This window comes from Nitrospirota bacterium, assembly GCA_016214855.1.
Classification (GTDB): domain Bacteria; phylum Nitrospirota; class Thermodesulfovibrionia; order Thermodesulfovibrionales; family UBA6898; genus UBA6898.
Map to the genome: position 1 here is coordinate 459,927 of JACRMT010000004.1, position 447,648 is coordinate 907,574.

Sequence of the window (447,648 nt, forward strand, 5' to 3'; positions counted from 1 at the left end):
AGTCAGAAATCGATATCGACCTGAAGCGAATCCAAAAACCTGCAGGAGATCATTCTTCAGAATCGCCCCTACTTCAGCATATACAACAGCAGCAAATTGGCCACATAGACCATGAGAATTCCCATGGAATCCCATGCCACAAACAATCTCTTCTTCTCTGCACGGTAGGTCAGTCCGATAATCGCAATAGTGGTCATTGCAATAGCCGCCAATGCCGATATTATGTGATTAGGATTTGTATATGACAGCAGAGGGCCTTTGAGAAAGAGAATGTCGTCAAGTGCAAGGATAAAGATATTGAAGATATTGCTGCCGAAGAGATTGCCGATTGCAAGATCAACAGCCCCCATCCTGACAGCAGTGATCGAGACGACGACCTCCGGCAGAGAAGTTGAAACAGCAATAAAGATATTGCCGACAAAAGTCTGGCCCAATCCGGTTGACACTGCTATACCTTCTCCGATTTTCGGGAGAAAAATGGCTGCGATGATCACAATGAGTGCATTTATGGCGTAGTTCATTACAGCCGTCTTTATACTGATATCTTTGTACTGCAATTCCTCCGCCATTTCTTTCAGAAATTCCGCTATCTTTCGTCTTTCGTAAGTGAAAACCAGTCTCATGGCAATAAAATAGATCATCACAAAGAGGAAGCTGTATGAACCTAACCAGCCGATGGGCGATAACTGATCTCTCAGAAACATACTGACGCATACTATGCTCAAGAGAAGAAGTCCGAAAGCTGCTGAGAGCACATGCCCCTGATGCGCCTTGGTGGATATTGGTGAGGGACGATACATGGTATCCAGGATTGCGAGGATAAACATATTAAAGACACAACTGCCTAACACATCACCCACTGCGATATCAGGAACTCCGGCATACGTCACAGAGCCTATTCCTGTAACAAGTTCCGGGAGAGAGGTAATAGAGGCCATGAGCACAATGCCGATCCAGGCCCTGCCAAGCCCTGTCTTTTCAGCTATCATATCGCCGTACTTCGACAGTCTTGTGCCGGAATAGACGATAGCAGCAGTGCAGACAAAGAATTCGAGCCAGAGAAGCATTGTTTTATTCCTTCATTACCGTTTGTTAGCCAGAGATGCTCATGTCAGTGTATTGAGGATTTTTCTATGCAGCTGCTTCTGGTTATGATAACATCAATTCATGAAAGTCACTAATTGCCAGCATGGCATAGTAATTAGTTGGCCAATAAAATAAAAGGAGGAATCTATGAACAGTAACATCCAGGACAACAAAGCCACCGCAACGGCCTTCTACGATCTTGCATTCAATCAAAAGCGCCCGGACGAGGCAGTGGCTCGCTATGTTGGGAAAACGTACATACAACACAACCCTAACTTCGCCGATGGACCGCAAGCATTTATTGATGCTGTAAAGGCATGGGTCGGTGCTTGCCCTTCCCTACGCACTGAAGTCAAGCGCATCATTGCCGAGGACGATTTCGTTGTTACTCACGTGTTTATCAAACAACACGAAAAAGATATGGGAACTGCGGCAATTGACATCTTTCGGTTTGAGAATGGAAAGATTGTAGAACACTGGGACGTGACCTCGGCAATCCCAGAAAAATCAGCGAATAACAATACGATGTTTTAGCCAAAGAAATGGTAGAGCGCAACGAAAGGCAGAATATGATCCTGCTATATGTGATGGATCCTCACTGCGGGTGGTGTTTCGGATTTGGTGCGGTGATCGGGAAGCTATTTGAGCACTACCGCGCCGATGATCGGATCAAATTCGATGTGCTACCTGGTGGATTGTTTGTCCCAAAGATCGCTACCTCAAAGGCTTTTGCCGCAGAAAAACGATCAATCTGCGAGCGCATTTCGCAGCTCGCTGACGTTACCGTCAGCGAGTCGTACTTTGCCGATGTTATCGGAGAGGGCGGTTACCTCGATAGTGAAGTACCCTGTCGTGTTATAAACACAGCGAATCACCTGCGTTCAGACCGCCTTATCTTATTCATGGAAGACCTTTTGGCGCAGGAGTTCATTCATGGCCGAAACATCTCAGACTTTGCAACCGCCGAACCCGTGATCGAGAAATTCGGCTTCGACCTATGTGAGTTCAGGACCGTCTTCGACTCCGCTCTCATGGCAAAAACTACCCATGCGAATTTCGGTCGCGCAAGAGCCATCACAGATGGCTATCCGGTGCTGTTTGCAGTTACTGAGTCGGGCAACCTGAAGAGACTCGCGAAAGGCTTTGCGCCGTTTGACAGGCTGACGAAACGTATTGACGAGATTATTAGCGATGCACACGCGGCCTAACCCATTGCTCAACCGGCCGCCCAAAAAGCTCGACTGCCATAATGCTCGCAGAAATAGGGGTATTAGCGGCCCCGGCAAGAAGGCTTACCATACCTATTGCCGAAAATACCGACACATCGAACCCCGGCAGGCGACCAAGGAGATTTCCGGCTGTCGAGCCTACGAAAAAAATCGGGGTAATAATCCCACCGCTGCCGCCGAAACTAAGAGTCACAGAGGTAGACAACATTTTCAGGACAGAGGCATACCAAGGGACTGGACTGCCTTCCACTGAGGTCTTGATCATTTCAAGACCAAGACCAAGATAACTCGTTGACATGAAAAATGTCAGGACTACAAGAGATAAACCCCCTATTAAAGCCTTCCATTCTTCTCTGATAGACATTTTCTTGCTGATACTTTCGAATAGTTTCAACATTTCTATGAACAAAAGAGAGAACACGCCAAAGAATATACCTGCCGCACAGACCTTCAGGAAAAACAGACTGCTGAAGACGGGACTGAAATTAATTGGTTGATGGAAATATGCAACACCGAGAACTGACGATACCTGGTAGCCAACGATACCGGCGACAAAAGACGGCAGAAGGACATCGTAAAGTAACCCTCCAACAAACAGGACCTCGACCCCGAATATGGCTCCGGCGATTGGTGTGCCAAAGACTGTCGCAAAACCTGCACTAATTCCACAGATAACAAGCTTTCTTCGATCCCTCTTCCCAAATCTGAAGAGATCAGCAAAACCTGAACAAAGTGCAGCGCCGATCTGTGCAGCAGGCCCTTCTTTTCCGGCCGAGCCGCCGCAGGATATGGTGATTACTGTCGCAAGAAGTTTGACCGGTACTACGGAGAGCTTGATCGTTCCGGAATTCTGATGCACGGCTTCGATGATTTTCTCCGTTCCATGGCCACGCGCGTCAGGCGCTAAATATTTTACCAACAGTGTGCTCGCGAGAAGACCAGCTGGGATGAGCAGATAATAGTACGGGACACCTGATACAAGCGCTATACCTTTGTGAAGCAGCCCGAGAAAGACAGCAGTAGAAATGCCAACAATAATGCCAACGCAAGTAGCGAGAAAAAGCCACTTTAGAATACTGATAAAAAGAACTGACTCCTCAACGACATGCCTCTTCAATTTGTAATCCTCACGTTTTCTCACAGGAGTAATTCTTATAGACATCGGATGGCATGTTCCTCTTTCCGCCATTGGGTTTCAATGGAAGGACAGGACCTTTAATCCTTCGATTTCTGCAGCCCGGCAGAGTGCATCATCTGTTGAAGAAAAAGCAACTGTGACACCCGGGCCAGCTGATTGAATAATTTTTACCGCGGATAAATGCATCGCCGCCAATCTGTTTAGCCGATGTTTTTTTATCAGCTGTCCTGAGTCAAGATCATTGAAGTCTACTACGGCAATGTCGGCCCAGTCGGTTGTAAAGGCCTCGTATATTCGTTTATATGCAGCAGAAGCTAAATCGCCATTTTTGTGGCGTTTATCAAGTGCTGCGACCACTTCGGCATATGCAACCCTGCAAGTTGCAATTATCTCGGCGTTAGCCGCCCACTGTCGCACAATAGCAGTCTGTTCGTCTTCAACATACAACTTAATAAGGCTGGTTGTCCCCAAATAGAGAATCATTGCCTTTCCTCCAATATAGTCCCGGACAATGATTTACCCTTAACCTTGATACCTTCACATCCTTTGGGCCTTCCCCCGGACCACTGGGCTTGTCCATCTTTTACAAGGGATATCATGCAGCGTCTCTCCAGAGATACTGGGCTAATTACAGCAACCTCTATCCCGTGATCTGTTACGATCAAACTTTCTCCCTCTCGCACCTTGCTGATATAACTGCTAAGCTTATTTTTCAGTTCACGAATGCCAGCGTGTTCCATTGAATCCTCTCTATTACAGTATTGTAGCTACATTATAACTACTTTGTTGCTTTTTCTCAATTCTTTTGTAGTATCATAATAATTATGAATCAATTGATTTTTAGTTTAGATATTCTGGCTATCTATTAGGATGTCCTGACGGAAAAATGACGAGTCATTATGCTAATCCGCCGTAGGGCGATCATTCTATCAATTAAGAGCAGAATCTCAATCCCAATCAACCTGGAGGAAAGCATGAAAAAAATATTAGTCCTTATCGTCATCTCACTTCTCATAATTGCTGGATGTAGTCACAAAGCAACAACCAAACCTGACGGGCAGGAGAATTTAGCAGACAAGCAGTATCAGAAATCTGATGTTAGCGACCTAAAAAAGACTGAAAAGATACCTGCCATACCTGTTGAATCGATAGATTCCAAAAACAATGCGTCGACTAAGGCCACTGTCCAGGACAACATGTTCTCTGATCTTCTGTTTGACTACGATAAATATGATGTTAGGGATACATTCAAGCCGACACTCCGTAGCGTGACGGATTTTCTGTCAAAGTATCCTGAAGCCAGGATATCCATTGAAGGCCATTGTGATGAAAGAGGGACTAATGAATATAATCTTGCTCTTGGTGACCGAAGGGCAAAGGCAGTCAAAGACTATTTGGTATCCATGGGTGTACCCACAAAAAAGCTTGATACTATCAGTTACGGTGAGGAACGCCCCCTGTGCAAAGAGATTACCGAGGAGTGCTGGGCAAAGAACAGACGGGCCCATTTTGTTGTTTTGAGCTCGGGAGCTAAGTAAAGAGATTATTCTGTGTTTACCTGTCCCATGCATCCAGAAGTCAGACTGGCAAGTCCTGGTGCCTGTCCCAAATGCGGAATGGCTCTTGAGCCTTTGAATCCTTCTGCTGGCGTGACCAAGACCGAATGGACGTGTCCGATGCATCCGGAAATCATTCGCGAAGCGCCCGGAAGTTGTCCTATCTGCGGAATGGCGCTGGAGCCAAAAACGATAACCTCAGAAGAAGGGGATAGTCCGGAACTTATCGATATGACGCGGCGGTTTAAGGTCAGTGTTGTGCTTACTATTCCCTTGGTCATGATCGCCATGCGCCATCTCATCCCTGGTCTCTCAGCCATAGACAATCTCCTCTCGCCGGCACTTATGAAATGGCTGGAACTTGTTCTTGCGACGCCGGTGGTACTCTGGGGAGCATGGCCGTTCTTTGTCAGGGGCTGGCAGTCGGTCGTCACCTGGAACCCGAACATGTTCACCCTGATCGGGCTCGGCGTCGGCGTTGCTTACATATATAGCATTGTGGCTGCTTTGTTTCCCGGACTCTTCCCGAAGTCGGTTCGTGGTGAAAGCGGTGAAGTTGGTATGTATTTCGAGGCTGCCGCTGTCATCGTCACGCTTGTACTGCTCGGCCAAGTGATGGAACTCAGGGCGAGAACACGGACAGGCGCAGCGATTAAGGCCCTCCTCGGCCTTGCCCCGAAGACCGCCCGCAGGATTACTGACGGCAATGAAGAGGATGTTCCTCTTGATCAAATTAAGCCGGAGGATCTACTGCGTGTCAGGCCCGGTGAAAAGATTCCTGTTGATGGCACTGTCACTGAAGGAGCTAGCAGCGTGAATGAATCCATGATCTCCGGTGAGCCGATTCCGGTTATGAAGCAGTCCGGTGACCGGGTGATCGGCGCAACCGTAAACGGAACAGGAACGCTGATAATGAAGGCAGAAAAGGTCGGGGCCGAGACACTTCTGGCCCAGATTGTCAATATGGTGGCTGAGGCTCAGAGGAGCCGTGCGCCGATCCAGAAATTGGCGGACACCGTTGCTGGCTATTTTGTCCAGATCGTAGTGAGCATCGCGATTCTCACCTTTGTGGTCTGGGCATGGCTCGGGCCTGAGCCGCGTATGGCCTATGCCCTCGTCAACGCAGTTGCAGTGCTGATTATCGCCTGCCCCTGCGCCCTTGGTCTGGCAACGCCGATGTCGATCATGGTTGCTATGGGCAAGGGGGCAACGGGAGGAGTGCTATTTAAGAACGCAGAAGCGATAGAGGTAATGAAGACAGTTGATACCCTTGTCACGGACAAGACCGGCACGCTCACCGAAGGCAAGCCGAAGTTGGTCAGTGTCCTCCCTGCGTCTGGTTTTGACGAGGAGACGCTTCTTCACTTGACTGCAAGCATCGAGATGGGGAGCGAGCACCCGCTGGCTGCAGCGATCATTGCCGGCACAAAGATAAAGAATATTTCTCCCTCAAAGGTTGAGTATTTTGAATCGCTCACCGGCCGCGGGGTAACAGGTCTGATAGAAGGGAGAAAAGTCGCTCTCGGAAACCGCACGCTCTTTGATGAACTAGGCGTCTCACCAGGCGAACTCCGGGACAAGGCGGAGGCCATGCGCAAGGAGGGGCAAACCGTCATGTTCGTCGCAGTGGATGGAAAGGCCGCAGGGCTTCTTGGTGTGGCAGACCCGATCAAGGCAACAACTGCCGAAGCTATCGAGAAGCTTCATCAGGAAGGAATAAGGGTGGTTATGCTCACGGGTGACAGCAGGACAACTGCTGAAGCTGTTGGGAAAAAGCTCGGTATCGACGAAGTGATCGCCGAGATCCTGCCCGACCAGAAGGCAGAGATTGTGAAAAAGCTCCAGGCTGAGGGAAAGATTGTAGCCATGGCTGGAGACGGTATCAATGACGCTCCAGCCCTTGCCCAAGCTCATGTCGGGATCGCGATGGGGACCGGAACTGATGTGGCGATGCAGAGCGCTGGGGTGACCCTGGTGAAAGGCGATCTCAGAGGAATAGTACGGGCGCGAAGATTGAGCAGGGCCACTATGCGCAATATCAAGCAGAACCTCTTCTGGGCCTTTGCCTACAACGCCCTCGGTGTTCCTATCGCCGCAGGAGTTCTCTACCCTTTTGTCGGTATTCTCCTAAGTCCGATATTCGCAGCTGCAGCGATGAGCTTCAGTTCCGTGTCGGTCGTAATCAATGCCCTGCGGTTGAGGCGGGCGAAACTGTGAATCAGCTCTGATGTTCATTATTTATTCAATATTAAGTTTTATTATGAAGCTATAGATTAAGGAGGTGAGAACCTATGAAGATATCAGGACTGAGATTTCTTGTTTTACCGTTTATTCTTGTATGTTTTGCTGTCGGCGTTGAGGCGGCTCAGAAGCAAAGTGCGGTTGCAAAGGACGAATCTCTGCGCAAGGGTGAGACAAGGGTAACGCTGGCCCCGGAACTATTTAACGACGCCCGCGTGAAAGAGGCTTACAGAGTTGCAAAAGAAATACCGTGGGTGTTGGACAGTATCTACTGTTTCTGCATGTGCAAGGAATCTCCGACGTTCAGGCATAAGAGCCTGTTAAGTTGCTACGTTGACAACCATGCTTCTGTCTGAGATATCTGTCTCGGGGAGGCCCTGCGGGCCTTCGAGCTTTACAAAAAAGGATACTCAGTGAAACAGATCCGGGATACGGTAGAAAAGGAATTTAAAAGATAAGGAGACAAGAGTAGTATCATGAATAAGTTTGTCGCAATAGTGGTGCTAGTCCTCGGTTTTGTGGTTATCGGTTCTGCCGCGTTCGGACATGATCTTGTCTGGCCAGGTGAAAAGCTCAAGGCATTATTCCCACAGGCTGAATCATTTGAGCAGAAGAACCTATATGTCTCTGATGCGCAACGTGCGAATATCGAGAAGGCATTGGGAATAAAGCTTCCTGAAGAGGACCTGAAACCCTCGATATATTTCGCGATTGTGAAAAACACTCCTGATGCTCCCCCGCGTAAAGCGGGAGCTTTGTTGTTTATTGACGCCCATGGCGATGGCGGGAAAATTGAAGTCGGTTTGGTAGTAAGCGGCAAGGGTGACCTAATGAAGGTGCTGATCTTTGAAAACAAGGAGTCCTCGAAGATTACTCAGCAGGCTTTCCTTAAGCAGTTCGAGGGAAAGAAGGCAACTGACCATTTCAAGGTAGACTCTGACATTACCGCCCCAGCAGGGACAGATAAGTCTGCTCAGGCTATTGCCTCAGGAGTCCGGAGAGGTATGCTCATCATTAATGAGCTTTTCAAAAAGAAATGAAAAAAATCGTTGCAGTAATCATTTTCTGCTTATTTGCCGCTGGAAGTAACGCCATTGGCAGCGAAGGCCACGGGACCTCATCCGGTCAGCAGGAATTCCGTATTGACAAGGCCAAGGCAAGACTATCGATAGTGCCTGAATCGTTTGTGTCCGGCAAGACCCCGGAAGTAGTTATCGAATTGACGGATGTCATGAGCGGAAACCCAATGCTTGATGCCGGCATATACATATTTCTTGAAAAGGCATCCGGCCAACCGCCTCACTCCGGACACAACATGAGTGACATGTCAGTTGCCGGTCCCGCACCCAGCCAGCTGTCTCATGCCGGCCATGACATGAATGCGATGACGAAAGGCAGCACCTCGTCAGAAGCAGGTCTGGATTTTGGAGAATCTGCACAGTCAGACATGTCAGTGGATCTTTCCACGTTTGTGAAAGCCGAACCACAACAGAAGGCAGGCAGTTATGCTGCTGTATATCCCATACTGGAAAAGGGTGACTATACCTACACCATAGCAATAACATCTCTTGGCGGGAAGAAGTTTAAAGAACCTCTTGTCTATGGCGGTACACTGCCCTATCATGAGGCTTCAAAGGCAGCTTTTTACAGAATGGCAGCGGTCATGTCTCTGATCCTTTTTTGCGGTATCGCAGCGGTCTGGATCATCGCCCAGCGGAAGGCCGCAAAAATCAGCGCAGGCCAGAAGCTTAATATCCTCGATATTCCCTGGATCAAAAAGTTTTTCAAATCTGCCTGGTTTCAGCCAGTATTCCAGATTCCCGTATTACTGTTCTTTATTCTGATTATCATAGCCGGTCTTTTTGATATCCAGCAGGGCGACAGGAACATCGCCACGATTCTTATGTGGACGATCTGGTGGGCGGCCATCATCTTTACCTTTGTATTTGTCGGGAGAGTATGGTGCATGATGTGTCCCTTTGGTGCCATCCAGGACTGGCTGGGGCGCCTGTTCAGCCTTAATCGGGACTTTCCGAAACCGGTAAGAAACATATGGCTGTCGAGCTTCATTTTCTTTGGCCTCACCTGGTGGGATAGCTTTAGTGGTATTGTAAATAAGCCTTCTCTTACAGCCTTTCTTCTTCTTGGATTCTTTGGTGTCGCCATGTCCATGTCTGTTGTATTCAAGGGCCGTTCTTTCTGCCGATATGTCTGCCCTATTGGAGGTCTGATCGGACTTTATTCGATGTTCAGCCCAGTGGAGCTCAGAAACCGCTGCATGGATGTCTGCAGAGAGCACAAGGTTAAGGAATGCATCAAGGGGACAGACAAATCAAATCCCTGTCCCATGTTTGTGACACCCATGACGCTCGACAGGAACAACTATTGCAACTTCTGCAGCGAATGCGTCAAGTCATGTTCTCAGGATAATATCGTCATCAGGTTCAGAAGTTTTGCAAAGGACCTCTGGATTTCGTCTAAGGGATACATTGACGAGGCATTTCTTGCGCTGGTACTTGTGGGAATGACCATCATTGTGACCGGGGAAATGATAGAACCCTGGCACCACTGGATGGATGTTGTCAGCAAAATGCTGCCTTTTGACACTCTTGGGATAACCTCTCATATCATAAGGGAAAAGGCCACTTTTCTTGTGGTGATGACTACCGGTTCGCTTTTTATCCCACTATTGCTGCTCGGACTGACCTCACTGATTGTCAGGAAGACAACAGGGCCGGATTCTCCTCTTGGTCTGAAGGATGCGGTTATTCAATTCGCGTATATGTTTATCCCTGTCGGATTATCCATGCACCTCGCCCATAATATCTCCCATATGTTCAAGGAGGGGCCCGGTATCATTCCTGCCTTTCAAAGGCTCGCCAATGAATACACAGGACTGAATCTCGGAACACCCGATTGGAATGTAACGCCATTGATGGGTAATGAGGCCATATTCTGGCTGCAGATGCTTATTTTGGCGATTCTCAATATATTTTCGCTGTACGCCGGATATCGGATAGCAGTCAGATACTATGGAGATAAGGCTCTGCGTGCTTTTATCCCAATGGCAGCGCTGGCTGTTTTCTTCATGCTCATAAATACTTTTATCCTTGGCCAGCCTATGGCCATGCGACACACACATTGAGGATTCCATGAATGAATTGAATAAAATTACTGTTCTATCTGTGATCGCTCTGTTCTTTGTCATCTCCGCACCAGCATTTGCCGAGCTCGATCTTGAGCAGGAGGTCCTCATTATTCCTGACACTCATAATGAAAAACCTTATATATGGAAGGTCAACAGAAATCCGAAGGATTATGAGGTTGTTTTGGAGCATGACAATTTAGTAGCTGGTACAGATAATACCTTTGGGCTTGTTGTACGTCCACCATTAGGCGAGAAAATAAGCAATATACATGTCTTTATCGCCGACGAGGACCTGCATGACTATGCTCATATAAGGCCCGACAAGGATGTGACAGGGAAATATACTTTCAGATTTAATCCACATCTAACAGATAATTACAAGGTAGAGATAGTCTTCGAAGCCAGTAACGGCTGGGTAAGTATAGGCAAGAATATCAAGGTGAAAGGAGATAAATCAGGACCGATCTCTGATACAAAGCCCGGTGATGAAGAGTATCATGTTACCGTTAAGGTCATCCCCAGGAAGATTTATACAAAGCATGTTTTCACGCTGCTCTATGACATTCAATACAGGGGTGAGCCCTTAAAAGACATTGATAAGGTCGACGGGTTTGACATGCAGGTGGCCACATGGGACGAAGACCTGAAAGAATTTGTCTATGCAACTCCAAAGCAGAATCTTGGCGGGCCGGAAGTGGCTGTTAGCATGGTCTTCATGAGGCCGGGGAAGCATGCTGCATTTGCTGAATTCAGGCATAAGGGAATAACAAGAAGGATTGATCTGGTTGTAGAGGCTCTTGAAGAGCCGGCCGCAGGAGATGGATTCATTAATTCCATCAGACCCGCTGACTAAGAATAACCGCAGACATACTATAAGGAGAAATGAGATGAGCAGAATAATTATTATGGCAATTGCCCTTGCACTTGGAATAGCTTCTTTCAGTTCGGCTGAAGAAAGGCAGACGCCCAGAGAGCATTGCAAAAGCAGGACATCTGATAGCGCTGCCAACCAGCAGCAAATGACAGGCCATGATCATAATATGCAGGGGAGCAACACGGCTGAGTTCAAGGGCAAGGAAATGACCGGCCATCTCGTGCCTATGACGCAGACAGTTTCTGATACAATGCGGCTGATCAGCCTGAAAATGACCGGGGAGATGACCTCTCAACAGATGAAACAAATTGCTGATGCTCTTGATGCTGTTTCGACATACACTCTCCGATTGTCAGATATCATGAACAATGGTGTTGCAAGCGAGACAGAACTTCATATGCTTCATCAGAATATTGACGATTTACTTACGAAATTGAAGGAAAAATGATATCTAAAAACAGCTCCAGACTCCCAAGAGGGGCATGTCTGGAGCTGTCGGCGCAACTACTGACATTAAAGTATATTCGGGCTTACCTTTCCGTCTGAGTTCAGTCCTTCTGAATGTTTTTTATTGTCTAATACAATGGGTTACTAACGAGCTGACAATAAATCCAACCTAAAGAAGCACTCCATCACCTTGCCATGAAAAGATTAAATGCAAATATTTCCTGCAGTTCTTATAATACAAATAATGAGGCTTACCTTAATAATAACACTGGCTTGTCTTGTGAGCATCTTTCCATCAACAGGAATTTCTTCCGCCTCATCGTCAGACATAGGCTATCAGGGTACTCATATCCTCACCCACGGGGCACTTGAAGACCTGGCAAAGGCTTTTGAGAAAAAATATGGTGTTCATGTTTATGTCAAAGGCGGTGGGTGCGCTGACGGAATTGCGGTTGTGGTTAAGGGCGAGCACGAGATGGGGGGACTATGCTGCCCTTTACCGCCTGAGAAGGCGAGGAAACTTAACCTGATCCAGCATAAGGTTGCGGTTGATATCAAGGCGGTTATGCTGCATCCCAAGAACCCGCTGAACAACCTTACCCTAAAACAGGTAGCAGACATCCATAACGGCAGGATCACCAACTGGAAGCAGGTCGGCGGACAGGACAAACCGATTGCCCTGGTTTTCAGGGACCATTGCAGGGATATGGCGGAACCTGTAAGGGAAGTGTTAGGCATAAAAGGGCCAGTAGCAAAGAAAGCGATTATCGTAAAGACAGACAAAGAAGTTGTCGAATATGTTGAGAAGTTTCCAGGCGCGATAGGTATTGCTCCCAGGGTGTTCGCACAAGAGGCGAAGGTCAAGATTGTGAGCGTTGACAAGATCGCTGCCACTCCTGAAAATACTGAGAAAGGCTTGTATCCCCTGAAAGGTGACCTTTACATTATTACGAAGGGACAGCCGGATGGGCTCACAAAGAAATTCATGGACTTTGTCCTGAGCGCTGAAGGTCAAGCAATCATCGGCAAAAACTTTGCCAAAGCGAAATAAAGGATTTAATGAAGGATCTATGGAATAAACTTTCGATTAGATATAAGATCATCTCGATCATTGTTGTCACCATCCTGCTCGTCACAGTCACAATTCTTCCCGTCGTTTCTTACGTTGTCAGAGACGCCCTTCTCAACCAGCAACAAAACCATCTGGAGAGTGTGAAGAATCTTGTCACAAAGCTCTTTGATGACTATCAAAGCAAACTTACGAATTACACAAAGCTTTTCAGCAATGATAGGGAGATAAAAGACAGCCTCTTTTATCACACCGAGCTTTCCGGTGAACGTGAGCATCCCTTGAGAGCTATAACCCGTCTATTTAAGTCATTTGATGTCAGCACCATAGAGATCGGTGATATTCGGGGCCGGGTCGTTGCCATTGCCGAAGCGCCTGACAGGTATAACGATGACAGGTCACAGGATTCGCTCATAAAAAGCGCTCTTCAGGGAAAGGTAATGTCCGGCATTATGCTCACGAAGCAGGGATTCATCATTAAGGCATCTGCGCCTATCCTTTACAATGAGAATCAAACTATCGGCACAATCACAGCCGGCATACTCCTCGATGACAGTCTGCTTTCCAAGATAAAGCAGCTGAGCAACACCGATCTTGTTATTGTCGATTCTGCAGGCAGTGTCATATCTTCCACGCTAAAGACTCAAGGGCAAACGGATAGCAAGACTCTTTCAGAAAAAGACCTGTCCGGCAAGCTGCTTATTAAGTTCCCGCTCAGTGATATGGGCAATACCGCTATAGGAACCATTATGATAATTCAGGAAGACAGGCTGCCCGGTATTATTTCGAAAACGCATCTGACCCTTTTGATTCTCATTCTGACCATATCCGCAGGTGCAGTCTTTGTTCTGTTCCTTGTCCTGAACAAAGTGATGCGGCCTGTGCTAAAACTACGAGAAGGAGCCGAAAGAATTGGAAAGGGAGAGTTCGGGCACAGGATCGAGATTGCATCAAAGGACGAAATCGGCGAGCTTTCGGAAGGGTTTAACCGAATGGCTGCGAATCTCGAAAAAATGAGGAGTATGGAGGAGCGGCTTTATCAGTCTGAGCGCCTTGCAGCCATAGGCAAGTTTGCCGCTGGTATTGCGCACGAGATTAATAACCCCATTGGCAATGTGATCGGTATTGCCAAGCTCAGACTGAAAAATACTGAAGACACTGCCGCGCGCGAGGACCTTGAATCGATCATCAAGGATTCGGGCAGGTGCGCAAATATAATCAAGGACCTGCTTGTCTATTCCCGTCAGTCCCCCCCGAGGAAGGAATTAACAGCGATAGATAGTCTTGTTGACGGTGCTGTGAAGACTGTTAGGCATCAGGCCAACTCAAAACAAATTGAGATCAACAGGGAGCTTGACCCCCGCCTTCAGGATATCCTTGTCGATCCTCTCCAGATGAGCCAGGTTCTGGGCAATATCCTGCTTAACGCGGTCCAGTCAATCGACTCATCAGGGAAAATAATAATCAAGACTTTGATCACAGATGACCGCATAGCCGAGATATCCGTAACCGACGATGGTGCCGGCATCGCTCATGAGATCAAAGACAAGATATTCTATCCGTTCTTTACGACAAAGGCGGTTGGCGAGGGTACTGGCCTCGGACTTGCTATAAGTTACGGCATAGTCCAGAACCACGGAGGCGAGATCTTTGCTGAGAGAGGAAAAGAACATGGAAGCACCTTCAGGATCAGGCTTCCCCTGGGAGAAAGAAATGGATAAGCCGCTCAGGGTAGTAGCCATAGACGACGAAGAGACCATGCTGAAGATAATCAGGAGGTCTCTTGAACCGGAGAACTGTGTTGTTGAGACCTTCAGCAATGCCTCTGCTGCAATAGAAAGACTTCGCGGGGGTGACCCCGTCGATATCGTAATAACCGACCTTATGCTACCGGACATTGACGGCTTCAGTGTGATCGAAGAGGCGCACAAGGTTGACAGAAATATATTCGTGATCGTGATCACTGCCTATTCGTCTGTCGAGTCAGCGGTAAAGGCCATACGATCAGGCGCATATGATTTCATCCCGAAACCCTTTGACCCGGAACACATTGCGATCGTTGTCAGGCGGGCCGCAGAGACAAGGAGCCTCAAACTCGAAAACATAGGCCTGAAAAGACAGCTGGAAGGGTTGCCGGGCTCAGGCGAGATCATTGGCTCAAGCCAAGCTATGGGCCAGGTATTTAGCATGATAGAAAAAGTCAAAGACACGGACGGTACAGTCCTGATCATAGGGGAAAGCGGCGCAGGCAAGGAGCTTGTCGCACGAGCAATCCATTATGGAAGCAAAAGGGCACAGAGGCCATTCATAGCTATCAATTGTGGCGCACTGCCTGACGAACTCCTGGAGTCCGAGTTGTTCGGTTACGAAAAAGGCGCATTCACCGGGGCGGTTAACAGAAAAACCGGCCTGTTTGAGGCAGCTGACGGAGGCACTGTATTCCTCGATGAAGTCAGCAGCATAAGCCCGATGATGCAGGTAAAGCTGCTCAGGTTTTTGCAGGAGCGAACCTTTATGAGGCTCGGAGGTAAAGAGACTATAGGCGTTGAAGTCAGGGTTATTGCAGCTACGAATGAATATCTTAAAGATGTTGTGGATAGGGGAGCCTTCAGAAAAGACCTTTATTACCGGTTGAATGTCATCCCCATCGAGATCCCGCCATTACGGGAAAGAAAAGAAGACATCTCGCTTCTCATCAGACATTTTATCAAGAAATTCTCTTCCAAAATGGAGAGGAATATCTCAGGCATTAACAAGGATGCAGAAGAGCTGCTCAAAAGATATAAATGGGAAGGCAATGTGAGAGAGCTTGAGAATGTTATTGAAAGGGCGATTACGATGACGGATGATCATCTCATCACCACGGAGGACCTGCCCGATGAAATCAAAACTGAAAGTGCAGCACTGCCGGCAAGTGCTGCAGCGTATCCAAAAAACCTCACCCTTTTCGATCTTGAACAGCTTCATATTGCAGAGGTCTTAAAGTCCGTAGGCGGCAACAAGAGCAAGGCTGCCAGAATACTCGGAATCGATTACAGCACCCTCCGTAGGAAGCTCAATTCCATGGACATATCCGTAGAGTAAATTGCGCTGATTAGTGCATTTTGCCTTAGTATTTTGCCCATAGTCCAAAGGCGTTAGGTTCCCATCCCTCGGTAATAAGCCTGTTTCAAGCCTTTTCTATTCCATATATTTGAGAACTCCCCTCTGGCATGATAGGTGCTATCAGACTTGTGCGAGGAGGTGACAAAAAACTTACTTATTGTCTTTCATAATATTCAAAACCAACCTAAGGAGGTAAAGTATGAGGAGATTTCTGAAGTATTGTCTTGTTGCTTTGATTGTAGTTGGTTTGAGTAGCCTTGCGTATGCAGCAGTAGCAAAATGGATCTTCGTGCCGAATGCGGCGTCAAAGACCCTTTCCTTTGTTGATCCGCAGAAGGACATGGTTATCGGCCATTGCGAAACCGGGGCTACAGGCTGGCTTGCCTGCCTTACCCCGGATATGAAAAAGATCTATGTCGGTGAAAACGGAGGCGACTCTTTCACGGTAATAGATGCAATGACTCACAAAACCCTGAAACATATCAAAACAGGAAAGAACGTCAAGCATCCGCTGGTAACTCCTGACGGCAAGTATGTGCTTATCAATCATACCGGCGAGGTGAAGGCGGTCCTCTTTGATGTCAAGACTGACAGAGAGTTGAAGACCTTTGCTGTTGATCATGCTAATAAAGAGCAGAAGGGTCCATTAATGATGCACTCCGCATTTACCTGGGACAGCAAGTTCGCCTTTGTCCAGAACTATGCCGACAAGAAATCATACGTTCTGAAAATCCCGTCTCTTGAGGTCGCAGCAACAATCGATGGTGACAGCCCAGCTCATTATTTCATTCCTACACCCGACAACAAGCAGGTCTGGATAGTGTACGAAGGCAACGATGCTGCTAAAATCAAGCCGTCTGTCTCCATTGTCGACATGACCACCTTTAAGGAGGTAAAAAAGATCGAGATACCAACGTCTGAGGGCGAGGTTATCGAAGGGCATCACGGGATCTTCACGCTGGACGGGAAATTGTTCTATTACTGTAATCGCGGTCCTGGTCCTAAGTTCGGCGGATCAACTGTTGCTGTCATCGATGTTGCACAGCAAAAGGTCGTGAGGACCATCAAGGCTGCAAATGGCGTTGGGCATCCGTATCTGACCCCTGACGGTAACTATGTCGTGCTCACCCCCTATGGTTCCAATGTCATAACTATTGTTGATGCCAAGTCAGGCCTGAAGCTGAAAGACCTTCCTGTAGGCAACGGCAACCATGTAGGCCATATCGTTTTCAGCGCTGACAGCAAGAAGGCTTATGCAACGAATGCATCAGACGGCGCTTTGTATGTTATCGACATGCAGACACGTGAAGTCGTAAAAGGAATTCCAACTGGCGACAAGGCAGCGCAGGTAATCAATACATACACAAACCTCTTCGAGGTGCCTGGAGTATACAAGACACACAGTCATTAATTGAGGTGGCCCAAGCAGAAACTTGGGCCACTCCCTTTTCAAAATCTGTCCCAGCTCCCAAATCTATACAGCAAATCAAGTTCTATCATTAGCCGTCAGAAATCGATATCGACCTGAAGCGAATCCAGAAATTTATTAAATGAGGTGAATACCTCCATAACTCCCAGGGCTTCCACTATTTCAGCGTCCGAAGCTCCGACTTGCCGCAGCATATCGAACTCCGGGTCCGGAATCCTGAGAGGGTCACGATTTGCTTTCCGTGCAAAACTGATGAGTGCCCTCTCCTTTACGCTGAAGTCAGCTTTCGCGATGTCCGTCTCAATTCGGCTAATCTCTTCATCAGAAACGCCGATAGATTTTAATGCCCCTATATGAGCGGCAATGCAGTATTGACAGGCATTGTCTTTTGAGACCAACACGGCAATGGTCTGCTTTGTCTTTGGACTTAGAGAGCCATTCATCATGACCGCCTTCACCTTGTTCCAGTTTGCCTCAAGCAGAGGTGGGTAATGTGCGTACGTCTTAAACAGATTCGGCACCATACCGAAGGCCCCTTTAATCTCATCGAAAATCCTCTTTGCTTCTTCTGATACTATTTCGGGTGACTTAATTCTTGACATGATACATTTTCTCCTTTCAGTTATATTTATAGTAAATCTCCAATATCATAAACCGGTCCTTTCAATTATCAACTCGTCTTTTATTGCTATGCAACCTTTTACACTTTGAGCCGCCGGGCAAAGGTGCAGGTAGGATGAAAATGCTTCCCATGCCGCTTCGGCCTGATCGGCAGGAACCCTCAGTTGATATTTCACCTCTATCCGCGTGATTCTGAGTATTCCATCAACATCTTCTATGTACCCCTCAACCTCAGCCCTATAGCGATCCTTTGATATCAAAATCTTCGTGCCGGCCAACACCGTGGCCAGTGTGCCCATCATTCAGGCAGCTGTTGCGGCGACAATATGGTCCAGCGTGGCCGCGTGTTCCTTATCCGGCTCAACCTTATAGAACTTCTTTATCCCGCCATGGACACCATAGTAGACAGGCTCGTCCAACCCCTCGATAATAGCTCGCCTGGTTGGTCCATTCTCCCTGACTATAGTAATCCGTGATTTATGAACAATATCTCCCATTGCATTCTCCTGTGAAATATCAAAGAACTATTTTCTCTTTGTTTATCGTTTTGAGTGTACCTTTTTGAAGTCAATGTAACCCATATCTACATCCGTATGGACAAGCTGAACACGTATTTTATCGCCCACATCGACACCCTTGAATCCCTGTATCAGTTTTCCCTCAATCGGGGGATTGAATATGCGAACCCAGGTGCCCTTGGGAGCAGCACCTGTAACAATGGCTTCAAACTTTTCACCAACCCTTGATTCAAGGAGAAGCGCTGCAGCCGATTTTCCAATCTGTCGCTCCGCCTTTGTAGCAGCATCCTCCTGTTCTGTGCAGTGACTGGCAAGTTCTGTCAACTCGTCATTATGATATGGGACTGAAGACTTTTTCAAAGCAGCCTTCAGCAATCGATGAGTGATCATGTCAGGATATCTTCGATTGGGTGCTGTCGAATGTGAGTAATCCTTTACTGCAAGGCCGAAATGTCCGGGCGCACTCTCTCCAGGAAACTCCGCAACATATTCTCCCTTCCCCAAAAGTTTAATAATACAGAGCGACAAGTCAGGGAACCTAAGCGGATCGTCAGCCTTTGCCTTAAGAAGAAACTGCTCAAGAGCCTTTGAGTTTGCCTTGGCCGGAAGACTGAACCCATGCTCATCCGCGATTTCGACAATTCTCTCCCAGCGCCTCGGTGTACGAACTACACGTCGAAGGGAGGGAAACTGACGCGAAGCGAGATAACGCGCCGTCACCCCGTTTGCCGCCACCATAAAGTCTTCTATGAGATCTTTTGCCCTGTTTCTCTTGTGCTCCTCAAGGCCGCTGATTTCGTCACCGTCAAACAGCGCCCTGGTCTGAATAGTTTCAAAATTCAATGCGCCATGCTCATGCCTGTAGGCCTTCATCTTCTGCGCGACATGGTCCTGAAGCCGTATATTTTCATCAATACCCGTCACTACTGCTATGGCTTCAGGTATTTCGCCCGTGCCCTCCAGCCACGCGGCAACACTGTTGTAAGCAAGCTTAGCCTTATTCCTCACGATTGCCCGATAAATTTCGGACGACATGAGAGTACCCTCAGCAGAGATCACCATATCAATAATAATGGCGAGCCGGTCTTCATTGAGGTTCAATGAAGTGAGGTCTGTTGAAAGTCTTTCGGGGAGCATAGGGAATATCTGGGCCGCAGTATAGACAGATGTCGTATTATACCTGGCATGACCATCAATCGCCGATCCGCTCTTGACAAGGGCATCTACATCCGCAACAGCAACCAGAATTCTGGTCGTGCCGTCAGGCAATACTTCGCCTGCAGTCAGCTGATCAAGATCACGTGAATCGTCATTGTCTATAGAAACCCAGAGAACGTTTCTGAGGTCACGGACCTCCCCGTCAGTAACCATCGCCGGCGACTGAATGGTATTAAGTTGAGCAATCGCTTCCAGCGAGAATTCCGGGAGCAAACCTCGTTCAAGCATTACCCTGTGGGCTATCTGTTGCAAAATACGGCGATGCTGTTTCCTGTCAATATCATTCATTTTATCTTTTTCGACCCAATTACTGTCACCTCGTCTATGAGAGAGTGCAGGTCATCCTCCATCTTTTTTATTATTTCCCCGCATTCCCTGGTGACTGCATGCCGCTCAGCCAGGTAACGAGGACCATTGTATGTCAGCCAGACCTTATCTTCCTTATCCTGCCATACTAGTACCTTCAGTGGGAGATCTATTCCAAATCGCTGATTGCAGAGCATAAGGAGTGTTCCGCCTCTGGGGTTCCCGTAGATAAATAGCTCGGTAGGTCGAAGTTGCTTGCCAACTCTTGTTGCGTTATCAGCATGATCGATTCTTGAAAATAAAGTCATGCCTCTGTCTTTCAGGACTGATTCGAGACGTTCAGCTGTCTTTCTAAACCCAAGAGGGCTTTGTACATTCACCAGGCCATCTGCTGCGTTGGCCGGTGAGGCGGTTGCCAGAAGCAATATTGCCAATCCAATTAATGTCTTATGAGAGCGCATATATAATTCCTTTCTGTCGATTATTCTTTTGTATTTACTGAGCACCAGTAATATTTTCTCTAATTTTCTTCATCCTCCCGTAGAAAATCCGGGGTACAGCAGCATGCCCCCGTCCGCGAATATCGTAGTCCCGGTAATGTAATCGGCCTCGTCAGACGCCAGCCAAACGGCAACAGAAGCGATGTCCTTGGCATCCCCTACCCTCTTATAAGGGATCAGCTTCAGTAGTGATGCCTCTGCATCGGGTGTTTGCCATGCGTCTCTGTTGATATTTGTCTTTATTGCGCCGGGACCTATACTGTTTACGCGTATTTTCTGAGGTCCGAGCTCCTGTGCGATGCTCTTCATCAGCAACATGATGCCGCCCTTTGAAGCGGCATAATTGGCATGCCCTGCCCAGGGAATAACCTCATGGACCGAGCTGATAAAGATGATCTTTCCCGCCGATCGAGAACATTCGGGGACTACGCCACGTCGGATGAATTCCTTTACAGCCTCTCTGGCACAGAGAAAAGCTCCGGTAAGATTGATGCCGACTACTTTCTGCCACTGTTCAAGTGTCATCTCTATAAAAGCTGAATCTTTCTGAACTCCCGCATTGCTCACCAGGATATCTATCGTGCCGTATTCATCAAAGGCAGCTTTAAACATCGCTACCACCTGTTCCTCATCACTCACGTCTGCCTTTACAGCGATCGCCTTCCCGCCCGCCTCCATTATTTCTTTCACGACTCGGTTTGCTCCGTCGGTACTCGCTGAATAATTTACCACCACATTTGCACCCGCAGCACCCATTGCAACGGCTATCTCCGCTCCGATCCCCGAACTTGCACCGGTGACAAGTGCGGTCTGACCATTTAGGGACTTATTATCATTCATGGCTAATCCTTTCTACTGCTCAGGAATAAGGTCAAATATATGGGCCTTGTACCCATCGAGTATCACATGCAATCCGACAGTAGCCATATCCACACCGCTACGCATATATTTCTGATTGTTCAGTCCATCGATGAGGAGATAATTTCCCTCCTCGGCAAGTTCATCCTTTAGAGGTATTCTACCCTGTGAGAGGTTCCAGCCCAGATTAACAACCACAAGAATGGTCTGCAGGGATGATTTCCACGTAAAGGCTATGAGGTTCTGAAAGCTCTCATCTGCAAAAGGAAAGACTTCTTTCAGTTGCCACTCGCCATCATGAAAGACAGACTGTTTTGTGATGGCGAGCAATTTTTCGTAAAAGCACCTAACATCCTCATCAGGTTCCTCAGTTTTGACCCTACGGAGTTGCACCGGAAGTTTGATTTTCTTACCCTCAAGCTGTCCTTGTTGATAGAGCTTCATTCCCGGCAAGGTTGAAAAAAGAATCGTTGCGGTCATAAGACGATCCCCTCCAAAGATATCAGCGCTCCTTGGCTCGTCGTGATTTTCTATGAAGCGGGTCATTTTATTCTGGAACGAAATATCTGCCTTCAGGTGAAGATAAATATCCGGTGCAGAGAAAGAGACTATCCTGTCGTATAGTCTTTTATCATATGTATAATCGAACCCCAGTTGCTGCAACGTCCATTCTTTATCCCAGTATGCCTCAGCCATCAGAAGTGTTTCCGGGAGTTCGTCTCTGACTTCTGTCCAGAATTCCTTTCTATCTGGTTTATGAACCCAGTTATGGCCGATCTGCTCCCAGGTTTTGGAAAATATTTCATTAAGGATAAGCATAGCCATGTCACATCTTACGCCATCGCAATGTCCAGCTATATTTTTCAGCTCGCTGATCAGCGCAGCGCGCATTTCAGTATTGAAATAATTCAATTGGGCAGTGTCAGGCCAGGGAGCGAAATAGGGATCTCTCCCTCTCGCGATATAGAACACCTTGTTATCGTTCTGAATCGAAAAGAAAGCCGCAGGAGCACGCCGAAAGTCATCTTCAGTCCCTTGGATATAATAGTCAGGATGATCCATGACCCAGGGATGATCAGGACCTGTGTGGTTAGGGACAAAATCAAGGATAAGCCCAATACCGCGTTTGCGAAGCTCTGCGCGTACTCTGTCGATATCTTCCCAGGTCCCGATTAAGGGATCAGGTTCGTATGCAGCAATCGAGTACGGCGAGCCGATGATATCCTTCTCTGTCCATCCGGGCAGCACAGCATTATAGAGAGATCGGTATTCCTCTGCCTCCCGGAAATATGTCTTCCCGGCCTGACTCCTCTTCCAGATCCCCATGAACCAGACATAATGAAAGCCTCTGTATGCGATTTTGTCCCACTCATGGACAGGGACCTCTCCAGCACTTAACGAGGCTCCATATTGTACGGATAATTCATGAAGCCAGGCAGCAGCATTTATTTCATAGAGCAACGGACTGCCATTTTGTAGCATTCTTACCCGCTCGACCCCGCTTATCCGCAGGCCCTGCCCCTGAGACTGAAGAAAAACTTAAGCGTCTTCTTAACCTTGTCTGAGAAGATCTTCCCGGCAAAGTAATTTCCCACAACCCTCTTGTTGATCTCAGCAAGCGTCGGATAGGGATGTACTGCCCCGGCAAGTGCAGAGAGTTTCACTCCTCCGTTCAGCGCAGCAACCCATTCACCGATCAGCTCCCCCGCGTGCAGGCCGAGTATCTGGACACCAAGCGGTTTTTCCTTTCCATCGAGCACAAGTTTTATTCTACCGAGCCCTTCTCCCTCAGCCAGCCCCCTATCGTTCATTTTGAACTCTTCCGTCCAGACAGCATAGTTCAACCCAGCCTCCTTGGCCGCGGCCTCGTTCATCCCTATATTCGCAAGCTCAGGATCGGTATAGGTGCACCAGGGGAAAAAGGTGTAATCAGCCTTGCGTGGCAGATGCAGTATCGCGTTGGTCAGCACAACACTTCCCTCATAGCCGGCAGCGTGTGTGAACTGATAGGTTCCGGTAACGTCTCCGGCCCCGTAGATATGTTTCTGTGATGTTCTCAGTCTGCTGTCAAGCTTGAGCCCCTTGCCGTCATACTCAACTCCGGCATTTTCGAGTCCCAACCCCTTCAGATTGGGCTCCCGCCCAAGAGCGACAAGAATCGCTTCTGCTCTGATGACCTCTGTTGCTCCGCTTTTCAGCTTGACCGTAATCTCGCGCGCAGAGCCAAGGTCTTTGACAGAGAGAATGGCGGCATTGAGGTAATATTTCACCCCTTCAGAGGCAAGATTCTGCATCACAGCGTCAGCCATATCTCTGTCTTCTTTGCCGAGGATCTGGCCGCTTCGCTGAATAACCGTGACTTCAGAACCAAGCCTGCAGAATGCCTGCGCCATTTCGGTTGATATGGGACCTGCACCAAGCACGATCATGGACTTCGGCAATCTATCGAGATAGAAGACGTCTCTGTTTGTTATGAATGGCGTTTGGTCAAGCCCATCCACCTTCGGAATAGCAGGTGATGAACCAGTAGCAATGACCCAACTCTTGGCTGTTATATCCTTTCCGTTCAGACTGACCGTATATTCATTCTTGAATACGGCATTGCCGAATTCTACTTTTGCACCAAGTCCGCAGAATCTCTCAACGGAATCATGTTTCTGAATAGTGGCGATAACCGATCTTATACGGTTTGAGACATCCCTGAAATCCACTGGCATTATTTCATGCCGGGGGAGTCCGAACTGAGATGCGTTCTTCATAAGATGATATACATGTGCGGTCTTGATAAGAGTTTTGCTCGGAACGCAGCCATAATGAAGGCAATCGCCTCCAAGTTTATCTTCCTTGTCTATGAGCAGTGTTTTTGCGCCGAACTGTGCAGCTCCCGCGGCAATCGTAAGCCCTGCCGAACCACCGCCAAGAATACCTATGTCATAATCATATTGCGTCATGAGGACCTCCTGATTTCATTTAAATTCAAAAAAGTTGACATTATTTCACATTCGTGACTTCTGACTGCTTCTTCATGTAATAGCCTATGAGTCCAAGGCAGTCTGCTGGTATGAGGCGGCCGATTGCCGATGTGCTGTAAAGTCCGTTTACGATAATTCCTTCAGAGTTTACGACAAAACCTGTTCCGTGAATATAACCTTTTTCCTTTTGATAGAATGCTCCGGTTTTGGATGATATCTCTTTTGAATCAACCCCATAACCGACCTTGAACGAAAGTTTATACCGCGCAACAGTCTCATGTGCCTGCTCCAGTCCATCCACAGAAGCGGCAATGACCTGAATATTCTGTTTATTAAACTCAGTTATGTTTCTTTCGAAGTCAAGCAACTGCTGACGACAGAATGTTCACCAGTGTCCCCGATAAAACAGCATTACACTCCACCCTTTTCCAAAATCATCAGGAAGGATAATCTTCCCACCGCCGACTGCTTCAATTTCAAGCGCAGGGAATTTATCTCCTGTGTCCAGTATGTTACAGTTCTCTCTTGCCATGACACTTCGCCTCCCTTATCATTTCAATCACACGATTATTCATTGGAATGCTTCCTATCTTTTCTCGTTTTATAGAGAGACAGCCCTTTCCTGACAATGAGTGGAAAGAGTCCGAGTAAGACAAAGGAGATAATCAGTCCTGGAGAAAGAATTCCGGAGAGAGAATCTATCTTTGAGAGTTCCTTCCCGGCATTTACATACACAATGGTTCCCGGCAGCATGCCCAACTGTGATACCCAGAAGAATCTCCGCAGAGGCATCTTTGTAAGCCCCATAACCAGATTTATAAGCCAGAATGGGAATATGGGGATCAACCTGAGTGTAAAAAGATAAAAAGCCCCCTCCTTTTCGATTCCATCATTAACTGTTTTCAGCTTATCGCCGACCTTCGTTTGTACCCAGTCGCGCAGAATGAATCGGGAGACAATGCAGGCAAGAGTCGCGCCGATCGTACTTGCAAAAGAGACCGCAAGGGTTCCAGTCCAGAGACCAAGGAGAGCTCCTCCGGCAAGTGTCAAAACTGCAGCACCCGGCAGGGATAAAGCAGTTGCAAGCACATATATCGCTCCATACGCAAGAATGACCATCAGCCTATTTTCAGCATAGAGAAGGGCAAACCTCGCCTGCGACGCCTTTATATAGGAAAGTGTCAAATACTGCCCGAGGTCGAATATCTTAAAGGCAACGATGGCTGACAGCAGGACGATACCAATTACTAACTTTTGGAGAAGATTTCTCTTATTTTCTTTGTTGTCACTCATGCTGATATGCTTCCTTTCCCTGTAGGTCCATCACAGCCTTGACTGCAACGCCCCAGAGGCCGCTATTCTGATCCGTAATCAGCCTGACAGGTATGTCTCGGAGGAGATGCCCCATAGTATTGGACATATAAAACTCGTCCTTAAAGGCTTTATGGTTTACTATAATAGGGTTTCTTGCAGCAACGCCTCCGGCAATAAACAGCCCTCCAAGGGCCAGGGTTTCAAGGGCAAAATTGCGGCACGCCCTGCCGTAAAAGTGGCTTATCCATGAAAGCGTCTCGGGGTGATTATCAAAGCCTTTTGCAACCTCTTGTGGCGTCAGTTGTTCCCCGGTAAGGAAACGATGCACGGCACTCAGTCCGCTGCCTGATACAACGTGGTTGTAGGTGACATGTGAAATCCCGGCAGTCTGCATGAGAAATTTCATAAACTCGTTTTCCCTCTCTGTCACAAAAGGAAAATCTGCATGGGCGCCTTCGGATGGCAAAGCACGGTAATTCCCCCTCCCGTCAGGCGCCAAAAGCGCCTTGCCCAATCCTGTGCCTGCTCCTATCACCGCAATGGTTGCATCACGAACTGCCTTTCCGGGAAGAACTGTTTGTGCCACTTTGCCGACAGGGGACAGGCAGGCATATGCCTGGGCAACAAAGTCATTAATAAGAAAGGTTTTTTTGAATCCTAAGTCCTTCTGTATCTCAGAAATATCGATTCGCCAGGGGATTAGCGGCGGGGAGCTTATTGTGTCGTTTTCAATTGGACCGGCAATTGCGATTCCTACAACATCGGTATCCGCTGGTTTAAGAGGAAAATCAGTGCTAATCAGCTTGTTTATCAGAGATCCAAATGAATCAGCATTTGCGGTCTTCAGCCAGGATTGAGAAAGCATTATAAGCTTCCCTTCATCATCAGACGAAAAGGATGCAAAACGACTGTTCGTGCCGCCAATATCCGCGGCAAGGATGGTTGATCGTTTGATGACCTGCTGATCAGTCATAGCGGCACCTTGATTTCAGGCCTGCTTCCCAGCTTTCTTCTTTCCGGAAGCAGCAGACGCTATCTTTTTACCTGATGTTTGTGCAGACAGCCTGGCCATAACAATCTTCTCGGCCTCCAGCCAGTCATCAAAATCCTGCCCGTGAGACCCTCTCTTCACATATATCTCATAGGCGACCTCTGCTATCTCCTGGTAGAATTCATTGCTTTTGTCCATTGGCACCTCCCTGCATAAGGTATAGAACGTAAATTATTCTCGACGCTCCACCCAGTTTTTACACTTCGAACTCACGCAGCCTACCAAGACTCCAATATTGACTGGCTTATTCAAATCATAGCAGATTGGAGAAGCAGAAAAAAGTAAGCGGTCTTACACAAAAAGATTAACTAAAGTAGAGACACTACTCGGCGGACGGGATTAGCATACAGAGCTTATAAAAATCTTGTCACCCGACTTCATCGATCAAAAGAAGATCTACGTTTTCGACAAGGAGGAAGCTTTAAAGAACAGCGTTGATACTGATGAGTTCTGACTTACGTTGCATTGCGAAGTATTTTTTTGAAGGCTTGGTGCCAGGCCTCTTTCATGGTTATCGCAGCTTTCCACTCCATCCAGTCATCCTCTCTGGCAACTGACGCTCTGCGCTCGATATCCTTCGATAATGCCTTGAAATCCTTGCCATACTTTTGCTCCATCTTCAAAATAACAATACTATATGCATCGATTTTTCTCTGAACATAGTCAGCAACGATGTCTTTCAGCGCACGCCTTTCGTCTTTATAGACTCCCGTCGACATAAGCGGTTTGAGTATATCGGAAATGGCTTTCTGTGTGATCATGTGCACCTCATGTTATATAACCACATTTTCGATTATAGTTCAGGCCTCTCCCTATTTCTTAAGGATCTTGTTGAGATAGGCAATCTTCTTTTGATAGGACTGAATTTCCTTCTCGTATTTCTTTCGCAGTTCAAGTTTTTTTAGTACGTATTGCACGTCCTTATTCGGTATGTGCTTACTAACGATCTTCTCCCCATCGCGATATTTCAGATAATGGTAAGAATATTCTTTTTCCTTATAACGTTTTTTCCTCTCGTTTATTGAGCCTCTGGGAAGGCCAGACACAGTCTTCTCAAGATTATCAAACATCTCCCGGCAACGGTTAAGTTCGTCACGAAGCATGCCGCTTATGACTTTGTCTTTTTCCACCACTTGCATGCTCATAATATGCTTTTTGTGGTGGAAAAGAGCAAGCTTCACGTAAATAGCCTGACAATTCCACGCAATAAAGACAGTCTAAGATTGCTTGCTGGTCTCGCCTACTTCCTCAAACTGGTTAATCTGAATCTCGCCATCGGGGAACTGTGCAATAATTTTCAGGTCACCGCCCATAGCTTTGATGAAGCTGCGCAGCGTGCTCACGTACATATCTGTTCGGCGTTCGAGTTTGGAAATAGCGCCTTGCTGAACGTGCAACACATTTGCCAATTGCATCTGGCTTAGATGTCGAGCCTGCCGAAGCTCTTGGAGCGGTAGTTCTTTCAGCAGCTGCTGGGTTTTTTGATCAATAGCCTTTATTGCCTCCGGACTCATTTTATCTAACAGAGTCTTAAATGGTTTTGCCATCACTGTCCTCCCTCTTCGTTGTCTTGTTCATTAAGATGTTTACCATATAGCCTATCTGCAATCGGTATATATTTTTCATACCAACGGTCATCTCCCCCTTTACTGCCGCCTATCAAAAGAAGTGCTGTGCGCCTTGGATCGAAGCATAAAGGATTCTATAAGGATCACCCCTATGCTGAATCCTTAATTCTCTCATGTGGTCATATTGGGATCCCTCAATGCCAGAGCTATAAGGAAAACCCAATAACGGCCCCCTTTCTTCCAATAGATTAACCACAGGAGCTATATCTATTTGTTCTGCCTCTGTCAAACCGTCCCACCACTCTTCAAATTCATCTGTATATTCGACATTACATGCCATATATGGAATATTACCTCAAAGGAATAGTATTGTCAATTGTTCACCCCCGCATAGAATCAGCACCACCTCATGAGCAGCTCTGATTTTCTGCATGCGCCGGTATTCACTTTCACGTCGCTCACGCTTCTTATGAAAAAGATTATCCGTTCCTATCAGTTAGAAAACTCTCCGATATAAGGAATTGCTCCATAGCGGCCTTTGAGATACCCTCGTTCAAAGGCCTCATTCTTTCTTGGCTTGAAGTCAGACAGGGAATAAAGCGTTGTGGCGCCAAGTTTATCCTTCTCAGTAAACCAAATCTGATCGCGTCGGTAAATATCCGGATCGAGCAGTGTTGTGTCATGTGTACTGATCAGCAGTTGCGCATTCAGAGGATTGGTCTTGGGATTATGGAATAGCCCCACAAGATGACGCACCAGCAGGGGATGCAGGCTTGTGTCAAGTTCGTCAATGACAAGCACTCTGCCTCGTGCAAGAACATCCAGCCACGGCCCCGCAAAGGCGAAAAGCTTTTGTGTGCCCTGCGATTCCTCATTTATGTCAAGTACCCCTCCGCCAGCTCCTGAGTCGTGGACAAATTTAACCGCTGTAAGTTCCTTGCCATACATGTCGGCGATAACCTTGTCGCGAAATTCCGGGATCAAAATCGGGGAGACCATTGCAGGATCAAATGCTTTTTTCTCAAACAGGATATTGGCAATGCTCATATCCGCTGCATTAAGAAACGAAAGAATTCCCTGCTTGCCAGGTTCTGATGCACACTGATCAATTGTGAATTGAAGGCTGATATTTGTCCCCGGCAGAATCACATCGAGTTTGCCTGAGAACCAGTTGAACACCGGCTTTAAGTGGTCATTGTTAAGCTGGATTGCGGTTGAAAGAAACAGGGCATTGGCCCGCGTAGCTGTTTTAATGACTTCTTTTTGACCAATAAAACTCCTGCTGAACTGCCATTCATAAGAAAAGGTCTTCGGATCGAAGATGCGCTCAAACCAGCGCTGAGGTTTGCCCTCGGGATAAGCAACAAGCCATTCCTCATGGATTCGCTGTTGAGTTGCAGCAAAGCCATATTGATACCTGACGCTATCAACAATAAAGGTGATTTCGAATTCTGACGGGGCTTTTGAACTCTCAGAGTCGAAAATAAAAGGTACGACAGGAATCGGCTGTCCCTCTGACAGGGTGCTGAACGAATTCAGAACAAGAAAGTGCATTAACCCAAGAGCACGAAGGACATTGCTCTTGCCGGAAGCATTCGCTCCATACATGACCGCAGAACGGACCAAGTTAGGTAGCTTTGCAATTGGTGATTGGAATGTATTGGTTTCAGCAAGCTCAGAACCCTTAGCCGCAGCAAAACTAAAAGTCTGTTTCTTTTGAATCGACCGGAAATTGGTAACTGAGAAATCAATTAACATGACACTCTCCGTGCTGTTTTTATTCTATTATTGCTGCATTTATACACTTATTCAATGTAAATTGCATCAATATTGTCTTTTTAACAACTTTAATATCTATCTCATTCTTCAGTCGCTGCTCCAACTCCGATTCCTAACGAGTCATCTCATGCGTTTAGTGATACTACCCCGCATTTTCACGGAGGGCTTGTTCAATTACCGATGCTACTGGAGGCAAGGAAGGCCGGTCCTGCCATTATCTCGGTCGAATTTCAATCAAGCTTCTAAAAAACTTCTTGACAGGCAGTCGAGATCAAGTGGAAGACTAAGGCTGCCGGTGTAAAAGAAATTGATTCCTTTTTCCATAAGGCGTCTCCCTTTGCAGAGAAATGCTGGTATATTTCCAAGGCCGGGTTTACGGAAGAGGCAAAGGCCCTCGCCTCCCAAAAAGGTATTTTATTCTCAACCGAAAAAGAACTGCAGATTCTCGAAAATAAGTTCGATAATCAATTGCAATGGAAAACGAGCACTCGTCCTTAACCTGAATACTCTGCATCATATTCAAGTTCCCGTCATTTAGAATAAGTTCTTGTTATTCAATAATATATTTTCCCGACGAATTTACAACAAAGCATAATCTTCGACAAATGTCGCGATATTGTCGTAATGTCGGCGATATTTTCACGACATCCCCCAGGGATGTAGGCCATTGCATCCCCCCGATTGAGCTATTTTCAAAGTTATCGTTCTGAGGGCTGGCGCTCGAAGCCTTTTTTTGAGTTGCAGGGAGTTGTCCAAGGCCCGCATCAGGGGTCGCTGGCATGTGCGCTGGCATTCCCGTATCTCAGCTCCTGTGCATCTCACAAACCTGTAAGTGCGCACTCGCCCTGCACATGAATGCTCTGCTGACTTCATCTCCCTTTATATTCAGCGAATTCTGAGAAGGTAGTATTAGTGAAAAATACCCTTGGTATTTGAATATGTTCGAATTGGAGGTAATGGATCATGTCAGTTTATCTTCGGGCCGGCAAATGGAAGATCAATATTATTCTCGGAGGAGTCAGAATCAATCGAAACATTCCAGTCAAGACCAGACGAGAGGCACTTTCAATACAGAAAAAACTTAAGACCCTGTATCGCAAGACTCTTCTCGGCATTGAAGATGAAGCCACCCCGCCGGAGAAAACCTTTGGCGAGTATGCCGATGCCTACCTTGCTCTTGTTAAGCAGACTCTATCACCGCGCACCTATGATCTCTACCACGGTGACTACAACATCCATCTCGAAAAGTTCTGGAGGAACATCCCCATACCAGGCGGTATTAATAATACCCTGATACTGCAGTTCCAATGCAGGCAGAAATCATCGGGTCTTTCAAACTGCACCGTAAACAAACATTTAGCGCTCATTCGAAAAATCGTCTATTTCGCACGGGATACAGAAGAGGGGATGATTCTCCCTATGCTCAAATTCCCCATGCTTGATGAACCTAAACGTCAACATGCCTTCTTCTCTCCAGAAGAATTTGAATCTCTTGTCCGAGCCTTCTCACCGCATCCGAAAGCCCACAGAAGTTTTCTTCGTGTAATATTCGGGCGTCTTACCGGCATGCGTCCGGCAGAACTCACGTATCTTGCATGGCCCGACATATCCTTCGACAGTAAGACTGCGAAGATCCAAGGGAAAAAAGGAAAGTGGGAGCCGAAGAATCTCTTCGAACGTGTTATTCCCCTTAATGATCAGGCAATGCAGATCGTCACGGAACTTTATGCAATCCGCAAGGGACCATGGGTCTTCGCGCCCGGCGCAAAACCGGTTAAGTGCATACAAAAAGCTCTGAAGACTGCAGCCAGGAACGCAGGAATCGAGAAGAATGTGACACCAAATATGTTGCGGCATACGTTCATCACTCATCTGTTTATGGCAGGAGCTGATGCCGAGGCCGTGCGCCAACTTGCCGGACACAGAAGTCTGGAAACTACAACAAGATATACCCACAGTATCGACGATCATCTGAGGGCCACAGTGGAAAAACTTGAAATGAATTGCGCCAAAGTTGCGCCAAAATCGCGCCATTGAAAAAAGAGTGATGAAAAAAAGAAAGGCCCTTAAAATCTCTTAACTTATTGATTTTAAAGGCCTTTCTGGGTGGTCGGGGCGAAAGGATTTGAACCTTCGACTTCTCACACCCCAAGCGAGTGCGCTACCAGGCTGCGCTACGCCCCGATTTACCCCGTTAGAAAGCCCGCAACGTGCGGCGGAGTAGAAATAATGAGCCATCCCGTTAGGAGGTCGAAGGCCTCTAACGGGGTTTACTTGATACTGTCAGCGATCTGTTTCAGCCGCTTCTTGAAAAAGGCTATGGCTTCGGCAGGGTTTTTCATGATTGCCGGCTTTGCTTCCTGTGCAGGCTTTATCTCCGCAGGACTCTGGATACCGTCTTCAAACCGCTTCCGCACTCCTTCGATCGTGTACCGTTCCTGATAGAGCATCTTCTTGACCATCAGGACGACTTCGAGATCCTTTTTCACATATACCCGTTGACCCGACTTGTTCTTGCGGGGATTCAGAAAAGGAAACTCTGTCTGCCAATATCGTAACACATATGATTCAACACCGGTTATCTTGCTAACCTCCCCGATCTTATAAAAGAGTTTGTCAGGGACTGCCAGTTGTTGAGGTTTTACCCTCTCACTTGCGTGCTTATGCATCTATCTTCTCTATCTCTTCCTTCAACTGATTGCTGACTCTGAATGTGATAACTCTCCTCGGCGTGATCTCAAGTTCTTCTCCGGTCTTGGGGTTGCGGCCCCGTCTGGACATCTTCTTGCGCACATGAAATGTGCCGAATCCGGACATCTTTATAGACTCTCCCTCTGAGAAAGTCTGTTTCATGGTATCAAAAAGGATTTCGACAATGTCCTGCGCTTCTTTCTTGGACAAGCCTACCTTCTCGAAAATCGCATCCACAAGATCAGCCTTTGTCATTACACATCTCCCAGTAAGGAATTTTCTTAATTATATTAAGGAGATAGAGCATTGTCAAGAAGATTTTAGTTTAATTTCAGCGCCTTAACAATATAACTCAGGGAAATTGAACTTTTACAGGCAATTTGTCGAATCAATTCAAGCATTTTTTGGACTCTTCTGACACTGTCAGCAGTTAAATAGATATGCTATTATAATTTTCGAAACGAGGAGGCTGAAATGGCATATAAAGACTTGAGAGATTACATAAAACATATTGAAAGCAAAGGACTTCTGCAGAGGGTCACTGCTGAGGTTGACCCGTTGCTTGAAATATCCGAGATAACGGACCGCGCGTGCAAGTCACCCCTCGGCGGCAAGGCTCTCTTCTTTGAAAACGTGAAAGGATCTGCACACCCGGTCGTGACAAACATATTCGGTTCGTTCGAACGCATGAGCCTGGCACTTGAAGTGGATCACCTTGATGATGTCGGGAAAAGGATCGATGAACTTCTGAACCAGTCGCCGCCCAAGACACTTATGGAAAAACTTGCAATGCTTCCCAAGCTGTTTGAACTTTCAAAGTATCTTCCGAAAACCGTCAAGCATGGTCCCTGCCAGGAAGTGATCGAAAGGGATGATCCCGATCTTTCGAAATTCCCTGTGCTTAAGACCTGGCCGGGTGACGGACAGCCGACTGACGAAGGCAGATTCATCACCTTCCCTATGGTATTCACCAAAGACCCGGAAACAGGCAGACCGAACTGCGGCATGTACCGCATACATATTTATGACAAGACCACAACCGGCATGCACTGGCATATCCATAAGGATGGGGCAAGGCACTACGATAAATATAAGAAACTGCATCAGAGAATGCCGGTTGCGATCGCCGTGGGAAGCGACCCAGCGGTCATCTATTCTGCAAGCGCCCCTCTGCCTGAGTCGATCGACGAAATGCTCTTTGCGGGGTTCCTGAGACAAGAACCGGTGGAGATGGTCAAATGCATCACTTCAGACATCGAGGTGCCTGCAAACAGCGAACTGGTCATAGAAGGTTATGTCGACCCCGGAGAGCAGCGCATCGAAGGGCCGTTCGGCGATCACACCGGATTCTATTCATCTGCCGACAATTACCCGGTCTTCCATGCAACCTGCATCACACACAGAAAGGATATGATCTATCCGGCCACGGTCGTGGGCAAGCCTCCGATGGAGGATTGCTACATGGGCAAGGCAACAGAGAGAATATTCCTGCCGCTCATGAGACTCGACTCTCCTGAGATCAGGGATATCAATCTGCCGATGGAGGGCGTCTTTCATAATTTTGTTCTTGTCTCGATTAAAAAGAGTTATCCGGGGCATGCGAAAAAGATCATCAACGGCCTCTGGGGCAAAGGCCAGATGATGTTTGCAAAACTCATTATTGTTGTTGATGAGGACGTGGATGTGCAGAACTTATCGTACACTGCATGGCGCGTTCTGAACAATGTTGACTGGAGGCGGGATGTGGTTATCTCGGAAGGCCCGCTGGACGACCTTGACCATGCAGCCAATTTCCCACGCTATGGCGCGAAGATGGGCATTGACGCAACACGGAAAACACGCGAGGAAGGTATGACGCGTGACTGGCCTGACGAGATCTGGATGTCGGACGAGATCAAACAACTCGTGGACAGGCGATGGAAGGAATACGGCTTCTGATACGCAGCCATGGATAACAGGCCTTCAGACAGACCGGAAAAATCAAAGCCTGTTTACTCCTTCATGGATATGGTTGCCAGAGAGGCCGAAGAGTATGCGGCTGAACACACCACACCTCTGTCAGCCCTGCTTGAAGAGATCGAGACCTATACCCTGATCAATACATCCTTTCCGAGCATGCTCACCGGAAGGGTTGAAGGCCGCTTTCTGCAGACAATTGTCGAACTGTCCGGGGCCAGGCATATTGTGGACATAGGGACCTTCACCGGATATTCTGCCCTTGCCATGGCAGAGGTCATACCTGCAGACGGAGAGATCATAACGATCGAGCATAATCCGGACCATGCGAAAATTGCCCAGGGCTTTTTCAACCGGAGTCAGAGCGGAGCGAAGATCTCGCTGCGCAACGAGGATGCTCTGGCGACCCTGAAGACCCTGCCTGACGCAAAGACCGATCTGGTATTCATTGATGCGGATAAACAGGACTATAGTGCCTATTACCAGGAAACTGTGCGCATACTGCGTCCCGGAGGTCTGATACTTGCCGACAATGCGCTTTGGTACGGCAGGGTCTTCGATCCAAAAGATGACGACAGCATGGCCATGGCTGCATTCAATGAACTTGTGAAGACAGACACCAGGACTGAAAAGATATTTCTCACGATCCGCGACGGCATCTATTTGATAAGGAAGCATTGAACTGGCGGTTATCTGCTGACGCAGAGAAATATTGATAGCCCCTATGATAATCAGACGATCGAAACAGGTCAGACTTTATTATTTTCCTTTAAAGGCCGGGCTCTTCTTCTTTATAAAAGACGTTGTTCCTTCCCTAAAATCATCTGTCGCAGCCACAAGCCCAAAGTAGTCGGCACCGAGCTTTGCAGACTCGTCAAGAGACAGGTCCATTCCGCGATGCATTGCCTCCCAGGTCATCCTCACCGCAAGAGGTGCCTGCATAAGAATCTCCTGCAGGAGCGCTTCCGATTCTTCTATAAGGTCTTCAGGCTCAACAACCCTGTTAACCAGGCCCATACGCAATGCCTCTTCAGCGGAGATCATCCTGCCGGTGAGCAGAAGATCTGCTGCCCTGCCCTTGCCGATCAGCCGCGGAAGCCTTGTGGTCCCGCCCCACCCTGCAACAGCACCGATGCGGACCTCCGGATGGCCAAGCTTTGCTGTATTGACTGCAACCCTGAGGGTGCATGCCTCGGCAAGTTCTAGACCACCGCCGAGGGCATAACCGTTGATAGCCGCAATAACCGGCTTTCCAAGATGTTCAATGCGGGAATATGTCTCTATCGCAAGCTGAGCGCGAGTCCGCACTTCGAGGGGATCAGCAGAATTGAAGAATCCGATATCGGCTCCTGCAGAAAAGGCCTTTTCTCCCGCACCCGTGATAAGGAGTCCTCTGACCGAGTCGTCAGCCTTCAAAGAATCAAGGAGACGCCCGAGTCTTTCGAGCATCTCCTTGTTGATGGTATTGAGTACGTCCGGTCTGTTCAAGGTCAGACAAACAATACCCTTGTTCTTCCTGAGACTTACAGGGTTCTTATCTTTCCTGGATTTTGTCATGGAACCCTCAATTAAAACATATCCCATTAATGACCAAATACCGCATCAGCTCAGCACCGTCACACTGCTTGCCTGCGGGCCCTTGGCGCCCAGTTCCTCGGCAAAGCGCACCTTCATGCCGATCCTGAGCTTCTCAAACCCTTTATTGAGAACACTGTTTTCATGAAAATAGACCTCAGTGCCGTCTATTTTGGCAAGAAATCCGTATCCCTTATCAAGGAACAGAGAGGCTATCTTGCCCTGAGGTATCTCTTCATGACGCTTCACTTCCCTTCGCTGCTGGGTAACGAACTCCTCGATCTTACGCTTTGCCGCATTGAAAGAGTCTCTTATGGCCACATAAAGGTCTTCATTCGGTTCACGCTTGATAACGATCTCACTGCCCGGCACCTTCAGGTCTATATTGACATTATATAGTCTGCCGTCATGTGAATGACGATGGGGAGCTTCAACAACAACCCTGCACTTGATGATCTGGTCGCAGAAGTTCTCGAGCTTTTCTACCTTTTCCGTGATCTCCGCCTTGATTGCATCTGTGAGTTCAAAATCCCGCGCCGTGATCTGCAATGAAAGCTTCATAACCTGTCCTCCAAAATATATATATTTACTGTGCTCCTGTTTCCATACTATCAGCAGGTGCACGTCCTGTCAACGATTGACGCACCACGTTGAGCAGGCTACAATATAACCATGAAACAGGCATTTATAAAGTGGATAATGAATACGATCGCGATCATGCTTGCAGTCAAATTTGTGCCGGGAATCATATATTCCGGCGAGTGGTGGGGCATTCTGATCGTGGGAGTGCTTTTTGGCCTGGTAAACACCTTCCTGCGGCCATTTATCAAGCTTTTCACCTTCCCCCTGCTCATCCTCACACTGGGACTCTTCACCTTTGTGATCAATGCCATGATGCTCAGCATCACGTCATGGCTTTCCGACCAGTTTCAGCTCGGTTTTCATGTTGAAGGATTTAAGCCTGCATTTTGGGGAGCCCTCGTCATCAGCATTGCGAGCCTGCTCCTGGGCTGCCTCATGCCGCAGGAAGAGGAAAAAAAATAGATCACGAACGGCTCAAGGCAGATTGATCAACAGCCGGACGGCTAAACGTGAGAACGCTTCTGTCTGCTCCTGCTTTTCCTGACCTGGTGTTTCTTGGCCTTACCCGATGCACGTTTGACCTTTGCAGCATCATTGTCCACACTTGTTATATAGACAACAGGCTCTTCGAGGTGGTTGATCACGCGCGCACCGAAGGCCATCAGATTCGCGGTCTCGCTCCACAAAAGTCCACGAGCCGGCTCGCCCAGCAAGGCAACAACAAGTGTACCGCTGCCGCAGTCCCCTGCACTGACAAAGCAGTGGCGCGCATCTCTCGTGTACCCGGTCTTGCCCAATATCAGGTCCTGATCTGACCAGAGCAGATGGTTCGTATTACTGATGGTCTTTGTCCGGCCGTCGACCGTCGAAATTTCAGCGACACGTGTTCCGAGGATCTCCTGCAGCAGGGGATACGTGAGAGCCTCCCGCATGATCTGGGCCAATTCCAATGCTGTCGTATACTGGCCGGGACCCGGGAGACCGTTGGGGTTAATGAAGCGGGTATTGTACAGACCGAGCGAGGCAGCCTTCTGGTTCATGAGCACGACAAAAGCCTCTTCAGAGCCTGCCACCGCCTCTGCCAGCGCAACAGTGGCATCATTTGCAGATTTGATCAGTGCTGCATGGAGCAATGCTCTGATCGTCAAGGTAAAGCCAGGCCTGAGTCCTATCTTTGTCGGAGGTGTGGCCGCTGCCCGCTCGCTCACCGTAACAACGTCGAACGGCTGCATCCTGTCGAGCACCACCAGTGCAGTCATCAGCTTGGTCGTGCTTGCAGGGAAGAGCCTCAGCTCGGGATTTTTTGCAAAGAGCACCCTTCCGGTCGCGGCCTCCATTACAACCGCTGCCCTCGCCTTGACATCTTCTCCAGAGGCAAGGGAAACAGATAGCGCCAGGCAGACAGTCAGGATCAAAAGAACGGAAAGAATTGATGCAGTGATCCGTTTCATGTCAGTTTCCCGCATTGTTACGGAGGGCATTTGCCGCAGACCGAGGCAAAGAGTGTTGTGCTGAGATACCGGTCACCGCGATCAGGGAGAATGACAACGATCGTGCCTTTTTTAAGCTGCTCAGCCATGCGTAAGGCCCCGAACATTGCTGCGCCGCTGCTCATGCCGACAAAGAGCCCTTCCTTGATCGCGAGCTTACGGGTGGTCTCAAAGGCATCCTCGTCATTCACATTGATCTTTTCATCGATCGCAGCGCTGTTATAGATCTTCGGTACGATCGACTCCTGCATGTTCTTGAGCCCCTGGATGCGGTGGCCGAGAAGCGGTTCAACGCCCACGATTCTGATCTTATTATTGTATTCCTTCAGCCTCCGGCCTGCTCCCATGATCGTGCCGGTCGTGCCCATGCCCGAGACAAATATGTCGAGCCTTCCGTTGGTCTGTTCAATGATTTCTTTGCCCGTTGTCTCGTAATGCGCCCTGATGTTCGAGTTGTTATCGAACTGGTTCGGCATGAAATAGTCCTGAGGATGCTCGCTGACTATCTTTCGGGCAAGCCGTATGGCTCCGTCAGTTCCCTCGTTGCCCGGGCTGAGCAGAAGTTCAGCACCGAAGGCCTCAAGCACTTTTCTTCTTTCGAGGCTGACGCATTCAGGCATGACCAGTTTCACCCGGTATCCTTTTGCCGCTCCGACCATGGCAAGGCCTATTCCGGTATTGCCTGACGTTGCCTCAAGGATCGTATCGCCTTTTTTTATCAAGCCGGCATCCTCGGCATCCTTTATCATGTAATGAGCGATCCTGTCTTTGACCGAACCGCCGGGATTGTTGCCCTCAAGTTTCGCAAAGATCGTCACGTCCGGCATGGGATTGATCACCTCGATCTTTACCAACGGCGTGTTGCCGATGCAGTCGATGACGCTCATTTCCCCCCCCCTGATATCTCCTTAAGGTTGTCGCAGGCATTCCTGTTGCCCTGCTCGCAGGCATACTTGAAATCAGCCATGGCCTTGTTCAGGAAGGCAATGCCCCGCGACATATAGGCATTGGTATCGCTCGGCTTCAGAGAAAGGACCCTGTTGTAATCCTCGATCGCCAGGTCGTATTTACCTAACCCGCGGTACGCGATTCCGCGATTGTAGTACGCCTCAATAAGGCGGGGATTGAGTGAGACCACCCTGGTAAAGTCGCTGATGGCCCGCTCGTATTCGCCTTTTCTGAGATATGCCAGACCGCGGCTGTTCAGCACGTCTGGCTGCTCAGGGCGGCTCGATACAACCCGGCCGAAATCACTTATTGCCTCATCATACTTCCCTTTTTTATAGAACGCCATGGCGCGGCTGTAATATGCCTCGATCAGTTCAGGATACTGTGCAATCACCTTGTTGTAGTCCTGTATTGCCGCATCGTATTTGCCCTCATTGAAACTGTCAGTCGCCCTGTCATAGACCGTCTGAATGTCCTGATCAGCAGCAAAAACGATCGAGGCAACACACAAGGTCATGCTGACAGCAAGGCTCTGTAATAGTTTCATGATCGCTCCGTTCGTCTAAAGAAATGTTATTAAGTATAACAGAACAAACAGCATTTGAGGCCATTCTGGGTTGGCGAATACAGAACAGTCTTGTTTGGCAGTTTGGATAATTTTCTGATACCCCACCCAACCTCCCCTTGGAAATGGGAGGAGAGATAACACTCATAACTGAAGGGTTACGTATTTAGCAGCTTATGCTGTTGACCACGAGTATGATTAGTGATAGGCTGAAAGAAAAAGAACAGAGGAGGCTACCATGTTTTACGAAGATGACAATACAGGCCCGGCCATTCTGGTATCGTTTTTTGTCGGCAGCATTGTAGGAGCAGGTCTGGCGCTCCTGTTCGCACCGCAGGCAGGCAAAAAGACCAGAAGGCAGATCGCCGACCTTGCAGATGATGTCAAGGACTATGCAGCAGACTACACAAAGAAGCTGAAAGACAAGATAGCCTAACGCGACGGCTTGAAAAAAACCACGGCAAGGGGCGGGACAACGATCTCCATGGAGCAGGGCTGACCATGCCAGGGTATGGCGGCAGACTGCAGACCGCCCTGATTGCCGAGGTTGCTGCCCCAGTATTCGCGGGAATCGCTGTTCAGGATCTCACGGTAAAAGACCTGCTCAGGCACACCAACCCTATAAGCATCCTTCGGCACAGGAGTAAAGTTGCAGACAACCACAATATGGTCAGCAGGAGCCTTTGAGCGCCTGATAAAAGAGACAATGCAGTTGTCCGTATCGCGGAAATCGATCCACTCAAAGCCCTGCCAGTCATGATCCATATCGAACAATGCCGGCTCAGAGGCATAAAGACGGTTCAGGTCCTGCATATATTTCTGGAGCCTGTTATGCTGTCGGTATTGCGTGAGATGCCAGTCCAGGCTCTGATCAAAGTTCCACTCATCCCACTGGCCGAACTCTCCGCCCATGAAGAGCAGTTTCTTGCCCGGATGGCCGTACATATACCCGTAAAAAAGCCTGAGGTTGGCGAATTTCTGCCACATATCCCCGGGCATCTTGTTCAGCATCGAGCGTTTCCTGTGCACCACCTCATCATGAGAGAGGACAAGAACAAAGTTTTCCGAAAATGCATAGAGCAGTCCAAAGGTGAGATTATTCTGGTGATATTTCCTGTACAGCGGGTCCTTCGTCACATAATCGAGCATATCGTTCATCCAGCCCATGTTCCACTTCATATCAAAGCCGAGGCCGCCTAAATAGACAGGCTTGGTCACACTGGGCCAGGCTGTGGACTCCTCAGCAATGGTCAGGATGCCGGGGAAGTATCCATGCGTCACCTCATTGAACTGCTTGATGAAGTCGACCGCCTCCAGGTTCTCCCTGCCGCCGTATCTGTTTGGTATCCAGTCGCCCTCTTCCCGTGAATAGTCGAGATAGAGCATGGAGGCGACAGCATCGACGCGCAGTCCGTCGATATGGTATTTCTCGATCCAGAAGAGCGCGTTGGAGATCAGGAAGTTCCTTACTTCATTCCTGCCATAATTGAAAATAAGTGTACCCCAGTCCCTATGTTCGCCCTTCTTTGGATCCACATGCTCATACAGACAGGTGCCGTCAAAGAACCCGAGGCCGTGACCGTCTTTTGGAAAATGCGCAGGCGCCCAGTCCAGGATCACACCGATGTTATTCCGGTGGCATGTATCGACAAAATGCATGAATTCTTCAGGCGTGCCATGTCTGCTTGTCGGTGCAAAATACCCGATGGTCTGGTATCCCCAGGACGCATCGAGCGGGTGCTCACAGACCGGAAGCAGTTCTATATGGGTATAGCCCATCTCTTTTACGTAAGGAATGAGGGTATCGGCAAGCTCGCTGTATGTCAGAAATCTGTTGTTGTCTTCAGGGACCCTCATCCATGAACCGAGATGAACCTCGTAAATGGCAACCGGAGATTCGTGCCAGTTCCTTTTCTGCCGCTCCGCGATCCAGGCGTTGTCGTTCCAAATATAGGTATTGATGTCATGGACCACGGAAGCGCTTTTGGGGCGCTGTTCGAAGAAAAATGCGTAGGGATCTGATTTTTCGGCCTCGAAGTTGTTATAGCGTGATTTGATAAAGAACTTGTAGACCTGACCCTCTCCGATGCCGGGAACAAAGATCTCCCATATGCCTGAATGGACAAGAAGACGCATCGGATGCCTTCTTCTATCCCAATTATTGAAATCGCCGATAACACTCACATTCGAAGCATTCGGCGCCCAGACAGCGAAATGTACGCCGCGTGTGCCATTGATCTCTGTGACATGGGCACCGAGCTTCTCATACTTTTTGTAATGAGTCCCCTCGCCTATGAGATGCAGGTCAAAGTCAGTAAGCACCGGCAGAAAAGAATACGGATCCCGGAACTCTTCTTCAGTATCGTCGTATTTCTTTATCCTGATCCGATAAGGGAAAGTGCCCCTCTCAGGTCTTCTTGCGCTGAAAAAGTCGAAGCGGTAGCTGTTTTCCATCGGATGGAGCGACTGTGTCCTCTCATCTACCACCCAGGCAGCCTTTGCTTCAGGAAGAAACGCCCTGACCTCGATATGCTTCCTGCCGTCTTCGATTACGACATGCATGCCGAGCAGGGAAAAAGGATCAGCATGGTTCCCGTTTACGATCTTTCTTATATTTTCCTGAATTCCCATGTTTTCTTTCTTTTAAGATATGCTCCTCTAAACCGCCACATACTCCGCAAAGGAATGAGATTCCGGAATCTGCAATTTGTCTTCGATAAGTCCATCAATATGCATTTTCACAGCTTCATGCATGTTGCGTTCAACCTCATCTCGTGATAAGCCGGTAGCAACACAACCCGGCAAGTCAGGAGAATATGCAGAATAATTGTTTTCTGCCTTTTCAATCACGACAAGAAATCTGTGCATTTACTTTGCCTCCTTCAGCTTCGACTGTTTCATGATGCTGTTCAGGGTCCCCGGAGCCAAGTCATCGTTGGGATGCCCGGCGATGGTGACTCGTCCCTCTTTGACAGCATGTTTATACTGCCGATGGCTTCCCCTCGTAACCACGAGATACCACCCGTCTGCTTCGATCACTTTAATAATATCACGCACTTTCATAGATTTGCTCCATATTTATCATTTACCCATCACAATCGCTATCCATAAATTGCACTTTATTTCAATTGACTCTTAAGGATTTATAAATTCTTGTGGCAAGAAGTTGTCCCACAAAAACAAGTGCAAGATTGAAATAAACAAGGAAACGAAGAGACTCGGCATCACCAAAGGTAAACAGAGCATAGGTTGTAACAAGCGTTATTGGAATCAACATTAATGCCAGTTTCAGGTAGAGCTCTGTTCTTCTTGCGCCTTTCAGAATCAAGTTTGCAAGATATATGGCTATAACGATAAAAGGAACAACGTCAATTAACGCCGCAAAAAAAGCACAGACAATGGTCGTATAGCCGCCCCTTGGCAGGTACTTTTGTGACTGCCAGTAGAAAACTTCTGAGGATATAACGATAGTGAAGCCAATGATGACAGGTAGGAGTAAGACAATCACCCGTAAAAGATTACTGATTTGTTTGTCATTATTTGACTGTAATGCCATCATGGTCATCGGGATGCCTTCAAACTGGTAATGAGTTCCCCTATAGTCTCGCACTGTGAATTTATCCAATTGTATATCATATGGACTGTTTCGTCGATATCTGTTTCAGTCAACAAAAAAGCCCTGCGGAATTCTGCAGGGCTTTGAGCAGGGTATGTCGAAATATATTACGGTTTCTTGACGCCTTCGCGCGCAATCGCGATCTTGCCGGTGCGGACAAACTCCTTGATGCCCATCGGTCTCAGAAGCTCCACAAAGGCCTCGATCTTCTTTTCTTCACCGGTAACCTCGATCGTATAGGTCTTGGGGCTTGAATCAACGATCCTGCCCCGAAAGATATCGGCGATCCTGAGCACCTCTGCCTTGTCCTCCTGGCGCGGTGATACCTTGATCATGACCATCTCCCTCTCCACATGGTCGAGTTCGGTCATGTCCACGACCTTGATCACATCGATCAGCTTGTTCAACTGCTTGTTGATCTGCTCGACGATCCAGTCGTCGCCACTCGTAACGATCGTCATGGTCGATATATTAGGGTCGATCGTTTCGCCAACAGAGAGACTCTCGATGTTATAGCCCCTTCCGCTGAACAGTCCTGATATCCTCGAAAGGACACCGAATTTATTTTCGACAAGAACAGATATCGTATGTCTCAATTTAATCCTCCATAATAATGCAATGAATAATCAGTAAAAGTGACAAGCTGCAATACGGATAATTCCTCGATTGCCTTAACTCATCACTCATGACGCATTACTCATTACTGTCTTTATTTTACTGCCTTGAGTTTCTTCTCAGGCTTCTTCACTTCTTCTTCCCGGAACAGCATCTGGTCAATGGCAGCGCCAGCAGGCACCATCGGATAGACCTTCTCGGTCCAGTCGATCACGAAATCCATGATTACCGGCCTCTTGATGGCAAAGGCTTCCTTCAGCACCGGCTCAACCTCTGACTTCTTTGTTGCCCTGAGTCCGACGGCGCTGTAAGCTTCTGCGATCTTCACAAAATCCGGCACGGTTTCATCAAGCTTGGTATGCGAGTATCGCTCCTGGAAGAAGAGCTCCTGCCACTGACGCACCATGCCGAGGAAGCGGTTGTTCAGGATCGCGACCTTTACGGGCAGTTTGTTAATGACCGCTGTTGCAAGCTCCTGAATGTTCATCTGAATGCTTCCGTCGCCTGCGATATCGATGACCAGCTTGTTCGGAAATGCAAGCTGTGCACCGATTGCTGCCGGCAGACCATAACCCATGGTGCCGAGGCCGCCTGATGACAGCCATGTCCTTGGCTTGTCATACTTGTAGAACTGTGCTGCCCACATCTGGTTCTGGCCTACCTCTGTTGCGATGATCGCATCGCCTTTGGTCAGCTCGTTGATCTTCTCAATAACATACTGGGGTTTGATCACATCTGCATCCCGGTCATAGCTCATGGGCCGCTCTTTTTTCCAGGCATCGATCTGTTTTGTCCATGCCTTTCTCACCTCAGCCCACTGCTCCTTCACCTCGTCATGGATCACCTTGTTCATCACGGTAAGCACACGCTTCACATCACCGACGATCGGCAGGTCAACGCGTACATTCTTCCGGATTGATGTGGGATCAATATCAATATGAATGATCTTGGCATTCGGCGCAAAGGCATCTATCTTGCCCGTGACCCGGTCATCAAAACGCATGCCGATCGCAATCAGAAGGTCTGAATCCTGCACTGCCTTATTCGCATAATAAGTGCCATGCATGCCTAACATGCCTAATGAGAGCTTGTGCGATCCCGGGAACCCGCCAAGGCCCATCATGGTCATGGTTACCGGCACCCCGGTTATCTCCGCAAATTCTCTCAGTTCCTTTGAGGCATCTGATGAGATGACACCGCCGCCGGCTATGATCAAAGGCTTCTTTGCCTTTGCTATCATATGCGAAGCCTGGGTGATCATGTATTTATTGCCTTCATACGTAGGGTTATAGCTTCTGATCTTGACCTGATCAGGCCAGTGGAATTCAGCCTTGCTGGTCGTCACGTCTTTTGGCAGGTCTATGAGCACCGGACCGGGCCTGCCAGTACTGGCAATATGAAATGCCTCTTTTATCGTAAGGGCAAGATCACTGACGTTCTTTACAAGAAAATTATATTTCGTGCAGGGCCTTGTTATGCCGACAATGTCAGCTTCCTGAAAGGCGTCATTGCCGATCAACATGGTAGGTACCTGTCCGGTAATGACCACCATCGGGATCGAATCCATGGCAGCGGTCGCAATGCCGGTGACCGTGTTCGTTGCACCCGGACCTGAGGTGACCAGCGCCACTCCCACCTTGCCTGTTGCGCGTGCATATCCGTCAGCAGAGTGTACAGCTCCCTGCTCATGGCGCGTTAATATAAGCTGAAGATCCTTTTCATCATGGAGAAGGTCGAAGATATTCAGCACAACACCTCCCGGATACCCGAACAGGTGTTTAACTCCTTCCTTCTTCAGTGATTCTAAAAGGATCTCTGAACCAGTCATTTTCATCTTTCTACCGCTCCCCGGTCAGACTGCCTGCTCTGACCAATTATGAAATTTCGCATATTGTATCACATGCAACCCTGTTAACTTCAACAAAAACGGGCCTTCCTTCAGCTAAAGTCGGTTAGGTCAGAAAGCCCCTCCTTAGCAAGGAGGGGTAATGGGGAGGTTTTGAAAATTGTATCAATACCCCTCCCGCCCTCCCCTTGGAAAGGGGAGGAGGCACACCCCTCATAACTGAAAGATATTTTTTTAACGCACGATGGCGCCTTCATCTGCCGAGCTCACAAGCTTGGCATAGCGAGAGAGATACCCCTTGGTTATCTTGGGAGACGGCTGTTTCCATGCCTTCAGCCTCTTCTTTATATCCTGATCGCTCAGTTTCAGCTCTATCTTCCGCTTTGCTATATCAATACTGATCTTGTCGCCATTGCGGACAATGGCAATAGGGCCACCCTCCATCGCCTCAGGCGATACATGGCCTATACAGGGGCCGCGTGTGCCACCCGAGAATCGACCGTCGGTTATCAGCGCTACGGACTCGCTCAGCCCCATGCCTGAGATCGCAGCAGTGGGTGCGAGCATCTCCCTCATGCCGGGACCGCCCTTAGGCCCTTCATAGCGGACAATAACAACGTGGCCGGCCTTCACCTTGCCGCCGCGTATAGCGGTCATCGCCGACTCTTCAGAATCAAAGACAATTGCAGTGCCTTCGAACTGCATCATGTTTTGACTGACCGCCGACTGCTTTACCACAGCCCCCCCCGGAGCAAGATTGCCTTTCAGTATCGCAATGCCTCCTTCCTTGTGGTGGGCCTTCTCAATCGGGCGGATCACATCGTCGTCATAGATCTCAGCCTCATCAGCGATCTGGCAGATGGTCTTTTCGTTCACGGTTATCGTATTGTTCAGCGTCTTTCTGAGCCTTTTGAGCACAGCAGGTATGCCGCCCGCATAATCAAGATCTTCCATATAGTTTTTCCCGCCGGGAAGCATGTCCGTGATATGCGGCGTCTTCTTTGAAAGCCTGTCAAAGGACTCGAGCGGCAGCTTTAAGCCTGCGTCATGGGCTATGGCAGGTATATGCAGCACTGTGTTGGTCGAACCGCCTAATGCAAGATCGACCATGATTGCATTTTCAAAAGACTTCATGGTCATGATCTTCCTGGGCGTGATATTCTTCTGCACGAGCTCTACGATCCTTTTGCCGCTGTCAAAAGCGATCCTCCGTTTTTTTGAGGATACGGCAAGGGCCGTAGCACATCCCGTAAGGCTCATACCGATGGCCTCCGTGATGCATGCCATGGTGTTCGCCGTGTACATGCCCTGGCATGAACCTGCGCCCGGGCATGCGCACATCTCAAGGCTGTCCAGTTCGTCCTTTTTTATAAGCCCCTTCCGGAACTTGCCTACAGCCTCAAACGTGTCGCTCGTAAGATTCAGCCGCCTGCCCTTGTAGTGGCCGGAGAACATGGGGCCTGCGGTCACTACGATACAGGGGATATTCAGCCTGCCTGCTGCCATGAGCATGCCGGGCGTGATCTTGTCGCAGTTCGTCAGGAGCACAAGCCCGTCAAGCTGGTGAGCAGAGGCAACCGTCTCTACCATATCGGCGATCAGCTCGCGCGATGCAAGGGAGTAATGCATGCCGCTATGGCCCATGGCGATGCCGTCACAGATGCCGGGGATGCCGAAGAAAAAAGGATACCCTCCGCCGGTATGGACTCCCTTTTCAATGAACCGTTCAAGGTCCCTCATGCCGGTATGGCCGGCGATCAGATCGGTAAAACTTGTGGCAACGCCGATGAACGGCTTGCCCATCTCTGATTTGGATATGCCTGTGGCATACAGCAGCGCCCGGTGAGGAACACGGTCAATGCCTTTTTTGATAATATCGCTTTTCATGAAACCCACCTGCCTTTACACTCTTGAGTGTTTTATGCTGATTTTTGACTGGCTATGACAAGAAATACCTCAACGCCATAATTAGATATTATCAGGATAAGCGAAAAAGTCTGCAAGTTCTTCGTAAACTATCGAGCCTCTCGCGTGAGACTCTCAGGACAGATGGTCATTTTTTTGAAACTGCACTGAAGGCGAAGTATTAATGACACACACCGGCCGTCTGATTGCATAGGGGCCGAATGGCCGGGCAGGAATTCCCCAGTATGCGACAGTCCGGAACGCATACGTTGGGACTTACATCAGTGGCACAGACCTTGCCGCTATTACATATAACGCTCCCGCAGGCAGTACCGGAGGATGCATTTTCAAGTGCCAGTATCGCATCGCAATCGGCGGATATGCAGAGCACGATGGGTTCAGCGTCGAGACTGACAGATACGGCCGGCACATCGCTAACACTTCCGGTATTAAGTTTAATACTCTTAAGAGTCACGGGCCCGAACGTGGAAGACAAGTTTACTGACGTCGGTGAACTTGTGGCGATTGCCATTACAAAGGGATATGTTGTCGGGTTCGCACCAGAGTAGTTGCCTGCCTTCATAAGAAATATATCGGCTCCCCTAGCGGTAATGCGGGAATCAAATCGGGCAAAACGAAGATATCTGTTCGCCCATTCGAGATAGGGATATTGAGAATAGTCCGTGGCCTTTGCTGCATAATTAAAAGAGGAAACGCCAGGATGTTCCGCTTCCCATGCAAGATATTCGTCCCGGACATCGATATATGAAGAGAATCTGGCCGGAGGTTTCCCGGTTGAATCAGCCCTGCTGACAAACTCGTCCCGCAGCCACGGGATCAAATCCATGATTGCGGCCCGGGATTCGGAGCCATAGTCCAGGTCTTGCGTGTGGACTCCCCAGCCAAAGGCCCAGACCTTTGACTTTGCGCCGGCACGGGTACGCTCTTTCCAGTTGGCGTAAAGCTGAAGGAATTCCGCTTTTTTACGGGATGATTTCCCGTCCTGCCAGAGGCCTAAATGGTCACCGACCTGGCCGATGACCATGCCCTGTGGCACAGTCATGAATTTCGTAGTCAGGTCTTCAGTAATAGCGGTTTGGCCGGGTCGGAAAGGATTCCAGGGGACGTGGCTGAAATAACCGGCCATGATCTGGTCCCCACCGCCCTCGCGGATGGTATAACCGTATTCTTTCATTAGTTGGTTAGGGTCCGTCAGTTGCGCATGGGATTCTGCCGCAGTATTGACGGCTGCAATGGCTGCAGCATCGGTTAAGCCAAGCGCAAGGGTTACGGCCATGTCGGTGAAACGTTTGTTGGCGTCCCACACTTTTCTGACGTCATTGGGGTCTGGATTCGTGTATGCGTTGGCTATTGACGGCCAGTCATGGACGCCGCGATAGTACTCGGTGTGCGAGTGAGTGCCCAGTATGCCGCCACTGGCCTGGAGCCGGGCGAGGAGCGGCAGGCAGGTCGCCTGTTCAGAAGCTTCTACGCAGAACTCGTAGCATTCGCCTACAGCGAGGAATGAAACTTTGACCCCGTAGGGTTCCAAATAATCGATCAGCCACGCAGCATTGGCAAGTTGACGTCGAAAGAAGATGCGCCGATCATCAAGCGTCAGTTGTTGGTTCAGGGGGTCGCAATGGAGATCCATGGTGATATTGATCGGAGGCTGGGATACAGCAGTGGTCACCGTCAGGGTCGCGCTTACCGAGATGGTCCCTGATGTCGCCGTGATCGTGGTTGTGCCTGCTGAAAGCGCTGACACGAGACCGGCGGCGTCGATCGTTGCGATAGCTGTGTTTGATGAAATCCACGTTGCCGATTGAGTCAATGTCTTCGAACTGTTGTCCGAATACGTTCCGGTTGCCATGAACTGTTGTGTGCTTCCTGCTATGACGATTGAGGTGGTTGGCGATACCATAATCGAGACCAACGTTGCAGATGCATTGCCACCACTACTATCGCTGCTACTACTACCTCCCCCGCCCCCGCCGCATGCGCAGAGCATTATGGCCAAAAGCGCAATCATGCTCATTCTTACTCTCATTACCGCACCTCAACGAACACAGGATTTTCACCGACTGTCAGCGTTATCGTACCGTTTGACGCAGCTACGGTCTCAGTTCTGAACGCCGTCGCATAATCGGTCACGTCTTTGCCGGCTGAAAACTTAGGTACCGCCTCCGTCACCAGCACTGAGCCTGCCGGCAGTCCGCTGATGGATATTGTTTTCGTATTTCCAGGGGCGTAAGATGTTTCATTGAAATAATCCCACCAGGCTACATAGATCGGCGCGTTGTTCTTCATGAACTTGAAGGTATAGACATTGCCTGATGCCTGTATCGTCTGGATGTTCTTCCAGTCGGAGCCTTCGAGCATCTCGGTCATTTTTTTATACGTGTAGTAACTAAGTTTCTTGACGCCAAGACCCAGGTCATTGGTTCCCCAGCCGTCATAGATGAGCCCAGTGTAGTCGAAGTAGCCGCCGTCATATTTGAACCCTTCCATCAGGCCGAAGGCCGGGAATATCTTCTTTATGCCGAAGGAAAGCGGATACACGAACCGCTTGAAATAATCGAGTGCCTGCTGCTGTTCTGTCTGGAGAGGATAATCAAACGGTGCGGGCGTAACAGATGCCGGATCGCCGCTGTATGCGCCCATCTCCGTTATCCAAAACGGCATCGAGGGAAAACCGTCTGCCTCAAGCACACTGCGGATATGGTCATAGGCTTCCTTTGCGCCACGGTAATCGCCTGTTGCATTTCCATACCAGTGGAAATCCATTACATCAACATAGTTTCCCCCGAGGGCGTTAAGAATAGGTTTGTAATGCTGGTCGAAATTCGACAGGTAATCTGCCACCGGCGGCATGCCCGGCACGCCGCCGATCAGGACCATACAGTCGGGGCAGACCTCCTTGATCGCCGTATACGTTATCCGCTGCAGGTCAGCAAATCGGCTCTTCACATTGTTCGGCTCGTTCCCCACCTGCCAATATTTGATTGGTGCAGCCAACCCCGACGCGGCATAGGAATCACCGCCATAGCGCCGCACGACCGCCTTTACAAAGGCGACATATTTCTGCTCGTCCACCGGGAAATAGGACCCTGCCAGGCATCGCCCTTCGTCAATCGGCCCCTGAGGCGATATGTTCGCAAGAATATGCGTTCCGGAGGGGACTCTACTCCACTGTTTGTCATACTTCGTAAAATCATAAGCCTCGCTTGCAAGATCGGGCTGGACCAAAAACCAGAATGCATACACCCCATCTCGCGTCCATGTGACGCCAATGTTCTGAGCGTCCCCGTACCCGTTATTGGTATATCCCTGTTTTTCGACCGATGCCGGATGAAAACCAAACGGGCTTTCGATAACAGCGTCGTAAACAGTCAGGGTTGTGCTTCCTGCAAGGTTCCCCGATATTGCCGTAATCGTGGCTGAGCCCGTTCCGGCGGATGTAGCAAGGCCTGAACTGCTGACAAATGCACATGACGTATTCGAAGATGTCCAGGTTGACGAAGAAGTCAGATCCCTCGTGGTGCTGTCCGAATAGATCCCGGTTGCAGCGAACTGCTGCGTCTTGCCAAGCATGATACTCGGGTTAGACGGTGTTATGACGATAGAGACCAGCGTTAAAGATGTATTGCCACCACCACTATCGCTGCTACTACCTCCGCCGCCCCCCCCGCAGGCAAACAGTGTTACTACCAATAGCGCAGACAGAATTATTGTTCCCCTCATTGCACCCCTCCTCTGCACACTATTATTTGTTCTGCATCATCTGCCCGGCTGAGGCCTTATCGGACCGTTGCGCTCATCCGCAGTCCGGGGAGGGAATCTCTGATCCCTGCCGGGTCCCTCGCCCCTTCTCTCTCTTGCCTCGCCGATAAGTTTCCGGATTTCCCTGTTGAATTCCTGCTGAAAGAGAACAAATTTCGCCTGCTGCTCCACAGAGAGGATCTTCCTAAGATCAGCGCGCTCCTCATCATTGGTCCGCTGCAGCGCCGTATGGCTCTGTTCGAGACGACCGAGGGCAGCCTTCATCTTCGCCTCATTCTTTTCCTTCACCGCCTCTCTCAGTTCTCGCATGCCGTCACGAACAGCTGCCTCCGCCTCTGCCCTTTTCTTATCGTAGCTGTTAAGCACCGGAAATACCTGTGCCGAGATCTTCTCATTAAGGTCAAGGGCGCTGGTCAGCTTCCACATCCTCATGGTCTCGATCTTTTTCCTGACCTTCTCCATCTGCTCCTTCGAAGGCGGTCGGTCCCGATCGTCAAAAGGCTCGGCAATCGCTGCCGCGGACCATGCCATAAGGAACACAAACACCAATAAGCCGGCAATCTTTCTGTTCATTTTCATCCTCCTTTGTGATCTTTTGATTGCAATGTCCTGGATAGCGCTGAGAGTTCGTCTGAACTCAGAGCTACAAATTCGCTGTGATATGATGGCGCTGTGGCATCCAATAGAGCTGCTTCTTCGGCAGTCAGACCGCCTTCCCGGGTCTGTATCTGCTTTTCAGTAATATCGTCTAATTCAAGGAGAGAGTATTCAAGCGGATCGCGGAACAGGGGATCACGCTGAGGGGCCATGCGGACCTGAAGCGGAAAAACAAAAAAGGCAATAATGATCAGCAGCAGTGCCGACACAGGCGGTAGCAGCCGCGCAGGAGAAAATCTCCCGGCAGACCGTCGGGCATGTTCATCCCTGCTCAGGACCCGGATCTTCTGCGGGAGTGTTTTCCAGAATATATCTCCAGGGTCCGGCGCCGCGCAGTCCCTCAAATCCTTTAACAGAACGAGCATTTCCGCACATTCCGCGCATTGCCCTGCATGAGTCTCGATGCACTGTTTCTGGTCGTCCGTAAGCAGCGCCCCTGCATACTCCGGCAGCAGCCCTTTTATATCATCATGAGACAGTTTCATGTCCCTTCTCCTTCATTGCCTCACGAAGTTTTAGCACTCCATTATGGTACTGGGCCTTGACCGCGCCTTCTGAGCAGCCCATCACCCCTGCAGTCTCTTCGCAGCTAAGTCCCTCGTAGACCCTGAGTAGGACTGTGAGCCTCTGGCGCTCGGGCAGCAGGTCCAGGGCAGTTCGCACGTCCTGTATTCTCTGCTTCTCCATGAGCAGGGACAGTGCCCCTTTCTGGTTGCAGACGATCGTCTCTGCTATCTCGACCTCATTTTTCCCGCACTGCCGAATCTGGTTCAGGGTCGCATGCACCGCTATCTGATACAGCCAGGTCTTGAACGAAGATTGCCGTTTGAAATTTCGTATGCCGCCGATTACGTTCATAAAAGTCTTCTGGGTAAGATCCTTTGCCTCTTCCATGTCTCTCGTCATGCGATAGACAAATGCATAGATAACACGCTGATATTTCAGCACAATTTCTTCCATCGCCATATCGTCGCCGGCCATATATCGTTCGACAAGCCGAATATCATCATCCATCTGTATTCTTAGACCCCCCGCACAGGAAAAGGTTTAAACAAAAAAAAACGGCCTTACCAAGACCTGCTACAGCTGTTGTTATTTATGGGACGCCCGGGAAAAAACCGCTTTGAAAAAATAAAAGGCAGGGGAAAGACCGAATAAACAGCCTTTCCCCTGCCTCGATAAGATCAAGCTTTGACTATCTAAGCGTCCGGATGAGCCTTTTTGTATTCTCTGACCATTTCCGCCATTTTATCCTTAAGGTGAAGTTTCTGCTTTGCCAGCTTCTTGCGCTCGATATCTTCTTCAGGCGTCAGATAAACCTTTTTGTCTACTTCTATAAGCTGCATGTCAAGGTGGTGGTGCTCATCACTCACTTTTCTGAACTCTTCGTCTTCCTGCAACAGCTTAGCCATAATTTCCTGTTCTTTCACCTTTGCCTCCTCCTATTTCTCTATGATTTTGACTGTCATCTCCACTCGTTCATTGGGGTTGTCCCTCGCATCCCTCGGCTGGTTCACAATCTGATCAACAACATCCATGCCGGACACCACCTCGCCAAACACGGTGTACTGCCTGTCCAGGAAGGGAGAGTCCTTCACACAGATAAAGAATTGGGAACCCGCACTGTCAGGGTTAGCTGAGCGGGCCATCGAAAGGATGCCTCGTTTGTGAGGTTTCTCGCTGAACTCAGCCTTGACCGTATGCCCGGGGCCACCCATGCCATGGCTTGACTTATCAGGATTCTTCGAGTTCGGGTCACCGCCCTGGATCATGAACCCCGGAATAACGCGATGAAAGGTCGTATTGTCGTAAAAACCCTTTTTCGCAAGATCCACAAAATTATTCACATGCTTCGGCGCAACGTCCGGGAAGAACTTCAGTTCAACAGCACCGAATTTCGTTTCAATAACTGCATACGTCTCTGCCATTATGTTTCTCCTTCTCCCTCATATGGTTATCGTCTTCAGTATTACGGTTTTTCCTCAATGACCTTCACTTTGATCTCTACGCGCTCGTTCGGATTGTTGGTACGCGGATCCTGGGGCAGCGATACGATCTTGTCCGCCACTTCCATGCCGCTCACCACCTCGCCAAAGACGGTGTATTGGCGATCAAGAAACGGTGAATCCTTTACGCAGATGAAAAACTGAGAACCTGCGGTATCAGGAGCCTGCATGCGGGCCATCGAAAGGATACCGCGCTTATGCAGCTTCTCATTGAATTCAGCCTTGATCGTATATCCCGGCCCGCCAGTGCCGTAAGCAGCCCGGCGAGCAGGGTCCTTGCTGATCGGGTCTCCGCCCTGGATCATGAAGCCTGCAATAACCCGGTGAAAAACAGTCCCGTCATACGTACCATTCTTTGCAAGTTCAAGAAAATTCTTCACATGTCCTGGTGCGGCCTCAGGAAAGAACTTCAGCGTAATATTGCCGAATTTTGTCTCGATGACCGCTTTGGTTGCAGCCATTTTCTTAACTTCCTCTTTCGAAACCGTTATGGGTTTAACCTCTGCTGACACCACGGCTGCATACATGCAGACGCAGAAAACCGCCAAACCGTACAAAACTTTTTTCATGCTATTTGATCTCCTTGTCAAGATAGTCCTGAAGAGTGCGGAAAAATTCATATTGTGCTCCTATTGTATCTCATTCAGGCAGATTCCTCAATGATCTTTTCCGCAAGCTTTGCGGAGTTCTCGATGCAGTCATTCACGCTGATGCCGCGGTATGCATTGCCGGTCAGATAAAGGTTTTTGTGCTTTTCCAGGCTCCCCTCTATATTTCTCAGCCGCTCTGTATGACCTACGGTGTACTGGGGGATAGCCATCTCATGCCGGTATATGCGGACAAAATCAGGTTCAGCGGTAATATGGATGATGTCAGACAGTTCCTTTCTGATCATCTGCAGCAGCCGGGGTTCCGGTTCCATGGCAAGGTCCGAGGCCCTCGCGCCGCCCACCATGATCCTCAAAAGCGCATACCCTTCCGGCGCCCTGTTCGGGAAGATACTTGAGTCATAGAGCGTACCAAGAATCTTCCTCTTTTCGCGGGAAGGGATGAGATAGCCAAAGGCATCAAGGTCTGCCGTGAGCTTATCCTTCTTATACCCGAGACAGGCAACAGAGACCGAGGGATAGGGTATTTCAGACAAGGTGCTGGATAGTTTTCGGTCAATATTTTTCAGCATCTCTGACGCTGCGTACGCAGGTGAGGCAACAATGACCGTCCCGGCCTCAAAAGAAGAATTGTCTGCAAAATGGATCGTGTAACTGTTGCCTTTTCTCTCGATCGACACTGCCCGGTACCCAAGCCTCAGCCTGTCGCCCAGCAGGGTCTTGAGAGAACGTATCAGCTCTCCCATGCCGTCAAAATACGATGTAAGCACGCCTCCGGGCCCTGCGCCTACCTTTTCTGCTGATCCCTGCCTTTTCTTCTCCTGCTGAAGTTTCAGCATACCCCTGATGAGACCGCCGTATTTCTTTTCAAGGTCGTAGACCTTGGGAAAACATGCCCTGAGGCTCAGGGTCTCGGGATTTCCGGCATAAATGCCGGATGCCATAGGATCGATAAGTTTCTCATACGCTTCCCTGCCAAGCCGCCGCCGCGCAAACTCTGCAAGGGTCTCCTCCTCTTTTGCGTTGCCAGAAATAAAAGGCTCTGCCATGACCCTCAACCTGCCCCGCAGACTCAGAAGCTTCGATAAAAGAAAGGCAGGCGGAGACTCAGGCAGACGATGCAGAACTCCCTGGGAAAAGATGTACCGTTTCCTTGATGCATCATTGCTGCGCATCGGCTCTAGGGCCAGTTTCATTGAGAGCTCAAGCGTCTTCGGCCTGTTGTCAAGAAAACCGTTCACGCCCCATTCGCAGAGAAAACCTTCTGCCTTGTCTGTCCAGATCTTCCCGCCGGGCCGCTGCTCAGACTCAAAAATGGTTATTTCAGCAGCAGGGTCCTTCTCAAGAAGAAACCAGGCAAGTGAAAGCCCTGAAATGCCGCCGCCGATGATCGCTATTCTTTCCATCCTGCCTCCTTCATCCCTTGAACAGCAATGTCCCTCAGAGCCGAGATAAATACGGGGGACAGATTCAAAGACTCTGCCCGCTCCAGCCTAATACCAAGTCCGGCGGCCATATCCTTATAGAGCATATCGATTTCATACAGGGTCTCGATGTGGTCAGAGACAAAGCTGATCGGCACGGCAAGCAGGTTCTTGACCCCCTGGGATGCCATCTCCTCAAGCATCTGCTCAGTGGACGGTTCCAGCCATGCCACAGGCCCGCTCTTTGATTGATAGGAGAGTTTCCACGGATTACTGAACCGTGCGGTCACTGCCTTGATCGTCGCCATGGTATGGTCAACATAGGGATCTCCTTCCTCAACGAACTTTCTGGGAAGGCTGTGTGCACTGAACAAAAGATGAACGTCTGCCGGCGAGATATCAGCGGCGAGGGGTGAAGCGCAAAAAGTCGTCAGACCTTTCTCTATCTTTTCTGCAAGAGCGCCAATATACAGAGGATGATCATACCAGGACATGATCTCACAGGTCTTGATCGCCGGATAGGAGGTGAGGATCTTCCTCAGGTAAGAAAGTGAAGAACCCGTGGTTGCTACAGAGTAGTGAGGATAGAGACTCAGGATTACGAGCTTCTCGACTCCCTGCCTATGAATTTCCTGCACAACATCCTCAAGGAGCGGTTGCCAGTACCTCATACCGACGAAAACGGGAATTCGTAATGCATGACTCGTGATCCGTGATTCGAACAAAGCATCTTCCAGCGCCCTTGCCTGTCCAAGCGTGATCTCCCTGATCGGGGACCTTCCGCCAATACGTGCATAGGCAGCTCTTGTCTTAGCTGACCGAAGGGATGAGATCAGCCATGCAAGGGGTTTCTGAAGAAATGCAGGGCCGAGCCTGATGATATCCCGGTCGGAAAAGAGATTAAAAAGGAACGGCCGTACTGCAGAAAGCGAGTCAGGACCGCCGAGATTGAGAAGGAGAACTCCTATGGAAGGTTTCGTGGCCGATTCCAAGGTCAGTCTTGATATCCTTCGAATATCCGGTTGAACTCATCGGCCGCATCTCGGAAGGCGGCGTGTATCTTCGGATCAAAATGCTCGGGCCTGGTCCGGCCGTCGCCTTTTATGATAATGTCACAGGTCTGCTCATGGCTGAAGGGGACCTTGTACGGCCGCTTGGACCGCAGAGAGTCATACTGGTCAACAATATTCATGATCCTTCCAATAACAGGGATATCCTCACCCTTCAGCCCCCGGGGATAACCGGTCCCGTCCCATCGCTCATGATGCGTGAGGGCCACCACCTCTGCAGCAGCAAGGAATTCTGATGATGAATTGCTCAGTATTCGGGCGCCTATGGTCGTGTGCGATTTGATGATCTCGAACTCCTCGGACGTCAGTTTCCCGGGCTTCAGAAGAATATTGTCGGGAATCCCGATCTTGCCGATATCGTGCATGGGACCTGCATAAAAGATGGTCTCACAGAACACTTCCGACTGTCCTATATTCTCAGCCAGAACCTTGCAGTAGTAACTTATGCGCTTGATATGCGTGGCCGTATCCTCGTCCTTGAATTCGGCAGCAAGCGTAAGCCGGTAGATGGTCTCGATGTAGCTGCTCTTGATCTCCTGGTGGGCGGCCTCAATATCATCCATCGCGATCTGAAGCTCATAGGTCCTCTTCCTGACCTCCTGCTCAAGCACCTGGTTATGCCTTATTACAAAGTCCTCGTATTCCTTGATCCTGAGGAGATTCTTGACCCTCAGGATCAGTTCTATCCTGTCGATCGGCTTGGTCAGAAACTCGTTTGCAGAGACCTCAAGACCCCGGAGTTTCGACTCCCTGTCGCTCAGAGCCGAGACGATCACCACCGGGGTATTCGCCGATTCAGGGTCGCTCTTGATCAGACTGCAGGCCTCGTAACCATCCATATCGGGCATCATGATATCGAGCAGCACCAGGTCCGGGGAACCGGCCTTCACCTTCTCGACCGCCTCCCTGCCGTTTGAGGCTGTCTCGGTCTCATATCCCTCTGCCCGCAACAGGGAACTGAGCAGTTTGACATTCTGCTCTTCGTCATCGACCACCAGGATCTTCTTCTTATCCGCCATGGACCATACCTTCCTTTATACCGCAGTTCCGTGGTTTCTCTAAGCCTACCATGTCACGGCCGCTCTGGCAATACGAAAATAAACCGGTTGCCTTCAGACGATCCGCCAGTCTCCGATGCCGGCGGCAGACCCTCGGCCCATATCCTGCCCCCATGAATATCCACATACCGTTTGCTCAGCAGCAACGCCACATTCTCCTGCTTCCTGTCGAGCACAGCATCAAACTCTTTGTAAGGATCAAAAAACCGCGAACGTTCTTCGTTGGTCAGGCCCGGTCTTGAATCCGTGATCGTTACCTGTATGCAGTCCGGTTCAGAACAGACCTGGTCTTTGTCAGGAGCACCTTCGATGTCGTCGGAACCGGACAACCCTGCACTGTGACAGGGCACCTTTGCCGTCTCTATCAGGATCGTCCCGCTGTCAGGCGTTGCGTTTATGGCATCCGTAAGCAGGCTGACAATTACCTGTTTGATCTTGTTCTCGTCGATGGTCAATGATCGGGTATCTGCAGCAATCTGCACGGTTATGCCGATCCGGTGTTTCTTAGCCTTCTCCCGGAAGATATAGAGGGCATTGTTAAGTATATCGCTGATATTGCATTCAGAGTAATCAAGTTCCAGACTGCCCGTCTCGATCTTGCTGAGATCCAGCACCTCATTGATAAGCTTCAGGAGTTTTATGCCGCTCTGGTAAATATATCCAAGGTATTCCTTATGGTCCTCCCTAATCTCGCCGTATATCCCCTGTGACATGGCCTCAGAAAAACCGATGATGGCATTCAAAGGAGTTCTCAGATCATGGGACATATTGGCAAGAAAGGACGACTTTGCCATGTTTGCGCTTTCGGCCAGCAGCAGGGCATCCTGCAGCTTCTCGGTCCTCTCTTCCACCTTGGCTTCAAGGTCCTTCAGCAGGATGACATTTTCTATGACCGAGGCCGCATGGCTGGCAAATATTTGACAGAGATCTGACATATTGGCAGTAAAGTGGTCTTTCTGTTCGCTGTAAAAAACCATCTCGCCGATCACTGCGCAGTTCGCGCAGATCAGGGGTTGGACCATGCAGGACCGGTAACCCTGCTTGAGAGCCGCCTCGATCCCCGGCAGGGAAGTATCGGCAATCTCCATATCATTGATGATCTGAGGCAGATTCGTCTTGATCGCTGTTCCCTCAGGTCCCATGCCGTATGCTGAACCGTCCCAGGTAACTCTGATGCGCTCGAGATATCCATCGTCAAGTCCTGCGTGGGCAGCAATCCCGACATTACGGTTCCCTGCATTCAGCAGACCGATCCATGCCGCCCTGAGTCCGAAAAGCTCACGGGCATTCTCGCAGATGGCCTTATACAGGTCTTCCTCTCTTTGCAGGCCGACAAACGTGTTCATGGCCCTGTTCAGGGCCATGACGTCCTCCGTGTGCCAGGAGACCTCTCCAAACGCAGCTGCGATCTCTTCCGACATGCGGTTAAAGGCCTGGCCGAGCTCCCCGATCTCGTCAGCCGTCGCTACCTCCACATGCACGTCATATCGCCCGGCTTCTATCTGCTTCGCAGCGTTGCGCAGGGATCTGAGAGGCCCGGCAATGCTATGCCGGACAAATAAAATGACAAACCCGGACGCGGCAATAAAAAACATATAGACAAACAGCCTGACCACTTCGAATTTCTTTATCTCTTGATGATGGTCGTCGTTCAGGTGAGTAAGGAGCTTTTCCACCTTTCCCGCGAAAATAGCAAGCCCCTTATCAAAAGGGGCCAATACACGTCTTGCGTCGTCTTCCGCAGCATCAGGAGGAAGATCGGCAACTGCAGCGAGGGCTGGTCTCATGGTCCCTGACCATTGAGCAACAATGTCCGAAAACAGCACCACGGCCTCTTTATGTATGAGCCTCTCAAGACCTTCCTGGCGGTTGCCTTCCCTGATGTCGTTCAGTATCCGGTCAAACATCCCGATCTCACGGCGAAGGCGGGCAGACAGACCACTCCTCGCCGCTTCATCCATCTTCTCCACTCCCCTCTCGACCGCTCTTTGGGCGAGCCAGGCCATCTCATAGGAACGGAACCTGAGCTGCGAAGCGAAATTGATCCTGACAGCCTCACTGCCAAGGCGGCGCACCGTAGAAAGATCGGCATATAAATATAAGCCGAGGATGGATAAAAAAAGCATGCAGATAAAGATGATCTTATGTGTTATGGACGTGAAAAAAGTCATGGTGTATCTTATCACAAATAATCCGTGCAGCACAGGCAGGGAGCCGCTTCTATCTCAGCATGTCCTTGACGGGTGCCGCAGGTTTTCAGAGGCTGTATCGCTCGTAAATTTCCTGAAGCCTGGGGGCCGCTGTCCTGAATGCCGTAAGTACCCTGGGATCAAAGTGGCAAGGCAGGGTCCTGTTGTCCCCTTCGATGATGATTCTGCATGAAGTGTCGTGATCAAAGGCAGGTCGATATATCTTCTGCCTCCTCAGCGAGTCATACTGGTCTACAATGTTCAGGATCCTTCCCTCAATCGGGATGCGCTCTTCCTTCAGGCAGTAGGGATAGCCGGAGCCGTCCCATCGTTCATGATGGGTCAGGGCAATGTTCCTGCCGATCTGAAAACCCTTATACTGACCCAGGATCTGCGCACCGTAGAGCGTGTGGTTCTTTATTTCGCCAAACTCGGCGTCTGTCAGCACAGCAGGTTTCCGGAGGATGGCAGCAGGAATATAAACATTCCCGATGTCGTGGAGTTGGGACTGAAACCGGATGGCCTTGATGAACCCTTCATGCATTTTGAGGTCCTGTGCAAGCAGGGAGGCGTAATCTCCAATCCTCACGATATGCGCATCGCCATCCTCGTCACCGGCTTCTGAAACCTTGACCAGCGTACGCACGATATGCTCCAGCGCATCGTCACTGTCCGTGAGCCTCTGCAGAACGGCCTGAAGAAGAATTCCCTGTGAGGCCAGGCTCTGCATGACCCGGGCGTCATATTTCGTTGCCGTCCTCCTGTAGTTCACGGCTATGACTGAAAAGGCGCGGCTTATATAGCCTGCCACCGTCGTAACCGCTATATTCATACCGCCCAGCTCTTCGATGAGCGGGCTGAAAAGCGACTGCCTGATCTCTTCCTCTCCGGTGCAAAAGAGGCTTTTCCCTTCAACTTCAGGAAGGTCCAGACTCCAGCCCACATCAGTCGCAAGAAGCGTCCTCTTGAGTGCTCCGTCCGAAAAATAATAATATAACCATTTCCGCCTGCCCTTATCGAGAACTCCTGTCAAAACGATCTCAGGAGAAACACCTGATTCTTCCCCCTGTCCGAAGACCTTGCTGACAAGCCGGTCAAAACCGGAAAGAAGATCGGGATGGCAGGATTCAACCGCATGAATGACCTCATGCCCGAAGGACGCCATCGCGGCCATCGTTGCGTCCGCAACGCACAGTTCTTCCTGCAGATCCAGCAGCCTCAGCATGGTCTTTACCCTGGATGCGATTTCAGTCAAATGGAAGGGCTTCATGATAAAATCATCAGCTCCTGCCCCCAGTCCTCTTTGCCTGTCCTGATACGCCGCAAGGCCTGATACCATGATAATGGGAATACCTGCAATATCTTCGTCCCCCCTGATCTGCCTGCATACCTCAAGGCCGTTCATCTGCGGCATGAGCACATCCAGAATAACAAGATCGATCTTCTGTGCGTGCAGGAGGTTCAGAGCGGTCTTGCCGTCCTCTGCAATGACCACGTCATATCCCTCATAAATCAGGATTTCCCGAAACAGGGCGAGATTCACCGGTTGATCGTCAACACACAATATCCTCCTTTTTGCCGTCAGCATGCTGTTTTCCCGGGCCTCTTCTTCAAGCCTGCAGGTCCGACTGCAGATTCGTCATCTCATAGAGCATGGGCCGTTCTTTCCTGAGCGTTGCCGCCAGTGTTGCGAGATTCGTAATACCCGGGATGGTCTTTGAACCCATGTAGAATTTCGGCTCCCCTATCTGGTGGAAGCGGATCCCGAGGAGCCTGAGAAGACGGAAAAACCGGTGGTCAGCCGAAACATACGCATGGCTTGCTCCCATGCGCATGAGAGTGCCCAGGATGCTCATGCAGAGCATGAGTGTTATCTCATGGTTTTGCGAGCCGGCCGCCCCAGGCACAATAAACCGGGATATCTCAACAGCATAGTGGAGCTCACCGTGACTCGTGGTAATATGCTTCCTGGGATAGAGCTCGAAATGTCTTTCTATCGGCAGCAATATACTGCCCGGCAGGATGATGCGGGATGTACCGACCGCAATACCGGACTCGTCCAGAGCAAGGAACGGCATACTCTGTCCTTCATCGTAATCGTCCTTTTCTTCAGGCACAGCATAATCGCCCGTGGAAAGCCAGCCGAGCTCCTGGCACATGATATCAAACCTGAGCTGATAACTCTGCTGCTTCTCTTTCTCGTTCCCCGCCAAGATTACCTTCACCGCCATATCGCACCTTCCTTTCATAATCAAGAGGATAGGGAAACAGTTCAAAGGGGCAGAGCTCAGCCTGTATGGGAAGCCTCCGGAAGGCGTCGATGCAGGCCTGCTCTGCGGCATGACTTATGCCACAGTCCTCTTTCATCTGGATTTTCAGAGAAACGCCGCTCCCGGCGACTTCAATCACAAAGCTGCCCGTTGACATTGAAGCAAGCTCATGAGATGCATAGAGCAGTTCCTTTACCTCTTCAACATGAAGACCCAGCACCTGCACCCCCCTTCCAAAGTGTGCAAGGATTGCAGATCCTTTTTCCGGAGCAAGGCCGCGATACCCCGCAGCCTTCAGGCTGCGATTGACCTGTTCGATGGACAATATCCTACCCCTGTCCCCGCAGCGGCACCTGAGAAGCGGGAGGATTCTGTCAGGATCGACTGTGGTCAGGAGGATCGCTTCGAACGCATTGCCGGGTTCCCTGATCGTCTCGACGAAGATCTTGCTTTCATCGAACGCAAACAGCATCGGACAGAAACCCGTATCCCCGAAGATGGTCTGCAGCAGGTTCCGGTCCTGGAACAGGAGGTTGCGCAGCAGTACGGTTTCCTCGGTCTCATAGAAATAATGCAGACCGAGTTCAGCCATGCCCATGGACGAGAAGACGCGCCTGCAGCCGACAATGCCTTCGATATAGGTCCTGTAGCTTTCAGGCACCCATTCTCCGCCGACCATGATGAAGAGAGGCAGGTGTTCCCAGGAAACAGCGTGCTGCACCCCGTATTCAATGAGGTTTTTTATGAAGAGCGGCTCGCCGACAAGGATGATCTGCTCAAAGCTGCTTCCAAGGGACTGTATCATTGATACAGCGGTATCCATGCGCACACCTATGGAGGCAACCGTTGCCGTAGTCGACCAGAGCGACAGAGCACCAGGCAGCAGGTTGAGAATAAGAGTTTTCTTTTTCTTTGTGCTGAACCTGTCCTGGAGGAATGCCTCAATGGCAAGAGACGACTTTCTCATCTCCGCGTCGCTGAAGAGTCCGTATGAGAAGTCCGTGCCGGTTGAGCCTGAACTGGGCACGATGCTCCTGACCTTGAACAAGGGCACCGAATGGATAGCCTGTGCGATAAATGCCCTGCCGGTGACAGGGAGCTCGTCAAGGCTCCTGATCTTGAGGGGGTCTATCCCTTTGGCCTCAACATATTTGCGGTACGCCGGCCATTTCTTGATCGATCTTTTTACCTGGAGAATCGCTTCATGATCCATTTGCACCCTTCCCTGAACAGCGTGATTATCAATCTCAGGGTTAGGTTATAGAATGCAGTTGAGAATTATTACCCCCCGATGGGGGAGAGGGCTGATAAAAGCGGGGTAATGCATCCCCCACCCGGAGGAGACAGGAACTTTATTGCTTTCTCAACTCCTTTATGACGGCCGAGACAAGCGACGTTCTGTTGTTCACACCGAACTTTCCGAAGATGTTTTCAAGATGCTGCTTGGCTGTAGAGGCCTTGACCGAAAGCCGTTCTGCGAGTTCCCGTGTCTCGGCAATGCCGTCTTCAACCATGAGTCTGAGCAGTTCTTCCTCTTTCTTTGTCAGTCCGAGGGACATGAGTCTTGCCCAGTTCAAGGGAACACTCTTCCTGGCCTCAATGGCCTTTTTGACCGCACGCAGGATCTCCTCTGTTTTGAAGGGTTTGGTAAAGTAATCCACCACGCCCTTCTTCACTGCGTCAATCGCGCTGTCAGCGCTCGGATAGGCAGTGATGACAATGACGGATGTTTCAGGGCAGTGTTCTGAAACATAGCGTACCAATTCTCTGCCTCCCTGGACAGGCATGATGAGGTCAGTAATGACCACGTCAAACCTCTGCCTTTTAAGGAGTTCGACAGCCTCTGCGCTCGTCCGTGCAGACAGGGTCGCATACCCTGAACTGCTCAGGATAAAGGTGAGGTTCCTCCTCAGAATATCTTCGTCTTCTGCAATAAGAATGTCAGCCATGGAAATCCTTTGGAAAGGATACCATAACAGAGGTGCCTTTTCCGGCCTCACTCTGCAACCGCATGTCGCCTCCGTATTTTTTCGCGATCTCCCTGCAGATCGTCAGTCCCAGGCCCGCTCCTTCAGGCTTCGATGTCTGGAACGGTGCAAAGATCCTGTTCATTCGCCCCTCTGGTATTCCGCATCCTGTATCGCTCACCTTCAAACTGACAATATCATCCCTCTCCCCTGTGCTGATCACAACCTGTTTCCTGGCAGATGAAAGCATGGCATCCTCCGCGTTCTTGATGAGGTTCAGCAGGATCTGCTTGATATGGCCGGGGTAGCAGGCTATCGGGGAGAGGTTCGGATAAAGCTCGGGGGTAATTGATATACCCTTGCCCTTGAGCCTCCTCTGGGTCATATGGATAATCTTTATGATCTCCGTATTCATGTCAACGGCCTGGATAACGGAATCATCCGCCCGGTACACCTCGAGGATACCCTTTACGATCCCGGACATCCTTTCTATCTCCTCATGAACATCCTTGAGCACATCCTGCCTGTATTCGCGGTCCACGCGTATATTGTTCAGGATATAGAGGGCAGTCTCGATATTTGCGAGCGAATTATTGATCTCATGGGCTATCTCGGCAGCAACCATGCCCTTTGCTGCAAACCGCTCTGCCTCGATGAGCCTGCCGGCCATCTCGCGCTCCAGGGTGATGTCCCTTGCAATGAGCATGAGGCCGGTGACGCGGCCGTTATCTCTCACCGGCGTAGAGTTGATCGAAAGGATGAGGCGGCCGCCGTCCCTTTTCTTCATGACAACTTCAACGACCGTGGGATCGCCTGCAAGGCTTTCCCTGAGCCTGGCTGCAGCCGCATCACGTCCCGCATCATCAATCAGGGAAAAAATGTGCTGCCCTATGACCTCGTCATGGCCATATCCGGAAAGTTCGATCCCCTTCTTGTTCAGGGCGGTTATTCTGCCTCCTGCATCAACAAAACATATGATGTCGCTCGCATTCTCCATAAGGTCACGGTATTTTTCCCCGGACGCCCGCAGGTCCTCATAAGCGTTCTGGAGCTTCGCATGATTCTCCTCGAGGTGAACAAGGGCATCTTCGAGCGCCTCCCTGCGGCCTGCTGTTCCCCGCCTGATCCTGAATGGCCTGGTCTCCCAGGTCAGGCGGTATAAGCAGCTCTCTGCGCCAAACACCGTATCGTTCAGTCTGAACGTCCCGGTATCCGACACCGAGCCTATGACATGCTGTGCGCAGCCGCATTCTGATTCAAGGACATGCCCCTGTACGTCAAGCGCATAGACCCTGTCATGATATCTCCCGAGTTCCTGCACCGGCACTACGCACTGCACCTCTGCAACCGCTGTTTCGCCCTGGCCGAAGAGTTCTGAGGCAAGGCTGAACATGCCCTGGTTGAACAGGCACGCGCCCCGTGTCTGCCTGCCCTTCACCCTCAGTTCCACAAGAGCACTGTTCTTTGTCGTTTCCCTGACCGTTATCTGCACGATATCTTTCGTAAAATAGCGCGCGATCTTCGGGGCATACCGCACGAGCCGTTCAGGAGTAACAAAGAGATTAAAGAGGATGTTGACAATGCCAAGAGATTTGAGCGATACCACGCTCCTGCCGATATGAAAGAGGACCCGCTCATCGTCGAAGAGTTCCACAAGGCGGTTTTCAAGGACGCGCTCGATATCCCAGGGGATCCAGTTATCCGGGTTGGCAAGGTAAGGCCCGTCATATGGAAGTCCCTTCAGAAGGGGCTCCAATAATTCCTGCCTCGTATTCTTTATATAGGTCAGAAATGCAGCTGTGATCCTGCAGCTCACTTCATGCATAACTGTCTGAAACGCAATCCTTACTTATGCGCTTTGCAGCGGCCTGCGCTAATGAGACAGGCTAATCTTTTCCGCCGTATTTGTGAACAGCCTCTACCATGGCAATAGCATTCTCAACCGGCGTCTCCGGAAGGATACCGTGCCCGAGGTTGAAGATATGCCCCCTCGCCGGTTCTGCCTTGAAGAGAATATCCTTCACCCGGTCCTCGATATGTTCTTTAGGCGCAAACAGCACCAATGGATCGAGGTTTCCCTGGATCGAATATTTCTTGCCCAGTTTCTTTGCAGCCTTTGCCATATCAACGCGCCAGTCAATGCCGATGACATCTGCCCCGCATTTTTTTACGATCTTGAGAAGGCCGGCGCAGTCGTTAACAAAATAAATAACCGGCACGTCGAACTTCTTAAGCGCCTTGATGGCTGCCTTCACATGAGGGAAGATACTATTCTCATAGTCGTAGGGCGCGAGGATGCCTGCCCATGAATCGAAGAGCTGCACAGCCTGGGCGCCTGCCTTGATCTGGGCAGAAAGATATTCAATAACCGTTGCCGTGATCTTTTCCATGAGCGCCTTGAAGAGACCGGGGTTCTGATACATCATCTTCTTGGTATGCATGAAGTTCTTCGAGCTGCCGCCTTCGATAATATATGTTGCAAGCGTCCAGGGCGCACCCGAAAAACCGATAAGAGGCACCTTCAGTTCCTTTCTCAGGATCTTGATGGTATCGAGCACAAAGGGCATGCTGTCCTCAGTGTCAGGGATGATCAGTCTGTCAACGCCTGCCTTGGTCCTGACAGGATCAGCAAGGATAGGGCCCTTCCTGTCATGGAACTCAAGCGGCATGCCCATAGCCTCAACAGCGATCAAAATGTCGGAGAAGAGGATCGCAGCATCAACACCGAGGATATCGATCGGCTGGAGCGTAACCTTGGCAGCAAGCTCGGGAGTCTTGCAAAGCGTAAGAAAATCGACCTTTGAGCGCACCTCCTGATATTCCGGCATATACCTGCCTGCCTGTCTCATCAGCCAGACCGGCGTATAATCCACCTTTTCTCCGCGGCATGCCTTCAAAAATGTATCGTTCATTGTTCCACCTTTTCCCTTTCAAGTCTTTTCGGTTTATAGCTGCAGAATGGTTCTTCTTCGAGATAATCTCCATACACGGAATAGGCCCGCGCCCTGCAGCCCCCGCAGACGTTTACATATTCACAGGATCCGCACCTGCCCTTGTATTTCTTGAAATCGCGGAGGTCCTTGAAGAGTTCCGAACCCTCCCAGATCTCCTTGAATGATTTTTCTCTCACGTTGCCTGCAGGCAGGTTGAAGTAGCTGCAGGGCAGGACATTGCCGTCAACATCGATCAGGCAGATGAGCTGGCCGGCAAGACATCCCTTGGACCCGCCGGTCGAAAATTTAAGCGTCCTCTTCTTGAACTTCTCGCCATCCTCTTTTGCCCTCTGGAGCGTTACGCGGTAATAGTGCGGAGCGCAGGTAGGCCTGACCAGAAGGAGGTCCTCTTCCTTTTCCATGTCATAGTGCCAGTCGAGGATCTTGTCATAGTCCTCTTTGGATATGAGCTCGTTCATGATCTCCTCGCCCCTGCCTGTCGGCACGATCATGAACATGTACCATGCGGTGGCGCCGAGCTCCTTGGCAAGCTTGTACACCAGCGGGATCTGCTCCTGGTTCCTTTTGGTAAAAGACGAGTTGATAATGAACTCAATGCCGTGTTTCCTGAAGAGCTTTGCGGCGTTGATCGTCCCTGCAAAGGCGCCTTTCTCGCTCCTGAAATCGTCATGTACGGTCTCGTCAGCGCCGTCAAGACTGAGAGAGACGATCCTGATGCCTGACCCTTTGATCTTTTCGCAGATATCGTCAGTCACGAGCGTGCCGTTGGTTGCAAGGCACATCCTGAGACCTTTACTGGTTCCGTATTGTGCGATCTCAAAGACATCTTTTCTGGTAAGCGGCTCGCCCCCTGAAAGGACAACGACCGGCTGGGCATAACTGACAATATCATCCAGAACTCTGTATGCTTCTTCAGTTGAAAAATCAGGGTGGCCCTGCATTTCCATCTCTGATGAAGACCGGCAGTGCACACAGCGCAGGTTGCAACGGCGCGTGATCTCCCATGCTATCCATTTTGGGGTGAATTCCATCTATCCTCCGGGGAAATACCTGTTTTGATCAGTCTATTATACTCTTGATGCAGGCAATTTTTCATCAAAGATATGTTCTGCAACAACTCCCAGAAGCCGCGGGAATGTCTTCCGGTCAAGCGCAGAGATCGCAACAGCGTCATAGCGGAGCAGGAGATTTTCCTCCTCTTCCCTGCTGATGCGGTCTATCTTGTTGAAAACATAGACCCGCTGTTTGTTCAGGAGATCAAGGTCAGAGAGTATCTTTTCGACCGATGCGATCTGCTGTTCGTAGCGCGGGTTAGACGCATCCACAACATGCAGGAGCAGGTCGGCATCCTCGAGTTCCTCAAGCGTTGCCTTGAATGCTGACATGAGATCCTTCGGCAGGTCCCTGATAAAACCTACCGTATCCGTAATGATCACTTCGCGGTCCCGCGGAAATCTGAGCCTTCTGCTTGCCGTGTCCAGGGTCGCAAAGAGTTTATCCTCAACAAAGGTGTCACTGCTGGTAAGCGCATTGAGGAGCGTTGATTTGCCGGCATTCGTATAACCGATAATAGAAACGATCGGCAGTCTGTTCTCCAGCCTCCGCGCCTTCCTCTGCCGCCGCGCCTCGCTCAGCTGCTTCAGTTCTTTATCAAGAAGATTTATCCTTTCCCTGACACGCCTCCTGTCGATCTCGAGCTTCATCTCTCCAGGCCCCCTGCCGCCGACGCCTCCCATAAGGCGGGACATGGCCGTGCCTTTTCCTGCAAGCCGCGGCAGCCGGTATTTAAGCTGGGCCAGCTCCACCTGCACCTTGCCGTCCCTGCTGTGGGCGCGGCGGGCAAAGATATCGAGGATAAGTTGCGACCGGTCAATGACCTTCAGCTCGGTCATGGCACTGATCGTCTTGATCTGGGAAGGCGACAGGTCCTGGTCAAAGACCAGAAGCGTGGCGCCCCTGTTCATGGCATTGATCACCAGTTCCCTGATCTTGCCCTCACCCATGAGATGCCGGGAACTGATCTCCCGGGGACGCTGGATGACCGTATCGAGAACAATGACATCGCTCGACTGCGCAAGCTCGCGGAGTTCTGCCATGGAATCCTCCAACTCGTGCTTCGGCCTTGTCGAAACGCTGACCAAAATAGCCCGCTCTTTCTGTCCGCCGGCATCAGGCCTGCCGGATGAGGAGCCCACATCGAGTACGCGGACCTTTTCGGCCTCTTCCTCAAATGAACTGACAAAGGCCTCAAAATCAAAGCTCAGGGAATAGATATCTTCGGGCTGCAGCACGCTATAGGGCTTGGCGCCGCCGACAGGGTCGAGATGGGCGATATAGAGCTTATCAGGCTGTCCGGCCTTAATGCCAAGCGCGGCAATCAGATCGAACCTCAAAAGAGAAAGGTCAGTCAGGTCGTCATGGGTCAGAGGTTCATTATTGAGGTGTGTATGGATGAATCTGAGGCCTCGCAAATGCTTTCTGCCGAGCGGGAAGTCGTCAAGGTTCGGGAGAAAAAGGCCCTTTGCCTCACCGACGATAACATGGCTTATTTCTCCCTTCCGGGTCACGAGTATGCCTATCTGTTTCTTAAGCTCGGCGGATATGCCTGCTATGTATTTGGCAAGCTCGATGGTGATGATATCATTATGCATGCGCCGGCGATAGATCCTTTCGAGAGAATGGATCTGACCGCCCTTCAAACCTGAGAGATGACCGTAAAGTTGCGGGATACTCGCCTCCCTGAAAATAGATTTTATCTGCAAAAGAACATATAATGTTCAGTTTTACTGTATCATTGTAACATACAGCACCGCAGCGAATATAAGAAGGAGTAACCAAATTGAAGATGATCGCCCACCATACCATTGCCGGCAAGACCCTGCGACTGATCCAGGGTGACATTACGCATCGGGATGTCGATGCTATTGTCAACGCTGCCAACTCCTCTTTGCAGCATGGCGGAGGAGTAGCAGGTGCAATCGTGCGCAAAGGCGGTCAGGTCATTCAGGACGAAAGCAACAAGATCGCCCCGGTGGCTGTAGGACATGCTGCAATAACAGGCGCAGGCAGGCTGCCGGCAAAGTTCGTTATTCATGCGGTTGGGCCAATGATGGGAGAAGGGGATGAGGACAGCAAGCTGAAAAATGCCATCATGAACAGTCTCAAGCTTGCCTCGGAAAATAAACTTTCGAGCATATCCTTTCCTGCCATAAGCGCAGGCATCTTCGGTTTTCCCAAAGGCAAGTGTGCAAAGCTGCTCATAGGGGAGGCAGTGACCTTCCTGAAAAAACATAAAGAGAGCAGTCTGGCGGATGTAGAATTCTGCATCTACGACGATGAGACTCTCGATCATTTCAAAAAGGAATTTGATAAGCTGAAATAGGGACTTCCTCGGCGGGTTACGATGAATCAGACAAAAACCCCGGCATCATTGCGATGACGCCTGCCATGCTCCTGAGTATATCGTAATACGGCAGGGATGGGTCACAATTACCATCGTTCCACACGACTCACTGGTTTTTATGCAGTCTTCCAATGAAGGGCAAGCTTCTTGTGTGACGAGGCACAATCTCGCAGGTATAGATTGATGAGCGTCTGGTAGGGGACGCCACTTTCCTGCGCAAGAGTCTTAAAGTAGCTGATTGTGCCTTCATCCATCCTGAGAGTTACTTGACGTTTGAGTCTGCTGGCATAGGGATTTTTGGTTGCCTTGGAAAAATCGTATTCTTTTCTCATATTCATCACCTTTCCCAATAACGTTTTTGTTCTGTGCGAGTCGCTTTCCGCGCAGAGATGATTCGAATAACATCATCGCTTTCCCGATAACAATGGCAAACAACCATCAGACGAATAGAGGCGCTCAATCCGAGAAGAATAAATCGATCCTCGTCACCTGAATGGTCCGGATCATGAATCATCAAGGCATTTTCATCAACGAACACTGTCTGTGCCTCTTCAAAAGATATCCCATGCTTCCTATGGTTTGCGATGTTCTTTTCATTGTTCCAGTCAAATCTGATATCAGCCATATATTTACATTGTAAATATATGGTAATGACTTGTCAAATTGATTTATGGAGATGAATCGAAAAGTTGAATGAAGGAGTAAACATTAAATGCGGCCATCTTTTCTCAGTCTTTTAACCATTTCATCATAACTGATCAAAGGCTCCGCAACTCTTCCTTCAAATGCAGCAAAATCCTCGGAGTCTTCTGCCATTGCTTGCCTGACAGCGTTGTTAATAAGCTCTGATACCGATGTAGATGTCTCGACAGCCTTTAGCCGAAGCGCTTTATGCAAAAGGGGTTCCAAATATACCGTAGCTCTTTTGGCTTGCGTTCCCATATGACACCTCCTGATGTGGCTATATATATTTTAGCACCATAACGTCAATGACGTTTTATCGGCGATCTCGCTGAATAGTGCCGGATTGAATCCTTAGGAGCCGACCGCCGGGCGATGCACCTGATCATGGGAGACACCGCCCATTTCGGCAGACTCATCATAAAGCCGGCTGTAACCCTCGGCGTAGTCATGATCCCTGCATAGTTTCTGGAAGCATTGCAATGCGTCGCTGTGGACCGGCAGGTTGTCGTCCGTCATCTCAACTTTTATTATCCCGCGCAGTACAAAGCTCGAACAGTTTTTCCACTTCGTGGCTCAACAAAGGATATCTTACGTTATCCAAGCTGCCCATTTGAAGAAGCTGCTGAGGAGAAAAATCAGATACTTTTTTCAAGAGCAAATAAAAACTCAATGGAAATTCATGTTCTATCCAATTCTTTCTAAATCCCGTAATGCCATATTGTTTCAATATCTGCTCTAACTGGATAGTATGCATTCTTACGAATTCCCACAGACTCAGGGTCGCGACAAAGGCCTCATTGACCTCATCAATATATTTGCCTGGTTCATAGTCCTTATATTCCTGGATGGTTATAATTAAATTGTCATTTTCTCGGATAGCATAGCTCCACTTGTAGCTGCCAGGTTCATTTAATATTGGGAAGTCTGTGCTGGGCAAATAATAGTCCGGCGGCCGAAGAGGATTTGGATGGGAATTAGGAGGGGTTATGTACATGCGGATCATACTCAACAGATTTGACGTTATATCACCCAGAACATCGGTTGCATAAGCTGCAGTTATAAAAAATTCTCGGCCATTTTCCTCAAGATATATATCGAGCCAGCCACTGCCAGTCAGAGCTATTTCATATTTCATCCAATAACTCCTTAACCATTAAAGACTTCTTATTCATTTTACAGATAATGCGGCAGTTGAGCGGCCCCGAAGGGGGTCTGACTCGAACTCCTGGTTCTCCCTCTCGACCCGCTCGTTGGGAAACAGCATTCTTGCCGAATGTCCCTGGCTGACTTCACGCAATCTATAAATTTAGTCAGCGTAGTCAAGAACGTACTCGCTCGTCCCCGACAACAAACGCGCCGTGTCCCAGCCGTCCGGTGCACGCATTATTGGGCGCCTTTCATTTTTTAGACCTATTTTTAGAAGTCGAACTATCTTCTTGCAGCCACGCTTCATATAACTTTGCATTCTTCCTTTGAATTGCTCGCCTGCTGCGCTCAAAAGCCTTGTGTTGCTCTGGCGTGAGTCCAACTTTCGCGGGATAAGCACCACCAAAAATAACAGGCGGTAATTTTGCTTCAATGAGTTGGTCATTTAACATATCACCGACTTCTTTTGTAAATCTTGAGCCTTTGTCCATCAGTTTCTGAATTTGAATTAATCGTTGATGACCAGCAGCTTCTTGAGCTGAAAGAGCGTATCCCTCAGCAGCCGACAATGAGTTTGTTATCATATCTATACTGAAATAGACATCATGGAACGCCAAAGTTGCAGCCTTCAAGTAAGCTATATTTGCATTGTGGTAATCCCCATACTCGCGATAGACATCAGCCATTAGCTGATGAACGAGCGCCGCATTCCTAGTTGAAATGACAGATTTCCAAGTTCCTTTCTCAATACGCCGTTGCAGGCGAGCCAGACGATTTAGCGCAGCCTGAGTGTAACCCCTTTTATTGACTCCTGCATAAATAATGTCCTATACTTTGGGCAGGAGGTGAGAGATGAGACCTCAGGGAAGCCCAAAGGAATTGGAACAAAGACGGCAACGTGCCATTGCTCTGCTTCAGGAAGGATACCAGCCTGTTGATGTAGCCGGCATGCTTGGAGTAGAACGCCGAAGCGTGCGGCGCTGGAAGGCAACACATCGCAAAAAAGGTGAAAAAGGCATTCAAGCCAAGCAAGCATCGGGGAGACCATCCAAACTTAACAGCAAAGATTTTCGAAAACTTGAGAAGTCGTTGCTTAAGGGATCGAAGAAGGCCGGATTTCCGACAGACCTCTGGACCTGTCCTCGGATTGCACAGCTTATCCAGTCTCTTTTTGGCGTTAACTACCATGTGGATCATATTGGCCGTATACTCCATGATCTTGGGTGGTCGCCCCAGAAACCGGAACGCCGGGCCATAGAGCGCAACGAAGCAAGAATCAAAGAATGGATAAAGGTTGACTGGCCACACATTAAAAAAAAGCTGCCAGACTGAAAGCGCATATCGTCTTTATCGACGAAAGCGGCATGATGATGGCACCTCTGGTCAGGAGAACCTGGAGTCCTCGTGGTCAAACTCCCATCCTGTACCAAAAAACCTGTTCTCATAAGAAAGTCTCTGTTATCGGCGCCCTCTGCATTGCACCTCGTAAAAATCAGCTCAGCATGTATTTTCGACTTCATCCAGATGTCAACATCGCATCTGACGCCGTCAAGGCCTTTCTTCGCTGTCTTCTGAAGGAACTGCCAGGACAGATCATTATCGTATGGGATCGTTTTCAGCCTCATCGTTCAAAAAAGGTGCAGAGCCTGCTGGCTATCAGGCCACAGCGTCTGCATTTCGATTACTTTCCTCCCTATGCGCCAGAGCTTAACCCTGTAGAATATGTCTGGGCTCATACAAAAATGAATCCCATGGCGAATGCCACAGCAATGGAGTTGGATACCCTTGCAACTGGCACTCGCAGCAGTATGCGCTCATTACAGAAAAAACAGCACCTGCTCCGTGCATTCATCAAAAAAAGTGGACTTTCTTTACGTCTCAAATAGGACATTACTTATGCAGCTATCAATAGCTGACTTTTTTGCTGTTGCAATTTCTCTCAGCCAATAGTCGCGATCTATCAGTTTCAATTTATACATCCTTTTCCCTTAGAATGCGGCACCCAATGCGGCAGTGAGCGGCCCCCGAAGGGGAGTCCGTTCGAGTGGCAGGTTCTCCCCGCAGCGTAGCGTAGGGGAGAAACAGACACGAGCCGCTCACTGCCGCATTCTTTCCCGGAGCGAAGCGGAGGGAGAGAACCAGTGATTAGCGAGTTAACTCGATAACGACGGCAATTTCCATCTCCGTTGCCTCGACAAAAAAACGATGCAGTCGTAACTAACTGATTTATTATATTAATCTGACTGACTAATATTCCGTTTGAGGTATTATCGGGTTTTCTGCTCATTATGCGGCACCCAAGATCGCAGAGCGCATTGAGGCTGTTATCAAAAATAATAGACTGTGGATGTGTGGTGACAGAGGCAGAGGGAAAAGGCCATTAACGATTTTGACTTCAAAAGTCCTATTGATGTCCCCTTGCACTCATCCCCTCCAATACTGAGGTTAATATATCAAGCAGGTTCTTCCGGCGTCAATACAAATATGCAGGCTGCTGAAAGGCTTCAGTTATAAGGGAAACTCACCATTAAATCTCCCCTCTCCCCTCTTTGCTAAAGAGGGGAATTATGCCTCCCCCCTTTCTGCCAACATAAGTGAAACAGTGACCCCCGAATAATTTAATGTATAAGGGCGAGGAAGGAACAGGGGTTATGGACTCCATGACAGACGAACAGATAGTGCCGGAGGTGGAAGTGACAGCAAAGGCAGAGCGGCGGCGGTTCAGCGCGGAGTATAAGAGGAAGATACTGAAGGCTGCAGATGCATGTCGGCTTCCGGGGGAACTGGGAGAGCTGCTGAGAAAGGAGGGGTTGTATTCCTCCAACCTTACGGCATGGCGGGCGACCCTGAAGCGAAGTGAACTTGCCGGGCTTGCCCCTAAGAAGCGCGGTCCGAAGGTAGTGGTCAAGGACGCCCGTGATCGGCGAATAGCGGACCTTGAGCGGGAGACCAGGAAATGGAAAGCACGCGCCGAGCGAGCTGAGGCGCTGGTGGACCTCCAAAAAAAAGTCTCGGAAATTCTGGAGATAGCTCTGCCGGAGTCGGAAGAGAAAAAGTGATACGCGCTATCGCAGAGATGGGTCCTCAGTTGGGTGTGGCTCCTGCATGTGCTGCTATGGGGTTGCCTCGTTCTACCTACTATCGGCACCGGAGCCCCCGGCCCCATAAGGCCAGTCATAGCACTCCAGCCAGGACCCTTACCCTGGATGAGCGGCAGGAGGTTCTGGCGGTGCTTCACGATCCGCGTTTCGTCGACGATGCTCCCGGGCAGGTCTACGCTGCCCTGCTTGATGAGGGCCGGTACCTGTGTTCGGAGCGAACCATGTACCGCATACTTGCCAACAATGCCGAGATACGCGAAAGGCGCAATCAGTTGCGGCATCCGGTCTACCGCAAACCCGAGCTGTTGGCCACGGCGCCAAACCAGGTATGGTCTTGGGACATCACCAAACTGCTTGGCCCGGTGAAATGGACCTATTACTATCTCTACGTTATCCTCGATATCTTCAGCCGGTACGTTCCGGGCTGGCTGCTGGCAAGGGTGGAAAGTGCCGCTTTGGCTAAACAGCTCATCGGGGAAACCTGCCTGAGGCAGGGAATCTCGCAGGATCAGCTTACTATACACTCTGATCGGGGTCCGTCCATGACCAGCAAGACCGTGGCCCTGCTGTTGGCTGATCTCGGAGTTACTAAATCCCTCAGTCGGCCTCACGTCTCCAACGACAACCCTTATTCGGAGGCCCAGTTCAAGACGCTTAAGTATCGCCCCGGCTTTCCCGGCCGCTTTGGATCTGAGCAGGACGGCAGAGCTCATTGCCAGGCCTTCTTTGCCTGGTATAACACCGGGCACCGGCATTCGGGTATCGGTATGATGACGCCTGAGTCGGTACATTACGGCCGCGCTTCTCATATTAATTCGGCAAGACAGAGGACTTTGGACATGGCTTATGCACTCCATCCAGAGAGGTTCGTCAAACGCCCGCCGTCACCGCCGGAATTGCCGGCAGCAGTCTGGATCAACCCTCCAGCAGAGAAAACGGCTCTCCAGAATGCCCCAGGATCGCAGTTCGTGACAGCAGCCGATTCGCAGTATGCCCCATCGGAAGGTGATTGGGACCTCATCACCGAGGCTTCTTCAGAAAAGGTCCTACAGTAAATGGCCATGGTCACTGTCTCAAAATCGTTGACAGGTTCCGCCCTTGCTTAAAGAACCTACTGTTGGTTGGCAAAGGCCTGTCCCCGAATGGGGAGAGGTTAGGAGGGATTTTGCTAATAAAATCTGTCCTCTGAAACCTGACCTGAAATACCCGCCTAAAAAAGAAAGCCCCGGAAAACATCCTGGCGTTTTCCGGGGCATAATCAGGCTTACGTTATAAAAATTATTATTCGTCCATATCCTGCATGGGCTTGATGAACTTGAAATAAACCATGGTCCAGTTGCCTAAAATAATGGCAATCGTTGCAGCGATGCTGCCGATCGAAAGTGTCGTTGCACCGGTCAGGGCCTGTCCGACGTTGCAACCTCCTGCTGCTGCAGCGCCAAAGCCCATCATCACGCTGCCGCCAAGCACGGTAAGCAGTTCCTTGGCATCACGCGGCGTCTTCCAGGTAAACTCTTTCAGGATCTTGGCGCTGATGGCAGCCCCGATGGGCACACCAATTATATAGAACGATGCCCAGGTCACCTTAAAGTCACCCAGTGCGAACATGGGGAAGAACTTTGACCGTGCGTCCCCTGTCAGAAGCGTAAAGAATACCTCACCGGTAGGCGTTGTGAAATTCAGTCCGCGTGCAAATCCCGGGGAACCCCAGTATTCCGAAGCCCAGAACGTAAGGATGCCAGAAAGACCCACCAGCACGGCGGTCACAGACCAGTAGAAGCCTTTTGATTTCTTGATCGCAAAGGGCTTGCTCTTCAGGGCAAAGGCGCAGAGCACAACACTGATCACGGCGATAACAATCCACTTTATCATCAAACTGTCACCAATAAGTCCGGGCAGCGTCATGCTGGGCGGACCGACCTGTACGCTTCTGAGCATGTCATAGACCGGCTTGAGAACGCCGTTTGTGGTCATTCCTATGCCGAGGAAAAACCCCAGCACCGCAACCCAGGAGGCCATCTGTCCTTCGCCCATACGGTAGACGATACCGCTGCCGCAGCCACCGGCAAGCACGATACCGAGGCCAAAAACATACCCGCCAATAATGTTGGCCAGAGGATAAAACGACTGGGCCTTGAGATGAATGATCTCCATGTCATGCAACACGTTGGATCCGATCACCATAATTACAAGCGCAAGCAAATAGGCGTGAAAAACCGTGAAGTCCTTGATGAAAATGGTGTCTCTGAAAGCACTGTTCATGCAGAATCTGCCCTTCTGCAGGATAAAACCGAACAGCGCACCGATTAAGAGTCCGGAAATGATAAAACCAAATGTTACCTGCGGTAAAGCGTCCGCTACACCTTCCATATTTACCCCCCGATAAAAAATTTAGTGTGTTAAATTATCACAGCAGGGGGGTTTTGTCAACGAAGGGAATATATAAAAAAAGCTTATAAATCTATGAGTTAAACCTGTTCATGGCCTTCTCAACACCCTGCTCCAAAATACAGGAAATCGCGTCGCCAGCCCTCGCCACAACCTCTTTTATCAGTGCCTGTTCCTCTTTCCTGAACTTCGCAAGCACATAATCCTCTGTGGGAACGAGAGGATCGCGGCCAATACCTATCCTGACCCTGATAAACTCCTGAGTGCCGAGATTCTGCATCACTGATTCGACACCTCTGTGGCCTCCTGCTGATCCTCTCTTGCTGATCTTCAACCTTCCTGATGCAAGATCAAGATCGTCCTGAATGACGACAATATGTTCCGGCAGAATCGTATACCGGGAGAAGACCTTTCTGACCGCGCTGCCGCTCCTGTTCATAAACGTCAACGGCTCCATCAGGACGACCTTCTGGCCGCTGATGGAGCCGCTGCATGCCCTGTATTCTGTCTTTTCCCTGAAGCTCAGGCCCAGGCTCTCGGCAAGCCGGTCCAGGACCATGAACCCGATATTATGCCGCGTCTTTGCGTATCGGCTACCAGGATTGCCAAGGCCGACAAGAAGCCACAAAAACTATTTCCCCTTCTTCTCCGGTGCAGCTGCGCCTTCTTCCTCTTTCTTGCCCTTCTTGGCAACTTCAGGCTCAGCAACAACCGGTGCAGCCTCTACTGCAGGCGCAACTTCCTCAATAGCCTCAACAATGTTAACAATGACATCATGCCCATCAGTGAGGATCTTGATCCCTTCCTCAAGCCTCAGGTCGCTCACATGGATTGCCTGGCCGATCTCGAGCTTCGATATATCGATGTCGATCTTGCCGGGTATCTTGTCAGGAAGGCACTCGATCATGATCTCCCTGAGCGGATGCTGGAGAATGCCGCCGTCCCGCTTGACGCCGACAGGCTCACCGTGGGTCGCAACATGGACCGTGATCTTGATTGACTCTGTCAGTGAAACCTCAAAGAAATCGGTATGCAGAAGCTCGCTTCTGACCGGGTCAACCTGGAAATCCTTGAGCAGCGCAAGCTTATTGACGCCGTCAGCGAACTGAAGATCGACCATGACCTGCTCTCCTCCCACCGAGTTGATAAGCTTTGCAAGCTCTTTTCTTACGAGCTGGATCGACTGCGCATTGCCCGCCCGGTACAACGTTGCCGGCACCTTGCCGTCCCTTCTGAGTGTGCGGGCAGCTCCCTTGCCCCTCCCTTCCCTCACTTCCGCCTGTATACTCATCTTTTCCATCTTATCCTCCTATACAAATAGTGTACTTAACGTTGTTTCTTCGTGTATTCTCTTGATCGCTTCGCCCACAATGGGCGCAATGCTCAGAACTTTCAGTTTGCTGCACTGCTCCTTCTTGCTGTCAAGGGCAATCGTGTTCGTGACGATCAGCGCCTCAATAGGGGAATTGTTGATCCTCTCGATCGCAGGACCCGACAGCACCGCATGAGTGCAGGCAGCAGATACCTTTCTTGCGCCCTTTGCCATAAGCGCTGACGCTGCCTGAGCCATGGTGCCTGCCGTGTCAACCATGTCGTCAAGCAGCAGGGTGTCCTTGCCCTGCACGTCACCTATCACATTCATGATCTCACACTCATTCGCTTTCTCGCGCCGTTTGTCAACGATCGCGATCGTGCAGTTTAGCCTCTTGGCAAATGCCCTGGCCCTTTCAACACCGCCTGCGTCAGGTGAGACAATGACCAGATTGTTCGTGTCGAACTGTTCATTCATATAGTCAAGCAATACCGGCGCAGCATAAAGGTTATCAACCGGGATGTTGAAAAAGCCCTGGATCTGCCCGGCATGCAGATCAACAGTAAGAACCCTGTTCGTGCCGACAGCATTAATAAGGTCTGCAACCATCTTTGCCGAAATCGGCACCCTCGGCTGGACCTTTCTGTCCTGACGCGCGTAACCATAATACGGGATAACAGCAGTTATTCTCCCGGCTGATGCGCGCTTAAGGGCATCGACTATGAGCAGGAGCTCGACAAGATGATCGTTGACCGGCACGGATGTAGACTGTATTACAAAGACATCCGAGCCGCGCACATTTTCGTTAATGCGGACCATGATCTCGCCGTCACTGAACGTCGAAAGGGTCAGATCTGCAAGCTGAGAGTTCAGCTTACCGGCAACCTCTGTTGCCAGTTCCCTGTTTGATGAGCCTGAAAAAATCTTTAATCCCTGCGGCATTCTTTCTCCTTGTATGCATTACCGGTGATCAATGCTCCTGTTCCTTCAACACTTCAGCCTTAACTGATCAGCATATGTGCAACTGAATGGCTGGGGCGGGAGGATTCGAACCTCCAAATGGGAGCTCCAAAAACTCCTGACTTGCCGTTTGTCGACGCCCCAACAAGTCCAAGTTCAACTCGTATTTCATCGCAGAGTCTTCACGGCCCGGCACCAGTAGATGCCCATGTTCTTCGATGCATTCTCTGCTTCTTCTGTCGTCCTGAACACGCCGTAGACCGTAGAACCGCTTCCGCTCATCACAGACACGACCGCTCCCTGTTCAAGAAGCAGCTCTTTGATCCTACCGATCATCGAATATGCCTTCAGAACGGGCTGTTCAAGGTCATTCATCTGCAGGGACCGCAATGCACCAAAATCTTTTGCGACAAGACTTTGACAGAACAGTTTAATATCAACAGATTTTTTTGTCAACTCAACCGGCAGGGATTCATATGCCCACGCCGTTGATATCAGAATACCGGGATTGACCAGGAGAAGAGGAATCTCGCTCGCATTGCCAAGAGAAGTGACAACCTCACCTCGTCCCTGCACGACCGCAAAGGTATCGTCAATAAAAAAGGGGACATCGGAGCCAAGCTGAGCTCCCATATGCCGGAGATCTGCCGTATGCAGGTTCAAGCCCCAGAGCCTGTTAAGACCGACAAGCGTGCACGCAGCGTCACTGCTGCCGCCTCCCAGCCCTGCCGCAAGCGGAATCTCTTTTTTCAGAGTGATTCGTGCTCCGGCTCTGATACCGGCACGAGCCCGCATAAGCACCGCAGCCTTAAAGACCAGATTCTTTTCCGGGGGAAGATCAGACATGTCAGAAATGAGTTCCAGCCCTTCGCTCTCCTCAAACAAAAGCGTATCATAGAGGCTGACACTCTGCATCAGGCTGACAATATTGTGATATCCGTCCTCTCTTTTATTCAGGACGGAAAGAAACCAGTTGATCTTGGCAGGCGCTTCAAGGACAAATGACATGGCTTAAAGAGATGAACGGAAAGCAGCGACGGACATCACTTTCCCTTTTCTTTTTCGAGGCCGCCCAACTTCCTTTCGACCCTCTCCTTCAGTCCCTCCTCTTTTTCCTGGAACTGGAGAGACCGCTTCCAGGACTCAGCTGCCTGCTCTTTCCGGCCCAGCGCATGATACACATCGCCGAGGTGCTCGTACAGCACAGGGTCATCCACAGCAATGCTCACGGACTGCCTGATCGCCTCAAGAGCCTGTTCAAGCCTTCCCTGCTTGAAATAGACCCAACCCAGACTGTCTATGTAATATCCGTTGCCCGGCTTGAGTTCCAAGGCGCGCCGTATCAGAGACTGCGCCTCGTCGAGATTCGAGCCCTTATCAGCAAAAGAATATCCGAGATAGTTCAATGCCTCGGCGTTCTTCGGATTCAGCTCTATTGCCTTGCGGAGACTGATGACCATATCATCAAAACGGCCGGTCTTTTCATAGAGAACCGCAAGCGCAAACAGCAGTTCGTCATTATCCCTGAATCTAGCAAGAGCTTCATGAAGAACCGCCTCCACCTTCTGATAGTCCTTCTTCTGCATAAGCTCATGGGAATAGTAAAGATAGATCTCAGGTTTCTCCTTCTCAAAGCTCAGGATCTCCTGATAGACTCGGATCGCCTCCTCGTTCTTCTTCTGTTTGCCGTAGATATAGGCACGGTGGAGAAATGCATTGATGTTTGAAGGCTCACGTTTGATCACCAGCTTCAGGGTCGAGAGCGCTTCATCATATTTGCCTGTCTCCTCGAGTACCAGAGCCAGATAATACAGGATCATCGTGCTTTCCGGCCTGATCGTCAAGGCAATATTCAGCTCCTCAAGCGCCTTGTCATATTGCTTCTCCTCAAAGAAAAACATACCCATGCGCATATGAACGTCAGCATCAGCAGGCGATTGCCTGCTGATGCTCTTCAGTTCATCAAGGGTCTTTCCTGACGTCTTCAGCTTCAGATAAGCCTGGGCCAGGCGCTGCCGCATCTGACTGTTGTAAGGATCGAGCCTGACAGCCGTCTCATAGTTTCTAATGGCATTGCCGAGATCATTCCTGATCTCGGCAATAACGCCAAGCTTAAAATACGCCGTGTCCAGATCAGGATTGAGCTCAATGGCACTTCTCAAATATTCTTCTGCCTTTTCATAGTCCTTTTTGTCGATGTACACAGAACCAAGAAGATCGAACGCCTTGTACGCATCATCATCTTTCTTTATCAGCTCCCCGAGCACCGCTATAGCCTGGTCATACTGGTCAAGACTGTAGTGAAAAAAACCCAGGATCAACAGGTTGTCCGTGTTGTCGGGCTGCAGCTTCGAAAGCCTCTCGATCACCCGGACAGCATCCTGGTATTTCTTCTGCTGCCTGAGGATTTCGGCCTTCAATTTTAACGCATGCACATCATCCGGCTGTTCCCCGAGCAAGGCATCCATGAGAGCAAGCACTTCATCCGTCTTCTCCCTGCGGGTAAGCACATACCCAAGCTGCACCCTGATGTACCGTGACTGAGGATCTATCACAAGGGCCTTTCGGTAGAATGCTTCCGCCTCCTGCCAGTTATGGGCGAGTTCAGCCTCATACCCCTTAATAAAGAAAAAAGCAGCGTCCGGGTCGGGCATTTTTGCATCTGCAGCGACCCTGGGCGGCTGGGTAGCACAGGCGAAAAGCAGCGGAAAAAAGAGAGCAAAAACCAGCAATTTATTCATTTTTTATTATTGCACAAACAGGAATGAATGTTCAAAAGATGCCTTTCAGAACGTCTTTATCGACCGGGCCGTACACGACCGCGGAAAACAGGGACCTTCTGATCAGTCTTTCCGCAAGGTCCGTGACCTGATTCAGGCTCACCCGGTCCACTGCCGTGATGATCTCATCAGGCGAGATGTATTTTCCAAAATACATCTCCTGACGGGCTATGTTGTTCATGCGGCTGTTCGTTGATTCAAGTGCCAGCAGCATGTTGCCTTTGATATGGCGCTTTGACTTGTCAAGCTCGTCAGCGGTTATGGTCTCCTTCAGCCGCATCATCTCACTGACAATAAGTTCTGTCACCTCACTGACCCTTTTCTTGCTTACGCCGGCATAGACCGCCCAGAGCCCGGTGTCAAGATAGGATGATGTAAATGAAAATACCGAGTACGCAAGGCCGCGGTTCTCCCGGATCTCCTGAAAGAGCCGTGAACTCACGCTTCCGCCCAGGATCGAGTTCAGAATAAAGAGGGAATACCGCTCCTCGCTCACCTGCGATATTGCCGGCACGCCAATACAGATGTGCGCCTCTGAGAGATCTTTCGGAACGACTTTTGCCTCAGACATGAAAAGCGGGACAGGACCTATCTTAGGTTCCGAACCCTGCCGCAGTCCGCCAAAACGGCGGTTGAGTATCCTCATCATCTCCGCGTGGTCGAAGTTGCCGGCACAGGCAATAACCAGATCCTTTGTACCATAGTAACGCCTGATGTGCGAAACAATATCTTCCCGCGTAAAAGAGGCTATGGTCTCCCGGGTGCCGAGGATCGATTGACCGAGCCCCTCACTGCCCCATACGGTCTCGTTGAAGAGGTCATGGATATAGTCATCAGGCGTGTCCTCAACCATTTTGACCTCTTCCCTGATGATCTTCTTCTCTTTGTCGATCTCGTCCTCCGGAAACGTCGAATGAACAAAGATCTCCGAGAGCAGGTTAACCCCTTTTTCGAGATACTCGTCAAGCACTTTCACGTAAAAAGCGGTGTTTTCGCGCGACGTGTACGCATTCAGGTCCCCTCCCATGGTGTCTATCTCGACGGCAATATCCTTGGCCGTATATTTCTTCGTGCCCTTGAAGAACATATGTTCAAGGAAATGTGAGATGCCGTTCTCCTCACGGGATTCGTAGCGCGAACCGACCTTCACCCATACACCCACAGCAACGGCACGGACGGTTTTAAATGATTCCATGACGACCGGAATGCCGTTTTCGAGATGCTCTTTTATAAACATGGTCACCTCAATGTGTCAGAATTTGCACTAACGATAATGCTCTTACGTTTCAGAAAATAAAAAAGGGGATTGCCATCCCCTTTTCCTTCATTCCTGATAAGCGGGTGCTTATTTATCTTTACTTTCCTGCTCCCGCATGGCCTCTTTCCTGCTCAGCCTGATCTTGCCCATCTTGTCTATCTCAATGACCTTCACCAGTATCTCTTCGCCTTCGCTCACTTCGTCGGTCACGTTGGCAACTCTCTTGTCCGACAGCTGAGAAATATGGCAGAGGCCCTCAGTGCCGGGCAGTATCTCGACAAATGCACCGAAATCCATGATCTTCTTGATCTTGCCCAGATAGATCTTTCCGATCTCTGCCTCGGCGATGATCCCGTTGATGATATCGATCGCCTTCTGCGCAGCTACACCGTCAACAGCAGCGATACTGATCAAGCCGGTGTCATCGATATTGATCTTTACGCCGGTCTGCTCAATAATGCCGCGGATGACCTTGCCGCCTGTGCCGATGACCTCTCGTATCTTATCCTGCTTGATCTGCATGGTATACATTCTTGGGGCATGACTTGCAAGTTCTTTCCTTGGTTCGGTCATGGTCTCTTTAATCTTGTTCAGAATAAAGAGCCTGCCCTGCCTGGCCTGCTCAAGCGCTTTTTCCATAATTGCACGTGATATACCACCGATCTTGGTATCCATCTGGAATGCGGCAATACCGTTCTCCGTACCGGTAACCTTAAAATCCATGTCGCCCAGGTGATCTTCCAGGCCAAGGATGTCAGTCAGCACCACAACGCGGTCACCCTCTTTTATGAGACCCATCGCAATGCCGGCAACAGGAGCCTTAATCGGCACGCCGGCATCCATCAATGCAAGGGTGCCTCCGCATACTGAGGCCATGGAAGATGAACCATTCGACTCAAGGGTATCGGATACTATCCTTACGGTATAAGGGAAATCTGCCTTCGAAGGCATGATCGCCCTGATCGACCTCTCAGCAAGTATCCCGTGACCGATCTCGCGCCTGCCGGGAGACCGTAACGGCTTTACCTCACCAACGCTGAACGGCGGGAAATTGTAATGCAGCATAAAGGTCTTCTTTGTCTCACCATCAAGGGAATCGATCCTCTGCTCATCATCCGTTGTTCCCAGGGTGACCACAGCAAGACACTGAGTTTCGCCTCTCACAAACAGGGCAGAACCATGAGTCCTTGGAAGAAGGCCAACTTCAGCGCTGATAGGCCTGATCTGGTCCGGAGTCCTTCCGTCAGCACGCACATTCCGGGAAAGTATCATGTCACGCACAAGGTTCTTCTCTATGTCATTGAACGCAGCAGCGATGTCCTTGGCAATGTCTTTTTCTCCCGTGTTCAACGTTTTTACGATCTCCTTAAGGATCTCATCAAGCGCTGTCTGTCTTCTTAACTTGTCCGGGATGACGATCGCTTCCGTGATCTTCGCCAGCGCAAGCTCTTTCACTTTATTCTTAAGGTCCTCGTCTTTTTCCGGGACCGTGAAGTTTCTCTTGGGCTTGCCGACCTTTGCCCTGAACTCGTTCTGGACCCCGCAGAGTTTCTTTATCTCTGCATGCGCCAGATCAATTGCTTCAAGAAGGTCAGACTCACTCATCTCCTGCGCACTGCCTTCAACCATGGCGACCGCGTCCTCTGTTCCTGCGACAACCAGGTTGAGGTCACACGCGTCAACTTCCTTAAGATCAGGATTGATAACGAACGCTCCATCAATCCTCCCAATCCTGACGGCGGCTACGGGGCCGTCAAAGGGGATATCAGATATATGCAGCGCCGCAGACATGCTGGTTATGCCGAGAACATCGGCAATATTCTCGTCACCATAGGACAGCACATTGACGATCCCCTGGGTCTCACAACTGTAACCCTTGGGGAAGAGCGGCCGGTGAGGCCGGTCAATAAGACGGGAGGTCAGGACCTCTTTTTCTGTAGGCCTGCCCTCTCTTTTGAAAAAACCGCCCGGTATCTTGCCGGCTGCGTAAGTCTTTTCGAGGTAATCGATCGTTAAAGGGAAGAAGTCTATCCCCTCTCTCGGCGTCTTGCTGCTCACCGCAGTTGCCAGCACTACCGTGTCGCCGTAACGGGCAACAACAGAGCCGTCAGCCTGCCTCGCCATCTTTCCTGTTTCTAAAATTAATTCCTTGCCGCGAAGTTCAGTTGCAACAGTCTTAGTCATTATTCTCCTATTTTCTGATCCCAAGTCGAGCTATTATCTTCTCGTACCGATCCTTGTTTGTAGTTTTGAGGTAGTCAAGCAGTTTTCTTCTCTGACTGACGAGCATGAGCAGTCCTCTCCGTGAATGATGATCCTTCGTATGGGTCTTGAAATGCTCGGTCAGATACGTTATTCTCTCGCTCAGGATCGCTATCTGAACCTCGGGGGAACCAGTATCCTTCTCATGCACCTTGTAATCTCCAATAATGCCTTCTTTTCTAACCTTGTCAAGTGCCACGCAATCACCGCCTTTCCTGATATCGTATTTTAAGATATCAAGTGTAACACAGGACCTAATCCTCTGTAAAGACAAGGGGTTTGAGTTTCCGGCCAGGAGATACCGGAGATTCACTCAGGGTCAGGGACCAGATCAATGATCGTAACCTCAGGCGGAGAAAGGAACCGTATCGGAGGCCCCCAGGTTCCTGTCCCCCGGCTGACATAGAGGCGCGAACCGCTGTCAAGACCGGCAAATCCGGCATGCACAGGATAATAAAGCCTTGTAAGGATGCTGAAAGGAAAGATCTGGCCCCGGTGAACATGCCCTGAGAGCTGAAGGTCGAAAAGTCCTGCTGAGTCCTTGTTCACAGTGGGGCGATGCTTGAGGAACAGCGTAAATCGTTCGCATGGGAGTTGCTCCAGCATCTCTTTTTCTGCGCCATCGCTGATGACTGCCCGAGGCCTGACTGTCCGGTCGTCAACACCGGCAATACTGAGGACTCCCCTGATATCAACAGCCTCATTGCGCAGGACCCTGAAGCCGGCCTTCCGGGTAAAGGCAAGCGCCTGCTCAAGCCCAGCGTAGAATTCATGATTGCCGGTGATGGCATATTTGCCGTATGGCGGGTTGATACTGTTGAGCATCTCAGCCAGACCTGACATGCCATTGATCTGACCGTCAACAAGGTCTCCGGTAGATACCAGAATATCCGGTGCCGCAACCTGGATCAGTTTAAGGATCCCTGAGAGTCGCGTTTCTCCGATGATCAGGCCGAGATGGACATCTGATATCTGAACGATCCGTATCCTTCCGATTGTCTCCGGGATCTTCGGCGTTCTGATGACGATCCTTTCAGTCCTGATGTTTCTGGCCTCAACATAGCCATAGGCTGAAACAAGCAGTGATACGATCAGAGGCAGATAAAATATAATGCCTGCCGTCGGCTTGAGATTCGCATGATCAGTCCGCAAGACGAGTTCAGCCGACCTGACCAGCAGCCGGTACAAATCAAGCGTCAGCGATGACGAAAAATAAAGAAAGAGTATGCCGAGCCAGGTATAACCAAAAATGGAGAGCATACGGGCGACCTGTTCCAGCCCCTGCTTTTCCGCCTGCCGTATCAGGATCGGTGCAACGAGCATTACAAACATGAAAAAAGCGATCGCCGATCCGGCGGTGATTCCGAAATGAAGTGCGGCACGGGCCCTGAGAAACGCGTACAGGTGCATGCCGCCATAGGCAAGAAAGAACGTGATAAAGAACAGGGACATGATCGGGCGGCTATTTCCTGGAGATCATTCTGTCGATCGAAAATGCACCGCCGCCCGTGACTGCAAGGGCAAGGGCAATGCCGACAACAAGGATATGAAACTCAAAACCTTCACCTTTCTGGCTGCCCATCCAGTTCATAAAAAAACCGTTTTGAAGGTGATTGGCATACGCACAGACCGCCATGGCAAAACCTATGGCAAGAGCAAAGACGCGGGTAAAGAACCCTGAGATCAGACAGAGCGAGCCAAGAAATTCAGTGATCATAAGAAGGATGACCGCAAACAGGGGCAGATGCATTTTTGTAGTGAAGATCTCGATGGTTTTTTCATATCCAGGACCGCCGAACCATCCAAGCACCTTCTGCGCACCATGGGGGAACATAACGACACCGAGCGCAAGCCTCAGAAATATGCCCGCTTTGTTGTTGTCCGTCTTCATCAGGGCCTTGAACATGATTGCCTCCTTATTTTTGCCTGATTTCAGGCGCAGTGTATTCCGTATCTTTATTATATCTCAGTTGACAGGACTTCAGCATTCAGCGACCTTTTCTTCTCCGAGCTTTTTTCTGAGCCGTGTCTTAATCTCCTCACCAGATCCCTTTTCGAGCCACTGCATCATGCCCAGCTTTTTGAAAATATGCGCTGTTTTGGATACATAGTTCATCCTGCTGATGAGAATGGAATCCGTATACCTTCCGATCTTTTCAGCCAGCACCTCAGGGTTCATCGGCAGCATAGGACCGACAAATGCATAGGTCTTAACGCCCCGCTCTTTTAACGTTCTGAGTGTGCTGATGCGGGCCTCGATCGGAGGGGCTCCTGGTTCAAAGATCTTTCGCATCTTCTCATCGTCAGTTGAGATCGTAAGACCAACCTCTATCTCATCGAACCTTTTTATGATATCCAGGTCCCTGAGCACCAACGGAGATTTAGTCAGAATACCGACCGGGAACTGATGAGCCTGCAGAATTTCGAGACACTGCCGGGTCAATCGGTATTTCAGTTCTACCGGCTGATACGCGTCGGTCACAGAACTGACCATCACATGGCCCCTCTTCGCTTTTGAGAGCTGTTTTCTGAGGAGTTCGGCAGCATTTACCTTAACATCCACAAAGCTTCCCCAGGCCTCAGCATGGCCTGTATATTTCTTCATGAAGGTCGCGTAGCAATAGATACAGGCATGGGCACAGCCGACATACGCATTGATGCAATAGTCAGCGCCCGGAATACCCGACTTTGAGAGAATGGACTTGGCCTGTATCTCTCTGATGATAGGGCCCTTACTCATGCAGAAGAAATGTCCTCAGTTCAAGAATGATCGTTAATATCTCTTTTTGTCCCTCTTGACGCTTTTCATGTCGTAGTCTTTTTTTGAAAATTCTTTCTTGGGATACTCTTTTTTGGTGAAATCTCTTTTGAAGGGCTCTTTAGCGGAAAATTCTTTCCGAGCATTCGCCGGTTTGATCTGCACCCGTCTGCCCATGACCATCATGTCGTCAAGGGCATGGATCACCATGTCAGCAAGGTCTGCCGGTACTTCCACAAAGGTAAATGAATCGTGCAGTTCGATCTTGCCGATCCTGCTTCCCGGTATGCGTGCACCGGAGGCAATGGCCTTCACGATCTCGGAGACCGTTATCTTGTCCTTGCGGCCGATCGTCATAAAGAGGCGTGCGACATTGCCGCGCTGCTCAGGAGCTGCTGATTCATTCACGTGCGCAACCTTTGGCTCGCCGTACGCAATACAGAGAGCTGCTGCCGCTATCTCGGCCACACTGCATTCAACAGCCAGCACTTCGATCATTTTAAGGTAGCCTTCATGCTTCTTCTCGCTGATCATTGAGGTAATATCTTTGGCAATGCTCTTTTCTTTTGCCTTAAGCACTTCCTTTGATGTTGGCAGACTCTTTTTGTCGATCGTGGTCTTGGCTGTCCTCTCGATCAGCTTCAGATGCCGGTATTCCCTCGGCGAGACCAGGGTTATGGCAATGCCTGACTTGCCTGCCCTGCCGGTCCGTCCTATTCTATGGATGTAACTTTCTGGATTCTGGGGAATGCTGTAGTTGATAACATGACTGACATTCTTGATATCAAGACCGCGCGCAGCAACATCGGTAGCGACCAGGATATCAAGCTTGCCCTTCTTGAACTTCTCCATCACCTCGTCCCTGTGCGTCTGCGTGAAATCACCATGCAGCGGGCTGGCGCTGTATCCCATCTGCTGCAGCTTCATGGCCACATCATCAACATCTCTTTTCGTATGACAGAAGACGATCGCAAGCTGGGGGTCCTCGACATCGATGAGCCGGGTCAGGGCATTCAGCTTGTCAGCATCCCTCACCTCATAAAAGACCTGTTTGATCTCAGGGACAACAACATCTTTCGGGTTAATCCTGATCTTCTCGGGTGAACGCATGAATTTCTTGGTGATGTTCAGTATCGGCAGCGGCATGGTAGCCGAGAAGAGAAGCGTCTGGCGTTCTGCAGGCGTTGTCTTGAGTATGGTCTCGATATCTTCAATAAAGCCCATGTCGAGCATCTCGTCAGCCTCATCAAGAACTACTATCCTGATGTCAGACAGCGAGAGCGTCTTTCTCTGAATATGATCAATGATCCGGCCCGGCGTGCCGACAACAACATCAACACCTGCTCTCAGCGTCCTGATCTGGTTATCAATGGATTTCCCGCCGTAAACAGGGAATGCATGGATCCTCTTTCCTGCGCCGATCCTGTTCATCTCCTGGGCAACCTGCACGGCAAGTTCACGCGTAGGTTCAAGGATGATCGCAAAAGGCTTCTTGCCTTTCTTCGCCATTTCTACGATAGGGATACCAAAGGCGGCGGTCTTTCCTGTCCCGGTCTGCGCCTGTCCAATAACATCTCCCCCGTTCATGACAATAGGTATTGCGGAAACCTGTATGGGTGTCGGTTCCTCAAAGCCGATCTCCGAAATCGTACGTAACGTCTCCTTGCTGATAGAAAAATCCTCAAATTTCATGATCTGTATCCTTTCTTATATCTATTCTGCAGTGGTTCATAATTTCAGCTTCGCAAATGATACAGGGTTCACACTCAATTCCTGTGCTTTTATCCCAAAATGCAGATGGGGTCCTGTTGATCTTCCTGTTGAACCGACAAAGCCGATGACATCGTTTTTTGAAACGATCTCTCCCAACTTCCTGTTAAAGCCTGACATGTGCATATAAACCGTATAGATCCCCATGCCATGATCAAGCACAAGGGTATTACCGCCAAAGAACAGTTCCTCCGCAAGGACGACCTTTCCGCTGTTCGAGGCCAATACATCTTCCCCTTCTCTGCCTCTGATGTCTATGCCGCCGTGTATGCTCTCCTTCGTCTTATTAATGATCCGCTTAACGCCGTACTGCGTAGAGATCTCATTCCCCAGCGGCAGACTGAAGCTTCCCTGCCAGGCCTTGTCTGTCTGCTGACTCCAGAATGACTTAAGAAGCTTGTCCTCCCTGTCAGCTCGTTCGCTGTCTTCCTGACTCAACGTGACCTTTCCGGGCGGCAGCGTAAGATGTATTGCTGGAAAAACATGGCGCCGTATGATGATCGGCAGGCGCTTCTTCTTTGCACCGACCGTCACCTCTACCCTGCGTCTCCCCGGACCCGCCTTCGAATCCGTTGCTCCGATCGCAATAAAACAGCCTTCTCCGCAGGAGGCAACGGGAAGCGGCCTGCTGCTGAATGATATCTCCGGCAGAGCTACGCCCTTCACGCCTGACACTCTTATCATGAATGCATCACCCGGCAGGATAGCCGATGGTTCTGCCTGGATCTCAAATGCATCTGCAGAAGATATAATAGGGGATATTATCCCTAAGCCCGCGATAAAAAAGAGCAGAAAAAACAGACATCTCATCTCAGCAGGTAAGCGCAAATCCTTCGTAATGACCCTCCTGGTGGCTGTATGCGTAGCTCCGCACCGTCTCCATAAGGCCCTGCATCTCTTCCCGCGTTTCTGCCTTAAATGCACGGTCTTTCAGCTGTCTTACCTCGTGAAGCCCCTTGACGTACCAGGCGAAGAGCTTGCGAAAAAGGATCACACCTCTTTTATCGCCATAGAAGTCACAGCTAAGATGCAGATGACGGAGCATGGTATCTGCCAATTCGTCAAGACCGGGCCGCTCGGGAATCACCCCTTTATTAAGATATGACACGGTGTCCCTGAATATCCATGGATTACCGAGAGATCCCCGGGCAATGGCAACAGCATCGCACCCTGTTTCATCGAACATCTTTTTTATCAGCTGGGGAGAAAGGGCGTCACCGCTAGCGATGACCGGGATCGAAACCGCTTCTTTCACCTGCCTGATGATATTGTAGTCAACTCGTCCGCTGTAACCCTGTTCCCTGGTCCTGCCGTGGAGTGTCAGACCGCTTACGCCTGCATCTTCCGCATAACGGGCAACTTCACAGGCATTCACCGAATTACTGCTCCAGCCGGCCCTGATCTTTACGGTAACAGGCAGATCAGCATGCTTCACCATTGCCGCAAGCAGGGTATGTATCTTTTTCGGATCCTTCAGCAGGCTTGCACCCTTTCCTTTTTTTACTACCTTATCGACCGGACATGCTGCATTAAGGTCGAGGATCTCAAACCCCTGGGGCAGAACCTTGTCCATTGCCAAACAAAGGGATTCAGGCTCATGTCCGAGCAGTTGTGCTCCCAAAGGCCTGTCTTCCCCGCAGGAACTGAGCATACGGCCGGTCTTGCCTGACTGATGGACGATCGAACGGGCTGATATCATCTCGAGGAATGCGAATTCGCATCCGAGGGAACGGGTTATAAGCCGGAACGGAAGGTCTGTTATCCCTGCCATGGGAGCGAGCAGCAGGCGGGACGTGAGCGTTATAGCGCCATTTCTTACCACGTTGTGTATTGTAACCGACAGCCTGCACTTCTGTCGATGCAAAACTACCATGAAACTTTTCTTTAGACACAGAGTTGAAATAATCATAGAGTGTGATACTCTTAAATAAATCATAAGGAGGCACATCATGAACAGGAAATCTTTGGTCTCATTCTTTGTCGTACCACTTCTGCTTATCATGGCAGGAGTCAGCATGGCTGGCGTGAATGTCGATGTGAACATAGGCCTGCCGGTATTTAGGTTTGCAGAGCCGCCTGAGCTGGTCGTAATACCGAACACCTATGTTTATTTCGCTCCCGAAGCAGATTTGGACATCGTTTTTTATCACGGGTACTGGTACCGCCCATACAACGGCTATTGGTACAGAGGCTCAGGTTATAACGGCCCGTGGCATCACATTGGCCGGGACAGAGTACCCCGGCATATCATTAATCTTCCTCCGGATTACCGGCGTGTATACCGTGACAACCCCCGCATTCCCCACCGCCATGTGCACAGCAACTGGAACCGTTGGGAACGGGAAAAATACTGGAACAAAAGAGAGTGGAAACACGAACGGAACGAATGGCAGCAGGAGCGCAGAGAAGACAGACGTGAACACCGGCAGGACATGAGAGAGAGACGGCATGACCGGCGTGAGGATAGACGGGAACATCGGTAGGATCATGTCAGTATCGTAATGCAAGAACTGAAGAGGAGAGTTCGGAGCATGGACTGAACTCTCCTCTTTATCTATTTAATGTTTCACCCTGATGTAGTCCTCTCCTTCGTAGGTCGTCGCGTTGACAGTCCCCGTGACAGTTATCTTCACATTTGTGCCATTCGGCAGGAGATTTATGACTGCGTTCCGATCGAACTTCACCATCTGGTCCGGTATTCCGTCATGGTCATAATTCCCGGTGGCATAAGGCCATGCCTCTGCCGCTGATTGTGATGTGATGGAGAACAATGAAATGATCAAGGCAAAAATAAAATGAAGTTTGGCGCATTTCTTCCTGAAAAGTCTGCTCATTTGACCCCCAGAGAAGTGTGCTCTACCCTGTCTATCTGCTGACTGCAGGGTTGAAAAAAGTGTAGCAGAGATCAAAAAAAAAGAACCAATTATTTTTTGCGTCCTTGTCAACGCAAGGAGTGAAGGGTTATACTTTTTGCATGGGTGAGTATCAGCAATTTCAGCCTTTGACGAAAGAGGACAGGATAACCACGGTCCTTTACAGAACAGGCATATCCCTTTCATCGGTTCTTCTGGCGATAGCAGCGTTTCTTGCCGTCAGAACAGTGCTCTCGCCCGACATTGCTGACCTGCCGCTGATCTATTCCGGATTGGTCGCAAATATCATCATCTTATCGCTCTATTTCAGCATCGGTCTCAGCGTCTTCTTTATCCATCTCTATATCGGGAAATTCCACCGCATCCTGAAGAAAATATACTACCTCGCGATACTCTGCCTGGTGCTCATGTTTGTCATGGGAAAAGGAAGTCCGGCCTCAATACCCCCTGCGGGGGCACTCCTCCTGATCCCGCTGTCACTCTGTTTGGGGTTTATCACTGCGAAAGAGGCCTTCTGCTTTAAACTCCTCGAAGGGTATCTGCTCGGCATGATCATGCCGGCCTATCTCTTTTTATACGGCATGGGACTGTTGGACCGAAAGAGTGCAGCCTTCGGCCTTGCCCTCATCGCCGCGATGCTCGTTCTCTTTGTGTCCAGGAAGGTTTTTATGCCGCTGCACTGCGATATCGGCGACAAATCAGCATACCAACCCTAACTCCTTCGTAAAAAATCCGTATGCTGTGTTGCGCTTCAACGTCAGTCACTGCAAGCACTATCGGAAGTATTTTGCGCCCAGTTTCTCCAGGTAAGCAGCAGAGATCAGATATCTGCCGTTTTCCATTCTGCCCTCAAGCCTGATCGGATAGCAGCTGCCAAACCCCTTCTCTATCACTGATATCGGGTAGCGCTCATCACAGGCCCTGCATATGACTGAACCGCTGTCAAAGCTGAAGCCTTTTTTTTGGGGATAGCATTTAGTGCATGCATCAAGGAACGAGATCACTCTGTCATCCACCTTCACGATAAAGAAATGGATGTTCATTTCCTTTTGAGAATAAGAAAAGTATTGCGGAATTCCCGCCTGCAGAGAACTGATCGCAATGGATATATTCTGGCCGCTCCGCGGCGCTTCAGGATAGGCCGATTGCCTGGAACAGGCAGCCAGGATGATCAGCAGAAGAGGCATCCAAGCATAAGCCTTTCGGCAGCATCGGCCGAATGCCCTCTCTCCTGATTGCCGAACAGACAGATTAATGCTTATGCTCCTGCATGTTATGCGGCATCTTTTTCGCCTTTCTTCTGTCCCTGATCATCTTCGTGTCAGTGTACATATCCTCGTATGCAGCCTTCATGGCTGTCTCGAAGTCCGCAAGAACACCGCCATTGGTCTTTACAAACCCCTCTGCATCTTCCCTCTTTGCGAATGCCCATTTACCTCTCTTTGACATGACGCCGGGCTTGCTGCCACCAATCACCCAGAAGGCCTTTTCGGCATCGATCAGTTCCTTTGAATTCAGGTCCCCCGCCCTGATCGATTTAGCAGACTTGTCAATATTGTTTGCGAGATCAACAGCAGCACAATGGATGCTGCAGACAGCCACAGATGAACCGTCATCATACTCGATCAGCATACGGGAAAAATCAAAGCTGCCCCGGTCCATACCGCAATACTTGCATGATTTGTGCAGATGAATATCTTCTTTGACCTGGGCTTGCACATTCACAATGAAAATGAATAATGCAGCAATTTGAAAAAACACTATCAATGCCCGTTTCATAAATCACCCCTGTTCTCTTTGATTTTATTACAGGGGCAGGACAATGCCTGCCCCCTTGTAATTAACCATAGTTACATCCAAAAGACCAGTTTTTAGCCAATTACTTTTTTGCCATCGGCGGCGTCGGTATGTTCGCGCCGTGGCACTCACCGCAGTTCTGCTGGCCCGTAATACCAAAATTGCTTGCCGGCTTCCAGTTTGACTTTTGCTTGTATGTTCCGTCCTTCCAGGCATTCAGGTCCTTCACCAGACTATAAGCCACACTTGCCGCTACACGGGCGCAACGGTCTTTCCTCTCGGGACTGCCAAGGGCAAAACCTGATTTCTTCATCCACTTGCCGACCGAAATATGGCAGAGCGGAGAGTTGCTTGTGGTCTGAACAATAGCTGTCTTGACCCTCGGTTCTTTCGGCGTGAAGGTGGGCAGAGCAGTCTCAGAATACCACTGCAGTGCGTCTGCTCCAATGGCAGCACCATTTTCGCACTCAGGCCCTGCGATCCTGGGACCGATGATCATGTTGCTCACGATATTTGCTCCCGCATTCGAGCCGCATACGGTTCCCCATCCGACCATGCCGCCTTCCAGAAAGACGTACGCGTCAATCGGGAAAGACTTATATGGCTCGCCGATCTTATCTCTCAGCTGGCTGAAGACACTGCTGATCACTGCAGCACCGCAGAATACCCGGTACCATTCGTTATACGCCAGCTCAGCTGTCTTTTCGGGATCGAGCTTTTCGTATGGCCATGGCCACTTCTCTGTTGATCCGCCCTTCGCCTCTGCTTTTGAAAACATTCCCAATCCACTGGCAGTCAGTGCAGCAATGCCGGCAACACCTGCTGCGCCCTTGATAAGACCCCTTCTGGACATCTTTTCATCCAACATTTTCCCCGAATCCATGATCCATACCTCCCTTAATAGGGTTTGAATTTCTGCTTCGCATGAAGCAGTTAAGCACAGTATTTATTAGGTCAACACCATACAGTTAGTTTGAAAAAAATGGCTCCGCTCAGGGATTATTTTGGGATAATTTCCGAAGCGGAGCCGAGTTTAACGGGGAGAAAAGCCTGAAGAAGGGCTTTTCTCATACAGGGGGACCTGTATCTCTGAAAATAAAACTGTTCGGTGGCTTTGGAAAATTGGTTAGGCTTGTGGAGGACGTTCTTGTGTAAAAACGATAATCGCAGGTTTGTGTGAAGGATCCATTAAGGGCATATAACCGACAAATGCGAGGGGCAGCAGTTTGCAAGGGCATTCCTGTATGGCAGGACTGTCCGCGTTCATTGACATGAAAGAACCGGACGAACTGCAGACATCAAGGGTAACAAGAAATGAACCGCTTTCAGAAGGCGAAGCAATGATGGTAAGCGGCGAGATCAGCGCAGACAAAAGAACCATCAGCAGGATGACAGCAGCCTTCTTCATGCCGGTTATTTTGCCATTGATTCATGACACAGTCAACATCAAGTTACAATTACAAAGAAACATTGCAAAAAAAGAGGCAGAGAAAACATCCCTGCCTCTTTTTTCTTTCTCTGAAATAAATGATCTATTAATCGTTAAAGGTAGGCCTTGGATAAAGTCCGGCAGCCTTGACGATCGGCTCCATGGCGGTTTCCCATTCGATGGCCTGTATATGGACACCTTTGACGCCAGGGATCTCAAGGGCCTGCTGAACGAGTTCAATTGTGATCTTGATGCCTTCCTGCTCCTGCAGTTCCTTCATCTTCTTCTTGTCGTCCCCTGCAGCCTCTTTCGCCTTCATCATGCGGTCTATCAACGGCTTCGGCACGGTAACTCCCGCAACTGATGCGTCCATATATTTAAGCATCATTGCGCTCTTCGGCACGATGATACCGGCAAGGATTGCGGTCCGCTCATGAAGACCAAGGTTCCTCGCCTTTTCCATCTGGGATTTGAAGGTCTCCATATCATAAATACCCTGTGTCTGAATAAAGTCAGCGCCAGCATCAACCTTCTTCTTAAGATTATACGGACGGAAGTCCATCGGGTCGCCCATTGGCGTCCATGAGGCGCCGATAAAAAACTTCGGCGCAACTTCGAGTTTGTCCCCGCCCTGCTGCAGCCCTTCGTCGCGCATCTTCTTCATAATGCCGACAAGCTGGCAGGTGTCCACGTCATAGACATTCTTTGCTCCCGGATGGCCCTTAAGCCTTCCGGCCGCGCTGAATTTCTGGTGGTCACCAGCAATGCAGAGGCAATTCTTCAGCCCCAGTGCAGCGGCGCCCAACAGATCTGCCTGCATGGCGATCCTGTTCCGGTCACGACAGGTCATCTGCATCACCGGTTCGAGCCCCTGCTGCTGCGCGATATAGGCAGCGGCAATGCTCGATATACGGACCACTGCTGTCTGGCAGTCAGTGATATTTGCTGCATCGCAGAAGCCCTTCAATATGCCTGCTTTCTTGATTACTTCATGCGGGTCTGCGCTCATCGGTGGGCCAAGCTCTGCCGTGACTGCAGGCTTGCCGCTGGCAATTACTTTTTCGAGATTACTTCCGCTCTTCATCTATTTGCCCTCCCCCGTTAATGCCGCTTTCTTTTCTTCCTCAGCCTCATAGGCCCGAATGTGCTCAAGCGACACCCTGCGCGGACCGCCATGCGTACCGGTCGACCAGTCACGCGGCGGCTGGATCTCGAACAGCTTTTCGAGAGTGCCGAGCTTCTTCATCCTCTCTACAATAAGATACCAGGCGCAGTCAGTCTCGCTGCTCACCTCGCACTTTCCTTTGTCCGTTCCGCCACAGGGGCCGTTCATAAGCGACTTGGAACAGCGCACAACAGGGCAGATGCCGCCAGTAAGGTGCAGGATGCAGTTTCCGCATCCGCCGCAAAGTTCCACAAAGAACCCTGCCTCCGGAACCCCGCCATAAAAGCTCGTATTGATCCCCGGGTAAACAGGGATGGTCCCGGCAAGACGATCTGCCAGAAAGTTGACGCCAACCCCGCAGGCGGTCGAGAGGACAAGATCATAGCCTTTGACCTTTTCATCAAGGGGTTCGAAAAACTCAGGCTCGCAATGGCGTTCTATGGCGGCATGGTCAACCGTCATGTCGTCCAGGCCTTCCTGCGTAGCCTTCATGCGGAGCATGCTCGTCAGAATCTCTGCCTCCTTGCCGCCGCCGGCATGACAAATCGCCACGCACGTATTACATCCATATACAAGGATCTTCTTGAAACCCTTGACCATCTCCCAGATCTCATCAAATGGCTTTTGCTGGCCTACTATCATTTTTCATTCACTCCTTTTTAACGGCTTTGTACTCGTATGCAGATAATATTCATTAAATCCCTCCTAACCTCCCTTTACCAAAGGGAGGAATTTACCCCTCTTTGACAAAGAGGGGCAAGGGGAGATTTTTCAGTAATGTGATATCAATATAATGGGACTGTAATTATTTCCCTTTATATTTTGCCAGCCAGATGGGAGACGGCCCCATCTGCCGTATCTTCTCTGTAAAGTTTGTGCATATCTCAGCCCATCTTGGTCCCTGGGCTGCCGACAGATTGTACATCTCGATCCTGGCCGGGTCTATGCCGACCTTTGCCAGAAGCTTCTTCGCGTACTCTATCCTTCTTGCTGCGAACTTATTACCTTCCAGGTAATGGCATTGTCCGACCAGTCAACCGGCCACAAAGACACCGTCTACGCCGCGCTCAAAAGCACGAAGGATATGAATATGATCGAGCTTCCCGGTGCAGGGCAGCCGGATGATCTTCACGTTTGGCGGATAGGAAAGCCTCATGACGCCTGCAAGGTCAGCTGCGGCAAAGGCGCAGTAGTGGCAGGCAAAGGCAAGCACATTCGGCTCCCATGAAGCAGGTATATCGTGTGGCTTTTCTATGGTCGAAACCATTGTCTGCTCTGCTTCTGCAACATCAGCCATCTATTGTCTCCTCTCTGTTCAACATATACGATAATAGCATTCTTAATAAATCTCCCCTCCCCCTCTTTACTAAAGAGGGGATTTATCCTCCCTTTAGCAAAGGGAGGCATGGAGGGATTATATTAAAAATAATATTCTGCTCCCTGTCAGTTCACCACCCCGGCCTCTGACTCGACTGCGGCATCGATCATGGCAAGGATCTGGTCATCCCGGAAGTTATTCACCTGAAACGCCTTTGCAGGACATATGCCTGCACAGATGCCGCAGCCCATGCATTTGACCTCATTGTGCGATATCTTGCCGTCTTCGTCGATGTAGGGAGAACCGAACGGGCAGACCCTCATGCAGCTCAGACAGGACATGCAGAGCTCGCGCTTATGCTTTGCGATGATGCCTGAAACAGCAAGCCGCTCGTGAGAAAGCACAACGCCAGCACGGCCAGACGCAGCAAGCGCCTGTGTGACTGTTTCATCGATATTCTTCGGCGCATGGCCGAGCCCGGCAACGAAAAGACCTTCGCTCGGGAAGTCAACAGGACGGAGCTTCACATGCGCCTCAAGGAAATAGCCGTCAGGATTACGCGTAACTTTGTACATCGCACCAACCTGATCAGTAGTCGGATGAGGTCTCAGGCCGGTCGATAGCACCAGCCGATCTGCATCAAACGAGATATCCTTATTGAGCATGAAGTCCCAGGTCTTCACATTGATCCTGTTTCCTGCCTGCTCCACCTGCGGTTTTTTATCAACATCATAACGGACAAAGATAACACCCAGGTCACGCGCCTTTTTGTAGTAATCCTCGCGCAGACCATAGGTCCTCATGTCACGATAGATGATCACGACCTCTGCCTCAGCGTTCCGCTCCTTGATCGCGATCGCATTCCTGATCGCATCCTGGCAGCAAACACGCGAGCAGTACTGATTAGGCTCTTCGCGTGATCCGACGCACTGGACCATCACATAACGCTCACCCGCTGCCGGATTCAGGCCGTCGGCAATCGTCTTTTCGAGCTGTCGCTGTGTGATCACATTCGGACTCTGTCCATACAGATATTCTGTTGGCTGGTATTCGACGCCGCCGGTTGCAAGAATGACAGCGCCGTGGTCCACCGTGCTTCCATCGGTCAGCACAGTGTTGAAATTACCGACAAACCCATCGGTCTTCTTCACCTCAACGCCTGTATGCACCGTGATCTTGGGATGCTCCTTGACCGCCTCGATCCGGTCCTTCAGGAATTCCTGAACATCAAGCCCTTCAAGTGTCCGGTACACATGTTTTACAAGACCGCCGAGTTCATTGTCCTTCTCGATAATATGCACCGGGAAACCCTGATCAGCAAGCGAGAGAGCAGCAGTCATTCCGGCAATGCCGCCGCCGATGATAAGACAGGCTGGTGTTACGCCCACAGTCTCGCTATGGAGCGGTTCCTGAAGACGCGACTTTGCTACGGACATCTTCACGATGCCAATCGCCTTCTTTGTTGCAACTTCATTCTGGCCCTTATGGCACCAGGAACACTGCTCGCGAATGTCTGCGAGGTCAAAGAGATACTTGTTCAGACCTGCCTCACGGATCGTCTCCTGAAAAAGCTTCTCATGGGTCCGCGGCGTGCAGGACGCAATAACAACCCTGTTGAGGTTCTGGTCCTTGATCGTCTGCTTGATCATGTCCTGATTGTCCTGGGCGCAGGCATAAATCGTATTGGTGACGTAGGTAACGCCGGGCTGGTCTTTCACCGCATTGACCACCTCATCGATGTTTACGGTTGATGAAATGTTCGTGCCGCAATGACAGACAAAAACGCCTATCCGCGGAGCTTCACCTGATACGTCCTTCTCCGGCGGCAGTTCTTTCTCAACCGTCTCTGTTCCCCTCGCCTCGGCAAGCAGGGCCATGACACTACCGGCAACGCTGCTGCCCTGTAGGACCGTCTCAGGGATATCCTTCGGTCCCTGATAAATGCCGGCAACAAAAATACCGTCGCGAGACGTCCTGACCGGCGCAAAGGGAGATGTCTTTGGAAAGAGATACTGATTCGTATCAATACCAAAGGTCTGTGCAAAGGCCTCTGCGTCGCAATGCGGCTGGAATCCTACGGAGAGGACCACCATATCAAAGTTCTCTGTGGCAAGCTTGCCATCCTCAGCAGCATACTTGAGGAGCAGGTTCCCGGTGCCGGGCTCTTCACGAACGGCCGAGACCATGGCACGCTGGTATCTGACCCCGTATTCGTTCTTTGCCCTCTCAACGTATTTGTCAAAATCCTTGCCGAAGGCCCGCAGATCCATATAGAAGATGGTCGGTTCTATATTCTTGTCATGTTCCTTTGCGATGATCGACTGCTTTGTGGCGTACATGCAGCAGACCGACGAGCACCAGGGGTTTGCATTACGGTTGTCTCTTGATCCGACACACTGTATCCAGGCCACCTTCTTCGGATGCTTCTGGTCAGAAGGTCTCTGCACAACGCCTTTGTACGGGCCGGAAGCAGAAAGGATGCGTTCGAACTGTATGGATGAGACCACGTTCGGCCAGCGGCCGAGGCCGAGTTCCTGCCTTACCCGTGCATCGTATCTCTCAAGGCCAGGGCTCAGAATGACGGCGCCGACATTGAGTTCTATCTCTTTGCCCTTGTCCTCGTAATTGATCGCGCCTGCCTTACATGCCTTTTCGCAGAGACGGCAGCGTTTCTTGTCAGGATCGTTCAGGCAGAGGCAGTTGCCCGCATCAATAGCCCTTGTATTGGGAACCGCCTGGGGAAAAAGCGAATACACCGCTTTTCTCTGGCCAAGGTTCTGGTCAAACTCGCTTACCACCTTCTTCGGGCATTTGACCTCGCAGTCGCCGCAGCCTGTGCATTTGTCAGCATCAACGTACCGGGGGGCGAGCTTCACCTTCACCTTAAAGTCACCCGCCTCGCCCTCGACAGAGGTAACCTCTGCAAGGGTATGGACATCAATATTGAGATGACGGCCGGCCTCGACCATCTTCGGCGATATCATGCACATGGCACAGTCGCCGGTCGGGAAGGTCTTATCCAGCATTACCATGGTGCCGCCGATGGACGGATCGCGCTGGACAATATGCACCTTGAACCCGCTGTCAGCAAGATCAAGAGCTGCCTGCATGCCGCCGATGCCGCCGCCGACGATAAGGACTGAACCGCGTTTTGTTGAATTGGAAAGCAGGCTCATATCAGTTTCAACTCCTTTAACAGAGGCATGGCATCGGTCAGATGCCGGTCAACCTGCATCTCAATGGGATCGAATCCCATAGAAAGGCCTATAAGCTCTGTGATGAAATAGACCGGCAGTCTCTCCTGTATGCCGTATTTTCTGCCCACCTCATCCTGGTACGCATCCAGATTGAACTGGCAGAGCGGACAGGTCGAAATAAAACAGTTCGCGCCGCGGGCAACAGCATCCTTAAAAATCCGGGACATAAGAAGCTGGGACTCTTCCGCATCATTTACTGATGCAGAAGCGCCGCAGCAGTCTGTCTTATAGCTCCAGTCTACGGTCTCTGCACCAAGGCTCTTGCAGACGATTTCCATGCCCTGGGGATTTTCAACATCATCGGTCAGATCGACATCACACGGGAAACGGGTGAGCAGACAGCCGTAATAGCATGCAGCCTTGAGCCCCTCGAGCTTCTTCTCTGCCTTTTCCGCTATCTCGCCTGAAGCGACCTTCGTTCTGAGCACCTCAAGGATGTTCGATACCTTTATCGTTCCTTTTATCTTCTGACCAAGTTCAGCGTTGATCGAATCTTTCAGCGCAGGATCACAGGAGAGCCTCTTCTGGGACACCAGCGTCCTGCTGTAGCAGGAAGAGCAGGGTATCACGATCTCGGAAAGCCCTGTAGCAGCGGCAATGCCGAGGTTTCGCGCAGGCAGCGCTATCGCAAGGAAGTCATCGGTCTTGGCCGCTGCAGTTGCCCCGCAGCAGTTCCAGTCCTCGATCTCTTTCAACTCGATCCCGAGGTTTTTGAAGACCATCTTGCACTGTATGTCGTACAGCTGAGAAGATGCATGCAGAGAACATCCCGGATAATAGGCCATTTCCATGGTCATGCCCCCTTCCCCTGTTTGGCCTTGCGGTACAGGGCTTTTACCTCGGCCACGTTCTTCACCTTGTCCACCTTGAAATGCATCCTTTTTTTCTTCATCATCTTTATACCCAGCTTTGCCTGACCCATCATTTCATCAATTACCGCCTGCAGATCGCCCTTCTTCAGCTCCTTGATCGCAGTCTTTGTTTCGTAGATGCCCATGCCCTCGATCTCATTGAAACGGCCGACATGTTCGGCTGCCTTCATAAATGAGCTGTGAAAATCCGCAACACGCGGCTTGAGAGGGTCAAGATGGGCTTCTTTAGACATCTGTTTGAGCGTCTCGGTGATCCGTGCGGTCTGAATGTTGTTCGGGCAGCGCGTTCCGCAGGTGTAGCACGCAACGCACTGCCAGACGAGCAGATTATTGAGCGCCTCTTCCCTGTCGCCGAGGAGGACCATCCTGATGAGGCGGTCAGGTGTAACGCCGGTTTCCTCGCCTACCGGGCAGCCCGCTGCACATCTGCGGCACTGATAACACGCAGACAGGTTCTGGGATGATCTTTCCGAGACCTCCCGGAGAAGCGATCTAGCGTTGGTCGTATCATATTTCAACGTCTTCGTTGACATAACCTGCTCCTTATTCCTTCAGTCAATAATGCAATTGAATAGCCATAAATCAATAAATCTCCCCTCACCCTCTTTATCAAAGAGGGGCAGAATTCCTCCCTTTGACAAAGAGAGGTTAGGAGGGATTATACAAATTAATTCCAGCCTTATTTACTGTTATAATTATAATCGTTGAATATTCTTTTTTCCATTTAAGATTATTTCATGAATGCCTGCAACTGGTTAACCTACAGCCCTGCTGCCGATTTCGCAGACTTAACGGTATTCTTCATCAGCATCGTAATCGTCATCGGTCCTACGCCGCCCGGCACAGGAGTGATCGCTCCTGCAATCTCCTTTGCAGCATCGAAATCAACATCGCCCTTGAGGATCGGGATCATCTTGCCGGTCTTCTCGCTCATCTTCTCGCCAACGCGGTTCACACCGACATCGATCACGCATGCACCGGGCTTGATCCACTCGGGCTTTACAAGGCCGGGTACACCAGCAGCCACAATAAGGATGTCAGCACGTTTGCAGTGCAGATCAAGATTCTTGGTGCCGGTATGAACGATCGTGACCGTAGAGTTTGCGCCCCTTCCCTTCTGGAGCATGATGTTGGCGATCGGCTTGCCGACGATGTTCGAGCGGCCGACAACAACAACCTCAGCGCCTGAGGTCTCAAAGCCTGAGCGGACGATCAGTTCCTGTATGCCTGCAGGTGTGCAGGGCAGGAACTTCACCTCGCTGCCGCCGATCATAAGGCGGCCCACATTGACCGGGTGGAAGGCATCAACATCCTTGTCAGGGTTGATCGCATTGAGCACCTTCTTCTCGTCCACATGTTTCGGCAGAGGAAGCTGAACGAGAATGCCATGGATCTTGGGGTCGTCATTATATTTTGCGATCAGCTTCAGAAGGTCGGCCTCAGAGATGTCCTCAGGCTGGCTGTCCTGGATCGAATGAAACCCTATCTCGTGCGCTGCCTTCTGCTTTGCCGTGACATAACTGACAGACGCAGGATTATGACCGACCAGTATCGTGACCAGCCCCGGTACCACTCCAGACTTCGACTGCATCTCTGCAACTTCCTTCTTCAGCTCTTCCCGTATCTGTGCGGCGACTTCAGTGCCGCTGATGATCTTTGCACTCATTTCAATTCCTCCTAAGTAGTTATTAGTGATTCGTTATTCGTGATTAGTTTCTTTATAAGACTTCTGATCTCTTCTCTATGACTTGCCCCAGCCCCTAATCCCGTTTCTTAATAAGTTCAAGCAGTTCCTGACGCGTGGATTCCTTTGATCTGAAAATACCTCTCACTGCTGAAGTGACCGTTCGCGCCCCGGATTTCTTCAGTCCGCGCATAGAAAGGCAGAGATGTTCTGCATCGATAATGACCATTGCGCCCTTGGGCTTAAGCTTTTCCATCAGCATGTCAGCGAGCTGCGCAGTAAGCCGCTCCTGCACCGTGGGTCTCTTTGCAAACACTTCAAGGGCTTTGGCAAGCTCACCGATCCCGGCAATTCTTCCGGCGCCGGGGATATAGGCAATATGCGCCTTGCCGATAAAGGGGAGGAGATGGTGTTCGCAGACTGAATAAAAGGGGATATCCTTGAGGAGAACGAGCTCTTCGTGGCTCTCACCCTCAATATGCTGAAGGATCTCGTCAGTAGGTGTGGAGAGTCCGGAAAAGATCTCTTCATACATTTTGGCAACTCTTGTTGGCGTGCCTTTCATGCCCGGGCGGTCAGGGTCTTCGCCGATGCCTTCGATAATAAGTCTGACGCCTTTTTCTATTTTTTTGATGTCCATTGAACCACACCTCTGTATATCTGAACCTGAAGGCAGATGATTTTATCATTTGACAGAAAAAGAAGTCAAAAGGTTTTCTTATAAGATTATTTTATTATCTTATAGAGAGCTGCTTGTTCCCAAAGACCGGACAATGATATCTTATTGCATGAAAGCTTCCTTTTTCCAGTTCAATCCGGCATTCGGAAAAAAATCAGACAACCTCCTCCGGGTCAGCGATGTCGTGAGCGATATTACCGCTGACCTCCTTGTTCTGCCGGAGTTTTTTGCGACCGGGTACCAGTTCGCATCAGCGGATGAGGTCGTTGATCTTGCCGAGTCTGTTCCGGAAGGAGAAACAACAAAGTTCCTGACATACCTTTCAAAAGAGAAAGGTATGTATATTGTTGCAGGACTGCCTGAAAGAGACGGGGGCAAATTCTATAATTCAGCGGTCTTTACCGGGCCCAAAGGATTCATCGGCAGGTACCGTAAAACCCATCTCTTTTATGAAGAGAACATTTTTTTTACCCCGGGAGATACCGGCTTTCAGGTCTGGGAAACTCCCATAGGAAAGATCGGCATCATGATCTGCTTTGACTGGTTCTTCCCTGAATCTGCACGGACCCTTGCACTCAAAGGCGCAGAGGTGATAGCGCATCCGTCAAACCTTGTTCTGCCCTTTTGCCCTCAGGCAATGCCAATCAGGTGTCTTGAGAACAGGATCTATGCAGTCACAGCCAACCGCATCGGCACTGAGCAGAGAAAGGAAGGCGAAGCGCTCACGTTCATCGGCCAGAGTCAGATAACGTCACCCAAGGCGGAGATACTGGTGCGGGCAGGCAGCGATGAGGAAATCCTGATGACTGCGGATATTGACCTGTCACTGGCCAGAGACAAGAAGTTGAATCAGTACAACGATCTTTTCAAAGACAGAAGACCGGAGTTCTATCAGGAATAATCCTGCAGGCAGTTCCCGGCAAAAAACCTTATCAGACAACAAGCGAGAGCTAATCGGCCAGCAGCGTGAGCGATTCCGTTTGGACTGACATGATGACCAGCTGTGATCATTACAACCCCTTCTTTCTTCTGTGCGTTACCTGCTCACCAGCAATACCCCAATTATCGGTTTCAACCTCATCAATAATGACGACAGTGGTTGCAGGATTCTTGCCTAAGACCTTCTGCAAGAGCTCTGTAACGCCGGATATAAGCGCAGCTTTTTGCTCGGCTGTCGCACCATCTTTAGTGATTTTAATATTAACGTATGGCATAAATTCTCCTTCTAACTGCTAACGCCGTGTTGAGCCCCGCGCTGTCAGGCGCGGGACTCGAACGACTTGTGTACGCCCGGCATGGGCGTGAACTTATGGGGTGCAAGTCCCCTGTACGAGAACCGAAAGGTATTCATGATTAAGAATACTATCAAAAGTACGAGCCGAAGGCAATGGCGGAAGGGCGACCGACCGTAAGAAGCCAACAGTAGGGGCTTTAAGCCGAAGCCTATGGCAAGCGTGCGAGACGACGAACAGAAACCGCATAGAAGGCTTAGCTCTTGGGTGAGTTGGCACAGCACAACGAAACCCGCAGGTTCATGGGGCAGGGTAAATGCGGCGTTTGTGCACGGAACGTTTTTAAACCTTCTCCGGTCAAGAGAGTCGAGATTCCCAAAGACAGTGGCGGAACCCGTCCCTTGGGTATCCCTGTTGTCATGGATCGCGTGATTCAGCAAGCGGTCTGTCAGGTTCTCAGTCCTGTCTTTGATCCCCATTTCTCCGAATCCAGCTTCGGGTTCAGACCAAACCGCTCTGCGCATCAGGCGGTCAAAAAGGTGTTGAAGGATATTCAGAGAGGATACGCCTATGCCGTGGATATCGACCTTGAGAAATTCTTTGATACGGTTGACCACGACACTCTGATGAATCGGGTATCCCGCAGAGTCAGAGACAAAGACATTCTCAAACTTATCGGGAAATATCTACGGGCCGTGTTGTCGTAGACGGCAGGCTGAACCAAACATCCAAAGGAGTGCCGCAGGGCGGGCCATTATCGCCATTTCTGAGCAATATCCTTCTGGATGATCTTGATAAGGAGTTAGAGAAAAGGGGGCATCGGTTCGCACGGTATACTGATGACTTTACCATCCTTGTGAAGTCGGAACGTGCCGCCTATCGAGTAATGGAGAGTATCAGCCGTTTCCTTGAGAAAGTCCTTAAGGTGAAGGTCAACAGGGACAAAAGCCGGGTGGTGAAAGCAGAGGAAAGTTGTTTCCTCGGATTCACCTTTACCCGTAAAAGGCTTACGGTCTCTGAGAAATCCATTAGACGATTCAAGTCCGAACTGCGACGTCTTACCGGCCGCAGTTGGGGCGTCTCCATGGGCCGCAGGTATGGAGAACTCCGTATGTATCTTTTTGGATGGATGAACTACTTCGGCATCGCCATGAAGTATAACGATGCCGTTGAGATGGATCACTGGCTTCGTAGGCGTATTCGCATGTGCTACATGAAGCAGTGGAACAGAGCGAGAAAGCGCATTGGCGAACTGATAAAGCTGAGTGCGCCGAGGCCAATATCTGGGCATGGCACTCAAGGGCTGGCAGGAGGAAGGTAAGGACATCATCTTCCGTGGCGCTCCCCATCTGCTGCTGACAAGCGCCCCCAGAAACTCACCCTGCCCGGTCCAGGATACCCATATCGCCCTGACCACCTTCCAGCTTATGGCCCACGCTCGTGGGGTTGAAACAGTCTGGGACGGCTTGTTTATGATGGTCCTTTCGCTGCTGCCACACCTGTCCGGGCGGCTCGATATTCCCGACGATCATATGCTTGGATACGCCATGGCCTTCGGCGAGCCTGCGGTAGATTATCATCGCACTGTCCAGCGAGGTCCAGTCCAGGTAAATGTGGTCAAATAAAGGCAGGGCGCTTAAACATATTTATCATATTTTTTTAAGGAGGAAACTTATAACTTATCTGCTCTATTTTCGTAGATATAACTCAGGAGCGTGTAGATCAGCTTGGCAGCGAGGAAATCAGGGGCCTTGGCCTTAGAGGGACAGAGCTCAACAATATCGAACCCCACGATCCGTTTTGACTTTGCTACAGCAGAGAGAAGCCGCATAACCTGATACCAGCCTAAGCCGCCCGGTTCAGGAGTCCCTGTTGACGGCATGATACCCGGATCAAAGACATCAACGTCTATAGTGATATAAACACTGCCGGTCAGCTGGCGGACCGCATTATCGATCCATTTGTCTGAATCGTGTATATCATGGGCAAAGAACATCTTCTTCCTGTTTATGCCCGGCAGCTCAGAGGCATCCATGCTGCGTATTCCGGCAGATACTATATTTTTGGTATATTCCCTGGCCCGTGCGATTACGCAGGCATGATTGTAACGGCTCCCCTCATATGAATCGCGCGAATCGCCATGGGCATCAAGATGCAGAATGCTCAGATCCTTAAAGTGTCTGGCATAGGCCTTGATCACGCCAATCGAAACTGAGTGGTCGCCCCCAAGAGTCACGACAAGCTTATTATCTTTGAGATACCGTGAGACTGCCGCATCAGCTTTTTTTATCAATGAAGAGGAGGAAGCAGCATTAATCGGCCGGGCAGTAAAAATACCTTTTTTGTAAACCTCACTGTTGGTCTCAATATCGTAGAGCTCAAGATATCGTGACGCCGCGATGATCGCGGCAGGGCCTTTATCAGCACCTTTCTGCCATGTACTGGTCTTGTCAAAGGGGATCGGCTGTATGACAGAAGCAGCCTGCTCGTAATCAGCATAGCGGCCGGGCAGACCGCAGAAACCGGGGAACTTTTTTGACATCTTAGTCGATAATGAAGACTGCTGACGCTAACACCGTGGTCCAGAGACCATCCTTATTTCCCTCTGCAGACTGGCAATAATGCTTTGTCTTGAAGATATGACCGCTTGCACGGTAAAACTGCTTGCGCTCGTCCCATGCCTGGTTCGGATCAAAGGGGATGTCGAGTGTTGTTGCAAGCATGGTAGCTGCGAGATCTTCTGCATACTCACCGGAGACGATCGCCTTTTCACCGCAGGCATGATGCTCAGAGAGATACCCATAGTTGGCAAAATCCGTCGGCATGGCAAAACCGATCGCTGCAGAGATAAGACGGTTCGGCTCATTGGTCTCATTACGGGACATCACACAATACGTGATCTGGCCGGGATCGAGCTGCTTGAGACCTGCAGACTTTGTCAGGATCTTGCATGCAGGCGGGAAGATGCTTGATACATACACAAGATTACACTTCTCAATACCCGCATTCCTTAGGGCTACCTCGAAGGATGATAGTTTATCTTTATGTACGCCCACCCCTTTCGTAAAGAAAACTTTTTTTGGGGTCATCCTTGCATCCTCCTTTTGCAGTAATATTGTATGCGTCTTGTCATGATCAATTGCATATCTTGAATCATAAAATGCATCCTATAACAATGTCAATGTCAGGCTTCAGATGGGGGGTTATTGGATCTCATAATCAGTAATTTGCGGATAGCAGTTGAAAAAGACGGGACAGCTGAATATGTCAATGCTGCCTCGCAAAGGCTGAATATTCCGGCAGATGGGATGCAGTTCATCAGGATGCTCAGCAAGTCTCTTGATACAGGCGACAAAGACCAGTTCTACTACGTCGTTACCCTAGTGGTGACTGTTCCGGCCGGCTTTGACAACAACACAGACATCCCGGTATACACAAAACCGATAACCGCAGAGAGAAGATCAAAGAACATGCTGGAGAGACCCATCATCATAGGGTTCGGTCCTGCAGGCATGTTCGCTGCCCTTGAGCTTATTGAGTATGGTATCATGCCTCTCATATTTGAACGCGGCAAAAAAATAGAAGAGCGCTCCCTTGATGTTCAAAGATTCAACAAAGAAAGAATCCTGAATCCTGAATCAAACATCCAATTTGGCGAAGGCGGTGCCGGTTCATACTCTGACGGAAAGCTGTTTGCAAGGATAAAGAATTCGTATTATGCAGACAAGGTGCTGGATACCTTCATTAAATTCGGCGCACCTGAAGAGATACGCTATGTCAGCAAGCCCCACCTGGGAACAGATATGCTCTGCAAAATAGTTCGTAACATAAGAAACTTCATCCTCGAAAGAGGCGGTGAGATATATTATGGCGCTAAAATGACCGACATTCTTATATCTGACGGCAAAGCTATAGGCGTCATAATAAACGGAAATGCCGAATATCGTTCTTCGGTCATCTATCTTGCGTTGGGAAATTCAGCGCGCGACACCTTCGGTATGCTGTTCAATAAAGGCATAGCTCTCGAACAGAAGCCCATTTCTGTCGGCGTACGAATAGAGCATCCGGCGGAGATCATTAATCTGGTGCGATATGGCGAAAAATATAAGGACTGCTCTGCCCTGGGGAATGCCACGTATTCCTTTACGTACACTGACCGAAAAATAAAGCGCGGGGTATACACCTTCTGCATGTGCCCCGGCGGCGAGGTCATTAATGCTTCCTCTGAATATGGCCTGATGGTTCTCAATGGCATGAGCTACTCTCAGCGGTCATCGCCATTCTCAAATTCAGCGCTTGTGGTGACCTGTCACACGGATGATTACGGAGCAACACATCCGTTGGCCGGGATCGAATTTCAACGAGATATTGAACGAAAGGCCTTTGAGGCCGGAGGAGGACAATGGGAAGTTCCTGCCCAGAACCTGGTCGATTTTATGGGCAACAGGGTTTCCGGAATCTTGAATAACCATTCGTATAAGATGGGAGCAGTTGCTGCTGATATGCGTGCAATTCTTCCGCAATTTGCAAGCGAGACACTTTTGGCTGCATGCAATACATGGAAAAAAGAATATCCCCTGTTCGTTTCAGATCAGGCGATACTGCTAGGTGCAGAGACAAGAACCTCCGCGCCCGTTACGATAACACGCGGTGGGAATTATGAATCAGTGGCGATTAAGAACCTGTATCCGATAGGTGAAGGTTCAGGCTATGCAGGCGGCATCACAAGTTCAGCAGTAGATGCCATAAAGGCAGTGGAGGCCAGCCTGTCGAGTTTTGAGGATATCAATTAGAGATAACTCATCTGGAGGCCGTTTGATTGAGGATTGCGTGGGAACAGACGACTGCTCATTAGATCTTCAGATCAGCCTTGACGATCAGGGCGGGGTAACCTTCCTGCCCTAACTGTTCGGCCATATCCATGGCCTGGCTGAACTGGTCAAAGTTCCCGACCCTCACGCGGTAATAGGTTATGCCCCTGACCTCTGTTTCCTGGATGTAGGCATTAACCTCTTTGAGCCTGAGGCCTACCTTGAGCCGGACGGCATTAATACTGTCCGTAAATGATCCAATCTGTACGGCAAAGGGACTGCCCTTCCTGTCGGACGACTGCACCCGCACCGGCTTAATATATGATGCGTCCCTGCCCTGTATTTCGATCAGCACCGGCGCCGTGCCCGGGCCGATAAGGTTGATCTCCTTAGCTGAAGCATAGGAAAGATCAATATCCCTGCCCTCGATAAAGGGTCCGCGGTCATTGACAATACATTCGACCGATCTATTGTTTGATTTAAGCGTGACCTTGAGCCTGGTGCCAAAGGGGTACTGCTTGTGAGCGCAGGTATGAAGATACATATCGAATATCTGACCGGAAGATGTCGGTCTGCCGTGAAAGTCAGAGCCGTACCAGGAAGCAACAGCCTCTACGGAACCGACAGGCAAGTCCTGCTGGACAGGTTTTTGCCGCACTGCCTGACGGGAAGATGAGCAGGAAACGAGGATAGTAATGAGTAATGTGTAAAGAGTAATGTGTAGAAACATAAGACGAAGATCACTACTGCTCCTGCCTCTACTCATCACTGATCACCCTTCACTCATTACTGCCTATAGTATATACCGGCTCAAGTCCTCATCCTTCACGATATCGCCGAGTTTTTCCTTCACATATGCCCTGTTGATCAGGACAGCTGAACCCTTCTTCTCCGGCGCATCAAAAGAGATATCCTCAAGGAGCTTCTCAAGTATCGTATGGAGGCGTCGTGCCCCGATGTTCTCTGTCTTGTCGTTCACCAGAGCTGCGATCTCAGCTATCTCTTCGATCGAGTCCTCTGCGAAGTCGATCGTCACATCCTCAGTTGCAAGGAGAGCGACATACTGCTTCACCAGGGCGTTGTTCGGTTCAGTAAGTATGCGCACAAAATCGCCCTTGCCGAGGGCCTCAAGCTCAACGCGTATAGGGAACCTTCCCTGCAGTTCGGGGATCAGGTCAGAAGGTTTTGCAATATGAAATGCACCTGCGGCGACAAAAAGGATATGCTCTGTCCTTACCGGCCCGTATTTTGTCGTGACCGTAGATCCTTCAACAATCGGCAGCAGGTCCCGCTGCACACCCTCACGGGATACATCAGGCCCGTGGCCGCTGCCCTTGCTTGCGATCTTATCGATCTCATCGACAAAAACAATGCCGGACTGTTCAACACGCTCCACAGCCTCCTGGGTGATCTTGTCCATATCGATCAGTCTGTTGGACTCTTCCTGTTCAAGCAGCACAAATGCCTCCGGCACCTTCACCTTCTTCCGCTTGGCCTTTTCAGGCATGAGGTTGCCTAACATGGACTTGAGGTTCATCTCAAGATCTTCGAGTCCGACATTCGAGATAACGCCAAAAGGCAGGGACCTTTCTTTTACTTCGACATCAACCGACCGGGAATCGAGCTTGCCGCTCCTAAGCTGCTCCCTGAGACGCTCCCGCGTCTCTTTCTGATGTTCCCTGTCCTCCTCTTCCTGTTCAGGCAGGCGAAGAGAGCGCGGGGCCGGAAGCAGCAGATCAAGGAGCCTTTCCTCAGCGAACTGCCGTGCTTTTTCACGTATCTTCTCAAGGTGTTCGTTCTTAACCATGCTCACGGATATCTCTGTCAGGTCTCTGATCATCGACTCAACATCCCGGCCCACATACCCGACCTCGGTGAACTTGGATGCCTCGACCTTGATGAAAGGGGCAGCAGCCAAGCGCGATATGCGGCGGGCTATCTCTGTTTTTCCGACTCCGGTCGGGCCGATCATCAGGATGTTCTTCGGAAGCACCTCATCCTTGAGTTCAGGCGACAGTCGCTGCCGCCTCCACCGGTTCCTGAGCGCAATGGCAACAGCCTTCTTTGCCTTATTCTGGCCTATGATATATTTGTCGAGCTCTGAAACAATATTCTTTGGTGTAAGACTGTCCATATCAGGCAAGCTCCTCTATCGTTATATTATCGTTCGTGTAGATACAGATGCCTGAAGCGATCTTCATCGCCTTTTGAATGATCTCTTCCGCACTCAGTTCTGTATTGTCGTACAATGCCCGTGCTGCTGCCTGGGCAAAGGCACCCCCGGAGCCTATGGCTGCGATACCGTCTTCAGGCTCGATAACGTCTCCGGTGCCGGATATGATAAAGGTATGTTCCCTGTCGGCGATCACCAGCAGGGCCTCAAGCCTTCTCAGCATCCTGTCTGTTCTCCAGTCCTTGGCCAGCTCGACAGCAGCCCGCGTGATATTGCCGCGATAGGACTCAAGTTTTCCCTCAAACTTCTCGAAGAGCGTGAAGGCATCTGCCGTAGCGCCTGCAAAACCTGCGACCACGCTGTCGTTGTACATCCTCCGTATTTTTTTCGCATTCTGCTTCATCACCGTGTTGCCGAGCGTTACCTGGCCGTCGCCGCCTATGGCAACTTTTCCGTTCTTCCTCACACAGAGTATGGTCGTTGCGTGGAACATGATCACTCCTTAATGTTTCGTTATGGTATCGAGAGAATTCCTATAAGTGCATAGACTGGCGGACCTATTCTTAAATCTCCCCTCAACCCCTCTTTTCCAAAGAGGGGAATATTGCCTCCCTTTAGCAAAGGGAGGACAGGAGGGATTTAATAATTGAATGTTTTCATGCATATGAGCTTGTTAGTAGTATATAACAAAACTCCTCCGGACTTTAGGATTTATCTACTGCTGAGAGCGGATGCGCCTTGTCATAGATGTCCATGAGATGGGCAATATCGATATGCGTATATTTCTGTGTTGTTGACAGGGACGCATGGCCGAGCAGCTCCTGAATGACCCTGAGATCAGCGCCTGCCTGAAGCAGATGCGATGCAAACGTATGACGCATGGTATGCGGCCCGACCTGCCCTTTAACACCGATGAGACGGGCATACTTAACAACGATACGCCGAATTCCACGATCTGATAGCGGGGTGCCGCTCTTGTTCAGGAACAGAGCCTTGTTCTTCTTCTTCAGCAATATCTTCTCTACCATATAGGTCTTGATCGCCTCCACAGCCTTGGAACCGAGAGGGATAATGCGCTCCTTCTTCCCCTTGCCTCTCACTTTTATCAGCCCCTCTTTGGTATTCACATCTTCCAGGTTCAGGCCGGCAGCCTCCGCAACACGAAGCCCGCTCGAATAGAGAAGCTCAAGGATCGCCCTGTCGCGGGCATTGATAAAACCGACCGTATCCGGCTTTTCAATGAGAGCAAAGACATCATCAACAGAAAGGAACCTGGGCAGATGATGCTCTGCCTTCGGCGTTGTGACAAGCTTGGCAGGATTGGACTTCAGATATCCTTCCCTCGTCAGGAACTTGAGGAACGACCGGACAGCAGCAAGTCTCCTGCCGGCAGTTGTCTTTGAAAGTCCGTTACGGATCTGAAGAGCGACATACCCTCTGACATCGATCATCTCAATATCAGCAACCTCTTTATTAGCATACACCTGAAATTCTCCGAGATCTTTTTTATATGCCCTGAGTGTATGCTGCGATGCTCCCCTCTCAAGCTCAAGATGGCGAAGAAACTGTTCGATCAGCTTCTTCATGCCGCATGCACCTGCAGAAGATAATTCCCCCATGCCTCCAGTGCCTGTTCAGCAATTCTTGCCTTCTTGAGCTTCTTGTCTCTCATTCGCTGCAGACCTTCCGATGCAGGGAAAAGGCCGAAATTGATATTGCTCGGCTGAAAATGTTTACTCTCTGATTCCGTAATATGCCTGATCAAGGCTCCATGCGCAGAGTATGGCGGCACCTCCGGAATTATTTTCCCCTGCAATCTGAGCGCAGCATTGACTCCGGCAATAAGACCCATGGCGGTTGATTCGATGTATCCCTCAACCCCGGTGATCTGGCCGGCAAGAAAAAGATCGGAGCGCTGCCTGAACGAGAGGTCTTTATTGAGAAGTACGGGTGCATTGATGAACGTATTCCTGTGAATGCTGCCGTATCTCAGAAAATCAGCAGCTTCAAGCCCGGGAATCATGCTGAAGACCCTCTTCTGCTCAGGCCATGTAAGACGTGTCTGGAATCCGACCATATTATAGGCCGTCATCTCCCTGTTCTCGGTTCTCAGTTGAACAACCGCATAGGGATCTTTTTCGGTCCTGGGGTCAGGCAGGCCAACCGGCTTCATCGGCCCATACCGCATAGTATCAACGCCCCGCGATGCCATCACTTCAATCGGCATGCAGCCTTCGAAAACGCTCTTCTCTTCAAAACCTTTCGGATTTACCTTCTCCGCAGCCAGGATCTCCTGATAGAACTGCTCATACTCCTCTCTGCTCATAGGGCAGTTAAGATAATCATCGCCGCCTTTTCCATAACGCGACATGGCATAGACCTTTGTTCGGTCTATGGAGTCAGCATCAATAATCGGAGCAATAGCGTCATAAAAGTAGAGATATCCTGCCCCTGTCAGTCCGGTTAAGGCCTCCGTCATTGCAGGGGAAGTCAGCGGGCCGGTTGCAAGAACTGCGGTCGATCCAGGGAGTGTTCTGACCTCCTCCCTGATGATCGTGATATTCAAATTGTCTGAAAGTTTTTTTGTGATGTATTCCCCAAAAAGGGTTCTGTCAACCGCCAGCGCTGAACCTGCAGGAACCGCTGTTGCCTCGGCCGCCTCCATGATAAGCGACCCTGCAAGAGAAAGCTCTTTTTTCAGAAGGCCAGGTCCGCTGTGGGGATCATTTGATCTCAGGGAATTGGAGCAGACGAGCTCTCCGAGGCTCGATGTGGCATGCGCCTCGGTCATCTTTTCAGGCCGCATCTCATAAAGGCGCACCTTCACGCCCCTCTTCGCAGCCTGCCACGCAGCCTCTGCGCCTGCGAGCCCCCCGCCGATCACGATTAGATGATCAGACATTTCCATATCCCTATTCAGGAGCATCCATCATAAGAAAAGCAGAGAAATGTCACGTCTTATTGTTTCATATACGACAGAAGCGCGTTCTTGTAAAGTCCAAAGTCTCCGAGATGTTTTCTCATTATGATTACAACAATTTCTGCATCAACCTTTTCATACTGGTGAACAAGCACATTTCTGAATTTGGCCATTTTTTCCATTGTGCCGTATAATTCTTCGCTGATAATATTATTTTCCTGGAGGACCTTGAATGTGTCTGCATAACTTGACGGAGACCGAAAGCCTTTGTCAGCGACGATGTGATTTGCAATATCAGCACAGGTCTCTATCATCATCTGGAGTGTTCTTTCGATAACACGCTGTGCTTTCCACTCCCCGCGATACCGCTCAGGGGTAATATCCGAATATTCATTGATTTGTTCAATGTAGGTCTCCAGTTCGGAGATCTTTCTAAGAATCAACGACTTGTCAACCAATGCCGTATCTCCTTTTAAAAAATATGTCTTCCTTTATTCTGAAATCAAAAAATTCCCGCAGTGTCACTGATTCGTAAACATGGCGCCGGAAGGGCTCCTTGTCGCTAAGGACTACTCTTTTCTGCAGAATCCGTCCCGCAAGGCTGACAGGCGCTGTGTTCAGGATCACCAAGTCAAGCTCGCCTGTTCCAAGAGCGTCGGTAAGTTTATCGAAAAGCTGCATTTTAAACTCCGCGAGGTCATTTATTTCTTTGATATATACGGCGAGATCCACATCCGAAAGGGGTTTTATCACTTTGTCGGCAAGCCCGCCGAAAAGATACGCAAAAATAACATCACTATCTTGTTCAAGCACCCTTGCAGCATCAGGGAGCTTCGTCAAAATATCAGGCGGCAACTTTTCGATCTTTATCATGGCCTCAATATCCTCATCCTCCGAATCACTGCCCTATTATAGGCCTTTTGCCGGTTTTTCTGAAGAAAAAAGAAGATAAAATGCATGGCAAGGCCGATTTATTAAGACACCTTTTCAAGCCGCTCCGCCTGAACATCGGAACTCAGGCAAGCGAAATGACTATCATTTTATTTTTTGCATCCCATTCCGCAGTGTAATTGACCTTTTTTGAGAAGTCGATGCCGTAATAGTTGAGAAACGCTACTGCTGCGATAAATCCTGCTGATTTCTTTAGCTGCAGTTTGTAAGAACCCTCTTCCTTATCGCTGGTCAGCTTAATGCCTATCTTTTTGTCAGCTTTGTCATAATAAAATACGGCAAATTTATACTTTTCAAGCTCGAACATTGTAATGGCACCACTGGTAAAACCTATAGTCCCATTTTTTCGGATTGATACTTTTGCCGCTGAAGCTGTTCCTTTTTTTATAAATTTTTCAAAAGCCATAGAAATGGGTCTCCTTCAGTGTGTTTTTCTCTATATTACATGAGGCTTTCTTTGCAAGCAAACAGTAATTAACATCCTATGGCCTAAACGCAGCCTATCTATGAATATAGAGGAGCTTTAATGATTACAGCAGGATGCGAAATACAAAGCTGGACAGTAGACGCTGTATGCGCAACAGAAAGAGAACTTAGAGAAAACAAAGGTGCTGTATGCAAGAGTGCAGAGTCATGCCCCTGTCTTCGATTAACAACACCAGCACCCTCAAGAACTTTAAAATCAGGCGGAAGAATCGCAGCAACCTCAGTAGCAGAACCAGCATATGCAGAAGTATTTGACAATTCAGCAAACATATATGATCACATCAGAGTCACACTAAACTGGGACAGAAACAAATTCAAAAGCTGCATGCCAACAGGATACGAATCAGGAATATTCTACTATCCAATGGCCGACACAACATCACTGATAAGCGTCGGATGTTCAATAAACCCAACAGCAGGAACAGTATCCTGCGTAAACGGCCTAGCAAAAGAACTAGGATTTGGAAACTTACAGATATCAAATATAATAAGTGATGATACAGCATATCTTGACGAAACATACAACGCTCAGGCGGTCATTACTAAATCAGGTCCTGAAAAGATGTGCCTCCAATATTTTGTTTACAAAGGAACTCCTGAACAAGGAATACTAAAGATAGGACCTAAGAATTTAGAAGTCGTACAAACATACTCAAGTCAAGAACTCCTAATACCCATTGGACAAATGACAGCAGACTTCCTTGGTGCAGGAACGCCATATACAAAATCAGTATTAAATAATAATGATGTAACAACACCTTTTACAGTTGTTGATTCAGTTGACACAGGATCACAGAGCGGAGGAACATTAGCAATAACCTTCCTAGATGATGGTGATAAAAATATTAATTGTGTTGATGGAAAAGACAAAGTTAAATTTGGAACAAATACTGAATTTGTACAATTTACTTGTACAAATAATAAATTCACAGATGGACTTAGAACAGTAGCAATACAAAGTATAAAAATGCCTGATACTTTTAAACAGAGCGAGTTTACCTTAAGTTATAATTTTGGATCAGCAGCAACCGATACTAGAAATGAACAGCAGATGACAATAGTTGTAAAAGCAGGACTTCCAAATAAACTAACCCAATCATGCGACGTTCCTCAACTAATACCCGAAACAAGTGCGGGCGCAAAAGCAATCAAACAATTTATGTTATACAGAAACAAACCATCAACACCATGTCCCGAAACAGAAATAGGTGACGAAACTAATAAGAAACTAATCACACAAGACTGTGCATGCTCAAACATAGCATGCAAAAAAGGACAATCCTGCTACAGACAAACAGCAGGAGCAGCACCAATATGCGTGGGAGCAGCGACAACACCATTTGGAAGTTGTGTACAAAATGGGATGAGCTGTGAAACGCAAATAGATGCGATTAATAAATGTGATACTTCAACAATAACTCCTTTAGGTTCAAATGGGTGTGCTGCTGACAAAGTTTGCTGCAGTATCGTTCCATCATGTAATAACGCAATAACTTGGGGAGGATGTTATAACACATGTCAAACAGGTACGATAGAGATAACAGGCATAAATCCTACACTAGCAGGGCATGTAGGATGTTCATCAGGAAAAACATGTTGCACAAAACTAACAACAGGAACACAACCTGTATCTCCGGTAGCACAATTAAACGGAAAATGTGGAGCATCATCAACACCAGATATAGGAACTTGTAAAACTGAATGTGCATCTGGCGAGTATGATATATCTTCGTCCATTGATTCTAAGGGTAAGAAATGTGTTTCAGGATATTGCTGTTATAAATTATTATTTAGAATACAATCTTAACAAAGTAGCATATTTTTCTTTAGGAAATTCTTTATTTAATTCTTTTAATAAAGGTAACCCTTTATCTTTTTGTCCAGAATTAATATATGTACTTGCTAATTGATTTAACGCTTTTTCTTTTTCTTGAGGTTTGACTTTTATCCTATTTTCTCTAATTAGATTAATCAAATATTCCGAAGTTCTTATAGACTCTTGTTTATCAAAATTATATTGTAACTCAGCTTTATGAAAATATAAATTAAAATTAGAAGGGTCAAGCTTAATCAACGAATCATATTCTTTTATTTTTTGTTGGTATTCGTTTTCTTTTGTTAATCCTGCTCCTACATAGTTGTTTATTGTGTGATCTCTATTTGCTTGGTCTATTCCGTTGATGTGTCCTTGGTATCCATTTTGATTTACTATCGTGTTTCCCGATACATTATATGTCTCGCCAGTTCTTGGGTTGTGTACTGTTTGCATTCCGTTTTGGTTTTGAAGTATCATGCTTTCAGTTCTCCCATTATTTTGTATTTGAACGGCTCTTGTGTCAACTGCGTTTGCGTTTGTATGTATTCCAAGTGCCATGACTACTCCTGCTGCCATTACTCCAATTTTTCTCATTAGTCCTGGCTTTTTCTCGACTTTTTTATACTCTTTTATTGTGTCGTCTTCTATTCCCATTTTCTGGGAACAAGCAATAGTGTCCACATCTGTTAATGCGGAAGATTGATGGGATAGTGGAAAGAAAGACAGCAAAAAAGGCGGGGCTCGGCCAGAGTCACTGCCTGAGCAGTGCATCCCGCCGCCTCCAGGTGCTGACAGGGCCTGCAGGCTACCATAGAAGCCCGGAATTCTTATGACCCTGTCAAGATATTTCAGGATGTATTTCAAAAAGGAAATGAACGCTGCTGAGTGTGCTGACATTGAAAGGTACAGGCGCAACCTTGCCCTGATCTTTTCTTTTTTTTCTGTTGAGGCCAGGGTCATTAAATGGAATCTTCTGGAAAGGCTTGCAAGATGAAGAGAATACTTGTCAGGCTTGGAGGATTTGCTGCAGTAATTCTTCATTGCTGCAGAACTTTGAATTGCCCTTGGATCCCTCTCAGCCATTAGCCCTCCTTGTATCGGAAACCTGTTAAAATTATATGCAATCCTCCGCCACAAATCAACAGCAGCTTTGTCAGTTCCTTTGGGTCGTATATCAGCCTTAGATACCTTGCTTATCTGCGACCCGAATGGATTTCAGCAGTACACCGGCGGTGACATATTCATAAAACTCATACACGTTTGTATCTAAACTCTTTTGCAGGAAAGCGGCTGCGCTCTGTTTGTCTCCGTTTTGCAAGTTTTTTACGGCAAGAAAAAAATATGCCTCGCAAAGCCGCTCATCGGTTTCTCTTGCAGATTTCGCTTTTCTTGCTTCTGTTAAGACATCAGCCTCAGATGCAGCATCGAGGTCCAGAAGATATCTGGAGACAATCCTGATCCATTCGCCTGTTTTTGCAGCTGATACGTATGTCTTAAACTCTTCAGCGTAGCGGTCGTATCCGTCAGACTTAATCTGCTTCATTATTATCAGCGTCCAGATCCGGCAATATTCATCATAGATGCCCGCTTTTATGCATTTCTGAAATTCTTCCAGCGCCTTTTCATAAGCCCCCAAGCAGTAATAAGCCTGAGCGCGGCTATACATGGCAAGTGTATGCGTCGGCTCCAGCCCAGAGACCTTATCAAATAACCTAATAGCTTCGGCGAACTCATGCTTATTGGCGTGGGCATTCCCCATTTCATAAAGAGCTTCAATGTCGTCAGACTTCTTCTTTAATATGAGCAAAAAATCAGAAATAGCATCATCAGGGCGGCCTGCCAGATACTGAGAATTTCCCCGTAAAAAAAGTGCCTGCCGGTCATCGGGATTCTTTTCTATCGCTTTCGTAAAATCAGCAATTGCCTCTGGGAATCTCCTCGACGCTTTATACAAATCGCCCCGCATTCCATAGAGCAGTCCAAGCTCTTTCGAATCATTCATGAGCTTGATGGCTGCGTCGTAATCTTTCAGCGCCTCCTGATTCTGCGATAATTTCTGGAAGACCTGTGCACGGACAACATAGGCGGCAACATTTCGGCTATTCAGGGAAATTACCTTTGTCAGTAAATCAATAGCCTCACTGTCTTTTCCTTCCTCTGCAGCCTTGAGCCCTCTGTCATATAATGCTTTTTCATCAGCGATGAGCAGACTGTCCGCAACGCCTTTCCGGTCGTCACTGTAGGCTCTGGCTATTACAACCTCGGAACTCACCGGATTATAGGAATAGAAAATAGATAAGGCAATGAAAACCAACAAAAATAAGAGCAGAGAGATGAAGAGGGAGCGAAAGACACTGCTCCGGAATAGCTGTGACGCGTTACGGCAGTTCAAAATTGCCGGCTACAATGCCGGGAACTGTAATGTCCTCATCAAGTTCTTCCCACCTGAGCGCGTATCCATTCAGACGCATCTGGACTTTAGAGAGTTGTTCTTCTGAAGCGGCTTTTAATAGTCTGAAGCGATCAGCAGGAAAGCCGATAATGCGGCCATCCGTTAATTCGATGAATATTCTTCGGCCCTCGGCCCACGCCCTTATTGCAGCGGGCTCAATGGAAATTTCTTTCTCAGCGGTTGTGGTACTCATGATATTTCTCCTTCAGCAAATGCTGATGTTCATAAATAAGCTTCTCAATCTCCCGCAGGGCATGAGGCGCAATCCCTTTATTTCTTGCAAGACGGACAGGATCAAGCCAGAACTTGCATTCACCTGCCGGCGATTCAACATGTATATGAGGCGGCTCCCTGAGTTCATCAGAGTAAAAGTGAAATCTGTAGGGTCCAACCCTTAGGACAGTTGGCATACGTTGTGTTCACGATGGGTATCAATCAATATTCTTGTCCCAGCGTTCTCACGCAATCTCCCAACGGGGCTCTTTCTACGTGCTGTAAGCTGCCTCAAGTCTTCAAAATGCCTTTTTGCTTTCTTAAGGTCAGGTTTCATGGCTTAAATATATCACAAACAGAGGAGAGGAGCAAACAAGACCATCTACAACCTGACAATCCTATTTACTGACAACAGATGAGCTTTTTTTGAACTTTCTTCCTTTCCAGATCAGATAGATGGCAGGATAGATCGTAAGCTCAAGGATCTCAGAAGTAACAACCCCGCCGACCATAGGCGCGGCAATGCGCTTCATGATGTCAGAGCCTGCGCCGTGGCTGAACAGGATAGGAACAAGGCCGGCAAGAATGACGCCGACTGTCATAAGCTTGGGTCTGATCCTCTTGACCGCGCCGAACATGATGGCATCTCTGAGATCCTGCTCGGTGTTCAGTTTTCCATCTTTTTTCCATTTTTCATAGGCAAGGTCAAGGTACAGGAGCATCACAACGCCGGTCTCAGCATCAAGGCCTGCCAGGGCGATCATGCCGACCCAGACAGCAATGCTCATGTTATATCCCAGAAAATAGAGCAGCCAGAAAGACCCGACAAGGGAGAACGGCACTGCGAGCAGAATAATCGTGGTCTTTACTGTTGACTTCGTATTCAGATAGATAAGCACAAAGATGATAAAGAGCGTGAGCGGGATTACGGTCTTCAGCCGCTCCTGCGTCTTGAGCATATATTCATATTCTCCGCTCCACTGAAGACTGTAACCTGCAGGAAGCTTCACCTGCTTTTCGACGCTCTGTTTTGCCTCTTCCACATAGCCGCCGACATCGCGGCCGGAAAAGTCGATATACACATAGTTGGCGAGCTGGCCCTCTTCGCTCTTGATCGATGTCGGTCCCTGCACAATTGCGATATCCGCAATCTCACCAAGGGGTATATGGGCAATCCCTGACTTCTGCGATGCCTCTGCATTCATGCCTGAAGAACCGGCAAGAGATACCGGTACAAAAATGCGTTTGAGCTTCTCAATATCGTTCTGCAGTTCCCTGGCATAGCGCACATGCACAGGATATCGTTCCCTGCCTTCAACCGTAACAGTCAGGTTCATGCCGCCTAACGCAGCTGCAATGACTGTTTGCACATCGTCTATGGACAGTCCATACCGTGCAATTTCTTCCCTTTTCGGTTTAATGTCAAGGAAATAGCCGGTCATAACCCGTTCCGCGTACGCGCTGCGAGTACCGGGGACGCCCTTGACAGCGTTCTCAATATCGATAGAGATCTTTTCGATCGTTGCCAGATCCGGCCCAAGAACCTTTACGCCCACAGGCGTCCTGATTCCTGTTGCAAGCATGTCAAGCCTCGCCTTTATAGGCATGGTGAAAGAATTCGCAACACCCGGAATCTGGACCGCGTCATTCAGTTCATTCTTCAGTTTTTCAGTGGTCATTCCGGGCCGCCACTCTGATTCAGGCTTCAGATTTATGACCGTCTCGAACATCTCAAGAGGTGCAGGATCAGTTGCGGTCTCAGCCCTGCCTGCCTTTCCAAAGACCTGCGACACCTCCGGTATCTTTATCAGCAGGCGGTCCTGGAGCCTGAGAATCTTTGATACCTCAGAGACCGAAGCACCCGGCACTGTTGTCGGCATATAAAAAAGCGTGCCCTCATCAAGGGGCGGCATAAATTCCTTGCCGAGTTTCATCAGCGGATACACGGTCGCTGCAACGAGCAGCAGCGCAAAAACTATAACAAGCTTAGGGTGTTTCAAAGAAAACATAACGCGCGGCTTGTACAGTTTTTCGAGAAACCGGATTATCACATTATCGTGCTCAGGCTTTATCTTCCCCCTGATGAACATGGTCATAAGCACCGGGGTCAGGGTGACTGCAAGAAATGCAGAAAAGAGCATGGCAAAGGTTTTGGTGTAGGCAAGAGGTTTGAAAAGTCGTCCGGCCTGGGCCTCAAGAGTGAAGACCGGAAAAAAGCCGACCGTAATTACCAACAGAGAGAAAAACAGCGACGGGCCAACCTCTTTGGAAGCCTCTATGATCACGTCAACCCTGCTGCCTGGTCTGCCCTCGTTCTCCCACTCCTCCAGCTTCTTATGCGCATTCTCCACCATGATAATCGAGGCGTCTACCATGGCGCCAACAGCGATCGCAATGCCGCTGAGGCTCATGATGTTCGACGTAACGCCGAGGTAATACATGCAGATAAAAGAGATGATAATCGCAACAGGAAGAGTCAGGATCACAACAAGCGCGCTCGGCAGATGGAAGAGAAAAACGATGCAAACTGCGCTCACGGCAACAGAAAGCTTGATGATCTCCTCTTTCAGGGTATGTATGGATCTGATGATAAGATCAGAACGGTCATAGGTCGTGACAAGCTTAACACCCTTAGGCAGGGATGGTTTAATATCCTTCTCGATCTTCTCTTTTACACGGTCGATGACCGTGAGCACATTTTCACCGAACCTGACAACCACAATGCCGCCTGCGACTTCGCCTTTGCCGTCAAGATCAGCAATGCCCCGTCTCATCTCCGGTCCCAGCTGAACAGAAGCAATATCACGCAGATAGACAGGCGTTCCCGCGGGCCCCACGCCGACTGAAATCAGTTCAAGGTCCTGAAGGCCTTTCACGTAACCCCTGCCCCGGATCATATATTCAACACCCGACATTTCAAGGACCCTTCCCTCAACGTCACGGTTGCTCTTCCTCACCGCTTCCATCACATTCATGATCGATAGGTTATAGGCAGAAAGACGGTTAGGGTCAATATGCACCTGGTACTGCTTTACAAAACCTCCGATACTGGCAACCTGCGATACGCCGGGAACACTCTCTATCGCCAGCTTGATGTTCCAATCCTGGAGCGACCGCAGTTGGGAAGGATCATGGTTTCCTGTCTCATCAATCAGAGCATAGGAAAAACCCCACCCAAGGCTTGTGGCATCAGGCCCCAGCACAGGATTCACATCAGCAGGAAGTTTGGAGCGCACGGACTGAAGATATTCAAGGATACGGCTTCTCGCCCAGTAGATGTCAGTCCCTTCTTCGAAGATCACATAAATGAAAGAACTGCCGAGATAGGAAAAGCCGCGGACAGCCTGCACTTTCGGAGCAGCAAGAAGTGTAGAGGTGATCGGATAAGTAACCTGGTCCTCAACAAGATCAGGACTCCTGCCTGCCCACTCAGTAAAAATGATCACCTGCGTGTCGCTCAGATCAGGTATGGCGTCAAGCGGAGTCCTCTCAAGAGACCAGTATCCCCAGAGACAGAGAAACCCGACAAGAAGCAGAACAATGAACTTGTTTCTGCCGCTGAATTCTATGATTTTAGCTATCATTTGTTCGTGATGCGTGATGAGTACTGCGTGATGAGTTTAAATACAATCAACTCCATTGACGTCGTCCTATTCATAATTCTTCACCCTTCATTAGGTTTATTATTTTTGCTCATCACCCTTTACCCATCACTGATCACGGTCTCTTAATGTTTATGTCCGCCGCCGAGAGGTTTAACGCCCTTCAGCTGGGCCTCGGAATCGAGAAGAAAGATGGCCGATGATGCGATTTTATCGCCCTGCTTCAGCCCTGACAAGATCTCGATCAGGCCGTCAACCTTCAGCCCGGTCTTCACTTCCCTCGGTTCAAAATAGCCGTCGCCCTTGTCAACATATACGACCTGCCGTGTGCCCGTGTCGAGTACTCCCTCCGTGGGTACGGCAAGTTTCTTCCCAAGCGGAATAGCGATCTCTACATTCGAAAACATCTGCGGCTTCAGCAGATTGCCGGGATTAGGCAGCGTAAACCTTACCTTTGCCGTTCTTGTTTCTGCTGAGAGCGCCGGATAGACATAATCTATTACAGCGTTCATCTCCCTGCCCGGAAGGTAGCTCAGGCTTATTCTTGCATGCTGACCCTGCTTTACGAGTGCCAGTTCGTTCTCATAGATCTCAGCCACGATCCAGACCGTGCTCAGGTCCGCAATATCAAACAGCTTCTCGCCAGGCATGACCCTCATTCCCCGGAAGGCCATTTTCTGCACCACAAAGCCGCTCGACGGACTGTACAGGGTCAGGGTCCTCAGCGGTTTACCGGTCTCTTCTATCGTCTTAATCTGATCATCCGATATGTCCCAGAACCGGAGACGCTGACGGGCAGCATCGACCAGTGAAGAAGCATCCTTTGACAGCATAGCCTTCATATCGCTGCTTTTTTCGCCCGCCGTATTTTGACGCATCCATTTCAGGGCATTGATGAATTCCTGCTGGGTCGCAACAAGCTCGGGACTATAGATCTCTGCAAGAGGTTCACCTTTTTTGACAAAACGTCCACTGAAATCGACATGGAGCTTTTCGATCCACCCCTCAAACTTCGCATTGATCGTCGAGATCTTCTTCTCGTCATACTCGATCCTGCCGGCTGTCCTGATTAGCTTCTGAAGCTGATGCACGGAGGCCTCCACCGTCTTCAGGCCGATCATCTGCTGTTTATCAGCCGGTATCTCGACCGAAGGGGCTTCCTGCGCAGGCTCCTGCTGCCGGGGCTCTTCTGGCGTCTGCGGCTTCGCTGCATCATGTCCCTGGTGCTCTGCTGCTGGCTTTGGTTCCCCCTTCTTCGAACTGTTTCCGTTCCTGGCAGCATATACTACGGCAACGAGTGCCAGCACCGCGACAACAAGACCGATCAGATATTGTTTCCTCATTGAACTATCCCCCCTGTTTCAACCATTCCGATCATCGCCTCGAATCTCGCTGAAGCCTTCTCATGTTCCGTGACCTGGACCCAATACAGTGTTTCGAAATCGATCAGCGCCTTCAGCCTGTTTATGACCGTAATCGCCTCTGTCTTCCCCGTGCTGTAGCCCGCAAGCGCTGCTTCAAAGTCCTGATAGGTCTTCGGAATAAGACCGCTCTTATAAAGATCCATCAGCCGTTCAGAGGTCGCAGACATGGAATACGTATCCCTGATGGAAGAAGCGGTCATGAGACGCGCTGCCTCAAGTTCTCTCTTTGCCTCCGCAAGCATGGCCTCTGCCTCAAGCACTGCCTGCTTCTGTTTAGTCCTGTAATAGAGCGGTATATTTACCGTAGTCGTCAGGCTCCACATATCCATGAACTGACCGCCTCCCCTGGTGAAATAGCTGCCCGCAACCGTAAAGTCAGGATAGTATTCTTTCTCCGCCATTTTTACTCTCGCCTCGGCAGCGGCCACCATCCGCTGTTTGACCCGTATCTCGGGAGAATGGTCATAGGCCTTATTAAGCAGTTCGTCAAGACTCCTGACCGGAAGTGATAACGTCTGTTCTGCAGGCCTGCCAAGAGGCCTGTTCACATCCCTTCCAACCGTGGTATTGAGCATCGCCTCCAGAGATTGGACCTTCTGCTTCTGCATCTCTTCTTTTTCGAGAAGCATGTATTTCTCGGTCTGCGCCATAAGGACTTCCTGCTGCATACCCATGCCGGAGGAATAGCGGGCCAGCGCGGCATCCTCAATGCGGGAAAAAAGAACGGTCCGCTCCCTGATGAGATCGATAGTTTTATGGGCAAGGAAGAGTTCGAAATAGAGTTCCCTGATCCGTGCGATGGTCTTCAGCCTTACTGCTTCATGAACTATCGATACCCCCTGCGCATCCTGCCTCGCCATCTCCTCTTTCAGAGACCGCTTGCCGGGAAAGGGAAACATCTGGGACGCAGAGAACATCCACTGGGCATCCGGCTCCTTGCCAAATGTATACCGCTCCCATCCTTCATTCTGATACCCGAACATAACCATGGGATCAGGAAGACTCCCTGCCTGGGGTATGCGATACCGGGCTGCCTGAGCGCGTGCGTCAGACGCAAGGATCTCAGGACTATTCTTCAAGGCTTCCTGGATAAGGTCCTGAAGCTTCAGATCCTCAGCGAATGAAACGGAAGCGGCAACAAAAAGAATAAAAAGAGCGAGGAGAGACCGGACCCCCTTCATGCGATGTTTCGGGTTAGCATATCTGTCTGACACGCACGTTATCTCCCATCTATTAATTACCTTGCATCCACGCAACTATAATAGCTGCTGCTATCAATTTCTTCATGGTTGACACCTATCGTTTAAATTGTTTCTCAACTGCTGCCTTGATTTCTTTTATTGTCATCCCTTTTTGATACAGCTCGAAGGCCATCAAGGCCTCCCCTAAACAAATATCTCACACCGCGGCATGATTGTCAACGTAGCAGCTGAGCAGGCTCTTATGCCTGAATGTCGGAGACTCCTTGCACATGCAAAAACAATAGATACTGTCCAGGACCCACGGGATCTCTTTTGCAACCCTATACGCCTCTTTCACGCGAGCGTCTTTAAATTGTCCGGGATCGAGTGTTGCCCTGGTCTCACCTTTGCGCAGGGATTCATCCTTTGGAACCACCCCCTGCTTTTGCGCGGCCTCAGCGCCGGCAGAAACAATTAAAAGCAGCAACGGCAAAACGAGAAGTTTCAGTCCTGCTATTTTCATATTTACTCACCTCCTTAATTATGGCAGTTGAATCATAAATAATAAAGTTGAAGTAATTATGAACGTCATGTCTAAGTCAAAGTTTTGCCCGCAGCTAAAGGCTAAGGCTGTTCACTTCGCTTGGAATGTAAACTCATCATCGAGTTTGACCTTATTCCCGCTTTCAATAATGATGTTCGTCCTGATCATATACGTCCCTTTAAGCTTCAGACTTATATCAGCGCCATAACCACCATACATGCCCATGGTCATTGTCCTGAAATCCTTTCCATCGGGACCTGTCAACTGGAACGCAACCTCGCCGGGCACAATCTTTCCATCAGGTTTCTGGATGTAGACCATGAGATGATTTGTCTGCTCAGGGACCTTTTTCATGCCCATGACCGAATGACCCTCCATCTTCCTCATCATTTCGTTTCGTTCAGACAAATCCAGAAGGTGATACATCAGGGTGTACCCCTTGAGGTCTGCCTGGCGAATATGTTTGCCGGGCCGCGCCGGTAATTGCCCTGTTCCTGCTGTTACTTTAAGACTCTTGACATAATTAACAAGATGCCACCGTATGTCGCTTGTCAGTTCCTTTCCAAATCCCTTCATCAGCGTACCTTTGGCACCATCCGTTATCACATGAAATATCTCCCCGTCTGTATCCCCATGAATGACTATATCGTCCGTAAGGTTCAGGTTTCCCTCTCCCTTGCCTCCCTCTCCATGGCAGCCGACGCAATGCTTTTCATAAAATTCAGCCCCCTTCTTAATCGACTGCTCAGTCACAGGCACAGGATTTTTTACTTTTGCATACTGCTTGTGTTTATGCGGATGCGGCTGGTGCGTATGTTCGGATGCAAGAACATATTCTACGAAAAAAACCAGCCCAAACAGTGAGAATAAGAATACGACTAATATCTTCATCATGGTCTTGCCTCCAGTCAATACAGGGAGCAGCCTTCAAAGCTGCTCCCGCTCAGGCTTGCACAATGCGAATTATTTACTGAATTCTGCCGTTTGAGTTCCTTAGTTTATCCATGAGAGCCTGCATGTCCTGGACTGTCAGACCAGAATGGTTCTGACCGGACTGCATAAAGGCCTGCATGCTATCCGCCAATTCTGAACTGCCTGCATTAGACTGCATCATATTGCCTGCCATCATGCCTCCTCCCATCGGAATCTGTGTTCCGCCCATTATCCCGTTCATACGTCCATCGGATGCATCGTTCATCATGACAGTGACCATCCCTGAGGAATTGGGCATACCAATAGCCTTTGCATACTGCGACATGGCGGCTATGCTCATTCCGTAGTTCCTTTGGTCTTGCGTGGAAACAGGCCCCGAGCCATTTGTCAGCGGATCCATAGGACGTGTATGAAGGATATCGCTCACCCCGAAGTATTGTCCCATTAAATTGTTAGCCTGAGCAATGTTGGCCTGGGTCATCCCTCCCGTCATATTCTGTGCCATCAGTTGAGCCATTGAAGTAAGAGGAGTCATATGAATATTTGTCACGCTCTCTCCGGCTGCCATGGAAGGCACCACGGTTGTCATCATATCGCCGGCACCCATCATGGTTGTAATTCCGGTTGCCTCATCAATGTAGCTCCCGCCGGCCATCTGCAGCATAAACGAGCCCGAATGGTTGCCGACAGTCATCGAAAAATTACCCTGCGTGTCCGTCATGGCAGTGCCTATCTGTCCGCCTTTTGTTCCGTCGGAATTTATGCTAAAAGCCATAACTGCTGCGCCCGACACAGGCCCCTTGATCGCGGTCCCGCTGACAGTTCCGGTCTCCGGCGTGGCAGTCACGGAAGTTCCTCCGCCTCCGCCGCCGCATCCAACCAACATCGTGAGAGCTATCGTCAAAAGAATCAGTGTCAAATACCCTGCTGTAATTCTGTGTTTTTTCATTCTAAACCTCTTTTTCATCTTTTCTTGTCTCCTTCATATTGAAGATAGTTTTAGGCTGTCTCGCGTTTTTCATATAGCCCTCCTAATGTTTATTCGGCTCTGCTTTTTTGGGCTCTTTGCCCTCAACTTCTTTCGACTGTGTCCCGCTCATGTCAGAACCCGTTCCCGTAATACAGCCATATGCTTTTTTCATCTGATCCATCATCTCCATTTGGGATGCCTCTGTTGCCGTCTTGGGATCTTTCATGTGTACTTCATGAAGGTCTATCGCTTTTTTGAGCCACTGCTCAGCACAGGCAAGTTTGGCCTGCGGATCGCCATTACCCGTCATCATACCCATGCCCATCTTTCCTTTCTGCTCTCCCATCATGCTCTCCATTATCGCAAAACTGCTTGAAACAAATAGCATAACCAGAAACAAACTACAGAGACCTACGCCTGTTCTTTTCATGTTAATCCTCCTTTTTTTATGGCAGCCCACCACGATGGCCGCTTATTTCTGGCATCAATAATCCGCCGGCCTGAGATTTTCTATTGAGCCCGGATCATTTTTCGGCTCTGCCAGGACGTTCAGAACAAATTCAACCTTTCTGACAACGCCCTTATGCCGGAACTCTGCGAATACGGAATGGAGTCCGGGCCGCATAAATACGATGCTCACCGGCACTTCAGGTCCGCCGAGGTTCTGCTTTGGCGTTATATACAGGAATTCTTTGAGGTCTTCATCCCACGCTGCAACGTGCATATCGAAACCGTCCACTTTTTCAATACTGGTTACCGGCGCTCCCTTATAGCTTATGTCATACAGAAGTGTCACAACATGCTCGGCATAAGCCTTCCTGGGGACAAGTCTGACTTTTATCTGATAATCTTCATCTCCGGGAATCGTTACGCGCCCGGAACCCTTCCCGTCTCCGGAAATCTTGATATCTTTTCTGAGATCAACCCACCCTTTTGAAGACTGAAAAACAATCTCAATGCGATATCTGCCCGCCTTAGGCGCCTGATATGAAAAAAGATAGTTACCATCAGCTTTTTCAGGAATGATATGCGCATATTCATGAAGATCGTGATCCGTGATAAATACATGAGGACTGATTATCTCCTCTCTCTCTTTCGATGCAAGGGAAAACCTGAACTCATTTCCCTTACACGCGGTCGCGCTGCTCGTCTCCAGCATGAAATCATATCCCCGCGGATTTATCTTTACGGGCCAGATATAGGGTTTTTCATTATGCGTATCGGGCACGATAAGCACTTCCTTGTCGAGATCAAGCTCTGCATAGGCACAGGGTACCAGCATGAAAAATAACAGTCCCATCACAAAAAATCTTCTCGTTCTCATGAATTACCGAGAAAATTGAGTTTATGCCCGGTCTCAAGTTTCAGAAGGCTTCGTTGACGGATGATCCATACCGCGGTCAGGCCGCTCAGCACGATAACGGCGAAAACGAATATCATGCTGTAGAACCTGGCCTTTGATGCGGCTATGTATGAGAGGGTTCCTCCATACACGAGGGGTTCAGCATAGCGTTTCCCTGCAAGCGAAGAGACGGCAATCGTAAAAAAAAAATCACCGGGAACGGTAAGAGGATATTCAACAGCGTATACACCAGCCTTCTGCCGGGGCTTAAGCTTTTTGAAGGTGCTTAAGTCAAGAGAGTCGCCCATCTGGACCGGTTCTCCGAAATCGAGTCCGCCTCCTTCACTGCCACTTTCTGGTGTGGCACTGGGCATCACGTGCCCTGCATGGGCCGATGCCGGACCGTCTTTGTCGATCCTCACATATATTTCAGCGTCAAGAACCGGGCTGTTGCTCACGAAATCGCTCAGTGTTATGACTGCCTGTGGGGTCTTGTTTTTTGCATAGTTCACGGGTTCCAGGGCAAACTGCACCTTGAGAGTCCCAAGACGGAATTCAGGTGTAGAAACGGATTCACCATGGCCTTCACCGGCGTTCGATATTCCGCTGAAAATCAGGAGAATCGCTAAAACGGCAAATATATGGATATTTCTTTTCATTTTTTCCTGAACATCTCATTGATAATGAAAAGCCCTCTCCTCGCGCCGCTGGCTATCGCCTGTGCTGCTTTATCCGTGCCTTCAGGCGCTTTAATATCACTGCCGGTTTTGAACAGGTCAGACGCTTTTTTCCCCTCGAACTGCTTAAGGAATGTGGGATCAGTGACTTTTGATGATTCTTTATTCTCAAAAATCAGAACCTTTGCAAGATCGCCCTTGCCACTAACCACCACACCCATCTCAATCTTTCCACCGTCGCCCTGGGCATCAACGAACATAATGGCCCCTGCCTTGCGAACAGCAGCATCAGGCGTATTTCGCACAACCGCGAGATAGATCGAGGGTTTCAGATCCTCGTCAGGGAGCTTCACCCCCAAAGCCTTCTCAATATTCGCCCGCTGCTCATCAGACACATACAGATTTTTCTGTTCAAAAGAGACTGCCTGAGGAAAAAGGACTTTCAATTTATCACCGGGCCATACAAGATCATGGGAATACGAACTGCCCGCAATAAGGCCTGTAAAAACCAATAAACTAACCGCAGCTGTAATTGTTCTCATTAGGGTCATGGACATTATCCTCTTGCTGTTTTCTTGACTTTTATCTTACAACCGAACAGTGAAGATTCTTTGAAGGATTTTTGAAGAGATCGTGAACGAAAACGCTCTGCCTGCGCTCTAACTGAGACGGGCAGCGCCAAAAATGCTCTGACTGCTCCCTTTCTGGAGCGCATACCAGTCGCTGCCACGCTTCAGCGTTCGCAATACCTCGTAAGGCTCCTCGTCTGTCCAGTCTGACAAAAGCAATACGTAATCGTGTGCAGTGGATTGTGAATCTTCAACAGGTTCGATCATGGTTTATTCGAAAGTTGCGGCCATCCCTGACTCAGGAACAACGACAATGAGGAAAATATACATAGTGCAAAAAGAAGCTCGACACCAGGAACAGTGTTCGGCCACTTTATTTTGTTGTCGCAATAGATTATTTTCATAATCTTGCCCTTCTCAGTCGAAGTGCATTGCCGATAACCGAAACAGAGCTGAAGCTCATGGCAGCGGCGGCAAATATGGGGCTGAGGAGGATGCCGAAGAAGGGATAGAGAACGCCGGCAGCAATGGGTACCCCGAGGGCATTATACACAAAGGCAAAGAAGAGGTTCTGCTTGATATTCCTCATCGTAGCCCTGCTGAGCAGTCTTGCACGCACGATTCCGCGCAGATCGCCCTTCACCAGGGTCACGCCTGCGCTTTGCATCGCCACATCCGTTCCGGTCCCCATCGCAACGCCGACATGCGCCTGTGCAAGGGCCGGGGCATCGTTGATGCCATCTCCTGCCATTGCCACTATCTTTCCCTCAGACTGGAACTTTTTGACGATCTCAGCCTTCTGGTCAGGCGGGATCTCGGCTATCACCTCATCAATGCCGAGCTTTTTCCCGACAGCCTCCGCAGTCGTCTTACTGTCGCCGGTAAGCATGACAACACGGATCCCTTCCTCGTGAAGCTTCGCTATCGCCTCGGCAGTAGTTACCTTGATCGGATCAGCAACGCCAAGAATTCCTGCAGCCTTTCCGTGTACAGCAACAAACATGACAATCTGTCCCTCTCTGCGCATGGCCTCAGCCTTGTCCTGGAGCTCTCCAGGAGCGATACCGAGATCGTCGAGCAGCTTGCGATTACCAAGGGCAATCTTCTTCCCGTCAAGAAAACCTGTTACCCCACGGCCAGTGAGCGACTCAAAAGACTCAACCTTCAAATGCGAGATATCCTTTTCCTTTGCAGCTGCGATTATCGCTGCAGCCAGGGGATGCTCACTCCCCATCTCGATGCCTGCTGCAAGATGAAGCAGTGTCTTCTCATCAAATCCTTCAGCGGTCACCACGCTCACCAGTTTCGGCTTTCCCTCTGTGAGAGTGCCGGTCTTGTCCGTAACAAGGGTATCAACGGTCTTCATCACCTCGATAGCCTCTGCGTTTTTAAAGAGCACTCCGCCTGTTGCCCCCTTGCCCATCGCCACCATAATTGACATCGGTGTTGCGAGACCAAGTGCACAGGGGCAGGCGATGATCAGCACCGCAACTGCGTTGACAAGGGCGTAGGCAATGCGAGGATCAGGTCCGATCCATGACCAGACCACGAAGGTAAGGACCGCAATACCGACCACAATCTGCACAAAATAACCGGCGACAATGTCCGCTAATTTCTGGATAGGAGCACGACTCCGCTGGGCCTCGGCCACCATATGGACGATCTGTGCCAGAAGTGTCTCGGCCCCGACCTTCTCTGCCTTCATAACGAATGTGCCGGTGCCATTCACTGTTGCGCCGATCACCCTGTCGCCTGACTGCTTCATCACCGGGATCGGTTCACCAGAGATCATGGATTCATCCACGCTGCTTGATCCTTCGGTGACCGTGCCGTCGACAGGGATCCTTTCACCGGGTCTCACACGAAGGTTATCTCCCGGCTTAATTTCATCAAGAAGGACATCCTCTTCATTTCCGTCCTGAATGCGGCGGGCCGTTTTCGGCGCCAGACCGAGGAGGGCCTTGATTGCTGCACCGGTCCGCGTCCTCGCTCTCAATTCCATTACCTGTCCGAGCAGCACGAGAGTGACGATAACTGCTGCAGCCTCGAAATACATGCCTACTTGACCGCTTTCACCACGAAACGACTTGGGAAAAAGACCAGGGAATAGAACAGCCACAATGCTATAGAGATAGGCAACGCCGACGCCGAGTCCGATAAGGGTAAACATATTCGGGTTCCGGGTAATGACCGACTGCCAGCCTCTGACGAAGAACGGCCAGGCCCCCCAAAGCACAACAGGCGTGGCAAGGACCAGCTCTAACCACTTGCGTATTGCATGGGGCACCGTGTCAAGAATCAGGGAAAGACCTGGGATCATGCCGCCCATGACAAGTGTGACAAGCGGCATGGTAAGCACCGCACTGACCTTGAACCTCCGCGTCATGTCGAGCAGTTCAGGACTTTCCTCTTCGTCTGCCGTGATCGTTTTCGGTTCAAGGGCCATACCGCACTTTGGGCAGTTCCCAGGCGCGTCGCGGACTATCTCCGGATGCATCGGGCATGTCCACTCAGCTTTGATCACCCCGGCATTTGGCTCGGCAGGCTCAAGAGCCATTCCGCATTTAGGACAGGAACCGGGGCCTTCCCGCCGGATGTCGGTATGCATAGGGCAGGTAAAAATGACGCCATCTTCGAAAGTCTTTTTTTCTTCACCCGATGACGGTTTTTTATCAAGAAAGACTGCAGGATTTGCGGTAAATTTATCTTTGCATAAGTCCGAGCAGAAATAATATGTGCTGCCTTTATACACATATGCAGCAGCGGCCTTTTTATCCTTCATGGTCATACTGCAAACCGGGTCCATTACTTGCATTTCTTCCTCTCCACCTATTAAACATTATTCAAAATGTCTATATCCGAGCTTCTCGCGGTATTAGACCAAAGCGTTCACAACAGACATCGATAACGTTATATTTGTCGGCATTGCCCGATATACCTCTGCGCATTACCTAAAAAGATTCAGAACCGTATGATAATTCCAGCCCCTGTCCCGTAATCAGAATGATGCCGGGCTGTAAGCGATAGCCATTTATTGATCGTCCATTCACCACCGGCGGCCCATTCTGATTTTGTGCCGGTATCATATGTAAGATGACCGAATACGCTGAACCTGTCCGTAATCTGAATTTTTTTCTCAAGAGATATTCTGAGCTCTTTTTCGGTGTCAACCCATGCCCTGCTTTCGATATTAAGAGGCAGAAGATACCTGATTCCGAGCACTCCTCTGGAATCTTCGTCTGTTATATTGGCCCCGGCGAGTACGCTGACAAAACGGCTTATGTACCTGCCATAAAGAATTTCAATGTCATAGGCTCCGTTCCGAGAAGCTTCCTTATTAATGGAAAAAGTATTTCTGGAATTCGAGGCATTCAGAAAGATATCGCCCATCTGCGTTAAGAGTGATAGTCTGCCCCAGAAAAACCACATGTCTTTTTTCAGGCTGTTTGCCGGGTCCTTTCTCGCATCTGCAATCTCAGGGTCAATCTCCGCGCCTTCATAGGTAAGCACGGTAAACATGCCTGCCTCCATGTGATAGAGGATATGGCAGTGAAGGGGCCAGTCCTTGTCCTCTCCTGCATAAAATTCAATTATCTGTTTTCCCATGGGCGGGATATCGACCGTATGTTTAAGAGGAGAGTATTCGCCCTGTTTGTTTATAACTCTGAAAAAGTGGCCATGAAGATGCATTGGATGATGCATCATGGATTTATTTTCAAAAACAATGCGGACCTTCTCTCCTTTTCTGATGATTATCGGTTCTGCTTCAGAAAGGATCTTGCCGTTTATTGTCCAGACAAAGCGCTCCATATCTCCGTCGAGGGCAAGGGTGATAGTTCTCCCAGGATTGGATTCCGGCAGAACCGTCCGCTTTACTGCACGGAGATGTTCATAGGGAGGCATAGGCCTCGCATCTGCCTTTTGCCCCATATCATGCATCATCTGCATATCATGTTTTTCCGCAGCCATACCCATATCCATTCCCGTCTCATGCCCTCCATGCATTCTGTATAAATCCGGCTTTGACATATCGGGAGCAGACACACGTTTTCCTTCCCCGATGAAGGCAGAGACACTTCCGCTTCCATCCTGAGCGGTTGCCCTGAATTCAAAGGAGCCGTTATCGGAAACGACAACAGTCACATCATATGTCTCGGCTATCGCAATCAGAATGCGGTTTATGTCAAAGGGCTCTACATCCTGGCCGTCGGCTGAAACCACCGTCATGGAGCCATCTGCATACTGCAAATAAAAATATGTCCCTGCCGAGGCATTTATAATACGGAGCAGAAGGGTCTCGCCGGGTTTTGCCGGAAGATGCAATTCCTTTTCTCCGTTGACAAGAAACATATCATAGCCGACATCGGAAATATCCATTGGAGGCATGCGGTCTAACGAGCGCTTCAGAACATCGGGCAGGGCCCTGTTTTTCATGGCCCCGTAAATGCTCTGCATGGTCCCCCTTTTCAGCATATAGTAATCGCTTCCTCGCTTAAGGGTCCTCATCACCTCATGCGGGTCTTCATCAGTCCAGTCGGAAAGAACAAGCACATATTCCCTGTCCGGCTGTTCCTTCTTTTCCTTCGGATATATCACGATCGACCCGTAAACACCTTTTTGCTCCTGCAGCTCGGTATGGGAGTGATACCAGTAGGTTCCAGCTTGTTTAACCGGGAAGATGAATTCGCGGAATGCTCCGGCCTTTATCGGAGGGGTTGTAAGATACGGGACGCCGTCTTCTTTATTCGGCAGGAGGATTCCGTGCCAGTGAATGGAAGTCTCTTCCTCGAGCCTGTTGTAAACGCGAATTTTGGCAATATCCCCTTCTGTCCAGTAAAGAGTCGGTCCCGGAATGCTCTTGTTTATAGAGATTGCCATCACCTCTTTGCCCGTGAAATTTACGGTTTTATATTCAATAAAAAGGTCATACTCAACCGTTTTGCCGCAGGCCGGCGTATCAGTAAAAACTACAAAGAACGCCGCCGGTAGTATGAAAAAAATAAAGTTCCTCAGCAGAGTAATCATTTCCGGATCCCTCAATCATCTCACCTTAGGCAACCTATGAACCTGTTTCATGAAAAACCCCTGCTGCTATTTCATCTTCGGGGCCTCCTCGGAATTTACATAATGAATGCCCCATGGGCCCGTGCCATGGAGCTGGATAACCGTCTCTTTTTTTGTAAATGCAAACATCTTGGTTCCGGCAGGCATTATGGCCACACTCCCTGCTCCGAGCCCCTTTGCGTTTTTCGGCTCAGTCTTCTCGCCTATCCCGAGATAAAGGGTGCCTGAGATAACTGTCACGCGTTCAACAGCAGGATGCGTATGGAGCGGAAGCTTTGTGCCTGCAGGGAGCTTAAGCCGTAAGGTAAAGGGAGCAGCCTCTTTCAGAACGCCTTCGATAATGACCATCTTTGCACCTGAAGCCACGGATGGAGCATCTGTCCACTTAAGGTCGGATGTAGTGACCATAATATGCTCCGTCTTCCCTTCTTCTGCCCTCATAAAAGACGCGAAAAGCAAAGACACTGCTATAACCATTAAAGCAATTTTTAAGGATTTCATGACGCCTCCTTTTTTTGAATTCTGACTTTTATACGATATTCCCCTGCCTCCTATGCCCTCTCAATACTTGCTGCTCACCTCCTTTCAGTACCTATTATTGTTCCAGCATATCCGGGTTTCTCCGCATATCTCCTGCCCTCATCTCGGAATAGTTCCATTTTCTCACATTCTTCCCCCTTAAACAAGCGGCGACATACAATAATCGACATGGGGGTACGCAGGACGATGAGCTTGGGCGTCGGATATTACCGATAAAGTGAGTTCTTCAGAACCGATCATATCCGGCATGGTATGCCGGAGGGCATAAGCTGGAAGGGCGACTGTTGGGTTAGCGCAGTTGCAGAAAGCTTTTTCCTTACACCTTTAACGAGGTGTATGTCCTGAAGTTGAATTAGGAGGCAGGGCAGTTATCTTCGTGCCTGCAAAATCACGGCAAGGCCGCTCTTATCAGGTGCCGTATCGATGATCATTTCATTCAGAAAAAGGAGCGAAAAAAACAGCATATAAACCGGGTAATGCAATCCCTCTGCACTACCCGGTTTGTCGCGCATATATCGACTCTCAGACCTGTCTATTTCGCATCTACGGTAAATTTTGCAGTAGATGTCTTGCCTGCCTTAGTGATCTTGACCGCAATATTCCAGGGGCCGGACATGGATAAGTTCATCACAGCCTTGTACACTTTTCCCTTGAGTTCCGCGTCTGTCTTGTAATTCATGGCTGGCATTCCCGGCATGGCCGGCATGGAATAATCAACAATCACCTTTACGTCTGAGACGTCCTTTCCAGAGGCGTCTTTTATCTCAATAGCAATATTATTGTCACCCACAACAGGCGGGTTCTTATCGATCCTCACCTCAACATCAAAATCTCCGGCCTTCTTTTTCACTTCATAGTCTTTTGCGATCGCGACACCAAATGCCAGAACCACCATAAGAACAACAAATACCATCTTTTTCATTACATCCTCCTTTATCGTGCACTGTCATGTGCTTTATTTGATCTGATTTTACCATGAGATTTTGAAGATAAAATGAATATTATTGAATATTATTTTCGCATTCACCTATAATAGACAATGTCTGATGATTTTGAAACATTTGCGCGGCAGGTCGGCACCGGCAGCACCGATAAGGCCTATGCCAGGAAGATGCCTCAATGCCCCCAGTGTAAAGAATTTCTCAGCGAAACCTATCTTGAGCAGAACCCTTTTCCCGAGGTCCCCTGTTCTTCCTGTGGATCGCTGATAACCGTCAGGTCCCGTCGCGACGATGATCTTACCACTATGGATAAGAGGACTGAAAAACGTTGTCCTGTTTCATTAAGGGTTTCCTACATGACTTTTAATGAGTTCATTGACGAATACACCAAGAACGTGAGCAGGCGGGGCATGTTCATTAAAACAAAGCGGCATCATGAGCTTGGCGAAGTTGCAGAGCTTCAGCTCCACGTACCTGAACTCCCCCATCCGGTCAGGATAAAGGGAGAGATCGTCCATGTAGAACTCAATGCTCCTCGTGAAGAGGACTGTGGTGTCGGCGTCAAATTCATTGATATTGATGACCAGAGCAGAGAAGCTCTTATCTCGTTCATCAAGGCCCGAGAAAACTGCGAATAACCGGTATGGTCTTCTGAGCAATTTTCCATTTTCCATCTTCTTCTCTCAACTGTCTTGACGCAACAGAAAATGTTCTGTTAGTCTAATGAAAATAATTACGGGAGCAATTATGCCAACGAAAAAAAGCAGCAATAAGACTGTGGCCAAAACAAAACCGCAGTCCTCACATACCACAAAAAAAGCTGCGCCGGCAAAAAAAGTAACGACAGCAAAAAAACCGGCAAAAAAAGCCGAACAGCCGGCCAGAGCGATGTCGAGGTCGCTGCAGGCAGGCAAAGTCGCGGCAAATAAATTGCCACCGAAAAAATCGAGCAGTTCAAAGTTTCAAAAAATAAGAAACATCCTTATTCAGCAGAAAGCTGCACTTCTCACTGAAGCTGAGGTGGCACTTAATGAGCTTCCAGGACAGACCACGTTTCCTGATATGGGAGACCAGGCATCTGCAGAGACAGACACGAATTTCATGCTGCGCCTGCGCGGCAGAGAGCAACGCCTCCTGAAAAAAATCGAAGAAGCTCTTGAACGGATCGACAGCAACACCTTCGGCATATGCGATGATTGCGGACTTGAGATCGATGTGAAGAGGCTTGAGGCAAGACCGGTAACAACAATGTGCATCGAATGCAAGATGCATCAGGAAGAAGACGAAAAACGCAGGGAAGTCTGATTCCAGGTCGCATTCAAACGCTAACGGCGTTGGCTTCGTCGTCAGCTCCTCAACATACCAAACAGTATGCCTGCGTCACTTCCTCACTTGCCGTCTTGTTATCATTTTGAATGCAACCTGGAATAACTAAGCTCGCCTGAATTCCCGTGATCTGAGGTTCCTTTCCGTAACATATCTGCTGTGTTCGTCAATGAGCAGCGCCAGTTCCTTCAGTATGCGTTCGTCAGGCTTTAGCCGATCCAGTTTGGATATCTCCCACCGCATCAGACTCGAATAAAATGCCGTAACCCCCGGGGAAAGCCTGCTGCTGACATCTTCATCTTCCGAGCATTTCACGCATAAGACGGTCCCGTGAGACAGATGAAAGGCATTGCTTCTGTCACCGCATCGGCCGCAGATATGAAACCCGGGCAGGAAGCCGGCAATATCGAGAAGTTTAAGCTTGTAAAAGAGGGCAATGAGGGGATTCTGACAGTCAGTTTCCATGATCGCAAGCGTTCTCATGAACAGGGGAAAGACATTCCAGTTCGTATCCCGTTCGGGCACAAGATGAATGGTCTGTTCAATAAGTTCCGATACGCGGAGAAAACACTGCAGAGATTCCCGCAAGGTGATGAATGAATGGACAATGTCAGCCTGCGTCAATCGGGGCAGGGCAGCGTCCTCTTTTCCCCAGAACGCAATGCGCGAGAAGGTCAGGGGTTCAAGACTGCTGCCGAACCTGCTTTTTGTCTTTCGCGGGCTCTTTGCGAACACCTTGATGATGCCGAGGTCTTTGGTGAGGTATGTGGCAATGAGGTCTGCTTCACCATACGGGATGGTCCTGAGTACGATGCCCTCGGTCCTCTGAAGCATCACATGATATTGCCGAAGTCTTCAGGCTTAAGGTTCTTCAGCCATTCATCAAGTTCATCAGCGGTCTTTGTACCGAGGATAGACTCCTCCACAAAGATCGGCACATTCACCCGCAGTGCGATCGCCACCGCGTCACTCGGCCGTGAATCGATCAGCGCCTCTCTCTGACCATCAGCGATATGGATAAGCGCATAAAACGTATTATCGATGATCTCGGTGATAACGACCTTGGTAGCCTTGGCGTTGAGGCCGTCGATCACATTCTTGATGAGGTCATGCGTAAGAGGTCTGGGCGTGGCGACCTTGCCGAGGGCAAGCGCTATCGAATCCGCCTCTGGTTTGCCGATCCAGATCGGAAGGGTCCCTGTGCCATCAGTCTGTTTGAGCAGCAGTATGTACATATTGCTCCGCGGATCGAAGAGAAGACCTTCAACCTTCATTTCAACGAACATCAGCGATACCCCAGCGTCTGCAGCATTTTTTTATCATCACGCCAGCCCTTCTTCACTTTAACCCAGAGTTCAAGGAACACCTTTGAATCGATCAGTTTCTCGATATCCCTGCGCGCCTGGCTGCCGATCGTCTTGAGCATGTCACCCTTCTTTCCGATGATAATGCCCTTCTGGCCTTCCCGTTCAACGTAAATTGCGGCACTGATACCGACAAGGCCCTTCTTCTTTTCTTTCCATTCCCTGATCTCAACAGCAACCGCATGGGGAACTTCCTCTGATGTGTTCTTGATGACCTTCTCCCTGATGATCTCGGCAGCCATGAACCTCTCATACTGGTCGGTGACCGTATCATCGTCATAGTACTTCGGCCCCTCGGGGAGGAGACCCTTTATTTTTTCGAGCAAAAACTCTATGCCTTTTACCTTGAGCGCAGATATCGAGAGAAATGCATTGAAGGTAAAAAGATCGCCATACGCATGGATAATGTCAGAGATCTCAGAAGGACTTTTGCTGTCAGCCTTGTTCAGCACGAACAGGACGGGTGTTTTCAGGCTCCGGAACAGGGCCATAACAGCGCGGTCTTCTTCAGGTTTGTTTCCATCGGTCACAAATGCAACAACATCAATATCCTGCATGGCCTCTTCTGCGGTCCTTACCATGGACTCTCCCAGAGCATGCCGGGGACTGTGGATGCCGGGTGTGTCGACAAATATCATCTGACTGTCCTCAAAGGTCCTTATGCCCAGGATCTTGTTCCGGGTGGTCTGCTGCCGGTCCGCCACGATCGCGATCTTTTGGTCGAGGACCGCGTTCAAAAGGGTCGACTTCCCGACATTCGGCCTGCCGATAAGCGCTATGAAGCCTGACCTGAACGTATCTGTCATCTCCTACCTGGTCTCAAGGTTCTGCAACGCCTTCCTGATCCTTTCAAGTCCCTTCCTGATATCGTCCATGGACGTTGCATAGGAGATCCTCACATAGTTATCGTCACCAAAGGCTTCGCCATGGACCAGTGCGACCTGTGCCTCTTCAAGGAAATAGAGTGCGAGGTCTGTCGATGAATTGATCGCCTTGTCTTTGAACCGTGCCCCGTAGATCTTAGCCGTGTTCGGGAACGCGTAGAAAGCGCCGTTCGGCATGATACAACTCATGCCGGGAATCGTGTTCAGTTCAGCCACAACGAATCTTCTCCGTCTGTCAAACTCTGCGCGCATGATCGCGATAAAGTCCTGCGGGCCCTTCAGCGCTTCCACTGCAGCCTTCTGTGTCATGGAGTTAGGATTGGATGTTGACTGACTCTGGATATTCGTCATTGCCTTGATTACCTCAGCAGGCCCTGCTGCGTAACCGAGCCTCCAGCCCGTCATGGCATGAGACTTCGACAGGCCGTTCACCACAATGGTCTTTGCCTTGATCTCAGGGCTGAGCGAGGCTATGCTGACATGCACAAAGTCGTCATACACCAGTTTTTCATAGATCTCATCGGATATAACATAAAAATTATGTTTGACCGCAAGCTCTGCGATCCTCTCAAGAGCCTTTTTATCGTAGAGCATGCCCGTCGGATTTGACGGCGAGTTCAGGATCAATGCCTTCGTATTCTTCGTAATACATGCTTCGAGCGCCTCGGACCTCAGCACAAAAGAATCCGACTCAAGCGTTTTCACGAAGACAGGCTTTGCATCGTTCAGGAGCACCTGGTCGGGATAGGAGACCCAGTACGGTGAGGGGATGATCACCTCATCGCCGGGACCATAAAGAGCCTGCGCAATATTATACAGACTGTGCTTAGCGCCGCACGACACCAGGATCTCTTCCCGTTTATAGGCAAGGCCATTGTCCTTTTGGAACTTCTCGATGACCGCATCCTTGAGCGGGTCAATGCCGCCCACGGCAGTATATTTCGTAAAGCCGTCCCTGAGTGCCTTGCAGGCAGCCTCTTTTATGTTGTCAGGCGTGTCAAAGTCAGGTTCGCCGACACCGAAATTGATGACGTCAACGCCTGAAGCCTTCATGGCCTTTGCCCTCGAATCAATAGCGAGGGTCGGTGATGGTTTTATCTTCTGTGCTCGTGGAGAAAGCATGCCGTATCCTTTCTGCTGCTTGGTTTTGTTTAGTATTCTAAAACATTTGCCGATGGTATGAAAAGCCTTTGCCTGATTTTTTGCGCTTCTCCATTTGTCAAAAAATATCACTTGATAAAATTCCTGTAATACGCGATTATAAATGACATCATGACCAGCACGCTTTCGTCATTAACGATAAAGGGGAAGACCATACCGGTGCCTATCATTCAGGGCGGTATGGGCGTCGGCGTGTCCCTCTTTCCTCTTGCAGCTGCTGTTGCAAAAGAAGGCGGCGTAGGCATCGTTTCGAGCGCCTGCCTTGACCGTCTCGTATCAGAGCGGACCGGCAAGAAACTCAATTCGTATGAGGCTGCTTATGAGGAAGTTTCCCGGGCAAAAGCGAATGGCGGTTTTGCCGGCATCAACATCATGTGCGCCCTTTCCCGTGACTACAATGATTCGGTCAAAGGAGCCCTCGATGCCGGTGCTGATGTGATCATTTCAGGCGCCGGCCTTCCTGTCTCTCTCCCCGCCATACAGAATCCGAAAGATACAGCACTGATACCGATCGTCTCATCAACACGGGCGCTCGAGATCATCTGCAAAAAATGGGAAAAACTGGGGTACCGCCCTGATGCAGTTGTGCTGGAAGGTCCGCTTGCAGGCGGTCATCTTGGTTTCAAGATGGACCAGATCGATATTGAATCGAACAAACTGGAGAACTTGTTGCCGCCGGTCAAGGACGCTGCAAAAAAATATGGAGACTTCCCTATCATAGTTGCGGGCGGCATCTATACCTATGAAGATATTGCCCGGTATATGAAAGCGGGAGCTGATGGAGTCCAGATGGGAACCCGTTTCCTCGCTACCGAAGAGAGCAGTGCGTCTCCTGACTATAAGAGCTCTGTTGTTGCTGCTCAGGACGAAGACATCATCGTTGCCTTTGATCCGGGCTCACCCTGCGGCCTTCCGTTCAGGATCATCAAGCAGTCTCCCATGTATGTCTCTGCCCTTTCAAAATTGCGCAAGCCGAAATGCGATAAGGGATATGTATTGCAAAAGGACAGTGAAGGCAAATACAGCATCTGTCCTGCAAAAGCAAGCAATGAGCACCATTTCTGCATCTGCAACGGACTGCTCAGTTCAGCCAACTATAACGCCGATAAGGAAGAACCTCTCTATACTGTTGGTACCAATGCATCGCGCGTGGATAAGATCGTCAGCGTCCAGAGCCTGATGCGGGAACTGACCGGCAAGGTTTGCGCTACAGCCTAATCTTTTTTTGGGTCTTCTCGTCTCGCGATATTCGGGCCGCCACCCTTAACCGTTCTCAAAAGAAAAAAACCCCCCACAAAAAAAACCGAAACAGCGAGGATCGCTGGCCGCTGGCTGCCGAAGGTTGAAGAGATAGAGCCGAATAGGAGAGGACCAAACACTGCAGAGGATTTCCCTACAAGAGAGTAGGTCCCGAAATACTCGCTTTCCCTGCCGGGAGGTATGAACTGGGTGAAGAATGCCCTGCTTGCTGCCTGGACCGTGCCGAGTCCCAGACCCGCAACAGACGCAAGAACGAAAAAATACGTCTTTGCTTCAATGAAATAGGCAGCAACAGCAACTGCAGACCAGAGCATGAGGGAAAGGGTCACGACCTTCTTCGGCCCCCAGACGTCGATAGGCCTTGCCATGACAAATGCTCCGGAAAGTGCCGTGACCTGGACAATGAGATAAAGGCTTATCAGTTCCAGCGAAGAAAAACCGAGCGTTGTTGCTGCAAAGATGCTTGAAAAGACAATGACCGTGTTCACGCCATCCTCATATACCAGATAGGAAAGCATGAATTTTCGAACTTCACGTCTGCTAAATATCTCGCGCATAACCGACAGGAAATAGGTCCATCCTTTTGCCGCTGATCCGGCAACTGACAGTCCTGTTCTTTTATCTTCAGGGAGATACATAAAAGCCGGCAGGGAAAAAAGAGCAAAGAAGAGCGCAACCATGATCCATGTCTCTCCGAACCTGCCTGCCTTTACAAGGGGCAGAGCGATAAGCAGGGAAAGGATCGAACCGCTGTACCCGACACCAAAACCCCAGGCAGATACACGGCCCTGGTATTCCCTGTCTGCGATCTCCGGCAGAAAGGAGTTGTAAAAGACCAATCCCCCTTCCATGCCGATATTGGCGATGAGTACGAGAACAAAACCTTCAAGCACCATCCCTTTTTTGAGAATTGGGAAGAACGATATGGCAATGACAGATGCTGCCGTGTACAGAAAAAGAAGGCGCTTCCGCCTTCCGCTGTAATCGGCAATGCCGCCGAGCAGTGGAGAAGTGAGGGCAACAAATGCCATGCTGAGCGATATCGCCCTTCCCCACCAGACATCTCCCTGGCCTGAGGCATTACCGACAATGGCAGATACATAGAATACCGGAAATATAACGGCAGCGATGACAGCAGAATAGCTCGAATTCGCAAAATCAAAAAGACACCAGCTGATGATCTGCCTGCGGTTACGCATTGCCAGGAAATAGCGGGAATGCGATCAGATCATTCCTTATCAAGATAGATCCTGATGTATGACTTTTTCCTGAGATCATTCAGACTCTCTTTCAGGCGCTCATTGAGGAGTTTTTCCGTAAGAAACATATCGATCTCATCTCGCACATCTTCATAGCCCTTGCCCTGGAAATTCAGGAGATTTGCGTTATAGAATTTTTCTATATCAGCGTCATTCACCCTGATGAAGGCGCGGATCTTGAGGTCTATATATTCCTTCAGCACCTCGTCGATCGTCGGAGCCTCAATGCGGTATTTTTTTGCCTCTTTCAACAGGATCACCCTGTTGATCATGGTATTAAGGACTTCTTCGTGCGTTACGATGCGGGACAGGGCATTGGCAGCCTTATAACTCTCTTCAAGTTCGCTCAGGGTGATGGCATGATCATCAACAAAGGCAATGACACGGTCCTGAATAGCGGCATCTGATATACCGGTAAGCAGTATGCCGTAAGCAGCAAGCCCGATAATAATAAAGAAAGCTCCTCTCGTAATGCCTCTGCCTGTCGCTGCTGTTGTCCTTCGAGTCATCCAGTGTCTACCCCCATTCCTAATTCTTCTGTGCCTACTGCCTACAGCTTACTGCCTTCACGGTCTTTAAAACGCATGGCCGATGCTGAAATGGATCACTCCCCGGCTTTCAGGAGAGCACTGCGGCGTCAGCGGAGCCGTCCTGTCCAGACAGATCTCATCCCGCTTCAGCTTATATCCGTAGTCAACCCTTAACGGTCCGACAGGAGTCGCATATCGCAGCCCAACGCCCACGGTATATTTAATATCAGTCGGAGAAAAGTCATTGGTATTGATCCAGACATTGCCGAAGTCAAAGAATGGCACGATGCTGATGTTCCTGCCGATGTCAGTTCTCAGCTCTACGCTTCCCATGACGAAGGAATTCCCTCCGGTAGGGTTTCCATCGCTTCCCTTCGGGCCGAGCGTATCCTGGTCATATCCCCGCACAGATGACCTGCCGCCAAGAAAATACCGCTCAACAATAGGAAGCTCCGTCGTTTTGCCGAATCCATAGGCAATGCCTCCCCGGGCCGAAAGACCGAGTACCACCCTCTTATGCAGTTCCTGAAACAGGTTCGCAAACGCGGTCACCTTGATAAAATGCGTCTCTGAGAAAAGCACCGGAGATGCAATCTTGACCGTTATTCCGGTAAGCAGGCCTTTTTTCGGTTCAAAGGGATTGTCACGCGTATCAAAGTAGAGTGAAGACCGTACGGAACTGATCGCAAGGGTCCCGACATCCTCCCTGCTCAGGATTACGTCCGGCTGTACATCCGTTGTTTTTACCAGCGAGAACTCGTAATAGAGCTCGCCCTTAAGAGAATCAGCCAGCTTTTTTTCGATGCCGACATTGACCGTGTCGCGCCGAAGCTGATATCGGACCACCCTGTCAGGGATCGTGAGTTCTTTTTTGTTCTCATGCAGCAATAAGACCCTGAGCGGCAGGGAGGTACCCAGAAACCAGGGTTCGCTGTACTGAAGGATAAACCTTCGGTCAAGTGAACTGAGCTCAGTTCTGAACAGGCCCTGCCGGTTGAGGCCAAAAAGATTTCTGTATCCAATTTCGAAAAAGCTCCTGAAATGTTCATACTCGGCATACCCGAGTCCGAATTCAAAAGTGCCGGCATTGCCTTCCTTAACGCGGACAAGGAGATCCTTCTGGTCTCCGTCGGCATCAGACGCCTCTATCTCCACGTCGGTAAACAGGCCGAGCTTGTAGAGCTTCTGCCGCTTCTGGGCAAGTATGCTGAAGCTGTAGGGGGTGTCCTCAGCATGGGCTATCTCTCTCCTGATCACGCCATACCGTGTCTGCCTGTTGCCTGCCACAACGGTCTTGCCGATCGTCTTTCTCCTGCCCTCGGCAATAGTAAAGAGAACCTGGGCACGGTGGTTCTCGATCGTACGCTGCACCATAACATCGATATTGGCATATCCCTCCCGGGCGTAGCTGTCGATGATACGAAAGCGGGCATCGGATATCTCAACCTCATTGTACGGCTGCCCCTGCCTGAGCGCGATGAGGGCAAGGATCTTTTCCTTTCCCGCCTGCTCAACCCCCTTGATATCAAGCATCCCAATGGTTGTGAGCATGCCTTCGTCTATGGGGACGATCAGGGTTATCTCGCCGGAGGCCTCGTCAGTCCGCAGTTCTATCTCCCCGACCGAGGCTTCAAGATACCCCAGTGCAGCGTAGTATTCCCTGAGCGTATCCCTGTCACGCTGTCTCAGGTCGGGGTTGTAAGGTCCGCCCTCTTTCAGTTCAAGCACACTTTGCAGTATGCCCGGAGGAAGCGAAGCCCCCCTGAACTGGATGGTTCTCACTGTTGTCCGAATACCTTCGAACACAAAAAAGGTCACCTCACTCTGCCGCTGATCCGACCGCACCACGGGCGCTATCTGGGCAAAGGAATAACCCTCATTATGATAGAGAGAAAGCATCCTGTTGACAGCCTCATCAATCGCCTCGTCATTGAAGACCTCTCCTTCAAAAAAGGGCATCTCTTTTTCGAGACGACCGGTCGATATCACCCTATTGCCGTCAATAACGGTCCGGAGTTTCTTTCCCGGATCGATCGATAGGGTAAGGATGCCGCTTTGAAAATCATACGGGCCGACGACCGGCTTTAGATAACCGTCCTTTTTCAAACGCTCCTTCAATGCCTGCAACTCTTTTCTGATCCTGACCTGGTCGTAGATATCGCCGGCAGATACCCTGATGTCATTCGGAGAAACCAGATCCATGCCGGTGACCCTCACCTCTCTTATAACAAGAGGGGGACCTGCGTCGATCGTAACGGTAAGTATCACTTCATGGTCATAGGTGCCTTCCCCGGATGCGCTGACATTGATCTTCGCTTCAGGAAATCCGAGGAGGGCAAAGTGCGCCTTGAGCTCAGCCGCAGCCTGTTCAAGAAGGTCGTGGCGCATCACCTCGCCCTCCTTCATTGAAAGCAGCTCCCTTATCTTTCCGGTGGAAAGAGAATTGTTCCCCTGCACCTCAACCTTCCGGATCCGATCTTTCTCTCTCACCCGCACGGTCACAAGGGATGGATCACCATCAGCGGCATGAATGGAGATGTCATCAAAGGCTCCCTTTCGAAAAGCCCGTTTAATGGCATTCCTGACGATCACGGCATCAAGGGGAACCCCTTCTCTCAAACCGAGCATATCGAGCATCTCTTCTCTTTCGATAGAGTGGAGTCCATAGATCTCGATCTTGCCGGCCGTAGCCGCATGGGACAGAAAAAAAGAGGACAGGCCAAGGTTAAGGCTGAGACTGAAACAAAAAATAAAAAGAAGTCGAATAAACCCATAGTTATGGCATAACCTCAGCCTTGGCCTTAACCTTTCTCCCTGCCCATCCATTCTTAACCTAAGCCTCAACCTGTCTTCTCCTATTTAAACTCAAATCTGAACCGGACATCTCCGCCTGCAATTCCCCGCTCATCGCGGACGCCGACCAGCGAGATATTGCTGTTCATAAAATATTCGAGCTTGACGACCTGCTCTTCTTTGCTGCCCAGAGCACTGGTATACGTAACAAATAACTTGTCCCCGAGCATGCGCTTGGATACCGTAACCCTGGGCTCGACCGTTCCGGTGGTCTTTGAGACATAAGGATCGATCTGAAAACGGTCAAGGCCGGTTATCGAGCGCACCCTCTCCTCGATCACATCCTGCATCTTGCCCGTCACAAAAGATGTTGCTTCGCCCGCGCCTATGCCTGCCTCAAAGCCTTTGACGCCGCCCCCTGCCTGTCCGACCGTCAGCAGTGCAAGTACATCCATCTCCTTGAGCGGCGGATCCGAGACAAGCGCCATGTTGAAATGGTCAAGCTGTCCTTCAAGGTTCATCTTGATCCGGTATCCCTTGACCGTTGTCTCGGCGGCTATGGCAATCACCGGATCAAGCCGGTTCGGATCTGAAAAATCGGCGCTGGCATGCAGTATCTTGAACTCATTATTCCTGAAGTAAACTGTCCCATCCTTCGTCTCCAGCCTTCCAAACAGAACCGGACGATACAGGGTCCCCCGCAAAACCATATCAGAACTGACCATGGCCCGCGCCACATTATTGTCGATCGATATATCGTCCTTTCCGGCGATCCTGATGTTCAGATTCGCCTTCTCATAACTCGCAATATCCGCCCGGACCTTTTCTGTCCTTTTTTTCTGGAGCAGCCAGCTTTTCCATTCTACACGCTCCTTGTACCGGGCGCGGTTGATGTCAATGTTGCCGGAAACTATCTGCGAAACAGCGGTCCCCTTGTACAGAAGACTGCCGCCGAAGTTCACCGAGAACTCCGGTGATATGACGCTCGTAATATTATGCATCTTCGCTTCCACATAGAACCGGGAAAAAACGAATTTCTTCAAATACAGAACGCCGGACAGGTCCAGATCGCCGCCTCCCAGTTTGCCGCGCAGGTCCTGGAGCACAACCTTGTCATTATCCAGATACAGATAGCCTTTGAGGTCAGTGATGCGATAGGCCGGGTAATCCTTCAGGCCGATAGCGCCGTCAGCAAGACTGATACCGCCGTTCACCTTTGGGTTTTCCCAGTCGCCGCTTATACCGATAACGAAGACAGCATCACCCTTCAGGAGGCCAAGCCTGGTCGAAAAACTCTTAAAGGGAGAAAGCGCAGAACTGCCCTCCACCGCGATATTGTAGCTTCTGCCAAAGGCAATACTTCCGTTGGCGCGGAAAACCGTACTGCCGCTTCTCAGTGCTATTCGGCCAAGGGAAAGCTCCCTGTCCTTCAGATCAAGAGATATCTCCTCCTCGTTCGTAAAGCTGTACCCGTACATCGAAAGCACAACATGCCTGATCAATGCAGAACCCTCAATATGATTACGTGTGCCGTGGAGGGATACCGACCCGTTCAGGTTCAGGATAAGATCTTCCGGGATGTCCTTAAGCAGGGACGTTATCAGGAAATCATACCTGCCTGTCTGAAAATCGGCAGAAGCCTCCCAGGGCATGATACCGTCAGTTCTGCCCCTGGCCGAGATACTGATACGGTCATTGATGAGCTTTGCCGTTGCAATAAATTTCTTATCCTTCAGCGAGGCGGTGATCACACCCCTGCCGATCTGCTTTCCCTTGAGCGTTCCATCGATCATCCTGGCATCAAGGGTTATGGTCGGGTTATCAAAGTCTCCGTGGCCTTCAGAGGTGAGTGTGGCTATCACTTCTCCCTGGAGCGGCCGCTGGATGATATCACTGAGCCTGATCCTTTCGGCCGATGCTTTATAGGTAAATGTCTCGTCCGGATTGATGGTCATGTCTCCGCGAACAACAGTCTCCCCCTGTCTGACCGTCACTCCGGTGAAATCTATCTTGGACGCTGCATATCTGAAATCAAAGGACGATGCATGAATAGGTACCTCGAAAACAGTTGCCGATTCAAGGGATACAGCGGCCGTGATTTCGGGCAATTTCCCGAAGCCCTCCAGTCTTGCTGTCGCAGAGAACCGTCCGCTGCCTGAATACGCAGGATAAAATATCTTTACAAATTTTTCGCTCTCGATATTCTTCAGCTGGGCACGAAGACCCCATGTCGGCCTTGCAATATCAAAGAGCTCCTTTGCATCTTTAAAGGCTAACGTTCCGGAAACACGGGCATGCCCGGTTCTGTCCCCTGCCGCCAGATCCTTCACCTGAAGCAGATGCTTGCGGTACACCAGGTCTGCTGTTATGCTCTCGGCCTGATACCCCTCGATGGACGACTTTGTGACAGCAGCCCTGCCGCTGATCATGGGATCGTCAAAGGTCCCTGTCACTCTTCCTCTGAACTCACCCTCTCCCTTCAAAGGCTCAAAGTATGGAGCGGTTATCTCATGCAGGTCGGCAGTTGTCATCACCACGGGCAGATCAAGTGTTTGATGTTTGATATCTACCATACCGCCGGCAAGGGCCTCGGACTTCCCGGTCCTCACCGTAAGGTCCCGAAGTGCCAGCAGATCACCTTCGAGGTCATAGCTTCCTGTCATGGTCCTGACGCGTCCCAGTATGTCGTTACCGGCTTCGACGCTTGCATAGTCAAAGATCCCCTTCGGGCTGAAATTTTCGCCTGCGTGGTGAAGCGTGCCCTTCACTTTACCGGCAGGCACGCCGGGGTCCCAGCCGATCAGCGTGAAGAGAGGTTTGCTGTCCGCATCAGCAAAATCGATATCAAGAGTAAAATGATTGACAACAGGCAATGCTATGGAGGCTGATGCCTTTGCCCTGCCGTTATAAAGCTTGCCGTCACCGTCAAAAAAACTCATCGTGCCCTTCTCATAGAGGATCTTGCAGGCAACCCTGTCGATCTCGACCTGATAAAGGTTGCCTCTGGTCATGACAGCGTTGCCCCTGGCCACGATATCCCGAAGCGGCCCCTTCACCTCGCCCTTGAATTCAACCAGACCTTCCAGCTTTTCATGGACCTCCAGGAGTTCCATCAAGGTTTCAAGGTGAAAATTTCCTGCAAGTGAAAGGTCAAGGGTCGTATTATCCTTTGCGTAATGTACTGCCCCGTTCACCTTGATCGTACCCTCGCCGCTCTTCTGCAGCCCGAAGATCTCCTTAACCGATGAAACCAGCACAGTACCTGCGGTCTTTAAGGAGGCTTCTCCCTGACCGGCAGTACCCTCTGCCGTTACCTGCGAGCCATGGGTAGTGAGAGCAAGCTTTTTGATCGTCAGCGTATCCCCCTTGACAGTCGCCTGTCCGGAGATGGCGCCCGTGAAAGCCGGCAGTCCCTCCCGGTGGACCGAAACGCTCTTCGCCTCAATGCGGACTCTCTGACTTTCGTTCAGAATAACCTCTCCGCCCAGACCGTCGATGGCAAGAGCGGTTTTGAGCCTCCCTGAACTGAGATCTGCTTTGCCCCGCTGCAGTTCCAAAGCAACGACCTTCACCTTCAGACTATCCTTTCGGGTATTCGCAAGATAGTTGCGGATGTTCATTTCAATAGTCTCAGCCTGCTCCTGCGAAGCCTCAATGACCGGATCCCTGATCACGAGCCTCCGGATAGTAAGCGACCTGCTGAAGAGTCCCGAGATATCGAGATAAGCCTTGACCCTTTTGGCAAGGAGGATCTTGGTTCCTTCGTCATCAAAGACCTTGAGGTCCTTTGCCTCTATGAACAGCGGGAAGATATTGATATAGATCTTCTGGGCGATCACCCTTTTCCCGGTTGCAAGTTCCAGTTCGGGAAGGATCACCTTTTTGAGCGTATTTGAGACATGGGGTCCCCTGAGCACCAATGCAATGGCAAGGGTGATCAGAAGAACTGCAATAAGCAGTGAATATTTTTTCAATTTTTCAGTAATAGCCATAGGTCTCTCAGGATCTCAAGCGAAGTCTCATGATCCAGCTTACCGTTTCCGGAACGAACAGAGAAAATGTCCTGCGCAAGGCCTGCCTCTGTATTGATGCGGGCAGACACAACCCCTGCTCCTTTCTGATAAAAGATCCTCGATATATCGTACAGCAACCCTATTCTGTCCGGTGAAAAAATCTCGATCAGCGTGTACAGATCCGAAGACTCATTGTCGATCTCCACAAAGGCATCGAACAGCCCGTGTGCGTCTCGGGTCTGACCGGCCAGCAATATCTCCTGCTTCTTCATCACGGCATCTTCAAGACCGGCAACTATGTCGCGCTCAAGCCCGTCCCACCAGACATCTTTCCAGTTCGAGACTGCAATTTTATCAATAACAATTCCGTTCTTTCCAGTATATATGCGTCCATGAACTATATTTAATCTTCTCATGGAGAGAAATCCTACGATCCGCGAGAAGAGGCCGGGAGCATCAGACGAGCAGATAACAACCTCGGCAATACCGTCCGGCACGACATCGATACGCACTGCCGCGCCCTGGGCCGCAGCTCTCTGATGGAGCAGAAAATCCTCTTTCAGCCTTGCCTCGGTCGTTGAAAGGAGATACCGGTCAGGCATACCTGCAACGAATCGGGAAAGCTCCTTCTGCACGGCCGCATTTCCGGGGAAAAGGGCTGCCGTATCATGCTGTTTTGTCAATGCACCCGAACCTGACAGGTGCCGTAGGGTCCTCTCATACAGGCCCCCTAACAGAGAGGCCTTCCAGACATTCCAGAACTGCGGATTCACTGCAGACATATCGGCATACGTAATGAGATAGATCGCCTTGAGGTTCTCGCTGTCGCCAACAGCATCGGCAAAACCGGCTATCACCTCAGGGTCATCGATCTCCCTGGTCATGGCGATCCGCGACATCAGCACATGGTTTCTGACAAGGAACTCGATCCTGAGCCTTTTGTCTGACGACATATTCAGACGTTCCATAATGGACTTGAGCCTTTTATAACCCTCTTCTTCATGATGCCTGCCCACTGCTTTGCCGATATCATGAAAAAGGATCGAAAGAAAAAGCACATCAAGCTGTTCCATGCCGAGGACGATCTCTTTCAATGACTCCAGACTTCTCACGGTCGTTGTCCTGAGCCGCTCCAGATTCCGTATCGCCAGAAGGGTATGCTCGTCTACCGTGTACATATGATATGCCTCATGTACTACGAGCGAGCGCAACGCGCCGAATTCAGGAAAGAACCTGCCTAACACACCGGTCTCGTGCATCTCCCTGAGCGTTTCATAGACACGCCTGCTTTTCATGATCTCGCGGAAATAATGGACCGCAGCCGCAATGCTTCTTGTTCGCCCGTTTATCCTGGGCAGGCTCTCCCGGATCTGCTCGCGCAGCCTGTTGCTGAAGGTCTTGTCAATTTTCGAAAAATGAGAGAAAGCCTCCATGATCTTTTCGGAATGTCCGGAAAATACGGCTTCATTCCCGGCGATCAGCTTCCCCCCGGACAATAAAAAATCATCGGTGATCTTCCTCTTCGTAAAGTCCCTGAAGATCGGCGTATACTGCCTGCTGCACCTGACCATAACAGCGTGTGATACATCCCTGATGATCCTGCCCTTCAGGTAGTAGTAACGCATCATCCGCTCGGCGCCGCTGAATTTATCTGAATCGCGGAATCCCAGACGGGAGGCCACAGCCCGCTGATATTCGAAAGAAAGAATATCGTTCTGACGCCGGCTCTCAGCATGGAGACAATACCGCACCTGTATCATGAAGTCATAGGCATCCAGAAAGCGCTTGTGGTCATGGCCGGTCAGCAGAGCGGATAAGCCCTGGAGATCCGCTATGCGAAACACGACCCGCGACAGCCAGAGAACGGCATGAACATCTCTCAGTCCGCCGTCCCCCTCCTTGATATGCGGTTCGAGCAGATAGATCGAATCACCGGTGCTGACATGCCTCTTTTCCCGTTCCTTCAGTTTTTCTGCCACAAACTGCTTCTGCTTCCGGTAAGCAAGAGCAGGATAAACCTCTTTTTCAAATTTTGCGTAGAGACTCCTGCTGCCCGCCAGATACCGTGTTTCAAGAAGCGCGGTCCTGGTCCTGATGTCCCTGAAGGCCTCCTCAACGCACTCGTCAAGCGTTCTGAAGGCATGGCTGATATCGAGCTTTTCGTCCCAGAGCCGGTAGAGAACTTTCTCCGCTGCACCTGCATTTTTTTTCCCCCCGGCAAGAAACAGGATATCAATATCTGAAAACGGTGCAAGTTCTCTTCTGCCATACCCACCGGTGGCAACGAGAAGCAGATCTGAATCATCAGCCAGTTCATTGAATATACCCGCGACCGTATCATCCACAAAAGACGTGTATCGCACGGCAAGATCCCTTCCCCAAAGGCCCTGATCCATCCATGCGGCTATCTCTGTAAGTGTCTTGTCATTCATATCTGAGGGCAACAATAGGATCGTAAAGTGATGCCTTACGTGCAGGATAGACGCCGAAAAATACACCTACGGATGCAGAGAAGAAAAAGGCGAGCAGGACCGACCACCACGATATCTCCATCGGAAGATACGGTATGAATAACTGAAACCCTATCGATACCATGCCGCCAAAGAGCACGCCGCCAAGTCCGCCGATAAGGCTCAGGGTCACAGACTCTGCGAGGAACTGGATAAGGATATCCTTGTTCTTCGCGCCGAGCGCCTTTCTGATACCAATCTCACGCGTCCGCTCACGGACAGAGACCAGCATGATATTCATGATGCCGATGCCGCCCACCAGCAGCGATATGGCTGCTATGCCTGCAAGCACGGCAGTCATGATCCCTAATACCTTGTTCATCACGCCTAACATCTCATCCTGGCTCATGACCGTAAAGTCCTCTTTGTTTGCGTGCCGCTTCATCAGGATCTGGCGGATCTCTTCCATGGCAGGCTCGATCTCGGCTGAAGACTTCACCTTGATCGTTATGTTGAAGAGCGTATCCGTATCAAAAAGCTCCTGCGCTGTTGTGGTGGGGATAAAGACGATATCATCAAAATCAATGCCGAGCGTAACGCCCTTCTTTGCCATGACGCCTATCACACGGTATTTGCCGTCGCCGATGCTCACCACAGCGCCAAGCGCATTCTTGTCGCCAAAAAGGCCCCGCTTCACGGTCCTTCCGAGGATGCAGACCTTTCTCTTGGAATCAACGTCGGCATTATTGAGGAATCTCCCTGATTCGACCGAAAGGTTCCTCAGGTCGAAATAGGTCTCTGTGCAGCCGACCACGTTATTGTCCCTGCTCTGGTTGAGATACTTGATCTTTGAAGAGCCGAGGATCAGTGGCACTGCATCAGCGACATGACGTGCCCGCTTCTTTATGATAATTGCATCGTCGTACACAAGCTTGCGGACCGTGCTTGCCGTAGGAGGATGAATGCCTCCTTTGGTAGATGTCTTGCCCGGCACAACGATAAGGATATTCGTGCCGAGGTTGCCCAATTCACGGTGGATATATGTCTTCGCACCTGCGCCTATGGCAACCAGCATGATCACCGATGCAACGCCGATTATCACGCCGAGCATGGTGAGCAGAGATCTCATCTTGTTGCTCATCAATGCATCTTTCGATAGGCTCAGGACCTCACGAGCATCCACTGTAGCACACTCCGTCCCGCATGGTTATTGTCCTTTTTGCATATCCCGCAATCTCCAGCTCATGGGTCACCAGGATGATCGTAACTCCCCCGCGATTCAACTCCGCAAAGATCTCCATGATCTCCCTGCCGACCTTGCTGTCCAGGTTACCGGTAGGCTCATCCGCAAGAATAATGACCGGACTGTTGATCAGCGCACGCGCTATCGCAACACGCTGCTGCTCACCTCCTGAAAGCTCACTCGGTTTGTGGTCTGAGCGGTCTTCAAGCCCCATGCGGCCGAGCATCTCGACAGCCTTCTGTTTGCGCAAGGCAGGTTCGACGCCACCATACAGGAGCGGCAGTTCCACATTCTTCCATGCCGGGAAACGCGGCAGGAGGTTAAAGCTCTGGAAGACAAAACCTATTGATCTGTTTCTGATCTCTGCAAGCTCGTTGTCATTCTTGGTAGACACATCAACATTGTCCAGAAGATAGCGTCCTGAGGTAGGTCTGTCCAGGCAGCCAAGAATATTGAGGAGTGTTGATTTGCCGGAGCCTGAGGGTCCCATGATCGCAATGAAATCTCCCTGATCCGCCGCAAGGTTGATCCCCTTCAAAACCTCGACCGTGATCTTGGGAAGTTCGTAAGACCGGTGTATATCCTTAAGAACGATCATTTATCTGTGACAAGGACCTTTATCCGTGTTTTGTCCTTCAGATCAGGAATATCCGGATTGGTTATAACAATATCCCCCTCCTGCAGCCCTTCAGTCACCTCAGTGAACGTCCAGTTGAACTGCCCTGTTTTTATCTTGTGCAGGACTGCCTTGCTGTCATTGCCGACATAGACATATTTCGCGTCACCCTTCTCGATGATCGCCTGGGACGGAATGATCAGCACATTATCCTTCTTGCTGACTATCACCTCGACATCTGCCGACATACCCGGCTTTGTTATCACATAGTTATCAAGGAGCCTTACTCTTGCTTCAAATGTGCGTGCCTCCTGCTTGCTGCCCAATACAACCGGAGAAATCATGTAGACCTCTCCCTTCATCACTTTCTCCGGATATGCGTCCATCGTGACGTTCACCTGCTGCCCGATCGCAACCTTTGCCGCATCAGCCTCGTCGATAAAGGCCTCGATATAGAGTGAATCCGTTGAGACCACAGCCGCTATGAGAGCCCCGACAGGAACAGTCTCTGCAATCTTCACCGGCCGCGTTGTGACGATACCGGCAATAGGCGATCTGATGAACGAGTAGTCGAGCATGATCTTTGCCAGATTGTATTCTCTCTGTGACTGTTCGACCGCAGCTGCCTGGGCGCGTATCTCTTCCTCCCGGGCCCGTATCTGCTGCAGGGCAGCGAAGGCAGATACTGAGGAAGCCTTTGCAACGTCATGTTCCCTTTTCACCGCATCAAGGTCGCTCTGCGAGACAAATCCTTTGTCCTTGAGCTCCTGGAAGCGTCGCAGCCGTGCCTCTGCTTCATCAAGGACCGCTTTTGCCTTACTGATATTTGACTCAACATCAGCCTTGAATGAAGCCAGACCAAGCTTCAGGCTATCGAGCTGAGCGTTCATCCTCTGCATCGAAGCAGAGGCGAGCAAAAGCCTCTGCTGCACCTCTTCTGCTTCGAGATCTGCAATTCTGCCGCCTGCGGTAACCACCGAACCCTCTTCAACATGAAGTATTGAGATCCTGCCGACCCTCTGGGCAGAGAGCTTCACTTCCTTGTCAGCCTTGACTGTTCCGGTTGATGTGCCGGTAACGCTGATCACCAGATCCTTCTTCTTCACCTGATATCCGTTGACCTCAAGGCCGCGCGATGTAGCTCTGTAGATGAATACAAGGGGGATAATGACTGCCAGCAGAATAAGGTAAACTGATACCTTTTTATGAATAACCATAGGATCTCCTGAACCCAAATTTAACAAAAAGTCCTTTTATTCAAGCATGTTACCGTCACAAAATGCTCTTTAGTATCATACCGCATGCCGCTTTTTTTATATAGAAGAATATCTCGGGAACACAGCATAGGCCGAACCAAAAAGTATGAGCCCCGGTTCATGCTTCTTCTTGAAGAGGAGTAGTTACGCGGAGAGATATGCCTGATGGTTTCTGGCCCGAAATGATACGGGACTTTCAAAAAAGCAGAGAGGAGCCTTGCGGCTCCCCCTGCTGTCACACAATGATAGACTGTAGATCCGCTAAGGTTTCGCCCTTAGTCCGAGGCATTTCAGGGTTACGGTTGTCGTGGTGTCGAACCAATCCCAATTGTCTACCCAAAACTGCGTTTTCGCTGCTACGACGGTTGACTGCTGGATTACGGACCATTCCTTCATGCTCGACAGAACTCCATTAAACGTATAGCTTGCTGAAATTATTTCATCCCATGGATCGTTACAATAAGTCTCAAAGTAACCAGACGTTGGACAAGCTGATAACGCAGCACAATAAAATGAATTGGTCACCGTATAATAGGTTGGCCAGACACTGGTGCCTGATGCTCCTGTCGGGCCGGCCGGCCCCTGAATTCCCTGCGAACCTTGAACTCCCTGCGGTCCTTGTAGACCAACTGGACCTATCGGACCCTGAACTCCCTGTGGCCCCTGCGGACCGGTCAGCCCTGTTGCTCCGATCGTCACCTCAAACAGGGCATACTGGGTGCTGTTTGCTGCCTGCACTATCAGACGGTAACTTCCATCTGCTATGCCTTCCGGCAATGTGGCGTTTATCTGGGTGCTGCTATATGCCGTTACCACCAGTGCAGTCCCGCCAAGAAATACCTGCGGCGGTGTTCCTGCTCCTGCCGGCCCTCCGATGCCGGCACCCGGGCTCAAGGGAGCAATGAAGCCCTTACCATAGATCATCATGCTGTTTGTGGGCAGATCTACATCCACGATATCTACTGACGGCAGAGGAACCGTTATGGCTCCTAAGGCAACTGCAGACAAAGAAAAAGAAAAAATACATACTAAAACACCGACCATTGCTGCGGCTAAACGTCCTGTTTTAAAAACTCCTTTTTTCATATTACCCTCCTGATTTCTCTGTTTTTCTTATCGTTTACTGCTGCCAATGCTAAAATCCGGCCCCAAATCCATACCCGCCGCTGCCGTTCAGATTTACCGTGACGTTCCCTACGCTTGTGTTTATCCCAAAGCTGCTGTTGTATGTCGCTATTGCCGGCGGTGCAAATCTCACCACTATGCTGCAGCTCCCCCCTACCGCAACCGGTGTCCCTACCACGCAGGTCGTCCCTGCCGCAACGATACTAAACGGCACTGCAGGCGTCCCGATCAATGTTATGTTCACCGGAATATTCCCCGTGTTGCTCACCATCACCGTCTTATTACTACCATTCCCTTTTACCACACTTCCAAACAATACCGGATTGGGTACTACCGCTATCGCCCCATGTGCCCTGATTATATCCGGCATCTCCTGAAGCGTCACTACCCCGCCTATCGTATACAGCACATACGCCGTTGCAGTCCCTTCATCAAACGCAAGGCTCACATCAGGCCCTCCTGCATTACCCACGATCTGTATCGGGTTGGTGGCCATCCCTATTATCGGGTCCGTTATCAGAACATTCCCCGTGCTCAGCACCTCAAGCGTCACTGAATAGTCTGCCCCTGCAGGCGAGCTATACGCCCTCACAATCCAGTTCTCCGCTGCATCATACCAGGCCCCCTCCTCTGACCACGATACCCCGGCCGTCAATACCACTGCCATACTGAGCACCATCAGTATTATCACCTTCTTCATCTTGAATCCTCCTTTGTTATTCATCATGTTATTGCACCCCATGAATCACTGTCCCGATTAATCGCACATTCACATTCCCGCCGTCCGAGCTGATCAAAAAGCTGCCGTCATATGCCTTGGCTACTATCGGGATAAACATCACCACTGTGGTGCAGCTGCCGCCCACTGCCACAGGCGCTCCCACTGCACATGTCCCCCCCACTGTCCTGAACGGGTCCACTGTTGTCCCCAGTGATGTTATATGCAAGGGCTTCACTCCGACATTCGTAACTGTTATCGTCTTATTCTTCACACTCCCTGGCAGCACATTGCCAAAAAGCACAGGGTTCGGTGTCACATCTATCCGGGCCGTCGCTCCCATTATCCTGGCCACCGACACCATCTGCCTGCCTCCTGCTGCGGTATAGACCACACGCGCCGTCCTGCTCGCCTTGTCCAGCCCAAGAGATACCTCTGGATCCACTGCATCAGAGGCTATCAGCATAGGGTTGTCTGTCATACCTGCCATCCCCGATGGGTCTACTACATTGTTGTCCATGTCCATCACCTCAAGGTAGACCTCATTAGGCGCATCCGCCTTTGTATAAGCCCTCAATATCCAGCCCTCAGGTGAGAGGTAGTGACTGTGTCTTGACATCTTGCCTTGCGTAATCACACGCACTGTATCCGATGTGCCGGCCAAATAGTCAGCGTTTCCGCTATACCCGGCCGTAATGTCATATATCCCCGGAGGAAGCGTTGTGGCCGAACATGTAGCAACTCCTGACACCATCGGCACTGATACGCACCCGGCCAGATTGCTTCCGCCTACCATAAATGTCACAGTCCCAGGGGGTATGCCTGCGCTGCTGGTCACAATGGCGGTGGAGGTTACGGAGGGGGGCACAGAAGAAAAATCGACTGTCGCATCAAGAGACGTCACGGTAGTCGCCTTCAGCGCGGTGACTGTATCAATCACCTCAGGTGCTGGATTATAATCAAAATTCCCCGCCTGATTGTAACGCACTACGCAGGCCGCTGTTCCGCTGGTCATTGTAATAGTTGCGGTGTTATTGCCCGTGCCGCTGCATCCTTCACTACCACTGATAACAACAGGCAGCCCTGAACCTCCGCCCGTCGCCGTCACCGTAAAACTGCTGTTATATACCGCACTGTCAGGCGGATGAGTCGTAACAATAATCGTCTGGCTCAGCTTCGGCAGCATCGTGAAGAGGTTTCCATTAACATGGGAAGGCTGGAACCCTCCCAGAGCCCAGGTCTCGTCAAAGGCCGTCAGAACCTGGTTCTGAACAGACGTGGCAATATTCGTTGAATAAAGCGGCCCGATTTGACCGAAACCAGGAAAAGCCACCTCCGGAGTGCAATACGCAGGCGTGCAATATGCAGGCGTAATCTCTATATCCGGCGAGCAACCTATAAGCGGAATGCATTCACCTGGAATGGTGACTGCAGGGACACAGACTTCAGGAAAACAGACTTCCGGGATGACCACGATCCTTCCAACATCGAGATCGACCCTCATCGCCTTTACGTTCAGGGGTTCCTGAAAACGGAAAAGGGTCTTGTTCCGAAACGTATTTGAGAGCGAAAAGCTCGGCGCGACTGTAACGGAATCGGGAGAAGGGTCTCCAGGATACATAACATGTATGGAACGGCCCACTTCGAAGGTTGCGATAGATTGTGCAGTCTTCCAGCAGGGGTCTGTCAATGCCGGCACTGGCTGGCCGGCATTCGTCACACAGTAGTCAACAGGGCTGCTGAAGTTCAGCGTGATCCATACAGCAGGGTCAAAGGTAAACTCCCGTCTCTCTGATATATCAAGATCGAGCTTCATATCCAGAGTATCATATGAGGGATTGTAATGATATCCGGCCACAGATACCGAGGCCTCCCCATGGACATAGCACGGCACCGCGCCCTTATGGGGGCTATCTGAGGGCAGCTTTTTATCCACCACTTTGGTCACGATTGCGTCGAGATCAAGGGTGAGATCAACAAATTTGTTCTCGACTGCAGCAGTAAGCACTCCGGCGCCGGCTGTAAAGTCCATGTCGATATCAACGGCGGGAGCCGAGATACTCCCGCTGATCATACGCTGGCCACACCCGCTTCTAACCGGCCCGTTCTCGATGGCGATGTTGCCGGCCGGCAATGCCGGCGAAAGCCCTGGTATGTCCAGCGAAAGCCCCGGTATTTTCAATAAATCCACTTTTAGATTGAGTGGGTCGATTCTCAAAAGGCTAAACCCTAAATTCGGATCGATCCATGCAGTGTCAAAATGCAGATCAAGGAAATTGATGTCGTGCCCAAAGATCGTCAGCCCCATATTTGCCTCAAGGTCAAGATCAGCCCTCATAGAAAGGTCTTTCACAATATTGGCGGAACTGGTCCTTATGTGCCTGCTGTTTTCAGAGAGTGCTGTAGTGATTGTGACCGCAGACCCCTTCTGAAATTGGCGTGCATCGGGATAACCTATCGTAACCGCGCCTCCATAGTTAACATCCACCTGACCGGTACCTGCCAGGCTAAAGTCCATGCCAATGCTGCCATTCGTAGAGGCGGATACGTCATAACCGAAATCGAATCCCCCATACCCCCTTGAACTCGATCTGGAGCCGCCGGCATTAAGCGGCAACTGAAACACGGTAAAGGTAGTATCTATATCGGCCCCTGCCGGCCCCCACATGCTCTGTCCATTTGTCGAGAAGGATATATTTCCTGCGCTTGTGGCTGCATAGGCCGAGGGAACAAACAGCAACAATATCAAAACAAGATAGTTAGACAGTCGCCGGCACTGAAGATTTGCCGGAAAATATTTTTTTTGTTTGTTGTTTTTCTCGTTCATCGATTTTAAGACATTGATCATTACTTGCCTCCCACTATTCTTTTTATTTCTCAGCAAACAAAGTCTTCTTCATCCTGCGCCTTATAACCGGCCTTCTTTGCTGCATCTCTTGAGCCCGCCATCTATCTCTGCTGAAAGCCTCTCGAACTTTCTTAAATCCAATCTACTTATGAGATCTCGCTCCGCCTTTGTAAGGCTGAAGCCCGTCTCAAGACAGGTCTTATGGAACTGCTTGCCTGCATTTTTGCGGAAGACCGGGTCTGTCAATAATCGTCCAAAAAATTGTTCTACTGTCTCCTGTGCCATATGAGCCTCCTGCGACTATATTCCCTCATCACCATAATAAATGCACGATGAGTGCCAACTACAATTGGCTTTATTATCAAGGTGTTAAATATATTGACGATTTGAAACGTTGTACCATAAAGGGACATCGGCAGGCGTACTATAGCTATAACTATTCAATACTAAATGATACGTTACTTGCTGCACCAATATGGGACATATGTCCCTTTTTGGTGCAGATTTATTTACAGCAACGGAAGTAATTTCTGTCGACCTTCAGTAGAACTGAAAACGCCTCACAGGGATAGAAACTCTGTGAGGCGCATTTTGTGGTATCTAAAACTATTACTGCTAATGGCTAAAAGCCGGCACCAAGTCCATACCCTCCGCTGCCATTGAGATTTACCGTCATATTCCCGACACTTGTGTTTATCCCAAAGCTGTCGTTGTATGTCGCCAGAGCAACAGGGGCAAACCTCACCACTATGCTGCAGTTTCCACCAACTGCCACCGGTGTTCCTACCGCACATGTCGTTCCTGCCACGACGATACTGAACGGCACTCCCGGCGTCCCGATCGAGGTTATGTTCACCGGTATATTCCCCGTGTTGTTCACTACGACGGTCTTATTGAGTGTCTTTCCTTTTGCCACATTCCCGAACAATAACGGGTTGGGTGCAACCGTCATCGCCCCATGTGCCCTTACGATATCCGGCATCTCCTGCAGAGACACTGCCCCGCCTCCTGGTGTTGTGTACAGCACATACGCTGTGGCAGTCGCTTCATCAAAGGCAAGACTTACGTCAGGGCCCCCGGCATTGCCCGCTATCAGTAGCGGGTTCGTTGCCATCCCTATGATCGGATCCGTTATCAGATTGTTGACCGTATCCAGCACCTCAAGCGTCACTGAATAGTCCTGCCCCGCAGACGCGGTATACGCCCTCACGATCCAGTTCTCCCCTGCATCATACCAGGCACCCTCCTCTGACCACGATACACCTGTCATCAATACCAGCCCTGTCATGCAGAGCACCAGCAGTATTATCACCTTCTTCATTGTATCTCCTCCTGTATATTCTGTTTTTCTTTTATTCATAGTATCTCCTCCTTTTTCAGCCAGCTACGGAGCCTGCCGTACCCCTGTCACGGTCACCACCTGACGCCCTCCGGCCGAGGTATAGGTCACATGGGCGGTCCTTGTTGCCTTGTTAAAGCCAAGCGCAACCTCAGACGCTGCTGCATCGCTGGCAATCAGCTTGGGATTGGTCGTCATACCCGCAATGACCGATGGGTTCACTAAATTGTTACCCGTGTCTAATACCTCAAGGTATACCTCGTTAGGCGCATCTGCCTTTGTGTAGGCCCGAACGATCCACCCCTCAGGCGACAGATACCAGCTGTTTCGCGACATCTTGCCGCCCAACGTAGTAAGTTTAACGGTATTGGAGCTTTCGGTTGTGCTGCCCGGGAAATAGGCCCTTACACGATAGTAATAGGTCTTCCCGGAGACCAATCCTGAGGCAACGGAATATGTTGTCACATTGCCCACATCCAGATTGTTAAAGCCCGCGACAAAGCCGATGAAACCGGAGTCTGTGGCAACATCCAACCGGTACCCTGTTGCGCCTTCAGAGGCATTCCAGTTAGCCGAAAAACTGATTTTCGTTATATCGGTCGCAGCCGTGGCTATCGGCGGTCCAACTACCGTCACACTCGCGTTTGAGGTATTCCCTGTTCCGCCGTTTGTGGAGGTAACCGTTACGCTGTTGTCCTTCAGTCCGACAGTTGTCCCTGTCACATTCACAGAGAAGGTGCATGACGCAAGAGCTGCAAGGGTTGAGCCGGAGAGATTTATGCTGCCTGAACCATCAGTCGCGGTTATTGTGCCGCCGCAGGAACCGCTCAGTCCATTCGGTGTCGATACCACCAGCCCGGCAGGCAGCGTGTCAGTAAAGCCGACGCCGGCAAGCGCGGTCACATTGTTAGCGTTCTGAATAGTAAAGCTCAGTGGCGTTGATCCGTTCAGCAGAATCTTTCCTGCGCCGAACGCCTTGGCGATAACCGGCGGTGCAACTACCGTGATGCTGGCATTCGAAGTATTCCCTGTTCCACCTTCATTTGAATTCACCTGAACACTGTTGTTCTTCACCCCTGCTGTAGTGCCGGTAATGTTCACCGACAAGGTACAGGAGGTGTTCACCGCCAGTGTTGCCCCGGTAAGGCTCACCGATGAGGACCCGTCTACTGCAGTGACTGTCCCGCCGCACGTGTTATTCAGATTGCTGGGTGTTGAAACGACCAGGCCTGCAGGCAGATTGTCGGTAAAGGCAATGCCTGTCAACGGAATGGTGTTAGCCGCCAGGTTATTGATAGTAAATGTCAGCGAAGTCGAGCCATTTAACGGAATGGTGGCTGCGCCGAACGCCTTGGCAATAACAGGAGGAGTAGCCACCGCGAGATTGGCTGTGGCCGTGTTGCCAGTTCCGCCGTTGGTCGAAGACACATTGCCGGTGATATTGTTCTTTGCCCCCGCAGCCGTGCCGGTCACGTTCACAACCAGCGTGCAACTGCTGTTTACAGCAATCGTACCACCTGTAAGCGAAAGACTGCCCGATCCGGCTACTGCCATTACCGTGCCACCGCCGCAGGAACCGCTCAGCCCATTCGGCGTGGCAACAACCATTCCGGCAGGCAAAGTATCCGAGAACGCCACTCCGGTCTCGGCAACTGCGTTGGTTGCAGGATTGGTGATGGTGAAAGTGAGCGACGTGCTGTTGTTCAGCGGAATGCTCGCCGCGCCAAAGGCCTTCGCAATAACCGGAGGCGCTACAACGTTGATGCTGGCCGAGGCTGTGCCACCTGTGCCGCCCTGATTCGAGGTAACATTGCCTGTGGTGTTGTTCTTTGTACCCGCAGTCGTGCCGGTCACGTTTACCGAGAACGTGCAGGAACTGCCCTGTGCCAGAGCGGCTCCTGTCATGCTGATAAAGTTAGTGCCGGCAATAGCAGTGATCGTGCCGCCGCCACAGGAGCCGGACACAACACTAGGTGTAGAGACTACCAGCCCTGCAGGCAGATTGTCAGTAAACGCAATGCCAGTAAGCGTAGTAGTTGTGTTGTTGTTCTGAATTGTAAAGCTGAGAGAGGTGGAACCGCTGAGCGGAATGCTCGAAGCTCCAAACGCCTTGAGAATCGCAGGAGGTGCTACCACCGTGATACTTGCATTGGAGGTATTACCCGTCCCGCCCTCTGTGGATAAAACCTGGACGCTGTTATTCTTCACCCCTGCTATTATGCCCGCTATGTTTACCGTGATAGTACAAGATGCGCTGGAGGCCAGGGTCCCGCCTGACAGGCTGACAGAAAATGCCCCCGCTATCGCCGTGGCCGTCCCTCCACAGCTGTTGCTCAGACCATTCGGAATAGATACCTCAAGCCCTGCGGGCAGATTGTCTGTAAAGGCAAGCCCTGTCAGAGGAATAGTATTCGCTGCAGGGTTCGTAATCGTAAAGGTTAACGAGGTCGAACCATTCAGCGGAATGCTGGTTGCGCCAAAGGCCTTGGTAATTGTCGGCGGTGTGGCTACCGAAATGTTTGCCGTACCTGTGTTGCCAGTGCCTCCGTTAGTAGAGGTAACGTTTCCGGTAACGTTAGTGTAGTTCCCCGAAGCCGTGCCCGTCACGTTAACAGCTATCGAACAACTACTGCTGACGGCAATCGTGCCGCCCGTAAGCGATACGCTGCCTGAACCGGCTACTGCCGTTGCAGTGCCGCCGCAGGTATTGGTCAACCCGTTCGGTGTGGCCACCGCAAGGCCGGCGGGCAGTAAATCCGTGAATGCCAGGCCTGTCAAAGCCAACTCATTGGCTGCAGGGTTCGTAATCGTAAAGGTCAACGACGTCGAACCATTCAGCTGAATGCTGGACGCACCAAAGGCCTTGGTAATTACCGGAGGCGCAACAACAAAGATGCTGGCCGAGGCTGTGCTGCCCGGGGCACTTTCATTAGAGGTGACAATGCTCGTTGTATTATTCTTTGTCCCGGCAGTTGTGCCGGTCACGTTCACCGAGAAGGTACAGGAACCACCGGCGGCAAAGGTTGTGCCGGAGATACTGATGACGTTCGTACCCTGGTCAGCGGTGATAGTCCCGCCTCCGCACTTACCGGTCAGACCATTAGGAGTGGAGATCACCAGTCCGGCAGGCAGCGTGTCGCTGAATCCGATCCCTGTCAGGGGAGTGTTAGGGTCGGAGTTCGAAAGATTAAATGTTAACGTCGTGCTGCCGTCCAACGGAATGCTGGGAGCACCGAACGCTTTGGAGATCAGGGGCACGTCAGGCACGGATTCTATATGCACCGTCACCGTGAAAACATTGGAATCAGCAGGTATGGCATCTTTCACTCTATAGGTAAAGGCATCATCGCCATTGTCGTTAGCATTCGGAGTATAGATGAAATTATTATCAGCGCCTATAACCACATGGCCCTTTGTGCCGTCAGTCACCAGTTCAAAGGTCAATGCCCAGTCGGTCCCGTTAGTGCTTGCGCCATCTGCATCACTGCCGACCAGTTTGCCGCCGAAAGCAACATCCTCGTCCGTATACCATTCATTGACGATCGAGTCAACCCAATTGGCATTCGCCATATTCTGAAGAGTTCCGTCAAATGCAGCAACAGAATCCTCTGCCGTGTTTCCTGTCCCGTCATCGAGTTTGTAATAGGCTGCAAGACTGCTGTAATTAAGATGCGAGGTATCAATGCCGCGATACATCCAGTCAGCTATTCCGCTTTCGCTCAGTGCAGCATTCCAGAGTCTGATCTCGTCTATCTGTCCGTTCAGATAATTGTCCCCCCTGCCGGACAGACCCTTGCCGATATCGAAATGGTCCATGCTTCCTGTCAGGCTACCGATGCCTGAGACCGGCGTGCCTTCCTCAACGCCATCAACAAAAAGCCGCATCGTGCCTGCGCTGAAAACACCTGCAACGTGATACCACTTCCCTACCTCTGCGATGGTTGTGCCCGTGTCAGTACGCAACGCGCCGTCATCAGCGTAATGAACAAAATTACCGCTGCTGTTCAGATAAAGACCGAAGGCAGAGATCGTCTCTGCAGCATTAAGCCTCTGGATTATGGCAGTGCTCTGTATCGTATTGAATTTCACCCATGCTTCAACCGTGTAGGAGGCAGACGTCAGCGCACCAGCGTCTGAAATGACCACATATTGATCTGTGCCGTTAAAGCCAAGGGCCTTGCCGAAACCGGCCACAGGAAGTTCATTGCCTAATTGTGTGACTGTCGGATCGAGCGGTACCAGGATCGTCTTGGGGTCATCCGTTGCCACGCTCGAAAAATTACTGCCAGACACCGTGCCCTGCTGCGAGACTGAAATGATTCCCTGCGGCAGAGGGTCATTGACCGTAACGTCATATATAATTGTGATGCTCTTTCCTGCGGGGAGCGTACCTATGCTGACATTAACGGTCTCGCCTGAGGCCAGAACCATACCAGAGCAGATCAGGACTGTCAGAACGCCCAGTGTTATCGATTTCAGTATGTTATATCTCATCATGCCGTCTCCTTATCTCAATGGGAAGGGGTGACACATGCCGCCCCGCCTATAAAACCGGCCGGCCCGATGTCTGAGTAGGCAAAGACAACGGTGCCCGCAACGTTATTATTAGCCAGCACAAAATTCTGAACATCCGTCTCCGAAGATCCTGAATAACCGGGCAGACGCATGGACGAAGCGATCCCGCTCACACCCAAAATGATGTCATTGGCATCATTTGGATCAGCAATGCTGAAATTGTTGCCGGTAATGTTCGCGCAGACGTCAATATCATCACCTGTAGAAGGTGCACCGGCCGTCAGGGCCAGCCCGGCAAAGACATTGGTATTCGGCGAAGAAGCAATGTTGCCGGTTATGGTCAGATTCACGTCATAGTTGCCACCCGTGTTGTCAGCATAGATCGCCGCATTGCCTGCATATTGATAGATATTGTTATTGGTAACAGCGAGGGTGACCTGCCCTTTCGGCGCGATGACATTATCTGCAAAGGAGAAGAAGATCCCATTGCCGGACTTTGAGCCTGAGTTGGCTATCGCATTCACGCCGATCGTGTTGTTGTTAAGTGTTCCGTCCAGGGAGGTCGTTTCGCCCCCAAGAGGCGCTGCCAATTGCAATGTTATGGCAGAACCATCTGCATCACGAAGGGTATTGCCTGAAACATTCAACGTCATTACGCCTCCCGTTGCCAGTGTCAGGCCGCCCCCGCTGATGATATTCCATGCATGGTTGTTCGACAGCGTGTTGTTCTGGAATATCACATCCATGGTCGTATTCACCTGACCCGTGAAGTTGGCCAGATCGCTTGGCGCACCTGTGAAAGTCGAGCCGGTGACGGTAACGTTCATTACGGGATTGCTGCCGGTGCGCGCCTCGACCGCTATACTCTGGTTGGCGTCTGCAGCGTTCTGGTTCAGATTGAAGTTCGTACCGGTTATGGTCAGCCGGTTAAGCGTACCGCTCGAGTTTACAACAGAAAGGTTGCGCGCCCGTCCGCCGCTGATAGTACAGTTGGTGATACTTGCCACACCAGTCAATCCGGTGGTTGTGGCGTTGCCGAAATATACGCTGCCTTCACCGTAGTTTTCCGGAAATGCCAGACTGGCTGCATTACCGTTGGTGCCGTTAATGACAGTATTAGCCAAGGTGAACCCGGCAACATTATTGCCCCGTATGCCAAAGTTCTGAAGGTCATTTAACTGCATCCAGTTTAGCTGGACAGCTGTTGTGCTGTTCAGATAAATTCCGATACCGGCAGCTGTGCTGCCGTCGGAGCCTGTCTTGTTCGCTATCGTCCCGCCGGACCCGGCTGACCCGGTGCCTGTTACCGTAAGTCCTCCGGAACTGCCGGTGGTATTAAGAATAATTCCTGTATTGGAGCCGCCATTCGAGGATATGCTCCTGAAGGTCAAACCGCTGGCGCCAATAGTCGTATTGGCAACATTGAGTGCCGTGCCTGTCGTGGTTGTCAGCGTGTTGATAATGCTCGTGTTGTTCTGGGTGGCGTTGACCGTACCGCCGCCGGTGGCGGTAAAGGCGGGGTTGGCGCCGGTGGAAAGCGACAGGCCTCCGGTGAAGTTGATCGTCGCGCCGGTGTTGGTGGTCAGCGTAATGCCGGTATCGGTGTCCGTGATCGCCCCGCTGAATGTCATTGTGCCGCCGGTCCGGCCGGTCACGCTGACTGAGTGGGCAGAACCGCTGGCAATCGTGCCGGCGTAACTGATGGTAGCCGTGCCGCCATTTACATCAAATGAGTTGCCCGTCGCGCCAGAGAGAGCGCCGCCACTAATCGTCAAAGTGCCTGCCAGCACACCTGCTCCTTTTGCCAGCGCAATATTGTTCGCCCCGCCGCTTGAGGTGACCGATGAAAACAGTGCGGCCAATGTGCCATTGGTAAGAGTTAGCGCCTGACCCGTCGTATTGACGATCACATCAGCCACGGTCAGCGTGCCAAAGCCCGAACCTGAAATCGCACTGCCGCTGGCGTTGCCCGCCGTAAAGCCATTGAGCGTGTTGCCGCTGTTCAGCGTCACGCCGTTGCCGCCGGTGTTAGTCATCGTCGTCGCAGGGGCGGCCGGATTCATTACCGGCAACGTGGCGCTTCCGGTGGGAGCCGTCAGGCCGGTAATAGCCTGGAGAGATGCTGCCGAATCCTGCCCGATCAATTTCTGTCCTGAGCGCAGGGTCACGCCTCCGGTGTATGAGGTCGCGCTTTCGTACATGAATATAGTATCGTTATCGGCGGGGTTATTGCCGATGCCGTCGTTCAGCGCGTTGAATGCTGCAAGCGTCGAAAAGGGATTCGAGAGACGACCGCAGCCCGCGGCAAGGGTGGTACAGGCAGCGGCATTATTGTTCACAAACCAGATCATCCCGCTCACGGTTATGGTCACGGTGCCGGTTGAAGATCCAACAGAGTTGCCAAGTGTGTAAGTGAATGTATCTGAGCCTTCAAACCCCGGAGGGGGATTGTAAGTGAACATTCCGGAAGCATTCATCACAACCTGACCGCCTTGCGCAGAGGTTGCATCATACGCGATTATGGTTGCCGGGGGATTCAGTCCAAAAAAATCGTTTGAGGTGACGCTGAAGGGAGTGACAAGCGTTGCAGAATTGATCGAAACGTTGCCGATTACGGTTACAGGAAACGTGTCATTGACTGCGACAGGTGACGCGCTGACCGAGCCGCCAACCAACGTGGTATTTGCATCAATCGTCTCGGAAAAGTTCATTCCTGTGGAGTCGCCGCCATTGCTTTGAATGGTGATGGTGTGGCGGATCGTATCGCCCTTGTTCACCTTGGCATTGCCGTTAACGTCCACCTGAAGCGAATCCTGATCAGTGGCAGTGACCCCGACCGGCGCCGCATACACGATCCCTGACGCAAGCAATACCATAACTATAACGGCTATTGATGAAATGCCTGTCAACCATAATTTTATCTGCTGCACGTTATTCCCCCTTTTGATTAAATCCATACAGGTCCTGCTATGCCCTTACGTCCTCGGCGGATAAACGCCCTGAAGAGCGATGCAAAAGTAAAAAGTAAGATATGGCATCATGTTGTTGTGAGGCTGATCGCCACCCGCAGGGGTAATAGCACTGTCTGACATGGCCACATTAGAGAGGCTGGTACCGTCATAAAGACTGCCGCTGGCAGGCCGGGCGTACGAATTGCCGCCGGCTGAGGCCGTCGTCCCGAGCGAACTGTTTTGAGCCATAAGCGCATGAGCGTGAGAAGGGATCTCGGACTCAAGGAGCGATACGGTCTCCGTTCCCCCGGTCTCGCCCAGATCATGAAGAGAAAGGCCAGGCCCCTGCCCGGGGTGCATCGGTGCGCGCCCCTGAAGATCAGGAAGGGCAAAGTTTGATTTACCGTCGCCGCCATAGGTGGTGCCAAGGAGCGAGAACAGTGCTGTGTTCTGCGATAAAGGCATAAGCTGGCCATCGCACCAGGCCCAGCCTTTCGGTGCAAAGTTAAACGGGAATATCCTTATTTCAGCTACAAATGGATCAGCCATCTTCTCCTCCTTTTACGTGGGGCTCGGGAATATCCCGAACAATGAAATAATAAAATCAACACAAAGATACGGCTGGAAATTGGTATGCGGCTGAGAACCTCCAACCGCGGATATTGATGCTGCATTGAGCGGTATGGTGGGATTGCCGACACGATACAATTTTGCAGCTGCCTGACCAGTGACATTATTCGCCGGATTACTCGAGACAGGGATATCATTCGATGCAAGCAGGGCATGAGAATGCGCCGGCATCTGGTTGACCGTAAGCGTGATCTCCTCCGTCCCTCCTGTCTCGGCAAGGACAAATCCATTGCCCTGATGGACGGGGAGTCTGCCGCGCAGGTCGGGCAGGGCAAACGTTGACTGACCATCGCCGCCGTACGTCGTGCCGATCAGCTGAAACAGTGTCTCATTTTCGGATATCGGCAGAAGCTGCCCCTCGCAGAACATCCATCCTGCCGGCGCAAAATTTCCTCCAAACATCCTGATCTCTCCTACATAGGGTTGTGCCATAAAATCCTCCTCAGTTAGGCGAGGGGAAGATCCCCTGCAGTGCAATACAAAATGAAAGCGTAAGAAAAGGCTGCATATTGAGATGCGCCTGTGATCCGCCGACATTGCCGATCGATGCCGGAGACATCGCTACCAGATTTTGGGGAGCTGTGTACGCATTGGCCCTGACAGCAAGCTCATTTCCTGCCGGAGCACTGACTTCGGCCGGCGTATTTGAACCGTTTAACGTATGCGCATGTGTCGGGATTTCGCTGATCGAAAGCGTATGTGCCTGCTCTCCGCCTCTTTCTCCAAGCGTATGGCCGCTGCCGACATGAATCGGGGTCCTGCTCCGCAGATCAGGGAGGGCAAAGTTCACCCTGCCGTCGCCTCCAAAGGTCGTGCCAAGCAGGGAAAAGAGCGCCTGGTTCTGGTTAATAGGCAGAAGCTGTCCGTTGCAGAGCGCCCAGCCCTTGGGTGCAAAAACGAATGACATTATCCTGATCTCACTAAGAAAAGGTTCAGCCATGATACCTCCTTTGTTTCAAAACATTAACTATAACTTCCGGACAAATCCTATCTCAGACGATTAAAGACCGCCTCATATTCAAGACCTTTCACACTTCTGCCAACCGGCACGATGAAAAGATCAATTGCCTCCATGCCGTCATGTTCCATCCTGTACGTGCCCTGACTCAGAGGCATGTCAGGAGGTCCCTGAAAGATGATCGAAAAAGCACGCTGCCTCTCTGTCTCAAGCAGCCCGGACACGCTGACCAGCTCCATATCCATTGTCCGGCCATCGCCTGTTGCCAGCCTGAAGAGACTGTGTATGCTCCCGGCCAGCTGGTCTCTTTCCCACAGTTCAGGCATGGTGCGATCCCTTCAGATCAGCCTCGCTGCCAGGCTGTCCGGAAGACCATCTCATAAGCAGATAAACGCCATTTTCCCTCACCGGCAAAAAACCTAACCGCTGATAAAGCCTCAGAGCGGGATTAAACTGCTCCACATGAATAGTCACCGGCAGGCATAGCATCCTGCCCGATTCCATGATCTGTTTAAGCAGGGCCGTGCCGATCCCCCTGTTTCTAAAGTCAGGGAGCAACGCTATGTCCATGATCCTCAGCTCAGCGTCCCACCGGTCCATATAAAGTCTTCCGCACGGTCTGCCCTCAGCAAGTACGATCCAGAAGGCGGCCGAAGCATAATACTCCCGGTAGTATTTATCCTGTGCCGCAAACTGCATGCGCAGAAATTGATCTTTTTTAATGTCATCCCAGTCAACCAGCTTCAACTCTTCGCTTCTCGAAGCAGCGTACACCTGAAAAAGAAATTCCCGGTCCTCTGTCAAAACAGGCCTGAGTCCGACACTGCCTGCGGCAGCAGACAAGAAAAGATCTTTGTCCGAGAATAAAGCAGCAGCCTGTCCTGCAGAAGACACCATTTTCTCCATCACGCAGCCCTCATTACTGCCTGTACCCGCCAAACAGATCTCTACGCATATTGGTATGCATTATGCCAGCCGGAACGCTCCGCCACCCACATAGGCTGCAGCCTCCTGTCATACTCCGGCAGAGGGCTGCATTCTGCTATCGCCCTGGTAACAGGCCTTCCGCCTTCCATACGGAATTCATGGATGAACAGAGGCGCTGAGGTTGCATTGGTCATCGGGTTCATCTGCAGCCGGCCCCTCGGACTGTTAAATGCCGCCTCCGCAAAGGCCCCTGTCAGGGCAGTGATATTTCCTGTCTTCCCCTGCGTCAGCGAAAGGGCAGAAAGTATCATGCCTGCTGTCTCATAGCCCAGCAGACCGAAGGAATCAAGACTGCGGCCTGCAACTTTTGCGTAATTCGCTGCAAAACTCTCACTGCCCGGTGCACAAAGGTCAGATCGCCATGGAACACAGGTCTTTATGCCGGCTGCAAGCGGACCGATTGCGGCTAAACTGTCACCTCCGGAAAGATGGGAAGAGCAGGCAAGCGGTATTCTTCCGGCCAGGCCAGAAGAGGCGTAGGCCTTTATAAAGCCAGCACCCTGAGACCCGCTGTAAAGGGCGTAGATAAAATCAGGCCGCGCAGCCTCTATCGCTGAAAAAAGCCTGTCAAAGTTCGGCGTTCCGGAGCCGGCATCAGAAATAAAAGTCTCCTTTATCATACCGCCGGCAATCTGATAGCCCATGCGAAAGGCCTGAAGTGTATCATAGCCGGTGTCATAAAAAGAGGCGGCCACAACGCAGCTCGGACCCATATTATCAGCAGCCCATCTGCCCATTGCCCAGTTGGCCTGCGAAAAATTCATGCTGCAATGAAACGTGCCGGGAAACATATCGGTCTTTCTCGCCATGGACTCGCCGAGACTGCTTGCAACCAGAACAAACTTCTCATCCCGTGCAAAAGAGCTCAGAGATGAAGCTGCCGCATTGTTCAGAATACCGGTTACAAGGTTCACCTTATCTTCATGCAGAAGCTTTTTCAGGGCGCTGACACTGACCGATCCGCTGGAATGCTCCTTGACCAGCTCAACCGAAACTCCGGACTCTGCACACCCTGACGTCTTCAGGCAATGATCAAAACCGCTCAGAAAGTTCCCGGTGAGCTTCGGTGAAAAATCCTTGCCCGGCAGCAATATCCCCAGCCTGACAACGGGCCAGCCCGAAAAGTTCAAAGGACTCGCTTCCCCTCCAAAGGCAAGCACCTGAGAAGGTACGGTGAGCGCACCTGTCGCGGCCCCGGCAATCTTCAGAAAGGTACGTCTTGTTATGACATTTGCTAAGCTCTTTTCAGACATAGTCCACCTCAAATAGCAGGATGATTATTTTTCAGACAGGATGATGAGATTCAGCTCCCGTCCGCCATGAGTCCTTTTCTTAAATTATTTTAATTATACTCTCGTTGTTTCGACCGTGCAATTCGAAATTTAGACGCAATAATCAGAGTTCTGAGCAGGCCCCCCGTGCTGTTACAGAACCACATAGACTGTTCGGAAACAAAGTCTTATTCATCCTGCACTCCTTATCACAGGCTTTCCTGGCCGCATCTTTTGAGACCGCCGTCGATCTCTGTCGCGAGCGTCTCAAACTTTCTGAAGTCCAATCTGCTTATGAGATCTCGCTCGGCCTTTGTAAGGCTGAAGCCCGTCTCAAGACAGGTCTTATGGAACTGCTTCCCTGCGTTTTCCCGGAAGACCGGGTCAGTCAGCAGGCGTCCGAAAAATTGTTCTACAGTCTCCTGTGCCATTTCAGTCTCCTTGTCCAAGATTGCCCAATTAGTCAGGATCATCTATGGCACGTTATATGCCAATGAGTATTGTCTTTATTATCAATTGGTTATCTAAAACGAAGAGAAAGGAGACTGTACCACAAAGGGTCAGCAGATGATCTGTAACAATAAAACTATCGAATTTTAAAGAATAATAGTGAAGATGTGCCAATCTGGGACATGTGTCCCTTTTTGGTGCAGATTATTTGCGGCGGTAGAAATGCTTCCTGTCGACCTTCAGCATATCCGCTGCGCGGCTCTTGTTGTTTCCGCATCTGGACAACATCTCATCCGATATCTGGGCTACCGCAGCCTCAAGAGAGAAATCATCCTTATCCAGACAGACGTCTATGCGCACCTTTTCATCCTCAGGAACGCAGACGTTATGTTCTTCAGCGCGTCCCACTATATTTAGATGATCGGGCCGTATCAGTTCGCCGTCGATCAGTATGGCAGCCCGCTCTATGCAGTTCTTGAGCTCTCTCACGTTGCCGGGCCATGGGTATTTGAGCAGGATCTTCATGGCTGACTCTGATATGCCAGGAATATGCTTGCCGAGCTCATTTTTGTACTGCTTGATAAAATGACCGGCCAGATCAGCAATGTCCTCTGGGCGCTCCCTGAGAGGCGGCAGCATGATCGGGTACGAATTTATCCGGTGATAGAGGTCCTCGCGGAACCTGCCCTCCCTGACCAGTTTTTTCAGGTCCCGGTGGGTTGAAGTGATTATCCGCAGATCAGCGGGGATAGTGCGGTTTGAGCCGATCTTATTATACGTACGCTCCTGGATCACCCTGAGCAGTTTCGCCTGAAGATCAATCGGCATATCACCGATCTCATCGAGAAGCAGGGTGCCCTTCTGCGCAAGGTCGAACTTGCCGTCCCGGTCCCTGTCAGCACCGGTAAAGGCACCCTTTACATGCCCAAACAACTCGGACTCAAGCAGGTTGGAGGGAATACCAGCACAATTTACCGCAACGAACCGGCTTTCCATCCTGCCCGAGGCAAAATGTATCGCGCGTGCCAGCACCTCCTTGCCTGTCCCGCTCTCTCCATAAACAGCGACGTTCGTGCCAGGGCTTGCTGCCACCTTCTCGGCAAGTTTGAGCGCACTGAGCATCAGGGGCGAGCGGGTGATGATATTCTGAAAATTATGGAGATTGCCGAAATAGTCTTTAAGCTCCCTGTAACCTCTGTGCAGACGTGAACGTTCAAGGGAGCGCATGATCGATGCCTTCAGCGTCTCCGGATCATAGGCCTTCTGTATATAGTCATCCGCACCCTGCTTTATGGCGGAAACCGCCATGTCGATACTCCCATACCCGGTCATTATGATAAAAGGCAGGTCTTTATCCCGGTCCTTTATCTCCTTCAGGAGTTCGAGGCCGTCCATGCCTGCCATCTCCTGATCGGACAGAACAAGATCTACACTGCGGCTGCCCAAGAGCTCAAGGGCCTCTGCGCCAGACCTTGCCAGCAGGGGCTGATAACCCCAGTCCTCAAGGTATACCTCAATGGCCTGCAGTACGTTGTCGCAGTCATCGACAACCATGATCGTGGCTTTATCCCGAGCCAGATTATCCGCCGCCTTAAAGGTCACTGCAGCCTTCCCGGCATCTTCTTGTTCATCAGTATTCCCCCGTTGTTTCTCGTTGCAGAACGGCTGAACTATAATACGTTATTGCCTTTCGCTTTTACCAAGCCATTCTGTCTGTGCTTTTGCCATTGTGATAGAATAGTCTCATGCCAATCATATTAGTAACAAATGACGACGGCGTGCATGCACCCGGGATCATCGCACTCAGCAATGCCATGACTGTCTTGGGTGAGACCTATATCGTCGCCCCGGACAGGGAGCGGTCTGCTGCAGGACATTCCCTCACTCTTGACAGGCCGATCAAGGCAGAGGAGATCCGGGAGCGCGTATTCAGCGTAAACGGAACGCCTACTGACTGCGTCACGATCGGGATCAACAAACTGCTGCCCCGGAAACCCGATCTCGTGGTCTCGGGCATCAACAAGGGCGCAAACCTGGGAGACGATATCACCTATTCGGGCACGGTCTCTGCAGCGATCGAGGGCACGATCTTCGGTATCCCGTCGATCGCCTTCTCTCTCATATCCGATACACATTATCATTACGAAACATCCGCCTTTCTTGCGGCTAAGATAGCAGCCTATGTACTCGAACATTCCCTGCCCTTTGACACCCTGCTGAATGTCAATGTTCCGAATATCCGGAGGCAGGATATCAAGGGGATCAAGATCACGCGTCAGGGCAAGCGCATTTACGAGAACTCCATCCAGGAGACGTTCAACCCCTGGGGAGAGAAATATTACTGGATCGGCGGGGGAAGGACCTTCTGGGAACATGGAGACGAGGCAGATATGGAGGCAGTGCAGCAGAACTACGTATCGATCACGCCGATCCATCTTGACCTCACCAATCACAGCGCGCTCACATTTCTGAGAGACCGCTGGAATGTAGCAGACATGCTGGATGGTATGGATGAAACAGTATGATGTGATCATCATAGGTTCAGGACCTGCAGGCATATTCGCAGCCCTCGAATTCCTGAAATCAGAAAAAACAATAAAGGTCCTGATCATCGAAAAGGGCCGTGACATAACCGAAAGAAAATGCCCTTCCAAAGAGCGAAAGATATCCTGCACAACCTGCCCTGAATGTGATCTTCTGAGCGGCTGGGGCGGAGCAGGCGCCTTCAGTGACGGCAAACTCAGCCTTTCTCCCGAGGTCGGCGGCTTCCTTTCCCGTTACATGGATAAAGACAATGTCCAGTCCATGATCGATTACGTTGACCGCATCTATATCCAGTATGGCGCCCCTGATGAGATCTTCGGAGACCATCCTGAAGAGATCCAGACCTTAGAACGACTTGCATCAAAGAACAACCTTGAGCTCATACCATCGAAGATACGCCATATCGGCACAGACCGCTGCCTTACGGTGCTGAAGAAGATGAAGGATGCGGTCAGCAGCACTATCGATATCATCTTTAAAACAGAGGCAGAGCAGGTGCTGGTCGAAGATGGCACCTATAAAGGCGTAACGCTCAGGGACGGAAAGACCTTTTATTCCGATTTTCTGGTGCTTGCCCCGGGCCGCGAGGGGTCGAAGTGGCTCGAAGAAGAGGCGCGCAGGCTCAAGCTCACCCAGCTCAAGAACCCTGTCGATGTCGGTGTCAGGGTAGAGCTTCCTGCATCCATACTGGAACCGCTCACAAAGGCCACGTATGAGCCGAAGCTCGTCTTTTACTCAAAGAAATTCGACGACAGGGTCAGGACCTTCTGCGTAAATCCGTATGGTGAGGTGGTAAGGGAATATCTCAAAGGCATCTGGACCGTGAACGGCCATAGCTACACAGACAGAAGGACGAACAACACGAACTTTGCACTTCTGGTCAGCACCTATTTCACCGAGCCCTTTGACGAGCCCATATCCTATGGCAGATACATTGCCCAGCTTGCGAACTTCATCGGCAAGGGTGTCATTGTGCAGAGGCTCGGAGATCTGCAGGCAGGACGGCGCTCCACGCACGAGCGCATCGCAAAAGGTATTGTGAGGCCCTCGCTCACGGATGCGACTCCCGGGGACCTGAGCTTTGCCCTTCCTTACCGCTATCTGTCTGACATACTGGAGATGCTTGAGGCACTGGACAAGATAGCTCCGGGCGTCAACTCCCGCCATACCCTGCTGTACGGCGTTGAGGTAAAGTTCTATTCCATGCAGCTGAAACTCACGAATAACCTTGAGACCGAGATACCGAACATCTTTGCTGCAGGAGATGGGCCTGGAGTGAGCCGCGGCCTGATCCAGGCGTCTGCCTCAGGCGTTGTTGCTGCTCGGGAAATATTGAGAAGGTGTTAGGTTTTGGAGATTGAGATATAGCAGACATGGACTATCAGCGATTAAGAGACCTGATGATCGAAAATCAGCTTATCCCGCGCGGGATCAAAGACCCCCGTGTGTTGGAAGCGATGAGACAGGTGCCGAGGCATATCTTCGCAGGAGGGCATAACCTCGCCGCAGCATATGACGACATGGCACTGCCGATTGGAGAAGGACAGACCATCTCCCAGCCGTACATGGTCGCCGTCATGACAGAACTCCTTGCGCTCAAGGGAACCGAGAAAGTGCTTGAGATTGGAACAGGATCAGGATATCAGGGGGCAATGCTTGCAGAACTCGCAAAAGAGGTCTATACGATCGAGCGCATAGGAGCTCTCGCTGACAGGGCAGCAACAGAATACCGCACATTAGGCTATGACAACATCCATGTAAGGACAGGCGACGGAACACTCGGCTGGCCAGAAGCAGCTCCATTCGACAGGATCATCATCACTGCAGCCTCACCGCAGATCCCGGACCCTTTTCTGGAGCAGCTTGGCATGAACGGCATTCTGGTTATTCCAGTCGGAAGCAGATATTCACAGCAGCTCCTGAAGATCACGAAAACCCCGCATGGACTTAAAGAGGAATACCACACACCCTGCGTCTTTGTCCCTCTCATCGGCAAATATGGTTGGGAAAAAGAATCTAGTGAAAATTGAGGTAATCATGAACAACTCTTTGCAGAAAACATTCGTTGCAGCCTGTCTGATTATTTTTCTGTTAGTCGGCTGCAGCAGCCTGATGGCAACGCCGATAAAAAAGATCATCGATAATCCGCGCGATTACAGCGGGAAACCGGTAACCGTATCAGGAGAAGTGACCGAACTCTTCAGTCTCTTTGTGATCAAGTATTTTGTCGTAAAAGACAGCACAGGCGAGATCATCGTTGTCACACACAAGCCGCTGCCAAAGAAAGGCTCAAAGATCACTGCCAAGGGCACGGTCCAGGAGGCCTTTTCCATTGGCGACCAGCAGTTGATCGTTATTATGGAGAAGGAGTGACTTTTCGCTCACAACCATGGTCACTATGAAAAAAACACTCGTCGTAAGCAGTCGGGGTCAGATAACACTGCCTGCAGCCATCCGTAAAAGAGCGGGCATCATGCAGGGCGGCACCGTCATCATCGAAGACAGAGGAAACGAACTCGTTCTGAAGCCTGCCGCGGTCTTCGAGATAGAGATATACACCGACAAACAGATCCAGGACTGGAACAAAGCTGACCGGCTTACACCAACCGAAAAGACATCTCTGATTAACAAGGCAAAGCTCAAGCGGTGAAGAGGCTCTTCCTCGATGCCAACAACCCTTATTGGAAGTCAGTTCCCGGATTGGCATTATTAGGCAGTGCGCTTGCTGCCATCTGCTTCTGCATTTATGCGCTGATCCAATCCGGTGAATTTCTTTTTCCCGACAATGTGAACCTGCCTTTCCATGAGTTCGGTCATATCTTCTTTTCGATCTTCGGCGAGACGGTCGGCCTCTGGGGCGGCACACTCATGCAGCTCATCATTCCCTTCAGCATCCTTGCCTATTTCTTCATCAAGCGGGAAACTGCAGGCGTCTTTTTCTCTGCCTTCTGGTTTGGCGAGAACCTGCTCAATATTGGCGTGTATATCAATGACGCACGCGCCCTTGAGCTCCCCCTTGTCGGCGGCGGTGAGCATGACTGGAACATTATCCTGGGATCAATGAAATTGCTCAGATACGACCACTACGTTGCGGCGATTGTTAAGTCCCTCGGCTGGTTCATCATGTTAGGCTCGATCGTCTGGTTTCTTGTCAGGGGCATGAGGGCAAGGGAAGAAAAAGGAAAAGATTCCTTTGACCGGGTGGTAGGTGTTGCCAAGTCTTCTATCCGGGACGGCTCATCAAAGCACGACCGCTATCTTAACAGGAAGGACAAGTGAAGGTGTTTGTCGATACCGGCACTGTCATAGCCCTTCATCCTCTCTAAGCAGCAAGGCTTACGACGGGGACGTTGAGATGTTTCTCGGTTTTAATCTGCTCGCTCTTCAGCACTTCGGATATTTTTTCAGAAACAGCGCCTGACATATACTTTTCTCCGCACTGTACACACTCCCCGACGGGCACATCTTCAAAAAAAACAGGAGTCTTGTCTTTTTTGTAAAAAACAACCGAAATCTGCTTTTCGTTAATCTCGCCGCCGCACTCAAAACATTTCATTTTGCAAACCTCCTTTTTTCAGGCGTTTCCCATTCTATAGGGTCCGGCTCATATATTGTGATAATCCATAGGACATCCTCAGAAAATCCGCAAACTGCGTGGAGATCTCTTCCCTGGGATGTCTTTCCCCAAACAAGACAGCTGTGACCACGCTTGTCGTGAGGGTAATCCTCGATCACCTTGCATGTCAATAATGCTTCCTTGACTTCATGCGGCAATATCCCTCTTTCGTTAATCCTCTGCAAGGCATGGACTCTGGATTGATACTGTCCGCTTGCCAGATTTGATCTAATGAGCTGTTCTATTGCCGAATAATCCATTCTTAAATCATAATACCATAAACCCTTATATAGCAGCAGAGGATGCGGGGGGGTGAGGGAAAGCAAGGACCGTGAAGAAGCTGAAGCGTATCAGGCTCGAAAAGGCGCTCAACGAGAGTTTTGGTGCATGGAAGAACAAAGAGCATCCCCGAGATCAGGAAGGGGACAAATGCCTTTGTCCGGAGCCTCAGGAAAAGCAGCCGCCTTTCACGCGTAAAATGAAGACCCTTCTGCCAGACTTTCTAAGGGGGGAAGGCGAATTATCGTCTCTCTGGCGTCTTTCCTACGGAAGCTGCGTAGAGAATCCAGTGCTCTTCGAGAATCTCAATAAGCAAGTCTGACCCCATAGCGCTTCTCTTGCGCGAGCCCCTAAGATCGCCTCATCGTCAGGCATAAAGCTCCGTTGCGGAACCGTCTATTTTTGTGATAATCTTTAACAAGTGCAGGAGGTTAAAAATGAAAACAGGCCATAAGATAACACTGGATATTCCAAATGAACTTTTCAGAGAAATCGCTGACTTCAAAAAGCGTTCGCATATAAAAGACGACAAGGCTGCTGCTTTTGAGCTCATCAAATATGCCTTGTCACTGCCGCCATATTTTGCGTCTTTTGACTGGCAGAAGGCAGAGGAAGAGGCTGATGCCGATATAGCGGCTGGAAGGGTGAAATCTTTTTCCTCTGTTGACGATCTGCTCGCTGATCTCAAGGCATGAGGCTTGATTACGCCGATTCTTTTAAACAGGACTTTCAACAACTGCCTGCTCATATCCAGAAGGTTTTTAAAAATAAGTTAAGGCTTTTCCTGCAGAACATAAAACACCCTTCTCTCAGGGTCAAAAAATGCAGGGATACGAGAACCGCTGGGAGGCCAGCATCAATATGTTCTATCGTTTTACCTTTGAAATCCATACAGACCATTACCTTTTCAGGAGAATCGGACCTCATGATGATGTCCTGAAGCGTCCATAATTTCCCTCTTCAAATATCTTCAGCTCTTTTTCCTGTTCCGAGCTTTTTCAAAAGGGCTTTGTACCTCTGCCTGACATGATCGGTCATCTCGCGACTGCCAAAGCGGTGGGACTCGTACAGATTCAGAAATTCCTCAGCCTCGATACCAAACCCGCCTTTCCGCGAGACCCTAAGCAAATCGCCTGCGGTCATCGCATCGGTCACTTTAAGACCCTTCTTCCTCAGTAGGGCGCGAAACTCAAGATAGGTCCTGGTGACAAAGCTGTATCTCCTGAATCTGAGCTTCTTCATTACTGCATAGAGAAGAAGGCTGACAAAGCCAAGTGCAAGGGACCAGAATAAAACCGTTCTAAAACTTGAGAAGCGAAGCTTAGGCAGGCCTTTCAGCGTAAAGGGAGAGGCAAGTGTCCTCACGATCTCCTTCTGATCCTCAGAGCTGAAACCCACAACATACCGGGTCCACTGGAGCCTCAGTGAATCAAGAAAATGCGACAATGCAGGAGGCTTCTGCGCAGCGACCGCAGGCGTCGGGTCAAAGCGTTTCCATTCATTGCCGATGAGCGCCTCGACCCAGGCATGCGCGTCGCTCTGCCTCACAATAAGATAGTTGCCATATTCATTCCGCTCGCCTCCGTAGAATCCGTTCACAACCCGGCTGGGAATACCGAGACCCCTGAGCATGATGACCATGGAGGATGCGTAATGTTCGCAGAACCCCGTCTTGGTCCTGAAAAGAAAGTTCTCAAGAACGCTCATGCCAACAGGAGGAGGCACAGTTGCAAGTGAATAGGCAAAGTTCCTTTTCAGATATGCTTCAATCGCAAAAGCCCTCTGCAGATCTGATGAACTGCCGCCAGTCACGCTCTTTGCAAGACCGATAATATTTTCGACGCCGCGCGGCACTTGTAGGTACCGCTTTTCCGATCTGCCCGTCAGGATACCCGCCATGTCGCTGCGCACCGTATATTTGATACGGCGCGACAGTTTGCCCGGCATGGTTATACCCGATGCATCGTCGACCAGAAGAGAGAATGTGTCCACATTCACTGCAGTCATTTTCGCAAGGCCAAAGATAACGTCAGAATCGATCGGCTCAAGATAAATCCGCTGCTCAACAACCCGTGTCCGGTCATAGGGAGCGATAACAAATTCATCGCCCGTCTTCAGCAGTCTGCTTTTTTCTCTTGCCGTATTTCTCCAGGATACGCCGTCAAACGAATCCATGGCAATACCTCGCCAGTAGTGCGGAGAACTGACCTCCTGATCCATCTCTATCCTCATAACCACGGTCTGGTCGAGCTTGATATCGCCAAAAGAACCAAAATCAACCTTATCAGAAAATCCGACGGTCTTTATCCCGCGAATATGGCTTTTTCCGATAAAGCGCTGCGGCGTCCGGGGAAGAGCCATGAAGAAGATCGCTGTGCAGAGCACCGTGAGCATGACGATAGCCGTGACCGGCCGTCGTATGCGCACCCTGCCGAGCGTGCCTTCTTTCAGAAAATGGGAAAGAACCATGGCCGTTACCAGCAGGACCATAAAGATCACAAAGATAACGCCAAAGGTGAGCGCACGGGTCAGTTCCGATGCAATGATCAATTGAAGCAGGGACATAAAATAGACCTGCAGATGGTCCCATGGCTCCTTGAGATCAAAGCTCTTGATGCCCTGGAAGGTTATGGTCATATGTGCAACAGCAAGAAATACATCACCCGTTATGACCGATGCATCAGCGATGAAAACGAACAGGGCGGCCTGGGCCAGAATGGCTGCCACCCGCTTCGATGCCTGGGGCCGATCCCTGAAAAATCGATAATAGCCGCCGAATATTGAGAGACCGCCCGTGCATACGAGCAGGTTCATCTCACCGGTGATCAGCAGGCTGATGCAGCCGGTGAGCGCCAGGACAGCGGTTATGCTCTTATAGAGTATCGGCATGGATCACCAAATCTGCTGAAGCAGCAACTGCCCTCAGGCCTGACTGTGCTGATTTCAGGATCGCAATTGAGAAACCGTCTTGCCCGATGCCGGAGAGGTCTGCGTCCTCTTCCTCCTGGTTGATCACTGCAAGGATATCGAGGATCGAGCGGAGATGTTCCTCTCCGCTTCCGAAAGGCATGCTCTTTCCGGCTGCGATAAACCGCACAGGATATCCCGCTTCGACATACTGTTTTGCCAGGGAGGCTGCGATCGAGACCGCAGTTTCGAAATGCATATCATCATGCGGTAGGAGATTATCGAGCAGGATCGTTATTTTTTGAGATGCATATTCGGCATACTCCCGAATGAGAAACCCCTCCAGCTTTGCTGATGCCTTCCAGTGGATCCTCCGCCAGTCATCGCCATGCTGATACGCACGAAGGGAATGGACCTCGTCCCCTCTGCCCCTGACAGCCACCACACCCTCTTCCTGTCGCCCCGCAGTAACCTCTTGCATTTCCCTGACATCACGCAACTTCGGATATACAAGGACCTGGCCTGAGACGTTAACTGACATGCTCTTGCGGAACAGGATAAAGGGAAAGCCGCTTTGGACAAGAAAATCCCTGTGCCCATACAGTCCCCTCTTCCTGAAAACCAATACCATCTTCTCCCTGAAAACGCCGTGCCCGGAGATCTGTGCACAGTATACCGGTGCAACTGCATCCTCAGCAGTGATGATCACCGAGTACACAGGGACCTTCTTGTTATTATGCATGCGCAGTTCAATACGCACCTGCTCCTCCGCAAACACCGGCCCTTCGATCGATACTTCGAGAACGAGCTTCGCAAGGTTCAGCCTGAGGATCAGATAGGAGAGTGCAATAAACGAGAGCATGAGCGAGAGGATAAGATAGATAAGATTATTACCGGTATTGATCGCAGCGACGGCGATCAGAACTGCAGCAAGCAGGAAGCGTTTGCCCTCGCGCGTGAGTTTCATGGAAAAATTCTCAATCCGATGATAGTCAGTTGTTTATTAACCGTTTCGCAACAGGCTTTACCCTGTATAAATCTCCCCTCGCCCCTCTTTGCCAAAGAGGGGTTACTAATTCCTCCCTTTAGCAAAGGGAGGGTCGGAGGGATTTTATAAATAAATGAAGCTTCGTTTTACCCTCTATCAAAACATTCTTCCCTCAGACCGGCACGGGAATGCTCTCGACCATATCCCTCACCACATCCTCTGCGTCAAAGATACCTCTTCGGGTCTTCAGGATCAGCCTGTGGCCGAGAACAGAGGGTGCCAGGCGCTTTATATCATCAGGCACGATAAAGTCCCTGCCGGTGTAATATGCATGAGCCTTTGCTGCCCTGAGCAGGAACTGGGCGCCGCGCGTGCTTGAACCGAGCCTGATCCTGTCATCACTTCTTGTAGCAATAATGATCTTCATCAGATAGTCCATGACCGTATCCTCAACCGCAACCGCATCCGCGGCTTCCTGCATCTTCAGGATATCCGCCTTTGTTACAACAGGGGCAAGCTTTTCGATCAGGGCAAAGCCGGACAACCCGGCAACAGCACGCTTCTCGTGTTCAGGGTCCGGGTACCCAAGCCTGATCTGCATCATGAAACGGTCGAGCTGACTTTCAGGCAGAGGAAAGGTCCCGTGGTATTCGACAGGGTTCTGTGTTGCGATCACCATGAAGGGATCGGGAAGCACAAGCGTGCGGCGGTCCATGGTGATCTTCCGCTCGTTCATTGCCTCAAGCAGTGCTGACTGGGTCCTCGGACTTGTCCTGTTAATCTCGTCAGCAAGCACGATATTCGCAAACACAGGGCCTGGCTTGAACTCGAACTCCCTGCTCTCAGGGTTGAAGATGCTCACGCCGATAATATCAGAGGGCATCATATCGCTGGTGAACTGGATCCTTTGAAACGCGCAGTCGGTGGCCTTTGCAAGGGCATAGGCAAGGGTCGTCTTGCCGACTCCAGGGACATCCTCTATCAGCAGGTTGCCACGGCCAAGCAGCGTGACGATCGCCATTGCCACGGCCTCCGACTTCCCGCGGATGACCGATTCCACCGCAGTTTGAAGTTGCTTTATAAAGGTATTTTGCATAATAATTATTCTATTCTAAATCGGCATCACTTTGCATAGGTATTTAATCCGAATGAAGAAACTCTGGGCAGGCAGGTTCACGCAGCAGACATCGGGAACGGTAGAGTCCTTTACCGAGTCGATCTCCTTTGATAAAAAGCTCTGGAAGCATGACATCACCGGCAGTATTGCCCATGCCAGGATGCTGGCCCGGCAGCGCATCATAACAAAAAAAGAGGCAGATGCCATCGTGGCAGGGCTTGAACAGATCGCAGCAAAGATCGGGAAAGGCTCATTCCCATTCTCCTCTCAACTTGAAGATATCCATATGAATATCGAATCAGCCCTGACAGAAAAGGTCGGGGACGCGGGCAAGCGGCTCCATACCGCACGCTCCAGGAACGATCAGGTGGCTGTTGACCTGCGGCTCTATCTGAAAGATGAAATACAGAAGATCATCCTGTTGCTGCGGCGACTGCAAAAGACATTTGTCACATTGGCAGAGAAGCATCAGAATACGGTCATGCCGGGATATACCCATCTCCAGAGGGCACAGCCGGTCCTCCTCGGCCATCATCTGCTGGCTTATGTTGAGATGTTCCAGAGGGACAGGGACCGTTTTCAGGACTGTCTGAAACGCGCTGACGTCTGCCCGCTCGGGGCCTGCGCTCTGTCAGGCACGTCACTGCCCACGGACAGGGCGTACACGGCGAAATTGCTGGGCTTCAGGGAAGTTTCGGGCAACAGTATCGACAGCGTCTCTGACAGGGACTTTGCACTCGAATTCCTTTCCTGCGCTGCGATCGCCATGATGCACCTTTCCCGGCTTGCCGAAGAATTGATCCTCTGGTCAACAGAGGAGTTCCGCTTCATCGAAATATCCGACCGGTTCACAACCGGTTCGAGCATCATGCCGCAGAAGAAGAACCCTGATGTTGCAGAATTGATGCGCGGCAAGACCGGCCGTGTCTATGGCAATCTTATAACGCTTTTGACCCTGATGAAAGGCCTTCCCCTTGCATACAACCGGGACATGCAGGAAGACAAGCTGCCTGTCTTCGACTCGGTCGAGACGCTTCATGCCTGCCTCGCGGTGCTTGACGAGATGATGAAAGAAGTGAAGTTCAACACCGCGCGACTTGCAGAGACAGCCGGAGAGGGATATTCCACAGCCACGGACATCGCAGAGTATCTGGTCAGAAAAGGCGTTCCGTTCAGGGAGGCGCATGAGATCACCGGCAGGATCGTGCTCTCCTGCATCACGAAGAATAAGAAGCTGACCGACCTTTCGCTGAAAGAGCTCTCAGCTTTCTCTCCGAAGATATCCGGGGATATCATCCCTGTTCTCGACCCTGCTGTATCGATCAGGTCTCGGACATCGTTCGGCGGCACATCACCGTCAGAAGTGAAGAGACAGATCAGACATTATAAAAAAATACTGAAATGAAGCCATTGACTGAAAAATCCCTCCTATCCTCCCTTTGCCAAAGGGAGGTATCATGCCCCTCTTTATCAAAGAGGGGTGAGGGGAGATTTTTGAAGTGTGTCAGCTTACCTAAAAGAAAAGATCTTTTTCTGGTTTTGACAGCAATCTTACTCTCAATCGCCGTCTTTGGCTGCGGCAAAAAAGGCGATCCGACGCTCAAGTCCTATGAAAGACCGGAGACGCCTTCAAACCTCGGTATAGTCCACCGGGAGGACTCCCTGTTCATCACATGGGCATATCCTCCGGCAAAGGAATACCTCTTGTCACAGTTCCTTGTCCTGCGCAGAACAGGACAAGAGTTCGAAAAACTGGCCGTGGTTGATAAAGAAAGCCGCAGCTATATCGATACAAAGATCTCCGCCGGAAGCACCTATGAATATAAGGTGGTATCGCAGAACCTTCGGGGCGTACAGAGCAGCGACCCTGCTGCAGTTTCTGCCTCCCCTCTCCAGGCTCCCCTGCGGCCGACAAAACTGTCCTATTCGGTTTCAGGCAATACGGTTACTCTTGTGTGGGAGCCGTCAGCCAGGGGCACCCTGTTCAATGTATACCGGAGCACGGAAAAAGGGAAATTCGGCATGAAGCCGATCAATCCGGAGCCCCTTTCCGAGCCGATAGTTAAAGACGCCTTTTCAGTAAATACTGTTTTTCATTATACGGTCAGAAGCCTGACAGGGGGAAGTGCCAGAGGTGAGGGCCCGGCATCAGATGAGCTTACGATCGACGCAAGAGACCTCGTGCCGCCCATGCCCCGCAATCTTCAGGCATTTCCCGCACCTGACAAAGTCTTTCTCTCGTGGACCGAACTTGATGAACTTTGGATAACAGGCTTCAACGTTTACCGGAAGACTGACAACGATGATTTTGTCCTTCTGGGCAAGACGCAGACTCCGGCATTCCTCGACGCAGAGGCCCCTTCATCTAAAAAGGATTACCGGATTACGGCGGTAGGGATCTCAAAAGAGGGGCCTGCAGCAGAGATAAAGAGCATTTTCTATATCCCGCAGCGATAAGTTGACTTGCAGACCGGAATTCATTAGTCTATTTCTCTATTAATTTTTCCTCCGGGGCGCAAATATGCCAGACATGAAAGATAAGATTCTCAAAGAATTCAATGACAGTATCGACGTAAAGGAGCGCTTTGTTCAGGGGCATCTCGACGCCATTGTCGAGGTCTCAAAGGCGATAGCGGCTGCCTTCAACGACGGCAACAAGATCATCATTTTCGGCAATGGCGGCAGCTCGACCGACGCATCGCACATCGCTGCCGAGTTCGTCAACAGGTTCAAAAGAGAACGGCCTGGTCTCCCGGCCATTGCCCTGAACACGGATATGGCAGTCATCACTTCGATCGCCAATGACTACGACTTCTCCGAGATCTTTGCCCGGCAGATCAAGTCCCTCGGAGCAGAAGGAGATATCGCCATAGCTCTCAGCACAAGCGGTCAGTCGCCGAACATCCTCAAGGCGCTTGATGCTGCAAAAAGAAAGAAACTGAAGACCGTTCTTCTTACCGGCCTTAAAGGCGAGAAAACCGCTGCAAAGACGACCTACCCCTTTGTCGTGCCTTCAGACAATACGCCAAGGGTCCAGGAAACTCATATTACGCTCGGCCATGTCATCTGCCTTATGGTCGAAGATATCCTTTTTGACCAGCCGCGAAAAAAGTCTCTCTAAGGTGAAGATCCTCGGCATTGATCCCGGAAGTATACGATGCGGGTATGGGGTCATCGAGATCCAGCCCAAAGGGGCAGTGTATGTTACGTCCGGCACTATTGCGCCTTCAGCAGCCAGGCCCCTGCATGAACGGTTGAGATATATCTACGAAGGGCTTATCGCCGTTATCAGGAACTACCGGCCGGATCATGTTGTTGTAGAAAAGATGTTCTTTGCCAAGAGCGTAAGGGCTGCAATGAGCCTCGGATATGCCCGGGGCATCGCACTTCTCGCAGCAGCATCGGAAGAGATAGAACTGCATGAATGCAGCGCCCTTGAGGTAAAAAAATCCGTTGTGGGTTACGGCAAGGCCGAAAAAGAGCAGGTGCAGAAAATGGTCCGGCTCATTCTGAACCTTCAGGGAGACCTTGCCCCTGACAGTGCCGACGCCATCGCCCTTGCCCTCTGCTACGCAAATACGATAAAATTCAATCAGGCAGTCATGGGTAAACGGTAATGAGTAATCAGAAAGGATCAGACCAGGCCATCTTCTCCATATTCCCCGACTGCTTTATTTTATTGCTCTTGTCCTGCACTCATCACTCATCACTCATCACGGATCACTCTCTATGATCGGTTCGCTCAGAGGCAAAATAATCTCAAAAAAGCCTGACCATCTTCTTATCGAGGCTTATGGCGTCGGATATCAGGTGCATGTTCCGTTAAACATCCTTTCCCGCCTGCCCCATGAAGGACAGGAGGCCTTTCTTTATATTTATACCCATGTGCGCGAAGATGCCATTCAACTGTTCGGTTTTCATGCCGAGGATGAGAAAAAGATCTTCACCACCCTCCTGGGCATCACCGGCGTAGGGCCGAAGCTGGCGCTGAGCGTGCTTTCCGGCCTTTCCCTTGAGGAATTTTTGACCGCCCTTGAGACTGAGGACGTTGCCATGCTCTGCAGGATTCCGGGGCTGGGCAAGAAGACCGCGCAGAGGCTCATCCTTGAACTGAGGGAAAAATTGCCTGCCGTGTCGGGCTCAAAAGACAAGGTGTTTGACGATGCACTGTCCGCTCTCGTCAATCTCGGGTACAAGAAGAACATAGCACAGGAGTTCCTGGAGCCTGTGTATAAGCAGGGACATACGGATATTGAAACACTCATCAGGGAAGTGCTGAAGCTCATGTCAGAGAAAAAACATGGATGAACATCATATAGACAATCCTGAGATCGCGGGCAGGCTCGTCAACCCCGGAGCCGCAGAAGAGGAGACAGCCCTTGACGTCAACCTCAGGCCGGGCTCCCTTGACGAGTTCGTGGGCCAGGACAAGCTCAGGGAAAATCTCAAGATATTCATCACTGCCGCAAACCAGAGGAAAGAACCGCTCGACCATCTGCTGTTCTGCGGGCCGCCTGGCCTCGGAAAAACAACACTCGCGCATATCATATCCAACGAACTGAAGGTAAGCATCAAATCAACGTCAGGCCCCATGCTCGAACGTGCAGGCGATATTGCGGCGATCCTGACCAATCTCTCTGAACGGGATATCCTCTTCATCGACGAGATCCACCGGCTTCCCCGCATTGTTGAAGAGGTGCTCTATCCGGCAATGGAAGATTATCAGCTTGACATCATCATCGGCCAGGGCCCGAATGCGCGGACACTGAAGCTGAATCTTCCCAAATTCACGCTTATCGGCGCAACAACAAGGACAGGCCTGCTCACCTCGCCGCTCAGGGACCGCTTCGGCATCGTAACCAGGCTTGGGTTCTATTCCTATGATGAACTCGAAAAGATCATTACCCGCTCGGCAAACATCCTCAAGGTATCGATAGAAAAGAACGCGGCACTTGAAATAGCGCGCCGTTCCCGCGGCACACCCCGCATCGCCAACCGGCTCTTGAAAAGGATCAGGGACTTTGCCCAGGTGCTGGGAGACGGCACGATCGATCTCGCCATAACAAAAAGCTCGCTGCTCTCCCTTGAGGTTGATGAGAGGGGACTGGACGATATGGACAGAAAACTTCTGCTCACGATCATCGAGAAGTTCAATGGAGGCCCTGCAGGCGTTGATGCGATCTCTGCATCTCTCAGGGAGGACCGGGAAACCATCGAGGATGTGTACGAGCCGTATCTGCTTCAGGAAGGTCTGCTCGAACGGACACCGCGCGGCAGACTCGCAACACGGACTGCCTTCGAACATCTCGGCAAGACCATCCCCAGCGGCCTTTTTTAATCTTATGCATCCGTTTTTTCGTCTTTTTGTTTCTCATCACTCATCACGCATTACCCGTCATGGCCGTCCATGAAACTTCTCATGCATATCTGCTGTTCGAACTGCAGCATTCATCCTCTCCAGAACCTGCTCCTGAAGGGCATGGACATAACAGGCTACTGGTTCAATCCCAACATCCACCCGTACACGGAATATACGGCAAGGCTCGAGTCACTCATGAAGCTTGGCAGGCTCTGGAACCTTGATATCGAATACGAGGATGATTATTGCCTGGATTATTTTCTGAAGTCGGTCTCCGGCAAAGGACCGGAACGCTGTGCTGTCTGTTACGAGATGCGGCTTGACAGAACAGCTCAGGCGGCAAAAAAGATGAACTTCGACGGCTTCACGACATCGCTCCTCGTAAGCCCCTATCAGAAGTTTGATGGTATAATAGAGCAAGGCCAAAAAGCGGCAAAACGGCATGGCGTTACATTCCTCGCTGAAGATTTCAGATCCGGATGGAAGACAGCCCAGAACATGTCCCGCGAACTTGAACTCTACCGCCAGAAATACTGCGGCTGCATTTATTCAGAGATGGAACGTTACACGCAGGATAAAAAAAGGAGAAAAAAACCGGCACCATGATTGATATGCTCAGAAAACTCTCAGCAGTATGCGTACTCCTGTTGTTTGCGTCCATGGCAGAAGCAGGAACGACCATGAAGGTCCTCATTCTTGATGACGTATTTCAAAGCATCCCCTCGCGGGATGAAAAGATCGAACGGATGGGAAAGCTCAAGGGAGATCTGCTGGTCAATGGCGCACGCTATCCGGGAAATATCGAGATATGGAAAGGCGCTGTCGGCCTGTATCTCATTAACGAACTCCCCCTTGAGGAATATATCAAGAGTGTCGTGAGTGCAGAGGTCGGTGCAGACTGGGATATGGAAGCTCTGAAGACACAGGCAGTCATATCGAGGACCTATGCCCTGTTTCAGAAGGCCCAGAACAACAACCCGAACTTTGACCTCACCTCATCGGTCCTCCACCAGGTCTATAAGGGTGCGAATGAGAATGCGCGCATATCGTATGCCGTGATGAATACCGAGGGAGAGGTGCTCACGTACAACGGCAAGATCATTGAGGCCTTCTATCACTCCACCTCGGGCGGTCTGACCGAAGCGCCGGAAGAGGTCTTCGGCAAGAGCATTCCCTATCTTAAGCCTGTTTCAGGCAGCTGCGAGACCTCGCCGTACTGGATATGGGAGCGCCGGATACCGGTCGAAGAGATAGAGAAAGCGCTCACGCTCCCCGGCATCAGAGACATAAAGATAACATCGTACACCTCGACAAGGAGGGTGAAGACCGTTGACATCGTAAAGGACAGCTCAGCGCAGTCCATGAAGGCCACCGACCTTCGCAAGGCTATCGGCTGGAGCAGGCTGCCGAGTACAAATTTCACCGTCGCGCGTGACGGCAATGTGATCGTCTTTGACGGCAGCGGCTTCGGTCATGGCGTTGGGCTCTGCCAGTGGAGTTCACTTGAAATGGCCAAGAGCGGCGTTGCATACAAGGATATCCTTTCCTATTTCTACCCGGGCACTGTTCTGCAGCTGTATGAAAACCGCTGATTTCGATTTTTTTCTCCCGGACGGCTTTATTGCAGAAAAACCGGTTGAAAAACGGGACCGTTCGCGTCTTCTGGTGCTCGGCCGGGATGGCGGTATGGAACACCGATATTTCTCTGACCTGCCCTCATATCTGCAGGCAGGTGATATGCTCGTGATGAACAATTCGCGCGTATTCCCTGCACGTTTGACCGGGTATAAACCGACGGGTGGCAAGGTCGAGTTCCTTCTGGTCGAAAAGCTGTCAGACGCGTCCTGGTATGTGCTTGCAAAAGACCGGTATTGCGGACAGCTCACCATTGCGGACAATTTCACGGTCCATATGGCAAAGGACAGGACAGTAACCTTTGCAAGCGAACAGGAGATGTACAGGATCGTAGAGGAACACGGCAGGATGCCGCTTCCCCCGTATATCAAGCGCAAAGCTGACGAGACAGACAGGGAGCGCTATCAGACGGTCTACGCAGAAAAGGAGGGGTCGATTGCAGCGCCGACTGCAGGCCTTCATTTCACGGAAGAACTGCTGAATTCCCTTCGGGGTCGTTCCGTGGCGGTCCGCATGGTCACACTCCATGTCGGGATCGGCACGTTCAATCCGATAAAAGCCGAGCATATCCGTGACCACGCCATGCACAAGGAACATTTTGAGATCGACAGCTCGCTGCTCGATGAGATCGAAAAGACGAAACAAAGGGGCAATCGGGTTGTCACCGTCGGCACCACCACGACGCGCACTCTGGAAGGATATCTGTCAGGGAAGAGCACGATCCATGCATTGAACGGAACCATTAAAGGTTCAACCGATATCTTTATTCACGAAGGTTTCAGGTTCAGGGCAGCTGACGCCCTGATCACGAATTTTCATCTTCCACGCTCTACGCCGCTGATGCTCACCGCTGCGTTTTCAGGCCGTAAAAACCTTCTCAATGCCTATGAAGAGGCCATTTCCCGAGGATATAGATTTTTTTCCTATGGTGATGCTATGCTTCTTTTATGAACGACGCTGAATTCTCTGAAAGGCCTTCCGGAGCCATGCTCGGCAAGGAATTCATCATCGTGCTGGTGATCATTTTTTCCGGTTTGAGCTTCACGCTCGGCTATTTTGTCGGCAAGAGCGGGACAGCAGGACCAGAACCCGCGCTGCAGGCAGTTGAGACGTCAGGTCAGGTCCAGAAACAGGAAATGCCGCCTCTTTCTCCGTCGCCCGCAGCAGCGCCAGCGCCAGAACAGACGCAGGCCGTTCTGCCCCTGACCAAAGAGCCGGTCTTACAGGCGGCTCCGATAACGGAAAAACCTGCTGTCCGGCAGGCGGCACATGAGACCAAGGCAAAGCCTGCTGAGGTCAAGGAAAAAGGGCAGCCGAAAGGTCAGGCCACTCCTCAGCAGAAGAACGCTGAATCTCAGAACACAAAATCTGCACCTGAGAAATCCGCCCAGAAAGTTGAACCTTCCGCCTCTGCAGAAGCTATAGCCCCTATCTATACGGTTCAGATAGGGGCGTTCAAGAACATTGCCGAGGCAAAGCAGCTGAAGGCAAAATTCGACAAGAAGGGATACAAATCCTTTATCTCCACCGGCAAGAACAAGAAAGCACAGAAGATATTCAAGGTCAAAACAGGCGAATTCAGGGAAAAGAAAGAGGCTGAAGTGCTTGCACTGAAGCTCAAGAAGACAGAAGCCCTGCAGACCTATGTCACCATGAAGACAGAATAAGGAGCTCTTACGGAGACCGTTGAAATAGCCTTTGACAGCGAAAGTGAACTGCCGTTCCTTTTCACCAGCCTTGAAAAGAACCTGAAGCTCATCGAAGAATCCCTCGGCATATCTGCCAGTTACCGGGGAAACAGGATCTTCCTGAAAGGACCTGAACAGCAGGTCAGGATTGCGGAGAGCCTCATTCATGACCTGAGGCAGCTCAGCATGCAGGGGTATTCGCTCAGACCCGAGGATATCCGCTTCGCGGTCCGTGCCCTGTCCGAAGGCAACGGCATGTCCCTCAAAGAGCTGTTTCTCAATAATATCCCGGTCTCATCAAAGCGCCGTTTCATCATCCCCAAGACAGAGAACCAGAAGCGCTATCTCGACTCCATAAAGGAATTCGATATCGTCTTCGGCATCGGCCCCGCCGGAACCGGTAAGACGTATCTTGCCATGGCAATGGCGGTTAATGCCCTTCTGAAAAAAGAGGTCAGCAGGATCGTTCTTGCGCGGCCTGCGATCGAAGCAGGCGAAAAGCTCGGCTTCCTGCCCGGAGATATTCAGGAAAAGGTCAACCCCTACCTGAGGCCGCTCTATGATGCGTTATATGATATGATGGAGGCTGAAAAAGTAATGAGCCTTATGGAGCGCGGAGTGATAGAGATCGCACCCCTTGCCTTCATGCGGGGCAGAACATTGAACGATGCCTTTGTTATACTTGATGAAGCGCAAAATACGACGACAGAGCAGATGAAGATGTTCCTGACCCGACTTGGCTTTAATTCAAAGGCAGTGGTCACCGGTGACGTCACACAGATCGATCTGCCGTCAAACAGGGCATCAGGTCTTGTGGAGGTCATGAAGATCCTCGATGGCATCGGCGGGATCACCTTTGTCTCCTTCTCGGAGCGGGATGTGGTGAGGCACAAGCTGGTGCAGGCTATTATAAAGGCTTACGAAAGTTATGAAAACAGAAATATCAATACAGAAACTTAATACACCGGCCGTCAGGACAAATCTTCTCAAGCTGTCGTATCTTTTCGGTATTGCCGTCATCACCTCTGCATTTCTGCTCCAGGAATTCAGTTTGAATAAATTCCTGGGCGGTACGCTCATCTCGTTTGTCCTGCTCTTCGTCCTGTACCGGGACATCATGAGGTACAAACCAGCGTATCTCAACAACTACAGCATGCTTCTGCTTTTGAGCCTTATGATCATCAGCACACTCATGGCAGGCAGGATCTTCAGCTATGTTCTGATAAGCCTGATGAAGGGACTGGAGGCAGGCGATACGGGCATCGCCATTTACGGCATCCCGATCGCAACAGGGGCCATGCTCGTAGCGCTCCTGTTTGATTTTCACACGGCCATCACCTTTTCTTTCACGGTAAGCCTTCTCACCGGATACTGGCTTGAGCAGTCTTTTTTCCCCATCTATACCTTTGTAAGCAGTCTCACCGCTGCATTCAGCGTTATCCGCTGCAAGAAGCGGTCTGCCCTGCTCCGCGGCGGACTCTATGTGATACTGGCAAATATCTGTCTGGTGCTGATCTTTCTTGTCTCCCGGGGTGAACTGTTCACGGATAAGACGCCCGCTGCAGTGGGCTTTGCCATTTTTTCCGGCATCACGGTCTCTGCTATCGTTTCGCTCATTCTTCCGCTCTTTGAGTATCTCTTCAAGGTCACGACCGATATCAGCCTTCTTGAACTTCTTGACCTGAATCAGCCCCTTATGAAAATGCTGATGATTAACGCACCGGGAACCTATCACCACAGCGTGATCGTCGGCAGTCTGGTAGAATCAGCGGCTGAAACGGTCGGCGTCAATCCCCTGCTTGCACGGGTAAGCTCGTATTATCACGATATCGGCAAGGCAAAGATGCCGGAATATTTTGTCGAGAACCAGAGCGGCGCGCCGAGCAAGCACGATAAGCTCACGCCTCACATGAGCAGCATGATCATCATCAATCATGTAAAGGAAGGGGTTGAGCTGGCCAAACAATATAAGCTACCCCAGTCGATCATCGACATCATAAAGCAGCACCATGGCACAGCGGTGTTGACATATTTTTACCAGAAGGCCAGGGATATGGGCCACGATATCTCACCGGGGGAAGAGGAATACATGTATCCCGGACCGAAGCCCCAGACCCGCGTTGCTGCGCTGGTGATGATGGCAGATGCAGTGGAAGCCGCCTCAAAGGTTCTCAATGACCCTACCCCTGCGCGGATATCAGCCCTTGTCGAGAAGATCATAAACCATATTTTTCTTGAGGGACAGCTCGATGAGTGCGAACTTACGCTCAAGGACATATCAGAGATCAAGAAGCGTTTTATCTATATCCTGACCGGCATAATGCACAAGAGGATCGACTACCCCGGTTTCGATTTCGGCAATGGCAATTCACCTAAAGAACCAGCAAAGATCGAAAAGCCTAAATTTGCGTAGGGTCAGGAAAGACCTTACAGCAGCCTTGTCTCTGCTCGGCCGCGGCGAGACAGAACTGAGCATTCTCTTTGTCGGCAGCGCAAGGATGAAGCGTCTCAATACAGTGTACCGCGGTATCCCGAAAGAAACTGACGTCCTTTCCTTCCCCATGACTGAGGGAACCTCGTATCGTTCTCACAGACCACAGACCGGAAGCGGTCAGGTACAGCCTTCGGTTCTCGGTGATATCGTCATATCCGTGCCAAAGACCCTCAGGCAGTCGCGGGAATATGGCACCACTTTTCACGATGAGCTGCGGCGATTACTCATCCACGGCCTTCTGCATCTCTTGGGCTTTGACCATGAGAAGAGCAGATACCGGAAAGGGAAGATGGAGAAGAAGGAAAAGGAGGTCCTGCATGCCGTTGCGCGCCTGGATTAAGAGCGCCAACCACGCCATAGAAGGCGTTATCTATGGCGCAAGGACCCAGAAGCACCTCCGTTACCATTTCTTCTCGGCTGCTGCGGTGCTCTTCTTCAGTTATATGGTCGGCGTCTCAAAGCCTGAACTCGTCATCATCGCACTTGCGGTTATCCTCGTGCTCGCAGCAGAGATGATGAACAGCGCCATAGAGGCCGTAGTGGACATTCTCTCGCCGGAATATTCGGAAAAGGCAAGGGTCGCAAAGGATATCTCTGCGGGCGCTGTTCTCATCACCGCCTTTGGCGCTGCCGTGCTCGGCTATGTTGTCCTCTTCCCTTATGTAAAGATCATTTTCAGCGAAGGCTTTCATGTGGCAAAACACTCGAAAGAGGAGATATCCTTCATCGCCTTTATCCTGGTCCTGATTGCAGTGATCGTCACCAAGGCCCAGTTCGGTAAAGGGCATCCTCTCAGCGGCGGCATGCCGAGCGGACATTCAGCGCTCGCGTTCTCGGTCTGGGTTTCGATCACCTACATAACAGATAACCTTTACATCTCAGTCCTCTGTTTTCTCCTCGCGGTCTGGATCGCCCAGTCAAGGATTGCGATAAAGATGCATACCAGGCTCGAAGTGATGCTCGGCGCCCTCCTCGGAACGCTTCTCACCTTTCTTCTCTTCAGGCTCTTTTACTAGATCCCTGCGTCCCGCTGTCCAGGACCTCCCGTACCCTGATCAGCAGTTCTTCGGGGGATACCGGCTTGGATATGAAATTGATGCCCTCATCAAGGACCCCGCGCTTGCTGATGATATCCTCCGAATAACCGCTGAGAAAGAGAGCCCTGATCTGCGGGGACTGCGCGCGTATGGTCTCAAGAACCTCTCTGCCGTTCTTCCCCGGCATCACAACATCCAGGAGCAGAAGATCGATCTTCGGGTGTCGGGCAAACATCTGTACAGCCTCGTCGCCGTCTGACGCCTCGACTACCGTATAGCCGTACAGACGAAGGATATCATGGACATAGAGCCTTACATCTTCATCATCTTCCGCCACTAAAATGGTCTCTGACCCTCTCTGCAATGCGGTCGCTGTCCTGTCCGGCTCATACTGATCATCAACATGGACCAGCGGCAGGTAGATAAAGAATTCCGTGCCCTGACCAGGCCGGCTCCTCACATCAATATAGCCTTCATGCTGCTTCACGATCCCGTATACACTTGCCAGACCAAGGCCGCTGCCCCTGCCCACTTCCTTTGTGGTGAAAAATGGCTCAAATATCTTCTTCCGGGTCTCGTCGTCCATACCTGTCCCGGTATCGGCAACGGAGATCGTGGCATACGTGCCAGGCTTCATAACTTCAAAAGCAGGAAAGAAGTCTTTATCCAGCTGTGTTTTCCCGATCGCAATTGAGAGCGTGCCTCCATCCGGCATTGAGTCCCTCGCATTGGTACAGAGGTTCATCAGTACCTGATCGATCTGACCGGCATCGGCCATAACCACGCTTCGTTCTTTACTGAGCTGTATGTCCAGACGGATATCCTCCCTGATGAGACGCCTGAGCATCTTTTCCACGTTGGTAAGGATCGTATTGAGATCGACCGCTTTCGGACTGATGAGCTGCTGCCTGCTGAAGGCCAGAAGGCTCTGAACCAGGGCCGCCGCCCGAGATGAGGCGGTCAGGATATGTTCGACATATTCCCGGGCCGGGTCATTTTTTTCGAGACTCATCTTGGCAAGGTTCGAAAAGCCGCTGATCGCCGTAAGGATGTTCTTGAAATCATGGGCAATGCCTCCGGCCATCGTGCCGACCGCCTCCATCTTCTGGGCCTGTCTGAACTGGGTCTCCAGCCGCTGCCGTTCCCCCTCTTTCCGGACCAGCGTCTCTGACATTTCATTGAATGCATGTGAAAGCTTTCCTACCTCATCCCCTGACTGGACCGGCACATTTATCTGAATGCTCTCTTTGCCAAAAGACCGGACCGCCTCTGTCAGCACAGCAAGAGGTCTCGTACTCTTCCTGATAAACAAAAAAACAATGCTCCCTCCGATCAGAAGGAAAAAAGCACTGATCGCAATATCAGCCAGAATGATCCTTGCAACCTTCTTTTCATGATATGCCTTTGCGATGGCAACCTGAACATACCCGATAATCTGCTGCTGGGCAGTCGTCCCGTCATCTCCGGAAAGAAGGCCTTCATCGTAAGAAAGGCGTTCGATGACGACCGGCATGGTGAAAACAATATTTTCTCTGCCCGTCACCGGCTGCATATCCTCATTCCCGCCTTTCATCATCCTTACTTCTTTCATGCCTGGCAGCCGTCCGAACCCCTCAGGAGCTGTTTCGCCGGTTGCATGTTCATAGATCAGCCGGTCCTGAACATCGAAAAAACGTACAAAGCTGATATCTTTGCTCCTGATCACACCCTCAACCGATGCCTTAAGCCTATCGCGATTTTCGGAAAAGACCCCGATCCTTGCATGATATGCAAGGATCGCCGAGAGCAGCCTGCCCTTATTCTCGACGTTCTGGTTCATGACCCTGCTCTCCTGCCAAAAGTCAACCGCAAAGAAGGTCAGGGACAGGGCAATAGCAATGACCATAAAGGAGATATAGAGCTTTCCTGCGAAACTCTCACGGTATTCTCTCAGCTTCTGCGTCAGGCTTTTTCTCATGCGCGCTTTATCTGACATCGGCCGGCTCCTTCGGAAAAATCAGGGCTGATCTGAACTCTGAGTTTTATGGCAATCTTTCTGTTGAGATGAGCAGGATAGAGCCCCCTCTTTCCGTTCGAAAACATTGTATCACACTTACATGAACATCTGAGTTACAGACAGAGACGGGTTGGCCGGACACGTTATAGAATAACCGGCGCAACGATACTATTTTAGAAAAAAATAAACTAAATTTGTGATACGATAGGGACATGAGAAAAGCAGCTGTGCCCATTGTCATTTTTTCGTTTTTCCTTGCTTCCTGCGATGAGAAGCCAAAGAACCCGGTAGCAGTTCATGGCGACAGAATGATCGATGCGTACCACCGATCCCAGAACCTGAAGGACGATGCGAACCTCGATGCAGTCAAGAAAGCTATCCAGGCCCATCGGGCAGTGAACGACAAGTTTCCCCAGGACCTCGAGGAGATCAAACCCTTGCTCTCTTCGCCTGACCTGGACCTCTCGAAATATATCTATAATGCATCTGACGGCTCAGTCGCCATAAAGAAGTGACGTTTCTCCTGCCTTACCGTGTTGCCTGCATTCCCTGCCAACCATAGCGTTCATGCATCGTAAATTGCCGTATCTTCACAATTTTTTGTAACTCCAAAGGATTGACAAGCAGGGCTCTATTGGTGTATAAAATATGTCTCGTGGGCGGATAGCTCAGCTGGGAGAGCGCTGCCCTTACAAGGCAGATGTCGCAGGTTCGATCCCTGTTCCGCCTACCATTATGGCAGCAATTGGTGATTAGTAATTAGGGAGTAGCAAACAGGCTTCTATCCCTTTCCCCCACGAACTAATCACTGTTTTTCACATCGGGGGCGGTAGTTCAGTCGGTTAGAACGCCTGCCTGTCACGCAGGAGGTCGCGGGTTCGAGTCCCGTCCGCCCCGCCATTTAACACTTTAATAGCATTGTATTTCATCGCTCCTCTTTTCTCCACATGGTATCTTCCGTCATCCAACATGTCCCGCTGAATACCGGACATTTCTGTTTTGGCTTGACATTACAGGAAATAACAATGGACATTTCATATGAAAATGATAGAGTTTAAGTAATTTCATTATTACATGGAGGGATGTAAATAATGCATGCTCAAACCCTATCTCTTCTCAGTCACCCTGTTGAAATCAAGAACTGTCCAATCAGCAATGCGCCATGTCCCGGGGACTGCATATTTTCCAATATCCTGCAGAACGTCGGCATCGGCATAATTGTCTTTGATACGGTCCAGAAGGTTTTGGTTTTCCAGAACCAGGAGAGCAGAAGGCTCTTTCAGGGGTTCATTGAGCATCCCGACTACCGAACACTTAGTGATCTCCTTCTGTCCGGAGATTCCAGCTCAGAGGGAGAAGCGATCACCCTTACCGTGGGCAGGAGGTTTCTCGGCTTCACGGTCTACCGCATCAATCATATCTACCGATGGGTATTCATACGGGATGTGACGGATAAGGAAAGGACAGAGGAGCAGGTCAGGGCGGCCCATCGCATGAACCGGGCCGTGCTGGAGCGGTCACCCTATGGGATCATCGTTGTCAACAAAACGGGCGCAATCGATTATGTGAACCCGGCCATGATCGCGATCAATGCAGGAACATATGAAGAGATCACCGCGATCAATGTGTACAATTTCCCGGCCTACCTGTCTCTGGGCATCGCCAGCGGTATCCGCGCTGCCATTGAAGAGGGTAAAGACTTCTTTATCGGTCCTGTCGAGTATACATCGGCATTAGGCGGCAAGACTACGATCAGAAATTTCGTAGGAATGCCGTTTGACGACGACGGTGATCGAAAGGCCCTTGTCTTTGTGGAGGATGTTACTGAACAGAAGCGTATCGAAGCGCAGAACGCCCTGCTTGCGGCAACGGTCGAGTCTGCCACGGACGCGGTCGTGATCACTGACGCCAGGGGAACGATACAGTATGTGAACCCGGCCTTCGAACAGATAACCGGCTATGGCAGGGCTGAGGTCATCGGCAGGTCTCCCCGCATCCTCAAAAGTGGAAAACAGGATGAAACCTTTTACAGGACCATGTGGAATACGCTAAAGGACGGACAGGTATGGAGAGGCGTTCTTATTAATAAGCGTGCCGACGGCTCTCTCTATGACGAGGAAATGACCATATTCCCTGTCCGGAGCGCATCAGGAGAGATCCTGAACTTTGTTGCCTCAATGCGCGATATTACGGTAAAAGCGAAGCTTGAAGCCATTGCCGAAGCGGTCAACTGCATGGACAACATCGGCTATGTCTTTGCCGGGATACGTCACGAGATCGGCAACCCTGTCAATTCGACCAAGATGGCGCTGACCGTGCTCCACGACAATCTCGGCACGTACTCGCCCGAAACAACACGCAACTATATCGAAAGGGCCTTGACTGAACTGTCGCGCGTAGAATATCTTCTGCAGTCCCTGCGGAGCTTCAATATGTTCGAAAGCCCGAAGATCGAGCAGATCGATGTTAATTTTTTTATGGACTCCTTTCTCTCGCTGGTAAAGAAGGACTTTGACCAGAGCGGTGTTGCCTTGAAGGCAATAATCCATCCGGAGGTCACCTCCATGGCTGTTGACCCGCGTGCATTGCAGCAGGTTCTCCTCAATATTGTTACGAACGCCCTCGATGCAGCAGAAGAGGACGAGGAGCCGAAGGTCATCATCAACGTTTTCAGGTTGTCGGACTGCGTGAGGATGCAGATCATCGACAACGGAAGAGGCATGTCTCCGCAGCAGATCAGGGACCTTTTCAAGCCTTTTCATACGACCAAACAGAAAGGGACAGGCCTCGGTCTGGTAATTGTGAAAAAAATGCTTACAAAAATGCATTGCACGATCGATATCTCAAGCGAAAGCGGTGCCGGCACGATCGTGGACATCGTAGTGCCAGAGGTGCAGAATGAATTCGCTGCCTGTTAAGCGAACTCTGCTGATCATAGACGATGACAAATTGCTCTGTGACGTGGCACAGCGGTCTTTTCAGCCGGATATGAATGTCCTGACAGCGCATACCGGAAAAGACGGCATCGGACTTTGTTCCCGTGAAAAGATCGATGTTGTGCTGCTCGACCAGAATCTTCCTGATGGCGAGGGCTCCGCACTTTGTCCTGCAATACTGCACAAAAATGATCAAACAAAGATTATTTTTATCACCGCGTATCCTGACTTCGGCAATGCAGTCCGCGCCATAAGGGCGGGGGCACACGATTATCTTTCAAAACCGTTTGATATCGAGGAGCTTCGCCTTTCGGTCATGCGTGCCCTGCGGACAATGGGCCTGGAACAGATCGAGCAGGTCAGTCATTATGAACATATGAAAGATTATTCTGACACGGTTCTCATCGGCCGGGGGCTGGATCCGGTTCAACGTCTGATCGAACGGGCCGCGGCATCTGACGCGCCTGTATTCATAACCGGCGAGACCGGGACAGGCAAAAATGTCGCAGCCCGGCTCATTCATTACAGGAGTCAGGTTCGCCAGGCCCCCTTTATCGCCATCAACTGCGCGGCACTGCCCGAAAACCTTATAGAAGCCGAGCTGTTCGGATATGAAAAAGGGGCCTTTACCGGAGCAGGCTGCTCAAAGCGGGGGGTTTTTGAAATGGCCGAGGGGGGCACGCTGCTCCTTGATGAGATCGGCGAGATGCCGATGGCCCTGCAGGCCAAGCTCCTCAGTGTTCTCGAGGAAAAGCGCTTTAAGAAGCTGGGAAGTGACTCTATCCGGCATGTCAGTGTACGAGTTATCGCCGCTACAAACTCCGGGATCGATAACGCAATCAAATTGAAGACCTTCAGAGAAGATCTCTATTATCGTTTAGGCGTCATCAGGATCGATATGCCGCCGCTTCGTACGCGTCCGGGAGACATTGCAGAGAGCTGTGCGTACTTCATAAAAAAGATCACCGGCACTGACCTAAGCCTGCCGGAAGATGAAGTAACCCGCCTTATGCGATACCCGTGGCCGGGGAATATCCGTGAACTTAAGAACATTATCGAGCGGGCCGTTATACTCCAGGAAGGCAAATACCTTAAACCCTCAGAACTTATCGCTGCGCAATCAGAGCACACTTCCGTTGATCAGCACAATAAGGGAACCGCAGATACCGTTGCGTCGCTTCAAGCTGTGGAGAAGGTCCACATCCGCTACGCTCTCGACGTCTTTGCCAACAACTACATGCGTACGGCTCGCACACTCGGCATCTCTGTTTCCACGCTCAAGAGAAAAATTGCCGGTTATGGCCTTTCCGAAAAGTCTGAAATGAGCGCCCGCTCATAATAGACGGCCTGAAATAGATGTATTGATCTAAACCTCGCCCGACCACTAATCGCAACGTATTGATAATAACCGCAATTGAACATCACTCGAACTGGCATTCCGCTTGCAATATAAGGCTGAGGAAAAAAGAATGAAAAATGTTCTGATTGTAGACGATGAAAAGCTTTTTCTTCTGAGTCTCACCGACGGCTTGGGCATCTATGCAGGTGAATTCAATGTCATAACAGCTGAAAATGGCAGGAAGGCGGTTGAACTGCTGGGGACGATCAACATCGACCTCATCGTGACAGACCTGCAGATGCCTGTTATGGACGGCTTTGAACTGCTGGCCCATCTGAGCAATCATGAGCCGGACATCCCGGTGATTGTCATGACAGCGTACGGTGCTCCGTCCATCGAGGACAAACTGAGACCCTATAGTGTCACGCGCTATCTGGAGAAACCGCTGAACCTCAGAAAACTTGCGTCAGCGATCCTTGATGAGCTGGCGGCAAGCTCACAGGGATTCATCCAGGGGATCACGCTGCCGACGTTTTTACAGCTGGTCGAGATGGAGAAAAAGACCTGCACGCTCAGCATATCGTCTCACGGAACAGCAGGGCGGCTCTTTTTCAGAAAGGGAGAATTTCTCGACGCCGAGACCTCGGCGTCCTCCGGTGAGGATGCAGCGTACGAGATCGTTTGTTGGGAGAACGCCCAAATAGAGATTGATCCGATATGCCGAAAGAAAGCCAGGCGGATACAGGCTCCGCTGCAGCATATTATCATGGAGGGGTACAGGCTCAAGGATGAGAGAGAAAGGAGGGGGACTGTTAGCGGCATAGAGGAGCTGGAAGAAACAACCGGGCTGGACATATTGGCAGATGCCAAAACAACAGAACTTAACAAGGAGGAAGTCATGGCACTCGAAAAACATCTCGCAGGACTTAAAGAGGTCAAGGGATTCAAGGCAGCAGGGATTATGAACTACACCGGTGAAATGCTGGCAACAGAGTCGACAGACACAAATGTCGATCTCGACCTTGTCGGAGCGACCTTCAACGACATCTTTCGTTCTGCCCATGAGGCGTCAAAGAAGATCGGTCTCGATGCCTGCAAAGAGACGATTATCAGTACGCCCAAAGGAACAGTCGTAATGCGCTGCTCCGGTGTCGATGCGAAAAGTCACTTTCATCTGATAGGGGTCATGGCCGCTGACGGCAATCAGGCGCTCATGAAGATGCAGATCGAGAAGATGGTCCCTGCTATTATGGAAGAACTTGCTTAACCGCACAATGAGCGTCCTGGGGACCAGTCGGCCAATACCGCGGCCTCAGGGCGCTCGCCACTGCCAAAGAACTGTTATCAGCGCTGAGAAATGAATATAACCGGTGAGATAAAGTTCTTTCTCGGCGATGGTGATTATGCGCACCTGAAATTCTCGGAGAGCAGGACATCCTTTTCGATCGACATCGTTTCAGTGCCCGCAGCCTACCGGAGCAAAGGCATCGGTTCCCTGCTTATCGGCCGCGTGCTGCTGATGGCAGACACGATGGACAAGGATATTTACCTGTCTGCAAGGCCCATTGGGGCCTATACGGTTGAAAGGCTCTCCCGACTCGTATCCTACTATCAGCGCTTTGGCTTCAGCGTTATTGACGAAGGGCTTACCATGGTCTCGATGAAAAGGATCGCAAAAACCGCAGGAGCACAACACGCGGTTATTTAACCATACGTGACTTCGGTACGGCATTGGTATGGTGCATAGATATCAGGACGTCGAGGCCGGCAGCCGGTCGTGATGCTGACCGTTTTTTTCTCTCGCATCCTGATCCGTTCTGTCCTATAATGCTGATAGAAGAGGAGCATCCGATCAGGAGGGAATGTATGGAAACGCATTTTGCATCACCTGAACGTTCAACACCGGGTGAGCTCTACCGTGATATTCACGAAGCGAGCAACAACCCGATCATAGATGGCCTTCTGAGGACAGTTGGCGGACTTATCGCGGTGCTGAACGAGCATCGCCAGATTCTCGCCGTAAATAATGCCTTCCTCAGCATGATCGGCATTGATGATGCACATAGCGTGCTCGGCATCAGGCCGGGCGAGGCGATCAGCTGCATACATTCCCATGAAATGCCTGGCGGATGCGGGACGTCGCGTTATTGCTCCACCTGCGGGGCTGCGGTCGCGATCGTCACAAGCCTCGCATCAAATCAGCCGCAGGAACAGAAATGCGTTGCCACCGTGAACAAAAACGGAGAGATCATAGATCTCTGTCTGCATGTCAGGGCGTGTCCTGTTTTTCTGGACGGAACACAGCATATCCTCCTCTTTATCCAGGATATTACCCTTCAGGAGCGCTCGGCCTCCCTGGAGAGGGCCTTCTTCCATGATATCAACAACATCATCACAGCGCTCCACGGTGCAAGCGAGCTTATGGAATTCAGGGACGAAGCAGGTAAGAACGAACTTGCCAAACAGATACAGCAGATGTCTCTCCATCTGGCCAAGGAAGTCGAGATCCAGAGGGCTCTTTCACAGTCCAGCCAGCAGACGTACACAGTAGAAATGCAGGACTTTACGACTGACGACGTGATCCGTGAAGTGAAGACGGTCTTCGCCGGTCACCGCGCCGCAAAGAACAAAGTCCTGGTTTCCCCGGCAGACGCTCCCTGCATGGTCATTCGTTCAGATCTTCATCTCATACTACGAATAATTACAAACATGCTCGTCAACGCTTTCGAGGCAACAGCAGAAGGCGGAACCGTCAAACTCTGGATCGATCAGGACCAGGACCTGACTTTTCATGTCTGGAGCAGGCCGGCGATTCCCGAGGCTGTATCGAGGAGAGTCTTTCAGCGCTATTACAGCACCAAGGACAATAGTGGCCGCGGCATCGGCACCTATACAATGAAGCTGTTCGGCGAGGGTCTGCTTGGCGGAAAGGTCGGGTTTAAAACTTCCGAAGCCGATGGGACCACGTTTTCCTTCTCCCTGCCCTTCAGGATAGATCATGATGCTGCCTCTCCTTTGGCCCCGGTCTGTTGATGGATCATGCCTGAATTCAGGAACCGTGAGGAATACGAACGCTGGAAAGCCGAACGGCTGAAAGAGAGCCAGGACAGGCAGAGATCCCGGGACCAGCAGGCGTCTGACAAAAGACCGGCTGCTCCCGATCAACAGTCGCCATCATCACGATCGCCCGAACTTACCGATATTGGAGACCTCCTGAACCAATCCTGGGGCCAATTCAAAGAGAGAATCGGTGTTCTTCTGCCCCTGCATCTGCTGTCGCTTGTATTTCTCATCGCGGGCATACTCCTTGCCGTAGGCATAGGTGCCCTGATAGCAATGATGGTCCCGCAGTGCAAAACACCTGTTCTTCTTATATCAGCGCTGATCGGTCTCACCATAGGCCTGACGGCCATGTTCTGGCCTGTTTCTGCTCTGGTCGTTGCCGTAGCCGATCCATCCCTGGGCATGGGAGATGCCCTTGCTCAGGGATGGAAGAAGCTCTGGGCCTTTCTCTGGCTCTTCTCAATACTGGGATATGTGGTGGCCGGCGGATATCTCCTCTTTATTGTTCCGGGCGTTATATTTACGATCTGGTTCATCTTTTCCCAGTTTATCCTGGCAGAAGACAATGCACGGGGAATGGACGCCATGCTGAAGAGCAAGGAATATGTGAAGGGAAGATGGTTCGATGTTTTTCTGAGGTTTCTCGTCCTCTGGGCACTGTCAACCGGTCTCGGCATGATACCTCTTCTCGGCATCATCCTCTCCATAATGCTCACCCCGTTCATGATGATCTATTCATATCTCATATTCACAGACCTGAAACGCCTGAGGCCAGAGGTAGCGGAGTTCAAGCCAGATCCGGGAGAAAAAATAAAATGGGTCGGCGCAGCAACCCTGGGATATATCGTTCTGCCTCTTATCATCATTGCCATTGTCGGCACGGTCTGCATGATACCCCTCTTAATGATGAACGGCATGAACTTCCATCAGGTTCCGCCGCCGCAGCGGTTTTTCTGAAGAGCAACGGCACTCTGCCGGATAATGGCCTTGCCTGTATGATATAATCAAGGCCCTGGGAGGTTTCGCATTAACAATGATGAAAAAAGTGACGCTCTATACATTAAGCACCTGCCCTGTCTGCAGGAAGATCAAGAGTTTTCTTGACGACAACGGGATCGCCTATGCGCTGGTCGAGGTTGATTCGCTCGATGGCTCAGAGCAGTGGGCGGCAACAAAAGAACTGGCAAAACACAACCCGCAGGTTTCATATCCGACCGTTGTGGTCGAGGACGTGATCGTGGGTTACGACATAGATGCACTGAGGGCAAAACTGCTGTAGCATGGCCGTCACTCCTGATCGTCTTTACGAAGTCCTTTCAAGATATGCCGTCTCTCTCGGCCTTCAGCTCAACAGTGACAGAGAGTTCGTTCTCGATATACTTGCCGGTCTCCTGAAGAACGAAGAGCGGTATGGGTACCGCTCCTGCCCCTGCAGGCTGGCGTCCGGATACAGGGAGCGTGATGAGGATATTATCTGTCCCTGCAGATACCGGGATGATGATATCAGGGATTTTGGGAGCTGTTACTGTTCCCTGTATGTCTCTGAGGCATGGAACAACAATACGGTTCCGCACAGCGTTGTGCCTGAACGGAGAAGACAGGGCAAATAAAAAGGGGGCCGTATGATACACGATTTATCAAGCAAGGATCTGCGGAATGCCGTGGACCTTATGCCGGTGAGACCGGGTAACAGGATCGTATTTCTATTTGAACTTGCCGGGAGGTGACCAGATCCACCAGTCAAGGATCCACTGGATCCTGAACACCTCTGCGATCACGCCGATACCAAGGAGAATCACATAGCCGATAAGAACCGCGAGGCCGATCGTCGAGCCATGCCTTCTGAAAAACCCCCTGATACCGGAGAACTCCTCTGCCCCGGAGGACTGATTGCACTGATCCTTCGACTGTTGCACACTTCCCTCCTCTGATAATAATGCTGATTCTATCACGAAAACCAACCGAACTGCCCTTCTTTTTTGCTATCTGAGACAGCATCACCGGAAAAAGCCGAGCCGGTCACAGAACTTTTCAAGAAGTTTAGCATCTCGGAAACTCCTCTCATCCTCAACCGGAACGAGCGGGAACCGTGTCATAAATGCCGTACAGAAAATACCTGTGCCACTACTGTTCTGCTGACCTGAAGCGGTGAAAACTTCAACACCCTTTACACCGCAGCTTGGAGATCCACTCTTAAACACAAACCCGCGAAGGTCAGCCGTCTGCAGTTCCCTGAGCCATTTTTCAGACCATAGCTGCAAGCGATCTGTGAGGTCAACTCCTGTTTTGATCGTTACTAGACGCGGTGACGCCGGATCTCCGATAAGCCGCATCGCCTCCCTCGGAACGGGCAGGCCTGCTTCCACCTCAGGGCATACGGTCACCCATTCGATATGCTCTCCAAGGATATCCTTCAGGTAATTATTCAGTTTATGACCGCCATCATAGCGGACTCTCTCACCAAGAAGACAGGCACTGATGCCGACCCTTATCTTATCCTCCGATTGCAAACGTTTCCTCCATCACAGACCATCGAGACTGTAACCCTTCAGTTTCGGGCACAAATATCCGCCCCTTTCCAAGGGGAGGCAAGGAGGGGTATCGATAACATTACCAAAACCTCTGCTTAAGGCACCTACCTCTGGTCCTTGCTAAGGAGGGGCTTCCTTCCGTATCTGAATCATTACTTAATACTTAATGTAATACATGATAATAAGTCCATAATAATCTGTTTTATTTTCTTTATTTCTTACCCTGATTCGCGACTTTTTCCATGGCCCTTACTATCTCTTCCTGATCGCCAAGATAATAACGCCGAATCGGCCTGAGCATGTCATCAAGCTCGTACACAAGGGGAATGCCTGTAGGGATGTTCATGCCGACGATCTCGTTGTCAGGGATATTGTCCAGATATTTGACAAGTGCCCGTAACGAGTTGCCGTGTGCTGCTATCAGCACCCTCTTCCCTGATGCGATCTCCGGAACAATTGCTTCCTGCCAGTATGGTGCAAACCTCTCTACCGTGCTCTTCAGGCTTTCGGCAAGCGGGATATCCTTCTCAGCCAACCCGGCGTATCTCGGGTCATTGCCAGGATACCTGCTGTCGCTTCTTTCGAGTGCCGGAGGCATCACATCATAGCTGCGCCTCCATATACGCACCTGCTCTTCCCCAAACTTTGCAGCCATCTCGGATTTGTTCAGGCCCTGCAGCGCCCCATAATAGCGCTCGTTGAGGCGCCAGGAGTTCTTGACCGGGATCCAGACGAGGTCCATCTCGTCCAGAACCAGCCAGAGGGTCTTGACCGCCCGTTTCAGCACCGAGGTAAACGCCATGTCAAAGACGAGACCTTCTGCTTTCAGCACCCGGCCTGCCTGCCGCGCCTCTTCCCTGCCTTTCCCTGACAGATCAACGTCAGTCCAGCCGGTAAAGCGGTTCTCCCTGTTCCAGACGCTTTCGCCATGCCTCAGAAGCACAAGTTTTGTCATTTCAGGACTCCTCTATTAGGATACAGCAGACCCTATTCTACCTTATCCTGGACGTCAAATCCTCAACAGCTTTTTTGAAACCCCCTATGGTAAAATTCAGTATGCTTGAAGAGATAGGCACCGTAATAAGCGTTGAAGGCCTGTACGCCAAAGTCTCTGTTCCGAAGAAAAGCTCCTGACAGGGCTGCTCTTCAGGAACCTGCGTGACAGGTGATCAGTCCATGGAGATCGAGGCCCTCAATAAAGCAGGAGCTGTTGCCGGCCAGAAGGTCAAGGTCATGGTCCATACCTATGCGTACATGAAGGGCTCCATGGTCATCTACGGCTTTCCTGCCCTGATGCTGGTGATCGGAGCGGTCATGGGCAAGGAGTTGATGCCCGCTTTCTTTCCTTCCCTGAATGCAGACTCGCTTTCTGCAATTTTCGGGTTCAGTTTTCTGATCGCATCATTTATACTGGTAAAGATCTGGGCCGGGAGTCAGACAAAAAAAACCTCATCGACACCGGTAGTTGAAGAGATATTGCCATAGCTTCGGCAGGCGCATCTGTAAATTTGAAGTTCATTACAGTCACTGACACGTATCGCTTTTCACTATATCTATGAGGGGGTTTTATGGCTAACTTTGAAGTTGGAAGCATCAGGAATGTCGCTCTCATCGCCCATAGCGGGGCAGGCAAGACTTCTCTTGCCGAGGCAATGCTCTTCAGTGCAGGAATGACCGACAGGCTCGGCAATGTGCAGGACGGCACAACCGTTACTGACTTTGAACCGGAAGAGATAGACCGGAAGATAACCATCACATCATCTCTTGCCTTCTGCAACTGGAACAACTACCGGATAAATATTGTCGACACTCCCGGCTTTATCAATTTCATCGAGGACACGAAAGGCTGCCTAAGGGTGGTGGACGGAGCGGTCATTCTCGTGAGCGCCATCTCAGGCGTTAAGGCAGAGACCGAAAGGGTCTGGAAATATGCCTGCGAATATGAGATACCAAGGATCGTCTTTATCAACAAGATGGACAAGGACACGGCCAATTTCGAGCGCGCCCTTGATGAAGTGCAGAAGTCCTTTGAGACAGAACCGATCCCGCTTCAGATACCGATCGGCGCCGGCGATACGTTCACCGGCATCATCGACCTCGTAAAGATGAAGGCCTTCATCCTGAGCAACGGCAAGATCGGTGAGCAGGATATTCCGGCAGACCGCGCGGATGAGGCTGAAAAATACCGGAAGAAACTGGTCGAAAAGATCGCCGAGTCTGACGATGCCCTGCTCGAAAAGTATCTTGAAGGCACAGAACCGACCCAGGCCGAAATCCTGAGCGGCATCAAAGAGGGTTCTCTTTCGAGAAAGTACATACCCGTCTCATGCGGCGCTGCCACGAAGAATATAGGGACCTCAAACCTTCTCGATACGATCGCGCTCTGCCTGCCTTCACCGGTCGAGATGGCCACTATTGCGCCGATCAGCGGAAAGAACCCTAAGGATGGCGGACTGATCTTCAGAAAACCTTCGGAAGCAGAGCCGATGTCTGCCTTTATTTTCAAGACCATCGCAGACCCCTATGCAGGAAAGCTGTCTCTCTTCAGGGTCTATTCAGGCACTCTTAAGGCGGATTCGGCAGTCTATAATGCTACGGCCGATACTAAGGAGAGGATTGGGCAGGTATTCTACCTTCAGGGCAAGAAACATGTGCCTGTCCAGACCCTGGGCGCAGGTGAGATAGCGGTCGTGGCAAAGCTGAAGGAAACGAACACCGGCGACACCCTCTGCGATGAGGCAAAGCCTATAATTTTCGACAAGGTGAAATTCGCCAACCCGATCATCTCCTATGCCATAGCACCCAAGTCCAAGGGCGATGAGGAGAAGGTGAGCGTTGCACTCCACAAGGTCCTCGAAGAAGACCCGACACTCAGGTTCAGCAGGGACGAGGAATCCAAAGAGATGCTCATCTCCGGCATGGGACAGGTGCATATCCAGGTTATGCTCGACCGCTTAAAGAGAAGGTTCGGCGTGGAGATAGAAATGAAGACGCCGAAGATCCCGTACCGCGAGACGATCCACGGCTCTGCCAAGGTCCAGGGCAAATACAAGAAACAGTCCGGCGGAAAAGGCCAGTACGGCGACTGCCACATCACAGTAGAGCCGCTTCCGCGCGGCGCCGGCTTTGAGTTTGTCGACAAGATCGTCGGCGGCTCCATCCCGCGTCAGTACATCCCTGCTGTTGAAAAAGGTATCATCGAGGCAATGCATGACGGCGTTATAGCCGGTTATCAGACCGTTGACCTGCGCGTCACGCTTACTGACGGTTCATACCATACGGTTGACTCCTCTGAAATGGCGTTCAAGATCGCAGGCTCCATGGCGATCAAGAAGGCCGTACAGGAAGCAAAGCCCGCATTGCTTGAGCCGCTTATGAAGACCGAAATTACCATACCAGAAGAATCGCTCGGAGCGATCATCGGCGATCTGAACTCAAAGAGAGGGAAAGTGCAGGGTGTTGAGCCGCAGGCAGGCGGCAATCAAAAGATCAATGCGCTGGTGCCGATGGCTGAAATGCTCACGTATGCAAACCAGCTCCACGGTCTGACCTCGGGAAGGGGCCTGTACTCCATGGAGTTCTCGCATTATGAGGAAGTGCCGTCTCATCTGGCCCAAAAGATCATTGCAGAGAGGCAGGCACATAGACAGGAGAAGCATGTCTGACAGGTTTTCGCTTCTTTTTTGTTGCCTGCTTTTTATTTTTTTTGCAGCACTGCCGGTATCAGCTCAAAAGCTGCCTCAGGCGCCGAAGCCTGAGGCAGCCCCGTCAGTTCAGGAGGACCAGGAGCCAAAGCCCGAACCGCCCAGGAAAGTTCTCAATGTTGAGATAACGAACGATCTGCTCAGCGTAGAGCTTGAGAATGTGGATTTCGGAGCCGTTATCAAGGCAGTAGCCGATAAAGCAGGGTTCAAGATAGAGGGGAGAGGAGATGTCTTCAACAGAAAGTTGAATACCAGATTTACGGATATTGAGGTCGAACGGGGAGTGCTCCGGCTTCTGACCCTCGTCAAAGAAAGCAACTATATGCTGTACTATGATACCAAAGGCCTTATCAGTAAACTCGAAATTCTGGGCATAGAATCCGGAAAAGCGCCAGCGGCAGCAGCCCCTGCAGCCACAACCAGACAGCCCATGCGGCCGCCTACGGTCTCGCGCCAGCCTGCAGTTTCGACAGAGCCGCCCCAACTCCAGAGCCCTGCGAGGGTTGCTCCCACTCCCCGGACACGAGTGCTTCCGCCTGTCCCCCGGAGGAGACCGGTAATTTCGCGGCCGGCCTCTCCGTTACGGCCTGCGGTGCAGCCATCTGCCACGCCGGAGACACCGGCAGCTGAAGAGAACAGCGAGGAAGAGGAACCTGTTTCCGAGATACCCTATGTTGCACCTCAGCCAAGACTCGCCCCTGCACCGGTCAAATAGACCGTAACCACCCTTTGCTGTTTGAATTCCGCTTATCCTTTCCGCTATCATAGAGCGCATGAAGGCTCTCATACTCAGCGGCGGCAAAGGCACACGGCTCAGGCCCCTCACCTATTCAGGCGCAAAACAGCTCGTTCCTGTTGCCAACAGACCAATCCTCTTTTACTGCATAGATAACATCGTCAATGCAGGGATCAGGGAGATCGGCATTGTGATCTCTCCTGAAACCGGCGACGAGATCAGGGAAACGGTCGGCAATGGCAAGACGTGGGGGGCAAGGATAACCTATATCCTGCAGGATAAGCCGGCAGGGCTTGCCCATGCAGTAAAAATTTCCAGGGGCTTTCTGAAAAACTCGTCTTTTGTGATGTACCTCGGCGACAATCTGATCGGCACAGATATCAGAAAGTTCGTACTGGATTTCGAAAAGAAGCGGTCAGATGCGCTTATCCTCCTTAAGGCGGTCGAGAACCCCAGGCAGTTCGGTGTTGCCGATGTGGCGAAGAACGGGACCATTCTCCGGCTTATCGAGAAGCCTGAAAATCCTCCTTCGAACCTTGCACTTGTCGGCGTCTATATTTTCGCCTCACGGATCCACAAAGCTATTGACAGGATCAAGCCTTCGACCCGCGGAGAGCTTGAGATCACTGATGCAATCCAGGAGCTTATCACCATGGGCCATCAGGTGAAGAGCTTTACCCTTAAAGACTGGTGGCTCGATACCGGGAAAAAAGATGACCTGCTCACCGCAAATGCCATTGTTCTCGATGAGTGGGGGCGGAAAAAGATCGAGGGGACCATAGACAGGGCTTCGAAGATCCTCGGCCGGGTGTCCCTCGGCAGGAATTCGAGCATCAAGGCAAGCACACTCCGCGGACCGGTTGTCATCGGAGAGAACACGGTCGTTGAAAATTCTTTTATCGGCCCGCATACCAGCATCGGCGATAATGCCAGGATCATCAACTCCTCGATAGAGCATTCGGTGATCCTGAGCGGAAGCGAGATCATCGATGTGGAGAGAATGGAAGAGAGCCTCATCGGCAGGCGTGTCCGCGTCCTCAAGAACCACCGTCACAAGGCCCTCCGCCTCATGGTAGGCGACGACTCGACCGTAGAAGTGTAACGTCTGGTCAAGCCGTCCGCACTCGCATTGAAGCGCGGCGTTACATCTCCAGCAGCCGCTTCTTGATATCCAGCGCAGCTGTAGCGCCCTCGCCGGCAGCGACCACGACCTGGTCATGGCCGCAGAGAGGACCGACAATATAGAGCCCGCTGAGTGATGATTCAAAGTCCCTGTTCACCTGGTATGTGCGGTTGTCAGACTCTTTCTTCAGCTCGAGGCCGTCAAGAAATTTATCGTTCAGCTTGAATCCGAAATGAGACATCACCATCTCGCAGGGGATGATCGTACCGTCCTCCATCTCAAGGGACTCGACCGCCTCACCGCCATGGAACCTCTTCGGCCTGCCAACCACGAGGCGAATGCCCTCATCCTTCAGCTCTTCCTTGTAGTCGTCAGGCAGCTTGTCAGTGCAGAGCACAAGGGTCATATCCTTTGAGTACATCTCCCTCATGCCCATGGCAAGGTTCGCTGACTTGATCGAATTGCCGATGATCAGCGATCTTTTCCCGGTAAAGTGGTAGCCGTCGCAATCAATGCAGGTCACAACAGTCTTTGCGAAGAACTTATAGATATTCTCAATGTCAGGGATATTCTCTTTGCCGCCTGTGGATACGATCACAAATGTCCCGTGATATATCTCACGTTCAGTGCTCACCTCAAAGATACCGCGGTTTTTTTTCACGCTGCCCGCAACACCGCGGACGATCTCAACACCAAAGCTTGCGGCCTGCTCCATGCCCTGGTCGATGATCTCCTGGCCTGAGATCGCCTTCTGCGTCAGAAAGTTCTCGATGCGCCTTGCAAGCGTTGTTCTGCCCCCGCCGCGATCGATAAGCAGAACGTTGCGGTTAAACCTGCCGAGATAGATCGCCGCCTGCAGTCCGCCCGGTCCGGCGCCGATGATAATACAGTCGTATGTCTTCCGTTCGTCCATGGTATCTCCCTATATATTCCGCGACGGACAGATATCTGCCAGCACGCAGTTCTGGTGCATGGGCTTCCGGGCCTGACAGACCGCCCTGCCGTGCTCGATCAGCATATGCGTGAGGTCACCCCAGTCTGTCTTCGGTGTGATTGCCATAAGGTCTCTCTCGATCTTCACCGGATCTTCGTGCTTTGTGATCCCCAGCCTGTTCGCAAGACGTTTCACATGCGTGTCTATCGCAATGCCCTCAATGATGCCATAGGCATTATAGAGAACGATATTCGCCGTCTTTCGGGCAACTCCCGGGAGAAAAATAAGCTCTTCCATGGTCATCGGGACCTTGCCGTGAAATTGATCCAACACCATTCTTGCCGAGGCCTGAATATTTTTCGCCTTGTTATTGTAGAAGTTCACAGAGCTTACGTCATTTCTGAACTGATCGGGGTCAGCCTCCGCGAAATCCCTGATCGCCTTATATTTCTGAAATAGACCCTTTGTCAGCCTGTTCACCTGCAGATCGGTCGACTGAGCAGAAAGGATCGTCGCAACAAGGAGTTGAAAGGGATCCTTGAACTGTAAGGCACATCTGAGAACAGGATACTCCTTCCTGAGCCGCCTTATGATCACTGCCATATGCTTCCTGTTTTCCATATCGTCTCCCCTGAGTAGCCTGATCTAACCCATTATAACAGAGCTTCAGCTGCACAAAAAAATTGACAATGTTCATATTTCTGGTAGAATGAAGACATAATTCGTCTTATTTTCGAATCAAAGGAGGCCGTATGAAAAAAAAGAAACCTGCAGATGTCTCAAAAGGGCTGATCAAGGTCCTGAAGGACTGGCAGCATCTTGAAGATGAATCGATCAGCCATGCCGAAGCCGCGATCAAAAAGACCAAAAATAAGCTGGTGAAGATGACCATGGAGATGATCAAACACGATTCGCAGAAGCACAGGGTCATGCAGCAGCTTCTTATCGACAGTCTTACCAAAGAATCACTCGTGCTGGAACCTGAAGAGCTTGCCGGCCTTTCCGAAGGTCTGAACAAGCATCTTGCAGCTGAAGCAAAGACCCTTGAGCTTGCAGACAAGGCTCTTCAGAACAGCGAACTGTTCGTAACACGCTATATTCTCTCCTATCTGATCGCTGACGAACAGAAGCACCACGCGCTGCTGAGCAAGCTGAACGAACTGAAGAGGGCGGTCGTTTTCGTAACATAGAATCCATCAAAAAAAAGAGGAGTCACCCTATGAAAACCATAACAATAATCATGGTCATCGGCATGGTCCTTGGACTTTTCTCTCTTGCATTTGCGATCCACGAGACCATTCCGGCCGAAACACAGCTTATGCTCCCGGCTGCCAACGCGGTCAAGGTGTACGAATATATAACCAAAAGCAGCCCCTATACGCGCTGGGACTTGTGGCCGGGCAGACAGAAGATGTATCCCGGCACACAGCCGCACGGCGACTTTCTGACAACCTATGTAAATGACACCGGAATGTTCGGCTTGAGAAAGAAAACGGGGACCATGCCGGAAGGCACGATCATCGCCAAGGAAAACTATGGAACTGACAGGAAGTTTAATGCACTCTCGGTCATGTACAAGATCAAGGGCTACAACCCTGCTGCTTCTGACTGGTTCTGGGCAAAGTATGACAAAGACGGTAATGTCCTTGCTTCAGGACGGGCAGATGCATGCATCAAATGTCACGAAAAGAAAAAAGACAATGACTTCGTCTTCACGGGTGATCTGAAGAAATAGGGTCCATGATACAGGTCATAGTAACAGAGCGTGATCCGCATTATGCTGTAAGAGGATAGCGCAAACAATTTGATCATCACAAGGAGGAACCATGTTAGAGAAAGTTCAGGCAGCTTTAGACCAGATCAGACCCATGCTCCAGAGAGACGGCGGAGACGCCCAGCTCGTGGAGGTAACTCCGGATGGAGTGGTAAAGCTTAAACTTGTCGGTGCGTGCGGTCATTGCCCCATGTCGCAGATGACGCTCAAGATGGGCATAGAAAAGAGGCTTAAGGAACAGCTGCCGGAGATCAAAGAAGTAATCTCCGTATAACGCGCATTTCGTCAATGTTCAGAAAGGAGGGTCGTATGATCAAGGTCAAGACCTTTGGGATGGAACTGAAGCCGCTCCAGGCAATGCACGAACTTGCAGAGCTCGATGAGCTGGTGAATACGTTCATTGCTACAAACAGGATCAAGGATGTTATCTCGGTCTCTGATTCAGCAACAACGGACGACAAGGGTGAAACGATCGGACTTATCCGTGTTCTTTGTTATGAGATCTGACCGCAGTATGGTCATTGTTCCGGCATGCAGGCAAGATCAAATCGGATAAGAACAGGGGCACCGGCAGGGAGAAGGCAGATAAGAAAACGGGAAAGGCCCCCCGGTTAACCAGGGGGCCTTTCCCGATGTATTACAGCTTGACTACGTTGACTGCCTTGGGACCTTTCGGGCCTTTTTCAGTATCAAAGCTCACTTTGTCACCTTCGGCAAGAGTCTTGAACCCGTTGCCCTGAATGGATGTGTGGTGTACAAAAAGTTCACTTCCGTCTTCGCCCGTAATGAAGCCAAAACCTTTGCTCTCGTTGAACCATTTCACTGTTCCTTCTGCCATTTCCTTATACCTCCTTATCTCTAAACTGGAATTTTAGAAGTCAGAAACAAAAAAAGACCACAAAGTCAAAAGTCTTTGTGATCTTTAAGTAAACGCAAAAACTTCTAAAATTCTGCTGAACAATAACATGTCCAGACAAGTTCGTCAAGAAAGAAAATCGAAAAGACAAAAATAGTCCTTAACCGCCGGAACGCTTAGGCCGGTACCCAAGCTTCTCCAGAGCTGCCATGACCGTGCCGCAGTGATCGCCCTGGATCTCCAGAGCGTTATCCTTCATGGTGCCGCCCGTACCGATGCCTGACTTCAGGCGCTTAAGCAGCGCCTCTTTTTCCTGCTGCGGCAGTTGGAGACCTTCAACGACCGTAACGGATTTGCCGCCCCTGCCCTTGCGGTCAAGCCGAACGATCACCCTTTGCCCGCTTGTCCGCTGACTGGCAGGGAGGTCTTTTTCAGCCGGAGCTTCCTTCCTCGAAATCGCTTTTTCTGTTGAATATACCAATCTTGTATTACCTGCTGACATGATGATCATTGTAACATGTGTGACAGCATTCAGTTCTGATGGGACCGCTTCAAGAATCCCCTCCTTACCAAGGAGGGGGCTGGGGAGGTTTTGCTTGTTTATCCGATACCCCACCCGACCTCCCCTTGTAAAGGAGAGGTGGCACACGCCGAATAACTGAAGGATTACACATGACCGATGCTTTTCCTTGACACGGTCTGTCGTCAGCTGTTAACCTTCACTATCAAATAACTGCTGTACCCGGATGAAAACTACGTCATTGTAAGCCCCCATGCACCTGGCTTTTTACCCCGACCGCAGAATAAAAGGAGTTTTTATGAAATTTCACGCATTCAATCTTCACACGCAAGTCACAGCTGGTATTACGGCTGCAGGCTATGTCACGCCTACGCCTATCCAGGTGCAGGCAATTCCGCCCGTCCTTGAAGGCAGCGATGTCATGGGACTGGCCCAGACCGGCACAGGAAAAACAGCGGCCTTTGTGCTGCCTATCCTCCATCGTCTTATGCAGGGGGAGCGCAGACATGTTCGTGCCCTCATCGTAGCGCCGACGCGGGAACTGGCAGAACAGATACACGAAACGATCAATAACCTCGGCAATCATACCAGGCTTAAGAGTGTAACCATATACGGCGGTGTCGGATTCAATCCCCAGGTCGAGAAACTCAGACGCGGAGCCGAGATCGTGGTTGCCTGTCCCGGCCGTCTGCTCGATCATATCGAGCAGCGCACGATCAACCTGTCCCAGGTAGAAGTGCTTGTACTGGACGAGGCAGACCGCATGTTCGATATGGGTTTTCTGCCTGACATCAGAAAGATCATCAAGCATATACCGGCGAAACGCCAGACGCTTCTCTTTTCTGCGACCATGCCGGACGATATACGCAAACTGGCACACGATATACTGAACAGGCCGGTTACCGTTCAGGTCGATCATACTGCACCGGCAAATACGGTCAGTCATGCACTCTATCCGGTGGACCAGCACCTCAAAACCGCTCTTCTTCTTGAGCTGTTAAAACATACAGACACGGAATCAGTGCTTATCTTCACGCGCACAAAGCATAGGGCAAAACGGGTCGGTCAGCAACTCGAACGGGTCGGGTACCGTGCGACATCGCTTCAGGGCAACCTTTCCCAGAACAGGCGCCAGGAAGCGCTGGATGGATTTCGGAGCGGCAAGTTTCAGATCCTTGTGGCAACAGACATCGCAGCACGCGGGATCGACGTTTCATCCATATCCCATGTCATAAACTACGACATGCCGGATACCGCAGACGCATACACGCACCGGATCGGGCGTACCGGACGCGCTGCCAAGACGGGTGATTCTTTCACCTTTGTCACGCGCGAAGATGAAGAGACGGTCCGCAGTATCGAACGCGTCCTGGGGAAGAAAGTGAAGCGCTGCACACTGGAAGACTTCGACTATACAAAGGCTGCTCCTGCCCGCGATGCTGAATTTGCAAGGCCTCCGCGCGAACCTCAGCGCAGATGGAAGACCAGGGGCACAGAAGCGAAAAAACCGGGAAGGTCCGACACATCGAGAGAAGGAAGATCAGAAGGTCCGAAAACAGCCTATAGAGGCGCTGAATCCCGTCAAAAGCCTGCTGCAGCCACTCATAAATACCGTCCCAGCCGCTGATCCGGGACAGACGCAGGCAGCAACTGACCGCGCTGGAGGAAAACGTCCGGCGCGGGTCAGTTCCTGCCCTGTTTCAGACCGACAGCGCCGGTATTGATCTCGGAGCTGAAATGGAATTCTATGTCAGGATAATCGGTCCGTATCCTCTGCAGTTCCCAATCCGACTCTGAAAAAAAGACCACATTGCCGTATTTGTCCGTGCCGAGCTTTGCCGAGCGGTAATCGCAGAATTTGGCGAGCTTTTTTGGATCATGAGATGTTATCCAGCAGGCCTTGTTGAAGTTGAGATGACTGAAACGACATGAAGCCCCGTATTCATGCAGCAGGCGGTATTGTATAACGTCGAACTGCAGTTCCCCTACTGTGCCGACAATCCGCCTCTTTCCCTGTTCCTGAATAAAGAGCTGTGCAACGCCTTCATCAGTAAGTTGGAGCAGGCCCTTTTCGAGCTGCTTGGACCGCATCGGATCAGTATTAATGACCTCCTTGAAGACCTCAGGAGAAAAACTCGGGATACCCTGGAACATGATCTTTTCACCCTCAGTCAGCGTATCGCCGATCTTGAAGTTGCCGGTATCATAGAGACCGATCACATCCCCAGGATAGGCCTCTTCGATGATGCTCTTTTCCTGAGCCAAAAAACTGGCCGGGCTCCTGAATTTCAGGTCCTTTCCCAGCCGCACGTGGTGAAAGAATTTATTCCGTTCGAACTTTCCTGAACATATCCGCAGAAAAGCGATCCTGTCCCTGTGCCTGGGATCGAGGTTTGCATGGATCTTAAATACAAATCCGCTGAAGCTCTTTTCATCAGGATGGATTATGCGGGTATCGGCAATCCTGCTCCGCGGCGGAGGAGCGATGGCGGTAAACGTGGTAAGCAGTTCCTTTACTCCAAAATTATTGACAGCACTTCCGAAAAAGACCGGCGCAAGATCAGCGTCAAGATACCTCTGCCGCTCAAAAGGCTCATAGACCCCTTCGATAAGCGCGATATCTTCCCGAAGTTGAAATGCAAATTCACCCAGCCGCTCGTCAAGCACCCTGTCGGAAATCGTATCCACCGCCAAAACATCTTCCGCAATGGATGAGCCGCCGGGACGAAAGAGATGCAGGCTTTTATCGTAAATGTTATAGACCCCTTTGAAGGAAGAACCCATGCTGATCGGCCAGCTGAGAGGGCGGACCTTGATGCGCAGTTTTTCTTCGATCTCATCAAGAAGCTCGAACGGTCTTTTACCCTCGCGGTCCAGCTTGTTGATGAAAACGATGACCGGTGTTTTTCTCATCCGGCAGACTTCCATCAGCTTTTCGGTCTGCTCTTCCACGCCCTTTACGCAGTCGACAACAATGATGACACTGTCAACAGCAGTAAGTGTGCGATACACATCCTCTGCAAAATCTTTGTGGCCAGGCGTGTCCAGAAGATTGATCTTCTTGCCGTTGTATTCGAAGTTCATCACTGAGGTGGCCACAGAGATACCCCTCTGCTTCTCGATCTCCATGAAGTCAGACGCCGTGCTTTTTTTTATCTTGTTCGACTTGACCGCTCCGGCGGTCTGAATGGCGCCGCCGAACAGGAGCAGCTTTTCCGTGAGCGTCGTCTTCCCGGCATCAGGGTGGCTGATTATCGCAAATGTTCTTCTTCTCTTTATTTCTTCAGTGTACATCAGACAATACCTCGTTATCGGAAATCCCTTGCAGAACAGCTTCATAGTATACCCGACCTATCAAAGATGAGGCAAATTCCTATATAATTTCAGCACCATGAGTGAGATCAGAACCTATGCCTCCTACGCTGTTTCACAGGAGCTCAACCGCAGAGAGTTCAGAAAAAAACTGGACCTGTTCCCTGCTGAACTGCGTCACTATGTCATCCTCTCAGAAGGGATCATCGGCGCTGCAAATGCAAAAAGGGTCGCTGGAACCCCTGCAGCGGTTGTCAGGGACGGTGAAGCTTTTGCGGCAGAGCTGCTGGACATGATCAAGCCGGGCCAGGATGATGCATTCAGGGGAGTTCTGGAGACCTGCCTTATCGAGACCATGAAAGACGAATTAAGGTTCTGCTGCCCGAACTGCGCGAACTTCGATGCCTGCATTGACCTTGATAATCTTCCTGTGGGCCACCTCTTCAGGGACCGGGCAGAAGGCCAGGATTCAGATGAACTGAAGAGGAAAATAGCAGGCCGGATCGGACAAGCGCTGCAGAAGACCCCTCATCTTGAGGCAGAAAGTGCGCAGCTCCTTTGCAAGGACTTCCGGCACCAATACACGTTATCATCCATAGGCGACGTATTCAACCGGTACGCTGATATCGCGGCAGAGCTTCAACGTTCTCATGGCATTGATTACAGAAAGATCCAGCAGGAGATGATATCGCTCAATATGGACTTTTATGCAAAATACAAAGACCAATAGTGCCGTCTCGTCCTATATAACCCCTGACGGACATAAATGCCTCCATGATGAGCTGTCCTTTCTCTGGAAAACCAAGAGGCCTCAGGTGACCCAGGCAGTTGCCGAGGCTGCTGCCATGGGCGACCGTTCCGAGAATGCGGAATATATTTACGGCAAGAGACAGTTGCGGCAGATCGATTCCCGTATCCGCTTTCTGAAGAAACGACTGGAAAAGCTGGTCGTCGTGGACAGAAAGCCGGCTGATACGTCAAAGGTGTATTTCAGCGCATGGGTCGAGCTGGAGGATACGGACGGGAACGCTTACCGGTACCGCATCGTCGGACCTGACGAGACCGACTCTGAAAAGAACTTCATCAGCATAGATTCCCCCATGGCAAAGGCGTTAATGCGCAGGTCAGAAGGAGATGAAGTGACCGTCGTCAGGCCTAACGGAACAATGACCTTTGTGATTACATCGATCAGGTATTAGTTTTCGTCTTGAAATGCATTCTCCTGTCAAAGTTAAAAACGCCTAAAAATCCAGAGGGCTCTTCGACTCTTTGATGGTTTTTCATTTTCCCCTTGACCTCACGATAACATTTTGATAGAGCTAATTAATTTTTGACAGGATTATGAATCCGGGGGGGACGAAGACTTGCAATCAGAATTACGGAAAAGGACTGATACTGTTGTTTTTTGCAGGCAATAAATGAAAACACGGCTGATAGAACATTGTTTTTTATATCGCATGCGCCTTTTTGATAAATTATAGGTTCAAGGAGTGGGTTGATCAATCAAAAACTGCGATAATTACATTTTCAGTATCTTTTAAAAATAAAGGGTAACGCCGTTGTCTGCAAAGTTATATCGCATGCTATGTAATCAGCGCAAAGATCAGTCCTTTGTCTCACTTCTTTCTGCCTGCCGGAAGATCATATCAGCAGCCAATTCCAGAGCCTCCTGACGCGAAGTGATCTTGCTGAGGTCCTGGGCAAATCTCAGACGATAAAGCATCCTTCCGAGCGCAATGCCCGGCTGCATGCCCATGCCGATGAGATCATTGCCGTTGATCAGCAGCGGTGCTTCCAGTTTCGGTTTGAGAGATGCAAAATATTCCTGCAGGCTTCCGACAGCCCAGGCAATGAAATGCTCACGGTAATCCTCCCCTGACGCCGGCCCGAGACTGCTCATGACATCCGCCATCGAAAGGATAAGAGCAGGCACAGCATTATCCCTCATCTTGCGGAACCATCTCATCCGGGCAGCAGCCTTTGCCTTTGGAGACGAAAGCGCCAAGGGCCTGAGATGCTCTGCAACCAAGCGCACCAGAAACTCTTTTGAAGAAGACGACAGCTTAAACCTCCCTGCCAGGTTCTTCATGATCTCTGCCCCGGACTTGTCGTGGCCGTAGAATATGATCCTGTCAGTCCCGGGCTTTATTCCTCCTGTTGAGGGTTTTCCTATATCGTGAAGCAGGGCTGCAAGTTTCAGAAGAACAGTTTTCTCTTCATCGAGAACACCGGCGATTCCGGCACCAGTATCACCAAACCGTGAGAGATCAGACAGGATATCTTCAACCTGCTCCATAACAAGCAGGGAATGTTCCCACACATCTTTGTGATGGTACCAGTTCTGTTGACACCCCTTCATCGGCACGATCTCAGGAAGGATAACCTTAAGGATACCCATATCATCCATCTGCCTGAACCATATCGAGCTTCGCGATGTCAGAAGGATATACTGCAACTCTGCCACGATGCGCTCAACCGAAACCAGTTTCAGAAGCGCGACATTGCGCTGCATCTCTTTCAGTGTATGAACTTCGATGGTAAAGCCCAACATACCAGCAAAGCGAAATGCGCGAAGTATTCTCAAAGGATCAGAGACAAAGGATTCTGTGCTGACCATTCTGACGGTCTTCTGCTGAATATCTTCCCGCCCATGAAAGGGGTCGAGAAGCTCCCCTGCTGTTCCATAGCCGTGCAGTCTTATCGCCATGGCATTGATCGTGAAATCCCTGCGGCTCAGATCTTCCTTTATTGCATCTCCGCGCATCTCAGAGATATCGAGGAACTCATCACAGTTGTCTTTGTCCACCACCCTGTAGCAGGGTTCTTCAGCCTTCTTTCCCATCATAACGACTGCGGCATTTTTCTGATCTGCAATGCTCATTGCAAGTTTCTTTGCATTCTTGCAGACAAGATCCAGGTCTTTTGGATCGGCATTCATGAGCAGGTCCCGCACGGTTCCGCCGACCAGATAGCATTGGCCGCCTTCAGGCATCCCCTTCTCAAACCATCTTCTGAGCGATACCGGTATTATCATCTTCTTCCCATTGCTGATAACAAGAAGTGCATGGGTAAGCAGACATATTTCAAAAATCTCCCCTCACCCCTCTTTGTCAAAGAGGGGCATGATACCTCCCTTTGGAAAAGGGAGGATAGGAGGGATTTTTCAGTCAATTTCTTCATGCTTTTGCTCTCCTTAGTATCAATATATCATATGCATCCATGAATACTTGGACGGCAATGCTTAAAAGCAGACATCTATGCTAAAATAAACATTATTTTTTGATCCTGGAGATATTTTCCTGCTGCATCCCGTGTGCGGCCCTGCGCAACAGTCAGGTGTGAACCTCGTCAGGTCCGGAAGGAAGCAGCGATAAGCATTTTGCCTGTGTGCCGCAGCAAGCCGTTCACGGGATGGAGCAGGAAAACGGCGGTAATGAGTAATAAGTGATGAGTAACCGACAAAGCACCTATCACAATTTTCAGGGGTCCAGTCGCCTTATCTGATTACCTATTACTCATCACCCATCACTGAACTACTGAACGATATGAGCTATCTTGTCCTGGCACGAAAATGGCGTCCAAAAACCTTCGATGACCTCGTAGGCCAGGAGCCGATTGCCCGCATGCTGAAAAATGCATTGGCGCAGGGGAAGATCTCCCATGCCTATATTTTTTCCGGGCCGCGCGGCGTCGGCAAGACCACTACCGCCCGCATCCTCGCAAAAGCGTTAAACTGCAAGCAGGGCCCGACTGCTTCACCCTGCGGCATTTGTGAATCCTGCACCGCTGTCACCGAGGGCTCTTCTGTTGATGTCTTCGAGATCGATGGTGCATCGAACAACAGCGTTGACGATGTGAGAGACCTCAGGGAAAGAGTGAAGTATGCACCCTCCGGCGGCAAATATAAGGTCTATATCATCGATGAAGTCCATATGCTTTCGGGCTCTGCATTTAATGCGCTTCTGAAAACCCTGGAAGAACCGCCGCCGCATGTTATCTTTGTCCTTGCCACGACCGAGATGAAGAAAATCCCGGCAACCGTTCTTTCCCGCTGCCAGCATATGCCATTCCGGAGGATAGCAACAAGCGTTATCAAGGCGCGTCTTCAGCACATTGCCGATACCGAAAAGATCAACATATCCTCTCATGCACTGGGCCTGGTGGCAAAGGCTGCTGACGGCAGCATGAGGGACTCTCTCACAATCCTTGATCAGGTCTCCTCCTTCTCTGATGAGATCAATGAAGAACAGGTGCAGAACCTGCTTGGCCTGACTGACTTCGGCCTGCTTGCAAAGGCTTCCATGGCGATCATTACCGGCAGCCGTATTGACCTCATAGAGATCATAGACAGCCTTTCTGAACAGGGATTTGACCTCAGAGCCTTCGCTAAAGAGCTTGCCCAGTTTTTCAGGGACCTTCTGGTCGCAAGCGTTGTGAAGCAGCCGCACGATGTGCTTGAACTGAACAATGAAGAACTGGCCGCAGTTAAGGAACTGGTAGCCGCCTCTTCAGAGGATCAACTCACGCTCATGCTCACTGAGATCGTGAAGGCAGAAGCAGATGTCAGAAACTCCTCGCTGCCCAGAATTGCCCTTGAAATGGCGCTCATCAGGGTAAGCTTCCTGAGCAGCCTGAAGCCGGTCAGGGAGATCATCAGGGATCTCGACAATCTGAGCCGGGGATTGCCTGTACAGACTCCCATTGCTGAGCCGATAAGGGAAAGGCCGGCTACAAAAGGCGTTCTGCCGGCGGCAGCACAAAAGGACAGGGATACTGTTGAAAAAGAAAAAAGCACAGAGCAGCCTGCTGCACCAGTCCAAAAGCCGGTACCCGTAACTGCAATAGAAACCCCTGCTGAAACAGATGAAGAGGATAATGAATCTGCGCCCCTGCCGGAGGTTGAGGATGAGGGAGCTTACGAAGAGCCGCCTGCTGATATTTCTGAAGCTGTTCTGTCGGAGAAAGAAGGAGATATAACGGTCATCTGGCAAAAGGTCCTCAACAGCATCGATGCCCCTCTTGCATCCAAGCTTGAGAATTCGGAGATCGAGCTGACAGGAGATCAGCTTCAGGTCACCCTGCAGAGCAGTCAGGCACTGTTTCTGGATATGATCAGGAAGAGTCTGGCGGAGATCGAAAAGATATTGTCTGAGCATGCAGGAAGGAAGCTCAGCATAATTCTTGCGGCGCTGCAGAAGAAGAAGTCCGTGCCCAAAAAAGACCTTAAGAAGAAAGCATCTGACGAGCCGGTGGTAAAAGAGGCACTTGAACTTTTTGACGGAAGGATCATTGACGTTATACCTGTAGAATCCCAGACTATTATCAAGAACGGAGGAGCCGATGTCTAAGAAAATGTTAGGAGACCTGATGCGTCAGGCACAGAGACTTCAGGAAGAGATGATGAAGGCCCAGGAAGAGGCGAAAAAGAAGACCGTTGAAGCAACTGCCGGGGGCGGCATGGTGACGGTCGTTGCAAGCGGCTCCGGTTCGATCGTTTCGATCAAGATCGAGAAGGATGTGGTAAATCCGGATGACGTAGAGATGCTTCAGGACCTGATCCTTGCAGCTGCGAATGAAGCGATCCGAAGGGCCCAGGAGCTGGTGAACAGCGACATGTCCAAGCTTACAGGCGGTCTCAATATGCCTGGCATGGGCGATCTCGGCGGCATGTTCGGAAGATAAGAAAGACCGTGATGCGTAAAGCATGAAGCGTGAACGATTAACTGCGCAGCAAACTATAAACTAAACTATGAGCTATGAGCTAACAGCAATCTGATATGCACGGGATAATAGAAAATCTGATCAATGAACTGACACGGCTGCCTGGGATCGGCAGGAAGTCTGCCCAGAGACTTGCTTTTTTCATTCTCTCCATGCCCGAGTCAGAGGCCATGTCCATCGCAGAGGCGATCCGGACAGTAAAGCAGACAGCCCGGTTCTGCAGCCAGTGCTTTAACATAACAGACAGCGAACTCTGCGAGGTATGCAGCGACGACTCGCGCGACACAAGCAGGATCGTTGTTGTCGAGGAACCGAGCAATATCCTTGTCATCGAGAGATCAAAGACATTCCGCTGCATGTATCATGTGCTCCTCGGTGCACTCTCTCCCATAGACGGCATAACACCGGAGAAGCTGAAGATAAAAGAGCTTATTGAGCGGGTAAAGAACAATCCTGTTCAGGAAGTTATCGTGGCCACAAACCCCAACACAAAGGGGGAGATCACAGCACAGTATATCAAGGAACTGCTCAACCCGCTTGGCGTTAGAGTAACCCGCATAGCATATGGTCTGCCGATGGGGAGTGACATTGAGTTTGCAGATGAAGTTACGCTCAGCAAGGCGCTTGAGGGACGGCGGGAGCTTTAATTCCAGGCTACATTCAACCGCTAACAGCTTGAGCAGAACCTGAAATAAGAAGCGTTAGGGCCTCTCTCTTGTTCTCCTCAGAAACAGCATTATCAGGAGCAGCAATCCGGCAACGCCCAACAGCATAATATCATACAACGTAAGCATGAACCCTGCCTCAACGGGCATGCTATATCCCTGATCCAAAGGAGCGGTTCTCCTGATCTCCTTTGTCTGCAGTTCAGCAGGTGCGGGCATCGGAACTGACACAACTTCCTGTGCTGGAGACTTCTGAACAGATTTCCTTAGAGGGGCCGGCCCCTTCGGAGATTTCTTTCTGCCTTCCATACGGATGGCGTTTCTGTCCTTATCGTGAAGGTGATATTCGTCATAATTCATATCCCAATCTTCACAGTTCTTAAAACACTTATGGCCGTCCTGATAATCGGTCTTCCCCGGATGGGCCAGCACTGCTGAAGCGATAAGGATGAGAAGAAAAGAATAAAGCGTCGGCAGCCTGAAAAGCAGATTATGAATGGGAATGTCCTTCTTTAATTTTTCTACCCCACTGCTCTGCCTTTGCCAATATCTCTGCCTCATTAACAGCCGTCAGGCTTCTCTGATCCAGGATGATCTTTCCGGCAACAAGCACTGTATTTATGTCCGCAGCATTCATGGAATAAACAATATGGGAATAGATGTCGTACAAGGGTATCAGATGGGGCTTCCCGAGACCAGCAAGCACAATATCAGCTGCCTTGCCCGGTTCCAGGCTACCGCAGAGGCTGCCGAGCCCGAGGGCTTCGGCGCCATGGCGCGTTGCCATCAGCATAGCCTGCTTTGCAGTCAACGCTGTCGGATCTCCTGATATTGCCTTATGCACCTTTGCAGCAGTTGACATCTCACTCAGGATATTCAGGTCATTGTTGCTTGCAGCGCCGTCAGTGCCGAAAGAGACGTTCACGCCTGCCTGCAGCATCTTCACCACCGGTGCAATACCGGATGCAAGCTTGAGATTCGACTCTATGCAGTGGGAAACATTCGTCTTCGATCCCGCTAACATGGTGATCTCATCCGGCTCAAGCCAGACACAATGTGCTGCGATCAGGTGTTCATCAAGAAGACCCAGGGAGTCAAGATGTGCCACAGGCCGTCTCCCATGGCGGGAAAGTATTTCATTGACCTCCCACTCGGTCTCTGACAGGTGAATCTGAAGCAGCACATCGTGCCTGTCTGCAAGGGCCTTTGATTTCTTCAGGGTTTCGGATGAACAGGCATAAGCCGAATGATCAGCTATTGACGGGACTATAAGATCATCACCTTTCCATTTCCTGATGAACCTGTCGGCATTGGCAAGATAATCGTCTGCATTTTTTCCTGTCGCAGACGGAAAATCAACAACACCCGAACCGATAACTGCGCGCATGCCGATCTTTCTGGTCGATTGGGCCACTGCATCACCGAAGAAATACATGTCTGCGTATGTCGTAATCCCTGCCTTCAGCATCTCAAGACAGGCAAGTTCGACCGCATCGCTCACAAATTCAGGGCTGAGCCATTTAGCCTCTGCGGGCCAGATATGATCCTCAAGCCAGACCTTAAGCGGAAGGTCATCTGCAAGGCCCCTGAAATAGACCATGGCAGCGTGGGTATGAGTGTTTACAAGACCGGGAAATGCAACCTTGCCCTGCCCGTTGATAATCTTTGAGGCAGAATAATTTTGTGTGATCTGCGCAGCAGTACCTACGGCAGCGATCTTCCTGTCCTTTATTGCTATCGCGCCGCTTTCGATAACCGCAAGCTCCTGATCCATGGTCAGGACATAGTCGGCTTTAACGATCAGATCAACAGAGTTCACTTTTCTTCGTAACTCCCCCTTCCCCTCTTAACCCAAGAGGGGAGAATTCCTCTTTCTCTCAGATCATAATTCCTCCCCTTAAACTAAGGGGAGGTCAGGAGGGGTTATTTCTCTACCAAAATTCTGAGCATCCGCCGTAAGGGCTCCGCAGCGCCCCAGAGAAGCTGATCTCCGCAGGTAAATGCAGCAAGGAACTGAGGGCCCATGTTCATCTTGCGCAAACGCCCTACCGGAACACTGAGCGTTCCGGTGATCGCAGCGGGCGTAAGCTCGCGCATGGTTATGTCGCGCTGGTTCGGCACCAGTTTCACCCACTGATTATGCCTGGCTATCATGTCATTGATCTCATCCAGCGGCACGTCTTTGGTGAGCTTGATCGTTAGCGCCTGACTGTGGCAGCGCATTGCACCGATCCGCACGCAGAGGCCGTCAATAGGTATCGGATTCTCCTCACGGCCCAATATCTTGTTCGTCTCTGCCTGGCCCTTCCACTCTTCCTTGCTCTGGCCGTTATCAAGCTGCTTGTCTATCCACGGAATGAGCGATCCGGCAAGCGGCACACCGAAATGCGCTGTCGGAAAATTCTTATCCCGAAGAGTGCCGGCGACCTCACGGTCAATATCAAGGATGGCGGACGCCGGGTCATCGAGCAGAACCCTTGCAGCCCTGTGTGCCTCACCCATCTGCTTCAGCAGTTCGCGCATATTGTTGGCGCCAGCACCTGATGCTGCCTGGTACGTCATGGCACTCATCCACTCCACCAGCCCAGCCTTATATAATCCGCCGATGGCCAAAAGCATCAAAGAAACCGTGCAGTTGCCGCCGATATAGTTCTTAATGCCCTTTGCCATCCCGTCTTTGATGACATCCATATTCACCGGATCAAGAATAATAATGGCATCCTTGTCCATGCGGAGCGTGGAGGCTGCATCGATCCAGATGCCGTTCCAGCCAGAGGCCCGGAGTTTAGGAAAGACCTCAGAGGTATATTCGCCGCCCTGACAGGAGACGATGGTCTCCATTGCTTTCAGATCGTCTATATTCCTGGCATCTTTCAGCGCAGGCACGTCCTTGCCGATCTTCGGACCAAGGCCTCCCACGTTCGACGTCGTAAAGAATACCGGCTCGACAATATCGAAATCCTTCTCTTCCAGCATGCGGCCCATCAGCACTGAGCCCACCATACCGCGCCATCCCACAAATCCGACTCGCTTCATGTCATTGCTCCCGTAAAGTGAATTTCAGGTAAATATTATACTCAAAGCATTGTGCTCTTTGCACGATTGACAAGCAAGGTATTCATAATTGATTTGAGTAGTCGGCTGTGTTACATTCAGAACAGTTCATTATGCATTAAACAAAAACGGATAGCGGGAGAAGAGCATGACCAATAATGAAATTTTGAAGAAGCTGAGAATTGCGCTAAACCTGAAGGACACGGATATTATAGAGATCCTGAAACTTGCGGATTTTGACATCTCGAAATCAGAACTGTCTGCGCTCTTCAGGAGTGAGGACCAGAGGAATTACCGGGAATGCGGCGACCAGATCCTGAGACGCTTTTTGAACGGTCTCATTATCAGAAACCGCGGAAAGAAACCTTAGGGATATGAAAACAATCAACCCACCCCAGGAACACCTCCCAAGAGGGGACTTTCTAGACAATGACTGACCGGCAGGTCAACGATCCCCTTCACGGCGTCACGCTCGAAATGATGCTTACCCACCTGGTGGAACATTATGGCTGGGAAGAGATGAGCAGGCTCATCAGGATCAGATGTTTCAGCTACGATCCCAGCATCAAGTCCAGCCTGACATTTCTGAGAAAAACGCCCTGGGCCAGGAAAAAGGTAGAGAATCTGTATTTGCGCCAGAAAAGAATTCGCATTAAAAAGAAAAATATCAGCAAAGAAACTGACATATGAAGGAGTGCCGCAATCGCGTGGAGGCTTTTCAGGAGGGTTAACCCGCAATCTGCCGGGCGGTCTCTGCTGAAACGCTACATAGCAGGAAACTGCCGCAACTGCTCGCAAGCAATTGCCGGATCAGCCTTCGCCAAGGAGCACAAGAAACTGGCGCACCACATCAGGATCGAAATGAATCCCGGCAAGATCACGAATATGACTCCGGACCATCTCCTCAGGCCAGGGCTCACGATAGGGCCTCGCCGACAGAAGAGCATCATAAACATCGACCACGGCAAATATCCGCGCTGATAATGGGATATTCTCTCCTGAAAGCCTCTGAGGATATCCGGTGCCGTCCCATTTTTCATGATGGCAATAGGGAATATCAACAACCGACCGCAGGGACGGCATAAGAAGCTCGTGTGATTGTGTCGGATGCATCCGAATGATATCCCACTCTTCATCGGTTAGGCCGCCCGTCTTCAGAAGGATCGTCTCCGGGATCAGGAGGGTACCGATGTCGTGGAGCAGCGCTCCGCATCGAATCTCCGACACTGCGGGATCATCGAGCCCCATCTCCCGGCCGAGCATCGTCACAAGACTTGTCAGGCGGCGGGTATGTCCGTCGTCTTCTCTCGATCGCCTGTCTACCGCCTTTGCGAAAACGCTGAGCGTGATCTCATAAGAATCCGTGAAATGATCATAGACCTTCTTCAGTTCATCATAAATTTCTTTCATTAACAGCTCCTTTCGTTTGCGGTGGACAGTTGGCCTCTGCAATGTTCCCATCCCATAATACACCGACTTTCGATTTTCCTCAAGAATACTTTTATCGTGGCGAACAGGCATCAGATCGGCCGCAAAACAGATCCTGCTCTCCGGGTCACTATGGGTATGCGCTGCGCCGCAGCATCCTTGCGGCATGTATTCTTGACAGATCCGGTAAAAAGTGCAATAGTCTTTTCAAGGGGAAGACTATCGAAATTATGAGCAGGATGGCAGCCGGGATATAACGTGAGTCGATGCACAAGATAAACCCACAGACTGTTGTGCTTTCAGAGTATAAAGCTATGTCCCGGCTTTCGCTCTATATCGTCATTCTCGCCTGGATCGTGCTCGGGATCTATTTATATGTTGTCACTGCTCGCGAAACTTCGACGATCTTTCATTATTTTCTCTCTACGGATCAGCTCGGCATAAAATTCAGGGCGCTGATACTCCTGGCTCCGCTGATCCTCACGGCGATCAGTTATCTGATCAATGACAGGGCAAGGCTTCTGCTCAAGTCATTGTCTGCCGAAAGGGACTTGGGAACGCTCTGTGATGATCTTATTGTGGCGTTTGCAAATGCGATCGATGCCAAGAGCCACTGGACCAATGGTCATTCAGAACGGGTGACCTCTTATGCCCTTTCGATCGCCAAAGAAATGGGAGTAAGCGAAAGCGACTGCAGGACGCTCAAGATAGCAAGTCTCCTTCATGATATCGGCAAGATCGGCACGTATGACGTGATCCTGGACAAACCGGGACCTCTCACGAATGAGGAGTGGCAGTTGATCAAGATGCATCCTATTCAGGGCGAAAACATCCTGAGACCGATAAAACAGCTTCAGGATGTCATCCCTATAATAAAGGGACATCATGAAAGAGTCGATGGGAAGGGGTATCCCAGCGGCCTGTGCGGAGATGAACTCCCCTTGCTTGCAAAGATCCTCTGCCTTGCCGACTCCTATGACGCCATGGTCGCGGACAGACCTTACAAAAAGGGGCTTGACAAGGAACACGCCTTTTCGGAGATACGCCAAAAAGCAGGCACACAGTTCGATCCGGAGACAGTCAAGGCTTTTTTCGCAGCGATCAGGTAGTCACGCTAACTCTCGTCTCCGCTTTCGCAGCAGAAAAAACTGAGCGCACCGATCGATTATTCACAGAGATCCCTCTAATCAGTGGTAATATACCTGCAAACCATCAATCTGCCGTCAGGGGGATACATGCTGAAAAGGCCGCTCGGAAAACTGCTGTTACTATTTCTTTCATTCTTCTTTCTGTTGATCTTCCTGCCGGAATTCCTCTCACTCTACATTGATTGGCTCTGGTTCAGGGACATCGGGCGGAGCTTGATATTCAGCACTCAAGTTCAGGGCCAGGCGGTCTCTGCACTTGCCGGCGGCCTCGGCGGGTTTCTCATCACATACCTGAACATACAGATCGCGCTGCGGGCAATGAAAGGCAGAGCAGTTGTTATCCCTCTGAACGTCCAGACCATGCCGCAGCTCGACCTCCTCCGGCATATAGACTGGATCAGGATCATTGTTCCTGTTCTGACGGGCCTCTTCATGGCAGCACTGTTTAACGCGAACTGGTTCTCCTTTCTTTCGTATATCCATAGGGCTGCATCAGGATATGCTGACCCGATCTTCAGCAAGGATATCTCTTTTTATCTGTTCAGTCTGCCCGCCCAGGAGATTGTTGCGAATGCGCTCCAGTTCACCCTATGGGCAACGGTCGCCTCGCTCGCCCTTATCTATGTTGTCAAGGGAGCTGTTTTCTTTAACAACCGGGGTGTATCGGCAGAGCGCACTGCCTCAGCACACATCTCTCTGCTCGGAGCCTTGATCCTGGCTGTCATGGCATGGAAGTCTTACCTCAGTATGCACGCCATCCTCTTTTCGTCGCACGGCCATATTGCAGGAGCTACCTATACAGACATACACGCAGTGATCCCCTTCATGAAGGTGAGGATCGTGATGGCCTTTGCACTGGCAGCCCTTTTCATCGCCAATATGTATCTAAAACGCAGCCTGCTCGTCGGTGCAGGTGTGGCTGCATATATCGCTATCTCTTTTTTCGGGAGCTCAGTCTATCCTGCGCTCCTGCAGAAGTTTGTTGTTGCACCGAACGAGCTGGTGAAGGAAACACCGTTCATTAAGAACAACATCGCATTCACGCGCAGGGCCTTTGGACTCGACAAGGTACAGGACCGGGATATCTCCGGCAGCACTGCACTCGACCGGAGTGATATCAAAAATAACAGCGCGACCATAAAGAACATACGCCTCTGGGACCACCGGCCGCTGCTCGATACCTTCAGTCAGATCCAGGAGATCCGGACCTATTACCGTTTCTCGTCTGTGGGCAACGACCGGTACCTGATCAATGGAGAATACCGGCAGACCATGCTGTCACCACGAGAACTGTCGAGCGAAAGCATCCCGACCCGGAACTGGATCAACGAGACCCTGACCTTTACCCATGGATACGGGTTGACGCTCGGACCGGTGAACCAGGTGACACCTGAAGGATTGCCGGTGCTGCTCATCAGGGACATCCCGCCGATATCAAATTCGGAAGCGATCAAGGTGACGCGGCCGGAGATCTATTTCGGCAGGCTGTCCAGTCCGTATGTGATCGTGAATACCAAGTCGAAGGAGTTTGATTATCCGTCGGGGGAGGAGAATGTCTTCACCGAATATTCAGGGAAAAGCGGCGTGGTGCTCGATTCTTTTCTGAAGAAAATGGCCTTCTCCGCATATTTCAAGTCGATGAAGCTCATTCTTTCGAACGATCTCACCAGTCAGAGCAAGGTCCTCTTTCACCGGAACATCATGGAGAGAGTGCACAAAGTTATGCCATTCCTGATGATCGATGCCGATCCCTACATGATCATCGCTGATGACGGCCGTCTCTTCTGGATGCTGGATGCATACACCGTAAGCAGGCGCTTTCCCTATTCTCAGCCCTCGCCAAAGGGCATGAACTACATGCGGAACTCGGTAAAGATCACGATCAACGCCTTTGACGGCAGCATGATGTTCTATGTGGCGGATAAGGATGACCCGCTGGTCAGGACGATCGATGCCATCTTCCCGGGAACGCTCCAGCCGCTTGCCGAAATGCCGGCTGACCTGAGAAAACATATCCGCTATCCGCTTGACATCTTCGACATTCAGACGCAGATCTATTCAACCTATCATATGGAAGACCCTCAGAGCTTTTATAACAAGGAGGACCAGTGGGAGATACCGGCATTAGGCGGTCCGGATAAAGCAGTGATGGAGTCGTACTACACGATCATGAAACTTCCGGAAGAAAAAAAGGAGGAATTTATCCTGATGCTCCCCTTCAACCCGAAAAAGAAGGACAACCTTTCGGCCTGGATGGTGGCACGGAGCGATGGTGATGATTACGGAAAGCTTGTGGTATATCGCTTTCCGAAGGACAGGCTTGTGTACGGCCCGAAACAGATCGTTGCGAGGTTCAACCAGGATACAGAGATCTCGCGGCAGATCTCGCTCTGGGACCAGCGCGGCTCTCAGGTGATCCAGGGCACGCTGTTGGTGATCCCTATTGAAAACTCCCTGATCTATGTTCAGCCGCTGTATCTGCGTGCAGAGACCGGCAAGATACCTGAGCTCAAACGGGTCATTGTGGCGTATGAGAACCGTATTGCCATGGAAGAGACCCTTGATGCCGCGCTTTCAAAGATCTTCGGAGAGATGAAGGTTACGGACGAGGCTGTGGCTGCCGGTAATATCCGGATGCCTGCAGTTAAGGAAGACAAAAAGCTGGCAAATGTTGCAAAGGAACATTTCGACCGCGCTATAAAAGCGCAGAGAGAAGGCAACTGGGCAATGTACGGGGAAGAGATCCAGAAACTCGGTGAGGCGATAAAGAAGATGCAGAAATGAGCATAAATCATAACCCCTCCTTACCTCCCCTTATCTTAAGGGGAGGAATAACCCCCTCTTGAGGTAAGAGGGGGATGGGGGAGTTATGAATCACCCGTAACTGAAGGATACCAGCAGTTTTCTTATTATTTTGCAACGAGGTCTGCGATCTGATCGCCCACCTCGGTCGTGGACATGCCCATATGGCCGGCTGCCTGGCTCTTCATCTTCTGCATCACAGCAATCATCGCTGCCTCGATCCCCTGGGCTGCCTTTGATTCGCCAATCGTGTCGAGCATCATCATTGCTGCGCCGATCGCTGCCATCGGATTGATCACATTCTTGCCGGTATATTTGGGAGCGCTGCCGCCCATCGGCTCGAACATCGAGACGCCCTGCGGATTGATGTTGCCCCCTGAAGCCACGCCAAGTCCGCCCTGGATCATGGCGCCGAGGTCAGTGATGATATCCCCGAAAAGATTTTCCGTGACAGCCACGTCAAACCATTCAGGGTTCTTTACAAACCACATGTTAGCTGCATCGACATGATTGTAATCGCGCTTCAGCTCAGGGTACTCTTTTTCACCCATCTCTTCGAAAGCGCGATACCAAAGATCACCGCAATGGGTAAGCACATTCCGCTTGTGAATGAGCGTGATCGGCTTTGATGCGTATTTCGCATTCATTGCATTGCGTTTTTTCTTGAGTTCAAAGGCATACCTCAGGCAGCGGTCAACCGTCCTGCGGTCGTACACCATCAGCTGCGTGGCGATCTCATCCGGCGTGCCAACGCGCGTTGCGCCGCCGATGCTGGTATAAATGCCGCCCGTGTTCTCACGGATGACCACAAAATCGATATGCTCGGGCCCCTTGTCCTTAAGCGGGGTTTCCACGTTCGGATAGAGCTTGACCGGCCTGAGATTGATATACTGGTCAAGTGCAAAGCGCGTCTTGAGGAGAATCCCGGTCTCGAGTATGCCGGGTTTTACGTCAGGGTGTCCGATCGCGCCAAGAAACATCGAGTCAAACTTCTTGAACTCTTCAATAGCACTGTCAGGGAGCGTCTCACCGGTCTTCAAATACCGTTCTGCGCCGAAATCAAAACTTGTATACTCAAGTTTGAAGCCGCCTTTGGCAGCTGCAGCATTCAGCACCTTCACACCTTCGCGGACAACTTCGGGGCCTGTGCCGTCACCAGGGATAAGCGCTATATTGTATGTCTTTGCCATGAAATCCTCCTGCATTAAAAAAAGTTTTATATTTTAGCATAGACCATCGGCTTCTTAGAAGTTGAAGTCATAGAGAAACAATGTGCCGACAGTCTCAGGCGGGTGAAACAGACCTCAGGAACTGAAGTTCTTCACTGTATTACCGTCTGGTATCTGGTCCTTGCATCGGCCTGGGCTGTCATACGGATAGACTCAAGTTCATCGAAGTGCTTTCCGATAACAGCCACGATCTGACCATTTAATGCTGAACGCACGCTCATGTCGTCGAGCACCCTTAACGTATCAAACCTCTTCATCCCGCGCCGGTAAGGACGATCCTCGGTCAGAGCGGTAAAGACATCTGCAACAGCCATGACCTGCGAACCAAGAGGCAGGTCCTTTTCTTTCAGATGAAAGGGATACCCGGAGCCGTCCAGCCTCTCGTGGTGAAATGCCGCCCATGCATTGATCGTCTGCAGGGCCGTGATAGGCTCAAGGATCCTGTAGGTGTAAAACGTATGATGCCTTACTACATTGAATTCTTTCCTGTTGAGCTGGGAAGGCTTGTCAAGGATCTCAACCGGAACGGCAAGCTTGCCGAGATCGTGCATATAGCCTGCTATCCTCATGGCAGTGCATTCCTGCCGGGCAAATCCCAGCTTGCCTGCCAAGAATTCCGCACTGGCTGCCACGCCGCTGGAATGGGTGGCGGTAAAAGGACTCTTGAAGTCTATGATCCGTGAAAAAAGTTGCGAAAATCCGAGCATGTCCTTCGAGGCAACGCCGATCTGGGCAGAGCGCAGCCTCTGCGAGAGGATGGTCTGAATCGACGGGGAGGAAAGATCAAGCCAGAAATATTCCCTTGCCGATATTGCCCTGAATACGTCCACCAGTTCAGGACTGAACATCCTTCCGGCGTTTGACTGGACAGTCCGGCATATCCTGCTGACCTGGCTGAGGATCTCTTTCTTTCTGTTGATCAATACGGCTATCCGGTCAGACAGATGAAGAATATGGCTTGAGAGGGGAACTTCCTGTCCGTTATATTCCCTGCCCGATCCATTGTCCCAGGGAACATGATGGAACCGGACCATGGATGCCACAGCAGAAAGAGGAGAGAACAGTCTGAGCAGGGCATAACCGCTTTCAGCGTGTTTGTGCGGATTCAGGATCTCAAAGGCCAGGGTATTCCGGCGTTCTGCGAGACTGAAGGCCCCTATATCGTGCAGGGCTCCGGCCAGCACTATCTCCTTCTGTTGAGCCAAAGGAAGACCCATTTCCGCGGCCATGCTATGCGCGATATAGGCTACCCTCTTGTGATGGTCAACGACTGATGGATCGATAAAGTCCATAGCATCGGACAGGCAGATCATCAGATCAACCAATTTTATCTTCTTGCCATCCTTCATCATGATCATCCCTGAGGTCCTTTCAAAACCATTTTATCATACTAAAGGGCCTGCACCACTTTTTCGTCGGAAGAAAGACGCTAAGAGGCAAAAGATTTAAGTATCGAAAGATAAGCCTCATATGCTCTTTCAGCGTCTTCGCTGCCCACAGGCAAGGGGCTGTATCTGGCTTTCTGGAATGCAAGGGTAATGATATATATCTGCGTATGCAGCGTTTGGAACTTTGGTTTGAGAATATCACAGTATTCCATAGCTGTATAGTGAGTCGGTCTGGGAAAGCCTTTTTCTGTGAATATTCTCTCCGTCTCTCTATAACAGGAGTAAAGGAACTGCTTGTAATCTGTTTCCCTCAGCTTTCTCAGTTTAGATCGCCTGTATGTCGGGTAAAGCAGACGATAGAGCAAAAAAACACCAGCTGCAAAAAATCCCGCACCTGCAAAGAACTTCCAGCCGGTTGTTTTAAACCAGAAAAAGATGATTCTTGTAACCATACAAAACTGCAGCTGAAGTATGAGCAGAAAGGCAATAACTTTATTGCCAATATCAAGAAGATACTGCAATAACTTTGACCACCATTTTTCAGGATTTGCCTGCAGGGTGAGTTTCAGACGGTCTCTCAGATACTGGTTAAGATTTGAGGCCATGAAAAACCTTCTTTTCTTGCCGGATAAAGGCTGAACAAAGGTCGGCGTTGGCTCAAAGGTCACCCACCCATGTTCTTTTATATATGCCTCAACCCATGCATGAGCATCCATCTTTCTAATCTCGAAATAACCTGTAACAGGGTTATACCTGTTTGCATGATACCCTGTGACCAGTCTTGAAGGAATGCCGGATGTCCTCAGCAGCAGGACCATAGAGGAGGCGAAAAGCTCGCAATGGCCTTTCTTCAGATTGAAGAGAAATTCCTCTGCAGGATTGTTCTCCCATTCCATCAGCAAGGTATTAAGCGTATACTCGTAATTATTTTTGAGATGGCTTTCAATGGCCTTTGCCTTTTCATAGTCATTCTGAAATTGTTCAGTAATAGAATTGCCCAGGTCTCTGACTTTAGGGGAAAGACCTGACGGGAGCTGCAGGTATCTGTCATATTCATCCGTGGGATATTCAGTGTCACCTGCAGATCGGCCTTCTATTTCCCTGTTCCCGGATATTACAGAATAAACAGTACCCTTCCGCAGATACTCAGGCGCACGCAAGGCAAGTGAGCTGCCCTTCTCGATAACATTACCGGGGAATATTAACACAGCCGGCTTGTATGCTGCGAAGATGTGTTGAGTCATGTCTGTGTTCATCGCATAGATCTGTATCAGACCCCTATCGTAGAAACTGTCATCAAAAACAAATTTTCGTTTGTCTGAATAGATTTTTCTGTCCCCTGTGCCGCTGTATGACCAGAACCGGCCGTCAAAGACGTCAAAGACCTTCCCTCTTGAATAGATGGGCCGATCAGTCTGGAGGTAGAATACAATCTCATTTGAACGTGTGGCTTCTCCGACCTTAGTCACATCAAACCTGTCCTGAAACCCCTTGTAATCCGTGTTAACATCTGTCTTGCTTGAGTCATCAGCATTTGACATCGAGGTGTCAGGCACACGGCTCCTGAGCCCTGATTTTGCATTCATCTGTTCTTTCTGCTGCTCTCCGGTCAAGGCTTCCCTATCCCAGCCCTCATTCTTATAATTCCATCCCCCTGACGGGAAGGCCTGTATATGGGGTGACGGCATCCTCGGTATAATGAGGTATATCCCAAGAGAAAGCGTAATTACTGCTATGGCAAGACCAAATCCCTTTGCAGGCAGGTTCATTTTTCTGATGAGGATGTCTTTGTCGCCGCCTTTTGCATAATTCAAACGTTCATCTATATGGTCTGCCATGAACGTAAAGATACCTGAAAGGACATACACTAAAATGTACAAAAGAAAAGAAGTCTCTTTGCTTGCGCTGGCTGCATACAGAATAAGGATGAGTGAAATCAGACAGGCGAAATAGAGTTCCCTCCGGTTTGTCAAAGTAAAGTTCCTTGCTGCCTGCATGCATATGAGCATAAGCAGAAAACCCTTCTCAATAGTTGCAACCGCAGCAACCAAGATAAAGACAATGACTGCGGCTGCGATACCGATATACATGACGACCTTTAGTGTTTCAGACTGTTTCTGCCTGTTGCGCCACGCAGAGAGCAACCCTGCAGCATAAAGACACGGCCAGAAGAAAGAATTAAAAAGAAATGACGGGATTGACGCATCCCTGTTGACAACTGAAAGGACAGCTGATATCAAGAGCAAAAATATTCCAGCGTAGACAAGAGGATATTGTATCAGGGTCATATGCCGAAGACCTCTTCAAGGTTGTCGCCTTTTGATACAAAATAAATGGCTGCTCCTATCTCCAGAACACCCTGTACAAGCAGATCGATTTCCGGACGAAAGGGTTCTTTATCAGCGGTAAAACTGTAATCATTCATGAAGACGCATACCGGCCTTATTCTCTTTTCTTTTAAAAGACTGATCTCGTAAAGATATTCATCCACGCCTCTATTCAGTCCGGAAAAAAGCAGAATGGCGGCAGAACCTTCATTCAAATGATTATATGCATGCCTGAGTGCATGGACATAGGGAACGTCTCCGTCAGCATTAATCCTTGCAAGTGTTTCAAGTGTTCTGGCAAGCTGGTGCAACCCTTTTGAATAGGGGATGATACAGGGGTTCTTGCCATAACCGAGCAGCTGGAAGTTGTAGCCCCTATCCAGAACAAGTCTTGCTATAGACGCGGCTATTTTGACAGCATACTCAAGGGTTGTCTGCTTCCCCTCGCCTTTGTCAGACTCTTTATGAAGGTCGATGATTACAGATATGTCTGTAGAGGTGCGAATCTCAAATTCCTTTACAATGAAACGCGAATGCCTGGCACTTGACGGCCAATGTATATACCTCAAGCTGTCACCTGTTCTGTAATCCCTTGTCCCGAAAAAATCCTCGCTGCCGCCTGTTTTTGATAACGCATCGGTCCCACCCATCTTTGCGCCTCTCCCGTCAAATGGCAGCCGCTTGATATTAAACATCGCAGGATATACAAGAAGGGTTTGTTTATCGCCATCCAACAAATTTTCGTGAGAGGATATCCCCAATGGATAAGCAGACCTGGCCTTTAACGGCCCAATAGCATATTCGCCTCTTTTATAGCAGTCTAACCTGAATGAATAGTTCTTTTTTCCCCGGCCGGAGAGTTTCCCTATGAATGTCATCGGATTTTGCAGGCCTGGTCCCGCAGCAGGAATGAAGTCGAGCAGTTCAATCATATAGCGGCTTGACCTGCCTTTGTTTTTGATGCTCATCACAACATCGATACAGTCACCTTCAAAGGCAGCAGACGGCACGGTCCTTGATGCAGTAATGCCTTTGAGGGAATATCGTGGCAGGATATGAGAAATAACCAGAGTCGAGGTAAGAAGTGCAAACATGCCATAAAGCAAATTGACTTCCCGGTTCCATGCTATGAAGAAAAAAAGGACCGCAAGAAAAACAAGAGAACTCCTCTTCGTTAGTAGCCGTTTCATGAATCACACCACTGGGACAGGAACGCTTTTCAGCACCTCATCTATCACTTTTTCTTCGCTTGTCCCCCTCAGCTTTGATTGAGGTTTTATAATAATACGGTGAGCAAGCACATGTCTTGCGACAAGCTTTACCATGGTCGGTTCTACATAATCCATTCCTCTCAGAAATGCCATTGCCTGGGATGCCTTCATGAGGCAGAGTGAACCCCTCGGACTTGCTCCAAGCAAAATGTCCTGATGTTTTCGGGTAGCACCCACTATCTCAACAATATATTTCATTACAGATTTATCGATATGGACCAGGGTGATGGCCTCCTGTGCAGTCTTTAGTTCATCTTCTGCAAGAACAGCCTTCATCGAATGGATAGGATGTTCCTTTACCTGCATGCTCATGATATGGATTTCTTCATCAGGTGAGGGATACCCTATTTTGATCTTCATAAAAAAACGATCAAGTTGAGCTTCGGGTAATGGGTACGTCCCCTGGAGTTCAATCGGATTCTGGGTTGCTATTACCATAAAAACCTGCGGCAAAGAGTGGGTTATGCCGTCAGCGGAGACCTGGGACTCCTCCATGCTCTCCAAAAGACTTGATTGCGTCCTTGGTGTAGCCCTGTTTATTTCGTCGGCAAGCAGTATATTGGTAAACACAGGGCCCGGCTTAAATTCGAACTCACTCAGCTTCTGATTGAATATGGAAACCCCCGTGATATCAGAGGGAAGCAGATCAGGGGTAAATTGCACCCTTTTAAAGCGCAGGGCAAGGGAATTCGCGATTGCCCTGGCAAGTATTGTCTTCCCAAGCCCTGGCACATCCTCAATGAGAAGATGTCCTCGGCACAGGAGGGTTATGACCGCAAGGTCTACAACCTCTCTTTTCCCAATAATTACTTTTTCAATGTTTTTTGTGAGAAGCGTCAGGCTGCTTTGAAATTTGTTCACAAAAACCTCCGCAAATAAAATTCTCAAGACAGGCCGGGAAATATGCGATAGCGTATAAGAATCTTTTTATCGCTGTCAACAGAGCAGAATGTTTTCCCCGAAGCGCGGAGACCGTTTTTCTCAGATAATTATGCACACCACCATTTTCTCAAAGGCAGGGAGTATATCTGATAAAGCTGATCATTGACCTTATATGTTTTGTGATAAAATGAATGCAATAGATATCTACCGGGAGGGATTCATGTCGCAGAAATTAAGTGATGCTGCATCATACTGGAAAACCATTCTTTCTGATGTAATAACCAACAAGGGAATGCTTTCAGATATAGAGAAGTTTGCACGTGAGAACACGGCCCCTTCACCTATCGTTTTCGGCACATCAGGATGGCGCGGCGAGATCGGCACTGATTATACCTTCAACAATGTCCGCATTGTCACTTCTGCGATAATCGAAATGTTCAGGTCGAGTGATCCCGCGGTCTTGCAGGCAATGGGTGTGACGGATTTTGATGAAATCAAAAAACGCGGCGTTATTGTAGGCCATGACAACCGGTTCCTCGGCCCTGAGTTCAGCATGGAGGTCATCGGCCTTCTTCAGAATGCCGGCATAAAGACCTGGTATGCGGGAGAGGCTGCAACCCCTGAGTTCTCCGCAGGAATTGAAATGCTTAAGGCAGCATGCGCTATTAACCTGACACCGTCGCATAACCCGGCAAACTACGCAGGGTTCAAGTTCAATCCCTCTGACGGCGGGCCGGCCGGCTCGGAAATAACCACGAAGATCGAAGAGATCGCCAATCGTATGATGCTGGATGCTGCGAAGCCCCTGCCGGTCAAACCGGGAGATGTAGAGAAGGTCGACCTGACCTCGCTGTATCTTGATTACATCGAGCAGAGGAAAACGATCGACCTTCAGAAGATCAGGAAGTTCATTGCAGAGGCGGATTGTATCCTCTGTATTGATAATGTGCATGGGGCAACGCGCGGCAGGGTGCAGCGCATCCTCGGCGAAAGTCCGAAGATAACGTATCTCAGGACTGCGGATGACTACCTCTTCGGCGGGGTTGCACCTGAGCCTTCTGAAAAAAATATGGCAGGGGTCGAAAAGGTCCTTGCTGAAAGCCCGGCTGCGCTGAAACTCGGCGTTATCATGGACCCTGATGGCGACCGTATCCGTTTCTCCGACGGCTCGGTTCAGATCCCCATGAACTACTTCGGCGCCATGGCACTGCATTTTCTTCATGTCCATAAAAAGTTTAATGGTATGGTTGCGAAATCGGTCGGAACAAGCAACCTTGTGAATGCGGTGGCCAAAAAGCTCGGCATCCCCATACAGGAGACCAGGGTCGGATTCAAAAACTTCAGACCATTCCTCCTTCCTTCCGCTGATAGTCGTGCAGTCGCTGCCTTTGAGGAATCTGACGGAATCACCGGGTACAACCACACACTGGAAAAGGATGCGATTTTCGGCCTTTTGCTTGCGATTGAAATGATGGCAGTTACAGGCAAAGAACTGAGTGACTATCTCAATGAGATCATGGATGAGTTCGGGCATTTCTATCCTGACCGTTCAGGCATATCGGTTGACCGTTCCCTTGTGGGACGACCTCTTCTGCAAAAACTTTCGGTCATTGCACAGCACTATCCTGTGGGCACATCGCTTACGATCGCAGGAGAGAAACGCAAGATCAAGGATCTGATAACGGTCGACGGCACTAAGCTGGTCTTTGACGACGGTTCGTGGCTCATGATCAGGCCCTCAGGCACTGAACCAAAAGTCAGGTTCTATATCGAGGCACGAACGGAAGAAGGCAAAAAAGCTGTTTTCGAAGCAGCAGAGCTGATGACACAGGAAGCTCTCAGCAGATAAAGTTACTCTTCGTAATCCGGATTGTCGTATTCGATCAGCACCTTGTTGCAGGTAACGCACTCCATCGAGACCTTCAGGATCTGAACGCCTCGCGGGAAGGAGACGATCTGGATCTTATGGCCGGCGTGCTTCAGCAGCTCTTCATAGTTCGATGCATCCTGACTCTCCTTGCCCAGACAGAATTCAACCTTCACATCCTTTTCTTCAGACATAGGGCCTCCCATTATTGCACAACCGGATCAGCGTTAACATCCATGGGATTCATCCTGACCGCCAGAGAGAACAGATAGGGATAATCCTCTTTAAGATGCTTCATGTATGAGATCCACTCAACAAGCAGCTGTGAGTACGCGCGTTTTATATCGCCGGAGAGATGGTCAAAGTCCGATCTTGGAAGGTTTGTGAAATCTTTCCGGGCGGCAAGCTCCTCAACAAGATGAAAGACCGCCCAGAGAAGATCGGTAAAGGCATCATGTTCAAGAAGATTAGGGTTTGCAAGAAGACTCAGCAGAAAGGTCCTCTTTTCTGAAAGAACGGTCTTGAGCTCGCTCAGGTCACCTGTTCTGCTGTCTATACCGTAGTGAGCGTTTTTCACCGCAGCCTGGGCATTCATGAAGTCCTTCTCCGTCCACTTTCCTGAAACGAGCATCACTTCCCTGACTGCGGAAAGATCACTGCCGAACCGGTAGAGCTGTTTCATCAGATCGGTCCCCACCTCTATATAGAACGTGCCAATCAGCATGTTCAGCTTCTTCAGAAGCACTCTTTTCTCCCTCATCGTGAGCAACTGGTTCAAAAAGAGCGTTACGAGCAGGACCTGAACCGGGACAAAGGCAATGTCCTGCAGCATATAAAAGAACGTATCTTCGGTCTTATGAAAGATCGCTATCTGGACAAGATAAAATAGTGCAGAGATACCAACCAGCGCTGCGGTAAGGAACAGATACCAGCGAATCTGTTTCATGCATTACTCCTCGCAATTCAGAATGTGTTTCATTATATCATGGTTACAAGTCGTCAAAGTTGATTTGCACTGCATGATTTTTGTAACATCATTGCATCCCGATGTTTGCCGTCTCGCGGGGAGATTCCTGTCTTCTGAAATAACCACTTATACTTGGAGGAGCTTGTGAAAAAGATGAACCTTGACCAACTCTGCATCAACACGATACGGATGCTCTCTGCTGACGCCGTGCAGCAGGCAAATTCAGGACATCCCGGCATGCCCATGGGAGATGCTGCCATGGCATATGTGCTCTGGTCCAGATTCCTGAGACACAACCCGAAGAATCCCTATTGGCAGAATCGTGACCGGTTCGTGCTCTCAGCAGGTCATGGCTCCATGCTTCTGTACAGCCTGCTCCATCTGACTGGCCATAATATTTCGCTCGATGACATAAAGAACTTCAGGCAGTGGGGGAGCAAGACACCGGGCCATCCCGAATACTGCCTTGACTGCGGTATCGAGACGACCACCGGGCCTCTCGGCCAGGGCCTCGCGACCGGGGTCGGCATGGCAATGGCAGAGAAATATCTTTCTGAAATGTTCAATAAGCCGGGATTTCCTCTCCTTGACTATCACATCTACGGCATTGTAAGCGACGGTGATCTTATGGAAGGTCTTTCATCGGAAGCCGCTTCGTTGGCAGGTCATCTGAAGCTCGGCAAGATCGTATACCTGTATTCTGACAATAAGATAACCATTGAAGGCACAACAGATATTGCCTTTACGGAAGACGTTGCAAAGAGGTTCGATGCATACGGATGGCATGTGCAGCATGCTGACGGAGAAGACCTCAAGGCCATTGAAAAGGCCATTGCTGCGGCAAAGAAGGACAAACAGAGACCGTCTATTATCCTGGTGCGCACCCATATCGGTTTCGGCAGCCCGCACAAGCAGGACACGCCTGACGTGCATGGTTCGCCGCTTGGTGAAGAGGAGCTGAAACTGACCAAGCAGAATCTCGGGTGGCCGCTCAAGAAGTTCTTCATCCCGGCTCAGGCTCTAAGACAGATGCGAAAGGCTGTTCAGAAGGGCAAAAAAGACGAAGCATCATGGACAGCCATGTTTCAAAAATATGCAAAAAAGTATCCGGAGCTTGCAAAGTCCTGGAACACGATCACGACAGGAAGGCTTCCGGAAGGCTGGGAAAAGCATCTGCCTGTGTTCAAGCCTGAGGACGGAAGTATTGCAACGCGGAGTGCATCAGGCAAGGTGCTCAATGCAATAGCCGACAAGCTTCCCCATCTCGTCGGAGGATCTGCAGACCTCGCACCATCGAACAACACACATCTCAAAAAATATGCAGACTTTGGCGCAGCGAAGGGAGGAAGGAATATTCACTTCGGCGTCAGGGAACATGCCATGGGTGCGATCCTGAACGGCATGGCATTAAGCAGGATGCTCATCCCCTATGGCGGCACATTCCTTGTTTTCTCCGATTATATGAGGCCTGCCATCAGGCTTGCGGCTCTCATGGAGACCCACGCGGTGTACGTCTTTACCCATGACTCTATCGGTCTCGGTGAAGACGGGCCGACACACCAGCCCGTCGGCCATCTCAGCAGTCTCCGGGCAATGCCGCATCTTTATGTTATCCGGCCCGCTGATGCAAATGAGACTTCCCTTGCCTGGAAGATCGCTATCAGGGATCCCAAAAGGCCGCACGCTCTGATCCTTTCGCGGCAGAATCTGCCGGTGCTGGACAGGAAGAAATACGGTTCTGCAGAGGGCGTGGAAAAAGGCGGGTACGTGCTTCTTGACTGCAAAGGGACACCTGATATCATTCTTCTTTCTTCCGGTGCAGAGATACATCCCACTCTTGCGGCCGCTGAAGAGCTTCAGGGATCAGGCGTAAAAGCACGCGTCGTAAACATGGTTTCCTTTGAGGTTTTTGAGCAGCAGACCGCTGCGTACAGGAATACGGTCCTTCCGTTGAAGGTCGAGAAGAGACTTGCGGTCGAAGCTGCAGCTACACAGAGCTGGTACCGGTATGTCGGACTCAAAGGTGAGGTGATCGGTATTGACCGGTTCGGCGCATCGGCACCGGCAAAGATCCTGTTCGAAAAGTTCGGATTTACGAAAGAAAACATCGCAGCAAGGGCAAAGAAGCTGCTCAAAAGATAGGCGCATGAAAATTGCAGTCGGTGCAGACCACGGCGGCTTTCATCTGAAGCAACAGATCGTTGCTGTACTGAAGCGGCACCGCCACACGGTCATTGATGTCGGCGCTCATAATGATAAACCCTCTGATTATCCTGATTTCGCCCTGGCTGTTGCAGATCAGATCATCGGGAAGAAAGCAGTTCGCGGCATTATCGTCTGCGGAAGCGGCGTTGGCGCCTGCATCGCCGCCAACAAAGTTCCCGGCATCAGGGCATCGGTATGTCATGACACGTTTTCGGCCCGCCAGGGAGTTGAAGATGATGATATGAACGTGCTCTGCCTCGGCGCGCGGGTCATAGGTGTCAATCTTGCAGAAGAGATCGTTTCTGTTTTTCTTGCGGCGAAGTTCTCAAAGGCTGAACGCCATAAAAGAAGACTGGAAAAAGTAGCAGCACTGGAAAAGACTTTTCAGCGACGCTGAGGAGAGATCAATTCCTCTCCTTCAGATCCTGCCGGCCCTCAAAAGGCCTATCGGCCTGCCCTGCCATATTTTACCGAGATCTCATATTCCACACTCGCGTGATCACCGGCAACTGCATCGACCTTCCCCTTGCAGTCAATGGTTCCCCTCTTCTCTTTCTTGCGGGCCTTGATCATGTTTTTGATCACCGGCGTGAGGTCAAATCCGCCGTTATCGCACCCCTTGATCATGCAGTCCATTTTGAAATAGGCGGCAGAGGTCGGAAAAACATTGAGTGTGCGGACCATGAGAACAGGGTTTATACCGTTTTGATAATACGTCATGTGGATCACCATACCGGAAACCTGCGGGTAACGTTCGGAAAGCAACCCTGCCGCAGAGGTATTCTGTTTCTTTAATTCCACCTTTGCCGCCTGCTGCTGTCTGTTCGCCATGTTCCCCCTCCGGAAAATAAAAACCCCTCGCAGAGTCAGGGGTATTTTGACAGTCTTTGTCGTCTCGCCAGTTCAAAAACCTCAAAAACTTTATGGCGATAATAGCATGAGTCTCACCAATGAGTCAACATATACGTTCAGCACCAGCAAGCCTTCAGCGCATTTCAACAGCTGTTTGCAGGAATAAAAGAAGTCGGTTCAATCGCAGGCAATCTCGCGTTTAACTCCTGTATAATAGAGCATGTCCGGACTCGAACAGGACGTTCAGAGCGCAGAAAAAGGATCCCGATTCAGGGTAATTATCGTCATATTTCTCATCCTTGGCGGCCTTGCAGGCATCGGCGGCGGTTTTCTGTACTGGACGCTCTCTGATCTTCCCAAGGTAAATGCCATTGAGGAATATGTCCCGGTTGAATCTTCAAGGGTCTATTCGAGTGACGGACAGGTACTGGCCGAGTTCTATGTTGAGCGCAGGACATTCGTCCCTCATTATGAGATCCCGACCCATGTAAAACAGGCGATTATTGCGATCGAAGACGTCCGTTTCTATAGCCATCCAGGCGTTGATCTGATCGGTATTGCCCGAGCACTCTCGCACGATATCCGGGCTGGCGGCATGAGGCAGGGAGGCAGCACAATCACCCAGCAGCTCGCAAAAATGCTCTTTCTGAAACCGGAAAAATCGATCAAGCGCAAGATCAGGGAAGCAGCACTGTCTTTCCAGATCGAAAAGCGGTATACAAAAGATGAGATTCTCGGTCTGTACCTTAATCAGGCATATTTCGGTGCACGGTCCTATGGCATTGAGGCAGCAAGCCAGACCTATTTCGGGAAGACCGTGAAAGATCTGACCTTGGCCGAAGCAGCCCTTCTCGCATCTCTCCCCAAGGCCCCTTCACAGTATTCCCCCTTCAGAAATGCCGACAAAGCAAAGGAGAGGCGCTCGGTAGTCCTCCAGCAGATGTATCAGCATAAATTCATCAAGCGGGAACAGTATGAAGAGGCCGTAAAGGAACCCATGCCCGCAGCTCCTCATTACCGGAAATATGAAGCACCCTATTTTGTCGAACTCCTGAGACACCAGCTCGAGCAGAAATACGGCAGTGAGCTTTATACCTCCGGGTACAAGATCCATGCAACCATTGATTTGAAGATGCAGCAGGCCGCAGAAAAGGCTCTGACAAACGGCATCAACTCCGTAGAAAAACGGCGAAAGCCGGGAATACAGGCATCGCTCGTTGCCATAGATCTCCGCACCGGCCATATCAAGGCTATGGTCGGCGGATTCGATTTCTGGAAAAACCAGTTTAACAGGGCAACCCAGGCTCTGCGTCAGCCGGGCTCTGCGTTCAAGCCCTTTGTCTATCTGACCGCGATCAAGGACGGCAAGACATCTGAAGACACCATAAACGACGCGCCTATATCCTTCAAAGGAGGCCGGCCGGGCCAGATGTGGAGACCAAAGAACTATGACGGCAAATATCACGGGGTCGTGACCCTTAGGACAGCCCTTGCACGTTCGTTAAATACTGCTACGGTCCGGCTCGCAAGCCATGTCGGACTTGAAAATGTGATCCAGACCGCTCGGGATCTCGGCATCAGGAGCGATCTGCAACCCTATATGCCCCTGGCACTTGGCGCGTCAGACGTAACGCTCCTTGAGATGACCCAGGCATATGCCGTCTTTGCATCCGGCAGGAAGATGGACCTGATCCCCTATGAGCGGATCGAAAACAGGGACAAGATCGTTATTGAAGAAATTCTGCCCAGGCAGACAATTATCCTTGAAGAGGGCGTTGTTAAAGAACTCAGGCTATTACTCGCTGCTGTTGTTAAAGAAGGCACTGCCACGCGGGCAAAAGAACTGAAGCGTCCGGTGTACGGCAAGACCGGAACCACCAATGACTATACAGATGCCTGGTTCATCGGCTTTGACGACAACCTCGTGGTCGGCGTATGGGTAGGCCGTGACGATCACAAGCCTATCGGCAGCAAGGAAACAGGAGCCTCAGCAGCCCTGCCCATATGGATAGAGTTCATGAAGCAGACGGGAGACGGGCAGCAACCATCAGGTAACGAACAGCCTCAATAAAAAGGGTCGGCTGTTATACGCTGTCAGTCCGGCTTAAGCGGAAGGGTAAATATGAATCGGGAACCTCTGCCCGGGTCACTTTCGACCCAGATGCGTCCTCCGTGGTTTTCTATGATCGTCTTGCAGATCGCCAGACCCAGACCGGTACCCTGCGGTTTGCCCTTCGATGCGTCCCGAAGCTGATGGAATTTTTCAAATATCCGCTCTCGCTCTTCCGGCACGATCCCCGGACCATTGTCAATGACCGCCAGCTTTGCCTCGACATCTGTGGACGATAACTGAAGACGGACGTTCCCTGTATCGGGATCACAGTATTTGATGGCGTTCGAAAGCAGATTGATAAGCACCTGAACGAGTCTATCCTGATCGCCGGTTATGATGACAGGGCTGCCGGGAACCTCAGAGGAGACCATTATATTTTTGTTCTGCGCAAGCTGGCTCGTTGCGGCCAGGGCCTCATGTACCACGCTGATGAGGTCCATATTCTCAAGCTCCCACTGATAAGCCCCCGACTCAATCTTGGTGAAATCAAGCATCTCGTTTACAAGGCGGGTCAGGCGCTCACTCTCTTTAACGACAATCCGCAGCAGCTGCTGCCGCTGCTGCGGATCCATGTCAACGTCGTCCTGCAGGATTTCAGAGAAGGCCCGGATCGAAGTAAGAGGTGTCCGCAGCTCATGACTTACCGTAGAAACAAAGTCGTCCTTCAAAAGATCAAGTTCCTTCAGACGCTCATTGGTGCGTTTCAACTCCCGTGTTGCCGACTCGAGTTCCCGCGACTTCTGTTCAAGCCTGCGGCTATACTCGATGACCTGTGACGTCTCATCGAGTATCTTCATCAACCCCTCTATGCTCAGGGCCTCGCCTTCTATGATCGAAGAGATCATGACGCGGGCAGACGCTGCCCCAACAGTGCGGGCAAGTTCGCGCTCCGCAAAAGATACAAGACTCTCATTAGCAAGAGTATCGTCCTGCAGTTTCTGGGAGTGCTGGACTGCGTATGTATTAAAAACCATCTCAGCCCTCCCCGGCCCTATCATGCGGGCCACAAGGCCCTTCAGGTCGCTGACCCTCGTCTTGCCGAGCCAGAGACGCGCACCTTCAGTATCAGAAGCCCTCTTCTTGTATACATCCACGAACATTGCAGCCTGCAGCTGCTCAAGTGCCTCCTGCCTGCCGAACAGGGATACACCGACCAGGAGACCGATATTCAGCAGCATGCTCCAGAATACAGCGTGTGTTATAGGATCAAAACCCGAGAGGTTGAACAGGTGATAGGGGCCAAGCATGGGGATGCCGAACAGACCCGGTTCGACAAATGACATGGGCAGCCAGCCAGAGCGGGCGAATGAAGGAAGAAGCAGCGTATAGGTCCAAATGGCAAACCCTCCCGCCAATCCAGCCAGAGCCCCCCGTCTACTCGCCCCCTTCCAGTATATCCCAAGCAATATGGCCGGCGCGAACTGTGCAGCCGCAGTAAACGAAACAAGACCCATGCTGACCAGGGCATAGGATTCCCCGATCAGCCGAAAATACAGGTATCCAAGAAGTAATATGAGCACAATGCTTCCGCGTCTTATGCTGAGAAGTGTCCTGCCCATGTCGTCGCGTCGAAGAAGCTTGAGCCTCAGGAGAACTGGCATCAGCAGGTCATTACAGAGCATTGTAGAAAGCGCAATGGTCTCCACAATTACCATACCTGTGGCAGCTGACAGCCCGCCGATAAATGCGAACAGGGCCAGAGCCTGCTCCCCGCTCCTTAGCGGCAGCGTCAGCACAAACATGTCTGCATCCACTGCACCGGCCTGAAAAAACATGAGACCTCCCAGAGCTATCGGCAGAACAAAAATATTTATTGCAAGCAGGTACAGCGGAAACAGCCAGGAGGCCGTACGGACATGCTCCTCGTTAACGTTCTCAACGACAAGTATCTGAAACTGCCTTGGCAGAAACATGATCGCAGTCATAGCAATGAACGTCAGGGCAAACCATGAAGCATAGCCGCCTGGCATAGAGTCCATGTCCGTCTGTTTGGTAGTATCCAGCATCAGTGAGGCCTGCTTAAATAGATCCGCCGGCCCGTCGAACAGTACAAACGTAACGAATATGCCCACCGCGGAAAAGGCCAGCAGTTTCACGATGGATTCGAAGGCAATGGCAGCAACCATGCCCTCGTGCCGTTCGGTAACGTCAATATGCCGCGTTCCGAACAGGATCGAGAAAACCGCAAGAATCAGCGCAACGTAGAGGGCCGTATCATGACCGAGGCTCAGCTCACCGGCCTTCTCGGTGCTATAATAAAAAAGTACGTTAAAACTCGTGGAGATGGCTTTAAGCTGCAGTGCGATATACGGCATGATGCCTACAACTGAAATCACGGTCACGAGACCGCCGATCACAGAACTCTTCCCATAGCGTGACGATACGAAATCCGCAATGCTTGTGATATGGTTTATTTTGCTCAGGCGTATTATCTTGCGCAGGACGAGCCACCAGATCGTTGCTGCAAGAGTCGGCCCCAGATATATCGGCAGAAAGCCGACTCCGGTAGAAGCCGCGCGGCCCACACTGCCATAGAATGTCCAGCCCGTGCAGTATACTGCAATTGAAAACGTATATATGTAAGGGTTGCTGATGATGGACCTGCCCGTGTCTGCACGCTTGTCGCCATAATAGGCGACGGCGAACAGGATACCGAGATAACCAAAAGATACAAAGAATATTATCCAGTAATTCGGCATGTCAGGGCTCCTTGAGATCCTGGCTGTCTGATGGCACCCCAATCCCGGACGAACGGCCCCGAAGAACAAAGCCCGTTATCCCAATAATAAGGGACCATATTGAAAAGAGATAGAAGTAGAGCACCGGGACACCGCAGACAAAGGCACTTACACTGAAAATTGACAGAAGTGGGAAGTTCAGGAGTATAAGTCCCCCGATCAGAAGCCCTAACAGACGTTCCACTCTGCGTTCAGGTTCAGGTATTTGACTGCCGTCTCCATGAGTTCCTGATCCCGAATTTTCCGGTGTCGTCATCGGCGTATAACCTCCATCAATTGAGCCATGGTATTGATCCCGCGTTCCTGAAGCAGGAATAAAAACTTGAGGAATATCTGAGCCGTAATGAGAGCATCTCCCTGCGCAGTATGTCTTGCCCTAACCTCTACTCCCAGTCGCCGGGCAACAGCGTCCAGGGAGTGCTCAGGCGTATGGTCGTGCAGAAAGAGCGACAGCGCAAGGGTATCCAGCACCGGGCCGCGGAAAGAAACACCGGCACGTTTCTCTTTCATCCTGATGAAACGCATATCAAATGCAGTATTATGCCCTACCAGGACTGCATCACCGGTAAACGCATGAAATGAGCGAAGAACGTCTTCAATGGAGGGTTTATCGATAACCATATCGTCCGTGATTCCATGAAAACGCGCAGATGATGGGGGAATGGTCCTCCCTGGGTTCACCAGGCGATCAAAGGTTTCACCGACTACAATGCCCCGGTTGACGATTCTTACCCCGGCAAGGGAAACGATCTCGTCGCCTTCAAGGGGGGCAAGGCCGGTGGTCTCTGTGTCGAAGACGACAAAGGAAATACGATTTAAGGGAAGGTCCTTCAACCGGCCGGCCCCTTCAGCGTCCTCATATGGTGAGAAATCAGTATAGACCGGCCGTGCAGGCAGCAGAGGAGCAGGGGATTCCCACTGCCGCGTGGACGACAGTATGGGGATGCAAAGCATGGCATAGCCCGGCATACCATGCGGCCTGCTCCAGACTTCGCTGCCCAAGTGCTCAAGCACTTCTGAGACAGTCTGACTGTCAGGGGGCTCAATCTGAGATGACTTCCATTGCCGGATCAACGCCTCGGGCACTGCCTTGCCTCGCCAGAAAAAATTGAAATAGACGCGCTTGTCGCCCAGAAGAGTTTCGACTTCGACAGATGCAGCGCACGAGTATTCATGAATCTTCCAGGCGAAGAACTCAAGAAGGTGCAGAAGGGAATGAATCTCCGCCTTTATCCAGAGGGGATCGCCGATCATGGTAAGTAGTACCCCTCTTTCCCCGAGCTGCCTGGCCACACAGGCAACGACATCCCCGGTATAAACATCGCTCACCAGATACCGGGGGGACTCCATCGCCTCAATCTCGCGGGCAAGAACCTCAAACTGCGCGGTAAGTGTCGCGGTATCACTCACCATGGTGCGCTCAAGCGCGGCACGGCTGCCAGCATCAAGGTCCGGCAGCATCTCGATACTGTCAACACTGAGCCTGAGACTTGTTAGCGGCGTCTGTATCCCCCTCATGGCGGCACGCATGAGGTTTTCCCGGCGCCCCCGTGCATCCGCCTCTCTGCTGACGTCCTCACAGGTAAGCAGAAATGACCAGGACAGGCCATGAACCTCCGGGAGAAGGCGTATGCTGCAACTGATGATCGTCCCCATAAGGGTTGAACTTACAAAAGAAATACTGTTTTCAGACTCCGGGTCTGCAGGATTCCGGACTCTCCGCTGCCTCAGAATTGCAAGGGAACTCTCGATTGGCGAAGCGGTGCAGAGCTGATAGAGAGAGAGGCCCAGTCCGAGTGCTGAGCTTTCCTGCATTACCCTCCGGGCAGCAAGATTGTAAAACATGATGCGTGCCCGTTCGTCGCAAACGATTATGCCCTCCTTGAGCGATGAAAGGATAGTTTCTAGACGCGTCCTGCTGCTTTCCAGTTCACTCGAACTCGCGGAAACAGCCTCGGCAATCTCGCGTCTTGACTTCATAAACGCGTCGCCCAGATCACGGACTGCTTCCGGAATATCGCCAAGGAAATGTCGATGTAAGACCGTAATCACATACCTTGGATTTACCCCGGTAATGATACGGATCTCCCTGCTGAGCAGCTCCAGTGGTCCAAGCACAAATACATAAAGCGCAAGGAAGAGAACGGCAACGAGCAAGGCGGATAAAAAGGCGGCAACCACGAGGGCAAGACGTATCTGTACACGGACATCAGGATTTTCGGCATGCGACAGGAGAATAAGACCCGCACCGATAAGCAGCACTGCATAAAAGAACACCGCGGCGAACATCAAATATCGGAACCGGGGATATTTGTTCAAGATTACCTGCCCCGACCGTGTCCCGGGACCCCGCTATTGACCCGGTCTCGATGACAGGATCTCATTAATCCTCATCATTACCTCCCGGGTAGAGAAGGGCTTGGTAACATAGTAATCTGCACCCAGAGCCAACCCCTTTTCTTTCTCGACCTCTCGGCCCTTTGCGGTAAGCATGATGATGGCAATGTCCTTCAGTGAGGCATCCGCCCGAATGCGCTGACATACTTCATACCCGTCCATCTTCGGCATCATGATGTCGAGAACAATAAGATCGGGCCGGAATTCTCTCAAAGCATCAAAGACCTTCTGGCCGTCGTCCACGCTCTGAACCTGATAGCCTTCCCTCTTCATCAGGAGTTCGAGAGCTAGTACGATATTCGGCTCATCATCCACAATCAGAATGCGGTGCATGCCTTGTTACCACCTCACTACGGCTCAGAATGATTTCATTATACCATAAGCGAGAGACAGCCAGTCAGTTCAGCAGTCGGCAATCGAATAGATAATAGGACAGCCGCTATGTATGGTCTGGACATTTTGCATACTGCACTGTACCATGAAAGAAGAAAGGCAGAGGACACGAATAGATGGCAATGCTGAGTAAAGACGCCGCACTATTTTTAAAAAAACACCCGCCGTTCAGCCTTCTCGACGATCATACGCTCGGCCGGCTGGTGGAGAGCCTCATAATGGAGCTGTATCCTGCCGGCACGCTTATCCTGAAGCAGGGAGACCAGCAAACCCGCGGCCTTCATATCATCAAAGAGGGAGGCGTAAAAATTCTCGCCAGAGCCGCGTCGGGGCAGGAGCGCGTAATCGACTACCGTGATGCTGGGGAGACATTCGGGTTTCTTTCCCTTGATGAAGATGATCGGCTTGACGTATCAGTGCAGGCCGTTGGAGACACAGTCTGCTATGTTGCAGACAAGGCCGGCATTATGAAGCTTTTGGATGACCATCCTCTCTTGCGGGAATATCTGATTCCCTCATATTTTCCGAAACGAGAAGAATCACCTGCCGGATCTTCCGTCTATCAGCATGCCCCTCACCTCGGATCCCAAAGGGTTCTCTTTACTACCCCTGTCAGAGACCTTGCGGGCCGGGAGGTAATCACTGTCCGCGCCGATACTCCCATCATAGAGGCTGTCAGATTGATGTCGGCGCACCGCATCAGTGCCCTTGTGATTATGGACAAGTCCGACTGGCCGGAGGGGATTATCACTTCATCTGATCTGCGCGACAGGGTATTAGCCCGACAAAAGGACCAATCCGATCCCGTCAGCGACATCATGAGCAATCCGCTTGTCATGGTAGACGGCGCCGATTTCTGCTTTGAAGCACTCCTCAAGATGATGAGCCACAACGTTCACCATCTTCTTGTCATTGATTCAGGGAAACTCACCGGAATCGTCAGCAACCACGATTTTCTGGTCCTGCAGGGAATTTCACCGCTCCTGGTCGTCAGAGAGATCGAGAATCAATCGACCATAGAAGGTCTCATCGCTGCGTCGGGAAAAATCAGGGGGCTCATTTCGCTTCTCCTCCGGGAGGGGGCAGGTGCGGGAAGCATCCTGAGGATCATCACCACGGTAAACGACCGGATTGAACGCAAGATCCTTGACCTCGCACTCACTACGCTCGGAACACCGCCAGTACCCTTCTGCTGGATCGTTTACGGGAGTGCCGGCAGGAAGGAACAGACATTCAAGACAGATCAGGACAATGCAATTGTGTATGCAGACACGGCAGGGGAACTGGAGCAGCTCGCGACAGCGGAGTATTTCGGCCGCTTCGCGGAATTTGTTGTGAACGCATTCTTGCGTTGCGGTTTTATGCTTTGTCCTGGCGATTTTATGGCTACCACCCCCCAGTGGAGACAGCCCCTCTCCGTATGGAAAAGAAGTTTCAGCGCGTGGATTGATACGCCGACGAGCAAGGCGATCCATAATTCAGCCAACCTCTTCGATTTCAGGGGGCTGCACGGAGATCTGAATCTTGCGGTGGAACTCAAAAAGCACCTGATGCATTCTCTCCGGAATCAGATGATCTTTCTTAAGGCATTAGCAGAACTGACTACAGACTACCGCCCGCCCCTTGGCCTGTTCGGGTCCCTGATATTCGAAAAGACCGGAGAACATGCGAAACACCTTAATATCAAGGACAAATGCCTTACCCCCTTAACCAATATCGTTCGTCTCTTCAGCTTTGAAAGCAACATCCCGGAAACCTCTACGCTGGAGAGAATCGCAGTCCTGAAAAATATCCATCCTGTGATGAAGGAGGTAGGTGATGATCTTGAACATGCATTTGAGTTTGTTTCACTGCTCAGGATACGCCATCAGCTGGATCAATCCGCTATGAACATCGAACCGGACAACTTCATCGACCCCAGGCAGCTGGGATCGCTTGAATTCAGGAACCTCAAGGGTATCTGCAGTCTGGTCGCCCAGGTCATTAACGACATATCAAGGAAATACGGCACAGGCGCCCGCCTGTAACCAGCACAGAGACATCAGGCATCAGCTGTGCTACGGTTGCGTTCCAGAAACAAATAAAAAGCCGGGAGATATTCGCTCCCGGCTCGCTGAGAATATATACATTCTGAAAGATTATTTTTTAGGCTCTTCCTTTTTCGGTTCTGCCTTCTTTTCCTCAGGCTTTGCAGGGGCTTCCTGCTTATCCGTTTTTGCCGGCACAGGCTTTGCCGTCAAGGCTTCTTTGTTGATCTCCACCTTATGGGACTTCTTCAGCTCAGCCATGTAGGTGTCAAAGACCCCTTTCTGTCTCTCGCCGGAAAGTTTCTGCGAGACGAGGTCGCGCACTTTGTCATAAGGAATAGCTTCACCGGTCTTCTTGTCCGTCACCTTGATAATATGGAAACCAAAAGGGCTCTTGACCGGAAAACTCGTAGTCTCACCAGTCTTCAGTGCTGCAGCAGCCCTTTCGAACTCAGGCACCATCTGACCCTTTTTGAAAAAGCCGAGGTCTCCACCGTTCTTCGCTGAACCGGTATCAATGGAAACAGCCTTTGCAATCACCTCAAATTTCTCGCCCTTCTTCAAACGGGAGAGGACTTTCTGAGCCTCATCCTCTGTCTTCACCAGGATATGGCTCGCCTTGATCTCCTTTGCAACAATAAAGTCGTCCTTGTTCTTATCGTAATAGTCTTTTACTTCCTGGTCAGAGACCTTGGCCTTTGCCATGATCTCCTTTTCGAAAAGTTCGGACACGAGGGAGAGCTTCTTGAATTCTTCCACTTTCTTGATGTAATCCTGTCCCTTGTCATAGCCCTTCTTGACCGCTTCCTTGTACAGCAGCTCCTTATTAATGATCTCGTTCAGGAACTTCTCTTTCCCGGCAGCGTCAGTGAAGATCTGCTGGGCATAATCAGGCAGCGCCTGGAACTCCCGGTCAAAATCCGCCTGTGTTACGGCCGTATTGTCAATCTTCGCAAGATAGGGACCCTTTACCCCTGCCTCCTTCTTGGAACATGATACCAATGCCAGTGCTACAACGCATATAACTGCAACTCTTCTCATCTCTATAGCCTCCAAAATTAAAGTGCATATGTTATAGCATATCCGCGAAAAAATAACGCAGATTTTGACACAAAAACTTTTTTTGTGATAGATTAACTGGATATGAAAAATCACTCTGCTTCAAAGAGTTTGTTTCGGAAGGCATCAGCAGCTATTCCCGGGGGAGTAAACAGTCCTGTGCGGGCATTTAAGGCTGTCGGAGGCAACCCTCTTTTTATTGACCGGGCAAAGGGTTCGCGCATTTATGATGTTGACGGCAACTCCTACATAGATTACGTGCTTTCCTGGGGGCCCATGATCCTCGGCCATTCCTTCCCACGGGTAGTAAATGCGCTCAAGAAGGCGGCAGAAAAAGGCACGAGCTACGGCGCGCCAACCGCACTTGAGATCGAACTTGCAGAACGCGTGCTCAAGATATATCCTTCCATGGACAAGATCCGGATGGTGAATTCAGGCACTGAGGCGACCATGTCTGCCATCAGGGTTGCGAGGGGTTTCACCGGCAGGGACAAAATACTCAAATTTGAAGGCTGCTACCATGGCCATGCTGACGGTCTGCTGGTCAAGGCAGGTTCAGGTGCTGCGACCTTCGGTCTGCCTGACAGTCCCGGTGTGCCTAAGTCCTATGCGCGCAATACGCTCACCCTTCCCTTTAATGATGTCTCTGCTTTCAAGCGTCTTTTAGAAAAAGACGGCAAGAACATCGCATGTGTTATCGTCGAACCTGTTGTCGGCAATATCGGCTGCGTGCTCCCGAAACCTGGCTTTCTGGAAACCCTGAGAAAATTCACCAAAAAATATGGCATCGTCCTCATCTTCGACGAAGTCATGACCGGCTTCAGAGTAGCATTCGGCGGAGCACAGGCATACTATGGCATTAACCCTGACTTGACCTGTCTCGGCAAGGTGATCGGCGGCGGGCTGCCTGTGGGCGCATATGGCGGCAGGAAAGAGATCATGTCCATGATATCGCCGGAAGGTCCTGTGTATCAGGCGGGCACGCTCTCGGGCAACCCTCTTGCCATGACAGCCGGTATCGAGACCATAAAAGAACTTTCGAAGGCAGGGGTCTATAAATCGATCGAAGCAAACTGCGTAATGCTCGAAAAAGGACTGAACGATGCTGCAAAAAAAGCGGGAGTTTCAACCCGCTTTTACCGCGCAGGAAGCATGTTCTGCACCTATTTCACCGATATTGAGGTGACAGATTATGCAACGGCAAAAAAAGCAGATACGCAAAAATTCTCAAGGTTCTTCTCGGAAATGCTTGAACAGGGCGTGAATCTGGCGCCGTCGCAGTTCGAGGCCGGGTTCATGTCCCTTGCTCATTCTGAAAAAGACATTGAAACAACCGTAAAAGCAGCATACGTAAGCCTGAAAAAAATAGATAAATAGAGCAACAGGTAGTTGGGGAGGAATTTGTTGATATTCAATCCGGTTAGTCTCGTAAAAAAGGCCGTGACATGGTTCAGCCAGGGTATTTCTACCAAGGCCAGGATCGTCATCATCTGCATCCTTTTGTTCTTTTCTCTTACCATGCTCTTCGTAGCGTACAAGATAAATGATTACTTCGAAAATGACCCTAATGCGTGCTTTGCCTGCCATGTGCATGATGAAGCGAACAAGCAATGGGCAAAAAGCGAGCATGCAGGCATCAACTGTCACGAGTGCCACCACTCAACAAAAAAAGATCAGCTCGTACAGATGTACCGTTTTGCCTTCATGGGTCAGAGGTCTGTATCACCGCGCCATGGAGAGATCATTGTACCGCGGACACTCTGCCTCAGATGCCACTGGGAAAGAGACGAGAAGTTCCCCAAGGCGCCTGACATCAGCAAGTCACGCTATCATGCAAAGCATGTTTTCAACGAGAAGATCGAATGCACCAAATGCCATGGATACAAGACGCATAAGTTCACCATGGAGGAGAGGTATTGCGTCACCTGCCACCTGAACAAGGAACTTCAGCCTCATGATGCGTCCGTGCAGACAAAGGATGCCAAGGGCAATAAAACATGCCTGCCCATGGGAACCCTCCCCTGCTTCAATTGTCACACGGACCGGACCTCAGATCTTATGCCGGGCAGAAAAAAATGTCTCTTCTGTCATGGAAGCGAAGCGGTCAGACAGGAACTGATCGCTGACGGTACCATCGACGTGAAGCATTTCCAGCCGAAGCAGGAAACCATACAGAGGGCTATCAAATTAAAGATCTCTGCCGACGCAGCCATGCAGTTCCATTGTTACGAGTGCCACAATCCTCATGTCAAGGCCCGGCCTGACTGGAATAACTGCACGACAAAATGCCATACGAATGTTCGCAATGTCGGCAAGCATGAACTGCATCTGCAGATGAATCTGACATGCAAAGATTGCCACAAACCGCACGACTGGAAGGTATCTCCGGAACAGGCGAAAAAAGACTGCATCAAATGCCATGAATATAAAGATCCGAAAAATTTTCTAAAATAGAGGTATTGTATGACATTAAATCCGCTCAAGCTGTTCAACAACATTACCAACTGGTTCTCGGAGAAGCTCACGCCCAGGGCAAAGATCATCCTCGCCATCGGCGCCCTGATTTTTATTATCATCATGGGTTTTATTGCCTACAAGATCAATGACTACTTTGAGAACGATCCCAATGCCTGTTTTGCCTGTCATGTACATGATGATGCGAACAAACAGTGGGCCAAGAGTGAACATGCCAACATCAACTGCCATGAATGCCACCATTCGTCAAAGAAGGACCAGATGATACAGATGTACCGCTTTGCCTTCCTCGGCCAGCGGTCTGTCGCGCCGAGGCACGGCGAGATAATCGTTCCGAGGGTCCTCTGCCTCAGATGTCACTGGGAAAGAGACGAGAAGTTCCCCAAGGCGCCTGACATCAGCAGGTCGCGCTATCATGCAAAGCACGTTTTCATCGAGAAAATCGAATGCACCAAGTGCCATGGGTACAGAACGCACAAGTTTTCACTTGAGGAACGCTATTGTCTGACCTGTCACAAAGACAAGGGGTTCCGCCCTCATGGTACGACAGACAAACCCCATGAAAAAATACCGATGGGTGAACTGCCCTGCCTCAACTGTCATACAGACCGCACATCAAATTTGCTGCCTGAGAGGAAAAAATGTCTCTTCTGTCATGGCGATGAAAAAGTGAGGAAGGAACTGACGAGCGATGCCACGATCGATGTCAAGCATTTCAGGCCTTCAGATGAAACCGTGAAGAAGGCGGTCAAGATCAATGTCCCTGATAAAGCTCCCATGCAGTTCGAATGCAGAACATGCCACAATCCACATCTGCGTTCCAGGCCCGACTGGGCAGCATGCACCGTCAAGTGTCATACAACAGTTCCTTATACCGGCAAGCACGAGATCCATTTGCAGATGAATCTGGCCTGCAAGAATTGTCATAAACCACACGGCTGGAAAGTGACGCCTGAGCAGGCGAAAAAGGACTGTGTGACCTGTCACGAATATAAGGACCCGAAACTTTTCATAAAATAATTATGGCGCAGCGGGCCGGAAACAGATAAATATACATCCGGCCCGCTAAGATTTCTGTATAATATGGTAACGCTTATGGGGAGGTGCATTGCATGAAGAATCATGTATTCAGGCCGCTGTTTGCAGTCATCGGTCTCGTTGTGATTGTCCTTGTCATCCGGGTTTTCTACGTTCCCAAGGATTTTGGTGTCCATGAACGCGGATATATGTATGGATGGTATAGAGAAGGCAACGTATCAGAATGGAAAACATCGGTTAAGGTCAAGTATCAGGGCAAGGAATATTGTTCAGGCTGCCACGCAGACAAGGTTCAGACCATCGATAAAACACCTCACGCGATCATTCAGTGTGAAAACTGCCATGGGCCGGCAAACGACGCAATAGCGGATCATCCTTCTGAACAGCGGCCCAAACTCACGATTGACAGGACGAGAGCGCAATGTCTCAGATGCCACTTAAAACTCGTCTATCCCACAAGCGGAAGAGCAAATATCAGGGGCATAGACCCTGAAAAACACAATCCGGACATCGAATGTGTCATGTGCCACAATCCTCATAAGCCCGGTCTGGAGGGATTGAAATGAACAGAAGAGAATTCCTGAAAAATACGGCAAAGGCAGTGGCCGGAGTCACCGTGCCGCTTGCCGCCATCGAGATCTTGAGCCCGGCACGGGTGCAGGCACTGAAGGCCGACAGTTCTGTGCGCTGGGCATTCCTTGTGGATACTTACAAATGCGTAGGTTGCGGTCTCTGCGTAAAGGCCTGCAAGAACGAGAACGAGATCCCTTATGAAGCCAATGTCACAAGGACCTGGGTCGAGCGTTATGTTCTGACCAAAGACGGAAAGTTGTATGCTGATTCGCCGAAGGGCGCGCGCGATGGCTTCACGAGTGCCAAGATCGACTTGGGAATGGGAAAATTCCAGGATATCAGGAAAGAAGATATTAAAAAAGCATTTTTCGTCCCAAAACTCTGCAACCAGTGCGAAAATCCTCCCTGCGTTCAGGTCTGCCCTGTAGGCGCTACGTATCAGGCTCCGGACGGCGTTGTCCTTGTAGACAGGACCTGGTGCATCGGCTGCGGTTACTGCATCATGGGATGTCCCTATGGCGTCCGCTTCTTTCATCCCAAGTACCATACGGCAGAAAAATGCAATTTCTGCTACCACCGGATCAATAAGGGACTAAAGACCGCATGCGTACAGGCCTGCCCGTTTGGTGCGCGGCAGATAGGGAATATCAAAGACCCCAATGATCCGGTTGCAAAGATCATAACAACAGAACGGGTAGGCATACTGAAGAGTGAATTCGGCACAAAGCCGCAGGTCTTCTATATCGGGCTGGATGAGGAGGTGCGTTAGATGGTACATGGAGAACTCTGGACACTGAAGGAGCTTTTTGTCACACCAAATGAGTATATCTACTGGTCAGTTCAGATCGTAATGTATCCTTTCATGACCGGTCTGGTAGCAGGAGCCTTTGTCCTGTCATCACTCTATCATGTCTTTGGCATCAAGGAGCTTAAGGACATCGCGCGCTTTGCCCTGGTTTTTTCGTTCGCCCTTCTCTTTGCCGCTCCGGTACCGATCATCCTGCACCTTCAGCATCCGTTCAGGGGCATAAATAACCTGATGACGCCCCATTTTACCTCAGCCATTGCAGCCTTTGGCATTGTCTTTTCGACCTATGGGGCTATTGTTGCGTCCGAACTCTGGTTTCTGTACAGGAAGCATTTTGTAGAACAGTCTCAATTCCTCAAAAAGAAGCAGGACAAGGACTTTGGCGAGAAACTGTTTTACCTGATTTATACAGCGCTTACGCTCGGATCTTTTGATATCAGCAAAGAAGCGCAGCACAAGGATGAAAAAGCGATCAAGATACTGGCTGCCATCGGTATTCCGGTCGCCTGCTTCCTGCATGGATATGCTGGATTCATCTTCGGATCTGTCAAGGCGAACGCCCTCTGGATGACACCGCTCATGCCGGTCATCTTCATCATGTCTGCAGTCGTTTCCGGCATAGCCCTCTGCATGCTGACCTATATCGTGACCATGGAGATCAGAAAATTCCTCGCTTGCAAAAAGCAGTCCCCGACGTATTCGCCCGAGTGCCGCGAAGAAATAAAGAGTGTCGAGGTCAATGTCATCAAGATGACAGCAAAGTATCTGCTTTTCTTCCTGATCTTTGCGATCAGCCTCGAACTCCTTGATCTTATCTTCAGGGGATACACGGCAACAAAATCGTGGGACGTGTTGAGGAGCGTTATTTATGAGAAGGACTTTAACAGCATATTCGTCTTCCAGTACGGGATCGGTAACCTGATACCGTTCATCCTCTTCCTCCTGCCTGGAATGACCATACGGCGGGCTGTTGTAGGAGTCGTGCTCGTCATGTTCGGCGTATTCATGATGCGGTGGAACGTCGTGATCGGCGGTCAGGCATTTTCGCTGACCTTTGCCGGGTATATGCATTACCACCTCCCGATCATCCCGCACGACTGGGAAACGCTCAAAGAAGGTCTTTTCGGCGCACTGGCAGTCTTCATTATGCCCTTCGTGCTCTTTTTCTTCCTGACCAAAATATTCCCGATCTTTGGTCTTAAGGAATCCCACTGATATTAGAAAGGGGAGTGAACATCTTTTGATTTTCACTCCCCTTTCTGCCTCTCCTTCGTTAATCTTTCATTATCCTGTTGTAATACCGATTGAAATATCTTATCATTAAGAAAATTGGCTGCCGAAGGACAGGCGAGGTGCTCATGAATAGATATATCGTATCAGCCGCAGGAACTGTTTTTTTCTTGTTTTTCTTTTTCCATCTTCATCAGGCAGAAGCTCTTGAACAGGAAGTGCATAAAAAGTTCCTGGTACCACCTCCGCCTTTTTCACAGGGCATATTCCCGTGCTCACAGTGTCATCAGGGCATGCCTGCAAATAAAGCGCCGCGAAAGCTGGAAATGATGCACCAGGATATCGCTCTGCATCACATGCCAGGCGGCTGGTGCTTTGATTGCCATAACCCTGACAACCGCGACACCCTCAGGCTGGCGAACGGTAAAATCGTGAAGTTCAGTGAGTCCTATAACCTCTGCGGACAGTGCCATGGTACAATACTTCGGGAATGGAAGGCCGGACTGCACGGCAAAAGAACGGGCATGTGGAACGGCGAAAAACAGTATCTGCTCTGCGTACACTGCCATTGGCCTCATGACCCTGAATTCAAGCCCATAACTCCCCTGCCTCCGCCGGTCAAGCCGTCGGATATCAAATAAGAGGTGTTTAATGGAACAGAACGATAATAAGAACAGTGGCCTTAACAGGAGGAAATTTCTTCAGGGTGCGGCACTCGGCCTCGCCGGAATGGCTCTTCCCCTTGACAGGGCTGATGCCTCCTTCTGGGAGTCGTTCTTTCAGAAGCATTTTAGGGAAATGAACGATGCAGAGATTAAGAAGGTGCTCAGCCGTCTTGAAAAAGAGTGTGAAATAAAATACAAAAAAGCAGTTAAGATCGGCAATGAAAAGGCTATGCCGGGCGTAATGTTCGGCTATGGGCTCGATCTGTCACGCTGTATCGGATGCAGGAGATGCGTGTACGGCTGTGTAGACGAAAACAACCAGTCCCTTGATCCCCAAATACACTGGATCACCGTGCTTCGCTTCAAAAAGGGAGAGAAATGGGTAGATCTGGAAAATGCAGAGAAATACTATAATCCTGATAAAGTGCCTCAGGATGATTATTTCTACATGCCGGTACAATGCCAGCAGTGTGAAAACCCTCCCTGCGTCCGGGCCTGCCCGACACAGGCCACATGGAAGGACCCTGACGGGATCGTGGTGATCGACTATAACTGGTGCATCGGCTGCCGCTATTGCATGGCAGCCTGTCCCTACGGAGCCCGCAGGTTCAACTGGACAGAACCGAACCGGCCGGCTGAAAAGATCAATCCCAATACCCATTATCTGGGCAACCGTCCGAGATACAAAGGCGTTGTGGAAAAGTGCACATTTTGCATTCAGAGATCGAGAAACGGCCGGTATCCGGCCTGCGTCGAGGCCTGTCCGGTTGGAGCAAGAAAGTTCGGCAATCTTCTTGATCCGGAAAGCGAGATCAGATACGCGATCAAGCACAAACGGGTCTTCAGACTGAAGGAAGACCTGAATACGAACCCCAAGTTCTACTATTTCTTCGCATACGGTAAATAGGGAGGCTGCATGGTACAGATGATCAGGAACTTCTTCATAGCGCTCAGGCAGATAGCAGTCGGCGACAAGAAGTATTACGCGTGGGTTTCCTTTCTGTCTTTTCTGATCCTCCTCGGTGCAAGCGCCTATATCGGCCAGATCAACAGGGGGCTGATCGTCACAGCCATGAGAGACCAGGTTTCCTGGGGATTTTATATCTCCAACTTCACATTCCTTGTGGGTGTCGCTGCAGCTGCAGTCCTTCTCGTCATTCCGGCATATCTCTATCACTTTAAACCTATCAAGGAAATTGTGCTTTTCGGCGAACTTTTGGCGATCTCTGCCATAACCATGTGTATCCTCTTCATCATGGTGGATATGGGGCAGCCACTCAGGGTTTGGCACATATTACCGGTCATAGGTGCCATGAATTTTCCGGCGTCTCTGCTTGCCTGGGACGTAGTCGTTCTCAACGGTTACCTTGCGATCAATGTTACCATCGCCTTTTATGTCCTTTACCGGCTTTCTATCGGCAAGGATTACAAGATGTCCGTAATAGGCCCGCTGATCATTCTCTCGATCCCCTGGGCGGTCAGTATTCACACCGTTACGGCGTTTCTGTACAACGGTCTGCCCGCCAGGCCTTTCTGGAATGCCTCGATCCTGGCTCCGAGGTTTCTCGCCTCGGCTTTCTGCTCAGGACCGGCCCTGATGATCATACTCTTCCAGATCATCAGGAAACTTTCAGAAGTGGAGATAGATAACAAAGCGATCCATAAAATAGCAGAACTGATCGCCTATGCCATGGGGATCAACCTGTTTCTCCTTGGCGCCGAGATCTTCAAGGAATTCTATTCGGGCAGCATCCATTCAGAGCCGATCAAATACCTGTATTTCGGCCTGCATGGACATAACAAGCTTGTTCCCTGGACATGGTTTGCGACTGTCCTGAACATTTCAGCCTTTTTTCTGTTTCTCTTTCCCAAAACCAGGGAAAACTTCACAACGCTCAACATGGCCTGCGCCTTTGTGATTACAGGTGTCTATATAGAAAAGGGCATGGGCCTCATCATTCCCGGTTTTATTCCCGACACCCTCGGTGAGATATACGAATACACTCCAACCATGCAGGAAATGCTGATCACCATAGGGATCTGGGCATCCGGGGCCCTGCTCTATACCTTCATGCTGAAGCTGGCCATCCCGGTCTATACAGGCAAACTCCGCTTCTTCTCAAAGGCCCAGATGGTTAATGCACATGACATCATGTCTCGCCGCATGGCAGTCGTTGAGGAGAACACTCCCTTTGATGATATGGCAAAGTTACTTCTCTCCAAGCATCTTAACGATATAGCAGTAGTAGACAAGGAAGGCAGACTTATCGGCACAGTTACCGATACAGACCTCATATCTCTGGAGGCAGGCGAAACCGCGGGGAAAACCGCAGCAGATATCATGAAAGCCCCGGAAGGCGCCATACCGGAAGATATCAGGATCCAGGAACTCGGCCAAAAGCTTGCATCTCAGCAAGCCAGCCGTCTTTTCGTGATCAATAACACAGGACAGCCTGTGGGCATGGTTTCCGGCAGTGACATCCTGAAGACCCTGGAGCATATAAGAAAAGAGTAAAGCAAAAGACAACAAATAAAAAGACCTGCCGGCACTACCGGCAGGTCTTTTTTATGCTGGTACTGCGGGAAATCTTGTTCCGCCAACACCATCAACCTCAGGCAGAAGATCACTGATCACGCATTCATAGAGCCAATATATCCGAACAGCCTTGTTGTGACGCAGGATGACAGAGAGCTGGCGTAAGAGGCTCCGGAGAAATGCCGCTAAAACGAACTAATCCCTTGGGGTCTTCGTGATCAGGTAAAGAACTGTGGCCATAGCGGCAAAAATCAGAAGAATAAAGGCTGAGAAATTCTTCCTGAAACGCAGTTCACCGAAGGTGCTGTTTATCTTGTTTTCCACAACAGCCAGTTTGGATGAAAATTCGTTTGTCCTGTCCCTGACCAGATTTACATCAACTGAATGAAACAGGGTGCGGAATTCGGCCTGAATATTAAAGAGATTCTTCTGGTCATCGTCAATATATACACCTTCTTTTCTGAGCTTCCGAAGACCACCTTCAAGCTCATCGAACTTCTTTTCAGTAAGGAAGAGGGCCTGCTTCATGGTCTTTGCCCTTTCATAGGAATGGCATTTAGCACACCGATGTTCGCTGATAATGTCGATATTCGCCTTCTGGATATTATGGGACCCATGACACGTAACACAGTTAGGCCCCTTGCCGGACGCTCTGAATTCCTTGCCATGATCACTGTCATAATAATTCTTCAGAATGCCGATATGACATTTGCCGCAGAAGTCAGGCACCTCGGACGGTTTCGGCTTTCCCACAAAACCCCTGTGGGGCGACATGGACATCGATGCATCTTTCGGATCACCGCCATGGCAGTTATGACAGGCTATATTGTTCTGGGCATGCCAGCTCGCCTTCCATTCCTCGGCAATGGTCAGGAACTCGGGCTTCATCTTATCGGAAGAATGGCACTCAATGCAGAAATTCTCCTCAGGCTGCTCGCCCGACCATGTCTTGGTAAGGAATCCCTTGGCAAACTCGTCCTGGTAGCTCCCTGATGAGAGCGAAGGCAGAGAGAGCAACATTGCGAACAGAACAATAACGCTCCGCCCCATCACCGCCTCCCCCACCACATGAGAATAACCCAGGATATCATCAGGAAGATGAAGACACCGCGAAGCACGGGCCTCTTGAAAATATTCTTCTCCTTCTGAACGTCAAGAAATGGCCAGAAGATAAAAACGAATAACAATATGATCTGCAGCGATATCCCAAGGAACTTGTTCGGTATCAGTTTCAGCATCTGGTAAGGAGCAAGAAAGTACCACTCCGGCCGTATGTTTTCAGGCGTTTTGAAGGCATCTGCCGGCACTGAAGCCTCTTCAGGAAAAAAGAAGGTAGGTGCAAAAGTAATGATCGAAAACATTATGAGGAAATAACAGATAACCATCAGTACCTGCTTTTGGAAAAGGTAAGGGTAATAAGCGTGCCCTTCCGGATGGGTCTTCTTTCTGAATTCGGTCAGAGGGCGTTTCTCCTCATCAGTCTTGCCAAAAGGCGTAGAGGAAAGTCCTATCCGCCTTATAAGCGCTATGTGCACCCCCATCAATATCATAAAGAGAGGAGGAAGAACAGACACATGCACTGCAAAAAATCTGGTCAGCGTTATGCCGCTCACATAATCTCCGCCGCGCAGGAGCCTCGTAGCAAAATCTCCGAAAAATGGAAATGCCGTTGGCAGTGATGTCACCACGGTAGTTGCCCAGTAACTCAGCTGGGTCCATGGCAACAGATAGCCGCTAAGGCCAAAAAGGAACGTTATAACCATCATGATCCCGCCGCCGATCCAGGTAAGTTCCCTCGGCCTCTTATAGTTGCCCATAAGGAATATTGTGACCATATGAAGGGTCACTGCCGTTATCATAAGGTTGCTGCCGACCACATGTATCTGCCGGAAAAGCCAACCATAGGGAACCCTGGTCATGATCTCCTGGACGCTCCTGAATGCATGTTCAGAGTGGGGGATATAATAGATCATCAGGAAAATGCCGCTGATAACCTGAATAAGATATCCTGCCAACGCAACAGACCCAAGGGCATTGAAGACATTTATCTGCTTCGGCACTCGGTATTCAGTCAGCTGGCTTTTTAGCAGTTCATCCAGACCTATCCTTACTTCGAGCCAGTCCCTTATCTTATTTTTTGCCATCGCCATCACCCTATGATCAACTGCTCGCCCTCGACCTTGAGGGTCACTTTAGGCAAAGGCCTGGGAGGGGGTCCTGACAGCACATTCCCTTCAAGGTCATAGGTGCCTGCATGACAGGGGCAGATCAGTCTGTTTTTATCTTTCTCGTATTCTACAAGGCATCCCAAATGGGTACAGACCTTGGACAAGGCTATAAAACCCCTGCCGGGACGGTTGATCACGATCACCGGTTTGTCATTAAAAAGAATGATCTTTGACCCTCCGACAGGAATATCCGCCTTTACCAGGACTACCTTTTTATCCATGTCAGAACTGCCTGGAGGTGCCAAGTATCGAATGAGAGGATAGGCAAACGATGAAACTGATGCCGTGCCAAGAACTGCAAATAGAGCCTTTAGAAAACTGCGCCGCTTCATGTTACCCCGTTTTGAGCTAAGGTTTTTTCTTTATTTTTCCCTTACTTAAGAGTGATTTTACGGGATTTTATTTTTACTGTCAAGAAAATTCTCAAACTTTATCGACTTATCATGCGCCATAGCCCATGCTGCCTACAGGCAATCACTTAGCCTGTTCCGGTATAATGCACCTGCCATGATCTTCGAAACCAATAATATCAGGAGAGCAGAGTCTTACAGGATCCTGGCGCAGCTCTTTCTCAATCCTCCGGATGTAGAGGCGCTCGAATCTGTCAGACAGGATTTCAGCCTCGATTTGAAGGAATCGATCGAGCAGATAACAGAGGATTTTGACCTTCTTTTCTCCTTATCACAGGGCATAGTACAGCCGGTTGAGTCGCTCTTCTCAGAGAACAGTAACATCGACTATATAAACGTAAATGAATTCTACATCAGCGCAGGACTTGTCATTGATGATTCATATGAAATGGTTTCGGACCATCTTTCTGTGGAACTTCTTTTCATGAGTTACCTCATCGACAACAGCAAGACCGTACTAGAAAAGAATTTTCTTGAACAACACCTGATGAATTGGGTACCGTATTACTGTGACCAGATCATTAAAGTTGCAAAGACAGCTTTTTATCGCGAAATAGCAGAGATCGTGAAGGATTATTTAACAGCAGAGCATGAAGAGTATCAGAATGAGGACTATGGCCCCGCTTTTTGACAAGACTATCATAAAGCATTTCGCCCGGGCGGGCACCATAGGCTTTCATATGGTGATCTCTACTTTTGTGGGGTATCTTATCGGTTCGCAGTTAGACAAGTGGCTCCTTACCTCGCCCTGGTTCACGATCATTTTTCTCATCCTCGGTATCGCAGCCGGGTTCAGGGAACTTGCGCGCATCGCAAAAAAGATTTCAGATGACCATGATTAAAAAAATCGCAAGGAATACTGCCATTATCCTTATACCTGCGGCCATAATTTCGGCGTTTTTGCCCTGGGAAGATCTGCCCTTCAGCATTCTCATAGGAGGTCTGCTTGGCATCCTGAACATACGGGCGCTTGCCTGGAGCGTTGAAGGGATCATCGGAACATCATCGGTAAACATGAAAATGCTTTTTTTCAGCCAGTTCCGCTTTGTAATGCTTGCCCTTATTGTCGTCCTGCTGGCTTATCTCAGGCTCGTGACCATTCCCGGCATCATGGCTGGATTCTCTGTCGTATTTTCCCAGGTGCTGTTTGTGGGGATGATTCAGGCAAAAAAACCTTCTGATCCCTGACGCGCATTAGGGAAACCTCATTGATCATTTACTGCCTTCCCTTTTCGTTCTTTTGAAAAAGAGTTGCGCACATTCCCCGGCCCGTGTAATATCAAACAAAAAGGGAGAAGTTGCAGACACAATACGATTCAATGCTGGAACAGCTGAAACAGACCGCAACAGTATTTAAAACCGAACTGAAAGCGTATCAGTTTGCCATAAGCCATGCCGGCACGCCTAAAACCGCCAAGGTCCTCCTTGCCGCGGCAATCGGATACACCTTGCTGCCGTTTGACATCATCCCAGACTTCATCCCTGTCATCGGGCATCTTGATGATGCGCTCATCGTGCCTCTCCTGGTCATCGCAGCCCTCGGCATGATCCCTCCGGAGGTTATGCAGGAGTGCAGGATAAAGGCCAAAGAAGAAACATAAGAAGACAACAAACTTATTTAAGGTGAAGACGACGGGCTTGCTTACGGAACGTCAGGATAGGTTATCTTCAGCTCTTCGCCGCTCAAGGCATCAACAAGAAATGCCTTAAGCATTTTCTTCTCTTCTTCACTCAGACCGAGAGGCTTGAGATATTTATTTCCCTTTCCACCGCCTGCATTAAAGAACTCGATCACCTCATCGAGTGATGCAAAGACGCCGTTATGCATGTAAGGTCCCGTTCGCGACACCTCACGGACCGTGGGAGTCCTGAACGCCTTCCAGTCCTCCTTCTTCTTGGTGATCAGATAACGGCCCGGATCTTCCTTCAGACCGCGATAATTTGGATAATGGTATACCTTGGCCACAAATCTCATGGTAGCTGTTACGCGGGGATCATTTAACAGAACAGGATTTTCAGGGACATTCAGGGCATAAAATTTATCGTCTGACAAATTTGGACCATAATGGCACTCTATACATCTTCCTTTGCCCCTGAATATCTCAAATCCCTTTTTGGCTTCTTCAGAGAGTGCCTTGTCTTCCCCCTTAAGAAATGTATCGTATGGTGCATTCAGCGAAACAATTGTCCTCTCAAAGGCTGCGATTGCCATGGCAATGCGCCCGCGCGTCGGCTCGCCGCTAAAGACCTTATTAAACGCTTCGACATATTCAGGAACAACGCGTATCTCCTCCTCCACAAAATCGAGGTTTTGGTTCATCTCAAATGCTGACATCATGGGAAACAGGGCTTGATCTTCGAGCATCTTTACCCTTCCGTCATGAAACAGGCTCTTGTACATACCGACATTGTAGAGGGTTTGGGCATTGCGCCAATTTCTGGTCGTGGGATAACTTTGAGAGATATCCTGTCCATCAGCAAATCCCTGTTCAGGCACATGGCAGGTGGCACAGCTTGTGGTGCCGTCACCGGAAAGCCTCCTGTCGAAGAAAAGCTTCTTGCCGAGTTCTATCTTCTCTGCGGTCTGGGGGTTGTTCTTCGGAATGGGCACTGACTTGAAGGGTTCAAGATGACCGGCAGAGGAGATAGAGGTTAAGGCTAAGGTTGAGAGCAAGACAGCCAGGAAAAAACCTCTAAAGAAGTTCCTAAACCTCAGCCTGAGCCTAAACCTCTCAGTTTGCCTGCTATCGCTTCGCATTCTTCAGTTCCTCCTCAATGATCTGCTTCAGATACTCATACGGCCTGTTGCCGACGATCTTCCTGCCGTTGATAAAATATGTCGGCGTGCTGTACAGGTCCATGTCAAAGGCAAGCTGCTTGTCTTTCTCGATCTCTGCCGAGTGTTTCTTGCTGTCGATAGATGCAGTAAACAGCTTCATATCAAGGCCGAGTTCCCTGGCGTATCTGACAAGACTTTCACGATCAAGTTTGGGCGAGTTCTTAAGCAGCAGGTCATGCATCTCCCAGTATTTCCCCTGGTCTCCGGCAGCAAGGGAAGCCTCTGCAGCTATATGGGCATAGTCGCGATATTTGTACGGATAGTTCTTGATGACAAGCCTGACCTTGCCCTTGTATGCATCGATGATCTTCCTGACGACCGGACCGGCCGCCACGCAGTGCGGTCATTGGAAGTCGATGAATTCTACAATTGTGACCGGAGCATCTTTGAGTCCCTTTTGGGGGGATTCCCCGACAGGGATCGTAAACCGCTTCTCTTCAGCAGAACCGACAGAAATAATCAGGAGCAGAAATACCATTACAGCTCGCAGGAGTTTCATATGTCACCTCGGCAGGTGCGGCCCGAACGGGAACGATCCGTTCAGGCCGCATATCCGGCTATCGTTTAGCTTCTTCGTATGAAAGCACGTTAAAATACTTGCAGGCAAATTTAAAGAGAAATATTCCCAATGCCACGAGAAACAGGGTGACCATAAACTCGTTGGTCGTTGGGAAATAGCTTATGCCTTTTCCCTTGGCATGCCTGAGGAGGCCGAAAATACCGACATTCATGCGGTTGATCACGACGCCGATAATAACAAGGGAATTCACCAGCAGTATACTGTTTAAGCTGCTCCGCATGGCAGGTATAAGCAGCAGACACAGGGGGACGATAACACCGACAGCCATCTCAAGCAGATAGAGCCTGGACTCCATACTGCCGTCAAAAGCAACAGCAAGCCCGGGGCCGTTCAGAAGAACGAATACCTTCAGCACACAGTAAAATCCGAGCGCAACGATCGATCCTCTTGCAAGACCTGAAAGAATGCCCATATTGGCCTGATGCTTGAAGAACTTGGAGCTCAAAATAGATTCGAAACTGACCATCGAAAGTCCCATCATGATGGCAGAGACCAGGAAGCTGAACGGCAGGAGACTGCTGTACCAGAGCGGATGAAGTTTGTCAGGCACGATCAGATAGACCGCTCCCAGGGAAGACTGGTGAAGGGTCGAAAGGAGCGTGCCGAAGAGCGCAATAGGCATCATGATCCTCTCGACAAACCTCTGCACACCTTTTAGCCCGATCCGTTCAAAGAACATGGGGCTCGACTCCATCGCAAGGACCGTCGTATAGATGACCACATGTATCGCGACAATGAACATGATCGAGTTGATCTGCCACATGACCATGGGATGCCATATCCGAAACGGATGGCCGATATCAAGGAATATTCCGGTTGCTGCCAGCAGGTAGCCCAGAAAGGCGGTCAGGATCGCAGGCCGTGCTATCGGTTTGTATTTCTTCATATTAAAAAGGTATACCGCACTGGCTATCACAAACCCGCCTGCTGCCATGGCAACACCTCCCAGGACATCAAATCCTATCCAAAACCCCCAGGGGAAATCATCCTGCAGATTTGTTGTTGCGCCAAGTCCGAGGGTCATCCGTTTATATACAGAGAAAGCTCCGGCGATTATAATTATCAACAGCCCCAGCGTCATCGGGGTAAACATTTTTATTTCATGACGTTCCGTGCTCATTCGTCTCCCTCCTTATCCATGTTCTGATTTCTTCTGGTGATGACCCAGCTTCCTATGCCTGCAGCGAGCACAACACCGATGATAGCAGGGATTCCCGATATATACTTCCAGGTCAGATCCGGAAGCACCTGCTCACTGACTTTCGCATGGCCAATCTGGTCAAGGGGAATTGCAGAAAGAAGCATCACCGATGTGCCACCTGCTTCTTTTTCGCCATAGATATGGTTGTGATATTTCTCAGGATGCTCGGCGATCCTCTTTTTCGCCTCGGTCAGGCTCTTTTCGATGCTGTCGTTGAAGGTGATCGTGCCAGTCGGGCAGCTCTTTGCACACGCAGGCATCATGCCGGCGAGCAGCCTGTCATAGCAAAAGTTGCATTTCTGTATCCTTGGCGATATCTTTTCCCACTCATATTTCGGGACATTGAAAGGACAGGCAAGCATACAATACCTGCAGCCTATGCAGCGTCCCTCCCGGTATATGATCGGTCCTTCAGGGGTCTTGACCAGCGCTTCAACAGGACATACCGAAACACAGGCAGGCTTCTTACAATGAAAACAGCCGTTCCTGGCAAAGTTCCAGTTCACCTCACCGCCCTTTTCACCCTCAAAAAAAGCAATATTGGTATATGTCTTGGAATTCAGCTTCGGAGGGTTGGTGAACGTGCTGCCCATAACGGTTTTGTCCGTCTGGTTTTGGTTCCATTGTTTGCAGGCGATCTGGCATCCCCTGCAGCCGATGCATTTTGTGGTATCAACAAGAAAGCTGGCCTCCATCTTCTTTGTGCCTATGGCAGCCACGGGTGCTGTTGTTTTTGTCTCTGTCGCCATATCGCCCTCCTATGCCTTTGCCTTTTCGATATTGACCATAAAGGCCTTGGACTCCGGGATCATGGTATTTGCATCCCCGATCGTCGGCGTCAGAAGATTCGCCGACTCTCCCGCGCTGCCGTCCTCCGGATACTGCCACCCGAAGTGATACGGTAAACCGACCTGGTGAACAGTAGAGCCTGCGATTTTAAAGGGCTTCAGCCTTTTCGTCACCATGGCAACGGCATTTACCTCTCCGCGGCCTGATCTCACGATCACCCGTTCTCCTGCACTGATGCTCTTTTCTTTTGCAAGTTCCTCGCTCAGCTCGACAAAAAGCTGGGGCGCCGTCTCAAGAAGCCAGGGCATATGGCGCGTCAGAACGCCGGTCTGCCAATGCTCGGTCATGCGGTAGGTGGAAGCAACGAACGGATACCGCGTATCGCAGGAATAGAAGATATCCTCGGCAGCACCGCTCTTCCCGTCATGGAACAGCTTTACCGCAGGGTTTATCTTGGTCTTGGACATCAGGTTTTCCTGGAGCGGGCATTCGAGCGCTTCATAATGCTCAGGGAATGGACCGTCAGCAAGGCCGGGGCCGAAAAGGGCACCCATGCCATCAGCCCGCATGATGAACGGATTCTTCCCCTTCTCGTCCGCCATAGGAGGAGCAGGCCCGTCCGGCACATCGCCGTCCCATCCGGGAGCAACCTTATTGGTCTTCGGATCCAGCTTATTGGGATTCCATTTGACAACTGCGCGTTTCGGGTCCCATGGCTTTCCGGTCATATCGACCGATGCGCGGTTATAGATGATCCTCCTGTTCACCGGCCATGCAAAAGACCACTCAGGGAAGAGTCCGAGACCTGTCGGGTCAGTCTTGCCTCTTCTGGCCATCATGTTGATCACTTTGCCCTCCTTCTGCGTATAGCTGCCACTGTAGATCCAGCAGCCGCAGGAGGTAGTACCGTCAGCCTGAAGGCTTACAAAGTTCGTTGCCAGTTCTCCCTTCTTGCCAACAGGAGCAGGCGGCGTCTTTGTCTTGTCAAAAATATCGTCCAGATAGTAACCGTTGATCTCTTTTGCCACAAGATGGACATCAAACTCCTTTGCCTTGGACTTATAGTTCCAGGTGGTCTTTATTACAGGCTCCGGAAATTTTCCACCCTTTGTCTGATACAGTTTCTTTACCCTGTGGTGAAGTTCATTAATGATCTCGCCATCAGGCTTTGACTGCCCGGCCGGGTTAACCGCAGCATACCGCCACTGAGCCCAGCGGCCTGAGTTTGTGATGCTCCCTTCCTTTTCGACTGATGAAGAGCAGGGCAGCATGAAGACCTCGGTCTGGATATCCTTCGGAACCATACCCGGACCTCTCCAGAAGGATGCGGTCTCATTATCAAACAGATTTACGTTCACCATCCATTTGAGCTTTGCCATTGCCTTACGGGTCTTGTTCGCATTGGCGCCTGAGCAGGCAGGGTTCTGACCCCAGGCAAAGAAACCCTCGAACTTACCCTTGAACATCTGGTCAAAGAGCATGAGCCAGGATGCATTCATCCCCTCATCGATCTTGGGCAGCCAGGCATAACCGAAGTCATTATCCTTTGTGGCATGATCACCATAAATGGCCTTAAGATAGCTGGTGATATACTTGGGCCGGTTGCCCCACCAGTTGACGCTCTTGGGATCCTTGGTCTTGGGTGTGTTCTTTTCAATATACGTCTTGAGGTCAACTGCCGTAGCCGTCGGAACCGGCACATATCCCGGCAGGATATGGAAGAGGAGCCCGTAGTCAGTAGATCCCTGAACATTCGACTCACCTCTGAGGGCATTCACACCGCCGCCTGCCATGCCGATATTGCCGAGCAAAAGCTGAATGATCGCCATGGTCCTGATGTTCTGCGTACCAACCGTATGCTGGGTCCAGCCCATGGCATAACACTCAGTGCCGACCCTGTTCGGTCTGCCTGTGGAGCCGTACACCTTGTAAACCTCTGTCAGCTTATCCTTCGGCGTGCCGGTAATGGCAGAGACCTTGTCGAGCGTATAACGTGAATAATGCTTTTTCAGGAGCTGGAATACGCAGTTCGGATCCTTGAGGGTCATATCTCTCTTTGGGAGTCCCTTATCATCCATCTGGATGGACCAGCTCTTCTTGTCATACTTCCTTGCCTTCTCATCATATCCCGAGAAGACCCCGTTAAGCTGGCCCGGCATCTTGAAGTCAGAGTTTATCAGGTAGGATGCGTTTGTATAATTGACAACGTACTCCCTGAAATAAAGATTGTTGTCGAGGATATATTTGATCATGCCCCCAAGAAACGCTATGTCTGTTCCCGAGCGAAGCGAAGCATAGATGTCCGCCTTTGAAGCAGTGCGGGTAAAACGGGGATCAACGACAATGAGCTTGCCGCCTTTTTCTCTTGCCTTCATGATCCATTTCATCGAGATGGGATGATTTTCGGCAGGGTTGCCTCCCATCACCAGAACAACATCAGCATTTTTGAGATCTATCCAGTGATTCGTCATTGCACCGCGACCATACGACTCTCCCAGAGCCGCAACAGTAGCGGAGTGTCATATTCGGGCCTGATGTTCTATATAGACAAGCCCCAGGGAGCGGAGCCATTTCTGCAGGATGTAGCATTCTTCATTATCAAGGGCAGCACTTCCGACATGCGCAATGGCGTCTGTCCTGTTTACCGTAAACTCCTTTTCCACCTCTTTTTCGGTCCCGTCAGGCTGCTTCTCCTTGATCTTTGATTTGGAGAGGAACTTGAAGGTCTTGTCACGCGTCTCTTTGACCTTCTTTGCTATCTCGTCGAGTGCCCAGTCCCACTCCACCTCCTTCCACTTGTCAGCGCCTGCTGCGCGATAAAGCGGTTTTGTAACACGAGCCGGGTTGTTCGCCATTTGGTATAGTGATGCACCCTTTGCGCAGAGAGAGCCCTCACTGATCGGATGATCAGGATCGCCCTCGGAACTTATCACCTTGCCGTCTTTTGTATGCACCAGGATACCGCAGCCGACCGAGCAGAATGGACAGATCGTCTTCGTTTCTGTTGCACCCTTGATGCGTGCCTCAGGCACCTGAACCTCAGCAGATGCCTCCTGAGGCGTAATTCCCGCCCCCACGGCTCCTGCCACAGCCGTACCCCCTGAAAGCTTAAGAAAGTCTCTTCTCGATAAACTCATATGCTACCTCCCGCAGATGATTTAAGAGCCGCTGTATTGTGACAATAGTTAGTGATCGCTTTGGCCTGGTGAAAGAAGCCGCCATCAAGGCCCTGAAAGATTATGTTCTTAGAAAGTCTTATAAGCTCATTAAACTTCATTATCAACATCGTTAGATTAATGTATGTCTCTCACCGTGTCAAGAGTTTTGAGGAGATCTTCCCCGTGTGGAATCAGGCCGCGCGTTGTGCTAATATTGAGCTCGCCTGCCTGCGATACATAACCGAGGCAGAAAGCGTTACAACCATATCAGAAAACAATGTCTACGAGAACTCATACAGCCCAAAACCAGGTCCTGAGGAGGCTTCGGGCCATAAACCTCTGGCACCTTGCCTTGATCACGGTCCTTGCCGAGATTGTCACTGCGTTCATGAATACCATGATGGGGATCCTCTGGTGGGGCAGTGTCTCCTATGACCTCATACAGATCGGGACCGTTGACGCCTTCGTGGCATCACTCGTGGTCGGCACGATCGTGCTGTATATTATCGAGCGCCTTCGTGAAACCGACAGGAAATACCGCGATCTCGTGGAGCACGCCAACAGCATCATCCTCAGGATGGACGCAGACAGCAATATCACCTTTTTCAATGAATTTGCCGAGCAGTTCTTCGGCTTCTCCAAGGAGCAGGTACTCGGCCGGAGCGTTATCGGGACAATCGTTCCGGAAAAAGAGAGCACCGGCCGCGATCTGAAATTCATGATCCGGGACATCTGTACGAACACGGAAAAATATATTTCTAACGTAAATGAAAATATGCGCAGCAGCGGAGAGTTGGTCTGGATATCCTGGACAAACAAGCCGCTGTTTGACCAGACAGGCAGCATCTGCGAGATCCTCTGTATCGGCAGCGACATTACCGAAATAAGGGAAAAAGATGCGCAGCTGCGGGAACACAGCCATCAGCTTGAAAAACTGATTTCTGAGAGGACAGCAGAACTGACCGCACTGGTAAATAAAATGCAGTTTGAGATCAAAGAGCGGGAAACGACAGAACTGGCCCTCCGCGAAAGTGAGGAAAGATTTCGTGAGATATTTGAGCAGAATGAGGATGCTCTGCTTATCCTTGAACACGCAACAGGCGGGATCATGGATGCAAATCCGACAGCAAAAGACATTTTCGGATACTCACGGCAGGAGCTCATCTCCGGAGGTCTCCCCTGATACTGATGCCGGGGGAACTGGACCAGTTCATGGCCAAACTGCGCAGCAGATATGCCTCGGGAAGATTTCATGTTGCCCAGATCCCGACCAGGAAAAAAGACGGGGCAACGATCATTACCTCGATCTGGGGTAATGCCGTCAAGCTTGAAAAGAGCGAAGTTCTCTTCTGTTCCTTCCGCAATATTACCGACCGGCTTCGATTGGAAGAAGAAGCCAGGCTGCTTCAGGCAAAGCTTATCCAGATGAACAAGATGTCATCCCTCGGCATGCTCGTCTCCGGCATTGCGCATGAGATCAACAATCCGAACCATTTTATTTTGGCGAATGCACAGATGGTTTCCGATGCATGGAAAGATGCAGCTAACGTGCTTGCAGATCACTATCGCGAACACGGCGACTTTCCTCTGGGAGGCGTGCCCTACACTGAAATGCGCTATATCATGCCCCGGCTTCTCACGGCAATGTCTGAAGGATCAGAACGTATCCGGAGCATCATTGACAATCTGAAAGATTTTTCCAGGCTGGGCAGGTCAGCACTCGACGCGGCTGTTGACATCAATGAGGTAATGGCTGCCGCAGCCGCGTTGCTGGGCAGCCAGACAGAAAAGTTCACTGACCATTTTGAGGTGAGAGAAAACGCTGATCTTCCGTTGGTAAAGGGCAACAAACAGCAGCTGGAGCAGGTGGTCATAAATCTTATTATGAACGCACTTCAGTCTCTACGAAACAGGAGCTCAAAGGTCATCGTATCGAGCGGTCACGGGAAAGAAGCAGACATGATCCTGATCGAGGTCAAAGACGAAGGCGTCGGCATGACGCAGGAAGTGCTCAGCCATATTGTTGAGCCGTTCTATACAACAAGGATCGATGAAGGCGGCACCGGCCTCGGCCTCTCGATCTCCTATTCTATTATCAGGGAACATCAGGGAACCCTGACCTTTTTTTCAGAGCCCGGATCAGGCACGACCGCAACCATCTCCCTCCCGGCATACCAAAGCACCACGGAAAGGAATACCCATGCAACAGACCAGATACCCTGAACACCCGATTTTACTGGTAGACGACGAGCCGATGATCCTTCTCAGCTTCGGCACGATCCTGCGCAAGTCCGGCATCAACAATTTTCAGACCATAGAGGACAGCAGGGAGGTTTTGCCGGCACTTGACGATCAGCCGGTGTCAGCAGTCGTGCTTGACCTGAGCATGCCCCACGTCTCAGGGGTTGAACTGCTTGAGAAGATCAATCAAAGCTATCCCGATATTCTGATCATTGTGGTCACTGCAACAGACGATATCGAAACAGCAGTTGCATGCATGAGGTCCGGGGCCTTTGACTACCTCGTCAAACCGGTAGACATGAACCGTTTTCTCTCAAGCATCCGGAAGGCCCTTGATATCTCATCGCTCATGAACGAGGTATCGTCTCTCAAGCAGCATCTCCTGACCGACAGCCTTGAGCATGAGACGGCTTTTTCTCCTATCGTTACTGAAAGCAAGAAGATACGCAGCCTTTTTCATTATGCTGAGGCGATTGCCCCATCACCGCAGCCTGTGTTCATAACCGGAGAAACAGGAACCGGCAAGGAACTTTTTGCCCGAGCCATTCATGACGCCAGCTGCAGAAAGGGAGCTTTTGTCGCCCTGAATATTTCCGGTCTCGATGACACTATGTTCTCTGACACGCTATTCGGGCATAAGAAAGGGGCCTATACAGGAGCAGATACATCCCGCGAGGGTCAGATAGCGCAGGCAGCAGGGGGAACCCTGTTTCTTGACGAAATCGGCGACCTCAGCGAAACATCACAGGTAAAGCTGCTGAGACTGCTTCAGGAGAAACAGTATGCGCCTCTCGGTTCTGATATCCTCAAACAGAGTGATGCACGGGTCATCGTTGCAACGAACCTTGACATACAGCAGCTTATAAACAGCGGAAGATTCAGAAAGGACCTATACTTCAGGCTCCGCACCCACCATATCCATATTCCGCCGCTGAGAGAGAGGCTTGAGGATATACAGGATCTATTGGAGCACTTTATTAAACAGGCGGCTGAATTACTCAAGAAACATCAGCCTTCCTACCCGAGAGAACTGCTCACACTTCTGTCCACCTATCAGTTCCCTGGCAATGTGCGTGAACTCGAAGCCATGGTATTTGATGCAGTCACCCGCCACAGGATAGGAAAGCTCTCCCTGGAGAGCTTCAGGGAGACGATCCAGCATGATCAGGAACTGCATCCGCTCGTGTTGTCTGCAGATGACGAAGCAGCGATCCTGCTGACAAAACTGTTCGGCAGATTCCCTTCCCTGAGGGAAGCTGAGGATCACCTTGTAGCAGAAGCGGTCAGGCTTTCTGATAACAATCAGGGAATTGCCGCGTCACTTCTCGGCATCAGCCGTCAGGCACTCAATAAAAGACTGAGCAAGAAAAAAACCCGGTAGGTTGGTCTCTTTTTTTTACCGCTCAAGGGTGCAACTTTTATTGCATGGAATTCTCTCCGATTTTATCATATAACCTATTGATTTAATGGTATTCTATAGTATAAATCAAGAAAGACCATCATGAATGGTTTCACCCTTTTTCAAACATTTTTTTCGGCTTATGCCTTGGCATCCCCTTGTTTTTAAAGTCAATCTTATTTTTTTCAGATATTGGCAGGGTTACTGCATACAGAAATGTATGCTTGAGGGGTATGGCAGAAAATGCAGAAAGCAGCCTCTGGGGACAAAAGAGCACGCAGAATGCATCAGGAAGCTCTCAGAATCCATCATCCTGCAATGCATCGAGGACCTATGGGACAAGGCCTCGATGAAACAGAGCGCAAAATTCTTTAGTCAGAAGGACTTCAGCATTTGTGCCAACATTGCAGGGATGGATATCTGCGACCAGGTAAAACTTCTCGATATTGTGAACTGCGCCATTTTCAGGCTTCGAAACCTGCACCGTGGGAGTTCACCCCACGCAAGAACACGAGTTCCTTCCGTCTTCAGGGGAAATACTATGAAAAGGCTGAGAACAGCCGGCGAAGCAGGGGGATAGCATGGCCTTCAGTTTTGAAAAAAAGGCGCTGTCGGGACTCTGAACTGCGAGGGCGGACTTAATGCTGATCGGGCGCAGACGCTGCGGGACGCTCTCATGGTCTGCATAGAGAATGCAGATCATGTGGTAGTTAACTGCGGTGATGTAAAGACAATCGACAGCCAATGCATACAGATCTTCTGCACAGCTCACAGAATGGCAGTGAGAGCTGCCAAAAAGCTGATAATCACCGGCATAGCCCCTGATCTTTCACCGTCACCGCAGGAGATCAGCAGTCTCTGTCTGTCGCGCTCAGCCATCGGCTGCAACGACACCTGTATCTGGATCCCACGGTAGGCCCTTCTTGCTGAAAGGGCAGAATAATAGCAAGGATGATTGAAATGCATCAAAAAAAAGAGAAAATAAGCGTAATGGTCATCGATGCTTCCGCCGTAACACGGTATCTCCTCACTGAAATACTGGAGCAGGCAGGAGACATTGAAGTCATAGCTTCGATCCATGATACTGCCGATGCTCTTAATAAGATCCAGAATCTCAGACCGCATGTAGTAACTCTTGATGTCGCTAAACCGGATCTAAACGGGTTCTCGTTTCTCGAGAAGCTCATGGAACTCCACCCAACCCCCGTGGTTATCGTCAGCGCCACGTCAGAATATCAAGGCGATTCTGCGCTCAGGGCGATGCAGCTTGGAGCAGTCGGATACGTAGGGAAGCAGAAATCGCAAACGTGGAGCGGCATACTGAATCTTGCCGATGAGATCGTCGACAAGGTTAGAACTGCATCAACGGTCCAGTTCCAGGGAAGTATCCCCGCCGGGGGACAGGTCCCAGTCGTAAATTTCTGAACACTTGCCTCGCCCCTTCTGATCTCGTGTCCGTGATCAACAGCTCCTTCAATCTCACATAAAATATAAGCTGACCTTCTTCACCCCAAATTATTTTTTCTTTTCTGGTAAAATACCAGTCTTGCCGGGATAGCTCAGTTGGTAGAGCAGCTGATTCGTAATCAGCAGGTCGGCGGTTCGAGTCCGCTTCCCGGCTCCAGTGAGATCAAGGGGTTACGAGAAATCGTAATCCCTTTTTTCTTTTCAAAATGGCTAAGTGTCATAGAAGTGTCATAATCACCTAATTAGGCAAAGGGAAGAAAGAGCTATCATCAAGTGCTATCCAGGCTGCTGGCGTCGCTGAAATACCAAATTCATGTTGAATACCCTTGAGTGTGATAGCTGCAACAATAGATCCGTTCTTTCTTTTCTTGAGCGACACTGAATAGCCAGCGTCTGCCTTCCCTTTCTCCTTGTCTTTTCTTCTCTTTTCCATTCCCTTGCCACTTCTCCTTTGTGGTTCTCCAGGGTAATCCAGAGGAAGGCGGCTAGAGTTGCCGCCTTGTCGGTCCCGGAGATAAGCCGGGCCCTTATCCCCTGAAAGCTTTCACCGGCTGCTCAGTATTTCTTCCCGAAGTCCTGCCTTGTCAGTATCCTGAGAATCGTTACGGTATCGGCCTGCCATTCGAAGACCGCCCTATAATCACCAATTCTGAGCCGGTACGTATCCCTGTAACCCCTCAGCTTCTTGACGTGCTTACCGTCCGACGATGGCTCCACCTGAAGCCTCAGGCAGCCCTTCAGTATCCGCTCATAAACGACATCAGGGAAATCTTCGATATCACTGAGGGCCTTGTCAGTGAAGTTGACCTTATGCTTTGGCCCTGGCATGTTTTATGGTCCTTTTTGTCTTTAACAGATCCTCGATCGATGTCACCCGGCCAGCCCTGGCGTCTTTCACCCCTGCCTCAATCTTTTTTCTGATCGAGGGGCTATGCTCGATCAGGTAGTCTTCCATATCGCCTTCATTGAGGGGATAGATCACCGCAGCAGGCTTGCCGTGTTTGGTGATAATTATATCCTCGCCTTTTTCAGCCAGACCCACAATTGCAGATGCTTCTTTCTGCAGCTCACGCATCGATACAAATTTCATTTCTTCACCTCATTGTATATATAGTTATATATACAATATTCCTTTCCGATGATCCATGTCAATGAGTCCTTCGCTTCAGCAGCTGCGCCAAAAAGTCATTTTTCATTTTTTCAGCGAGGCCTCCTGAGCATACTTGATCGCTCACCCGGTCCGCGCTTTGTTAAGCCCCGCAAGGAGCTGTATTTCTTATATACGCTTTTATGCGCTCAACTCTCTCTGTCGCCTCACTCATGAGTGCAGCTATCGCATCGTTTGTGACTTCATTATCACAATGTGGTAAAATTAAGCGTATTTCAGGGCATTCTAAATCGTTAAAACTTGTTACAAAATAGGGGGTTTGCATATTTACGGGCTCCTGCAAAAACCCTGTTTTAAATTTTCGTAATCAGCAGGTCGGCGGTTCGAGTCCGCTTCCCGGCTCCAGTTTATTGTTATAGATCATGGGGGTTACATGGCATGCATCTCTAATGTCCAAGGAACCGAAGAAATGTCATGAAAAAAGTCGGTTTTTTTTACGATGATGTTTTTCTACTGCACGAAATGCCCTTAGGTCATCCCGAATCAAAGGACCGCCTCATTGCTATCAACGAGAGATTAAGACAGTCTGTGCATTGGGACGCCCTCGATCATTATAAACCACAAAAAGCAACTGAAGATGATATTCTCGCTGTACATACCGCATCCTATTTTTCTGAGATGCTGCATTTCACCGGTTATTTTGATCCGGACACCTATGTTTCACCGCGCTCAGTGGAAGCAGCCCTCTTTGCCGCAGGCGCAGTAACTGAAGCAATTGACCAATGCAAGGCCGGCGAAATAGAAAGGGCGTTCTGCGCCGTGAGGCCCCCGGGCCATCATGCTGAAGCAGACAGGGCAATGGGATTCTGCATCTTTAATAATGTAGCTGTCGGAGCGCGCTACGCACAGAGGATAGGCTACAACAAGGTGTTTATCATCGATTTTGACGTGCATCATGGCAATGGCACCCAGCATATATTTGAGGAAGATGACACGGTCTATTACTTCAGCACGCATCAATTTCCCCATTATCCCGGCACCGGCTCCGACGCTGAGCGGGGAAAAGGAAAAGGCAGGGGGTTTACCTACAATATCCCCATGCAGCACGGCTCGGGTGACAAGGACTTCTTTCATGCATACCAGGATATCCTTCCCGGGCTTGTGTCGAATTTTAAGCCTGACATTGTGCTGGTCTCTGCGGGTTATGACCTGCATGCGGCCGATCCGCTTGCTGGTCTGCGGGTGACGAATGAGGGAATCAGAACAATTGTACGCGGGATACTGTCATCAAAACAGGGCATCCCCTATATCTTCTGTCTTGAAGGGGGGTACAACCTCTATTCGCTCAGCGAATCGGTGTTGATAACAATCGAGGAGTTGCTAACATATGAATAGTTGATAGACGAACCTGTTTTGTCACTCCGGCCTGCTTCTGCCCGATTTTTGGCGGCACCGTCCAGCCTACTGTTGGGTATCCGGAGTCTTTCTCCAGAAGGATTCCCGACCGCGGGAATGACAGAAATGAGAGATGGAAAGAGACGGTAATGATCAGTCCTTCTTTTCTTCCTCTTCGTGTTTGTGCAGATGAACGTCTGCCTGTTTGTTTCTCTCGTCGATCTTTTTCTTGAGATTCTTGACCTTGTTTTTATAATCCTCAGTCAGCTGATCGGCCTCCTCATGATTTGCAACAACGTGAGGAGTAACCATGAGGATCAGTTCCTTCTTCTGCAGTTTATCAGTCGTAGTACCAAAGAGATACCCAAGGAGAGGAATCTTGCTCAGAAAAGGAACACCAGAGCGCGATTGCTCCTTCCGCTCTGTAATGATACCACCGATGACAAGGGTATGGCCATCCTGCACAATGGCGGTAGTATTGGCTTTTCTCGTTTTAAAGCCCTGAAATGATCCGGAACCGACCTGAATGGTCCCCCCCAATTCGCTCACTTCCTGCACTATTTTTAGTGAGACCTGTTTCTTATCATTGATATGAGGTGTTACTGTCAAGATAGTACCTGCAGATTTGTATTGTACCTGTGATGTTGTCGTATTGGCTACGGCACCAGCTGTCGCATCAGTTATGGACGTTGCAACAGGCACTTCATCAGCTATCTCTATCTTTGCCTCCTTATTGTCAAGCGCCAAAATATGAGGGCTTGCCAACACATTGACATTGCCATTGGTTGCCGCAGCACTTATCAGAACATTGAACTGTTTCGGATCAATGATATTGGCAAAAAGTCCTCCGCTTACTACAGGCACAAATTGGGTAAGATTTGAGGTTGCTGTCCCATCTGTCTGCACCGATGTATTAATAAAAGTATTTGGATCTGCAGTATTCCCCGTGATAAAATCAAAACTATGCTTACCAATCTGATTCCGGCCTTTCAACATCCACTCCAGCCCCAACGTTGTCGAATCATCCAGAGAAATCTCTGCGATCAACACTTCGATGAGTACCTGTTTGGGCTGGACATCGATCTTCTTCAGCGTTTCAAGGAGTATCAGATAGGCGCGCGGTGATGACTTTATGATCAATGCGTTGATGTCATCATATGCCTCGATGAGCACATCACCCTCAAGTTCGGCCGTCAGTATATCAGCCTGAACCGTTGCACCGGTAGCCGGGGCGGCCGCAGTAACGGGTGTTCTGGGTCTTGTCGCTGCCGCAGGCGTCGGCTGTGCCGGTCTTGCAGGCGCAGGCGTCGAAGAAGCCCCACCCTTCTTGCCATAAAGATTCTTCAGCACTTCGCCCAGTTTCTTTGCCTCGCCATTTTCAACATGATAGATAAAGGTCTTTACAGAATCTCTTTCCGTTGAAGTGATGTCAATCGCCTCGAGCAGTTTCAGGAGTTTCATGATGCCTGAGGGCAATGCCGTTACGATCAGCATATTTGATGGCTCATAAACGATAATATCCGTGCCTTTGGGCATAAGGTTCCGGACAAGATTGGCGACATCATTTGCCTTCACATACTCAAGCGGTATCTGCTGCGTCACAAAACTCGAATCTTTGGGCAGCCCGGGCTTCTTCCCCATCTGGATCGGGACCGGCTGCTGTTTTGCGGTATCAATCGGAACAATGCGGTAAAAACTTCCTTCCTTTACCGCGGTGAAGCCATTAAACTCCAGGACGGTCTGAAAGGTAGCGAAGAGTTCGCTGACCGGTATCTTGTTATGCGACTGGATCGTGATCTTTCCCGAGACACCGGGAGCAAGGATGTAATTGATCTTCAGCATGTCGGAGATCGTCGAGACAACCGTTTCAATATCAGCATTCTCGAAGTTGAGCATGATATATTGTTCATCCGGCTTCTTCTCCGCAACGGTCTTTTCCGCTTTCTTCAGTTCAGCCTTTGCGTCTGCCGGCGGCGGGGCCACAGGGAGCTTCACTTCCTCCGCTTTCGGAGGACCGGCAATGGGCTCATCAGGCTGTACCGTCTGCTTTGCTCCGCAGGCACTGATAAAGACAATAATGAGACATAAACTTAATAACTTCAGGTTCATTTTCCTGTCCTCGGTTTACTGGATAGAGTCTTCACTTTTTCAATGGTAAGCGTAATCGTCTCACCCAACCATTTTAACACAACTGCTTTTTCTGATATATCGGAAACCTCTATGTCCTCCACTTTGTCTCCCTTGCGCAGCTGTGTTGTCTTTGCCTGATTTATATCGACATAGGCAACGTAGTCACCGAACGTGTCGAGGATGATGCCTTTAAGGGCAAGCTCCGGCCTCTTTGGCGGCGGAGGGGGAGGAGCCTCTACGCGCACCGGTTTCGGCTCCTTGTACGTCCGCAGGGTGTTAAAAAGATTTTTCTCATAGATGATCTTGTCCCACGCCGCTGCGTACTTTGCCTTTATCGGCTCGGACTCCTTGATCTTCGCCTTTTTCACCAACTGGTCAGACAGGGGATTATAGAGCACTGCGCTGACCGTAAACTTCCAGCTGACAACAAGGAACAGCGATCCGACAATGATAAGCATAGCTATTTTCCGTATCATGCTGATAAGTCCATAGGTAAACTTACACCCTTCAAAAATCTCCCCCCACTCCTCTTTGTCAAAGAGGGGCATATTACCTCCCCTTGACAAAGGGAGGATAGGAGGGATTTTTCAATCAATCGTTTCATGCTCCTGAACTCCTTCATAATTTACCCAAACCCGATATCTGCATCTTAAACCGCAGCTCTCTGGGGTTCTGTATGTTTGTCACATTAACAGACAGTTTCTCTACCTTCAGCAGCATGGTGTGCTTCTCGACCTCATTCAAAAAATCGCCTATCTGCTTGATCGTTCCGCTTCCCTCAAAATAGACCGGGATGAAGAAAAAGCCCTTTGCCTTCACGGTATTGAGCGGTCTGATGGTCTGCAGGTTCAGGCCTGCATTCTGCGTGAGTTCTGCAAGTTCCTTCTGAACACGTGCGGCTGCAAGAAATTCAGATGATTCCATCACCAGTTTCTTTTCAACAGCCTTCATTTCTTCCCCGGCCGTCCTGATCTCGGCATTGGTGATGGACGATCCCTCCAGATAGGTTTCGTATTTCTGCAAGGTGGCCGATTTGACCTGAATCTCATCGCGCATGGTTTCGGATTTTGGAGCCACCACGTATGTCTGAAAAAGAAGCAGCGTCATAACCAGCGCCGCGGCAAGCAGAATATATTTTTTTCTGTTCATGGCTCCCTGACCTCAAACTTGAGAGAAAACCGCTCTTCGCCGTCGCGTGATAAGATCGGGGCAGCAAAAGCGATATTTTTAAAAAGGTTCGATTTGTCTAATGCCGTGACCAGGTCCGAGGTCTTTCTCGAAAAACCCTCTATCTCCACAAGCCCCTTTTCATCGATGACGAGATTGATGATCCATGCGTTATCGGGAACTGCCACTGTCAGGTCCTTCAACACTTTGATCGCCATATTGGAACGGGCCTGAAAGGTGAGGAGAGTCTTCCTGTCATCCTGAAGCGCTTCAAGCTTCTTTCGGGCTTCAATGACGCCAGAGGCCTGGCTCTTGATAGTTTCGATCCGCGACTCGACCCTGCGGAGCGCGCGGGCATCCTTGGCATAGGCAACAAAGCCTGTCAGCAAATACAGACAGAGAGCTGCTGTTGCCAGACCTCCGATGATATACGGATAAAGATCTTTTTTCTCCCTGATCAACTCCTGCGGGATGAATTCAAGATTCAGCCGTGTTCTCTGGACAAAGGAAAAGATCAGCGCATTCGGCACCGTAATCTGTGATTTCGTCATGGCAAAACGCTCAGCAACCAGTTGATCAACCGTCCCCGAACAGAAGACCTTTCCAGGATAGGATTTTCTAAAGGTCTCGAGGGTTTCGGCAAGGTCAGTGCCTCCAGAAATTCTCTTCATCGCATGAGGAAGGGAATCCTCAATGCCTGTCATTTCATAGCCGCTGTCCGTCGCCAGAATAAAGATACCCTTCATATTCTTCTCCCCGCTGACCCCGAGCATGCTGTTCAGCACATCCATTACCCGGCAGCGGACAGAAAGGACTTCCAGTCCGGCAGCAATGATCAGTTTCACGACTGCACTGACCGTTTCTTTCTTTATCGAGAAGACAAGGGTTTTCATGCCCTTGTCTGTCCTGATCATGAGGAAATCAAAGAGGTATTCATCAACAGCAAGCGGCAGGTGTTTTTCAAGTTCAAAGAGCAGAGCCCTTCTCATATCCTCCCTGCCCATAACCGGCATATCAAGGAGCTTGCAGGTGAAAAGCTGCAGCGAAAGCCCTACAACGACACCTGAAGGGTCATAGGCACTTTTCCACTTCTGAAGCGCTTCTGAAAGCGCATTATTCCCCTCCGCCCTGTCCGCAGGAAGACTGATACCCTCCGAACGCAGATAGGTAATGCGCTTCAGCTGCCTGTCGGCAACAGACATGCGTATATATTTACTGTCTATGTCAAGTCCTAACAGTCTCGACACGTTCTCTCCAATAGATCGTTCTTAATTCGCTTCCCTTTGCCGAGGCCTCCCTGCTTACGATTCCCGTTATACGGGAACCGATGGGGCTGTTCTTCGCCCTCGCGGTAACCTCGATCCTGTATGTCTGTGTTGCCATGGCATTAAGGCCCCGCGCAGAAAACTGCTGCGGTATGAATCTGAATCCCCCATATGCCTTGTTCCTCTGTTTCATGATCGTCTCGATCTCGATTTCGTTAAGCCCGAGGAACTGCATAACCTCGCGTGACACGGTATTGATATTGATCGCATTTTTTCCAAACGTGGTTATCAGGGAATGCAGCCCGGTATTGCCGGATCCGTCTCCATAATAATACTCGGGCTTCATTCCCCGGACCAAAGTCATTTCTTCCGGTATGTCAAAAAGGGCATTCTTGGTCTTGTACGGTTCCTTGAGCGCCTCATAGTATTCGTCCTCAGCGCCTGAGAGATGATGCTCTTTGTCAAGGTCCTTCCAGTCCATAATAGAATCCATTATGACTATAATCTCTTCTTCAGAAACGCCGGTGCGCTCCAGCAGTTTATGGAGCCGGTCCTGCTGCGCAAAGTTGATATTGATCCTCGAATTCTCATCCGTTATCCGGATCTCAAGTTCCCCGGCATCAGTGTCTCTCACTCCGGTAACAGGAACGGTCTCATTATCGATCCAGAAATTTCCCTCTTCATCCAGAAAATCCACCTGCGGATCTTTATCAGAGGCAATATACTGCAGAGCCTCGTGGTATCCTGACAATGCCTGATAGTATGCAAGGGTCTCTTCCTTCAGGTTGTGGGTGCTTCCGGTGACCCAGCGGGTTGACCCGAGAAAATTCATCGACAGGATACTCAGGAACACAAGCACCCAAAGCACCATCATCAAAGCAATGCCGCGGTTAGAAGACAATAATGAGCGATGAGTTAAGGGTGATGAGCCGGGGCAATTCTCTCCTTCACCGATAACGGATAACTCATAACTGATACCTGCCTTACTCACATCTCCACCTGCGTGACTCTCAGCACCTCATCAAGTGTCGTAATCCCCTTCTTCACCTTCTCGATGCCGTCTTCCCTGAGCGTCCTCATGCCGAGACTGATGGCAAGGTCCTTCATCTCCTTGATGGTAGCCCTTTTCATGATCAATTCCCTGACCGGCCCGCCGATAGGCAGAACTTCAAAGATGCCTATCCTTCCCTTATATCCGGTCCCTGAGCATTCGTCGCAGCCTCTTCCGGTCCAGACCTCGCGGATGTCCTTACTGATCCGGTCGAGAACGTCTTGCGGAACCTCGTCCTTCACCTTGCAGGATGGACATATCTTTCTTACAAGCCTCTGGGCCATAACACATACCAGGGTCGAAGCGACAAGGTAGTTCTCGATACCCATGTCCATAAGCCTTGTGATAGCACCCGGAGCATCGTTGGTATGAAGCGTGCTGAAAAGCAGGTGTCCTGTCAGCGCGGCATGGATTGCAATGCTCGCTGTTTCCATGTCCCTGATCTCACCGACCATGATGATGTCCGGGTCCTGCCTCACGATATGCCTCAGGCCGGACGCAAAGGTAAGACCTATTTTCGGGCGGACCTGAATCTGGTTGATACCGGGCATCAGGTATTCTACCGGCTCCTCGACTGTGATGATCTTCTTTTCAGAAGAATTGATCTCCGCAAGAGACGCATACAGCGTTGTTGACTTCCCGCTGCCCGTCGGGCCGGTGATCAGGATCATGCCGTAGGGTTTTTTTATCACCTCTTCGTAGATATCACGAATGGTCTTGTCAAAACCGATATCCTCAAGGGTAATGAATGAGGCTGCCTTATCCAGCAGCCTCATTACAACACTTTCGCCATACACGGTCGGAATCGTGGATACTCTGATATCAACGTTTCTGCCGGATGAAGAGACCTTAATCCTGCCGTCCTGGGGAAGCCTTCTCTCCGCAATATTCATCTGGGAAAGAAGTTTGATCCTTGAAGAGACCGCTGAATACATGCGCGCAGGAAGGGTCTCCTTTTCATAAAGAACGCCGTCAATCCGGTACCGGACGCGTACGCTGAACTCGCCCGGCTCAACATGGATGTCACTCGCCCTGTCCCTGACCGCATTTTCTATAATAAGATTGACCAGCTGGATTATGCCCTTTTCCTGGGCAAGATCCCTGAGATGACTGACCTCTCCGGTAAGATCGGCAGTCGGCAGGTCGTCCTCGGCAGCACCTTCGATAAGCCTCTGCATAACCGCAGTCCTCGATCCCTGAAGCAGTTGAAGCTGCTGGAGCACATCCGATTTTTTTGCCAGAGTTAGCGAAAGTTCATAGTCATAGGAAGACTGCAAGGCATCCACGCCCTCACTATTCGTCGGGTCGCCCAATGCAATACTGAGCGTATTGTTCTTAAGCGACAGCGGTACGATAAGGTTCTTTTCGAGAAAACTGAAGGAAACATGATCCAGCGGAGTCTGCTCAGGGAAATCTTCCGCCGCCATGAGGGGCATCCTGAACTGGATCGATAAGGCCTTGAATACATCTTCTTCGGCTATCCCTTCCTCTACAAGGATCTCTCCGAATCTGCGCGTATGCCCTTCCTGAACCTGCAGATCAAGCGTGCGGCTTATCATATCCTCTGATATGCTGCCCGATTCCAACAATATCTGTCCTATCATTTTATGCATAGTTGTTCTGCTCATATCCCCGTAAGACTTCATGCATTACTTGAAATCCTCTTCCTGGAACCGCACGCCCATGCCAACATATCCTCCGCGATACCGTCTGCTCATAAGATTGTCCCCGCCGGCGCTCAGAAAAAGATTTTTGAAAAGGAAATAACTGACACCGGCCTTCAGATGCACGGTCTTGGCATTCTCCTCATTCTTCTGAAAGTCCCAGACATCAATTGATATTTTACCTTTATCATTACCAAAAAAATAGTCGCCGCCCACGCCCAGGGTATTTTCAAAAAGACCTAACCGCAGTGCGGCATTGTCAAAACGCTTTCCAAACTGTGTATTGAAGCGGATCTTGCTGCTGAGTTCTTCCTCCCTGACCGTCATCTCCGGCGGCGTCTTCGTAACGTCCCTGACAAGAGACGTCCTCGGAGAGCCTCCGACAACGCCGAAAATATAGGATTGATCCTTATCCGGCTGGAGCGTCACATCAAAAGATGCCTTGCCGTCCTTATTGCGGGCCAGGTATTCGGCCTGGAAGGTGATATAAGCCCTAAACCGATCCACAGCCGAAAGCGTCTTGCCCAGTTCGTCGGCAGTCTTGCTGATCGAATCATAGAGACGGTCATCCCTGACCAGCTTGCCGAGCGTGCCCTCACCCTTCTCGACCTGCCGGGCGATCTTGTCAAAGGAATCCACGGCGCTCCTGATGCCCGGCCTGTTCTCTTCAAGGATGGACTTCAGGTCCCTGGTAGCCCTGTTCAGGTTCTCGATCAGTTCCGGCCCTGTGTTCCTGAGGGTTGCAGAGAAATCCTTCATGTTCGTTATGGAAGCAGTAAGCGGGTCCCTGTTCTTGTCAACCAGTCCGTTCAGAGAGGCTGTCAGGGTGCTGATATTGTCAAGAACGTTTCTGAGCTTCTGGTCGTTCAGCGTGATCGTCCTGTTAAGGGTTGAAGAGATCTCTCTGAGATTGGCGATCGTCTCGCTCAAAGATTTTTTTGTCTTATCATCGCCGAACACGTCATTCATTGCCTCTGTAAGCCTGGTAAAGCTCTGCGAAACATTGATAAGATTCCTCGCAAGGTCATCCATGTCCGCCACTTCCATCACATCTGTTATGGTATCGCCGTCCTTCAATGGGACCGCTTCGGGCGTGCCGATACGGATATCGAGGTATTTATCGCCGAGCAGGCCCGCTGACCGGATAGATGCCTGGGCATTCCTGTAGATCCGGACGCCGGGGTCGATCTTCAGCCTGACACGAGCCTTCCCTTCAAAGAGCCCGATGTCCTCGACAACACCTGCATCCACGCCGGCGATCTTCACCCTCGTCTTCTCATCAAGCCCGGCAGTTGAACTGAACACGATATGAACGGCATATCCCTTCTTTTTTGCCCAGTCCAGACCGCCGACTTTAAATGTCATGAACGTAAGAACAGCCAGCACGATCAGAGCAAATGCACCGACCTTAAGCTCTGTTGACAGTTCTTTCATTATTCACTCCTTCTGCCTTGATGGGCCCCACGGCACTGCCCGTAATAAACTGTCGCACGACCGGATTGGCTGTATTGCGTATCTCATCGGGCGTCCCGGTCTCGATGATCGTTCCCTGATACAGCATCGAGATGCTGTCTGCTATTTTATACGAACTGTGCATGTCATGGGTAATGGCAACGGAGGTCACTTTCAGCCGCTCCCTCAGGTCAACGATAAGATCATTGATCGCGTCCGCAGTTATCGGATCAAGACCCGTGGTCGGTTCATCATACAGGAGGATCTCCGGCTCATGTGCAATGGCCCGCGCAAGGCCGACCCGCTTCTTCATGCCGCCCGACAGCTCTGAAGGCATCAGGTTCTCCACATTCATGAGACCGACCAGTTTCAGCTTCTCAACGGCAATATCTTTAATCTCCCAGGGTTTCAGCGTCCCTTTACGGGAGAGGGCAAATCCGACATTTTCCCAGACGCTCATGGAGTCAAAGAGCGCTGCCATCTGGAAAAGCATGCCGAACTTCTTTCTGACCTCATACAGTTCGTGTTCTGTAAGGCTGGCAATATCGAGATCATCGATCAGCACCCTTCCCCGGTCAGGCCTCAGGATACCGACAATATGCTTCAGAATCACGCTTTTTCCGGAACCGCTGCCGCCGATCACAACCCTGCTCTCGCCTTTTTTCACCACAAAGCTGGTACCCATGAGCACATGGTTCGAGTTGAATGACTTATACACATCATCCAGACGGATCATCTGAACAACCAGCTCGAGAGAAAATAGTCGGAGATCAGGATCGTCATGGAAGAGAGCACAACAGCGCCGGTAGTGGCCTTGCCAACCCCTTCAGCTCCGCCGCTTGTATAAAACCCCTTGTAACTGCTTATGATCGATATGGCCCCACCAAAGAAACAGGCCTTGATCAGACCATTGTAAATATCGGCGCTTTCGAGATAGCTCCAGGACTGTTTCCAGTACACGACCGAACTGGTATTGAAGAGAACCACGGTAACAAAATAACCGCCGATAATACCGATAATGTCAGCGCAGATCGTAAGTGCAGGCATCATGATCAGCCCGGCGACGAACCGCGGAACGATAAGATACTTGACCGGATTCGTTGCGAGCGTCTCAAGGGCATCGATCTGTTCGGTCACCCGCATGGTCCCCAGCTCGGCTGCCATGGCAGCGCCGGCCCTTCCCGACACGATAAGCCCGGTCAGCACCGGGCCCAGCTCTCTTGTCAGTGACATTGCAACTACTGTTCCGACAAGCGTCTCTGCGCCAAAGCGCTTAAAGCCCGTATAGGTCTGAAGGGCAAAGACCATGCCGGTGAATATTGCGGTAACGACAACCACCGGCACTGACCGCACGCCGACCTCGAGCATCTGCTTCAATATATTCGGGATATCGAGAGGAGGACGCACCAGCTGCTTCAGCGTGGCCAGAAGAAGAAGGAGTATTCTGCCGGTCTCCTCGGCAACAGCTGCACCTTTTCTGAGAAGAGATATCATGAAGCCGCCGAGGCGTTCGACAAGACGGATCAATTAAGAAATACCTTTCTGGCCCGCGTTCCCAGGGCAGTCAGAATTTCATACGGAATGGTATTGATCTTCTCTGCAAGCTCTGTCGCAGTGATCATCGCCTCACCCTGTGTGCCCAGGATCATCACCTCGTCCCCTTCCGAGACATTAGGGATATCAGTAACGTCTATCATGGTCATGTCCATGCAGACCCTGCCGACCACTGGCACCCTGCGGCCCTTAACCAGCATATCTGCATTGTTCGAAAAAAGCCGGCTGTAACCGTCCGCATAACCAACAGGCACGACCGCTATGCGGCTGTCCCGTTTCGTAATAAACGTTCTCCCATAACTGACCGGAGAATCGGCAGGGAGATTTCGCACGGCAAGGACCTTTGTCTTGAGGCTCAAGACCGGTCTGAGCCCGAAGCCCTCTTTGAGGGGGGAATAGCCATATAAGGCAATGCCCGGCCGCACAGCATCGAACAATGCATCAGGCAGCGAGAGAAGCGCAGCGCTGTTAGCAATGTGACAGCAAAGGCTCAGCCTGGTGCGCGACTGTACGGCATCCCGCAGACCACCGAACAACTGCAGCTGCTGCCGGACATAGGTCCTGTCCGCAAGATCAGCGTCAGAAAAATGGCTCATAAGTCCTTCCAGCCTGATCCCTTCCATGCCTGCTATCTCAAGCGCTGATTCAACAGCCTGCTCAGGCCTGAAACCGATCCTTCCCATGCCGGTGTCGATCTTGATATGCACGGGGATACGCGATCCTCTTTTCACTGCCTCGTCAGAGAAGATCCCGGCAGTTCTCATGTCTCTCAGCACAGGCACCAGACCATACCGGAAATAATCATCAGGAACTTCCTGGTCAATAAATACCAGGACCGGCACGGTGATGCCTGCCTCCCTCAGGAGTTTTGCTTCATCAACATAGGCTACCGCAAGAAGGTCCGTGCCTGCTGCCACGAGGCTTCTCGCAACCTCTACTGCGCCGTGGCCGTATGCATCAGCCTTGACAACACCGATCACGGCTCTCGTTCCTGCCCTGCTGCGCATGATCCGATAATTGTGCTGCAGAACAGAAAGGTCTATCTCAGCAACAGGGCCTCTATGCACTCTTGTCTTTCTCTTCGTCCCTCTTTGCTTCGCCCTCCACATTCTTCTTGGGCGTCACATCGATCTCGTCGGGCTCATTCGTCGCCTTCTTGAAATTCTTGATAGCCTTGCCCATGCCGCTTGCCAGCTCGGGGAGTCTCTTCGCCCCGAAAAGAACAAGAACAATGACGAGAATAATGATAAGTTCCTGCATACCTAATCCAAACATTGTAAGCCTCCTTCTTCAGTCTCAATTGTTATCAAGACGTTTCTGTCATGGGACACCTCTGCTGCATCAGATCGTCCGGTATCAGCCTTCCAAGATAAAAAATCTTACGCATAAAGCAGTTGCATGACTTTATTAAAGTATATTTTGAAGACCTCTGTCGCTCTCGCGATGAGTCATCCCCCCGAACTTCAACGAGGGCCTTGCAAGACAAAAAACGACTGTTTTCACCACGCGCAAGTATGAGCGCATCCATAAAGAATATATTCAGATAGTCTATTAAAAAAATGCATGCAATACAAGCTAAAACTATGATTAGTAAAAGATTTTTTCCTTGCTCATTCCATGCAATTTCTGGTATAACAAAAGCATGAAAATGGTGATTACCTGCCCTGTAGGTGATATGTGAAAAACTTAATCCGGCAAATTAGATCTTTCGGGAGCCTGTGTGATGCACTGGTGTGCATGTTGGCCATCTGCCAAAAGCCTGAAGGTGTATTTAAGGCACCCACCTATTTATTAGGCGGATCTAATTTTTCACGTACACGACAGGGCGGGCTTATATTCACCAAAATAACAATGCTGATGACTATGGTCCTGGAGCTTTTGGTTACGCACAACAAAAAAAATAATAGAGAAAACAATGGGTTCAAGTCTTTTATTTCGGGCTTTTTCATAGATTCCCTGCAAACATCTTTCCCCAAAGACGCTGTTTTCTCTGTACCAAAAGGCCTTTTGTGACTATAGTCCGGCGCCGGACTATAGGAATTGGAACTATTTAAGACCGAAAAGAAAGCCGCTCCGCTCGCCTGGAGGATGCAACCTGAGGATTTCGAGGATTTTCTCGGCCAGTCGCATCTGCTTGACAGGAACAAGCCGCTCAGACGCCTCATAGAGGATGACAAGATCGTCTCGGTCATCTTTTACGGCCCCCCCGGCACCGGAAAGACCGCACTTGCTCACATCATTGCACGTAAAACAAAGGCCCGCTTCATCTCTATCAATGCCGTAACAGCCGGGATCAAGGACATCAGGGAGGCAGTTGACTCATCTCGCGGACAGCGGGCGATCCTCTTTGTGGACGAGATCCACAGATTCAACAAAACACAGCAGGATGCGCTGCTCCCCCATGTCGAGAAGGGAGAGATCATCCTGGTCGGTGCGTCGACGCAGAATCCCTTCTTCTCGCTTGTTCCTGCCCTTTCTTCGCGCTCGCTTATCTTCCCGTTCAGACACCTACCGGCAGAAGAGCTGAAAAAGCTGCTCTACCGCGCGATCTCTGACAAAAAGGGGCTCGGGGAATATGAGATATCGCTTCAGGAAGAGGCGGCTGAATATATCGCCTCGGTAAGTGAAGGTGATGCGCGAAAGTCACTGAATATCCTTGAACTATCATTCCTTTCATCGCTTGGAAGCGGAACCGGTCCTGAAGATTTTTCGGGAGACGGAGCCATACACCGGGCGGCCATAACCCTGGCGCAGGTGAAAGAGGTCACGCAGAACAGATCGATTTATTACGATGAAGACGAACATTACAACACCATTTCAGCCTTTATCAAGAGTATGCGCGGCTCTGACCCGGATGCCACGGTCTACTGGATGGCAAAGATGCTGGAGGCGGGCGAAGATCCGCTCTTCATTGCCCGCAGGATCGTTATCTGTGCAGCTGAAGACGTCGGCAATGCAGATCCTCAGGCTCTTGTCGTGGCAGTCTCGGCGCTTCAGGCCTTCGAAAAGATAGGACTTCCTGAGGGAAGGATCCCTCTTTCCATGGCAGCCCTGTATGTTGCGACCGCACCCAAGAGCAATGCAGCGTATGTTGCGATCGACAGTGCTATCGAGGCAGTCAGAAATGAACCTGCCCGGAACGTGCCGGATCACCTCAGGGACACCAGTTACAAAAGCGCAAAAAAGCTCGGTGCAGGAGCCGGGTATCTGTATCCCCACAGTTTTGCAGGACATTATGTGAAGCAGGCTTATCTGCCTGATCACAAAACCTTTTACACCCCCTCTTCCGAGGGCCTCGAAAAAATAATACAGGAAAGAATGAAAAAAAGGAGGGAAACACCAGATGGATAGCATGTTCTATGTTGGTATTGCCATCGCAATCGGCATTACTGTTGGTCTCGTGATGAGCCTTGTGTATAAGAGCACGCTGAAAGGTCAGAAGGCTACCATTGATGTTGACAAGGGCAAGACCATTGAGATCGCACAGAAAGAAGCTGAGCACATCAAAAAAGAAGCGACCCTGGAGGCAAAGGATATTGTCTACCAGGCCAAGAGTGACGCAGAAAAGGAGCTCAGGGAGCGCCGCAATGAAGTTAACCAGCTGGAAAAGCGCCTTCGGCAGAAGGAGGAGACGCTTGACCGCAAGTTTGACCAGAACGAGAAGCGCGATCAGGAGCTGAACAAACGCGAACGTGACTGCACGGCAAAAGAACGTTCGGTGCAGGAAAAAGAGACCAGGTATACGGAGATCCTCAGGGAACAGACAGCGATACTCGAAAAGCTCTCAGGCATCTCTTCTGAGGAGGCAAAACAGGAGATACTCAGACGGACCGAGGAAGAAGCACGCCTGGAGGTCGGAAAACTTATCAAGAAGATCGAGGACGAAGCAAAGGAAACCGCTGAGAAAAAGGCAAAAGAGGTGATCGGCTTTGCAGTGCAGCGGTATGCAAGCGACTATGTTGCTGATGCGACCGTCAGCGCAGTGAGTCTGCCGAGCGATGAGATGAAGGGCCGGATCATCGGCCGTGAAGGAAGGAACATCAGGGCTCTTGAGGCAGCAACAGGCGTTGACCTCATTGTTGACGACACGCCGGAAATGGTGACCCTTTCGGGTTTTGACCCGGTTCGGCGCGAGATCGCGAAGCAGTCGCTTGAGCGTCTGATCGCAGACGGCAGGATCCATCCTACGAGGATCGAGGAAGTTGTCGAGAAGGTAAAGAAAGAGGTTGATGCGAACATCAGGGAAGAAGGAGAAAAGGCTGTCTTTGACCTCGGCCTTTCCGGCATCCACCCGGAGCTTATCAAGACCCTCGGCAGACTGAAATACCGGACCTCTTACGGCCAGAACATCCTCCAGCACTCACGGGAGGTGGCGTATCTCGCAGGCATGATGGCTGCAGAGATAGGCTCAGATCAGAAGCTCGCCAAGCGCGCAGGCCTTCTGCATGACCTTGGCAAGGCGATAGACCATGATGTTGAAGGCTCTCATCAGGAGATCGGATCGAACCTTGCGAAGAAATTCGGCGAAAACTACAAGGTGGTAAATGCCATATTCGCCCACCATGGAGATGCCGACCCGCTGACCGTTGAGGCGGCGCTGGTTGCAGCTGCAGATGCGCTCTCAGCAGCCCGGCCGGGCGTGAGGCGTGAAAGCATTGAACATTACCTGAAGCGTCTTGAGGACCTTGAGAAACTGGCACTCTCGTTCAAGGGCGTGGAAAAGTGCTATGCGATCCAGGCCGGAAGAGAGATCAGGATCATTGTCAAGCCTGAAGAGGTGAACGATGAACTGTCTGCCCTTATCGCCCGTGACCTCTCGAAAAAGATCGAGGCTGAGATGTCCTATCCCGGACAGATCAAGGTGACGGTCATACGAGAATCAAGACATGTGGAATATGCAAAATAGCTAAGTATAGGATCTGAAAATTGAACGAATATTATTTTACAAATCTCCCCTCGCCCCTCTTTGCCAAAGAGGGGTATTATTCCTCCCTTTGGCAAAGGGAGGTTAGGAGGGATTTGTTGGTGAATTCAGTAATGGCAATGAGACACTTATCAGCATGAAGGTTTTATTTATCGGTGATATTGTCGGCAAGGTCGGGAGACAGGCAGTGAGCGCCTGTCTCCCCGGCCTTGTTGATAAACAGAACATTGACCTGGTGATCGCCAATGGCGAAAATGTCGCTGCCGGTTTCGGCCTCACTGAGAGCCTTGTAAAGGACCTGTTCAGGATGGGCGTACACGTAATAACCACCGGCAACCATGTCTGGGACAAGAAAGATTTCGTCGGATATATTTCAAAAGAGAACCGCGTAATCCGGCCGGCCAATTTTGCACCGGGTGTCCCCGGGTACGGCAGCGTTATATACAGTCTGCCTGACAACACCAAGGTCGGCGTATTGAACCTCTCCGGCAGAATATTCATGACACCCGTAGACTGTCCGTTTCGTACTGCCCAGACAGAAATTGAGACCCTGCAGAAGGACGCAAAGATCATCATCGTTGACCTCCATGCAGAAGCTACGTCAGAAAAGGTTGCCTTCGGGTACTTCGTTGACGGCAAAGTGAGCGCTGTCATAGGAACACACACGCATGTGCAGACAGCTGACGAAAAGATACTCGCAAACGGCACTGCCTATATTACGGATGTTGGAATGACCGGACCTGCTTATTCGGTAATCGGCATTGATGTTGACCAGATCATCAGGAGATTTTTAACCGGCATGCCTGACAGGTTCGAGACAGCCCAGGGCCAGGCAATTCTATCAGCGGTAGTTATTGATATTGACAAGGATTCAGGAAAGGCAAACGGAATAGAGAGGATACAACTTACCTATCCGTAGAACTTCCGTCGGACAGTTCAACTACAGATTGGTGGAGTAGCGGCGGTAATTACTTCGGATTCCATCTCTTTTGAGACGTCATCGATAATAACAGATATGACCTTCAGGGCCTCCTGGGCGGCTGCTTCATCAACCTTCTGGAGTGCGAACCCTGCATGCACCAGCACATAGTCTCCGATCTCAACGTCCTCGGCCATCAGCATAAGATTTATCTCCCTGCGTGCACCGTATACGTCGACAACAGCCCTGAACTGGTCTTTCTCGATGATCTTTGACGGAATGGCAAGACACATGGACTATTATACCTTACATCTTGCCCCAGACACTCTCTGTCCGGGAGATCTCATGCGGTAAAAGAGGCACCACATCACAGCCCAATCTCTTTAATTCATCAACGACCACCTCAACGAGATGGCCCATGCTCGCCCTCACCTCATCGGACAGGCCGATGACCATAACAATCTCCTTTGGTTCGATGCCGAAGAGCACCAGCTTCTTCGGGATCTCATCCGTAAGGGTCGCGGCGGCAAGAAGGTCAGAGATGCCGAGTTGATGAGGCGAGATCCTCGTCAGGAACTGGGCAGGCACATCCTCTCCTTCAACCCTCAGCACGGTGCCGGGAGGGTTCCCGCTCTTTATCGCATCGATAATGATGAGATAGTCCTTGCCCGAAATATAGGAAAGAAGTTCGATCCCTGAAGTTCCGCCGTCAAGGATCTCGACGTTCTCCGGGAACCGATACCGCTTCTCTAATTCTTCTACTGCCCTGATACCGATCCCTTCGTCCATCATCAGGATACTGCCCACACCCAGGACAAGGATCTTCGGCTGCGATCCTGATGATGACAAAGGGTTTTCCATCAGACAGCTTTTACCTTTACGATCTCATTCCGGTTCTTGTCCAGCACATGGATCGCGCATGCAAGACAGGGATCAAAGGAATGGATCGTCCTCAGTACCTCAAGCGGCTTCTCAGGGTCCTTCACCGGGGTACCCAACAGCGCAGATTCATAAGGGCCGAGTGCATCCTGGCTGTTCCTCGGGCCTGCGTTCCAGGTGGACGGCACAACTGCCTGATAATTCTTGATCTTGCCGTTCTCTATGACGATCCAATGAGAAAGAATGCCTCTCGGCGCTTCGTGATACCCAAAACCCTTCTGGATGCCCGAAGGGAAGCTCGGCACATTAAAGGTCTTTGTATCACCTTTTGCGATATTTTCGACAAGGGCACTCCACTGGTCCTTGAGCGTATCATAAAGCACGGCGCAGCGGATCGAGCGGGCGCCGATCCGGCCGATCGTTGAATGCAGCGCTCCCACACCTACCTTGGCACCTGCAAGTGCGCTGATCGTATCGAGCATCTTTGTTGTGTATTTCTTTGTCGGCTCATGGCCTGCTGCGAACATGCAGAGAACATTTGCAAGCGGTCCGACCTGGGCAGGTTTTCCCATGAAGGTCGGTGATTTGACCCAGGAATATTTCCCTTTATCCTGGAAGTCCGTATATTTCGGGATCGTCTCTCCATCCCACGGATGTCTGTCCCAATCACCGTCATACCAGGAGTGCTTGATGCTCTCCTTTACGTTGGTCTTAAAGAACTCATCGTTATAACTGGTTATAGCCTTGAACTTTGTTATGTCCCCGTCCGGTATATAACCGCCCGGCAGTGCGAACTTTGTGCCCTTGGTGTCCATTGGCATATCAGGGGCTGACAGATAATTGGTCACTCCCTTTCCATGGCCTGTCCAATCGGCATAGAACGCGGCAACCGCAGCAGTGTCAACGAGGAGCACGTTTTCGACAAAGTCGCCGACCTTATCGATAAGGGTCTTGATGAGATAGAGCCGCTCCATGTTCAGCGTGGACTGACTGTCGAGATTGATCGGATTGGATACACCGCCGACCGCAACGTTCTGGATATGCGGTGTCTTTGATCCGAGGATCGCAACGACCTTATTGATCTCCCTCTGGTATTCAAGCGCCTGCAGATAGTGATGAGCTGCAAGCATATTTACTTCAGGCGCAAGCTTCATCGCAGGATGGCCCCAGTAACCGCTGCCGTAGATGCCGAGCTGACCGGAACCGACGAAGGTCTTGAGCTTGTCCTGGGAGGCTTTAACTGCGTCATAGCTGTTGCCGGTCCAGGAGGAGAGCTTCTGTCCAAGGTTTGCGACCGCACGTGCATCAGCCTTCAGCGCGGATACAATATCAACCCAATCAAGCGCTGCCAAGTGATAGAAATGCACGATATGATCATGAGTAGCGTGAGCGCCCATCATGATATTCCTGATGAACTGGGCGTTAAGCGGCACCTCCATCTGAAGTGCATTTTCGACCGAACGCACTGAAGCCAGTGCGTGAACGGTCGTTCAAACGCCGCAGAAGCGCTGCGTGAATATCCAGGCCTCACGGGGATCACGTCCCTTCAGGATCGTCTCGATGCCTCTCCACATCTGGCCTGACGACCAGGCATTCGTGACCTTGCCGTTGTCGATCTCGCAGTCAATTCTCAGATGACCTTCAATCCTGGTGATAGGGTCGATCGTAATTCTTTTAGACATAGAGTCCTCCTGACAGATAGTATTTTATAGAATTTTCTTTATCCATGGATCTCATTTCAGTGCTCGGTTTCCGGAAAAACATTCAGATATTTTACCGAAAATTTGAAGCCGACAAACGCAAAGGCTATCATGGCAGCCGTAAGAATGATCTCCATCAGCGACGGGAAATAATCCACGCCGAATCTCCCTGCATATTCAGCCAGGCCGAAGATGCCGACATTCAGCCTGTTAAGAAGAATGCCGACGATCACCAGGATATTGATCGCAAAGATGCTGCTCAGCCTTGTCCTGAAGTCCTTAACGGCCAGCAGAATAAGCGGCAGAATAACACCGATCAGCATCTCCAGAAGATACATGTTAGCCGTGAAGCTTCCGGTAAATGCCGCGCCGATGCCGGGACCGGACAGCAGGTCCCAGATCTTGAGCACGAAATAAAGGGCCGCAACGATCAGCGATCCCCGCGCCATGCCGGTAAGGATATCTATGGGGGGCTTGTGTTTGAAAATCCTTGCGCTCAGGATCGTCTCGAAGCTCACCATAGAGAGCCCCATCAGAACTGCCGAGACAAGGAACAGATACGGCAGTTTACTGCTGTACCAAAGCGGCGAAAGCTTTGAAGGGATGATCAGATAGACCGCACCGAGCGAGGACTGGTGAAGCGTTGAAAGAAGCACGCCGAACAGGACGATCGGCAGCATGATCCCGTTGATAAAACGGTACGCCCCGGTCATCTTCAGTTTCTCGAAGATCATCGGGCTGGACTCTGCCGCAAGCGTTGTCGTATAGAGCACAACATGTATGGCAACAATGAACATGATTGAATTGACCTGCCACATGACCATGGGATGCCAGATGCGGAACGACTGCCCGATGTCGAAGAAGATCGAAGTGGCAGCAAGAACGTATCCGAAAAAAGCGTTCAGGACGGCAGCCCTTACAATGGGTTTGTATTTCTTCCAGTTCAGGATGTATACAACACCGGCAATGATAAAACCGCCTGCAGCCATTGCCACGCCGCCCAGCACATCAAAGCCGATCCAGAATCCCCAGGGCCAGATGTCATTAAGGTTGGTCGCAGCGCCGAGCCCGAACACCATCCTGTACAGTGCCACCACTCCTCCCGCTGCCATGACAAGAACCAATCCCAGGGTCATGGGAGTCATCATCTTAATGTCTTTATGGTTCATCGCAATTATTCCCCCTTATCCTTGTTTCTGCCCTTGGTAACGGCCCAGGTTGCTGCACCACCGATCAGCACGGTGGCTATAACAGCAGGTATCTTGGAGATGTATGCCCAGGTGAGGTCAGGCAGGGCTTCGTCTTTGATGTTCTTATCGAACCCCAGCATCTCAAAAGGCAGTCCGGCAAGAAGAAGATACTGGGTACCCCCGGCCTCCTTCATGCCATACACATGGCTGATATATTTTGATACGGTCCGCCTGCTCGTATTCTTCGAGTCCACGGTCTGTACCGGAAAGTCGTATTGATCACCGGTCTTAAGGGTCAGCCTCTTCTGCGCCTCCTTGCGGAGATCAAGCACCTTGCCGAAGATGGAAGCGCCTGTCGGGCAGAACTCGCAGCAGGCGGAATATTTTCCTTCTGCATAGCGGTGATTGCAGAGCTGGCATTTCCTGACCTGCGGCAACGCCTTGCTGAATTCGTATTTCGGTATCCTGAAGGGGCAGGCAAGCTGGCAGTATCTGCAGCCTATGCATTTATTCTCTTCATAATAGACAACCCCGTTCTTCGGATCCTTCTGGAGAGCTGCCACAGGGCAGGCAGATACACAGGCCGGGGTGATGCAGTGCATACAGTGCTGTTTTACAAAAGAATACCCGTTTTCAGGCATATCCTTGGCTGCACCGGTCCCTTTTTTGGCAACCTTGATGACATTGAGCGTTTTCGCCGAAAGATCATGAGGATCGTCCCAGATCTTTTCCGGAGTAGAATATTCATAGGGAGGCTCTACCGCTTCCTTACCGTAAGAGAGTGCTCCCTTAGGCATACTGTTATAGGTCTTGCAGTTGACCATGCAGGACTTGCAGCCGATGCAGAGTGTTGCGTCGTAGAGGATACCGACCGCCTCAGGAGGAAGCTCCTTTGACATGGCCGCATTCACCGGCATTGCCTGTGAGGCAAGCAGCATGCCGCCGCCGGCAGCCGCTGTCTTGAGAAAATCTCGCCTGTTCATGCTCATGGCTTACTCCCCCTTGTCTTTTTTGTCGTCGTCCTTTTTGCCAAGGCCTGACAGCACGGCAGCTCCGGCTGCGCCGATCGCTACGCCTGCCACGCCGGCAGCAAGCGCCTTGGTCCCGGGAGCCACGCCCTCTTTGCCGGGAAAAACTTCTGTAAAGAGCGACGGAGGTGTAATGTATTTCGGCCGCGCAGGGGAATGAAGGGGAACAGTAAATCCGACGCCCTTCTCTGTGCAGCCAAAACAGGGATGACCTGTGCCGACCGGCCATGCACCTGATCCGACGTCATTAAAGAGCTGAACCGGGCAGTTTGCAAAGGTCTCAGGCCCCTTGCACCCGAGTTTGTAAAGACAATATCCTTTTCTGTGGCCTTCGTCACCAAACTGCTGGGCAAATCTTCCGGCATCGAAATGAGGACGGCGTTCACAGTTCTCGTGAATGATCCTGCCATACGCAAACTTCGGTCTTGCCTGATCGTCCAGTTCAGGGAGTTTCTTGAATGTCAGGTAGTAAAGAACGGTAGAAAGAAAATTATAGGGGTTAGGCGGACATCCCGGGATATTTACAACCGGTGTCTTGATCCCTTTGCTCTTCAGCACTTCATGCGCAGCCGTCGCCCCTGTGGGATTGGGATCCGATGCAGGCAAACCGCCCCATGATGAGCAGGAACCCATTGCTATAACGGCAGCGGCGTCAGAAGCCATTTCAACAAGCAGGGAAAGAGCTGTTTTGCCGCCGATCTTGCAGTAGATGCCATTGTCCTTGACCGGAATAGAGCCGTCGACCACGAGGATATACTTGCCCTTGTACTCCTTCATCGCCTTCACGCGCCAGTCCTCAGCCTGTTTGCCTGATCCGACGAGCAGCGTCTCATGATACTCAAGCGAGATCAGCTCAAGGATAAGTTTTTCGAGGGTAGGATGGCTCGCCCTCAACAGCGTCTCTGTGCAGCCGGTGCATTCCTGTGCAGAAAGCCAGAGCACGGGCGGACGCTTCTGGGTCGCGACCGCTTCCGCGATCTCCGCCCCCATCCCGACGGGCAACCCCATGCCGACTGCCACGGTGCTGCAGAACTTCAGAAAATCCCTGCGGGAAAAACCGCAGATCGTCTCCTCTTCCTTAGCGATAAGTTCAAGTTCCTTCATTGCCTTCCCCCTTCTTTTCCTGTGGATGTCATTCTTGCCTGCACGATAATCTCTGTTCACATACTGAACCATTTCAGCACATGCGACTAATGATTTTTTCTAATAGACCCATAAATTATGTCTATTATATTACTCAGAACTCAAATATATTCAACCTCTATTTTGAGTTCAAATTACGAAGTCAGGGAGGATAATAATTGCAAATATATATAAGACCGATTATATCCGACTGCTTCGGATATAATTTAGATAATAACTACTCAGAGGAACTCAACATCACAGGAGGTTCGTAATGGCAAAAGCAACGGTTACATTAACCGGCGGGATGCAGTTTGTGGCATCGGCAGATTCAGGGCATGCAGTGGTAATGGATGCGGCTGCGGATTCAGGAGGAAACAACACCGGTTCGCGTCCTATGGAGCTGCTCCTCATGGGCATCGGGGGATGCTCAGGCATGGACATTATCTCGATCCTCAGAAAGAAGAAGCAGCATGTAACAGGGCTGGAGGCTCAAGTCAACGGTACCATGGCAGACGACTATCCCCACAAATACACGGAGATAGCCATAGAATATATTGTCACCGGCAAAGGTGTGGCAGAGGAGGCTGTTAAAAGAGCAGTTCAACTTTCGATGGACAAATACTGTTCGGTCAAGGCCACTCTCGAAGGTTCTGCCAGGATCAGCTTCTCTTACCGCATTATTGAGGAGGATTGACCGAATACTACGATCTTAAGGGTGGCCAGGAGAAGCGGCAGCTTTTCCTGACGCCCCGGCAGTGAATGCTAACGCCTGGATTCTATGGCATCAATATATGAGGTGAGGATCTTCAGTTCTTCGTCGGGGATCCTGATAAACTCGATGCCGATGTCATATTTCACGCCGCCCTCGCCCTTCATCTCAGAACGGTTCGCAATGCGTCCGAATACCGTGATGGGAGTGCCGTCAAGGTGTATCTCCATCTCATGCTCTGAATCTATTTCATGTGCGATATCTGACGCGATCAGCATGCCGGCAAGACTGATCTTCTTGATATCGTATTCGCAGGGCATGTTGATCATGGCATTATCAGGCTGCTGCACCTTGAACCGGACGCCAAGGATCCTTTTTTCCATATCACTTGTCCTGCTCTTCTCAATATAGGTGATAAGGTTCGTCGCTTCATTGGTCAGGACATTGGTAAACTTGACGCCAGCTTTATAGACCGGCACGACTTCGCCATTTTTCAGAGTTTTTGAGTGGCTGAGCACAGACCATACGATCTTTCCCCTCAGTGTCAGACTGCTGCTCTCGTAGTTCAGTTTAAGCGCATATTCCCGGTCAAGGGACAACCTCTGCGTCGTCGCAATAGCAGCGCCGTCCATGCTGATATTCAGGATATTGATATCAGACAGGTAGGCCATCTTGCCGTGGACGCTGTCAACCTCGTAGCGCCTGAACTTTCTGTTTTCCGAACTATCCTTTGCCATAGTATCTAAACTCTACCATGCCTCCCTCATCTTGTCCACCGGCAGCAGCATTGGGAACCATACGCTACCTGGTCAGCACGATCCCGGCATATCCGACAACACTGTCGTAATCGCCGCTCACATCTCCTGACGTCATATAATTAACAAGCCGCGCGTTCTTCGCTCCCAGCAGTTGCGCTGCAATAAGCATCACTGTTGCCGGAAGTACACCGCACATCGATATTCTCTCATGCATCACCGTATCATAGAGTCCGCGGGGATCAAAACCGAGTATCTTCTCTATCGCTTTCCTGTCCTTCTGACGCGCTGCCCTGTCAGATATATAATGACTCATATCAGAGCTCGCAAGGATCGTGACCGGATAATCCACCGAGCGAATTGCCTCAGCAATGCCCTCTGCAAGCCCTCTGCAGCTGTCATAAGATGCATTCATCACGGCAATGGGAACAATAGAGACCGCAGGAGAAAAAAAGGCAATAAAGGGAAGCTGCACCTCAAGGGAATGCTCGTACACATGAGCCTGTGAATCGCTCACCGCTAACGTGGTCCCCTGAAGTATCCTGCCTGCAAGTCTTCTGTCGATGTTGAAACTTCCGGTAGGAACCTCCCACGGTCCGTCATCCATAAGTGAAACCGCAGGGCCAAGGCCCGTGTGATTTGGCCCCAGCATAACAAACGTCTTTGGCATGGTAATAGAGGAGTAAACCTGCCCTGCGACAGATCCCGAATAGATGAGGCCGGCATGCGGGACCATAATACCGACAGCGTCCATGCGGGGCTGGTCCGGTACAACATACTGCCCAACCTGTTTCCTGAGTCCGGCCCCGGTGCCGTCATAGAATTTGCCTGCAACTGCCGGTGTGCGGTGCATTGCTAAAAAGTTTCTTCCATTTCCTGATATTCGACGTCAGTGGCATCGACAAACCGCGTGCAGTAAGCAAGGAAGGTGAGATTAACCTTGTCCGTGGGACCATTCCTCTGTTTTGCTATATCGATCACGATGCTTCCCCTGCCCTCTTTCTCGTCCTTTGCTTCTCGATAGAGGAACATGATTACGTCGGCATCCTGTTCGATTGCTCCGGACTCTCTGAGGTCAGCCAGCGTCGGGTTCTTATTGCTGCCGGTCCTCGTCTCAACACCTCGGTTCAACTGGCTCAGTGCAATGACCGGCACCTCAAGTTCCTTGGCAAGCGCTTTCAAAGAACGCGATATATCAGCGATCTCCTGCTCCCGCCGCTCAAACTTGCCGGTTCCTTTCATAAGCTGAAGATAGTCAATAATGATGAGGCTCAGGCCGTGCTGCTGCTTCAGCCTTCGCGCCTTGGCCCTCATCTCGAGCACCGAAAGACCGGACGAATCATCGATAAATATCTTGGACTCTGCAAGTTTGCCTGCAGCATTCGTCAGCTTGTTCCAGTCCTCCCGCTTATTGATGAATCCTTTTCTCACCTTGTTCGAATCCACTTTCGCCTCGGAACAGAGCATTCTCATCACCAGCTGCTCCTTCGCCATTTCAAGGCTGAAGATCGCGACAGGCTCGTTCATGCCTATGCCTACATGCTGAGCAATGTTCAGACAGAATGCGGTCTTACCCATGCCCGGCCTTCCGCCGATAATGATCAGATCTCCCTTCTGAAAGCCTGTGGTCAGGTCATCAATGTCCTTAAATCCTGACGGTACGCCTGTGATCGACTCTTTCCTGTCATACAGCCTTTCGATCGTCACAAAGGTGTCGGTTATCAAATCCTTCATGGGGTAGAAGGCGGTCTTTACCTTCCGGTCATGCAGGTGGAATATGGTCTTCTCGGCAAAATCGATCAGTTCATCAGCATCCTGCTCGCTTTCATAGACATTCTTCGCGATATCGGTAACTGAAGTGAGAAGCCCTCTGACAAGCGCCTTTTCTTTGATGATCCTGGCGTGATACCGCACATTGGCAGAGGTCGCGACGATAGATGCAAGGGAGGAGAGATACTGCAGCCCGCCGACAGCCTCAAGCTCTCCGCGGACCTTCATGAATTCGGTCAGGGTGATGATATCGACCGGCTCAGGTTTCCGCTGAAGGTCTGTCATGGCCTGATAGATCTTCTTGTGAGAGTCCCGATAGAAATCATCAGCCACGAGCATCTCCACCGCGGAGAAAAGCGCGTCATTATCAAGCAGAATGGCGCCCAGAACAGACTGCTCCGCTTCTATGCTTTGCGGGGGGACGCGGTCTTTCTGGATTTCAGAATCTCTCATTCAGAAACAACATGCACTTTTACCGGAGCTGAAACCTCCGCGTGAATCTTGATATGAACAACGTATTCGCCTATGCGCTTTATCGGTTCATCAATATGAATTTTTTTCTTGTCGATATCAAACCCCTGTGCAGCGAGGGCCTCGGCAATATCCATGCTTGTTACGCTGCCGAAGAGCTTCTCTTCCTCTCCAACCTTTGCCTTGATGACAAGCGTCAGCGCCGCAAGCTTTTCGGCAGACGCCTTCGAGGCATCCCGGATCTTGCCAGCCTTTTCCATGATGATCTTCTTGGTATGCTCAAGCTCCTTTATATTTTTTGTGCTTGCCTCTGCAGCAAGATTCTTGGGGATCAGATAGTTCCGTGCGTAACCGTCTGAAGCATTGACAACGTCACCCATATGACCAAGACCCTTTACATCATCTTTGAGAATTACTTTCATGATATGCATCTCCTTCGTATTTTTGTAATACGATACCACAATAATTACAAAAAATTCCTTGTCCCTCTCATGAGAAAAACTGCTTGAATTTACATGAATAGATTGTTTACAATCTATGAAACTGTATGGGAAATCAGCCTCGCAAAAGGAGGAAAACTATCAGTATATCTTTGATTATGGATTTTCGACTTTTCAAGTCACGCGGGATCATTCCATGTATAAATCTTTTCAACAACAAAAAGGAGGGTATTAAATGAGGAAGACAGACAGTAAATGGGCTAACCGTATCATTTTGCTCGTGGCTCTTCTGGCAGGGGCAGGCTTTATGACAGGCAGTGCAGAAGCAACAAACGGCTATTTTGCGCATGGATACAGCATTGAGAGCAAGGCACTGGGCGGCGCCGGAGTTGCGTTGCCACAGAGTTCACTTGATGCATCGGTAAACCCTGCGCTGATGGCTTTTGTGGGCAAACGTGCTGATATATCCCTCAGTATTTTTAATCCAAACAGGGAATATACTGTTGAGGGAAATCCTTCCGGCTTTCCGGGAACATTCGGCCTGGAGCCGGGGACGGTCAACAGTGACAGCAGCTATTTTCTTGTTCCTGCCATGGGTGCAAACTGGGTATTAAATAATACTACTTCAGTCGGCATTTCAGTATACGGCAATGGCGGTATGAACACCGACTACGACAAGAACACATTCTATGGGACAAGGCCGACTGGCGTTGATCTGATGCAGTTATTTGTCGTTCCGACTCTTTCGGTAAAAGTAGCGCCGAAGCACTCTTTCGGCTTCAGTCCGATTATCGCCTATCAGAGCTTTGAAGTGGTCGGCCTTCAGGCCTTTAGTGCTTTTTCAAGCAAGCCGAATGATCTTACCAATAACGGTCACGACCATGCTTTTGGATTGGGCGGCAGGATCGGTTACTATGGTGAGCTATTGCCCTCTCTGAGCGTAGGTGCATCATACCAGACAAAGATCTGGACGTCTAAATTTGACAAATATGCCGGGCTCTTTGCTGATCAGGGAGGCTTTGACATTCCGGCGAACTGGACGATCGGTATTGCCGTTAAACCGACTCCGGCATTGGCATTCCTCTTTGACGTTCAGAAGATCTACTACAGTGACATTGCCTCTATCAGCAATCCGATGATGCCGAATTTAATGACAACCACACTGGGCAGTAACGGCGGAGCAGGCTTTGGCTGGCATGACATGACTGTGTACAAGGCAGGCGTACAGTGGAAAAGCAGTGATGTCTGGACATGGAGAGCAGGCTATTCCTATGGCAAGCAGCCTATTCGCAGTGAAGATGTGATGTTTAACATCCTTGCTCCCGGCGTCATAGAGCAGCATGCAACGGTCGGTTTTACAAGAGCCATGTCAAAGACACAGGACCTCAGTTTTTCGCTTGTGCATGCGTTCTCAAAGTCCGTCAGCGGACCTAACCCAATGGAAGTTCCCTCACTGCAGGAATTACGCATAAAGATGAACCAGTGGGAAGCAACGGTAGGATACACCTGGAAATTCTAGGCTAAAGACCTATTCAACTGCTGTTAAAGGGGCCCGGGGTTCAATGCCCGGGCCCCTTTCTATTTAATACTTACCGGGACCGGGATAAAGGTCAGAACAAAGATAACCAGTGCAATGAACCCTACCGCCTTACGCCTTGGATCGAGCGGCATATCAGGAAAGAGGATAGGCGGATGCTTTGTGCCAAGAAAGAAGAGCAGTAAAGCCCATACCAGCCAGCCCTGAAAAAAATAGCCGAGCAGGACAAGCAGTCCGATCATGAACTTTGAGAACGACCCGTGCCTTTCTCCTAAAACAGCGTACGCAATATGACCGCCGTCAAGCTGACCGGCCGGGATCAGATTCAGTGAAGTGACAAAAAAACCGATCCAGCCTGCAAAGGCAACGGGGTGCAGGTAAACTTCATAGGTATCGGGAATAGAGCCTATGACGACCTTTGACAGCGCGATAAACAGGAGGGAATCTCCCAACACTATCATCTCGCCTGTCTGACGGGGCATTGCATGCACTTCTGAATAATGCAGACCAATAACAACGGCGACGATAGAGACCAGGAAGCCGGCGATCGGCCCTGATGCGCCGATATCCATAAGCGCATTTTTCGTGGTTATGGCTGAGCGCATTTTGATAAAGGCACCGAGCGTTCCGAACAGGGAAAGCGGGGGAGGCACAGGTATGAAGTAGGGAAGCGATGCATCAATACCATGATGACGTGACGTTATATAGTGAGCAAACTCATGGACCAAAAGTATCGAAAGCAGCGTAAGGGAAAACGGCAGCCCTCGCAGAATGTCCTGAGGTTCTTTCAGCAGATCGACACCGGCATGGATGGCCCCGACCACAAGCGTTGAAGCAAATGTGAGAAGGAAAAGCACAAGATTAAGAAGCGGCGATCGCCTCATGCAACAACAGTTCCCTGCAGGTCATAGTCAAATGCCTGATCGATCCTGACCTGGACAAATTCATGTCTGTCAAAATCTGATCCCTTTATAAACACGACCCCGTCTATTTCAGGCGCCTGGGAATAGATCCGTGCAATCCCGACCCCGTCATCGATCTCATCCACAATCGCTCTGAAAGTCCTTCCGACAAGCCTCTGGTTCCTTTCAAGAGAGATCGCTGACTGCGCCTCCATGATCCTGTCGCGCCGCTTCATCCGGATATGTTTCGGCACCTGACCCTTCAGCCCATAAGCAGCACTTCCCTCTTCCCGCGAATAGGTAAAGACACCAAGCATGTCCAATTTCACGCGCCGGACAAAAGCAAGCATGGCTGCAAAATCCTTTTCTGTCTCCTGGGGAAACCCGGTGATCAGGGTGCTCCTGAGTGCCACATCCGGCACGATATCCCTGATCTTCTGTATCAGTTTCTCGTAATAGTCGCTGCCGCCGCCGCGCTTCATCAGACTGAGGATCTTCTGTTCTGTGTGTTGAAGCGGTATATCAAGATAGTTGCAGATCTTCTCCTCTGATCTTATCGTTTCGAGGAGCTCATCCGTAATTGCGGTGGGATAGAGATAGAGAAGACGAATCCAGAAATCTCCGTTGATCGAGGCTATATCCTTTAAAAGCCTGGAGAGATCGTAATGGAGAAGATCGCTGCCATAGGCTGTAATGTCCTGGGCAACAATGATCAGTTCACGCCGCCCTGCCCTGATAAGGGCCTCAGCCTCTTTCAGGATCTCCTCAGGCATTCTGCTCCTGAAGCTGCCGCGGATATCCGGAATAACACAGTACGAGCAGCCCCTGTCACAGCCCTCCGCTATCTTGAGATATGCATAGGCCGTATCAGTGAGCCGAATATTCGTTTCTGCAGGAGCAGTGGCAGGCACTACACTGGCACAGTAATCAACGATCTTGTCATCATCGCCTACACCGTACAGAACATCGATCTCCGGGATCTCTTTTTTCAGGTCTTCGCCAAAGCGCTTGGCAAGGCATCCGAAGACCACAAGCTTCTTGTTCCCGGCCTCCTTGCCCGCTGCCAGCCTTAGTATCTCTTCTATCGACTCCTGTTTTGCCGCATCAATAAATCCACAGGTGTTGATCAGCAGGAGGTCTGCAGACTCACTATGTTCCGTGTAGGATAAACCCTTTGAGGCAAGCTTCATCAGAAGGTTTTCCGAATCGACAAGGTTCTTCGGACAGCCAAGACTTACCAGGGAGATCTTAGGCACGGCTCTTCTTCACCGTTCTGTAGACGACAGCGTAACTCAGCAGCGCAGATACTGAGCCAAGGACCGTTGTACCCAGGAGAAATGGCATGAGAAGAGGCCCCAGCGTGTGAAGCAGTTCTTTCATGGACAGATGCGCCCAGTCAATATCCGGGATGATATGATTCAGGGAGAGGATCTTAGCGCCGATCCATATGCCAAACGAATAGATCGGTACAATGGTCCAGGGATTGGTCACGTAAATGCCGACAATACTCACAAACTTATTCAGCCTGAAGGCCCATGCCACCAGAAGACCGAGGACGGTATGCAGCCCAATAAGCGGGGACATCCCGATGAATACGCCGACAGAAAATGCCAGCGCAATTCTGTGCGGTGACTCCCTAATAGTGAGGATCTGCCTGAACTTATCCCTGAGATGAGAAATGCTGATACCCCCGCGCAGAGACTTTTATTTTTTTCCCCTTATCGTCAATCACCGAGATTCCCGAATGCGTGATCTCCCCGATACAAAAAGCTTTTACCGCAGAAGCTGCGGGGGCCGTAAAAAGAAGCTCATAATCCTCGCCGCCGCTCAATGCCAGCTCAAGAGCCGGGACCCCCAACCATGCAGATGTCTCCCTCATCTCGTCTGAAAGAGGTATGTCCATGGCCCTGATCCTGGCGCCGACCCCACTGTCCCTGCAGAGCCGTGAGAGATCGATCAGAAGACCGTCGCTGATATCGATCATTGCCGTGGCAGTGGATGAGATTTTTTTCGGATCTCTGGCTAACGGCATAAGATGCCTCCGCAGCAGCGGAGCGGCAACATCCCATGCCACAGGCAGTCCCTTTCTTGCGGATTTAGAAAAATCGATCGTCCTTCGGATCTTCTTCAATAGTGCCAATCCGCATGCTGAATCACCGAGCGGACCGGTCACGTAGATCCCGTCACCAATCCCGGCCCCTTTCCGTTTTAGAACCTTTTCCGCACTTCCAACCGCAGTGAGAGAAAGCATGATCCTGTCAGCAGACGATATATCACCGCCGATAAGGCTTATGCCGTACGTTTTCAGCGCTTCCTCAATGCCGTCGAAGAACTGATCAAAAAAATTCATACGACTGTTTCCGTGCGCTGAGAAGTTCAGAAGAACATATTGAGGCATGCCGCCCATGGCAAAGATATCGCTGACATTTACGGAAACCAGCTTAAAACCTAACTGAAAGGGTGTTGTCCAGGAAAGGTCAAAATGCACTCCTTCCACCATCATGTCCGTGGTAAGGAGGACATTCTTTCCGGCCTTGATCACAGCGGCATCGTCACCAATGCCGACCATAACGCCCGGGAACCTCTTTCCAAAGCGCTTTCTGAGAATCTCCAGGAGAGAGAGCTCGCCGGCCTGAGACAGTTTCATGATAGCGGGATCAGGATTTTTTCTTGGCCTTGAGAGCCGCTTTCAATACCTGATCCATGGTCTCGGCAAAGATGAACTCCATGTCCTTCTTGATATACTTCGGGATATCTTCAAGGTCCTTCTTGTTCCGCTTCGGAAGGATGATCTTCATGATGCCCATGCGCTTGGCTGCCAGGGTCTTTTCCTTCAAACCGCCGATCGGCAGCACCCTGCCCCTGAGCGTCACTTCGCCGGTCATCGCAATATTCTTGTTCACCGGCCTGCCGTTAAAAACAGATGCTATGGCAGTAGCTATCGTGATACCGGCGGAAGGACCGTCCTTCGGGATCGCGCCGGCAGGCACATGAATGTGAACATCGGTCTTTGAAAAGATGTCATCCTTGATGCCGAGAGACCTGGCCGTTGACCTGACATAGCTGAGCGCTGCCTGCGCGGATTCCTTCATGACATCGCCCAACTGTCCGGTAAGCGTAAGATTGCCCCTGCCCTTCATGGTGGTAGCCTCTATATAGATGATGTCTCCGCCGGCCTCTGTCCAGGCAAGACCTGTCGAGACGCCGACCTCGTCCTTCGCCATCTCCTCTTCAGGCAGGTACTTCTGCACACCGAGAAAGCCCTGAAGATTCTTGGCGGTCACAATAAACTTCCTTTCTTTGCCTTCAGCGATCCTTTTCGCCACCTTCCGGCAGAGATTGGCTATCTCACGCTCAAGATTGCGGACACCTGCCTCACGGGTATACTGTGCGATCAGCAGGTTCAGCGCCTGGTCCGTGATCGAGAGGATCGTGCTGGTTAGACCATGCTCTTCAAGCTGCTTTGGCAGCAGATATTTTTTTGCAATGCCGAGCTTCTCCTCTGTGGTATACCCCGAGAGATATATTATCTCCATCCTGTCCCTGAGGGGGCCCGGGATGGTATCAGCAAGATTGCCCGTTGTGATGAACATGACATTGCTCAGATCAAACGGCACCGAGAGGTAATGATCGGCAAAAGCGAAGTTCTGCTCAGGGTCGAGCACCTCAAGCAGCGCTGATGAGGGATCTCCGCGATAATCCATACCGATCTTGTCGATCTCATCAAGCATAAAAACCGGATTGTTCGTGCCTGCAGTCTTGATCCCCTGGATGATCCTTCCCGGCAGTGCACCGACATAGGTGCGTCTGTGGCCCCGGATCTCCGCCTCGTCGCGAACACCGCCCAGAGACATGCGCACGAACTCTCTGCCCAATGAGCGGGCAATAGATCTGCCCAACGACGTCTTTCCGACGCCGGGAGGTCCGATAAAACAGATGATCGGTCCTTTCATCTTCTCCTTGAGTTTGCGTACACTGAGATATTCGAGGATCCTCTCCTTCACCTTTTCGAGGTCATAATGATCGTCATTGAGGACCTTCTTTGCTGCCTTGATGTCAAGATTGTCCTTGGTGCTCTTGGCCCAGGGGATCTCCACAAGCCAGTCCAGATAGGTTCTGATCGTCGCAGCTTCCGCGCTGTCAGGGTGCATCTTCTCGATCCTCTTCAGCTGCTTCTCTGCTTCCTTCAGAACCTTTTCAGGCATTTTTGCTTCTTCAATCTTCTGCCTGAACTCCCTGATCTCTTCGGCCCGCTCGTCAATATCACCGAGCTCCTTCTGTATGGCCTTGAGCTGTTCCCTCAGGAAGTATTCGCGCTGCGTCTTGTCGATCTCTCCTCTGGCCTCAGACTGAATCTTCTGCTGCACGATCAGCAGTTCGATCTCATGGCCGAGAATGTCGCTCACCCGCTTCAGTTTCTTTACCGGATCTGTAAGCTCCAGTATTTCCTGTGCCTGCTCTGTTTTCAGGCCAAGGTTGGATGCGACAAGGTCTGCGAGCCTTCCCGGCTCGTCGAGGTTCTCGATCACGACCATAATATCAGGGAGTATGGTCTTGCCGTAAGAAACTGCCTTGTCCAGCTGCTCCTTGACCGTTCGTATCTGGGCCTCTTCCTCGATAGTGACCTTTTCCGGTTTCATATCCTCGATCTTGGAGATCTCAGCTTCCATATACGGCGTTGCGCGAAGAAACTTCTTCACCTTTGCCTTTGAGAGGCCCTGCACCAGGATCTTCACCCTGCCGTCCGGCAGCTTGAGCATCCTCATGATCATGCCGACCGTCCCGCTCTCATACAGGTCGGTAGCAGCAGGATTTTCGATGCTCATATCCCTCTGTGTAAGCAGGAGGATCATCCTGCTTTCGGCAAGGGCCTGTTCAATAGCCTTTATGGACATCTCCCTGCCGACGAAAAGGGGAATGATCATATAGGGGAAAACCACGATATCCCTGACCGGCAGGACCGGAATGATCTCCGGGATCTCGGTCTCTTTATCGTTATCTTTTTCTTTCTCCGCCATTGCTTCTCCTTATCTGTTCCTTGAATTAATGTTTGAGCTTCTTCGCAACTTCCAGCAGATACTTTCCGAAATCCTTTGCAAGCTCCTTATTTTTGAGGGCAAAGTCCACGGTCGCCTTAAGATAACCAAGCTTGTCGCCCGCATCATACCGGCGCCCCTCAAAAAGATACCCGTATACCGGCCTCTTCTGCAGGAGCAGATTGATCGCATCCGTTAACTGGATCTCCCCGCCTTTGCCCGGCCTGGCTTTAGCGAGGATATCAAATATGTCAGGGGTCAGGATATACCGCCCGATAATAGCCATATTGGACGGCGCTTTTTCAGGATCGGGTTTTTCAACAAGACTGTTGATTCTGAAGACATTGTCCCGCTCCTTCGTGCCGCTGATAATGCCATAACGATTGACCTCATTGGTCGGCACCCTCTCAAGCGCAAGGATCGGGCTCTTGAGCTTCCGGTATAGTTTGATCATGTCGGGAAGCAGCGTCTCTTCAGGAGGGATGATATCATCGCTCAGAATGACGGCAAAGGGTTCATCCTTTACAAAGGGCTTGGCGCAGAGGATGGCATGGCCGAGGCCGAGCGCATACCCCTGCCTGATATAGGCAATATTGATCTCGCTGAGTCTGTTGATCTCCTCAAGGAGCTTTTCCTTGCCGCTCTTCTTCAGCTTATCCTCAAGCTCAAAGGCATAGTCAAAATGGTCCTCGATATTTCTCTTATGCTTGCCGGTAATGATAATAAATTCGGATATTTCACAGGCTATCGCCTCTTCAATGCCGTATTGGATCATCGGCTTGTCCACGATCGGCAGCATCTCCTTGGGAGACGCCTTGGTTGCAGGCAGAAACCGCGTGCCGAGACCGGCAGCAGGGAATATCGCCTTTTTTATATCATCAGACATATATCTACCTCACAGAGAAATTTCTTCATTATACCACAGATGAACAGGGGGATTTGGCCAGGTTTTCAGGTAGAACTCCGGTGCGCCCTGAGCTCATTGATCCTCACAGGGAATAACTTCAGGGTTCCCCTGTAACTGCTCACTATTACAGGGCAAGGTGTTGGTACCGAAGACCGGACTCGAACCGGTACGAGGTTGCCCCCGAGGGATTTTAAGTCCCTTGTGTCTGCCAATTCCACCACTCCGGCAAAGCAGGTAGGAAAGTTTGTAATGCTATCACAAAAAACGGCATGCTGTCAAAATGGATTATAACCGAAAAAGGCCTGATTTTCTCGGCCTTTGGAGAGTGTTTTTATCGTGCATACCGCTATTTTTTTATCGTTATCCTGCTGATACCGTCCTCTTCGCTGATATCGACCAACTCCAGCTTCAGCCTCTGCACAAGATAGACAACGTCGGTCTTTGCCGCAGCATCTTTGGTGCTGACTTCAAGCAATTGACCGGGCTGCATGCTGTCGATCGCCTTTTTGGTCTTCAGCACCGGCAGGGGACAGGGCAGACTTGTAACATCGAGAACAACGTCCGGCATTATGTCTGTTTCAGCGTTCTTCTTTAAGGAGCTTGTATTCAATACCGTCGACGATAGCCTGGTAGGACGCCTCAATGATATTTTCAGATACTCCGACCGTGCCCCAGCGGTTATCTTTATCTCCCGATTCAACAAGAACGCGAACCCGTGCAGTAGTGCCCTTGCCGGCAGTGAGTACGCGGACCTTGTAGTCGAGGAGCTTCACATCCCTGAGCGTGGGATAGAATTTCTCCAGCGCCTTGCGGAGCGCATTGTCAAGTGCATTGACCGGGCCCCTGCCTGTGGCAGCAGTGTGTTCCGTATGACCGCTCACCTTCACCATGATCGTCGCCTCGCTCAGCGGCTCCTCACCTTCTTTTCTCTTCTCAATGATCACCCTGAAGCCGATCAGGTCGAAGAACCGTTTATGAAGACCGAGCGCCTTCTTCATGAGCAGTTCAAAAGAAGCCTCTGCCCCCTCGAACTGAAAACCCTGGCTCTCAAGATCCTTGAGCTGTGTAATGATGTCCTGAAGCTGCGTTGATTCACTGGTGAGCCTGATGCCGCATTCTTCTGCCTTTCGCAGGATATTCGCCCGCCCGGCAAGATCAGATATGAGAATGCGCTGCGAATTACCTACAAGCTCCGGCCTGATATGCTCATAGGTCTCGGGACGCTTGCGTATGGCGCTCACGTGCATGCCCGCCTTATGCGCAAACGCGCTGTCGCCGGTGTACGGCTGGCGCTTGAAATGTCTGAGGTTGGCGATCTCGGTCACAAACCGGGACACGTCCCGAAGCTTTGCAAGCTGATCGTCGCTGATACAGCGCATGCCGAGCTTGACCTGAATATTCGGAATGATCGATATAAGGTTCGCATTGCCGCAGCGCTCGCCAAGGCCGTTGATCGTGCCCTGCACCTGAGTCACGCCCTCTTCAACAGAAACGATCGAGTTGGCGACCGCGCAGTCACTGTCATTATGCACATGAATGCCGAGGGGAGCAGTGCAATGCTTCTTCATCTTTCTGACAATCTCTTTGATAAGCGTCGGCGTGCAGCCGCCATTCGTATCACAGAGCACCAGACAGTCTGCGCCCGCATCCTGGGCAGCATCGAGGCATTTCAGCGCATAGTCAGGGTTAGTCCTGTACCCGTCAAAAAAATGCTCTGCGTCAAAGAAGACCTTGTCAGCATGTTTTTTCAGATAGGCTACGGAATCAAAAATAATCTCCAGATTCTCTTTAAGCGGGACTTTCAGTGCCTCTCTGACATGGAAGTCCCAGGTCTTTCCGAAAATGGTTATGACCGGGGTCTTTGCATCCAGAAGGGCCTTGAGTGTTTCATCCCTGGAGGCTTTTTTCTTTGGCCGGTGCGTGCTGCCAAAGGCAACCAGCTTTGCATTGACCAGTTTTAATTTCGCCGCTTTCTTGAAATAATCAATGTCACGGGGATTTGATCCGGGATACCCTCCCTCGATGAACTGAACACCGAGATCGTCAAGCCTCTCGGTAATCCTGAGCTTGTCCTCCAGGGAAAAAGAGACATCCTCTGACTGGGCGCCGTCCCTCAATGTGGTATCGTATATTTCGATTTTGCGCATAAGAATTATGTATCCAGAATCCTGGATTCAACCTGTCTACGCTGATTGCTGACCGCTGATGGCCGAAAGCTCATATACATTATCCTGCAAGTCCGAATGCCTCGTGAAGCACCCGGACAGCAAGTTCGGTATATTTCAGGTCTATGACACACGAAACCTTGATCTCGGATGTGCTGATCATGGCAATATTGATGTTATTCGCAGCAAGGGTCTGAAACATCTTCGAGGCAACACCGGAATGCGTCCTCATGCCGACACCGATGACAGAGATCTTGCTGATGTCTTCCCTCTTGTCAACACGCTCTGCACCCAGCGCCTTTGCAATGGCCTCTGAGACCTCAAGGGCCTTGCGTGTATCGGTCTTGGGCACGGTAAAGGAAATATCTGCAAACTTCCCGTCGCTGCTCACATTCTGCACGATCATGTCAACCACGATATTCGAAGCTGCTATGGCCTCGAAAAGCTTTGCAGCAATGCCCGGCCTGTCAGGCACGTTCACGATCGTGACCTTCGCCTGGTTCTTGTCGTATGCAATGCCTGAAACAAAAACATTCTCCATATCCCTATCCTCCTCAACAACCAGTGTTCCCGGATTATCATTAAAGCTGGACCGGACAACAACAGGCACCTTATATTTCATTGCAAATTCAACGGAGCGCGTCTGCAGGACCTTTGCGCCGAGACTTGCAAGCTCAAGCATCTCTTCGTAGGATATTTTGTCGAGCTTGCGCGCTTCAGGCACGATGTTCGGGTCGGTCGTATAGACGCCGTCAACATCTGTATAGATCTCGCAAAGATCAGCATTGATGGCAGAAGCGATCGCAACAGCAGAAAGATCAGACCCGCCTCTGCCAAGAGTGGTAACGTCCTCGTTCGGAGTAATTCCCTGAAACCCGGCGAGCACCACCACAAACCCCTCGTCCAGCGCCTTACTGATCCGCTCCCCGTTGATCCGCTCGATCTTCGCCTTTGTATGGACCGCGTCCGTAACAATGCCTGCCTGACGTCCGGTAAAAGACTTTGCCTTATGGCCCAGTGCATCGATTGCCATGGCGGTAAGCGCACTGGTAACGCGCTCGCCTGACGACAGGAGCATATCGAGTTCGCGCTCTGCAGGCGTTGCTGATAATTGATTCGCAAGACCGATAAGCTTGTCCGTCTCGCCCGACATGGCAGAGACTACCACAACAACCTGGTTGCCTGCCTGAACTGTTCTTGCAACACGGTTGGCAACATTCTTGATCCTTTCTATGTTGCCGACCGAGGTGCCGCCATATTTTTGAACTATGAGTGCCACTCTCTCCTCCACCTGTCCATTCCAGGACGCATTCAAACGCAAACTGCGTTGGCTTCGTCGTCAGCTCCTCAACATACCATTCAGTATGCCTGCGTCGCTTCCTTCTTGCCGCCTTGTTATCATTTTGAATGCGTCCTGGAATAAGAATCTTAACAAGACCAAGTTATCCTTTGATAAAAAAGTCCATCAGTTTATATCCTTCTTCAAAAACCATAATGTCATCTCTCTCCGTAATAGCCTCGTCATAGGCATGCACCGCATTATTCTTCTGAGCCCGGCTGTCATAGAGCATAAACGGAACAGGCTCTGCCGAATGGGTCCTGAGCTCTACCGGCGTCGCATGGTCAGGAAGCACAAGGATCCGGTATGTATCAAAGGCCTTCATCCCCTCCAGAACAGCCCCTACGATAAACCTGTCAAAATCCTCAATGGCCCGGACCTTATCCTTGCATTTTCCGGAGTGGCCTGCCTCGTCAGGGGCCTCGACATGCAGGTACACAAAATCTACCTGCTTCAATGCCTCGATCGTGGCATCAGCCTTTCCCTGATAATTGGTATCAAGATATCCGGTCATACCCGGGACCTCGAGAATTCTGAATCCTGCATAGATGCCAAGCCCCTTGGTCAGATCAACCGCAGAGACAAGAGCGCCGCTGATGCCGTATTTTTCCTGAAAGGTCGGCATCTGAGGTCTTTTGCCCTGCCCCCAGAGCCAGACACTGTTGCCCGGGTTCTTCCCTTCCCTGACCCTGTTCCTGTTCACGGGATGGCTCTCAAGAATATCAACAGAATCCATCATGATCTTCCTGATCACCTCTTCGCCCCTGCCGACCGGAAGATAATCGATGATCTCCTTGCCGAGCATATCATGGGGAGGGACACATTCGATCTCGACTGATCCTTCAGCCCAGACCATCAGATGGCGGTAACTGACCCCGGGATAAAACGCGATCTTCCCGGTGCCGAGCTGACCGCTCACCTCTTTGATCAATTCCGCCGCTTCACCTGAAGAGATATGGCCGCTGCTGTAATCTTCCATCACTGCACTGGTCCTGTCCCGGTTGAACTTGAGCGTAACAAGATTGCACCTGAAGGCAACATCGTCCTTCCCAAGTTCAACACCGATGCTGGCCGCTTCAAGCGGGGCCCTGCCGGAATAATATTTGGCAGGGTCGTACCCGAGGATGCTCAGGTTGGCAACATCAGAGCCCGGGTGCATGCTTTCCGGAACAGTTCGCACCTTCCCCAGGCTGCTTGTCGCAGCAAGCCGGTCCATGTTCGGCGTATAGGCCTTCTGCAGCGGCGTCTTACCGCCAAGCTCCGCCAGGGGCCTGTCAGCCATGCCATCTCCAACGATCACAATATATTTCACAGGAATTCCTTGCTCTGCCGGAACTACTCGATGACGTCGCCTACAGCCATCTCGACCTCGATGCCTTTTTCCTTCAGAAAAGCTATGCCGCGATCGAGATCATCCTGGGCTCCCTCGAGCTCAAGCACCATCTCTCCTACTGTTTCCGTGATCCTGGCCCGTCTGATATTCGGCATAACATTGAACTGCTTTGCCATAGAGAAGATAACCGGCTCCTTGATAAGGTTCTGCGGAAAGGTCAGCTTCACGCGTGATTTCATCATAGACTCCTAACAGGCTCCGCCTGCGATGGCCGGGACAATGGAGACCTCGTCGCCGTCCTTGACGGGCGTCTCTTCAGCATTCAGGAACCGTATATCCTCATCATTAAGATAGATGTTGACGAACCTGCGGATCTTGCCATTCTCTGAGACCCTTTCTGCAAGACCGGGGTAAGCCTTGTCAAGTTCGTTCACCAATGCAATGATCGTTCCTGCGTTTCCGTCGACCTCTTCCTTTCCCTGTGTCAGTTTCTGCAGCGGTGTGGGTATTCTTACTTTCACTGCCATATCACGTCCCTCCTTGTTATTGGGCGTTGTTTATTTTTTCGAGCACTTCCTCGAATGAGGCGAGGCTCGGCTTTATATAGTGCGGCAATGTCGTCTGTCCCTGCAGCGCTTCCTGGGTCTTCAGCCCGTTTCCGGTAATGCAGATGACCGTCATCTCGTCGCGCTTTATCTTTCCGCTTGCGATCAGTTTTCGGGTCGCTGCCAGGGTCACGCCACCTGCCGTCTCGGCAAAGATACCCTCGGTCCTTGCGAGAAGCTTTATGGCATCGATGATCTCCTGATCAGAAACATCCTCAGCATGTCCGCCCGTCTCCCTGATCACCTGGGACGCATAAAAACCGTCCGCAGGATTGCCGATGGCGAGCGATTTTGCGATCGTGTTCGGCTTCACCGGCCGGATGATGTCCGTGCCGGCCTTGACCGCAGCAGCAATGGGGTTGCAGCCTGCTGCCTGAGAGCCGAAGATCTTCGTATCAAGCTCCTTCAGGATGCCTATTTCCTTGAACTCCTTGAGCGCCTTCCATACCTTGGTCAGAAGCGAACCGCTTGCACAGGGCACAACAATATTGTCAGGAGCCTTCCATCCAAGCTGTTCTGCGATCTCAAAACCGATCGTCTTTGACCCCTCTGCATAGAATGGCCTGATATTGATATTCACAAATGCCCAGCGGTATTTGTTCGCAACCTCGCTGCAGAGCCTGTTCACGTCATCGTAATTGCCGTCAACCGCTATGAGATTCGGTTCGTACACAAGAGATGCCACGATCTTGCTGGCCTCAAGCGTTGCCGGAATAAAAATGAAACGGTTGAAGCCTGCGCGCGCGCCATGAGCAGATACGGAATGGGCAAGGTTGCCGGTGGATGCGCAGGCAACCGTATCGAACCTGAACTCCTTTGCCTTGGTAAGCGCAACCGCAACAACGCGGTCCTTGAATGAAAGTGTAGGATGGACAACCGTGTCGTCCTTGATATAGAGCGCATCAAGGCCGAGCGTCTTTGCAAGCCTGTCTGCCTTAATGAGCGGTGTGAACCCGGAATTGAGGCCAACCTGAGGCTCGCCGTCTATGGGGAGGAGTTCCCGGTAGCGCCAGAGGTTTTCCGGACGCTGCTCGATCTTTTTTCTCGTTATCGCCGCGGCTATGCCCGCGTAGTCATAGGCGACTTCAAGCGGGCCAAAACAGAACTCACAGACATAAATAGGGTCAACCGGATATTCCCTGCCGCATTCCCTGCATTTTAGTCCTTTTACATGTCCCATCTCCTGCACCTCTCCTGCTTAAAGTCCTTTATTTTACTGCAAACAAAGAATAATTGAAAGTATCAAGAAAGCTTCTCAGAACGGCTCAGAACAGCTGACCTTACACCAAATTCAGCCCTGCAAATACTGCGGTTCTGCTCCCAAGCCGCTTCAGGATCGCTGCCGCCGTTTCGCCTCATCCCAGAGCGCATCCATTTCTGCAAGGCTCATGTCAGAGAGCTTATCACCGTTTTCAGCCGCAGCCATCTCGATATACCGGAAGCGGGATATGAATTTGCTGATCGTTTTTCTGAGCGCCTCTTCAGGATTCACTCCAATAAAACGGGAGATATTCACGATCATGAAGAGGATATCGCCAAGTTCGTCCTCGATCGGAGCTTCCTTCCTCTCTTTCACGGCCTGCTTGAATTCGCTCACCTCTTCGTCCAGCTTCAAAAGGACATCGTCGATCTTTTCCCAGTCAAAGCCGACCTTCGCAGCCCGGTCCTGGAGCTTTTTGGCACGCAGAAGCGCCGGCATGGTCTTTGGTATGCCTTCCAGTATCGACTCTTTCTGCTTGCCTTCCCTTTTCTTGTGCTCGTCCCATTTGACCAAAACCTCTTCTGATGTTCTGATGTCCGAGTCACCGAACACATGAGGATGACGGGAGATCATTTTCTTTGCTATGCCGTCAATGACATCTTCAAGCCTGAACTCGCCATTCTCTTCTGCTATCCGGCTCTGGAACACGATCTGGAACAGGAGATCGCCTAATTCCTCTTTCACCTCATCGGGGGTTTTCTGATCGATGGCATCAATCACCTCGTATGCCTCTTCAATAATAAAGGGCTTGAGCGATTCCCGCGTCTGTTCCTTGTCCCAGGGACAGCCCTTCTCACTCCTCAGCGCAGCCATGATCTTTACCAGTTCTTCAAGGTTCATAGGGTCTTATGATATCACAATAGTACAGATTTGCCCCCGAATGCCCTACAATATCCCATGGCCGAATTTCTTTACATCCATATTCCGTTCTGCGCAAGAAAGTGTGTGTATTGCGACTTTCTCTCGATCCCTTATGACGAGTCCCTCGCAGAGCACTATACCCACGCACTCTGCAGGGAACTGGATCTGAAAAAAGGTCTTGCCGACACACTGAAAACAATCTTCTTCGGCGGCGGCACGCCGACAATCCTTTCCGAAAACTGCTTTCATGATATCTTCAATCGGATCAGGGAGAACTACATTTTTGCACCTTCAGCAGAGATAACGGTTGAAGCAAATCCCGGGACCTTAACAGAAAGAAAGGTCACTGCCCTCGTCAACCTCGGTGTCAACCGGCTGAGCCTTGGGGTTCAATCCTTTCAGAACGAAGAACTTAAAACCCTCGGGAGGATCCATGACGCAGATGAGGCAATACGGTCTGCAGAAATGATCAGCGCTGCAGGCATCGAAAACTTCTCCCTTGATCTTATATACGGCATCCCGGGACAGAACATGCAAACATGGAAGCATACTTTACAGCAGGCTGTCGCCCTTTCTCCAAAACATATATCCGCATATGAGCTGACACCAGAGCCGGGGACGCAGCTGAAGAGATTCATTGAGGCAGGAGATCTGAAAATGCCTGATGAAGAGACGATCCTTGAGATGTCCGACCTCACAATCGATATGCTTGCGCAGGCAGGATATGAACAGTATGAGATATCGAACTATGCCCGGCCCGGCTATCGCTGCACTCACAATATGAACTACTGGGACCGCGGCGACTATATTGGTATCGGCGCCGGCGCCCATGGCTTCATCAGGGGATTCCGGACAAGCAATACCCGCGATATCAAAGACTACATCGGGAAGCTGCAACTGGATATTATTCCAGAGATCGAGAAGACCGAGATATCGTGTGAAGATGCACTCAGGGAGTTTATCTTTCTCGGTCTGCGGAAAGCTGAAGGTATCCGCCTCTCAGATGCCGCAGATCTTGAGCTCAAGCTTCATGACGCCGGAGCTGATATGGTCAGAGATGGTTTTGCGGCGATCACAAAGACCCATTTCCGCCTTACCGGAAAAGGTCGTTATATCGCAAATACCCTAATCGTCCAACTCCTTGAGAACCTGGATCTTTGATTATGCGTGGATCTTCTTCAAAAGCCAGGCCATATTCTGGCCAAGGTGTCTGAATGTCGTAACACCTTCTTCGTCCTTCAGGACCTCTCCGGGGTTTCTGCCCTGGCCTATGCTCCAGTAGCTCGAACCGGGGATGATCATATGGCTGATGCCAAAAAAGTAGTTGATGCTTGAGTATACATCTGTCCCTCCGGCACGCCTGAACGACACAACAGCGCTCCCTACTTTTCGCTTAAAGAGATGATCGTTTGCCCTGGCAACAAGACCGGCACGGTCAATGAGAGCCTTCACCTCGGTCGAGACGTTCGCAAAATAGGTCGGGGAACCGATAAGGATCCCATCCGCGCTGATCATCTTCTCGACGAATGTATTGAGTTCATCTGTCTGAATGCAGCGTTTGTTCTTCAGCTCAAAGCATTTGTAACAGGCTTTGCAGCCTTTGATGTCTGTGCCGCCCAGCTGAAGGTACTCTGTCTCGATCCCTTCCTTCTGCAGTTCCTCAAAAACAATGTTGATCGCATCTCGGGTATTTCCTTCTTTTCTCGGACTACCGTTCAAGGCCACTACTTTCATGGCATTACTCCTTTTTGAGAATATTATTAAGCGTTTCCTGATCTTTTGGAATAGCGGTGAAAATCAACACCGATAAGCCTTGCAGCAGATCTCCACCGCTCTGCCGGCTTTACCGAGAAGATGATATCCTCTGCCATCGGCACAACGAGCCAGCTGTCTGTCATGAGCTCTTCCTCTATCTGATTGGCGCCCCACCCTGAGTGGCCGAGCGAGAAGAGATAGCTGTCAGGCCCCTTGCCGTTCAGAATGTCCTGAAGCAGTTCCCGGGATGATGACACACCGATATTCTTCGTTATCTTCAGCAAACCGTATTTTTTCCTGAACGGGGCATAAATGATATAGCCCTGTTCGGGCTGAACGGGACCACCATAATATACCGGCATGTCAACCGGACCCTTTTTAAGGTCGAATCTGAAGGCAAGCGACTGAAAACTTTCGGTGAGCACCCTGTTGACCACGATACCAAAGGCCCCGTTATCCGTATGGTCGCACATCAGCACAACAGACTGGCTGAAATGCGGATCATCCAGGCCTGGCGAGGCTATCAGGAAATTACCTGCGAGACTATGCATCTTCATATTCTGCATCCACTCCGGCACTACTATAACACATATGTTTCTCCTGTAATTCTTGAAAAGATACCTTACTTTACAGTAATATTCAACCCATGCAGAAACTTCTGAAAAGCCTGGTTCAAAAGAACAGATCAAAGATCGTGCTCGTGGTTCTTGACGGCCTCGGCGGCCTTCCTGTCAACGGAAGGACCGAACTTGAGACCGCGTCAACACCGAACATGGACAGCCTCGCCCGGGCATCGGCCTGCGGCCTGCATACGCCTGTTGCACCGGGCATCACACCCGGCAGCGGCCCCGGCCACCTCTCTCTTTTCGGCTATGATCCGCTTGAGTTTCAGATCGGCAGAGGAATACTGGAGGCGCTCGGTCTTGGTATCGAGATCAGGAGAACTGATGTGGCGGTAAGATGCAACTATGCGACCATCAGGGATGGGCTGATTATTGACCGGAGAGCAGGAAGAATACCGACTGACCAGAGCAGAAAACTGACTGAACGGCTGCAGAAAGAGATCACAAGGATCGACGATGCGGAGATAACGTTTGCGCCCGGCATGGAGCACCGTTTTGCCGTGATCATGAGGTTCCCTGAAGATCTTGCCAAGGACGCGGCACAGATCCCCGACACAGACCCCCAGCAGGAAGGCAAGGCACCTCTTAACCCACAGCCACTTTCAAAGAGCTCTGAAAAGGTCGCTGCTGTCGCCGGAAAGATCATAGCACAGATACATGAGGCATTAAAAAATGAGGAACGGGCAAATTTCGCTCTTATGAGGGGATTTTCCGGCATGCCCGATATACCGACCTTCGATCAGGCATATGGCCTGAATGCCTTGGCCATTGCGACCTATCCCATGTACCGCGGCCTTGCAACCCTGGTCGGTATGCATGCTCCGGCCCTGGAAGGTTCAGTTGAGGATGAGATAGCATTTCTCAAAGATCAGTATGACAATTACGATTTCTTTTTTCTCCATGTCAAGAAGGTCGACTCATACGGTGAGGATGGCAATTTTTCCGAAAAGACCAGGAGGATCGAAGAATTCGATGTTCTCCTTCCGAAGATCATGGCACTGAATCCTGATGTCCTTGCCATTACCGGCGATCACTCAACACCCGCTCTCATGGAGGGACACAGCTGGCATCCTGTGCCGATGCTTTTGAAGTCGCCGTATGTGCTTGGGGGCCTCTGCTCCTCATTCTCAGAGCGCGAATGCACAAAGGGAGAATTGGGGATCTTTCCAACCGTTCAGCTTATGTCATTCATGCTTGCCAATGCCCTGCGCCTCAAGAAGTTCGGCGCGTAACGACCGTAACGCGTAATGAGTGATCGGTGAACAGTAAAAACAAGGATATTGCTGTCCCCGACTCATCACTCATCACTCATCACCCATCACCGTCTTTTATCGACACCCACTGCCACATCGAGATGAAGGAATTTGATCCTGACCGTGACGAGGTCATCAAGCGGGCCAGGGAGGCAGGCCTTGAGGCCATGATCACTATAGGTTCTGACCTTGAGGGAACGCTGCAGGGTGTGAAGCTTGCCGAACTGCATGACTGCATCTACTCTTCTGTCGGCATACATCCCCATGAGGCAAAAGACTTTACCGATCAGACCTATTCACTTCTCAGGGATCTTGCGCAAAAACAGAAGGTGATCGCAATAGGAGAGACCGGTCTTGATTATCATTACGATCATTCTCCGAGAGAGCTTCAGCAGACAGTCTTCAGGAAACAGCTTGAACTGGCGAATGAGACATGCCTGCCGGTTATCATTCATAGCCGTGAGGCAGATGAAGACACTCTCAGGATCGTATGGGAATCAGGCTGCAGCCGCGGCGTCTTCCACTGCTTCTCCGGTGATGCGGCAATGGCGGAACAGGTCATGGCATTGGGTTTTTATATCTCGATCGCAGGGCCGGTGACCTTCAGAAAGGCAACGGGTCTGCAGGAGGTTGCCCGGAGCATTCCTGACGACTATCTCCTGGTCGAAACAGATGCTCCCTATCTTACGCCTGAACCCTTCCGGGGCAAGCGCAATGAACCGGCTTATATTCTCAACACCGCAAAAAAGATCGCTGAACTGAGAGGCATCAGCCTGCAGGACCTGTCACGTATCACGACCCTGAACGCCAAGAGGCTTTTCAGTATAGGAACACTCCCTGAAAAAGGAGAAATAACATATCAGATACGGGACAGCCTGTATCTGAATATCACTAACCGCTGCACGAACAAATGCTCTTTTTGCGTCAAGTTCAACTCGGATTTTGTAAAAGGCCACAGACTGAGACTCTCACATGAGCCGTCTGCAGAGGAATTGAAGACAGAGATCGGTGATCCCTCGCGCTTCAGAGAGATCGTCTTCTGCGGGTATGGTGAACCCCTGCAACGGCTCGATCTGGTGAAAGAGATCGCCGGGTGGATCAAGGCAGGCGGAGGTCGGGTCAGGATCAATACGAACGGCCATGCGAACCTGATCCATAAGCGGGACATCATTCCGGAACTGAAGGGTCTTGTCGACAGCGTCTCCATAAGCCTTGATGCACATGATGCAGAGACCTATAACAGGATCTGCAGGCCCTATTTCCCGGATGCGTACGAAGAGGTTGTCAGATTTACGCGAAGGATAAAGGAAGCAGTGCCTGATGTTCAGGTAACGGTCGTAAACCTGCCCGAAGTTGATCTGATAAAATGCGAAGAGCTCGCAAAAGAGCTGGGTGCAAGATTCAGGGTCAGAGAACTTGACGTTGTTGGGTAGATGGACAGGCCCACCCGAGAAATGCCTTTACGATCTCAGGGTCAAACTGGGAACCGGCGCATCTCTGTATCTCCTTTGCCGCTTCCTCCCTTGACCGCTTCGGCCGGTAAGGCCTGTCAGAGGTGAGCGCATCAAAGGTGTCTGCGACAGACAGGATCCTTGCCAGCAGCGGTATCTCTTCATTCTTGAGGCCGAAGATGCTCTTTCTGCCGTCCCAGTGCTCGTGATGATATTTTATGCCGAGGATAACATCCTTGAACTGTTTCATTTCACCTAATATTTCAGCACCCACGCCGGGATGTTTCTTCATCTCTATCCATTCGCTTTCGCTTAACTCCCCGCTCTTGTTTAATATCTCTCTTGGCGTGGCTATCTTGCCGATGTCATGAAGGAGCGAGCAGATCTTCAACTTTTCGAGCGTATCGCCGTCAAGATCAAGCAATCTGCCGATGGAAATTGCGTATTCAGTGACGCGCTCCGTATGACCGGCGGTCCAGTATGAGGTTGCTTCAAGGGCCTTTACCAGCGATTTGATCGCACCGACAAGCAAAACCTCCAATTCCGTATAGAGAAAAGCATTTTCAATGGCAAGGCCTGCCTGGGACGTGATTGCCATCAGGAGCTTGGTGTCATGAGAAAAGAACTCCTGATCACCCTCCTTATCAGCAACAACAATAGCACCGACGGTCTTGGCCTTGCCCAGAATGGGACAGACCATGATCGACCTGATGCCGGGAATATAGTCGCGGTATTCCGAATCTGCCACCCTGCAGAAGGCTGAAGGCTTTTTCGATTCTATCGACTTCCATATGACCGCCTGGTCTCTCGGAAATGTCCTGTCAGTGTCCCATGCGCCCTTGAAGGTCTTGGTAAAAAGAAGGTCGTCCTTTTCATCATGAAAGAGAATTGCCGCAGTACTCACACCAATGGTATCGATGGCCTCATCGATCATGCGATTGCAGATGTCATCGATACTGAGGGACGAAAAGATCCCGGACACCCGATAAAGGAGCGAGAGCTCCTCGTAGGCAATGCTGAGCTCCTGTATCGTCGCCGTCAGATCCTGCTGGTAGTCAGGCTTTTCCAACGATCTCCTGCACCATCTCAAGAAGCGACCGCGGACTGAACGGCTTGGTAATGTACCGGCTCACGCCGCACTGGATACCCTGCTGCTCATCAGAATCCTGTCCCTTCGCCGTCAGCATAAAAATGGGTATGGCCTTCAGTTCAGGATCTGCCTTGATCATCCTGCAAAGATCTATGCCGCTCAGTTCGGGCATCATCCAGTCGAGGATAATGAGTTCAGGCTTCTCATTCTTGATCACTGCAAGGGCATTTCTGCTCTCGCGCAGTGTCATGACATCGATCTTCGCCTTCTTGAGCTTGTCCTCTATCATCATCAGAATAAAGGGCTCGTCATCGATCACAATAACCTTGCTCACACAACCTCCCTGTATGGAATGCTCATTGTTATTTTTGTTCCCTCGCCGAGCCTGCTTGCAATGTTCATGCTGCCATTAAGCATGCTGAGGATCTCATGGCAGAGCGCAAGTCCAAGACCGGTGCCTTTTACCCTGTCGCCGTGTCTGCCGCGGTAAAAACGCTCGGTAAGATGAGGGATGTCCTCATCAGGAATGCCCCATCCGTTATCAGCAATGGTGATCTCAAGCATGGCATCCTTCCGCCTGGCCGACACCTCTATAATACACCCTTCGTCAGAGAATGTTAACGAGTTATCAATAAAGTTGATCAGGAGCTGTTTCAGCTTCCCTTCATCTGCCACAATGCTCCTGATATCCCCAAGGTCGTAATTAAGAACTGCTTTTTTGTTCGCGAGCAGGGGCCCCAATGTTTCGGCAATTCCCTTCATGAGCTCACCGAGATCAAGGGAGCTGAATTTCAGCGTTTCTTTGCCGCTTTCGATCCGGGCAATGCTCAGGAGCTCCGCAACCATATTGGTGAGCCGGATCCCCTCATTCCGTATGGTGCTGAGGTATTTATTCACCTTATCGCCCTCCACATCCCCGTGGAGCAGCATCTCGGTCATTCCCACAATTGCGGAAAGAGGTGTCCTGAATTCATGGGAAACAGACCGTATCAGCTCTGTCTTCATCTTGTCCAGTTCCTTTTCCCTGCTGACATCACGCACCAGGTTCACAATCCCGGTGACCGCACTGTTCTTATCCAGGATAGGCGAGCTCGTGATCGTGACCGGCACCCTGCTGCCATAGAGAGTCGTCACAACAGCAGGCCGAGCCATCGATCTGCCCTGCTTTGCCTCTTCCACACTTTCGCCGAGCTGCAGACGGAAGGAAATATTCTCGTCACTGAACCGGAAAACCTCGCAGACCGGCAGGTTGATCGCCCGCTCCGGCCGAATACCGGTCATCCGCTCAAAGGCCTGATTAACAGCTATGATGCGGCCGCCGAGGTCAACGGTTATGATGCCCTCCTGCACACTCTGCAGGATCGTATCGGCGAGCTCCTTTGCCTTACCGGCACGGGCATAGAACTCTGAACGTTCTACGGCAACGGAGATCATATTGGTAATGATCTCCATGAAGCGAAGGTCCTCCTCTCTGAATTCCCTATACAGCGAGTAGTACAACGTGCAGACGCCGACAGGCTTTTCTCCTATGAACATCGGCACAGCCAATGCCGAATGGTATGCAGAGACATCCCGTGAGATATAGAACTTCTCCTCTGACCGGATATCGTTTACCATGATGGGGTGTCGCTTGCTGAGCGCGTATTTTTCGAGAGAGCTCACATCGGCAGGGTATATGGCCGTCCCTTCCCTGCCTGTTGATTCAGTGGCAAATCTCAGTAACAGGTTGGATGCCTGGTCATGAGACAGCATCCAGACAAAATCCGCACGGAAGACCTTCTTTATGAAGTCAAGCACCTGCATCATGCTGTCCCCGATATCAACTGCAGCCCCGAGATTGGCCGATATATGCAGAAGCTGCTGATGCTCGTCAGCCCATCTGTTTCTCTGCTGCTCAAACAGGGAACGCATCCGGTCATAGAGCCTGATGTTCTCAAGCGCCATACCGGTCATTTCACCTATGGATGAAAGAATATTCTCCTCTTCGACAGTAAATAGATGCGCGTTAAAACTGAAAAGACAGAAGACACCGATGATCCTCTCCTTGCCCCTGACCGGGAAGCAGCAGTACCCCCGCATGCCGGAATGTTTCATGACCGAACGCTCTATTCTCTCATCCTTTGAGATGTCCGACGTGGTAAGGATCTGTCCGGTAACCGCAACCTTGCCCGGTATGTCGTCGCCGAGCCGTATTCTGCCGAGCATCTTCACATAGTCCTCTGATATGCCTTTATGATATTGGCAGGTCATCTCTTTGGCCGTTTCATCAAGAAAGAAGATGCCGCCGCCATCCATGCCGAGCATCTCGATCATCTTGTCCAGGACCTTGCTGAATATCTCATCAGGTTTGAGCGACCGGTTGAGAATGCTCGAAATGCTGTTGAGCGAGATCAATTCCTTGTTCTTCTGGACGATCTGTTCTTCGCTCTTCATCTTGTCCGTAATATCGCTGAGCAGTTCTATGACATGAAGCACCTTGCCTGAAGGATCAGTGACCGGGCTTGCAGTGATCTCGTGGTATTTCTTCCTGCCGTCAGGCTCAACATGCTGGTGAACGGTCCGGTGCGTCTTGCCTGTGGCAAATACGATCTGGGTCGGACATTCGAAACCATCGGACCAGCAGGGCACCGATGACCCGTGCAGGGCATGATGGCAGAACTCTCCGGTAAGATCACGCTCAGCGTGCATCAGGGAAACCCTGTTTGCCGTTATAATGCGGTAATCCCTGTCGATCACGACGATCTCGTCCGGAATGCTGTTCATGATCGTCTCGAAATAATCGAGAGACTGCTGAAGTTCACTGCGCAGGCTGCTCTGTTCTCTGAAATCCTTCAGAATGCCGATCTTGCCCACAATCCTGTCACCGTCAAAAATAGGCGAACCGCTTATGAGCACCGGTATCTGGACACCGCTTCTCGAAAGGATACTGATCTCATAGATGGAGGATTCTCCCTTGTCCCGCTTCTCTTCGACCTGTTTTCTGAGGATTGCAATATTCCTGTCGTCAACAAAATCATAAACCGGGTAACCGATCATTTCTTCGCGCGAGTATCCGAAGAGCCGTGTAAAAGCAGGGTTGATGTCTGTTATGCGGTCTTCCGTATCAACGACCCAAAGAGGGTCGAGCATGGCGCTGATATACATATCTTTCTTGCCTAACTCCTCTGTCTTGGCCCCGAGCGATTCTGCCATGGCGTTGAAGGTGCGCGTCACATCGCCCAGTTCGTCATCGGAAATGACCGGGAGCCTCGTAGCAAGCCTGCCTTCCTGCAGCGCATGCGACCCTTCCTGCAGATTTTTGAGCGAGATCAGCATCTTCCTGAGGAAAAAAATGGCCATGATAAAAGAGAGAACGAGAATATAAAAAACAAAGGGTAGCATCTGCTCGACCAGTTTAGCGGTAAATTCTTTATGCATAAGACTGTATTCCTCGGACTTGACCGGTTCAAGAGACTCTTCCTTTTCGATCATCTTCTGCACCTGTTTGACCACAGACAGGGAGAAAGGGATGACGATCATCAGTGCAAAGATCAGAAGCACGGAAACGAAACGATAGAGGATCTTCGTCTTGAACATCAGACCACTGCCTTCAGGAGATAAATGGCAATGAGAACAACAGCCCAAACAGAAAGAATGACGACCAGGGGGGTCATGCCTTCCTGCACTATAGCGTCAAAGTCAACAGAGAAACCGATAGCGCCAAGCCCGGCGGCAAAACAGAAGGTGCTGACCGTACGGCTGATATCCTGCAATTGCCGCAGGAGGGGAACCGTATTTACCAGGACGGCAAGGACAAGAAAAACAGCCGCAAACCAGGGGATCTTGACCTTGGCCCCTGATACCCCTGCCCTGAATACTACCAGGGGCAGAACAAAGAAGAGAAATGCGATGCGGACCAGCTTGATCTGAAGCGCGCTTTCGAGACTTTCAGGAGCGACACTGCCTGCAGCAACCTTTACCTGACCTACCATGGGGAGCGTTGTGCCGGCAAAGAAATTGAACTCTTCCCTGCTCAGGGGGGAAAAGTCATAGACAAGAGGATAGAAGATCATGCCGAAGAGGCCGAGCATCATTACAGAAAGTATCGAGATGGACGTCTCCTCCCGCTTTGCCCCTATAAGCGGCGAGATGATCGCAATGGCCGAGGCCCCGCAGATCGAGAGTCCGGAGGCAAGGAGCAGAGTAAGATTGCTTCCCAGGGAAAAAACGCGCGAAAGCAGCATCGTTCCGCCAAAAAGCGCTGAAAAGACCAGGAAGATACTGAGAACAAGACCGGGCTGAAGAGCGCTTATTGAAAGCTGCATGCCATAAAGAGCGATCCCGACAGGCAGAAGCACCTGCGTCCCGATATCCATGCCGCGCGCCGACGATCTCCGCACGCCGGCCATGTTTCCGATCACCATGCCGATAATGATCGAAATAACAAGCGCATCAAAAGATGCATGCAGCGAGGCCAGATAGATGGACAACAAGGCGATACCGGTCAGAAGAAAAGCTCCCGGCATGTAATTTTTTAAGTTCATAGCCGCGTGTATTTTACCATAAAAAAAGAGGCGGCAAGATCAAGATAAGAAGGAGCCGCTGTATTACGCGCTCAGGGCTGTCCGGCAAGAAACGATTCCATGTCGGAAATCCTCAGTTCTCCCTGGCCTGGCTCTGCAAGGTTCTTCCACTTCACCATTCCGGAACGCAGTTCATCGTCTCCCATGATAAAGACATGGCGCACTGCCATTCTGTCAGCCCTGCGCATCTGGCTCTTCAGCGAGCTTGCGGCATCACCGACTTCAACCCAGAGGCCCTGTCTTCTCAACTGTTCAGCAAGAACAAGACAGGCGCTGCCTGCTGCATCGCCGAGTGCAGCAAAAAAAACAGCAGGAGACGGAGGTTTCTGAAGTTCGGTCTTCTTCAACAGCTCGATCACCCTCTCCATGCCCAGGGCAAAACCGACAGCAGGCGTCTCAGGCCCGCCGAACTCCTTTACCAGCCGGTCATATCTGCCGCCGGCTGCCACCGCATTCTGCGCTCCAAGGCTCTGACTCGTTACCTCAAAAGTGGTTCTGGTGTAGTAATCAAGTCCCCGCACCATATCAGCATTAAGGGAGTAGGGCACCTGAAGGAGTGTCAGGAATCCCTGGAGTTTTTCAAAGTGAGAGCGGCATCCTTCACAAAGATGGGCGGTTATCTTCGGAGCGCCCTGCCTCTGCTCCCGGCAGGTGCCTGCCTTGCAATCAAGGATCCTCAGAGGGTTTTTGTCATATCTTCTTTTGCAGTCATCACACAGGTGCTCTTTTTTATCAGCAAAGAAGCCCAGGAGGGCATCACGATAACCTGGCCTGCACTGCTCACAGCCTATGGAATTGACCTGAAATGAGACACCTTCAAGCCCTATGCCGGTGAGCAGACGTCCCAGCATCGCAATGATCTCTGCATCCATGCCCGGGCCGGGATCTGCAAAGGCTTCAACACCGATCTGATAGAACTGCCTGAATCTCCCGGACTGGGGCCGTTCATACCGGAACATGGGGCCAAGGTAATAGAATTTCTGCGGCGCCGCAAGTTTATCGAGATGATTTTCCACATAGCTGCGCACAACAGATGCCGTGCCTTCAGGCCGCAGGGTAACGCTCCGGTCTCCCTTATCCGTGAAGGTGTACATCTCCTTTTCGACAATATCCGTGCTCTCGCCGATGGAGCGCGAAAAGACCGTCGTGGATTCCATGATCGGTGTTCTGATCTCCTGAAAACCATAGGTCGAAAAGATCTGCCGGGCAGTCTGCTCGACCTTCTGCCAAATAAAACTGTCAGGCGGCAGGATATCCTGCATGCCCTTCAGGGTCTTGTACTGCAGGCTGCTCACTCGGGCATTACTTCCCTGTCGCTGGTCTCCCAGCGCTCATCGGTTTCAAGCATCCTCAGATGCCCTTCGACCAGCCTCTTCAGCTCTTCCCGGAAATGGCGGCGAATACCCTTCATGTCCGTTATGTCCTCGTGGATCTTTATGACCTTCTCATGCGCTTCCTTGATCATGATATCAGCCTTGGCCTCTGCTTCCTTCACCAGGAGCTCTGCCTCTTTCCGCGCATTCGTCTTGTAGTCTTCGACCATCTGCTGGGCGGTCATGAGCGTCTCCTTGAGCGTTATCTCCATGTCGCGGTATTCCCTGATCTGACTCTCCGCCCTCTGGATATTCTCTTTGAGATTCGAGTTCTCTCTGAGCAGGTCCTCCATCTCTTCACGGACGATCTCAAGAAAACCGAACACCTCCTCGACATCGAATCCCCTGAACTTCATTTTGAACTGCTTCTGCTGGATTTCCAGCGGCGAGATTCTCATATGACGACTCCCCCTTTGATTTTAATGCCGATCTCAACAAGTGAACGTATGAGCACCATCTGGATGAACAGAATGCCGAGTATTACTACAATCGGAGAAATATCTATAGGACCAAGTTTATTGCCAAAAAGCCGCCGAATAGGCCTGAAGACCGGTTCTGTAACATTTCTGAGAAAACGGACAACCGGGTTGTACGGGTCAGGACTGACCCAGCTTATCAGTGCAGCAATGATCACGATCCATTTATAGATCTCCAGCAGCATGTCTGCTATTCTTCCGACCGCCATTAACAGGTTCCCGACAATAAGCATTCTTACCTCGATGTTTGATGTTGAAGGCTATTTTACAACGGCATGCTCTTTTTTATCTATGCAGGCAAAGAGATGCGCCAGGCTGCAGACATCGCCGTCAGGCTTTCTTCCCCAACTCCTCTGCCCTGCTTTTTGCGGCAGACAGCGCATCCAGAACCATAGGTTTCAATCCTTTTTCCTCAAAAACCTTCAGGCCGGCGGCGGTGGTGCCGCCCGGCGAGGTGACCATCTGTCTGAGTTTTTCCGGCGACATGCCGGTATCAAGCAGCTTTGCTGTACCAAGAGCGGTCTGGACAGCCAGTTCTGCTGCATCATTTCTGTTCAGTCCGAGCTTCTCGCCGGCCTCGATCATCGCCTCAATGAACAGCGCAATAAAGGCAGGGCCGCTGCCCGAGACCGCAGTCACTGCATCCATAAGCCGTTCAGGAAGCGCGATCACCCTGCCGACGGACATCAGGATGCTCTTGACGATATTGATCTCGCTGCCGGTAAAGCATTCGCAGAGCGAGTACACGGACATGCCCTCCTGAATAAGGGCAGGCGTGTTCGGCATTACCCTGATGATCTTACCCGTCTTCAGCCTGGACTGCAGATAAGAAAGCGTGATGCCTGCGGCGATCGAAACAACCGTTTTCGTATCATCGATAACATCTGCTATCTCATCAAGAACGACTTCCATGTTCTGCGGTTTCACTGCCAGTATGATGATATCGCAGAAAGAAGCGACCTCCCTACCCGACTGCAGCGTCTTCACCCCATACGTTTTTTCAAGCTCCTGCCGCCGCTCCAGCCGGGGCTCCGAGACAACGATATCCTTCATGCCTTCTGCTGTCATACCCTTGATCAGGGCCTCTGCCATATTTCCGCCGCCGATAAATCCGATCATATCAACACCTCTCTCCAAAAATTGCTGTTCCTATTCTGACCATAGTAGCGCCCTGCTCTATGGCTGCCTCATAATCATGGGACATGCCCATCGAAAGCTCAGGAAGTCTGAACCCGTCCTTCTCTGCCTCATCCCGCAGCTCCCTCAGCCGTCTGAAGTATGGCACAACATCACTGACATTCTCCCGATAGGGGGGAATGGTCATCAGCCCCTCAAGCCGCAGATGCGTCAGCTGCATAATTCTTTCCAGCAGTTCATGCAGGCCCTCTTCTGATACGCCGCTTTTTGTTTCTTCGTCGGAGAGCTTTACCTGGACCAGGACCCTTTGCGTCTTGCCAAACCTTTCCGCCTGTCTGTCCAGTTCTTCTGCCAGTTCGATCGTATCGACAGAATGGATGACCTCAAAGAGCTGCACCGCGTCCTTTGCCTTGTTCTTCTGAAGGTGGCCGATCAGATGCCATTCGAGCTTCTGGGGGAGAGCCCGGATCTCATCGCTCATGATCTTCTTTTTGGCCTCCTGAATCCTGTTTTCCCCAAAGAGCCGCATGCCGCTGTCAACAGCTTCCCGAATAGCTCCTGCGCCGACCGTCTTGGTAACCACAATGAGCCGTACCTCCTCAGGGCTGCGGTCAGCCTTCACAGCTCCCCGGGAGATAATGCTGCATACTTTCTGTATATTTTCCAAAACAGAACCGCTGTTCATTGGCATTAATTATAGGGCAGCAGCATGATGAAAATACAATGCAGCACTTGTCATGCAGCCCTGATGAACCAGGCGCCGAAAAAGATGAGAAAAACTGCGCAGGCCGCCAACACGATCTTATATGCCTTTTCCCCCATGATCTTTCTCCCTTTTGCAGCAGCATAGGAGATAAGGCTGTACCAGACAAGGTCTGCAGCGATATGGCCGAGGAAGAACACAACAACACCGGCTATGCCGTATTTCATGGAACTCACCAGATAACCGAGACCGATCGTGGCCCACCAGATGACCCAGTACGGATTCGCAAGGCTTGCGACAATGCCGGTCAGAACAAGGTTCATCTCTTTTATGCCGCTCTCTGCCGACAGATCAAGCCTGACGCTGCGCAGGTCCTTCAGAATCATGATACCCATAAACACCAGCATACCGCCGCCGGCCAGACTGATCACATATCTCGTTGTTTCGTGTTTCAAAAAGGGCGAGAGGCCTGCCAGGATCAGCACAATGATCAGAATCTCAAGGATTGCATGGCCAAGGATCAGGAGAGGACCGGTGGATGCGCCCCGCCGGACTGACTCACTTACCGTGATCGTAAAGAGCGGTCCCGGCACCAGAGCTCCTGACAATGCGATCATGAATGAAGAAACCGCTATGACGGCAAGATTCATCCGTTCAAAGCCTTCTGGTATTCCGCCCAGAGATGCTCTTTGGTAACTCCGGCATCGATGAAGTCCCAGGGGAGGGGCTCAGCGAAATCCTTCTGACGGTAAATGAAGGAAGCGATATCGACATCTGCAGAACCTTTCTTTATGACATCGATATCATCAAGGGCAATGCGCTCTGCTACCCGGCCGACACGTCTGTCCCCCAGGGCGAAAAGTCCCTGCAGGTGCGCCTGTTTGGGTATATCATGGAGCACCTTGACGCCTTTTTCCCGGGCAAGTCCCTTCTTTATCATCTGAAGTTTTTCCTTGATGCTCTTCAGCGGCTCCATGGGATGCCACTGAAACGGCGTAAAGGGTTTCGGCACAAAGGTGCTGACGCTCAAACGGATCTGCCCTTTGCGCGTATTCCTGCGAATAGTCCTGACCAGATCCATCATGCCGTCAATATCTGCCATGGTCTCTGTCGGCAGACCGATCATAAAGTAGAGCCTCAGCGTCTCGACACCGCACTCCAGTATCTGTCTTGCGGTCTCAAGGATGTCCTCCTCGCCGATCTTTTTGTTGACCACATCCCTCAGGCGCTGCGTCCCGGCCTCAGGTGCAATGGATATGCTCCTGTGTCCCTTCATCAGCCGTACAAGTCTTGCACTCTTCGGACTTGCCCGCAATGAGGTGATAGAGAAGTCAACGCCCTCCATCTGCAGTATTTCTTCTGCATGCGGATAATCGGAAAGGGACGGCCCGATAAGGCCGATCTTCTGCGTTCGCTGAACTGCGGCCCTGATCTCTGCAGAAAGTTCTGCAAAGTCTTTCTTTCTCGGCGGGTTATAAATATGGCCTGCAACGCAAAAACGGCAGGACCAGGGGCAGCCCCGCATTGCCTCAAGGAGAAACATGTTAGAGAACTCAGCGTGGGGAGTCAGGATCGTTGACCTGAGAAAAGACCGCGCAATGTCCTTTATGGTCCTTTTGCATACGGTTTCCGGAGCATGATGAGACACATCCCTTCCCGTGATCTTTCCTGCCTCGTCATAACGCACAGTATAGAACTCCGGCAGATAAATGCCCTTGACTGCGGTCAGTTTCTCAAGAAGCTCTTCCCGCCCACCTGCTCCACGATAATGTGAAAGAAATTCTTCAAGCATCTCCTCTGCCTCGCCGACGAATATGACATCCATGAAATCGGCAAGCGGCTCAGGATTATAAAAAGCAGCTACGCCTCCCATGATCACCAGAGGATGATGCGACGACCGATCAGAACGCCGCAGAGGGATCCTTGCCATCTTCAGCATCTTTAGCAGGTTCGGGTAATCGTTCTCAAACGATACGGAAAATGCGATGATATCAAAGGCAGAAAGGGGTCTTTTTGACTCAAGGGAAAAGGGCTCAGAACCTGACTTCTGATATTCCTCCAGATCTTCCTTGTCAGGAAAAAAAATCCTCTCGCAGACGACATCACTCAAACTGTTGAAAAAGCCATAGATACCCTGAAATCCCAGACTCGACATGGCAACGGAATATGTGTTGGGGTAGCAAAGGCCAATATTTATCCTGCCGCCGGGATCCTTGAATATCACACCTTTTTCCTGTGATATCAATGAGTTTGCTTTATCTTTCAGCTTTCTGTTCATAATATGTTGCACATTCCCGCTGAATCATTATACTTGATTCATACATATGTTACTGAACTGACAATGGCATATTAATTGCAGAGATAATCACATATGCAACTTGTTATGGATGATAATGACTTTGCAGCGCTGAAAACGCTTATGGAAGATGAATTCGGACTTTCTCTTAAGGCGCATACCCGGGAGAGCTTTGCACGGAAGATAAAGCCCCGCCTTGAGGCCCTCCGGATGAGCTCCATGAAAGAGTATCTCCATTATCTCGCCAACGATCCGCTTTCGAAGATCGAGCTGCATGACCTGCCGAGCTTTGTGATGAACACCGAGAGCTATTTCCTGAGGGAATTTGCTCAGTTCGAGCTTTTTCTGGACCTTTACCGGCAGAAGAGGAAGAACAAGGTATTGCGATCAGACAAATCGCTTTCCATTCTTTCTGCCGGCTGTTCAGCAGGACAGGAGCCTTACAGCATAGCCATGCTGCTCAGAAACCAGCCTGAACCCCTGCATGGATGGGACGTCAGGATATTGGGACTCGATATTAACGTGCTGGCACTTGAAAAGGCCAGAAGTGGGGTCTACAGCGCATATTCCCTCCGCGGCTCCAACATCGACCTCATTGAGAAGTATTTCAAAAGAACCTATTCGGAGACCTGTGAAACACCGAAAGAATGTTTCAGACTGATGCCTGAGATCATCAGCAGCATTGAGTATATGCACGGCAACATCCTGCAGCCGTTGGTACTCAAGGGGATCAGCAACCTCGATTTTATTTTCTGCAGAAATCTGCTGATGTACATGTCAAAAAAGGCGGCAGACCAGATAGCACTCAGTTTATGGGAAGCGCTTGCTGATGACGGATATCTCTTTATCGGCCAGTCAGAGACCTTACGAAAGAGGGACGATCTTTTTGAGCCGATGAGTTTCCCGGGTGTGACCATTTACCGGAAGAACCGGTCGGCCGCAGCTGTCTGATCCGGGAAAAAGACCGTTGCAAAGTTCTACAGAAATATCAGAACTGACATCATGGCAACTGACCAGAGCACGTCTATCGGCAGATGATTTAGTGCCGTTGAATCGAACAGAAGGTCTGCCCTTGCTTCCCATTCATCATCAGCAAGCCAGAGGATGAGCGTAACCGGAATATGAGCAAACGGCAAGAGCTCGATCGCGACATCGCCGTATTCAACCGCCCTGCCCCCATGCAAGAGCCCCCGCTCCCTGAACGCCCTCCTGTCGTGAGCATATTTCTTTGCAATACTGTCCAGAGGAAGGACATGAGATCCGCGAAAGAAGATATCACCACCCGTCATGCCTGACGGCTTGACCAGCATGCCGGCAGGCCTCACATCAGAGGCCTTCACCATATACCAGAGCAGTGAAAGCACAAAAAAATAGCGCAGACGCGTCAGAAAGATCTCGCCCTCAGGCTCAAGATTCAGGATGATCTTCTTCTGGGGATCTACGGAAAACAGGGTACCAAAGGCCGGAAGATCGTATATCTTACTGCGATCGTTATACTGTGCACCGGTTCGTCTGCAGACATCATCAGGCAAAAGTCCTGCAAGGATCTCCCACGCCTTGTCCTCACCTGATATGATCTCAGCCATAGCTCATTATACGACAGAATCAGGGATCATGAACACGTTTTATATTCTGAGAAACAGATGAGCCTGAGGCGCCAGAATCAGGCGTTTGAAACAAAGTAAAGCCATGCGTGGTATTATTCAGACATGAAGATCGTCGCACAGAACAGGAAGGCTTTTCATGATTATTTCATAGAAGAGACCCTTGAGGCCGGGATGGTGCTGACCGGCACTGAGGTCAAGTCTCTTAGAGATGCAAAGGCCAACCTGATGGACAGCTATGTGCTGATCAAAGATAATGAGGTTTTCCTCTTCAATTGCCACATCAGTCCTTACACGCACGGCAATATCATGAACCATGATCCGGTAAGAACGCGCAAGCTCCTGCTCCACAAGAAAGAATTGGCGAAACTGCAGGCAAAGGCCGCCCAAAAGGGATATTCCGTCATACCGCTCAAGATCTACTTCAAGAATGGCCGTGCAAAGACAGAGATCGGGCTGGCCAAGGGCAAGAAGCAGTATGAGAAGCGGGAGACGATAAAGAAGAAAGAGGCTGACCGCGAGATCCAGCGAGCCATGCGATCGAGGAACAAGGACTGAGGGCAAAGATAAGGCTGAGGCAAGATCAAGGTCAAGATTAAGGTCGAGGTTTGGGTTCAAGGCCAAGGGCAAGCTTGTGCATGACTCGAGGTTTGGGTTCAAGGCCGAGGGCAAGCTTGTGCATGACCCGCTGTGTTATACTATATATGATCAAAGAGTTCAGTAACTCGACCTTGGCCTTAACCTGTTTTATACGGGGGCGAATGGTCTCGACGGGGGTTATGAGACTCATGTTGCATGTCGTGGCTCCATCCCCACGTAAAAAGATGGAACAAACACAAACGCCAATAACGAACTGGCACTCGCTGCTTAATTAAGCAGCACGCTCCTTTGGGATTGTCTGCGACCCTTAGACAGCGTCAATCAGCGGGCTGGCCTTCAGGTGCGCTCCCTGCCTGAAGGCGAGACGAAGGGAGATAGGGATTCAGGAAGCCTGTCAGCCGGCGAACTGGGTCCTGAAGCTGAAAATGACTGACTACACATGTAGAAGCATGAGAGTAGTACTTTCGGACGCGGGTTCGATTCCCGCCGCCTCCACCAGTAATAAAACCCTCTAATCTCGGCACCTTCAGCAAGGCTGTCCGTGCGGTGATGCAGGGATAGTTTTCCATCTCTCTGTCGCCTCTCTCTTCATTACAAACCAACCCTGAGCGCTGCCTTCAGCGTTTTTTTCAAGATGAATAAAAATCTGCAGATACTCGCTGTGGCGCAAAGTCTGAATATTGCAAAACCGCGTGGTTATATGGAAAATGTATAGTATTATGAAAAAGGGCTTATATATCACGCTAATCCTGTTGTGCGTATCGGCATCCGTTGCTGCCGAGCGGACGGCTGAGGTGCTCCTGAGGTTCAGCAGGCAGGATACTGTCATAAAGATCGTGCTCGAATCAGATGAAAACGTGATCCGTAATGCAAACATAACAGCCTCTGCAGCAGGCGTAAAGATTGATTTCATCTCTCCCTTTGACTTGAAGAAACCACAGGATTTCATGTTCGAGACTGCAAGAGACGCACACACACTGACGATCAAATTCAAAGATGTTACTGATGCAAAAACATATAAGCTCTCTTCGCCAGCAAGGATCGTCCTTGAGTTAAAGGTAAAGCCCCAGGACCCGGGGCAAAAGCAGCAGGGGCAGAATGAGCCGCAGAAACAGCAGAAAGATACCGGCACTGCACCTCAAAAGACCCTGCCTCCTTCACCGCAGCAGTCAACGCAAAAAGCAGCCGATGCCGGCAAGCCACAGGGACAGCCGCAATCAACACAGAAGTCGCCTGAGCCGGTCAAGACGCCGGACAGGGCACTTAAGTTCAGCACGCTCGTCATTGACCCCGGTCATGGAGGCTATGATTACGGTATAGATAAACAGGAGCTTAAGGAAAAAGAGATCAGCCTGAACATCGCCAAAGACCTTGCCGGCACGCTTCAGAAAAAAGGGCTTAAGGTTCTCCTGACGCGCAGGGTGGACCAGGCCCTTCCTCTTGGAGAGCGGATCAATATCAGCAACAGCAAGCCGCCAGACCTTTTCATTACGATCCATGCCACGCTGTCTGACAAGTTCGTCATCACAACGGCAACTGCTGACGAGGGTCCTGTTGATGCGGCGATCAGGCCCTACAAGCTCTCTGCCCGCCAAACCCGTCACCTTGACAAGAGCAGGGCCGCGGCAAAAGCCCTTGCTGAAGCCCTGAAGACGGAATTCAAGACCGAGACCATCGCGAGAGAGCTTCCGCTGCCGATCCTTACGTCTATCGATGCGGCCGCAGTTCTCATAGAATACCCCCTGGCCGGACAAAAGACCTATGATCAAAAGGAGCGTGACAGACTTATCAATGCCATAATAAAGGGGCTGGCCGGATATGAATAACAGGACTGTCTGGATAGTCCTGATCGTCGTCTTCTTCATGGTCGGCGCTGCAGGCAGCTACGTTTTCATGAGATATTTCGGACCCGCGCAAAACCAGCCTTTGCAGAACGAAGCTCAGACGGGGTCAGTTGAGGGGCAGGATCTTATGGTCATCAGACTCTTTTTGCCGATGAGCGGAAAGCTTGAGATGATTGAGAAGAAACTCCCGAAAAGGACTAAGAACATTGCCATTGCAGAGGCGGTGATCGAGGAATTTTTCAAGACACCGGCAAACGGCTCACCTGTTCCGCAGGGCGTGAAGGTGTTAGGTATATACCGGGATGCAGATCTGAATCTTTATCTTGATCTTTCTGATGAACTGAGAAGAAACTTCCAGGGCGATGCCCTCGCCGAGTTTCTTGTCCTGAAAGGCATGCATGACAGTCTGCTGGCAAATCTGCAGGATTTTCAGGATCTGAAGATCCTTGTTGAGGGAAAAGAGATCGAGTCCTTCGGCAGCCACGTTTACCTGAAGTATCCTCTGAAAAGCACCCTCCTCGGCGAACCAAGGGCAGAAGGCAAGCCTGCTCATGACTGAGAAACAGAGGCCGATCGGTATTTTTGATTCAGGGATCGGCGGCCTTACCGTATTAAAAGAGATATTCAGCAAGCTCCCGAACGAAAACACCATTTATCTCGGCGACACCGCGCGGGTCCCCTATGGTATCCGTTCGCCTGAGACGGTTACCCGCTATTCGTTCGAAAACACCAGATTCCTGTCATCAAAGGATGTAAAGATACTCGTCATTGCCTGCAACACTGCATCGTCTGTCAGTCTTGACGCTGTTCGCAGGAATTTTCCGGTTCCTGTGGTCGGCGTTATCGAGCCAGGAGCAAAGGCTGCCGTTGCAGCCACCGTAAAGAAAAAAATAGGCGTGATCGGCACAGATGCCACGGTCAGAAGCGGCTCGTACACCCGGGCGATCAAGGCGATCGATGCATCGATCGACGTGTTCGGCATTCCCTGCCCTCTGTTTGTTCCGCTTGTGGAGGAAGGCTGGATGGACGATCAGATAACAGAGATGATCGCTGAGCGTTATCTGTCTGATATGAAGAAAAAGGATATTGATACGCTGGTCTTGGGATGCACGCACTACCCGCTCCTGAAGCAGGTGCTTTCAAGGGTCATGGGAAACAGGGTGAGCCTGATCGACTCGGCGATCGAAACAGCTGATACGATCAGCGCTATTCTTGATGCTCAGGGGCTGCTGAACATGCAGGGGCAGCAGGTCAGGCATGAGTTCTATGTAACAGACTCTCCTCAGAAGTTTCTCTCTGTCGGGGAACGATTCCTCGGCAGGGCCATAGAGAACATTGAGAAGATACAACTTGAGATGGAGGTTTAGAGATGAGGCCTGACAACAGAAAGAACGACCAGCTGAGAAGCATTAAGATAACAAGAAATTTTATTGATACTGCCGAAGGTTCGGTATTGATCGAGCTGGGCAAGACAAGGGTCATCTGTACCGCATCGATCGAAGAGAGGGTTCCGCAGTTCCTGAAGGACAAGGGCACCGGCTGGGTGACCGCTGAATATGCCATGCTGCCGCGGGCAACGTCAACGAGGACAACGCGGGAGTCTTCGACCGGCCGAGTCGGCGGACGAACGCATGAGATCCAGCGTCTTATCGGCAGAGCGCTCCGTTCCGTTGTCAACCTTGGCGCAGTCGGCCAGAGATCGTTCTGGATAGACTGCGATGTTATCAGGGCTGATGGCGGCACCAGAACCGCTGCCATTACCGGCGCTTATGTATGCCTGCATGACGCGTTCACGTATGCGGTGAAGAAGGGCCTGATTGAAAAACATCCGATCAAAGACTCTCTGGCTGCCATTAGCGTCGGGGTGGTCAAAGGGCAGCCTGTTTTAGACCTTTGCTATGAGGAAGACTCTGCCGCAGATGTGGATATGAACATTGTTATGACAGGGAACGGCAATCTCGTCGAGGTCCAGGGCACCGCTGAAGGTTCACCTTTCTCTTTCCAGACCATGGAGCAATTGTTGGGTCTTGCAAAACAGGGCATCGGCACTCTCATCGCACTTCAGAATGACCTTCTGCGGTCAGAAGCCTTATCAGTGTCTCAGTAGAAGATTAACGCCGAAATAGTAATCCTTAAGTTACGGGTGCATCATAACTCTTAATGGTTACCCTGAAATACAACTATTGATCGGTTTTCACACCCATTTCTATGGCTGAAATTAAGTCTTCCCCTGTGGTAAAATATGCAGAATTTACGGAGGTGACTTTGAACGCTTACAGAAGTCTATTTATATGGCTCTTGATCGGCATCATGATCATACTGCTTTTTAATCTGCTTAATACGCCAAAGAAAACACAGGAAGAAATGATCTTTTCCGAGTTCACGACAAAACTTGAGGAAGGCCAGATGGAAGAGGTCGTCATCAAGGAAAGCGAGCGGCTGCTCACCGGCCGGCTGAAAGATGGGACGAAATTCAAGGTCTATTTCCCTGATGACCCTGAAGTATACAAGAGCCTCAGAGCCCTTAAAGTAAAAACTACGGTCAAACCTGCGGACCAAAGCCCATGGTATGTTAATTTTTTCTTCACCTGGGGGCCGATCATCTTCATAGCCGTTGTCTGGATCTTCTTCATGCGTCAGATGCAGAGCGGCGGCAACAAGGCAATGTCCTTTGGAAAATCGAAGGCAAGACTTGTTTCGGAAAAATCGGTAAAGATCACCTTCGCTGATGTTGCAGGCGTGGACGAGGCAAAGACCGAGGTCCAGGAGATCATCGACTTTCTGAAAGACCCGAACAAATTCACCAAACTGGGCGGAAAAATTCCCCGGGGCGTGCTGCTTGTCGGTTCTCCGGGAACAGGAAAGACCCTGCTGGCAAGGGCAATCGCCGGCGAAGCAGGCGTGCCGTTCTTCAGCATCAGCGGCTCTGATTTTGTCGAAATGTTCGTGGGTGTCGGCGCATCCCGCGTGCGCGATCTTTTTGAACAGGCAAAGAAAAGTGCCCCCTGCATCATCTTCATTGACGAGATCGATGCGGTCGGCAGGCACAGGGGTGCAGGTCTCGGCGGCGGCCACGACGAGCGGGAGCAGACGCTCAACCAGCTCCTCGTCGAAATGGACGGATTTGAAGGAAATGAGGGGATCATTATTATTGCGGCAACGAACAGGCCGGATGTGCTTGACCCTGCGCTGCTGAGACCGGGCAGGTTCGACCGCCAGGTTGTCGTGCCTCATCCTGATGTCAAGGGCAGACTTGAGATACTAAAGGTGCATACCCGGAAGATCCCGCTCAGCGAGAATGTCGATCTTGATAAAATTGCCCGGGGCACGCCCGGTTTCTCCGGCGCTGATCTTGCCAATCTCGTAAATGAGGCTGCCTTACTCGCTGCCCGGGTATCCAAGACAACGGTTGAGAATGATGATTTTGAGGCGGCGAAAGACAAGGTCCTGATGGGCGTCGAAAGAAAAAGCATGATCATCAGCGATGAGGAGAAGAAAAATACTGCCTATCACGAGGCAGGTCATGCGCTGGTGGCTAAGCTCACGCCGGGGACCGATCCAGTGCATAAGGTAAGTATCATTCCCCGCGGCCGTGCGCTTGGCATTACTCAGCAGCTGCCCATGGATGACAAATATACCTATTCGAAGGATTATCTTATGAAGAGGCTCTATGTGCTGCTGGGCGGCAGGGCTGCTGAAGAGATCATGCTGAACCAGATGACGACCGGCGCAGGCAATGACATCGAACGGGCCACTGACCTGGCGCGCAAAATGGTGACCTCGTGGGGCATGAGCGAAAAACTCGGCCCGGTCACCTTCGGCAAGAAAGAAGAGCATATCTTCCTCGGCAGGGAGATGGGCCAGCATAAGGATTACAGCGAAAAGACAGCTGTTGATATCGATGATGAGGTAAGGCGTTTCGTGTCAGAGGCCTATGTGGTTGCAAAAGGACTCCTTGAAAAAAATGTCGATATCCTTGAGGCCTTTGCCAGGAAGCTCCTCGAAATAGAGACGATGGACGGCCCTGATATTGATGCCATGATTGCGTTGGTCCACAAGCCGAAAGAGTCTCAGGCTGCTGAATGCGGAGACACGAGCTGCACCGGTCTGGCCTGACAGCACGATCAAGACGTTTATGAACGGCGGGACTGGTTCCCGCCGTTCTTTTTTGAAACATGTCCTATAATGACGCTTACTAAAAATTTCACGCGCATGAAGACATTTAATTTTAAAATCCCTCCTTTCCTCCCTTTGTTAAAGGGAGGGGAAATACCCCTCTTTGACAAAGAGGGGCAAGGGGAGATTTTATGAAACTTTCCTGGTTGCGCTATGACCTGGACCTCTCGAGTAAAACCCATGTCATGGGCATTCTCAATATTACGCCTGATTCGTTCTCGGACGGCGGCCTTCACCTTGATGCGTCTGCAGCCGTAGAACAGGGGATCAGAATGGTCAATAATGGTGCTGACATTCTGGATATCGGCGGAGAATCAACACGGCCCGGCGCTGAGCCGGTGTCCCTTGAAGAAGAGCTCAGACGCACCATACCGGTCATCAAGGAACTCGCAAAGAAAGTAACAGTGCCCATTTCGATCGACACGTACAAAGCCGAGGTTGCCCGACAGGCCCTTGCTGCAGGCGCCTCGATCGTCAATGATATCAGCGGACTGAGATTCGATCCTGAAATGCCGAAGGTCATCGCTCACTATAGAGTCCCGGTAGTCATCATGCATATCAAGGGACGGCCGAGAGAGATGCAGCAAAACCCCGTGTATGATGCCCTGATCCCGGAGATCATGGACTACTTCAGGATCAGTATACGGCTGGCGAGAAAATTCGGGATCCCTGACGAACTGATGATCCTCGATCCCGGGATCGGCTTTGGCAAGACCTTTGACCATAACCTCGAGATCCTGAACAATCTCGAGCAGTTCACCCTTCTTGAAAAACCGCTCCTCGTCGGCCCTTCCCGCAAGGCTTTTCTGGGCAAACTTCTCGGCGGCGTCCCTGCCTCAGACAGGCTCGAGGGCACAGCAGCATCAGTTGCTGTTGCGATCATGAAAGGCGCCAATATCATCCGTGTGCATGATGTAAAGGAAATGGCAAGGGTGGCAAAGGTCGTTGATGCGATCAAAAGGGAAAAGGCTGCGTGAAACACTCTGCTGAAGAAATTGAGAGATGCCTTGCCCTGCTCGAAGATCTTACGAACGATTCGGGACAGCTTGCCAGGCTGCCGGAAAGGCAAAGGATCTCACTCATGAAAGCGGCAGGGGAGCTATCCCGCCCTGACAGAGCTGAAGCAAAGAAGAGAAATAAGGCTGTCAAGAAGCTACAGGGCCTGACCAGGCTCGAAAAAGACCGGCGCGCCAGGAATACGACTGGCATCCGTAATGCGCGAACTGACGAGGTATATACTGCACCCGCTGAGATCGAATTCAATCCTGAGGGAGCCTCTGCAAAAAGCGAGGAGCTGAATTCACCGCGCAACTGCTATGTCTGTAAGGAAGAGTTTACGACACTGCACTTTTTTTATGACACCATGTGCAGGAAATGCGGCGACCTGAATTATCGGAAACGCTTTCAGACAGCTCCTCTCCATGGGAAGGTCGCATTGATCACCGGTTCACGCCTTAAAATAGGTTATCAGGCAGCTCTGATGATGCTGCGTGCCGGCGCTACCGTGATAGCAACAACCAGATTTCCTGTTGATGCGGCAAGCAGGTATTCCCGGGAGGAAGGATACGCCGCGTGGGGAGACCGGCTGCATATACATGGTCTTGACCTGAGGCATATTCCGAGCGTTGAAATATTTTCGAGCTATATAGAAGAGCACTATGGCAGGCTTGATCTATTGATCAATAATGCGGCCCAGACCGTAAGAAGGCCCGCAGGTTTTTATGCGCATCTTATGGAAAATGAAAATAAAGGACTGAATGCTCTCTCTAAGGAGGCTTCAAAACTTCTTGCTGACCATGAACACTGCAAAAATCAGATCAGAACCCTTTACAAGGATCACGACGGCCAGAGCGCATCACTTCCGGTCTCTTGGCATAATCAGAACCCCGGGATAGGACTGCGTGAGTCTGCGCGGTTATCGCAGGTCCCGTACAGCCACGATAATACCCTCTCGTCTGAAAAACTGTTTCCGCCAGGAAGGCTGGATGCTGATCTTCAGCAGGTGGATATGCGCAGGACGAACAGCTGGCGTCTGCGTCTGGGCGAAATACCGACAGCAGAAATGCTCGAAGTGCAGTTAGTGAATTCTGTGGCACCGTTTGTCTTATGCAACAGATTGGCAGATCTTATGAGGCGTGATCATACCGGGCAGAAGCATATTGTGAATGTGACCGCCATGGAAGGCAAGTTCTTCAGATTCAGGAAAGATCCACGCCATCCCCATACGAATATGGCCAAAGCAGCCCTGAATATGCTGACGCACACATCAGCGGAGGATCTTGCCAGGGACGGCATCTATATGAATGCAGTCGATACCGGATGGGTGACGGACGAAGATCCTCTTGAGCTCTCGCAATGGAAACAGAGGGTTCATGATTTCCAGCCGCCCCTGGATATTGTCGATGGAGCCGCCCGGGTCTGCGATCCCTTCTTTGACGGGATATTGACCGGCAAGCACTGGTCCGGCAAATTTCTGAAAGATTATTTCCCTATCGATTGGTAGAGAGAAGCGTTCTATCTGCCCGCAAGGGAATGGCAGCAACAAGTCAACTAATTCAACAACGTCCCTGAAGTGTTGGGTCATTCACTTCCTCGGGTGTTCTTTGCGGTAATCCGAAGGAAGCTGCTTCAGACCGCCCTTGCCCCAGATGCCGCGTTTATTCTCCCGCGCGATCACCTGGGCAGATGCCAGGCGGTCACTGTGCTTCACATTCGGTGGAAGAGTAAAAAGCACTGCATGCCCATTGCGAAGCATTTCCTCGTTGATCAGCTTATTGTCACGGCTCCAGAGATAGGCAAGGACCCGGGCGTATTTGTCCCGTTTCTCAACATCATATTCGATGCGTGCCTGCCAGCCGGATGCTGAGATCAGTTCTTCCAGGAATTTCTTCGAACGCTTTCCCCAAGGCTTCTGGCTCAGCTCGGGCGCATCAATGCCGATCAATCTGATCTGCTCTTTCCTGCCGCGAACATTTGCCTCGACCGAATCGCCGTCAAGGATCTTTTCAATGTATACAGCGTTGTTTTCATCACGCTTCTTCGCCTCCGCAGCATTCTCTGCCAGCCATCCATAAAGCAGGGCACTCAATGCAAGAAGCGCTATCGAAAAGACCTTTACCTGTTTCCTTGTCATGCTGTTAGTATAATTCTTTCATGGAATAAATAAGAATCGCCGGAGACCCGGATGATCTGAAGGTTACAGGGTGGAAAACAGCCCACCCTGTAACACCTGAACGCAATGGCTCATTACTGCTGTCCGCATCTGCCCATTTTTCCGCAGCCCGCATTGGCCTGCTGGTTAGCGCAAGGTCCATTGCCATTGCAGCCCATTCCCTGGCCACGGCCCTGACCCATATTACAGTTGGCACCCTGCTGGTTCCCGCAGGCTCCTGGACCTCCGGCCATACCGAATTCAGCCGCTTTCGCCTGGATCTTTGCACGAAGAGCATCAATATCGCTCTCCAGAGCATCGATCTTGGCCTGATCAGCGCCTGACCTGTAAAGTTCCATCAGCCCGAACCTTTTGTCATGCATCTCTTTTCTCAGATCCTTTGTTGCATCAAAGAACTGTTTTTGCTCAGCCGAGATAGTTCCTGTATTCTGGCCCATACCCCACGGACGCGCAAAAGCTACTGCAGCTAAAAGCAATACACTTAATCCCACAAGTACGAATAACATCTTTTTCATCCTGATTCACCTCCTTTCGCATATAGTATTAATTGCAGATACAGCTTATCTTATAATTATGAATCAATTATGAAAGGGCTATTATTGACGATTGATGTGGGCGGAATGCTGACCGCAAATAAGGGGGAATATTGTAAAGCAGATCTGCTAATAGAGGAAACGTGCAGGAGAACAGTTGATACCGCCTGATACCTGCCCGCTCGCCGGGAGCATATGCTCCCGGCAGCGCTGCGTCATTTATTCTTGAGGGTATCGATCGTGAAGGCAAACAGATTTCTGCAGAGCTGCAGTCTTCTCAAATAGACCTTTTTCTGAGTCTCCTCAAGCTGTTCTATCCTTAACTTGAGCTTATCGCATCGCTCAACGAGAGATACAAGCTCCTCCTTCGGAAGTGTCATGGCCTGATCGGTCTTTGCGCAGATATCATCGAACTCTGCCTTCCAGTCGTCTTGACCAAAGGCAGCCGCACCGCAGCAAAGGACAGCGGCGACCACCAGGGCCATTATTGCCTTGTGCAAAACGAAATGGTTCATTACTGTCTTATGCCGGGATGACATGCCTTGCAGTCGTTCATCGGAAATGCCACGGTCAGGTGGCAAACTCCGCAGAACTCTCCTTTCAGATTTCGATCCATAGCGAAATGCTCTGTGGTCTTTTTCTTGATATTGAATATGTCCGGATGACAGTTGTTGCAGTCGAGCCACTTGATATGGGCCTTATGCGAAAAAACAGCTGGCGGTATATTGGCCCAATTTGCCGCAAGCTCAAGATTCTTGTCAAAGGAGACATCCGAAGGCTTGAGCGTGAGGTAGTGGAGCGGTGCTATCAGCTCCTTATCAATGGCACGTCTCCAGTTCACGCCATTGCCCAGGCCGGTCTTGGGCAATGTCTTCGTAAGCTCCTGAAACCGCTCTTTGCCGTATCCCCTGTTATTGTTGTGGCACTTCTCGCAGTCAGCCTTGTCCTGATGGCCAAAAGCGACCTTGCCGTCATGGCAGCCGCCCGCTCCGCAGTACCGGCCGGATCTGTTGGCCGCCTCGGTGATCTCGGTCGTATTCACCTTCATATTGAATTCAAGCTCGAAATGGCAGACCCTGCAGGTATGCTTCCTGCGATGAACCCAGTGAGAAAATGCAGCCGGCTTCACGCCGTTCTTCTCAGATGTCCGGCTGATCAGAATGTTGCCGTATTCCTCCTTCGGCAGGGCATTGGGGAAGGTCCACCACGAGTTGCCCGCAGCCATCAGACCTGTTGGCAGGACAAGCGCCGCAAGGATGCAAAATAGCAGTGCGTATCTCATGAAACCTGTTTGGTGTGGCATCGCTGGCAGTCCAGTAAGGGGAAAGCGACATTGATATGGCAGACACCGCAATACTTTCCATTAAATATCTCGGGCATGGAATACTTTGTCTCTCCCTTTTTGACCCCGACAAAGATCTCCGGGTGACAGACTTCGCAGCCGTTCCAGACCGTATGCTTCTTGTGCGAGAAGATGATCTCCGGCATCTGGGCAACCTTGGGATTGAGCGAAAAGTCCTTCTGCACCGTCAGCGCCTTCCGTTTGATCGAGACCCCCTCGATAAAGTCTATGAGCCTGATGTGGCCCTCCTCCTCTGCCTTTTCCCAGTTGATACCGTTGCCGAACCGCTCTTTCGGAAATTTTTCGGTAAAGGCATAAAAATCATACTGCTTCTTGACAGTCTTGCCCTGAGAATGACAGCGGTCGCATGTGCCCTGATTCAGTATCACCTTGGCGCAGGATTCAAAGACCTTTCGGTCACTGACCGCCATTTTGCCGTTATGACAGGTCCCGCAGTAAAAGCCCCTCATATTATCGGCAGCCTTGATGCCGGTCTGCCCGGCCTTCATCGCAAACCCGATATCCACATGGCAGAGTCTGCAGGTGAATTGCGAGCGGTGGACCCAATGATCAAAGACAACCGGGGCCAAGCCTGCCTTTTCAGAGTTGTTTGCAATTATAACTCTGCCGTATTCGGGCGGCTGCGGCCTCTTTTTCTTAACGCCGCCCTGGGCAAGGGCAAGGCCGACCGTTACAGCAATGATCATGATTACTGCAAAAAAACGTTTCATAACCCCTCCGAACAATAGAATATGACTCATAATACTCCAGATCAGACCTTCGTTCAAGCTTATTTTGTTATAAGTTATCAGGAATTAGCGGAAAATAGCTTGACAACAACATATCATTATAATAATATGTTGTTATGTTACACGATGCAACGCATGCGTTACAAAATAAAACAGTTGACCGCTTCAACCAGGAGAAGCTTTATATCCAGCTCACGAGAATACTCCTTGACCAGATCAGCTCAGGCAACTGGAAGCTCAACGACAGGATACCTTCAGAGGATGAGCTCAGCAAAACCTATCATATCAGCAAGATCACCGTTCGTCAGGCTATAAATAATCTCACGTCAGACGGTTATCTGATGAAGATCCAGGGCAAGGGCACCTTTGTTACCAGCGTTATGCCTGTCGTCGGTCTTGCCATGAGGACCCGATTCACAGAAGAGATGTTCGGCGAAGAGGTGCAGGTCACGAAAGAGCTGCTCTATAAAGGCACTATTGACCCTCCTTCAGAGGTCAAGGCATATCTAAGAACCGGCGACCCTATATACCAATTTCTCTGCAGACGTATTGTGAACAGCAATCCTGCGTATCTGGATGAGTCATATGTTCCGTATCCCATGCTTCCGGGCATAGAAGGCATTGACATCATCAATGCCTCGCTCTACGCCATCCTGCAGGAAAAGGCGGTCATGAAGATCTTCAAGATGATCCAAACCGTCGAAATCCTGAATGTTGACGAAAGCTCAGCAAAATATCTTGATATTCAACCGGGCGTCCCTGCGCTTGCAGTCCACAGACTCCTGCTCAGCTCAGACAGTACGCCGGTTGGGTACACCCGCTTCATCGGCCGCAGCGACAGATACAAGTTTCAGACAGAATTTGAAAGGATAAGATAAAAATCATGATAAAGGAGGAAGGTTTAATGGTAAAGCAAAACGTAAAAACAGTGCTGTTACTGCTGGTTATTACAGGCTTTCTTGTATTGGCCGGCTCTGTAATGGCATCGACCGAACCGGTGGCAGCAGCACCGGCGGCAGTTCAGTCATCCATGCCGTGGTGGGGGTGGCCACTGCTTCTGTTCGTCGTAACATTTGTTCTGGGTATCGTGGCTGTATTAGGGGGCGTCGGCGGCGGCGTGCTCTTTGTTCCGATCATAGGAGGCTTTTTCCCGTTCCATATCGACTTTGTCAGAGGAGCAGGCCTTCTGGTTGCCCTTGCCGGTGCACTTGCCGCAGGCCCCGGTCTTCTGAAAAAAGGCATGGCTGATCTCAGACTCGCCCTGCCTGTTGCGCTGATCGCATCGTCCTGCGCCATAGTCGGCGCCATGATCGGCCTTGCACTGCCGGCGAAAGTGGTGAATATCGCTCTCGGCGGCACGATCCTCGGTATTGTGGCTATCATGCTCATGGCAAAGAAGTCAGAATATCCTGATGTACAGAAGCCGGACAACCTTTCAACAGCTCTCAGGATCAGCGGCGTCTATTACGAACCTTCATTAGGCGAAAACATCAACTGGCAGATCCACAGGACACCTCAGGGGCTTGCAACCTTCATTATCATCGGCGTGATGGCAGGCATGTTCGGTCTCGGTGCAGGCTGGGCCAATGTGCCGGTACTTAACCTTATGATGGGAGCACCTCTGAAGGTCTCGGTTGCAACGAGCAAATTTCTGCTTTCGATCACCGACACCTCTGCTGCCTGGATCTATGTCAACAACGGCGCAGTGCTGCCGATGATGGTCGTCCCCTCGATCATCGGCATCATGTTAGGCTCGATCGTCGGCGTAAGGATACTGGCAAAGACAAAACCTGCAGCGATCCGGTATATGGTCATCGGTCTGCTGTCATTCGCAGGACTGAGAGCATTGCTCAAAGGTCTTGAAATCTGGAATTAGGGAGAAAACCATGGCTGATAAATTACAGGCAACAGAAGAACAGCTTGAATATGCAAAACTTCTCAATATCGGCATGAAGCTCGGACTGCTCATGCTCCTCATCTCCTTTACGATCTACGTTCTCGGCATCTTCACCCCTCACGTGCCGGTAGGCGACCTGCCGAAGTACTGGTCCATGCCGGTCAAGGATTACCTCAAGGCAACAGACATTCATACCGGCTGGTCCTGGATCCATCTGTTGGGCAAGGGAGATTTTCTCAATTTCGTGGGCATCGCTTTCCTCTCAGGCGTCACGATCCTCTGTTACATAAGGATCATCCCGATCCTCTTTAAAAAGAAAGACACGGTCTATGCAGTGCTCGCCATCATCGAGGTGCTCGTGCTGGTGCTGGCTGCGTCGGGCGTACTTAAAGCAGGAGGTCACTGATATGACAGATGCATGTCCCATAACCGGACTCAAGAATATTCTGATCGCAACCGACGGGTCGCTCCATAGCGAAAAGGCATTGCATGAGGCGATCAATCTTGCCAAGTCTTGCGGCACAAAACTGCATGTCATGTCAGTGGTCGAGGTGAACGAAGAATATGAGGCGCTTGCGCCCCAGGTCGTAGAAAAGGCTGACGAGGAAGCAAAGATGTTCCTCGACGCAGCGCAGAAATGCGCCGAGCGCGAGAAGGTCGATGTCAGCATCATAGTACACCGGGGAGAGGACCCCGCTCATTTTATTGTCGAAGAGGCAGAGAAGCTGAAGGCCGATATGATCGTAATGGGCAAGCACGGCAGAAGAAAAGGTCTGAAAAAACTTTTTGTGGGAAGTGTCACCGCCAAGGTTATCTCTCATGCGCATTGCAAGATACTGGTCGTGCCGAGCTGAACATATATTTACATCAACCTGTTATAACAAAAAAGCCCCGTTCGTCGGGGCTTTTTTGTTATAAGCTCTCGCAGCAGAGATTCTGTTTGCGTTCTATCCTGCTGTCAGACTAACAACCATATCAGTCACAAATCTCTTGAATGAATCGTTCTGAACAAACTGCTTGTAGAATTCAGTGTCGTCTTTCAGCAAAGGGCCGACCACGCGCATTAGGGCAGCGTCCAACTCAATTCGAGCAGCGTTCGGCGTGTTCTTCTTTGCATTTTGATAGGGTTGATCTCCTGCTACTTTTGGAGCAATGTCTTCGGTGATCCGGCGGATAATACGATCGCCGTCGGTAAAGAGAGTTCCGAATTGTTCATTGAACACCTTGAGGATATTGCTTAGCCGGTCCATTTCAGGCTCAGATTTTTTGCGACCTTCGTCAACCGGCATAGGGTTGATCTCTGCGTTCTCGTCAGGGAGTACAATTTTCATGGCAGCCTTCTTCTCGGTTCTGTAGCTGTCCATGTCGATAGATGCGAGGATTCCCCTGGAAAGGTCTTCGTCCTTGGGCGCAGGCAGTTTCGGTATGAGAAATGTCAGGAATATAGAGAGTTTTTCCCACCCTGCGTTGTTGTATGGAAGAATCGACGCAAGGAAGTCATATGTACGGGTAAAGGCCTTGGCGTTGCCCTTGAACTCCACCTGCCCATCCTCGTCGAGTCGCTCTTTGTAAACCGCCACACATATGTCGAGAATTGGGTCCAGCTTATCCCTGTCAGCCCCCTCAAGGTAAAGTGATACAAGCTTTTCGATCTGATCAGGGGCATAGACCTGATAGCTATCCAGCACCATCTTTAAGTCGTGGAGTTTGTTTGGATCTGTCTCCTCGCTGAGAACGGTAGTCCGATAATAGTCTGCAAAGGCCTCTGTAATAGTCTTTGTGTCGTTCATAAAATCCAGAACAAATACGTCGCGCTTAATATTCCCAAGCGCACGATTCAGTCGAGAGAGAGTCTGCACGGCCTTGATGCCGGACAATATCTTGTCCACATACATTGTGTGGAGCAAAGGCTCATCATATCCGGTCTGGAACTTATCCGCACAGATGAGGAAGCGATACGGATCTTCCTGAATCTTATCCGTTATATCATTACTCGAAAAGCCATTTAGCGATGCCTCGCTGACCTTCGCTCCGCCGTATTCATGCTCTCCGGAAAAGGCGACGATGGCCTGATAGGGGCTTTTCCGTTCCTGGAGATACTCGCGGAAGGCATGGAAATACTGGATGGCCCGTTCGACACCGCTGCATACTACCATTGCCCGTGCCTGACCGCCGATTTTATTCATGCCGATTATCTGTTCATGAAAATGGTCTACCATGATTTCGGCTTTCAAGCGGATAGCGTGAGCGTGACTCTCCACATACCGACGCAGCTTCTTTTTCGCCCTCTTTGTATCAAACTCCGGGTCAGCCTCGACGGTTTTTACCAGCTTGTAATAACTGTCGACTGGGGTATAGCTTTTGAGTACATCGAGAATGAACCCCTCCTGTATCGCCTGCTTCATAGTGTAGCTGTGGAAGGGATGATGCTTGATCTTGCCTTCCTCGCCCGGACCGGGCTCGCCGAACATCTCCAGAGTCTTGTTCTTGGGCGTGGCGGTGAAGGCAAAGTAGCTCGCATTAGGGAGCATCTTGCGCGCTGCCATGCGTTTTTCCAATGCATCGTTGATCGTGTCTTCCGGATCGGACAGCACCTCACTCAGAGCCGCAGATGTCTTGCCCCCCTGACTGGAATGGGCTTCGTCAATAATGATGGCAAAGCTTCGGCCCCGATGTTCGTCCCCGATCTCATCAAGGATAAAGGGGAACTTCTGCACTGTGCTGATGATAATCTTCTTGCCGCTCTCAATAAAATTCCTCAGGTCGCCAGACCGAGCGGCGTGTCCAACAGTGGACGCAACCTGCATAAACCCCTTGATCGTGTCCTTGATCTGCTTATCCAGGATTCGCCGGTCGGTAATGACTATCACCGAGTCAAATATATTTTTCTCATCCTTGCGTAACCCAATAAGCTGATGTGCAAGCCATGCGATAGAGTTCGACTTTCCACTCCCGGCAGAATGCTGGACGAGATACCGCTTTCCGGCGCCTCGTTCCGCTACATCGGCTAAAAGTTTGCGCACCACGTCGAGCTGGTGATATCGTGGAAAAACCTGCTTTAACCTCTTTTTCCCTGTCTTCTCGTTCTTCTCTTCAACAATCTGGGCATAGTTTTCTATGATGTCGGTGATACCTTGCGGGGTCAGAATCTTCTTCCACAGATAATCAGTCTTTAACCCATCCGGGTTAGGAGGATTACCCGCACCGTCGTTCCACCCTTGGTTGAGCGGAAGGAACCACGAACCCCTGCCCTTAAGATGTGTGCACATCCGTACCTCGTGATCATCCAAAGCGAGATGCACTATGCAGCGCCCGAACTCAAACAGCTTTTCTCTCGGATCGCGATCACGTCGGTATTGCTCGATGGCATCCTCAACTGTCTGCTTTGTCAGGCTATTTTTCAACTCGAAAGTGGCGATGGGCAGGCCATTGATAAACAGGCACAGGTCCAATGCCCGGCGTGTTTCGTCAAGGCTATAGCGAAGCTGGCGGGAAATACTAAATCGGTTGGCAGAGAATAACAGAGCCGCCTTGTCATTGCCCGGCGACGGTGTGCCATAAAACAGGTCAAAAGAAAGCGCCCCATGTCTGATGCCGTGCCGCAGCACGTCAATCACTCCGCGCTTGGCAATCTCACCGCTTAAACGAGCGAAAAACTTCAGACGTGCAATATCCTTTGTGTCTTTGTAATTTCCGAAACCGAGTTTTTGGAACTCATCAGGTTGGGTATCCTTAAGAAAGGCAAAGAGTTGTACCGGATCAAGCGCGTGAGCCCGATCGTAGGAGCCGGCATCCCCTGCAAACCAACCGCTGCCAGCGGCAGGAATATGAGGCTCAGCTGCCTTTTCGACATCAGCCTCCGGCGCCAAGCCATCGGTCCCGGTCATGTAACGCATGATCAGAGTTTCGAGGCCTTTTTCGCTGGTGTCGGTGTTCAGTTTGCCTCCTGTTCCTGCATTTCCATCAAGTAAATTATTACTTTAATAACGAAGACTTACGCCTCAGCGTCCGCCTGATTAGGCCTCTCCAGTCAACTACCCGTCAACTAAAAACCATATACTTAACACATTGAATTTACAGCATTTTCCTGCTTCCCATCCCACAGTAATGACTATCCAGTCTACTACCTGTCAACTAAATTTCTACACCCAGTAAGGAACATATTTCCTCAACTTTGGTGCGGCATCTTCGTCATAGGGTCTTATTGCATTTGCCTCCAAGGCCTCTCTAATATATCGTGAGGCCATGGCTTTATTCGAGGGCTCAATGCCGAAACGACCCCGAACCGACGTGTTGGTCATGTAATCCCTATTTACATACCGAAGGCAAGCATGAAGATAACAAGCACGGACGCGGTCCGCCTTGTCCATTTTTGCCAAGGGCCTATGAGCAAATAGCACTGCTTTAGTATTATCGTCAACCACCTCGAAAGCAGGTGCTGGAAGCTGGTAATACTCTGTCTGAAATACCACTTTATCAACTCCACTTCCACGTTCTTCGCAAACACCGATGCGCCGCATGAAGGAAGCGAGAGCCTCATTACGGGAGCGCGGCGGCGTGTCGAGAAATCTTTCAGTTTCAACAAGTGGTTTGCCTGGATTGGATATCTCCATTCTGTCACCGAAAATCTCCACCATCGGTCCACTTCCGGTGATGAAAAAATCTTGATGAATTAAAGCATTCACAACCAATTCTCTTACGGCAAGCTCGGGATACATGGGCACAGTTTTCCGGAGGGCCTGTTCGATGACCTCATTGGTCGGTATCAGACCGTTGATGAACCCGATTAGCCTCTCAAAGCCAGTTGCATATCCTTTTGTGCCTTCCTGTTCGCGAATAGTCTCTACACGGCTGTTGCCCTTATAAACAATGACCCTCACAGCCTTGCGCTTGAGGGAATGGAAATCCCCCAGTTTTTTTGCCAGAAGAATGGCTCCCAGATTCGTAATGTTCCACTTGCCACTGTCTGTTCGGACAATCAGCTCGTCAGCAGCCAGTGCCTGGAGGATGCCAGCGCGCGCTTCAGGAAGCGGGATTTTCAAGAGATCAAAGTATATGGAATAGTCCAGCAACTTAAGCACTTCCTCGGTTGGAAGTTCCTCAGTAGCCACAAGTTTTTCAAAGGGTGTTTGGTCGAAGATGCGCCACAATGCACGCTCTTTTTCTGCAAACTCTTTCAGCCTCTTCTTATAAGAGCCGACCCGAATAAACTCCTGGCCCTTAAATTGGACGGGATGTCTGAAGGCTCGCCCGACTTCAAGCAATACAATTGAAGCCCCATTAACTTCAAACTCGAAAAAGCGAAAGTGGATCTTCGGCGACAACAGCCTTAACAACCAGTTCTCAAGTTCTTCATTGCCGATCTTCGCTGCGGAGGGAGAAAAGGTTGTGCCGACAATGTCATGAGAACTGTCTTCAATGCCCCAAACGAGATAAGCAAAAGCTTTCCCGCATAACGCAGCGGAATTAGCCAGTGCCGATTGATACTCGCCGATATCCTCTGGTTCAGCGTCATTCCGCTTGAACTCCACCCATTCTGTTTCTCTGGGAAGCTTGCACAGTTCATGAACAAGGCTGATCAGATACTCAGGCGTGCGGTCTGTAGTCATGTCTTTGCGTTCTCAGTTCCTGCATCTATCTCCGGCAAGTCAATTGGAAATGCCCAGGCCTCGTAACCTTCCACCAAAGTAGCGAGCAGCTCAAGCTCGGTGCCTTCCGGTGTATTGGGAACGGCATCGAAAATCTCTTCAATACGAGTCAGCGCTGCCTTATAATCAGCCTCAGCTTTTATAATTTTAAGTTTCATCATTTTCGTTTATCAATTCCCGTTTAATTTTAACACTTCTGCAACAAAGCAGTATCACGATATTACGCTCACTCGACTATCTCCTCCATTTCATCGGCGCCTTCAACCTCATCAAATCCTTCGGGGAGAGTCTCTTGCTCAACTTCCGCTGGCAGCTTCTTCGCCGCTTCACGCACATCCAGTTTGCCCGTCACAACATCGGCGATCAGCCGGGTGCGGTACTCGCGGAGGCGGGCGATTTCTCGCTCGGTACGGGAGATGGCGGCGGTGAGAGGAACTGTTGTCTCTTCAATATAACGGACGATAACGCATTGTTCATCAATTGGCGGCAGAGGAATTCCCATTGCACCGATACGTTCCACATTCAAGTTGCCTTGGGTGTTCACAGGTGCCTCCCTAAGCAGGTCTGGTTTCATACAGAGGAAAACCGAATAGAGATAATCCTGGTTGATTTCCTTAAAGGGCACAAATCCGACAATGGAGTCTGGAAAACACGCATCAAAAGTCAAAACCGCCACGTTTCCGATATTAGCTGCTATCGTCATTACCAGCGTGCCTTTTGGAAAGAGTTTGCTCACGGCCAAGCCTTTTTCGTTAAGTGTCTGAGTGTAGCTGGCAATAAACTTCTTTGCTTGCGCCACCGCTCCTGTTTGAATAAATGGATAAATACCGTCATAAAGCGACTGGTCATTACGAGGTCGGTGAGAGAACTTACCGCGAAGAATCCTTGATGTTTGCTTTACTCGCCTTGATTCCCAATGCTCAGGTATATCCCCAAGCCAGGGAATGCCAGAGGGTTTAAGTGGGACGGTTAGATCAAGGCCACGGGTGACGGCGCGGTGGATAATGGCCTGCTTCTGCTCATTCAGCAGCGCGATCACCTTCCGTTTCGCTCTAATGGTACGATCAAGCCGACGATTTGCGTGGTTGAGAAACCGCACGATTGTGACTTGCTCGTCGAGGGGTGGCAGAAGTGATTCAAGCCGGTAAAGATCGTCGGAGTAGAGACGAAGACGGCTCTCAACCACACCGGTTGAAACAGCCTTGATGCGACCCTTATAGATCGGCGATCTTAGAAGATGATGGAAATACCACGGGTGAGCCTCCTGCCCAAAGCGATAGACGCAGTACGCAGGACTTGCAATGCCCACATAGCGTGATATACCGAGGCTTCCGTTCCATGCCAGCATTATGTTGATGACCAATTCGTCTGGCTGCACAACTTTGTAGCCGACAAGGGATTCTGCTCGCGTATCTGGTTCGTCTATTCCGTTAACACTGAGACGCTTGGTAACACCCGTATATTGAGAAACTCGGAGCAATTGTTCTTTACCGCCGGTTGATCGCAAATCCTTCTCGCGAAGGAGATATTTCATTCGTCTCACTACCCAATGCTTCGGCACCTGACCCAGCCAATCCGTGCCCGACGCCCTATATTCAGCATAGGGTTTGAGATTGGCGATCATTTCGTCGCTCCCTTTAGAAGTTCATCAAGCAGTCCTTCGGCTTCTTGTTCCACGGCGAGAATATCGGCTCGGATTTCATCCAGCGTTCTTAAAGGCTGGGGCTTGTAAAAGTGGCGGGCAAAGCTGATTTCATAACCGATCTTTGTGGCGTCTTCCTTTATCCATGCATCGGGCGTGTATGGCAACACTTCGCGGCGAATGAATGCTTCGATGCCGCCAGGCTCAATGAGCGGTATCTGCTCAGTGTCGCGCAGGTCGCTGTCAGGCTCGTATTCGACAATACATTTCTTGCCGTCTGATTTTGACTCATATCGGCCGTGTAAGGGATTGGCTTTAATTTTGCCGGGTTTGTGCACCTTGGTAATGACCGGAGGTGCAGCTTCAACTCTCCAACTTACGGCACGGAGGATAATCTTCAAATCACTTGCAGAGACTTTTTGCCCACGATTCTTAAGCGCCGTTTCAACAACCTTGCGAAAAACATTATGATCTTCGAAAAGATCACCGCCAAGCTCCTGCCTCAGGTCTGTAGCAATCTGCACCAGCCGGGCATCACGCTCCCATGTCTTTGCATCGATGAGTCTCTTCTTTTTCTTTTCCGGAATTCCCTTCGTCATAGTCGCGCCATCTTCAGCATCGTCCTCTTCATCGCCCGCGCCCCAGTCCGCCAGCCGTTTCGACAAGGCTTCCTCTACTCTGGCAAAGTCCTCAAACAGTGCATCGCCGAACTCGTCATAAAGCTGAGAGCGGATCTCTTCGTCCCCGGAAGCAAAACGCAGCGATTCGATGGCTTTAACTGTAAGCTGGCTGTGCAGGCGCAACGGACGCTCCACAACAACTTTCCAATAGCCGAAGTGCTCGTTGGGGAATAGCTTCGACTGCTCTGTTTCCTCAAAGGTAAGATAGGTATCGCAGATGCGTTTTATGTCTTCCTCTGAAAGCTCGCAGTTCTTCTTACCGAGATTCTTTCTCAAAGGCTTAAACCACTGAGTAGCATCTATAAGCTGCACCTTGCCTTTACGATGTTCAGGCTTCCGGTTCGTGAGCACCCATATATATGTTGCGATGCCGGTATTGTAGAAAAGGTTCAGAGGCAGGGCGACAATTGCCTCAAGCCAATCGTTTTCGATGATCCATCTGCGGATGTTACTTTCACCCTGCCCTGCGTCACCGGTAAAAAGAGAGGAACCGTTGTGAACTTCTGCTATGCGACTGCCAAGCAGGGTCCGGTGATTCATCTTACTGACCATATTTGCGAGAAAGAGCATCTGGCCGTCACTGGAGCGGGTCACGAGGGAGTAGTCGGGCTCGTCAGCGTGGGTGATCTTGAAGCGCGGATCGCGCATGCCGTCTTTACCGCCCATAGCTTCGAGGTCTTTTTTCCAGCTCTTGCCGTAAGGCGGGTTGGAGAGCATAAAGTCGAACTCCTGTGCAGGAAAGGCATCGTGCGAAAGTGTAGACCATTCGGCGCCGCCGATAATGTGGTCAGCGTTCTCGCCTTCACCTTTAAGCAGCATGTCAGCCTTGCATATTGCATAGGTCTCAGGATTGATCTCCTGCCCATAGAGATGCGTAATAACTTGCTTGCCGTGTTTGACTGCAAGGCTTTGAAAAGTTTCCTCTCCCTCGGTCAGCATGCCGCCAGTTCCGCACACTCCATCGTAGAACAGGTATGATCCGGACTGTATCTTGTCGGCAATGGGCAGAAAGATAAGGTTTGCCATCAATTTGACCGCGTCGCGTGGTGTCCAGTGTTCACCAGCTTCTTCGTTGTTCTCCTCGTTAAATTTGCGGACGAGTTCCTCGAAAACAGTACCCATGGAATGGTTGTCCATGACTGGCTGCTTTACCGAGCCGTCGTTATTCAGCACAGGATTAGGACTGAGATTAATATCCGGATCGAGAAACTTTTCGATCAGCGTGCCGAGGGAATCGGACTTCGAGAGCGTGGAGATCTGGTTGCGGAATTTGAAGTTTTCAAGGATGTCCTGAACGTTGGGAGAGAAGCCGTCGAGATAGGCTTCAAAGTCGGCCTTGAGCTGCTGCTGGCTGCCACGGGATTGCAGATCGCGAAGTGTAAACTTCGAGGTATTGTAGAAAGCCTGACCGGCAGCCTGACAAAGTGCGGCGCGTTGCTCGGTGATACCAGCCTTGTCGAGCATCTCCTTTGTTTCGAGCACAGCTTTTTTCGTTGGCTCCAGCACTGCATCGAGCCTGCGAAGGACACACATCGGTAAAATAACGTCGGGGTATTTGCCACGCTTGAACAGGTCGCGGAGGACATCGTCAGCAATGCCCCATATGAAGGAAACGATCTTGTTATGTGCGGCCTGGTCCATGTCAGTTGAGATTTCCTTTAATTTTACTTTGGATGATAGCATATTGACCAGTTCTTTAGAATAAAAGAATTGATCAATTCTCATTAAATAATCAGCCGTAGGTGGCAACAATACTAATGATAAAGGAGCTCTTGATCGATTCTGGCCCCGGCATCTAAAAATAATACCTATTGTGCCTAACTGAATATCTTCTTAACAATGCCTTGCCGTCCATTAAGGCTTTCTTTTTGCTATAATCTCCCTAACACAAAGGAGGGCATTCAATGATTTCCCATATTGTCATCTGCACAGACGGTTCTGAATATAGTGAGGGGGCTGTCCGCGAAGGCATCGGCCTTGCAAAGAAGAACAATGCGCGGGTCACCGCTCTTTCGGTCATAGATTTCAATGCGGAATTCGACGCGCTTGCGCCTGATCTTCTCGAAAAGATGGAGGAACAGGCTGCAGGCCATGTTCGTGCAGTGAAAGCTCTTGCTGAAAAGGAAGGTCTTGTCTCCAATGCCTTTGTCGTAAGAAGCGAGAACGCCTATCTTGCAATCGCAGAAGAGGCAGCGAAGCTCAAGGCCGACATGATCATCATGGGAAGGCGCGGTAAGACCGGCCTGAAGCGGCTGCTCGTCGGCAGTGTGGCAAAGAGGACCATCGGCCATGCGCACTGCAATGTGCTGGTGATCCCGCGCAACGCCGTCCTCACCTGCAAAAATATCCTTGTCGCCACAGACGGCTCAAAATTCAGTGAGGCAGCAGCAACAGAGGCTGTTGGCATGGCAAAGAACTGCCGCGCGGAACTTATTGTCGTGACTGCGGTGCATGCCGAATCTTTGGCGCCGCTTGATGTCGTCAGCTCGCAGATGCAGAAAGACCTGATCGCAGGCGTGGAGATGGCAGCAGCAGATAAGAGCATTACGTTCGTGAGGGAGCTTGCAGAAAAAGAACAGGTAAAGATCTCTGCCCTTACCTATGCGGGCAGCCCGGCAGATGTGATCATCCATACTGCCCAGGAGAAGAAGGCCGACCTCATTGTTGTCGGGAGCCACGGCAGGACAGGCATTGACCGGCTGCTTCTGGGCAGCGTGGCCGAACGGGTGATCGGCACCGCAGACTGCGCAACACTGGTGGTCAAGGGCTGAAGAGTTCCTGCAGTTACTCCTCTTCCAGCCCGTATTTCTTAAGTTTTCTCCAGAGCGAGACCCTGTCAATGCCGAGGATCTGTGCAGCAATGGTCTTGTTGCCGCCCACCTCATGCAGCACCCACTTGATATAGGTCATCTCCTGGTCGTCAAGAGACGGATACTTGCCTTCTTTCTTTCTGAAGGTCCTGATGCTCAGTTCTTTAAGGTCCTCGGGAAGATGCGCGGTCTCAACCACACCGTCGTGGCTGAGTGCAATGCCCCGCTCAATGATGTTCTCGAGTTCTCTCACATTACCCGGGAAATCATAATTCATAAGGAGAGCTATCACTTCCTGAGAGATTTCCGAAACAGCCTTTTTCTGCATCACGCTGTGCTTATTCAGGAAATAGTAGCTGAGCAGCGGTATATCGTCCTTCCTCTCTGAAAGAGGCGGTATCCTGAATGAAACAACATTGAGTCTGAAATAGAGGTCTTGCCGGAACTGACCCTCCTTGATCATCTCGTGAAGATCACGGTTCGTGGCTGCCAGGAATCTTACATCGATCTTGATCGGTTCCGTGCTGCCGAGCCTGAGCACTTCCCGTTCCTGGATCACCCGCAGAAGCTTGACCTGCATAGAGGGAGGCATCTCCGTGATCTCGTCAAGGAACAGGGTTCCGCCTTTCGCCATCTCTATAAGACCTTTTTTCAGGCTCATTGCGCCGGTAAATGCCCCTTTCTCATGTCCGAAGAGCTCATTGGTCAACAGTTCCTCTGTAAAGGCCCCACAGTTGACGGCAATAAACGGGCCGTCAGCCCTCTGACTCATAAAATGCATATACCTGGCTAACAGTTCCTTGCCGGTGCCGCTCTCGCCCGTAATGATCACGCTGCAATCGGTCGGCGCAATCTGACGGGCTGTGTCCAGCAGCCTCTGCATATTAGGATTCTGGGTGATGAACTTCACCTTGCCTGCAAACTTCTCGATCTGCTCCCTGAGCTGATGGTTCTCCTTCTTGAGCGCTACCTTCTCAAGGGCTTCTTTAACCACCTTGCGAACCTCGTCAAGCTTAAAGGGCTTGGTCACGTAGTCATAAGCCCCCTTCTTCATCACCTGGATAGCAGACTGAAGGCTCGCATATCCCGTGATCATGATCACTTCCGTATCAGGAGAAAGCTCCTTGCAGCGCTTGAGAATCTGGTTGCCGTCAACTTTTTCCATCTTAAGGTCTGTAAGCACAAGATCGAACTGCTGCTCCTCAAGAAGCTTAAGAGCATTCTGACCGCTCTGCGTGGAGGTGACCTCATACCCTTCTTTTTTCATAATATGCTCCAGATTGCGCAGCGCGATCTGTTCATCATCAACGATCAATATCCTGTTTCTATTGCTCACGCTATATCTCCCTGAAAGGCAGTGTGATCGTAAAGGTAGTACCTTCACCATGGTCGCTCTCGACCTCTATCTTTCCCTCATGGTCCTCAATGATCTGACGCGTAATGAAGAGACCCAGCCCGGAACCCTTCCCATCTTCCTTCGTCGTATAAAAAGGATCGAATATGGTTGCAAGCTTGTCCTGGTCTATACCGGTACCCGTATCGCAGATCCCGATCCTCACGACCCCCTCATCCCTGAACTCCCGCGCCGAGATCGTCACTGAGCCCTCTTCCGCAATGGCATCGACAGCATTTTTGACAAGATTAAGGATCACCTGCTCAATGCGCTGTTTGTTGACAAAGACCCAGATACGCTCCGGAATGCTGGCAGTGACCGTGACCTTTGCGGGCAGTTCGCCATGTATCAACCTGATGGCCTCGTCCACGATGTATTTAAGGGCATAGGGCTTCCGCTCAAACTCGGTCTTTCTGGAAAAATCAAGGAGAGACTTTGACATGGTCCTGGCACGCTCGATCTCGTCGTGGATCTGCTGGAGAAGGAGCTTCTTATAGTCCAGGTCTCCTTCAGCGATCTCCTCCTGAAGGATCTGACAGGAGCTGTAGATATTGGAAAGAGGATTATTAAGCTCATGGGCAACTCCCGATATCATCGTCCCGAGCGAGACCAGCCTTTCAGACTGCATCATGAACTTCTTCTGCCGCAGTTCGATCTCATGGATCATTCTGCTGCAGGCGCTGCTCAGGGAAACGATCTCCGTATCAGGCGACTGGATCTGAAGTTTCTCGAACTTCCCCTCAGCAATGCGCTGCATGTTATCTTCCAGGTCCTTAAGAGGCCTCACCACCATTTTGGAAAAATACTGGCCTATGAGCACACCTGCCGCGATCACCAGGATCACGGATACTAAAATAACCTTCTTTGAGAAGGAGATCATCTCAAGGATATAGCTGCGTTCAGCGATCGCTATGCCCTCGGTTGCCTCTACAATTTTCTTCCCCGTCTCCCTTATTGAATTTTCCAGCCCTTCTGTTGAGCCGTCACCCTGCAAAAACTTCTCCTTATGGTATCGGCTGAGCAGCCCCTTATATGTCCGGATATGTCCCTCGATGGCGCCGACATCCGTGGAAGGGGAAAGGTTCTTGATCGCATCACTGTTCGTATGAAACAGTCTCTCTACCTTCTCCGTGTAGTGAAAGTTCTCCTCATACTCACGTTGTTCCCGGTAAAGAAAATAGTTCTTTTCAAAGCGCCGCATCTCAAGGGTCGCCTCAAAGATATCGGAGATAATGAAACTGAAGGTGAGTTTCTTGTCGATGGCACGAAGATTAAAGTAATTCAGGAACGCAATGAAGATGATCATGGCGATACAAATATAATATCCATACCGCACCTTGTTCTGGATACTGGACCGCCCGCTGAACATAGGCGATTGTAGCACTATCATATTGCATTTTGCAATGTGCTTACTGTTTCTGCAACAGACCTTCAAACCCATTGATATCGCATACTAATTTATAAAATAACTTCTCACGTGTTGCAATAAGCAACTCATGTATTTCTCGGCTGCGGTGCTGCTTCGCATGCTGGTATCCTGCAAATTCAAGCACTTGCTCATGCCCGGGAGGGTTGGCACGGATCGTGAAATAGAAGGCAAGGACGTTTCCTTGAAACAGACATTCCAAGAAAGCGGAGAATGACCGAGATGTTGAAAGACCGGAGGACAGCAGCATGAACAACGAACGATTCGACGACCTGATGTCAGCGGCAACATTCGCGCAGGCAGGAGAACACGAAGAGGCGCTGAGGCTGATGCGGGGCAGGGACAGTGTCCTGCTTGCGGTTTCTGACGTTTACTTCGATACGAGCGTATTCTCCTATGCACTGAACATATGCAAGAGGACTGCGGCAGGCCTCGCTATCCTCTATCTCACCAAAACAGAGCTGCATAAGGATGAAATTCAGGAATTCACGGCAAAGGCATCCCGCGAAGGCATTACCTGCTCTGTCATAAAAAAGGACGGCTGCATGAAGCAGGCGATCCTGGATCACACCACAAAGAACAAGGCGATACTTTTTGTGGTGGTCGGAACAACACCAGAGCTCGACATTGAGTGCAAGAGCGGAGAGAAGTCACTTTCAGAAGCATGGAAAAAATTGAAGTGCCCCCTGGTTCTGGTATCAAAAGGCGATATGCCTTCAGTTGCTTAATAAAAAACCATTCAATACAAAGGAGGACGCAGCATGAACGTAGCAAGAAGAGTTTACGAATTTCTCAAAATGGGCTCACAGGCCCACGCACAATGGGACTTTGAGGTGTCCATGAGCATTCTTAAAAGCAGGAAGAAGCTTCTGATCCTTTTGGCATTACTGCTCCCGATCTGTGCCGTATCGTTCCTTGAGGCAGGAGATATGATCGGCAGCAAGACCGCCTATGCACCGGCATTCTACTCAACCAACATATTCCTCATATCCATCGCAATAGGTCTTTGCGCAGGACTGATCACCGGCTGTATCGGTGCAGGGGGAGGCTTTGTGATCACACCGGCGCTCATGGCAGCAGGAGTAAAAGGCATCCTGGCGGTCGGCACCGACCTCTTCCACATCTTCGCCAAGGCGATCATGGGAACTGCTGTGCACAAGAAACTGGGCAATGTCTCGGTCAAACTGGCCATGGCGTTCCTGGTCGGCTCAGGCGCAGGCACGTTCATCGGCGGGTACATCAACAAGTCGCTGTATGACTATGATCCTCTGTTGAGCGAACTGTTCATCAGCCTGGTCTATGCCGTGCTTCTGGGATTTCTCGGCTTTTATGCCCTTATCGACTTCCTTAAAGCCCGGAAATCGAATGACACGGGCGATGCCCATGGCAGCAGTTCAACCGGCATGACCGGACTTGCCGTAGCCGTCCAGAAGGTGAAGATCGCCCCGATGATCACCTTTGACGAAGACTTTGTTCCGGGCGGCAGGAAGATATCAGGCGTTATCGTAGCATTGGGCGGCATTGTCGTCGGACTTATGGCAGCGATCATGGGCGTTGGCGGCGGCTTTATCACCTTCCCCATGTTCGTCTATGCATTCGGCGTCTCTTCCATGACAACGGTCGGCACCGACATCCTTCAGATCATCTTCACCGCAGGACTTGCTGCGATGCCTCAGTATGCCATCTACGGATACGTATTCTACACATTGGCCATGGGTATGCTCCTCGGTTCGCTTATCGGCATACAGGTCGGCGCGCTCACCACAAAGGTCGTAAAAGGCATCCACATCAGAGGCTTCTATGCAGTATCCATACTCGCCGGCTTCATCAACAGGGCAGCAACGCTTCCGAAAAAACTGGTTGAACTGGAATACGTGAACATGTCCAAGCCGGTCGTAAACATGATCGAATCGGTCGGCAATGTAGTGTTCTGGGTAGTTGTCAGCTTCTTCGCAATCTGGGTAATCGGTATGTTTGTGGCCAATATCGGCAAGCTGCGCGGTGAGGACGAAAGCGTCGTACCAGTTCTGGTCAAGGAGGAGGCATAACATGTTAATACGCAACAAGAAGATGTTCAGTATAGGATCTTTTCTCGCAACGACATTCCTGGGCGTACTGCTGCTGATCTTTTCGCCGGTGTTCAACGGCAAGAACGGTCTTCAGTTCGCTGATGACAGTTTCAACAGACTCTCCAAGGGATCATCCTATTTCATACCAAAGGTGTCAAAATCTGTTGAAAAGGTCATCGGCAAACAGCTTTCGCAGGTCATAACATTCGATAAAGCGGATGACGCCCAGACCGCGGCAAAACTCTTCTCTACTGCCGGCGCAAAGACAGAAGCACAGGAAACGAAGGTTTCGCTGGAAGGCGACCTGGCTGCAATACTCAAGAGCACGGTTGCCGATGCAGACGCCATGTTCAAGAATGACGGCAAGGTCGTTGCCGACAAGTACGGCATGGACGAGAAGAAGGCCATGAAGAGCTGGTGGATGGCGCTCGGCAAGATCGAGAAGAATATGAAAAAAGAAAAGCAGATCGAGGAAGCAAAGGTAGTCTCAGAGGTCAACAAGAAGGCGGTCGAGCCTGCATATAACTTCTATAAGATCGAAGGCGAAAAAGTCGCTGACCACGCAGGCATGCTTTCCGGCCTTCTTATCTTCTATGTCGCATACACCATGTGGTGGGGATATTCGATCTTCTATCTGTTCGATGCATTCGGTCTCAGCATGAAAAAAGCAAAGGTCAAGAAGGAGGCTTAGGCCGACTTTCTGAGGGGCGCGAATGACCATGGAACGTTACAGAAAGATACTTGTCGCAGTCGACGGCTCTGAATCAAGCAGGAATGCGTTCAGGCAGGCCTGCAGGATCGTAAAGCACGACAAGAGCTGGATAACGGCTATCACGGTCATTCCGCCCTATCAGGACCAGTTCCAGACCCTGAGCATCAAAGAAAAAGTGAGCAAGGCTCTCAGGGATGACGGTGACAGGATCCTTGCTGATATTCAGAGCATCGCAAAGGAAGAGGATGTATACGTCAAGTTCAGGCTTGAAGAGGGCAGTCCTGTTGACTCTATCCTCGACATTGCCGAGGAGAACTTCTTCGATCTTGTCGTAACAGGCCGCAGGGGCATGACCCGCACCGACAAATCGCTCATAGGCACTGTTACCGGACGGATCATCGGACACAGTACTTGTGATGTCCTTGTTGTCCCCCGGGACACGAACGTGACATGGAACACCCTGCTGGTGCCTACCGATGGTTCCCGGTTCAGCGAAGGCTCAACCGGAAAGGCTATCGGGCTTGCAAAGGTCTACGGTGCGCAGTTGAAGATCATCTCCATTGTGGACGTTACGGATGAATTCCAGGCGCAGGCTCCTGATGCCGTTGAAAGTCTCGTGAACCAGGCCAGGCAGCATGTTGAAGATGTCGCCGAAAGGGCAAGAGAACGGGGTCTGCAGGCCGACACCTTTGTCAGGGAAGGCGAGTCCTACAAGGTCATCACCGCCCTGGCAAAGAAACAGAACGCGGACATGATCATTATGGGAAGCCACGGAAGGACCGGCGTCAAACGGCTCTTTATGGGCAGTGTTACCGAAAAAGTGATCGGCCATGCACCCTGTCCGGTGCTTGTGGTCAAGATGTACGAACCCTAACAACTTCTTACCAGGAGGATACCATGAAAGGCCTGAGTGAAAAATTCGAAAAGATCATGCTGGCAATCACCTTCGCTGAATCCGGTGAGCACGAAACTGCACGGGAATTCTTAAGAGAAGCCGACCGCAAGGACATTGACCGGCCGACAATAGCAAAAAGGCCGAGGAAAGAGTATCGGGCAGAAACCCCGGGGAGATAATCAGAACAGCTGCATACCACAGACAAACAGCTGACATTTTCAGATGACGGCGTGCGTTGCCGGGATAAGACAGGCAAGGCACACCGTCATATATAGCGGATGATTATCTCATTCCGCTCTCAATGCCTCTATCGGGTCAAGACTCGCAGCCTTTACAGCCGGGTACACACCGAATATCAGGCCGATCACGGCCGAAAACAGGAAGGCCGCCATGATCGCCGGAAGGGAAAGACTCAAAGACCATCTCGTGAAATAGGATGCGCTCACGGACAGCACCACGCCAAGCAGTATCCCGATGATGCCTCCAAGCAGGCTCAGTGTCAGTGATTCCGCGATAAACTGGAGCAGAAGATCTCTTTTCAGCGCCCCAACCGCCCGTCTCAACCCGATCTCACGCGTTCGCTCCTTTATCGATATGAGCATTATCGCAAGAATACCGACACCGCCGACCAGGAGGGATATGCCCGCAACCGTGCTCAGCAGGTTTGTGAAGGTCTGTGTTGTCTCTCTTTCACTCTTCAATATTTCTGTCTGGCTCTGGATCGTGAAATCATCAGGTTTGCCGCTCAACCGGTGCTTTTCCCTCAGAATCTCTGTTATCTCCGAGGCCGCTTTTTCTATATGCCGGGAACTCTTTGCCTGTACATAGATATTGTTGATGTACGTGATATTGAGAAGGCGTCTGAGGGCGGTATTGATCGGTATGTAAATGACATCGTCCTGGTCGGCTCCGACAAGATCCGTGCCTTTTCTGTCGAGAACGCCGATCACATCGAACGAGACCTTTCCGATGCGGATACCCTCACCGACAGGACTTCTGTTCCCAAAAAGATTTTTCACTACAGTCTCGCCGACCACCGCGACGCGCTGGGCTGTTCTGTCTTCGTCATCCGTGAAGAACCGGCCTCTGGTGATGCGGAGGTCCCGTACCGGGATGACTGCCTCTGTTGTGCCGATAATGTTCGTTGTCGTATTTACCGCTTCGTATTTGACAAGCATTTTTTTACCCTGTGCAGGGGCGGCCGCCTTTATGTTCTGTGCCTCCTCTGTTATCGCCCTGGCATCTCTCATGGTGAGGGTGGAAACGTTGCCTGTCTGCCGCTGCCGTCCGGCGATCGTCTTCACCTGCCCTGCGGTCACCATGACAAGGTCTGTCCCCATAGCACGTATCTTCGAGAGCACCTGCTGCTGTGCGCCGTCGCCGAGCGCCACCATTACGATCACAGAGCAGATCCCCACAACGATACCGATCATCGCAAGGGCAGTCCTCAGTTTATGACTGAAAAGAGCCTTGAAGGCTATTCTTGTACCTTTAATTAGTTTCATTCTGTTTGTAAAGCGTTCAGCTATAAGCTTTCAGCGATCAGCAAAAAAACCGGGAGATGCTGCTTCTTCTCCCTATTTTTAAAGCTGATCACTGATTGCTGAACGCTAATGGCTATCCCCTTATCGCATTCACAGGATCGAGCGCAGCGGCGCGTTTTGCCGGCTGAATTCCGGCAATAAGACCGACAGCTGTTGAGAAGACAATGGCAAGCGCAAAAGGCTCCCAAGACAGCACTACCGGCATTTTTTTCATTGCCGACATGCCCTGTGAAACAAATACGCCCAGAACAGATCCGATGATGCCTCCCCCGATGGTGACGAACAGCGCCTCACCAAGGAACTGTTTCTTTATATCGCCCGCTGTGGCACCGAAGGCCCGCCTGATGCCTATCTCCTTTTTCCGTTCATTGACCGAAATGAACATGATATTGGCGATAACAATACCGCCGACCGCAAGAGAGATCAACGACAGCAGGGCGAGAAATGTCCCCAGAGTCTTTGAAACTCCCTTGGCCATAGTTGCCATGGACATCGTATTCGTCACCCTGAAATCGTCTTCCTGGGGCGGTGTGATATGGTGGCGCTCCTTCAAAATTGCCGCGACCGACCTTGAGACCTCATCAAGTCTTGACGCATCGTCAATATATATCCTGATCATCCCCACATAGGTCACATTGAAAAGCCTCTTCATGGCCGTGGCAAGAGGGACCATTACCCTTCTGTCCATGTCCATGCCCATGGGGCTTGTTCCGCGCTTGCTCAGGACGCCGATGACCTTGAAATTCGTGTTATTGACCCTTATTGTTTCCCCTACCGGGTCCTGGTCGCCGAATAACTCTTTCACAACGGTCTGACCGAGCATACAGTTCTTGGACATGGAGGCGTTGTCTTCGTCACTTATGAAATCGCCCGCCGACGCATACCACTGCCAGGCGTCTGCAAATTCAGGCGTCACCCCCACCACCGGGGCTGTTGCATTCCTGTTCCCATAAATAATGCTCTGTTCGAGATTTGTCGTAAAAGAAGACAGCGCTTTAATTCCCTTTATCGACTCCCTTATGGCATTGGCATCCTCAAGTGTCAGGGTGGTCACCTTGTCGTCAGGTGGTCCGAACATCTTCCCCCCTCCGGCGGAGACCATGACCGCATTCGGTCCGAAACTCTGAATGCCTGTCATGACCTTCTTCTGCATGCCTTTACTGGCGGACACGATAACGGTCAGTGTTGCGATCCCGATTATGATACCGAGCATCATCAGGAACGTGCGCATCTTGTATTTCGAAAGTCCCTTCAGTGAAATAGTTATGACTTTTGAAAGAAGCATTATGCAGCCCTCCTTTCGTCGCTCAGGATCTTGCCGTCCTTCATTTTTATGATCCGATCCGCCTCTGCTGCGACATCTAATTCATGGGTGACAAGGACAATGGTGCGGCCCTCCCGGTTCAACTTTCTGAAAATATTCATGACCTCCTGACTTGACAGCGTGTCAAGGTTGCCGGTCGGCTCATCAGCAAGAATCAGAGCAGGGTCATTTACCAGTGCCCTTGCTATAGCAACCCTCTGCTGCTGACCTCCGGAGAGTTCGGACGGCACGTGGTCAATTCTGTCACCAAGACCCACGGCCTCAAGCGCTGCCTTTGCCTTTGCTTTCAGGTCAACATCCTCGGCCGAATAGATCAGGGGCAGCTCGACATTTTCGAGCGCAGTCGTCTTCGACAGGAGATTGAACGACTGGAAGACAAAACCTATCTTCTTGTTTCGCGTGCGGGACAGCTGGTCGTCGTTCATGCTTACAACTTCCGTTCCGTCGAGAAAATACTGTCCGTTGCTCGGCCTGTCGAGACAGCCGATAATGTTCATGAGCGTGGATTTGCCCATGCCGGACGGCGCCATGATCGCAACGAATTCACCTTTTCTGATCTCCAGGTCTATGCCCTGCAGCACCTTGACCTCCAGAGAACCATTTTTTTTGTATGTCTTTGTTATGCCTTTCAGTTCTATCATGGGTAAGTCTCCTTTATCAAAATCCTTCTTCTTTTTTTGTTATTTCCCCTGTTATGACGTTATCCCCTTCCTTCAGTCCTTCTACAATTTCCGTGTAAGCGCCGTCCTTCCATCCGGTCTTGACGGCTTTCTGTACCGGTTTATTATTTTCAAGCACCGTAACGACCTTCTTTCCGCCTTCTCTTTTTATCGCTTTACTGGGGACTGCAAGCACATTCTCGCGCTTATTCAAAAGTATCGTGGCATTCACAGTCATGTCGGGCTTCAGCTTGCCCTCCGGGTTCTCGATGGAGATGACCGTTATGTAATAGACCACATTGTCCTGGATCGTCGCCTTCGGATATATGGCGGTAACCTCGCCCCTGAAGTCCTTATCGGGGAATGAATCAACGGCAAAGGTGGCCTCAAGTCCTGGCTTTATCTTGCCGATATCGGTCTCATCGACATAGGCATAGATCTCAAGACGGTGCAGGTCAACGATCGTAACGAATGTCGGGACATTCAGAGCTGATGCCGATATCGTCTCTCCCTGCTGGGTGGCCACAGAGGCAATGACACCGGATATCGGAGCATATATGTTCGCATAGGACATCTGGGTTTCGAAGAACCTGATCGTTTCCCTGATCTGATTCACCTGGGCTGTCGTCACCCGGTAGTCCTTTTCCGCCACATCAACGATGTCTTTTGCAATATAGTCCTTCGCATAGAGGCTCTGCATGCGCTGGAGGTTCTTCTGTGCAAGATCAAGGGTTGCCTCATTGATCCTGAGGTTCATCTTCGTCTCATTGACCTTTGCCTGAAGGTCCTCCTGCTCAAGCCGCGCAATTAGCTGCCCCTTCTTCACCACATCCCCGATATTGGCATAGAGCTTTTCGACCCTGCCGGATATTCTGGCGCCGACCTTTACCTCTGCTCCGATCTTTGCCCTGATAACGCCGGTTGCCTGGACAGAGGAGGCTATATCGCGCCTTTTCACCGTCTCGGTCGGAACACTCACTTCTTTCCTGTCTTTAAATAAAGACATTTTGTACGCTCCGAATGAGACTGCAGCAGCAAGCACGACAATGATCATAACGATCCACTTCTTTTTCATGTAGTTGTTTCCTCCATCTTTTCTTTCCCTATGGCAATCCCGGGTTCTGCATCAGGGGACATTCTATCTGCCTCCCTTCTGTCATGGCCTTTTCTTCTGCATCGAGGAACTCGTTATTGCTGCAGTGTGACGAAAAGAGCCTTCTCTTCATAACGTTGAACAGCAATATTCCTCTGCACCCTGCTGATTATGGTCTTAAGTCTTCAGGCACTCTGATAAGGATCAGACTACAGGAGGCTTTATCGTGGGTTTTTTGAAGGGGTCTTTATAACTGTCTGAAAACAGGGGCGTGTAAGCAGCATATTCCCGGAAGCAGAGCGTTATCCTCTGCACATCAGGAACAGAAAACAGAAACGCCGGATAAAGCATTTTGACCGTTTTGTCGCCAACAGAGTCCTGATCTCTGTCAGGGGACTGCTGGTTCTTCTGATACGGACAGTCATGAGTGTAAAAGGCAGCAAAAGCGGTCTTTCCGGCAAAACCATAAGGGCAGGTATTCTGCACCATAAGCGAGAAAGCAAGGAGAAAAAAGAACAGCCTCATCAATTTCATGAGTTATATTATAGCGAAACTATGAAATAATTGTGAAGGAACAAAAAATAGTTACTGTTACGCCGGATTCGAGTGAATCCTGCCGCTATTATTGAGCATTTCCGAGCACGAGTTCGACTGCCTCGCTTATCCTGTCTATGTAGCTGACCTTAAGGCCCTTGAGTATTTCAGGAGGAAGGTTCTCGATATCGACCCTGTTTTTGAGAGGCAGGATAACATGCTTCACCCCTGCCCTGTGCGCTGCAAGAAGCTTTTCCCTGATCCCTCCCACAGGAAGCACTCTGCCGCTCAGGGTGATCTCGCCGCTCAGCGCAACATCCCTCCGCGCCGGTCTGCCGGTGAGCAGAGAAAGCAGCGCAAGCACTATGGTGCTGCCTGCAGAAGGCCCATCCTTCGGGATCGCGCCTGCCGGCACATGGATATGGATATCATGGTTCTCGAAAAAATGTTCCTCTATGCCGAACTGCGCTGCATTGCTCCTGATATAGCTCAACGCCGCCCGGGCCGACTCCTTCATGATATCGCCGAGGGACCCGGTCAGGATCAGCTCCTGTTTCCCGGCCATCTTCGCTGCCTCGACAAAAATGATCTCGCCGCCGATATCTGTCCAGACAAGCCCCGTAGTAACGCCGATCCGATCCTGTTCGTCTGCCACCTCAAAGTAGAACTTCCTCGGCCCCAGAAGTTTTTCGACCATCACCGGGGTGACGGTCATAGCCTCAACATGATCAGCATGCTGAACAAAATCCTTTGCGATCTTCCTGCAGACAGAGGCGATCTCCCTGCTCAGCCCCCGGATTCCCGCTTCATGGGTATACTCCTGCACAATCTTGTATAGTGCCGCTTCGTTAAACAGCGGAGGACTGTCCCTAAGGCCGTTCTCCCTGATCTGTCTCGGCACAAGGAAGTTCGCCGCAATATTGACCTTCTCTTCTTCCGTATACCCCGAAAAGTGGATCACCTCCATACGGTCCCTGAGAGGCCCCGGGATATTCTCTGCCACATTCGCGGTGATGATGAACATCACTCCCGAAAGATCGAACGGCATATCCAGGTAATGGTCAAGATAGCCGGCATTCTGTTCAGGATCCAGGACCTCCAGAAGGGCTGAAGCCGGATCTCCCTTGAAGTCATGGCCGATCTTATCGAGCTCGTCGAGAATGATGACAGGATTGCAGACACCCACCCGCCTGATCTCGTCTATAATCCTGCCGGGCATGGCGCCTGCATACGTCCGTCTGTGTCCCCGTATCTCAGCCTCATCTTTTATGCCGCCAAGGGATATCTTCGCAAATTTTCTGCCGACAGCGCGGGCAATAGACCTGCCCAGAGATGTCTTGCCGGTTCCGGGCGGCCCTGAAAAACAGAGCACTGATCCCCGCGTATCCTGCCGTACAGCCCTCTTTTCGAGGGCCTGGTTCACAACATGTCTGACGTCATCCAGTTTGAAGGGCTTTGCAATATAATGAAAAGCTCCTTTTTTCATCGCCTCGACTGCAGTATGGATCGTTGCGTACCCGGTGATCATGATCACCTGTGTACTCGGGGACCTGGTCTTGATCTTTCCGAGCACCTCAAGACCGTCCATCTTCTCCATCTTGAAATCGGTCAGCACAACATCGAACTCCGTATTTTCAATCGCAGCAAGGGCCTCATAACCGTCCTTTGCCGTCTGGACCGTGTAATTCTCCTTGAGCAGGACATGAGACATGTTCCTGCGGACGATCTCCTCATCATCAACAACGAGTATCTGCGGCCTCCTGCTCATCTTCAGTTTTTTCACTGCGAGATGTTCAAGGATGCGCTCCTTGATCTGGGTAAGTCCGTAGTGCTCTTCATTAAGTATCCGCTCTGCCAGTTCAAGGTCAAGGATATCCTCGGTCCTCGTCTTCCAGGGCATGGACAGGAGGTATTCGATGTATGTCAGGCCTATGGTATATTCTGAGGTCGAGGGGCCTATTCTGAAGAGCAGTTCGAGTTCCCTGTCGATGACCTCTTTTACATGGTTCCCCAGGTCGGTATTTGTAACTTTTTCCCTCAGTTTGTCGAGAACAGGGTCCTGCTGCGGTTCATCATTTCTTCCGAACAGTTTCATGGATTTATTGTATAAGATTGCAGCTGCTTTATAAACAGAATATTTGGCAGGTTTTATTTTGCTTCAGTTCCGGTGCTAATATAAGGCCATATGTCGCTCAAGAAGAAAATAGTGCTCAGCTTCCTTGTCAGCGCAGGCATTATAGCAATGCTTTCTGCCTTCCTGTATCTGAACTTTATAGAGATAAAAAAGGAAACGATCTTCCTCGAGCTGACCGATACCATACGGTCCAAATCCCTGCAGCTCAGGCGTCATGAAAAGAACTACTTTCTCTATGCGCCTGAGCATGCCGCAGACGAATCCAAAGCGATCTACGGGTATCTGACCGAGCTGGACGACCTGCTCAACAGTGCAAAGACACCGGCAATGAACCGGGCGGCTTCACTGAGGGGCCTTTTTCAGGAATACCGGGACCAGTTCAGCAGGATCGAGTCGCTCGTGGCAGGTGTAGATTCCGAATCCAACAAACTGAAGAGTTCATTGCCCGCATATCGCCGCGTGAGCGACCTCATAGAGGCAAACTTTCTGGACAAACCCCTGGAAGACATCGCCTATCTCCGGGATACGCTCGCACTGCAGCCGGACCATTCGATAGTCGTAATACTTGGTGAACTTGATGCCGGGATCACTACACTCCGGAAGACAGGAGAAAATATTCTTGTTGCCTCAAAGGAACTTGATAAAGAGGCGCGCGAAAAAGTTGACCGTTTTATTCATCTCTCGCGAATCGCCATACTGGTATTCTTTCCCCTTTTCCTCATAGCCGGCTTCGGCACGACTCTGTTCATTATCAGTAATGTTGTCAAGAGATTGCATCTGCTCACCGCTCTTATTGAAAAAACAGGATCAGGGAATTACTTCCATCTTGAGGAACCACCGTCCTCATGGAGCGGGGACGAAGTGGGCCAGCTCATCAGGACATTCAACGACATGGAGGACCAGCTCAGCCAGAGGGAAAAGGAGCTGCTGCAGTCCAAGAAGCTGGCTGCCATCGGCACCCTCGCATCAGGTGTTGCCCATGAGCTGAACAACCCGCTTAATAATATTTATACCACCGCACAGAGGCTTATGAAGAAGGCTGGTGACGACAGTCCCGAGTATATAACAAAAGGGCTCAACGACATCTTCGGCCAGACCATGCGCGTAAAGAGCATTGTCGGCGACCTGCTCGAATTCGCACGCGGAAGAGAACCCCATCTTATGGCAGTAGAATTACGCGGACTTATTCTTGAAGCGTACAAACACCTCGAAAATACCCGGGATATGCAGGGTATCCGACTCTCCCTTGAGCTGACGCCTGAGGAGATAGTCCTGTACGCAGATACGAAACAGCTCGAACAGGTATTCATCAATATTTTTTCGAACGCCCTGGATGCCATGTCCGGCCGGGGAGAGCTTTTGATAAAGGCAAAGGAAGATGAGAGCAGGATCGCCATGCGGATCACTGATACCGGCAGCGGCATCCCAAAAGACGCGCTCGACAAGATATTTGAGCCCTTCTTCACCACAAAGGACAAAGGAACAGGTCTCGGCCTTGCTATCGTATTCAACATCATCCAGAAACATCACGGAGAATTGACCGTTGAGAGCGAAGAAGGAAAAGGCACCACATTTATTATCTCATTGCCGAAAAATCACCGGTAAAGGAAGACTATATTCCATGGCATTCAGGATACTCATAGCAGAAGACGAAGAGATCACGCTGAACAACATTCTCGATACCCTGAAGGATGAGGGTTACGATGTTACAGCCACAAAGGACGGCAGCACAGCCCTCCAAAAACTCCAGCAGGAGCATTTCGACGTTCTTATCACCGACATCAAGATGCCCGGCATGACCGGCATCGAGCTCCTTGAACACGTTAAAGAGCAGTACGCCGCAACGGAAGTGATCCTTATCACAGGATTTGGCAGCATCGGCTCTGCAGTGGAGGCGATGCAGAAGGGAGCATATGACTACATCACAAAGCCTTTTGATCTTGACGAGCTTGTGCTGCGGGTCAGGAAGATCCTGGAGCAGAAGGCACTAAAGAAAGAGAATCTCGCGCTCAGGACCTATTTCGGCATGGATAAGAAGGTCTCGATCATAGCCAAGAGCGACAGCATGAAGCGCATCCTCGAAACCATTGAAGGGATAAAGGATTCAGACATCAACATGCTCCTTACGGGCGAGACAGGCGTGGGCAAGAGCCTGATCGCGAAGATCATCCATTTCACCAGCAGGAGACAGCAGCGACCTTTTCTGGCCATCAACTGCGCAACCCTCACTGAAGACCTCCTTGCAAGCGAACTGTTCGGCCATGAAAAAGGCGCATTCACCGGGGCCATATCTACAAAGCAGGGGCTTGTCGAAATCGCCGATTCCGGCACCCTATTCCTTGACGAAATAGCAGAGCTCTCTCCAAACCTTCAGGCAAAGCTCCTGAAGGTTGTAGAGGAAGGCGAGTTTTACCGCGTAGGTGGCACGAAACCGCAGAAGGTTGATGTCCGTTTCATCGCTGCGACAAATCAGAATGTAAAAAGCCTGATGGCAGAGGGAAAGTTCAGGGAGGATCTGTACTACCGGATCAATGTGATGGATATATTCATTGCTCCCCTGCGTGAACGGCAGGACGACATCCGTCCGCTTAGCAAATACTTTCTCCAGAAGCATCTTCCCAAGGCAGGCAAGAAATTGTCCGGCATATCTGATGAGGCAATGGAGATCCTCCTGCATTACAGCTTTCCGGGCAATGTACGTGAGCTCGAAAATATCATCGAGCGCGCCATCATTCTTGAAAAAAGCCCTGCCATCACGCCCGAGAGTTTGCCACATGGCATACGGGTGCTTCAGATCGAGACCTTTGACCCTGACAAGATAAAGACTATCGATGAGATCTCCAGGGATTACGCTGAGAAGGTCACGAAGATGTTAGGCGGCAACCGGTCAAAAGCGTGTGAACTGTTAGGCATATCAAGAACGAGTTTGTGGAAGATACTAAAGGAAGAGTAATACGTAGCTCACAACTGCTTTTACTGTCGGGGATTTCTTTTCTTGAGTGACACAACTACCTTCAAAGCATGACAATTTCAGTGATAACGGTCACACCAACGCCTTGACAAATACTGTCATACATTGTAAACATATAACATGGTTTTTTATGAAGAAACCGTTAAGAAGGCCGTTTCCAAGGGTTCTTTACCCAAAGATATTTTTCATAAATTCAGCAATGTTTTCATTGCATTGGATACAACTCACGACTTGAGCCTCTTTGACATCAGGAGGTTAAAGTCATCTGAAACGAGAACCTACTATCGCGTCAGGAAAGGGAAATACAGGGCCATATTCTATATTGAAGATAACAGCTATTTTGTTATCACCATCGCCAAAAGAGAGGAGGTATACGATAAATGGGAGTGATCTCGATAAGATTGAATAAAGACGAGGAAAAGATCCTGAAAAAATTGTCCGACCATTTTCATGAAGACAAGTCAGCGCTGGTAAAGAAATCACTGCTTGAATTGTATGAACATACTTTAGATTTGAATGAGATTAAGAAGTTCGAAACCAGGGAGCATAAGGGAAAGACTGCTTTTTACACAGCTGAGGATATTTTAAAATCATAGAAAGGCAGACCTGCCCGGCTTATCAAGAACAAGTCTTTGGAAGATCAGCCGAAACGTTAGAGCGCGAATAATAAATGAAAAAGAAAATAGAAAATATCATTAAAATCGATTATTGGCCATCAGCACATGCAAAAAAAGCTTATGCCGATGGTTATTACATTGAAGCTATTCAGGTTGAACATGCCTGCATTGAGCGTCAACTTCGTGAACTGTTATTTCTCACAAGGACAAAGCCTGGCCCACATGACAACTTTGATTTAGCCTATGACTCAATGCTGGAAATTCCATTCAATACGTCTGTAAAGGTACTCTTTATTCAAAAAACAATATCACAGAGAGTCCGTGACAGATTATTAGCATTCAACAAGACAAGAAATAATATTATTCACAAAATATTTTTCGATTCAGCAAGCGGCGACTGGCATGGTTACCCAAAGACTCAATATGATCGGGCCTTCAAGGACGGTTTGAATTTGATGAATCTATTGGAAGACAAAGTTCACAATTACGATTTAAATAAGGCTGAAAAGGATAACAAATGATGACATCAAGACAATGTGAAATTGCAGCAGAGTCTTATGCTGCGTGTCTGCTCGCCCAAGCAGGTTATGATGTTTTGGTTCAATATGGCGCGAATCAGCCGCATTATGATCTTGTGGCAAACAAAGACAGGAGATTTTTGCCAATATCGGTAAAAGGCAGTCAAGATGGCGGTTGGATGCTGGCAGTGCGTTACAAGAAAGAGGACTCAAGCTATCACGATGCTATCGATAGCTGGCTTGCTTCGCAGCGCGATGACGTCATTTTTCTCTTTGTTCAGTTTATTCACGTCTCTATCGGTGACGCCCCAAGGGTCTACATTGCAAGACCCGCCGAAATAGCAGACCATATGAAAGGCCAGTGTCACGGCCGGGGGCATGGCGCTTTACAGGAAGACTATCAGCGCGATCATCCCAATTCAAAGTATGATCATAAGGTGCCTCAAGCATGGCTGTTTTCTCAGAAACGAATAGATGAAATAAAGCTCTAATCGGGTAGCCGGGGGTAGTTAACCCCCAGCCCCCACAACACCCCGCATGCGGGTCTCCTCCAGAGGACAGGCGCAGTGGGCGGTTCGCAGAAATCATCGGGCCTTGGCCGGATAGTGAATCCTGCTCCACAATGTTCGTATGGAAGTAAGCCCCTGCTTTTTTAAAAATAGACGATGGGGTCAGCCCGTTGACATAGGACAAAATAACGGCTAATTCTAACCAGATGTTCGAGCCGCCAAGCGGCTCATCTGACGCATTGGACAGATAGATTGATCGAACCTATGGATCCTGAAACACTCACATTCCTGCTAAGACGCGGGCATATTGATATGCCCGAAAGAATTGAGCGCGGGTTATGGCCGCATCCGCCGCTTAAGTATTCTGATGTTGTCCGTCACCTTGCCCACGTCCTTCAATCCGAAAAATGGTTTCCACGTGAATGGAAGCCTGCTGTTCCCGGTGAGTCAGTATGGGAAGGCGGCGTAATCGAGCGCAAGGCCAGATGGCTCTATATCTATCGGACACAGAGGCATCATCCTCTGGATCCAACCGTTTTCGTCGAAAAGGCCACCTTGATATTTTTCTCGCCCAAGGCAGCCGCAAGATATTACCTGAAATGGGACTTGAATCTTCCGGGGTATCTGGATGGCTGGAAGGTTGAAAGATAGTATTTTTTTAAAAAAACGTCGGCTCGTTTCACTTGGCTCAATGCTGCTGTTAAGACTGTTCATAATCTAAACACCACCTTTTATTCTTCCAAAAGCCATCTCACTCTCGTCAATTTATCCCAATTTTTCAAGACGTTAAATGTTCTGTTCCGTATATGGACAGCATTTAAAACTGCATGAATCTGCTGTTCATATTCTAAACACAACAATACCTCATATCGTTTTTTATATGTAAATTCAAAGAGTTATAGTCTGGCATTCAACATGCTCTATAGGTAATAGATTTTGGAGCAAGGAGGATGGAAATGAAGCGGAATCTATTATTTGTGACTTACAAAGACGGAGAGATTGACGAAGGTCTCAACTACGCCCTTGATCTGGCAAAGATGACGGACAAAGGCATGGCAGTCCTTTTGGTGAATAAGAAAAAGCTCTCCGGAAAGCTTGAGCAGATCATGTCAGCAGTGGCCTTTGCTGAGGAGAACGAGCCTGAAACAGCAAGACAGATCATGAATTCCTCGGAAGCCGGGACGAACCTCACGAGCGCTATTGAGGAAAAATGCAGGACCTCGGGCGTGGCGACCGCAATTCATACAGCCATTCAGGATGCGGCAACCTCCGTAAAGGACTACCTGAAACAGAACAGCAGCATCGACATGGTTCTGCTCAGCCCTGACATCACAGAAGACGGGAACATCTCTTCGCGCGAGCTCAGCAGACTTGTACGCACATCATCAAGGCCGATCGTGACCATGGCCAAACAGCCGCAAACAGCATAACATCGGGCACAAAATTGAAACTACATCTGTTTGAAAAATCCCTCCTAACCTCCCTTTACCAAAGGGAGGAATCATTGGACCACACTCTTAAAGCACTTACTTCTGGTTGATAAAGAGGGGAACGGGGAGATTTTTCAGCATAAATCCTATTTCAAGATTGCATATATCAGAAAAAACGGAGGAAACAAGGAATGTATTTGTATTTACCGGTAGCACTGACCAGTATCAACATCTTCATCCCTGTAGGGCTCGGTCTGGCGGTCGGCCTGCTCTCAGGCCTGTTCGGCGTCGGAGGCGGCTTTCTTATGACCCCCCTTCTGATCATGTTCGGCATACCCTCAACCGTAGCAGCTGCAACTGACTCGAACCAGATCGTTGCAGCTTCCACCTCAGGCACCTATGCCCACTGGAAGGTCGGCAATGTGGACTTCAAGATGGGTTTTCATCTCCTGATCGGCGGGTTCATCGGCGGGCTCGTCGGCGTTCAGGGCATCAAGGTGCTTAATGCCATGGGCAATGCCGATTTTGTGATCAAGATGACCTATGTGCTGATGTTGGGCATAGTCGGCACGTACATGTTCATCGAGAGTCTGAGCAGCATAAGAAAAAAGAACGTGCAGGAAGTGAAGTCAGAGGAAAAGGAGTCAGCATTCTCAAAGCTCCTCAAGACCCTGCCGCTTCAGACAGAGTATGTAAAATCAGGCGTCACCCATTCGATGCTTCTTCCTATCATCTTCGGTGGGTTTGTAGGGATTCTTGCAGCGATCATGGGCGTGGGCGGCGGATTCCTTATGGTCCCGGTCATGGTCTATATCCTCAGGATGCCGATGCATGTTGTGGTCGGCACGAGCCTCTTTCAGATCCTCTTCAACTGCATCGAGGTGACCTTTCTTCAGGCCTACACCAACCATAACGTGGACTTTATCCTCGCGGTGCTGCTTCTGCTTGGCTCCACCATCGGCGCGCAGGTGGGCGCAGTATTTGGAAGAAAGCTCAAGGGGGAACAGCTCAAGATCATTCTTGCGGTCATCGTTCTTCTGGTTACCGTAAAGATCGTCTTCGATCTCACGCTCAGCCCCTCAATACTCTTATCACAGGCAGGAGGACACTAATATGAAAACAGTGAACAGTAATCAGTTATCAGTGATCAGCTTAAAAATAATAAAACCGATACTCATCGTTATCAGCCTGATCGTAACGATCGGGACGGCATCGGCAGAATTGACGGCAAAGGCGAACCATGACCATATCAAGGTCGATTTCTTTTATCACGGAAGCACGGTCAGCGTAAGCGGCATTGCAGATAAAGGAACAGACCTGATCATCAAGATCGCCTCACCAGAAGGTCATGAGGCACTCAAGCAGAAAGGCAAGGTCGGCGGTCTGCTCTGGATGAATGTGGGCGCCCTGAATTTCGAGGACGTGCCGAACCTCTATTCTATCCACAGCACCCGGAAGGTCGAAGACCTGATCGACCAGAATGAACAGGATCGATTCGTCATAGGCTATCCTGCACTTGGCAGACATGTACAGCTGAGCCCGGCAGCAGACGAACAGGAGAAGGCAAAATGGTTCGGAGAGTTTTTGAAGTACAAGGAATCATCCAGACTCTATACGACATCAGCCGGCAGGATCGACCTGAAAGAAAAGGACGGCAAACAGTCGTATTACATCAATACTGAATGGCCGTATCAGGCACCTCCCGGAGACTACCTGGTTACCGTATATGCAGTCAAAGACGGAAAGATCGTCGATACTGCGGTCTCAAAAGTGCTGGTCGAGCAGGTCGGCATTGTAAAGACACTCGCCGGCATGGCAAAGAACAATGCCTCGATCTACGGGATCATATCGATACTCTCTGCCCTGGGAGCAGGCTTTGGAGTCGGACTGGTATTCAGAAAAGGCGGAGGTGCTCATTAATATGTATGACACACTGCTCGTAGGCTTCGACGATTCGTTATCAAGCAAGGCAGCGCTCATCGAGGCATCCAATCATGTAAAAAAACATGGCGGAAGGGTCATCCTGGCCCATGCGGTCTTTTTCGACACAGAGGAATTCGGCATTGCACCTGAACAGCTCGAAAAAAGGTTGAAGATCGGTGAAAAGGCATGCATTCAGTCTAAAAATATGATCGCTGCCGAATTCGGCATCAATGTCCAGTCGCTCCTCTGCGAGGGCGATCCTGCCGACGTGATCCTCGATGTGGCAGAAGGCAAAAAGGCCGACCTTATTGTTCTGGGGACGTATGGAAGGAAAGGTCTCAACCGGCTGCTCATGGGAAGCGTCACGTCCCGCGTTATAGCGGATGCGCCGACAGACGTCCTGGTTGTAAAAAAACCCTGCATTGAATGCACCGGTGAATATCGGTCGATCCTCGTGCCTTTTGACGGGTCAGACTTCAGCAAGAGGGCGCTGGCCAGGGCCTGTGAACTGTCAAAACCCGACCATGCATCTGTGACAGTGCTCTATGTCATCCCCCGCTACGAGGAGATGATAGATTTTTTCAGGACCGAGTCTATCAGGAAGAGCCTTTATCAGGAGGCTGATAAGATCATGAAAACCGCCACTGAACTTGCGGCTGTCCAGAAGGTAGATCAGATAACGACAAAGATCGAAGAAGGGCCGTCTGCTGACAGGATCATAGAGACTGCAGGCAGGATGAAGAACGATCTCATCATAATGGGAAGCCACGGATATCGCGGCGTGAACAAGGCGATCATGGGGAGCACAACAGAACGCGTCATCATGACCGCAACCTGTCCGATCCTGGTTGTGAGGTAAAAGCAATGAAAGGATACAGAAAGGTCCTGATAGCAGTGAACGGATCAAAAGAGGTGCTTGCCAGGGGGATCAGCCTTGCCTGCGACGAACAGTGCTGGATAACCGTGGTCAAGGTCCTGCCTGCAAACGAAGGCGATCTGAACCTGACCGGCGTGAAGAATATCGAGGACCTGCTCGACAATGGGTCCCGCCTCGAAACCGCCGAGATCAGAAGGGTTGCCGAAAGAGAAGGATTACTGGTAAAGACAAGGATCGAGGAAGGCAATGTCTCGCAAAGGATCCTTGAAGTGGCAGCAGAAGAGCGGTGCGATGTCATCGTCATGGGTGCAAAAAAGAGGAACTGGCTAAGAAGGATCTTCGGCGACAACACTGTCGGGAAAGTGATACATCAGTCACCCTGTCCTGTCTTTGTGGTTTCTGCCTGAATGAATTTCAACGGGGACCCAATAAGTCCCCGTTCTTTTTCCTCGGCATAGTGCCGATCAGACTGCCGGCCTCAAGGATGTTCTGCCTGATTATCAGCTCTTCAGATAAACAAGCCGGAAGGACGGCCATTCCTCTTCCTGCACGGTCCTGCGAAAATCACAGTCGCTGCAGATCAGGACCTTTTCCGCGTACGTGCCCTGCACCCTGCCATGGCAGTGCGTACCTGCAACAGCCCAGCAGACCCTGCCGCCATTATTGCCGCGGTTCAGCTTATGAGCCCTTGTCTCGGTTCGGGCCGGGCATGTTCCCTGACCTTTCATGCCGCCACTGCTGCAGTTCATATATTCCCAGCAATTCTGTCTCATTGTTGTACCTCTTTTTGTTGATGGCAGCAAAAGGACTTATTACTGCCGTTGAACGAAAACGCCACTATCCCTATTTTCTGAAGGAGGTTATAGAGAATAGAGAGCAGGCGGTGAGTGCAGGAACAGGCGGTAACATAAGATCGTCCGGGATAAGGTCTTGCCCCTTTTATAGACATATTTCAGCGCCATGGATAAGACCGCTACCAGGACATTCAGAGAAAGGAGAGACTCTGTCATTCCCACGCCATCAAGGAAAAGCGTTTCACTCATTTGAAAGATAAGCTGATCAAATAGCCAGGCAACTGATCCGAACAGATAGTCTGTCGCATTGCGCAGATGAGCATACAGTGCCTCGTGAATGAGAACGATCAGATCGGTCTGCAGATGCGCCTGAGAGGTGAGAAGTGCAGTTGCCGGGAGAAGGTCTTCAACATGAAGACATGAGAGCGGCATGATCGTCAGAACAGCACAATAAAACACGAGAATTATTTTGGCAAGGTCCCTCATGCGTTTGCTTAAGTCCACGCTCAATATAACCACCGCAGAAGCTGCAATGTCAATATAAATAATGCCCTTAGCCGGCCGGATATTCACATTTCCCGGACCGCAGACCGCTGCACCGGAATTTCAGTTTTCAGAGGTGAAGGTGCTAATATAATCCATCATGTCCCTGCAGAAGAAGATCATACTCAGTTTTCTGATCAGCTCCGCTCTCATAGCCATTTTTGCGATCTTTGCCTATGTGAACTTCATCGAGATCAGAAAGGAGATACTGAACCTCGAACTGTCCGATACACTTCGCAGCAAAACGCTTCAGCTCAGGCGGCATGAAAAGAACTTCCTTCTGTACAGGGATGTCCGCGAGATCGAAAGTGTGCATGCGTATATCAAAGAGATCAAGGCCATCCTTGAGAAGAATAAACCCCGTGATACGAACGGGCAGATCCTTAACCTGCAGGCAAGCATCGAGGATTACAGCCGGCGTTTCAGCAGAATCGAAACCCTTGCGTGGGAGTTCCTCGACAATATTGAAAAACTGAAGAAACGAAACACTCAATATGCACTGTTTTTCCCCCTTATGGAAGCAACGTTCCTCGAAAGTCCTGCGGTCAATGCAAGACAGATCGAGATACTCTTTAAGCCGGGCGCGGATTCGGCTATACTCAATAATCTCAGGGATCTGGATACGGAGATCACAGCGCTGAGAAAGATCGGGGAGGAGATCCTGACACTTTCAAAGGGCCTTGATACGGTGACTCGGGAGAAGGTTGACCGCACGATCAGGATCTCACAGACCGCGCTTCTTATTCTCTTTCCCCTCTTTCTTATCGTCGGATTTTCCGCTCTGCTGGTTATCGTACGCAGCACGGTCAGACAGATGAAGATGCTCACGAGCGCGATAGAAAAGACCGGTAAAGGAGATTTCTCTTCCCTGCCGGCCCCGGACAAGCATGATGAGGTCGGGGTCCTGATCGATGCCTTCAATAAAATGGAGAATGACCTCATTGCCCGGGACCACGAGATCGAAAAGAAGAACGAGGAACTCCTCCAGAGCCGGAAGCTCGCTTCTCTCGGCACGCTGGCATCAGGCGTTGCCCATGAACTGAACAATCCGCTGAACAATATCTATCTTGCAGCGCAGATCCTTACCAAAGAGATCGATACCGAGACCTGTCCCGGCATAATCAAAGAGACGGTCGGTGATATCTATTCTCAGACGCTGAGGGTGAAGAGGATCGTGAGCGATCTGCTTGCCTTTGCCCGGGAAAAACCGCCTGAGCTTGCCCCTGTTCAGATAACCGTTCTGATAAAGGGCATCCTGACCCAGATGGCAGCGACCGATGACCTGGGAGACGTCCGGTACGCTATTCAGGCGCAGGAAGATGCCACGGTGCTGGCCGACAGCCACATGATGGAACAGGTCTTCATTAACCTGTTCAACAATGCGGTGGACGCCATGGAGGGCAAGGGTCTCCTGACCATAACTATTGACCGTGACGGCCCCATAATTAAGATCTCGGTCTCAGATACCGGCAAGGGTATACCCAAAGAAAAGCTCCAGAGGATCTTCGATCCATTTTTTACGACCAAGGACCACGGAACAGGCTTAGGCCTTGCCATTGTTTACAGTATACTAGAGAAGCACAAAGGCAGGATCGATCTGCAGCATACCTCTGAAAAAGGTTCGACCTTTCTGATCACACTGCCTGGAGGAGTATGAGCCAGAGAATATTAATAGCAGAAGATGAGACGATATCCCTGAAACACCTCACCTATGCCCTCGAAAAGGAAGGCTACGAGGTCACCGGCACAAAGGACGGCCTGTCTGCCTTCGCTCTTTTCGAAAAGAACGCCTATGATGTGATCATAGCTGACATCAAGATGCCGGAGATGGACGGGCTCACCCTGCTCGAAAAGATCAAAGCCAGGGAGCCCGACGCAGAGGTGATCATCATCACCGGCTTCGGCAGCATTGAATCAGCGGTCATTGCCATGAAGAAAGGCGCATCGGAATATGTTACCAAGCCCTTTAATCTTGACGAGCTGAACATCAAGATAAAGAAGGTTCTGGAAAAAAAAAGGATAGAGAAAGAGAACACCGCTCTTAAGGTCTCCCTCGGCATAGACCAGGAATTTCCGTTCATCGCAAAGAGCCATACCATGCAGCGCGTCGTCGAAGTGATCAGAAGCATAACGAATTCAGACTGCAATGTGCTGCTTACCGGAGAAAGCGGCGTAGGGAAAGATCTGGTCGCAAAGATCATCCATCATACCAGTGCCCGGAAAGACAAACCGTTCCTCGGCCTGAACTGTGCCATCTTCACCGAAGAGCTTCTTGCCAGTGAACTTTTCGGCCATGAAAAAGGGGCCTTCACCGGCGCTGTAGCTTCGAAGAAAGGACTGATCGAGGTTGCGGATACCGGAACGCTTTTTCTTGACGAGATCGCAGAGATGACGCCCTCACTCCAGGCCAAGCTTCTGAAGGTGATCGAAGACAAGGAATTCATGCGTGTGGGCGGAACACGGCTGATCAAGGTTGATGTCCGGCTTATCGCTGCCACGAACCAGAATCTTTCGACGCTCATCAAGGAAGGCAAATTCAGAGAGGATCTGTACTACCGGCTTAATGTCATGGATGTGTTCATCCCGCCTCTCAGGGAAAGAAAAGAAGATATCACGCCTCTTATCAAACACTTTCTGCTGAAGTATGCAAAAAAAGAGAACAAGAGGATAACCGCCTTCAGCAAAGAAGCTATGGATATTCTGATCTCCTACGGCTTTCCCGGGAATGTGAGGGAACTGGAGAATATCATCGAAAGAGCGGTGATCCTGGAGAAGTCCTCGACAATCCAACCGGAGAATCTTCCGCAGACTATCAAGCTTTTTGAGGTCGAGACCATTTCACCGAACAGGGTCAAAACGATCGACGAACTGAACAGGGATTATGCAGAAAGAATTCTCGATTTCGTGGACAACAACCGCTCAAAGGCAGCCGAACTCCTCGGTATTTCACGCACCAGCCTCTGGAGGATACTGAAGAAGTAGGCCTTGTATTAGCCTAATCGGTAGCAAGAAATCTGGAAGGCGTCAGGGCTGGCAGGACAAGACACTTCATTTACAGATAATCTCTGAATTCCTCAATACTTAAACCAGTGCCTTTGATGATCTGGTGCAGCGTCCCTTTCTTAAGGTCTTTGCTATGATATGGAACAATGGCCTGCATTGCTCCTTTTACATAGATCTTATGACTTCCCTTCTGCCTGAAAAACTCAAAGCCTATTTTCTCCAATGCCTTTATAACCTGCTTTGGCGTTAGGGATGGAAGCTCCTTACTCATACGAAAACATGAAGCTCTGCTATGTGGGTAGTATCAGGCTTGACCTTGCGTCTTCTTTCTTTCAGGGTCTCAAGGTAAAGCTCCAGAGCCTCTTTCATGTTGCTCATTGTTTCTTCGTATGTCTCACCCTCAGTGACACAGCCCGGAAGACTCGGCACATAAGCTGTGAAACCGCCCTCATCCTGCGGCTCAATCACCGCTTTGTAGTAATAATCTTTCATCGTCTGAGTCTCCTTTTCCGAATATTGCAAGGTCTTTTTTGAAGGCATAATTTCAAACCAGTGCCTATTTTATACGAAAGCCAAAAACTTTGCAGTCGTAAGTTTGGGAACTTTAGTTATGGCAGCGGGCTCTATTTGCTATTTTATTTCAAGGCAGTTCTGCTGTTACAGGCTGTGCATAAGGTAGATGACCAGAAACGCGCCGATGATCAGCAGTGAGAGCATCAGCATCACGTCAAGAATGCGCGAAGGCTGATAGGTATCGTCATCGATCTGCTTCGCCACCTTCTTATATCTGATGAACGCAAGCACTCCCATAACCGCACCGAACCCAACGAGCAGAATGCCTAAAATCGACGAGTATCCCTGGGGCTGACTGACCGCGGACTGCAGTCCTGCCTTATGGGCAATATCAGCCTGGGAAAGAAAGTAGGAAAACTGCCTCACAAAGAGCCCGAACTTCTCGACCACAAAGCCAAAGGCCATGATCGCAATACTGGTTCTGATCCAGGCGAGAAAGGTCCGCTCATTCGCCATATGAACACGCCGGTTTCTCACCTGCGGGATAGCGCTGTCTTCCGGTTTCTTCATCTCCATAGTTATGGATATTATACCGCGCAGCGCTACAACTGAGTTAGACAATAAAAGAGGCTCTGCTCCGGCTCAAGGCAGGGCCTCTTTTCGCCTGAAACGTTTATCGCCGCCACCCTGCCCAGGCCGGAACACCTGCACTATCCCTGAGGATGAGCGTATTATCTCCCTTTTTGACTTCCTGCGCGATAATGACCTGCTTTCCTGCCATGGTCACTCGTGAGCCCTTGACCTCAACCTTATCTCCCTTCTCGATCCTGGTATCAAGCCTCTCGATATACCATCCAGGGCCGAGATGCACTTCAAGTGACTCCTTTTCCGTCTTCACTATGATATGCATTCCGTAATACATGCCCTTCATCGGCTTTGTCTGCTCAACAGATACTACTGTGCCTGAGACGCTCTCCACAGTTGAGACATTAAAATTTCTTTGATACGGTGAACCCATGCCCCATCCCCCGCTTCCCTTCCAGGGCGCAGCCATGGCAAGCGATGTCCCAAAAAAGAGTGCCACTACAAAAACAGACCCTATTCTCATCCATTTTCTCATCACAACCTCCTTAAGCCGTTTATTTCAAATCATAGCACAACCCCTATTAATTACAACTTTAGAGCTGGGAGCTGCCCGAGCGTGCCATGACGTTGCACTATAGTTTCAGTTTGAAACAGTTACTGATGCATACCCAATAGCATTATTCTTTATTTACATAAGGTTATACGCTGGCATGAAGTTTGGAATGTATATCGCGAATTTCCAAAAAGGAGAAACGCAGATGAAAGATAAGATCTTATTCGTAACCAAAGGAGGTGAGCAATGCGACGAAGGCTTTTCTTATGCCCTTGAACTGGCAAAAACCCTCAATGTCTCCATAGAGACGCTGATCATGCAACCTGCCGATCTGACAACGCAGTTTGAAGACATTATGGCAGCTGCAGCATTTGCAGAGGCAGGCGACCTGAAGACCATGAAAGAGATCATGGAATGTGAGCAGAAGACATGCAGGGAAAAACTTAACAACAGAATTGCAGAATTGGCCCGGAAAGCAGAAGAAACAGAGATCACCATGCTCTGCCACACATCGGAAGGTGACGTAGCAGCAGCAATAAAGGCATTCCTGAAGGACAGGCCCAATATCGACATGGTCCTGATCAGCCCTTCACTCTCAGAAAATAAAAAGACCATTGATATAAAAAAGCTTTTAAAGAATATTTCAAAACCCATTGTACATATCTCAAGACCGGCAACGGCAGAGATATAAGAAAGGAGATCACCATGAAAGCAGCAGTATTTACAAAGTTTGACAGACTTATGGCAGCAGTAACCTTTGCAGAGGCAAATGAACACGCAACAGCCCGGGAATTCCTGCGCGAAGAAGAGCGCCCGGACAGAAGAGCAACGAACAGACCGGAGCTTCGTAAGAAGCAGACGATACAGAAATCACGCTAATAAGAACGGAGGGACCATGACAACAAGCGAGCAGAAAAAGAGAAAGAAACCTGTAACACCCCTTATCCTCACCGGCATAGTTTCGGCCGGATTGTATATTGCCTTGCTCTCAAATCAGGATTTCCTGAACAACACCTTCGGCAAGGGCGGGCTCTTTGCCTTTCTGCCGATTATCACAGCATTCGTCTTCTCATACTTCCACGGCACATTTACCGGCCATTTCTGGACAATGCTCGGAATTGAGGCTTCAAAAAAGAAAATGGAGGTCAAATAATAATGCACGATTTAGCTTCAGCAGCAGCGAATTTCATAAACCTTGATCCTATAACCATCATCTATCTGTTCCTTGTCGGTTTTGTAGGAGGTCTTGTCAGCGGATTTATCGGTTCAGGAGGAGCATTCGTCCTTACACCCGGCATGATGAGCATGGGTGTGCCCGGCCTCGTGGCAGTGGCAAGTAATATGTGTCACAAATTCCCGAAGGCACTCGTCGGAGCAATCAAGAGGGCAAAATACGGGCAGGTCGATGTAAAGCTCGGCATTGTTCTCGGCATCTCGGCTGAGGCAGGCGTTCTGTACGGCGCACATATCCAGGAAAGCATTAAGAAGGCATTCGGTGATGCAGGTTCAAACCTCTATGTCAGCGTCTCCTTTGTCGTGGTGCTCGGCGTCGTCGGCATCTTTGTGCTCAGAGATGCATGGAAGACGTACAAGGCAGGAAATATGCACGCAGAAGAGAAGATGACCAAGCTTGCGAAATGGGTTCAGTCGGTCAACATTCCGGGCACCATGGTATATTTCAAAAGCCTGGATGCAAAGATCTCGATCCTCTTCACCATTCCGCTCGGTTTTGCAACAGGCATTCTCGCAGCAACGATCGCAGTTGGAGGCTTTGTCGGCGTTCCTTCCATGATCTATGTGCTTGGAGCACCAAGCCTCATGGCATCAGCGACAGAACTGGTCATCGCTTTTGTCATGGGCCTTGGCGGATCGTTCAAGTATGCGCTCAACGGCATGGTCGATATCAGGCTTGCCATGATCATTCTTGGCGGATCGCTCTTCGGGATTCAGCTCGGCGCAATGGGCACCACTTATGTTAAGCCCTTCATGATCAAGGTCGTTATGGGCCTGATTATGGTGATCGTACTCTTCAGCCGTGCGCTCATGGTCCCTGTGTATCTTTCCCAGCTGAATCTTATAGCACCGTTAACCGAGCAGACAACAAAGATACTGAAGAGCACGAGCTTTGCGATCATGATCTTTGCCCTTGCTCTCGGCGCCTTCATTGTTCTTAAGGCAATGTGGCAGGGCCGCAGGGCTGAACAGCGCGAGCATAAAGAAGCACTTGCACACTCAAAGGCCTGATCGTGGCCAAATACAGAAAGATCCTGGTTGCGATAGACGGATCATTGTCGAGCATGCATGCGCTGAGGGAATCTTTTAAATTTGCGGAGGCGGAAAAATGCTGGATGACCGTGGTATCGGTCATCCCTCCATACCTCGGGGACCTGGATACGACCAGTGTCGGTAATGTTATAGCCTCCATGCGCAAGCCGTGTGAAGATGCCCTTGCAGAAGCTGCGCGTCTTGCAGAAGAAGCGAAGATCATGGTCAGAACGACCTGCGAAGAAGGAGAAATGCACGAGCGGATCGTAGACCTGTCCGACGCGGAAAATTACGATCTTATTGTCATGGGCAGGAGAGGTCATCACAATCTTGAGAGGGCCCTTGTCGGGAGCGTTACGGCAAGGGTCATCGGGTACAGCAACAAGGACGTTCTTGTTGTTCCCAAGGATGCAACGGTCGGCTGGCAAAAGATCCTGATCGCAACGGACGGCTCAAAATTCAGTGAAGCTGCTACGGAAAAAGCTATCGACTTTGCCGTATCCTATGGAGGAGAGCTGATCATCCTTTCTGTGGTGGATGTGCCGGCCGAATTCTACGGCGAGTCGCCTGAGGCCTGGGACAATCTCGTTGTCAAGGCCCGGACTTACCTGGATAAGGCAAAACAGAAGGCAGAAGCATCAGGGATCAGGGTGCAGGCCTTCATCAGAGAAACAGAGACTTGGCAGGCTATCATAGATATGGCTGCTGAAACGAAGGCAGATACCATCATCATGGGTTCCCACGGACGGACCGGACTGAAAAGACTGCTCATGGGCAGCGTCACAGAAAAGGTGATCGGTCACGCCCCCTGCCCCGTGCTGGTGGTTAAGGGATAGTGGAATAGGTCAAGGTTGAGGCTGGGGTTAAGGCAAAGAGCGGGAGCCTCCCCCGTTCATGCGGGATGAGCTGCAGCTGACTGCTTCGGAAACGTAATACTGAAGACAGTGCCCTTCGGCGATGACTCTGCGCTGATAGCCCCTCCATGGGAAGAGATGATCTTATGCACGATCGCAAGACCGAGACCGGTGCCGCGCTCCTTGGTGGTGTAAAAGGGAAGAAATATCTTGTCCCTGATATTGTCCGGGATTCCGTGGCCCGTGTCCCTTATGGTCAACTGTATGTCCTCATTATCCTGTGCAGAGGAGATCATGATGGCGCCGCCTTCAGGCATAGCCTCAACAGCATTCTGAAGCAGATTCGAGATCGCCTGACGAATAAAGACCTCATCAGCCTTCATCGCGAGACCTGCGGGCGTGTCCATCGTTATCCTGATCTTCTTCTCTCTCTCCTCAATTGTTTCGACACAGCTTTTTATCACCGCAACCAGATCCATGCGGCCGAAAACAGGGGCCGCAGGCCGCGCAAAGGTGAGAAAGTCGGCGATGATCCGGTCCATGACTATGACTTCATTGTTAATGGCAATTACGGCAGGCTTCAGTGCATCGTCGACTTTTTTTGACAGGATCCTGGTATAGCCTGAAATAACAGCCATGGGGTTTCTCAGCTCGTGCGCAATGCCTGCCGACATCTCCCCAAGCGTCGAAAGGCGGTCTCTCAATTCCTTCTGAGACTGGAAAGCCTTGAGCTCTGTCAAATCGGTAAATACGAGGAGATGGCCGATGACCGCCTGCGAACTGTCCTTCAACGGCGAAAGCGCAAGACCGATCCAGAGCCTCTTGCCGTTGCTGCAGGTATATGCAGTTTCAGCTCGCAGAACCACTTTCCTGTCCTCTATCATCTCTCTGATCGGGCTGCGGAAGATCCGGCCGCATGGCTTTCCGATCGCGTCTTCTTCCCTGATCTCAAGTATTGCAACGGCAGCCGCGTTGACTCTCGTTACCGTAAGGTTCCGGTCAAAGCTTACAACCCCGCTTGGCACGGATTGTATGATATTTTCGTTGTACAGTTCGACAGAAGTTGCCCGCTCCTCTGCCCTGCTCCTGAGCGCCTCGAGCTCGCGTTCCTTCTCCTTCAGTTTGGACATGAGGTCATGGAACGTATCGACCACAAACGTTACCTGGGTTCTTTCGCGTGTCTCCTGCTCATCCCGCTTTTTCTGGTACGCGATAATCTGTCTCATTACAAAAAAAGCGATAAGAATGACTATGCCGGCAACGGATGAGATAAGGGCTATCTGGATATGCTGGATGTTCATGCTACAACATCACGCTTCTTTTCATGCTCATCTCCGGTACAGATACCAGATAATGATCTCCTGGCCGAAAAAGAGCGTGACCATTGCACCGAGCGCGAGGAACGGGCCAAAGGGTATCTGACTGCCCTTTTCCCTGCCGCGAAGAAGCATCATAAAAATGCCGATGACCGATCCGAAGAGACTGCCGAAGAAGGTTGTAAGGATGACACCCTTCCATCCCAAAAAACCTCCGATCATAGCCATCAATTTGATGTCTCCGCCGCCCATGGCCTCTTTTTTCAGGATCTTTTCTCCTGCAACTGCAATGAAATAATAGAAGAAGAACCCTGATGCAGCGCCGATGAAGGACGCCTGCCAACCCAGCGCGCCTGCCCTCATAAACGGGTCCGGCAGTATGAGCGAGCCCGCAAGAAGTCCAAGAGGTATGCCCGGAAGGGATATCCGGTCCGGAATGATCTGAAAATCAAGGTCAATGAAGGTTATGACGAGCAGCGCTGAACAAAAGAGCGCGTAGATCAGGAACGGCCAGTCCGGGCCGAACCGCCAGAGAAGAAAAATATACAAAAGAGCGTTCAGCGCCTCAACAAGGGGATACCGCAGCGATATGGGAGCCTTGCAGGTCCGGCACTTGCCGCCAAGCAGCAGAAAGCTCAGAATAGGAATATTATCCCATGGTCTGATAGGGTTGCTGCAGGACGTACAGCGTGAAGAAGGCCATACGATCGAACAATCGCGTGGCATCCGATAGATGCATACGTTCAGAAACGATCCGATAAGAGAACCGAATATAAAAACAATGCCGTACAGTATCACCTATTCCGAAACCCTGCCTATCTCTGCGACCCTGGTCTTCAGGTCCTCAATGGTCTTTTCAAGCTTGCTGATCTCAGCAACTGCCTCTGCTATGACCGAATCCCTCAGGATATTCTTGTCGTGATGGTCCTTCAGTGCCAGAACGCGTTCGCCGATCTTTTTCAAGAGTTCCTCACGGGTCTTGGCCATACGGTCAGATTCATAGAGGAGCCTGAATATGGCAATCTCGATCTTCAGCCGTTCGGCAAACACAGTCGAGAACCAGCGCACCCGTTCCAGACCTTTTCTGAAATCGTCTATTATTTTCTTCACGTTCCCGCCTCCGCTACCCGGTCTTGAAGAGGTCAACTCTTCCTTTCCAGAATACATCAAGATGCTCTTTTAGAAAAGGTAATTCTTTAAGTTCGGCATCTTTTTCGATGATGCTGAAAGCCTCTTTCTTTGCCGCCTCCAGTACCGCTGCATCCCGGATAATGTTTGCGTTGCGCAGATCCGGCAGACCGGCCTGGCGCGTGCCGAGGAACTCTCCGGGCCCCCGGATATCGAGGTCCTCTTCTGCGATCCTGAAGCCGTCATTGGTCCTGACCATGATATCCAGCCTGCGCCTTGCATCCTCACCAACAGGCTGATACGCGATCAGGATGCAGCAGGAACTGTCAGCGCCTCTTCCTACCCTCCCCCGCAGCTGGTGCAGCTGGCTGAGGCCGAAGCGCTCGGCATGAACGATCAGCATGACCGAGGCGTTCGGGACATCGACCCCCACCTCGATAACCGTTGTGCTTACAAGAAGGTCGATCTCCTTTTTTTTGAAAAGGCTCATAACCTCTGCACGCTCTGCGGTCTTCATCCGTCCGTGAACAAGCCCGACCCGGAACTCGGGGAATTTCCGGGCAAATGCCTCCCTGCCCTGCAGTGCTGTTTTCAGTTTCATCTTCTCGGACTCTTCTATGGCAGGGTACACGACATAGGCCTGCCTTGCCCTGCCCAGTTCGTCCCTGAGCACTGCGTAGATCTCATCCTTTTTTGTCGATTCTATCCACGTTGTCTGTACCGGCCTTCTGTTTGGCGGCAGTTCATCGATCACCGAGCAGTCAAGATCGCCATACAGCGTGAGCGCAAGAGATCTCGGAATGGGCGTTGCAGTCATCACCAGCACATCCGGATTCATGCCCTTCTTTCTGAGCACTGCCCTCTGCATAACACCGAACTTGTGCTGCTCGTCAATCACAGCGAGGCCGAGCTTCCTGAACGATACCTTCTCCTGAATGAGCGCATGGGTACCGATAATAATGTCAGGAGAAGAAGAACCCTCAGCCTTAACACCATCTTTCCGGGCGCCCCCGGTCATCAGCTGTACGGTCAGGCCTAGCTGTTCGATCATCCCGTGGATATTGATGTAATGCTGCTCTGCAAGGATGCCGGTAGGAGCCATCAGCGCTGCCTGATACCCTGATTCAACAGCATCGAGCATGGCTGCAAGCGCTACAATGGTCTTTCCGCAGCCGACATCCCCCTGGATAAGACGGTTCATCGGACGGGGCTGCTGCATGTCCTTTCTGATCTCCTCCATAACGCGCTTCTGCGCTGCAGTGAGTTCAAACGGGAACTGCTCAAGAAGAGCCTTCCTGAGTATTCCCTTTGGCCTGAAGCGTATCCCCTTTTCCCTGCCGGCCGTCTCCCTGAGCACGGCAAGACCGAGTCCAAAGAAAAAGAACTCATCAAATATCATGCGACGGTGATAATTCGTCCTGCCCCGGTTAAGGTCTGTGAGATGATCAGCGTTCCGCGGAAAATGCAGTTCCCGGACAGTCTCCTGAAGCGCCGGCAGATCATTTCTGGCGAGGATGTCAGGAGGAAGGGGATCACGCAGGGCTGCAGCGTGCGCTCCGATGATCGAGAACATGATCTTCCGGAACTGCTTCTGGCTGATACCTTCTGTAAGGCTGTAGAACGGCACAACCCTTCCGGTATGGATCAGGGCGTCGGCATCGTCCGGCAGCGTCTCATACTCCGGTCCTTCCATTACTAACGGCGGCATATCCCGGGTGTTCTGTTTTACCAGCCCGCTCACGACAAGAGACTGCCCCATCTTAAAGGTCCTTTTCAGATAAGGCTGATTAAACCACGTGAGCTTCAGATAGCCGGCAGTGTCCGTGATAATCGCTTCGAGGATATTGAGCTTTTGGCCTTTGGCCTTGAGAGAGACGATAGTCCCTGAAACCGTTTCTCTGCTGCCGGGCTGGAGATGCGTAATAGGCTTGAACGCTGAACGGTCTTCGTAGCGAAAAGGGAGATAATGGAAGGCGTCCGTGATGGTTCTGATACCGAGGCTTGCAAGAAGCCGGGCCTTGTGGGGCCCGACCCCTTTTACGAATTGTGTGGAGAGGCCTGTGCTGTCAGGCATCTACAGACGGCATCTCTTTTTTCTGGGACTCCTTTTTCATGGAATCCTCAAGCGCCTTGTCTGTCTCTTCCAACCGTATCTTTGAATATTCCGTGTCGCTTATGATATCAATGTCCCAGCCGGTCAGCTTCATGGCAAGCCTCACGTTCTGGCCTTTCTTGCCGATCGCAAGCGAGAGCTGCTGGTCGTTCACCACCACCATGGCGGTCTTATCATCCTCGTTCACGCCGATCTTCTCGACGCTGGCCGGGCTGAGTGCACGGGCAATGAGCGTCCTCGGTTCATCTGTCCAGGGAATGATGTCAATGCGCTCGCCCCTGAGTTCACGGACAATGGCCTGCACCCGTGTTCCCTTCATGCCGACGCATGAACCGACAGGGTCGACAGCAGTGTCTTTTGATGTAACCGCGATCTTTGTGCGTTCTCCCGGCTCGCGAACAATGCTCTTTATAATGACAAGGCCTTCGGTGATCTCAGGCACTTCCATCCTGAACAGCTCGCCGACAAATTGGGGCGATGTCCTGCTGATAATGATCTCAGGACCCTTCGACGAGACCTTGACCTCTTCAACGATCGCCTTGACAACATCACCGCGCTTCAGGTTCTCTGTCGGCAGCGTATCCTTTATTGCAAGGTAAGCTTCTGTCTTGCCGAGATTGATAAAATAAGCGCCCTTTTCCTTTCGCATGACAGAGCCGCTCACGATCTGGCCGGTCCGGTCCTTGAACTCGCTGAAGATGACATCGCGCTCTGCTTCACGCACCCTCTGGAATATGACCTGCTTCGCGGTCTGGGCAGCTATCCTGCCGAGGTCGTGGAGATCAAGAGGAAAATCAACCGTATCACCTTCCTTCTTCTCCGGATCGATGGCCTGGGCATCCTTGACAGAGATCTCCTGATCAGGATCAGCCACTGCTGCGACGACCTGCTTCGTCTCATACACGCTGATATCGCACTTTTTTCTGTCAATGGTCAGATGAATATTCATCCTGCCGCCATATTTCTTTCTCATGGCAGAAAGCAGCGCTGATTCGAGCGCCTCGACCATGATCTCCTTCGAGATGCCCTTTTCCCTGCTTATCTGTTCAATTACGTGACACAGTTCTTTTGTCATTTCAGTTCTATCTCCAATCTTGCCCGAGAGATGGTATCAAAGGGTATGAGCAGGTCCTGCCCGTCCCCGGTTATCAGGGTTATCACATCGCCCTGGACATCCATGATCCTGCCGATGACCACATTCTGGCCGCCAGCAGTCTTTTCCTTCATTACAACCTTTGCCAACCTTCCCCTTGACTGCTCATAATGTTTCAACTTCTTCAGCTGCCGGTCAAGCCCCGGGGAAGAGACCTCCAGCACAAAGGCAGTCGGTATAGGGTCCTCTACATCGATGAGCGCTGAAAGAGACCTGCTGAATTTCGCGCATTCATCCAGAGAGACCCCCTCTTCCTTGTCAAGATAGACCCGAACAAACGGATTCCTCGCATTGCCCACGATCTCGACGTCATAGACCCGGACCCCATGCTGTTGAGCAATGGATTCTGCCAACACCGCTATCTTTTCCTGTATTTCTTCCATAGAAAACAAAAGAGCGGGAAAGCCCACTCTTCTTTAAATACTTCGCCAGACTGAAAAATAATAAGTAGTTGATTATAGCAACGGTGCATACAAAAATGCAACGACTTTACCCATTCAGATGATCCACCCGGCCGAAAGACCTTTTTTATATAAGTTACTTGATAAATATAAGATGGCTATTTGTCAAAATAATATTGCGATAATCGGGACAAAATAGAATAATAACAGGTGAATACCTTGAAAAATCTAAAGAAGAACATAAGGCATGAAGATCATGTCGACTGACAAAAACTCTCATAAGGATCATACAGAGTTCATAAGTCTTGACCTCATCCCTGACCCTTTCATTATCCTGAGGCCTGACGGCACCATCGTTGATGCAAATCTGAGCTTTTTCACCCTCGTCGGTTCGGGCAAGGAAACGGTTATCAGCAGGAATTTCAATGAGATCGACCTGCTCAGAGAACTCTCAAGGAAGATTTCCCAATCCTTCGTCTCAGGATCAGAGGATTTTGAGAGGATCGCCTATCATACCAGGCATTTTGAAGTGCTGATCCTCCCGTTCAGGCATGCCGATGAACCCTATTTTATCAGGATCGTGCTCAAGGACATCACGAACTTCATCAGACTCGAAAAGGAGCTCCTGAAAAGGAACAAGGAGCTGATCATCATCAATACCCTTTCCAGTGCCTTCATTTCATCAGAGAATATGGATCTGGTCATGGAGGACCTGATCGAAAAGGTCCTGCTTATCACAGACTTTCATACCGGTTTTCTGATGATGACCGAAGACGAGCAGCTCAAGCTCAGGACAAGCAAGGGAATCTCGTCTGATCTGCAGAAATTCATTCTTGACGGAGGCATTGAATCCCTCTGCAGCGATGCGCTCAAGATACAGGAGCCGATGTATTTTATCGAGCGGTCGGTCATAGCGGAAATTCCGGTCCTCCGGGAGGAAGGCTTTGTTTTTATTGCTGCTATTCCGCTCCTGTCAAGCCAAAAGGTCATGGGACTGCTCTTCCTCGCCAGCAGGGTGAACCGGGAGATGGATTTTGATTTTGCAGCCCTTCTTTCACTGGTCGGCAACCATTTTTCCCATATCCTCGACAAGATCAAGCTCTTCCAGGAGACAAAGAGACTCTCGGTCACCGATGGTCTCACCGGACTCTTCAACAGCAGATATTTCTACCGATATCTCGATCTCGAGATATCAAGGACAAAGCGGTACGGCAGTTCGTTTTCGCTCATGCTTTTTGACATTGATAATTTCAAGAAACTGAACGACACATACGGTCACCAGGCAGGCGACGAGGTGCTTCAGGAACTTGCCAGGATCTTCAAGTCAGTTTCGAGAGAAACGGACATTGTGGTAAGGTATGGAGGCGAGGAGTTCGTGATCATACTGCCGAACACGGCAGAAGATGAGGCGATCGCCCTTGCCAACAGAATTCTGCTGACAGTGCAGGAGACAAAGATAAAGATCAATGCCACGGAAAGAGTGAGTATAACCATAAGCGGCGGTGTTGCATCGTTTCCTCAGAATGCATCCACCGCAAAAAACCTGCTCAATGCTGCTGACAGCGCCATGTACGCAGCAAAGACAGCGGGCAAAAATACCATCGTCTGTTATCAGGGGAAGATGCGTGAAAAAAAAATTTGACAGACCCAAAAGTCTCAAGCCCAATGCATTCCGGTACTGCCCCGGCTGCGGACACAGCCTCGTGCACAGGCTTATCGCAGAATGTATTGACACACTCGGCATCCAGGACAAGGTCGTCGGCATTGCACCGGTGGGCTGTGCCGTCTTTGCCTATGATTACTTTAATTTCGACATCCTTGAGGCTGCCCATGGCAGACCCCCTGCCGTGGCAACCGCGCTGAAAAGGGTCATGCCTGACAGGATCATCTTCTCCTATCAGGGAGACGGAGACCTTGCCGCAATCGGCACATCAGAGATCATCCATGCAGCCAACAGGGGTGAGAACTTTACGGTATTCTTCATTAATAACGCTACATACGGCATGACCGGCGGACAGATGGCTCCGACAACGATCACCGGGCAGAGAACAACCACCACTCCCCGGGGCAGGGATGTGCAGACCACCGGGTATCCGCTCAAGGTGTCGGAACTCCTTTCGGCCATTGAGGGCGTGTCGTTCATCCAGCGTGTTGCGGTGGATTCCTATAAGAACCTCGTAACAGCAAGAAAGGCCATAGAAAAGGCCTTCAGATACCAGATCGAAGGCAGGGGGTTCAGCCTTATCGAGATCCTATCACCCTGTCCTACTGATTGGGGGATGAGCCCCAGGGCTGCCGCAGAATGGCTCAGAACAGACCTCTCCCAAACCTACCCTCTCGGGCTGGTCAAGGATAAATACGCGGGAACCAACTGACTTGGAAAAGAAGATCATCATCGCGGGCTCCGGCGGCCAGGGCATATTGTTTCTCGGCAGAATGCTCATGTCAGCTGCCATGCTCGAAGGAAGGGATGTTACCTGGTTCCCCTCTTACGGAGCTGAAATGCGTGGAGGCACGGCAAACTGCACCGTGATCATTGCTGACGAAATGATCGGCTCCCCTGTTGTCATAACGCCGGATATTCTTGTTGTGATGAACAGGGCATCACTCGATCGCTTCCTGCCGAGCCTCAAAAAGAACGGCCTGCTTCTGTACGATTCCTCGCTTATTCCGGGGAAGATAGCAAGGAAGGACGTGGCAGCCGTCCCTATTCCCTCGACCAAAATTGCAGGCGACCTGGACAATCAGAAATCAGCGAACATGGTGATGCTCGGCGCCTTCATCGCAAAAACCGCACTACTCAAGCCAAAGACGATATTCAGCATATTCGAGGACAATGCCGACCCGAAAAAAGCCGCGGCTTTTTCGGCAAATAGAGGGCTTGTCCAAAGGGGGATGGACTGCATTGAAAATACGTAAGGCTCATATCAGCGACATTAAGGAAATCCAGAAGCTCGTGAACGAATTCGCCCGCAAAGAGCAGATGATACCACGGTCGCTCAATGAACTGTATGAGAATCTCAGAGACTTTGTCGTTGCCGAGGAAAAGAAGGTCATCGTAGGCGTCAGCGCCCTGCATATACTCTGGGATGATCTTGCAGAGGTCCGTTCGCTCGCGGTGAAGAAAGAGTTACACAAAAAAGGCATCGGCAGAAAGATGGTTGAACAATGTTTAATTGAGGCAAAAGAACTCGGCGTCAAACGGGTCTTTGTGCTGACGTACCAGCCTGAGTTCTTCAAGAAATTGGGGTTCAAAGACACGGACAAGGCGGAGCTGCCGCAGAAGATCTGGGGCGACTGCATCCGCTGTCCCAAATTCCCTGAGTGCGACGAGCATGCCCTCATCAGGAATGTGTAGCCCCTCCGGCTGATCTGCTGACTGTATGCCCCTAGTAACAGATGCGTACAGACCACCTGAGCCTGACCCCCTGCTCAGGGATCACCTTTCTCTTTTTACTGATGATCTGAAGGATCTCCCCCTGCTCGATCTTGCCTGCGGCGATGGCCATAACGGCCTGTTCCTGGCATCAAGGGGTTTTTCAATAATTCTTGCTGATCGCTCAGAAGAGGCCCTGAAACAGGCAGGCGACAGAGCAGCATCTCTCGGTGTTAACGTTACACTCATACAGATCGATCTTGAACAGAGGATCAGTGATCCGTTTGAAAACGATACATTCAGCGCAGTTCTTGTCTTCCGCTATCTGCATCGGCCTCTCATCCCCTGTATCAGGAAAGTCCTCAGAAAAGGCGGCCTTCTCATATACGAGACGTTTACCACTGAACAGGCCAGGTTTGGTAAGCCGAAAAACCCGGAGCATCTGCTCAAGCCCGGAGAACTGCTGTCATGGTTTCAGGATTGGGAGATCATTCATTCCTTCGAAGGCATAAAGGAAAACCCGAAGAAAGCTGTCGCACAGCTCGTCTGCAGAAAACCGTAAGAATAGGAGAGTTGGTCAATGAAAAACTTCGATAATCGTATTTTCAGTATCTTTAAGAAACAAGAGGGAAAGCCGAAGTTATCGGGGTATTGCATGCAGAAAGCCTGCAATCCGTGTTATACCGATTCCCTCGAATTCTTTTAACCCAAGTAGATGCTTGTCGCCGGTGACGATAAGGTGCGCCGCGGCTTCCTTTGCACATTCAAGGATTCTGTTGTCTGGCTCATCCGCTAATATCTGAAGTTTCTTCTTAGGCCGGACAACCGTCGCGCTCCTGCTGATATGCTTTATGGCAGTGGTAATTTTTTCATCATCCCACAGGAATTTATCCCTCAGTTTTCCGGCAGTTTCCGTAAGGATGGCAACAGATGTGAACAACGCGACTCTTCCCTCAATAGCAAGCAGATATGCCTCTTCTGCCTTACTGCCCGGGGTTATGAAAGCTGGAATAAAGACATTGGTATCAAAAACCACCTTCAGCATCAGCATCAGCGATTGTCAAATATCATTTTTTCGATATCTTTCTCAGTAAACTTCAGGGCTTTCGCCTTTCTTGCACCATAACGCTGCAGGGCATAGAATTCGTCTTTCAGCTTCTCCTGCTTATAGGACAAAAGCATTTCCCTGAAAAGCTTACTCATCGTTTCACCTTTAGCCCTGGCTATCTCTTTACATTCCCGCGCGATATCGGGTGGCACGGATATGGTCATTACGACCCGCTGCCTATTCTCCATGATCACCTCCTGTATTACTTTGTATTACCATATCAGGTTCCTTTTATCGTTGTCAACGAACAACCGCAGCCCCGTTTCCTTCGAATCCTCCCATTTCTCATCCTTCCCTGAAGGACATTTTCAGCTCATAGACCCCGGCCTCGGCACGCTGCTCAACGAGAAACCCCATCTTTTCAAAGAGCTGGAGCATCGGCCGGTTGTCCATCAGCACTGCTGCAGTAAAGCCATGGAGGCCGTTCCGTTTTGCCAGAAGCGTGATGTAGGCAAGGAGCTCTGAGCCGATGCCCCTGCTCTGATGGTCATCGCGCACAACAAAGGCAACCTCAGCGGTATGGGTCTTCTCATCAATGAAATACTGCGCCATGCCAACGATCGATTCCCTGTTGTCCTGCTCTACTATGGCCAGAATGACCATCTCCCGCGTATAGTCGATCACCACAAACTTCTGGAGCTGTTCATGCGGCATGGAATTTCTTGTCGATATGAAGCGGTGGTACATGCAGTCGGATGAGAGATCATAGAAAAAATCCTTAAGGAGCTGTTCATCGGTCATCCGCACCGGCCGCATCAGCAAGACAAGACCGGTCTTTGTTGTCCTGTGAGCCTCAAGCTTCTCAGGATATACTCCGGCCGCGCCCGGGATGAAAGCCTGGTCCTTATAGATAAGATGGAGTTTCTTCGCCTCTTCGATCAGCCCGCTTCTGAATTTCGGATGGGCAATGGCTATGAGGTCCATGGCACGCTCCCTCGTGTTCTTGCCGTGAAGATAGGCTATGCCGTATTCGGTAACAACATAATGCAGATCACCCCGGGTCAGGGTAACTCCCGCTCCCTCCCTGAGAAACGGAACGATCCTCGATATGGAGTCAGCCTCGGCAGTTGACTGGATGGCAAGGATCGTTTTGCCACCCTCTGAGAGTATCGCACCTCTCATGAAATCAGCCTGTCCTCCGATGCCGCTGAAGAAATACTTGCCGAGGGACTCGGCCGTTGCCTGCCCGGTAAGGTCTATTTCGAGTGCACTGTTAATGGCTGTCACATTTCTGTTCCGTGCGATCGTGAGAGGATTGTTGGTATAGCTTACCGGCCTGAACTCAATGCTCGGATTGTCGTGGATGAACTCATAGGTCTCCTTTTTCCCCATGCAGAAAGCAGCAACGGTCTTATCCCTGTTCAGGTCCTTAAGGGAATTGTCTATGACCCCGCTTTTCATAAGCTCCATAATACCGTCCGTGAAGAGTTCGGTATGGACACCGATATGCTTCTTGTCCTTGAGATGCTCAAGGATCGCATTGGGGATACTGCCGTACCCCACCTGGATCGCGTCGCCGTCCTGAACTATCTGCGCGACAAACTTTCCGATCCTGCCGGCTATCTCGTCGGATACGACAGCCTCGAACTCAAGCAGCGGTTCATCATGCGGCACCAGGAAATCAATGTCCCTGATATGTACAAAGGTATCGCCATGTACGCGCGGCATCGCGGCATTCACCTGGGCAATAACGATTTCGGCATTGTCCACGGCAGATTTTACGATATCTACGCTTATGCCCAGACTCACATACCCGTGGGCATCCGGCAGCGAGGTCTGAATAAGGGCTACGTCGATAGGAACACGTTTTTCATTGAAAAGACGGGGGACAGCAGACAGGAATATGGGGGTATAGTCCGCAAGTCCCGCATTCACCGAATCCCGCGAAGTGCTGCCGATAAAGAACGAGTTGAACCTGAAATTGTCCCTGTACCGCTCTTCAGCGTAGGAGTGCACACCAAGGTTCCATATCTGAAGGAGCTCAGTGTCCACAAACGCCTTGGGGTGTGACTGAATATGTCTGATCATGGCCTGCACAAGATACTGGGGCTCTCCGCAGCCTGTGCCGATAAAGATCCTGTCACCAGGATGGATGCGACTGAAGATGCCGGCCTCAGACGCGAACTTTTCAGGATAGTCCTTCTGCAGTTTCTGCAGTATGGGATCATTGTGTTCAATGCTCATGGCTGTTGATCACCTCGATATACTCTCAGTATATCAGATGCCGGTTCCTTCATAAGGCAAATCCATTTAATGTATCAATTTGTCTGGAAACGGCACTAAACATCTGTTATAGTTTTACAACAATTATGCATTATTGGTCTGCTGCAGGAGGAAGGTTATGATAAGAGTTATGTTTCTCTGTACCGGCAACTCCTGCCGGTCACAGATGGCAGAAGGATTCGCAAGGGTCCTCGGAAAAGGGCTCATCGATGCACACAGCGCCGGGCTGACGCCGACCGATGTACATGAACGGGCCATTGCCGTGATGCGTGAGGTCGGGATTGATATCTCAGATCAGGAGTCCAAAGAGATCGATACGGACTTTCTCCTCTCGATGGACGTGATCATCACCCTCTGCGGCAATGCAGAAGCCTCCTGCCCCATGACACCGCCTCATATTAAGCGCATCCACTGGCCTATCGACGACCCTGCGGCGGCTGACGGAACAGAAGCTGAGATCATGGCAGCGTTTCGAAGGGCAAGAGATGAGATCAGGGTGAAGATCGAAGAGCTCATAGCCGTTCAGGTGAATTAATTTCCTTCTGTCAGGGTGTACCCTGCAGGATGAACAGAATCCGAAAGTAGCGGGGATATGCACCGGCACTTCTCTCGGACCGCTCCACCGAAAATATGCTTCCAAATCCTGCACAGTGCATTGTTACTGCCTTCCTGCACGATCCGGATCGTTTTTGGGATAATTTCCTTGTGTTTTGACTGAAATGGGATATGATTTCAGTAAGGGGGCATAGTGATCACATTTCGAATCGCGCATTTTTTTATTGAGGGGATTTATGGTCAGGCCGGACAGTTCGGCTCCTAAGCCTCAACTATCAGACCATTGGACACTTGATCTGAAAAGATCTTCGCAGCTTTTCCTTGCCATAGCCATCTGCTGGACGTTCATCATTGCAGGTCTTGCTTTATGGGAAACCCGGAAGGCCAGGGTCTTTGCAATGGAAATGGCGAGGATCGAAGCCATTTCCACCTTTCATAAGGACATTGCGTACCGCAGATGGGCAACCAAACATGGCGGCGTCTATGTCCCGCTCACGCCTGAAACCCAGCCAAATCCCTATCTGGCTCATATTCCGGAGAGAGATATCACAACGCAGTCCGGCAGGAAACTTACCTTAATGAATCCGGCATATATGACCCGCCAGGTCCACGAAATGTCAAAGGATCAATACGGCGTTCGCGGCCACATCACCAGCCTGAAGCCGCTGCGGCCCGAGAATGCCCCTGATGCATGGGAAGCAGCGGCATTGCTCAGATTCGAATCTGGCGCCAAGGAAGTGTCGTCGCTCGAATTGTTAGAAAACGATCTCTACATGCGTTTGATGATGCCGATGGTCACCGAGGCCGGCTGCCTGAAGTGCCACGGGCACCAGGGGTACAAGGTGGGCGATATCAGAGGAGGGATCAGCATTTCTGTGCCATTCAGGAAATATCAGGACATCACCCGCCTGTATCTGTCTGATGTGTACAGGGCATTTGCCGTTATCTGGATGATCGGCCTTGCGGGTCTTTGGCTTGGACAGAAGAAGATCCGGCATGCATTGCTTGTAAGAAAAAAAGCCGCGGACGACCTGATCGAGAGCGAGGAGCGGTTCCATACGGTCGCCGACTTCACCAGTGGCTGGGAATACTGGATCAATCCGCAGAATCAGGTAGTCTACATGTCCCCCTCATGCGAAAAGATCACCGGATATGCTCCTTCTGAATTCATTGCTGACGCTGACCTGCTGGACCGGATCGTTGCTTCAGATCATGCGGCAGTCTATGAACTGCACAAGCACGATCGTCTCGGCCAACGAGGGAGTGATGATCAGGAGGAAATGGAATTTTGCATTGTCACCCGAAAAGGTGACCGTCGCTGGATACATCATATCTGCCGGCCCATCTACAGCGCAAAAGGGGATTTTCGCGGAGTCCGCGTCAGCAACCGCGACATCACCGAGCGTAAAAACGCTGCGGACAGCATTAAGACCATGGTTAATGAGCAGAAGATCATACTCGACAACCTCGGCGTGGGGGTATTATTTCTGAAAGACAGAAAGATCCTATGGGCGAACAGGAGTCTCGCGAAGATCTTTGGGTATTCTGTCGATGAAGCGATCGGCAGGGATACCGAGATATTTTATCCTGACGGGAAAAGTTATATCGAAACAGGGGAAGCAGGATACGCGGCGCTCTCCCGCGGCGAGGTCTACACTGCTGATCTGCAGATGAAAAAGAAGAACGGAACCCTCATCTGGTGTAATATCATCGGCCAGGCGGTGAATGCCGTTGATCTGGAACAAGGTGCAATATGGCTCATTGAAGACATTACTGACCGTAAGCTTCTTGAAACTGAGCTCATAAAGGCGAGGAATCTCGAATCGCTCGGCATTCTTGCGGGCGGCATTGCCCATGATTTCAATAACCTCCTGCAGGGGCTCCTCGGAAACATAGACATGGCGAAGATCCATACTCCCGAGACAAGCAGGGCCTTCCCGTTCCTTAAAAATGCCGAGTTGGCATACCACGCTGCGGTCAGCCTGACCAATCAGCTCATCGCGTTTGCTGCCGGGGGCACCTCAGCCAGACGCACCATACAGCCCGCTGAGCTTATCAAAGAATCAGTTCTGATCCTTATGAGCGGATCGAATATCAGAACGGTGTTCGATCTCCCAGATGATCTCTTCAACCTTTATGTGGACACTTCCCAGCTTCGTCAGGCGATAGGGAATATCACCCTCAATGCTCAGGATGCCATGCCCTCAGGTGGTGTGCTTATTGTCAGCGCCTCAAATGAAATACTCAAGTCCCAGGACATACCCGGATTAAAACCCGGAACGTATATAAAGATCTCGATAAAAGATCAGGGCTGCGGCATTGCCTCTGAGCTTCTGCCCAAGATCTTCGATCCCTATTTTTCAACTAAGGAGAGGGGGGCACAGAGAGGCATGGGACTCGGTCTGACGGTAAGTGATGCAATTGTCAGAAAGCATAATGGCTTATTAAAGGTGGAGTCAGAGGTCGGCAAAGGCTCCACATTCCATATCTATCTGCCGGCTGCTGTCCCGACATCAGAGATGTCGACAATCCACAGGGATGCTGCTGATAAGGGTCTCAGGGTCCTGATCATGGATGATGAAGCTGCTGTATATAAGATCGCGGTAGATTACCTTACCTTTATCGGGTACCGCGCCGAAGTCGCAACAAACGGGGACGAGGCGATAAGGGCTTATGCAGCGGCGCAGGAAGCCGGAGACCCTTATGCTGTCGTGATCCTCGATCTTTCGATACCAGAGGGTATGGGCGGGCAGGAAGCATTTGTTCGGCTCAGGGAACTCGATCCGAAGGTGAAAGCGATCGTATCAAGCGGCTATGCCAATGACCCCATTATGGGGGATTATTCTTTATACGGTTACCAAGGCGCCCTCGCAAAACCGTATCGTCTTGAAACGCTGAAGCAGATGCTCGAAAGGATACTGAGTAACCCGTGAACAATATCTGGTCAGGAAGACTGCAGCACGTTCTTGACCGTCTCGGCAAGCGAAAGCACGGTGTACGGTTTGGCGACAATACCTTTGAACCCAAATTTCTGATATTCTGCCATGACCGGATCGTTGGAATACCCGCTGGAAACAATTGCCTTGACGTGAGGGTCAATCTCCAGAAGTCTCTTCATTAATTCGCTGCCGCCCATACCCCCCGGAACCGTAAGATCCATGATAACAAGATCAAAGGGCTGTCCTCCCGAAGCTGCGCGCCGATAGGCAAATAATGCTTCTGCACCGTCCCGGGCAAATTCGACCTCATAACCGAAGGTCTTCAGGATCTCGCCTGCAATATTCCGCACCGTCTCCTCGTCGTCCATGATCAGGATCCTTCCTGAACCTTCGTGTGCAAAGACCGGCTCAGGCGCGACCTTCTGCCCCGCTTCTTTTGCCGAGGCCGGAAGATAGATATGAAATGTGGAGCCTGTACCGAGCTCTGATTCCACCGTGATATGGCCGTCATGCTTCCTGACGATCGAATAGACCGTTGCAAGTCCAAGCCCGCTGCCCTTCTGCTTGGTGGTGAAATAGGGATCGAAGATCCTGGTCAGATACTCGCCTGAGATGCCGATGCCCTGATCCTTCACGGATATCTTTACATATCTGCCCGGCGTAAGCACCGGCACGTCGCAGGCGTTCTGAAGATCGAGATTTTCACAATATACGCTGATCGTACCGCCGTCAGGCATGGCGTGGGAAGCGTTGATAACAAGGTTGTGAAACACCTGGCTCATCTGACCGGCGTCGACATCCACATGCCAGAGCCCTTCGGAGACCACAAGGTCAAAGGCGATATTCGACCCCCGGAGCGCAAAGCCGGCAGAGTCTTTTATGATACCGGCAATGGATGACGTCTCCTTGATCGGAGCCCCTCCTTTTGCAAAGGTCAGCAGCTGCAGCGTAAGATCCCGGGCGCGCTCGGAAGCTTTTTCCGCCTCATGCAGCATATCCTTTGCCCTGCCTGCAGCAGGCATATGCATCATTGCAAGACTTATGTTGCCCATGATAGCGGTAAGCAGATTGTTGAAGTCATGGGCAATGCCGCCGGCAAGGAGGCCGAGCGATTCAAGCTTCTGCGTCTGGGTCTCCAACTGCTCGATCTCATCCTCAGCCTGTTGCCGGTCGATGATCTTCCAGACAGAGTCCATGAGAAGCGTTGTCTGGAGAACATCGCCTTCATCATAGTCGGTCTTCTTGTTTGCAAGACCGACAACGGCAATAATGCGCTTACCGCTATACAGCGGGACGGTCATAAAGTTCGAAAGATGGGAATGTCCCTCAGGATATCCTTTTTTCAGAGGATGCGGGGCCTGAAAATCATTCAGGATTATAGGCCTACCCTGTCTGACCGCCTCGCCCCAGATACCGGTCTTTTCGAGCTGATATATCGTTTCGGGCTGCGTGATAAGGCACTCCTTCATCACCTCTTTGGACCAGCTGTTCAGGATAAACTCTTTCTTCTGTTCAGAATAATGATAGATATACCCGATGGCACTTCCGGTGAGCTGTATGGCCTTTTCAAGTGCGTAGTCGAGAAGGTTCTGCATATTCTCTGCCCTGTATTGAGACAACTCCCAGAGGATGGCGAGGCGGGCCTCATTCATCCTGATCTTTTCCTCGTCTCTCTTCCTCTCAGTAATATCCGTAAAGATCGTGGCAAAACCGTTCTTCTCCAGGGGCGCAACCGATATGTCGAAATGCTTGTTCATCGGCGGGAAATAGGTCTCGAACCGTGACGGGATGCCGCTTTCCGCAACACGCGAAAATTCAGCAAGATAAGGCGCAGTATCGGTCCCATAGGCTGCTGTTGCCAATTTCCCTTTCACCTGCTCCTCATGCATGCCGAGAATCGTTTCATACTGCGGGTTCACGGCAAGGATTTCGTAATCTGCCACAGCACCCTGTCCATCATAGACAAGACGGTGCAGGGCCACCCCCTCTGACATGCCTGAAAAGAGCGACCGGTAGCGACTCTCGCTTTCGCGCAGCGCCTGTTCGCTTGCCATGAGCTGCTGGTTTGCAGCTCTCAACTGCTGCTCACCGGCAAGCAGCTGCTGATTCGATGACCTCATCTGCTGTTCGCCTGCGAGCAATTGCTGATTGGACGCCCGAAGCTGCTGCTCTGTGGCATTAAGCTGCTGGTTCGTTGCATGCAGCTGCCGGTTCTGTTCAGCGATCCTCGCAAGAAGCGCTGACCGGCTCCGGTTATGCCGAAAATACATTATACCGGCGCCGCCCGACAGCAGAAGACAGCCAAGCAAAAGACCTATCTGCGTTTTCCTGAAGATCGCGGATCCGTCCGCCTGCACCTTCAGGAATCGCATCTCTATGTCGTGGATAAACGCCATCAGATCGTCAAATACAAGGTCATATTCCTGATCTATCTGAGAACCGACACTTGATATGCCTTTTGTTGTCAGTCTTTTTTTGGTTATCTCCCTGCAATGAGATATCTTTTCCGCAGCCTGAGTCAGCATGGCCCTCAGTTTCGCGTCACGAACGGGTATAAGTTCCCCCTCGTATCCAGCCCCTCCCTTGAGCATGGCATCCACATACCACTGAGCACGGTCATAATGGCCCCAGACATCACCTTCACTGACGTTCGGATCGGCCATAATAACCTCTTCTGACCAGAGATGGGCCAGGGCGATCTCTGTCCTCATCTCATGCACAGCAGCCATCTGGGGTGAAACAACCTTCATAGCGTGGTTGCCAAGATATGCTGAAAAACCGATAGTTCCGATAAACAGGAGTGCGACTAATATAATGGTAAAAGGAAACAGGCGAGGGATCGGCAGTGGGTCATGATGCTCGTCTGAAAAAGAAACCGTATTGCTCACGATACGCTCGTTACCTCTGGACCGTGCATTACGATCAGCACAGTCTCTTAACGTTCTTCATACAGGGACTCAGGTGTTCAGGCGCTCTGACCTGAAGAGCACGCTGAACGGTCCTCCACCTACTGAATATAGAACAGTGCCTGCGGCAATATCAAGCCTCACAGACCGTCTCTGCATACCCCCAAGGGATTCAGCTGAAACAGTCAGTCCGAGGCGACTGAGCACCCCGGTAACTGCCTCGATATTCATACTGCATATATTGTCCTCAGGTCGCTGAAGCACATTGCCTGCGCCGGCAAGACAGACAGTCAGATCTTCTTTATGAGCGCCCTTCCGCAGCATCTGACCGAAAAGTTCCGTGACCGCATCGTCAGCATATCTGAATCGGTCGGCATGGTCTGGCCGCCTGCACTTCCCCGGCAACATCACATGGGCAATGCCGCCGACCCTGACAACCGGATCATGCATGATCACCGCAATGCAGGAGCCGATCGCGCTGACAACCAATACCGTGCCGGCGCTCTCGGTCCTGACCTCACCAGTCAATACCTCTCTGACACGTTCACTATTCCTTATATATGGCTGCAATGGTTTCCCCCTGTTCAATCTTACTTTCTCCTGAGGGAGAAAATCCATGATCAAATCATTGGCGCTGCCGGAAGAACCTACGCGCCGGAACCGTTTTCCGGATCATCCGGGAGTGAGCAATGCCTGTCTGCGACATTGACAAAACCTCAGGCCATTATTTAAGATTTTTCTTCATCCTACGGAGGTAACAATTGCATTTCCAGGATCTCATACTCACACTTCATCAGTTCTGGGCAAAAAAGGGCTGTGCGCTGCTTCAGCCCTATGATATCGAGGTCGGCGCAGGGACCTTCCACCCGGCGACCTTTCTGAAGGTGCTCGGGCCTGAACCCTGGAAGACCGCCTTCGTGGAACCATCGCGCAGACCGACTGATGGAAGATACGGCGAGAACCCCAACAGGCTCCAGCACTATTACCAGTATCAGGTGATCATCAAGCCGTCACCGGAAGACTGCCAGGGACTTTACCTTGAAAGTCTTGAAGCAATCGGCGTTGATCCGACAAAGCACGACATCAGGTTCGTCGAGGATGACTGGGAATCTCCGACGCTCGGCGCCTGGGGCCTCGGCTGGGAAGTCTGGCTCGACGGCATGGAAGTGACGCAATTTACCTATTTTCAGCAGGTAGGCGGCATTGATCTCAGGCCCGTCTCGCTCGAGATCACCTATGGTCTTGAAAGAATAGCCATGTATCTCCAGGGCGTTGACAACGTCTATCAGCTCAAATGGAATAAAGACCTCCTGTACGGTGACATCCACCATATCACCGAGGTCGAAGGCTCCAAATATAATTTTGACCATTCCAATGCTGAACTGCTTGCGCGCCATTTTGAAGACTGCGAGAAGGAGTCGATCAGATTAAACGGCCTCGGCCTCGTGATCCCGTCCTATGAGTTCTGCCTCAAGTGTTCTCATCTTTTCAATCTTCTTGACGCACGCGGCGCCATCTCGGTGACCGAGCGGACGAAATACATAGCGCGGGTCCGAAATCTTGCAAAGCTCTCTGCAGAGGCGTACAGCCGCCAGAGAGAAGAGATGGGGCATCCGCTGCTGAGGAACGGGAAATGAGCGAAATGAACAGCAGCCAGAACAGTGCATCAATTTTGCTCGAAATAGGGACAGAGGAAATCCCGTCACGTTTTCTCCCCCAGGCAATCGGGGATCTCTCCGCAATAGCGGCAAAGACCTTTGAGGAATATCGCATCGAGTATGCTGAAATAACGGTCTATGCTACGCCGCGAAGACTTTCTCTGATCGTCAATGGCGCTGCGCCATCACAGAAAGATAATATAAAAGAAGTATTTGGACCTGCAAAAAATGCAGCCTTTGACAGCGAGGGCAATCCGACCAAAGCTGCGACAGGATTTGCATCATCCCTCGGTCTTGCAGTCTCTGACCTCAGGCTTAAACAGAAAGGCAAAGGGAAAGGGGAATATGTCGTTGCTGTGGTCGAGGAAAAAGGCATTGCTGCAAAAACCGTTCTCCCTGAACTTCTGAAAAAAATCATACTGTCCCTGCACTTCCCCAAGTCCATGCGCTGGGGCAACGGCTCCATGACGTTTGTCAGACCCATAGCATGGATCCTTGCAATTTCAGGGGCTGAGAAGATCGAGTTTGATATCGACGGCCTGAAGAGCAGCAACCAGACAAGGGGCCACCGGTTCCTTTCTCCCGCTTCGTTCCAGATAAAGGACATCTCTGCATACCGCCATTTCCTCGAAACGAATTTTGTGCTCCTTGATCAGAACAAGCGGCGCGACACGATTGTCAAGTCCATGGCTCAGCTCATCCAGAACTCGGGTCTGCAGGTCATCATCGATGAAGGGCTCATTGAAACCGTGAACTATCTTGTCGAATACCCGGTGCCGGTGCTCTGCAGTTTTGACAAGGAATATCTCAGGCTCCCCAAAGAACTGCTCATCACGGTCATGAAAGACCACCAGAAATATTTTGCATTGCAGGATGCCGGCGGCTATCTGGCAAACAATTTCATCGTCATCAGCAACACCAAGGCAGAAAATGCCGATACCGTGAGAATAGGCGCCCAGCGGGTCATCAAGGCGCGTTTTGACGATGCTAAGTTCTACTACAGCGAAGACTCGGCCAGGCCTCTTGCCGACCGTATCGAAAACCTCAGAGACGTCACCTTTCATGCACGGCTCGGCACTCTCCTTGAGAAGACAGAGCGGATTGCTTTGATCGCAGGGTTCCTCGCAGACAGACTCTGCCCGGATATGAAAGACAAAGCTGTCAGGGCAGCCCGCCTCTGCAAGACCGATCTCATCACCGGCGTTGTCAGAGAATTCCCCGAGCTCCAGGGCATTATGGGGAAATATTATGCTCATCACGACAGAGAGGAAAGGGATGTGGCCGACGCGCTTGAAGAACAATATATGCCGAAAAGCTTCGGCGACAGGATCCCCCAGACAGAGGTTGGCGCAATGCTGAGTCTTGCCGACAAAATCGACAACATTGCTTCGTTCTTTTCCATTGGCCTTATCCCCACCGGATCTGAAGACCCCTTTGCCCTGAGACGCCAGGCAATGGGCATCGTCTCGATTTTTCTTGAAAGAGGATACAGCCTTGGCATGCAGGAGGTGTTTGGCCATGCGCTGAAGAACCTGCAGAAAGTCACGGCCCCTGAGCAGGTGATGGAAAACATCACGAACTTCATGAGCCAGAGAACAGAGTTCATCCTCTCATCAGCAGGCCACGATCAGGAGATCATCAGATCCGTGCTTCAGCTCTCGTTTGTACAGCCCCTTTCCGGCGTCACGTCAAGGATCGTTGCTCTTGCCGCTGCAAAAAAAGAGGCTGCGTTCGCCGACTTTCTCCTGGCGATCAAAAGGGTGAACAATATCGTACCCAAGACCCCGCTTCCGGCTGCAGAGCCTTCCCTCTTCCAGCAGGATGAGGAGAAGAACCTGAGCGCAAGCCATGCTTCCCTGAAAACAGCTCTCGCACCCTGTCTTGAAGCGGGTGATTTCCCTGCGGCTCTCAAGGCGATACTGCCGATAACGCCGGCGATAAACGGTTTTTTTGACAAGGTTCTGGTCATGGACAAACGGGAAGAGATCAAGACAAACAGGCTTTCCCTGCTCAGGGAGATATGGGAAAGTGTAGCACCAATTGCGGATTTTTCAAGGTTTCAGTCGTAATTTCCACAAAATATTGACATTTCTATCTGTTTTTTATTATTTTATCTAACTCACATTTTTTCAGAAAGAAAGGTAAGAAGTAACCATGAAGACCCAGTTTGCAAAAAAAGGTGATGTCGAGCGCAAGTGGTATGTCGTTGATGCCAAGGATGCTGTTCTCGGCAGACTCGCCACAAAGATCGCTGTCCAGCTCAGAGGCAAGAACAAGCCTGTGTTCACACCCAACGTCGACACAGGAGATTTCATTATTGTCGTCAATGCCGACAAGGTCAGACTGACCGGCAACAAAGTGACCGACAAGGTCTATTACCATCACAGCGGATATGTCGGCGGCATCAAGGCCGAAACAGCCAAAGAGATGTTCGAAAAACACCCTGAGCGGATCATAGAGAAGGCTGTCTGGGGCATGCTGCCGAAAAACACCCTCGGCAAACAGATGCTGAAGAAGCTGAAAGTTTACAGGGGAGCTGAACACCCGCACAAGGCTCAGGCCCCGGAAATATTGCAGTAGAGGAGAAACAATGGCAGAGATAAAATATAACAGCACAGGAAGAAGAAAGAACGCCGTTGCACGGGTCATCATCGCACCGGGCACAGGCAAGATCACGGTCAATAACAAGTCACTTGACGATTACTTCCATAGAGAGACTCTCCGCATGATCATAAAGCAGCCGATCGAGCTCGTAGGGGTTACCGGCAAGCATGACATATCCGTCAAAGTTGCAGGCGGCGGTCTTACCGGTCAGGCAGGTGCCATCAGGCACGGCATCTCAAGGGCCCTGTTACGGGTCGATGCCGATATGAGGGGCAAGCTCAAGAAGGAAGGGTTCCTTACCAGGGATCCGAGGGAAAAGGAAAGAAAGAAATACGGTCTCGCAGGGGCAAGAAAGCGCTTCCAGTTCTCAAAGAGATAGTTTTCTTTTTCACTGCACCACCAAAAGGCCCCGCGTTTTCGGGGCCTTTTCTTTTGCCTGAAATTTTAGTGCAGCGTGAGGTATGATAAAAATTATGAAAAAATCTGATATACATAAACTGAAGGTCGGGATATGCGGTGCAAGCGGTTACACGGGCATTGAACTGCTCAGGATCCTTGCGCTCCATCCTCATGTCGAGGTAACTGCGGTCACGTCTGAAAAGTCTGCAGGCAAAAAACTGCAGGAGGTATTCCCCTCCCTCTCTGCTTACCCTAATCATACGTTCGAGCCGATGGACAGGGAACACCTTCTGCATAAGGCAGATCTCTTCTTCCTGGCGCTTCCTCACGGCGCTTCGCAGGAGGCTGTGCATTATTTTTTCAGTAAGGGGAAGAAGGTAATAGACCTTTCGGCAGATTACCGGATCCATGATGCAGACATCTATGCAGCGTGGTATGGCCTTCTGCATAACTACAAGGATACGCTCAAGAAGGCTGTGTATGGGCTTCCCGAGATCTACCGGAAAAAGATACAAAAAGCACGGCTCATCGCAAATCCGGGATGCTACCCGACCAGCGCGATCCTTGGACTGATGCCTGCCCTGAAGCAGGGGATCATTGACCCTGCAACGATCACCATTGACTCAAAATCAGGCACGAGCGGTGCAGGCAGAAAGGCTGATCTTGGAGTCTCTTTTTGCGAGGTGAACGAAGGGTTCAAGGCATATGGCATTGCAACGCACCGGCACACGCCTGAGATCGAACAGGAAATATCGGCTCTTGCCGGCAAAAAGGTGATGGCCAATTTCACACCGCATCTTCTTCCTGTTGACCGGGGTATCCTCTCTACGATCTATGCCAGACTGACAAAAAAGATCGATACAGCGGCCGTGCTGGGCCTCTACCGCAAGGCATACGCAAGGGAACCGTTTGTGCGGGTCCTTTCCGGGGAGATGCTGCCTAACATAAAACATGTCCGGGGGACGAACACGTGCGAGATCGGCGTCAGGACCAATGCACGGACGAACACGCTCATTATCGTGTCTGCCATTGACAATCTGGTCAAAGGCGCTTCAGGACAGGCTGTGCATAACATGAACCTCATGATGGGATTTGATGAGACTGAAGGCATATCCCAGCTTGCCCTTTTCCCTTAAAGAGGGAGAACCCTATGCAGTTCTCTCCGTCTCTGTTCAGCCCTGTCGGTTATAATTGTTAGCCGTATGACAGATCAGAACAGGGCAGCCCGGCAGTGCACCATCGGCGTGATCTCCGACACTCACGGGCTTTTACGGCCCCAGGCGGTCGGTGCTCTTGAAGGCTCAGATCTCATTGTTCACGCAGGAGACATCGGCAGCCCTGAGGTCCTCAACAGGCTGAAGACAATCGCCCCGCTGTTTGCCGTCCGCGGCAACACTGACCACGGCCCCTGGCTTAAAGGCATCCCGGTCGCGGAGAGCGTTCAATGGTGCGGATTCTTTTTCCATATTCTCCATGACCTTGCCAGGCTTGATCTTGATCCCCAGGCAGCCGGCATGCATATCCTGATCAGCGGCCACACCCATATTCCCGCCATTACAAGGAAGCAGGGGATCCTTTATCTGAATCCGGGCAGCGCCGGACCGCGGCGCTTTTCACTTCCGATCACGCTCGGCCGCATAACTATTAAGAAGAAGGAGCTGTCACCGGAGATCATAAGCCTGGAGCAGTAACCGTTCCTGCTACTTGAGAGGGATCGTAACGGTCAGGGAGAAGAGATTGCCATAGGTATTGTTCACCTTGATATCTCCTCCGTGAGAACGAATGATGTAGCGTGAGATGTAGAGGCCAAGCCCTTTTCCTTCGATTTGTGCGTTCTTCGTATTTCTTCCGCGGTAGAAAGGATCAAAGATATGTTTCAGATCGCTATGATCTAAAGTTTTGCAGGTATTCGTGATCGTTATGGATATCTTTCTCTCGTCCTTCTGAATTGCCATGGTAATGGAGCCGGACGCAGGCGTGTATTTGACGGCATTATCCATAAGGTTCTCGATCGTCCTTCGTATGAGGACCTCGTCACAGTGACAAAGAGCTGAATCTGAACCTGACAGCGTAAATAGTATCCCCTGGTCTGCCAATAGCGCAGTATAGGTTTTTGCCACCGCACCGACGATCTTCACAATATCAACTTCGTTTTTGAACAAATCCAGAAGTTTGAACTTGGATGAAGCAAGGAGATAGAGGTTATTCAGCAGGCCAATAATACGGTCCACTTCCCTCAGACTGAGCTGAAGAGTGTCCTTGTAATCCTCGATCGATCGTTCCTTTCTGAGGGTCACCTCAAGATTGCCCTTTAGTGATGCGAGCGGAGACCGCAATTCGTGCGTAACATTTGAGGAGAACGTCTCCTGGAACGTAAAGAAATCGGATATCTTCTCCATCGCGTGATTCACAAGAAAACGGCTGGTCAGATAGGAGAACAGGAACATGGCAGGCAGCGCTATCAGCATCATGTAGAGAAAGTTCTTCCGGTACTTTCGTGTCTCGGTCAGCGACATGGCCGCTCGTCCTACATACGTCCCATCAAGGGGGAAATAGGAGATCATGAAGTCGTTGTACCCTATCTTCTGAACCGTGAAGGTATTTTTTCCGTTAAATGCCTTATTCAGAAGGACCGTATCGAGTTCAGGATAGAAATTCACAGAGTTCCTTGTTGACACCACCACGCCGCCATCTTTATTCAGTATCTGGAAGAAATGCTCATCCCAGAGGTTTTTTATGGGATCAAGACCTGACCGCCTGTATTGGTCGAGAAACTCGCTCTGTATGTCCTCTCTCATGTGGCGCTTCGCCCCGCTCATGATGCTCTGATGCAGGAAGACATAGCTTACGATCAGGATGATGGCATTGAAGATCAGAATAACAGATGTGAAGATTCGCGCAAGCCTCTTTTTTGTGGGAACGATCATCGGGAATCCCCGGCAGGGCTCAGTTGTCAATCATATATCCGACTCCCCGTACACTTCGTATAAGGTTCAGGATATTCGCTTCGTCAAGCCGCTCCCTGAGCGACTTGATATGTACATCAACAATGTTTGTGTTCGGATTGAAATCATATCCCCAGACATTTTCAAGGATCTGGGTACGGGAAAGCACACGGCCCCTGTTCCTGAGAAGATAGACCAGAATGGCATATTCCTTTGGTCTGAGCAGGATCTCTTTGCCGCCCACAAATGCCCTGTGCGCAAGTGCGTCGATCTTCAGTTCCCCGCAGATGAGCTCGGTCAGTTTATCCTGCTTGCGGCGAAGCAATGCCCGCACACGCGCAAGGAATTCATCAAAGGAAAACGGTTTGGTCATGTAATCATCGGCTCCGCTGTCAAGACCGGTGACTTTATCATCAATCGTATCCCGCGCAGTAAGCATCATAATAGGCGACTGAATGCCTTTTTTTCTGATCTCCCTGCAGAGCTCGATGCCGCTCATGTTGGGGAGCATAATGTCGAGAATGATCATGTCGTACTCGTTAACCCCGACAAAACTGAGCCCCTCTTCCGCATCGACACCATGGTCGATCGTATAGTGCTCCTCCTCCAGCCCCTTTTTGATAAAGTTCGCTACACCTTTTTCATCTTCGACCAGTAGTATTCTCATAGGCAATATTGTATCACAGACCTCCTGATTTCATTAAGATCGATTCAAACTTCTGCGACAGCAATAAAATATCCCCCCTGGCGAAACGTCTGCAGACACTTACCATCTCGGCTCGTATTTCCGGTCTTCACAAATTTCCCGCTCTTCGTCCCTGACCAGCCTGTTGTCCTCCCAGACCCTCTCACGCACAATTCTGCATCTGGTTCTCTCATTGTATCCCCGGGGCTCGGCATAATACCGTCCGCGACGGTCTTCCGTGTAATACTCAACCGGCCTGTCATGATAGTATGCCTCGCGTCCGCCGCGGTAGCCAACATCAGCAATCGTTGCTCCGGTAATTGCACCGATCAGGCCGCCGATCACTCCTCCCCGCCAGGGGTTCCTGTGATCCAGGATCGCTCCGGCAGTACCGCCAACAGCTGCGCCCGTGCTGACACCCTGCGCATGATAGGGAGTGCATCCTGACATCATACCGCCCAGACCGAGCAGTATCGCAATACAGATCATTGTTTTCATGGAAGATCCTCCTTGTTCATTAAACATTGAAATCCCAATTTGGTTTCATCTTTGCACAGTTCAGACCAAAAACTCAAATGAAATTTATTTCACCGACGTTCTTCTTCGCAGCATTATTTGAGTCAATTCCCGGGAAATATGTATCTTGACAGTGATGCGGGTATGATGTAGCATTTCAATATAAGACCTGAATTGGCTCGCAGGAATATTGTCTAAGGGGGTGATGACTTAGAGCTGATGTTGACCGGCAGCTGGTAAAAGATCAAAAAATGAAAAAATATGACGTTTTCTGAAAGGAGAGGATTATGAAGAGGATCGTTTTAGTAATTGCTGTAGCATTAATGCTCTGTATCAGCGCGAATATGGCTGAGGCTTATGTATGGGGTACTGATTATCCCTTTACCGGAGATTTTTCCACGATTTATGACCGATACAGCTGGGACGGCTGGAACCATCTGAACCTGACTATGAACTCGACAAGAGCGACCGCCTCCGCTACCCAGATAAGTCCTGACGGAATCCCGGGGGTGTATTATTGGGCAGACTATTACACCACGTATTATGATCTGTATATCTCTTACGATGGGTATAACTGGTACCATTACGGTTCTTACTATCTGTAATATCTCTTCCCCTGCCTGTGATATACGGGAGGTAAGAGAACGTAAAAGGGGATGTCTTTTTCAGGGACATCCCCTTTAATTTCATTTGGGAGATATCTGTTTTTTTATGAGGTCGTTAAATAAATCTTTCACCTGACCCGGCACCTTGTCCTTAAGCTCAGGAGGCATTTCTTTGTGGATGACTCCTGGAGGCAGGCCGCTGCCAGCAGGTTTTTTCTCCAGGATTGACATCGAATCTTTTTTCTCCTGCGGGACCGGGGCAACAGTCACCTGCGCGGGCTTCCCTTGCGACTGCCGGGTAGCGGCTATTTTTACTTCAATCCTGTCTTCACCTCTGACCATCAACACCCTCTCATGATGAACTTCAGCCAAGGTATAGCCGCTTAACGATTTCCCCAGCATCAGCGACTGCTGTCTCTTTCCCCTGCCCGGACTGCTGCGAGGGGCTTTCCGGTCTTCCATGAATGCAATAGCTGTCGTATCGGTTATTAAAGTGCCGTACAGCAGAAACTCAGGCATTGCTGCAAGTTGTGTGTCTTTTGTTTCCGCAGGTATTTTTCTTTCCGGATGAAATACGTTCTGGTCCGAAACAATAAGATATTCCGCTGATGGAGGCGGCTGAAACAGAGCCACCGCCGGGACAGCCTGCGGGGGCGGGCCAATGTTGGGAGCAGGCTGCGGGAATGCTGTTTTCTCCCCAAGAGCAGGCAACAAATAGGAATTAACTGATATGTAGATCCCAACCAGCAGGAGCAGATTGATTACATTTATATGTCGTATCGCGGCCTTTATCATATTAATCACGCACAGATGCCTTTCAAGTATACAACAACGGGACCAGATGCCACGTTGTATTTTAACCTTCAGATAAAAAGAACGCCAGCCCTGAACATTCCGTTGACGCTCTGTCCGGATTAATGCTATATTGTGCATATGCACAATATAGGAAGACCGGCCCATGTCCCCGAGATGTAAGAAGCCCCGGACCTGCGCCTGCACATTCAAGGGGAAGGCCTTTAAGCCCGTTGGCATCCCCCTGGCAGAAATTGAAAAGATCATGCTCTATCCTGACGAACTTGAAGCCCTGAAGCTCTGCGACGTTGACGGCCTCTCCCAGGAAGAGGCAGGCAACAGGATGGGCATATCCCGTGGAACTGTGCAGAGGATCCTTGCCAGTGCGCGCCAGAAAGCGGCCAGCGCTCTTACCCAGTGCAAAGCGCTCGTCCTTGAAAAAACCGTCTGCAAAAAAGGAGAAACACAATGAAAGTATGCTTCCCGGTTAAAGACTCACCCTCTCTTGAAAGCGAAGTGTACGGACACTTCGGCTCAGCTCCCGCATTTGTACTTGTTGATACGGATAACAATGACCTGAAGGTAATCGCTAATGCAGATCAGCATCATACTCACGGCATGTGCAGTCCGATCAGGGCATTAGGCGGCCATGATATTGACTGCGTTGTTGTCGGCGGTATCGGAGGCGGCGCGCTCACGAAGCTCAATCAATCAGGGATCAAAGTTTATAAGGCAGCGGCAAGGACCGTAACGGAGAACCTTGCCCTTTTCACTGCCGGCAGCCTGTCCCCCTTTGTGCCGGGACATGTTTGCGGCGGACATGCAAACGGCTCGGCCTGCTCACATCACTAATTCTGATTCAGGAAAGGAACTATCATGGATAAAAAGAAATTCGTTTTCATCATCACCCAGTCCTATGACCGGCCAGACCTTGTGGCAGGCGCATTTCAGCTCGCAACCAACATGAAGGCCTTTGATGCAGAAATAGACTTCTTTCTTATGGATAACGGCGCGCTGTTAGGCAAAAAAGGTTTTGCCGAGACGCTCACGTATCAGAAAAAAGACGAGTTCTCACCCCTGCATCAGCTTATGAACACACTTATCGAGGACTTTGACTGCAAATTCTACATCTGCGCATCATGCGTAAAACACTATGAGCTGGACAAGACTGAACTGATCAGGAACGCGTCGGTCAAACCCGGTTCGTATTTGGGCGAGATGCTTATGGAGCGCCAAGGGCTTACGTTCTAAACCGTCTGTTAAACGCTAAGGTTACTGCTTTCGCTCGAACACCTTGCCTGCCACAAGCACAAATACCACTGCCAGGCCGGTTATAACGAGCATATCCAGTGAGAGCGAAAAGTCTGCGCTCATCCGTCCGGTCTCATGCGGAAAGACAATGTTCTTCAGCGCATCAACACCGTAGGTGAGCGGGTTCAGCTTTGAAAGGAACTTCAGCACCGCCGGAAGGAGCTTGACCGGATACATGGCGCCGGACAGGAAGAACATCGGCATCACAATAAAGTTCATGATCACGCTGAAGCTCTCATAACTGTCATAAAAGGATGCAAGCAAAATTCCAAAGGCTGCGAGAGCAAAAGAAAGGATCGCCGAGACAAGGATCACGCCTAACACCTGCATTGGGTCAAGTCTGAGTCCGATAATCGGGAAGAGGCAGAGTACGATAATGGCCTGGAATGTGGAGAGCACCATGCCGCTGGTTGCCTTGCCGACCACGACAGAAAACCTGGATACAGGCGCCACAAGGATCTCTTTCATGAACCCGAACTCCTTGTCCCATATGATCGAGATGGAAGAGAAGATCGCACTGAAGAGAATGGTCATGCCGAGGATGCCGGGGAATATGAACTGTATGTATGAAACATTCTCGCCGCCCGGAACGAGACGCGACATGCCGCCGCCGATAAGAAAGAGCCAGAGCAGCGGGCGGGCAAGCGTTGAGACGAGTCTGGACTTTTCCCTGATGAATTTCTTGAATTCACGGGCAACGATCACATAGATAACATTAGTCTCTATCATGCCGTTTCCTGTATGAGCGCACCATGGATTTAATATCGTCATTGGCTGAACCATTCCCTTCGCGGATCTCTTTGCCGGTGAGTTTCAGAAAAACATCGTTCAGCGTCGGCCTCTGCATACGCACGGAAAGCACGCTCTCGCCGACCTCACGGATCAAGGCCGGGATGCAGGCCTCTCCCTTCATGGCAGAGATAAAGATCTCGCCATCCTTCTCGGAGACATCCGTCTCAAAAAGCTTTCTGATATCTTCCATCGCCTTTCTGTTGTCCGTTGTCTTGAGATAGATCACGTCGCCGCCGACGATCTTCTTCAGTTCAGCAGGTGTGCCTGAGGCGATGATCCTGCCCTTATCAATGATCGCTATGTTGTCGCAGACCTCTGCCTCCTCCATATAATGCGTGGTCATGAAGATCGTTACCTTATGCTTTTCCTGCAGGCCCTTGATGAACTCCCAGAGGCTTGCCCTGCTCTGGGGGTCAAGGCCAAGTGTAGGTTCGTCAAGGAAAAGCACCTTTGGCCTGTGGATAAGACCGCGTGCAACCTCAAGCCTCCGTTTCATGCCTCCTGAGAATTTCTTTACCAGGTCGTCCGCACGGTCTGTAAGACCTGCAAACTGCAGGGCTTCCTCCACCCTCTGCTTCCGATCCGACTTTGGGACATTGTACAGGTACGCATGAAAGACCAGGTTCTCCCGCGCGGTGAGGTCCTTGTCGAGAGAGCTGTCCTGAAAGACAATGCCGATAGCGCTTCTCACCTTTGACGATTCCTGGTTGCAGTCAAAGCCATTGATAAAAGTTTTGCCTGATGTCGGTCCAAGCAGGGTGCAGAGAATGCTGATCGTGGTCGTCTTGCCAGCGCCGTTTGGGCCGAGAAAGCCGAAGATCGTACCCTCTTCAACATCAAAGGAGACATCATCTACTGCGGTTATATTTCCGAACTTCTTTACCAGGTTCTCGACTCGTATCATCGCCATCTTAAAAGTTTACCAGAAATACGCCCAGACCTGCGAATCGATCAGAAATCCAGCGGGCTCTTCGTCTCTTTGATGGTCCTGCTCGGCACACAATGCGTATAGATCATCGTTGTCCTTACGTCGCTGTGTCCAAGCAGAGTCTGAATCGTGCGGATGTCGTAATTAGCCTGCAAAAGGTGTGTAGCGAACGAGTGGCGGAAGGTGTGGCAGGTAACGCGTTTGGTGAGCCTGGCCCTACGGACCGCCTCGTAAAGCGCCTCCTGAACATGGGACTCATGCAGGTGATAACGCCGCAGTTCCTGCTTTGCCGGGATCGGGGTCAGCGACTTCTGCGGAAAAAACCATTGCCAGGTGAAATCCTTACCAGCTGAGGGGTATTTCTTTTCGAGCCTGTCCTCTAAAAAAACGCCTGCATAACCCTTTGCAAGATCCTCATCGTGAAGTTTCTTTATGGCCTCAAACTGGGCCGTCAGCTCCGGCATGATCGACTGCGGAATAGGCACAGTCCGGTCTTTACCGCCCTTTCCATGGGCCGTGAGGATTCCAGCGTCAAAATTGAAATCCTGCGCCCGCACTTTCACACACTCAAAGAGACGAAGCCCGCAGCCATAAAGCAGTTTGACCACAAGGCTGTAAGGATGTTCGAGATACTTCAAAATAGCCTCAATTTCCTGACGAGAAAGAACGACAGGGATAAAGCTCGATCTCTTTGCGCGGGGGATGTCCTCGTGCTCGCCGAAATCTTTTTTGAGAATATGTCGGTACAGAAACAGCAGCGCGTTAAATGCCTGATTCTGGGTTGAGGAAGCCACACGGCAAACCACGGCGAGATTGGTAAGATAATCCTTGACGTCAGACGAAGAAAGCTCATCAGGCGCTTTGCTCTTCAGAAAGCGCTGAAACCTTCGCACCCAATCTGCATATGTCTTGAGCGTCTTTCTGGAATAATGTCTTGTCTTAATCTCATCCGCAAGGTTGTCAATGAGTTTGTCCCATTCAGGCGAATCGGATTTTTCGAGACATCGCCATTCATTAAACCGGCTTCCGCCCGATGAAAGCGGAACAAAAGTCAGTGACGAAGCTTGTAATGGTTTATCCGCATCCTTCGGCAAGCGATGGGAAGATTCATCCGTAATAGTAACGCCCCCAAGCTTTCCTCCCTTCGGTCGCCACGGGCGATTCGCCGAGCAGAGCGGACCCTCTGGGGCGGGCGCCTCGCCCCCTCTTAGGGTAAGAGGGGGTAAAGGGGGAGTTATGATGTATGGGGTTGTTGTTGCAGCCTTTGTCTCTGCCTTCTGCGACTCGAAGAAGAGAGAGAGTGCATGCGCCGCCTGTTTTTGCTGCTCGGGTGTCTGATTCTTCTTTTGCAATTTCTCAATAAACAACCGCACCTGATCCGATCTGGAATCGGGTGGCTGATACTTGCTGCAAAAATCGAGAAAATACCGGAGCCACTTCCGATAATCTGACTGAAAGGGTTCTGGTATCCTCCGTTGTTTTAGAACATCGTTAAATTTGGCTAAGTCATCTTCTGGAATAGGCAGCATAGTGTTCTTATTTTATTTGATTCCGGCAGATAGTCAATATCTTTTTTTCGCTGCTTTTTTCTCTTGACCTCACGATAACATCTTGATAGAGTTAAGTAATTTTGAGAGGGCAATATCGACCGATATTATGATTTCGGGAGAGGGGAGAAAGCATGATTTTCGAATTGCTTGAAAAAGCCGATAGTGTTGCTTCAGCAGTCAATACGTGAAAACGCGGCTAATCCTTAAACCGGGGCAACACGGAACCAAAAGGCTCGTGGAAAAATACGGTGATTCGCTGTTGTGCGTGCGTTTCAAGTATGATGCGGAGAAGCAACAGCGCCTAAAGACAGTCGAATTGATTGTTGAAAGGACTGCGTGGGCACCACCACCTCGGCGATATTCAGAGGACTCAGTAGTCTTCCTGCGTATCGAGGCGACGGACATGCCGATGCGGCAGCAGGCCAAAAAAGCTGGCGGCAGATGGGACCCGGAGAAACGGCTGTGGTTTGTACATTACGGAAATATTGTCGGCACACCGCTGGAAAAGCATATACAGGTAGATGCTTCTTGAAGGCCCTATCTGATGAAAAAGCATCTATATGTATATACAAGCTTCCTATCTACAGATAGATGGAACCATATACCTGTAGATGCATCCATATATATGTATATGCATAACTGTAACTGCTCAATAACTGGTTGGGTTTCTTAGAGAATGAACCATGAGTCTCAGTAGGAAGCGTGCATCGCTGCTTTTAACAGTATTGATCGCCTGCATCGGCCTTAGCGGATGCATGGCCGGTTCTGCTGTGCTGGCTATGACAAAATCGACGGATCAATTCCTTACTAACACCACTGACCCAAGGGTGATGTATGAACCGGGTGCGGCCGATCTAGCGCAGCATGTTGCCAAAGCGTTACCAGCCGCACTCCAAACTGTTCAACAAGCACAATACCGAAACTTTGTTGCACCGGTGAAGATATATGTTTGCGCGAGCATTGAGAGCTTTAAAGCGTATGGTGCCCCTAGCGGCCGGGAAGGAGGTTTCGTACTCAATAAGCGCCTTTTCATTTCGCCAAAACCCGAGAATACCGCCGAACGGATAACCAGGGTCCTGACGCATGAATTGTCGCATCTGCAAATTGAACAACAAACTGGATTGCTTAAATCGGCACGTATCCCATCCTGGTTCAAAGAGGGATTGGCGGTCTATGTAGCAAAAGGCGGTGGAGCCGAAACCGTAACCGAAGATCAAGCACGGAACGCGATTCAACAAAATAAATATTTCCAGCCGGAAACTGAAGGTAGCCTACTATTTCCGAAGCGAGCCCGCGACTATGGATTGGAGCCTCATATCTTCTATCGAGAGGCAAGCATGTTTGTTGCCTATCTGAACCACCTGGACGATGCGAAATTCAAGAGTTTCCTGCTGGCAATTCAAGATGGACTACCATTTTCGACTGCATTCGAAGATGCTTATGGTGTCGACATCGGAGATGTCTGGTCAGACTTCCTTGCCGAAATGAAGAAACCCAACACGGCGTTCGAGAGGGACGCGCCAAAAACGGCGCGCCCCTCAACTTTACGTTAGTCCAGAAAAAGAGAGAGGTCTTGTCAATAGGTGTGTAAAAAGCCATCAGGCGGCCATCCTTTCAAGCACCTTCGATTCGCATTTCATAATCCCGTCGACAAACTGTTTTTCTTCGTAAACATTCTGCAATAACCCATAACCCTTCAATGCTC

General features: G+C 50.4%; 449 protein-coding genes, 6 tRNA genes, 3 other RNA genes and 4 pseudogenes. 178 read left to right on the top strand and 284 right to left on the bottom strand.

Annotated features, from left to right (window positions below):
* Positions 1-68: 68 nt before the first annotated feature.
* Complete coding sequence (locus tag HZB62_04305; protein ID MBI5074375.1) at positions 69-1,067, bottom strand: sodium:calcium antiporter; 999 nt, start codon at positions 1,065-1,067, stop codon at positions 69-71.
* Between the two features lie 166 nt (positions 1,068-1,233).
* On the opposite strand from HZB62_04305, the gene HZB62_04310 reads away from it, so the two are divergent.
* A complete protein-coding gene (locus tag HZB62_04310; protein ID MBI5074376.1) occupies positions 1,234-1,620 on the top strand; it encodes an ester cyclase in 387 nt (128 codons plus the stop codon).
* A gap of 8 nt (positions 1,621-1,628) precedes the next feature.
* A complete protein-coding gene (locus tag HZB62_04315) occupies positions 1,629-2,294 on the top strand; it encodes a hypothetical protein (GenBank protein ID MBI5074377.1) in 666 nt (221 codons plus the stop codon).
* Here HZB62_04315 and HZB62_04320 read toward each other — a convergent pair.
* From HZB62_04320 to HZB62_04330, 3 genes are read right to left on the bottom strand one after another with little or no spacing between them, the layout of a single operon-like run.
* Positions 2,272-3,477: a chloride channel protein gene (locus HZB62_04320; GenBank protein MBI5074378.1), complete on the bottom strand. Its 1,206-nt coding sequence runs from the start codon at positions 3,475-3,477 to the stop codon at positions 2,272-2,274. The genes HZB62_04315 and HZB62_04320 overlap by 23 nt on opposite strands.
* Positions 3,478-3,510: 33 nt before the next feature.
* Complete coding sequence (locus tag HZB62_04325; protein MBI5074379.1) at positions 3,511-3,936, bottom strand: type II toxin-antitoxin system VapC family toxin; 426 nt, start codon at positions 3,934-3,936, stop codon at positions 3,511-3,513.
* Entirely contained in the window at positions 3,933-4,193 is a 261-nt protein-coding gene (locus tag HZB62_04330; GenBank protein MBI5074380.1) for a type II toxin-antitoxin system prevent-host-death family antitoxin, read from the bottom strand. Before HZB62_04330 ends, HZB62_04325 begins: the two co-directional genes overlap by 4 nt.
* A 234-nt stretch (positions 4,194-4,427) precedes the next feature.
* On the opposite strand from HZB62_04330, the gene pal reads away from it, so the two are divergent.
* From pal to HZB62_04385, 11 genes are all read left to right on the top strand, one after another.
* Entirely contained in the window at positions 4,428-4,991 is a 564-nt protein-coding gene (gene pal / locus HZB62_04335) for a peptidoglycan-associated lipoprotein Pal (protein ID MBI5074381.1), read from the top strand.
* A gap of 27 nt (positions 4,992-5,018) precedes the next feature.
* Positions 5,019-7,226 carry a copper-translocating P-type ATPase gene (locus tag HZB62_04340; protein MBI5074382.1) on the top strand — a complete coding sequence of 736 codons (2,208 nt, stop codon included), beginning with the start codon at positions 5,019-5,021 and terminating at the stop codon, positions 7,224-7,226.
* Positions 7,227-7,300: 74 nt separating this feature from the next.
* On the top strand, positions 7,301-7,606 hold the full coding sequence (locus HZB62_04345; protein ID MBI5074383.1) for a hypothetical protein: 306 nt from the start codon (positions 7,301-7,303) through the stop codon (positions 7,604-7,606).
* Positions 7,607-7,726: 120 nt separating this feature from the next.
* On the top strand, positions 7,727-8,290 hold the full coding sequence (locus tag HZB62_04350) for a hypothetical protein (GenBank protein ID MBI5074384.1): 564 nt from the start codon (positions 7,727-7,729) through the stop codon (positions 8,288-8,290).
* Positions 8,287-10,395, top strand: coding sequence for a 4Fe-4S binding protein (locus HZB62_04355; GenBank protein ID MBI5074385.1), 2,109 nt, complete (start codon positions 8,287-8,289; stop codon positions 10,393-10,395). Before HZB62_04350 ends, HZB62_04355 begins: the two co-directional genes overlap by 4 nt.
* 7 nt (positions 10,396-10,402) lie before the next feature.
* Positions 10,403-11,251, top strand: coding sequence for a hypothetical protein (locus HZB62_04360; GenBank protein MBI5074386.1), 849 nt, complete (start codon positions 10,403-10,405; stop codon positions 11,249-11,251).
* A 34-nt stretch (positions 11,252-11,285) separates the two neighbouring features.
* Entirely contained in the window at positions 11,286-11,720 is a 435-nt protein-coding gene (locus tag HZB62_04365; protein MBI5074387.1) for a hypothetical protein, read from the top strand.
* 243 nt (positions 11,721-11,963) lie between these two features.
* Positions 11,964-12,770 (top strand): phosphate ABC transporter substrate-binding protein, encoded by an 807-nt coding sequence (locus HZB62_04370; protein MBI5074388.1) that lies wholly within the window; start codon positions 11,964-11,966, stop codon positions 12,768-12,770.
* 8 nt (positions 12,771-12,778) lie between these two features.
* The gene (locus HZB62_04375) at positions 12,779-14,509 is read left to right on the top strand and encodes a HAMP domain-containing protein (protein MBI5074389.1); all 1,731 of its coding nucleotides are present in this window, start codon (positions 12,779-12,781) and stop codon (positions 14,507-14,509) included.
* Positions 14,502-15,872, top strand: coding sequence for a sigma-54-dependent Fis family transcriptional regulator (locus HZB62_04380; GenBank protein ID MBI5074390.1), 1,371 nt, complete (start codon positions 14,502-14,504; stop codon positions 15,870-15,872). The genes HZB62_04375 and HZB62_04380 overlap by 8 nt, the downstream gene beginning before the upstream one ends.
* Before the next feature lie 220 nt (positions 15,873-16,092).
* Positions 16,093-17,304 (top strand): hypothetical protein, encoded by a 1,212-nt coding sequence (locus HZB62_04385; GenBank protein ID MBI5074391.1) that lies wholly within the window; start codon positions 16,093-16,095, stop codon positions 17,302-17,304.
* Positions 17,305-17,399: 95 nt separating this feature from the next.
* Here the strand turns inward: HZB62_04385 and HZB62_04390 are convergent, their stop codons facing one another.
* From HZB62_04390 to HZB62_04475, 18 genes and pseudogenes are all read right to left on the bottom strand, one after another.
* Positions 17,400-17,924 carry a peroxidase-related enzyme gene (locus tag HZB62_04390; protein MBI5074392.1) on the bottom strand — a complete coding sequence of 175 codons (525 nt, stop codon included), beginning with the start codon at positions 17,922-17,924 and terminating at the stop codon, positions 17,400-17,402.
* Between the two features lie 45 nt (positions 17,925-17,969).
* On the bottom strand, positions 17,970-18,245 hold the full coding sequence (locus tag HZB62_04395; protein ID MBI5074393.1) for an OsmC family protein: 276 nt from the start codon (positions 18,243-18,245) through the stop codon (positions 17,970-17,972).
* The gene (locus HZB62_04400; GenBank protein ID MBI5074394.1) at positions 18,246-18,440 is read right to left on the bottom strand and encodes a hypothetical protein; all 195 of its coding nucleotides are present in this window, start codon (positions 18,438-18,440) and stop codon (positions 18,246-18,248) included.
* A 42-nt stretch (positions 18,441-18,482) separates the two neighbouring features.
* On the bottom strand, positions 18,483-19,967 hold the full coding sequence (locus HZB62_04405) for an RNB domain-containing ribonuclease (protein MBI5074395.1): 1,485 nt from the start codon (positions 19,965-19,967) through the stop codon (positions 18,483-18,485).
* Entirely contained in the window at positions 19,964-20,446 is a 483-nt protein-coding gene (locus HZB62_04410; GenBank protein MBI5074396.1) for a DUF302 domain-containing protein, read from the bottom strand. Before HZB62_04410 ends, HZB62_04405 begins: the two co-directional genes overlap by 4 nt.
* Before the next feature lie 69 nt (positions 20,447-20,515).
* Positions 20,516-21,325, bottom strand: coding sequence for an SDR family oxidoreductase (locus HZB62_04415; protein ID MBI5074397.1), 810 nt, complete (start codon positions 21,323-21,325; stop codon positions 20,516-20,518).
* Positions 21,326-21,337: 12 nt separating this feature from the next.
* Entirely contained in the window at positions 21,338-22,804 is a 1,467-nt protein-coding gene (locus tag HZB62_04420) for an alpha-amylase (GenBank protein MBI5074398.1), read from the bottom strand.
* A 41-nt stretch (positions 22,805-22,845) separates the two neighbouring features.
* The gene (locus tag HZB62_04425) at positions 22,846-24,294 is read right to left on the bottom strand and encodes an FAD-dependent oxidoreductase (GenBank protein ID MBI5074399.1); all 1,449 of its coding nucleotides are present in this window, start codon (positions 24,292-24,294) and stop codon (positions 22,846-22,848) included.
* Between the two features lie 40 nt (positions 24,295-24,334).
* Entirely contained in the window at positions 24,335-24,682 is a 348-nt protein-coding gene (locus HZB62_04430; protein ID MBI5074400.1) for a redoxin domain-containing protein, read from the bottom strand.
* Positions 24,683-24,700: 18 nt separating this feature from the next.
* Positions 24,701-24,847, bottom strand: coding sequence for a hypothetical protein (locus HZB62_04435; protein MBI5074401.1), 147 nt, complete (start codon positions 24,845-24,847; stop codon positions 24,701-24,703).
* A gap of 35 nt (positions 24,848-24,882) precedes the next feature.
* Complete coding sequence (locus HZB62_04440) at positions 24,883-25,608, bottom strand: TVP38/TMEM64 family protein (protein ID MBI5074402.1); 726 nt, start codon at positions 25,606-25,608, stop codon at positions 24,883-24,885.
* On the bottom strand, positions 25,601-26,602 hold the full coding sequence (locus HZB62_04445) for a glucokinase (protein ID MBI5074403.1): 1,002 nt from the start codon (positions 26,600-26,602) through the stop codon (positions 25,601-25,603). The genes HZB62_04440 and HZB62_04445 overlap by 8 nt, the downstream gene beginning before the upstream one ends.
* 15 nt (positions 26,603-26,617) lie before the next feature.
* Positions 26,618-26,818: a DUF2934 domain-containing protein gene (locus HZB62_04450; GenBank protein ID MBI5074404.1), complete on the bottom strand. Its 201-nt coding sequence runs from the start codon at positions 26,816-26,818 to the stop codon at positions 26,618-26,620.
* A 317-nt stretch (positions 26,819-27,135) separates the two neighbouring features.
* A complete protein-coding gene (locus HZB62_04455) occupies positions 27,136-27,441 on the bottom strand; it encodes a hypothetical protein (GenBank protein MBI5074405.1) in 306 nt (101 codons plus the stop codon).
* A gap of 51 nt (positions 27,442-27,492) precedes the next feature.
* Complete coding sequence (locus tag HZB62_04460; GenBank protein MBI5074406.1) at positions 27,493-27,810, bottom strand: hypothetical protein; 318 nt, start codon at positions 27,808-27,810, stop codon at positions 27,493-27,495.
* Positions 27,811-27,897: 87 nt separating this feature from the next.
* Positions 27,898-28,227, bottom strand: coding sequence for an XRE family transcriptional regulator (locus HZB62_04465; GenBank protein ID MBI5074407.1), 330 nt, complete (start codon positions 28,225-28,227; stop codon positions 27,898-27,900).
* A pseudogene (locus HZB62_04470) lies at positions 28,227-28,588 on the bottom strand (type II toxin-antitoxin system RelE/ParE family toxin). The gene HZB62_04465 and the pseudogene HZB62_04470 overlap by 1 nt, the downstream one beginning before the upstream one ends.
* Before the next feature lie 152 nt (positions 28,589-28,740).
* Positions 28,741-30,006 (bottom strand): ATP-binding protein, encoded by a 1,266-nt coding sequence (locus HZB62_04475; protein ID MBI5074408.1) that lies wholly within the window; start codon positions 30,004-30,006, stop codon positions 28,741-28,743.
* A gap of 291 nt (positions 30,007-30,297) precedes the next feature.
* On the opposite strand from HZB62_04475, the gene HZB62_04480 reads away from it, so the two are divergent.
* Positions 30,298-30,525, top strand: coding sequence for a hypothetical protein (locus tag HZB62_04480; GenBank protein ID MBI5074409.1), 228 nt, complete (start codon positions 30,298-30,300; stop codon positions 30,523-30,525).
* Positions 30,526-30,990: 465 nt separating this feature from the next.
* Complete coding sequence (locus HZB62_04485) at positions 30,991-32,064, top strand: tyrosine-type recombinase/integrase (GenBank protein ID MBI5074410.1); 1,074 nt, start codon at positions 30,991-30,993, stop codon at positions 32,062-32,064.
* Between the two features lie 70 nt (positions 32,065-32,134).
* Here HZB62_04485 and HZB62_04490 read toward each other — a convergent pair.
* The 3 genes from HZB62_04490 to HZB62_04500 all read right to left on the bottom strand — a co-directional run bounded on the left by HZB62_04490 (position 32,135) and on the right by HZB62_04500 (position 32,973).
* A tRNA-Pro gene (locus tag HZB62_04490) sits at positions 32,135-32,211 on the bottom strand.
* Positions 32,212-32,297: 86 nt separating this feature from the next.
* Complete coding sequence (locus tag HZB62_04495) at positions 32,298-32,696, bottom strand: MerR family transcriptional regulator (protein MBI5074411.1); 399 nt, start codon at positions 32,694-32,696, stop codon at positions 32,298-32,300.
* Positions 32,689-32,973 (bottom strand): integration host factor subunit alpha, encoded by a 285-nt coding sequence (locus HZB62_04500; protein MBI5074412.1) that lies wholly within the window; start codon positions 32,971-32,973, stop codon positions 32,689-32,691. The genes HZB62_04495 and HZB62_04500 overlap by 8 nt, the downstream gene beginning before the upstream one ends.
* 219 nt (positions 32,974-33,192) lie before the next feature.
* Here HZB62_04500 and HZB62_04505 point away from each other — a divergent pair, with 219 nt between their 5' ends.
* Entirely contained in the window at positions 33,193-34,656 is a 1,464-nt protein-coding gene (locus HZB62_04505) for a menaquinone biosynthesis decarboxylase (GenBank protein MBI5074413.1), read from the top strand.
* A 9-nt stretch (positions 34,657-34,665) separates the two neighbouring features.
* Complete coding sequence (locus HZB62_04510; protein ID MBI5074414.1) at positions 34,666-35,355, top strand: class I SAM-dependent methyltransferase; 690 nt, start codon at positions 34,666-34,668, stop codon at positions 35,353-35,355.
* Positions 35,356-35,433: 78 nt separating this feature from the next.
* Here the strand turns inward: HZB62_04510 and HZB62_04515 are convergent, their stop codons facing one another.
* Together HZB62_04515 and raiA are read right to left on the bottom strand one after the other, a co-directional pair.
* Positions 35,434-36,231, bottom strand: coding sequence for an enoyl-CoA hydratase/isomerase family protein (locus HZB62_04515; protein MBI5074415.1), 798 nt, complete (start codon positions 36,229-36,231; stop codon positions 35,434-35,436).
* Between the two features lie 45 nt (positions 36,232-36,276).
* Positions 36,277-36,810, bottom strand: coding sequence for a ribosome-associated translation inhibitor RaiA (gene raiA / locus HZB62_04520; protein ID MBI5074416.1), 534 nt, complete (start codon positions 36,808-36,810; stop codon positions 36,277-36,279).
* A 111-nt stretch (positions 36,811-36,921) separates the two neighbouring features.
* On the opposite strand from raiA, the gene HZB62_04525 reads away from it, so the two are divergent.
* A complete protein-coding gene (locus HZB62_04525; GenBank protein ID MBI5074417.1) occupies positions 36,922-37,293 on the top strand; it encodes a phage holin family protein in 372 nt (123 codons plus the stop codon).
* A 41-nt stretch (positions 37,294-37,334) separates the two neighbouring features.
* On the opposite strand, the gene HZB62_04530 is transcribed toward HZB62_04525, so the two are convergent.
* Genes HZB62_04530 through HZB62_04540 form a run of 3 tightly spaced genes read right to left on the bottom strand, consistent with a single transcriptional unit; the run spans position 37,335 to position 39,816 of the window.
* On the bottom strand, positions 37,335-38,282 hold the full coding sequence (locus HZB62_04530) for a D-alanyl-D-alanine carboxypeptidase (GenBank protein MBI5074418.1): 948 nt from the start codon (positions 38,280-38,282) through the stop codon (positions 37,335-37,337).
* Between the two features lie 17 nt (positions 38,283-38,299).
* Positions 38,300-39,208: a cysteine synthase A gene (gene cysK / locus HZB62_04535; GenBank protein MBI5074419.1), complete on the bottom strand. Its 909-nt coding sequence runs from the start codon at positions 39,206-39,208 to the stop codon at positions 38,300-38,302.
* A complete protein-coding gene (locus HZB62_04540) occupies positions 39,205-39,816 on the bottom strand; it encodes a tetratricopeptide repeat protein (GenBank protein ID MBI5074420.1) in 612 nt (203 codons plus the stop codon). The genes cysK and HZB62_04540 overlap by 4 nt, the downstream gene beginning before the upstream one ends.
* Positions 39,817-40,072: 256 nt before the next feature.
* On the opposite strand from HZB62_04540, the gene HZB62_04545 reads away from it, so the two are divergent.
* Entirely contained in the window at positions 40,073-40,270 is a 198-nt protein-coding gene (locus HZB62_04545) for a YtxH domain-containing protein (protein ID MBI5074421.1), read from the top strand.
* Here the strand turns inward: HZB62_04545 and glgB are convergent.
* The 27 genes from glgB to hflX form a co-directional block, all read right to left on the bottom strand.
* Positions 40,267-42,465 carry a 1,4-alpha-glucan branching protein GlgB gene (gene glgB / locus HZB62_04550; protein ID MBI5074422.1) on the bottom strand — a complete coding sequence of 733 codons (2,199 nt, stop codon included), beginning with the start codon at positions 42,463-42,465 and terminating at the stop codon, positions 40,267-40,269. The two genes, HZB62_04545 and glgB, sit on opposite strands and share 4 nt — an antisense overlap.
* A gap of 27 nt (positions 42,466-42,492) precedes the next feature.
* On the bottom strand, positions 42,493-42,702 hold the full coding sequence (locus HZB62_04555; protein ID MBI5074423.1) for a type II toxin-antitoxin system HicB family antitoxin: 210 nt from the start codon (positions 42,700-42,702) through the stop codon (positions 42,493-42,495).
* Positions 42,703-42,897 carry a type II toxin-antitoxin system HicA family toxin gene (locus tag HZB62_04560; protein MBI5074424.1) on the bottom strand — a complete coding sequence of 65 codons (195 nt, stop codon included), beginning with the start codon at positions 42,895-42,897 and terminating at the stop codon, positions 42,703-42,705. It lies immediately after the preceding gene.
* Positions 42,898-42,958: 61 nt separating this feature from the next.
* Positions 42,959-43,459 carry a hypothetical protein gene (locus HZB62_04565; protein ID MBI5074425.1) on the bottom strand — a complete coding sequence of 167 codons (501 nt, stop codon included), beginning with the start codon at positions 43,457-43,459 and terminating at the stop codon, positions 42,959-42,961.
* A 98-nt stretch (positions 43,460-43,557) separates the two neighbouring features.
* Positions 43,558-44,046: an acetolactate synthase small subunit gene (gene ilvN, locus HZB62_04570; GenBank protein MBI5074426.1), complete on the bottom strand. Its 489-nt coding sequence runs from the start codon at positions 44,044-44,046 to the stop codon at positions 43,558-43,560.
* 113 nt (positions 44,047-44,159) lie between these two features.
* On the bottom strand, positions 44,160-45,899 hold the full coding sequence (ilvB, locus tag HZB62_04575) for a biosynthetic-type acetolactate synthase large subunit (GenBank protein ID MBI5074427.1): 1,740 nt from the start codon (positions 45,897-45,899) through the stop codon (positions 44,160-44,162).
* Between the two features lie 246 nt (positions 45,900-46,145).
* Positions 46,146-47,798: a dihydroxy-acid dehydratase gene (ilvD, locus tag HZB62_04580; GenBank protein ID MBI5074428.1), complete on the bottom strand. Its 1,653-nt coding sequence runs from the start codon at positions 47,796-47,798 to the stop codon at positions 46,146-46,148.
* Between the two features lie 199 nt (positions 47,799-47,997).
* Complete coding sequence (locus HZB62_04585; protein MBI5074429.1) at positions 47,998-49,866, bottom strand: Ig-like domain-containing protein; 1,869 nt, start codon at positions 49,864-49,866, stop codon at positions 47,998-48,000.
* Positions 49,866-51,560 carry an Ig-like domain-containing protein gene (locus HZB62_04590; GenBank protein MBI5074430.1) on the bottom strand — a complete coding sequence of 565 codons (1,695 nt, stop codon included), beginning with the start codon at positions 51,558-51,560 and terminating at the stop codon, positions 49,866-49,868. The genes HZB62_04585 and HZB62_04590 overlap by 1 nt, the downstream gene beginning before the upstream one ends.
* A gap of 36 nt (positions 51,561-51,596) precedes the next feature.
* Positions 51,597-52,172, bottom strand: coding sequence for a hypothetical protein (locus HZB62_04595; protein MBI5074431.1), 576 nt, complete (start codon positions 52,170-52,172; stop codon positions 51,597-51,599).
* A 2-nt stretch (positions 52,173-52,174) separates the two neighbouring features.
* The gene (locus HZB62_04600) at positions 52,175-52,741 is read right to left on the bottom strand and encodes a hypothetical protein (GenBank protein ID MBI5074432.1); all 567 of its coding nucleotides are present in this window, start codon (positions 52,739-52,741) and stop codon (positions 52,175-52,177) included.
* Positions 52,725-53,270, bottom strand: coding sequence for an RNA polymerase sigma factor (locus HZB62_04605; protein ID MBI5074433.1), 546 nt, complete (start codon positions 53,268-53,270; stop codon positions 52,725-52,727). The genes HZB62_04600 and HZB62_04605 overlap by 17 nt, the downstream gene beginning before the upstream one ends.
* A 185-nt stretch (positions 53,271-53,455) precedes the next feature.
* A complete protein-coding gene (locus HZB62_04610) occupies positions 53,456-53,686 on the bottom strand; it encodes a DUF465 domain-containing protein (protein ID MBI5074434.1) in 231 nt (76 codons plus the stop codon).
* 12 nt (positions 53,687-53,698) lie between these two features.
* Entirely contained in the window at positions 53,699-54,184 is a 486-nt protein-coding gene (locus HZB62_04615) for a peptidylprolyl isomerase (GenBank protein MBI5074435.1), read from the bottom strand.
* Between the two features lie 41 nt (positions 54,185-54,225).
* The gene (locus tag HZB62_04620; protein MBI5074436.1) at positions 54,226-54,723 is read right to left on the bottom strand and encodes a peptidylprolyl isomerase; all 498 of its coding nucleotides are present in this window, start codon (positions 54,721-54,723) and stop codon (positions 54,226-54,228) included.
* Positions 54,724-54,905: 182 nt separating this feature from the next.
* The gene (gene hemG / locus HZB62_04625) at positions 54,906-56,276 is read right to left on the bottom strand and encodes a protoporphyrinogen oxidase (protein MBI5074437.1); all 1,371 of its coding nucleotides are present in this window, start codon (positions 56,274-56,276) and stop codon (positions 54,906-54,908) included.
* Entirely contained in the window at positions 56,264-57,262 is a 999-nt protein-coding gene (gene hemH / locus HZB62_04630; GenBank protein ID MBI5074438.1) for a ferrochelatase, read from the bottom strand. Before hemH ends, hemG begins: the two co-directional genes overlap by 13 nt.
* A 26-nt stretch (positions 57,263-57,288) precedes the next feature.
* Positions 57,289-58,383: a response regulator gene (locus HZB62_04635; GenBank protein ID MBI5074439.1), complete on the bottom strand. Its 1,095-nt coding sequence runs from the start codon at positions 58,381-58,383 to the stop codon at positions 57,289-57,291.
* A gap of 53 nt (positions 58,384-58,436) precedes the next feature.
* A complete protein-coding gene (locus HZB62_04640) occupies positions 58,437-60,593 on the bottom strand; it encodes a HAMP domain-containing protein (protein ID MBI5074440.1) in 2,157 nt (718 codons plus the stop codon).
* An 85-nt stretch (positions 60,594-60,678) separates the two neighbouring features.
* Positions 60,679-62,199 (bottom strand): response regulator, encoded by a 1,521-nt coding sequence (locus tag HZB62_04645; GenBank protein MBI5074441.1) that lies wholly within the window; start codon positions 62,197-62,199, stop codon positions 60,679-60,681.
* Between the two features lie 22 nt (positions 62,200-62,221).
* Positions 62,222-62,824 carry a hypothetical protein gene (locus HZB62_04650; protein MBI5074442.1) on the bottom strand — a complete coding sequence of 201 codons (603 nt, stop codon included), beginning with the start codon at positions 62,822-62,824 and terminating at the stop codon, positions 62,222-62,224.
* Positions 62,775-64,094: a hypothetical protein gene (locus HZB62_04655; protein MBI5074443.1), complete on the bottom strand. Its 1,320-nt coding sequence runs from the start codon at positions 64,092-64,094 to the stop codon at positions 62,775-62,777. Before HZB62_04655 ends, HZB62_04650 begins: the two co-directional genes overlap by 50 nt.
* A 139-nt stretch (positions 64,095-64,233) precedes the next feature.
* Entirely contained in the window at positions 64,234-64,830 is a 597-nt protein-coding gene (locus HZB62_04660; GenBank protein ID MBI5074444.1) for a response regulator, read from the bottom strand.
* Positions 64,823-66,673: a PAS domain S-box protein gene (locus HZB62_04665; GenBank protein ID MBI5074445.1), complete on the bottom strand. Its 1,851-nt coding sequence runs from the start codon at positions 66,671-66,673 to the stop codon at positions 64,823-64,825. Before HZB62_04665 ends, HZB62_04660 begins: the two co-directional genes overlap by 8 nt.
* A gap of 61 nt (positions 66,674-66,734) precedes the next feature.
* Positions 66,735-67,760: a uroporphyrinogen decarboxylase gene (locus HZB62_04670; GenBank protein MBI5074446.1), complete on the bottom strand. Its 1,026-nt coding sequence runs from the start codon at positions 67,758-67,760 to the stop codon at positions 66,735-66,737.
* On the bottom strand, positions 67,757-68,833 hold the full coding sequence (locus HZB62_04675) for a radical SAM protein (GenBank protein MBI5074447.1): 1,077 nt from the start codon (positions 68,831-68,833) through the stop codon (positions 67,757-67,759). The genes HZB62_04670 and HZB62_04675 overlap by 4 nt, the downstream gene beginning before the upstream one ends.
* Positions 68,834-68,869: 36 nt before the next feature.
* On the bottom strand, positions 68,870-70,453 hold the full coding sequence (gene hflX / locus HZB62_04680; protein MBI5074448.1) for a GTPase HflX: 1,584 nt from the start codon (positions 70,451-70,453) through the stop codon (positions 68,870-68,872).
* Positions 70,454-70,647: 194 nt separating this feature from the next.
* Here hflX and HZB62_04685 point away from each other — a divergent pair, with 194 nt between their 5' ends.
* Entirely contained in the window at positions 70,648-71,184 is a 537-nt protein-coding gene (locus HZB62_04685; protein MBI5074449.1) for a macro domain-containing protein, read from the top strand.
* A gap of 137 nt (positions 71,185-71,321) precedes the next feature.
* Here the strand turns inward: HZB62_04685 and HZB62_04690 are convergent, their stop codons facing one another.
* The 4 genes from HZB62_04690 to HZB62_04705 form a co-directional block, all read right to left on the bottom strand.
* Positions 71,322-71,537, bottom strand: coding sequence for a BrnA antitoxin family protein (locus tag HZB62_04690; GenBank protein ID MBI5074450.1), 216 nt, complete (start codon positions 71,535-71,537; stop codon positions 71,322-71,324).
* 5 nt (positions 71,538-71,542) lie between these two features.
* The gene (locus HZB62_04695) at positions 71,543-71,830 is read right to left on the bottom strand and encodes a BrnT family toxin (protein MBI5074451.1); all 288 of its coding nucleotides are present in this window, start codon (positions 71,828-71,830) and stop codon (positions 71,543-71,545) included.
* Between the two features lie 576 nt (positions 71,831-72,406).
* A complete protein-coding gene (locus tag HZB62_04700) occupies positions 72,407-73,024 on the bottom strand; it encodes a hypothetical protein (GenBank protein MBI5074452.1) in 618 nt (205 codons plus the stop codon).
* A 262-nt stretch (positions 73,025-73,286) separates the two neighbouring features.
* Positions 73,287-73,721 (bottom strand): hypothetical protein, encoded by a 435-nt coding sequence (locus tag HZB62_04705; protein MBI5074453.1) that lies wholly within the window; start codon positions 73,719-73,721, stop codon positions 73,287-73,289.
* 166 nt (positions 73,722-73,887) lie between these two features.
* Between HZB62_04705 and HZB62_04710 the strand changes: the two genes are divergently transcribed.
* The 3 genes and pseudogenes from HZB62_04710 (at position 73,888) to HZB62_04720 (ending at position 77,077) form a co-directional block, all read left to right on the top strand.
* Positions 73,888-74,367: an IS630 family transposase gene (locus HZB62_04710; protein MBI5074454.1), complete on the top strand. Its 480-nt coding sequence runs from the start codon at positions 73,888-73,890 to the stop codon at positions 74,365-74,367.
* 32 nt (positions 74,368-74,399) lie between these two features.
* A complete protein-coding gene (locus HZB62_04715; protein ID MBI5074455.1) occupies positions 74,400-74,921 on the top strand; it encodes a transposase in 522 nt (173 codons plus the stop codon).
* A gap of 765 nt (positions 74,922-75,686) precedes the next feature.
* Positions 75,687-77,077, top strand: a pseudogene (locus HZB62_04720) (IS3 family transposase).
* Positions 77,078-77,417: 340 nt separating this feature from the next.
* Here the strand turns inward: HZB62_04720 and HZB62_04725 are convergent.
* The 16 genes from HZB62_04725 to dusB all read right to left on the bottom strand — a co-directional run bounded on the left by HZB62_04725 (position 77,418) and on the right by dusB (position 93,497).
* Positions 77,418-78,506, bottom strand: coding sequence for a YeeE/YedE family protein (locus HZB62_04725; GenBank protein MBI5074456.1), 1,089 nt, complete (start codon positions 78,504-78,506; stop codon positions 77,418-77,420).
* A 91-nt stretch (positions 78,507-78,597) separates the two neighbouring features.
* Complete coding sequence (locus HZB62_04730) at positions 78,598-79,152, bottom strand: aminoacyl-tRNA hydrolase (protein MBI5074457.1); 555 nt, start codon at positions 79,150-79,152, stop codon at positions 78,598-78,600.
* A gap of 3 nt (positions 79,153-79,155) precedes the next feature.
* Positions 79,156-79,824 (bottom strand): 50S ribosomal protein L25, encoded by a 669-nt coding sequence (locus HZB62_04735; GenBank protein MBI5074458.1) that lies wholly within the window; start codon positions 79,822-79,824, stop codon positions 79,156-79,158.
* Positions 79,825-79,833: 9 nt separating this feature from the next.
* The gene (locus HZB62_04740; protein MBI5074459.1) at positions 79,834-80,778 is read right to left on the bottom strand and encodes a ribose-phosphate pyrophosphokinase; all 945 of its coding nucleotides are present in this window, start codon (positions 80,776-80,778) and stop codon (positions 79,834-79,836) included.
* Positions 80,779-80,865: 87 nt separating this feature from the next.
* Positions 80,866-80,940 (bottom strand) — tRNA-Gln (locus HZB62_04745).
* A gap of 24 nt (positions 80,941-80,964) precedes the next feature.
* On the bottom strand, positions 80,965-81,804 hold the full coding sequence (gene ispE, locus HZB62_04750) for a 4-(cytidine 5'-diphospho)-2-C-methyl-D-erythritol kinase (GenBank protein ID MBI5074460.1): 840 nt from the start codon (positions 81,802-81,804) through the stop codon (positions 80,965-80,967).
* 35 nt (positions 81,805-81,839) lie between these two features.
* On the bottom strand, positions 81,840-83,537 hold the full coding sequence (locus HZB62_04755; protein MBI5074461.1) for a tetratricopeptide repeat protein: 1,698 nt from the start codon (positions 83,535-83,537) through the stop codon (positions 81,840-81,842).
* 31 nt (positions 83,538-83,568) lie between these two features.
* On the bottom strand, positions 83,569-84,813 hold the full coding sequence (locus HZB62_04760) for an insulinase family protein (protein MBI5074462.1): 1,245 nt from the start codon (positions 84,811-84,813) through the stop codon (positions 83,569-83,571).
* 108 nt (positions 84,814-84,921) lie between these two features.
* Complete coding sequence (gene pnp, locus HZB62_04765) at positions 84,922-87,018, bottom strand: polyribonucleotide nucleotidyltransferase (GenBank protein ID MBI5074463.1); 2,097 nt, start codon at positions 87,016-87,018, stop codon at positions 84,922-84,924.
* Between the two features lie 7 nt (positions 87,019-87,025).
* The gene (gene rpsO, locus HZB62_04770; GenBank protein ID MBI5074464.1) at positions 87,026-87,295 is read right to left on the bottom strand and encodes a 30S ribosomal protein S15; all 270 of its coding nucleotides are present in this window, start codon (positions 87,293-87,295) and stop codon (positions 87,026-87,028) included.
* 110 nt (positions 87,296-87,405) lie between these two features.
* Positions 87,406-88,548 (bottom strand): metallophosphoesterase, encoded by a 1,143-nt coding sequence (locus tag HZB62_04775; protein ID MBI5074465.1) that lies wholly within the window; start codon positions 88,546-88,548, stop codon positions 87,406-87,408.
* 10 nt (positions 88,549-88,558) lie between these two features.
* Positions 88,559-89,002 (bottom strand): DoxX family protein, encoded by a 444-nt coding sequence (locus HZB62_04780; GenBank protein MBI5074466.1) that lies wholly within the window; start codon positions 89,000-89,002, stop codon positions 88,559-88,561.
* 75 nt (positions 89,003-89,077) lie between these two features.
* Entirely contained in the window at positions 89,078-89,836 is a 759-nt protein-coding gene (locus tag HZB62_04785; protein MBI5074467.1) for a radical SAM protein, read from the bottom strand.
* Positions 89,837-89,869: 33 nt separating this feature from the next.
* Positions 89,870-91,546, bottom strand: coding sequence for a DEAD/DEAH box helicase (locus HZB62_04790; GenBank protein MBI5074468.1), 1,677 nt, complete (start codon positions 91,544-91,546; stop codon positions 89,870-89,872).
* Between the two features lie 36 nt (positions 91,547-91,582).
* Positions 91,583-92,308 carry a M23 family metallopeptidase gene (locus tag HZB62_04795; protein MBI5074469.1) on the bottom strand — a complete coding sequence of 242 codons (726 nt, stop codon included), beginning with the start codon at positions 92,306-92,308 and terminating at the stop codon, positions 91,583-91,585.
* Positions 92,309-92,435: 127 nt separating this feature from the next.
* A complete protein-coding gene (gene dusB, locus HZB62_04800; GenBank protein MBI5074470.1) occupies positions 92,436-93,497 on the bottom strand; it encodes a tRNA dihydrouridine synthase DusB in 1,062 nt (353 codons plus the stop codon).
* A 76-nt stretch (positions 93,498-93,573) separates the two neighbouring features.
* On the opposite strand from dusB, the gene HZB62_04805 reads away from it, so the two are divergent.
* A complete protein-coding gene (locus tag HZB62_04805) occupies positions 93,574-94,107 on the top strand; it encodes a hypothetical protein (GenBank protein ID MBI5074471.1) in 534 nt (177 codons plus the stop codon).
* Positions 94,108-94,182: 75 nt separating this feature from the next.
* Here HZB62_04805 and HZB62_04810 read toward each other — a convergent pair whose 3' ends face one another.
* The gene (locus HZB62_04810; GenBank protein ID MBI5074472.1) at positions 94,183-94,458 is read right to left on the bottom strand and encodes a hypothetical protein; all 276 of its coding nucleotides are present in this window, start codon (positions 94,456-94,458) and stop codon (positions 94,183-94,185) included.
* A 140-nt stretch (positions 94,459-94,598) separates the two neighbouring features.
* Between HZB62_04810 and HZB62_04815 the strand changes: the two genes are divergently transcribed.
* Positions 94,599-95,213 carry a hypothetical protein gene (locus tag HZB62_04815; GenBank protein ID MBI5074473.1) on the top strand — a complete coding sequence of 205 codons (615 nt, stop codon included), beginning with the start codon at positions 94,599-94,601 and terminating at the stop codon, positions 95,211-95,213.
* Positions 95,214-95,270: 57 nt separating this feature from the next.
* On the opposite strand, the gene HZB62_04820 is transcribed toward HZB62_04815, so the two are convergent.
* The 12 genes from HZB62_04820 to folE all read right to left on the bottom strand — a co-directional run bounded on the left by HZB62_04820 (position 95,271) and on the right by folE (position 106,659).
* Positions 95,271-95,684 (bottom strand): DUF2318 domain-containing protein, encoded by a 414-nt coding sequence (locus tag HZB62_04820; protein MBI5074474.1) that lies wholly within the window; start codon positions 95,682-95,684, stop codon positions 95,271-95,273.
* A gap of 64 nt (positions 95,685-95,748) precedes the next feature.
* A complete protein-coding gene (locus tag HZB62_04825) occupies positions 95,749-96,276 on the bottom strand; it encodes a nitrous oxide reductase accessory protein NosL (GenBank protein MBI5074475.1) in 528 nt (175 codons plus the stop codon).
* Positions 96,277-96,376: 100 nt separating this feature from the next.
* Positions 96,377-97,162 carry a C-GCAxxG-C-C family protein gene (locus HZB62_04830; protein MBI5074476.1) on the bottom strand — a complete coding sequence of 262 codons (786 nt, stop codon included), beginning with the start codon at positions 97,160-97,162 and terminating at the stop codon, positions 96,377-96,379.
* 258 nt (positions 97,163-97,420) lie between these two features.
* Complete coding sequence (locus HZB62_04835; protein MBI5074477.1) at positions 97,421-97,702, bottom strand: hypothetical protein; 282 nt, start codon at positions 97,700-97,702, stop codon at positions 97,421-97,423.
* Positions 97,703-97,829: 127 nt separating this feature from the next.
* Entirely contained in the window at positions 97,830-98,807 is a 978-nt protein-coding gene (locus tag HZB62_04840) for a methylenetetrahydrofolate reductase (protein MBI5074478.1), read from the bottom strand.
* The gene (locus HZB62_04845; protein MBI5074479.1) at positions 98,808-99,530 is read right to left on the bottom strand and encodes a methylenetetrahydrofolate reductase C-terminal domain-containing protein; all 723 of its coding nucleotides are present in this window, start codon (positions 99,528-99,530) and stop codon (positions 98,808-98,810) included.
* A 163-nt stretch (positions 99,531-99,693) separates the two neighbouring features.
* Complete coding sequence (locus tag HZB62_04850) at positions 99,694-100,155, bottom strand: hydrogenase iron-sulfur subunit (protein ID MBI5074480.1); 462 nt, start codon at positions 100,153-100,155, stop codon at positions 99,694-99,696.
* Positions 100,156-100,331: 176 nt separating this feature from the next.
* Positions 100,332-103,382 (bottom strand): CoB--CoM heterodisulfide reductase iron-sulfur subunit A family protein, encoded by a 3,051-nt coding sequence (locus tag HZB62_04855; GenBank protein ID MBI5074481.1) that lies wholly within the window; start codon positions 103,380-103,382, stop codon positions 100,332-100,334.
* Entirely contained in the window at positions 103,379-104,254 is an 876-nt protein-coding gene (locus tag HZB62_04860) for a CoB--CoM heterodisulfide reductase iron-sulfur subunit B family protein (protein MBI5074482.1), read from the bottom strand. The genes HZB62_04855 and HZB62_04860 overlap by 4 nt, the downstream gene beginning before the upstream one ends.
* 2 nt (positions 104,255-104,256) lie before the next feature.
* Positions 104,257-104,868 (bottom strand): 4Fe-4S dicluster domain-containing protein, encoded by a 612-nt coding sequence (locus tag HZB62_04865; protein ID MBI5074483.1) that lies wholly within the window; start codon positions 104,866-104,868, stop codon positions 104,257-104,259.
* Between the two features lie 227 nt (positions 104,869-105,095).
* On the bottom strand, positions 105,096-106,001 hold the full coding sequence (gene folD / locus HZB62_04870) for a bifunctional methylenetetrahydrofolate dehydrogenase/methenyltetrahydrofolate cyclohydrolase FolD (GenBank protein MBI5074484.1): 906 nt from the start codon (positions 105,999-106,001) through the stop codon (positions 105,096-105,098).
* A 94-nt stretch (positions 106,002-106,095) separates the two neighbouring features.
* Entirely contained in the window at positions 106,096-106,659 is a 564-nt protein-coding gene (folE, locus tag HZB62_04875; protein ID MBI5074485.1) for a GTP cyclohydrolase I FolE, read from the bottom strand.
* Between the two features lie 148 nt (positions 106,660-106,807).
* Between folE and HZB62_04880 the strand changes: the two genes are divergently transcribed.
* Complete coding sequence (locus HZB62_04880; GenBank protein MBI5074486.1) at positions 106,808-107,599, top strand: acyltransferase; 792 nt, start codon at positions 106,808-106,810, stop codon at positions 107,597-107,599.
* A 109-nt stretch (positions 107,600-107,708) separates the two neighbouring features.
* On the opposite strand, the gene HZB62_04885 is transcribed toward HZB62_04880, so the two are convergent.
* Positions 107,709-107,912, bottom strand: a complete 204-nt coding sequence (locus tag HZB62_04885; GenBank protein ID MBI5074487.1) for a 4-oxalocrotonate tautomerase family protein — start codon at positions 107,910-107,912, stop codon at positions 107,709-107,711.
* Between the two features lie 320 nt (positions 107,913-108,232).
* Between HZB62_04885 and ltrA the strand changes: the two are divergent.
* Both ltrA and HZB62_04895 read left to right on the top strand, forming a co-directional pair.
* A pseudogene (gene ltrA / locus HZB62_04890) lies at positions 108,233-109,251 on the top strand (group II intron reverse transcriptase/maturase).
* On the top strand, positions 109,196-109,555 hold the full coding sequence (locus tag HZB62_04895) for a nitroreductase family protein (GenBank protein MBI5074488.1): 360 nt from the start codon (positions 109,196-109,198) through the stop codon (positions 109,553-109,555). The pseudogene ltrA and the gene HZB62_04895 overlap by 56 nt, the downstream one beginning before the upstream one ends.
* Before the next feature lie 47 nt (positions 109,556-109,602).
* Here the strand turns inward: HZB62_04895 and speB are convergent, their stop codons facing one another.
* Positions 109,603-110,472: an agmatinase gene (gene speB, locus HZB62_04900; protein MBI5074489.1), complete on the bottom strand. Its 870-nt coding sequence runs from the start codon at positions 110,470-110,472 to the stop codon at positions 109,603-109,605.
* 1 nt (position 110,473) lies between these two features.
* The gene (locus HZB62_04905; protein MBI5074490.1) at positions 110,474-111,019 is read right to left on the bottom strand and encodes an arginine decarboxylase, pyruvoyl-dependent; all 546 of its coding nucleotides are present in this window, start codon (positions 111,017-111,019) and stop codon (positions 110,474-110,476) included.
* A 117-nt stretch (positions 111,020-111,136) separates the two neighbouring features.
* On the opposite strand from HZB62_04905, the gene HZB62_04910 reads away from it, so the two are divergent.
* Positions 111,137-112,723, top strand: a complete 1,587-nt coding sequence (locus tag HZB62_04910) for a dehydrogenase (protein MBI5074491.1) — start codon at positions 111,137-111,139, stop codon at positions 112,721-112,723.
* A 58-nt stretch (positions 112,724-112,781) separates the two neighbouring features.
* Here HZB62_04910 and HZB62_04915 read toward each other — a convergent pair whose 3' ends face one another.
* The 8 genes from HZB62_04915 to HZB62_04950 all read right to left on the bottom strand — a co-directional run bounded on the left by HZB62_04915 (position 112,782) and on the right by HZB62_04950 (position 119,191).
* Positions 112,782-113,507 carry a septal ring lytic transglycosylase RlpA family protein gene (locus tag HZB62_04915; protein MBI5074492.1) on the bottom strand — a complete coding sequence of 242 codons (726 nt, stop codon included), beginning with the start codon at positions 113,505-113,507 and terminating at the stop codon, positions 112,782-112,784.
* Between the two features lie 27 nt (positions 113,508-113,534).
* A complete protein-coding gene (hslU, locus tag HZB62_04920) occupies positions 113,535-114,875 on the bottom strand; it encodes an ATP-dependent protease ATPase subunit HslU (protein ID MBI5074493.1) in 1,341 nt (446 codons plus the stop codon).
* 1 nt (position 114,876) lies between these two features.
* On the bottom strand, positions 114,877-115,413 hold the full coding sequence (gene hslV, locus HZB62_04925; GenBank protein ID MBI5074494.1) for an ATP-dependent protease subunit HslV: 537 nt from the start codon (positions 115,411-115,413) through the stop codon (positions 114,877-114,879).
* Between the two features lie 205 nt (positions 115,414-115,618).
* Positions 115,619-116,500, bottom strand: coding sequence for a tyrosine recombinase XerC (gene xerC / locus HZB62_04930; GenBank protein MBI5074495.1), 882 nt, complete (start codon positions 116,498-116,500; stop codon positions 115,619-115,621).
* A complete protein-coding gene (gene trmFO / locus HZB62_04935; protein ID MBI5074496.1) occupies positions 116,497-117,816 on the bottom strand; it encodes a methylenetetrahydrofolate--tRNA-(uracil(54)-C(5))-methyltransferase (FADH(2)-oxidizing) TrmFO in 1,320 nt (439 codons plus the stop codon). The genes xerC and trmFO overlap by 4 nt, the downstream gene beginning before the upstream one ends.
* A gap of 56 nt (positions 117,817-117,872) precedes the next feature.
* A complete protein-coding gene (locus HZB62_04940; protein ID MBI5074497.1) occupies positions 117,873-118,277 on the bottom strand; it encodes a DUF86 domain-containing protein in 405 nt (134 codons plus the stop codon).
* 7 nt (positions 118,278-118,284) lie between these two features.
* Positions 118,285-118,707, bottom strand: coding sequence for a nucleotidyltransferase domain-containing protein (locus HZB62_04945; GenBank protein ID MBI5074498.1), 423 nt, complete (start codon positions 118,705-118,707; stop codon positions 118,285-118,287).
* Between the two features lie 142 nt (positions 118,708-118,849).
* Positions 118,850-119,191, bottom strand: a complete 342-nt coding sequence (locus HZB62_04950) for a hypothetical protein (protein MBI5074499.1) — start codon at positions 119,189-119,191, stop codon at positions 118,850-118,852.
* A 120-nt stretch (positions 119,192-119,311) separates the two neighbouring features.
* Between HZB62_04950 and HZB62_04955 the strand changes: the two genes are divergently transcribed.
* Positions 119,312-121,078, top strand: coding sequence for a hypothetical protein (locus HZB62_04955; protein ID MBI5074500.1), 1,767 nt, complete (start codon positions 119,312-119,314; stop codon positions 121,076-121,078).
* Here HZB62_04955 and HZB62_04960 read toward each other — a convergent pair.
* The 19 genes from HZB62_04960 to HZB62_05050 form a co-directional block, all read right to left on the bottom strand.
* The gene (locus tag HZB62_04960) at positions 121,058-122,170 is read right to left on the bottom strand and encodes a hypothetical protein (GenBank protein MBI5074501.1); all 1,113 of its coding nucleotides are present in this window, start codon (positions 122,168-122,170) and stop codon (positions 121,058-121,060) included. The two genes, HZB62_04955 and HZB62_04960, sit on opposite strands and share 21 nt — an antisense overlap.
* Positions 122,171-122,267: 97 nt before the next feature.
* Positions 122,268-123,089, bottom strand: coding sequence for a tetratricopeptide repeat protein (locus tag HZB62_04965; protein ID MBI5074502.1), 822 nt, complete (start codon positions 123,087-123,089; stop codon positions 122,268-122,270).
* Positions 123,090-123,465: 376 nt separating this feature from the next.
* Complete coding sequence (locus tag HZB62_04970; protein ID MBI5074503.1) at positions 123,466-123,732, bottom strand: DUF2442 domain-containing protein; 267 nt, start codon at positions 123,730-123,732, stop codon at positions 123,466-123,468.
* A complete protein-coding gene (locus HZB62_04975; protein ID MBI5074504.1) occupies positions 123,713-123,949 on the bottom strand; it encodes a DUF4160 domain-containing protein in 237 nt (78 codons plus the stop codon). Before HZB62_04975 ends, HZB62_04970 begins: the two co-directional genes overlap by 20 nt.
* A 201-nt stretch (positions 123,950-124,150) precedes the next feature.
* Positions 124,151-127,336, bottom strand: a complete 3,186-nt coding sequence (locus HZB62_04980) for an efflux RND transporter permease subunit (protein MBI5074505.1) — start codon at positions 127,334-127,336, stop codon at positions 124,151-124,153.
* 143 nt (positions 127,337-127,479) lie between these two features.
* Positions 127,480-128,697, bottom strand: a complete 1,218-nt coding sequence (locus tag HZB62_04985; GenBank protein MBI5074506.1) for an efflux RND transporter periplasmic adaptor subunit — start codon at positions 128,695-128,697, stop codon at positions 127,480-127,482.
* The gene (locus tag HZB62_04990) at positions 128,694-129,992 is read right to left on the bottom strand and encodes a TolC family protein (GenBank protein MBI5074507.1); all 1,299 of its coding nucleotides are present in this window, start codon (positions 129,990-129,992) and stop codon (positions 128,694-128,696) included. The genes HZB62_04985 and HZB62_04990 overlap by 4 nt, the downstream gene beginning before the upstream one ends.
* A 184-nt stretch (positions 129,993-130,176) precedes the next feature.
* Complete coding sequence (locus HZB62_04995) at positions 130,177-130,482, bottom strand: hypothetical protein (protein MBI5074508.1); 306 nt, start codon at positions 130,480-130,482, stop codon at positions 130,177-130,179.
* 111 nt (positions 130,483-130,593) lie between these two features.
* Positions 130,594-131,397, bottom strand: a complete 804-nt coding sequence (locus HZB62_05000) for a c-type cytochrome (GenBank protein ID MBI5074509.1) — start codon at positions 131,395-131,397, stop codon at positions 130,594-130,596.
* 73 nt (positions 131,398-131,470) lie between these two features.
* Complete coding sequence (locus HZB62_05005) at positions 131,471-132,385, bottom strand: hypothetical protein (GenBank protein MBI5074510.1); 915 nt, start codon at positions 132,383-132,385, stop codon at positions 131,471-131,473.
* An 82-nt stretch (positions 132,386-132,467) separates the two neighbouring features.
* Positions 132,468-132,836: a hypothetical protein gene (locus HZB62_05010; GenBank protein ID MBI5074511.1), complete on the bottom strand. Its 369-nt coding sequence runs from the start codon at positions 132,834-132,836 to the stop codon at positions 132,468-132,470.
* A 54-nt stretch (positions 132,837-132,890) separates the two neighbouring features.
* A complete protein-coding gene (locus HZB62_05015) occupies positions 132,891-133,706 on the bottom strand; it encodes a hypothetical protein (protein ID MBI5074512.1) in 816 nt (271 codons plus the stop codon).
* A gap of 20 nt (positions 133,707-133,726) precedes the next feature.
* Positions 133,727-134,407: a hypothetical protein gene (locus HZB62_05020; GenBank protein ID MBI5074513.1), complete on the bottom strand. Its 681-nt coding sequence runs from the start codon at positions 134,405-134,407 to the stop codon at positions 133,727-133,729.
* The gene (locus HZB62_05025; protein ID MBI5074514.1) at positions 134,404-134,976 is read right to left on the bottom strand and encodes a hypothetical protein; all 573 of its coding nucleotides are present in this window, start codon (positions 134,974-134,976) and stop codon (positions 134,404-134,406) included. The genes HZB62_05020 and HZB62_05025 overlap by 4 nt, the downstream gene beginning before the upstream one ends.
* A 108-nt stretch (positions 134,977-135,084) precedes the next feature.
* On the bottom strand, positions 135,085-135,261 hold the full coding sequence (locus HZB62_05030; GenBank protein MBI5074515.1) for a hypothetical protein: 177 nt from the start codon (positions 135,259-135,261) through the stop codon (positions 135,085-135,087).
* Positions 135,262-135,394: 133 nt separating this feature from the next.
* On the bottom strand, positions 135,395-137,809 hold the full coding sequence (locus HZB62_05035) for a heavy metal translocating P-type ATPase (GenBank protein ID MBI5074516.1): 2,415 nt from the start codon (positions 137,807-137,809) through the stop codon (positions 135,395-135,397).
* Positions 137,810-137,955: 146 nt separating this feature from the next.
* Positions 137,956-140,019: a multicopper oxidase domain-containing protein gene (locus HZB62_05040; protein ID MBI5074517.1), complete on the bottom strand. Its 2,064-nt coding sequence runs from the start codon at positions 140,017-140,019 to the stop codon at positions 137,956-137,958.
* Positions 140,020-140,085: 66 nt separating this feature from the next.
* Positions 140,086-140,559: a cupin domain-containing protein gene (locus HZB62_05045; GenBank protein MBI5074518.1), complete on the bottom strand. Its 474-nt coding sequence runs from the start codon at positions 140,557-140,559 to the stop codon at positions 140,086-140,088.
* A gap of 571 nt (positions 140,560-141,130) precedes the next feature.
* Positions 141,131-141,520, bottom strand: coding sequence for a FixH family protein (locus tag HZB62_05050; protein ID MBI5074519.1), 390 nt, complete (start codon positions 141,518-141,520; stop codon positions 141,131-141,133).
* Positions 141,521-141,637: 117 nt separating this feature from the next.
* Here HZB62_05050 and HZB62_05055 point away from each other — a divergent pair, with 117 nt between their 5' ends.
* Both HZB62_05055 and dksA read left to right on the top strand, forming a co-directional pair.
* Positions 141,638-142,177 carry a TIGR02266 family protein gene (locus HZB62_05055; GenBank protein MBI5074520.1) on the top strand — a complete coding sequence of 180 codons (540 nt, stop codon included), beginning with the start codon at positions 141,638-141,640 and terminating at the stop codon, positions 142,175-142,177.
* A gap of 250 nt (positions 142,178-142,427) precedes the next feature.
* Entirely contained in the window at positions 142,428-142,844 is a 417-nt protein-coding gene (gene dksA, locus HZB62_05060; GenBank protein ID MBI5074521.1) for an RNA polymerase-binding protein DksA, read from the top strand.
* A gap of 126 nt (positions 142,845-142,970) precedes the next feature.
* On the opposite strand, the gene recO is transcribed toward dksA, so the two are convergent.
* From recO to HZB62_05080, 4 genes are read right to left on the bottom strand one after another with little or no spacing between them, the layout of a single operon-like run.
* A complete protein-coding gene (gene recO / locus HZB62_05065; GenBank protein MBI5074522.1) occupies positions 142,971-143,702 on the bottom strand; it encodes a DNA repair protein RecO in 732 nt (243 codons plus the stop codon).
* Entirely contained in the window at positions 143,699-144,151 is a 453-nt protein-coding gene (locus HZB62_05070; GenBank protein ID MBI5074523.1) for a bifunctional nuclease family protein, read from the bottom strand. Before HZB62_05070 ends, recO begins: the two co-directional genes overlap by 4 nt.
* Positions 144,151-145,035: a GTPase Era gene (era, locus tag HZB62_05075; GenBank protein ID MBI5074524.1), complete on the bottom strand. Its 885-nt coding sequence runs from the start codon at positions 145,033-145,035 to the stop codon at positions 144,151-144,153. Before era ends, HZB62_05070 begins: the two co-directional genes overlap by 1 nt.
* A 3-nt stretch (positions 145,036-145,038) precedes the next feature.
* Positions 145,039-146,235, bottom strand: coding sequence for a pyridoxal phosphate-dependent aminotransferase (locus HZB62_05080; protein MBI5074525.1), 1,197 nt, complete (start codon positions 146,233-146,235; stop codon positions 145,039-145,041).
* A gap of 150 nt (positions 146,236-146,385) precedes the next feature.
* Here HZB62_05080 and HZB62_05085 point away from each other — a divergent pair, with 150 nt between their 5' ends.
* Positions 146,386-147,492 (top strand): nitronate monooxygenase, encoded by a 1,107-nt coding sequence (locus HZB62_05085; GenBank protein ID MBI5074526.1) that lies wholly within the window; start codon positions 146,386-146,388, stop codon positions 147,490-147,492.
* Here HZB62_05085 and HZB62_05090 read toward each other — a convergent pair.
* The 23 genes from HZB62_05090 to HZB62_05200 all read right to left on the bottom strand — a co-directional run bounded on the left by HZB62_05090 (position 147,489) and on the right by HZB62_05200 (position 181,040).
* Complete coding sequence (locus tag HZB62_05090; protein MBI5074527.1) at positions 147,489-148,733, bottom strand: MFS transporter; 1,245 nt, start codon at positions 148,731-148,733, stop codon at positions 147,489-147,491. The two genes, HZB62_05085 and HZB62_05090, sit on opposite strands and share 4 nt — an antisense overlap.
* Positions 148,734-148,762: 29 nt before the next feature.
* Positions 148,763-149,302: a SurA N-terminal domain-containing protein gene (locus tag HZB62_05095; protein ID MBI5074528.1), complete on the bottom strand. Its 540-nt coding sequence runs from the start codon at positions 149,300-149,302 to the stop codon at positions 148,763-148,765.
* Positions 149,303-149,368: 66 nt separating this feature from the next.
* Entirely contained in the window at positions 149,369-152,167 is a 2,799-nt protein-coding gene (gene bamA, locus HZB62_05100) for an outer membrane protein assembly factor BamA (GenBank protein ID MBI5074529.1), read from the bottom strand.
* An 11-nt stretch (positions 152,168-152,178) separates the two neighbouring features.
* A complete protein-coding gene (locus HZB62_05105) occupies positions 152,179-156,108 on the bottom strand; it encodes a translocation/assembly module TamB domain-containing protein (protein MBI5074530.1) in 3,930 nt (1,309 codons plus the stop codon).
* Entirely contained in the window at positions 156,087-158,561 is a 2,475-nt protein-coding gene (glnD, locus tag HZB62_05110; GenBank protein MBI5074531.1) for a [protein-PII] uridylyltransferase, read from the bottom strand. Before glnD ends, HZB62_05105 begins: the two co-directional genes overlap by 22 nt.
* The gene (locus HZB62_05115) at positions 158,554-159,720 is read right to left on the bottom strand and encodes an ABC transporter permease (GenBank protein ID MBI5074532.1); all 1,167 of its coding nucleotides are present in this window, start codon (positions 159,718-159,720) and stop codon (positions 158,554-158,556) included. Before HZB62_05115 ends, glnD begins: the two co-directional genes overlap by 8 nt.
* Positions 159,721-159,748: 28 nt before the next feature.
* Complete coding sequence (locus tag HZB62_05120; protein MBI5074533.1) at positions 159,749-160,420, bottom strand: ABC transporter ATP-binding protein; 672 nt, start codon at positions 160,418-160,420, stop codon at positions 159,749-159,751.
* Positions 160,417-161,655: an efflux RND transporter periplasmic adaptor subunit gene (locus tag HZB62_05125; GenBank protein MBI5074534.1), complete on the bottom strand. Its 1,239-nt coding sequence runs from the start codon at positions 161,653-161,655 to the stop codon at positions 160,417-160,419. The genes HZB62_05120 and HZB62_05125 overlap by 4 nt, the downstream gene beginning before the upstream one ends.
* A 300-nt stretch (positions 161,656-161,955) precedes the next feature.
* A complete protein-coding gene (locus HZB62_05130; GenBank protein ID MBI5074535.1) occupies positions 161,956-162,780 on the bottom strand; it encodes a collagen-like protein in 825 nt (274 codons plus the stop codon).
* A gap of 49 nt (positions 162,781-162,829) precedes the next feature.
* Positions 162,830-163,519: a hypothetical protein gene (locus HZB62_05135; GenBank protein ID MBI5074536.1), complete on the bottom strand. Its 690-nt coding sequence runs from the start codon at positions 163,517-163,519 to the stop codon at positions 162,830-162,832.
* A gap of 28 nt (positions 163,520-163,547) precedes the next feature.
* Positions 163,548-166,385, bottom strand: coding sequence for an Ig-like domain repeat protein (locus HZB62_05140; GenBank protein ID MBI5074537.1), 2,838 nt, complete (start codon positions 166,383-166,385; stop codon positions 163,548-163,550).
* A 60-nt stretch (positions 166,386-166,445) separates the two neighbouring features.
* Positions 166,446-166,670: a hypothetical protein gene (locus HZB62_05145; GenBank protein MBI5074538.1), complete on the bottom strand. Its 225-nt coding sequence runs from the start codon at positions 166,668-166,670 to the stop codon at positions 166,446-166,448.
* Positions 166,671-167,007: 337 nt separating this feature from the next.
* Positions 167,008-167,706, bottom strand: a complete 699-nt coding sequence (locus tag HZB62_05150; protein ID MBI5074539.1) for a hypothetical protein — start codon at positions 167,704-167,706, stop codon at positions 167,008-167,010.
* 63 nt (positions 167,707-167,769) lie between these two features.
* Complete coding sequence (locus HZB62_05155; protein ID MBI5074540.1) at positions 167,770-172,221, bottom strand: hypothetical protein; 4,452 nt, start codon at positions 172,219-172,221, stop codon at positions 167,770-167,772.
* 14 nt (positions 172,222-172,235) lie between these two features.
* Positions 172,236-175,196, bottom strand: a complete 2,961-nt coding sequence (locus HZB62_05160; protein MBI5074541.1) for a hypothetical protein — start codon at positions 175,194-175,196, stop codon at positions 172,236-172,238.
* Positions 175,197-175,214: 18 nt separating this feature from the next.
* The gene (locus tag HZB62_05165) at positions 175,215-175,739 is read right to left on the bottom strand and encodes a phage tail protein (GenBank protein ID MBI5074542.1); all 525 of its coding nucleotides are present in this window, start codon (positions 175,737-175,739) and stop codon (positions 175,215-175,217) included.
* 12 nt (positions 175,740-175,751) lie between these two features.
* The gene (locus HZB62_05170) at positions 175,752-176,252 is read right to left on the bottom strand and encodes a phage tail protein (protein ID MBI5074543.1); all 501 of its coding nucleotides are present in this window, start codon (positions 176,250-176,252) and stop codon (positions 175,752-175,754) included.
* Positions 176,253-176,262: 10 nt separating this feature from the next.
* Positions 176,263-176,760 carry a phage tail protein gene (locus HZB62_05175; GenBank protein MBI5074544.1) on the bottom strand — a complete coding sequence of 166 codons (498 nt, stop codon included), beginning with the start codon at positions 176,758-176,760 and terminating at the stop codon, positions 176,263-176,265.
* Positions 176,761-176,807: 47 nt separating this feature from the next.
* Positions 176,808-177,104, bottom strand: coding sequence for a hypothetical protein (locus HZB62_05180; GenBank protein ID MBI5074545.1), 297 nt, complete (start codon positions 177,102-177,104; stop codon positions 176,808-176,810).
* Positions 177,097-177,675 carry a GNAT family N-acetyltransferase gene (locus tag HZB62_05185; protein MBI5074546.1) on the bottom strand — a complete coding sequence of 193 codons (579 nt, stop codon included), beginning with the start codon at positions 177,673-177,675 and terminating at the stop codon, positions 177,097-177,099. The genes HZB62_05180 and HZB62_05185 overlap by 8 nt, the downstream gene beginning before the upstream one ends.
* 50 nt (positions 177,676-177,725) lie before the next feature.
* A complete protein-coding gene (locus tag HZB62_05190) occupies positions 177,726-179,018 on the bottom strand; it encodes an ABC transporter substrate-binding protein (protein ID MBI5074547.1) in 1,293 nt (430 codons plus the stop codon).
* A 227-nt stretch (positions 179,019-179,245) separates the two neighbouring features.
* Complete coding sequence (locus HZB62_05195; GenBank protein ID MBI5074548.1) at positions 179,246-179,467, bottom strand: hypothetical protein; 222 nt, start codon at positions 179,465-179,467, stop codon at positions 179,246-179,248.
* A gap of 223 nt (positions 179,468-179,690) precedes the next feature.
* Positions 179,691-181,040, bottom strand: coding sequence for a sigma-54-dependent Fis family transcriptional regulator (locus tag HZB62_05200; GenBank protein MBI5074549.1), 1,350 nt, complete (start codon positions 181,038-181,040; stop codon positions 179,691-179,693).
* A gap of 191 nt (positions 181,041-181,231) precedes the next feature.
* On the opposite strand from HZB62_05200, the gene surE reads away from it, so the two are divergent.
* Genes surE through HZB62_05230 form a run of 6 tightly spaced genes read left to right on the top strand, consistent with a single transcriptional unit; the run spans position 181,232 to position 185,309 of the window.
* Entirely contained in the window at positions 181,232-182,011 is a 780-nt protein-coding gene (gene surE, locus HZB62_05205) for a 5'/3'-nucleotidase SurE (protein ID MBI5074550.1), read from the top strand.
* Positions 181,998-183,377 carry an NAD(P)/FAD-dependent oxidoreductase gene (locus HZB62_05210; GenBank protein ID MBI5074551.1) on the top strand — a complete coding sequence of 460 codons (1,380 nt, stop codon included), beginning with the start codon at positions 181,998-182,000 and terminating at the stop codon, positions 183,375-183,377. The genes surE and HZB62_05210 overlap by 14 nt, the downstream gene beginning before the upstream one ends.
* A 26-nt stretch (positions 183,378-183,403) precedes the next feature.
* Entirely contained in the window at positions 183,404-184,060 is a 657-nt protein-coding gene (locus tag HZB62_05215; GenBank protein ID MBI5074552.1) for a protein-L-isoaspartate(D-aspartate) O-methyltransferase, read from the top strand.
* Positions 184,061-184,067: 7 nt separating this feature from the next.
* Positions 184,068-184,403, top strand: a complete 336-nt coding sequence (locus HZB62_05220) for a hypothetical protein (protein MBI5074553.1) — start codon at positions 184,068-184,070, stop codon at positions 184,401-184,403.
* Positions 184,404-184,428: 25 nt separating this feature from the next.
* Positions 184,429-184,680, top strand: coding sequence for an AbrB/MazE/SpoVT family DNA-binding domain-containing protein (locus tag HZB62_05225; GenBank protein MBI5074554.1), 252 nt, complete (start codon positions 184,429-184,431; stop codon positions 184,678-184,680).
* The gene (locus tag HZB62_05230; protein MBI5074555.1) at positions 184,677-185,309 is read left to right on the top strand and encodes a hypothetical protein; all 633 of its coding nucleotides are present in this window, start codon (positions 184,677-184,679) and stop codon (positions 185,307-185,309) included. Before HZB62_05225 ends, HZB62_05230 begins: the two co-directional genes overlap by 4 nt.
* 43 nt (positions 185,310-185,352) lie before the next feature.
* Here HZB62_05230 and HZB62_05235 read toward each other — a convergent pair whose 3' ends face one another.
* Entirely contained in the window at positions 185,353-185,586 is a 234-nt protein-coding gene (locus tag HZB62_05235; GenBank protein MBI5074556.1) for a YgiT-type zinc finger protein, read from the bottom strand.
* Positions 185,583-185,906: a DUF4258 domain-containing protein gene (locus tag HZB62_05240; GenBank protein ID MBI5074557.1), complete on the bottom strand. Its 324-nt coding sequence runs from the start codon at positions 185,904-185,906 to the stop codon at positions 185,583-185,585. The genes HZB62_05235 and HZB62_05240 overlap by 4 nt, the downstream gene beginning before the upstream one ends.
* 71 nt (positions 185,907-185,977) lie before the next feature.
* Here HZB62_05240 and HZB62_05245 point away from each other — a divergent pair, with 71 nt between their 5' ends.
* A complete protein-coding gene (locus HZB62_05245) occupies positions 185,978-186,247 on the top strand; it encodes a hypothetical protein (GenBank protein MBI5074558.1) in 270 nt (89 codons plus the stop codon).
* A 115-nt stretch (positions 186,248-186,362) separates the two neighbouring features.
* Complete coding sequence (locus tag HZB62_05250) at positions 186,363-186,620, top strand: hypothetical protein (GenBank protein ID MBI5074559.1); 258 nt, start codon at positions 186,363-186,365, stop codon at positions 186,618-186,620.
* 265 nt (positions 186,621-186,885) lie between these two features.
* Here HZB62_05250 and HZB62_05255 read toward each other — a convergent pair whose 3' ends face one another.
* The 3 genes from HZB62_05255 to HZB62_05265 form a co-directional block, all read right to left on the bottom strand.
* Positions 186,886-188,814 carry a DUF3488 domain-containing protein gene (locus HZB62_05255; GenBank protein MBI5074560.1) on the bottom strand — a complete coding sequence of 643 codons (1,929 nt, stop codon included), beginning with the start codon at positions 188,812-188,814 and terminating at the stop codon, positions 186,886-186,888.
* Positions 188,798-189,799 (bottom strand): DUF58 domain-containing protein, encoded by a 1,002-nt coding sequence (locus HZB62_05260; GenBank protein MBI5074561.1) that lies wholly within the window; start codon positions 189,797-189,799, stop codon positions 188,798-188,800. The genes HZB62_05255 and HZB62_05260 overlap by 17 nt, the downstream gene beginning before the upstream one ends.
* Before the next feature lie 193 nt (positions 189,800-189,992).
* The gene (locus HZB62_05265; GenBank protein ID MBI5074562.1) at positions 189,993-190,916 is read right to left on the bottom strand and encodes a MoxR family ATPase; all 924 of its coding nucleotides are present in this window, start codon (positions 190,914-190,916) and stop codon (positions 189,993-189,995) included.
* A 46-nt stretch (positions 190,917-190,962) separates the two neighbouring features.
* Between HZB62_05265 and argH the strand changes: the two genes are divergently transcribed.
* The 14 genes from argH (at position 190,963) to HZB62_05335 (ending at position 203,129) form a co-directional block, all read left to right on the top strand.
* Positions 190,963-192,342 (top strand): argininosuccinate lyase, encoded by a 1,380-nt coding sequence (argH, locus tag HZB62_05270; GenBank protein ID MBI5074563.1) that lies wholly within the window; start codon positions 190,963-190,965, stop codon positions 192,340-192,342.
* Positions 192,343-192,476: 134 nt separating this feature from the next.
* Complete coding sequence (locus tag HZB62_05275) at positions 192,477-193,394, top strand: hypothetical protein (GenBank protein ID MBI5074564.1); 918 nt, start codon at positions 192,477-192,479, stop codon at positions 193,392-193,394.
* 73 nt (positions 193,395-193,467) lie between these two features.
* Positions 193,468-194,058, top strand: coding sequence for a D-sedoheptulose 7-phosphate isomerase (locus tag HZB62_05280; protein MBI5074565.1), 591 nt, complete (start codon positions 193,468-193,470; stop codon positions 194,056-194,058).
* On the top strand, positions 194,030-194,554 hold the full coding sequence (ruvC, locus tag HZB62_05285; GenBank protein ID MBI5074566.1) for a crossover junction endodeoxyribonuclease RuvC: 525 nt from the start codon (positions 194,030-194,032) through the stop codon (positions 194,552-194,554). Before HZB62_05280 ends, ruvC begins: the two co-directional genes overlap by 29 nt.
* Positions 194,555-194,666: 112 nt before the next feature.
* On the top strand, positions 194,667-195,245 hold the full coding sequence (gene ruvA / locus HZB62_05290; GenBank protein MBI5074567.1) for a Holliday junction branch migration protein RuvA: 579 nt from the start codon (positions 194,667-194,669) through the stop codon (positions 195,243-195,245).
* Positions 195,238-196,275 (top strand): Holliday junction branch migration DNA helicase RuvB, encoded by a 1,038-nt coding sequence (ruvB, locus tag HZB62_05295; GenBank protein MBI5074568.1) that lies wholly within the window; start codon positions 195,238-195,240, stop codon positions 196,273-196,275. Before ruvA ends, ruvB begins: the two co-directional genes overlap by 8 nt.
* Before the next feature lie 69 nt (positions 196,276-196,344).
* On the top strand, positions 196,345-196,902 hold the full coding sequence (locus tag HZB62_05300) for an epoxyqueuosine reductase QueH (GenBank protein ID MBI5074569.1): 558 nt from the start codon (positions 196,345-196,347) through the stop codon (positions 196,900-196,902).
* Positions 196,899-197,888, top strand: a complete 990-nt coding sequence (locus HZB62_05305) for a SpoIID/LytB domain-containing protein (protein MBI5074570.1) — start codon at positions 196,899-196,901, stop codon at positions 197,886-197,888. Before HZB62_05300 ends, HZB62_05305 begins: the two co-directional genes overlap by 4 nt.
* The gene (queA, locus tag HZB62_05310) at positions 197,875-198,882 is read left to right on the top strand and encodes a tRNA preQ1(34) S-adenosylmethionine ribosyltransferase-isomerase QueA (GenBank protein MBI5074571.1); all 1,008 of its coding nucleotides are present in this window, start codon (positions 197,875-197,877) and stop codon (positions 198,880-198,882) included. Before HZB62_05305 ends, queA begins: the two co-directional genes overlap by 14 nt.
* Entirely contained in the window at positions 198,879-199,598 is a 720-nt protein-coding gene (locus HZB62_05315; GenBank protein MBI5074572.1) for an SPOR domain-containing protein, read from the top strand. Before queA ends, HZB62_05315 begins: the two co-directional genes overlap by 4 nt.
* A 24-nt stretch (positions 199,599-199,622) precedes the next feature.
* Positions 199,623-200,579 (top strand): PhoH family protein, encoded by a 957-nt coding sequence (locus HZB62_05320; GenBank protein ID MBI5074573.1) that lies wholly within the window; start codon positions 199,623-199,625, stop codon positions 200,577-200,579.
* Positions 200,548-202,032 (top strand): HDIG domain-containing protein, encoded by a 1,485-nt coding sequence (locus tag HZB62_05325; protein MBI5074574.1) that lies wholly within the window; start codon positions 200,548-200,550, stop codon positions 202,030-202,032. The genes HZB62_05320 and HZB62_05325 overlap by 32 nt, the downstream gene beginning before the upstream one ends.
* On the top strand, positions 202,025-202,453 hold the full coding sequence (gene ybeY, locus HZB62_05330; GenBank protein MBI5074575.1) for an rRNA maturation RNase YbeY: 429 nt from the start codon (positions 202,025-202,027) through the stop codon (positions 202,451-202,453). The genes HZB62_05325 and ybeY overlap by 8 nt, the downstream gene beginning before the upstream one ends.
* Positions 202,431-203,129, top strand: a complete 699-nt coding sequence (locus HZB62_05335) for a diacylglycerol kinase (protein MBI5074576.1) — start codon at positions 202,431-202,433, stop codon at positions 203,127-203,129. Before ybeY ends, HZB62_05335 begins: the two co-directional genes overlap by 23 nt.
* Here the strand turns inward: HZB62_05335 and HZB62_05340 are convergent.
* On the bottom strand, positions 203,113-205,125 hold the full coding sequence (locus tag HZB62_05340; GenBank protein ID MBI5074577.1) for a response regulator: 2,013 nt from the start codon (positions 205,123-205,125) through the stop codon (positions 203,113-203,115). The genes HZB62_05335 and HZB62_05340 overlap by 17 nt on opposite strands.
* Positions 205,126-205,358: 233 nt before the next feature.
* Between HZB62_05340 and HZB62_05345 the strand changes: the two genes are divergently transcribed.
* The 11 genes from HZB62_05345 to HZB62_05395 all read left to right on the top strand — a co-directional run bounded on the left by HZB62_05345 (position 205,359) and on the right by HZB62_05395 (position 214,094).
* Entirely contained in the window at positions 205,359-205,661 is a 303-nt protein-coding gene (locus HZB62_05345; protein ID MBI5074578.1) for a hypothetical protein, read from the top strand.
* 142 nt (positions 205,662-205,803) lie between these two features.
* Positions 205,804-205,879, top strand: a tRNA-Val gene (locus HZB62_05350).
* A 90-nt stretch (positions 205,880-205,969) separates the two neighbouring features.
* Positions 205,970-206,046, top strand: a tRNA-Asp gene (locus HZB62_05355).
* Positions 206,047-206,237: 191 nt separating this feature from the next.
* Complete coding sequence (locus tag HZB62_05360) at positions 206,238-208,064, top strand: PAS domain S-box protein (protein MBI5074579.1); 1,827 nt, start codon at positions 206,238-206,240, stop codon at positions 208,062-208,064.
* Positions 208,045-209,421 (top strand): sigma-54-dependent Fis family transcriptional regulator, encoded by a 1,377-nt coding sequence (locus tag HZB62_05365; protein ID MBI5074580.1) that lies wholly within the window; start codon positions 208,045-208,047, stop codon positions 209,419-209,421. Before HZB62_05360 ends, HZB62_05365 begins: the two co-directional genes overlap by 20 nt.
* A gap of 130 nt (positions 209,422-209,551) precedes the next feature.
* Positions 209,552-210,688, top strand: a complete 1,137-nt coding sequence (locus HZB62_05370) for a response regulator (GenBank protein ID MBI5074581.1) — start codon at positions 209,552-209,554, stop codon at positions 210,686-210,688.
* A 90-nt stretch (positions 210,689-210,778) separates the two neighbouring features.
* On the top strand, positions 210,779-211,129 hold the full coding sequence (locus tag HZB62_05375) for a hypothetical protein (protein MBI5074582.1): 351 nt from the start codon (positions 210,779-210,781) through the stop codon (positions 211,127-211,129).
* Between the two features lie 158 nt (positions 211,130-211,287).
* Positions 211,288-212,454, top strand: coding sequence for a PAS domain-containing sensor histidine kinase (locus HZB62_05380; protein MBI5074583.1), 1,167 nt, complete (start codon positions 211,288-211,290; stop codon positions 212,452-212,454).
* Positions 212,455-212,460: 6 nt separating this feature from the next.
* Positions 212,461-213,441, top strand: coding sequence for a hypothetical protein (locus HZB62_05385; protein ID MBI5074584.1), 981 nt, complete (start codon positions 212,461-212,463; stop codon positions 213,439-213,441).
* Positions 213,442-213,517: 76 nt separating this feature from the next.
* Positions 213,518-213,763, top strand: a complete 246-nt coding sequence (locus tag HZB62_05390) for a glutaredoxin family protein (protein MBI5074585.1) — start codon at positions 213,518-213,520, stop codon at positions 213,761-213,763.
* Between the two features lies 1 nt (position 213,764).
* On the top strand, positions 213,765-214,094 hold the full coding sequence (locus HZB62_05395; GenBank protein ID MBI5074586.1) for a ferredoxin:thioredoxin reductase: 330 nt from the start codon (positions 213,765-213,767) through the stop codon (positions 214,092-214,094).
* 93 nt (positions 214,095-214,187) lie between these two features.
* Here HZB62_05395 and HZB62_05400 read toward each other — a convergent pair whose 3' ends face one another.
* The 3 genes from HZB62_05400 to gpmA form a co-directional block, all read right to left on the bottom strand.
* The gene (locus HZB62_05400) at positions 214,188-214,400 is read right to left on the bottom strand and encodes a hypothetical protein (GenBank protein MBI5074587.1); all 213 of its coding nucleotides are present in this window, start codon (positions 214,398-214,400) and stop codon (positions 214,188-214,190) included.
* 81 nt (positions 214,401-214,481) lie between these two features.
* Entirely contained in the window at positions 214,482-214,994 is a 513-nt protein-coding gene (locus tag HZB62_05405; protein MBI5074588.1) for a DUF523 domain-containing protein, read from the bottom strand.
* A gap of 232 nt (positions 214,995-215,226) precedes the next feature.
* Positions 215,227-215,970: a 2,3-diphosphoglycerate-dependent phosphoglycerate mutase gene (gene gpmA / locus HZB62_05410; protein MBI5074589.1), complete on the bottom strand. Its 744-nt coding sequence runs from the start codon at positions 215,968-215,970 to the stop codon at positions 215,227-215,229.
* A 203-nt stretch (positions 215,971-216,173) separates the two neighbouring features.
* Here gpmA and HZB62_05415 point away from each other — a divergent pair, with 203 nt between their 5' ends.
* The 4 genes from HZB62_05415 (at position 216,174) to HZB62_05430 (ending at position 220,557) form a co-directional block, all read left to right on the top strand.
* Positions 216,174-216,500, top strand: coding sequence for a SoxR reducing system RseC family protein (locus HZB62_05415; protein ID MBI5074590.1), 327 nt, complete (start codon positions 216,174-216,176; stop codon positions 216,498-216,500).
* 83 nt (positions 216,501-216,583) lie between these two features.
* Positions 216,584-218,680, top strand: a complete 2,097-nt coding sequence (fusA, locus tag HZB62_05420) for an elongation factor G (protein ID MBI5074591.1) — start codon at positions 216,584-216,586, stop codon at positions 218,678-218,680.
* Positions 218,673-219,434, top strand: a complete 762-nt coding sequence (locus HZB62_05425) for a hypothetical protein (GenBank protein ID MBI5074592.1) — start codon at positions 218,673-218,675, stop codon at positions 219,432-219,434. The genes fusA and HZB62_05425 overlap by 8 nt, the downstream gene beginning before the upstream one ends.
* Before the next feature lie 58 nt (positions 219,435-219,492).
* Entirely contained in the window at positions 219,493-220,557 is a 1,065-nt protein-coding gene (locus HZB62_05430; GenBank protein MBI5074593.1) for a glucose-1-phosphate thymidylyltransferase, read from the top strand.
* Between the two features lie 40 nt (positions 220,558-220,597).
* Here the strand turns inward: HZB62_05430 and HZB62_05435 are convergent, their stop codons facing one another.
* Complete coding sequence (locus HZB62_05435; protein ID MBI5074594.1) at positions 220,598-221,491, bottom strand: NAD(P)/FAD-dependent oxidoreductase; 894 nt, start codon at positions 221,489-221,491, stop codon at positions 220,598-220,600.
* Between the two features lie 9 nt (positions 221,492-221,500).
* The gene (nth, locus tag HZB62_05440) at positions 221,501-222,133 is read right to left on the bottom strand and encodes an endonuclease III (GenBank protein ID MBI5074595.1); all 633 of its coding nucleotides are present in this window, start codon (positions 222,131-222,133) and stop codon (positions 221,501-221,503) included.
* Positions 222,134-222,264: 131 nt separating this feature from the next.
* Here nth and HZB62_05445 point away from each other — a divergent pair, with 131 nt between their 5' ends.
* The 4 genes from HZB62_05445 (at position 222,265) to HZB62_05460 (ending at position 223,793) form a co-directional block, all read left to right on the top strand.
* Positions 222,265-222,702 (top strand): hypothetical protein, encoded by a 438-nt coding sequence (locus HZB62_05445; GenBank protein ID MBI5074596.1) that lies wholly within the window; start codon positions 222,265-222,267, stop codon positions 222,700-222,702.
* A gap of 29 nt (positions 222,703-222,731) precedes the next feature.
* Positions 222,732-223,247, top strand: a complete 516-nt coding sequence (locus tag HZB62_05450; GenBank protein ID MBI5074597.1) for a cytochrome P460 family protein — start codon at positions 222,732-222,734, stop codon at positions 223,245-223,247.
* A 91-nt stretch (positions 223,248-223,338) separates the two neighbouring features.
* A complete protein-coding gene (locus tag HZB62_05455) occupies positions 223,339-223,560 on the top strand; it encodes a NifU family protein (protein MBI5074598.1) in 222 nt (73 codons plus the stop codon).
* 35 nt (positions 223,561-223,595) lie between these two features.
* Positions 223,596-223,793: a hypothetical protein gene (locus tag HZB62_05460; protein ID MBI5074599.1), complete on the top strand. Its 198-nt coding sequence runs from the start codon at positions 223,596-223,598 to the stop codon at positions 223,791-223,793.
* A gap of 130 nt (positions 223,794-223,923) precedes the next feature.
* On the opposite strand, the gene HZB62_05465 is transcribed toward HZB62_05460, so the two are convergent.
* A complete protein-coding gene (locus tag HZB62_05465) occupies positions 223,924-224,124 on the bottom strand; it encodes a cold-shock protein (protein MBI5074600.1) in 201 nt (66 codons plus the stop codon).
* Between the two features lie 178 nt (positions 224,125-224,302).
* The gene (locus HZB62_05470) at positions 224,303-224,644 is read right to left on the bottom strand and encodes a translation initiation factor (protein MBI5074601.1); all 342 of its coding nucleotides are present in this window, start codon (positions 224,642-224,644) and stop codon (positions 224,303-224,305) included.
* A gap of 316 nt (positions 224,645-224,960) precedes the next feature.
* Here HZB62_05470 and HZB62_05475 point away from each other — a divergent pair, with 316 nt between their 5' ends.
* On the top strand, positions 224,961-226,289 hold the full coding sequence (locus HZB62_05475) for a DEAD/DEAH box helicase (protein MBI5074602.1): 1,329 nt from the start codon (positions 224,961-224,963) through the stop codon (positions 226,287-226,289).
* Between the two features lie 56 nt (positions 226,290-226,345).
* Here HZB62_05475 and HZB62_05480 read toward each other — a convergent pair whose 3' ends face one another.
* Complete coding sequence (locus tag HZB62_05480) at positions 226,346-227,956, bottom strand: peptide chain release factor 3 (protein MBI5074603.1); 1,611 nt, start codon at positions 227,954-227,956, stop codon at positions 226,346-226,348.
* A gap of 97 nt (positions 227,957-228,053) precedes the next feature.
* Here HZB62_05480 and HZB62_05485 point away from each other — a divergent pair, with 97 nt between their 5' ends.
* Both HZB62_05485 and greB read left to right on the top strand, forming a co-directional pair.
* A complete protein-coding gene (locus HZB62_05485; protein ID MBI5074604.1) occupies positions 228,054-228,704 on the top strand; it encodes a hypothetical protein in 651 nt (216 codons plus the stop codon).
* Complete coding sequence (gene greB, locus HZB62_05490; GenBank protein ID MBI5074605.1) at positions 228,682-229,173, top strand: transcription elongation factor GreB; 492 nt, start codon at positions 228,682-228,684, stop codon at positions 229,171-229,173. Before HZB62_05485 ends, greB begins: the two co-directional genes overlap by 23 nt.
* Positions 229,174-229,577: 404 nt before the next feature.
* Here greB and HZB62_05495 read toward each other — a convergent pair whose 3' ends face one another.
* Both HZB62_05495 and HZB62_05500 read right to left on the bottom strand, forming a co-directional pair.
* Positions 229,578-231,008 carry a CCA tRNA nucleotidyltransferase gene (locus HZB62_05495; GenBank protein ID MBI5074606.1) on the bottom strand — a complete coding sequence of 477 codons (1,431 nt, stop codon included), beginning with the start codon at positions 231,006-231,008 and terminating at the stop codon, positions 229,578-229,580.
* Positions 231,005-231,154, bottom strand: coding sequence for a hypothetical protein (locus tag HZB62_05500; protein ID MBI5074607.1), 150 nt, complete (start codon positions 231,152-231,154; stop codon positions 231,005-231,007). Before HZB62_05500 ends, HZB62_05495 begins: the two co-directional genes overlap by 4 nt.
* 132 nt (positions 231,155-231,286) lie before the next feature.
* Here HZB62_05500 and ffs point away from each other — a divergent pair.
* The 4 genes from ffs to recR all read left to right on the top strand — a co-directional run bounded on the left by ffs (position 231,287) and on the right by recR (position 234,342).
* An RNA gene (gene ffs / locus HZB62_05505) (signal recognition particle sRNA small type) lies at positions 231,287-231,384 on the top strand.
* A gap of 135 nt (positions 231,385-231,519) precedes the next feature.
* Positions 231,520-233,322 (top strand): DNA polymerase III subunit gamma/tau, encoded by a 1,803-nt coding sequence (gene dnaX, locus HZB62_05510; GenBank protein ID MBI5074608.1) that lies wholly within the window; start codon positions 231,520-231,522, stop codon positions 233,320-233,322.
* Positions 233,315-233,656, top strand: coding sequence for a YbaB/EbfC family nucleoid-associated protein (locus tag HZB62_05515; GenBank protein ID MBI5074609.1), 342 nt, complete (start codon positions 233,315-233,317; stop codon positions 233,654-233,656). The genes dnaX and HZB62_05515 overlap by 8 nt, the downstream gene beginning before the upstream one ends.
* Positions 233,657-233,751: 95 nt before the next feature.
* The gene (recR, locus tag HZB62_05520; GenBank protein ID MBI5074610.1) at positions 233,752-234,342 is read left to right on the top strand and encodes a recombination protein RecR; all 591 of its coding nucleotides are present in this window, start codon (positions 233,752-233,754) and stop codon (positions 234,340-234,342) included.
* A 54-nt stretch (positions 234,343-234,396) separates the two neighbouring features.
* On the opposite strand, the gene HZB62_05525 is transcribed toward recR, so the two are convergent.
* The 3 genes from HZB62_05525 to asd all read right to left on the bottom strand — a co-directional run bounded on the left by HZB62_05525 (position 234,397) and on the right by asd (position 237,396).
* Positions 234,397-234,921 (bottom strand): hypothetical protein, encoded by a 525-nt coding sequence (locus tag HZB62_05525; GenBank protein ID MBI5074611.1) that lies wholly within the window; start codon positions 234,919-234,921, stop codon positions 234,397-234,399.
* Positions 234,851-236,134: an amidohydrolase gene (locus tag HZB62_05530; GenBank protein MBI5074612.1), complete on the bottom strand. Its 1,284-nt coding sequence runs from the start codon at positions 236,132-236,134 to the stop codon at positions 234,851-234,853. Before HZB62_05530 ends, HZB62_05525 begins: the two co-directional genes overlap by 71 nt.
* A gap of 149 nt (positions 236,135-236,283) precedes the next feature.
* Positions 236,284-237,396: an aspartate-semialdehyde dehydrogenase gene (gene asd, locus HZB62_05535; GenBank protein MBI5074613.1), complete on the bottom strand. Its 1,113-nt coding sequence runs from the start codon at positions 237,394-237,396 to the stop codon at positions 236,284-236,286.
* Between the two features lie 166 nt (positions 237,397-237,562).
* Here asd and HZB62_05540 point away from each other — a divergent pair, with 166 nt between their 5' ends.
* Both HZB62_05540 and HZB62_05545 read left to right on the top strand, forming a co-directional pair.
* Complete coding sequence (locus HZB62_05540; GenBank protein ID MBI5074614.1) at positions 237,563-237,784, top strand: DUF1456 family protein; 222 nt, start codon at positions 237,563-237,565, stop codon at positions 237,782-237,784.
* A gap of 59 nt (positions 237,785-237,843) precedes the next feature.
* Positions 237,844-238,104: a DUF2132 domain-containing protein gene (locus HZB62_05545; protein ID MBI5074615.1), complete on the top strand. Its 261-nt coding sequence runs from the start codon at positions 237,844-237,846 to the stop codon at positions 238,102-238,104.
* A gap of 120 nt (positions 238,105-238,224) precedes the next feature.
* On the opposite strand, the gene HZB62_05550 is transcribed toward HZB62_05545, so the two are convergent.
* Positions 238,225-238,824: an HD-GYP domain-containing protein gene (locus HZB62_05550; protein ID MBI5074616.1), complete on the bottom strand. Its 600-nt coding sequence runs from the start codon at positions 238,822-238,824 to the stop codon at positions 238,225-238,227.
* 284 nt (positions 238,825-239,108) lie between these two features.
* On the opposite strand from HZB62_05550, the gene HZB62_05555 reads away from it, so the two are divergent.
* On the top strand, positions 239,109-239,951 hold the full coding sequence (locus HZB62_05555) for an HD-GYP domain-containing protein (GenBank protein MBI5074617.1): 843 nt from the start codon (positions 239,109-239,111) through the stop codon (positions 239,949-239,951).
* 126 nt (positions 239,952-240,077) lie between these two features.
* Positions 240,078-242,774 (top strand): UPF0182 family protein, encoded by a 2,697-nt coding sequence (locus tag HZB62_05560; GenBank protein MBI5074618.1) that lies wholly within the window; start codon positions 240,078-240,080, stop codon positions 242,772-242,774.
* 125 nt (positions 242,775-242,899) lie between these two features.
* On the opposite strand, the gene HZB62_05565 is transcribed toward HZB62_05560, so the two are convergent.
* From HZB62_05565 to HZB62_05585, 5 genes are all read right to left on the bottom strand, one after another.
* Complete coding sequence (locus HZB62_05565; protein MBI5074619.1) at positions 242,900-243,982, bottom strand: 3-isopropylmalate dehydrogenase; 1,083 nt, start codon at positions 243,980-243,982, stop codon at positions 242,900-242,902.
* A gap of 131 nt (positions 243,983-244,113) precedes the next feature.
* The gene (locus HZB62_05570; GenBank protein ID MBI5074620.1) at positions 244,114-245,373 is read right to left on the bottom strand and encodes an HD domain-containing protein; all 1,260 of its coding nucleotides are present in this window, start codon (positions 245,371-245,373) and stop codon (positions 244,114-244,116) included.
* 77 nt (positions 245,374-245,450) lie between these two features.
* Positions 245,451-247,697, bottom strand: coding sequence for a DUF3488 domain-containing protein (locus HZB62_05575; protein ID MBI5074621.1), 2,247 nt, complete (start codon positions 247,695-247,697; stop codon positions 245,451-245,453).
* The gene (locus HZB62_05580; GenBank protein ID MBI5074622.1) at positions 247,694-248,926 is read right to left on the bottom strand and encodes a DUF58 domain-containing protein; all 1,233 of its coding nucleotides are present in this window, start codon (positions 248,924-248,926) and stop codon (positions 247,694-247,696) included. The genes HZB62_05575 and HZB62_05580 overlap by 4 nt, the downstream gene beginning before the upstream one ends.
* 3 nt (positions 248,927-248,929) lie before the next feature.
* Positions 248,930-249,868: a MoxR family ATPase gene (locus HZB62_05585; protein MBI5074623.1), complete on the bottom strand. Its 939-nt coding sequence runs from the start codon at positions 249,866-249,868 to the stop codon at positions 248,930-248,932.
* Positions 249,869-250,109: 241 nt separating this feature from the next.
* Between HZB62_05585 and HZB62_05590 the strand changes: the two genes are divergently transcribed.
* Positions 250,110-251,738 carry a phosphomannomutase gene (locus HZB62_05590; GenBank protein ID MBI5074624.1) on the top strand — a complete coding sequence of 543 codons (1,629 nt, stop codon included), beginning with the start codon at positions 250,110-250,112 and terminating at the stop codon, positions 251,736-251,738.
* A gap of 2 nt (positions 251,739-251,740) precedes the next feature.
* On the opposite strand, the gene HZB62_05595 is transcribed toward HZB62_05590, so the two are convergent.
* Complete coding sequence (locus HZB62_05595) at positions 251,741-251,950, bottom strand: hypothetical protein (protein MBI5074625.1); 210 nt, start codon at positions 251,948-251,950, stop codon at positions 251,741-251,743.
* 11 nt (positions 251,951-251,961) lie between these two features.
* The gene (locus HZB62_05600; GenBank protein ID MBI5074626.1) at positions 251,962-252,702 is read right to left on the bottom strand and encodes a hypothetical protein; all 741 of its coding nucleotides are present in this window, start codon (positions 252,700-252,702) and stop codon (positions 251,962-251,964) included.
* Between the two features lie 174 nt (positions 252,703-252,876).
* On the opposite strand from HZB62_05600, the gene tkt reads away from it, so the two are divergent.
* Both tkt and rpiB read left to right on the top strand, forming a co-directional pair.
* Positions 252,877-254,865 (top strand): transketolase, encoded by a 1,989-nt coding sequence (tkt, locus tag HZB62_05605; GenBank protein MBI5074627.1) that lies wholly within the window; start codon positions 252,877-252,879, stop codon positions 254,863-254,865.
* 4 nt (positions 254,866-254,869) lie between these two features.
* Entirely contained in the window at positions 254,870-255,325 is a 456-nt protein-coding gene (gene rpiB / locus HZB62_05610) for a ribose 5-phosphate isomerase B (protein MBI5074628.1), read from the top strand.
* A gap of 47 nt (positions 255,326-255,372) precedes the next feature.
* Here rpiB and HZB62_05615 read toward each other — a convergent pair whose 3' ends face one another.
* The gene (locus HZB62_05615; protein MBI5074629.1) at positions 255,373-255,759 is read right to left on the bottom strand and encodes a hypothetical protein; all 387 of its coding nucleotides are present in this window, start codon (positions 255,757-255,759) and stop codon (positions 255,373-255,375) included.
* Positions 255,760-256,000: 241 nt separating this feature from the next.
* Between HZB62_05615 and HZB62_05620 the strand changes: the two genes are divergently transcribed.
* Positions 256,001-257,851, top strand: a complete 1,851-nt coding sequence (locus tag HZB62_05620; GenBank protein MBI5074630.1) for a PBP1A family penicillin-binding protein — start codon at positions 256,001-256,003, stop codon at positions 257,849-257,851.
* Positions 257,852-257,874: 23 nt separating this feature from the next.
* Here HZB62_05620 and HZB62_05625 read toward each other — a convergent pair whose 3' ends face one another.
* The 4 genes from HZB62_05625 to HZB62_05640 form a co-directional block, all read right to left on the bottom strand.
* The gene (locus HZB62_05625) at positions 257,875-260,592 is read right to left on the bottom strand and encodes a histidine kinase (protein ID MBI5074631.1); all 2,718 of its coding nucleotides are present in this window, start codon (positions 260,590-260,592) and stop codon (positions 257,875-257,877) included.
* 1 nt (position 260,593) lies between these two features.
* The gene (locus tag HZB62_05630) at positions 260,594-260,887 is read right to left on the bottom strand and encodes a hypothetical protein (protein MBI5074632.1); all 294 of its coding nucleotides are present in this window, start codon (positions 260,885-260,887) and stop codon (positions 260,594-260,596) included.
* Positions 260,884-262,920, bottom strand: a complete 2,037-nt coding sequence (locus tag HZB62_05635) for a histidine kinase (GenBank protein MBI5074633.1) — start codon at positions 262,918-262,920, stop codon at positions 260,884-260,886. The genes HZB62_05630 and HZB62_05635 overlap by 4 nt, the downstream gene beginning before the upstream one ends.
* A gap of 63 nt (positions 262,921-262,983) precedes the next feature.
* A complete protein-coding gene (locus tag HZB62_05640; protein ID MBI5074634.1) occupies positions 262,984-263,361 on the bottom strand; it encodes a response regulator in 378 nt (125 codons plus the stop codon).
* A 176-nt stretch (positions 263,362-263,537) separates the two neighbouring features.
* Here HZB62_05640 and HZB62_05645 point away from each other — a divergent pair, with 176 nt between their 5' ends.
* A complete protein-coding gene (locus tag HZB62_05645; GenBank protein MBI5074635.1) occupies positions 263,538-265,448 on the top strand; it encodes a cyclic nucleotide-binding/CBS domain-containing protein in 1,911 nt (636 codons plus the stop codon).
* A 111-nt stretch (positions 265,449-265,559) separates the two neighbouring features.
* On the opposite strand, the gene HZB62_05650 is transcribed toward HZB62_05645, so the two are convergent.
* On the bottom strand, positions 265,560-266,489 hold the full coding sequence (locus tag HZB62_05650) for a peptidylprolyl isomerase (GenBank protein ID MBI5074636.1): 930 nt from the start codon (positions 266,487-266,489) through the stop codon (positions 265,560-265,562).
* A gap of 102 nt (positions 266,490-266,591) precedes the next feature.
* Between HZB62_05650 and hemL the strand changes: the two genes are divergently transcribed.
* From hemL to nrfD (HZB62_05695), 9 genes are all read left to right on the top strand, one after another.
* Positions 266,592-267,884: a glutamate-1-semialdehyde 2,1-aminomutase gene (gene hemL / locus HZB62_05655; protein MBI5074637.1), complete on the top strand. Its 1,293-nt coding sequence runs from the start codon at positions 266,592-266,594 to the stop codon at positions 267,882-267,884.
* A 27-nt stretch (positions 267,885-267,911) separates the two neighbouring features.
* Positions 267,912-268,961, top strand: a complete 1,050-nt coding sequence (locus tag HZB62_05660) for a hypothetical protein (GenBank protein ID MBI5074638.1) — start codon at positions 267,912-267,914, stop codon at positions 268,959-268,961.
* Between the two features lie 9 nt (positions 268,962-268,970).
* Positions 268,971-270,002, top strand: a complete 1,032-nt coding sequence (locus tag HZB62_05665) for a cytochrome c3 family protein (protein ID MBI5074639.1) — start codon at positions 268,971-268,973, stop codon at positions 270,000-270,002.
* Between the two features lie 92 nt (positions 270,003-270,094).
* A complete protein-coding gene (locus HZB62_05670) occupies positions 270,095-270,586 on the top strand; it encodes a cytochrome C (protein MBI5074640.1) in 492 nt (163 codons plus the stop codon).
* Entirely contained in the window at positions 270,583-271,362 is a 780-nt protein-coding gene (locus tag HZB62_05675) for a 4Fe-4S dicluster domain-containing protein (GenBank protein MBI5074641.1), read from the top strand. Before HZB62_05670 ends, HZB62_05675 begins: the two co-directional genes overlap by 4 nt.
* Positions 271,363-272,616: a polysulfide reductase NrfD gene (gene nrfD, locus HZB62_05680; GenBank protein MBI5074642.1), complete on the top strand. Its 1,254-nt coding sequence runs from the start codon at positions 271,363-271,365 to the stop codon at positions 272,614-272,616.
* A 143-nt stretch (positions 272,617-272,759) separates the two neighbouring features.
* Complete coding sequence (locus HZB62_05685; GenBank protein ID MBI5074643.1) at positions 272,760-273,272, top strand: hypothetical protein; 513 nt, start codon at positions 272,760-272,762, stop codon at positions 273,270-273,272.
* A 10-nt stretch (positions 273,273-273,282) separates the two neighbouring features.
* On the top strand, positions 273,283-274,203 hold the full coding sequence (locus HZB62_05690) for a 4Fe-4S dicluster domain-containing protein (GenBank protein ID MBI5074644.1): 921 nt from the start codon (positions 273,283-273,285) through the stop codon (positions 274,201-274,203).
* A 9-nt stretch (positions 274,204-274,212) separates the two neighbouring features.
* Complete coding sequence (gene nrfD, locus HZB62_05695) at positions 274,213-275,811, top strand: polysulfide reductase NrfD (GenBank protein ID MBI5074645.1); 1,599 nt, start codon at positions 274,213-274,215, stop codon at positions 275,809-275,811.
* Between the two features lie 216 nt (positions 275,812-276,027).
* On the opposite strand, the gene HZB62_05700 is transcribed toward nrfD (HZB62_05695), so the two are convergent.
* The 3 genes from HZB62_05700 to HZB62_05710 are packed head-to-tail and all read right to left on the bottom strand — an operon-like array spanning position 276,028 to position 278,392.
* Positions 276,028-276,882, bottom strand: a complete 855-nt coding sequence (locus HZB62_05700; GenBank protein ID MBI5074646.1) for a cytochrome C — start codon at positions 276,880-276,882, stop codon at positions 276,028-276,030.
* Positions 276,882-277,976, bottom strand: a complete 1,095-nt coding sequence (locus tag HZB62_05705) for a cytochrome bc complex cytochrome b subunit (GenBank protein ID MBI5074647.1) — start codon at positions 277,974-277,976, stop codon at positions 276,882-276,884. Before HZB62_05705 ends, HZB62_05700 begins: the two co-directional genes overlap by 1 nt.
* 5 nt (positions 277,977-277,981) lie before the next feature.
* Complete coding sequence (locus tag HZB62_05710; protein ID MBI5074648.1) at positions 277,982-278,392, bottom strand: ubiquinol-cytochrome c reductase iron-sulfur subunit; 411 nt, start codon at positions 278,390-278,392, stop codon at positions 277,982-277,984.
* Between the two features lie 175 nt (positions 278,393-278,567).
* Between HZB62_05710 and HZB62_05715 the strand changes: the two genes are divergently transcribed.
* The 4 genes from HZB62_05715 (at position 278,568) to HZB62_05730 (ending at position 280,071) form a co-directional block, all read left to right on the top strand.
* A complete protein-coding gene (locus tag HZB62_05715) occupies positions 278,568-279,101 on the top strand; it encodes a molecular chaperone TorD family protein (protein ID MBI5074649.1) in 534 nt (177 codons plus the stop codon).
* Positions 279,085-279,312, top strand: a complete 228-nt coding sequence (locus HZB62_05720) for an AtpZ/AtpI family protein (GenBank protein MBI5074650.1) — start codon at positions 279,085-279,087, stop codon at positions 279,310-279,312. Before HZB62_05715 ends, HZB62_05720 begins: the two co-directional genes overlap by 17 nt.
* Positions 279,299-279,658 carry a hypothetical protein gene (locus HZB62_05725; protein ID MBI5074651.1) on the top strand — a complete coding sequence of 120 codons (360 nt, stop codon included), beginning with the start codon at positions 279,299-279,301 and terminating at the stop codon, positions 279,656-279,658. Before HZB62_05720 ends, HZB62_05725 begins: the two co-directional genes overlap by 14 nt.
* Before the next feature lie 131 nt (positions 279,659-279,789).
* Positions 279,790-280,071, top strand: coding sequence for a DUF1232 domain-containing protein (locus HZB62_05730; GenBank protein MBI5074652.1), 282 nt, complete (start codon positions 279,790-279,792; stop codon positions 280,069-280,071).
* Positions 280,072-280,112: 41 nt separating this feature from the next.
* On the opposite strand, the gene HZB62_05735 is transcribed toward HZB62_05730, so the two are convergent.
* The 6 genes from HZB62_05735 to fdnG form a co-directional block, all read right to left on the bottom strand.
* Positions 280,113-281,144 carry a cytochrome-c peroxidase gene (locus tag HZB62_05735; protein ID MBI5074653.1) on the bottom strand — a complete coding sequence of 344 codons (1,032 nt, stop codon included), beginning with the start codon at positions 281,142-281,144 and terminating at the stop codon, positions 280,113-280,115.
* A gap of 70 nt (positions 281,145-281,214) precedes the next feature.
* The gene (locus tag HZB62_05740) at positions 281,215-281,643 is read right to left on the bottom strand and encodes a thioredoxin domain-containing protein (protein ID MBI5074654.1); all 429 of its coding nucleotides are present in this window, start codon (positions 281,641-281,643) and stop codon (positions 281,215-281,217) included.
* A gap of 9 nt (positions 281,644-281,652) precedes the next feature.
* Entirely contained in the window at positions 281,653-281,808 is a 156-nt protein-coding gene (locus HZB62_05745) for a hypothetical protein (GenBank protein ID MBI5074655.1), read from the bottom strand.
* A gap of 58 nt (positions 281,809-281,866) precedes the next feature.
* Entirely contained in the window at positions 281,867-283,009 is a 1,143-nt protein-coding gene (gene hybB / locus HZB62_05750) for a Ni/Fe-hydrogenase cytochrome b subunit (GenBank protein MBI5074656.1), read from the bottom strand.
* Positions 283,006-283,839 (bottom strand): 4Fe-4S dicluster domain-containing protein, encoded by an 834-nt coding sequence (locus tag HZB62_05755; GenBank protein MBI5074657.1) that lies wholly within the window; start codon positions 283,837-283,839, stop codon positions 283,006-283,008. Before HZB62_05755 ends, hybB begins: the two co-directional genes overlap by 4 nt.
* A 9-nt stretch (positions 283,840-283,848) precedes the next feature.
* Positions 283,849-287,016, bottom strand: coding sequence for a formate dehydrogenase-N subunit alpha (gene fdnG, locus HZB62_05760; GenBank protein ID MBI5074658.1), 3,168 nt, complete (start codon positions 287,014-287,016; stop codon positions 283,849-283,851).
* Between the two features lie 298 nt (positions 287,017-287,314).
* Here fdnG and HZB62_05765 point away from each other — a divergent pair, with 298 nt between their 5' ends.
* The 7 genes from HZB62_05765 to HZB62_05795 all read left to right on the top strand — a co-directional run bounded on the left by HZB62_05765 (position 287,315) and on the right by HZB62_05795 (position 292,301).
* Positions 287,315-288,220: a PAS domain S-box protein gene (locus HZB62_05765; protein ID MBI5074659.1), complete on the top strand. Its 906-nt coding sequence runs from the start codon at positions 287,315-287,317 to the stop codon at positions 288,218-288,220.
* Between the two features lie 5 nt (positions 288,221-288,225).
* Positions 288,226-289,260 (top strand): PAS domain-containing sensor histidine kinase, encoded by a 1,035-nt coding sequence (locus tag HZB62_05770; GenBank protein ID MBI5074660.1) that lies wholly within the window; start codon positions 288,226-288,228, stop codon positions 289,258-289,260.
* The gene (locus tag HZB62_05775; protein MBI5074661.1) at positions 289,238-290,659 is read left to right on the top strand and encodes a sigma-54-dependent Fis family transcriptional regulator; all 1,422 of its coding nucleotides are present in this window, start codon (positions 289,238-289,240) and stop codon (positions 290,657-290,659) included. The genes HZB62_05770 and HZB62_05775 overlap by 23 nt, the downstream gene beginning before the upstream one ends.
* 238 nt (positions 290,660-290,897) lie before the next feature.
* Positions 290,898-291,257, top strand: coding sequence for a hypothetical protein (locus tag HZB62_05780; GenBank protein ID MBI5074662.1), 360 nt, complete (start codon positions 290,898-290,900; stop codon positions 291,255-291,257).
* Between the two features lie 39 nt (positions 291,258-291,296).
* Positions 291,297-291,593: an STAS domain-containing protein gene (locus HZB62_05785; protein ID MBI5074663.1), complete on the top strand. Its 297-nt coding sequence runs from the start codon at positions 291,297-291,299 to the stop codon at positions 291,591-291,593.
* A 44-nt stretch (positions 291,594-291,637) separates the two neighbouring features.
* Positions 291,638-292,102, top strand: coding sequence for a response regulator (locus HZB62_05790; GenBank protein MBI5074664.1), 465 nt, complete (start codon positions 291,638-291,640; stop codon positions 292,100-292,102).
* A gap of 123 nt (positions 292,103-292,225) precedes the next feature.
* Positions 292,226-292,301: transfer RNA gene (locus HZB62_05795), tRNA-Thr, on the top strand.
* Positions 292,302-292,382: 81 nt separating this feature from the next.
* Here HZB62_05795 and HZB62_05800 read toward each other — a convergent pair.
* The 3 genes from HZB62_05800 to HZB62_05810 form a co-directional block, all read right to left on the bottom strand.
* On the bottom strand, positions 292,383-292,577 hold the full coding sequence (locus HZB62_05800; protein ID MBI5074665.1) for a hypothetical protein: 195 nt from the start codon (positions 292,575-292,577) through the stop codon (positions 292,383-292,385).
* A gap of 122 nt (positions 292,578-292,699) precedes the next feature.
* Positions 292,700-292,972 carry a type II toxin-antitoxin system RelE/ParE family toxin gene (locus HZB62_05805; GenBank protein MBI5074666.1) on the bottom strand — a complete coding sequence of 91 codons (273 nt, stop codon included), beginning with the start codon at positions 292,970-292,972 and terminating at the stop codon, positions 292,700-292,702.
* Positions 292,953-293,234 (bottom strand): type II toxin-antitoxin system Phd/YefM family antitoxin, encoded by a 282-nt coding sequence (locus HZB62_05810; protein MBI5074667.1) that lies wholly within the window; start codon positions 293,232-293,234, stop codon positions 292,953-292,955. The genes HZB62_05805 and HZB62_05810 overlap by 20 nt, the downstream gene beginning before the upstream one ends.
* Positions 293,235-293,726: 492 nt before the next feature.
* Here HZB62_05810 and HZB62_05815 point away from each other — a divergent pair, with 492 nt between their 5' ends.
* Positions 293,727-294,647, top strand: a complete 921-nt coding sequence (locus tag HZB62_05815) for a histone deacetylase (protein ID MBI5074668.1) — start codon at positions 293,727-293,729, stop codon at positions 294,645-294,647.
* A 153-nt stretch (positions 294,648-294,800) separates the two neighbouring features.
* On the opposite strand, the gene HZB62_05820 is transcribed toward HZB62_05815, so the two are convergent.
* The 11 genes from HZB62_05820 to HZB62_05870 all read right to left on the bottom strand — a co-directional run bounded on the left by HZB62_05820 (position 294,801) and on the right by HZB62_05870 (position 306,205).
* Positions 294,801-296,756: a hypothetical protein gene (locus HZB62_05820; GenBank protein MBI5074669.1), complete on the bottom strand. Its 1,956-nt coding sequence runs from the start codon at positions 296,754-296,756 to the stop codon at positions 294,801-294,803.
* On the bottom strand, positions 296,753-297,325 hold the full coding sequence (locus tag HZB62_05825) for a hypothetical protein (GenBank protein ID MBI5074670.1): 573 nt from the start codon (positions 297,323-297,325) through the stop codon (positions 296,753-296,755). The genes HZB62_05820 and HZB62_05825 overlap by 4 nt, the downstream gene beginning before the upstream one ends.
* A gap of 70 nt (positions 297,326-297,395) precedes the next feature.
* Entirely contained in the window at positions 297,396-297,926 is a 531-nt protein-coding gene (gene pilO, locus HZB62_05830) for a type 4a pilus biogenesis protein PilO (protein ID MBI5074671.1), read from the bottom strand.
* Positions 297,923-299,191: a PilN domain-containing protein gene (locus HZB62_05835; protein ID MBI5074672.1), complete on the bottom strand. Its 1,269-nt coding sequence runs from the start codon at positions 299,189-299,191 to the stop codon at positions 297,923-297,925. The genes pilO and HZB62_05835 overlap by 4 nt, the downstream gene beginning before the upstream one ends.
* Entirely contained in the window at positions 299,169-300,200 is a 1,032-nt protein-coding gene (locus HZB62_05840) for a general secretion pathway protein GspK (protein ID MBI5074673.1), read from the bottom strand. Before HZB62_05840 ends, HZB62_05835 begins: the two co-directional genes overlap by 23 nt.
* Complete coding sequence (gene tadA / locus HZB62_05845) at positions 300,197-301,873, bottom strand: Flp pilus assembly complex ATPase component TadA (protein MBI5074674.1); 1,677 nt, start codon at positions 301,871-301,873, stop codon at positions 300,197-300,199. Before tadA ends, HZB62_05840 begins: the two co-directional genes overlap by 4 nt.
* Before the next feature lie 36 nt (positions 301,874-301,909).
* A complete protein-coding gene (locus HZB62_05850; GenBank protein MBI5074675.1) occupies positions 301,910-303,358 on the bottom strand; it encodes an MCE family protein in 1,449 nt (482 codons plus the stop codon).
* Entirely contained in the window at positions 303,333-304,112 is a 780-nt protein-coding gene (locus HZB62_05855; protein ID MBI5074676.1) for an ABC transporter ATP-binding protein, read from the bottom strand. Before HZB62_05855 ends, HZB62_05850 begins: the two co-directional genes overlap by 26 nt.
* Positions 304,109-304,870 carry an ABC transporter permease gene (locus HZB62_05860; protein ID MBI5074677.1) on the bottom strand — a complete coding sequence of 254 codons (762 nt, stop codon included), beginning with the start codon at positions 304,868-304,870 and terminating at the stop codon, positions 304,109-304,111. Before HZB62_05860 ends, HZB62_05855 begins: the two co-directional genes overlap by 4 nt.
* A 29-nt stretch (positions 304,871-304,899) precedes the next feature.
* Complete coding sequence (gene alr, locus HZB62_05865; GenBank protein ID MBI5074678.1) at positions 304,900-305,997, bottom strand: alanine racemase; 1,098 nt, start codon at positions 305,995-305,997, stop codon at positions 304,900-304,902.
* Positions 305,990-306,205 (bottom strand): twin-arginine translocase TatA/TatE family subunit, encoded by a 216-nt coding sequence (locus tag HZB62_05870; protein MBI5074679.1) that lies wholly within the window; start codon positions 306,203-306,205, stop codon positions 305,990-305,992. The genes alr and HZB62_05870 overlap by 8 nt, the downstream gene beginning before the upstream one ends.
* 378 nt (positions 306,206-306,583) lie before the next feature.
* Between HZB62_05870 and ssrS the strand changes: the two genes are divergently transcribed.
* The 4 genes from ssrS (at position 306,584) to HZB62_05890 (ending at position 310,773) form a co-directional block, all read left to right on the top strand.
* Positions 306,584-306,766, top strand: a non-coding RNA gene (gene ssrS, locus HZB62_05875) — 6S RNA.
* A gap of 252 nt (positions 306,767-307,018) precedes the next feature.
* Complete coding sequence (locus HZB62_05880) at positions 307,019-308,281, top strand: replication-associated recombination protein A (GenBank protein MBI5074680.1); 1,263 nt, start codon at positions 307,019-307,021, stop codon at positions 308,279-308,281.
* The gene (gene rny / locus HZB62_05885; protein ID MBI5074681.1) at positions 308,274-309,836 is read left to right on the top strand and encodes a ribonuclease Y; all 1,563 of its coding nucleotides are present in this window, start codon (positions 308,274-308,276) and stop codon (positions 309,834-309,836) included. Before HZB62_05880 ends, rny begins: the two co-directional genes overlap by 8 nt.
* Before the next feature lie 148 nt (positions 309,837-309,984).
* Positions 309,985-310,773, top strand: a complete 789-nt coding sequence (locus tag HZB62_05890; GenBank protein ID MBI5074682.1) for a TIGR00282 family metallophosphoesterase — start codon at positions 309,985-309,987, stop codon at positions 310,771-310,773.
* A 17-nt stretch (positions 310,774-310,790) separates the two neighbouring features.
* Here HZB62_05890 and HZB62_05895 read toward each other — a convergent pair whose 3' ends face one another.
* From HZB62_05895 to HZB62_05920, 6 genes are read right to left on the bottom strand one after another with little or no spacing between them, the layout of a single operon-like run.
* Positions 310,791-311,066 carry a HypC/HybG/HupF family hydrogenase formation chaperone gene (locus HZB62_05895; protein MBI5074683.1) on the bottom strand — a complete coding sequence of 92 codons (276 nt, stop codon included), beginning with the start codon at positions 311,064-311,066 and terminating at the stop codon, positions 310,791-310,793.
* A gap of 13 nt (positions 311,067-311,079) precedes the next feature.
* A complete protein-coding gene (locus HZB62_05900) occupies positions 311,080-311,634 on the bottom strand; it encodes a HyaD/HybD family hydrogenase maturation endopeptidase (protein ID MBI5074684.1) in 555 nt (184 codons plus the stop codon).
* The gene (locus tag HZB62_05905) at positions 311,634-313,334 is read right to left on the bottom strand and encodes a nickel-dependent hydrogenase large subunit (protein MBI5074685.1); all 1,701 of its coding nucleotides are present in this window, start codon (positions 313,332-313,334) and stop codon (positions 311,634-311,636) included. The genes HZB62_05900 and HZB62_05905 overlap by 1 nt, the downstream gene beginning before the upstream one ends.
* Before the next feature lie 56 nt (positions 313,335-313,390).
* Positions 313,391-314,521 carry a polysulfide reductase NrfD gene (gene nrfD / locus HZB62_05910; GenBank protein MBI5074686.1) on the bottom strand — a complete coding sequence of 377 codons (1,131 nt, stop codon included), beginning with the start codon at positions 314,519-314,521 and terminating at the stop codon, positions 313,391-313,393.
* Positions 314,522-314,526: 5 nt separating this feature from the next.
* The gene (gene hybA / locus HZB62_05915; protein ID MBI5074687.1) at positions 314,527-315,531 is read right to left on the bottom strand and encodes a hydrogenase 2 operon protein HybA; all 1,005 of its coding nucleotides are present in this window, start codon (positions 315,529-315,531) and stop codon (positions 314,527-314,529) included.
* A gap of 3 nt (positions 315,532-315,534) precedes the next feature.
* Positions 315,535-316,674, bottom strand: coding sequence for a hydrogenase small subunit (locus HZB62_05920; protein ID MBI5074688.1), 1,140 nt, complete (start codon positions 316,672-316,674; stop codon positions 315,535-315,537).
* A gap of 292 nt (positions 316,675-316,966) precedes the next feature.
* Between HZB62_05920 and HZB62_05925 the strand changes: the two genes are divergently transcribed.
* A complete protein-coding gene (locus tag HZB62_05925) occupies positions 316,967-317,389 on the top strand; it encodes an OsmC family protein (protein MBI5074689.1) in 423 nt (140 codons plus the stop codon).
* A 68-nt stretch (positions 317,390-317,457) separates the two neighbouring features.
* Here HZB62_05925 and HZB62_05930 read toward each other — a convergent pair whose 3' ends face one another.
* The 4 genes from HZB62_05930 to HZB62_05945 form a co-directional block, all read right to left on the bottom strand.
* Positions 317,458-318,141 carry a PilZ domain-containing protein gene (locus tag HZB62_05930; GenBank protein MBI5074690.1) on the bottom strand — a complete coding sequence of 228 codons (684 nt, stop codon included), beginning with the start codon at positions 318,139-318,141 and terminating at the stop codon, positions 317,458-317,460.
* 64 nt (positions 318,142-318,205) lie between these two features.
* On the bottom strand, positions 318,206-319,012 hold the full coding sequence (amrB, locus tag HZB62_05935; protein ID MBI5074691.1) for an AmmeMemoRadiSam system protein B: 807 nt from the start codon (positions 319,010-319,012) through the stop codon (positions 318,206-318,208).
* 2 nt (positions 319,013-319,014) lie between these two features.
* Positions 319,015-320,382: a replicative DNA helicase gene (dnaB, locus tag HZB62_05940; GenBank protein MBI5074692.1), complete on the bottom strand. Its 1,368-nt coding sequence runs from the start codon at positions 320,380-320,382 to the stop codon at positions 319,015-319,017.
* The gene (locus HZB62_05945) at positions 320,379-320,822 is read right to left on the bottom strand and encodes a 50S ribosomal protein L9 (GenBank protein ID MBI5074693.1); all 444 of its coding nucleotides are present in this window, start codon (positions 320,820-320,822) and stop codon (positions 320,379-320,381) included. Before HZB62_05945 ends, dnaB begins: the two co-directional genes overlap by 4 nt.
* Before the next feature lie 253 nt (positions 320,823-321,075).
* Between HZB62_05945 and HZB62_05950 the strand changes: the two genes are divergently transcribed.
* On the top strand, positions 321,076-322,359 hold the full coding sequence (locus HZB62_05950) for an outer membrane protein transport protein (protein MBI5074694.1): 1,284 nt from the start codon (positions 321,076-321,078) through the stop codon (positions 322,357-322,359).
* Between the two features lie 59 nt (positions 322,360-322,418).
* Here the strand turns inward: HZB62_05950 and HZB62_05955 are convergent, their stop codons facing one another.
* From HZB62_05955 to mazG, 15 genes are all read right to left on the bottom strand, one after another.
* A complete protein-coding gene (locus tag HZB62_05955; protein MBI5074695.1) occupies positions 322,419-323,261 on the bottom strand; it encodes a site-2 protease family protein in 843 nt (280 codons plus the stop codon).
* Positions 323,258-324,535, bottom strand: a complete 1,278-nt coding sequence (rimO, locus tag HZB62_05960; protein ID MBI5074696.1) for a 30S ribosomal protein S12 methylthiotransferase RimO — start codon at positions 324,533-324,535, stop codon at positions 323,258-323,260. Before rimO ends, HZB62_05955 begins: the two co-directional genes overlap by 4 nt.
* The gene (locus HZB62_05965; protein MBI5074697.1) at positions 324,528-324,977 is read right to left on the bottom strand and encodes a DUF2062 domain-containing protein; all 450 of its coding nucleotides are present in this window, start codon (positions 324,975-324,977) and stop codon (positions 324,528-324,530) included. Before HZB62_05965 ends, rimO begins: the two co-directional genes overlap by 8 nt.
* Entirely contained in the window at positions 324,940-325,926 is a 987-nt protein-coding gene (gene thiL / locus HZB62_05970; protein MBI5074698.1) for a thiamine-phosphate kinase, read from the bottom strand. Before thiL ends, HZB62_05965 begins: the two co-directional genes overlap by 38 nt.
* Positions 325,927-325,936: 10 nt before the next feature.
* Positions 325,937-328,297, bottom strand: coding sequence for an endopeptidase La (gene lon / locus HZB62_05975; protein MBI5074699.1), 2,361 nt, complete (start codon positions 328,295-328,297; stop codon positions 325,937-325,939).
* 25 nt (positions 328,298-328,322) lie between these two features.
* On the bottom strand, positions 328,323-329,201 hold the full coding sequence (gene galU, locus HZB62_05980) for a UTP--glucose-1-phosphate uridylyltransferase GalU (GenBank protein ID MBI5074700.1): 879 nt from the start codon (positions 329,199-329,201) through the stop codon (positions 328,323-328,325).
* A 161-nt stretch (positions 329,202-329,362) separates the two neighbouring features.
* A tRNA-Leu gene (locus HZB62_05985) sits at positions 329,363-329,449 on the bottom strand.
* 119 nt (positions 329,450-329,568) lie between these two features.
* Positions 329,569-329,790, bottom strand: coding sequence for a sulfurtransferase TusA family protein (locus HZB62_05990; protein ID MBI5074701.1), 222 nt, complete (start codon positions 329,788-329,790; stop codon positions 329,569-329,571).
* Between the two features lie 10 nt (positions 329,791-329,800).
* The gene (locus HZB62_05995) at positions 329,801-331,369 is read right to left on the bottom strand and encodes a citramalate synthase (GenBank protein MBI5074702.1); all 1,569 of its coding nucleotides are present in this window, start codon (positions 331,367-331,369) and stop codon (positions 329,801-329,803) included.
* A 79-nt stretch (positions 331,370-331,448) separates the two neighbouring features.
* Positions 331,449-332,666, bottom strand: a complete 1,218-nt coding sequence (locus HZB62_06000) for an aspartate kinase (GenBank protein MBI5074703.1) — start codon at positions 332,664-332,666, stop codon at positions 331,449-331,451.
* A gap of 163 nt (positions 332,667-332,829) precedes the next feature.
* Positions 332,830-334,038, bottom strand: coding sequence for a cofactor-independent phosphoglycerate mutase (locus HZB62_06005; GenBank protein ID MBI5074704.1), 1,209 nt, complete (start codon positions 334,036-334,038; stop codon positions 332,830-332,832).
* Between the two features lie 23 nt (positions 334,039-334,061).
* Positions 334,062-334,301, bottom strand: a complete 240-nt coding sequence (locus HZB62_06010; protein ID MBI5074705.1) for an NIL domain-containing protein — start codon at positions 334,299-334,301, stop codon at positions 334,062-334,064.
* Positions 334,302-334,307: 6 nt separating this feature from the next.
* Positions 334,308-334,586 carry a MoaD/ThiS family protein gene (locus HZB62_06015; protein ID MBI5074706.1) on the bottom strand — a complete coding sequence of 93 codons (279 nt, stop codon included), beginning with the start codon at positions 334,584-334,586 and terminating at the stop codon, positions 334,308-334,310.
* Positions 334,587-334,602: 16 nt separating this feature from the next.
* Positions 334,603-335,844, bottom strand: coding sequence for a threonine synthase (locus HZB62_06020; protein MBI5074707.1), 1,242 nt, complete (start codon positions 335,842-335,844; stop codon positions 334,603-334,605).
* Between the two features lie 150 nt (positions 335,845-335,994).
* On the bottom strand, positions 335,995-336,765 hold the full coding sequence (mazG, locus tag HZB62_06025) for a nucleoside triphosphate pyrophosphohydrolase (protein MBI5074708.1): 771 nt from the start codon (positions 336,763-336,765) through the stop codon (positions 335,995-335,997).
* Positions 336,766-336,822: 57 nt separating this feature from the next.
* Between mazG and hemW the strand changes: the two genes are divergently transcribed.
* Positions 336,823-337,947, top strand: coding sequence for a radical SAM family heme chaperone HemW (hemW, locus tag HZB62_06030; GenBank protein MBI5074709.1), 1,125 nt, complete (start codon positions 336,823-336,825; stop codon positions 337,945-337,947).
* On the opposite strand, the gene HZB62_06035 is transcribed toward hemW, so the two are convergent.
* Positions 337,948-338,520, bottom strand: coding sequence for a flavodoxin family protein (locus tag HZB62_06035; GenBank protein ID MBI5074710.1), 573 nt, complete (start codon positions 338,518-338,520; stop codon positions 337,948-337,950).
* A 26-nt stretch (positions 338,521-338,546) separates the two neighbouring features.
* Positions 338,547-339,098: a YqgE/AlgH family protein gene (locus HZB62_06040; protein MBI5074711.1), complete on the bottom strand. Its 552-nt coding sequence runs from the start codon at positions 339,096-339,098 to the stop codon at positions 338,547-338,549.
* Between the two features lie 89 nt (positions 339,099-339,187).
* Here HZB62_06040 and HZB62_06045 point away from each other — a divergent pair, with 89 nt between their 5' ends.
* Together HZB62_06045 and HZB62_06050 are read left to right on the top strand one after the other, a co-directional pair.
* Positions 339,188-340,396 (top strand): 2,3-bisphosphoglycerate-independent phosphoglycerate mutase, encoded by a 1,209-nt coding sequence (locus HZB62_06045; protein ID MBI5074712.1) that lies wholly within the window; start codon positions 339,188-339,190, stop codon positions 340,394-340,396.
* A gap of 71 nt (positions 340,397-340,467) precedes the next feature.
* Entirely contained in the window at positions 340,468-341,850 is a 1,383-nt protein-coding gene (locus tag HZB62_06050) for a YchF/TatD family DNA exonuclease (protein ID MBI5074713.1), read from the top strand.
* Here the strand turns inward: HZB62_06050 and HZB62_06055 are convergent.
* From HZB62_06055 to HZB62_06105, 11 genes are all read right to left on the bottom strand, one after another.
* Positions 341,825-342,937 carry an HD domain-containing protein gene (locus HZB62_06055; protein MBI5074714.1) on the bottom strand — a complete coding sequence of 371 codons (1,113 nt, stop codon included), beginning with the start codon at positions 342,935-342,937 and terminating at the stop codon, positions 341,825-341,827. The genes HZB62_06050 and HZB62_06055 overlap by 26 nt on opposite strands.
* Positions 342,924-343,292, bottom strand: a complete 369-nt coding sequence (locus HZB62_06060) for a response regulator (protein ID MBI5074715.1) — start codon at positions 343,290-343,292, stop codon at positions 342,924-342,926. The genes HZB62_06055 and HZB62_06060 overlap by 14 nt, the downstream gene beginning before the upstream one ends.
* Positions 343,289-346,534, bottom strand: a complete 3,246-nt coding sequence (locus HZB62_06065) for a PAS domain S-box protein (GenBank protein ID MBI5074716.1) — start codon at positions 346,532-346,534, stop codon at positions 343,289-343,291. The genes HZB62_06060 and HZB62_06065 overlap by 4 nt, the downstream gene beginning before the upstream one ends.
* Entirely contained in the window at positions 346,534-347,481 is a 948-nt protein-coding gene (locus HZB62_06070) for a putative sulfate exporter family transporter (GenBank protein MBI5074717.1), read from the bottom strand. The genes HZB62_06065 and HZB62_06070 overlap by 1 nt, the downstream gene beginning before the upstream one ends.
* A 71-nt stretch (positions 347,482-347,552) precedes the next feature.
* Positions 347,553-348,806, bottom strand: coding sequence for a histidine--tRNA ligase (locus HZB62_06075; protein MBI5074718.1), 1,254 nt, complete (start codon positions 348,804-348,806; stop codon positions 347,553-347,555).
* A 5-nt stretch (positions 348,807-348,811) separates the two neighbouring features.
* Complete coding sequence (locus HZB62_06080) at positions 348,812-349,291, bottom strand: DivIVA domain-containing protein (GenBank protein MBI5074719.1); 480 nt, start codon at positions 349,289-349,291, stop codon at positions 348,812-348,814.
* Positions 349,288-349,602 carry a YggT family protein gene (locus tag HZB62_06085; protein MBI5074720.1) on the bottom strand — a complete coding sequence of 105 codons (315 nt, stop codon included), beginning with the start codon at positions 349,600-349,602 and terminating at the stop codon, positions 349,288-349,290. Before HZB62_06085 ends, HZB62_06080 begins: the two co-directional genes overlap by 4 nt.
* A 97-nt stretch (positions 349,603-349,699) precedes the next feature.
* On the bottom strand, positions 349,700-350,488 hold the full coding sequence (locus HZB62_06090; protein ID MBI5074721.1) for a pyrroline-5-carboxylate reductase: 789 nt from the start codon (positions 350,486-350,488) through the stop codon (positions 349,700-349,702).
* A 1-nt stretch (position 350,489) separates the two neighbouring features.
* Positions 350,490-351,191, bottom strand: a complete 702-nt coding sequence (locus HZB62_06095) for a YggS family pyridoxal phosphate-dependent enzyme (GenBank protein ID MBI5074722.1) — start codon at positions 351,189-351,191, stop codon at positions 350,490-350,492.
* A 50-nt stretch (positions 351,192-351,241) separates the two neighbouring features.
* The gene (locus tag HZB62_06100) at positions 351,242-351,859 is read right to left on the bottom strand and encodes a LysE family transporter (GenBank protein ID MBI5074723.1); all 618 of its coding nucleotides are present in this window, start codon (positions 351,857-351,859) and stop codon (positions 351,242-351,244) included.
* A complete protein-coding gene (locus HZB62_06105) occupies positions 351,856-353,487 on the bottom strand; it encodes a radical SAM protein (GenBank protein ID MBI5074724.1) in 1,632 nt (543 codons plus the stop codon). The genes HZB62_06100 and HZB62_06105 overlap by 4 nt, the downstream gene beginning before the upstream one ends.
* 93 nt (positions 353,488-353,580) lie before the next feature.
* On the opposite strand from HZB62_06105, the gene HZB62_06110 reads away from it, so the two are divergent.
* Positions 353,581-354,456, top strand: coding sequence for a protein-glutamate O-methyltransferase CheR (locus HZB62_06110; protein MBI5074725.1), 876 nt, complete (start codon positions 353,581-353,583; stop codon positions 354,454-354,456).
* 26 nt (positions 354,457-354,482) lie between these two features.
* Here HZB62_06110 and HZB62_06115 read toward each other — a convergent pair whose 3' ends face one another.
* On the bottom strand, positions 354,483-355,091 hold the full coding sequence (locus HZB62_06115) for a DUF3786 domain-containing protein (protein MBI5074726.1): 609 nt from the start codon (positions 355,089-355,091) through the stop codon (positions 354,483-354,485).
* Between the two features lie 123 nt (positions 355,092-355,214).
* On the opposite strand from HZB62_06115, the gene smpB reads away from it, so the two are divergent.
* The 9 genes from smpB to HZB62_06160 all read left to right on the top strand — a co-directional run bounded on the left by smpB (position 355,215) and on the right by HZB62_06160 (position 364,232).
* Positions 355,215-355,667, top strand: coding sequence for an SsrA-binding protein SmpB (gene smpB / locus HZB62_06120; protein ID MBI5074727.1), 453 nt, complete (start codon positions 355,215-355,217; stop codon positions 355,665-355,667).
* A 195-nt stretch (positions 355,668-355,862) separates the two neighbouring features.
* Positions 355,863-356,207, top strand: a transfer-messenger RNA (tmRNA) gene (ssrA, locus tag HZB62_06125).
* Positions 356,208-356,428: 221 nt separating this feature from the next.
* Positions 356,429-357,535 carry an N-acetylmuramoyl-L-alanine amidase gene (locus HZB62_06130; protein MBI5074728.1) on the top strand — a complete coding sequence of 369 codons (1,107 nt, stop codon included), beginning with the start codon at positions 356,429-356,431 and terminating at the stop codon, positions 357,533-357,535.
* Complete coding sequence (locus HZB62_06135; GenBank protein ID MBI5074729.1) at positions 357,528-358,112, top strand: GerMN domain-containing protein; 585 nt, start codon at positions 357,528-357,530, stop codon at positions 358,110-358,112. The genes HZB62_06130 and HZB62_06135 overlap by 8 nt, the downstream gene beginning before the upstream one ends.
* Positions 358,105-358,920, top strand: coding sequence for a glutamate racemase (locus HZB62_06140; GenBank protein MBI5074730.1), 816 nt, complete (start codon positions 358,105-358,107; stop codon positions 358,918-358,920). The genes HZB62_06135 and HZB62_06140 overlap by 8 nt, the downstream gene beginning before the upstream one ends.
* A gap of 2 nt (positions 358,921-358,922) precedes the next feature.
* Complete coding sequence (gene rph, locus HZB62_06145; GenBank protein MBI5074731.1) at positions 358,923-359,660, top strand: ribonuclease PH; 738 nt, start codon at positions 358,923-358,925, stop codon at positions 359,658-359,660.
* A gap of 101 nt (positions 359,661-359,761) precedes the next feature.
* Positions 359,762-361,669 carry an ATP-dependent metallopeptidase FtsH/Yme1/Tma family protein gene (locus HZB62_06150; GenBank protein ID MBI5074732.1) on the top strand — a complete coding sequence of 636 codons (1,908 nt, stop codon included), beginning with the start codon at positions 359,762-359,764 and terminating at the stop codon, positions 361,667-361,669.
* Positions 361,670-361,860: 191 nt separating this feature from the next.
* Entirely contained in the window at positions 361,861-362,706 is an 846-nt protein-coding gene (gene folP, locus HZB62_06155; protein ID MBI5074733.1) for a dihydropteroate synthase, read from the top strand.
* A complete protein-coding gene (locus HZB62_06160; GenBank protein MBI5074734.1) occupies positions 362,703-364,232 on the top strand; it encodes an SDR family oxidoreductase in 1,530 nt (509 codons plus the stop codon). The genes folP and HZB62_06160 overlap by 4 nt, the downstream gene beginning before the upstream one ends.
* Before the next feature lie 81 nt (positions 364,233-364,313).
* Here HZB62_06160 and HZB62_06165 read toward each other — a convergent pair whose 3' ends face one another.
* From HZB62_06165 to HZB62_06185, 5 genes are all read right to left on the bottom strand, one after another.
* Positions 364,314-364,862, bottom strand: a complete 549-nt coding sequence (locus tag HZB62_06165; protein ID MBI5074735.1) for a thermonuclease family protein — start codon at positions 364,860-364,862, stop codon at positions 364,314-364,316.
* Positions 364,863-364,975: 113 nt separating this feature from the next.
* Complete coding sequence (locus HZB62_06170) at positions 364,976-365,416, bottom strand: hypothetical protein (protein MBI5074736.1); 441 nt, start codon at positions 365,414-365,416, stop codon at positions 364,976-364,978.
* Between the two features lie 233 nt (positions 365,417-365,649).
* Positions 365,650-365,949, bottom strand: a complete 300-nt coding sequence (locus HZB62_06175; protein ID MBI5074737.1) for a hypothetical protein — start codon at positions 365,947-365,949, stop codon at positions 365,650-365,652.
* Positions 365,949-366,716, bottom strand: coding sequence for a hypothetical protein (locus HZB62_06180; GenBank protein MBI5074738.1), 768 nt, complete (start codon positions 366,714-366,716; stop codon positions 365,949-365,951). The genes HZB62_06175 and HZB62_06180 overlap by 1 nt, the downstream gene beginning before the upstream one ends.
* Positions 366,713-367,507 carry a hypothetical protein gene (locus HZB62_06185; protein MBI5074739.1) on the bottom strand — a complete coding sequence of 265 codons (795 nt, stop codon included), beginning with the start codon at positions 367,505-367,507 and terminating at the stop codon, positions 366,713-366,715. Before HZB62_06185 ends, HZB62_06180 begins: the two co-directional genes overlap by 4 nt.
* A 134-nt stretch (positions 367,508-367,641) precedes the next feature.
* Here HZB62_06185 and HZB62_06190 point away from each other — a divergent pair, with 134 nt between their 5' ends.
* The 4 genes from HZB62_06190 to HZB62_06205 are packed head-to-tail and all read left to right on the top strand — an operon-like array spanning position 367,642 to position 370,276.
* Positions 367,642-368,403: a GntR family transcriptional regulator gene (locus tag HZB62_06190; GenBank protein MBI5074740.1), complete on the top strand. Its 762-nt coding sequence runs from the start codon at positions 367,642-367,644 to the stop codon at positions 368,401-368,403.
* A gap of 26 nt (positions 368,404-368,429) precedes the next feature.
* Entirely contained in the window at positions 368,430-369,401 is a 972-nt protein-coding gene (locus tag HZB62_06195) for a sulfite exporter TauE/SafE family protein (protein MBI5074741.1), read from the top strand.
* 10 nt (positions 369,402-369,411) lie between these two features.
* A complete protein-coding gene (locus HZB62_06200) occupies positions 369,412-369,828 on the top strand; it encodes a hypothetical protein (protein ID MBI5074742.1) in 417 nt (138 codons plus the stop codon).
* A 1-nt stretch (position 369,829) separates the two neighbouring features.
* The gene (locus tag HZB62_06205) at positions 369,830-370,276 is read left to right on the top strand and encodes a universal stress protein (protein ID MBI5074743.1); all 447 of its coding nucleotides are present in this window, start codon (positions 369,830-369,832) and stop codon (positions 370,274-370,276) included.
* Between the two features lie 93 nt (positions 370,277-370,369).
* Here the strand turns inward: HZB62_06205 and HZB62_06210 are convergent, their stop codons facing one another.
* The 5 genes from HZB62_06210 to HZB62_06230 form a co-directional block, all read right to left on the bottom strand.
* Positions 370,370-373,360, bottom strand: coding sequence for a type I restriction endonuclease subunit R (locus HZB62_06210; GenBank protein MBI5074744.1), 2,991 nt, complete (start codon positions 373,358-373,360; stop codon positions 370,370-370,372).
* A 204-nt stretch (positions 373,361-373,564) separates the two neighbouring features.
* Positions 373,565-375,031: a putative DNA binding domain-containing protein gene (locus HZB62_06215; GenBank protein MBI5074745.1), complete on the bottom strand. Its 1,467-nt coding sequence runs from the start codon at positions 375,029-375,031 to the stop codon at positions 373,565-373,567.
* Complete coding sequence (locus tag HZB62_06220; protein MBI5074746.1) at positions 375,028-375,228, bottom strand: transcriptional regulator; 201 nt, start codon at positions 375,226-375,228, stop codon at positions 375,028-375,030. Before HZB62_06220 ends, HZB62_06215 begins: the two co-directional genes overlap by 4 nt.
* A 68-nt stretch (positions 375,229-375,296) precedes the next feature.
* Positions 375,297-376,694 carry a restriction endonuclease subunit S gene (locus HZB62_06225; protein ID MBI5074747.1) on the bottom strand — a complete coding sequence of 466 codons (1,398 nt, stop codon included), beginning with the start codon at positions 376,692-376,694 and terminating at the stop codon, positions 375,297-375,299.
* Complete coding sequence (locus tag HZB62_06230) at positions 376,691-379,033, bottom strand: SAM-dependent DNA methyltransferase (protein MBI5074748.1); 2,343 nt, start codon at positions 379,031-379,033, stop codon at positions 376,691-376,693. Before HZB62_06230 ends, HZB62_06225 begins: the two co-directional genes overlap by 4 nt.
* Positions 379,034-379,296: 263 nt before the next feature.
* On the opposite strand from HZB62_06230, the gene HZB62_06235 reads away from it, so the two are divergent.
* Complete coding sequence (locus HZB62_06235; protein ID MBI5074749.1) at positions 379,297-380,163, top strand: universal stress protein; 867 nt, start codon at positions 379,297-379,299, stop codon at positions 380,161-380,163.
* 13 nt (positions 380,164-380,176) lie between these two features.
* On the opposite strand, the gene HZB62_06240 is transcribed toward HZB62_06235, so the two are convergent.
* Together HZB62_06240 and HZB62_06245 are read right to left on the bottom strand one after the other, a co-directional pair.
* Positions 380,177-381,589, bottom strand: coding sequence for a sigma-54-dependent Fis family transcriptional regulator (locus tag HZB62_06240; GenBank protein ID MBI5074750.1), 1,413 nt, complete (start codon positions 381,587-381,589; stop codon positions 380,177-380,179).
* Positions 381,540-382,985 (bottom strand): HAMP domain-containing histidine kinase, encoded by a 1,446-nt coding sequence (locus HZB62_06245; protein MBI5074751.1) that lies wholly within the window; start codon positions 382,983-382,985, stop codon positions 381,540-381,542. Before HZB62_06245 ends, HZB62_06240 begins: the two co-directional genes overlap by 50 nt.
* A 284-nt stretch (positions 382,986-383,269) precedes the next feature.
* On the opposite strand from HZB62_06245, the gene HZB62_06250 reads away from it, so the two are divergent.
* From HZB62_06250 to HZB62_06270, 5 genes are read left to right on the top strand one after another with little or no spacing between them, the layout of a single operon-like run.
* Positions 383,270-383,749: a hypothetical protein gene (locus tag HZB62_06250; GenBank protein MBI5074752.1), complete on the top strand. Its 480-nt coding sequence runs from the start codon at positions 383,270-383,272 to the stop codon at positions 383,747-383,749.
* A gap of 33 nt (positions 383,750-383,782) precedes the next feature.
* On the top strand, positions 383,783-385,069 hold the full coding sequence (locus tag HZB62_06255) for a sulfite exporter TauE/SafE family protein (protein MBI5074753.1): 1,287 nt from the start codon (positions 383,783-383,785) through the stop codon (positions 385,067-385,069).
* 1 nt (position 385,070) lies between these two features.
* Positions 385,071-385,781, top strand: a complete 711-nt coding sequence (locus tag HZB62_06260) for a hypothetical protein (protein ID MBI5074754.1) — start codon at positions 385,071-385,073, stop codon at positions 385,779-385,781.
* Between the two features lie 28 nt (positions 385,782-385,809).
* Positions 385,810-386,676, top strand: coding sequence for a universal stress protein (locus HZB62_06265; protein ID MBI5074755.1), 867 nt, complete (start codon positions 385,810-385,812; stop codon positions 386,674-386,676).
* A gap of 23 nt (positions 386,677-386,699) precedes the next feature.
* Positions 386,700-386,876, top strand: coding sequence for a hypothetical protein (locus HZB62_06270; protein ID MBI5074756.1), 177 nt, complete (start codon positions 386,700-386,702; stop codon positions 386,874-386,876).
* Positions 386,877-386,984: 108 nt separating this feature from the next.
* On the opposite strand, the gene HZB62_06275 is transcribed toward HZB62_06270, so the two are convergent.
* The 6 genes from HZB62_06275 to lon (HZB62_06300) form a co-directional block, all read right to left on the bottom strand.
* Positions 386,985-388,202: an ABC transporter permease gene (locus tag HZB62_06275; protein ID MBI5074757.1), complete on the bottom strand. Its 1,218-nt coding sequence runs from the start codon at positions 388,200-388,202 to the stop codon at positions 386,985-386,987.
* 112 nt (positions 388,203-388,314) lie between these two features.
* Positions 388,315-389,526, bottom strand: a complete 1,212-nt coding sequence (locus tag HZB62_06280; protein ID MBI5074758.1) for an ABC transporter permease — start codon at positions 389,524-389,526, stop codon at positions 388,315-388,317.
* Positions 389,526-390,206, bottom strand: coding sequence for an ABC transporter ATP-binding protein (locus HZB62_06285; GenBank protein MBI5074759.1), 681 nt, complete (start codon positions 390,204-390,206; stop codon positions 389,526-389,528). The genes HZB62_06280 and HZB62_06285 overlap by 1 nt, the downstream gene beginning before the upstream one ends.
* Before the next feature lie 16 nt (positions 390,207-390,222).
* On the bottom strand, positions 390,223-391,299 hold the full coding sequence (locus tag HZB62_06290; GenBank protein MBI5074760.1) for an efflux RND transporter periplasmic adaptor subunit: 1,077 nt from the start codon (positions 391,297-391,299) through the stop codon (positions 390,223-390,225).
* Between the two features lie 222 nt (positions 391,300-391,521).
* On the bottom strand, positions 391,522-391,851 hold the full coding sequence (locus tag HZB62_06295; protein ID MBI5074761.1) for a hypothetical protein: 330 nt from the start codon (positions 391,849-391,851) through the stop codon (positions 391,522-391,524).
* An 88-nt stretch (positions 391,852-391,939) separates the two neighbouring features.
* Entirely contained in the window at positions 391,940-393,946 is a 2,007-nt protein-coding gene (gene lon / locus HZB62_06300) for an endopeptidase La (protein MBI5074762.1), read from the bottom strand.
* 90 nt (positions 393,947-394,036) lie between these two features.
* On the opposite strand from lon (HZB62_06300), the gene HZB62_06305 reads away from it, so the two are divergent.
* The 12 genes from HZB62_06305 to HZB62_06360 all read left to right on the top strand — a co-directional run bounded on the left by HZB62_06305 (position 394,037) and on the right by HZB62_06360 (position 403,237).
* Complete coding sequence (locus HZB62_06305) at positions 394,037-395,590, top strand: HAMP domain-containing protein (GenBank protein MBI5074763.1); 1,554 nt, start codon at positions 394,037-394,039, stop codon at positions 395,588-395,590.
* 16 nt (positions 395,591-395,606) lie between these two features.
* A complete protein-coding gene (locus HZB62_06310) occupies positions 395,607-396,938 on the top strand; it encodes a sigma-54-dependent Fis family transcriptional regulator (GenBank protein ID MBI5074764.1) in 1,332 nt (443 codons plus the stop codon).
* Between the two features lie 138 nt (positions 396,939-397,076).
* The gene (locus tag HZB62_06315; GenBank protein MBI5074765.1) at positions 397,077-397,346 is read left to right on the top strand and encodes a hypothetical protein; all 270 of its coding nucleotides are present in this window, start codon (positions 397,077-397,079) and stop codon (positions 397,344-397,346) included.
* Positions 397,337-397,552, top strand: a complete 216-nt coding sequence (locus HZB62_06320) for a hypothetical protein (GenBank protein MBI5074766.1) — start codon at positions 397,337-397,339, stop codon at positions 397,550-397,552. Before HZB62_06315 ends, HZB62_06320 begins: the two co-directional genes overlap by 10 nt.
* 74 nt (positions 397,553-397,626) lie before the next feature.
* The gene (locus HZB62_06325; protein MBI5074767.1) at positions 397,627-398,094 is read left to right on the top strand and encodes a hypothetical protein; all 468 of its coding nucleotides are present in this window, start codon (positions 397,627-397,629) and stop codon (positions 398,092-398,094) included.
* Positions 398,091-398,582 (top strand): hypothetical protein, encoded by a 492-nt coding sequence (locus HZB62_06330; GenBank protein ID MBI5074768.1) that lies wholly within the window; start codon positions 398,091-398,093, stop codon positions 398,580-398,582. The genes HZB62_06325 and HZB62_06330 overlap by 4 nt, the downstream gene beginning before the upstream one ends.
* Before the next feature lie 330 nt (positions 398,583-398,912).
* On the top strand, positions 398,913-399,251 hold the full coding sequence (locus tag HZB62_06335; protein MBI5074769.1) for a hypothetical protein: 339 nt from the start codon (positions 398,913-398,915) through the stop codon (positions 399,249-399,251).
* A 305-nt stretch (positions 399,252-399,556) separates the two neighbouring features.
* The gene (locus HZB62_06340) at positions 399,557-400,030 is read left to right on the top strand and encodes a hypothetical protein (GenBank protein ID MBI5074770.1); all 474 of its coding nucleotides are present in this window, start codon (positions 399,557-399,559) and stop codon (positions 400,028-400,030) included.
* A 191-nt stretch (positions 400,031-400,221) separates the two neighbouring features.
* Positions 400,222-401,142, top strand: coding sequence for a sulfite exporter TauE/SafE family protein (locus HZB62_06345; GenBank protein ID MBI5074771.1), 921 nt, complete (start codon positions 400,222-400,224; stop codon positions 401,140-401,142).
* A gap of 1 nt (position 401,143) precedes the next feature.
* Positions 401,144-401,950 (top strand): TIGR02186 family protein, encoded by an 807-nt coding sequence (locus HZB62_06350; GenBank protein ID MBI5074772.1) that lies wholly within the window; start codon positions 401,144-401,146, stop codon positions 401,948-401,950.
* A 1-nt stretch (position 401,951) separates the two neighbouring features.
* Positions 401,952-402,812, top strand: coding sequence for a universal stress protein (locus HZB62_06355; GenBank protein ID MBI5074773.1), 861 nt, complete (start codon positions 401,952-401,954; stop codon positions 402,810-402,812).
* A gap of 5 nt (positions 402,813-402,817) precedes the next feature.
* Complete coding sequence (locus HZB62_06360) at positions 402,818-403,237, top strand: universal stress protein (protein MBI5074774.1); 420 nt, start codon at positions 402,818-402,820, stop codon at positions 403,235-403,237.
* 93 nt (positions 403,238-403,330) lie between these two features.
* Here the strand turns inward: HZB62_06360 and HZB62_06365 are convergent, their stop codons facing one another.
* Both HZB62_06365 and HZB62_06370 read right to left on the bottom strand, forming a co-directional pair.
* Positions 403,331-403,603, bottom strand: coding sequence for a hypothetical protein (locus tag HZB62_06365; GenBank protein MBI5074775.1), 273 nt, complete (start codon positions 403,601-403,603; stop codon positions 403,331-403,333).
* Positions 403,604-403,690: 87 nt separating this feature from the next.
* Positions 403,691-404,197: a hypothetical protein gene (locus HZB62_06370; protein ID MBI5074776.1), complete on the bottom strand. Its 507-nt coding sequence runs from the start codon at positions 404,195-404,197 to the stop codon at positions 403,691-403,693.
* 70 nt (positions 404,198-404,267) lie between these two features.
* Here HZB62_06370 and HZB62_06375 point away from each other — a divergent pair, with 70 nt between their 5' ends.
* On the top strand, positions 404,268-405,824 hold the full coding sequence (locus HZB62_06375; protein ID MBI5074777.1) for a HAMP domain-containing protein: 1,557 nt from the start codon (positions 404,268-404,270) through the stop codon (positions 405,822-405,824).
* Entirely contained in the window at positions 405,821-407,149 is a 1,329-nt protein-coding gene (locus HZB62_06380; protein MBI5074778.1) for a sigma-54-dependent Fis family transcriptional regulator, read from the top strand. The genes HZB62_06375 and HZB62_06380 overlap by 4 nt, the downstream gene beginning before the upstream one ends.
* A gap of 70 nt (positions 407,150-407,219) precedes the next feature.
* On the opposite strand, the gene HZB62_06385 is transcribed toward HZB62_06380, so the two are convergent.
* From HZB62_06385 to HZB62_06400, 4 genes are all read right to left on the bottom strand, one after another.
* A complete protein-coding gene (locus HZB62_06385) occupies positions 407,220-407,441 on the bottom strand; it encodes a type II toxin-antitoxin system HicA family toxin (protein ID MBI5074779.1) in 222 nt (73 codons plus the stop codon).
* Positions 407,438-407,662 (bottom strand): type II toxin-antitoxin system HicB family antitoxin, encoded by a 225-nt coding sequence (locus tag HZB62_06390; GenBank protein MBI5074780.1) that lies wholly within the window; start codon positions 407,660-407,662, stop codon positions 407,438-407,440. The genes HZB62_06385 and HZB62_06390 overlap by 4 nt, the downstream gene beginning before the upstream one ends.
* Positions 407,663-407,827: 165 nt before the next feature.
* Entirely contained in the window at positions 407,828-408,253 is a 426-nt protein-coding gene (locus HZB62_06395) for a DUF202 domain-containing protein (protein MBI5074781.1), read from the bottom strand.
* Positions 408,254-408,356: 103 nt separating this feature from the next.
* Positions 408,357-408,803 carry a DNA-binding protein gene (locus tag HZB62_06400; GenBank protein MBI5074782.1) on the bottom strand — a complete coding sequence of 149 codons (447 nt, stop codon included), beginning with the start codon at positions 408,801-408,803 and terminating at the stop codon, positions 408,357-408,359.
* Positions 408,804-409,026: 223 nt separating this feature from the next.
* On the opposite strand from HZB62_06400, the gene HZB62_06405 reads away from it, so the two are divergent.
* From HZB62_06405 to HZB62_06425, 5 genes are read left to right on the top strand one after another with little or no spacing between them, the layout of a single operon-like run.
* The gene (locus tag HZB62_06405; GenBank protein ID MBI5074783.1) at positions 409,027-409,512 is read left to right on the top strand and encodes a hypothetical protein; all 486 of its coding nucleotides are present in this window, start codon (positions 409,027-409,029) and stop codon (positions 409,510-409,512) included.
* Between the two features lie 14 nt (positions 409,513-409,526).
* Positions 409,527-409,700: a hypothetical protein gene (locus HZB62_06410; protein MBI5074784.1), complete on the top strand. Its 174-nt coding sequence runs from the start codon at positions 409,527-409,529 to the stop codon at positions 409,698-409,700.
* A 16-nt stretch (positions 409,701-409,716) separates the two neighbouring features.
* Positions 409,717-409,974, top strand: coding sequence for a hypothetical protein (locus HZB62_06415; GenBank protein MBI5074785.1), 258 nt, complete (start codon positions 409,717-409,719; stop codon positions 409,972-409,974).
* Between the two features lie 2 nt (positions 409,975-409,976).
* Entirely contained in the window at positions 409,977-411,065 is a 1,089-nt protein-coding gene (locus HZB62_06420) for a sulfite exporter TauE/SafE family protein (protein ID MBI5074786.1), read from the top strand.
* 2 nt (positions 411,066-411,067) lie between these two features.
* Positions 411,068-411,922, top strand: a complete 855-nt coding sequence (locus HZB62_06425; GenBank protein ID MBI5074787.1) for a universal stress protein — start codon at positions 411,068-411,070, stop codon at positions 411,920-411,922.
* A 56-nt stretch (positions 411,923-411,978) separates the two neighbouring features.
* On the opposite strand, the gene HZB62_06430 is transcribed toward HZB62_06425, so the two are convergent.
* From HZB62_06430 to HZB62_06455, 6 genes and pseudogenes are all read right to left on the bottom strand, one after another.
* Positions 411,979-413,241: a PAS domain-containing protein gene (locus HZB62_06430; GenBank protein ID MBI5074788.1), complete on the bottom strand. Its 1,263-nt coding sequence runs from the start codon at positions 413,239-413,241 to the stop codon at positions 411,979-411,981.
* Positions 413,242-413,268: 27 nt separating this feature from the next.
* A pseudogene (locus tag HZB62_06435) lies at positions 413,269-414,033 on the bottom strand (prepilin peptidase).
* A 21-nt stretch (positions 414,034-414,054) separates the two neighbouring features.
* Positions 414,055-414,366, bottom strand: coding sequence for a hypothetical protein (locus HZB62_06440; protein ID MBI5074789.1), 312 nt, complete (start codon positions 414,364-414,366; stop codon positions 414,055-414,057).
* A gap of 13 nt (positions 414,367-414,379) precedes the next feature.
* On the bottom strand, positions 414,380-416,458 hold the full coding sequence (gene recG, locus HZB62_06445) for an ATP-dependent DNA helicase RecG (protein ID MBI5074790.1): 2,079 nt from the start codon (positions 416,456-416,458) through the stop codon (positions 414,380-414,382).
* The gene (gene nusA / locus HZB62_06450; protein ID MBI5074791.1) at positions 416,451-417,572 is read right to left on the bottom strand and encodes a transcription termination/antitermination protein NusA; all 1,122 of its coding nucleotides are present in this window, start codon (positions 417,570-417,572) and stop codon (positions 416,451-416,453) included. Before nusA ends, recG begins: the two co-directional genes overlap by 8 nt.
* Complete coding sequence (locus HZB62_06455) at positions 417,569-418,033, bottom strand: ribosome maturation factor RimP (protein ID MBI5074792.1); 465 nt, start codon at positions 418,031-418,033, stop codon at positions 417,569-417,571. The genes nusA and HZB62_06455 overlap by 4 nt, the downstream gene beginning before the upstream one ends.
* 265 nt (positions 418,034-418,298) lie before the next feature.
* On the opposite strand from HZB62_06455, the gene HZB62_06460 reads away from it, so the two are divergent.
* From HZB62_06460 to HZB62_06480, 5 genes are read left to right on the top strand one after another with little or no spacing between them, the layout of a single operon-like run.
* Positions 418,299-419,693 carry a diguanylate cyclase gene (locus tag HZB62_06460; GenBank protein MBI5074793.1) on the top strand — a complete coding sequence of 465 codons (1,395 nt, stop codon included), beginning with the start codon at positions 418,299-418,301 and terminating at the stop codon, positions 419,691-419,693.
* Positions 419,602-420,426, top strand: coding sequence for a 2-oxoglutarate oxidoreductase (locus HZB62_06465; GenBank protein MBI5074794.1), 825 nt, complete (start codon positions 419,602-419,604; stop codon positions 420,424-420,426). The genes HZB62_06460 and HZB62_06465 overlap by 92 nt, the downstream gene beginning before the upstream one ends.
* Position 420,427: 1 nt before the next feature.
* Positions 420,428-420,970 (top strand): 2-oxoacid:acceptor oxidoreductase family protein, encoded by a 543-nt coding sequence (locus HZB62_06470; GenBank protein ID MBI5074795.1) that lies wholly within the window; start codon positions 420,428-420,430, stop codon positions 420,968-420,970.
* Positions 420,888-421,409 (top strand): N-acetyltransferase, encoded by a 522-nt coding sequence (locus HZB62_06475; GenBank protein ID MBI5074796.1) that lies wholly within the window; start codon positions 420,888-420,890, stop codon positions 421,407-421,409. Before HZB62_06470 ends, HZB62_06475 begins: the two co-directional genes overlap by 83 nt.
* Positions 421,410-421,434: 25 nt before the next feature.
* Positions 421,435-421,989: a class I SAM-dependent methyltransferase gene (locus HZB62_06480; GenBank protein ID MBI5074797.1), complete on the top strand. Its 555-nt coding sequence runs from the start codon at positions 421,435-421,437 to the stop codon at positions 421,987-421,989.
* 78 nt (positions 421,990-422,067) lie between these two features.
* On the opposite strand, the gene HZB62_06485 is transcribed toward HZB62_06480, so the two are convergent.
* The 3 genes from HZB62_06485 to HZB62_06495 form a co-directional block, all read right to left on the bottom strand.
* Positions 422,068-422,469 (bottom strand): putative toxin-antitoxin system toxin component, PIN family, encoded by a 402-nt coding sequence (locus HZB62_06485; protein ID MBI5074798.1) that lies wholly within the window; start codon positions 422,467-422,469, stop codon positions 422,068-422,070.
* Between the two features lie 8 nt (positions 422,470-422,477).
* Positions 422,478-422,723 (bottom strand): ribbon-helix-helix protein, CopG family, encoded by a 246-nt coding sequence (locus HZB62_06490; protein MBI5074799.1) that lies wholly within the window; start codon positions 422,721-422,723, stop codon positions 422,478-422,480.
* Positions 422,724-422,820: 97 nt separating this feature from the next.
* Positions 422,821-424,719 carry a GNAT family N-acetyltransferase gene (locus HZB62_06495; protein ID MBI5074800.1) on the bottom strand — a complete coding sequence of 633 codons (1,899 nt, stop codon included), beginning with the start codon at positions 424,717-424,719 and terminating at the stop codon, positions 422,821-422,823.
* A 157-nt stretch (positions 424,720-424,876) separates the two neighbouring features.
* Between HZB62_06495 and HZB62_06500 the strand changes: the two genes are divergently transcribed.
* Positions 424,877-425,293, top strand: coding sequence for an arsenate reductase ArsC (locus HZB62_06500; GenBank protein MBI5074801.1), 417 nt, complete (start codon positions 424,877-424,879; stop codon positions 425,291-425,293).
* Between the two features lie 256 nt (positions 425,294-425,549).
* On the top strand, positions 425,550-428,246 hold the full coding sequence (locus tag HZB62_06505) for a PAS domain S-box protein (protein ID MBI5074802.1): 2,697 nt from the start codon (positions 425,550-425,552) through the stop codon (positions 428,244-428,246).
* A gap of 11 nt (positions 428,247-428,257) precedes the next feature.
* On the opposite strand, the gene HZB62_06510 is transcribed toward HZB62_06505, so the two are convergent.
* Entirely contained in the window at positions 428,258-431,140 is a 2,883-nt protein-coding gene (locus HZB62_06510) for a GAF domain-containing protein (GenBank protein ID MBI5074803.1), read from the bottom strand.
* Between the two features lie 69 nt (positions 431,141-431,209).
* Complete coding sequence (locus tag HZB62_06515) at positions 431,210-431,728, bottom strand: chemotaxis protein CheD (protein MBI5074804.1); 519 nt, start codon at positions 431,726-431,728, stop codon at positions 431,210-431,212.
* 191 nt (positions 431,729-431,919) lie between these two features.
* On the opposite strand from HZB62_06515, the gene HZB62_06520 reads away from it, so the two are divergent.
* The 6 genes from HZB62_06520 to HZB62_06545 all read left to right on the top strand — a co-directional run bounded on the left by HZB62_06520 (position 431,920) and on the right by HZB62_06545 (position 437,510).
* Entirely contained in the window at positions 431,920-432,795 is an 876-nt protein-coding gene (locus tag HZB62_06520; protein MBI5074805.1) for a glycine--tRNA ligase subunit alpha, read from the top strand.
* Positions 432,792-434,885 (top strand): glycine--tRNA ligase subunit beta, encoded by a 2,094-nt coding sequence (locus tag HZB62_06525; protein ID MBI5074806.1) that lies wholly within the window; start codon positions 432,792-432,794, stop codon positions 434,883-434,885. Before HZB62_06520 ends, HZB62_06525 begins: the two co-directional genes overlap by 4 nt.
* 85 nt (positions 434,886-434,970) lie before the next feature.
* Positions 434,971-435,396, top strand: coding sequence for a 50S ribosomal protein L13 (gene rplM / locus HZB62_06530; protein ID MBI5074807.1), 426 nt, complete (start codon positions 434,971-434,973; stop codon positions 435,394-435,396).
* A 10-nt stretch (positions 435,397-435,406) separates the two neighbouring features.
* Positions 435,407-435,799: a 30S ribosomal protein S9 gene (rpsI, locus tag HZB62_06535; GenBank protein MBI5074808.1), complete on the top strand. Its 393-nt coding sequence runs from the start codon at positions 435,407-435,409 to the stop codon at positions 435,797-435,799.
* Positions 435,800-435,893: 94 nt separating this feature from the next.
* On the top strand, positions 435,894-436,955 hold the full coding sequence (locus HZB62_06540; protein ID MBI5074809.1) for an N-acetyl-gamma-glutamyl-phosphate reductase: 1,062 nt from the start codon (positions 435,894-435,896) through the stop codon (positions 436,953-436,955).
* A 66-nt stretch (positions 436,956-437,021) separates the two neighbouring features.
* Entirely contained in the window at positions 437,022-437,510 is a 489-nt protein-coding gene (locus HZB62_06545) for a metallophosphoesterase family protein (protein ID MBI5074810.1), read from the top strand.
* Between the two features lie 9 nt (positions 437,511-437,519).
* Here HZB62_06545 and HZB62_06550 read toward each other — a convergent pair whose 3' ends face one another.
* From HZB62_06550 to HZB62_06560, 3 genes are all read right to left on the bottom strand, one after another.
* Positions 437,520-438,746 (bottom strand): GHKL domain-containing protein, encoded by a 1,227-nt coding sequence (locus tag HZB62_06550; GenBank protein ID MBI5074811.1) that lies wholly within the window; start codon positions 438,744-438,746, stop codon positions 437,520-437,522.
* 19 nt (positions 438,747-438,765) lie between these two features.
* Positions 438,766-439,431: a response regulator transcription factor gene (locus HZB62_06555; protein ID MBI5074812.1), complete on the bottom strand. Its 666-nt coding sequence runs from the start codon at positions 439,429-439,431 to the stop codon at positions 438,766-438,768.
* Positions 439,432-439,530: 99 nt separating this feature from the next.
* On the bottom strand, positions 439,531-439,947 hold the full coding sequence (locus tag HZB62_06560; GenBank protein MBI5074813.1) for a glycine zipper 2TM domain-containing protein: 417 nt from the start codon (positions 439,945-439,947) through the stop codon (positions 439,531-439,533).
* Between the two features lie 305 nt (positions 439,948-440,252).
* Here HZB62_06560 and HZB62_06565 point away from each other — a divergent pair, with 305 nt between their 5' ends.
* On the top strand, positions 440,253-440,570 hold the full coding sequence (locus tag HZB62_06565) for a hypothetical protein (GenBank protein ID MBI5074814.1): 318 nt from the start codon (positions 440,253-440,255) through the stop codon (positions 440,568-440,570).
* A gap of 81 nt (positions 440,571-440,651) precedes the next feature.
* Here the strand turns inward: HZB62_06565 and HZB62_06570 are convergent, their stop codons facing one another.
* Positions 440,652-441,203 (bottom strand): hypothetical protein, encoded by a 552-nt coding sequence (locus HZB62_06570; GenBank protein ID MBI5074815.1) that lies wholly within the window; start codon positions 441,201-441,203, stop codon positions 440,652-440,654.
* Between the two features lie 325 nt (positions 441,204-441,528).
* Between HZB62_06570 and HZB62_06575 the strand changes: the two genes are divergently transcribed.
* Genes HZB62_06575 through HZB62_06585 form a run of 3 tightly spaced genes read left to right on the top strand, consistent with a single transcriptional unit; the run spans position 441,529 to position 442,613 of the window.
* Positions 441,529-441,834 (top strand): DUF134 domain-containing protein, encoded by a 306-nt coding sequence (locus tag HZB62_06575; GenBank protein MBI5074816.1) that lies wholly within the window; start codon positions 441,529-441,531, stop codon positions 441,832-441,834.
* Complete coding sequence (locus HZB62_06580) at positions 441,831-442,214, top strand: diguanylate cyclase (GenBank protein MBI5074817.1); 384 nt, start codon at positions 441,831-441,833, stop codon at positions 442,212-442,214. Before HZB62_06575 ends, HZB62_06580 begins: the two co-directional genes overlap by 4 nt.
* A 24-nt stretch (positions 442,215-442,238) precedes the next feature.
* The gene (locus HZB62_06585; GenBank protein ID MBI5074818.1) at positions 442,239-442,613 is read left to right on the top strand and encodes a DsrE family protein; all 375 of its coding nucleotides are present in this window, start codon (positions 442,239-442,241) and stop codon (positions 442,611-442,613) included.
* A gap of 21 nt (positions 442,614-442,634) precedes the next feature.
* Here HZB62_06585 and HZB62_06590 read toward each other — a convergent pair whose 3' ends face one another.
* From HZB62_06590 to HZB62_06600, 3 genes are read right to left on the bottom strand one after another with little or no spacing between them, the layout of a single operon-like run.
* Positions 442,635-443,402, bottom strand: a complete 768-nt coding sequence (locus HZB62_06590; protein ID MBI5074819.1) for an ABC transporter permease — start codon at positions 443,400-443,402, stop codon at positions 442,635-442,637.
* The gene (locus HZB62_06595; GenBank protein ID MBI5074820.1) at positions 443,389-444,375 is read right to left on the bottom strand and encodes an ABC transporter ATP-binding protein; all 987 of its coding nucleotides are present in this window, start codon (positions 444,373-444,375) and stop codon (positions 443,389-443,391) included. The genes HZB62_06590 and HZB62_06595 overlap by 14 nt, the downstream gene beginning before the upstream one ends.
* Positions 444,376-444,416: 41 nt before the next feature.
* Positions 444,417-445,922, bottom strand: coding sequence for an integron integrase (locus tag HZB62_06600; GenBank protein ID MBI5074821.1), 1,506 nt, complete (start codon positions 445,920-445,922; stop codon positions 444,417-444,419).
* 205 nt (positions 445,923-446,127) lie between these two features.
* Between HZB62_06600 and HZB62_06605 the strand changes: the two genes are divergently transcribed.
* Both HZB62_06605 and HZB62_06610 read left to right on the top strand, forming a co-directional pair.
* Entirely contained in the window at positions 446,128-446,475 is a 348-nt protein-coding gene (locus HZB62_06605) for a hypothetical protein (protein MBI5074822.1), read from the top strand.
* A 151-nt stretch (positions 446,476-446,626) separates the two neighbouring features.
* A complete protein-coding gene (locus HZB62_06610; protein MBI5074823.1) occupies positions 446,627-447,496 on the top strand; it encodes a hypothetical protein in 870 nt (289 codons plus the stop codon).
* The last annotated feature ends 152 nt before the right edge of the window (positions 447,497-447,648 follow it).

Bases quoted from the DNA above. Each gene is read 5' to 3' on its own strand.
- HZB62_04860 (MBI5074482.1), bottom strand. From the start codon at position 104,254: ATGGAAATGGCCTATTATCCGGGATGTTCTCTGCATGCATCTTCTCAG.
- HZB62_04815 (MBI5074473.1), top strand. From the start codon at position 94,599: ATGGGTGAGTATCAGCAATTTCAGCCTTTGACGAAAGAGGACAGGATA.
- HZB62_06375 (MBI5074777.1), top strand. From the start codon at position 404,268: ATGTCCCTGCAGAAGAAGATCATACTCAGTTTTCTGATCAGCTCCGCT.
- HZB62_04785 (MBI5074467.1), bottom strand. From the start codon at position 89,836: ATGAGTAAGGGCCCTATCATCAGAGAGATACAGGCCAAGTCCATTCTC.
- HZB62_06420 (MBI5074786.1), top strand. From the start codon at position 409,977: ATGCACGATTTAGCTTCAGCAGCAGCGAATTTCATAAACCTTGATCCT.
- HZB62_06095 (MBI5074722.1), bottom strand. From the start codon at position 351,191: ATGAACAGCGGTTCTGTTTTGGAAAATATACAGAAAGTATGCAGCATT.
- HZB62_05055 (MBI5074520.1), top strand. From the start codon at position 141,638: ATGTCTGATGATTTTGAAACATTTGCGCGGCAGGTCGGCACCGGCAGC.
- HZB62_05950 (MBI5074694.1), top strand. From the start codon at position 321,076: ATGAGGAAGACAGACAGTAAATGGGCTAACCGTATCATTTTGCTCGTG.
- glnD (MBI5074531.1), bottom strand. From the start codon at position 158,561: ATGAATGACAAGACACTTACAGAGATAGCCGCATGGATGGATCAGGGC.
- HZB62_05545 (MBI5074615.1), top strand. From the start codon at position 237,844: ATGACTGACCGGCAGGTCAACGATCCCCTTCACGGCGTCACGCTCGAA.
- speB (MBI5074489.1), bottom strand. From the start codon at position 110,472: ATGTCAAAAAAGTTCCCCGGTTTCTGCGGTCTGCCCGGCCGCTATGCT.
- HZB62_05045 (MBI5074518.1), bottom strand. From the start codon at position 140,559: ATGAAATCCTTAAAAATTGCTTTAATGGTTATAGCAGTGTCTTTGCTT.
- HZB62_06265 (MBI5074755.1), top strand. From the start codon at position 385,810: ATGGAACGTTACAGAAAGATACTTGTCGCAGTCGACGGCTCTGAATCA.
- HZB62_05255 (MBI5074560.1), bottom strand. From the start codon at position 188,814: ATGCCGATACTCTATAAGAGCATAACCGCTGTCCTGGCGCTCACCGGC.
- HZB62_05625 (MBI5074631.1), bottom strand. From the start codon at position 260,592: ATGCCGAATTACTGGATAATATTCTTTGTATCTTTTGGTTATCTCGGT.
- HZB62_05730 (MBI5074652.1), top strand. From the start codon at position 279,790: ATGCTGGAACAGCTGAAACAGACCGCAACAGTATTTAAAACCGAACTG.
- HZB62_05345 (MBI5074578.1), top strand. From the start codon at position 205,359: ATGAGAAAAGCAGCTGTGCCCATTGTCATTTTTTCGTTTTTCCTTGCT.
- HZB62_04865 (MBI5074483.1), bottom strand. From the start codon at position 104,868: ATGTCAACGAAGACGTTGAAATATGATACGACCAACGCTAGATCGCTT.
- HZB62_06255 (MBI5074753.1), top strand. From the start codon at position 383,783: ATGAACGTAGCAAGAAGAGTTTACGAATTTCTCAAAATGGGCTCACAG.
- HZB62_05575 (MBI5074621.1), bottom strand. From the start codon at position 247,697: ATGACCCTGATACAATATCCTCTTGTCTACGCTGGAATATTTTTGCTC.
- HZB62_05070 (MBI5074523.1), bottom strand. From the start codon at position 144,151: ATGTTCGTTGAAATGAAGGTTGAAGGTCTTCTCTTCGATCCGCGGAGC.
- HZB62_04740 (MBI5074459.1), bottom strand. From the start codon at position 80,778: ATGCCGCAGGGATTAAAGATTTTTTCAGGCTCATCAAACAGGGAACTG.
- HZB62_05015 (MBI5074512.1), bottom strand. From the start codon at position 133,706: ATGGGACTGTTATTTTTCATGCTGGTACCCTGTGCCTATGCAGAGCTT.
- HZB62_06270 (MBI5074756.1), top strand. From the start codon at position 386,700: ATGAAAGGCCTGAGTGAAAAATTCGAAAAGATCATGCTGGCAATCACC.
- HZB62_05665 (MBI5074639.1), top strand. From the start codon at position 268,971: ATGACATTAAATCCGCTCAAGCTGTTCAACAACATTACCAACTGGTTC.
- HZB62_06345 (MBI5074771.1), top strand. From the start codon at position 400,222: ATGTATTTGTATTTACCGGTAGCACTGACCAGTATCAACATCTTCATC.
- HZB62_05920 (MBI5074688.1), bottom strand. From the start codon at position 316,674: ATGAAGGAACTTGAACTTATCGCTAAGGAAGAGGAGACGATCTGCGGT.
- HZB62_04390 (MBI5074392.1), bottom strand. From the start codon at position 17,924: ATGTCAAGAATTAAGTCACCCGAAATAGTATCAGAAGAAGCAAAGAGG.
- HZB62_04400 (MBI5074394.1), bottom strand. From the start codon at position 18,440: ATGGGAGATATTGTTCATAAATCACGGATTACTATAGTCAGGGAGAAT.
- xerC (MBI5074495.1), bottom strand. From the start codon at position 116,500: ATGAAGAAGCTGATCGAACAGTTTCTTCGCCATCTTGAGCTTGAGAGG.
- HZB62_05755 (MBI5074657.1), bottom strand. From the start codon at position 283,839: ATGGCGACAGAGACAAAAACAACAGCACCCGTGGCTGCCATAGGCACA.
- HZB62_06065 (MBI5074716.1), bottom strand. From the start codon at position 346,534: ATGTTCAAGACGAAGATCCTCTATCGTTTCGTTTCCGTGCTTCTGATC.
- HZB62_05390 (MBI5074585.1), top strand. From the start codon at position 213,518: ATGATGAAAAAAGTGACGCTCTATACATTAAGCACCTGCCCTGTCTGC.
- HZB62_05560 (MBI5074618.1), top strand. From the start codon at position 240,078: ATGCTGAAAAGGCCGCTCGGAAAACTGCTGTTACTATTTCTTTCATTC.
- HZB62_05945 (MBI5074693.1), bottom strand. From the start codon at position 320,822: ATGAAAGTAATTCTCAAAGATGATGTAAAGGGTCTTGGTCATATGGGT.
- HZB62_04560 (MBI5074424.1), bottom strand. From the start codon at position 42,897: ATGAAAGTGCGTGATATTATTAAAGTGATCGAAGCAGACGGGTGGTAT.
- raiA (MBI5074416.1), bottom strand. From the start codon at position 36,810: ATGAAGCTTTCATTGCAGATCACGGCGCGGGATTTTGAACTCACAGAT.
- HZB62_06305 (MBI5074763.1), top strand. From the start codon at position 394,037: ATGTCGCTCAAGAAGAAAATAGTGCTCAGCTTCCTTGTCAGCGCAGGC.
- HZB62_04305 (MBI5074375.1), bottom strand. From the start codon at position 1,067: ATGCTTCTCTGGCTCGAATTCTTTGTCTGCACTGCTGCTATCGTCTAT.
- HZB62_06340 (MBI5074770.1), top strand. From the start codon at position 399,557: ATGAAGCGGAATCTATTATTTGTGACTTACAAAGACGGAGAGATTGAC.
- HZB62_06080 (MBI5074719.1), bottom strand. From the start codon at position 349,291: ATGAGAATCTCGCCGCTGGAAATCCAGCAGAAGCAGTTCAAAATGAAG.
- HZB62_05790 (MBI5074664.1), top strand. From the start codon at position 291,638: ATGCATCAAAAAAAAGAGAAAATAAGCGTAATGGTCATCGATGCTTCC.
- asd (MBI5074613.1), bottom strand. From the start codon at position 237,396: ATGAAGCGAGTCGGATTTGTGGGATGGCGCGGTATGGTGGGCTCAGTG.
- HZB62_06565 (MBI5074814.1), top strand. From the start codon at position 440,253: ATGAAGAGGATCGTTTTAGTAATTGCTGTAGCATTAATGCTCTGTATC.
- HZB62_04530 (MBI5074418.1), bottom strand. From the start codon at position 38,282: ATGAAACGGATCACTGCATCAATTCTTTCCGTTCTTTTGATCCTGACT.
- HZB62_05000 (MBI5074509.1), bottom strand. From the start codon at position 131,397: ATGATGAAGATATTAGTCGTATTCTTATTCTCACTGTTTGGGCTGGTT.
- HZB62_06595 (MBI5074820.1), bottom strand. From the start codon at position 444,375: ATGGCGATGATACGAGTCGAGAACCTGGTAAAGAAGTTCGGAAATATA.
- HZB62_04345 (MBI5074383.1), top strand. From the start codon at position 7,301: ATGAAGATATCAGGACTGAGATTTCTTGTTTTACCGTTTATTCTTGTA.
- HZB62_04995 (MBI5074508.1), bottom strand. From the start codon at position 130,482: ATGAAAATAGCAGGACTGAAACTTCTCGTTTTGCCGTTGCTGCTTTTA.
- HZB62_04965 (MBI5074502.1), bottom strand. From the start codon at position 123,089: ATGAATGATTCGAAAGAGCTTGGACTGCTCTATGGAATGCGGGGCGAT.
- HZB62_04350 (MBI5074384.1), top strand. From the start codon at position 7,727: ATGAATAAGTTTGTCGCAATAGTGGTGCTAGTCCTCGGTTTTGTGGTT.
- HZB62_06275 (MBI5074757.1), bottom strand. From the start codon at position 388,202: ATGAAACTAATTAAAGGTACAAGAATAGCCTTCAAGGCTCTTTTCAGT.
- HZB62_05800 (MBI5074665.1), bottom strand. From the start codon at position 292,577: ATGGAAAAGAGAAGAAAAGACAAGGAGAAAGGGAAGGCAGACGCTGGC.
- HZB62_04655 (MBI5074443.1), bottom strand. From the start codon at position 64,094: ATGGATCATGAAGCGATTCTCCAGGTAAAAAGATCGATCAAGAAATGG.
- HZB62_05170 (MBI5074543.1), bottom strand. From the start codon at position 176,252: ATGGCACAACCCTATGTAGGAGAGATCAGGATGTTTGGAGGAAATTTT.
- HZB62_04485 (MBI5074410.1), top strand. From the start codon at position 30,991: ATGTCAGTTTATCTTCGGGCCGGCAAATGGAAGATCAATATTATTCTC.
- HZB62_04495 (MBI5074411.1), bottom strand. From the start codon at position 32,696: ATGCATAAGCACGCAAGTGAGAGGGTAAAACCTCAACAACTGGCAGTC.
- nrfD (MBI5074686.1), bottom strand. From the start codon at position 314,521: ATGAACCATAAAGACATTAAGATGATGACTCCCATGACCCTGGGATTG.
- hflX (MBI5074448.1), bottom strand. From the start codon at position 70,453: ATGCATAATGATATCATCACCATCGAGCTTGCCAAATACATAGCAGGC.
- HZB62_05555 (MBI5074617.1), top strand. From the start codon at position 239,109: ATGCACAAGATAAACCCACAGACTGTTGTGCTTTCAGAGTATAAAGCT.
- HZB62_05775 (MBI5074661.1), top strand. From the start codon at position 289,238: ATGCAACAGACCAGATACCCTGAACACCCGATTTTACTGGTAGACGAC.
- HZB62_05050 (MBI5074519.1), bottom strand. From the start codon at position 141,520: ATGAAAAAGATGGTATTTGTTGTTCTTATGGTGGTTCTGGCATTTGGT.
- HZB62_06285 (MBI5074759.1), bottom strand. From the start codon at position 390,206: ATGATAGAACTGAAAGGCATAACAAAGACATACAAAAAAAATGGTTCT.
- HZB62_05200 (MBI5074549.1), bottom strand. From the start codon at position 181,040: ATGGTTGTCGATGACTGCGACAACGTACTGCAGGCCATTGAGGTATAC.
- HZB62_06205 (MBI5074743.1), top strand. From the start codon at position 369,830: ATGACAGATGCATGTCCCATAACCGGACTCAAGAATATTCTGATCGCA.
- HZB62_04950 (MBI5074499.1), bottom strand. From the start codon at position 119,191: ATGGCTTTTGAAAAATTTATAAAAAAAGGAACAGCTTCAGCGGCAAAA.
- HZB62_04780 (MBI5074466.1), bottom strand. From the start codon at position 89,002: ATGTTCAAGGCCCTGATGAAGACGGACAACAACAAAGCGGGCATATTT.
- HZB62_06260 (MBI5074754.1), top strand. From the start codon at position 385,071: ATGTTAATACGCAACAAGAAGATGTTCAGTATAGGATCTTTTCTCGCA.
- HZB62_05650 (MBI5074636.1), bottom strand. From the start codon at position 266,489: ATGAGAAGAGTTGCAGTTATATGCGTTGTAGCACTGGCATTGGTATCA.
- HZB62_05645 (MBI5074635.1), top strand. From the start codon at position 263,538: ATGGCAATGCTGAGTAAAGACGCCGCACTATTTTTAAAAAAACACCCG.
- HZB62_04825 (MBI5074475.1), bottom strand. From the start codon at position 96,276: ATGAAACGGGCATTGATAGTGTTTTTTCAAATTGCTGCATTATTCATT.
- HZB62_06590 (MBI5074819.1), bottom strand. From the start codon at position 443,402: ATGATAGAGACTAATGTTATCTATGTGATCGTTGCCCGTGAATTCAAG.
- HZB62_04670 (MBI5074446.1), bottom strand. From the start codon at position 67,760: ATGAACGATACATTTTTGAAGGCATGCCGCGGAGAAAAGGTGGATTAT.
- HZB62_04685 (MBI5074449.1), top strand. From the start codon at position 70,648: ATGATCGCCCACCATACCATTGCCGGCAAGACCCTGCGACTGATCCAG.
- HZB62_04585 (MBI5074429.1), bottom strand. From the start codon at position 49,866: ATGAGAGTAAGAATGAGCATGATTGCGCTTTTGGCCATAATGCTCTGC.
- HZB62_06350 (MBI5074772.1), top strand. From the start codon at position 401,144: ATGAAAACAGTGAACAGTAATCAGTTATCAGTGATCAGCTTAAAAATA.
- HZB62_05900 (MBI5074684.1), bottom strand. From the start codon at position 311,634: ATGGAAAACCCTTTGTCATCATCAGGATCGCAGCCGAAGATCCTTGTC.
- HZB62_04810 (MBI5074472.1), bottom strand. From the start codon at position 94,458: ATGAGCAGACTTTTCAGGAAGAAATGCGCCAAACTTCATTTTATTTTT.
- folE (MBI5074485.1), bottom strand. From the start codon at position 106,659: ATGGACATCAAAAAAATAGAAAAAGGCGTCAGACTTATTATCGAAGGC.
- HZB62_06580 (MBI5074817.1), top strand. From the start codon at position 441,831: ATGAAAGTATGCTTCCCGGTTAAAGACTCACCCTCTCTTGAAAGCGAA.
- HZB62_05855 (MBI5074676.1), bottom strand. From the start codon at position 304,112: ATGATCCGTCTGGATGATGTGTATAAGTCATTCAACTCGAACCATGTG.
- HZB62_06330 (MBI5074768.1), top strand. From the start codon at position 398,091: ATGATGACATCAAGACAATGTGAAATTGCAGCAGAGTCTTATGCTGCG.
- HZB62_04475 (MBI5074408.1), bottom strand. From the start codon at position 30,006: ATGTTAATTGATTTCTCAGTTACCAATTTCCGGTCGATTCAAAAGAAA.
- HZB62_05475 (MBI5074602.1), top strand. From the start codon at position 224,961: ATGAAATTTCACGCATTCAATCTTCACACGCAAGTCACAGCTGGTATT.
- nth (MBI5074595.1), bottom strand. From the start codon at position 222,133: ATGGAAAACAGGAAGCATATGGCAGTGATCATAAGGCGGCTCAGGAAG.
- HZB62_04500 (MBI5074412.1), bottom strand. From the start codon at position 32,973: ATGACAAAGGCTGATCTTGTGGATGCGATTTTCGAGAAGGTAGGCTTG.
- HZB62_06250 (MBI5074752.1), top strand. From the start codon at position 383,270: ATGAACAACGAACGATTCGACGACCTGATGTCAGCGGCAACATTCGCG.
- HZB62_05040 (MBI5074517.1), bottom strand. From the start codon at position 140,019: ATGATTACTCTGCTGAGGAACTTTATTTTTTTCATACTACCGGCGGCG.
- HZB62_05825 (MBI5074670.1), bottom strand. From the start codon at position 297,325: ATGCCCCTCTTTGACAAAGAGGAGTGGGGGGAGATTTTTGAAGGGTGT.
- HZB62_06325 (MBI5074767.1), top strand. From the start codon at position 397,627: ATGAAAAAGAAAATAGAAAATATCATTAAAATCGATTATTGGCCATCA.
- dusB (MBI5074470.1), bottom strand. From the start codon at position 93,497: ATGGTAGTTTTGCATCGACAGAAGTGCAGGCTGTCGGTTACAATACAC.
- HZB62_05080 (MBI5074525.1), bottom strand. From the start codon at position 146,235: ATGCTTTCTCCACGAGCACAGAAGATAAAACCATCACCGACCCTCGCT.
- HZB62_05180 (MBI5074545.1), bottom strand. From the start codon at position 177,104: ATGCCTGAACTGTGGGAAAGAGACCAGCTGGCCGGGAGCATACACAGT.
- HZB62_05820 (MBI5074669.1), bottom strand. From the start codon at position 296,756: ATGAACCTGAAGTTATTAAGTTTATGTCTCATTATTGTCTTTATCAGT.
- HZB62_05160 (MBI5074541.1), bottom strand. From the start codon at position 175,196: ATGGATTTAATCAAAAGGGGGAATAACGTGCAGCAGATAAAATTATGG.
- ruvA (MBI5074567.1), top strand. From the start codon at position 194,667: ATGATCGGTTCGCTCAGAGGCAAAATAATCTCAAAAAAGCCTGACCAT.
- HZB62_05220 (MBI5074553.1), top strand. From the start codon at position 184,068: ATGAACAACTCTTTGCAGAAAACATTCGTTGCAGCCTGTCTGATTATT.
- HZB62_04510 (MBI5074414.1), top strand. From the start codon at position 34,666: ATGGATAACAGGCCTTCAGACAGACCGGAAAAATCAAAGCCTGTTTAC.
- HZB62_04885 (MBI5074487.1), bottom strand. From the start codon at position 107,912: ATGCCATACGTTAATATTAAAATCACTAAAGATGGTGCGACAGCCGAG.
- HZB62_05260 (MBI5074561.1), bottom strand. From the start codon at position 189,799: ATGAAACTCACGCGCGAGGGCAAACGCTTCCTGCTTGCTGCAGTTCTG.
- HZB62_05860 (MBI5074677.1), bottom strand. From the start codon at position 304,870: ATGATATCTCTTCTCAGAAAAGGTGCAGCTGTTGCCGAGGAGACCGGC.
- HZB62_06150 (MBI5074732.1), top strand. From the start codon at position 359,762: ATGGCTGAAATTAAGTCTTCCCCTGTGGTAAAATATGCAGAATTTACG.
- HZB62_04665 (MBI5074445.1), bottom strand. From the start codon at position 66,673: ATGCATGAAGTGAGCTGCAGGATCACAGCTGCATTTCTGACCTATATA.
- HZB62_06225 (MBI5074747.1), bottom strand. From the start codon at position 376,694: ATGATCGCCAATCTCAAACCCTATGCTGAATATAGGGCGTCGGGCACG.
- folP (MBI5074733.1), top strand. From the start codon at position 361,861: ATGAAACTTTCCTGGTTGCGCTATGACCTGGACCTCTCGAGTAAAACC.
- gpmA (MBI5074589.1), bottom strand. From the start codon at position 215,970: ATGACAAAACTTGTGCTTCTGAGGCATGGCGAAAGCGTCTGGAACAGG.
- HZB62_04960 (MBI5074501.1), bottom strand. From the start codon at position 122,170: ATGGCTGAGAGGGATCCAAGGGCAATTCAAAGTTCTGCAGCAATGAAG.
- HZB62_04805 (MBI5074471.1), top strand. From the start codon at position 93,574: ATGAACAGGAAATCTTTGGTCTCATTCTTTGTCGTACCACTTCTGCTT.
- HZB62_04455 (MBI5074405.1), bottom strand. From the start codon at position 27,441: ATGATCACACAGAAAGCCATTTCCGATATACTCAAACCGCTTATGTCG.
- HZB62_04440 (MBI5074402.1), bottom strand. From the start codon at position 25,608: ATGAGTGACAACAAAGAAAATAAGAGAAATCTTCTCCAAAAGTTAGTA.
- HZB62_04695 (MBI5074451.1), bottom strand. From the start codon at position 71,830: ATGGCTGATATCAGATTTGACTGGAACAATGAAAAGAACATCGCAAAC.
- HZB62_06550 (MBI5074811.1), bottom strand. From the start codon at position 438,746: ATGATCGTTCCCACAAAAAAGAGGCTTGCGCGAATCTTCACATCTGTT.
- HZB62_06405 (MBI5074783.1), top strand. From the start codon at position 409,027: ATGAAAGATAAGATCTTATTCGTAACCAAAGGAGGTGAGCAATGCGAC.
- HZB62_04755 (MBI5074461.1), bottom strand. From the start codon at position 83,537: ATGAATAAATTGCTGGTTTTTGCTCTCTTTTTTCCGCTGCTTTTCGCC.
- HZB62_04545 (MBI5074421.1), top strand. From the start codon at position 40,073: ATGTTTTACGAAGATGACAATACAGGCCCGGCCATTCTGGTATCGTTT.
- HZB62_05515 (MBI5074609.1), top strand. From the start codon at position 233,315: ATGTCTAAGAAAATGTTAGGAGACCTGATGCGTCAGGCACAGAGACTT.
- ilvD (MBI5074428.1), bottom strand. From the start codon at position 47,798: ATGAAAAGCGATATTATCAAAAAAGGCATTGACCGTGTTCCTCACCGG.
- HZB62_06610 (MBI5074823.1), top strand. From the start codon at position 446,627: ATGAGTCTCAGTAGGAAGCGTGCATCGCTGCTTTTAACAGTATTGATC.
- HZB62_05380 (MBI5074583.1), top strand. From the start codon at position 211,288: ATGGAAACGCATTTTGCATCACCTGAACGTTCAACACCGGGTGAGCTC.
- HZB62_05720 (MBI5074650.1), top strand. From the start codon at position 279,085: ATGGCCCCGCTTTTTGACAAGACTATCATAAAGCATTTCGCCCGGGCG.
- HZB62_06495 (MBI5074800.1), bottom strand. From the start codon at position 424,719: ATGAGCATTGAACACAATGATCCCATACTGCAGAAACTGCAGAAGGAC.
- dnaB (MBI5074692.1), bottom strand. From the start codon at position 320,382: ATGAGAGATTCTGAAATCCAGAAAGACCGCGTCCCCCCGCAAAGCATA.
- HZB62_04600 (MBI5074432.1), bottom strand. From the start codon at position 52,741: ATGAAACTGTCTCATGATGATATAAAAGGGCTGCTGCCGGAGTATGCA.
- HZB62_06110 (MBI5074725.1), top strand. From the start codon at position 353,581: ATGCAACTTGTTATGGATGATAATGACTTTGCAGCGCTGAAAACGCTT.
- galU (MBI5074700.1), bottom strand. From the start codon at position 329,201: ATGTCTGATGATATAAAAAAGGCGATATTCCCTGCTGCCGGTCTCGGC.
- HZB62_05495 (MBI5074606.1), bottom strand. From the start codon at position 231,008: ATGATAATACCGGTATCGCTCAGAAGATGGTTTGAGAAGGGGATGCCT.
- HZB62_04425 (MBI5074399.1), bottom strand. From the start codon at position 24,294: ATGACGCAATATGATTATGACATAGGTATTCTTGGCGGTGGTTCGGCA.
- cysK (MBI5074419.1), bottom strand. From the start codon at position 39,208: ATGAGCGTCATCGACTGCATCGGCAACACGCCGTTGGTAAAGATCGAG.
- surE (MBI5074550.1), top strand. From the start codon at position 181,232: ATGCCAATCATATTAGTAACAAATGACGACGGCGTGCATGCACCCGGG.
- HZB62_05315 (MBI5074572.1), top strand. From the start codon at position 198,879: ATGAACGACGCTGAATTCTCTGAAAGGCCTTCCGGAGCCATGCTCGGC.
- recG (MBI5074790.1), bottom strand. From the start codon at position 416,458: ATGCCTGACAGCACAGGCCTCTCCACACAATTCGTAAAAGGGGTCGGG.
- lon (MBI5074699.1), bottom strand. From the start codon at position 328,297: ATGGCGGAGAAAGAAAAAGATAACGATAAAGAGACCGAGATCCCGGAG.
- queA (MBI5074571.1), top strand. From the start codon at position 197,875: ATGAAAACCGCTGATTTCGATTTTTTTCTCCCGGACGGCTTTATTGCA.
- HZB62_05780 (MBI5074662.1), top strand. From the start codon at position 290,898: ATGCTTGAGGGGTATGGCAGAAAATGCAGAAAGCAGCCTCTGGGGACA.
- HZB62_04465 (MBI5074407.1), bottom strand. From the start codon at position 28,227: ATGGCAAAACCATTTAAGACTCTGTTAGATAAAATGAGTCCGGAGGCA.
- HZB62_05150 (MBI5074539.1), bottom strand. From the start codon at position 167,706: ATGAAGAAGGTGATAATACTGCTGGTGCTCTGCATGACAGGGCTGGTA.
- HZB62_06475 (MBI5074796.1), top strand. From the start codon at position 420,888: ATGCCGACCCGAAAAAAGCCGCGGCTTTTTCGGCAAATAGAGGGCTTG.
- pal (MBI5074381.1), top strand. From the start codon at position 4,428: ATGAAAAAAATATTAGTCCTTATCGTCATCTCACTTCTCATAATTGCT.
- HZB62_06315 (MBI5074765.1), top strand. From the start codon at position 397,077: ATGGTTTTTTATGAAGAAACCGTTAAGAAGGCCGTTTCCAAGGGTTCT.
- HZB62_06140 (MBI5074730.1), top strand. From the start codon at position 358,105: ATGACTGAGAAACAGAGGCCGATCGGTATTTTTGATTCAGGGATCGGC.
- HZB62_06365 (MBI5074775.1), bottom strand. From the start codon at position 403,603: ATGAGACAGAATTGCTGGGAATATATGAACTGCAGCAGTGGCGGCATG.
- HZB62_06310 (MBI5074764.1), top strand. From the start codon at position 395,607: ATGGCATTCAGGATACTCATAGCAGAAGACGAAGAGATCACGCTGAAC.
- pnp (MBI5074463.1), bottom strand. From the start codon at position 87,018: ATGACTAAGACTGTTGCAACTGAACTTCGCGGCAAGGAATTAATTTTA.
- HZB62_05445 (MBI5074596.1), top strand. From the start codon at position 222,265: ATGAAAAAAAAGAAACCTGCAGATGTCTCAAAAGGGCTGATCAAGGTC.
- HZB62_04435 (MBI5074401.1), bottom strand. From the start codon at position 24,847: ATGGCAAGAGAGAACTGTAACATACTGGACACAGGAGATAAATTCCCT.
- HZB62_06115 (MBI5074726.1), bottom strand. From the start codon at position 355,091: ATGGCTGAGATCATATCAGGTGAGGACAAGGCGTGGGAGATCCTTGCA.
- HZB62_04975 (MBI5074504.1), bottom strand. From the start codon at position 123,949: ATGCCAACTGTCCTAAGGGTTGGACCCTACAGATTTCACTTTTACTCT.
- lon (MBI5074762.1), bottom strand. From the start codon at position 393,946: ATGAAACTGTTCGGAAGAAATGATGAACCGCAGCAGGACCCTGTTCTC.
- HZB62_05085 (MBI5074526.1), top strand. From the start codon at position 146,386: ATGACCAGCACGCTTTCGTCATTAACGATAAAGGGGAAGACCATACCG.
- HZB62_06295 (MBI5074761.1), bottom strand. From the start codon at position 391,851: ATGAAATTGATGAGGCTGTTCTTTTTTCTCCTTGCTTTCTCGCTTATG.
- HZB62_04640 (MBI5074440.1), bottom strand. From the start codon at position 60,593: ATGACTTTTTTCACGTCCATAACACATAAGATCATCTTTATCTGCATG.
- HZB62_05435 (MBI5074594.1), bottom strand. From the start codon at position 221,491: ATGGACGAACGGAAGACATACGACTGTATTATCATCGGCGCCGGACCG.
- HZB62_05395 (MBI5074586.1), top strand. From the start codon at position 213,765: ATGGCCGTCACTCCTGATCGTCTTTACGAAGTCCTTTCAAGATATGCC.
- HZB62_05615 (MBI5074629.1), bottom strand. From the start codon at position 255,759: ATGGCGAACAGACAGCAGCAGGCGGCAAAGGTGGAATTAAAGAAACAG.
- HZB62_05140 (MBI5074537.1), bottom strand. From the start codon at position 166,385: ATGATCAATGTCTTAAAATCGATGAACGAGAAAAACAACAAACAAAAA.
- HZB62_04725 (MBI5074456.1), bottom strand. From the start codon at position 78,506: ATGGAAGGTGTAGCGGACGCTTTACCGCAGGTAACATTTGGTTTTATC.
- HZB62_05165 (MBI5074542.1), bottom strand. From the start codon at position 175,739: ATGGCTGATCCATTTGTAGCTGAAATAAGGATATTCCCGTTTAACTTT.
- HZB62_06190 (MBI5074740.1), top strand. From the start codon at position 367,642: ATGTTACACGATGCAACGCATGCGTTACAAAATAAAACAGTTGACCGC.
- HZB62_06170 (MBI5074736.1), bottom strand. From the start codon at position 365,416: ATGAAAAAGATGTTATTCGTACTTGTGGGATTAAGTGTATTGCTTTTA.
- pilO (MBI5074671.1), bottom strand. From the start codon at position 297,926: ATGAACAGAAAAAAATATATTCTGCTTGCCGCGGCGCTGGTTATGACG.
- HZB62_04385 (MBI5074391.1), top strand. From the start codon at position 16,093: ATGAGGAGATTTCTGAAGTATTGTCTTGTTGCTTTGATTGTAGTTGGT.
- HZB62_05215 (MBI5074552.1), top strand. From the start codon at position 183,404: ATGGACTATCAGCGATTAAGAGACCTGATGATCGAAAATCAGCTTATC.
- HZB62_06460 (MBI5074793.1), top strand. From the start codon at position 418,299: ATGAAGATCATGTCGACTGACAAAAACTCTCATAAGGATCATACAGAG.
- HZB62_05880 (MBI5074680.1), top strand. From the start codon at position 307,019: ATGCAACCTGAGGATTTCGAGGATTTTCTCGGCCAGTCGCATCTGCTT.
- HZB62_05480 (MBI5074603.1), bottom strand. From the start codon at position 227,956: ATGTACACTGAAGAAATAAAGAGAAGAAGAACATTTGCGATAATCAGC.
- HZB62_05375 (MBI5074582.1), top strand. From the start codon at position 210,779: ATGAATATAACCGGTGAGATAAAGTTCTTTCTCGGCGATGGTGATTAT.
- HZB62_04705 (MBI5074453.1), bottom strand. From the start codon at position 73,721: ATGGCTGATGTCTATCGCGAGTATGGGGATTACCACAATGCAAATATA.
- glgB (MBI5074422.1), bottom strand. From the start codon at position 42,465: ATGGGAATTCAGGAAAATATAAGAAAGATCGTAAACGGGAACCATGCT.
- HZB62_05365 (MBI5074580.1), top strand. From the start codon at position 208,045: ATGAATTCGCTGCCTGTTAAGCGAACTCTGCTGATCATAGACGATGAC.
- HZB62_04735 (MBI5074458.1), bottom strand. From the start codon at position 79,824: ATGGAAAAGATGAGTATACAGGCGGAAGTGAGGGAAGGGAGGGGCAAG.
- HZB62_04790 (MBI5074468.1), bottom strand. From the start codon at position 91,546: ATGAAATTTGAGGATTTTTCTATCAGCAAGGAGACGTTACGTACGATT.
- HZB62_04355 (MBI5074385.1), top strand. From the start codon at position 8,287: ATGAAAAAAATCGTTGCAGTAATCATTTTCTGCTTATTTGCCGCTGGA.
- HZB62_05120 (MBI5074533.1), bottom strand. From the start codon at position 160,420: ATGATCGTTCTTAAGGATATACACCGGTCTTACGAACTTCCCAAGATC.
- HZB62_05115 (MBI5074532.1), bottom strand. From the start codon at position 159,720: ATGAGCAACAAGATGAGATCTCTGCTCACCATGCTCGGCGTGATAATC.
- HZB62_05580 (MBI5074622.1), bottom strand. From the start codon at position 248,926: ATGAAACGGCTACTAACGAAGAGGAGTTCTCTTGTTTTTCTTGCGGTC.
- folD (MBI5074484.1), bottom strand. From the start codon at position 106,001: ATGAGTGCAAAGATCATCAGCGGCACTGAAGTCGCCGCACAGATACGG.
- ruvB (MBI5074568.1), top strand. From the start codon at position 195,238: ATGGATGAACATCATATAGACAATCCTGAGATCGCGGGCAGGCTCGTC.
- HZB62_06500 (MBI5074801.1), top strand. From the start codon at position 424,877: ATGATAAGAGTTATGTTTCTCTGTACCGGCAACTCCTGCCGGTCACAG.
- HZB62_05105 (MBI5074530.1), bottom strand. From the start codon at position 156,108: ATGGCTATTACTGAAAAATTGAAAAAATATTCACTGCTTATTGCAGTT.
- HZB62_05035 (MBI5074516.1), bottom strand. From the start codon at position 137,809: ATGCAAGTAATGGACCCGGTTTGCAGTATGACCATGAAGGATAAAAAG.
- HZB62_06355 (MBI5074773.1), top strand. From the start codon at position 401,952: ATGTATGACACACTGCTCGTAGGCTTCGACGATTCGTTATCAAGCAAG.
- rny (MBI5074681.1), top strand. From the start codon at position 308,274: ATGGATAGCATGTTCTATGTTGGTATTGCCATCGCAATCGGCATTACT.
- HZB62_06235 (MBI5074749.1), top strand. From the start codon at position 379,297: ATGATTTCCCATATTGTCATCTGCACAGACGGTTCTGAATATAGTGAG.
- HZB62_05540 (MBI5074614.1), top strand. From the start codon at position 237,563: ATGACCAATAATGAAATTTTGAAGAAGCTGAGAATTGCGCTAAACCTG.
- HZB62_05770 (MBI5074660.1), top strand. From the start codon at position 288,226: ATGCCGGGGGAACTGGACCAGTTCATGGCCAAACTGCGCAGCAGATAT.
- HZB62_04775 (MBI5074465.1), bottom strand. From the start codon at position 88,548: ATGTCCCTGTTCTTTATCACGTTCTTTCTTGCCTATGGCGGCATGCAC.
- HZB62_05010 (MBI5074511.1), bottom strand. From the start codon at position 132,836: ATGAAAAGAACAGGCGTAGGTCTCTGTAGTTTGTTTCTGGTTATGCTA.
- HZB62_04330 (MBI5074380.1), bottom strand. From the start codon at position 4,193: ATGGAACACGCTGGCATTCGTGAACTGAAAAATAAGCTTAGCAGTTAT.
- HZB62_05530 (MBI5074612.1), bottom strand. From the start codon at position 236,134: ATGGATCAGGAGCTTGCGGTTATCGAAAGCGGCGCGATAGCAATAAAG.
- HZB62_05710 (MBI5074648.1), bottom strand. From the start codon at position 278,392: ATGAAGCGGCGCAGTTTTCTAAAGGCTCTATTTGCAGTTCTTGGCACG.
- HZB62_04635 (MBI5074439.1), bottom strand. From the start codon at position 58,383: ATGGCGGATAAGAAGAAGATCCTGGTGGTCGATGACGAAGAGCAGAAT.
- smpB (MBI5074727.1), top strand. From the start codon at position 355,215: ATGAAGATCGTCGCACAGAACAGGAAGGCTTTTCATGATTATTTCATA.
- HZB62_06135 (MBI5074729.1), top strand. From the start codon at position 357,528: ATGAATAACAGGACTGTCTGGATAGTCCTGATCGTCGTCTTCTTCATG.
- HZB62_05095 (MBI5074528.1), bottom strand. From the start codon at position 149,302: ATGACTCGAAGGACAACAGCAGCGACAGGCAGAGGCATTACGAGAGGA.
- HZB62_05190 (MBI5074547.1), bottom strand. From the start codon at position 179,018: ATGTCTGAAAAGAGCTTAGCAAATGTCATAACAAGACGTACCTTTCTG.
- HZB62_05955 (MBI5074695.1), bottom strand. From the start codon at position 323,261: ATGAGGCGATCGCCGCTTCTTAATCTTGTGCTTTTCCTTCTCACATTT.
- HZB62_04540 (MBI5074420.1), bottom strand. From the start codon at position 39,816: ATGAAACTATTACAGAGCCTTGCTGTCAGCATGACCTTGTGTGTTGCC.
- HZB62_04710 (MBI5074454.1), top strand. From the start codon at position 73,888: ATGAGACCTCAGGGAAGCCCAAAGGAATTGGAACAAAGACGGCAACGT.
- mazG (MBI5074708.1), bottom strand. From the start codon at position 336,765: ATGAACCTTGAAGAACTGGTAAAGATCATGGCTGCGCTGAGGAGTGAG.
- HZB62_06545 (MBI5074810.1), top strand. From the start codon at position 437,022: ATGACAGATCAGAACAGGGCAGCCCGGCAGTGCACCATCGGCGTGATC.
- HZB62_06200 (MBI5074742.1), top strand. From the start codon at position 369,412: ATGGCTGATAAATTACAGGCAACAGAAGAACAGCTTGAATATGCAAAA.
- HZB62_06070 (MBI5074717.1), bottom strand. From the start codon at position 347,481: ATGAACTTAAAAAATTACATGCCGGGAGCTTTTCTTCTGACCGGTATC.
- thiL (MBI5074698.1), bottom strand. From the start codon at position 325,926: ATGAAACTGTCTCAGGCCGGCGAGCTCTCTCTCCTGGAGATTCTCAGA.
- HZB62_05570 (MBI5074620.1), bottom strand. From the start codon at position 245,373: ATGATGAAGGATGGCAAGAAGATAAAATTGGTTGATCTGATGATCTGC.
- HZB62_05265 (MBI5074562.1), bottom strand. From the start codon at position 190,916: ATGCAAAATACCTTTATAAAGCAACTTCAAACTGCGGTGGAATCGGTC.
- HZB62_06040 (MBI5074711.1), bottom strand. From the start codon at position 339,098: ATGAAGATGCATAGTCTCGCAGGTAATTTCCTGATAGCCTCGCCAGGC.
- HZB62_05715 (MBI5074649.1), top strand. From the start codon at position 278,568: ATGATCTTCGAAACCAATAATATCAGGAGAGCAGAGTCTTACAGGATC.
- amrB (MBI5074691.1), bottom strand. From the start codon at position 319,012: ATGCACCGCACACCGGCAGTTGCAGGCAAATTCTATGACGGCACCGGG.
- HZB62_04660 (MBI5074444.1), bottom strand. From the start codon at position 64,830: ATGGCTGACATTCTTATTGCAGAAGACGAAGATATTCTGAGGAGGAAC.
- HZB62_04375 (MBI5074389.1), top strand. From the start codon at position 12,779: ATGAAGGATCTATGGAATAAACTTTCGATTAGATATAAGATCATCTCG.
- HZB62_05470 (MBI5074601.1), bottom strand. From the start codon at position 224,644: ATGTCAGCAGGTAATACAAGATTGGTATATTCAACAGAAAAAGCGATT.
- HZB62_04905 (MBI5074490.1), bottom strand. From the start codon at position 111,019: ATGACCCCAAAAAAAGTTTTCTTTACGAAAGGGGTGGGCGTACATAAA.
- tkt (MBI5074627.1), top strand. From the start codon at position 252,877: ATGAACCTTGACCAACTCTGCATCAACACGATACGGATGCTCTCTGCT.
- HZB62_06130 (MBI5074728.1), top strand. From the start codon at position 356,429: ATGAAAAAGGGCTTATATATCACGCTAATCCTGTTGTGCGTATCGGCA.
- HZB62_06410 (MBI5074784.1), top strand. From the start codon at position 409,527: ATGAAAGCAGCAGTATTTACAAAGTTTGACAGACTTATGGCAGCAGTA.
- HZB62_05425 (MBI5074592.1), top strand. From the start codon at position 218,673: ATGTCTGACAGGTTTTCGCTTCTTTTTTGTTGCCTGCTTTTTATTTTT.
- HZB62_05725 (MBI5074651.1), top strand. From the start codon at position 279,299: ATGACCATGATTAAAAAAATCGCAAGGAATACTGCCATTATCCTTATA.
- HZB62_04715 (MBI5074455.1), top strand. From the start codon at position 74,400: ATGATGATGGCACCTCTGGTCAGGAGAACCTGGAGTCCTCGTGGTCAA.
- HZB62_04985 (MBI5074506.1), bottom strand. From the start codon at position 128,697: ATGAGGAAACAATATCTGATCGGTCTTGTTGTCGCGGTGCTGGCACTC.
- HZB62_05990 (MBI5074701.1), bottom strand. From the start codon at position 329,790: ATGCCGGACGTTGTTCTCGATGTTACAAGTCTGCCCTGTCCCCTGCCG.
- HZB62_05870 (MBI5074679.1), bottom strand. From the start codon at position 306,205: ATGTTTGGATTAGGTATGCAGGAACTTATCATTATTCTCGTCATTGTT.
- ispE (MBI5074460.1), bottom strand. From the start codon at position 81,804: ATGTCATTTGTCCTTGAAGCGCCTGCCAAGATCAACTGGTTTCTTTCC.
- HZB62_06165 (MBI5074735.1), bottom strand. From the start codon at position 364,862: ATGACAAGGAAACAGGTAAAGGTCTTTTCGATAGCGCTTCTTGCATTG.
- HZB62_06525 (MBI5074806.1), top strand. From the start codon at position 432,792: ATGAGCGAAATGAACAGCAGCCAGAACAGTGCATCAATTTTGCTCGAA.
- HZB62_05135 (MBI5074536.1), bottom strand. From the start codon at position 163,519: ATGAAGAAGGTGATAATACTGATGGTGCTCAGTATGGCAGTGGTATTG.
- hemW (MBI5074709.1), top strand. From the start codon at position 336,823: ATGGCCGAATTTCTTTACATCCATATTCCGTTCTGCGCAAGAAAGTGT.
- HZB62_06280 (MBI5074758.1), bottom strand. From the start codon at position 389,526: ATGCTTCTTTCAAAAGTCATAACTATTTCACTGAAGGGACTTTCGAAA.
- HZB62_06015 (MBI5074706.1), bottom strand. From the start codon at position 334,586: ATGGCAGTGAAAGTAAGAATACCCACACCGCTGCAGAAACTGACACAG.
- HZB62_04505 (MBI5074413.1), top strand. From the start codon at position 33,193: ATGGCATATAAAGACTTGAGAGATTACATAAAACATATTGAAAGCAAA.
- HZB62_04415 (MBI5074397.1), bottom strand. From the start codon at position 21,325: ATGAATGATAATAAGTCCCTAAATGGTCAGACCGCACTTGTCACCGGT.
- HZB62_05895 (MBI5074683.1), bottom strand. From the start codon at position 311,066: ATGTGTCTTGCCATTCCGTCAAAGATCATCGAGAAAGACCAGTTCAGG.
- HZB62_04370 (MBI5074388.1), top strand. From the start codon at position 11,964: ATGAGGCTTACCTTAATAATAACACTGGCTTGTCTTGTGAGCATCTTT.
- HZB62_05705 (MBI5074647.1), bottom strand. From the start codon at position 277,976: ATGGCAAAAAATAAGATAAGGGACTGGCTCGAAGTAAGGATAGGTCTG.
- HZB62_04320 (MBI5074378.1), bottom strand. From the start codon at position 3,477: ATGTCTATAAGAATTACTCCTGTGAGAAAACGTGAGGATTACAAATTG.
- HZB62_04410 (MBI5074396.1), bottom strand. From the start codon at position 20,446: ATGCGCTCTCATAAGACATTAATTGGATTGGCAATATTGCTTCTGGCA.
- HZB62_04645 (MBI5074441.1), bottom strand. From the start codon at position 62,199: ATGCTGACGGCAAAAAGGAGGATATTGTGTGTTGACGATCAACCGGTG.
- HZB62_06415 (MBI5074785.1), top strand. From the start codon at position 409,717: ATGACAACAAGCGAGCAGAAAAAGAGAAAGAAACCTGTAACACCCCTT.
- era (MBI5074524.1), bottom strand. From the start codon at position 145,035: ATGACAGATACGTTCAGGTCAGGCTTCATAGCGCTTATCGGCAGGCCG.
- HZB62_04365 (MBI5074387.1), top strand. From the start codon at position 11,286: ATGAGCAGAATAATTATTATGGCAATTGCCCTTGCACTTGGAATAGCT.
- HZB62_05525 (MBI5074611.1), bottom strand. From the start codon at position 234,921: ATGAGGCAGAGATATTGGCAAAGGCAGAGCAGTGGGGTAGAAAAATTA.
- nusA (MBI5074791.1), bottom strand. From the start codon at position 417,572: ATGACAAAAGAACTGTGTCACGTAATTGAACAGATAAGCAGGGAAAAG.
- HZB62_05635 (MBI5074633.1), bottom strand. From the start codon at position 262,920: ATGTTCGCCGCGGTGTTCTTTTATGCAGTGCTGCTTATCGGTGCGGGT.
- dksA (MBI5074521.1), top strand. From the start codon at position 142,428: ATGTCGAGGTCGCTGCAGGCAGGCAAAGTCGCGGCAAATAAATTGCCA.
- ilvB (MBI5074427.1), bottom strand. From the start codon at position 45,899: ATGAAAATGACTGGTTCAGAGATCCTTTTAGAATCACTGAAGAAGGAA.
- HZB62_06035 (MBI5074710.1), bottom strand. From the start codon at position 338,520: ATGAAAGTAGTGGCCTTGAACGGTAGTCCGAGAAAAGAAGGAAATACC.
- HZB62_04325 (MBI5074379.1), bottom strand. From the start codon at position 3,936: ATGATTCTCTATTTGGGGACAACCAGCCTTATTAAGTTGTATGTTGAA.
- HZB62_04945 (MBI5074498.1), bottom strand. From the start codon at position 118,707: ATGATAAAGATCGAAAAGTTGCCGCCTGATATTTTGACGAAGCTCCCT.
- nrfD (MBI5074642.1), top strand. From the start codon at position 271,363: ATGGTACATGGAGAACTCTGGACACTGAAGGAGCTTTTTGTCACACCA.
- HZB62_06430 (MBI5074788.1), bottom strand. From the start codon at position 413,241: ATGAACATCCAGCATATCCAGATAGCCCTTATCTCATCCGTTGCCGGC.
- HZB62_04525 (MBI5074417.1), top strand. From the start codon at position 36,922: ATGAAACAGGCATTTATAAAGTGGATAATGAATACGATCGCGATCATG.
- HZB62_05465 (MBI5074600.1), bottom strand. From the start codon at position 224,124: ATGGCAGAAGGAACAGTGAAATGGTTCAACGAGAGCAAAGGTTTTGGC.
- HZB62_05025 (MBI5074514.1), bottom strand. From the start codon at position 134,976: ATGACCCTAATGAGAACAATTACAGCTGCGGTTAGTTTATTGGTTTTT.
- HZB62_04835 (MBI5074477.1), bottom strand. From the start codon at position 97,702: ATGAAGAAGGCTGCTGTCATCCTGCTGATGGTTCTTTTGTCTGCGCTG.
- HZB62_05930 (MBI5074690.1), bottom strand. From the start codon at position 318,141: ATGGCAAAGGATAGTTCGGAAAACAGAAAGTTCAGGCGCTACGAGGTT.
- HZB62_04955 (MBI5074500.1), top strand. From the start codon at position 119,312: ATGATTACAGCAGGATGCGAAATACAAAGCTGGACAGTAGACGCTGTA.
- HZB62_05805 (MBI5074666.1), bottom strand. From the start codon at position 292,972: ATGCCAGGGCCAAAGCATAAGGTCAACTTCACTGACAAGGCCCTCAGT.
- hemL (MBI5074637.1), top strand. From the start codon at position 266,592: ATGAAAAATCACTCTGCTTCAAAGAGTTTGTTTCGGAAGGCATCAGCA.
- HZB62_05765 (MBI5074659.1), top strand. From the start codon at position 287,315: ATGTCTACGAGAACTCATACAGCCCAAAACCAGGTCCTGAGGAGGCTT.
- HZB62_06455 (MBI5074792.1), bottom strand. From the start codon at position 418,033: ATGGAAGAAATACAGGAAAAGATAGCGGTGTTGGCAGAATCCATTGCT.
- HZB62_04450 (MBI5074404.1), bottom strand. From the start codon at position 26,818: ATGGACAAAAGCAATGAATTCTACCAGGAGATAGCAGAGGTCGCCTAT.
- HZB62_06090 (MBI5074721.1), bottom strand. From the start codon at position 350,488: ATGATCGGATTTATCGGCGGCGGAAATATGGCAGAGGCCCTGATCAAG.
- HZB62_04380 (MBI5074390.1), top strand. From the start codon at position 14,502: ATGGATAAGCCGCTCAGGGTAGTAGCCATAGACGACGAAGAGACCATG.
- HZB62_04700 (MBI5074452.1), bottom strand. From the start codon at position 73,024: ATGAAATATGAAATAGCTCTGACTGGCAGTGGCTGGCTCGATATATAT.
- HZB62_06245 (MBI5074751.1), bottom strand. From the start codon at position 382,985: ATGATAGTGCTACAATCGCCTATGTTCAGCGGGCGGTCCAGTATCCAG.
- HZB62_05430 (MBI5074593.1), top strand. From the start codon at position 219,493: ATGAAGGCTCTCATACTCAGCGGCGGCAAAGGCACACGGCTCAGGCCC.
- dnaX (MBI5074608.1), top strand. From the start codon at position 231,520: ATGAGCTATCTTGTCCTGGCACGAAAATGGCGTCCAAAAACCTTCGAT.
- HZB62_05600 (MBI5074626.1), bottom strand. From the start codon at position 252,702: ATGAAACAGATTCGCTGGTATCTGTTCCTTACCGCAGCGCTGGTTGGT.
- HZB62_05305 (MBI5074570.1), top strand. From the start codon at position 196,899: ATGATTGATATGCTCAGAAAACTCTCAGCAGTATGCGTACTCCTGTTG.
- HZB62_04310 (MBI5074376.1), top strand. From the start codon at position 1,234: ATGAACAGTAACATCCAGGACAACAAAGCCACCGCAACGGCCTTCTAC.
- nrfD (MBI5074645.1), top strand. From the start codon at position 274,213: ATGGTACAGATGATCAGGAACTTCTTCATAGCGCTCAGGCAGATAGCA.
- HZB62_05640 (MBI5074634.1), bottom strand. From the start codon at position 263,361: ATGCACCGCATTCTGATTGTGGATGATGAGCCGAATATCGTACTAGCT.
- HZB62_06195 (MBI5074741.1), top strand. From the start codon at position 368,430: ATGGTAAAGCAAAACGTAAAAACAGTGCTGTTACTGCTGGTTATTACA.
- HZB62_04760 (MBI5074462.1), bottom strand. From the start codon at position 84,813: ATGTTTATAAAAGAGCATCTCGAAAACGGCATTCCGGTCGTCATGGAA.
- HZB62_05925 (MBI5074689.1), top strand. From the start codon at position 316,967: ATGGCAAAAGCAACGGTTACATTAACCGGCGGGATGCAGTTTGTGGCA.
- HZB62_05125 (MBI5074534.1), bottom strand. From the start codon at position 161,655: ATGGTTATTCATAAAAAGGTATCAGTTTACCTTATTCTGCTGGCAGTC.
- HZB62_06045 (MBI5074712.1), top strand. From the start codon at position 339,188: ATGCAGAAACTTCTGAAAAGCCTGGTTCAAAAGAACAGATCAAAGATC.
- rpsI (MBI5074808.1), top strand. From the start codon at position 435,407: ATGGCAGAGATAAAATATAACAGCACAGGAAGAAGAAAGAACGCCGTT.
- HZB62_05690 (MBI5074644.1), top strand. From the start codon at position 273,283: ATGGAACAGAACGATAATAAGAACAGTGGCCTTAACAGGAGGAAATTT.
- HZB62_05810 (MBI5074667.1), bottom strand. From the start codon at position 293,234: ATGAAATTTGTATCGATGCGTGAGCTGCAGAAAGAAGCATCTGCAATT.
- HZB62_06180 (MBI5074738.1), bottom strand. From the start codon at position 366,716: ATGAGATACGCACTGCTATTTTGCATCCTTGCGGCGCTTGTCCTGCCA.
- HZB62_06400 (MBI5074782.1), bottom strand. From the start codon at position 408,803: ATGAGAAAATGGATGAGAATAGGGTCTGTTTTTGTAGTGGCACTCTTT.
- HZB62_06490 (MBI5074799.1), bottom strand. From the start codon at position 422,723: ATGGAGAATAGGCAGCGGGTCGTAATGACCATATCCGTGCCACCCGAT.
- HZB62_06505 (MBI5074802.1), top strand. From the start codon at position 425,550: ATGGTCAGGCCGGACAGTTCGGCTCCTAAGCCTCAACTATCAGACCAT.
- hemG (MBI5074437.1), bottom strand. From the start codon at position 56,276: ATGGAAAGAATAGCGATCATCGGCGGCGGCATTTCAGGGCTTTCACTT.
- trmFO (MBI5074496.1), bottom strand. From the start codon at position 117,816: ATGTCTGATCATCTAATCGTGATCGGCGGGGGGCTCGCAGGCGCAGAG.
- HZB62_06555 (MBI5074812.1), bottom strand. From the start codon at position 439,431: ATGAGAATACTACTGGTCGAAGATGAAAAAGGTGTAGCGAACTTTATC.
- HZB62_06390 (MBI5074780.1), bottom strand. From the start codon at position 407,662: ATGAAAGATTATTACTACAAAGCGGTGATTGAGCCGCAGGATGAGGGC.
- HZB62_05500 (MBI5074607.1), bottom strand. From the start codon at position 231,154: ATGAAGAAATTGACTGAAAAATCCCTCCTATCCTCCCTTTTCCAAAGG.
- HZB62_04675 (MBI5074447.1), bottom strand. From the start codon at position 68,833: ATGGAATTCACCCCAAAATGGATAGCATGGGAGATCACGCGCCGTTGC.
- HZB62_04360 (MBI5074386.1), top strand. From the start codon at position 10,403: ATGAATGAATTGAATAAAATTACTGTTCTATCTGTGATCGCTCTGTTC.
- HZB62_04980 (MBI5074505.1), bottom strand. From the start codon at position 127,336: ATGATAGCTAAAATCATAGAATTCAGCGGCAGAAACAAGTTCATTGTT.
- HZB62_05240 (MBI5074557.1), bottom strand. From the start codon at position 185,906: ATGGATTATTCGGCAATAGAACAGCTCATTAGATCAAATCTGGCAAGC.
- HZB62_05090 (MBI5074527.1), bottom strand. From the start codon at position 148,733: ATGCGTAACCGCAGGCAGATCATCAGCTGGTGTCTTTTTGATTTTGCG.
- HZB62_06395 (MBI5074781.1), bottom strand. From the start codon at position 408,253: ATGAAGAAACCGGAAGACAGCGCTATCCCGCAGGTGAGAAACCGGCGT.
- HZB62_05745 (MBI5074655.1), bottom strand. From the start codon at position 281,808: ATGAAACTCCTGCGAGCTGTAATGGTATTTCTGCTCCTGATTATTTCT.
- HZB62_05460 (MBI5074599.1), top strand. From the start codon at position 223,596: ATGATCAAGGTCAAGACCTTTGGGATGGAACTGAAGCCGCTCCAGGCA.
- HZB62_04395 (MBI5074393.1), bottom strand. From the start codon at position 18,245: ATGATGGGCACACTGGCCACGGTGTTGGCCGGCACGAAGATTTTGATA.
- rph (MBI5074731.1), top strand. From the start codon at position 358,923: ATGAGGCCTGACAACAGAAAGAACGACCAGCTGAGAAGCATTAAGATA.
- HZB62_04605 (MBI5074433.1), bottom strand. From the start codon at position 53,270: ATGGATGATGATATTCGGCTTGTCGAACGATATATGGCCGGCGACGAT.
- HZB62_05450 (MBI5074597.1), top strand. From the start codon at position 222,732: ATGAAAACCATAACAATAATCATGGTCATCGGCATGGTCCTTGGACTT.
- HZB62_04915 (MBI5074492.1), bottom strand. From the start codon at position 113,507: ATGAGTAGAGGCAGGAGCAGTAGTGATCTTCGTCTTATGTTTCTACAC.
- HZB62_05700 (MBI5074646.1), bottom strand. From the start codon at position 276,882: ATGGGGCGGAGCGTTATTGTTCTGTTCGCAATGTTGCTCTCTCTGCCT.
- HZB62_04315 (MBI5074377.1), top strand. From the start codon at position 1,629: ATGGTAGAGCGCAACGAAAGGCAGAATATGATCCTGCTATATGTGATG.
- HZB62_04555 (MBI5074423.1), bottom strand. From the start codon at position 42,702: ATGCACAGATTTCTTGTCGTGATTGAAAAGGCAGAAAACAATTATTCT.
- HZB62_06175 (MBI5074737.1), bottom strand. From the start codon at position 365,949: ATGAACCATTTCGTTTTGCACAAGGCAATAATGGCCCTGGTGGTCGCC.
- HZB62_04405 (MBI5074395.1), bottom strand. From the start codon at position 19,967: ATGAATGATATTGACAGGAAACAGCATCGCCGTATTTTGCAACAGATA.
- HZB62_06575 (MBI5074816.1), top strand. From the start codon at position 441,529: ATGTCCCCGAGATGTAAGAAGCCCCGGACCTGCGCCTGCACATTCAAG.
- HZB62_05020 (MBI5074513.1), bottom strand. From the start codon at position 134,407: ATGAAAAGAAATATCCATATATTTGCCGTTTTAGCGATTCTCCTGATT.
- HZB62_05670 (MBI5074640.1), top strand. From the start codon at position 270,095: ATGAAGAATCATGTATTCAGGCCGCTGTTTGCAGTCATCGGTCTCGTT.
- HZB62_06105 (MBI5074724.1), bottom strand. From the start codon at position 353,487: ATGAACAGAAAGCTGAAAGATAAAGCAAACTCATTGATATCACAGGAA.
- HZB62_05595 (MBI5074625.1), bottom strand. From the start codon at position 251,950: ATGTCTGAAGAAAAGGATGTGAAGGTTGAATTCTGTCTGGGCAAGGAG.
- HZB62_05155 (MBI5074540.1), bottom strand. From the start codon at position 172,221: ATGATGAGATATAACATACTGAAATCGATAACACTGGGCGTTCTGACA.
- HZB62_06600 (MBI5074821.1), bottom strand. From the start codon at position 445,922: ATGCTGCCTATTCCAGAAGATGACTTAGCCAAATTTAACGATGTTCTA.
- HZB62_06560 (MBI5074813.1), bottom strand. From the start codon at position 439,947: ATGAAAACAATGATCTGTATTGCGATACTGCTCGGTCTGGGCGGTATG.
- HZB62_06380 (MBI5074778.1), top strand. From the start codon at position 405,821: ATGAGCCAGAGAATATTAATAGCAGAAGATGAGACGATATCCCTGAAA.
- HZB62_05130 (MBI5074535.1), bottom strand. From the start codon at position 162,780: ATGAAAAAAGGAGTTTTTAAAACAGGACGTTTAGCCGCAGCAATGGTC.
- HZB62_05175 (MBI5074544.1), bottom strand. From the start codon at position 176,760: ATGGCTGAACCTTTTCTTAGTGAGATCAGGATAATGTCATTCGTTTTT.
- recR (MBI5074610.1), top strand. From the start codon at position 233,752: ATGCACGGGATAATAGAAAATCTGATCAATGAACTGACACGGCTGCCT.
- hslU (MBI5074493.1), bottom strand. From the start codon at position 114,875: ATGGACAGTCTTACACCAAAGAATATTGTTTCAGAGCTCGACAAATAT.
- rpiB (MBI5074628.1), top strand. From the start codon at position 254,870: ATGAAAATTGCAGTCGGTGCAGACCACGGCGGCTTTCATCTGAAGCAA.
- HZB62_04615 (MBI5074435.1), bottom strand. From the start codon at position 54,184: ATGGCAGAGACGTATGCAGTTATTGAAACGAAATTCGGTGCTGTTGAA.
- HZB62_05300 (MBI5074569.1), top strand. From the start codon at position 196,345: ATGAAACTTCTCATGCATATCTGCTGTTCGAACTGCAGCATTCATCCT.
- HZB62_06465 (MBI5074794.1), top strand. From the start codon at position 419,602: ATGCTGCTGACAGCGCCATGTACGCAGCAAAGACAGCGGGCAAAAATA.
- HZB62_05335 (MBI5074576.1), top strand. From the start codon at position 202,431: ATGCCGTTGCGCGCCTGGATTAAGAGCGCCAACCACGCCATAGAAGGC.
- HZB62_05485 (MBI5074604.1), top strand. From the start codon at position 228,054: ATGAGTGAGATCAGAACCTATGCCTCCTACGCTGTTTCACAGGAGCTC.
- HZB62_06385 (MBI5074779.1), bottom strand. From the start codon at position 407,441: ATGAGTAAGGAGCTTCCATCCCTAACGCCAAAGCAGGTTATAAAGGCA.
- HZB62_04830 (MBI5074476.1), bottom strand. From the start codon at position 97,162: ATGTTGGATGAAAAGATGTCCAGAAGGGGTCTTATCAAGGGCGCAGCA.
- HZB62_04590 (MBI5074430.1), bottom strand. From the start codon at position 51,560: ATGAGGGGAACAATAATTCTGTCTGCGCTATTGGTAGTAACACTGTTT.
- HZB62_04880 (MBI5074486.1), top strand. From the start codon at position 106,808: ATGAAAGCTTCCTTTTTCCAGTTCAATCCGGCATTCGGAAAAAAATCA.
- HZB62_06100 (MBI5074723.1), bottom strand. From the start codon at position 351,859: ATGAATCTTGCCGTCATAGCGGTTTCTTCATTCATGATCGCATTGTCA.
- HZB62_04795 (MBI5074469.1), bottom strand. From the start codon at position 92,308: ATGATAAGAGTGTCAGGCGTGAAGGGCGTAGCTCTGCCGGAGATATCA.
- HZB62_05590 (MBI5074624.1), top strand. From the start codon at position 250,110: ATGTCGCAGAAATTAAGTGATGCTGCATCATACTGGAAAACCATTCTT.
- HZB62_06585 (MBI5074818.1), top strand. From the start codon at position 442,239: ATGGATAAAAAGAAATTCGTTTTCATCATCACCCAGTCCTATGACCGG.
- tadA (MBI5074674.1), bottom strand. From the start codon at position 301,873: ATGCATAAAATGATAGGACAGATATTGTTGGAATCGGGCAGCATATCA.
- HZB62_06240 (MBI5074750.1), bottom strand. From the start codon at position 381,589: ATGGTGAAGGTACTACCTTTACGATCACACTGCCTTTCAGGGAGATAT.
- HZB62_05385 (MBI5074584.1), top strand. From the start codon at position 212,461: ATGCCTGAATTCAGGAACCGTGAGGAATACGAACGCTGGAAAGCCGAA.
- hybA (MBI5074687.1), bottom strand. From the start codon at position 315,531: ATGAGCATGAACAGGCGAGATTTTCTCAAGACAGCGGCTGCCGGCGGC.
- HZB62_04845 (MBI5074479.1), bottom strand. From the start codon at position 99,530: ATGATAGTAGGCCAGCAAAAGCCATTTGATGAGATCTGGGAGATGGTC.
- HZB62_05340 (MBI5074577.1), bottom strand. From the start codon at position 205,125: ATGTCAGATAAAGCGCGCATGAGAAAAAGCCTGACGCAGAAGCTGAGA.
- HZB62_04340 (MBI5074382.1), top strand. From the start codon at position 5,019: ATGCATCCAGAAGTCAGACTGGCAAGTCCTGGTGCCTGTCCCAAATGC.
- HZB62_05250 (MBI5074559.1), top strand. From the start codon at position 186,363: ATGAAAACAGGCCATAAGATAACACTGGATATTCCAAATGAACTTTTC.
- HZB62_05225 (MBI5074554.1), top strand. From the start codon at position 184,429: ATGAAAAAAACACTCGTCGTAAGCAGTCGGGGTCAGATAACACTGCCT.
- HZB62_04970 (MBI5074503.1), bottom strand. From the start codon at position 123,732: ATGAGTACCACAACCGCTGAGAAAGAAATTTCCATTGAGCCCGCTGCA.
- HZB62_04820 (MBI5074474.1), bottom strand. From the start codon at position 95,684: ATGCCTCTTCTGCTGATCATCCTGGCTGCCTGTTCCAGGCAATCGGCC.
- HZB62_06540 (MBI5074809.1), top strand. From the start codon at position 435,894: ATGAAAAAATCTGATATACATAAACTGAAGGTCGGGATATGCGGTGCA.
- HZB62_05815 (MBI5074668.1), top strand. From the start codon at position 293,727: ATGAAAAAAGTCGGTTTTTTTTACGATGATGTTTTTCTACTGCACGAA.
- HZB62_05235 (MBI5074556.1), bottom strand. From the start codon at position 185,586: ATGAAATGTTTTGAGTGCGGCGGCGAGATTAACGAAAAGCAGATTTCG.
- HZB62_04840 (MBI5074478.1), bottom strand. From the start codon at position 98,807: ATGAAGAGCGGAAGTAATCTCGAAAAAGTAATTGCCAGCGGCAAGCCT.
- HZB62_05360 (MBI5074579.1), top strand. From the start codon at position 206,238: ATGCATGCTCAAACCCTATCTCTTCTCAGTCACCCTGTTGAAATCAAG.
- HZB62_05210 (MBI5074551.1), top strand. From the start codon at position 181,998: ATGAAACAGTATGATGTGATCATCATAGGTTCAGGACCTGCAGGCATA.
- HZB62_05370 (MBI5074581.1), top strand. From the start codon at position 209,552: ATGAAAAATGTTCTGATTGTAGACGATGAAAAGCTTTTTCTTCTGAGT.
- HZB62_06320 (MBI5074766.1), top strand. From the start codon at position 397,337: ATGGGAGTGATCTCGATAAGATTGAATAAAGACGAGGAAAAGATCCTG.
- fusA (MBI5074591.1), top strand. From the start codon at position 216,584: ATGGCTAACTTTGAAGTTGGAAGCATCAGGAATGTCGCTCTCATCGCC.
- HZB62_06220 (MBI5074746.1), bottom strand. From the start codon at position 375,228: ATGAAACTTAAAATTATAAAAGCTGAGGCTGATTATAAGGCAGCGCTG.
- greB (MBI5074605.1), top strand. From the start codon at position 228,682: ATGCAAAATACAAAGACCAATAGTGCCGTCTCGTCCTATATAACCCCT.
- HZB62_06480 (MBI5074797.1), top strand. From the start codon at position 421,435: ATGCCCCTAGTAACAGATGCGTACAGACCACCTGAGCCTGACCCCCTG.
- HZB62_06085 (MBI5074720.1), bottom strand. From the start codon at position 349,602: ATGCTTATTGTCGGGAACCTGTTAATGGCGGTCGGAAGAATAGCAGAC.
- HZB62_06290 (MBI5074760.1), bottom strand. From the start codon at position 391,299: ATGAAAAAGAAGTGGATCGTTATGATCATTGTCGTGCTTGCTGCTGCA.
- HZB62_06215 (MBI5074745.1), bottom strand. From the start codon at position 375,031: ATGACTACAGACCGCACGCCTGAGTATCTGATCAGCCTTGTTCATGAA.
- HZB62_06020 (MBI5074707.1), bottom strand. From the start codon at position 335,844: ATGGGACATGTAAAAGGACTAAAATGCAGGGAATGCGGCAGGGAATAT.
- HZB62_05850 (MBI5074675.1), bottom strand. From the start codon at position 303,358: ATGAAAGAACTGTCAACAGAGCTTAAGGTCGGTGCATTTGCTCTGATC.
- hybB (MBI5074656.1), bottom strand. From the start codon at position 283,009: ATGAGCACGGAACGTCATGAAATAAAAATGTTTACCCCGATGACGCTG.
- HZB62_04595 (MBI5074431.1), bottom strand. From the start codon at position 52,172: ATGAACAGAAAGATTGCCGGCTTATTGGTGTTTGTGTTCCTTATGGCA.
- HZB62_05185 (MBI5074546.1), bottom strand. From the start codon at position 177,675: ATGGTGTCTTCTGCAGGACAGGCTGCTGCTTTATTCTCGGACAAAGAT.
- HZB62_05195 (MBI5074548.1), bottom strand. From the start codon at position 179,467: ATGGCACAGGAGACTGTAGAACAATTTTTCGGACGCCTGCTGACTGAC.
- HZB62_05145 (MBI5074538.1), bottom strand. From the start codon at position 166,670: ATGGCACAGGAGACAGTAGAACAATTTTTTGGACGATTATTGACAGAC.
- HZB62_05565 (MBI5074619.1), bottom strand. From the start codon at position 243,982: ATGGCAAAGACATACAATATAGCGCTTATCCCTGGTGACGGCACAGGC.
- HZB62_05630 (MBI5074632.1), bottom strand. From the start codon at position 260,887: ATGACGACACCGGAAAATTCGGGATCAGGAACTCATGGAGACGGCAGT.
- HZB62_05675 (MBI5074641.1), top strand. From the start codon at position 270,583: ATGAACAGAAGAGAATTCCTGAAAAATACGGCAAAGGCAGTGGCCGGA.
- HZB62_04445 (MBI5074403.1), bottom strand. From the start codon at position 26,602: ATGACTGATCAGCAGGTCATCAAACGATCAACCATCCTTGCCGCGGAT.
- HZB62_05995 (MBI5074702.1), bottom strand. From the start codon at position 331,369: ATGCGCAAAATCGAAATATACGATACCACATTGAGGGACGGCGCCCAG.
- HZB62_05280 (MBI5074565.1), top strand. From the start codon at position 193,468: ATGAAAGATAAGATTCTCAAAGAATTCAATGACAGTATCGACGTAAAG.
- HZB62_05685 (MBI5074643.1), top strand. From the start codon at position 272,760: ATGAATAGATATATCGTATCAGCCGCAGGAACTGTTTTTTTCTTGTTT.
- HZB62_06010 (MBI5074705.1), bottom strand. From the start codon at position 334,301: ATGATGAAATCACGCGTGAAGCTGACCTTTCCGCAGAACCTTATCAAG.
- HZB62_05620 (MBI5074630.1), top strand. From the start codon at position 256,001: ATGTCCGGACTCGAACAGGACGTTCAGAGCGCAGAAAAAGGATCCCGA.
- HZB62_04690 (MBI5074450.1), bottom strand. From the start codon at position 71,537: ATGAGAAAAGAATACGATTTTTCCAAGGCAACCAAAAATCCCTATGCC.
- HZB62_05030 (MBI5074515.1), bottom strand. From the start codon at position 135,261: ATGATCGAACCTGTTGAAGATTCACAATCCACTGCACACGATTACGTA.
- rplM (MBI5074807.1), top strand. From the start codon at position 434,971: ATGAAGACCCAGTTTGCAAAAAAAGGTGATGTCGAGCGCAAGTGGTAT.
- HZB62_06185 (MBI5074739.1), bottom strand. From the start codon at position 367,507: ATGAAACGTTTTTTTGCAGTAATCATGATCATTGCTGTAACGGTCGGC.
- HZB62_04620 (MBI5074436.1), bottom strand. From the start codon at position 54,723: ATGGCTGCAACCAAAGCGGTCATCGAGACAAAATTCGGCAATATTACG.
- HZB62_06335 (MBI5074769.1), top strand. From the start codon at position 398,913: ATGCCCGAAAGAATTGAGCGCGGGTTATGGCCGCATCCGCCGCTTAAG.
- HZB62_06360 (MBI5074774.1), top strand. From the start codon at position 402,818: ATGAAAGGATACAGAAAGGTCCTGATAGCAGTGAACGGATCAAAAGAG.
- HZB62_05455 (MBI5074598.1), top strand. From the start codon at position 223,339: ATGTTAGAGAAAGTTCAGGCAGCTTTAGACCAGATCAGACCCATGCTC.
- HZB62_06230 (MBI5074748.1), bottom strand. From the start codon at position 379,033: ATGGACCAGGCCGCACATAACAAGATCGTTTCCTTCATATGGGGCATT.
- HZB62_05550 (MBI5074616.1), bottom strand. From the start codon at position 238,824: ATGAAAGAAATTTATGATGAACTGAAGAAGGTCTATGATCATTTCACG.
- HZB62_04515 (MBI5074415.1), bottom strand. From the start codon at position 36,231: ATGACAAAATCCAGGAAAGATAAGAACCCTGTAAGTCTCAGGAAGAAC.
- HZB62_04855 (MBI5074481.1), bottom strand. From the start codon at position 103,382: ATGAGCCTGCTTTCCAATTCAACAAAACGCGGTTCAGTCCTTATCGTC.
- HZB62_05325 (MBI5074574.1), top strand. From the start codon at position 200,548: ATGAAAACAGAAATATCAATACAGAAACTTAATACACCGGCCGTCAGG.
- HZB62_05005 (MBI5074510.1), bottom strand. From the start codon at position 132,385: ATGAAAAAACACAGAATTACAGCAGGGTATTTGACACTGATTCTTTTG.